This is a genomic window from Roseburia intestinalis L1-82 (genome assembly GCF_900537995.1).
In the GTDB taxonomy this organism is placed as follows: Bacteria; Bacillota; Clostridia; order Lachnospirales; family Lachnospiraceae; genus Roseburia; species Roseburia intestinalis.
This window is the reverse complement of record NZ_LR027880.1, coordinates 1,173,015-1,634,387: the sequence shown is the minus strand read 5'-3', so window position 1 is coordinate 1,634,387 and position 461,373 is coordinate 1,173,015. Positions and strand designations below refer to the sequence as shown.

Below are 461,373 nucleotides of genomic sequence, written 5' to 3'. Positions count from 1 at the left end.
TCTGCGTGTCCGGACGCATCGCGAAAAATAATGCCGTAGAATGATGCTTTGGTGCGCGTTTCAGATATTCCGTCGTATAAAACTGCATCTGATAATCCCTGTCGCACTCGTATTCGATCATGGGCAGGACACAGCCTTTGGGACATATCTGCGGCAGAAGTTCCATAAATTCCCGTTTCATCTGTGCAATCTGTTCTTTGCTGAAATGTTCCAGATATCGTTTATCTTCAAAACGTGTCTCCGCCTCTTTCCAGACATCATGGAACCGGATGCCATGAATATAAACACTGCTTTCTGCCTCTCCGGTCAGATGGAGCACTTTGGGTTTTGCATATTCCCCGATCTTTAAGCGGAATCTTTTTTGTACCAGAACAGATCGGTGCTGTTCTGACAGCGTAACCGTAACATCCTCATTTCCCATATTCCAAAATGCTTCTTCGGATAATTTCTGCCCGTCTTTTCCCGTCAGTTCATAGCAGGTGATAAACAGCCTGTCAAGCTCCACCTGTTCTAACTCCCCCAACTCCGCTCCCTGTCCAAGCATATATAAAAACTGTATCTGTTCCTCTATATTATATCGCTCGCCAAGACAGGTGCCTGTTGCTGAAGCGGCCTCAAAACAGCAGCCACCGCTTACAATTTTTTCGATCCACACCTGGTCTGCTTCTTCCAGATTCTGCTTTAACTCTGCCCGGTTTGTCTTCGCTTCTTTGTATGTTCCGTTTCTGTGTTCATATTCCTGTTCCGACATGGCTGAAATTTCCCACAGATAAAATGTATCCTCTTTTTGGGCAATCATGGGAAGCACTGTATAATGTTCTCCCTCGCCATATGACAGATTCAGTATTTTTTGTTTCGTTACAGTTGGAAAAAGGGTTCTTAAATTTTGTGTATTCATAATATCTCCGTTCCTCCTAAATATGAAAAATATCGATCAGAAATACCATCGCCAATCCATAATAAGTGATTACTGCAACCAGATCATTCACCGTCGTGATCAGCGGACCGGATGCAACTGCCGGATCAATATGGATCTTGTGGAAGAACATCGGGATGATCGTACCTACAAAACCAGAGATTACCATCGCAACGACCAGAGAAATCCCAACGCACCCGGAAATCAGGAATGCTGACATCCAGGCATATTTTTTGAACAGGTGGATGTAAATGCCAAGAAATACAAGTGCCATGACGCCAAGGCTCGCTCCATTCAAAAAGCCGATCTTCATTTCTTTTCCAAGAAGAGCCAGTTTTTTTCTGGTATCTAAATCCTCATCCACAAGTACACGGATCGTTACTGCAAGCGACTGCGTACCAACATTTCCTGCCATATCAAGCACCAGCGACTGAAAGCAGATCACGATCGGCAGAACTGCAACCACAGATTCAAATATTCCGACAACAGAGGACACTGCCATCCCAAGGAACAACAATATGATCAGCCATGGCAGTCTCTTTTTCATACTCACGATCGTCGGTTCCTTTAAATCCTCCTCGGAGGTCAGACCTGCAAGTTTTGCATAGTCATCTCCCATCGCATCATCTACTAACTCCACGATATCTGTTGCAGTCAGAATACCGGCTATCTTTCCATCCTGTGTCAGTACCGGGATGGAATCCTCCTCATAATCTGCAATCTTTTCCACACATTCACTGATATTTTCATGTTCATACACATACGGATAGGAACTGCTGACGATCTCCTGCAGAGGTGTATTTTCTCTCGCGATGATCAGGTCTTTCAGATCGATCGCACCGGCAAATTTTTCCTCTGTATCGGTAACATAAATCGTTGAAATATTATCATGTTCCCCCGCCTGGCGGACCAGTTCGCTCATCGCTTCCCGGACGGACAGCTCCTCTGAAATACAGACAAAGTTGTTCGTCATGCAGCTTCCAATCTCATCCTCCTCATAGGAGAGCAGTTTCTGCACATCTTTCTGTGCGTCCGCATCCAGATGGCTCACGATCTCATTTTTCTTTGACTCGGACAGATCATCTAACACGTCAAGTGCATCATCTGCATCCATGTAGGAAATTACTTTTGCTGCCTGCTCTAAAGACAGTTCCTCCAAGTACATTTCCGCATCATCAAAATAGGAAATTATCTCTGCGATCCTTTCAGAGCCGAGCACACGGTAGAGATGCTTCCGCTCAGTCTCCGTCAGAAATGTGATTGCCTCCGCGATATCTTTCTCATGATAATCTGACAGCAGATTCCGTAATTTCTGCTCATCTTTTGTAACACGGATGATCTTTATCAGTTCTTTTACATAGTCTTTTTTCGGGATTAATACTTTTCTCATTGTGACCTCCTTTTCGCCTGAAATGGGCATAAAAATACATCGCTTCATTGTGATTGCAAGGATCCTCTGATGCGATGTATAAAAAGGTGCACAACAATATAGAATATGGCGGTCAGACTTTCACAGACAGCCACATTCTTTTTTTACATCTTCGTACATCGCATATTTTACTTCGTCCTACGCTATCGCAACTGTCCATGAAAATTCACCTCCATTAAAATTTGAATTTTGATATGTCTGAAAATGACGTGGTCATTGTAGCAGAAATGAATGAGAAACGCAACCCCTATTCTTTATAGATATTTCCCCGTAACACTCTCCTCATTCGCTGCAATCTGCTCCGGTGTCCCGCAGGCGACCACTCTGCCGCCCTCCTCTCCACCGCCGGGGCCCATATCAATGATATAATCTGCATTTCGGATCACATCCAGATCATGTTCAATGACGAGCACAGTCGCCCCGTTATCGACCAGCGCCTGAAATACGCCAAGTAACGTCTGTACATCCAACGGATGCAGTCCGATGGTCGGCTCATCAAACACAAAGACAGAATCCGACTGTCCTTTTCCCATTTCACTGGCAAGTTTCAGTCTCTGTGCCTCGCCGCCGGAAAGACTCGGTGTTTCCTCCCCCAGCGTCAGATATCCAAGTCCTAAATTTTTCAGGACACCAAGCCTCTGGTGCACCAGTTTCAGATCCTTGACTGCCTGCAGCGCCGTATTGACATCCATCTCCATCAGTTCCGGCAGGGAATACCTGTTTCCCTGTTTATTTTCATAGCTGATCTGCCATGCCTCTTTCGCGTACCGGGAACCGCCACATTCCGGGCATGGGATGTCCACATCCGGTAAAAACTGTACATCCAGACTGATCTGCCCGGTTCCGTCGCAGACCGGGCAGCGCAGCTTTCCAGTATTGTAGGAAAAATCCCCCGCTTTGTATTTCCGGTCTTTCGCATCCGCTGTTTTTGCATAGATTTTGCGGAGTTCATCATGTATGTTTGCATAAGTTGCCACCGTTGAACGGACATTGATACCGATCGGTGAGGCATCGATCAGTTTCACATGGGCAATTCCTTCCGCCGAAATACTCTTCACATGTTTCGGCAGATGTTCCCCGCAAAAAGAGGCTTCCAGTCCCGGAATCAGACTCTCTAAAACCATCGTGGTCTTCCCCGAACCGGAAACACCGGTCACCACGGTAAGTCTGCCCTTTGGAATATCCACTTCCAATGGCTTTACCGTGTGAATGTTATCCGTAGACAGATGCAATTTTCCAAGTGTAAAAACTTCCTCTTTCCCTGCCTGTGTGCGGACATGCATATCTGCCGTTTTCGCCAGAAAAGGACCGATCATGGATTTTTTATTGGAAATAATCTGCGGAATGCTGCCCTCCGCGATCACATATCCGCCTCCCACACCGGCTTCGGGTCCCATCTCGATCAGCCAGTCCGCCTCCGATAATATCTGTGTATCGTGGTCTACCAGAAGAACGGAATTGCCGTCCGCGACCAGATCATGCATCACGGCATTAAGCCCTTTGATATTCGACGGGTGCAGACCGATCGAAGGCTCATCTAACACATACAAAACGCCTGTCGTGCGGTTTCGTACCGCTCTGGCAAGCTGCATCCGCTGCCTCTCTCCGGTCGACAATGTTGAGGCCGTCCGGTCAAGCGACAGATAAGAAAGTCCCAGATCCATCAGCCTTTTCGCAACGGCCTGAAACGATTCACAGATGGATTCTGCCATGGGACGCATTTCTTCCGGCAGGGAATCCGGCACTCCTGCCACCCAGTCCACCAGTTCTTTTAAGGTCATTTTGCAGGCTTCATCCAGACTTATCCCACGGAGCCTTGGTGCTCTCGCAGCTTCAGAAAGCCTGCTGCCGCCACATTCCGGACAGATATCTTCCTTTAAAAATTTTTCCACGCGCTTCATGCCCTTCTCATCTTTTACTTTTGCAAGCGCATTTTCCACGGTGTAAACGGCATTATAATAGGTAAAATCCAGTTCACCCGCCTGGTTGGATTTTTTTGCCTTATAAAAAATATGTTTTTTCTCAGCCGGGCCGTGATAGACGATCTCTTTCTCCTCGTCTGTCAGTTCCCGGAATGGGACATCCGTGCGCACACCCATCTCACGGCAGACATCTGTCATCAGTGACCACATCAGACTGTTCCACGGTGCGACCGCTCCCTCATCAATGCTGATCGAATCGTCCGGCACCAGCGAATCAAAATCCACTGTCCGCACACTTCCCGTACCGCCGCATCTTTGACACGCCCCCTGTGAATTAAAGGCAAGTTCTTCCGCACTCGGTGCATGTACTTTTTCCCCGCACACCGGACATAAGATTTCCTGCTCTGCCGCTACTTTTAACGTAGGCTCTATGTAATGTCCATTCGGACAGCGGTGGGATGCCAGTCTCGAATACATCAGCCTTAAGCTGTTCAAAAGTTCGGTTCCGGTTCCAAACGTACTGCGGATCCCCGGTATTCCCGGACGCTGATGGAGTGCTAAAGCTGCCGGGACATATAACACCTCGTCCACCTGTGCTTTTGCCGCTCCTGTCATACGCCTTCTTGTATAAGTAGAAAGTGACTCCAGATATCGTCTGGAACCCTCTGCATACAAAACACCAAGTGCCAGCGAAGATTTGCCCGAACCGGAGACACCTGCAACCCCCACAATCTGATGCAGAGGTACATCCACATTTACATTTTTCAGGTTGTGGACTCTCGCCCCTTTTACCCCGATATATTTTGGTTCATTATGGTTGGTTTCCATGATGGTACTCCTTATTTATTCGTCTTATCCTGCTCACCGATCGCAGCATGGAAATTTTTAAAAGATCAGTACAAACACTGCGACCAGCATTACCACTGCCCCGGTCAGGTCAGGAAGCTGATGTGCCAGAAAATTTTCGGTCAACCCTGCATTGTCATCGATCACTTTCCGCAGACGTCCGCTGGCGTTTGCGCTAAAATATCCCTAACAACACTTTCATTTCCCGCCACAATCCTATCAACACTTCCGCACTCCAGACACAACAATCCCGGCGAAAAAGTCCAGTATTCCACCAAGCGCAATCGTGCCTGCAAACAACAGTATCAGTTCCAAAAGATCACAAAACCGATCAATAAAAAGATGATCGTATCAGACGCAAAGAGTTCTCCCAATATCGGTAAATACCTCATATTTTCCCCCCTCTCTAATCTATTCCAGTTTTTTCATAACAAGTCCAAACAGCTCTGCCTTTTTCCACCATCACAAAAAACTGACAGACACAAGATGCCGCTCAGCACAGTTCCTTCACAAAATTTCCACCTTCAAAATAAATATCATTTCCTTCACTGTCTTTATGAAACGAAATCTGCTCTGTTCCAACCAGTTGAAAACCAACACTGTTAAGTAATCCAACAGAAGGGAGATTATTTTTTGCTGTTCCGGCATATCTCTAACAATGCCTCATCCCTACAGCCCCAGCCTCCGATACCGGTTCACGCACGCAAACACTTCCTGCTTTCTTGGCATCGCAAGTCCGCACGGCAGATAACTACTCTCGCAGACTGCTGCGATCCCCTTCTTCTGCAAAACATCCCAAAGCGCATCGACTGCCTGTGTCAGGGTGTGTTTTCCATCAAAAAAGTGGATCTGCATATATTTTAACATATATCCGAGTGCTGCAAGCTGCTCCGTGTCCATAAGCTGTTCCACATAGCGGACGTCAATGACTTCCCGGTTGATAGAGATGGAATCCCTTCCCATCGTTTTCATCTTTAAGCGGTTGTCCTCTTGAAACATCCGGTCCGGCTTTATTTTTCTGTCAAAATCAGGCTGCTTTGACTGGGCAATGTCCTGTTTTGGAAGCGGGAACTCTGCCGCTGCCTGCTTTGCTGACTCTGTGATCTCAAACGGCTCGTAACGGTTCATCTGGATGATGCAGTCCGCCTTGTGAAAATAGGAACCGGAGCTTCCGGCAACAAGGACCGTCGAGATACCGTATGTGTGATACAGCTCCTCTACCCGGTCAATAAAAGGCACGATCGGCTCGGCATCACGGTTGACCACGCGCTGCATCAGTTCGTCACGGATCATAAAATTCGTTGCACTGGTATCCTCGTCGATCAGAAATGCTCTTGTGCCTGCCTCCATCGCCTCGATCACATTTGCTGCCTGGGAAGTACTCCCGCTGGCATCCTCCGTATAAAAGGATACCGTATCTTTCCCGTTTGGCAGGTCATGGATAAACATGGAAATATCCACGTCACGGATGCTTCTTCCATCCTCGGCACGGATCTTCATTGCTGTATCGTCCGTGATGACATACTCCCTGCCATCCCCTGCAATGTGGTTATAGACACCTGTCTCAAGCGCTTTTAACAGTGTTGATTTTCCATGGTAACCACCGCCGACGATCAGCGTGATGCCCTTCTTTATTCCCATTCCGGTCAGTTTTCCGTGGTGCGGCAGCGTCAGCGTGACGGAGAGACTTTCCGGTGACTGAAAACGCACCGCATCTTTCATCGGTCTGCCGGAGACACCGGACTCCCGCGGCAGGATTGCACCGTCCGCCACAAACGCACAGAGTCCCCTCGGATCTAACTGCTCCCTGATATACGCCTGATCCTCGGCGAGATCTGCGGCTGCCTCCACCGCTTCTTTTCTCAGGGAACGGAAATAAAGGGAGCCTTTTACGCACTCCGGCAGGAAATCGAAGAAGATCTTTTCTAACTCCCTGGAATTGACCGTTCTCCCGTTTGCCGGGAAACCGATCTCCATACGCAGCACGATATCGCCGTTCTTTGCATCCATCTGGCAGGCACTGCGCTCTAACACTTCCTGTCCCGGACAGCTGACCGCCATAAGGCCGCTCTTTCCAGATCCTTTCGCTTTAAAGGAAACTTTCTCGACCTGGCGCGCAAACTGGCGCAGCAGATAATCCTGCACGGCGGTCCTTCTGCAGTCTTTCTGATAAAGATGTTCCGGGAATCCCGCCTGTTTCCCGCGGACATGGATACTTACCTTCGACGGTGCTGCAAACGGATCTCCCTGCACATGGTCAATGGAAAGCACATATCCCGGAAATTCATAAGAACCTCTTGTGTCCTTATATGCCGGATATCCCTTATGATCGATACGCTGTAATAAATTTTTTAACTCTGCCGATGTCTGCATAGTCTTACTCCTCCTCCACAACCAGCTGTGAAAAATCCTTCTTCTCAAACTCCTGGATCGATATGCTCTTCTTATTCGGATTCGCATAAACAAATGTCTTATCTACATTTTCAATATAGTTCTGAATCTTGTCGTTCGTCGCACTGATGATCGCCTGGAAACCGAGTCCGCGGATGAGCTCGATACAGCTTGCCACCTTCTCGGCATCCATCTTGGAAAACGCCTCGTCTAACACAACAAGCCGGATCGTCGGGCGTCTTGTCAGTCTTGCAGACAGATTGATGTGGTACGCCTGTGCAAAACTTGCAAGCAGTGCAATGTAAAGCGGGTTCTGACCCTCTCCACCGGAATTTTTCTTGATCATTTTGCTAAGACCAATGACAAGCCTTTCGTCCCCCTCCACGATCTGTTCCATCTCAAAGGAGAGGTAGGTACGGTAATCCGCATATTTCACCATGTTCTGTTTTGCTTCATCAAGCTCCTGCTGGGATGCATTTTCCGGTGGGATAAAGATGCGGATCAACTCGCTCATGAGCATCCCATATTTGTTCTCGTGTTCCATGGAAAACAGGTTCATCTGATGTTCCACCGGCGACGCAAGTGAGGACGGATCGATCTCTAAATCCTCATCCATGAACATGTCATAAAATGCACCGTCTGCTCCCTTATTTCTTGTTATTTTAAACTGATAGCGGTCTTTACCAAAGTTCAGGTTGCGGATAATGCGGTTTAACTCATCCCTGCGCACATATGCTTCTTTTATGGCACTTCGGATCTTGTATACAAAATCCTCCTTAAAATGCTCTACCGCTGCCTTTGCCTGCTCGGCTGCCTTTTTCTGGTATTCCTCTAACTCATTGCAGGAAAGTTCCGACAGCAGGTTATCATAATCATCATTGTTCTCCGCACTCGCCGAAAAATCACGCTTCGGGTGATTCTGCAGATAATTCATGCGGACATCGACCAGCTTATTTTTCTGCTCTGTGCACTGCACCGCCGCCTGATTCATATCCTCCTGCGTCGCCGCTTTCATGCTGTCATACTTCTTATTTTTCTGCCCGGCAATGTAGGCTTCAAATGCCTCCTCCGCTTCAATGGAACCGCGGAGTTCCCGTTTTTTCGCAAGAAGTTCTTCATTTCTTGTGATGAAATCATTGCCGTCCTTTTCAATGGCATCTTCTTTTTTCCGGATCTGGTATTTTAAATCATCAATTTTTGCTTCTAACTCTTTCTGTTTTGTGTGGATCTCCTCCGCCTGTTTCTTTAAGGTTTCCACAGTACCGGCACCGATCTCTGCCATCTTCTTTTCTGTTTTGATTTTCTGTTTTTCTTTTTCCTTCTTCTCCGAAAGATCTAAGATCAGGTTCTGGTATTCCTCAACCGTATCATTTAAAAATTCCTGGGCAAGGATATTTCTCGCCTCTGTCTCACGCTCCTTATATTCCGCTCTGTCCTGCTCTAATTTCTCAAGGCTGGCGGCAAGTTCCTTCTGGCGCTGTTTCTTACTCTTTTCACCAATATATACATGTTTCTTATAATTGTCTGGATTTAAACGGCGTAACTGATAACTCTGGTATAATAAACAGTCTGCCGTCACACCGATCTTGCACTGGCGCAGTTCGTCCACCGAAGTACACTTGATGACATTTCCGAGTAAGAAGTCCACAAATGCCCTCACATATGGCTCTTTTGCTTCTACTTCTTCCGCAAGCGCATTGTCTTTTACGCGCCAATCCTCCTGCATCAGCTTTTCCGTATCCACTAAAGATACACGGAAGAAACGCTTCTCGTCGAGTGTTTCGTATACTTCCATCGCCTGTTTGACATAGGCAGGCTCCACGATCAGCGCAAGTTTGTTCCAGGAAAGATAACCCTCGATCGCATTACGCCATGTTTCATCTTTAATATCAATGAGATCTGCAAAAATACGGACCTGGATATTTTTTCCGGTCTGTTCAGAAAGTTTTCTTGCAATTTCGGATCTCGCAAGTTCTAACTCTCTCGGATATGCTTTTTTACCAAGTTTTAACTCTGTGAGTTCTTTCTCTAACACATCCGCTTCTTTATTCATGGAACGGATCTCCGAGGAAGCCTCCTGCCTGTCCTTTTCTGCCTCTTTCTGTACTTCGACCAGGCTTCGTTTCAAACGTTCGATCTCCTCTCCGGTGATCGTGCCTTCTTTGAACTTCTCGATATCCCATAAGATCTGGTTCGAAACAATATCTACATCTTCCCAGCCGTTTAACCTTGCACAGATACCATCCCACTTGTTTTTACTTCGCTCCAGAAGGCTTAGGTTTTCTTCCAAACTCTTTAACTGCTCTTCTAATCTTGCATAACCGGTTCCGGCGATCTGCTCATTGATCTCGCCGTATTCTTTTTCATAATTTTCTTTTACCTGAAGCAATTCTGTAAGACTTTCATTCTGCAGTACGACATCCTTTTTCCAGTTTTCCACACGCTGCTGCATTTCCTCTATGGTCTGCTCTAACTGTAAGATCGTCAGTTTGTCCATCCGGTAACGGCAGTTTAACAGTTCTTTTTTCTTCTCCTCCATCACCTGATACTGTGCACTGATCTGCTTTAATTCTTCGATTTCCTGCATCGTGGCTTCGATCTTACGGCACATTCTGCCATAAAGCATCGCCCCCTCCTGCATGTCCTCGATATGGATGTCCTGCTCCATGCAGATATATTCTTTTACAAAATCCTCTAACCGGATATTCATTTTAAATGGGATCGCACGCTTAAACAGGCGCGGGAATTTTTCCATATCCAGTCCGCCTAAATAGACATCATAAAGGTTTCTGCGGAATCTCTCATTATTAGAAGTGTAAAACATCTCATCTTTGGGGAAATTCTGCTGTAAATAGCTGCGCACTTCACCGATCGTCATTGCACGGCTCTCTGTCCGGTAATCCCCCGGGATCAGCTCGCCCTTATGCCAGAAAAACAGCCTGTTTATCTCATTGGTAGCGGTCTCCACATCAAACACAACACCGATACATTCTTTTTCTTTTGTGATCGTCTGTTCCATCTCAAGAACGATCGTCGTGGAAAAGTTTTTGTTTCGCTTATACTCTGCCTGATTATTCTCACCAATGTTGATCATACCACGCAGGTACTCGATCAGGCTTCGGTCAGAGTCATCTGCCGCCGCCTTATTGAAAAATCCACGTCCATCCGTGTTCGCATAAAGCACGATCTGCATCGCATCGATTACGGTGGACTTTCCACTGCCGGAATGTCCGGTAAAAAAGTTGATGCTCTCATTTAAGCCTAACACCTTGCGGTCAATATAATGCCAGTTGTTGAGGCAGATTCTGGTAAAAACTTTATATGCCTGATTCATCTGTTCCATCTTCTGTCTCTCCTTCCTCATCCACATTCATTTCTTCTGGTTCAAGATCACTTTCTTCATCCGTCATATCATTTTCTGAAAGTGTTTCCTCACTGCTCCACTCCAGATTCTCCTGCCCGTCTACCTCGTTATCTTTTACCTCATCGGAAAAACTGCCAAGAAGCCCGTTCACATCTTCTCTCATCAATACTAAATTGATACACGGATAGATCATGATCCTCGTATTTTCAAGCTGTTCGTCAAACACATCCAGAAACTCTACCATCTGATATTTTTTCAGAATGGCAAACGCTCTTTTGATCTCCGTCATCGATGACGGTCCCTTGATGAGACGGAATTCTCCCGCTTTTCCATTTAATTCTCCAAACGTCGTTATTACATTTACACTGGAAGAAACAGCCGCCATTTTTTCATCATAGATCAGTTTTAACAGCAACAGATAAATGGTCGCAAGTTTCGGCAGTTTCTCACCGATTCCGTCTGCTCCCTCTAAATAAATGATGCCAAGCTCCGTATCCTGACAAAGTTTTATCCCTGCAACCGCAAAATACTCCGTCAGAAATTCCAAATGCCTGTCGCAAAAATCATACATGCGATCCGGCATCATGCGTCCGTATTTTTTATCATATTTTCGTTCCGGCAGAAATGTCTGGGAGAGCAATGTTCTTATCACTTCCTGCATCCGCTCCACATCCTGCGCATTTAACTCTTCGTAACCTTCAAACATTAATTCTGTTCACTTTCTATTGATTTTTGCTTTGTGCTAAAAGTCATTTTCGGATAACAATAATTGCCATTCTGAATCTGACTATTCTCCACCTGTACCCGGTATCTGCTGTTTTTGCGCATACTGATATCATAGGCAAGGATCAGCTTTTCAAATGACTCATCATCCGCTATATCCATATGTTCTGTTTCTAAAATACCATCTGTCATCTTCTCTTCGATGAACTCTTCGATCTGTTTTGCCGTATAACGGTGTTCAATCTTGTTTAAGCGCAGTACATCCTCCCTGGAAAGCTCTGCATCTTCCTCTTCTTCCTGCAGATCATCCTCAAATTTTCTGCGGCGTCTTCTCTTATAAAGAGGATTATCACTCAAAACATCAAAAGATGACAGATTCATGTGCCCCGCCACTTCTTTTAACATCTCACTCTGTTCACTTTCCGTCTCAGCCGCTCCAAGTCTGTTCAAAAGCAGGATCAGCATACCGTGACGCTCTGTCTCATCACTGAGCAGATAATTTAACCGGCTCACAGTTGCACGGATATACTTGCTGTGTTCTTTGTCCATGTTTGAGATCCGGTGTTCAATGTCATCAAATCCACGCTCGATCTGGTCGATCAGATCCAACACATCTTCCTGTCTGTTTCTTCTCGCATGTAAAAATGGCAGATCCTCTTCTGACCGCTGCGGTTCAAGTACAGAAGACCTGCTTCCTGCATTTTTCTGCTCCATGCGCTGTTTCTGCCGGATGCGCTCCACCCAGGCATCATCTTCCCGCATTTCTTTCAGCCAGCGTTTGATGTCCATTTTATAGATATAAAAGTTATCACTCGTCTTTAAAATATGGTATTTGCGTCTGACTACTTCCTCCACATAGCCCTCTAAATGCTCCTTTAAAAGTTCATCGTAGGACTGTTTGTTTAAGAGACGCTCAAAAAATTTATCCATGTTATGGAGCATGTCCTGCAATGCCTTATTCAGCTTTTTCGTATTGACAAGCGCCGTTTTTAACATGGTAAGATTCATGCGGTGGTCATTTTTAAAAGAAAAAAGAGTCGCATAAACATTCTGGATATAAAGATCCGTGTCATCTAACGGTTCGTCCGCTAATTTTTCAAATGCCTCGATCATCACTGCCGCATAATCCGGTATGACGATATTTGTAGTCATTGCCTCATAATCTTCAATTTTTCTAAGCCATTTTGTACGCACCAGCCAGTTTAAAATTCGCCCCGGCAATGCGGTCTCCTCATCTTCCTCCGTCTCGTTATCCTCCCTCATAAAGGCATAACGACGAGAGGAGCACATGTCGCTTAAGATCTGGACACATGCTTCTCTGCTTAAAAAGTAATTGTTGTACTGGTATTCGTCATTGATGGTCAGAAGTGCTTCTATATAGATGTCCCGGTTTACGGACCGGAACAATCCCCAGAAAGATGCTGGGATGTCGTATATCAATTTCACGTTATTCTTTCCTTACTATCATTTCTTACAATCTCATGATACACTGCTTATCTGTATCTGCACACGTCTTATTTTTGCACAATGCATGCAGCATATCCGTCTGCACACACTTTATCTGGTGCGTGATTCATGCAGCATATCCATCTTCATCTCGTAATATGCCGGGCTCATATCCAGATAATGTTCATGTGGATTTTCAAAACGCTGTTCTTCTTCCCACACTTCGGTATTAAGCTGTTTTTCCACATAAGCTCTGATATCTTCTAAGGATTCCGGCTCCACGATACGTTTTCCTTCCTTTACGACCTGCTGCTGAAGTTTTTTCGCTGTGCAGTTTTCAAAAGAACGGTTTTTCCATGGTTTTACCGGATCTGCATAACGGTATGGTGCGGACATATCAACCGTCTCGCCTGCCTTTGTGATCAGATCCGCAACGGAATGTCCTGCTTCATCATAGATACGGTACACATCTTTAAGTCCCGGATTTGTGATCTTCTCCACATTTTCTGAGATTTTGATACGCGGGGCAAATGTACCATTTTCTTCCACTGCAGAGATCTTATATACCGCACCGAAAACAGGATCGGATTTTGCAGTGATCAGACGCTCGCCGACACCGAAACTGTCGATCTTGCCGCCCTGCTGTAAAATGGATGTGATCGTATACTCATCAAGACTATTAGAAACAACGATCTTACAATCCTCTAATCCTGCATCATCTAACATCTTACGGATCTTTTTCGAAAGATATGCAAGGTCACCACTGTCGATACGGATTCCCTTTAATCTCTTTCCCATCGGCTCTAAAACTTCTTTTGCCACACGGATTGCATTCGGGATACCGGAACCGATGACATCGTAGGTGTCAACTAAAAGTACCGTTCCGTCCGGATAATTCTCTGCATAGTGTTTAAATGCCTCAAACTCATCTTTATAATACATGACCCAGCTATGTGCCATGGTTCCGCTGACCGGGATATCAAACATCTGACCGGCAAGCACGGTTGCCGTTCCGACTGCGCCACCGATATATGCGGCTCTCGCACCATAGACTGCAGCATCCATGTTGTGGGCACGGCGCGCACCAAAATCAGAAACAGCCCGTCCCTCTGCTGCACTCACAATACGTCTTGTCTTTGTCGCAATCAGGGACTGATGATTCACCTGCGCAAGCAAAGCGGTCTCGATGAGCTGTGCATCAATTAACGGTGCAACCACCGTGATGATCGGCTCATTTGGATACATGATCGTTCCTTCTTTGAACGCATAAATATCACCGCTGAATTTAAAGTCTTTCAGATAAGCAAGGAAATCTTCTGTAAAAATGTTGAGAGAACGAAAATAGGCGATATCCTCCTCATCAAAATGAAGATTCTCAATGTACTCTAAAATCTGCTCTAATCCTGCAAAAATTGCAAATCCACCACCATCCGGATTACTGCGGTAAAATACATCAAATGCTACCCTGGTATCCTTGTCCTGATCGTTGAAATAACCATTTGCCATCGTCATTTCATACAGATCCATCATCATTGTAAGATTTCTTGTTTCACTCTGTTTCATCTTAATCCTCCATACATGCACTGTTCTCTGTGCAGTCTGTATTTCCTATCGATTCAGTTCTGATAAGATTTCCCGTTTTCTCTTTCCGATCAGAAGCTGTTCGTTATATGTCATATACCGCTCACAGGTATGCTCTGATAAAAACATTGCCGCTTCGGGTGTTAAAGTCAGTTCTGTCACAAACACGACCATCTCTTCACCATTTTCAAACGCCTGTTCCATAAAATCAAATGCATGCTCTAACGCATTCACCGCTTCCTGTTCCGCATTCTCTAAAGTTTCTCTTTGTCTGTCAAATCCGGCTTTTGCCTGTGTAAAACTCTTTTTTGCATCCAATCCGCCGTTCGGTACATTTTCTTTCCAGAGCGCAAAAATACGTTCCCATCTGGCTGCCTGTGCCCTGGTGCAGACTTCCGCCTGCTTCTCTGCTTCCACCACTGCCATTCTCTCCTCAAACAATGCCTGATAGCAGTCCACCGGCACCTCGCCTTCTTTGAGGCTTCTTTGATATTCTTTTAAAAATTCGTACCAGTTATCCGTGATCTGCTTGTTTTCCTGCACTTTTTCAAAAAATGCCGACAGACCGTCAAGCAGCAGATTTACCACGCTCAGTCTTTCATCGAATGCCGCCGCATAGATTCTTGCAAAGGTCTCCGGTCTTACTTTTCCGGCAAGGATATCCGCGATCCCGTAATCATCCCGGTACTTGCGGTACAGTTCAAAATATGCTGCTGCATCCTCTGCCACATCCTCGTGATGGATAAATTCACGGATGACACTCTCATCCACCGGCAGATCCATCTCCTCGTAAACCTGCATCAGACTGCTTAAATCCTCCCAGCCACGCGCCGTCACAAAGCGGATGCCGTCCACATCTGCCTCCACACGGTAGAAGTTTCTCTGCCTCAGTTCCAGATAACTCAAGATGGCATTATGGAGATGTTTCGCTCTCGCATATTCTTTCCAGACTTTATAGTCAGCCTCGATATTCAGATAACGGACGCGGTCTAATGTGACCATATCAAAATCACGCACCGACTTATTGTACTCCGGCGGATTTCCCGCTGCAACGATCAGCCAGCCTTCCGGAATCGCCTGATTGCCAAATGTCTTGCACTGCAAAAACTGCAGCATCGTCGGTGCTAAAGTTTCCGAAACGCAGTTAATCTCATCAATAAAAAGGATTCCCTCTTTCTGCCCGGTCTTTTTCATTTTACGGTAAATACTTGCAATGATCTCACTCATGGTATACTCCGTGACCGGATACGTTGTTCCATCGAAAGATTCCTCTTTTATCATTGGAAGTCCGACTGCACTCTGTCTGGTATGATGCGTGATCGTATAAGCGACCAGACCGATCTTACACTCCATGGCGATCTGTTCCATGATCTGTGTCTTTCCGATGCCTGGTGGTCCCATCAAAAGGATCGGTCGCTGCCTGATCACAGGAATACGGTATTCTCCCTGTTCATCCTTCGAAAGGTAAGCCATTACCGTATGCTTAATTTCTTCTTTTGCCTGTTTTATATTCATTTCTGAGATCTCATTTCTTTATTTGTTCGCCTATTATCTTAATACATTTTGGCAGTTTTTCCAATCATTTTATGCTTTTTTTCTCTTTCTCTCATAATAAATCACACAGGAAGCACTCAAAATGAGTCCAAACACAGTTGCAAGCGGTGTCGCAAATCCGATCTGGAACAATGTCACGCCAGACACTTTACTCATCGCGTACGAAACAGGGATTCTCACAAGAAAAGTACTTAAAATTCCCTGCACCGCAACTGTTGCAAGTGCAGCCCCTGCCACGCCCATCTTCAGTGCGCCGACCAGCGCAAAGTCACCTGCAATATTGACGACACATGCAACACCCATGAGGGCTAACGGTGTTCTCGCATCCCCCAGTCCGCGGAACATTCCACCGATTGCGTTAAACATGACGATACAGATGATACCGATTCCGCAGATACGGATATAATCGGTCGTCTGGGAAAATGCTTCCGCCGGCGCATTTATAACAGATGCGATTCCGACTGCCAATACAGCAACGATCACTGCGAGAAGGATTCCCACCGTGACAAACAGCCAGAGTGCAGAGCCGACTGTCCGCTCCGCTGCCGCCTCATCTTTTTTACCGATATTCTGTCCGAGCAAAACGGTACATCCCATCGTAAGTCCCGTGATGATCCCGGTGATCGTCTGCATCGTCATGCTTCCGGTCGACACGGCTGAAACTGCCGATGCATCCGCAAATAAGCCGACCACAAACAGATCAACCGTTCCATAGAGTGCCTGCAAAAGGTTTGCTCCAAAGATCGGCACTGCAAATAATAACAATTTTTTCCATACGCTTCCGCTTGTAAAATCGTGTTCCATAAAACTCTCCATAAAAAAACTGAATAAGAAACCGGGATTTCCACCCGGCTTCTTATCCAGCTCATAATATCGTAAGTATTATAAACCCTCCGATGACCACATTATTCTATAAAATCTTATGGTTTCTGTCAAGAGTTCTGACTTTATTACAAAACCATTATAAACCCATGAATTCATGACATGGAATCTGTTATTCTGCATATTTCATCAGTGCATCCACGATCTTTGGATATCTCCAGGTAACTGTTTTCCGGTCGAGCAGTCCGAACAGTTCGCCGTCCCCGGTAAACGCATTGTTATCCCACCAGTTACAGCTCATGCCGTAAGCGCGCGCCGCAGCAATGTAGTATGCCGCATAGTCCACACGGCTCTGCAGATTTCCGTTTTTATCCCGGGCACCAAACTCTCCGATCACGACCGGGATCTCATTGCTTATATATTTCGCATATAGTTTTTCCATCATCTGGTCGATATCGTTGGTACTTGTCTTTTCAGAAGCATTAAACTGATCAATACTCTCATTTTCCGTTGCCGCCTGCAATGCAAAATGATAAGGAATGTAAGCATGCACTGAGACAAGTATCTTTCCCTCATTTTCCGCAGTGTCCGTCGGCAGCACAAACTTGTCATTCAACACCCCATCCGCAGAGGCATCATAGCCAGGCACCATCAGATAACGTGTGGCATTATTGCCCCCTGTCTTTCGCACAACATCCACAAAGTTCTGATTCCACTCGTTGATACATTCTACTGCTTCCACACATTCCGCAGCATTCATATCCAGCCACCACTCATGATCTGTCTCTACCAGACGCGGTTCGTTGATACTCTCAAAGATCACATGCTCGTCATAATCTCCAAAACGGTCTGCAAGCTGCTCCCAAATGAAAGTCATGTAGGAAAGAGACTGCTCTAAATGCTCTTTGTCCGGGTAACAGTACTCTTTATCCGTATCATGATGGATATTTAAAATCACATACATGTCATCATCAACCGCATAATCCAACACTTCCTGCACCCTGTCAAGCCATGCCTCACTGATCGTGTAATGATCTCCCGATACATGATTATGCCATGACACCGGCAGGCGAAGCGTTTTGAAACCTGCTGCCTTTACTGCATCGATCATTTCTTTTGTCGTCTTCTCGCCGCACCACGACCACTCAATACTGAGATCATCTTCTTTCTGTGCATTCGTAATTGCATCAAATGTGTTGCCAAGATTCCATCCGATCTTCATATCCCGCACAAATTTCATTCCGTCTGTATCAGGTATCTCCTTCGGTTCAATTACAACTTCCGGTATCGCCACACCACTATCCTCCGTTTCTGTTTCTGCACTTTCTGTCTCCGCTGCTGTATCTTCTGCTGCCATATCATTTTTTTCTGTGGTATTATTTTCAGAATCCATCCTGGTCTCACTTTTTTCTGCCGACACATCAGCGGCATTGCCCGTCACCGTTTTTTCATCTGCCGGATTTTCTGCGCCACAGCCACCAAGCAGCATGCATCCTGCCATACACAGTGCGGCGAACTTTCCCAACTTATTTAACTTCATAATAATCCTCATTTCAAAACAATTTGTTTTGCCAGGGAACAACTTGCTTCAAGTTTTATCTTCTTCCAATCTCCGTATCAGATTCCCCTGTCACACTGTGTTCCTTTATATATGAAATGATCTCATCTGCCGTTGTAAATGCAAGACCGACATAACTGTCCGCTGCCCCATAATAAATGGCAATCCTTCCGGTTGCAGAATCATGGATCGTTGCACACGGGAAACAGACATTTGGAACAAATCCACGTTCCTCATACCATTCTTCCGGTGTTAACAGGAAATCGGTGCAGCGGTATTTTACAATAGATGGATTTTCTTTGTCTAAGATCGCCCCGCCAATCGAATATACATATCCGTTACAGGTTCCACTGACACCGTGATAAAACAGCAGCCATCCATCCTCAAGTTCGATCGGTGCTGCTCCTCCTCCGATCTTTAAGGACTCCCACCATTCATTGCCGCGTCCCATCACATGACGGTGTTTTCCCCAATAGGTAAGATCTTTACTCTCACTTATAAAAATATCACCAAACGGGGTATGTCCGCTGTCGGAAGGTCTTGACAGCATCAGGAAATTTCCATTTACCTTGCGCGGAAAAAGTACAGCATTCCGGTTAAACGGCAGGAACGGATTTTCAATTCTGGTAAATGTCTTAAAATCTTTCGTTTTTGCCATTCCGATCGCTGCACCGTAAAAATCCCCACACCAGATGATATAATAGGTATCCTCCACTTTTACAAGCCTTGGATCATACGCATATACCGGCATAAAATCATTGCCTTCTTCATCCACAAAACGTACCTTGTCTTTGTCAAAATCCCAATGAATACCATCCTCGCTTCTTCCCAGGTAAACATACGGGATTCCATTCGTCTGCTCCCCACGGAATACGCCGATGAATTTTCCTTCATACGGTATTACTGCGCTGTTAAAAATCCTTGCCACCCCTTCTACCGGATTTCTTCCAATAATCGGATTCTCCTTGTAGCGCCACACCGGCGCATTTACGATTTTCTCCGGCCTCTCCTGCCACGGCATGTTCGGCACTGCCGGACTGATCATTTTTACATTTCCCATCTTGTCTGCTCCTCCATTCTGCGCATCTCTCTTTTCTGTTTTTATGTTTCTGACAATAAAACCCGTGCGCTCCTTCCCCTTTTTATTCATAGCGGCATCTGTTCTGCCGTTTCTGACTCATTTCATTTATAATTCTGTTAATCCGCTTTCTGACTTATTTACGGCTCTGTCGCCGCTTTCCCAGTCTTCTCTGGCTCAGTTTACGGCTCTGTCGCCGCTTTCCCAGTCGATTTCCGGATCACAATATGTCCGCTTACGACACGTCTCACAAATGTTTCCCGTTTATCATTGAGGCGTTCTAACAAAAGCTCCACGCCCTCGGACGCCATCATCGCGATATCCACATCCACAGTCGTGAGTCCCGACGCATTGCGTCGGATAAACGGATAATTGTCAAACCCTGTGACCGATATATCCTCCGGCACACTGTATCCCATTTTTTCTAATTTTTCGATCAGGATACAGGCAATTTCATCATTGTTACAGACAAATGCCGTCGGCATATCCTCTGGCAGAGCCAGTTCTTTAAAAAGTCTGTCCTCACCTCTGTCCTCAATCAGATAATCCTCGCGATATAGGATATTATAATGATGTAATGCCCTTCTATATCCTAAATAACGATCCATAATGCTCGTAGTGGCATTGATCGAACCGACATAGGCGATCTTTTTATGTCCAAGTTCAATTAAATACTCCGTCATCTTGTATTCCGCGCTGATATTATCCATGCTGACAGAATCCGTCTCCATGGAGAGATCATAAAAATCCATGTAGATCATCGGAATATTCATCTGTTTTAATCTTTTTAAATATGTCTCGTCTAACTCTCCCATCAGAATCAGTCCATCCAGCCTGTTATCCCCCACAATCTGCGGCAGGATCATCATTTCCTGCATCCTCGTATCCACCAGTTCCAACATCGTCGCATAATCGTAATTGGTCAGGCATTTTGCAACACACTGGTACATTTTCATATAAAATGCATTGCTCGTGTCATCTGTATAGTAGGAAGGAATGATTACACCAACATTATAGTTTCTTCCCTCCTTAAGACCCTTTGCTCCGAGGTTATAACGATATCCAAGCCTGTCGGCTTCCTTTTTTACTTTTTCACGAAGTTCCTCACTGACTCCTTCTTTTCCCGTGAGTGCTTTCGACACGGAGACGATACTGACTCCCAGCTTTTCCGCAATATCACGCATAGTCACGTTTGCCATCTGAATTCCTCCTAAAACCGCTTACCGGTAATACCATTTTTCTTCCTCTTCTTTGCTCTGTGGCTTTGCCATATATTTTCTTAAGATCCGCTCCATAAGGAAACTTCCAAAATAACAGCACACTCCAGGCATCACAAAGATCATCGGGATCGGGATCAACAGCGCAAGCACTACACCAACAGCCACAAGTAATAACAGCAGAATCGTTGTCGGAAGGTGTTTAAAGACCATAAACAGCGCCAGCTTAAAACACGAAAATACATCCATCGTAAATCTCGACAATACCGGGAACAGATAGAGCACGATCCCTGCGATCACAAACGCAAGCAGAAGATATACCATTTCAAGTGCCCCTGCCACGATTGAAACCTGCTTTACCGTATAACTGTGATCAAGCCACAGCACCGCTGCCAATCCAGGAAAAATAACCGTCAGCACGATCCCTGTCTTTAAATTCTGCCGGTAAGAACGGAAAAACTCTTTTGTCACATACCCTTCCTCACAACGCACGGCTTTTACCATCGCATAATACATCGCGATCGTCGATGTTCCGATCGTAATGACCGGAATACATCCGATCAGCCACAAAACCGACACTAAAAGTATATTTCCAATCTGATTTGTCACCTTAAAAAACTTCGTCTCCGGTCCAAACATACTGTTCATGTTCTTCGCCCCTTTTCCCTGAAAAAAATTCTGCAAAACAGATATCGGTCAAATATTTCTTTTGCACAGTTCTTTTCTTAATAAATACTTTGATTCTGCTCCGGATGTCAAAAGGTTATGCCAAACACGGAATACCTTTTGACATCCAGATCATACCAGTTCACTACTGGATCTTCAACGTATCAATCTCATCCTGTAAGATCTGTTTGTTAGACTCAATCGCCTGTGATACTGTGCTGTCGCCATTTACAACATCACCGTAAAATACTTTGCTGACTGCACCCTCAGAGTCAATGCTGTTCCAGAGATCATTATTTGCAAGTGCGCCAAGTTTGTTTGCAAGTGTAACCTGATCCTCATCAACAAAACCAGACTCAAACCACTCCGGATCATCACGATAAGAAATATCATCATGATACCAGTTCATCATCTCCTCAAATACACAGTAAACAGAAGTTGCATCCTCAACACCAACCGGAATCATATAGTTGTTTGTGATCATAGCCGGCGTCATGCTTCCATCTCCGCTTGGTCCAACCGGTGCCGGGCAGATTCTCATATCAAAATCATGATTGTCGATCTCCTGGATTAAGATCCATGGCTGTGCAAATGCGAAAGCTACTTTTCCGGAAGAGAAAGCTAAGAGGTCGTTGTTCCAGTCATCCTGGTAAGGTCTTGCAGATTTATCTACATTGTATAACTGGTCGATAAAGTTGAACGCCTCAACCGTCTTAGGATCACTTAATCCCTCTGTGGAGGAATCTGCGATTGTAGCGTTGTTCGAAGCGCAGAATCCCTGAACAGTCAGAGTCCATGCACTGCCGTATCCGTATACATCCATGTTGCCGTCGCCGTCCGTATCCTGTGTACATGCTTTTGCATATTCTGCAAATTTATCCCAGGTCCACTCTCCTTTTTCAGCAAGAGATTCCGGTGCCTCTAAACCTAAAGAATCGATCATGGCTGCATTGTATGTCATATACATGGCACCGGATGGGATCGTGGTTGATTCATGGAATAAATAATCATCATTACCGAGCAGGTTCTGTTTTGTAAATACGGTTCCGTCTGTCAGGATATCAGAGTCAGCCGGTGCATAATCAGAAATTTTCTGTACATATCCATTTGCAACCGGTGAGATACCAAACTGAAGATCTGTCAGGTAGATATCGCAGTCCGGTGTACCTGCTGTGACAGATGTATTGATGCTGTCAATGATTCCATCCCATCCAAGGTTTACCCACTCGATCTTGCAGTTCCATTTTTCCTCTACGGCACGGACTGCATCAAGTTTCATCTGCATGGTCTCCTCATTTGTCCAGGAACCACCTGCTGCTTCGATATCATCTAAAGACTGATAATTGCTGTCCCAGTATTCATCCCACCAGAGACCGATCTTTATGGTTCTTCCGCCTAAATCCTTTGCCTCGTAGCCACTGTCAGCCACTGCTGCATCTGAACTCTCCTCCGTATCTGCTGCGGTTTCGGTTTCTGCACTCTTTGTATCTTCCTTTGTGCCAGCATCTGCTGCGTTATTTCCTGCATCTGCCCCCGTGTTCGCAGTATTTCCGCCGCATGCTGCAAGTGATGCTGCAAGTGCACCTGCCAAAAGTACTGAAACCACCTTGTTTCCAACTGTTTTCCTTCTCATGTGAAAACCTCCTTCTTATAAATAAAAATATATTGTTTTCGAAGTTACCATTCTAACCAACGATACCGCTGCGGCTGGCTCCCTCGATAAAACGCTTCTGTAACAAAATGTAGATAATAACGATCGGTATCACCATCAACACGATTCCGGCATACAGATAAAGCTGTGACACTGCCGTATCCTTGATCTGATCGATAAACTCGATCGATGCCCGCAAAGTAGAAATCCGCATGCTCATGAGCAATTTTGAGTTGATGGAAAATAATTTTGCATAAAATGTATCATTGTACTGCCATACCAGTGAGAAAATGCTGACGGTAAGGACAGACGGCATCGCATTGACCAGCATGATGCGGAAATAAGTGTAAAACGATCCCGCACCGTCCACGACCGCTGCCTCCTCGATTTCCTTTGGCAGTCCGCGAAAAAACTGGTTAAAAATGTAAATGTAAAGTCCTGACCGCAGTCCGCATCCCAATGCTGTCATGATATACATTGGAACTTCCGTACTAAGAAGATTGATGCCGTGTCCTGTCACAAGATGTATGATTCCGAAGATATCAAAGTTACGGAACTGTGTATAAAGCGGAAGCATCAGCGTATCATTCGGAATTACGATCGTTAAGATCACACAGCCAAACAATACTTTCTTAAACGGGAACTCATATCTTGCAAATCCATACCCTGCCATGGAGCAGATAAAGATCTGGATCAGCGTCAGCGATATCACATAGGCGAACGTTGTCGCAAGCGTCCTCGGGTACGTCATTCTTGTAAAAGATGTAATATAGTTCTGCAGAGTACCCTCTGCCGGAAGCAGCATGACAACCGGATTGTAGAGATCGTTTGCCGTAAAAAATGAATTTGCAACGATCGTGATCAGCGGTCCTAATATAATGTAGGAAATACCGACAATGATCACCACCTTAAGCAGCCAGATCAGAAAACCCTTGATCTGTCTTCCCGCTTTCTTTACCTGAATCTCATCGAGAGGCTGGTCTTTTAAATTTCTGATATTCATATACTCTGCCACCCCCTAATTATAGTAAAATACTTTCTTTGAAATCAGCTTACATACAATGACCAGCAATGCGATGACGATCACGGAACTGAGTAAACTCATCGCAACACTCACGCCCCAGTCAAAATTGACAAACGCCATATCGTATGCCTTTTCCACAACATCACTGTCTACGAAGGAATCCACGATCGTATACACAACATTTGTGATGATAAGCGGAGATACCATCGGAAACGTCACTTTCCAGAATGTCTCATACCCTGTCGCGCCTTCGATCTTTGCCACCTCATACAACGCTCCCGGCACGGACTGCAGTGCTGCGATAAAGATAATGATCTGCACGCCGGACGCCTGCACAATGTCAAAGATCCGTCCGACTGCCGCTGTGATATAATCGAGCAGTGCAACCGGAAATCCGAGATCCATAAACAGGTTCATAAAATAGTCTACATTCACACCCGATGCAACTGCCGCCTCCGCAGATACTGCTGCAACACCACCGGTAACCGCCTCCCTTGCCATCTCGATCGCATTATTGATTGCTCCGGCATTCATGATGATCGGCAGAAACAGAATCGCACGGACTAACGTTCTTCCCTTAAACTTACCATTACAGATCATCGCGATAAACAAACTGAAAAAAATAATCAGCGGAACATCAATAACGATATCCCGGATGGAAGTCGCCAGAATCTGGTTGTAAGTCGGATCCTGAAACAGTGCATATTTGAAATTATCAAGACCGGTAAACTTCAATGTATATCCTCCGGATTCAAGCATCTCCATCTTGCTTAAACTAAACCGCACTGCCTGGATCAGGCTTTTTACATAGAACCATAAAAATCCGATCAGCCATGGTGTGATAAATGCAAAACCTGTCAGGGCACGTTTCTGCAGTAAAGATAACTTTTTCTTTTTCTTCATTATGCCTTACCTCCCTTTACCTGATAACTCATTGCATCTACAGTCACACCGTCCTCTGTGATACTCTTATCTGTCTTATTGATATAAATGCTGACACCATTGTCATACTCGGTCCTGACAAGGCCGCCCTCTGTCACTTCGTGATGGATCATCGCAGCACCCTGCACCTGATTTAAAGCTCCGTTGATCGTCTGGTAAACATTTACGGCATCACTCATCCAGGTCTGGTAACAGGTGGAATACTGGTCCGCCGAGGAAGTATATTTCATGACGCTTGAATCTTCCCAGGAAAATGTAAATCTCGGTGCACAGCCATACTCGATGTAAGTAAGAAGCAGTGCGTCATCAATGTCAGCATCCCTGAGATTTAATGCCTCCCCGGAATAATCAATACTTCCGTGAATGACCATCTGATAAAACGGCACCTGCTCATCAATGATGTAAAACTGACTGTACTCCACCGGTGCGTCGATGATGTCGGAGACATAACCGAAGGTGTAAGCGTTGCCGCCCTCCTCCATCAGCGTCTTTTCCGTCGCTGCAAGTTTTCCATACTGCGCTTCCACGATCTGTTTTGCTGCCTGTCTGTCGATCAGCTCGGTTCTCTTTTTATCAGAGACTAAAACATTCGAAAGATCCCTCAGACAGATACCGCTGATCTCGTAATTTGTGATCTTATCCGTAAATTTGTCTACATAGCGGCTTAAAAACTTCGGTGAGATCATATAATATGCGAGCTCGTCATACCAGTTTAAGGTACTTGTCTGCCGCATCGTCGCAGGATTGACGGCACCAAGCTCAACCACATAACCGGAATAATACTTTGACGCCTCAAGCACATCGTTAAAACGTTTGGAAGTATACGGTACTTTCTGGAAGGAAACATTTCCATATAAAGCTCCACCATTTTCCTCTAAGACATCACTTAAATGTTCAAAATCTTTTTTACTTCCGACTTTCTTAACCAGTTTGATCTTATCTGCCACATCATGATAGATGCCGCCGTTGAACCAGCCTTCGTAATTCATACGGATCTTTGTGATATCCTCGCCGTAAAACTCCTCTAAGATCTTTTCCGCTTCCTCGTAAGTGGTCATCGCAGAGATTCCTGTGTAAGGAACACCCATCACATGTTTTTTCGTCTCCACACCGCCAAGAACATCTAAATACAACGGGATATCTCCAGTGTCGTTTGTCTCCTTTAACACACCCTCTTTGATGAGCTGGCTACGGTAACATTTTGCCATGCCGGAATAATCTGCCTCATCCCCAGAAAGGAAAGAATAACATACCGTAAGATTTTCATCGTAAATATCATTTTCAAGTACCGGCACATCCGCCTGATTTCCGCTGACACCGAACATATTCAATAGTTCGATCTCCCTGACACAGAACTCCGGGTAAACGTAATTATAACTGTTAAGTTTTCCGGACACATCCGCATTTACGATTGCGAGTGCATCGCCGCCTGTGATCCTGCCAAGAAATGCACTATCGCCATTTTTCATTCCAAATACCGGAATCCTTGCATCCTCTGTATACTCTGTCACAACATAGCTCTGTACGACCGGGTCGATCCCGTAGATATTCTGGCTGTACGCTGCGTTTTTACAACCGTTGTTTAAATTGATCAGTGCTCCCGATCCGTCCGGCACGAACATATAGCCATCTGCATCCGTCCCCGCCGCCCCGAAGAATGGAAGGACACGGATCCTTGAGATCACGGCTCCACCCTTCTCCTCGATTTCCTTTGTCGGAACAGAAACGCTCAGCCCGTTTTCTGTCAGCCGGTACTCAATCGGGATTGTAAAGGAAATATTCTCCTTCTCATCCGTCTCTGACATATCCACGGCATAGTCATCTGCGGTGTATCCAGCCTGCTCGAACAGTTTATTTAATTTTCCCATTCCGACTTTCGAGGACTGTGCCTTTTCATTCAGCTTATAGACGCCGTCTTTCAGACGAAACTTTGCTTTTACCGTTCTTGCATCCTTTTTGTCTAACTTATCTAACACCAGTGTCTGAAGCCGCTCCTCTGTGATCTGCAACGGTACGATACCTGTTGCCGAATCAAGATCTGCAAGTGTATAGGTATAACGGATGCCATTTTCAATACTCTCTGCGGTAAACTGTCCTTTTTCGATGCTCATATCATAATTGTTCATCGTCGCACTGTTTCTCGCCGCATTGTAATAGGTAAGTGTCAGTGTCGCATTCAGTTCTGCCGCATTCACACCAGCGGCAATCGCATCGGAATCGCGCTCCACCGGATTGGAATAGGTGATATTTCCGGATTCTTTTTCGTAGACTGCGATCTCTGTCGTTTCTGTATTGGTATAAAGTTTTAATGTATCGTTTTCCGCAACCAAGACCATGCCGGGAACTGACGGTTTGTCATCCTTTGCCGCCTGAAATTCGCTTCCACTCTCCACTTCATAGGAAGAAAGATACTGTTTGTACGCATCATATCTGAAATAACGGAATACGACATTTGCGATCACTCCCACGGCGATGACCGCTGCCCCGGCGGCCACAACCACTTTCCATTTTATTTTTCGTTTCATAGTAAACCCCATTTCTGCCCCCATTTCCTATACCCGCAGCATGATCTCATTATATAAGCTCTCTATAAACGAAATCACCTGACCGATCAGTGAAAACAAAAGCATCACCACAAAAATAATGACCAGCATTGCGATAAAAGTCAGTATCATCGTTGCAAGCGTTTTTCCCAATGTATAATTGTGTACCGTCATGATACCAACCAGCACCAGGAACAAAAACCATGCAATTCCGACTGCTAAGAGCAGATAATAAAACGCTTCTTCATCTTCTGCCACCACCTGTGAAAACAGGATCGCCGGAATAAATGTAAGTATCATTGGAAGCATTGCGTAACCGCACACCGTAACGATATCCTTAAATCTTCCCTCACCGTCCATCAGGCAGGTGATCGACCAGTTTCCGACACAAAACAGAAAGAACAGAAGAAATACCGCACAGATCTCCGCGAGACTGTTGATCTCCATCGGATTTACATTGTTGACCACAAAGCCCGCATACTGCCTGTTTGCAGAAAAGCAGACTGCAAACAAAAAGACGAACAGGATCGAGAGTCCCACGCTTCCCCTGCCGCGGTGCCTGATCTCATAGAAACCGTCGGACGGATGCCCCAGTGTATAAAATGCATACTTTACTTTTTTCTTAAACATGAGACGCCCTCCTCTCTTTCCATTTCTTTTTGCCGATCTTATTCCAGAGCACCAGCAGAATGATAAGAACCAGTGCCGCAGTCAGATATCCGGTTAAGTTTTCCTTTAAGATCTCATTCCGGTAACGCTTGTATGCAATGGAATAATACTGTCTGTTATTTCCGGTCTTAAAGCACTCCATCGCCTTTTTATTTTCTCCTGCGGCGAGATAACTTTTTCCGATTCCGACATAGGCGAGTTCAAAATTGGAATCTAATTTTAAAACTTGTTTCCAGCACTCTACGGCGCTTGCCTCATCCCCGTCGTAGCGGAGACCGACTGCCTGGTTGATCAGGAAACCGTAATTGGTTGCCCTGTATTTATCCACAAGATTTTTGGAACCGTCCAGTACAATGATCTCATCCCCGATCGTATCGATCGCGGTCGGCGTATCAAAGGTACCCTCCTGACTTCCGATACCACCAAAGATATAGAGAAGATTCCCTTCATGATCGTAGGTAAAGATCCTTCCCCGCGTGGAGTCGATGACCGAATAGATTCCTTTCTCCCTGACCACTACATCGATGATGCGGGATGCTCCCGAATAATCACCGGTAAGCCGCCATAAAATATCACCGGATACCCCGGCAGCACCTTTCTGGATCACATCCTCCCCGCTTGGATTTAAGCGGCGCACGGACTGGGACTGTTCTCCCTCCGCATCCACGTTCGTCGCATAGACGAAACCGTCGGAGTCGATCTCCATTCCGGTAAATTCCGTCGGAATGAAAAGCTGCTGTTTTGCACGCTGTGCTTTCGTGGAAAGTTTTCTCCAGATGATCTCCGCTGTTGTGATCTGTACATTGATCGTTCCGGTAAAACCGGTGAAGTTTCCTTCTGCATCAAACGCCATAATCCCTTCAAACTGGTTCTGTGCAATGACATAGATCCTGTCTGCATAGTCAACAGCTACTTTAAGCGGAGAAAACACATAATTTTCTCCAAGGATATCCGACTGCGGATTCTCGATGATCTGGATCAGATTTCCATTTTTGTCTAACTCGACCACGCGGTAATTACCGGTGTCCGCAACATACAGATATCCGTTTTCCGAAATATAAACTCCATTTGGAGAGGAAAAGTTGTCTTCCTTTCCGTCATTTAAAAACCCCTCAATCACCGTCTTTAACTGAAAATCAGAGTCTGTCACAACGATCCGGTTGTTTCCGGTATCTGCGATATAGACATTTCCATCTGCATCGGTATTTAAGTCCTGCGGACTGGAAAAATTTCCACATCCAATGACATCCCCCGTTACGGTACCGTCCGGCACATACGCCGCCGGTGTGTATTTGATGTCTTCATAATAATCATAGTTGTACGTTTCATAAGGCACATTCTCCCCGGCATAGACAGCCGTTCCTCCGATATCGGAAAGAAGTACTGCAACTGCTGCCGCCGCGGCGAATATACACTTTCGCATTCCTTTTTCTGGCATTTTCTTCTCCCCCCATTAGTCCTTCATACCGGATGTGGTCATCGTCTCGATGACGTTACTCTGACAGATGATAAAGAACGTGATCGGTATCGCTGCAATGATAAGCTGTACCACCGCTCCTGCACCCTGTCTTGCCGGGCCTCCTGCGACGATCTGATACAGTGCGTACTGGAGAGGTTTCAACTGCTCACTCCGCAAAAATCCGCTTCCGGTGTTTGCCCATAATGTCTGAAACTGGAAGATCGCCAATGTCAGCCATGCAGGTTTTACGTTTGGCATGATAATGGAAAAGAAGATCCGAAACTCCCCGGCTCCGTCAAGTCTTGCCGATTCGATCAGCGAATCCGGGATCTGCTCCATGAACTGCTTCATCAGGTAAAGCCCAAGTCCATATGCAAATGCCGGTAAAATGACTGCTAAATATGTATTGTTGATCCCCAGCCAGGAAATGATCATATAGTTCGGGATGGCAGTGACATTGTAGGAAAACATCAATGATAATACGACCATCGAGAATAAAAATTTCTTTCCCGGAAAATCATGTTTTGCAAGCGGATAGGCTGCTAAGGATGCAAACAGCACATGCCCTACGGTTCCGAGCCCTGTAATGATCAGTGTGTTTAACACATACCGGGTAAACGGCACCCAGGAACTTGACATCAGTACATACAGGTCGCTGAAATTATCCAGTGACGGGTTCCGCACAAAGATCTGTGGCGGATAGCGGAACAATTCGTCCAGCGGTTTTAACGCATTGTTTAAGATCATCACAAGCGGCAGTGCCATAAACACACCACAGATCCCCATGATCACAAACAGGATCGTGTTCCCCGCCATGGAACGGTTTAACTGTTTCGTATGTCTGATTTTCCAGCGGGATGGTTTTTTATAGTAATCTTTTTTTCTTTTCAAACTATTCACCCACCCTTCTGATTGCTTTTTGTACGATCTGGTTTGTTCCAACCATCAGCGCGAATAAAACGGTTGCGATTGCGCAGGCGTAACCCATCTCATAGCGGGTACCGCTGCCGTAATCGATCAGATGTGTGACGATGGTCGCACCGGAGTAATTCACACTCGGATTTCCCGCAAGGTTGATGGAGATATCTGCCACCGCAAACGACTGTGTGATCTGCATGACGGCTCCAAACATGAGCTGTGGACGCATGGACGGAATCGTGATGTACCACAATTCCTGCCAGCGGTTTTTGATGCCATCCATCGCACCAGCCTCGTAAAGACTCTTGTCGACCGTCTGCAGACCTGCGATAAAGGTCAAAAATCCGGTTCCAAGACTCAGCCAGAGCTGTACGATAATAAGGATCGGCAGCACATATTTTTCTGTTTTCATCCACTGAATCGGCTCGTAAAGGAATGACCACTTCATCAGCCAGCCGTTTAAGTATCCGTAACGGTCACCGGAAATGATGATTGCCCATACCATAAAGGCGTTACCGGAAATCGACGGTGCATAAAAGATCAGTGTCAAAAACGCCCTTAATTTTCCCTTAAACTCATTGATGATCCACGCAAACAGGAAACACATGATGTAACTTAACGGGCCTGTGATCACTGCAAAGATGATCGTGTTTTTGAATGCTTTTTTAAATACATCATCATCCAAAAGCAATTTGATGTAATTTCTCCAACCGACAAAATTCGGTGTCTCTAACATGTTGAAATCGGTAAAACTGATCCCGATCGAGGCAAGCACAGGCAAAACCGTGAATAAAAAGAACAGTATAAAATACGGTGCGATCATCACATAGGACATCCTGTATTTTTTCATTTCCAGTTTTGTCTGCTGCCACTTACTCCTTTTTTGCATTTTCTTTGTTTCTCCCATCCCAATCTCCATTCCCTTTGTCCAGCCTGCGTTTACTGCTTCGCATCGGACGCGGTTTTCATACCAAACTCCTCGCGTTTACTTGTGATCTCGGCATTGATATATTCGAGATATTCATAAAGGGCTTCTCTTGGCTGCATTCTCTTATCTTCATCTGCGACTGCAACCGTATAGAACGCATTGTTCACGTTTCTCCAGGTAAAGTAACTTCCCGGTACCTGACGGATTCCCTTTACGTTTGCAAACTGTGCCTCCAACGCCTCGTAGTCATCGGTCGGCCACGGCAGGTTCGCAAATGCCTCAATATTTGCTGTCGGATAACGTGCTGCCTCACCCATCAGACCTTCCATCTCTTCTCCATAGGAAGTCTGGATCTCTGCAGAAAGCCACCACTTCATGAACTCCCAGGATGCTTCCTTATCTTTCGTGCCGCTCATCATCATACATGCAAGTCCTGTGCTTGCGGAGATATTATTGATGCTTCCATCCTCCTCTTTCACGCCCGGCAGTGCCGTAAATCCCCATAAGCCCTTGATATCCGGTGCTGATACTTCAAGTACATTGTAAGTCGTATAGTCTGCAATGATGATCGGTGATTCTCCGGTACGGAAACGCTGTTCCACGGAGGTCTCACGGTCTAATTTGTAATCTGTGTAGAACTCACAGTAAGTCTTAAATGCATTGACCGCCTCATCCGAATCTAACGCGGATGCTGTCGCATCTTCATTGTAAAGCTCGCCGTCGTGCTGATATAAAAGACTGGTGAAAGTCAGCTCCGTCGGCAACATGCCAAGCGACATCTGATTTTTGGAAAGCTCGGATAACACGACTTTCATATCATCCCAGGTCTTTGGTATCTCAATTCCAAGTTCGTTTAAAATATCTTTCCGGTAAAACATCATCTCAAACGACTGTGTCTCCGGCAGCGCATACAGTGCACCGTCATACATAAACGGTTCCACCGCGCTCTCGCGGAAACGTTTCACTACATCCTCATAATCTGGAAACTGTGTCAGATCCACAACTGCACTTCTGAGTCCGTAGTTGACCGGAAGATCATTCGAAGATGCCGTCGTTCCGGTGGATGAGGTTGCTACCGTTCCGTTTGTTCCGTTTGCCACCTGCAGTGCCACATCCGGTCCCTGTCCGGCTAACGTCGCCTGCAGTAATGTATTCATATCCACAAGCTGTACATTGACATTGATATTCGTCTCCGGTGTAAAAGTCTCATCGATCAGTGCTTTGATGACGTTCGCCTGGTCACGTCCGCTTCCGATCCATACAGTGATCGTCCTGCTGTCCTCGCCTTCCTCCGCAACATTTCCGATCGCATTGTAATCTACGATAAAGGAATAGAATAATTTCTTAAACTCATGTACGACGCCTGCTGCCACGGATCCGTTTTCTTCCGTTACCTTCTGATCCGGAGAAGTGATATAGATGGCGTCTAACTGTAATGGCTGCTGCTGTGCGTTCGTGATCCACGTTCCAAGTGCGCTGACATTCGTTTTAAATGCCTTCACCATCTTCGTGATCTTTTCCGTATCCCGCAGGATTTCATTAAGCTGATCCCGCATGGTGATAATGACGGTCTCCTCACTTCCGGCAACGCCCAGTGTATCTAAGGTGTTTAACACCTCATCGAGTTCATCCCGAATCACTTTCAGTTCGCCCTCGAGTTCCGGAAGACGTTTCTCGATCTGGTAATCGCGGTACTCATCCGGTGACACGCCGGTGATCCGGATGATCTTGCGGTACTCGCTGTTTAACTCTGTCACAATGCTCTGCACATCGCTGATGACTCCGGCAAAATCGCCGAGCACCACCTGCATACGCAAGGTGTGGTGGCCTTTGTTCAGATAAAACCGGTATGGTTCCCCTGATGCATCGGAGAGTGTTGTCATTTTCCAGGTACTGTCATAAGTAAAACCGTAATGGTTTAATTCCTCAAACGGTACTTCCCCGTCAATCATGATCTTGCGGGAAACATAGATTCCTTTGACGAAGTTCTGTTTCGAATGTAAGGTGATATTGTAAAAGCCATCCGCATCCGCGTCAAATTCCCATTCGATCCACTGTCCCGTCAGTCTCCAGCTATTGCCGCCGATGGAGTTATTTTTTAACTCTTTCGCACTGTACGGCGTGATCGCCGGTGAGGACTGATCCTGTACCGGATAAAGCATTCTCGACGACTTTTTCGTCGCATATTCTGCCTGGATCTCAATGGACTGTCCGCTGGTATCTGATACCCCGTCCTTTTTCTGCTGTTCGTACACGGTCTTGTAATCAAAAAGCGATTCCTCATTCTGTAAATAAATGGAATGAAGGATCATCGGCTCTCTGCGGGAAACGACGGTGATCTCATGTTTTCCCTTTGTGAGGAAAATGGAGAGCGGTTCCGTCACATAACCGTCCTGATCGTAAAACCTGGAAAAGAGCCATTCCGGTGCCTCCATCTGCGTAGGCTTTAAATCATTTCCCTGATTGTCTTCATCCCAGATATCGGAGGTGTTTACCCACACTCTTGAAAATTCGATCAGTGAAAGTTCCCGGTACGAAAGTTCGCCGTCCACAAAAAAACTTCTCTGAATGGAGGAACCGTTTCCCGCTACCGGATAGTAGGAAATACCAAACTCATACATGCCTTCCTCCGCAATGTCCACCTCATAGGTAAGCATCCCACTCTCTTCCGTGTAGACAGAGGTTCCTTCCATCCCCTCATAATCGGTAAGAACTTCCGGCTCCATGCCCTCACATGTCACATAATCGGCTCCGTTGATCTCATAAGACGTCTCCGGTCTTTTTACATTTTCAAGTCCCTCTTTATAGGCTTCATACCCCTGATATTCTGCCGTATAATTGAGCACTTTTTTATAATCCTCATACGTCTTTGCCTTTGTCTCTGCGTGAATCGTCACACTCTGCCCCACGCAAAGCCCTCCGGATGTCAAAACCATCACTGCCGCCAGTGCACCCGAAAACCCCTGTTTCAAAAATCCCATTCTCACGGCTATCCCCCTCTTAATTTATAACAATATTTCTTCCCCTCAAACCCTTCCAGCTAATTTTATTAGTCCTATTAACTTTTAAGTTATCGTTAACTTAATTTTAATTATATATATTGCATTATTATATGTCAATATTTGTGATTATTTTTGTGTAATATGCACATTTTTCTTTTCTGCTTTTTGTAGAAGATATTTTATTGGATTTTCACACTTTGTTCACATTTACTTAATTTTTTATTTTTTAAGTTATTTTCGTGCCGCTTTTCGTTCAATATCCACAGAAACCGTTGTGTGGTAAATAAGTACTATTTTATATTTTTTCTCTTATTTCCGCGTCATATTGCGTGTTGTCTGATAACTTTAGGTAAAAAAATTTTTGTTTACCACATGTACTTTTTTCATTTGTCGACGCAGATTTCATTATAGCAGTTGTCATTTTCCGGATATACGGTAATTTTCAGACTTTATTCGCATGTATTTTTGTGAATTTGCGTTTTTTGACATGAATCCCAAAAAAAGCATGCCGCTTCTAAATTTATATAGAACCGCATGCTTTTTGCTTGCAACTATAAGTCTTTTCATTTACATTTTTCTTTATTGAAATCAAAGAGCCGGTTTCGAGATAACTATATTTCCCATCCAAAACAAGATGCTTTATTGCCTGCCTTGCTTTAGGAAAAAGTTGTACTTCATCAAAAATGATCAATGACTCATGTTCATATAATGTCACTCCGGTTTCCGCCTGAAGTCTCAAAAAAACATATTCAAATTTCCTATATCATCAAAACATTCCCGTATATTATTCGCTGTTTTTGAAAAATCTATTAAATATATGATTTATATTCATTTTGGGCAAAATTTTCCGCGATCGTCGATTTTCCAACCCGTCTGGCACCTTCAAGCAAAACAGCGTATTTATCTGAATAAGTCTTTTTCCATTCTAATAATTCGTTATATACTTTTCTTTTAAAATACATAAGTATCTCCCAAATATAAGATCACAAAATGTGCATTTCTTCAAAATTTTCTGTTTTTATCCATACATTTTTTCGATCTGTCCGGGTTCCATAGTCTGTTCCGGCACAAAACGCTCTGACGCGGCATACTGATACAAACTGTAGAACAGCCATTTTGCCGCGATCTCATCTTTATGCAAAAGATCCGGCTGACAAAACAGTACGCTTCCATTATCCACTTTCGCCTCATAGATCAGTCCAAGCCTGTGATTGCGGGCAAAATTGTCGATTACCCAGACGATCGGTTCAATGTCTGTCCCGTCTAAAATTGCATTTTTTTCCTCTGTTACGATATCCCACCACTGCGGTGTCTCATATTCCTCCGTCACAAACTCCGCCAGCGCCGGATGCTCTGAGCGGATGTAAAGTCCCATCGTTCCAACCGGTTTTGGTCTGTTCATGCTCTCGGAGATCGATGCAAACATCGGGTAGCACCAGAAATCCGTACAGTAGGTTCCGATCATTGCATAGGCATCCCGGATACCGGTGCCAAAAAATAACACTTTCCTGCCTTCTGCCACCGCACGCTTTAACTCTTCATACCGATCGGTGATGACCGGCAGCGTATCCGCCTTCTGACGCAGTATGTTCACAACATCCCCCAGTTTAGAATGGCATTTCGGAAAGGCATAGATCTCATAACTGTTCTCTATACTGCTTCCCTCTATCTCCACATGGACCTCATAAACCTGCGGCACACCACACTCCGGAATCCGAAATGTTCCGTCAGCGTATTCACTCAGACGCGTCTGTGTAAAATGCATCCGCTCTGTCTCATTTCTCATGCGCTCCCCGGTCACTTTATTTTGCATGGTCACAACGATTCTTGCATCTTTAAGTTCTGCCGGATTCATGTTTGAAAACAGGACGCGGTAGGAAAATTCCATTCCTTCTTCATACACGAAGGATGGAAAAGAAAGCATCAGCACACAATCCGAACAAAAACTTCTCCAATCGTCCGCCGTGATCAATCCCTTATTTTCCATAAAAGCATTTAAGATACCGACCAATGCCGTCCCCTGTCCGGTAAAATCCTGGAGATCTAAGATCTGAAAACCTGCAAGTTCCCTGCTCTTAAATGCCGTCTCTAACTCACGTTTATAACACTGCACAGCAAGTTTCCCGGACGCCTGAAAAAACTTCTGCGCCATATGTACCATGCCGGCCTGCTCCAGCCGTTCCTTAAATATCTTTAAATTCTCCGGCACAAGCACTCCGGTATATTTTTCGATTTCCCGGTAATCCGGGTATGTCTCGTACTGCCCGATCTCGTGGGATACGACCGGGATGTGAGGGATCAACTCTTCCTTTCCTTCTGCCTTTACCTTCTTTGTCCCTGTTCCAAACTGGATCTCGATCTCCCCGACACCACTCTCCATCTCTGCTTTCTGTGCCGGACGGATTTTATCATCATAACTGTATTCCATTTCCGGTCTTTTAACCTGCACATGGCCCTGCGGGGCATCACACATGGCATAGGATCCACGGAACAGCCGCTCTTTTGAAAAACGTACCCCACAGAAAAAATCATCATTAACAAGCACAGTCGGCACAAACTGAAAATTATTTGATCCCTGCACATACCAGTGACGGCGGTCCACCGCTTTATAATCACCGAGGATCTCATCTAACACTTTCGGATTTCCCCACAGCTCATTTCCCAGTGAAAACAGGAGAAATGACGGATGGTTTCCGTATTCCCTTAAGATATCATAGCCTTCCTGTTTTAAAAATTCCTGTCTCGTCTTATCATACTCCGGCTCCCCTTCCGCCACGATCGTTCCCCAAAACGGAAGTTCCGGCTCTAAATACATTCCGACCTCATCCGCTGCCACAAATGCAGCTTCCGGCGGACAGCAGGTGTGGAACCGGTAGTGGTTGATCCCGTAATCCTTTGCGGTCAGAAACACCTTTTCCCAGGACTGCACATCCATTGGGGCATAGCCAGTCAGCGGAAAGATCATTCCGTCGTGTTTTCCACGCAGCAGCAGAGGCTGTCCATTCAGATAAAAACTCCGCTCATCCGTTGTGAGATCCCGAAAACCAATGCAGATCTTTTTTTCATCCGCATAAGTGCCGCCGGACGTCTCTCCGGAAATTTCCACCCTCATTTCATAGAGAACCGGCGTGTACTCATTCCAGCCTTCCGGTTCATTCTGTCCTTTTAGATCAAATGTATGTGTGATCTCATTTGCTCCCGCAGTAAGCTGTACCGGCACGCTCTCACAAAACCAGTCCACGGATTCCCCTTTTTTGCAAAGACTGACCGCAAGCTTTGCATAAAACTGCGATATTTTATCATCCACCGCTGCATTTACAGCGATCTTAAGCTGCCGTTTCTTCCAACACGACTCTGCAAAAACATCTTTAAGCCGCACACCGCGATACACCCGAAGTGAAATTTCACCTAAGATGCCGTTCCAGTTCGTCTGAGTATCCGGGGATGTCATATGACCGCCCGGCGCCTTATAATCCACATTGCTGATCATGACAGAAAGGTGTCCCCTGCCCTGCATTAAATATGCAGTCAGATCATAGATATGGCTTGTGCAGAAACTCTCACGGCTTCCCACAAACACGCCATCGATCCACACATAAGATTTTCTTGTGCGCTCTAATTTTAAAATGACCTGATCCCCCGGCTGATAATCTTTTACTTCCACCTCTCTGCCATACCACGCATACCCCTCAAAATGATAAGGTTCGGTCAGATATCCTATCTCTCTTTTCTCTCTCCGCCCGCCCTTTTTTGCCTCCGAGGTCGTTCCCGGCAATGCGATCGTGTCCGAAAAATGTCTGTTATAAAATTCCTGTTCCATGCCTTTTTTGTCCCCGTCAAGGCAAAATTCCCACATTCCGCTCAAATCTATTTTTGATTTCATTTTCCCTTCTCCTTCATTCAACTTTCTGATTCATGTCCCCCTTATGGCATCCCTGCAAATTCCTCCGGCTCTAACTTAAGCCGGATTGCCCATGGCGGAACCGCCGCATTATCATAGTCCTCTAAAAACAAAAATGCCGTCTGATAGTCCGGTCTCATTTTCGGATAAGTCCCCCTGCCATCCGTAAAATACAAAAGCCCACCAATATTTTTTAACTCTCCGCGCTCGATCAGGTCATTGACATACGAAAATACCGGACGAAAATCCGTGCTTCCACCGCCCGCAACCGTAAATTTCTGCATCAGTGCCGCAATATCCCGCTCGCTTCTTAATTCCACATCCGACCGGACCTGATTATCACACTGGATCACACGGATCTTTGACTGCGCAAAAAAGCTGTTTTTCTGCGTCAGAATAGAAAACGTCTCCTTTAAAAACTGTTCCACCAGAGTACCACTCGTCGAGTAACTGGTGTCGATCGCGATTACAAACTCGCGGATCTTTTTTACCTCACGACTCTCAAGCGGCTCCATCAGCGGCATATTTCCATATAATTTCAATCCATAGGTATAGTAGTTTAAGTCAAACTCCTCCGGATCCACTCCGATTTCCTCGCGCAGCACGGAAAAACGCTGCAAAAAATCCTTATAACTTCTTCTGCTCTTTTCCGCTGCCGCCTGCGCCAGAAATAAATCTTCGCCGTCCGTCGTCTCGCCGCCGCGCATCTCCTGTTCCATCTTCGTCTGCCTTGCGATCTTGTTCCACTGGTTCTGGTTTCTTACCGCCTGTTCCTGCTTTGCCTGTCCGTCCTCTTTTTTCGGCCAATAACAATGGTCATCCGTGTAAAATTCCTTTTGGAGCAGAATCTTTTGTTCCAGCTCTTCGTTCTCGATCATCCGGTATATCACTGCCGCGGAAATCCCCTGTTTCTGCTGTTTCTGCTCTTTCAGCCTGTCATACATCTGTTTTCTCGTCCAGCTTAAAATACGTTTTGTACACTCCGCCTGCATCTGGTCGATCGTGTATTCCACCGCAATATCACACGCTAAATGCCACGTTTCTCTGTCCCTGTTTCCGCCGATCCACAGATGGGAAAAAATGCAGTGTAATACCGTGTGCAGATATGCACGGCCTAAATACTGTGCATTTTTCTCAAAAATCCCGATCAGCCATTCCGGTGCCACATAAAGATACGCACCGTCCGTCGCAAATGCCCGCAGATCTGGATCGGACTTTAACTGTAACTGCGATAATGCCAGTTTTAAATACCGCAGTTCCATGTATAATTCATGCCGTACAAATTCCACGATCTTTGCCGACATCTCTTCCTGCCACTCTGACTCTGTCTGTATATGCGCCATTTGGGTTTCTCCTTTAAATTACGGTAGATCAAGATGATGTTTAGGACAAATATGCCATTAACAACATCTTAACATTTTTTACCATAAATCATCAAATGAATAGCGTTCTTTTTTCTGCTCCGTAAAGTATTTACTCTGCAGGTGCAAAAGTTCTGCTGTTCCTTCTGCCCACTCCATCCGGGAAGCCTGTTCTAATCCGGCTTTGACTGCCGCCTGCGAGATCCAGCCATTTTCACAGAAAAATGCGGTCATTTCCATATTTTTCTGCTCTACAAGTTTGGGTATGATATATAATTCCTGCTCCCTTAAATGTGCCACATAACGCTCCTTCGCCTCATCCGTGAGACTGACCGGATACCGTAACCGCAGGCTTAAAATGTGAAGCAGCGTGTGCTCTTTTTCTTCTGCACATGCCTTTGGAAAAATCGTATCATACAAACTTAGATCCGGGACTCCCTCCTTAAAACACTGCCTTGCCCGGAAACCTTCGCCCTCGATACTCCGCCCGAAAATATGCGCCGGAGCGATCTCATCATAGCTCTCGTAATATTCCGGATAAAAGACAACCGTCTGCCCTGTTTTTCCGGCAAATGTCACTTCCATATCCGCTGAAATCCGGCTTAAGATCTGTTTTGCCCCGCTGCGCTCCCCCACATCACAGCGCACCGTCAGAAAGTGAAACTTTTTACAGTTCATAAAGGCATCGCTTCCGATTTCTTCCAGATACTTTCCGGTCACGAGCATCTCTAAGGCAGTGCAGTTATAAAATGCATAGTTTCCCACTTTGCGCATATTATCCGGCAGTGTCAGCTTTTTTAACCTGGCACCACTAAGTTCCACAAGGCGTGTGTTCCAGTCCGCCCCATCTGCCGGTATCTCCTGCCATGTTTTTTCCTCTGTGTCATAGATGCAGACCGTGCACCCATACTCTGCCGGCAGATGTTCGGACACCGCAAAGCAGTAATCTCCTGCCTCCACCACCGCACGTCCGGCTATCATCTCCGGCACAACTGCCTCCTCTGACTCACCAAACATGCGCAAAATCCTTATATTTTCCTCACTGGTTTTGTTCCAGTAACATTGATAATATGTCTGCATGGTACTCCTCATTTCTGTACTGTTCAATGCAATTAAGATTCTATGCTTCCAGGCAGCTGCGTATCGCATCCTCATCCAGCTGTTCCCCGATCACAATGATGACTTCCTGCCCCATTTTGATCGGCGAGATCACCAGATTCTTTTTGGTGGCATTCATCTCGATCCACTGCTCTTTTTCATTCTTCATAAATCCCTTGATACGGAATATTTTTCCGCAGGACTTGTCCAGGAACAATTTTTTTGCGGCTTCCTGTAATTTTTTCTCCGTCAGGTGCATATTCATAAAATAGAGGGACTGGAATGTTTTTTCCTGTGTCAGATCCGGCTTGCGATAGTTTTCCATGTGGTATCCGCAGGATAACAACTGCTTAAAGTCCTCATCCGTCAGCTTATCCCAGTCTTTTGCAAAAACTTCGTCAAACTGTCTCTTACATCCAATATTGTTCAGGGAACGGTTTAAATGGGAAACGGCATTTTTCTGTTCCTCTTCTGTTGTCTCCTGTGTCTTGCTAAGAACAACACACCCTGCATTTGCCGCCTGCGATGCAAGCAGAAATTCTGCGCCTTCCGGCAGGTCTTCTTCCAGATTTGAATCCAAAACTGTGATGACATTTCCAATCTGATACCAGCCGTCTAACGGCTCCTCATGAAGTGTGTCAAAAAACTCGTCCACATCGTAGATCCCGGACGGCTCCACGATCACACGGTCATATCCGCACATTCCCATGGAGATCAGTTTGGTCTTAAAACGTCTCCGGTGCGTGTCAGTATCACAGCCACCCGATATCATCTCAAGTTCACAGTTATCCCCCCTTAAATCACCAAGCAGCATCATATCCACATTGACTGCCCCAAAATCATTTTCCAATATTCCGATATTCTGCCCCTGTGCAATCAGATGCGAAGCATATTTTCTTAAAAATGTTGTTTTTCCGGAACCTAAAAATCCGGTAATCAGATCTATTTTTACCATATTTCACATTCTCCTTTTTCAGCCGCCTGTTACGCTGTTTTAAATTTCCATTTTTACCCACTTTTCAATGAAAATAACCTTTCCATTTGTATCACAGGTTTGTGTGCAGGCAGAGAATCCTGTGGGACAGGATTCTTATTTATTCTGCCGCTTCTTTTCTTCTGATTTTAGCGCAACTGTGTCATACCACCAACCAAAATTCCCTTATTGTCATGATAAATCCTCTCAACCTGTGTCATTGGCAGTGGATTTTCTCCCATACCCGCCTCGACCGTATAACCCGGTCTGTCATATTCCTCGATAAACCAGTCTTTATATCCGGCATAACCGGAGGCACTTGGTGTCTCTTCCACCGCATAACCACTCACACTGGCAAAATAATCTGCGATCTCTTTTGATCTTGCCGGTTCATAATCAAGATATTTCCAGTAAATGACTTCACCCTGTGTATGATATGCAAGGATCAGTAAAAAATCATTCTCTTTTGTCAGCTCATATACTGCCACACTCTCCGGTGCGGTAAGCGGTGCCTCCCCCACAAAATCCCTCGGTGCCGGTTTATCATACCCCTGGGAAAATTTGATCTGCTTTGCCATCTCCCAGCCCGCCGGAAACTGCAGATTTAAATCCACCCCATCAATGTTTGCCTTCCAACCATCCGGAAATGGTATTGCCGGATAATCATCCGCAATCTGCCTTGCCCTGCGGTAATAAATACCGCTGTTTAACAGGCCATTGACTAAATCCACCCCATCCGGGTTCACAAGCGGCACCATGCAGAGCCTGTATTCATCAAATAACGTCCTCGCATCGACGGATTCCTGCCCCATGCCCGTCTGTCCACTATGTTCCTCCCGGACAGCCGATGAAAAAACAATGTTTCCACCTGCCGCATAAGCTGCTGCATACTCCTCCACAAATGTTAAGAGCACCGGCGTTGTAATGCTCTCATTGGCATGATAAGATGCGCTGTAAAATACCTGCTTCTCACCGGTTCCGATCCAAAGACTGTGAATATCCTTTCCCATCACACTTTTTCCTATGACACCAGCCGACAAAAACGGATAGCGCACCACAAGCCCGTCTATGATCCACTGTGTTAAGACCGACGTATATTTTACCATCTGCGGAACCAACGGAAATCCGAGCGGAACCGCTAAAATGGCATCAACAACCAGATCATCCGGATCAATCAGCGGATTTGCCGTAAGGATTGCCTCCTCCGTTGTCCCATATCTGCGCGATAGTCCAAAAACCGTATCTCCTTTTTCAATCGTGTGCATACGGTATCCGGTCAGATATGGGTTTAATTTCTCCCATACCTCGCGATTTACTGTACATACATCCGTATTTCCGGTAAAATTCTTCAATGCCTGACAGGTGCGTTCCCCAAAAATGCCGTCAATCCTGGTCGGATGTCCCGCTCTGGTGAGTGCAAGCTGTAAATATTCCACCCACACACCGCGGTCCCCCTGTATCAAAAATTGCATAAATTCCCCTTTGTAGCATTCTTTCCACTATTATATGCACCTTTCCGGAAAGATTTTCTTTTTTCTATTTTACAAAAGCGATATTATCTAAGTTTACTGCACCGTTTTCCAGTCTGTCAAACACAAACCGGATACTTTTGATCTGTTCCTTATCAAATCCGTTTTCGTCTGCAAACTGATCTGCCGTGATATGTACCGTCTGAAGCTGCCTTTTATATTCATTTTTCCCGGTAAGGTACTGAATCTTTGAAAGTTTTACCGGGAATGCCGGATAAAGGATTACAGAATCACTCACGGAACTGACTGCACAATTTCCATAGATATCTGTCAGCACCACAGAAAAATCCATCGGCTCACTCTCTGCTTCTTCCCTTAAATCCATGGCATCAAAACAGATTCCGCCCTCTCCCATCGCCATCGGCTCGTCCAATGCGATCTCATAATATGCTGCTTCTGTTTCCTTCCATTTCAGCCGCACCGCATGATTTTCTCTTTTTCCCATCGCGAATTCGGAATATGCTAATTCTTCCTCTGTCCACATCGTAAAATGTTCCGCAGATATACTGCCTCCCGGCGCAGTCTCTAAATCAGAGTCCTCCTCATAGTCGGTAATAAACGAAATATCCGAAGTCTCATATTGCTGTACATAAAGTGTTTTTGGCAGATATGCGGCATACTTTGCATAATCTGTCAGGAAATCTGCATAGGTGTCATTTCCTTTCAAACTCTTATCTAAAAAAACAAGTGAAGCAATTTTTAAGATTTCCTGCTGTTCTTCTGCCGTAATAAAATTCTTTACATTCAGCCACAGGGAAAACGGTCTTCCGATATCATACTCTCCCCATTCCGTATTGAATTGTCCGTGATTCGCACCGGCGATATAGAGCGAGGATGCAATGTAATACCCGTCTTTTGAAAATGAAACATTCTCATACTGCTCATTCCCAAGGAAAACGCTGATATCCTGGTCATTCGCTCCCTGCAGCACCAGATAATCGATATCCGAAAGTTCCGTCTCATGTCCCGCCGGCAGATACTGGTTGACTGACGGTGCCACCGCGATGAGCGCCCGGATCTTGTAATGATAATCAAACGTAAACATGCCATTGCTCGGATATGCATCATACTCATTGAAAAGATATGCATCCGCGATCATCTCACCGCCCCTCGAATGCCCCATCAATGCAATATTCTGTTCATCGAGCTTACCATAGATTGGCTGTGAATCATCCCCATTTTTCTTTAAAATCTCCCCGATATTTTCCAGAAGAAGAACCGCACGCGCATCATTTTCCCCACTTCTCTCGTTTAAAATATTTTCATCCACAGACACAAACACATAGCCATGTGATGCCAGATATTCTCCAAGATAATCATATCCCAGATACGACTCTGCCGTAATGCTGTGGTTGCCGTGCGCCATAAACACAACCGGACAGTTTTCTGCTTCTTTGGGAAACCAGATTTTCCCCGCGACCGGCGCATCTTTTCTGGTGTGTTTCGTAAAAAAACTCCGGTAGATTCTATGCCACTTTTTCTCTTTTGCCACATATGGACTTAGATCCACTGTGCCTGTTGTCATATCTGTTCCACCATCCGGACCATAGGTCACACAGGCAGGCGTATATTCTCCTTTCGCACAGTAATCCGCAAATCCAGCCACTTCATCCGCCTGTGTCACATAAATGTTGTTCTTTAGATAATCCGAAATATAATCATCCAAAAATCCCTGTCCAAACAAAAATGCCAGAAACACACACCATATAACACAGCCGAGTACAAAATGGATTCCGCCAATCAGTGTATGCCGCCGTTTTACCAGCCATGCCCAGATAAATCTTCCCGCTAACAGCAATAAAATATAAAGGAATGTAGAAAAAAAAGTGCTGACCATATGTTCATTGCCAACACTTCCATATACACAACAGCAGACAAATATCAAAAATCCCACAATCCCATACAGAATATTTCCGATATTGCGATGCCAGATGCGGTCACCAAAACGCGAAAGCAGACATACTGCCACCATGAGCAGCATATCACCTAAGAACACTCCTCCAGCAAAAAAAATCAGTTTCGTCCCAAAATATTCGGATGCCAGTGCACCGCAGAAAAATCCTGTGATCACCAGCACCACCAATTTCATTCCCCATCCGGTATCTTTCAGATTCAACCGGCATGCCCTGCCATATTCACGCAGTCTGCCGCATAAAAAATTTCTCATCTGTCAATTATCCCTGCTTACTTTTTTCTCCGCTTTTTCCTCATACATCAGCTTCTCTGCCTGTTTTATATAGCTGCCAAGCACATTTTCCTCTCCAGGCTGCGCGACAACGGCACCAATACTGGCACTTAATTGAAACGGCAGCTGCATTTTTTCCTGTACTTCACTTAATTCTGCCCTGATCTTTTGTGCTAACAGTCTGCCTGTCATCTCATCTTTTGCCCCCTCTAGCACAATAAATTCATCACCGCCGGTCCGCGCTGCAATCGCATCCGCAGCACAATATTTTAACATTGCTTTTGCAATAGAAACGATTGCAAAATCACCATATTCATGTCCATAGGTATCATTAATATATTTCAGGCGGTCTAAGTCAATAAACATTACCAATACCGGTACTTTTTTCTCTTTCATAATAGAAAAATAGCTTACCGACAGCTTCTGGTATCCCATGCGGTTATATAATCCTGTCATGGAATCTTTGACATAAAGATCTGACAGAACCTGGTTCATGTATTCTAACTTTTCTTTTTTATGGAGATTTTCCATCGCATTTGTCAGTGTCTTTACCACCTGGAACAGATACTGTTTTTCCATCAGATAAACTGCATTTTCAATGACAAAATATCCAACCGTACGGTTTCTGAAATGCATCGGAAGAAATAAAAAATCTGTTCCACCCTTGTGCGGTTCAAAAAAAGGAAAAATACCTTCAATCTCCATCCGGTCTGTATCTAACATTCTGCCATTTTTATATGCAAACTTTACCTGCATACATTTCGGATACCCCTCTACATGAAAATCGTCCTCATCAAAAAAACTAAGACTCCGGTGTAATTTTACCTGTTCCTTATATACATCCATATGTGAATCAAGGATCAGATACATTGCGTCACATTTTAAAGACGGAATACATTGTGGTATACAGTACATCATCTCACGCACCGTATTACATTTGAGCAGCTCATATTCTAAAGAAAACACCTCATCCTCAAACTTTGCTGTCTCAATTCCATACATGATCTGTCCCTTAAGATAAGCCGACTGATCTGGCACCTCTGCCGCCGTACACCCACAGCTGTCCCAGAAAACACCTTCTGTATCTGTATAATAAAACCGATCCGGTTTTTCCCCTTTCCAGATACGCAGGAATAAATCTGCACATGCAACCCCCACATTTTCCCGGATATGACTGATCGTCGAGATCCTCGGCACATAATATGCCGCTTTATCAAAATTGTCAAAACCGGTCACGCAGAAATCTTTCGGAACCTGATATCCATGTGCCGCTGCCGCCTCACATACGCCAACCGCAATATTGTCATTCGCACAGATGACTGCCTGCGGCAGTGCATCATGTGTTTCTAACAGTTTTTCAAATCCATTGACACCGCACTGATATTCAAAGCTCTCGCAGTAAAAATCCGACTCTGAATATATAAGCTGCTTTTCATCCATGAATGCTTTTAATGCAGCCATTCTTTTTACATTCTCATAATTATCCTCCGGTCCCATCACAAACCAGTATTTTTTACACCCATGTTTCTCATAAAGATGTTCGATCATCACCCGCATTGCTTTTTCGTTGTTGATCCCGACATAATAAAAATCTTCGATCTCTTTTGCAATGGAAATGACCGGTACGCCGGACTCTTTTGCGCGCCGTATCACATCTTCCCGCACCTTCGGATATCCAATATTATTCAGATCAAGAATAATCCCATCAAACTCGCGCAGATTTGGAAGCCTGTATATATTATACTCACCGGTATTATACTCCTCATCACAGCTCCATCCGCCCGAACTGTTAAAGATGTACAGACTCACTTCCTCGCCGGTCTGTCTGATTCTCTGAAGAATTCCTGCCGGCCATGCAAAAGTAAACCACCTTTTCCAGCCATCCATAATCAGTGCAATTTTCTTCATGATTCTCTCCTGTCCACCTTAATCCCTGCAAAATTACTATATTGAACGAAAAACCCCCGGAAACAAAATGCTTCCGGGGTCTTCTATGACAAATCAGCACCCGTACCCATTAAACTCTGGATAAGTACTCACCTGTTCTTGTATCAATCTTGATCACATCATCCTGCTCAACAAATAACGGAACAGATACAGTTGCACCAGTCTCAACAACTGCCGGCTTTGTAGCACCTGTTGCTGTATCACCTTTGAAACCTGGCTCTGTCTCTGTAATTCTTAACTCTACGAACAGAGGTGGCTCTACTGCGAATACGCTTCCGTTGTGAGAGCACATTTTTACCATCTCGTTCTCTTTTACGAATTTTAAGGCATCACCGATATCATCTTTGGATAAAGCGATCTGATCATATGTCTCAACATCCATAAAGTAGAATAAATCTCCATCTGCATACAGATACTGATAATCTTTTCTATCAATACGTGCCTGTGGGCATTTCTCTGTAGGACGGAATGTTTTCTCAACAACACCGCCACTCTTAATATTTTTTAACTTAGTTCTAACAAACGCTGCACCTTTACCTGGTTTAACGTGCTGGAATTCAATAATCTGGTAAATGTTACCCTCTAACTCGATGGTAATACCATTTCTGAAATCTCCTGCTGAAATCATGTAACTTCCTCCTTAAACATACGCCCGAGTTTTGGACTCTCTGATTTTTCTATTTTATAATAAATGCCTGTACATTTCAAGCTTTTTTTCGTTTTGCACCATCAAATTGACAAAAACATGGTTATTTATGAGTTTCGTTCTTCTATCTCATGGATCAGATCAATCCTCGTCTGATGTCTTCCACCTAAAAACTCTGCATCTAAATATGCTTTTACGATATCTTTTGCCAGCTCGGTTCCGACAATTCTTGCACCAAATGCAATAATATTCGCATTATTATGCTCCTTGACAAGTCTTGCAGTTGCGCAGTCAGAACACACTGCCGCACGGACTCCCTTTACTTTATTTGCAGCGATTGAGATACCGACTCCGGTTCCACAGATCAGCACTCCACAGTCTGCCTCCCCTGCCACAACGGCACGTCCGACTTTTTCACCATACTCCGGATAGTTACAGCTGTCTGACGTATCTGTTCCAAAATTAATGACTTCATGTCCCAATTCTTTCAGATAATCCATGATGACAAATTTTAATTCTGTTGCTGCATGATCATTTCCAATAGCGATTTTCATTGTATTCCTCATTTCTTTCTATTTTATTTGCTCTTAAATGAGCATTTTATTCATGACAATCGGTTTGCCCAAAGTATGCCGTCTATTGTTTTTCTTTGTTTTTCTTTGCCAGATCTCTTCTGTAAAAATACAGCACGATCTTTTCCAGATATCTTTTTAATACAATCTGTATCTCCTCTTTCGGATGAATCGGTTTTACCAGAATCGAGCGGATACCGGCACGCTTCGCACCATATATATCCGTAAAAATCTGATCTCCGACAAAAATGGTATTGCCGGTATCTGTCCCCAGTTCCTCCATCGCCTTTTTATAATTTGCCGGATTCGGTTTGCCCGCCTTATAGATATAAGAAACATTGACTGCATCATTAAACATTTTCACACGCGGTTCCTTGTTGTTTGACAACAGCATACACGCAAATCCCAGTTCTTTTAAATGTGCAAACAGTGCACATGCACGCTCATCCGCCGGTGCTCCATGCCGCACCAGTGTGTTGTCTATATCAAAAATCACACCGCGATACCCCTGTGCATACAATTCATCAAAATCTATCTCGTAGGTTGAATCCAGATACTCATCCGGATAGAACTTTTCCATCATATTTTCTTATCCTCATTTTCATACAAATTTGGGTTTGTATGTATATTTTTATTTGCCTGCAAATTTGGTCTGCATACATATTTTTTCATGTAAATTTTCATACAAAGTACAGTGTACTATACTTTCCAAAAAATATCCAGTAAAAAAGAGAATCACCCACAGGCAATCCCCTTTCCATCATCAATGTTCTGTTTACAATGAGAAATTCTCATTCGGACGAATATATAATAATCCGGTCTGGCTCATACGCTCTCCAACAAAAAACTGATACTGCTGTAACACCTGATCCTTCTTCATATCGGAGATAGCTTTCTCTACATCCAGACTTGTAATATCGCTCGCGATTCCTTTCAGATCATACTCTGCATCCGGCTGATATTGTTTCGCATACTCTGTGGCACCATGATCCGGCTTGTTATCCCTCTCACTCTCTGTAACCTCAGCCACACGGGTATCTTCCCCCGCCGTATCTATGACATTTGGTACACTTTCCTCCTGAATCTGAGTATTCTTTATGGTATTGTAATCATAAAACCCCGCCTGTATACGGATACCTGAAATATTCATACCACCCAATCCCATCCATCTGCATCTTCTTCTTGGCAAAAACTATATCGGTCTGCCTTTGTAAATACTTTAGCATAATTTTAGCGTTCCGTTACTTGTCTAACATCTTTTTCAATTCGCTCATAAATGTATTCACATCTTTAAACTCACGATATACCGAAGCAAACCTTACATATGCAACTGCCTCGAGATCTTTCAGCTTATCCATCACAAGTTCTCCGATCAGACTGCTCGGGATCTCCTTCTCCTCACGATTAAATATTTCCGTCTCAACCTCATCGACTAACTGATTGATCTGGTTGACAGAAATTGGTCTCTTATGACATGCCCGCAGTACCCCTGCTTCAATTTTGGAACGGTCATACTGCTCCCTGTTATTGTCCTTTTTAATCACGATAAGCGGTATCGTTTCAACCTTCTCATATGTTGTGAAGCGCTTCCCACATTCATCGCATAACCGTCTGCGGCGAATCGAATTGTTATCGTCTGCCGGTCTTGAATCAATGACTCTCGTATTCTCACTGCTGCAAAACGGACACTTCATAAGCTACCTCCTATGCACAGACCCCATTTATTAAAAGTATATCCATTGTTTTTGTAATTGTCAACATAATTTTCCCTGTTATGTCCACCTGTTTTTGGTTATTTCAACGAAAAGTTTCGAAATATTTTCGTTTTACTGTATTTTCTTACGAACTTCTTTTTCTTCTATATCAACCAATATGATATCGGGTCCGATTTTTACGATTTTGCAACATGGAATATGCAGTTCAAATTCTCTTCCCACACATCCAAAAAACTTTGCCGGTCCAGGAACAATAATCGTCCGGATACATCCGTCATGCTCATCAAACTCCAGATCACAGACATTTCCAAGACACTTGCAGTCACAGACATTGATCACTTCTTTTTTCTGAAATTCACAAAAACGCATATAGTCTTCCAAATCCGTTCATTTAGAAAACCATATGCGTCCCGGTATATTTTTAGACTATTTTTTATACATTAAAGCGGAATAAGATTACATCTCCGTCTTTGACCACATAATCCTTTCCTTCCATTCCGACGATTCCTTTTTCACGCGCTGCGGAAAGACTTCCATTATCTAATAGATCCTGATAGTTTACAACCTCAGCCTTGATAAATCCACGTTCAAAATCCGTGTGGATCTTTCCTGCTGCCTGTGGAGCTTTTGTGCCTTTTTTGATCGTCCATGCACGGCACTCATCTTCCCCGGCAGTGAGGAATGATATCAGTCCAAGAAGTGAATAGCTTGCAGCTACAAGCTTGTCAAGTCCGCTTGACTCAACACCGAGATCCTCAAGATATTCTTTTTTCTCATCCTCATCAAGCTCTGCAAGTTCCTGCTCTATCTGCGCACAGATTACGAATACTTCTGCGCCTTCTTCTTTCGCCATCTCTCTGACTTTCGCAACGTGCGGATTCGATGCTCCGTCATCTGCAAGATCATCCTCTGCCACGTTTGCCGCATAGATCATAGGTTTTGCTGTAAGAAGGTTATATCCCTTAAACCAGATCTGTGCATCATCATCGTCCGGTACTTCAAACGTTCTTGCCATCTTGCCATCTTCAAGATGCTTCTTTACTGCCTCTACAAGTTCAAGCTCTTTCGCAAGCGTCTTATCCATTCTTGCCTGCTTTGCAATTTTTGAGATTCTTCTGTCAAGGATCTCAATATCTGAGAAAATAAGTTCAAGATTGATCGTTTCAATATCTCTTGCCGGGTCAATGGATCCATCCACATGGATGATATTTGTATCCTCAAAGCAGCGTACGACATGAACGATTGCATCTACTTCACGAATGTTTGCAAGGAACTGGTTTCCCAATCCTTCCCCCTTACTTGCACCCTTTACAAGTCCTGCAATATCAACAAATTCAATCGTTGCTGGTGTAACTTTTTTCGTGTGGTAGAGTTCACCAAGCTTTACAATTCTCTCATCCGGCACGGATACAATTCCCACATTCGGATCGATCGTAGCGAATGGATAATTCGCCGAAAGTGCGCCTGCCTTCGTAAGTGAATTAAATAATGTAGACTTTCCGACATTTGGGAGTCCGACGATGCCTAATTTCATTTTATCTTTTACCTGTCCGAAAACCCTTTATTTATGCGGGTTTTCGCCTTTCTCTATATTTTTATTACACCCTTTTTACACCCTTTTTTCAACTGTGGGTGTAGCTGCTTCAAATTGCTGAACAGCTTTTGCAAGGGACTCGTCCGTAACATGGACATACCTGTCCATTGTTGTTTTAATACTTGCGTGTCCTAATAGTTGCTGTAAAACTTTAGGTTGTACGCCGCGTTCAATCGCGCGTGTAGCATAAGTGTGTCGTAAGGCGTGCATACAAAAACGCTTAATACCAGCTTCATCACACAATTTATATAAATGTGTATCGTAGGAACTGTTTTTAGCAGGTTCTCCTGTTCGCCAGTTGATAAATACCAAATCCCGCATGACAAGACATTTCTTTTCTCCCGTTCTGCTGTCTGTGTACTCCAAAATCTGTGAAAGCATTTCAGACTCTTTCCGGGTATCTTTTTCATCATAACAACTTTTTAGGATTGTATATGCGCGTTCTGTAAGCGGAATAGTACGATAACTTTTTTTCGTTTTAGGCGGACCGGCACGCCAATATCTCCGGCTGTGTCGATACTCTAAACTCTTATTTACAGTTAAAGTACGTTTTTTCCAATCAATAGCGTCCCATGTCAGACCAATCAATTCAGCCGTTCTCAAACCCGTTTCTAATAACAAAGCATACTGTCTATAATTATGAGAACGCTCTGCGGCTTCAAGAAACTTTTCCTGTTCCTCAACGGTTAAGTATTTAATATCATCTACTGCCCGGACTGGTTTCGTATATCGAACACCATTCATAGGGTGCTTTGCAATAATATCATTCATAACTGCTGATTTGAACATAGTTCCCATTGAAATATAGGTCTGCCGGATTGTTGAGCCTGCATATTCTGTTTCCATTCGATTTAAGACAGCTTTACAGTGCATAGGTTTTACATCAGCTATACACATAGTTCCTATCAATGGTTGAATATTTTTTTCGTAACGCTCACGATAATTTCTTATCGTATTTGGCGCAAGGTCACAAATGATATTATCAATCCAATAATTGAACCATTTATCTACTGTCATATCAGGCGCAGTAACGATTAGATTATGTGTATCTTCATACTTTGCGTCAGCAAGCCATTTTTTTGCTTCGGGCAGCGTTTTGAAATATCCATTTTGACGCGCACCATTTTTAGCATAAAATCTTGCGAAATACAAACCGTCCTTTCTTTGACAAATACCTTTCCCACACTCTTTGCCTTTTAAATTTTTTCCCATGACGGACTCCTTTCACGTTAAAAAAAGAGTCCAACGCAAATATAAATTATATCACAAGGACTCCGTTTTTTCAATCTTAACAGACAAATATTTCAGCTATTAAAGGCTATATAATCAATTCTCGGCGAATGTATTCCTCAAATTCTTTACGCTTCACTAACTTTCGTGTTCCAACATATAAAACAAAAGGGCAGTTTGGCTGTTTTAACATGGAGTCAATCTTATTGATACCTATGTTGCTATATTCAGCCGCTTCCTTTATTGTTAATGTTATTTTCAAATGAATAGGAACTTTTACTTCTGTTTCCTTATATAAATGCAGTTCTTTTTCTTCACTGCTATTTGATTTATTCATTCAAAATCCCCCTTATCTTCTTTCAATTTAATGGAAAATAGGCTCATCAGACGGTCTTAGCAAACCTCACAAGAATTTCACTTCCGCATGGTTCTCATGCAGCTCTACCCGTTGCCTGCGACGCTTTTAACGCTCGGACTACGGCGGTAAAGGAGTATCATTATACCGCTATATGGATTGTGGCGGCAGAGTTGCTAAGTCTGCTTTGGAACGCTGATAATTCTCGCTCGTTTTGTCCCTCCTTTCGGTCATGGCGTATCAGCCCAACGGCTCCCCATATATCGAATGTATCTGATTTGCCTTATGCTGCGTCGCCGTTCTATTGCGCCGCTTTCTTTGTCAAAGAGCAGGGGGCTGTTCTGCGATATGGAACGGAAAAGGGGGAAGCGTTCCAATACCGCGTTGCTTTATTCAGCCCTAAATGTGAGGATTGCCCTCATTAGTTTTGCTTGCAGCCTTTCACGTATTTCTTCGTCTACTCCAAAATAAACATTTCCTCGCTCATCATAGAGCTTCCGCATGGAAAGACTTGCTATGTAGCCGCTGAAATGCTGCAATACAATCTTCATTGCATCCGGGTCGCCTTTGCTCGCCGCCAAAATAACGGGATAGGGAACAAGGGCATTTTCCGGGTACTCGGTCGGTTTACCATTCAATCCATTCATCAGCGTTTTCCTCCAAATATTTTTTTAACTGCTCAAAGGAGCTTGTCCGGCGATACTGTACCGTACTTCTTGAGATATTGAGCTGCTTTCCGATTTCTACATCAGTCAATCCCTCAAAGTAATACATCAGTACAATTTTGCGCCGTTCTTCGGGTAAAGCCCGGATAGCTTCAAGCAGCAGTTTTGGGGTTATTTCTTTTCCTGCCATTTGATAAGACGGCTCTGCTTCTTCGTCTTGAAAATACTTATCGACGGTATAAAGCTGCCGTTCCTCATACAAGGCAAGGTCGGAAAAAGTAACTTCCCGAACTCTGCGCCGACGAATTTCTTCATGGGCGTTGCACGCTTCATTGTGCAGCACTGATTTACAGAACTTTTGAAACGTACATTGCTTTTCAAATTCCCTGCGATTAGGTGTCATGGTGTTCACCTCCTTTCTGCCGAAAGGCGGTAGTACCTCCCCTTTTCGCGGGATAATACAGGCGACTTTTTGCTTTGCCAAAAAGAGGGCAAAGTTTTTGAAAAATCTTCTGTAAAATGCGAAATGCGCCTGCCTGCAAAATGCAGACAGACGCATAGGAAATAACAGCAGTATTTAATTGATTTGATAGTTCATCTACATAGCCGGAATACCCCGTCGGTGGATAATGGCTTTTTTTGATAGTAACCCATTAGGGTATAGAAAAAAGGACATGGCGATACCTCCTTGATACCGTCGTGTCCCCAAATAGCAGGATTTTAATATGTCCTCTGTTTTAGATTTTCAAAAGAAAACGACGGTTTTGATTGTTATTTCAAAACCGCCGTTAAAATGGCATGAGAACTTTCTACTTCATAAGCGGTTTTTTTTATTTCATGCTTATGAAGTAGAGAATTTTTACCTTATCGTAAATTCGCAAGATAAATTATATGTATCGTAATCCCAATCTCTTTCACTTTCAAAGAACGCAAATTGTTTAATCAAACGATAGTGTCCCGCAGGCAATTCTCCATAAAAACTTTTAACATCAATTTCTAATGTTAATCGTTCGTTAGGCTTAATAAAACAATCCTTTTCATTGCTCTTTGAAGGGTCATCAAGCTGTTCAAGTTGATACCAAGTGCCGGATTGTTCAGTTTCTATTTCAAAATAATTTGGTGAATATCGGTATTCTTTATCAGAAGTATTTTCTATTAGAAATGAAAGGTGCTTTAAGTCTAAATCCTTTTCTGCACTCATTGAAATTTTCAAATCGTCCAAAGTGTCAAGTGCTTCTTCACTTCCATAAGGAGAAACCTCATATTCTTCGGAATAATCTTGTACTACATGATTATCACTGTTCTTTGTTTGACTACACCCAACAATACACACCAATAGCAATAAAGTTAGAAACATACATATTATTTTTTTCATTTGTCATTATCTCCTTTCTTTTAAATTTATAATAGCAATAAAATGTCTATTTTCAATCAACTTTCATTGCAATTTATTTTCACTGTAACACATGCTCCCCCTGCTTTATTATTAGCAATTTGGATATTTCCGCCATGTCTTTCACTTAAAATCTTACTAATATTCAGCCCTAACCCCAAATGTTCAGTAGATATATCTTTCGATGATTTATAAAATGGTAATGTTGCTTTTTCAATCTCAATATTTTTAAACCCGCAACCATCGTCTGAAACAGATATAACCAAATTATTATTCTCTATTACTACGCTAATAGCAATATCACTTTTTGCATATCTAATACTATTAGAGAGTAAATTTTCATAAATCTGCATGACTGTATCTAAATTGATAAACAAGGTTATATTATCACCGCTTGCAGTAATTGAAAAATGTTTGTCATAACAAAGTGCTTCTGCTGTGTTATTAAAATTATCAATAAGTGAATGAAATGTAATCTGTTGTCGTGGAATATCAATATCCTCTAACCTGTATAAGTTCGTCATAGCATTTACATATTTTTCAAGACGTGAAATATTTTTTGACATTACTGATATTTCGTCTAATATTTCTTCTTGTGATACTAAGCCTTTGGGAATAAAGGAAAGCAACATAGTAGCATGTCCCTTTAGTAAAGTCAAAGGAGTGCGTAAGTCATGTGAAAAAGCAGCATTCAAACGGCGCTGTTCAGCAAATTGTCTAAACATAGTTTCATTATTTTTCGACAAACAATCTTTCATTTTTTCAAAGGCGTGACAGAGTTTCCCCATTTCATCATTTAATGGATATGATAATGTAAAATCTAAGCACCACACCGGGATTGCCGCCTTTTTCTTTCGGTTCTTCCGGCTGCTCGGTTGGTGTTGGGGTGGGTTCTTTGCCTGTGCAGCCTGTCATACTGGTAACACATACCGGGCAGGACGTGTTTACCTTTCCGGCTTCGCATTTTTCCGTACAGTTACAGATTTCCGGTTTTTTGGCAGCTTCGCCGTTTTCGGTCAGTGCCATAAGGTCGGCTTCGTCCACTTGATTTAGGAAATGTACGGTCTGTTCGCCCTCGGCGGCGCGGTCAATGAGGATATAGAAACAGTTGCCGCTTTTGGTGGTAACAGTGATAAGCTGCTTATTGCCGCCGTAATCGTCAACCAGTGTTGCGTTTCCCTTTGGGGTAAGGGGCGGCGTTTCCTCTTTTTCCTCCACAACTACGTTGCTGTCGTTGGTCGCGTCCCCGGCGTTCGGCTCTGTGGCTGCGCCCTGTGCATAGGCAGGGACAGAAAAACCGCCCATAAGGATAAGGGCGGCACAAAGGGCAATCATGGTCTTTTTCAGTTTATTCTTCATCTGCATTTTCCTCCTGTTCTTCGTAGTCTGCCGCTTCGATAGTGGGCGCGGTGTTCATGCCGGGAATACCGCCGCCGGACAGCATAGCGTTCAGTTCCTGCGGTGTCAGACGCATAGCTCGTACAAGCTGTACGATTTCAAGGTTTTCCGCTTCGGTTTTCTGCGCTTCCAGTCCTTTTAACTTGTTCTGATACTCTGTGATTTTCTCGCGGGTCTTTGCGATTTCCTTATTGATACGGTCGATTTTATTGTTTGCCATAGGTCATTTCTCCTTTCTTTTTTGGGCTGCTTTACCAGTTCATCAGCCCGTAGCCTTTGATACATTGATAGTTAAGGTCATAGCTCTTTATCTTGCAAGCGTCGCCGGAATTGCCCTCAACGGTATAGACGCGGCTGCCGTCCCTGCCAAGCACAAGCCCCACATGGTCGGCAACGCCGTCTAAATCCCAATCGAAAAAGATTGCGTCGCCCGGTGCGATATTCTCATAGCCGCGTGCGCCCCATTGTCCCCTTGACTGAAACCAAGGGACACCCTGCCATTCGCAGCCCGCAAATCGGGGTTCGCTTTTTCCGGCTTGATTGTAGCACCATGATACAAAACAGGCGCACCATTCCACGCGGCTGTTAAAGCCGTACCAAGACCAGTAAGGGTATCATAATGAGGAAGCCTTGAAAACCAAGAGCGAACAGCCCTTTTAGGTAGTTGTTTCCAATCTGTCCCCATTCTCTGTTGGTCATGGTCGCAAATGGAATAGGCGATACCGAACAGTAAAGGTAAATCTCTATCATTCTGCCGTATAAGATAACGGTTATCAGTACGGACATGATTTTCATGCAAAGGCTCACAAGGCTTGTTTCAAGCACAAGTAAGAGCAGTTCGGGGATTTCCATATCTTCAAGCCCCTCCTGCATGGCGGCAAGGGCTTCGGCAACGTCGATATTCGTATCGCCGCCGATAACCCCCGCTGCGCCGGAAACGATATGCTGCGCCATATCAAAGACCGCCATTGTGATGTTGAACGTGTTGGTTACGATAAACACCGCGACAAAGGCTTTGAATATCCACTTAAAGAACATGAATGTTTCTATGTCGTGCATATTGTTCTTTTCCGTTACCATGCTGATTAGCTCGTAGCATAGGACATAGGTAATGACAAGCCCCGCAATCGGGACGATTACATTTTCAGAAAGGGTCTGTATCATGCTGAAAATGTTGGCGTTCCACCCTTGCGGGGTCTGTCCTACCTCGTTTGCGATAGTCCCGACTTTTTCGTTTACGTCCCCGAACATAGTTGACAGATTACCGTTTATCGCTCCGATAAGGATTTCCTTTATCCATTCGTTAATCGCGTCAAGTATGCTCTGCATAGGCAGCTACCCGCGCTTAACCGAACAAGCCGGAAAGCAGAGGTACAAGGATAGTGCCGATAAGGGCAACACCGCCGCCTGCCATGAGCTGTTTCATACCAAAATAGGTGTAAAACTCTGCTCGATGGCGGGCGGCGGCGTGTCAAGAAATTTATGGAATTTTTTTAGAACCGCCCCGGCGGGAACAGGTCAGGCCGTGACCTGTTCCACCTCCGGGATGGGTTTGAGATTAAAATGAATTTCAATAGAAATGTGTCGTGTCTTATCGCTGTCGATGTGTTCATGGACAACGATTTCTTTAATCAGACGGTTGAGGGTGGCAGCGTCCAGCTCCGTGATGTCGGCGTATTCCTGAATGGCGTCCACCCATTGCTTGGCGTCCACGGCAAGGCGGATTTCATCAGCCAGCTTCCTGCGCCCCTGTTCAACCCGTTCCTTTAGTTCAGCCTGTTCCTTCTGCGTCTTATCCAGCATGAGATTGAAGTTTGCTTCGCTGATACGTCCGGCAACCATGTCCTCATAGAGCCGCAGCACCATTTTTTCCAGTACCTCAATCCGTTCCTCGTGCTTCGTCAGGGAACGCTCCAACGCTTCCCGCTGGCCTTTCTGCTCGGCTTCACAGGTGTTGGTAAGCCGTCCGGCAACAGCTTCCCCGTCCATCAGGGCGGCCTTCGCACATTCCCGGATTTTGTTCAGCACAAGGCGGTAAAGGGTTTCGTACTCCACACGGTGCTGGGTACAGTGCTGTTTCCCATAGGCATTATAGGTCTTACAGGAATAAATCTGCTTCGGGTGCTTGTCGTTGGTGTAGCGGATAGTCAGTGATTTCCCACACTCGCCACATTTGAGAAGCCCCGCAAACAGGCTGATTTCCCCGGTCTGGCGGGAACGCTGCCGGGATTTCAGCTTGTCCTGCACGATGTCAAAGCTCTTGCGGTCAACAATCGGCTCATGCCGTTCCTCCACCACAATCCAGTCCTGCGGCTTTTTTTCCCCGATGGTGCCGATTTTGAAGCGGTAGTCCTTCTTCTGGGAAGCGATAGCCCCGGTATAGACGGGATTCATCAGGATGTCCTTGATTACCGAAAAATCCCACATATACCGCCCGTTTACCGGGTCTTTCTTTTCCCATTTAGTGCGGACATTGCGGAAGCCCCGTTCCCGGTTCCACCATGTAGGGCAAGGCACCTTCTGTTCTTCCAGCCTGCGCCGGATAAAGTTCGGGCCGTGTCCTTCCAGCGCCCAGCGGAAGATTTGCCGGACAATGGGGGCGGTTTCCTCGTCCACCAGCAGATGGTTTTTGTCCTCCGGGTCTTTCTGATACCCGAAAGGGGCGATACAGCCGGTAAACTGGCCTTGCTGGGCTTTCAGAAGGTAAGAGGAATGTACCTTCTTGGAAATATCCTTGCTGTACATCTCGTTGAGGATGTTCTTGAACGGCGCAATGTCGTTATTCTCCCGCATGGTGTCGATACCGTCATTCATGGCGATATAGCGGACGCCGTGGCGGGGAAAGAAGTCCTCAATGAGTGTGCCGGTCTGCAAATAATTTCTGCCCAACCTCGATAAATCTTTCGTTATGACAAGGTTTATCTGCCTGCGCTCGATGGCTTTGAGCATCCGTTTCAGGTCGGGGCGCTCCATGTTCAGCCCCGTGTAGCCATCGTCCTGATAGACTGCCACAACCTCCCATCCCTGCTTTTCGCAGTATTTTTCCAGCATATCCCGCTGGTTGGCAATACTGGCGCTCTCCCCGTCAAGGTCATCGTCTTTGGAAAGCCTGCAATAGATGGCTGCCCGGAAGCTGCCTGCCAGTATTGCGTCCATGTCTGTATATTCATATCCGTTCATCATAACCGTTTACCCGCACAATCCAGACGGAACACGGTTCTTCTGAACCTCATCCTTATTATACTCTAAATCTTGTGTTTTCGCAAGATTTTCTTTGCTGGTATTCTGCCCATATTTTTGGGCAATCAGGCTCACAAAGACGTCTGTGGCGTCCAGTTCGCCGTCAAAAACTGTGGTAACATGAATCTCTGTTTTCGTTTTTGCCATAGGCAGTTATCCTCCATAATAGAATAAGCCAGACAAGGAGAAGGTCGGCAACGAAGTCCGGCAACGGGCTTCAAAAAACCTGAAAACTATCTCTGTCTGGCAGTTTGGCTCTTATTTTTATTTTCTTTTATTTTTCTGTTGTTTTGGTTGCTGATAAGGGGAAAAGCCCGCAGTTACGGGGGGTTTCCCGGCAACCGGCTCGGCAACGGGAGTGCAACAGGGTCGGCAACCGGCTGCATTTTTCAGAAGGGAAGCTCCATCTGTTCCGTGACTTCCTCAAATCCTTCCGGGATTTTTTCAGCTCCGTTGCTGATGTCCGTTGCTTTCGTTTCACGCTCCCAGCCCTTTTGCCTGCCGTATTCCGGGAACACACGGGGGTTGGAAAAGTAATTCCAGCCCGTCACGCAATGGTTCATGATGTCGTTGACTTCCCGGATTTCCCATTGCTTCGGCTCGTCAAAGGGGTGGTTCAGGGCTTCCTTGAAAAGCTGCTTGGAACACACCATGCCGCCGGTATAGCGGTCAAGGTATGCCTGTATCATCCCGGCCTTGGTGTCCTCCGGCATGAAATCCCGCTGGTGTTCTTTGAGATAGCGCACCATTTCCGGGCTGAAAGACAGCTTAAAATCCCCGCTGCGGTAAACCGTCATGGCTTCTGCCCAGACCTGTGCAAGATAGGCTCTGGAAGCGGCTTCGTCCTCCAAAATGTGAACCTCGGCCTGTTCCGGGTACACCATGACCGGCAGGAAGCGCCGGTTGCCGGAACGGTCAAGGGGCAGGAAGTCAAGGGCATTGGAAGTGCCGCCGAACACACATTGCCGCAGCCTGTCCTCCGGGTGGGTTTCGTATGGGATTTTATAGACCTCCTTCTGTCGGCTTAAAAATGACTTGATTTCCTCAATGCTCTTGGCATTGGCGGTGGCAATCATCTCCGACATCTCGATAATCCAGTGGCCTTGCAGCTTGCGGTACACGTTATCATCATCCAGCTTCCGCAAATCATCGGAAAACCACTCGTCTTTTACTGCCAGCAGCCGGAAAAAGGTGGATTTCCCGGCTCCCTGACCGCCCACCAGACAGAGCATGACTTCAAATTTACAGCCGGGGCAAAATGCCCGGTGGATGGCTCCCAGCAGGAACAGCCGCAGGGCTTCATAGGTGTACTGGTCGGTGTCGGCTCCCAGAAAGTGGCGCAGGCAATAGCGGATACGCTCCTGCCCATCCCATGAAAGGCCGTTCAGGTAGTCCCGGACGGGGTGGTAGCCGTTTTCATTGGCAACAATCCCGATGGCGGCGGTAATCTTTTTCTCACTGGTAAGCCCATAGGTTTCTTCCAGATACAGGAGCAGATAGTTCATATCCGTGTCCGTGATGGCGGTGCCGATGCGGTGGTAGCCGATGGGCTTTACAATGTCCACTCGCTCGGTCAGCAGATTTTTTGCGATTGCCCCGGAAAGCAGCGGGTCATTCTGAAAGACGGTCAGGCAGTTGCGGATACTGTTGCGGACGCTGCCTTTCTCGGTGCTTTCCAGCATGGCCTTTACTTCCTCAATGCTCCGGGGCGGGGCTGCTTCTTGTATGGTCTGTTCTGCGGCCTGCCGTATCTTGGGCGGCAAGCTCTGCCATTCGTCTTTCAAGATTGCTCACTTCCTTTCCATAGTCAACGATAAGGACTGCCCGTTCCTCCATATCCGGGGAGAGCAGCACATCCAGCAGATATTCCACATGGGATTGCTTCTGCAAGGCTTCCACAAAAAGCGGGTGCCATGCTTCTTCCGGCATCTTAGGGGCATAGTCCCGTTTCCAGCGGCGCAGAAGATGGTAATAATCGGACAGCACCCGGAAGCAGTAACGCTCCATGCGGCAAAACCGCTGTTCCGGGGTTTCCTGCCGGGGTTTGGGTTTTCTCCTGCCGGGTGGTTCCCTGTCCTCATAGGGGATGGAGAACTCCTGCGCCAGCATGAGGGCGGCTTCCTTCGGACTGACAGCTTCCAGACGGGAAACAAAGTCAATCACATCCCCGTCTGCCTGACAGCCGAAACAGTGAAAGCGCCGGTCAACCTTCATGCTGGGGTTTTTATCAGCATGGAAGGGGCAGACACACATCCCGTTTCGTCCCACCCGGATTCCAAAATGCTCCGCAGCCTGCCGGGTGGTAACAGACTGCTTGACAGCTTTAAATACATTCAAATAAATCCTCCTGAAAATAAGAAAAGCGCCTGTCATTCTCGAAAAAGAAAATAGCAAGCGCCTATTAAAGTTCCATATCCTGTTTTTTCTCTGTGCGGGGCTGCTTCCGTTTCTCGGCCTGTTCTTCCCGGATACGCTGCGTCCGGCCTTTGACTGCCTGCTGGATGGACGGTTTCTTTCCCGGCTCGGCGGTCTGGCGGTACTGTTCAGACGGAAGAACCTGATTGAGCCAGTGACGCACATCCCGGAGAATCTTCACATCCTCCTGTAATGCGGACAACCGTTCCTTATATCCGGCAACTTCTCCGGCAAGCTGTGTCTGTTCCTCATTCAGCTTTTTAATGCTGTACTTCTTCTCCTTCAAATGCACCTTGAAATAACGGATAGCGGCATTATAGGCGTCCAGCTCGTCCCGATGGGCGGCGGCAAACTGTTCCCGTGGCTTCTTAAACCGGATGGCAGCATACTCCACATGAACCGGCTTATGGGCTTCAAAGTTGGCGATATGGGAAAGCAGGGTGTTGATTTCTTTCATACGCTGTTCTTTCGGCTTCATCTCTGCCCGGATGGAAACGGCCTGCCCGCTGACGGTATCCAGATAAGCGTCCAAACTCTGCACAGTGGACAGCTCCTTTTCCCGCAGATAGCGGATAGCTTCCATAACCTTGTTGAAATCGGCAACGCTGCCTGTAAGCTGGCCTTTGCTTGTCCAGCCTGTACGTTCCTCCCGGCGCAAATCCAGATATTTCCCCAGCAGCTCCGGCAGGGTGGGTTCCTTCGATTCCTGCAAGGCTTCCAGCAGGGCGGCTTTTTTCTCCTTCAGGTCTGCAATCCAGCCTTTCAGGTGGCGTACCATCTGCCGGATAGATTGCATAAGGGAATTGGCGGCTTTGATGTCCCGGTTCAAGTTGCCGATGTTGGTCTGTATCCCTCGTTTCTCCATCTGGCTGACTGCTGGCCCCATATGGACGGTGGGGATTTTATCAAGCCCCTGCCGTTCATAGGAACGAAGGTCAAGGCGCTCCGGGCGTCCGTTGGCTTCCAGATAGCGGTTAGCGGTAGCCGCCCAGCCCTGCCGCCAGATCTCTCCGTACTTCTGGTCGTTCCAGTCCACGGTATCCTCCTTGTGGCTTTTCCAGCTCCCGGACGGGAGCCGGATACGCTCGCCGTTCTCGTCAAGGTCATAAACCTTCCGGCTCTTGGGAAGCCATTTCCCGTTTTCGTCCATTGCCCGCATGGTCAGCAGGATGTGGGCGTGGGGATTCCCATTCCCTTTGTCGTGGATGGCAAAATCGGCAATCATGCCTTTAGAAACAAAAAACTCCCGGCAGTAGTCCCGGATAAGGTCGGCGTGCTGTTCCGGGGGGATTTCCCTCGGTATGGCAAGCACGATTCTCCGGGCAAGCTGGGAGTTCCATTGCTTCTCGATAGCTTCGGCGGCGTTCCACAAAGTATTGCGGTCTGCATACGCTGGTGGGGCGTGGGGCGGCAGCATGATTTCTGTATGGACAATCTCGCTTTTATGGGAATAGTATTTCTGCTTCTGGTCGTACTCGGAAAACAGCCGTTCCCCACTCTGGTAGGCGGCAGACGCAACGGCTGACTGGTGGTTGCTGCGCTGGATTATTTTTATATCATGGTGTGGACAGGGCATAGCGTTCCTCCTTCCTGTGGTTGATTTTGGGCAAAAGAAAAGCAGGAAACCGTTTCTGATTTCCTGCTTAGTGGTGTCGCTGGTAGGCGATTAGTATTCAGTTTTGAAGGTTCGGGTCAGGTTGGCTCGATGATGGAAAGCTGTCTAATAGCTTAAAAGTTTTTGTTCGCAAATTTACTTGTAATTCCAGTTTCTGTTTTATAAAATCCAAAAATCAGAAAAATAATTCCAACAACTACTCCTGCAAATACGGTAGTCTGTGTAGAAATATTAAGAAGAAGTAAGGATATACACAAAACGATTTCTACCAAACCTAATGTTTTGCCAATACCAATAAAAATATTAGGTGCTATGCTTTGTGCATAATCCCAATGCTCTTGTGACTTCCGAGATGTAGGCGTATTGTATCCGTTACCGGATGTCATATCTTTTACCGGGTGCTTCTTTAAGATATATCCTACAAAAACCATAACAAAGGGTATGATGAAATTCAAAGCAATCAATCCATACATAAAACCATCTCCTTAGATAGTGTTCGTCATTAGCTTTATTATACTACGGGCAGTCCTGTTTTGGAATAGATAAATTGTAAACTTGCTGGACGGGAACAGCTTGCAGCGCAAGGTGTTCCCGGGCGGCAAGTCCACAAAGGGGTAGCTGGCGCAGCCAGCGCAGGGGAAGTGTAGCGTCCCCTGTGATGATTGGAAGCAGCCGCAACGGTGCTGAAAATCATCCGCTTTCCGCAGGAAGCCCCCGGCAGGGCGCAACGCACCGGCTTGACCGGTGTATAGTTGCGCCCTTACTCCGTAAGGGATTCCCCGGCTACCCGCCCTTTCACGCTTTCTGCAACTATTTCCTTCATGCCACTTTGAGAAAATGCCTGTTTCAGAATGTCCATCACATCCTCGTCTGTCAGCACTTCCGGCCTTAAAAGGAAACTTTCCAGCATAGCTCCTCTGGTACAGAGCCGGTGCGTCCGTTCCTTCCGGGTAAGCTGCTTCACCTGGTGTTCCAGTATTTTTTCTTCATGCTGCGCCCGCCGCAGTCTGGCTTCGCCTTTGGCAATCTCCTGATTCAGCTTTTCCAGCTTCTCATTTATCATGGCAGCCCTCCTTTGGGAAGCAGCGTGTAAATGCGGTTTGGTTCTCCCACACCCCGGCGCACCCGCAGGATAAGCCCGATGTCCTCCAATTCTTTCAGGGAACGCTTCACAGTGACGGGGCTGCGGGAGAGGGCTGCCGCTAATTCCATGATAGGAAAACGGACAAACAAAATGCCGTTGCTATCCTCTATCCCTGCCGTAAGGGTGGTGTTCAGCAGACGGGCATACATGACTTTTGCTGTGCTGCTGATCGGCAGCCGAAGCATTGCGGCGGGTAGCGGCATACAAGGCGGCAGAACCGTGTCTGCGCTCATAAATTCAAATTCCATTTAACTGATTTTCTCCTTTCGCTTGGCTCGTTTTGACAGGTAATGGGGGCAGTCTATCACGACAGCCCGGAAACTCTGCTTGCACTTATGCTGGCACTTCCGGCACAGGTCGTTGTAGGCCACACGCCCCCGGTCATTGAGGAAGAAGGAAAGCTCCAACTTCCGTTTCTTGCTCATTCTCGGCATAGTGCCTCCTATCATAGAAAATCCGCCCATTTCAGCCGTAACAACGGGAACAGGCGGATAAAGGTTTTTGGTGTCATGTTTCGGGGCGATTTTCAAGGAAAATACGGCCATAGAGCCGCTTTGAAATGCCCCATAGTATTACGGACGGGGCAGACTACACCCCGCCGATTTGTCGTGTTTGGGTAGCGTTTTGGTATCAGTTCTGCCGGGTTGTCCTGCTGTCGTTCCTGCCCCTGAATCTCACAGCGGCGTTTCGTTCCCGTTGGTACGCTCGCTGCGGTCAAGGTTCCTCCATTTCCTTGCCGCAGGTCGTTGCGCTACATCGCCGGGGAGCATATCCCATCAGGCCGGTCATTCGATTGGAAATAATCCATCGATGAACTGACTTAATCATAGCTCATTTTTGAACCCTTTCCCGTATGTCCATAAAATAGGAAAACCGCCCCAAAATCGAAAAATTCCACGATTTCGGAACGGTATATGGTATAATAAGGAATAACAGCGGCAGCCAGCCGCAGGAAGGAGCGATGTGTTTATGAAAACCCGCATTTCCGTACAGGAACGCCTGAAAGATTTACGGGTGGAACGGGGCTTGAATCTGGAAGAACTGGCACAGGAAACCGGCATTTCAAAATCAGCCCTCGGCAGTTATGAAAACGACAACGACGAATACAAGGAAATTAACCACGGCAGCCTGTTGAAGCTGGCAGACTTCTATCAGGTGTCGGTTGACTATCTGCTCGGCCTTACCAATAATCGGAGATATGAAAACACCCCGATAGAAGAATTACATTTGAGTGATGAAGTCGTGGAACTGCTGAAAAGTGAACGCTTCAATAACCGGCTGCTGTGTGAGATTATCTCCCATGAAAAATTTAAGGAATTGCTGGCAGACGCAGAAATCTATGTGGACGGGATAGCAACCATGCACTTCCATGACACAAACAGCTCACTGGCTGCTTTACGGGCTATGGTACTGGAAGAACACCCCGAAGCTGCGGCAGACCGGGCAATCAAAGTGTTGGAAGCCTGTCAGATAGAGGAAGAAGATTTTTTCTGCCATGTGACGCACAAAACATGGGACGTCATTCTCCATGATATACGCAAGGCGCACGAAAATGACAGCGAAAGTGCGCCGGATACCACGCCTGCCGATGAACTTATACGGGAAGTACAAAAGGCCATGCAATCTCCGGGGGACAGGGTTCAGCAATTCACGGAGATATTCTGCAAGGCGTTCCGGCTCAAATACAAGCGGCTCTCACAAGAGGAACGAAGCCTTTTGAAAAAGCTGTTCAAGAAATCCCCGCTGATAAAACAGTCTGGTATGAACTTCCGGCGCAGGCCGTGGAAATAAAAACAGCCGTTGTAGGATTTTGTTCCTACAGCGGCTGTTTTTATTTATGAATCTTCTCCAACAAAAGACAGGATATTTTCATCAGTTTGTAATGTAATTGTTGCGCTTTCTGAATCATCAGAATAAACTCTTGTTCCATATACGCCTGTAACAGGCTCCTCTAAATTTTCAAAAGTTAATCCGAGTTTCGAAGAAGAATTGTCAATCTTTTCAAGCGAATATGTACCTGTCCATTCTTGTTTATGAGTGTTATCTGTTAAGATAAAACTTTTTTCTTCAAAACTCAATGTCAAATCCAATACTGGTATGTCATCATGCACTGAACCTGAGAATAACATATTACCATCTAAATCAGTAATAAATTCTAAAGACCAGTTATATGATGATACCGACCGAGTTTGGGAAGAATCACACGAACATAAGCCTACACACATAAAAAAACATACGCATATTGCCAATAACCGTTTCATTTTACCTATTACCAACCTTAATTCACAACTGTTTTGCATTTAATTAGGGAAGTGTCACAGGGTAAGAAATAGCGAAAGCTCCACCGCCTGCCAAGGCATTATTAGCGGTAGCAACACCAGAAACAGAAACCGTTCCCTTATCTCCGCTATTACCTGTTCTTCCAGTATCCACATCAGTTTCGATTGTTTCTTCACCGTCGGCTAATTCTGCAAATGCCGTATTGGTGGATTTTTTGTTCATAAGCACATTAACTGTACCAGTCATACCAGTGAACTCCGGTTTTGGAGATTCATACCACGGTACATACAACTTCACATGAACTTGAATCCCATCATCCTCATCATAAGTTGCATAAGAGTTAATACGAACATTAGCGACTGCTCTTTTGGTGACACCATCGGAAATCATAACATCGGTTAAGTATCCGTCATATTCTCCAATGACTACCGGCTGTTGAGTATCCGTTATTTCCGTTGTTGTTCCCGCTGCAAAAGCAGGAACCGCACTCACAGAAAAAAGCATACAAAACGCTACCAACGAGGTAAACAATCTTTTACTAAATTTTTTCATAAACAATGCTCCTTTCTAAAATGACCAGAACCTACATTTTTTGTATTCAGTTATTGGCAATATGCTACTAACCTGCAAGCACACTCTCAAATCATAAAATGTTTCAAATGTACTTGTTTTATTTTATGATAGCACTTATTTACATTGGGTACAATAGAAAATATACACCATTAAAATTTAATTTTTTGTGCAAATCGAATCAAATATAAAATTATATCGCTTTAGATATTGTCCTGTTCTAATTTAATCACATTCATAATACCACAATTCAAGGCTTCACAAATGCGAACCAGCGTTTCCATGCTGATATTCTTTCCCTTGCCCATGTTGGCAATCATATTTGTGGTAAGACCGGCGGCAAGCCGCAAATCCTCTTTCCTCATGCCACGCTCTTTCAGTGTGTTCCATAGTGGCTGATAACTAATGTGCATAGGCTTCCCGCCTTTCTTTCCATCGTCAAGTGTTTTATACCCATTATAGCAGAAATCTTGCGTTTCCACAATATTTCTTGACTACACCGCCGGTTCCGTCTGGATTGTGCTTTTCCTTTCTCCGCTTTTATTACATCTAATTAGCCATGAGCTGCTTAATGCCCTGTGATTTTGCTTATGTGTGATAAAGAAGTAATAGAAGTGTAAAAAATTTTGCCGTTCCTATCCGGCACATGAGGTATGTCGGATAGGTCGGGCGGTTAGGTGTCGGGCAGTTCTACCTTGCCGACAAAAGAATAATAGATTTCGATTTCCTGTCTGCGTAACTTGCCCCGGCGTTTCCCGTCAAGGGCAACGCTTTCATGGACAACGATTTTCTCCACAAACTCCCGCAGCAGAGTAGGGGTAAGTTCTTCAATGGTAGTGTGCCTGCGTACCACATTCATAAACTTTTCAGCGTTTGCGGTGGCTTCCTGCGCTTTGGAAAGTTCTTCCCGCAGTCTGGCGGCACGTTCTTTCAGTTCTTTCTGCTCGGCTTCATAGTCTGCCGACAGCTCTGTGAAACGCTCGTCCGATATGCGCCCGGTTACGCTGTCCTCATACAGCCGCTTGAAGATAGCAGATAACTCGGCTATGCGTTTCTCGGCGGCTTCCAGCTCCTTTTTCTTGGCGGCGTTCCTGCGTCTGTCCCCGTCCTCATTCTGCTCGATTAAAAGCTTCATAAACCGGGCTTCATGCTTTGCCGCATAGCTGGTAACTTTCCGCAGATTGGAGAGTACGCCAGCGGTCAAGAGGTCAGTGCGGATAAAGTGCGCTGTGCAGTCGGCGGTGCGTTTCTTGTAGCTTCCGCAGATATAACAGTCCTGCTTGCGCTTGTCCGTCTGGTATCGCTGCTGGTACATGACGCTGCCGCAGTCGGCACAAAAGAGTATGCCGGAGAACAAGCCCACTTCGTCATAACGGTTGGGGCGTTTGCGCTGCTTGCGTAACTCCTGCACCCGTTCCCACGTTTCCCGGTCAATGATAGGCTCATGGTGGTTCTCAAAAACCGCCTGCTTTTCCGGGGGATTTTCCATGCTGTGTTTCAGCTTGTAGGACGGCTTCTCGGTCTTAAAGTTTACCAGACAGCCCGTATATTCCCGGTTTTCCAGCAGATGAACCACGGTATTGGTCGCCCACTTGCACTCATAGCCGGGGTGGTAGCGGCGGGTGCTGCCCGTCCTGCGGTATTCCAGCGTCCCCGGCGTGGGGATTTGCTGCTCGGTCAGCATACGGGCTATCTTGGTCGGACCGTTCCCGGCAAGGCAAAGGCTGTAAATCTGCCGTACCACCGGGGCGGCTTCCTCGTCAATGATAAAGTTTTCGTCCTCGTCCATGAGGTAGCCATAGACGGGCTTGCTTGTGATGGGCTTTCCGCTCATGCCCTTAGAGCGTTTTACTGCCTTGATTTTCTTGCTCGTATCTCTCACCAGCCATTCGTTAAAAATGTTCCGCAGCGGGGCAAAATCATTTTCCCCCTGTGCGCTGTCCACTCCGTCATTGATAGCGATGAAGCGGACACCTTTCTGTGGGAAAATCATTTCTGTGTACATTCCCACCTGTAAGTAGTTTCGCCCTAACCTCGACATATCCTTGACGATAACTGTCCCGACTTTCCCTGCTTCAATGTCTGCAAGCATGGCTTGAAATCCGGGTCTTTGAAAGTTCGCACCGGAATAACCGTCGTCGGTGTACCAGCGCAGATTAGAAAATCCATTCTGTTTGGCATAGGTTTCCAAAATCCTCTTTTGGTTGGAAATGGAATTGCTCTCGCCTTGCAGCTCGTCCTCATGGGACAGTCTTGGGTAAAGGGCGGTAATGAGTTGCTGGGTGGTCTGTCTTAACATAAATTCCTCCGTTTCCGACAGCCAGCCCCACTATTCCGTACCTTGATTGTACCACATGGGGCGGCTGTCTGTATAGCGGCAAAAGCGTCAAATCTGCTTCTTTACGGTCGGTAAAAATGACGGTTTTTCAATCAGGCTTATCACAGGTCAAATATCCGGCGGCGGCTTCTGCTTCCAGCACTTTCATCATCTTGTCAGCGGCGGTGTCGGTCGCCCCCTCCTTGAAAAAGCCAGACACCACAAGGATTGTGTTGCCTATCCTCGTTTCGGTCACGCAGTCCGGGCGGCGGGCAGGGCGTTTGTTTCTCTGGGTGTCGGTCATAGGCAAATCTCCTTTCCGGCAAGCAGCCGTTTCAGCTGTTCCATTTTTCCCTGTGCGGCGGCTTTCCTCAAATTCTCCCCGGTAAAGCAGAGAGGGGAACACATTTCAAGCAGGCGGTCATAAATCCGGGCGTGGGCGGTGTCCTCCGGGTGCTGCAATTCCTCCAGCGTGAGGTTGGTCGTCACAATCAGCGGCTTCCTGCTCCGGTAGCGGCTGTCAATCACATTGTAGACCTGTTCCAGACCGTATTCTGTGCCACGCTCCATTCCAAAATCGTCAATGATGAGCAGGGGGAAGCTGCAAAGGCGGGAAATATATTCGTTCCTGCCCGCAAAGCTGGCGGCAAGGTCGTTTAATATTGCTGCAAAGTTTGTCATGCACACCGGGACTTCCTGCTCCATGAGGGCGTTTGCAATACACCCGGCAAAATAGCTTTTCCCAGTGCCTACCCTGCCCCACAAGAGCAGCCCGTAGTTCCCGTCCTTTATCTGTTCCCAGCGTGCCACATATCCGGCGGCGTTCTTCATCTGCGGGCAGCTGCCGTTATCGTTGGCAAATGTCCAGTCCTGCATGGTCTTGTCTGTAAAGCCCTGCCGTTTCAGCCGTTCCACCGTTTCAAGGTGGCTGCGCCGCTTCTCGGCGGCTTCCCGTTCCTTACGGGCTGCCCGCTGGCAGTCGCACTCTGACGGGTGGCGGTCACGCCCGAAAAAGGTCTTGCCCTCCGGGAAATAGGCTTCTTTGGGTTTCCGGCATTTGCCGCAGTATAAAAGCCCGTCCTCCCCGGTGTAATCCTCCGGCTCGGCTGTGGTGTCGGTCATAGGCAGTATGGTGTTGTGGATTGTATCGGTCATAGGCTTTCTCCCTCCTTGAATGAATAGTCCGGTATGCCTTTCTTTGGCTTCTCTTTGGCAGCGTCCTCCTGCGCCCACTTGTAAATGGTGGCTGCATGGCTCTGGTACTGCTTCCCGGTGGAAGCGATGTGGCAGGAAAGGCGGTCAAGGTAATACTCCCACTTGCCGGGGAAGTCCTGTTCCAGCTCCAAAAGTTCTGTGTCAGAAAGAAATACATTTTTATATCTGCCATAAGCGGCGGGGGGCTGCCCCTCACTCGCTCCTTTTGTTTGGCTCTCTATTAGGTTGTTTATATTAGTTTGGTTAGGGGACGGTTTTCCGACCGTCATAAGGTCAGTTTTCCGGCTGTCAGTTGGTCGGTTTCCCGCCCTTATGAGGGGCGGTTTTCCGTCCGTCAGTTGGTCGGAAAACTGTACCACTGGGATAGGCGGCACTTTCACATACAGACGGTTGGCGGCAGAAAAGCCCGTCCGTCTGCGTTCCAGCAGCCCGGCAGCGTCCAGTTCGTTCAGTGCGCCCTTTATGGTGGTGCAGCCTTTATCCAGCATTTCCGCTATCTCTGCTATGGGGTAGACAATGTATGTCCGTCCCTCGCTGTCCTGCCAGCCGTTCTTCTGCGAAAGGGTGGAACGGTCTAACAGCAGCGCATATAACTCTCTTGCGGTGTGGGATAGGTCTGTTTCCAGCAGGAAACGGGGGTAAGGCAGGTAAGCGGGCAGCTCCGTTCCTGCGGTCATATAATCAGCGATAGGGTTCACCTCCTTGTGGTGTCTGTCTGTGGGTTCTGTTACGCTTTTAGGGGGCGTTTTTAAGGGAAAAGGATAAATGTATCACGCACCCTTTGACACCCTCCAAAAAAGCCTTGATTTATGCGGGTTTGAAATGCCCTAAAGCGTGACATTTCTCCCTTTGTTTCCGCTTCCGTTTGGCGGCGTTTATCCGCTTCATGCGTCCGGCGCAGTCCGGGCAGTATTTCCCCCGGTTGGATTTTGGGAAGAAGAACGCCCCGCAGACAGCGCAGCGTTTCCGGCTTCCCCGGCGCAAGAGGGCGGCTTCCAGTGCTTCATCAAGGGGCAGGACAGCGGCGGTAAACCAGCGGCAGAGCAGCGAATAGCTGATACTCTGTACACACACGCAAGGCTCGCCGTCCTCCAACAGCAGGCAGTTCCCGCTGTCATAGTTGCAGCACTCATGCACAAGGCGGCGGGCTGCCCGGTACTGGCGGTAGTCCATGCGGGGGATATTACCGTTCATGGCTCTGCTCCTTTCTGCGCTGCGGCTCGCTCCGGCGTAAAATCTGGTCGATATTGCCCTTGACAGTCTGCAAGCGGCGGTACTCCTCCCGTTTTGCCCGGTAATCGTTGTAGCCGCTGTTTTTCTCTTTGATAAGGCTTTCAATCTCTGCTTGCAGGGATTTATAGCTCGGCAGCTTGGAAATGCCGTTCTCCCTGAAATAGCGGGCGGCTGCGTCTGCTATGATAAAGTCACTTTCATGCTTCTGACGGTAGGCTGCTTTTGCTTTGGCGTTTTTCTGCTGTTTCAGCCCGTCCCGGACAGGGCGGGTCTTGGAATAGGCAAGCACCTGCCGTTGCAGCTCCTTTTTCCCGTTCAGCGTCTTTTCCACCTGCTTCAACCACGCAAGGCTTTCCTGCATGGCGGCATAGGCGGCAGAACAGGCTTCGTCCAGTTCCTCCGGGGAGGAAAAGCCGTACTGCTGATAGGCGGTAACGGTAGCTGCCATTTGCTTTAGGTTGTGCTTTGCCGCCCAGCGGTCATAGCCCACGCCCTTGCCCTCGGCTCGCTTGGCTTCCCGGTCAACCATGCGCTGCAAGGTGTTGTCTGCCGGGGTGGTTTTTGCAGCTTTTTCCCCTTGTAACGGCTTTTTAACTGCGGCAGGGTATTCGGGTATGGCTTTGGTCTGTTCGGCAGCTCTGTGGGCGTTCTGCGTGAGCAGGGCAAGGACAGCAGCCTTGTCAAAATCGTCCCCCAGCTTTCGGGCTGTGATAGGCTTTGTCCTGTCCGGCGTGAGGTAGGAAAGCCGCCCCCGGCTCTCCTTGACGGTCACACCCTCCCGCAGCAAAAGGGAAGAAAACTCGTCAAAGCTGCCAGCTTGGGAAAGTGCCTGCCGTATCGTCCGGCGCAGCTTCGCCTTGTCCGTTTCAAACTTGGTGGGCTTGGTCGGCTGTCCGGCGGCTTCTCTGGCGGCGTTCTCTTTGTCAAGGGCAAGCTGCCCTTTCTTTGCCGCCCAGTATTCCCGTTCGGTTATCCGTTCCTTGCTGCCGTTCAAGAGGTCGATTTGGTAAAGCCCCTCCCGGTGGCACATTTCCATGACTTCGCTCTTGAAATATTCCATAGCGGCGTTGGTGCAGCGGTGCTTGCAGCCCTCCAGCGTGTCGGCTGGTCTGTCCATGTAGGGCAGAAGCGGGACTTCGTAAATCCGCAGGGAGTTGATGACGATATGCACATGGATATTCCCGCTGTGGTTATGCCCGTCCGGGTGGGTGCAGATTAGGGCTTGGTGTCCGGGGAAATGCTCCTTGCAGAACTGCTCGCCCAGCTCCTGCGCCCGGTCTACGGTCAAGCCGTTGTCTGTCCCGTCCCGTGGGTCAAAGCTGATGATATAGTGGTGGCTTTTCACATCTTCCCGTTTTTGGTTTTTCTCATAGCGGAGATTGGCTCGCATACAGGCAACAGCGAAATCCTCGCCCCCGCAGTTGAGGGAAGAAATGCGGTAATCCTCCCTCGGTATCAGCCGCCCGTTTTCATCAAGGGTGGCTTTCATGGTAAACTCGTCATGCTCAAATGTGAGATAGGCTTCCGCTGCGCCATAGTCGGCGTTTTTAGAGCTGATATGTTTGAATGTTGCCAACAGCGTCACCCACTTTCTGCAAGACTTCAAACTTTAGGGCAGCAAGGTCGGAAACCGCCGCCCGTACCTCCCCGGCAAGCTGCGGATAGGGACTGTGCCACTCGTTCAGCGTCCGGGCTATCTGGTTTAAGTTGCCGCCGATCCTCCCGTATTCGGCGGTCAGCTTCCCGACAGCGGCAAGCAGCTCGTCATTGATGGGGGAAACGGTTATGATGGGGCGTATGGCTGCCCCGGTTATGGCTTGCCGGATAAACTCGGCTTGGCTCATGTGGTAAGCAGAAAGCCGCTGGGCAAACTCGGCGTATTCTTCCTCGGTCATGCGTGTTTTGACTACCCGGCTGCGGTGCGGCGTGTTGTATCGTTTCATAGGTGGTTGACCTCCTTTCTGTGCGTGGTGTCCTCTCACTAATAGGAGAAAAACAGGGTGTGAAGCGGAACTGTTTTTGAAAAATCCGAAAAATATTTTGAGGGATTTTTCAGCGGCGCAAGCCGCATAAGCAGGGTTTGGGGAAGGCACTCCCCAACAAGATTCCCGCAGGGGCAAAATGAGCGATAAGCGAATTTTGGCACCTCGGTAGAATCTTGCTCTAAGAAACTGCCGGCCTGCCGTTCACTTGCTACTGCCACTTTTTCAGAAAATCTATAACCAGCTTTTTTTATAAAAGGCTGCGGGCTGGCGTTTTTCCCTTACTCCCTACAAACCACAAAAGAGCAGAATGGACGGACTTTCCGGCAAGAACTTTTCCGGCGGCTCGGTCTTTCCCGACAATAAGGCGTTTCGGAAGCTGCGTTTTGCCCGCTGTCTGAAAAAAATGGCAGCCTTTTTTGGTTTCACTGTCTAATACGGAACTTTTGGAAATTTGCCAAAAATGGACGCAAAAAAAGCAGCAAATCTTTTTCGGATTTACTGCTTCATGTGCCGCTGCGGTGCGGCGGGATGGATATTCAGTTGAAATAAAAGAGGATGGTGGTACTTTAGTCTATCGACTCTTTACTAACTATTAGGTAATCTTGAAAGATTTTCCTTGAATTTATCTAAAGAATGTTCATTGTTTCCCGCAAAAATAAGTGGAATTGTATATTCATATGATATGCCATTTTCATAGTCCGATAATTGTATTTTTATAGTATCATCCCTCTCATCTTTAGGTGCTATATATATGAATGAATTTTTATTTATATCAGATATTTTCCCTTTTTCAGAAGAAACAGTATAACCCCAGTCTGTTAAATTTGTCTTTATTGTAACTTCTGTTTCTGTTTCTTTTCTAGTCTGCAATGCTGTTTTATCGATTTGGATATCAAAAGGAGTCGAACCTAACAATTCACTGTTTATATTTACAAGTTCTTCTCCATTTGTTTTAGAAATATTAGATTCATCTTCATAATTTTGTTGAGATTCATCTTTTGGTGTTTCTCTGTTACATCCTAATAAAAAGCATAAAATAATTAGTACTAATACAGAAAGTTGTTTTTTTTGCATTTATTTCTCCTTTCATATTATCAAAGAAAGCACTGAGAGTACTTTCAAGAAATTTTGAAATATTCTCAATGCTTTCTATTTTTTGATTATAAACTTGCCGGTAATGATACTATGTTAATTTATCTCTTTCGCGTAACCTTTGTTGCAATATACACATGCACCATTCACCCATTTGTGAGACATTTCAATCGTCTCAACTTCATAAATGCTTACTTCTCCACAAATTAAACATTGTTTGTAATTATATACATGACGTGTCGCACATTTATCCCAGTCATCATATATACCAGGCATTTCATCTTCATATCCATAGTACTGGGGAGAACCCCAACTATGAGTATGAGCGGCAAATACAGTCATTGGAGCAGCTACAATTCCAGCTACTACTGAAAGTGCTAAAATAGATTTTCTTAAATTCATAAGTTCCTCCCTTTCCTTAAAAATACATAGCTCTTTGTTACATTGTCATTTTAACATAATAATTGGTAAAATGCAATAATTTATTTTCTATTTACGAGAAAATACTGTGCATATTATCTTATTTAGGAATAGTTAAGGCGGCTACCTAAATCTTTTTATTACTTTACCGCACATGAGCATTTGCGCCCGGATTGTCGTTTCCATATCCCTCTAAGAGATTGATAACGCCCCAAATGCCAAGTCCTGCTCCAAGAGCGATAACCAAAGTCTGTAATACGCCGATTGCGCTGTTGAAAAATTCCATAAAACTCCTTTCTGCCGCAAATGCGGCTTGCCCCGTAAAAGGGTATAAAAAACGGCGGTCAGTTTTCAAACTGCCGCGGTCATAAATCCCCGCGCTGCGTAAGTGTCTGCCGCGCGACGGTATTCAGTTGTAAAAAAATATGTGCTGCGGCTTTGATACGCAAGGGGCGCGTATCATGCAGCCTTTGTTTTGTGCTGTGATTATTTCAGCCCTCCTTTTCGGATAGTTGCTATCCGGCGTGCGTACATATTTTCCATGCCCTGTAAAAATTCTTCGTCTGCGCCATGAAAAATCTGCTTCATTTTTTCTAAGCTCTTTTGGCATTTTCGGATTGCGACTTTTTTCTTGATACGTTTATTCATACGCTGTATTCCTCCCTTTGCTCATAGTGGCGCATAACCGCCGCAACAAACTGCTTTGTGCTTTTCTCCACCCATAGCTGCCAGTGTTTCCGCTGTGCTTCCTCAACTACTTCTAAAAGCCCGGCAATCGCCTGTTCAATCTGTTCCTGCTGTTTCTGCTTTTTCTTTCTGATACGTTTATTCATGGTCGGTGTCCTCCTGCAAATCGCTTTCGCTGATTTCGTAGTAGTCAAATATTTCGTCCGACTTTACAAGGGCGGGTCTGCGCCTTAAATGCTTTTCTATATCAAAAGTATTTTTCTTGTCATAGTCGGAAAGATATTTATAGTTGGGGTGCTTTGTAATGTCGTACTTGTCAGAGAAAAACGGGCGCACCCCTCGTAGCTGTAAAATACATTTCCCGCCGTCCATGACCGCTATTTCATCTTCCGTCATAAGCTGCTTACCTAACTTCTGATAGTTCAGCCCATGCGATACCTCGCGCCCCCGGTTCTCGGAAGTGTTGAAGCTGTCAATGGTTTCTTTCCCCAAGATTTCCGACATTTCTTTGAGGGTGGTTTTCTCCTTGCCGCCCAAGAAAAGGGTGGTGTCGCAGTTGCCGACTATGGTATCGGCGTTGTCCTTATAGATTGCCTTTAACTGGCTTTGCGACTGTAAGATAATCGACGCGGAGATTTCCCGGCTTCGTATGGTGGCTATGAGCTTTTCAAACTTCGGTATCTGCCCGATATTTGCAAACTCGTCTAACAGACAGCGCACATGGACGGGCAGCCTACCGCCGTATTCATCATCTGCCTTGTCGCAAAGGAGATTGAAAAGCTGCGTGTAAAGAATACTCACGACAAAGTTAAAAGTATCGTCGGTGTCGCTGATGATAACAAACAGGGCGGTCTTGCGGTCGCCTATGGTGTCAAGCTCCATTTCGTCGGTTTCCATAAGGTCGCGCAGTTCCTTAATGTCAAAAGGAGCAAGCCGCGCACCGCAGGAAATGAGGATAGAGCTTCGTGTCTTTCCCGCAGACAGCAGGAATTTCTTATACTGCCGGACGGCAAAGTGTTCCGGGTCTTTTTCCTCCAACCGTTCAAACATGAGGTCAACGGGGGACTGAAATTCCGGGTCGTCCTCGCGGGCTTCACTGGCATTTATCATTTCAAGCAGCGTCGTGAAGTTCTTTTCTTCCTCCGGGGCTTCGTACCAAATGTAGCCGATAAGGGCGCAGTAAAAGAGCCGTTCCGATTTTACCCAAAAATCCTCCCCGGCTTTTTCCCCGTCCCCTTTGGTGTTGGCAATCAAGGTATTTACCAGTTTCAAAATGTCTTTTTCGCTGCGGATATAGGCAAATGGATTGTAACGCATGGATTTCTTAAAATTTATCGCGTTCAGCACCTTTATCCGATACCCGCCGCGCTGTAAGAGCTTCCCACACTCGACTAAAACCGTACCTTTCGGGTCGGTTACAACGTAGCTTGAGTGCATCTGCATTAAGTTGGGCTTCACAAAAAATCTCGTCTTGCCGCTGCCGCTTCCCCCGATAACAAGGATATTTTTATTCCTTGCATACTTCGGCTGCTTCGGGCGGCTGTTCATGGTAAGCCGTTCCGTCTGCGTCAGCAGCACGTTATTCTGAAATACCGGGTCGGTGTAGGGCTTTATATCTTCGGCGTTGCCCCAACGGGCAGAACCGTATTCGATACCTTTTCGGTATTTCTTCGCGTTCTTACCTTTGAAGTACACCATAAGCCGGATAAGGACAGCCCCCACAATACCGATAAGCAAATCCATAGGGGCAAGGCTCGGAAGCGGGTTTGTAAAGGCAGCAGAAAAGCCGTCTGCAAGGGAAAGCACCTTGCCGGAAAGGTCAGTTCCCGGAGAGAGCCGCACCGCCTGTCCGATTTTGTCAAAGAGATAGACAAAGAGCAGATAGGGGGCATTTAGGATAAGCAGCTTTTTAAGTTCCGGCTTCATAGCGATACCTCCCTGTCCTTTTTCTTCACTTTGTCCCTCTGTGCGTTCAGAGCTGCCGCCTTGTCTTTTAGAGTGGAAAGCAGCTTGCGGATAGAGGGCTTTTTATCCCTGCCTAATTTCTTTGCGGTAAATTCCCGAAACGCTTCGGTCATAACGTCAATATCCTTGCCCCGAAAAGACACAAGATAGGTCGGCGGCTTGCCGTTCTCAATCTTCTTGACGTTGTAATCAAGCCCGTTTTTCCTTGCGATAGGGTCAAAGGCTTTGATATTCTGGTCGGTAATCTCAATGTTGGAAACCTTTTCTCCCGGCTTCATAAGCTGCCGCATAGTGATTTTCCCATGCGGGGCTTTGGTTATCTGCCCTTTGCCTTTGGCAAGCAGGGCTTTCATAGCCTTTTGCAGCACTTCGGCGGTCAGCTTAGATGTTTTGATTGCTAAAGATACGACTTTTTCGTTGACTTCATCTTGCATGAAATCCCTCCTTTCGTGGTTTTATTAGGGTGGTATGCCGCTTCGGGGCATAAAAATAAGGCGTACATTTTTCATGCCGCCTTTAGATACGCACCCGCAGCCCATTCAAATCCGAAGCCCTCACACCCACAAGATACCAGTTGTCCCCGTACTCCATGCGGGTCGGCTTCCATTTGCCGCGTACAAATACTTCAAAGCAATCCCCACAATGCAATCCTCCGTAGTAGTCGTTAAGGTCAAAGCGAATGTCGTAACGGTCTGCCGTTTCATCAAAAATCAAAGCTCCTGTTTTCTGTGCCATATTAAAATCCTCCTGTTTTTAATAGCCGCCGTACATATCGTGGTTGACAAGGGCGGTGTAATAGCTGTCAATGGTGTTGGGTGCGTTGAAAAGTACCGCTTTCAGATATTGCTTGATGTTGCGGATTTTCGTGGTGTTCTCTTTCATGCAGTCAAAGACAAATTCAATGTGGCTGCTGTTGAGTTTCATAAACTTTGCTTTGACAAGCTCTGCCGGATAATCGTCCCCGGCGATACGGATTGTCTTTCGTTTGGTGCAGACCGTTTCAAGGATAAGGGACACAATCTCGTCCAAGCGTTCCCTGTCAATGTCGGTATGCTTGATAAAATGCTCATACTCGATATTGTCCTTGATGATTTCCTCATACACACTGTATGCGTCTGCCGCTTCCGTTCCTTTCCGTTCCGGCTCTGCCGTTTCCTCCCTCAAAGGAGAGGGGTTAGGGGAAAGGATAGGAATGGAATGGTTATTTGATAAATCCGTATTTGATTTTTCTTTTTTTGATAAGTTAGTCTTTTGTATATCTTTATTTAATTGCATTGGATTTTCCGACGTCGGGTTATCCGGTGTCGGATTTTCCAATATCGGGTTATCCGCTGTTGGATTTTCCAATACCGGACAATCCAATGCCGGGGGCTGTGGCTGTTCGTAAATGGTGTACTCGATAGCGGTCATTTTACCTTTCTCGTCGCGTCCCTGCCGTCTTGTGATATATCCGGCTTTTTCAAGCTCCCATACAGCGGTGCGGATAGCGTCGATACTTTCCCGGTTGATATAGGACAGTCCTGCAAGGGTATAGTCCCAATCCTCCGGCAAGGACAGCATTTGTGATAACAGCCCTTTTGCTTTTAGGGAAAGCTCCTTATTGCGTAAATGGTGGTTACTCATAACCGTATATCCTGTGTTTCTCTCCACGCGGAAAACTGCCATAGCTTCATCAACTCCTTTGCTTCATATTTGTTACGCAGTAGAACAGCAATTTTGAGGGTTTAGGTATCAATCCCTTACTGTGTGAAAACCGCACCCGCAAAGCCTTATGTAGCAAAGCTCTTTTTGCCCCTACTGCGTAACATGAGGGTAAAAAAATAGCGGCGTTCCTTGTTTCCCTGTTGGGATAAGGTAACGCCGCCTGTGCGGTACATTATAATATTTTAACTTCTGTTCTATCATGCTATATGGTTCTATCCGTAGAAATCTGTATGCCCATTTATCAATACATAAAATGCGTTGGACTCTGGTTTTCGACTATCTTTTTACACCCATTTCTACACCCAAATGGCATGAAAGTATATGATTTTGTATGAAGTTTTATGAATTTACAATTTCAAAAAACTTTGTAACCATGCGGTTTTACGGACTTTTATTGATGTATATAGATTTATGAAAAAAGGCTAATTTACAACGATTCCAAGTTTCATTTTATTTTCCTTCTTTCTTATTTTTCTAGTGTTTCAAGGACTTTTCATGTGGTTGTCCCCCATCTTGTCCCCCATTTTATATATTTCATTTATGACCTTTCATGAACTTATGCAAAAACCATTCTATCCATATAATTGGAAAACTTATCTATCTCGGTTTTCACTGTTTCTTCGGTCAAGTGACTATATAAATCTAATGTGATTTTTATTGAGCTATGTTCCATCATTTGGGATAGCATTTTATAACTTTTTGCATACTCTCCTGATGCACTTTCCAGAAATCGTGTTGCAAATGGTTCTATTTCTTTTTTTAGTTTTGGGTAGTTTCCATTTCTAACCGTATTAAGTCTCTTGTTGTTTTCTTTAAATCCATTCCATTGTTTATACCAGCAATCTACAGATGTTTTATTATTAAGGATTAATATAGAATTGGCATCTTCATATTTTGCATTTGCAAGCCATTGTTTGGCTTCTTTTACATTATCAAATATCCTGTCTACTCTTTTTCCACTCGCCGTTATAAAACGCGCTCTATATTTACCATCTTTTTTTCGTTGGCTTAGATTTGGACCTAAATCTTTTCCTTTTAAATCAACTCCCATATTCTTATTTGCTCCCTTCATTAAATAAAGGAAGCCACCATATGACAAATAGTATATTAACATGGCTAGTGCTAATATTCAAGAAAAATCCTCCCCACCATAGGGTAAATGAAATGACCCAGAAGCATATTTCTGGGTCATCATTTTTTTCAGATAAGTCTATTCATTGGCTTCATATTGTAACATTCCTTTTTGTTGCTTATTTTTTATGTTCTTAACTTAACATGACTCACTGCTTACAGATACTTTAAAACTTTGCTCCCCAAAGGAAGTCAATCGAATACAGTTACAAAAACTGACATATAATATTCTCACATTCATCCTGCGTGCCGCTGACTACATCGAATTTACACTGAAGAACCCCACCGCAGCCGAGCATCTGCTTGATGCAGCTACAAAACAAATCAACTCACTCTCGGATATGCCCGAAAAATATTATCTTGTAGATGACCCCGTTCTGGCGAGTTGTGAAATTCGTTTTATTATAATCAATAATTACCTTGCCTTTTACACTATTGATAAAGAAAAGCAAACGGTAATTGTTGTACGATTTCTATATCAGAAAAGCAACTGGAACTCCATTCTCCGTCAGAGTTTTTCCCTTGCTGCACCTGTAAGCCCGATATACCTGTAAAGCAGAAGAACCAATCCTCCGCTGACTACCACACTGGCTGCCGAAAACAATAACTGTTTTGCAAAAAGACGGAACCCGCCATAAAAATTGGCTGATTCCGTCTTTTTCTATGATTCATCCGCCATTGCCGCATCATCCCGCGATTCAATGACGATCAATATTCCATTTTCAAATGTAATTTCTGCCTGTTCTTCAGTTATCTCATTACTCACACCAATTGAACAGAAACCCTTTAAGCAATAATCGGCAAGCGGATATTTAAATCCCGCAAGATACAGATGCTCTACCTGCGCGGTATACGGAATCAGGGAAACATATTTTCCAAACTGTTCCTCTTTTTTTAGTACCATGCCGTGATCTGTCATACGGATACGGTTATTTGCATCCAGCAGTTCAATTTCAACTCCCAGCTCTAACCCTATGCCCAGAAGTTCAATATTCCCCAGCACATGATCTAACCTTGAACCGGTACCTCCAAGTACCGTAATACACTCCGCTCCCATGGAAATGGCAAGACGCAGCGCAAATTCTGTATCTGTGTCATCCTTTTGAGGATTCAATCTGTGCCAGACGATCCCTTCTTTTTTCTGAAACCATTCCAGTGTCTCTTTGCTTACCGAATCAAAATCGCCGATAATGACCTGTGGAACAATTTCATTTCTCCGCAAAAATTCCATACCGGAATCTGCAGCGATCACTGTTTTTTCAGCAAAGCCTTTTAAAACCTCTATCGCAAATGCATCTTCAATTTTTCCACCCGCTATGATAAAAAAATGTTTCATCCATCGGCTCCCATCATTCATTAATAATATTTAAGAAACGAATCGTATTCTCGGTCACATCCCCGGAAAAAATTGCACTGCCAGCAACAATAATATTTGCTCCTGCATCCATCAATTCTTCCACGTTTGACAGATTTACGCCGCCATCTACTTCAATGTCCGTTTTTAATCCCTTCTCATCCACGATTTTTCTTAATTCACGGACTTTCTCCACCGTATAGGGAATCAGTTTCTGTCCTCCGAATCCCGGATTTACCGTCATAACAAGAACCATATCCACTTTTTCAAGGACACAGGATATTGCAGAAACTGGTGTTGCAGGATTGATGGCAACACCTGCTAAAAGTCCTTTTTCTTTGATTTTTTCAATAGTACGGTCAAGATGTCTGCAGCTCTCTGCATGAACAGTGATAAGATCTGCACCAGCCTCGGCAAACTCATCAATATAGCGTCCCGGTTCCTCAATCATCAGATGAACATCAAAAATACGGTCTGTACATGCTCTTATAGCACGGATGACCGGCATTCCAAATGAAATACTCGGAACAAACATTCCGTCCATAACATCAATATGGACATACTGTGCCCCGGCTTCATCAAGCTCTTTTATCTGTTCTCCAAGACGGCTGAAATCAGCCGATAATATAGATGGCGATAAACAGTTCATTTTTTTCTCCGTAATCTTAGTCATTTATTTTAATACTTTCGGACAGCCTTTAATTCCTCATACAGCAATTTATAGTTTTCATACCGCAGCAAACTGATACTTCCTTCTTCTAACCCCTGTCTTACACCGCAGTCCGGCTCACTGATATGATTACATCCCTGAAATCTGCAATATGGTTCCCATTTCCGGAATTCCGGATAAAACCCTTTTAAGTCTTCTTTTTCCATTCCCGGAATGTAAAGTGTGGAGAATCCCGGTGTATCCATAATATAAGTATCCCCGCCGATCGGTATGATTTCAGAATGACGTGTGGTATGTCTTCCGCGCTCGATCTTGCGGCTGACTTCCCCTGTCTGCATGGTGATGTTCGGCTGCAGGCGGTTCACAAGAGAAGATTTGCCAACTCCCGATGGTCCTGCCACCGCCGCTGTTTTTCCTTTCAAAAGTTCTAACAGCGCGTCCACACCCTTTTCCTCTTTTGCACTGGCAAAAAGAGTCCGATAACCACAAGCTGCATAAATATCCGCAAACGCATGCAGTTCCTCCTCCGTAACCAGATCTGTTTTGTTAAAACAGATTGCAACCGGTACATTCTGATATTCCATCATAACAAGGAAACGGTCTAACAGATTAAAATTAGGCTGTGGTTTTGCCGCCGCAAAAATGATCAGCGCAAGATCGATATTTGCAACCGCAGGACGAATCAGCTCATTTTCCCTCGGCAGGATCTTTTCAATATTTCCTTTTTTATGTTCCTCATCTAACACAGCAATCTCGACATTGTCCCCCACCAGTGGCTTGATGTTCTGGTTTCGGAATACGCCTTTTGCCTTGCACTCATAAATTCCGGATCCCGCTGCATGAATGTAGTAGAATCCGGAAATTCCCTTGATAATTTTTCCCTGCATAAATCTTCCTATTGTCTTTATTCTTCCTGGAACTGTACATCAATCGTCTGGTCTTTTAAATCATTTCCATTTAAGTCCAGCCAGGTAACTACGATTTTACCACTGTCCGAAAGAATACCGGTCTTTGTCAGAATCAGTCCGCCAGTACCAAAATCTGCAATCGTTTTGCCGTACCAGGTCTGTAAAACATTGCCCTGATCATCATATAAAACAATGTCTGCACCGGAGATATTCGATGTATCTGATGGAAGCTGCAGGCTGACATTCAGCTTATAAGTCTTTGTGGTGATCTGCTGTGCCGGTTCCGGTCCAAGACTGACTGTGATCGTGATGGATGCTCCCGGATCTGCCTGTGTTCCCACCGCAAGTGACTGTCCGATTACGATTCCGGCATCCGTATCACTGTATTTTGTGACCGTTGAAACATTAAACTGTGATAAAAGTTCTTTCGCCTGTTCCTCTGACTTATAGCTTGTCGATACATCAGGTACTGTAATCTTCTCTGAGCCAAGGCTGATCTCAAGTGTGATCGTATCGCCCTCTTTTCCCTGGGTATCCCCATTTGGTGTCTGGGAAATTACATATCCTTCCGCAACGGAGGAACTGTAGGAAGTTGTCTTTGTGACCTGAAATCCCTTTGCCGTCAATGCCGCACTGGCATCAGTTTCACTCTGTCCCACAACGTTTGGTATTTCGACCGTATTCTCACTGGTTCCGGCGGCAGATCCGCTGCTGATGATAACTTCGATCGTTGTATTCTTTTCAACAGTCTTACCATCTGCCGGATCCTGGCTTATGATCTGTCCCTTTTCTACGGTATCAGAGGATGCGGTTCCAGCCTGTCTGATGCCGAGTCCGGTTCCGTTTAACTCCTGTTTTGCCTGATCCATGGTTTTTCCTGTCAGGGAAGGTACTACTACACCGTCCTTGATCTGGGTACTCTGACTGTCTCCCGTCTGTGTTTCCGTTTTTGTTGTTTCTGTATTCGAAGAATTGTTCTTGTTAGACTTCATACCCCCGGCTAACGTGATGCACAGGTAAATAATGATGATAATGATCACTACACCTGCTGCGATTCCCATGATCGTGATTGCCTTTTCCATCTTCGGATTGATATCGCCATCCTCGTCCTCAATATCATCATCGTCGTCCTCGTCATCATCATCGATCACCGGCTCCTGTATTTTGATCGACGCCGGATCTATATAGACGTTTGCAGTCTGTTTCTTGATCTGATTTAAATCATCTGCTCCGATCACCCTCGTCTTATCCTGATTTGCAAGAGGTACCATCACAACAAAATCCTCGTTCGGGCTGATCAGTGCTTTTCTAAGATCGGCCAGAAGCGCTGTCATGGAAGCATATCTTCTGTCAGGGTTTTTCTGTGTACATTTTAAGATGATCTTTTCCATACTGATTGGAAGATTTGGTGCATAAACACTTGGCGGTACTATCTCTTCCTGCAGATGCTGGATTGCAACTGCGACCGTCGTATCCCCGTCAAACGGAACACGGCCTGTTACCATCTCATACATCACGATACCCAGTGAATAGATATCACTCTTGCCATCCACAAATCCATTTCTCGCCTGTTCCGGAGAAGAATAATGTACGGATCCCATCACATCCGAACTGATCGTATTTGATGTTGCTGCCCGCGCAATACCAAAATCTGTTACTTTTACTTTTCCCTCTGTGGAGATCATGATATTCTGCGGTTTGATATCACGATGCACGATATTTTTATTATGGGCGGCTTCAATACCTCTGCCCACCTGAATTGCGATGCTGACTGCCTCCTTAAAAGAAAGCTGTCCTTTTTTCTCAATGTAGGTCTTTAATGTGATTCCTTCCACATATTCCATCACGATATAATGCAGGCCATTCTCACTGCCGACATCATAAATATTTACAATATTCGGGTGCTCTAACCCTGCAGCTGCCTGTGCCTCGGAACGGAATTTCGTTACGAAATTAATATCCTCGGAAAATTCTGCCTTTAATACCTTGATTGCTACAAATCTTCCCAGTGTAAGATCTTTTGCTTTATATACATCTGACATTCCGCCAGCGCCAACTTTACCTAAAATTTCATAGCGGTCTGCTATGTACATACCTTCTGTCAACATTCTTTCACCTCATCAGAAAATGGTTCTATCAATACAACCGTAATATTATCCTTACCACCATTTCGATTGGCAGTCTCAATCAGTTTCTCTGCTTTCTCAACAATGTCCCTCTGTCCCAACACAATATGCCGGATCTCATCATCTTCAATCATATTTGTCAGTCCGTCGGAACACATCAAAATCTCATCCCCAGGTTTTAAACTGATCTCAAAGAAATCAGCTGTCACCTCCGGCAATACACCGACTGCCCGTGTAATGATATTTTTATCCGGATGATCTTTCGCATCTTCTTTTCTCACTTCACCTAAACGAACCATTTCCTCAACCAGAGAATGATCCCTTGTAATCTGTGTAATATCTTCCTGATTGATCACATACAGCCTGCTGTCTCCAACATTTGCGGCATAGAGTGTATTCCCGATCACCGTTGCAGCAACGATCGTTGTACCCATTCCATTTTTGGCCGGATCTGCCTGTGCCTCTGTCAAAAGCAGACTGTTCGTCATGGAAACAGCACTCTTCATAATCGCCACCGGTTCTTTTTCACCCGATTTACCAATCAGTTCCACAAGTTTCTCAACTGTAAATCTGGAAGCATAATCACCTGCAGCGTGACCACCCATTCCATCCGCTACTAAAAAAAGATTCGGCAGATTTCCCACAGCGGTCTCTGATGTAAACATATAATCCTGATTCATTTCCCGTCGCTGCCCGATGTGCGTCATGGAAAACGTCTTCATCTTCTCTACTTCCTACCTTTCTGCATGGCTGATATAACGTTTGCGCAGCTGTCCGCATGCACCGTCTATATCCCTGCCCATTTCCCTTCTAATTGTAACGTTAATCGCATTTTTTTCAAGCCTATTTTTAAAATTAAGAATTGCTTCATGATCCGGCTGCACATAAGAACGCTCTTTGATCGGATTGACCGGAATCAGGTTTACATGACAATTCATGCCATGGATCAGGTCTGCAAGCCTTCTTACATCCTCATCGGTATCATTGACACCACCGACTAAACTATATTCAAATGTGACACGCCTTCCTGTCTGTTCAAAATAATAACGACATGCCTCAATTACTTCATGTATCTCATATTTATTGGCAATCGGCATCAGTTCAAGTCTCTTTTCCTGCGAAGATGCATGCAGCGAAAGTGCCAGCGTGATCTGCAGTTTTTTATCCGCCAGTTCCCGCATTTTCGGAACAATACCGCAGGTCGACACCGTCACATTCCGCTGGCTGATGTTCAGTCCGTTTTCATCTGTCAGAAGTTCGATGAATTTGAGCAGATTGTCAAAATTATCCATCGGTTCTCCGGTTCCCATCACAACAACATTTGCAACCCTCTCCCCGGTATCTCTTGTGATCCGGTATATCTGGTCTAACATCTCTGACGGCGTCAGTCCCCGCACCAGTCCGTCTAACGTGGATGCACAGAACCGGCAGCCCATCCGGCAGCCGACCTGCGAGGAAATGCAGACTGAATTGCCATGTTTATATCGCATCAGAACGCTCTCGATCACGTTTCCGTCATCTAATGCAAACAGATATTTTCTGGTACCGTCTATCTTTGATACCTGTACCGCCTCCTGCTTTAAACTTACAAAATGACATTCCTTCTTAAGTTTTTCCTGAAGGGATTTTGACAGATTTGTCATTTCATCGAAAGATGCTGCCTGTTTTTCATGCATCCACTGATACAGCTGTTTTGCACGAAACGGTTTTTCCCCGATAGATTCCATATATGATTTTAGTTCTTCCAGATTCATGGATTTGATATCTGTTTTTTCCTGCTGCATAATTTCCTCTTTTCCATTTTCTTTCCGGGTGGCTATGAGATACGTCTTAATCTGGCGTAGAAAAATCCATCTCCCACCTGTGTTCCCGGATAAATCTGTTCCATATCAAGCAGTTCAAATTCAGGATGTTTTCCTAAAAACCACGCGACATTCTCCTGATTTTCTCCCGGGTTGATCGTACAGGTAGAATATACCATGATCCCGTCCTTTTTGACATAAGAACAGACCGTATCTAGAATCCGACGCTGAAGTGCTTCTAACTCTTCCTGCTGCCCCCGGCTCATTTTATAGCGGATGTCTGTCTTTTTGCGCAGAACCCCCAGACCGGAGCATGGCAGATCTGCGACCAGCACGTCCGCTGTATCTTCTGCACTCTCGTCCGGCACCGTGGCATCCCACACTTTTGTCGTCATATTTTTTATCTGGTAACGGCTGATATTTTCCTCGATCAGTCCGGTCTTATACCCTGTCAGGTCACGCGATTCCACACTTCCGGTGCCGTCCAGCATCTCAGCAAGATGAATGCTCTTGCCTCCGGGAGCCGCACAGACATCGATCACATGTGCGCCTTTCTCCGGTGCTGCGGCCTCAGCCACCATCATGGAACTGATATCCTGCACATAAAAAAGACCGTCCTGAAATGATGGAAGTGCCATCAGATGATCAAAACCTGAAATTGCAAATGCATAGTGATATGCATCCGTATATGGCAGTCCGGCATAAGAAAGTTCTTCTAACGTCTGCACCGTCACGCCTTCGGCTTTTAACTGTTCCTTTAACGCATCCGGCGTAATTTTGGTCACATTGGTACGGATCGTAATCGGTGTTTCCTTTGAAAAAGCATCTAAAATTGCCTTTGTCTGCTCCATGCCATAGGCGTTAAGCCATTCTTCCACAATCCACTCCGGCATGGAATAACGCACACTTAACGCCAGAACCGGCTCCTTTTCTTCATCCGGATACCGGATGGAACCACTGTTTCTTGCAATATTTCGAAGCACTCCGTTCACAAAACCGCTCAGTGTGGAAAAACCGCTTTTTCTTGCCAGTTTTACCGCCTCATTGCAGGCTGCCGAATCCGGTACGGAATCCATATACTGTATCTGATACACACCCATTCTTAAAATATTGCGGATGACCGGTTTCATTTTTTTCACTTTCACTTTTGAGAACTGGTCGATCACATAATCAAGTTCGATCATGTGCTGGATCGTTCCCTCCACCAGTCTTGTCAGAAACGCCCGCTCATATTTTTCCATATACTGATATTTTTCGAGCACGGCACGGAGCACCTGATTGCTGTATGCCCCATGTTCCGTCACCTCAAGCAGAACATCAAGTGCAAGTCTTCTTGTATTTACGGTATCAGTCATCACGATTACGTCCTCCAAATAAAAGAACCAGCCTTAACAGCTGTAAGATTGCTGCCGCAGCACTTGCAACATAGGTCAATGCCGCAGCCTTCAATACTTTTCTGGTATAAGGCAGTTCACTGTCTGATAAAATTCCCTGCTCACCTAAAATATGGAGTGCCCGGCGTGAAGCATTAAACTCTACCGGAAGAGTGACAAGCTGGAATAATACTGCAAATGAAAAACATAAGATTCCAAGATTGATCAGCATTGCACCGGTTGAGCGGTTAAAAAACAGACCGATCAGAATTAACGGCCATGCAAGTGTAGATCCAATGTTTGCAACCGGAACGATCGCCGTGCGGAGTGTCAGCGGCACATAGTTTTTCTGATGCTGGATCGCATGTCCACACTCGTGCGCTGCAACACCGATCGCTGCGACAGAATTGCTTCCGTATACGGAGTCAGACAGATTCAGTGTCTTTTTTGACGGATTGTAGTGATCGGTCAGACTTCCCGATATATGGCAGACCGTCACATCATAGATACCGGCTGAATTTAAAATACGTTCCGCCGCCTGTGCCCCGGTCATACCGCTCATACTGCGGTACTGGGAATATTTATTGAAAGTACTCTTTACTCTTGCAGATGCGATCAGGCAGATCACTGCGCCGATCAGAACCAAAACATAAGTCGGATCAAAACCATAATAGTAATAAGGCATATCAGGTTACCTCCATTCATTAACCACGTGTAAAATAAGTTCCCTCTTCCACCGTATAGCCATTTAAAAATGCATCCGTGGTCATACGTTTTTTTCCTTCTAACTGTACCTCAAGAAGCTCTAAGACACCGTCTCCTGTCTGTACCAGAAAACTTCCCTTTTCCGCTTTTATGATGCATCCCGGAGCCGCTTTCTTTTCATCCGGCAGCACATTTGCCCTCCATATCTTAAGTGTCTTTCCGTCAAGTCTCGTATATGCACTTGGCCACGGATTTAAACCGCGGATCAGACATTCGATCTCTTTCGCACTCTTCGTCCAGTCAATACTTCCCAACTCTTTATGGATCTTTGCTGTATGTGTGGCTTTACTGTTATCCTGTGGTGTGTAAACAGCCGTTCCATTTTCGATTGCTTCGATCGTCTTTACGCAGAGTTCTGCTCCAACCTCTGCAAGGCGGTCAAATAAACTTCCACCTGTCTCATCCGGCCGGATCTCCACTTTTTCTTCTAAAATGATATCTCCCGTATCAACACCTTCGTCCATGCGCTGTGTGGACACTCCGGTATACGGATCGCCGTTGATGACAGCCCACTGGATCGGTGCTGCGCCACGATATTTTGGCAGTAGCGATGCATGTACATTCACACAGCCATATTTTGGCATGTCTAACACTGCCTTTGGTATAATCTGTCCAAAAGCCACCACGATCATAATATCCGCATGGAACGATTTCAGATACTCGATACATGCGCTGTCCCTGACACGCTCCGGCTGATAGACCTCAATGCCGTGTGCGATGGCACATTCCTTCACCGGCGTATATTTTAATGCCTTACTTCTTCCCACCGCTTTATCCGGCTGTGAGACAACCAGCACAACCTCATGACCGGCTTTTATAATCTCTTCTAATGTCCCCACCGAAAAATCCGGTGTTCCCATGAAAATTACTCTCATTGTTTATTCCTCCGGATCATCATAAGTTACATCATGTAACGGTCCTTCTACGATCTCCGTGTACATATGTCCGTCAAGGTGGTCTAACTCATGACAGATTGCACGTGCCATAAGCTCGGTCCCCTCGATCTCATATTCTTCCATATTTTCATCAAACGCGTGTGCCTTCACATAATTCGGTCTTGTAACGGTACCTGCTTTTCCCGGAAGACTTAAACAGCCCTCATCCCCGGTCTGCTCGCCTGACTTTTCCAGAATCACCGGATTGATCATAACAACCGGGCCTTCCCCGATATCGATGACTACGATTCTTTTTAAAACACCGACCTGTGGTCCTGCAAGTCCGACTCCGTTTGCCTCATACATGGTATCAAGCATATCGTCGATCAGTTCTTTGATCTTTGGTGTCATTTCGGTGATTTCTCTGCATTTTTTGGTAAGTACAGGATCTCCCTGTATTCTGATTGTTCTAAGTGCCATTTTTTTATCCTCCATTTTGTATTTTACAATTTTAAAATCCGTTGACCGGGTTAAAGTCAAATCCTACTGCTACATTCTGATACAGACGGTTGTCTTTTATAAAAGCTTCCAGACCATCTTTCAATATGACAAGTGTCTGATACTCTCGGGTTTTCACATAGATCACTTTGCGGTAGACATCGGAAATTTTTGCAACCGGTGCATCTGACGGCCCGATTGGAAAAATCTTTTCACTGTTTTCTCTCACTATCTGATCGATTTTCCCCATCAATGCCACCGCCGCCTCACTTGCTTCCGCCTCGTTTTTCGACGCGCACAAAATATAAAGCATGTTCCACACCGGCGGATACCGCATCATTTTGCGGTACTCGATCTCCTGCCCGTAAAAAGCCTCATAGTTCTGCTCTTTTGCAGTCGTGATACTGTAATGATCCGGATCATACGTCTGTATGATGACATTGCCGGGAATGTCACCTCTGCCGGCACGTCCTGCCGCCTGCGTCAGGAGCTGGAAAGTCCGCTCTGACGCACGATAGTCACTGATATAAAGTGAAAGGTCTGCCGCAAGCACACCCACTAACGTAACCCCCGGAAAATCATGTCCCTTTACGATCATCTGTGTACCGATCAGTATATCTGCCTCGTGATTTGAAAATGCAGATAATATCTGCTCATACCCATCTTTGGTTCTGGTGGTATCCATATCCATCCGGAGCACACGCGCCTGTGGAAAACGCGCCTTTACCACCTGTTCTATTTTCTGCGTGCCCGCCTTAAAACCACTGATATACTTAGAGCCACAGACCGGACACAAACCGGGCTGTATCGTCGTATATCCGCAGTAATGGCAGACTAGACGTGTCGCCGCGCCGCTTCCATGCTGGCTCAGTGAAACATCGCAATGCGGACATTTTATCACATGACCGCAGGCTCTGCAAGAGACAAAGCCTGCCATACCGCGCCGGTTGATAAAAAGCATCGTCTGTTCTCCCTTTTTCAGACGGTCCTCCATCAGCTCACTCAGACGGTCACTTAAGATCGAGCGGTTGCCCCTCCTTAACTCCTCGCGCAGGTCGATGATCTCACACAAAGGCATGGGGCGCTTTTGTACCCTGTGTTTTAATTCCAACAGGCAGTACTCGTCATTTTCTGCCTTATAATAACTCTCAAGGGAAGGCGTCGCGGAGCCTAGCACCACGACCGCATCTGTCATTTTTGCCCGCTGTATTGCGGTTTCTCTCGCGTGATATCTTGGCACGGTCTCACTCTTATAGGAAGCCTCATGCTCCTCGTCTATGATGATGATCCCCAGCGCCGGAAATGGTGTAAAAAGTGCCGAACGTGGTCCGATCATCACAGAAATTTCTCCGTTTTTTGCGCGTTCAAACTGGTCATACCGCTCCCCGGCCGAAAGTTTTGAATTGATGATGGATACCTGTGCACCAAAACGGTTGTAAAAACGCCGCACCGTCTGATAGGTCAGCGCAATCTCCGGGATCAGAACGATTGCCTGTTTTCCCTGCGCAAGCACATGTGCAATCAGTTCCATGTAGACTTCCGTCTTTCCGCTTCCGGTGACACCCTTGATCAGGTAAGTTTTCCGCTCGCCTGCATCGTACTCCATCGTAATTTTCGAGACGACATTCTGCTGCTCCTCATTCAGCTTCTTTTGTTCCCCGCCCGGATCAAGACCGCCGACCGGATTGCGGTATGCGGTCTTACTCACCACTTTTACGATACCGGCTTCCTCCATCGCACGAATCACGGACGCGGAAACAGACATCTGCTGCGTTGCCGTCTCCCACTCTAACTCCCGCTGTTCTAACAATGCCACAAGAAGTTTTGCCCTTGCCGTTTTATGCTTTCTCTCGCATTCCGCAAGCTCATTTTTCGCTTCGACCGGATGCAGTGCAAGTCTTATCGTTTTCTGTTCTTTTGCCTTCTTTTTTTCTTTGACCGGCAGTACTGTCTTTAAGGCATGATTCATGGTGCCGCCATAGTTTTCCCTCATCCATCCTGCAAGGGCGATCATCTGCGACTCGATCAGGACACCGCCCTTTACAATCGAAAGGATCTCTTTGATCTTATCTTCCTCATACTCGCAGACATCCGTCAGCTCGATCACATAACCCTGCATTTTTCTTGATCCAAACGGAACTGCTACCAGCATACCAACTGCGATTGTACTCTTTAGTCTCTCCGGCACCCGGTATTGAAACGTCTTATCTAATTTTCCCTGATAAATATCCACAATGATATTTGCATATTCTGCCATTCCAATTTCCATGCCTTTCTTTCTATCTGCCACGTCCTTCTGCTGCTTTCTTTACCAGTTCTTTGTCCTCCATCGGATAACGGACACCACCGATCTCCTGATAGTCCTCATGCCCTTTTCCTGCGAGGACGATAATATCGCCCTCCCTGGCATGATCGAATGCATATGCCACCGCTGCTCTCCGGTCAGCAATGCGTATGTATGCCCCGCTCGTACCCTTTATCCCGCTCTCAATGTCATCTAAGATCAGTTCCGGATCTTCCCACCTTGGATTATCGGATGTCAGGATCGTAAAATCCGCGAGTCTTCCCGCTGTCTCACCCATCCTGCCTCTCCTTAATTTTGAGCGGTTGCCCCCACAGCCAAAGATCACAACAAGCCGCCCCGGATCAAAGCCCCGCAATGTTCCAAGCAGATTGCGCAGGCTCATCTCATTGTGTGCATAATCGACCAGAAATACAAATTTATCTGATATCCTGACGTTTTCACACCGCCCCGGCACAGTCTGTCTTTGCAGTGCATCCTTTACCACATCCTGTGCTATTTTAAAATGACGTGCCACAAGGATCGCAGCTAACGCATTGGAAACATTAAAAATTCCGGGCATCTGCAATAGGAATTCTTCTTTTCCATCCGTAAAAAAGTGGCTGTATAACCTTCCTTCTTTCATGGAAAAAGTGATCCTTTCTGCCACGATATCCGCCTTTTGTCCCGGGGCATCCACACCGTTTTCTCCCAGCACGGAAAAAGTTTCTATGTCACAGGTATGACCAAACAGTATTTTTTCCGTATTCCGGTCATCACGGTTGACAATTCCTGCCTGACACTGCCGAAGCAGCCGGCTTTTACAGTACAGATACTCTGCAAATGATGCGTGTTCTCCCGGTCCGATATGATCCGGTTCAATGTTTAAAAACACCCCGATATCAAAAAAAATCCCTTCCACACGCTGCATCTTGATTCCCTGTGAGGATACCTCCATCACACAGCACACACATCCGTTGCTTACCATCTGCGCTAATTCTCTTTGCAGGTCGCTAGATTCCGGTGTCGTATGTCCGGCCTTTTTTACATCTTTCCCGTTATATGTCCATATCGTACCTACCATGCCGGTCTTGTATCCCGCTTCTTTTAAAATTCCTGCCGTAAGAAACGCCGTCGTCGTCTTTCCTTTTGTTCCGGTGATCCCGATGATCTTAAGCTTTTTTGCCGGGTAATCGTAAAATGCAGCCGAAATCTGCGCAAGAGCCTGCCTGGTATCCTTCACACCTATCACAGCCATACCGTAATTGCGCACGAGTTCATGCACGCGCACTTTTCCATGTTCTGTGTAAATGAAACATTCCCAGCGGACATTTACCATACAGCTTTCATCCACCACCACTGCAAATGCCCCCGCTTTTACCGCATCCATAATATAATCATGTCCATCCGTGTACTGCCCCTTTATACAGACAAACAGGGACCCCCGCTTTACTTTTCCGGAATGATAACAGATATCCGTAATGATAAGGTCGTGGCTCCCCTGCACGCTTTCGTATGAAAAATGTTTGAGTAATTGATCTAACCGCATTCTCTTTCCTCAAGAATACACTTTTTTTATTATATGACAGAACGCCTGTTTTTACAAGTTTTCCGCTTTTATTTTAGAAAAATGTTACATATTTTTAAATTCCGTGTGACATACTGATACCATGATTTTATATAAAAGGGACATGCAAATATGATTACAAAAAACTTCTTTGTCTGCGGACTGACCGGCTGGTGCATGGAGATTCTTTTTACCTCCACAGGCTCTTTTTTGAAACAGGATAAACGTCTGATTGGGCGGACATCCGTATGGATGTTTCCCATCTACGGGACTGCTGCCGTAATTGCACCGTTGTACCACAGTATCAAAAATCTTCCGGCACTTCTTCGCGGCTGTATCTATTCCGTTGGCATTTTTTCTTTTGAATACATCAGCGGCACATTTTTAAAACGCCACGGCATGTGCCCCTGGGATTACAGTCATGCCAAAACAAACATAGACGGGGTCATACGACTCGATTATGCTCCCTTGTGGATGGCTGCCGGACTTTTATTTGAGCGCATTCTCATCCGGTGTAACACCTCGGAATCCCCCTGAAATTTTTATTTTCAATTACTGATATATAACCTTCCCTGTCTGAAAATATCTGAAAACGGACGCATATTTTATCAATATAACGTAAATTTTTTTCTTCTTGAAATCAGATGGTGATTATTATATGATAGAAAAAATGCTGAAAAAAGTCAGCATCACATAAGGAGGATTTATATGCGTCATTTAATGAGCCCATTGGACTTCTCCGTCGATGAATTAGACAGGCTTTTAGACCTTGCCAATGATATCGAGAAGTACCCGAACAAATATGCACACGCATGTGAAGGCAAAAAATTAGCCACCTGTTTTTATGAACCAAGTACACGAACCCGGTTAAGTTTTGAAGCTGCCATGTTAAATCTTGGCGGTTCTGTTTTAGGTTTCGCCAGTGCTGATTCCAGTTCCGCATCCAAAGGCGAAAGTGTTTCCGATACAATCCGAGTTATCTCCTGTTACGCAGACATCTGCGCAATGCGTCATCCAAAAGAAGGTGCACCTCTCGTAGCTTCCCAGAAATCAAGAATTCCAGTTATCAATGCCGGTGACGGCGGTCATCAGCATCCAACCCAGACATTAGCCGATTTACTTACCATCCGTTCCTTAAAAGGACGTCTTGACAATATGACGATCGGACTCTGCGGTGATTTAAAATTTGGCCGTACCGTCCATTCTCTGATCAGCGCCCTGATCCGTTATCCTGGCATTAAATTTGTACTGATCTCACCGGAAGAACTGCGTATTCCAAGCTATATCCGCGAAGATGTCCTGCGTGCAAATAATATTCCTTTTACCGAGGTTGAGCGTTTAGAGGATGCCATCCCACAGCTTGATGTCCTCTACATGACCAGAGTCCAGAAGGAACGTTTCTTCAATGAGGAGGATTACGTCCGCTTAAAAGATTTCTATATCTTAACCAAAGCAAAAATGGAGCTTGCTCCAGAAGACATGATCGTATTACATCCGCTGCCACGTGTCAACGAAATTTCCGTAGAAGTAGATGACGATCCGAGAGCTGTTTATTTCAAACAGGCACAGTATGCTGTCTATGTGCGCATGGCGCTGATCTTAACGCTGCTTGAAATTAAGGTTGAATAAGGAGGAGAACAATGTTAAATATCAGTGGAATCCATGAGGGATTTGTCCTTGATCATATTCAGGCAGGCATGAGCCTGCAGATTTATCATGATTTGAAATTAGACCAGCTCGACTGCCCGGTTGCGATCATCAAAAATGCCAAGAGCAGCAAAATGGGAAAAAAAGACATCTTAAAGGTAGAATGTCCGATCGATGCACTCGACTTTGATATTTTAGGCTTTATTGACCATAATATTACCGTCAATGTGATCCAGAATGACAAGATCGTCTCCAAAAAAGAACTTCGTCTTCCAAAGCAGGTCAAAAACGTGATCAAATGTAAAAATCCACGCTGCATCACTTCAATCGAACAGGAACTAGATCAGATTTTCATTCTGACTGACCCTGAAAAAGAAATATACCGCTGCAAATACTGTGAGGAGAAATATACAAATCCAAACCGCCGTTAACAATAAAATACTGGAATAAAAAATACTGCCGGATCCATCAATCCGGCAGTATTTTATGTTTTTCCGTGGCAAGACTTTATCCCGCTTCTAAAACGGCCTTAAACAACAGCAGTTACAGAGCATATTTAAAAACAGCATGCTAAGACACCAGTTACCCGCACTCGAATAAGGTCTGTCATAGCTGCTTCCCATATTCGTATACCATGTTCCGCCATACTCTAAATGCTGCAGGAACTGCCGGTATTCAAAATTGCTTGGTTCCATCTCCACTGCACGCGCGGCATGCTCTTTTGCGATGATATTATTTCCTGCCCCCTGATTTGCCATGGCACTGTAATAATACCAGCGTGCACTTCTCTCAGAGAAAGGAATTCCGTTTAAAACATTAAGTGCCTCTGCATAACAGCGGTTTGCTATGTAATTTGCAGCAGCCTGCAGCTTCGGATTTTCAGTACTCTGATTATAATGGTAACTCTGTCCGCCCCCATATCCGTAACTGTTTCCTGAATTATATCCATAGCCGCTTCCCTGCTGCTTTTCTTTCATAATCTGGTCATACGCCTGCTGTACTTCTTTGAACTTTTCCTCCGCCTGTGCCTTGTTCGGATTATTGACATTGGCATCCGGATGATACTTGCGGCTTAGGGAACGATATGCTTTTTTTATTTCTTCATCGGAGGCACTTCGTGACACACCAAGTACCTGATATGGATCCATCATAAATCAAACCTCATTGTTTATGCTCTTTTTTCTTTGCTTTTTCCTCAATCCTGCGTTTTTTGATCTGCAGATATTCATATTTCGACCACACACCCGAATACAGGATATTGCGCAGAATATCCGCATGCAAAAGAATCGGCAGACGCTCAAACGATTTCGCACACTCTGACATCATACTTGTCAAAAGCAGCCGGCACCAGGTATCAAGATCCTGCGCCTGTTCTTCCTGAACAAATGTGAGCGGATTATAGCAGTTTTTCTTCTTATCCCTGTCATAATCCTCGTACGCATCCATCAGGTAGATAAACTTTCCCATGTAAAATCCCATCGTGCGGAGTTCCTCTGCCCATTCGTCTTCCTTCCAGCAAAACACCTCCGCAACCATCTCTCCGGTCAGACCGGCAACGAGATCAAGATTTGTCTCCTGGTGTTTCTCAACATCCCCAGTCTTTTTCATATATTCCTCAATGGCACCTACCTGTCTCGGATATTTTGACATGATACGAGTATAATCCTTATCCAGCATTTTTGCAAATGCCTTCTTGGTATACGACCTGTCATCATTCCAGTCGTCAATCAGATTGTGGTACGCTAAGATCAGATTCATATCCGCCGCATATTTTGTGGCGTCATTGATCCATGCAATACGCTTCTGCGTCGGATGCAGCGCACATGTAAACTTTGTTTTTTCATTCGGAAGTTCATACAAACCGGTCAGCAGAACAATCAGAAACGTCATATCATATGCAAGCAGCATCTGTCCCTTGGTTCCACAATTTGATTTCAGTTGTCTGCAAAGCCCACAGTAATATGCCTGATATGCTTTTTTGCCTTCTTCCGTCAGCTCTTTTTGATTGATATTGATATAACCAAACACAAGGCCTTTCTCCTTTGTCAGCTTTTTTTAATAAATTCTGTTTTACATTTTGGACAGGTAATGCAGATCTTTCCTCTTCCCTTCGGCACCCTGACTGTCTGCTTACACTGCGGACATTTAAAGAAACGGTAAGTACTGCGCTGTGCCCAGCGTTTTTTCAGATTGTTTTTCTTTACCACTGCCCGGTATTTCGCATTTAAATATCTCTGGTTCTCTTCGTAACGCTTTGACACATTCCGTGAGAGTATTCTGAAATAGGAATAAATTAACAATGCGAGGCCAAGCCAGTATAAAATATTTACCCGGAAAAATGCAGATAAAAATGTGGATACAAGTAACAGAACCATCGACACGATAATCTGTGCCCGTGAAAGATCGTCCACTCCATATCTGCCGATCATAAACTGTCGTAATTTTTCTTTCATCTATGACATCCCTTTCTACCCAGATACAACCGCGTGTAATCACATGCAGCCTTATATAACTGCATGTATCCCGTCAATCGCATTTTTATTTATGTACGGAAAAACGGCACCTTTCTGGCACCGTTTTTTGTCCATGACGCTATGGTAAACCCAATACTCACAAACGTCAACATTCCTATTGTCTTTTAAGAAACATTTTAGATTTTGGTTATATTTCCACATATGGATATCTTCTTATCTATTGATATCTGATTTAAGCAGGACGATAAGCCGGGTTATGTCTAAACTGCAGCAAGCCACAGTCGGAATGATCATCTATCTAGGACGACTGTTACCAGCCGCCTCAAGCAACCTACCTAAAGCTGGCGGGCCACGTCAACGCTTTTGTTCGGTCTTGCTTCGGATGGGGTTTACATATGCCCCCTCTGTTACCAGAGAGGCGGTAGTCTCTTACACTGCCCTTCCACCCTTACCCGGCATATACCGGGCGGTATATTTCTGTTGCACTATCCTTAGAGTCGCCTCTACCGGACGTTATCCGGCATCCTGCCCTGTGAAGCCCGGACTTTCCTCACCCCGATAAACGGGCCGCGATCATTTGTCCTACTTAAATCCATCATTTGTCTTCCGGCACATTCTGCCAGCATGACACCCGATTAACTATACACTTTTTTTCTTATTTGTGCAAGCCTGATTTTCTTATTTTCTCTTAGACCTGCCGAGACAAGGTTTTTTCCATGTTTTACACATTAAAACACGAACCGCCGATAAATTCACGGATAATGGAATTCTGCCCGATTCCATCCGGAGACATCGGAAGGAAATAATCCAGGAACTTTAAGAGACGCTTTGCCTCAAGGTACTCCGGACAGTCCTTATCGATCGCAAAAAGCAGCGGTTCGGCATATATCTTTAATACTGCCAGTTCATAGATCAATGCGGAATTAAACATCACATCCGCTCCCTCCTGAAATGGGAAAATATTCTTCTCCTCACCGCGGCGCACGGAATCCCACATAGCGATCGTTTCTTTCGCTGAGGTACCTCTTGTTCTTGCATCGCGCACAATACGGCGGATCATCCTTCCATCCGTGGTCGGCAGATAGTTGTGCTCGTCGATATTTAGCTGTGTTAGTGCGCTGATATAGATCTTAAATTTGCTCTCCACCGGAAGGGAATAGGACAATTTATCATTCAGTCCATGGATCCCCTCAATGACTAACACATCATCTTTTCCTAACTGCATGATCTTATCTTTGTATTCTCTTTTTCCGGTCTTAAAATTAAAGATCGGCAGATTGACTGCTTTTCCTGCCAGAAGTTCATTCATGTCATGGTTGAAAAGCTCTACATCCAGTGATTCCAGGCATTCAAAATCAAGTTCACCATTTTCATCACGCGGACATTTATCACGATCCACATAATAGTCATCAAGCGGAAACGGATGCGGTTTTAATCCCTTTGCTGCAAGCTGTATGGACAGGCGGTGTGAAAAAGTCGTTTTTCCGGATGAAGAAGGTCCCGCGATCATGATAAATTTCTTTCCCTCTTCCTTAACGATCATTTCCGCAAGTGCACCGATACGCTCTTCAAACAATGCTTCCTGTGTCAAGATCATCTCCTGCGTTTTTCCCGCTGCAATGGCATCATTGAGTGCACCGATCGTATCAATCTGCTGCAGTTTTCCCCAGTCTCTTGAACGTTTTAACGTGAAAAATAATTTATCCGACGGCACAAATTCAGAAACTTTTTTCGCCTCTTTTCCCGGAAATAAAAGTACAAAACCATCCTGATATGCTGTCACATCGTAATATCTCAAATATCCGGTCGACGGTACCATAAACCCGTAAAAATAATCCTTATAATGATCCAGTTCGTAAATATTTACCCTGGAACTGCGGCGGTAACGAAACAGTTTTTCTTTATCTTTCATTCCAAGTTCATGGAACAAAGCTACTGCCTCATCCGTATTCATACTGTATTTTTCGATTGGCAGGTCCGCCATCACAAGACGGTACATTTCTTTTTTCAATGCCCCGATCATTGTCTCCGTGATCTTACAGCTTTCCCCGTCTTTCATCAGTTCACAGTAATATCCCTGACCGATGGCATATCTGACATAAACGCCAATATGCTCTCTGCCCCACAGATTGTAAACTGCTTTTTGCATCAGCAGCGTAACACTTCTGCGGTATGCACGCTTTCCGGTCTTATCAGACGTTGTAAGAAAAGACAATTCGCCGTCTTTTTTTACGGTCTTTTTTAATTCGCGCAGTCTGTTATTATACAGTGCAAGCACGATATCATCCTCATACTGATCCTGATATTCCTGTGCTATACTTAAGAAACTGACTCCTGCCGGATATGTTTTTTCTTTCTCCCCGATTTTTACAACGATCTGTTCTTCTCCCATATACAAGGTCTCCATTCTCTTCGCCTGCTGTCATTTTTCCTGTCCGCCCCTTCTGACAGAAACCGGCTTTTCTACGCAGCCTCGTTTCCATCAATGACAGCTCACGTTCTATAATATGCAAGCGCAGCTTCATTATAACCAAGCGCTTCTTTTACCTCTTCCATGCGCACGGCTATTTTTTCTGATTCAGGCTGTTTAAAAAGATTGTCCAGAATGTTTTCAAACACCTGGCGTTCTTTCACCAGATATTGATGCAGTACCGGATTTTTTTCCATAAGCAGATATCTGCCGTATAAACATTCGACCTTATATCTGCTTTTTTTCTGCTCTTTACTGTTTTCCATATCTTTTATTGTTTTATCTGCATCTTCGTTTTTCTCTGCCTGATAGTGTACACGCATCATCGGATAATATTTGCCATCCTCAAATACCATGCGCTCTGCTTCCGTCACATATCCATTTTCGGCAAGATACTCCCTGACACTGCACAGTTCCGATTGGGGCTGCAGGATCAGTTCTCCCGCCGCCTGACAGATATCTTTTCCTTCTTCTAAGATATGCATCACAAGCCCGCCACCCATACCGGCAATCAGTATGGAGTCCGCCTCGCCCTTTTCCAGTGCTGCGACTCCATCCGAAAGCCTGGTCTGTATGTATGCATCCATACCATATAAATGAATATGTTCCCTTGCGCGTTCCAGTGGTCCCTTATTGATATCCATTGCGATCGCGCTCTTGATCTTCTTTTGCTCTAACAGGTAGATTGGAACATAACCATGATCTGTCCCCACGTCTGCAAGCACCGCACCTTCCCGAATCAACGAAGCCGCCGTTTTTAATCTGTCTGATATCTTTACCATCTTACTCCAGATAATCCTTTAACTTGCGGCTTCTGCTTGGATGACGCAGCTTACGCAGTGCCTTCGCCTCAATCTGACGAATACGTTCACGGGTGACATTAAATTCTCTTCCAACTTCTTCGAGTGTTCTTGCGCGTCCATCTTCAAGGCCAAAACGAAGTGTAAGTACCTTCTGCTCACGCTCTGTCAGTGTGCCAAGAACCTCTTCTAACTGTTCTTTTAATAACGTAAATGCAGCGGCATCTGCCGGAACAGGTACATTATCATCCTGGATAAAATCTCCAAGATGGCTGTCCTCCTCCTCACCAATCGGTGTCTCTAAGGAAACCGGTTCCTGTGAAATCTTTAAAATCTCACGCACACGTTCCACCGGCATGTTCATCTCTGCTGCGATCTCCTCCGGGGTCGGTTCACGTCCTAACTCCTGCAGTAACTGTCTGCTCACACGGATCAGTTTGTTGATTGTCTCAACCATGTGTACCGGGATACGGATCGTACGCGCCTGATCAGCAATCGCTCTTGTGATTGCCTGACGGATCCACCATGTCGCATAAGTTGAGAATTTATATCCCTTGCGGTAATCAAACTTCTCAACTGCCTTGATCAGACCAAGATTTCCCTCCTGGATCAGGTCAAGGAATAACATACCACGTCCCACATAACGTTTTGCAATGCTGACTACCAGACGTAAGTTTGCCTCTGCAAGACGTTTTTTTGCCTCCTGATCACCAAGTTCCATACGCTTCGCAAGCTCGATCTCCTCCTCTGCAGAAAGCAGCGGCACTTTACCGATCTCCTTTAAGTACATACGCACCGGATCTTCAATGGATACACCGTCCGGAACAGAAAGGTCGATCTTCTCCACCTCGATCTCGTCATCATCATCCACTTCAAGCAGAATGTCATCATCCGCATCATCATCTGTGATTCTTAAAACATCGATATTATTTGCCTCAAGGAAATCAAGAATTTTCTCAAATTTATCAGAGTCAAGCTGCATATCTGCAAAGAAATCACTGATTTCCTGATACTCTAACATATTTTTTTTCTTTTTTGCGAGACTTAACAGCTCTTTTAATTTTTCCTGAAATTTTTCTCTTGCTGCTTCTGCTTCCGCATTATTTACTGCAGATGCCTCCGCTTTTTTTCCGGAAACCTTCGTATTTTCGTTGTTTTCTTTCTTTTTTGTTGCCATTTTGTTTCATCCTCTCAGGTTTTCTACTATTTTGTCCTTAATCAATGGAAATATGCACTTTCTCTAATTCTTCAAGTGCCTTCTTATCCGCCACTGACCGTTGCAGCGCCGCCATATCGGTCGGTGCCATGTTCTTCAGGTGATACTCAATGCTGTTTTGTTTTACCCGGACAATAGTTTCTTTTAATGCTTTTTCAAACGTTTCTTTGGAATACCCACCATTTTCTTTGTCTCCTTCTGTCTCTACGCCGCGGATCGTGGCATGAAAAAGACCTGCGATCTCGCGCTGTTCTTCTTCATTTTGAAACATACTGACAATTTTTGCCGGGTTGACAGTACCGGTATTCCGATACTGTTCATATAATATTTCCGCCGCTTTGTGATAAATTTCTTCTGTGAAATCTTCCGGCGAAATATATTTCTCAATCTTAGGGAACAGTCCGGTATGTTCGATCAGCCAGGTCAAAAGCAGCTTCTGTGACTGTATCATACCGTTTTCTTTTTTCTTTTCGCTGCCCTGTTCTCTCCGGAGTTCCGATCTTTCACGCACAGGAGGTGCTCCGCCTGCCGCCATGCCGATCTTTGCACCATACTGGTTGACCAGCCTGCGCAGATCTTCGATACCGATCATATACTTATCTGCTACCGCAGCAATATAATTATCACGCTCTAATTTTTCTCCGAACGTGCAGAGTTTTTCTGCAACTGCATTGTAAAACTTTGTCTTGCTCTCGGGATCATGCATATCATACTGCTGCTCTAAGATACGGATCTCAAACATAAAACTGTTTTCCGCCGTATCGATCCGTTTCTGGTATTCCTCTGCACCGAGCGCCTTGATAAACTCATCCGGATCCTTATAAGGCTTCATATTGATGACCTTCGTGGTGATTCCTACTTCTTTTAAAATCGGAATTGCACGAAGTGCCGCCTTCACACCTGCACCATCACTGTCATAGGTCAGATAAACATTCTTTGTGTACCGCTTTAACAGGTTGGCATGTCCACTTGTGAGCGCCGTTCCTAAAGATGCAACCGCGTTGTCAAACCCTGCCTGATGCAGGGCGATCACATCCATATAACCCTCACACAGAAGAAGCTGTGGTTTCTTGGTGCTCCTTGCAAAATTTAATCCATAGAGATTCCGGCTCTTATCAAAGATCTTTGTCTCCGGTGAGTTCAGATATTTCGGCTCGCCATCCCCCATGACACGTCCTCCAAAACCGATGACTTTGTTGTGGACATCCATGATCGGGAACATCGCCCGGTTCCAGAATTTATCGTACCCGCCGCGCCTCTCATCGATGCTGACCAAACCGGATTCTTTTAAGATGTCATCCTCATATCCTTTTTTCCGAAGATACCGGTAAAGATCATCGCTGTACTGATCGGAATAGCCGAGACCGAATTTCTGCATGGTCTCATCTGACAGTTCCCGTTTTCGGAAATAGGAAAGCGCACGCGCACCTCTCTCCCCACGCAGCAGCATGTAAAAATACTTTGCTGCTTCTTTATTAATTTCAAGCAGTCTTGCTCGTTTGTCTGCTTCCTGCCTCTGTGCGCTGGTGTATTCCTGTTTCGGCAATTCCACACCGGCACGGTCGGCTAACGCTTCCATCGCCTCGCCGAATGTAAAGTTTTCATACTCCATCAGAAACGTAAATACATTTCCACCCGCGCCGCATCCGAAGCAGTAATACATCTGCTTGTTCGGCGACACGGAAAAGGAGCCTGTTTTTTCATTATGGAACGGGCAGAGTCCAAAATAGGTACTGCCCTTTTTTGAAAGACGCACATATTGGGAAATCACATCAACAATGTCATTCCTGGAACGCACTTCTTCTATGATGTCATCAGAATAATACGGCATCTTTTTCTCCTTTCGTATTAATAACCATCTACTTGCCATGCCATGCGGCATGCCGCAGACTTTTTACTTTCTAATAACCATCTACCTGCCATGCCTGCGGCATAAAATATTCACTGAATTTCGTGATCGCGTACTGATCTGTCATGCCTGAAATGTAATCGCAGATGATACGCTGGTCTGTTTCACCGGCATCACGCATGCGCAGATATTTCTCAGGGAGAAGCTCGATATGTTCCATATAATAGAAGAACAACTGCTCGATCATTGCTTTTGCCTTTGTCTCTTCCCCTTTTGCCACAGGATTTTTGTAGACATGATCGAACATGAATTTGCGCAGTTCGATCATCGCCTGTTCCACTTCCTCTGACATGATGATATCATCTTTTCCAACGCTGTTGCTGATGATGTTATGTATCAGGGTGTTTAAACGCTGTCTTGTCGAAAATCCCAGTGTTTTTCGAAGCTCTAATGGGATGTTTTCCTCTGTCAGTATCTGTGCCCTGATCGCATCGTCAATATCGTGGTTGATATAGGCGATCTTATCCGACAGGCGGACGATCTTTCCCTCTAAGGTATGCGGCATCAGCCTTGTCTGGTGGTTTAAGATACCGTCTCTTACCTCCCAGGTCAGGTTCAGTCCCTTACCGTCTTTTTCTAACTTCTCCACAATTCTCACGCTCTGTTCATTGTGATGGAAGCTCTCATCACAAAGTCCGTTTAACACAAACTCTCCCGCATGCCCAAACGGTGTATGCCCCAGATCGTGCCCTAAGGCGATCGCCTCAACAAGATCTTCATTGAGCCGCAGTGCCTTTGCGATCGTGCGCGCATTCTGTGACACCTCTAATGTATGGGAAAGCCTGGTTCTGTAATGATCCCCTTTGGGTGTCAGAAACACCTGTGTTTTATTTTTCAACCGGCGAAATGCCTTACAGTGTAAAATCCGGTCTCTGTCACGCTGGAATACAGGTCTTATATCACACTGCTCCTCCGGATCATCACGTCCTCTTGAATGTATACTGAGCGTAGCATACGGACTTAAAGTCTCACATTCCATTCGTTCAATATCTTCCCGTATCGACATGTTGTTCCTCCTCTTTGGATAACCTGCCACACAGTAATTACAATATATATATTCCGCGTTCTTTTCCGATTTCCTTTTTTTATTACAAATTACTGACAAATTTTTGTTATTTTTTCATTAATCATTCTGAAAACGTGATAAGTGCTCGTACGGCAGGATCAGTCTGCCACGATAAAGCCCACAGCCATCATTGATCAGACTGTTGTCAATCGCTGCGAACATATTCACATCCAGCTTTGACAGTTCAAGCTGCTGCAGTTTCATTCCTCTTTCATATGCCTCATCAAAATAAATGCATTCTCCCACCGGAATAACATCACGTCTTGCACGCTCACGCTCCTGCTTTTTCTCATATCCCAGATGGTTCGCAGGCCCGATCTCCGCGATATCATCCATCGTTTTTGTCCGAAGCTGCATCTCCACATAACAATGTGCACTGTTATCAAAAAAGGTAATATGCAGTGACCGGTATCCATCGGATTCTTCGTTCACGATATAATCTCTGTAATATGGCCGCACATCTTCATTCAGTAACGGGGAATCACTCAGTTTTACGCCTCCTGCCGGTTCCACTGTAAACCCCCGCTCCTCCAAAAACACCTTCAGTTTGTTTGCAATTTCATATAAATGCCTGATTTCTTCCTGTTCTCTTTCCCTTTCATCTCTCACATGACATTTGGGCATGGATATCACAATGCGGTAAGCGATCAGATCCCTGAAACGGGTCAGCCGCTCTTTTAATTCGTCCACGGGCGGATATGCGTGATTTTTCAGATAATAATCATACACATACGCCACAATATAGCCGTTAAATTTTGCCTCCGCACGGATCAGCGATTTGATCCGCCCTTTAAATGTAAAAGAAAGATACGGATACTGTTTTGCCATATACTGATAAAACTCCCGGATTTTCTGTGATTGTGCTGTCAGGAAATCATTATGCTCTAACAACTCCATGATCTGCAGCAGAAAATAATAATGTAACAAATCCACTTCACTCTGATTTTCCTCTGCCGCACGTTTTAGATCTTCTGAATATTTTTTTAAAATCCGGAATACCGTATCTCCGGAATAAAGATAATCATTTAACGTAATCATTTTTTTATCCTTTGTTTTTGCATTCTGCACCGCATTGCTATCTATTATAAATGATTTCCTCATAAATGCAAACAGCGCAGCATTTTTTCTGCCGCGCTTGGATACTATTTTCACGGATTTTAATTTTCTCAGATGAGAAATTTCCTACTAAAGATTCGGGTGCCAAAAGGTGGCTTTCAATTTTTGGCACCCGAATCCTATAAAGCAAAAAAAGCACCGAATCTTCAGTGCTTCTCTCATCTCAACATATAAAATGCAGGAGATGGGACTTGAACCCACACGATATTGCTACCACAGGCACCTGAAGCCTGCGCGTCTGCCAATTCCGCCACTCCTGCGAACCGTCATTCAAAGAAATCTTTTGATGCGGAAGATGGGACTTGAACCCACACGTTCGCAATGAACACAAGATCCTTAGTCTTGCTCGTCTGCCAATTCCGACACTTCCGCGTATCAATCACTCTCTCGCGACGACTCATTCATAATAACAGATAAAAATAAATATGTCAACAGTTTTTTGATATTTTTTTAATTTTATTTATTTTTTTAATTTTTGGAACTGTTTTAATTGTTTTAACATTAAAAGACAGTACCCTTACAGGTACTGTCTTTCAAACATCTCCGCCTTCATCGGCTTTCCAAAATAAAACCCCTGGATCAGCTGAACCTTTGACCCCACCAGTGCATCTAACTGTTCTTTTGTTTCCACACCTTCCACGCAGACATTCACATGGATCGCTGTTGCAAGTTCTCCGACCATTTTTACAAATGCATTGGAGAAATCATCTTTTCCGATATCAATGATAAAGCAGCGGTCGATTTTTATGACATCGATCGGCATCTCCCTGATATGGTTTAAAGATGAATATCCCGTACCGAAATCATCGAGAGCAACACGCACACCAAGATGCCTGATATCCGCAAGGATCCGTTTCATGCGGCTCATATCGTTGACTGCAAGACTTTCCGTCACTTCCAGAGTCAGATTCTGTGGGGTGATCCTCGTCTCCTCGATCACATGCGCAATCCGCTCCACAATATCGTTCTGTAAAAGCTGTACGACAGACAGATTGACATTCACCTTATACTCCGGGTGTCCCATATCATTCCAGTATTTGCAGTGGATACATGCCTCCCGCAGGACGAATTCTCCGATCGGATTGATCAGGCCTAAATACTCTGCAAGCGGAATGAAATCTGCCGGCGGGATCAGACCGAGTTCGCCGGAATTCCAGCGGATCAGTGCCTCCGCACCGGCACATGGATTTCCCTCTTTTGTAATATTTACAATCGGCTGGAAATATACCTCAAATTCACTGAAAGCATTTCGTGTGGCATTGCGCATGTTTTTTTCAAGGTCAAGCCGTTTGTAAGAGGTGGACTCCACGTTGTCATCATAAAACTCGATACGGTTCTTTCCTGCACATTTTGCAGAATAAAGTGCAATATCGGCTTTCTTGATCAATTCTTCCACCGTATCCCCGTCTGCCGGGAAGCGAACGACTCCCATACTCATCGTACAGTAATAATCCGTCCCTTTTAGCATCCACGGTTTCGTGAACAGCGCCTTGATCTCATCTAAGATCTGCTGGAGCATCGCCATATGATGATGCGCCAATATGATAATGAACTCATCACCACCCATACGGTAACAGTTATTCTCCACACCGGGAATTCTCTGCAGACTGCCGGAAATATTCTTAAGCAGCACATCTCCATACTGATGACCGAGTCCGTCATTGATATGTTTAAAATCATCCAGATCGATGTAAAGCAGCGCTCCCTCACCGCCAAACTCCTTCGTCTGACGGATATAACGCTCTAAATCCTGTTCACAGCGCATCCGGTTATACAATCCGGTCAGGAAATCATTGTTTGCCTGACGCTCAATCTTCTGCTGATACAGCTTTTTGTCTGTCACATCATAAATGGTACACAAAAGGACCTTTCTTCCATCCACCCAGTTAATCCTTGTACTGTGCAGATCAAACCAGCGGTTTTCTTCTTTCGAATAAACCTCCCTGAAATACAGGCTGTCCTCCGATTGCGCTCCCTGTCTTAAACATTCCTCAATACCTGCACTTCGCACATCTTCCCCAAATGCTTTACGAAAGTGCTGGTTTGTATACAGGATCGTATTTTCCTGTGTATCCATCACATAGATCCCACATCCCACATTTTCAAGGATTGCTTCTAACGATGCATACGAACTGGCAAGTGAATTTTTTGCAATGCGTTTTACCAGAATCGTCTGTATGATTCTTCGGACATCATTGACAAACTTGATTTCTCCGCCGTCCCAGATGCGCTCTTTTTCATCCTCGCAAAAGCAGACGTACATTCCCGTTTTCCCGCTGACGTCGATTGGAAGGAATAACCCGGCTTTCATCTTCTGTACTTCAAACATTCTGCGGAACGCTTCCGGCATCATTGAATCTGCCGAAATCATATATGGTTTTCCATTAAAAAATGGCAGTTCTTCTTTTGAAATGTTCTGTGATGCCTCCATCCGTGATTCTCTTCCCGCAGAACAATACTCGCTGATCATGTTGACCGTCGTGCCGTCTATATTTTCCCGGAATAAAACAGCCGCTGAAATTCCAAGATACTCACATGCTTCTTTTAAGATATCATGAACAATCTTATCAAAACCCTCCTCCGACTCGAGCATACGGACGATTGCCGTCATCGCCTCATTGCGTTTTAATTCCGTCTCCATCTGTATTTCCGACTCCCGGCTCTTTAAAAATGCCTCCTGCGCCAAAAGTTCTTCTAATTTGACGGCAAACATCTGCTTTGACAGCGTCTCTAAAAACTCGATCGACTTATAATAGCGTTCCGGTGTTGTCCGCATAATATAATCCGGCACATCGCAGCCGGCATCTTCCATAACGCCGGTCACGATCCAGATCGCAGACACCTCTCCACTTACCTTTACTGCCACTCCACACATCCGGATCCCGTCTGCCCCACAATCCTCTTCGATCACACTTTCGATCCTGCTGTTTAACAGCCTCTCTAACAGTCCGATATGTCTGTCCATGTCGATCACACTGCCCAGATACTCAAGTTCTTCCTTTGAACCATATGTCTTCGTTACTTCCGTGCGATTTTTGTCAAGACATCTTAAATACAGGTTATTTGCGTCGCAAAACCGATCCTGCAGATTCTGCATCAGTGTTGCATCCAAAAGTATCTGTTCTGATTTCAAAGCATCCTCTTCCTTCTTCCTGCTCAAAAATGCCATTTCCCTCTACCCCTTTATTCCAACGATATACAGACTAAAATGACGCTTTTCCGAAATCACAAATTCCTGTATCAGCCTGTATTCTGAATGTAAACGAAGATGTTTCTTTACCATGCCTTCTTCATTCGAATAAAAAATCATTACTCCACCCGGTGTTAAGATTTCTTTTGATTTTTCGAAAAAGGAAGCATAAAGTGCATCCATCTCACCGCGCGACTGTCTGCCCCTCACCGGCATATTGGTAATAATCTCATCAAACAGATAATCGTGTTTAAAATCAAAATAATCTCTATGGATAAAATTGATCTTTTCCCCTGCTAATGAGGCATTCTCCCTTGCGCCTTCGATCGCCGGTCCAAAAATATCGATTCCGTACTTTTCTCTTGCCGGTTGTGCAATGTCCCTCTCAATAAGCATCGTGCCGACTCCGCAAAACGGATCTAAAATCTGTGCGTTCTCTTTCAGATAGGGTTTTGCCAGCGATACAAGCATCGCTGCAAGTGATGGATGGATAGATGCCGCCACCACATTTTTCCGGTAGGAAAAACGTCGCATCGGAATGGTATACAATTTTAAAAATGGTGCAAAACTTCCATCTTTTTTCTTTATCAGACGAATCTCTGTCTCATAATCACCGGTCGAATTGATCAGCCATCTCGCCGACACACGCTCTAACTGTATCGCAAACTTTTTCGCAAAAGAAGCTCTTTTGTCATTCTCCATATCAGCCCGGATCTCCACGCGGAACCGAAACGGCGTACCCTGCTTATGACACTCCTTTAAGAAATCCCCAATACCGCTCTGCCACACCTCATCCGCCAGCACTTCTGCCTGTTCTGCTTCCTGTTTTAAACGAATTGGAAACAATAGTTCACGGTAAGTTCTAAGGTTCGCCATAGCGCGTACATCCTTTGTATACACTGCCACTCCAAGCGGATGTTTCGCCGTTTTTCTCCGGATATCCGCCGGAAGTACCCCGATTTCCTTTAATGTCACATCCGTACGCGCATGTCCCGTCAGCAGCAGCATCTCATGCGGGTTTTTAAATCCCGTAAAAGTGTGGCCTGTGCTTTCTTCTGCCTTTTCCAACAGTCTGCTAAGTGCGCGGACTTCCTCATCAATATGCTTTTTTTCTTCTGCTGCCGGGGTATAAGAAAGAAGTTCTTCCATTCTCGTTTTGAACCGTTCCTGATATGCCGTAATGTCAAGATAAGCAAGTGCCTTTAAATACGTGCTTTTTACAAAAAGAGTCTGCTCCCTTTCATATGCCGTAACAAGTGCATCTGCAGCCCCCATCCATTCCAGTTCCCCAAGGATCATCGCCACATTTTTGCGCACCTTTGGATCTTCTTCCTCTAATAATTCTAACAGCAATCCGCCATCCCCGATCATCGATACAAATTGCTCTTTTGCCGCCTCATCTTTGATCTGGGCACGCAGCCCAACAAGGTTTTCGCGGAGGTTTTCTCTTTTTTGTAATGCTTCGTAATATTTCTCTATCATACTGCTTCCTTCGACATAATTGATACTCTCATTTTACTGTATTTCCTCTGTTTTTGCAATACCGTTGGTCTCTATGTAATCGACAAGATCCGACTTAAACTGCTCCCATGCAGCCTCATTTTCCACATAATATTTCGGACATGCCTTTCCTGTTACATCATAATGTCTTATCACATTATCCGTAGTCAGATCATAACGTCCCATCAGCCATGTCACCAGATGAACCAGCGATCCATAAGTCGCATCCGTAAATTTCCCCGTATCATCCGGAATACAGCACTCTATGGAAATCGTATCGGCATTTCTCTCATTCGAAGCATATGCGATTTCATTGCATGGAATGCATTGGATGATCTCCCCACTGATTCCGATGACAAAATGGCTGCTTGCATGTGTCTCCCCGGATTGTGCCAGTCCTTCAAAATAATCCCGGTTCTGCTGTGCCGTTGTTCCCGGATTTGCCGTATAATGCACGACGATCCCGTTTACTTTTTCCAGTGCCGTTCCCGGTCTTGAATATTCATTGTAGTCTAAAAGCTCCACAGAAAAATCCGGGCGGTCTGCAATATATTTCGTTTCCTCTGCCACGATCTCTTCCTGCGCCTGTGCCGTCCTGTGGGACAGACGCCATCCCCCATACAAAATAACGCCCACAAATACAGCTCCTGTCAGAACCATCACACTGCGCGCAAACATCTGCTGCCTTTTCCGCTTTTTCTGTCTTCTTCTTCTCGCTTCGTTTTTCCTCTTTTCCGCTTCACGTCTGCGGACTGCTTCTCCCTGTTCCATATTCTCCCCTTTTCCCAGGTCAGAAATATTTTGTATAATTTTTTTATTTTACCTGTTCCTTATGAAAAAAAATGTTCATTTTTTATTTCTTAAGTAATATTATACAATTTCATTCTGTAAAAATCAGTAAAAATACCCACTTGTTGTTTTTCTGTTTTTGTGAATTTTTCATTCACTCATTCCATTTTTGTATATATTGTACAATCTTTCATATTATTTTTTGTCGTTTTTCCCGATGCATTGTGCTATATTATAGAAAACAAATAAGGAGGTGTATTGTATGACATATGCAATCGATCCGGCAATGTCTTTTTGCGAAGTTATTTCTTTCTATGAGAAATATATCGACGAGACAAAAGCCGCTGGAAAAAAACCTGTATCTTTCCTGCATTTTCTCACAGGCAGATACTAAAAGCCGGTTGATCAGGCCGTCAGCTTATGAAAGCTGTCAGGTGCCCTGTCACCCGGCTTATTTTTTACATAATCTGTGCAAGCAGACCTTTTACGGAAAATACATCTTCAAACAAAAATGATTCCCCTAACATTTCAATATTTTCTTCCGAATGTTCCACTTCTTTTGCGTAAACTTTCGTTGTTTCTATGCGATCCTGTAAATCAAATTTCTGTCCGTTTTTCATCCAGACCATAACATCCATATCACGCACCATCAAAAATGAGGCAACTGCAAACTGAGCTTTTTCAAGCAGATTATTATCGTAGAATGCCCTCATAAAATAGCGGAAAGTATAATATACCATCAGATGTTCATACTGATATTCATTTTCCATCTGCGCTTCCATGAAAGCACGATGTGTCTTTTCATAATTTTCTTCATGATAAAAAGCTTTCAGCTCTTCTTCCATCCCAGACCATGCATCACCGATGGATTCAAGCTCCTCGTATTGGGACAGCCGCTGTAGAAATGCCTCATACAGGCTGATTTTTTCCGGTTCCTCCTCTTTGGGTACTGTCTCAAATAATTCTTTCTGCATCTGACAGCAGTAATTCAGATACACCGCGATACGCTCTGCAATCGGGCGGCTGCGATCCTGAAGCAGTCCGATTGCATGCGACCTTACTGATTCGAGTTTTTCTGCAAGCTCATCATCGCCATCTTCCCACTCATATTCATCATAGTCCTCCGAGAGGATCTGCTCATCAAATCCGATCTGTTCTGTATCTGAAAAGACAATTCTTCCAACCTCTCCACAGGATAGACATAAAACTTTTTCTCTTGTTTTCGGATACTCCGTTGTAAACCTCGGATACTCTGTGCATACTTCTGAAAGCGAATCCTCCCCTAAAGTCAGACACACCTCACAGAGTCCTTTCTCATTCAGAAGCGGGCACCATCCCTCTTCATTCAATACAAAACTTCCATCCTCGCTGATCGACGCACGGATTTTTTCTGCCATCGGTCCTTTCAGATCTTTATAATAATCCAGGGTATCTTCGTCAATATCAATTTCCCATCCTCTGCAGCAATTATCCGGACATTTGTCCGCAATACACCGAAAATTCTTATAATATGAAGGCACTCTAAAAACCATTTTTCTTTTTGTTCCTCTCTATGTATTTATCAATCTTCCCTGAAATGACTACTTAACATATACCCAATGCACCAGACTCCGCCTGCCAGCGAAAGATATATAAATCCCTCGATCAGGGCCGCCACCAGTCGTCCCAAAGACATACTTCCCGCCATCTGTGCAAGGATCAGTCCTCTCACCGGACCGGTCAGGATCTTATAGCCACCTACATAACACCAGCCTAATACACCTAATGCATAACTAAAAGCCGCAGCAATCATTCTCCATGAAAACTTCATTTTACTCTCCATTTCTAGCCCGTTCCTCAGGGCATCTCAAGTTTGTGCGCAAGCACAAATCTTGTGTGTGAAAAATCTTATTTTTCACACTACTCTCCATTTCATTTTCTTTATTCCATCAGTAATACGATTTCCTGGTTCTTTCGCGTTTCGGGTACATCAATGATTCTCTGGTTCGAAGATCCTCTGAAATTCAGGGAAATATCCTTTTTTTCTAAAATAAAAGGTCCATCCACCATAACATCGATCATTGACAGGAAGGGCTCTGACGCCTCACAATACACCTTTCCTCCCGGAAGGAAATCCTCATACAGATATCCACTGTATGCCCAGATATTTTTATCCGGCAATTCTTTTTTTATTCTCTGTAACAGAGGAAGCAGTCCCTGCTGATTCTCCGGCTCACCCGGATCTCCGCCAAGCAGCGTCAGCCCTGCAATATAGGACGGCGCTAACGCCTGCACGATCTCATCCTCCGTCGTTTTTGTAAAAGGCTTACCATAAGAAAAATCCCATGTTTCCTCATTAAAACACTCTTTGCAGTGATGTCTGCATCCGGACACAAACAAAGACACCCTCACGCCCGTGCCATTCTCAATAGAACAGGGTTTGATCTGCGCATAGTTCATCTTTTATTCCTCCTTTTTCCGGGATCTGCAGGATTCCCGGATCACTAACTCCGGCTTTACAAGGATCTGTCTTTCTGACTCCGGGATGTTTCCCTCTTTCAGCAGTCCAAGAAGAAGTTCTGCAGCCATTTCACCTAATTTTTCCTGCGGATGCGCCACCGTGGTAAGCGGCACTTTTCCACTTGACGCAAGATAGGAATCATCATATCCTGTCACTGAAACATCATCCGGCACTTTAAGTCCTTCATCCTCTAATGCCCGGATGACCTCTAGTGCAATCTGGTCATTATACGATACCACACTGTCAAAGAAATGCTCACATCTCATCTTAGCCATATGACACATCTGTTCATATGGATGCGTTTTCCGGTCTTCCGTATAAAACCATACCACTTTATCCGGGTCATACGCAATCCCTGCTTCCTGTAAAGCCTGCACATACCCTTTGTGCCGCTGCTGTCCCTGCGTATCATCCGCTTTAAATATCCCTATGATGTGATGGTGCCCCAGTGAGATCAGATATCTTGTAACCAGATATCCTCCAAGGCAGTCATCTAAAAGGATATGGGGCTTTTCTGCAAGCTGCGCATAACTGCCCTGAATAAATACATATGGAATCCGATATTCATCCAGCGTCTGGTATAAATTAATATGTTTGCAGAAGATCTGACTTTTGCTTGGTTCTATGATCAGCCCATCAATTCCCTTCTGCAATAATTCTTCTAAACATTTTGCTTCCATATTTCTGGAATTTCTTGTATTCTTTAAAAGAATACTATATCCATTTTCCGTAAGGACTTTATCAATTCCCTGGATCACTCTCGGGAAAATATAATCAGACAGATATGTCGTGACCACTGCTATATTTTTTGTTTCACCCGTGCGTCTCGCCATCTCCGAACAAAACGTTCCACGTCCATGTTCCGCATAAATATATCCCTCGTTCTGAAGAATCTGCAGAGCTTTCCGTACAGTCTGTCTGCTTACCTGATATGTCCCGGAAAGTTCATTTTCCGATGGCAGTTTTTCTCCCGGCTTTATTTTTCCTGAAACGATCTGTTTTCTTAAGTCCTCCATCAGATCATAATATTTTAACTTTTTATCCATATATCTGCTCCCGGATTCCGGTTTTATATCTCATTCCCCACTGCCTGCTTTGCTAACATATCTGCTTCCTCATTGCCATCGATACCGGAATGTCCTTTTACCTTTACAAAACGGATCACAATCACATTTCTCACCGATGCCACATAATCACGGTATGCTGCTGTCCCTTTTTTATTGCACTTCCACGCACCGGTTGCCCACATTTCGATTCCCATGTAATCATAATAAATCGTTACTTCCGGCAATCCTAATTCGACCGCTTTTCTGATCGCAGCCATACTGCCGCAGATTTCCCCTGCGACATTGCGCATCGCTGCCATCTCTGCATCCTTATCACTCCCCTGCAGCACTTCTTTTATGCCATCATGAATCAGAAAGCCACCATATCCGTAGACATGCGTTGCCACATTGTAAGAACCATCCACAAACGCATAGACAGACGGCATTGCCCCATCTTCCTGCTGCATTGTTTTCTTCATTGCATTTTGCATCTTTGGCGCAGCATCTGCTCCGGTATATGTCGCAGCTTTGGCAAAAGCCACTGCTTCTTCTCTTGTTTTAAAACTCTTATATACTGCTCCAGGAAAGCCGTCCACCATCGCTTTACATTCTGCCCAGCTCTGGTACACTCCCGGTTTTCTTCCTTTTTTTACTGCATAATATTTTCCTGGCATCTTTTCCTCTCTCTGACATTCCACTTTTTATTACTGCACTGTTTTTATAAAAATACTTCCACACTAATCCCAATGACGCAATTCATAATATAAAATGCCATACAGTTCCCTCACATAATAGGTGGGAAAATATACAAAAAATGTATGTGCCGGGGTACTGTAACTTTTCATTCCCAGCCTGGCTGCCATCTGATTCGCCCGATATTCATGAAATTCACTGGTAACCAGTGTCACAGTCATATCAAGTCCACGGTCTTTTAAAATTTCTCCGGTATATTTTAAATTTTCTTCCGTCGTTGTAGATCGTTCTTCTAAAATCAGACGATTTTCACTGATTCCCCGTTTTGTCAGCACTTCATACATGCACTGTGCTTCCGTGATATCTTCACCCGGTCCTCTGCCACCGGACAAAATACATACTGCATCTTTATTTACACTCAGATAATCATATGCAGCATCAATACGTTCCTCTAATATTCTGCTTGGTTTTGTACCTTTTACACTGCATCCTAAAACAACAGCTGTCGTATTTTGCGGCGGAGTGTGTAATGCTGAGTGGATCATCAGAAATGTCTCTGCCAACACTGTCATGATCATTATAAGTACAAGGACAAGCAGGAAAACACATATCCAGTGTGTTTTCCTGCCATTCCACAATATCAAAGCTCTCCTGTTCATACGCCCGAAAAAAATTCCATAACATAACAGGAATAACGAGATCAGAATCCCGGTCGCCGTTCCTATATTAAAAATTCCTTTGCATAACAGCGGCGCGAAGAACCAGAATAATAAAATGCCTCCGACCGCTATAATGACCATCTGTACACCGCGCATGAATTTCCTTTCTACATAAGCTCAAGTTTACAGTTTGCACGCATTTTCAACGGACATTCATAAACATTTTCATTTTTTTCTTTCGCAATATAGGAAAGCGGACATTTTCTGCAGTCTCCCTTTGTAAAATCGCCTGCCACCTCAAATTTCAACACTGCTGTCATCGTCCCCTTTTTTTGGTTTTCCTTGCGGATATGATCCCAGGCAAGCACCTGTCCGCATCCCGGACATTTATCAGTTCCTACTGTAACTGCCCTCTTACAGGTCGGACAGCCATAGTATGGTTTACCACTCTGATCCAGTATCTCTACCACATCTGATGGAAACTGTTTGATCAGCTGTTCTCTTATATCGTCCTGCATATTTATTTCCTCCTTTATCCCAATGCGACATCTAATATCATCATGATCAGAAAACCTGCCGCAAATCCAATCGTATTAATATTGGAATGTTCTCCTTCTGATGCTTCCGGAAGAAGCTCTTCCACGACCACATAGATCATTGCCCCTGCTGCAAATGCAAGCAGATATGGCAGCATATGTGTGATGATTCCGGCTAAAATAATCGTAATTCCCGCCGCGATCGGTTCTACCACACCGGATGCCACGCCATACCAGAAGGCTTTTTTTGTACTGCCGCCTTCACTTTTCAGCGGAAGCGATATAATTGCACCTTCCGGAAAATTCTGAATTGCAATTCCTATGGACAATGAAAATGCTCCCGCCAGTGTAATTCCGTTGTTTCCTGATAAAAGTCCGGCGAACACAACACCGACTGCCATTCCCTCCGGTATATTATGAAGAGTAACAGCCAGTACCAGCATGGTTGTTTTTTTTAGGTGACTTGGCAATCCTTCCGGTTTGTCTTCATTCATATGAAGATGCGGAATGATTTTGTCCATCAGCAGTAAAAACAGGATTCCAAATATAAATCCGATTGCTGCCGGTAAAAATGCAAATTTTCCCATTCCCTCTGACATGTCGATGGATGGTATCAGCAGCGACCACACAGATGCCGCCACCATAACGCCGGATGCAAAACCAAGCAGTGCTTTCTGTACCAGACGGTTCAACCCGTTTTTCATAAAGAAAACACATGCTGCCCCCAACGAAGTTCCCAGAAACGGGACCAGTAACCCGATAACTAAATTCAATGTTTCCTCCTATCTATTTAACTTGGCATCCGCCTTATTCTGAAATTTTTCCGCCTGTACAATAAAACGCTCATGCGTTCCTTCTCCGACTTTTCCGGTCTCATCCTCTACTTCTACGGAAAATACAAGACGTCTTTTATCCACTTCCACTAAAGTGGTATTGCAGGTCACCTTCATTCCCACCGGTGATGCGGCAAGATGTTTTACATTAAGGCTCGTTCCCACAGTCACACATCCTTCTTCAAGTTCATCTGCAACACTCTTCCATGCGGTCTCCTCGATCAGGGCGATCATTGCCGGTGTTGCGAATACTGCTAACGTACCGCTTTTCATCACTGCTGCTGTATTTTCTTTCTCTACTATAATGGTATGCTGTCCTTTGATTCCTGCTTCTAACATTTTATCCTCCAAAGTTAAATTTTTATTTTAGTGATTTAGTACCATTACAGTTTATCATAAAAAGAACCGCACATCAATGTTGATATACGGTTCTTTTTCACAATATGAATTTTATAAATGAAGCACTCTCTCTTTAATTTCCTGTGTTCTGCCCTGATTCCAGAACTGTGTTCCAATGTAGCCGCAGGTTCTGCGCGCCACGCTCATCTTGTTCTGGTCACGGTTACCGCAGTTCGGGCACTCCCAGACAAGTTTGCCGTCCTTGTCATTGACGATCTTGATCTCTCCGGAATAACCGCATTCCATACAGTAATCGCTCTTGGTATTCAGCTCTGCGTACATAATATTGTCATAAATATACTGCATCACTGCAAGTACAGCGTCAAGATTATTCTGCATATTCGGCACTTCCACATAGCTGATCGCACCTCCCGGAGAAAGCTCCTGGAACTGTGACTCAAACTTCAACTTATCGAATGCACTGATTTCCTCTGTCACATGGACATGATAGCTGTTTGTGATGTAGTTCTTATCCGTCACTCCCGGAATAATGCCAAAACGCTTCTGAAGACATTTCGCGAACTTATAAGTCGTTGATTCCAGTGGTGTTCCGTACAGGCTGAAATCGATATTGTGTTTTTCTTTCCATTCCGTACATGCATCATTTAAACGGCGCATTACTTTTAATGCAAACTCTGTTCCTTCCGGCTCGGTGTGGGAAACCCCCTTCATGTATCTGGTACACTCACAAAGTCCGGCATAGCCAAGAGAAATCGTGGAATAACCGTCATATAAAAGTTTATCGATCGTCTCACCTTTTTTCAGACGTGCCAGTGCACCGTTCTGCCAGAGAATCGGTGCCACATCAGAAGGTGTACCGAGCAGTCTCTTATGACGGATAATCAGAGCCCTGTAACAAAGATCTAACCTTTCATCCAAAAGTTCCCAGAATTTATCCATATCTTTTCCGGAAGAGCATGCGACATCCACGAGATTTAAAGTGACAACTCCCTGGTTAAATCTGCCGTAATACTTCTTACCCGGAACGTAATTTTTTGCATTTGCATAATTTCCTTTTGTGCGGTCAACAGTCAGGAAAGATCTGCATCCCATACAGGTATAACAGTTGCCGTCTTTTAACTTTTTCATGATCTTCTCTGAAATATAGTCCGGAACCATTCTCTTTGCCGTACATTCCGCTGCAAGTTTTGTCAGATACCAGTATTTGGTACCCTCACGGATATTATCTGCCTCTAACACATAGATCAGTTTTGGGAATGCAGGTGTAATGTATACGCCCTGCTCATTCTTTACACCAAGGATTCTCTGATGGAGCATCTCCTCGATCACTGCGGCAAGATCATCGCGAAGCTGGCCTTCCGGTACCTCATCCAAATACATAAATACCGTGATAAACGGTGCCTGTCCGTTTGTCGTCATCAGTGTGATCACCTGATACTGGATCATCTGCACACCACGGTTGATCTCTTCTTTCACACGGATCTCCGCAATTTTATTGACTTTATCCTCAGTCGGTGTCACTCCGATTGCTTCCAGTTCCGTACGGACCTGCTTGCGGTATTTTTCACGGCTGACCTGTACGAACGGTGCCAGATGGGAAAGTGAAATACTCTGTCCGCCATACTGTGAACTTGCGATCTGGGCGATTGCCTGTGTTGCAATGTTACATGCTGTTGAAAAGCTCTTCGGACGGTCGATCATCGTCTCACTGATGACGGTTCCGTTCTGGAGCATATCCTCTAAGTTGACCAGACAGCAGTTGTGCATATGCTGTGCAAAATAATCCGCATCATGAAAATGAATGATTCCCTGCTCATGCGCCTCCACAATATCCGGCGGCAGCAAAAATCTCTTTGTGATATCCTTGCTGACCTCACCTGCCATGTAATCCCTCTGTACACTGTTTACGGTCGGGTTTTTATTTGAATTTTCCTGTTTTACTTCCTCATTATTACACTCTAACAAACTTAAGATCTGTTCATCCGTTGAGTTGGACTTGCGCACCAGTTCCTGTTTGTAACGATATGTAATATAGTTGCGCGCCACATTAAATGCACGCTGATTCATGATCTGGTTCTCCACCATATCCTGAATTTCCTCTACACTTGGGGAACGCTTCATATTTTCACAGGCAACTTCCACATTTTTTGATATCTCGTCAATCTGCTTGTCCGTCAGCTTCTCATAATCAATAACGCTGTTGTTCGCTCTGCGGATCGCCGCCTCGATTTTTTTAATATCAAAGGTATCCTCCATACCGCTTCTTTTAATAATTTTCATTTCCGATCAAATCCCTTTCTGTTCTGACTGATGGCTGCCTGCCATACCCATACGGCCGCATAACCTACGAGTATTTATTATACAATATATTGTGTCTTTGTCAATGCGTTTTGCCAACGGTCAAAAGTCCCATTTTATGGGCACTTTGGCAAAAGCAGATGCCTCAACCCCAGTAAATATGCGGTATTTATTCACTATTACCAAATTTAAGTTGATTTCTTCGTCATTTTTTTCACTTGTATCTGGTTTTTTATTAACCACAACATCTAGTGTTTCTGTTTTTCATGCCGCCACAAAAAGAATTCTTCGGACACTCGACATCCACGTCTAAATTAGAAAGCATCTGGTCTAAATATCTCTTCAGATCCCGTATCTCCCCTTCACTCAGTCCTTTCGCTAAAAGTGCTTCCATATCCCGCATATCCTGCTCTGATCTGTCCACTAAAGCGCGTGCTTTCTCTGTCAGCACCAGCTTTTTTAATCTCGCATCATGCTCCACCGCCTCACGGCGCACAAGCCCTTTCCTCTCCATGACTGCAAGCATATTTGATGCAGTTGCCCTCGATACGGAAAACTCTGTTTCGATATCCTTCTGATAAATATCTTTCCCGTCATGATCCCTCAAAAAGCCAAGCGTCCAGCGCTGCATTCCCGTCAGCGGTTCTTTTTCATTTTCCTGCCTTTTTGCCTCCATCCGCTTGTGGATCTGGTTGTGAAGCAGCCGTATTTTATATCCGATCGTGTCTGTATGCATCGTTTTTCTCCTGCTGAAATAAAATTATTTTTTCATTGACATTCGTTTTTCTATGCCTTATAACTATATTGTTAGCACACTAACAAATAAAAATCAATTATTTTTTGAAAAGGATGTGATGTTATGTTAAAAACTCTGGGAGCCCAGATCAAAGAATTTAAAAAGGATTCTTTCCTCACTCCTGTTTTCATGATCTTAGAAGTGCTCATGGAAACGATCATCCCACTGATGATGGCATCGATCATCGATAACGGCGTAGAGGCCGGGGATATCCACCATATTTACGTCATGGGCGGATGTATGGTCATTGTCGCATGCATTTCCCTGTTTGCAGGAACGATGGGTGGAAAATACGGTGCCCGCGCTTCCGCAGGATTTGCGCGCAACTTACGAAAAGCAATGTATGAAAATATACAGACTTTTTCTTTTTCCAACATTGACAAATTCAGCACCGCAGGTCTTGTCACCCGTCTTACCACCGACGTGACCAACCTGCAGAACGCATATCAGATGCTTTTGCGCATGTGCGTCCGCGCACCGATCTCTTTGATCTGCGCAATGATCATGGCATTTTTCATCAATGCAAGACTTGCTTCGGTTTATCTGATCGCCGTTATCGTACTTGGTATGATCCTCGCAATTATCACTGTGCGTGCACATCATTATTTTATGGAAGTATTTCCAAAATACGATGACTTAAACGCATCCGTGCAGGAAAATGTCTCCGCAATCCGCGTAGTCAAAGCCTATGTCCGCGAGGATTACGAGAAGAAGAAATTTACACAGGCAAGCAAAAATATTTACAACATGTTTGTCAAAGCGGAAGGCGTACTTGCCTTTAACTCTCCGGTCATGCAGATCGTTGTATACAGCTGCATCATTGCATTAAGCTGGCTGGGTGCCAAAATGATCGTCGCAGGTTCCCTTACCACCGGAGAGCTGATGAGCCTTCTTACCTATTGTATGAACATCATGATGAGTCTGATGATGCTCTCCATGGTTTTCGTCATGTTAGCCATGAGTATCGCAAGTGCCGAGCGTATCTGTGAAGTCTTAAATGAAAAGAGTGATATCACAAACCCGGAAAATCCGGTCTATGAGGTTGCCGACGGCAGTGTTACCTTCGACCATGTGACCTTCCGTTACAACAAGACTTCGGATAAACCGATCCTTGATGATGTCAATCTTTCCATCCGCTCCGGGGAAACGATCGGTGTCATCGGCGGCACGGGAAGTTCGAAATCCTCGCTCGTCAACTTAATCAGCCGTCTCTATGACGTCTCAGAGGGCGCAGTCCTTGTCGGCGGCAAAGACGTCCGCTCCTACGACCTGGATACGCTGCGCGACGAGGTTTCCGTGGTACTGCAGAACAACGTGCTCTTCTCGGGAACCATTTACGAAAATCTGCGCTGGGGTGATAAAAATGCGACCGACGAAGAATGCCGCCACGCATGCCGCCTTGCATGCGCAGATGAATTTATCGACCGTTTCCCGGACGGCTACAACACTTACATTGAACAGGGCGGAACCAACGTATCCGGCGGTCAGAAACAGCGTTTATGTATCGCGAGAGCCCTGTTAAAGAAACCGAAAATACTTATTTTAGACGACAGTACCAGTGCTGTCGACACTGCAACCGATGCTAAGATCCGCAAGGCTTTTGCCGAGGAGATCCCGGATACGACAAAATTTATCATTGCGCAGCGAATCTCCTCCGTCCAGAATGCAGACCGCATCATCGTTTTAGATAACGGTGTTGTAAACGGTTTTGGAACCCACGAAGAATTGTTAGCGTCCAATGATATCTACCGCGACGTCTACGAATCACAGACCAGCGGAAGCGGTGATTTTGATGAAGGAGGTGCTGCATAATGGCAGAAAAGAATACCAAACCGGTTCAGGGACCGGGCGGCAGAGGTCCAAAAGGTCCGCGCCCGAAAGTTGAAAATCCGGGAAAATTATTTATGCGTCTGCTCGCCTATATCATGAAAAATTATGCAGTGCACTGTATTCTCGTCGTGATCTGCATCTTCATTACCGTACTCGCCAGTGTACAGGGTACCTGGTTTATGCAGACTCTGATCGACGGCTATATCCTGCCGCTCATCGGTCAGGCAGATCCTGACTTTTCCGGTCTGCTGCACGCTATCATGCGCGTTTCCATTTTCTACCTGATCGGAGCACTTGCTTCCTATATATACACACGCATCATGGTAAATGTTTCCCAGGGTACCTTAAAGAATCTGCGTGATGACATGTTCACCCATATGGAAGAACTTCCGATCCGCTACTTTGACACGCACTATCACGGAGATATCATGTCCACTTATACGAACGATATCGATACACTCCGCCAGATGATCAGCCAGAGTATGCCGCAGTTTTTAAACAGCATCATCACCATTGTCAGCGTATTTGTCAGCATGCTGCTCTTAAATGTTCCCCTGACGATTGTAACACTCCTGATGATCGGTGTCACACTGTTTGCGACTAAAAAGATCGGCGCACTCAGTGCCAAATACTTTATCGCACAGCAGAAAGACATTGCAACGGTCAATGGTTATATCGAAGAAATGATGAATGGCCAGAAGGTTGTTAAAGTCTTTACTCACGAGGAAGAAAGTATTGAAAACTTTAACAGATTAAATGACCAGCTCTTCCATAGCGCAGATAACGCCAACAAATTTGGTAATATTTTAATGCCGGTCAATGCACAGATCGGTAATATCAGCTATGTGCTCTGTGCTTTAGTCGGCGGTGTGCTCGCCTTAAACGGTGTAGGTGGCTTTACTCTTGGAAAACTTGCAAGTTTCCTTACCTATAATAAGAGCTTCAGCCAGCCGGTCAACCAGCTTAGTATGCAGCTCAACAATATTGTCATGGCGCTTGCCGGTTCTGAGCGAATCTTTAAACTGCTCGACGAAGAGCCGGAAGTAGATAACGGTTATGTTACACTCGTCCGCGCCAGAAAAGAAAACGGGCAGATCGTCGAATCCAAAGAGCGCACCGGTATGTGGGCATGGAAACATACCCATCAGGCAGACGGCAGTGTGGATTATATCGAGCTGAAAGGTGACGTAGTCTTTGATGATGTCAATTTCGGTTATAACCCGGATAAGATCGTGCTCCACAATGTAGACCTCTATGCAACACCGGGTCAGAAGATCGCATTTGTCGGAAGTACCGGTGCCGGAAAGACCACGATCACAAACCTGATCAACCGTTTCTACGATATCCAGGATGGTAAGATCCGTTACGATGGCATCAACATCAACAAGATCAAAAAAGATGACCTGCGCCACTCTCTCGGTATCGTACTGCAGGATACACACCTGTTTACCGCAACCGTGATGGAAAACATCCGTTACGGAAAACTTGACGCCACCGATGAAGAAGTCATTGCAGCGGCAAAACTTGCCAACGCCGACACCTTTATCCATCAGCTTCCGGACGGTTACAACACACTTTTAACCGGTGACGGTGCCAACTTAAGTCAGGGACAAAGACAGCTTCTTGCCATTGCGCGTGCTGCGATTGCAGATCCGCCGGTACTGATCCTCGATGAGGCGACCAGTTCGATCGATACCAGAACCGAAAAGATCGTTCAGGACGGTATGGATAAACTGATGGCAGGACGCACCACATTCGTGATCGCCCACCGCCTCTCCACCGTTAAAAACAGTGACTGTATCATCGTATTAGAGCAGGGACGCGTCATTGAGCGCGGTAACCATGACAAACTCATGGAAGAAAAAGGAAAATACTATCAGCTTTACACGGGAAATCTTGCGGAAGGCTAACATTTTGCATGAAAAACGGGCATATATAAAGTGAAAACTTTATATATGCCCGTTTTAGTCTCCATTTTTGGTCAAACTCACAAACATTCTATAATTCTGAACGAATCTGTTTCCTCCACGGCAGAACGATATGCTCCGGCAGGCGTCCTTTCACGGTTTCTGCCCCGGAACAGATCTTATCTGCACAGCATAAGATCCAGCCTTCCATGTATTTTGGCGGAACGATATTTAATGGAAACATATGACATTTTATCATATCCTTCTCTATCTCGTTCAAATCCGGGATATCACGGGCTGCATTCTCACACGCCTTTTTTGCATGATGAAATCCATGCCATTTATGTGATGCATCTTTCTCATGCCAGTCATACAAAAAATAATCATGTAACAGCGCACCGCGAACCAGCGAATGGATATCCACCGGCGCATTCATTTTCAGTGCCAGATAATAGCTGAAATATGCAACCGACACACTGTGGCGGAACACGCTGGTGTCACCGTGCTGCATATAGCGGTGTGACTCTAACAGACGGGACTGCCTGCAGAGTTCCTCTAAGGTGTCATAAAAGTATTTTTCCTGCTCGTCGGATAAATGATAGGTCATTTTGCTCCTTCTTTCCATGCTATTCAATAAAACAGTTACCTGGGCGAAACTCTGCTTTAGGCTGTGAACGTTGTGGGAAATTGACAGCTGAAACGAAAGCACGCTCTCGCTGCGTGTCGCTCGTAGCGGATACTAAGTGACCAAAATACAGTCACTAAGTACCGACGGCTCCCCAGCACTTTCTTTTTCATCTGTCAATTTTCCACAACATCGCCAGTTCATGAATGAGTTTCGCAATTATCTTAGTATATGCACGCATAAACAAGATTGTCAAGCTATCGCAAAAATATGAGGACTTTTTTTCAGTCCTCATATTTTTATACACATGATGTTGGTATCAAATATAATACCTTACAGTAACTCTTTTAATATCTGGTTCACAAGCGCCGGGTTTGCTTTTCCTTTCATGGCTTTCATGGTCTGTCCGACTAAGAATCCGATTGCCTTTTCTTTGCCGTTATGGTAATCCTCAACCGACTGTGGATTTTCTGCTAATATTTTCTGTACTGTCTCACGGAGTGCACCCTCGTCGTTGACTGTCTTTAAGCCTTTCTCTTCAACATATTTTTCCGGATCAATGTCATCTTTAAAGATCAGTTCGAATACTTCCTTTGCGACCGTGTTTGTAATGGAACCGGAATCGGCAAGATTGATCAGTTTTGCAAGATTGACCGGAGAAAAACGGATGTCTTCCGGATCCATGTTGTTTTCCTTTAACAGACGCATAGTTTCGACCATGATCCAGTTGGACACTTTTTTCGGTTTGCCGCAAAGCTCGGTTGCCGCCTCAAACAGGTCTGCAAATTTTTTGTGTCCTGTGATGATCTCGGCATCGTATTTTGGAAGATCAAACTCTCTCTGGTAACGCTCTAATTTTTCCGTGCGCAGTTCCGGCTGGTTTGCCTTTACTTTTGCGATCCACTCATCGCTGATCACGATCGGGACGAGATCCGGCTCCGGGAAATAACGGTAATCCTGTGCATCCTCTTTGGAACGCATTGCATGGGAAGATTCCTTATTGTCATCCCAGCGGCGTGTCTCCTGCACGATCTTCTTTCCGGCTTCAAGCAGTTCGATCTGACGTGCACGCTCTCCCTCGATAGCTCTTGCGATCGCTTTAAAGGAGTTTAAGTTTTTCATCTCGGTACGGGTTCCAAACTTCTTTGCGCCGGCTTCACGGACGGACAGGTTGACATCGGCACGCATGGAACCTTCGTTTAATTTACAGTCAGATGCTCCCAGATACTGGATGATCATGCGCAGCTTTTCAAGATATGCGATAACCTCCTCCGCGGAACGCATATCAGGCTCGGATACGATCTCAATCAGCGGTACACCGGAACGGTTGTAATCTACGATGGAGACATCCTCCCACTCGTCATGCACCAGTTTTCCGGCATCCTCTTCCATATGGATCTCATGGATACCAATAATCTTCTTTCCGGCTGCTGTCTCGATCTCGACACCACCGTTTCTGCAGATGGGCAGATATAACTGGGAGATCTGGTAGTTCTGCGGGTTATCCGGGTAAAAATAGTTTTTACGGTCAAATTTACAGTACTGGGTAATACTGCAGTTTGTGGCAATTCCCACTGCCATCGCATATTCCACCACCTGACGGTTCAACACCGGAAGGGAACCCGGCATACCGGTACAGACCGGACAGGTATGTGTGTTTGGTGCACCGCCGAATGCCGTGGAACAGCCGCAGAAGATTTTTGTTTTCGTTGCTAACTCAACATGGACCTCAAGTCCAATGACAGTTTCATATATTTTACTCATGTCTATTCCTCCATTTTCGGACTATGCAAGCGGGCTGTGCTCATAGGTTCTTGTCTGTTCAAATGCATATGCCGCGCGGATGATCTTCTTCTCTTCAAAACAGTTTCCAATAAGCTGTAACCCGATCGGCAGACCGTTTTTATCTTTGCCGCACGGCAGTGAAATTCCCGGTAAGCCGGCAAGATTTACGGAAATCGTGTAAATATCTCCTAAATACATCTTGATTGGATCACTTAAGGACTGTCCCAGTTTTGGTGCAGTGGTCGGTGCCGCCGGTCCTAAAATGACATCATATTTTTCAAATGCCTTATCAAATGCCTGTTTGATCAACGCCTTGGTGCGGAGTGCTTTCAGATAATATGCATCATAATAACCGCTGCTCAGCACGAAAGAGCCAAGCATGATACGGCGTTTTACCTCCGACCCGAATCCTTCAGAACGGGATTTTTTGTACATGTTGTGAAGTCCCTCATATTCTTTGGTGCGGTAACCATATTTGACACCGTCAAATCTTGCCAGGTTGGAACTTGCCTCTGCACAGGCGATAACATAATATGCAGGGATCGCATATTCTACCAGACTTAAGTCAAACTCTTCCACGATGGCGCCCTTTTTCTTTAATTCCTCTGCTGCCTGTAAAACTGCTGCTTTTACTTCCGGATCTAAACCCTCCCCGAAATAATCACGCGGAATACCGATCTTCATTCCTGCAACATCATCCACCAGTGCACTGGTAAAATCGTAATCTTCTCTTTTTACAGAAGTGGAGTCCTTCGTATCATAAGAAGCGATCGCCTCTAATATCGTGGCACAGTCTGTCACATCTTTTGCGACCGGTCCGATCTGGTCTAAGGATGAACCGTAAGCGATCAGTCCGTAACGTGATACCGTTCCGTAGGTCGGCTTGATTCCGGTCACGCCGCAGAAGGAACTCGGCTGACGGATGGAACCGCCGGTATCTGATCCAAGTGCAAAGACACATTCCTCTGCTGCAACCGCCGCACAGGAGCCACCCGAAGAACCTCCCGGCACATGCTCTGTGTTCCACGGATTTTTTGTCTCGCCATAAGCGGATGTCTCTGTCGTGCTTCCCATGGCAAACTCATCCATGTTGGTCTTTCCTAAAATAACTGCCCCTGCTTTTTCCAGATTTAAAACTGCCTCCGCCGTGTAGGTCGGAATAAAGTTATATAAAATCTTAGAAGAACAGGTGGTAAGCAGATCTTTCGTACACATATTGTCTTTGATGGCAACCGGTACACCTGCAAGCGGCCCCGTCAGTGTGCCGTCATCAATCTGTTTCTGTACTTCCTTTGCGCGTTTCAGTGCTCCCTCTCTATCTACTGTCACAAAGCTGTTTACGAGTTTTTCTTTTTTCTCAATCGCGTCAAGCGCCGCCGTAACAGCTTCCTCTACTGAGATTTCTTTTGCTTTTATTCTTTTGCCGAGTTCCACGGCAGTCAAACTCATAATATTCATATAAATCTCCATTCCTGCTCCTGCTTTTTATCCGAACATTTTCTTTGCCTGCTGCACAAAATGTTCTTTGAGCAATCTGATTAATCTCCAATTGTCTTTGGCACTTTAAATCCACCGTCTTTCTGTGCCGGTGCATTCGAAAGCGTCTCTTTGCTGCCGTCTCCGTTTGTCACTACATCTTCCCGGAATACATTGTTTACCGGGAACACATGTGACATCGGCTCCACTCCTGTGGTGTCAAGTTCATTTAATTTATCAATATAGTTGAGCATTTCTTCCATATCTTTCTTTGCATGCTCTTTCTCTTCCTCATTCAGCTCTAATTTTGCAAGGATTCCGACATACTCGATCGTCTCGTCTGAGATCTCATTTTTGCGTCCTGTTTTAATGACTTTCGGTTCTTCCTCTTCGATCTCCGGTTCTAGGGTTTCCTCCGGCTCTTCAACAACAACCGGTCCAACAACCAGACCATAGCAGGCAACATCCCCTGCCCCGGAGTTGTTCCACTCTGCCTGGATCGCAGTTCCTTCATATTTTAATCCACATTTTTCCATCACTTTCGCAGAGTATGGATTTCTGGTATCACATCTCGCCTGGATCCTGCGTGCGCCGACTTCATTGGTCAGGTATTCCACAACGGCTGAAAGCGCCTCGGACATGATTCCCTTATGCCAGTAATCGCAGCTTAAACAATAGCCGACTTCCATGGACTGTACTTTTTCATTGACCATCACCACACCGATGCTGCCGATTGCCTCACCGATCTCTTTTAATTCGATACACCATTCATATTTTTCCGGTTTCTCATAGGCGGCAATCCAGCCTTTCAAAATACCTTTTGTCTCCTCTTCGCTCTCGTGTGCCGGCCACAGCAGATATCTTGTCACTTCCGGATCCGATGCCCAGTTGCGGTACATCGGTTCTGCATCGGAAAGTGTAAATCGTCTTAAAACAAGACGTCTTGTTTCGATTGTTTTTGTTCCCAAATGTTTCACGGCTGTTCTCCTTTTTCATTCATATGATCCCTGTTTGCAAAACTCAATTTACATTCAATTTTGAACCTGATATGGATCTAAAATTATTTTGTTTTGGATTCTTTGCATCTGTTCTAACCTGATTACGGCTCTAATCTGCTTAAATCACGAGGGAATAAAGTGGTTTCACGAACATTGTCCTCACCGACTAATTTCATGGTCAGACGCTCTAAACCGATTCCAAGTCCACCATGTGGCGGCATGCCATGTTTGAATACGGATAAATACTGTTCCATTCCCTCAGACTCCATACCACGCTTTTCGATTTTTTCCATCAGTTTGTTGTAATCGTGGATACGCTGTCCACCGGTCGTGATCTCAAGTCCCTGATATAAGAGGTCAAAACTTAAGGTATAAGTCGGATCTGCCGGATCGTCCATCGCGTAAAACGGACGTTTCTTGGATGGATAATGTGTAACAAATACGAAATCCGCATCATACTCTTCTTTGAAATACTGTCCGATGAGTGCTTCCTCCTCCGGCTCAAGATCGTATGGGTTTCTGATCTGGCGGTGATATTTTTCTGCCACTTTTTCTTTTGCTTCATCGAAACGCACGGTCGGAATTTTGTCGACGTTCGGCAGTGTGACGCCTAATAACCGAAGTTCCTCTGCATAATCTTTTTTGAGCAGTGCGATCATATACTGCAAAAATCCGGTCTCCATCGCCATGATATCTTCAAATCCATCAATATATCCCATCTCAAAATCAAGGCTGGTGTACTCGTTCAAGTGACGTTTGGTATTATGTTTTTCTGCACGGAATACCGGCGCCGTCTCAAATACCCGGTCAAATACGCCGACCATCATCTGTTTGTAAAACTGAGGACTCTGCTGTAAAACTGCCGGTCTGTGAAAATATTCCAACCGGAACAGGTTTGCCCCGCCCTCTGCACTTTTTGCACCGATCTTTGGTGTATGGATCTCTGTAAACCCCTGACTGTATAAGAAATCACGAAATCCCCGTACCACACCTTCCTGAATACGGAATTTTGCACGCTCCCTGATATTTCGAAGGGCGATCGCACGGTTGTTTAAATTCGCCTCCAAGGAGGTATTTAATTTCCATTTTGAGATTGCAAGCGGCATCGGTGCAGCCGGTTCGGACAATACCTTGATTTTATCCAGACGGATCTCAAATCCGTGTGGTGCACGTTCCTCCGGTTTTACGGTTCCCTCCACCTCAATCGTTGCTGCCTCTTTTAAATCTTTTAAGTCAAACTGTGTTTTTCCTTCTTCGTAAACACACTGGAGCAGTCCTTCTCTCTTTCTTAAGACGATAAATGCAACTTCACCCATATCACGGATGGTATGCACTGCTCCGTTTACTTTTACACTTTTTCCCTCATAGCTGCCGGTCAGTAAATCACCGATCTCTAAGGTTTCCTTTTTGTTTACACCTGTCATGAATTCCATATTCTGTACACTCCTTTAGATATGATAAGGTGCGGGACGGGAACCTTTTTGAAAAACAAAACTCTGTCTTTCAGATTTTCAACAAATAATAGAATGCACGCTCCGCGAACATTCTATTATCATGAATACAAAAAACCCCGGAAAAGCATATGCTTTTCCGGGGCGAAATCTCTTAGTATCCCGCGGTACCACCCGCATTGAAAAATGATGTCGTTCTCATCATCTTTCCGCTCTCTGTGCTTAACGCGCACCCACGTACTGACCTACTTTCGATCCACTGCCGCTGTTTTTAAGATCAACCGCTCGTGCAAATTCCTGTTCAATCAGTCTGCTCCAGAGTGTTCCCTTGACCTTCTCTTTCAAACAGCGCTCTCAGTCGGTGACGCTGTATTCCTGTCGACGTCTGAAGATCAGAGTCTCTTTCATCGCTTTACTGTTTTAACGTTGTAACATTTATACCACATAGATTTCTTCTTTGCAATATTTTTTTGCAACTTTTTTTGTTTTATGCTGCATTTTTATTGATGCACCAACATTATTTTACAGTAATTTTGCAGGTTGCTTTCTTTCCACTTGCAGTTTTTACAGTAATCGTGGCTGTTCCTTTTTTCAGCGCCTTTACTTTACCATTCTTATCAACTGTTGCCACTTTTTTGTTGGAACTCGTCCAGGTAAGTTTATCTGTTGAGGAAGAAGGTGTCATAGTCGCTTTTAAGGTCAGAGTCCTGCCCTTTGCAACAGTCGCCTTGGTTTTGTTTAATTTTACCTTGGTTGCCGGTACTTTTACCGTCACTTTACAGGTTGCTTTCTTTCCACCTGATGTCTTTGCGGTAATCGTTACAGTACCTTTCTTTACAGCCGTTACAACACCATTTTTATCGACTGTAGCTACTTTCTTGTTAGAACTGCTCCATGTCACTTTGTCCGTTGCATTCTTATCAAGAGTAGCTTTCAGCTGTTTTGTTGCATTTTGCTTTAATGTCAGTTTCTTTGCACTCAGTTTAATACCTGCTGACTTCTTATTACTCTTTACAACGGTCACTTTACAGGTTGCTTTCTTTCCACTTGTTGTTTTAACTGTAATCGTAGCTGTTCCTGTTTTGACTCCTTTGATCTTACCGCTCTTTGTTACTGTCACTACCTTTTTGTTTGATGTAGACCATGTAAGTTTATCTGTCGCTGTCTTCGGAAATACAGATGCTGTCAGTTTTACGGAACTTCCCTTTTTGATACTCATCGCCGGTGTCAGATATACTTTGGTTGCCGGATCTGTAACCGTGATCTTACAGGTTGCCTTTAAACCATTCTTTGTGGTAGCTGTAATTGTAGCGGTTCCTGCTTTCTTTGCAGTTACTTTTCCGTTTGCATCTACTTTTACAACAGAGGATTTGGAAGATTTCCATTTCACGGCTTTATCCGTACAATCCTTCGGAGTGACTGTTGCCTTTAAGGTATATGTTTTTCCTTTTTTCAGGCTGAGTTTTGTCTTGTTTAATTTGATCTTCGCTGCCTGTACCTGATCTCCTACAGTTACTTTACATTCTGATGTAAACAGTCCGTCTTTTGTTGTCACGGTAATTGTTGCAGTTCCTTTGGCATTTGCAGTTACATTACCATCTTTGTCAACTGAAGCAACTGTTTTGTCAGAAGTCTTGTATTTTACTGCTGTGTTTGTTGCATTCTGCGGTGCTACTACTACATTTTTAGAAATTTTTGCTGTTTTACCTTTCTGTAAGGTGATCTCTGTCTTTTTCAGTGAAACTCCTGTTACTTTGACTGCACGTTCTTCTGCCTTAATCTTATATGTAGGATCAAAACCAGGTTTTAAGTTTTCTTCATCCACAGAAACCTGTTTTACATGACACTTGTCTGTTAAGATCACACCATTGTATGCCGGAACAGTTACCGTCACGCTGCCTCCTGCAGCACTGTAACTATTACCTGCGATCACATCTGCAAGTTCTGCTGCATTAATTCCAAGTTCTGCAACATTTACTGTCACAGACTTGTCTGCTGCACTGTTGTTCATCAAAACAAGCATGATATCCGAATCATCACTTCTGACATAGCCTAAAATTTCTTTATCTGTGCCATATACCGGCTCTACGGAGCCTGTTCTCAATGCACTGTAACTGCTTCTTATTGCAGCAAGTTTTGCATACCATTTTACCAGATTCTCATTTCCTTCGCCCCAGATCATCGCACGGCGGTCATCTGGATCATCTGCACCTACCATGCCAAGCTCATCACCATAGTAGATCGTCGGTGCACCTGCATAGGTAAACTGCATTAACGCAACTAAATACTGTTTCTGTTTTGCTGCATCTGAAGTATTCTCGTAAGTCGGGAATGCCTCTGCAATTTCTTTCTGTTTTCTATCGTCATCAATACCATCTAAGTAAGATAACAAACGTGTTGTATCATGAGAATCAACAAGGTTCATCATTGCATAAAATGCTTCTTTCGGATAACGCTCTCTCAAACGCTCTAAAGTATTTAATGCATCTGCGGAATTCCCGCCCTTTGCATAAGCGATCGCTGCTCCACGGAACATATAGTTCATAACGGAATCATACATGTCACCCATCAGATATTTTACCGCATCCGTCCAGATTTCTCCGATGATCACGTTATCACTGTCAAGTGCCTTCACGGATTTACGGAAGTGCTGCCAGGTCTCATCCGATACTTCATTGGCAACATCGAGTCTCCATCCGTCCATTCCTTTTGACAGCCAGTACTGTGTTACACTGTTATCTGCGGTCTTACTTGTCTCATTTTTTCCGATTACTTCTTCTGCCCAGGTACCGGTCTGATATTCGGAACCGTTCGTTGCCTTGATGATCGGCATGGAGTCATAACCCCACCATCCATCATAACCATATACTGGTTTTCCGGCACGAAGTCCTACGGAATCACATACTTCATCGTCATTGTCATCTTTTAAAGTTGTATCGGAAAATACATCAAACCATTCTGTATAGTCATAGTTTGTAATTCCATACTCTGCCGTAAAATATTCTTTTGCCTGTTTTTCTGCTTCCTCTTTGGAAATCTTTTTCTCGCTCATGGCATCGTATACATATGCCCAGTAAGGATAAGCTCCGATCGTATCGGTTCCATCTTCCAGATACTCATAGTAACGGTCAAAATAAACAGAATCATCCGATACATGATTGAATACACCATCCAATACAACATGCATATTATTCGCTTCTGCCACACTGACGAGTTCCTCAAAATCTCCGAGGGTTCCAAGGATCGGATCAATGTTTTTATAATCACTTGTATCGTATCTGTGGCTGGAAATGGACTCAAATACCGGGTTTAAGTAGATCACGGTAACACCAAGTGCTTTTAAGTAGTCGATCCGTTTTGTAATACCCTTTAAATCTCCACCATAGATCTCATTGCTCCAGTTTCCATCGCCCTTATATGCGTAAGTCGGATAGGTATCCGGATGTAATGTGATCTGCTCCGGGTTCTCCGGTAAAATATACCAGTCATTCATATATTCATACTGCACCGAACCTCTTGCATCCGAAGTGATGGTATCGTTTGTCACATTGCCATTATAGAAACGATCCGGGAAGATCTGGTAGATCACTGCATTTTTCATCCAGTCCGGTGTCTTATAACCTGACTGATATACGATCTGATCATACGGTAACAGGCTTAATAAATCTGTTGCCATACCGGTTCCGTAATATCCGTCATCATCGCCATACATTACCACTGCCGTCTCATTATATACTGCAAAGAAATACTGGTATTCTCCAAGTCTGTCATAGCTTGTAGTAACAGACCATCTCTGTTTTCCATCTTCCGCACCCGCTGTTTTTTTCATGGAAAGTGTTTTCTTTTCCACACCTTTTACAACCAGTTTGACTGCAGTAACATCATCTCCGGTATCGATGGAGTAGGTAACTTCCTCTCCGGTTGCCACCGCACCGTATACTGATTTGTAAGCTGTATCCTTAGAATCAAATACAAGTTTGTTTGTTGCAACTTCTTTGTCAGAAGCATTCGAATAATAAATGCCTGATTCCGGATCATAATAGAATGTAACATCCTTTGTGGTATCTACCGTATATGGATCCATTTCAACAGTCTCATCCTCTGATACGATCTTCGTATCGGAATAAGTACCAGCTTCCATGTTTTCCACAGTTGCGCTGTAAATTCCGGTCAATCTGCTGTCAGAAAATCTTGTATCTGCCAGAATTCCTGTTCCCTGCAATAACAGGCTTGCCCCAAATTTATAATCAATACTGCATTTTGAATAATGGCTGAAGTCCGAATAATAAATCGTAACATCCTGAGGTTCTGTCACGGTAACTGCAATGTTAGATCCGCTTATAACACCGCCTGCTCCATAGTTTTCGCTCCAGTCACCCAGCGCAATCTTGTACTCGTAATTTGCCGCCGGAACATTTTTAAATGTATAGGAATATAACCCCTCTCCCATGTATGTCATTATATTTGATGCTGCATCCCAGCTTTTTCCAGGAAATGTACCCGGTATACAGACCATTCTGCCGGTAAATTTATCCCTGGTATAAGAAAGATAAGTATCTTTTCCAACTGTAACACCAGCGGATGTTTCAATGTCTTTTTTTACACCATCTACTTCGATGTAATATACGATGTCCAATGCATCATCTCCAAGGAAAATCGCATCCGTGGTATATGCATTTGCAACACTTTTATCTGCTGTCATGGTAACCGTCTTTAATGCAGAAGTTCCTTTTTCCTCCACCTCTGATTTTTTACCATAAACAACCTTTACTTTATCTTTTACGTTTTCTGCAACAGCCGTGAATGTGGTAGTTCCATCTGCATTGTCGACTGCCTGGTCCGATACCTCTTTTGTGGAAGCAAGTGTAATTGTTCCATCTTTATCCATGTACCAGTTCCAGGTGCCGTCTTTCTGGATATAATATACATCGGTTGGCGTTTCTGCTACAAATTTATCCAACAGTTTGTCGTAAGTATTGTCACCTGTTTTTGTATCATCCGCATTATCTGCATCTACAAACTGAAAGCCTCCGAATGTTCCTTTGACAGTGAGTTTGTAAAATCCATTCTCTTCTGCTGTGAAAAGATCTCCTTTAACACCCCATCCTGTAATCGTTTCCTGACCTTTTGTATCAGTGATGGTCAATTTGTCATTCCAATGCTGCATTGCAGGTTTTGACCATTTCGTTTCCGGTTTGATATGCATGGTAAGATAAACAAGTTCCGGCTCTTTTAACGCTTCTGTGCCTGCTGCATCTAAATACCAGCCCCAGTTGCCATCTTTACAGATATAATAAAGATCTGTCGGTGTTTCATCTGTGTATGCTTTCATGGTGCTGACAAATCCCTGTCCTGCTGTGTTCTTTGACGGATCTGCATAATCTAAAAACTGGAATCCTGTAAAATTACCGTTTAATGTTACACTGTAAAATTTTCCGTCTTTATCCGCTGTCAGAAGCTGTCCTACTGCGTCTTCCCAACCTGTAATCTCCTGGTTTTTTTCCGTTGCACCAGATACGATTGTGTTATCATCTCCCCAGAACTGAAGTGCAGGCGTTTTGTACTTTGCAGAACTGTTATCCATGTGCAGTGTCAGGTTCATTGCTCCTTCCACAGCTTTCACTTCCTGCTCTGTTTCCGTTTCTTCTGTTTCCTCGGATAATTCAGTCTCATCTTCCGTTGTTTCTGTTACAGGTGCCTCTGTTTCTGCATCTTGGGTCTCTGCTTCTGTTACTGCTGCTTCCGCATCCTCTGTTTCTGCATCTTCGTTCTCTGCTTCTGCATCTTGGGTCTCTGTTTCCGGCTCTTTCGTTTCCTGACTCTGACTTGTATCAGTTTCTTCTTGTACCGCGGTATCTGCTTTCGTCCCTGTTTCCCCGGTTTTTTCTGTCACAGCATTTTTTGTTTCTTCCACACGATCTGCATCGCTGGATTCTTCATGTACCGTTTCTTCTGTCCCCGTTTCAAGCTCCGCCGCCGCTGCAGATATGGCTCCCGGCGTCTCTGGTAACGTTACCAGCATACCTAAAATTAAAAGCCAGCTAAGTGATTTCTTAGCGGCCTTCTGTAAAATCTTTTTGTTTCTCATTTTTCAAAGTCCCCCATTTTAGATTTTCAATCATACCCCAGTTTGCCGGATAAGATCATTAACCGGTCTTATACATGTCCCTCTCCCCCCTCTTTCAAATTTTCGTATTTTTTCGTACTTCTATATCTTATATTTATTCGTTGATTTATACAAGTTGTTTTCGTATTTTAATTCTATTTTCGTCTGTTTGACCAATTTTGCAAATTGATTTTTATGATTTATTCGGGTATTGACTTTTGGCGAAAATATACGAAAATATTTTTCTGTTACTTTTGGGCAATAAAAAACAGTGTCTCCTGTTCTGACCGATTCCACCCTTTCATTGTCAGATTTTGGTCTGACTGACTTTCGTGGCAGATACGGACATATATCATCGACACTGTCTTTCTCAATATTTTTTTATCAGATCTGCCCTGTTTCTTTCAAGTATGCGAGCAGTCCCTCACAACCGGAAACAACATCCTGGTAGGTCTCGTCAAACCTGCCAGAATACCATGGATCTGAAATGGATTTTCCTTTTCTTTTGGGATCTGCAGCAAAGTCCAAAAGAAGTTTTATCTTGCCATCGACATCCGGTCCCGTGATGCGTATGGTGTTTTTGATGTTGTTTGCATCTGCACAGAGCAGATAGTCATAATACCCGTAATCTTCTTTTGTTACCTGCCGTGCACGTTTTTTTGAAAAATTTGTGTATGCTGTTTTCCCTATCCCATGCTTCCTCAGCTCTGCCTGCGCCGGCGGGTAGATCGGATTGCCGGTGCCGTTCCAGATTTCTTCGCTGCTGGTGGCAGCGGAAGCGATCTCGAAGTGGGAAGTGAGGTTTTGTTTTTCCACCAGATCCTTTAGGAGGTACTCGGACATGGGGGAGCGGCAGATGTTGCCGTGGCAGATGAATAATACTTTAATCAATGCTCTAAAACTCCTTAAAACGCTGTATTTACGCCACTTCTATGATATTCTCCGGCAGAACGTATTCCGCTTTTTCTTCGCATATAGTGGCATAAATTGGTATATTTTCTCATCCAAATTTAGTAAAAATCTTAGTAAAACATCTCGATTTTCTCATTTTACTAAAGACTTTTCCACTTAGGATTTTGCTTAATTGTAACACATTTCCTATGCTTCCACACACGATAATGCAGTAACTCGGTCAATTTCGTTTTTTACATCATCAAGACCTACATGAGTGTATGTATTCAATGTTACGCCTATATCTGCATGTCCCATCAGGTATTGAAGTGTCTTAGGGTTCATTCCAGACTTAGCCATATTGCTGCAGTAAGTATGCCTACATACATGAGGTGTTACTTTTGGCAATTCCTCTTTATAGATGCTGTTGTATTTAGTTATAATATGTTCAAAATATTTTTCCCAATGCAGAGCTACCATTGGCATATCATTTTTATCCAGATAAAGGAATCCATGATACAGCTTTCCGTTCTTATCCCTGACCGTAGGCTCTATCTTTGGTCTTTTTCTCTTGGCAATAATACATTCGAAGCACTCTCTTACTTCCTTTGTCATTGGCAGAAATCTTACGCCATCTGGAGTTTTGGTGTCTTCAATAATACACTCCATATCTCTTTTTCTCTGTAACTGATGATCCACCCTTATTGTACCACTTTCAAAATCAATATCTGACTTTTGCAGACCAACAAATTCTGAAATACGCAGTCCAGTTTTGAAAAGAATATAAATGCCCTCATAATATCTGCTGAAATGTTTATCATTCTTGACAAACTCAAGTAAAGCTCTCTCCTGTTTTCTGGTTATTGCTTCTCTGGTAACACTGTCATTGACAACAACTGTTGATAGTTGAAATTCAAACGGATTCTTGCGTAAAAGTTCATCATCTACTGCCATTTGAAAAGCCGGTCTGACAACTCCCCGTATGCTGTGAATAGAACTGTATCCTCTGCCATCTGCCTGTAACTTAATCAACCATTCTTTCGCATCAGACAATTTAATGGTATCAATACGCTTCTGCCCAAAATCCTCTTTCGCAATAATATTGATTACAAAATTGTAATTAGCTTGTGTATTATGGCGAACCCCTGTCTTTTGTCTAATGTACTTTTTTACCAGTTCAAGGACTGTCAAATTGCCCCCATAAGGAGTAATGCAATCCTCTATTTCTCTTAGGACAATTTTTTCTTTTTCTCGAAGTGACTGACAAGGTCTACGTCCGACTGGCAAGGAATCTGTCGGCTCCAGTTTCCAGCTATACAAGAATTTCTGCTTTCCATAACAATCTGTATATACAAACGCATATCTTCCGTCTGCTCTTTGGCTTTCTCCGTTACGCAAAATACGACCCTTTTTATCTCGTCTTTTCTGGTCACGTTTTCTTTCGTTCAAACGCCTTCGCTCCTTTCCACGAAGAAACCCTAGCACGATAGGACAATTATATCATACCAAGCTTTCTTTTTCCACTTTAAAGTATTAAATTATCTTTGTTTTTTTCAATCAAAGGGATGTAATCTGATTAAGAAAAGTTTCAAATTTTTGTCTATTTATCAATGATTTATTCCCCACCTGAACCGTAAAACAATATTCCGTATTCATATTCTCTGCAATTAATGATCTTATCTTCTTTTCTCCAATCCCAAAATACTGTACTGCTTCATCTACAGTCAGCATATACTTTTCCCATATCGGCACAGACATTTTGCCTGCTGTTATATTTGTATTTATCGCCAACACCTCCATTTCTCTAATTCTCTGCATGACTTTATCTGCCCATGACAACCACGAAAACTTTTCCCGGCTCTCATCAGCAGACAAATTTTTTAAATACAGTACAGGTGGCAGCTCATTACACCGCCCACATCGGTATCGCACCGTCAATCCTTGTTGACCGGAAATCTCCAGAAGTATCATTATTAAAAATATGTATCATCGCCCTGTGCAACTGCTTCACTTTTTGCCAGACATTTATCGCTCCTTGTCTTTACTTCAATACCCTATTTCAGCATTTCTTCGTATAAGAACCTTCCTTATTTGTATAGGAAAGCAGACAGCTCTTGGCGTGTCCGCATAGTGGCTCCACATATTCCACACGTCCTGTACGCATTTGTCTATAAAATTGTCAAGGTACACTTACAGGCTCACGCCTGTATTTTGGATAAAATCAACTTCGGACTTATCAGTCCAAAAAGCACATAAGCCACTTCCGTCTGCTATGAACGGTGTTGTAAAAATTATGTGCTTTACAAGAATGACAAGTTTAGAGTTCCAGTTTATCCGGTCCATACTTGCGGATAAGCTGAAATAAAACTTTTTTATGTATTCCATCTGCCAACTCATACATTTCATGCAAAACTTTCAATTCAAGTGGTGTTAATGTATTCATATATGGTTTGTAATTATCCCCAACAAAAATCCCACCATCTCCTCCCTGTCTTGTATAGATTGGAAAACCAAGAGATAAAGCCTGAATATCATTTTGTATCGTGCGAATGGTAACATTAAATTCTTCTGCCAATTCTTTCGCCGTGATGCGACGTCTAACCATCAGAATACTAATTATTTCAGCTCTGCGATCTGCTGTATTCATGCTTTACCTCCTTTCTGTAAATTCTCCTATCTCATTGTAAAAAATGAACCGGAAAAAACCTTTCATATTCAGATAAGCTTTTTCTCCTAATCGCTTTCGATACAATCAGGGCTTCCTTTTACATATCCAAAAGTTCCTATCTCCTCCGCTTTCTCTTATTGACTTTGCTATTTTCTGTTGCTAAAATCTTTTATGGATAAAATCATAAATTTATAAAAACACTCAAACTGCTATGGAGCTTCACGGGCATCTCTTGCCTGCAATAAGCCATAGCAGTTTTTTATTGCTTATGCCAATAGCTCTACAAAGCCGGACCGCATAAAGGCAGTCCAAAAATGGACAATAATGTCCTTATGTGTTGTGGAACACTCGCTTAAGCTCGTACAACACGCAAATTCCCTACGGGAAATTTGCCAAAGATAGCAAGCACTGCCTGTGTTCCCTCACAGGCACCATTTCCACAAGTTCCTGTCATTCAGAAACTTGATAAAATTGGCTTGCAATGGGCATATCCCCCTGACCCCCTTTCAAAGACAAAACACACCGCCGGATACGGCATATTTCAAAATCTTCTATATAAATATGGAAAGGAAAGATACTACAATGGCGAACAGAGAAAGACAAAATGAATTGAAAATCTACCTCAGTGATGACGAGCAATACATCTTGCAGCAAAAATGGAAAGCCTCCAGCATGAAAAGCAAATCTGCATTTATCCGGCATCTGATTTTGTACGGCTATGTATACGATGTGAACTACGAACACCTGCGGGAATATAACACCACTCTCGCCCGGATTGGCAACAATCTGAACCAGATTACCAAGCGTATGAATGCCACTGGTAATGTCTATGAAGCCGATGTAAAAGAAGTAAAGGAGCTGATGAAACAGGTATGGCAATCACAAAAATCCATGCTATCAAAGCAACCGTCCATAAAGCAGTAAACTATATCTGCAACCCTGCGAAAACTGATGAAAGTATCCTCATTTCTTCCTTTGGGTGCAGTCCGGAAACCGCTGCCTTTGACTTCAAATTTACCCTGTCAAAGACCAATCAGGCAGACCCGAACAAAGCCTTTCATCTGATACAGGCTTTTGCTCCGGGAGAGGTAGCTTATAAAGAAGCACACCAGATTGGCCTAGAGCTTGCCGACAAACTGTTAGAGGGGAAATATTCTTACATCGTTTCCACTCACATCGACAAAGGACACGTTCACAACCACATCATTTTCTGTGCTGCAGATAATGTAAATCACGAAAAATATCATGACTGTAAACAGACCTATTACCATATCCGTCGCATGAATGATGAGCTGTGTTCCGAACATCAATTGTCCGTCATTTCTCCCACAAACCAGCGAGGTAAAAGCTACAAGGAATGGTCATCCGGCAGGAACAGAACTTCATGGAAAAACAAGCTCAAACAGGACATTGATGAAACGATCCAGACCGCCGACACCTATGAGGAGTGCATTGAACTGATACGGGCAAAAGGCTATGAAATCAAAGGCGAATCCTTTGGAGAAAACACCTTAAAATACATCTCCTTCCGTCCTCTTGACCGGGAGCATTTTGTCCGTGGCAGTGTCAAATCTTTAGGTGCAGAATACACCAAAGAGAAGATTAAGGAACGGATTGAAACAAAGGCTCTGGAACAACCTCAAAAGCGTGTCCCATTCCCTGCCCGGAAGAAACCACTTATCAAGGACTATTCCTCCAAAAAGCTCATTGACACATCGGAAGAAAAGTTCACGCAAAGTCCCGGTCTACAACACTGGGCAACGATTGAAAATCTGAAAATTGCCGCCAGCAGTTACAGCAATGCAGGATCTATTTCCGAGCTTGAAAAACAGATTGAAAGCAAATCTATTCTGTCAAAAACCGCACGAAGCAGCCTTGTGGAAACGGAACGCCAGTTAAAAGATTTAGGACAGGTATTGAAGTACGCTGAGCAGTATCAGACCAATCATATCTATCACATCCGTTACCGGAAATCGAAAGACCCGGACGCTTACCTCCGCCGCCATGAAACAGAGCTTCTGCTTCATGACGGTGCTGAAAATATGCTGAAACGCTTTGACATCAACTTAAAAAATCTTGATATCGATAAGCTCCGCAGTGATTACAATGCCCTGTATACCAAAAAAGAATCCTTGCAAAAAACCTATAAATCTGCTGAAAAAGATATTCAATCCCTCAACCGAAAACTGGATAATCTGAACCAGTATCTTGACCGGGTTCCGAATCAGGAACAGACCTTAAACCGCAAGCCGGAAAAGGACTCCACCATGCTCTGATTTCTCCATCAAAAAAGGTGTACCGCATTGAAGTTTTTTACTTCTTTGCGATACACCTTGATGTGTGTAATAATCCGTTGCAATATTTCTTTCCACTATTCTTTTCCTATACAATTTAATGTATTTTCTTTTCATGTATTGTACTCCATATTTATACTGTATTTTGTTGCAATTCACGTCATTCAATATGTAATGTAAACTACTATTGAGGTGAATTATAATGCAGGACATAAAACAATTACTTGCCATCGCAGTGCGTGAAGCACGCACAGAACTCGGACTTTCACAGGAAAAACTGGCTGAAACTCTTAATTTAGATACTCGCACCATACTTAACATCGAAGCTGGGCGTGGCAATCCCAAATTCGAAAAGCTGTATCCTTTAATTACATATCTGAAGATACCAGCTGATAAGATTTTCTATCCCGCCAACACAAACCAGCGGCCAAATCTCCAAAAGCTCTTAACCCTACTGAACGACTGCACGGAACAGGAAGCTGCGGATTTATTACCTATGGTTCGTTATTTACTTGACGTGCTTCGTAAGCAAGACCATCCCACTCTGTAAGAAAGCCAATAGACTCCTTGTGAATCTATTGGTTTTCTTGTTCTAAAAAAGAAAAGCCGATGAACTGTGGGTAATTCCCCACAAATTCATCGGCTCTGCGTCTAAGCGTCTGGCTCTTTGATGACTTTAACTTGTAAATTTTTAACTTCAATCAAACTTTCCTTTTTGCACTTTGGGCAAAACAGTGGAAAATTCGTTAAAACTGTATCTTTTCTAATTCTGTCACGTGTTTTACTATCGCAAATAGGGCAGCGTATCCATTCCCTATTTTCCATATCCGTACCTCCATAAATGTTTTATTTTCCATCTCGAAAAGCGGGAAGTTGTTGCAACCCGTATTTAATGTTTTTCTATAGGATAGTATCCTTCTGGATTAAAGTTCATCATCCAGTAATTGAATTTGTTCAACTTGTGTTATTTGCATTGGATAAGTTTCCATAATCTCGCCCGCAAAGGTAATTGCTATCTTATCGCCAGTGTCTAAATCGCTAAATGCAATATCCGTGTACCGCCAAATAATTTCTGTTTCTTTTTCTATACCGAAAACAAATTCCCCTCTAAAATTTATATCATTAACATCCATTCCCGTTACTGTTACTGTGTCCTCTGTAATCTCTGAAATCGTAGCATAGAATGTTTGAGTAATGATGGCTGGTTCGGCATTTTCATAGCGGATATAGGCTGTTCTATAGCCTATATAAAAAAATATACCCGCAATTATTACACCTCCAATAATCAAAGATATTATGTGCGAAATCTTACTTTTTTTCATCAACAATGCCACAATAATCATATTTTACTGTACTCAAAAATCATAACATACCTGCTTTGCGAATTTTTTCGTTGGTCGTCATCCAGCAGAAGTTCTTTTTCTTTTGTGGTAATTCTAAGCGACCTGATGCTTTTTCCAAGCCCTTCGTGCAAACGGGATACACACAAGCATAATCACCGCATATACAATCATCCGAACAGTCACTATGTCAAAAGTCATTCCACCCAGTGGATAGCCGAAATAGCCAATGAACTCATCTGAGAACACAGGCTGTGTTGCTCGATATGGCAGCAATACAAGAATGCGGTTCCAGATTCCACTTGTCTCACTGATACCAAGGAACATCGGAAGTATACTGACGAGGATAATCATTACTAGAACCGGGACGGACGATTTCATTTTAGCTGACAGCAACAACGTAAAAGAAACCATCCCCAGCAGAATGAGATACAGTGTGGCAACTGCAATCAGTGCTGCACTCAGTAGAGACATCCGATACGGGGCAATACTGCTTAACACCTGAATAGGCAAATTCCATCCATCCACACCAAAGGCAGCAAGCTGAATCCCACAGCCGACCAGAATGAACAGTGTGAACGCTGACAGGCTATATACAAAAGCAGCAAAAATTTTGGCTTTTACCAGTTTGGATTTTCCATATCGAGAAGATAGAATCACACTTGCCGCACCGGATTGATACTCGCCAGAAAAGGTTCCTGATACGCAAATACAGATACCCAATATTCCGACAACAAACAGTTCCATGCAGCTTAACAGCAGTTTCCAGCCTGCGTGATAGCCGTATTCGTAAGGTGTCTTAACAGATGAAACCCGATTCTGCCAGAACGCCTTTTCGCTGTCAGAAAAATTCCAGTCTGCATAAGAATAGTTCAGCATTGTGCTGACCTTTTTATCACGGGCAGCATAAAAATCCACCCCATCCTCAAGGTTCATATTTGTAATAGCCGAAAAAGAGGAATCATAAGTAGATGCTGCAACATAATTGCCATTGATTAACTTCCAATAGTCGATGTATGGGAAGAAATGCTTAAAATACGCCGTCTTACTCAGTGCCTTTGTGTCTGAATCCTGTGAGACATTTGCGGGGTCATCAAACAGGGCTTGATATGCCGCAATATCAGATGTAATCCGCTCATTGGTTAATTCGCCAGCATAGGCATTTTCAAAGTCCCTTTCCATGGCGATTGCAGCAGTTCCCATGATCTGTTCTCCCTCGGTGTTCAATACGATAAATTGCTTTACCGGGAGAGCGAACAGCAGACCAACCAAAACCAGACAAACAGCAATCACAATGATATTCATTCTTTTTTTAGCCAGTTTCTTAAACTCTAAAACAAATAATGTTTTCATCTCTCATCCCTCCTTACTTCTTCATCTTCAAAGTGATACAAGTATATGTCATCCAGCGTGGGAACAACATTGACGGCTCCCGAAATCGGCTGGGTATCGCTTACGATTCGGAGCGATACTTCATTACCTGCTTCATGGTGCAGGTTCACAATACGAAAGCGTTCACTCATCTTGTCGATTTGCGCTTGATGAAGTCTACATTCCCAAACCTTTCCATCCATACTGTGAATCGCTTCTTCGGTTGGACAGTTCAAAATTAGACAGCCGCCCTTCATCATCAGAATATCGTCTGCAATATAATCAATATCCGAAACAATATGTGTTGACAGAATTACAATTTTGTCCTTTGCCAACTCTGCAATCAAATTGCGGAACCGCATTCTTTCCTTGGGATCAAGACCTGCGGTCGGCTCATCCAAAACAAGGATTTTGGGATTGTTGATTACTGCCTGAGCGATTCCAAGCCGTTGTTTCATCCCACCCGAAAAGGTACGGATTTTCTTAGCTGCCACATCAGACAAATTTACCGTTTCTAAAACCTGTGCCACATTCTTTTTAGCCTTTTTACCCTCAAGACCTTTTACTGCAGCAATAAACTCTAAATATTCTTTTGCAGTAAAATCCGGATAATACCCAAAGTCCTGTGGCAAATAACCGAGAAGATTACGATAGTTATCTTCCAATCGATTAATATCTTCTCCGTCATATAAAATCCTGCCAGATGTCGGTTTTAAAATATTGCATACCATACGCATCAAAGTTGTCTTTCCGGCACCATTAGCACCAAGTAAACCATATACCCCCGGCTGCAGCGTGACGGAAATATTACTTACTGCGCTTTTCGTACCAAATCGTTTGTTTAATTCTTCAATAGATAATTCCATTTCAAATCTCCTTTCCAAAAAAGCCAGACTGCTTTCAATATTTATTCTACTGAAAACAGTCTGGCTTTGTATTAAATTCAAGATGTTAATTTCCTAAGATTTGATAAAGGATTTCGTTAAATTTTCCTCATAGTTGAATTTTTGCATCCGGCAAAGTAATCGTAAATGTTGTTTTTCGTTCTTGGCTTTCCACTGCAATCGTTCCTCCATGCAAAACAATAATATTTTTTGCAATTGCCAGACCCAGACCAGCTCCTCCGGTATTTCCCTGCCTTGCTTCATCTGCCCGGTAAAATTTTTCAAATATATGAGCTTGCTGTTCCGGCAAAATAGTATCACCTGTATTTGAAACATTGATAATTGCATTCTCTTTTTGATAATATACCGAAATGGTAATGACTGAACCTCTATCACTGTAAGCCACTGCATTTTTCAGCACATTCTGAAAGGCTCTTGCGAGATAATTTGCATCCCCTCTGATTTGTACATCTTCTGCCATTAAAATTTCTACTTCTACATGACTTGCCTGTAATTGTGGTGTAAATTCATCTACGAGTTGTATCAACATATAGTGAAGGTCAATATTAGTTTTTGAAAGTGTAATTTCAGATTGACGGAAACGTGTAATTTCAAAAAACTCGTTAATCAGCTTTTCAAGACGCATCGCTTTATCTAAACCGACACGAATACATTTTTCCCGTTGTTCACGGTTCATTCCCTTATTTTCATCTAAAATACTTAAATAGCCAATAACAGAAGTCAGCGGTGTTTTTAGATCATGTGCCAGATATAGAATAAGCTCATCTCTTTTCTGCTCAGCAAGCTCCGCCTCTGCACGCTGCTGTTCCAATGTACTCTGTACAGTCTGTAAATTTTTCTCTACAAAACGCATCTCTTTGGGCATGGAGATCAACTTATGCTCTGAACTTAAAAGTGCATTAATCCCCTTATTTATCGAATCAAAGTATTTTCCAAACCATGTAAGAGAAAAGTGAAACAGAATAAGAAAAATAACCATCATTGCAAGGAGCATAAATTCCCCCCAATGATTTCGGAAAATTGCTTCGTACATGGTATAAGCCTTATCATAATCCATTCCCGGCAGAAAAGAAAAAAGGGTTATTGTCCATACTCCTATTTTTCCTCTTAGGAAATTATAAAGAAACAATACGGCAATACTGGAAACTGCAATCATTATAATCAACTGATAGAATACTTTTCGCTTCATTCTTGAATAATCGTTTTTTTCAGCTTTCAACTTTATACCCCACTCCCCATATTGTTTTAATATATCGTGGTTCTTCTGTTGTATCTCCCATTTTTTCCCGCAAATGTCGTATATGAACCGTAATCGTATTGCTGTTTTTATCATAAAACTCATCTGGCCAGACTGACCTAAAAAGTTCCTCTGACATTACAGCCAAACCCTTTTTCTCACAAAGAGTTTGTAATATTTTGAACTCTGTAGGAGTTAATTCTACTGATGTACCATCTACTATACATACATGAGCACTTATATTCATAACTAAACCATTGCTGGTTGTTATAATTGTTTCCTTCCCTTCGGAATCCATTGGCTCCGAAAAACTATTATATTTTTTGTATCTTCTAAGTTGTGCTTTTACCCTCGCCATAAGTGCCAATGGCTTGAAAGGTTTTGTAACATAATCATCTGCTCCAAGTGTCAATCCTGTAATTGTATCAACTTCTCCATCTTTAGCAGTAAGCATAATAACCGGGTATGTGTATTTTTCTCGAATTTTCTTACAAATCTGAAATCCATCTATATCCGGAAGCATGACGTCTAAAATTGCAAGATCAAGTTTTTCAGACTCAATATACTCTAATGCACTCTGTGCGGTATAGGATTTGTAAACTGTATAATTCTCATTTTGCAGATACATTTCAATTAAATCTGCAATTTCACTTTCATCATCAACAACAAGAACTTTATAGCTCATGATTCCCCATCCTCTTCTTTAATGTTTTAAAATCATTGTACCAAATCTGCGACAAGAGATGTATAATTTTCTGCATGAGAATTTATTAAGATTTTCCTTATGCCACATCATTGTACGAAAAAACGGACAGATGATATACACCTCCCGTCCCGCTAATGAAATATTTAGATTAGGTCATTACCTATGCCTTCCCACTGCTCAATATTATTATTGTATAACCGCTTTATTTTGCAAGTACTTTATATTACATTTTAAAACAAAAAACAAGTGGCGGAGCACAGCACATCCGCCATGCCCTGCCACCTATCCATTTTAATCTGCTGCTACAAATTCCAGTTCTGCAAATTCTACATCTGATATACTATCTAACTTTCCAAGCACTCTTGATACCAATTCCACCATCTCCTCATCATCCAAATGTTCTCTCACATCACGGATATTATGAATAACCTTTTTCCTGCTCTTATCTTCAAAAATGCTGATTAAATTGCTTTCCTCTACGGTAAATTTTGTATTCATCCCTACATCTCCCTTTGCTTATTCTTCATGTTTTCCTGCGTATCCTGTGACTGTCCTGCTATCTGTGCCTTTTTCTCGTCAAGACGAGCTTTCAGAGAAGTTCTTGCGGCAGGCTGATTCTGCTCTTTTCGGGCAGCTTCTTTCTGTGATTTTTCTGCACCATTATTCAGCACATTGTCAATCATGTTGTAATTCTGTTCTTCCAGTTCCTCAATCTTAGCAAGTGGCTTATATTCTGCCAGTTTTTCCAGAAGTTCTTTTGCCCGGTCTGCTTCCTCTGGCACAGCTCCTTCAGATATGATTGCTTTCAGCCAGTCTGTCAGATGTTCTGTATCTCCCTGCCGGATTCTCTCTGCCAGTTCCGATACATTTTCCGTCATGTTCCGGGTACTGTCATGGTAAAGAATCGTATCATAATCATAAGAAAGACGGTCAAATACAACCGCAAGCTGTTCTGCAGGTGACAAATCCGCTATACGCATCTCCCAAACCTTTGCTTCCATTTCTTCCGACATAACGCCCTCAATCTCCATATTCGGGAACTTCGCCACCAGTTCTGTAACTACTGCCATCGCTTTTGGTTCATTCTTGATCCTCGGTATATGCTCTAAAATTTCCAAATCAATCCCTCTGCCGGACAACAAATCAATCTCATCATCCATATAGCTTTCTTCTCCCGGTCTGTGAACGTGAATACCGATTGCAGGGATACCATTTATTCGCTCCGGCGGTATCTGCCTCCAGATTGCAGCCGCTTCTTCCACCGTAGGAATGTTCTCATAAAATTCGCCCAGATTGTGAAATTCACTGCACTCTGCCACTGTCAGAGTTACTTCGACCTCATTTTCTTTCAGCTCCGACTTTTGGACATCGTGTCCAGAAGTCTGCTGAATCTGCTGTGCCGTTTCCTGTTGCCTTGCTTCCCTGACACCTGTAAGATACTCTTCCACCGGTGGCAAATAAGTTTCCAGTGTTCCGGTACGCTGTGCGGTAATCGGGTTAATATCCACTTTCACATCTCCAATATGAAGTCCGTCCTCATTAAAAACATCAAACAGCACATCTTCTCTCTCGTTGCCAGATAGTTCCACTACCACATCAAGGTCTGAACTTTCCTGTTCCAGTCCCCTGCAACGACTTCCTACAACAGCAACATCAACAATAATCGCATCCATGCCGTATTCATCAAGTTTTGCCTGCACATGACATTTTATGGTTTCCTCTATTTCTGCCGGGTTCAGCTCGCTGATGTCGTGAAATAACTCATCAGTTTTTGCCTTAAAATCTGCCACAACACTGCTCTGCGTGTTCTCCGGCACAATATGATTTGCTTCCTCTACTTTTTCCATCAATTTCTCATAATCAATCGGTATCAGCTTATCATCCCTTTGGATATTTCCTTTTGCCCCATTGTAATCCGGCTGTGACTTCAAATCTTCCACAATATCATCCAAGGCTTCTCTAATTGTCACTTCTGGATTATCATATACTCCGCCGTCAATCTCTTTATAACCCGTACCTATTATCGAATAATCATAGCCACCCTCGGTTTCCTGAATACTGATATAACGGTCTGCAATCGAAAAAGCAATCTCCGTTTCCTTTCCGTTTTCTAAAGATTTTTTCATATCTGCAAGCACCTGTTCCGCTTCATCGCCAAGATCAATGATTTCATCTTCATTTATTTCTGGTACTGGCTTTTGGACATCATATCCAGAAGTGTCCTGCACTTCTTCCTTTTCCGATATCTGCTCCCGCAAAAAATCCGGTATTTCCGTATATCCAAAAGAATCCACAAAATGAGCCGTATTCTGTCCGTTCTGATGAAGCAGCACTATATCGCTGACAGATAGCGAATGTCCTCTGAAATCTTCTGGGTGGTCAAGGTTGAATTTTTCAAAGATTGCTTCTAAAGTTGCCCCTTGTGTCTGTCTTTGCAGTTCAGATAATTCGCCCACATATACAAGCGTATAATTCTCCGGTTTAATGGCATCAAAATTATCTTTTGTAATGCCCATACGTTTTAAGGATTCCGTCCCCTCAAACCGAAGATGTTTCAACTCCGGTTCATGCTTTAACTGATAGATTCCATACATATCTGAGGTGCTATGCAAAAGCTGTTCTTCTTTTCCGGCGGCACTCTTCTCCAATTCTGCAAACATAGAACGCAGCTTCTTTTCATTTTCCCAATCGCCCTTTTCAATCCCGAAAATTCCGTCATGCTCTAATATTTGTTTTCTGTCATCTACCGTAGTTTCCGCACCATCTGCATGAAGTAAATATATAGGAAAATCATGGTCAAACAGTTCTAATGCCCTCTCTTGTGTCAATGGCAGCATTGCATTCCATGTATAGCCATATTCCCTCATTTCCGATAAACCAATCATCGGATCAGGCAGTGCATCTAGCTCTGCCCGTGCATCAATTATGGTAAGAGCTACATTGTTAGGACTGTTTTCTTCCATAAATGCCAGCTTTTCTGCAAGTTCTCTCGTTTTATCCATATCATCCAGCTTATATGCGTAATTCACGATAAGGTTACGTTCATCGGCAGTAAAAATAGTTTTCTCTGCTTCTAATTGATTGATAAACTGCTCTGCCTGCCCCATAACAAATAAATTGGTGTCTATCGACTGCTCCATTCTTACCTTTACATCAATCAGCTCGTTCGTATCCACGTTATAGCGGACATCCAAGTGGTATTCCTCCACTTCTTCCGTCTGCTCGTTGCCAAGCTCTGTAGTCCATGCTCCTTTGCTCTCCAGATAAGACAGTATGTTTAATTTATCTTCCTCGCTCATGGAAGAAAGAGCCGACATAAGTTCTTCCCTGTCCATCCCCCGAACACTGACAAGGCTATACTCTGTGAATTTTTCATTATGTATCAGCAAAATGCTCTCTTTGCTCTGTTCCTGCTCCATTTCACGATTAAGCTGTAGTTCCTGCAATGCTCCCTCAATCCCCGTAATCAGCTCCGATGCAATCCTACGAATTGTATCAAGAGAATTTTTCAGTTCTTTCATATCCCTGCCGCTGCTCCAGCCTGCAATATATCCGAAAGAATACTCCGAGGTATCTATTCCGAAGTGCTGACACACGGTAAATGCCACACTCTCCGCTTCCACCTCTTTTGTATTCCTGTCTTTTGCCGGAACGTCCATGCTCTGATTAACTTCCTTATCATGCAGCATGGAATGAGCCACCTCATGCACCATTGTTTTTAAGGTCTGGCTCTCACTCATATTTTTCTGCACGGCAATCCTCTTTTCTACCGTATCAAAATATCCTTTGGAATCGCCGGGAATCTCCTCAAAACTGACAGGAACAGGAAAAACATTCATGAGTGCCTGTACAAAATCCTCATATCCCTCCACCGTAGATAAAAGTTCCTGTGCTTCCAATTCTGGAATAGGCTTGCCGTCTGTCTGGGACACATCAAAAACGGATACGGCACGAAAAGCAGGGATTGTGACCTCTGTTTCTTCTTTCTGCGGCATCCCATTTTCATCAAACATCATTTCTCCGGTCACAGGGTCTAACTTGTCCCTTTCCTCTTTGATTTTATACGGAGCAGGGGCAAGAATACGGATTGCTTTTTCTCCCTTATTGACATGACGTTCAAAATTCTTCTGCCATGCCTTGTACCCGGCCACAAGCGTAGCTTCCGGCTTCTGCAAGGCAATCAGCAGAGTGTTATTAAAACTGTAATTGTGAAATTTCGACATGGTGCTGAGATAGCTTTTGTACTTTTCACTCTCGAAAAGTTCCTTTAGACCCGCTTCCAATCTGTCCGTTATCTCTTTGACTTTTTGCTTTTCTGTCATCTGAACTTTTGTATTTTCATCTGCCATAATTCTATTTTCCTTTCTTTTTTCCATAATCGAGTAGGAGGGAAATCTGAGTGATTTCCCGACCTCTCACACCACCGTGCGTACCGTTCGGTACACGGCGGTTCAATCAACTTAACAAGTAACACACCTTTCGGTGTAGTAATCTAACATTGAGACTAATCCAAATGAAGTTAGTCTCTTTGTGCTTATAGCCTTTTGTATCCATCCATTGTGACACATGTGTGCATACCGATTGCCAGTATTTGCCACTTTATGTGCCGCCCATCTTGGAACGCCGAGTTTAACCAAATTCTTCTCTTTGTTTTGTGGTGTTTTCCAATGTTTCCAAATACACATGCGTATTCTATATCTAATGTTTCCATCAAGTTCTCTACAGAGAGTTTTCATACTACCTATCTTAAAGTAGTTAATCCATCCTCTGATAAGCTGATTAAGTCTCTCTACTTTATAGCTGTTGCTAACGCCCCAGCTACGACAAGTGAGTTCCCTCATCCTCTTCTTATACTTCATTACTGATTTTGCATGTGGTTTCGCCTTGAATTGCTGTGCACTTGTATCGTAGTAGAATCCAAACCCAAGGTATTTAATTCCTCTTGGTCTATCTACTTTGCTCTTCGTCATATTGACTTTAAGTCCTAGTTTTTCCTCAATGAATCGTGAGATATTTCTCATAACTCTATTCGCAGACATTTCACTTCCGACCATAATGATACAGTCATCCGCATACCGTACAAAGTTAAGTCCTCTCTTTTCCATTTCCTTGTCTAGTTCGTTCAGCATAATATTTGCCAATAATGGCGAGAGATTTCCACCTTGAGGTGTTCCCACGATAGAATCCTCATACTCATCGTCAATCATGATTCCACTGACTAGGTATTTTCTGACAATAGAGATAACATCTCCATCTTTAATAGTTCTACCTATGATAGTCATAAGTTTGTCATGATTTACTGTGTCAAAGAACTTTTCCAAGTCAATGTCTACAATCCAATCATTTCCGTCATTCATCATATCGAGTGCTGTAAGGATTGCTTGCTGTGCACATCTGTTCGGTCTGAATCCATAGCTATGGTCATGGAATTGTTCCTCATAGATTGGTGTTAAAACCTGTGCAATAGCTTGTTGTATGAATCTGTCTGTTACTGTCGGTACTCCCAGGTTTCTGACACCACCATCAGGCTTTGGTATCTCCACTCTTCGTACTGGTTGAGGTTTATATTTTCTTATCCTCAACTGTTCCTTGATAATTTCGCCGTTCTTTGCAAGATATTCCTTGAGTTCTGTGTACTTCATTCCGTCTACTCCCTCGGCACCTTTGTTTCGTACGACTTGCAGATATGCTCTGTTGAGATTATCGTTAGATAGTATCTGCTCCATTAGACTACTTGTGTCCATGCGTTCTTTCCTTTCCGTCCCGCTTGATTTGACCATCTTTTACCCGATTGGTTACGGCAGATGTTATCTCTTCTGCAATACGAGACATACTCAAACTTATTGATTGTTCGCCCCTTTGCTCTATCTCCATTACAGAGACTTCTTCACTACTATGGGCTCGGCTGACTTCTCACAGTTCGTTGTTACTAGGCTAATGAAACCCCTGTGAGACCTCCACGCTTAAGGTGCACGCTCTTTCCTCTCATCTATCCGCCACATCTACTCGTACTTCCAGCAACTTTAGGACTTCATCTCTTTTGGCAGACTTATCCGTATTTCCGAGCCTTATATGTGATTTCTGTCCGTCGGACCAAGAGTTTGCTTACAGCTTCCTTCAGATTCCACCTCACGATGGACACCCTTGCTGTTCTGCTATACACTTCCTCGTTGCCTAGGCGTGTTCGGGACTTTCACCCATTAGAGCGCGCCCATGGCGCGCAAACCAAAAAAGACAACCATTTCTGATTGTCTTTTCAGGTAGTGCCTATTAAATTTTGATATATAGCTATCCTATATTACTTCGTTATTTATCTGCTTTCTTTTTTTCATCCTGCTCTAAAATATTATTTACTAATTTTTGAAGCTCTTTGCGATCAGGCAGATACAACTCATATTTTGACACAAACAAATTACTGTCCATACCATAAGTTGCATATTCCACAAGCAGCTCATCTTTATTATGGCTCAGAATAATACCAATCGGTGGATTATCGTCTGCCATGTTTTCTTCCTTTGCAAAATATCCCATGTACATATTCATCTGACCAATATCTACATGCTGTACTGAATTTTTCTTCAAATCAATCAGCACAAAACATTTCAAAATTCTATGATAAAATACCAAATCCACATGGTAGTGAATATTATTTACCGTCAAAGGATACTGCCTGCCGACAAAGGTAAAGCCTTTTCCCAATTCTAACAGGAATTTTTGAATATTATCAATAATTTTCTGTTCCAAATCTTCCTCACTGTAACGATCTTTTTCCGGAAGTCCCAAAAATTCTAATGTGTAAGTATCCTTGATGATGTCCTCCGGCTTATCATAGGTAATTCCCTCATTTGCAAGTGCCAAAATCCCCTCTTTATCCCTGCTTGTCGCTAATCTAAGAAATAATGCTGAATCCATCTGCCGTCTGAGCGTTCTTACGTCCCACTTTTCTTTATAACATTCTTTTTCGTAAAAACTTCGTTCTAATTCATCATCAATCTTTATCAGTTCACAGATATGCGACCATGTCAATTTGTCAGACACTGTCTGACAATTCTCATAACAAAGATAAAACTTCCTCATATTGTTAAGATTGGGTCTGCTGTACCCTCGCCCCAATCGCAAAGTAAGCTGATGAGATAATGTTGTTAATAATTTTGAACCGTATGCTGCTTTTACATTTCCATCCTGCTCAAACTCAACAATATATTTTCCGATTGTCCAATAGGTTTGGGTTATCACACTGTTTACTTTTTCGGCTAATTCTTTTTTTGCATTTGAAACCGTTGTTTCAATCTCATCCACCAATGGCTGAAGCATATTATTCTGCTCTAAATCATTCATAATATATCCTTTCCGAATTTGTCAGACAGTGTCTGACAAATTCAATTTTCGTTTTTATGTATTTCATTATGTCCAGATCTTTTTATTTCAACTTTTCACAATTTGCTCTATTAAAATATTGCCCTTGAACTAATATTATATTTCATATTGGAATAAAAAGAAATAGCGTAATTACAAAAACTCCTCCTTCCTCTTATCTCGATTTCCAGATTTTTCCATACTATTTCCCGTAGCTTTTATTTTCATCTCTGCAAGCCGTTCCTTCAAAGACACCCTCTGCACTGGCTTATCTGCCACCCGTTCTGACTTCAAACCATTCTGCCTTGCAGATTGGTTGACATCCTGTCCAAAAGTTCCCGTCCGTTCCGTTCCCTGCTCCGGTGTATCATCGTCCATGCCGGTACCATCATCGCCCTTTTCATCCATATTAAGCAGGGCATTTAGGGCAGACAGGCGGTCTAATTTTTCTGCCAGCTCCTCTTCCTGTGCAAAAGGTTTCTGCACTTCCACCTTTGCCGTTTCAAGCTGATGCTCCACATTGTTCAGTTTGGTCTTTGCTTCTGCAAGCTCTTTTGGCATAGACTCCAGTGCATGATTGATACGGGCGATATTACCAAGCGGATCAGAACCTATTTCCAGATTATGGGATAACTGTCCTTTGACATTCATCACAAATTTATGGTTAAAGGAATCAAAGGATACAGACATTTTAAAGCCCGCATACTCGCCTATCATTGCCGGGGCATTAACACTCTTTATCTCTTTGCACATTTCCACAAGAGCAGTTCCGGCTTCTTTTTTATCTGTGTAGAGCTTATCCCCGACTTTCATTGTAAACTGCTCTTTATCTGCCGGAAGATTTTCCTTTGCAGTCTGAATATCCGTCTGCATACCACTGATACGTTCCTTTAAAATAGTTATCTGTTGCGGGTAGTGCTTCGTGATGTTGTCCTCCAGCCTGTACTTCTGGCTTGTATGGTTTGCCTTCATCAGCTTCAGCTTCGATACCTGTATATCCAGGTCCATCTTTTCCTTGATGTAGGGATTGCCCGTTGCAAGTGCTTTGACCTCCGCATAGGTAAGTGCCGCTTCATCCACATCCTCACAGCTTCGTACCGGAGATTTGCTTGTCATGATCTGTCCGATAAATTTCTGCTTGTTCTCGATAAGCTGCCAACTGTACGAATCGAAGGTTCCTTCCGTCACATACCGGAAAATCTTTACTTTCGGATTAAGGTTTCCCTGTCTTAAAATACGTCCTTCCTGCTGTTCTATATCAGAAGGACGCCACGGTACATCCAGATGATGTAATGCGATGAGTCTGTCCTGCACGTTGGTTCCGGCTCCCATTTTCTGCGTGGAACCAAGCAAAAAGCGAACCTGTCCGCTTCTTACTTTTCCGAACAGCTCCGCTTTCCTAAGCTCCGTATTTGCATCATGGATAAAGGCAATTTCATTCTCCGGCACTCCCTTTTCCATCAGTTTCTTTTTGATATCTTCATATACATTAAAAGTACCATCTCCCTTCGGCGTTGACAAATCGCAGAAAATAAGCTGCGTGGACTTCTGTTCCTTTGTCTGCTCCCATATTTCAAATGCTTTCTCCACACAAGTAGCAGCCTTTGAATTTTCATCATCAGGAAGCATGTCGTTGATAAGCCTCTGATCCAGTGCTAATTTTCTGCCGTCATTGGTGATTTTCAGCATATTATCCTCATGGGGCTGTACCATTCTGTCACGCACTGCTTCGGCTCGTTCTGCAAGGGAAGCCACCATATCCTTCTGGTATTCACTCGGCTTTAACACCACATTTTCATATTCTGCTTCCGGCACAGGAAGGTTTAGCATATCCGGTGTCTGAATATCTGCACTCTCCTTAAAAAGTGCAATCAATTCCGGCAGGTTGAAGAATTTCGCAAACCTTGTTTTTGCCCGGTATCCTGTTCCCTCCGGTGCAAGCTCTATGGCGGTCTGTGTTTCGCCAAAGGATGATGCCCAACTGTCAAAATGACCAAGTCCCAGCTTCTGCAGCGTACCATACTGAAGGTATCGCATATTGGTATAAAGCTCTGTCATACTGTTGGAAATCGGAGTACCTGTTGCAAAAGTAACGCCTTTTCCACCTGTCAGCTCGTCAAGGTACTGGCACTTTGCAAACATATCCGAGGACTTCTGTGCTTCTGACTGTGCAATACCCGCCACATTCCTCATTTTCGTATAAAGGAACAGATTTTTATAATTATGTGACTCGTCCACAAAGAGCCTGTCCACACCAAGCTGCTCAAAAGTTACCACGTTGTCCTTCCTTGATGTATCGTTTAGTTTCTCAAGCCTTGTCTGCAAAGACTTCCGTGATTTTTCCATCTGCTTAATGGTGTACCGCTCCCCATTGTCGGCTTTTGCCTGCTCTATGGCAAGTTCAATCTCATCAATCTGGCGTTCTATAATGGCAATCTGTCTTTCCTGTGAAAGTGGGATTTTCTCAAACTGCGAATGACCGATAATGACCGCATCATAATCCCCGGTGGCAATTCTGGAACAGAATTTCTTCCGGTTGGCAGGCTCAAAATCTTTCTTTGTAGCTGCAAGTATATTCGCTCCGGGATACAATCGTAAAAAGTCACTTGCCCACTGCTCCGTAAGGTGGTTCGGTACGACAAATAATGATTTCTGGCATAAGCCAAGCCGCTTACTCTCCATAGCCGCCGCTGTCATTTCAAAGGTCTTTCCTGCTCCCACGCAATGGGCAAGCAGTGTATTATCCCCGTAAAGCACATGTGCCACCGCATTTTTCTGGTGTGGCTTCATCTCAATATCTGGTGTCATGCCAGGGAATTTCAGATGTGAACCGTCATATTCCCTCGGTCTGGTGGAATTGAAAAGACGGTTATATTTTTCCACAAGTACCTGCCTGCGTTCCGGATCACGAAATACCCAGTCTTTAAATGCTTCCCTTATGGCTTCCTGTTTCTGGCTCGCTATAGTAGTTTCCTTCTTATTCAGGACTCTCTTTTCCTTGCCGTCCTCCTCTATGGTGTCATACACACGACTGTCCTTCAGATTAAGGGAATCTTCTAAAATCTGGTACGCATTTCTCCGGCTGGTTCCATAGGTCACATTTACAAGGGCATTGCCATAATCCGCATTTTTTCCCTTTACGTTCCATTGTCCGGTGACATCGGAATATTGAATACCCACAATGTTCCGGTCAAACAGATGATGTGGTGTTTCAATAGTATCCCTCATGAAATCCTCGATATATTTCGGATCAATCCATGTGGCACCAATACGCACCTCAATCTCGGAAGCATCCAGTTCTTTCGGCTGCACCTGTGTAAGTGCCTGCACGTTTACGGCATATTCCGGGTGGTTCTCGGCATAAACTTTCGCAATTTCCAGCTTATCACGTACATTTCCACTTAAATACTCATCCGCTGTTTCCCATCTGTCCGTCACAGGATTTTGAAAGATAATGCCTGTCAGCTCCTCCTTGATTTTTCCAAGCATCTTATCATATTTTTCGCTGTCCATATAGTCAGCTTTGTCCATAAGCAGCCCTGCCATATAGTCAAGGTCTATTCCCGCCTTTTCCGATAAAGACACCGCCAGTGCTTCACTTGCCGTATCCACGCTTGTAACGACTTCTGCTTTCTTAATGGTACGCTTCGTGAACATATCCGCCTTGCCCTTGAAATTGCCCTCATCATCCAGCTTTTCCAGAGAACACAGCAGGCAATAACTGCTGTCCTGATTGAAAGCTCTCTTGTTGGTCTGCGAATTGATTAAACCGAATTTCTTGGAAAAAACATCATACAGCGTGTTGAGTTCTGCTTGTTTTTCCTTGATTGCGCTGTCGGAATATTCTTCCAACTGCAAATTGATAAGTTCCTGCGTACAGTTACGGATACCCACCATCCCCTTAATACGCTCCTGCATGGTTTCCGTCATATCCACAGGCTTCATAATGGAATTTTCCCGGTAATATACCTTATTGTCCACAAGCGTGTAGCTGTAATTCTTTACATCCGGGTCTGCCGGAATAGTGGCATCGGCAAGCTCGTCTGCCAGTTCATCCATTTCTACGGCTTCTATCTCCCCATCTATACGGCTTACCGCTTCCTTTAACTGCTCCACAAATGGTCTTGTGGTATCGGGCATACAGGTACTTTCCATACCATATGGTCCGCTGACCATTTCCATTTTTCCTACAATCATCTCAGGATGTTCAACAAAATAACTGTTCATGGCAATGCCGTTCTCATCTTCTGACAAATGCACCCATTCCGGCTCCAAGTCCATCACACGGTCACGTTTCTTTAAAAATAAAATATCGGAAGTAACTTCTGTTCCTGCATTTTCCTTAAATGCCGTATTAGGAAGCCTGACTGCACCGAGAAGCTCTGCCCTCTGTGCAAGATACTTTCTGACCTCCGGGCTTTTCTTATCCATAGTTCCTTTAGAAGTAACAAAAGCAACCACACCACCAGGACGAACCTTATCCAATGTCTTTGCAAAGAAATAATCATGTATCAGGAAATTGTTTTTATCATACTGTTTATCGGCTACCTTGTACTGTCCGAATGGCACGTTGCCGATTGCAACATCAAAGAAATCATTGGGATAATCCGTTTTTTCAAAACCTGTGATTTTAATATCCACTTTCGGATAAAGCTGCTTTGCTATCCTTCCGGTAATCCCATCAAGCTCCACTCCATAAAGTCTGCTTTCCTGCATCTTCTCCGGCAGCATACCGAAGAAATTTCCGATACCCATTGCCGGCTCTAAAACATTTCCTTTTTCAAAGCCCATGTTCTCCAGTGCTTCATAAATACTACGGATAATCATAGGGCTTGTATAGTGGGCATTTAAGGTACTCTCCCTTGCGGAAGCATACTCTGCATCCGATAACAGTTCTTTTAATTCCCGGTATTCTACCGCCCAGGCACTTTTGCTTTCATCAAAGGCATCTGCCAAACCGCCCCAGCCGACATACTGTGATAAAATCTTTTGTTCCTCCGGTGTTGCAAGACGGCTTTCACTTTCTATCTGCTCCAGCATACGGATTGCTTCCACATTCCTTCTGAATTTTTCCTTTGCCCCGCCAATGCCAAGAGCATCATCCGTAATACGGAAATTGACTGCATTTGATCTGTCAATCTGTGGTTCTGACTTTTGGACATCCTGTCCAGATGTGTTCTGCACAACTTCTGCCACCAAAGGCTGCTCCAGACTATCATCACTGCCCTCAAATCGTGCAAAAACTTCTGCTTCATGGCGGTCAATATCCCTCTCTACCATGATGTTCAGATAATCTTCCTCTATCTCTGTCCTGTCCGGCTTATGGTCATATTCTATATGAATATCTCCATTTACCTCTGCATAATAAAACTCACTATCCTCTGTGGAATTGCCAAGCAGATAAGTGTCCTCCCCGGACTTCCATTGATCAACATGTATGCAGTTCTGTCCGTCAATAGTAATAGTGTTTTCTTCTGCCGCTTGTGCTGCAAGTTCCTTCTCATGCTCAATATATCTTCTTGTCTGGTTAATAAATCCATTTAATACAGCAGGATGGGAAGTCACAATCAAATCCCTGTTTTCAATCATGGCATAAGGCTCGATTTCCTTTGCCCATTCCTTGTTATCCGGTGAAAATCTGCCATCATGACTAAAGTGCATAACTGTATTGGCAAGTACATAAGCAACTCTTTCGCTTCCATATTCACGAATAACATCTTCCGCAGTTTCCTTTGGCAGTCGGTATCCGTCAAACTTCTCCGCAATCGCTTTTTCTATTGCTTCTTTGCAGGATACTTTTGTGTCACGTTCTATTTTCTCCTGTGCTTTCTGCATAGCCTTTCTGGCTTCATCTTCTTTATACGCAGCATAGGCTTCTTTCCCTTCTGGAGATAAATACCTATCCTCCTCAATCAGTTTCCGGATACGCCTTTCTACAACATTCCATGATAAAAGTACCTCTGTGTAAGGCTCCATGATACTGCCTTTCTCCAACTTGATACCCTTTGCATCATGATTTTCATTACTTCTGTCAGTTCCAGCAAGTGCCGGGGAACTGCCTCCTGTTCCATATTCGTTTTTAAGAAAAGTAACTGCCTCCTTGCTGTCATGCCCCTCCTTAAAATAATCATAGATTCGGAAAGAGCCATGTGCAAACCCGCTTCCCCTTCCAAGCCTGCGGTCTATCTCATCCTGTGTAATAAAATCCTCTTTCTTAATCTCCACATTATCAGCAGTAGGAAAGGTTAGCTTTTCCAAAAGCAGATTATCAAGTTCTGCTCTAAGCTCCTCCTTTGATATTATGGAACGAAAACGAAGTTCCTTCTCTCCGATTTCAATCTGCTGTAATGCTTTGTCCATATCAGATGCAACAAGTTCCACTCCTTCCGGCGTTGATAATAATTCCACCAGTCTTGAATGAGCATCCGGATAATTACTAAGTTTCAGCTCCAGCTCCTCCGGCATTTCTCCAATCCCATCACGGAAAAAGAAAAAAATATGATTTGCAAGACGAACATGTTCGCTTTCATCCACGAGATAGGCTTCATTTGCTCCCATGTAAGTGCCATTTTCCACCTGTAAACGTATTTCCTTTTCTACTTCCTGCCAACTCATGATAGCTACAGGATATTCCAACGCAGATGTCCCATGTCCGATGCTCATTCCCTGCTCATCAAACCATACCGATACCTGTTTTCCATCAAATTCAAAACCCTTTCCGGTAGTACCGTATTCCTTTTGAAGAAAAACCGCCATTTCTTCCGGCGTCTTTCCCTGCTGATACTTGGCATAGATACGTTTTCTGCTGTTTTCCTTTCCTCCACCGCTTCTGAGGATTGTGTCAATTTGCTCCTGCGGTATTTGAGTAGAGAGTGGTACTATACTTGTTTCCTCTGCCTGTTTCATGGCAATATTTCCTACCTGCTCCGAAAACATGGAAAAAAGGTCGAGCTGTTTATACATTCCATCCGTATCAATCTGCTCTGCCACTTCTCCCGGAAGAAGATACACCCCGTCCTCTATATAAGAATTAACAAGAAATCTGGCATCTTTCCATGAGATTCTCGTTTCCGCTTCACGGGTGAGATAACTCCCTTTCCACATGGTAAGTCCATCTTCATCGGCACGATACCCTGCCCTTGTTTGTCCTATATACAGCTCTGTAAACTCCTCCATGCGGAAAGAATTTTTCAGATAGTCCGTCTGGAGTCTTGCATCCTGCTCCATCTGGAAATAGCCTGCTATCTCCGGTCTTTTATGAACGAAGTGTTTATCAAAGCACAAGATACCTTTTTTAAGGTCAGTAAAATCTTCCTCTTGTGCATTATCCAAAAAAGAACCGGATAATGAATTACTTCCACTATCCGGCTCCGATTGTTCCTCATTCTGTTCTATTCTGCTGTCTAAATGTAAATCAGCTCCTTCAGCACGATTTCCTCCGCTGACTGTCTGATGTTGTTCATCTTCGCTACCCAGCTCATCTGATCGGCTGCTTTCATTTCCTCGTTCACTCCCTCTTTCTGCGCCATCTGTCCGGTCAGCATTTCCATTCTCTGCTCTGCCTGCTCCTGTGTCTCCAGACAATGCTCTTTCAGAGTTCCTTTCAGAATCATTCCCTGATAAATTCCTTTCCTGTGTTCCTTCAGAAAGTTCTTCCTCATCAGACCGTACTTCGTAAGTGTCCCCTGCGGCTCCTCGTTCGGCATCAGGTTCGGTATCAGATAATCCCCGTTCTTCTCGTATGTCAGTTTCATATGCTGTTTCCTCCGTTTCCATTTTATTTGCTTCATTTTCGCTTTCACGCTTTAACGCATTATAGCGTGGCTCAGACTCATTTGCAAGCTCTTTTTTGGCATTTTTCTCAAGGCTTTCATACTGTTCCCCATTTACCTTGTTTTTTGCCTTATTTCGGGCAATTTGTCGATCATAGGCTGCAATGGTTCTTCCAATTTCCATCAGCACTGGTTTACACATTTCCGTAGTGGCGGTTCCGAGAACAGAAAGTGTATCCATTGTGCTGAAATCACTGATATAGCTGAAATCAAGTTCATCCTTCCATATCTCCATATCCGCACCACAGCGGGATAAAAGCGTGTATGCGATACTTGCGGATAATGTCTCCCGAAGTCTGATTCCAACATTAAATTCGTCTAATTCATCAAGAAAGCTCCCTTCCTTTGCATAGGAAATTTCCGGAAGAAGCTCCTCATAATAATCTCCGGCAATCCTGGCAGCCAGTTCTATTATCCTGTTTTCAAATGGCAGTGTGCTGTCCGTTTTCCCATAAGTTTTTTCAAGCTGTTCCATAACAGCATTTTTATGTTCCTCCTGAAGCTCCCACAGATAAGGGTCACGCCCAATTCTTCTTGCTTTATGAACATCTGATACATCAAAGACATATTTTAATCTGGGACGTTCACTCTCCGTATCAATGAGTGCAATACCCTTTGCTCCACGGTTGACCCAGCAATTCATTTTCTCATTCCATGTTTCAAGAGAAGCACAGGCAGACGCATCCGGTCTTTGAGCATAGATTAACATCTGCTCATTAAAAGGATATTTGTATAACCTTGCAGCCGTGGTCAGATATCTTGTCCATGCCTGTTCATTTTTTGCAATCTCTCTGGCGGTTTCCTCCGCCATTATGGAGATCATCTGGTATTTTGTTATCATCGACTTTCCTCCTAAAATAACGGTGAGAAACCCACCGCCTTATGCGTCCTACTCTGCCTTTGTCCCAAAGGAAAAAGTTGCATTTTCCCTTGTTTTCGTTACCGTAAATTTTGCTTTTACATCTGCCACCCGTAACTCCAGCGTAGAGAACATGGCTTCCACCTGCTCCGGTGTGTATTCATAAGCTGATTTGTTGGCAAGATGCTCCAGTCTGCCAATCGCATCCATCGCCTTATTCATGCGGTACTCTCCAAGACGGATAAATTTCTCCGCTTTCGTTTCCTCCTGCTTACTGGTCACTTCTGTGTTGTCTGTTACATTTTCTACTGCTTCATTCATGTAGATTTCCTCCTGTTTTCTTTTATTTGCGTAAAAAAATAGAGCATATAGATTTCTATTCTATACGCTCTAACGCTGTTTACTATAAAATTATTAGTGATGTGAAAAAGGTAAATAAATTTATGGAAATGACCATAAATCTGAAGTTTTCACACTTTTTGTGGAACATAAATTGCATATCTCCAATACCAATATTTCTGTCCACTACTTCCTCAATACCCTATAATTAAATAACCTTTAATAATTTAATCAATCCGACATCTGTTCCATCTGTTTCTAAATATTTATTTACAACTGTTCTACTAATTCCTTTCCCATCAAATACCCTATAAAATGAATCTAACACTTTCTGGTTATCTATCCCTTTTATTACTTCTGGTTCTTTGCGTAATTCCTCTGTTCTTCTATACTTATGAATTTTAGCTTTCACTAAAGAAATACCAAATGCTTTCGCACAACATGCTCGATGATTACCATTTTCTATAATATATATTCCGTCATACTCCCCAACAGTTAAACAATCCGAATCATTGCCTTTAGTAGGACCAATAAATCGTCCTTCTTTCATCAACTCTATAGTTTTCATGCAATTATTGCACATCTTACATATATTTCTAACTTCTTCTGAATTAGCCGTAAGGCAATGCATTTCATACTCATCAAAAAATATATAATGATTTTCATATGTACATGTTGTAAATATACCCTCCTCCCTAAATACACCTTTCAAACTACATCTCGTTCCCTCACCGCCTGTTCGACAGGGAAAAAGTATCCTTTCAGTCGGTATTTCTAAGTATTCTGGCTCTTCTTTAACATATTCATATTCATACTGAAATTTTGCTTCATCTTTTCCTTGAAATTTTTTCTCATTTCCATATACTTTCTCTTGGTCGATAAAAAAAGAATAACTGTCTCTAATATTTTTGAATTGAATTGTAATAATCCTTTTTCCGAATTTTTCATTTAAAATCTTTGGAAGTAATTTTATTAACTGCGACTCTCCATTATATAAACATAAAACAGCTACTATGTTTTTTAACAAAACAGAACGCTTTAATTCAAACTTATAAAAAATACCAGGCAAAAATTCAACTTCTTTTCCCATGACATCTTCATGTGAATAAAAGCACTCAAAATCATTTTTTGTATATTCTGCATTTTGAAAATGCAATGTATAATCTCTTTTATTTGTTATAAATTCAAACACATTTTTCATACACTTATCCCCATTTCATCATACAGCAATTTAACTGTAAAGCTGCTCTTCTTGCATGTATAAATCTACTTCCCAATAATTCAAGTTATTGTAACTATATATTTCCGCAACATAACTTTACATTGCTATATCTATATAATTTAAATTTCACGCATAGGTGCATAGCACCTATGCAAAGAAATTATACCACTTTCACATCTGTCCCTCTACCAGATTTTATTTCTTCCTCTGTGGAAACTCCATCTTAACCTTATACTGTGAGCCTTTGATTTCCTTCCCGTCTTTCATATAGGAATAATCTTCAATCCCCTCCGGGATAAGATACGCATCATAGCTGCCTTTCTTCCCTTTCAGTCCTTTTACAAGAGTCTTTTTTCCCTCCAGCATACTTTTTATCTGACTATCGGAAAGTACGGCTCCCATTGCCCTTCCAACATTCATGCCGCATTTATTCTTACAGTAAGCTCCAAATTTTCCCTTTACCACTTCGCCACCACATTTCGGGCATTTGCCAAGTGCTTCCTGTGTCCCAGCTCCAAACATGGACTTCTGCTCCTCGCTGATGCTGTGGTAGGTCTGCACCAGATCACGCACCATGTTCTCAATACCATCCATAAATTCCTGCATGGAATATTCGCCCTTTGACACAAGGGTAAGAGCATTTTCCCAATCGGCAGTAAGTTTCGGGGACTTTACCACATCTGGAAGCACCGTAATCAGCTTCATGCCGTCCTTCGTCGGTATCATCTGCTTTTTCTCACGCTTCACGAAACCGTCTTTGACCAACTTCTCAATAATGTCTGCCCTGGTGGCAGGTGTGCCAAGACCTTTGCGCTCCACATCATCCCCCATATCCTCTGCTCCGGCCCGTTCCATTGCAGAGAGCAGAGAATCTTCCGTATAGTGTTTCGGTGGTACAGTGAAATGCTCACTTACCTTTGTTTCCTCCACCGGAATGTTCATTCCTTCGGAAGGCTCCGGCAGCTTCTTTTCCTTTTCATCGGCAGTATCCTTTTCCTCTGTTGTTTTATAGGAACGCTTAAACGCATCCTCAAAGTCCCTCCAGCCATTTCTCACAACCTCTTTTCCGGATACCTTAAAAATAATATCTCCGCAGCGAAGCTCCGCTTTTGTTGTGTTATAAATGTGCTTTTCCCCGGTGGCACACAGCAGACGGTTAGCACACAGGGATAAGATTTTCATTTCCGTTTCCGGCAATACTGTAAGGTCTGCCCTTGTTATCTCCATTGTGGGGATAATGGCATGGTGGTCTGTAACCTTCTTACTGTTTAACACCCGCTTAATATCCGGATGAAACATGATATTCTGTTCAAACAGAATGGAAGCAAAAATTGCATCAATCACACTTTTTGCAGTCTGCTCCATATCATCGGATAAATACTGGCTGTCCGTTCTCGGATAAGTACAGAGCTTCTTTTCATAAAGGCTCTGGGTATATTCCAATGTCTGCTTTGCGGTGAACCCAAATAATCGGTTGGCATCCCTCTGAAGCGTGGTAAGATCATAGAGCTTTGGCGGTGCCACGGATTTTTCTTCCTTTAATACTGATGTGACAAGTGCCTGACCACCTGCACAGATATTTGCAACATTCTCCGCTTCTGTTTTACTGTTTATCTTATCGGTGACGGCATCCACACCACCACCAATGATGTGTGCCATGTAATAGGCTTCCTTCTTAAAATTCATAATCTTTGTTTCCCGGTCAACCAGCATGGCAAGGGTAGGTGTCTGTACCCTGCCCACTTTCAAGACCTTGCCGCCATAAAGCACCGTAAAAAGTCTTGTACCGTTCAATCCCACAAGCCAGTCTGCCTGCTGTCTGCAAAGTGCCGATTCATACAAATGATCATAATCACTTCCCGGTTTCAATTCTGCAAAACCCTCCCGGATCGCACTTTCCTCCATAGACGAAATCCACAGACGCTTCATGGGCTTATTACAGCCTGCCATTTCATAAACCAGACGGAAGATAAGCTCTCCCTCCCGTCCGGCATCGGTAGCACATACCACACTGTCCACTCTCGCTTCATGCATCAGTTCCTTTAACACCCTGTACTGTGCTGCTGTATCCTTCTTTACTTCATGCTTCCATTGTTCCGGTATCATGGGAAGACTCTCATAGCTCCACTTTTTCCATGCATCAAAATAGGCATCCGGCTGTGCCAACTCAACCAAATGCCCTACACACCACGAAACAATGTATCCGTTTCCCTCCATATATCCGTCTTTTCTCTCATTCGCCCCGATTACGCCTGCAATGGACTGTGCCACGCTTGGCTTTTCCGCTATTACCAACTGCATCCTTACTCGTCCTCCTTCTCGTCAAAGAAATCATCTTCGGAAACTTCCTCCGATTCTTCTTCGTTTTCGTATTCTTCATCTTCTTCGTCCTCATCTTCATCCTCGATGAAGTCCTCTTTTTTCTTGCGTACTACCTTGAAATAATATGCTCCACCGATAAAGGCTACTGCAAGAACACCCATAAGCACATAGGAAACCATAGGATTCGGTTCCTCTGCCGCCTCCTGCTCCGGTTCTGTGGTTTCTGTGCTTTCCGTATTCTCCGTTTCCCCGGTATCTTCTGTTTCCTCATTCTGCTGAGCTTCTGTACCACTGTTATTGTTTGGCAGTGCGCTCTCCTCTGTCGGAATTGCAGACTCCAGTGCTGCTGAATTTTTCGGTAATGTCTCACTGTTATCGGAAGTTGTATTGAGAAGGTCATTTTCTGTTACTTCTGTAAGGAAATAAACCATTTCCTCCTCTCCGTCCCTGTCAATAATCAGGTAAAACACCTTATCCGATGCAGTCTGAATGGTATAAAATTCCTTGCCCTGCCCAGACTCCGCTTTTGTATCCTCTCCCTTTTCTGCAGCATCCGCTTCTGCCATCGCCTGCTTTTTCTGATCTGCCAGGCTGGTCTGTGAAGTAGTGTTGCCGTTACTGTCTGTAACTGTATGCTCTGTAACTGTTCCTGTGGCATTTCCTGGCTTGGTGGCTTCCGCACTGACCGGAAGCTGTTCTGCCGGATTTTCGTCACTGTCATCGGCAGGGTCTTTATAATATGGATTCTTTGTCTTGTAAACCTCAGACATATTTCCGGCATTGTCCATAGCGGAAATCGTAAAATACTCATATCCCGCATCAAACTGTTGCAGACGGATATTTAAGGTTCCGTTTGTCAGGTCTGTAAATTCATATCCATTCACATAGACTGCTTTTGCACCGGAATCCGTATCATGTACCTGTATGCTTAACAGTCCGTCGCTGACTGCCGCATTTAAGGTAGGTTTTGTCGTATCAAAGCATTTGATTGTCCTGCTTCTTTCATAGGTATTGCCCTTCTGGTCTGTGACAAGCACATATACGGTACAGTTCTCGGAAATCTCAAGTTTTCTGTCCTCAGTTACATCCATCCAGCTTCCATTCTGCCCGATTCTTGCCTGTATACTGGCAATCTCAAAATTGCCTGTGTGTGCCACATCAGATACAGAAATGCTGACTTTTGCAGTATCGTTGTACCAGTCATCCGGTTTGTTGATGTTTATGGTAACATTAGGCTTTTTATAAGCACATTTTTTGTAATCCCCGGCACATACCTCACAGGTATGGTCATAACCGTAAGAACTGCATTTATCCTCACAGGTACATACCGGCTCCGGCACATCATTCCCTGATACCGTACTCTCCGTTTCCGGCTCTGTACTGCTTTCCGTAGTGCTTTCTGTCTCCTGCTCTGTTGCTGTTTCACTCTCTCCAATGGAATCTTCGGCATGAACCTCCGTAGCATAATTTCCGTTCATGGCAAAGCCCACAGCAGGCATACAGAACAATACTGCTGATAACATAAGCGATAACACCGCTTTATAAGATAACTTCATTTTTTTCTTCATGGCATTCTGCCCCCTTTTCTGATTTCTGTAACTGTTCTTCCTGTTCCTTCTTCTTTAACAGATGCCGGATTTCTTCCTCGCTGACCTTATTCAGTAGAATCAGCCGTTCCAGAGAGATTTTATTTTTTTCAATGAATTTCATCTTCTCCGCATCCTCTGCCATCTGCAACTGCTCCTCCAAGTCCTTCTGTCTTGCCTGCAATCCTGCAAGCTGCTCACGGACTTTTGTAAGCTCCTTTTCAATTCTTTCCTTTGTCATTGTCCTCACTTCCTATTGTCCCTTTACAATTATGTTTGATAATAAATAAGCTAAAATTACAATTATATTTGATAAAACTTAACAATCAAAGGCATCACTTCCAATCCATTTTGGGTACAAAAAAGGATGCATCTGCTTTCACGGCTTTTGCATCCTTTCATTCTGAAAAATCATTCTTTATTCTGTTTTCTTATATAACATTGTCTTACTCACCATCAGGAATCGGATCCCATATTCCTTCCGTTTCAGCACGATTTCTGATATAAAGTCTCATGTCTTCAATCGACTGCCTCAACTCACTTTGAGTAAAGTGTGTGTTGCTATGGTTTTCTGGATGATGGATTTGATGTCTGACATATTCCGTCAAATCAAGGTTCCATGTCTTTGTGTTACCATTTTTCACATACAGATATGGTCTTTGCTGCCTTCCTGCTTTATAATCATTAAGCCATTGTTGAAATTCCAGAAAACCATACAACTCATTATGGTACTCTTCAGTTGCTTCTCCATATGCTGCATAATTCACTTCATTTAATGAAGGATACTGTAGAACTGCAGGTTCTACCGAGAGTACACGTTTTCCAACTTCATCTTCGAAAATTAGGCGAAGATTTTCAAAATCAAGTTCTTTTACAATAACAGGGCTATGTGTTGTAAGCAAAATCTGTGTATTGGCCGCTTGAGCCAGTTCCTTTAGCGCCTTTATCAACACTCGCTGGTTGTTGGAATGTTGGGAAGTTTCTGGTTCTTCAATTGCATAAATAATTCCAGTACTATCACCTTCGGCTGCCCTACGTTCAGCTTCTGCTCTGAAAAAATTCAGCAGAACAAGCCTCTTGACACCACTCCCCCTTTTATTGATAGGGATATCCTCATCACCTGAAATTGACACTGCCTTAAATACATCAGCCCATTTTAACTTGTCAGCGGTAGGGATAACCGGGTTTAAGCTGTTTGCAACAGCGGGATCCATTTCCCGTAACTTTTCCAACGTTCTGCTTGAAACTTCTTTCAGCTTTGTTTCTACAACCTCAGCTACAGAAGCCAAAGTTTGCTGTAATTCTTCATCATTGATGATTTGTTTAACAGCTTCCTTTAAAGGATCCTGAACTTCGCTATCTCCATCACTGTTTTTACGATCTGACTGGAATAGAGAGTACACGGGCATATAAGAGGAGAGTTTATCCCAGATTTTTTTTGCATCCTCCTTTGATACATCAATCTCCATATCCTGCAAATCAAGGCTCCCCTCGTAATGCTCCCATATGGCTCTCCGCATTGTAGTATTGATTCTCTGATTCTCACATTCTATACCCATACCTTTGATTATACTCTTAAGTTCTGCATTCTTCTTGAGAAGCAAATCTTTACAATCAGGGTTCATCGGATGTTTTGCATGGATAAATACAGAAGCTTTGCCACCATTTTTATATTTCTTTACGACTTCCAACAAACCATCCGCATTCAACATGTATTCATCAGCCAAGGTAGTCTGCACCGCAGAATCTATAATAATCGACTCTGGCAGTTCCGAGAAACATACAGATATCACAGTTTCACTATCACCATTTCGTGCCGCTTGAATATTCAGGTCAGACTTATCGATCTTAATTATTCCACCGCCATCATTGAAAAAAATATCCAACGCCTCAAGAATTGTAGATTTACCTATATCATTTCTGCCAACTAACACTGTAAGATTATCAAAGCGAATTATTGTTTCTTCCTTATAACTCCTAAAATTTTTTATCTTGATAGACTCAATCTTCATAACACGATTTTCTCCTGTTCTGGTATATTTTTTTGCTTTTTACTCGCCGTCACTTTCTCTCAAATCTTCTCCAGATTCATGTATTTACTATACGGACAGCATTTCGATAATATCTATAATTTGTCTTTGCTTCAAAGACATCTGACACTGTTTTTGTGCATTTGGTGGGAATTTGCTCATTCATAACAATCTATTAACTTTGAAGTTCAGACCTAATACTTTTTAATACATTTTCATCATTAGAAAAAACTTCTTTATAACAGTTTTTAGCAATTGCTAAATTCAGCTTTTTAACCTCATTTTCATCAGTCATATCCAAGCATATATTTTTTGCCTTGCCATACTTACTTCCCTTCGATGTTACGCACAATTTAATTGCGATTTTAGGCGAAATAGGATAATAAAATTCATTTTTTTCTAAAAATTCCATACCCGTAAGATTAACAACTGGAGTATCTGTTGTTACAAACGGAACATTCGTTTTGTTATCATACCGTTCAATCCATGTATGCATTTTAGTAGACACATTAACAGACATTGTCTCTACAAAAAAAATCATTAATGAGTTAGCATAAAAGTTTGAATTAGTATCTTTAATAGCTGGATACTGCAACTTTAGAGTTTCAAAATTTTTCACTTGAGTTTCATAAATTACTGGAGACCTCTGATGCTGCATAAAGAAAAATCTATGGAACTCATGCTTTAAATCTTCATCTTCTATATGCTCCATCGCTTTTAAAGTATCTACCATTAATTCAACATCACTTTTCTCTCTGCTACCCCAAAGAGCATTCATCACTTCATCATGCAATTCATCCAGTGCTACTTGTACAAGAGAATCTTTATAAAATGATAAATCTCCGGATATCATTTTATCCAAAAATTGATGTTTATTGTCTATATCTTCATATTGCCCCATTAATGTTTCTATAAAATCTCTCTCGGCATTGGCATCTCCCAGCAGTTCAGGATTTAATCCTAACGGCACAAGCTTATCTTTCTGAATATACGCTATAAGCTGTGAAACTACGCTTACATCAGCCTTAGAAAATCCTGTCATATCATAAAAGTATTTTCCAAACCCTACATTTTCCAAAAGTGCATATTCTATTTCTGGTTGATTACCTAAAACTTTTTTTCTATAAACATAAACTCTTCCAAATCTATCCTCACTTTCATTCCAGCGCTTTAAATAACCACGCCATACATAATGTTGCTTTTTTGTCGCCAATACAATCCCTCCCGCTTGATGTGATATCCATAGAGACACAATTTTAATATCAAACATTATTGTATCTTTTCTATTTTATCAACTTATTTGTAATTTTCTTTTACAGATATATTTTATTATATAATTGTATATTATCAATCTTTTTTGTAATTTTATCAATTATAATTGTCACTCTACACCTATGGTTAATTTAATCTTCCAAAACTGTAAAAATGGCTATGCCAGTATGATGTATTGATGTTTGCATACTTAATCGGATCGCCGCAGTGTATCATCACACCGTTTCCGCAGTAGATACCTACATGACTGACAGGACCCGGTGAATTATAAGTGCCTGTAAAAAAGATAATGTCCCCTGCCTTTGCATCTGCCGCCGAAACAGGAATACACTGGTCATAAATGCCCTGTGCTGTGGTTCGTGGCAAATCATGGACACCACTGTTGGTAAACACCCAGCACACGAATCCGGAACAGTCAAAACTCGTTGACGGGGACGAACCGCCCCATACATAAGGATAGCCCAAGTATTTTGCGGCTTCCTCCATAAGTGCCTGCACCGTTGCATCATCATAAGAATCCGGCGGTATTGCATTTCCTCCGCCACTTCCGCTTCCCGGTGCTTCTCCGTACAGTGTTCCTTCCCCGGCTTCAAAGTAAAATAACGGGTTATAATACTCCCCGTTATACAGACACTCGATATGAAGATGGCTTCCCGTACTGCTTCCGGTATTTCCTGTTGTTCCGATGACCGTCCCATGTGTGACAACCTGTCCTGTGCTGACACTTAACGTGTCCATATGTGCGTACTTGGTTATATAACCATCTTTTTCAATCACCACATAATTCCCGTAAGAAGCATCATAGGTGGCTGTTGTAACAGTACCATCCATAGATGCAAGAACCTGAGTACCTGTCGGTACTGCAATGTCCACACCACGGTGGAACTGCTCCTCTCCGGTAACCGGATTGATACGATAGCCATAATAGCTGCTCACATAGTTGTACCAGTACAAATCAAGTGGTGTATAAAACTGCTGGACAAGACCATGTGTTTCATTATAAAGAGCATATATTTCCTTCTGCTCCTCATTCATGTGTCCTGCCACAACCACATTCAAATCCACAGCTGTCAGTGTTACATCAAGTATGGTTACGGTATATTCTTCTTCCTCCTCATACTCATATTCTTCCTCTGTTTCTTCTCCTGTTACCGGGTCTGTCACGGTTCTGGTTCCTGTCTTTGTTACTGTCCGAGTCCTTGTTTCCGTTGTCGGCGTTAAGGTCAGCTCATACATCTCGTCAAACAGGCTTTCCACCTCGCTCTGTACCTCTGCCGCCGTAAATTCCGTATGAACTGCCGACAAATAACTAATCAAAGCAAACGGGTCATGCCCGATAGCATCCAGATTGTAGCGGTATTCGTCATAATCCGGATAATCTGTTTCTATGGCATTAATTTCTTTCTGCAATTCCATTTCCAGTTCAGAAAAAGCTAAATCTGCTGCATCAATCTCTGCCGGAACACTCATGTAACTGCCTGCCATCGTGGTACTCATACCCTCCGAAAACATTGCACCACAGGAGGATATGCAGGTCATAATCATAATCAGCAGTAAAGCAAAAACGCCTATGGTAACAAGCAGTCCAGCGTGTTTTGCTGCAAGTTCCTGCACTTTTTTTGCAACTGTTGTTGTAAAACTGGCTGTCTTTGCTGCCGCTTCCTTTGTATTCTTTGCTGCCTGTCCAGCCCTCCTTGCTTTTGCATACTCACGCTTAATCCGCTGTTTCTGCAAACGCCTCTGCATTTGCTTCTTTAAGGTCTTTTCCTGCATTTGGGGATTTTCCTCAAGAAATTTCTGATAACGGAAATTGACCTCTTTCTGAAATTGCTTCTTCTCCAGCTTTTTCACTTTCTCATGCTGGCGCTGTAATCGGCTCTTATGGTGCCGTTTTACAAAATGATACACATCCTCGGCTTTCTGCTCCGTCTTGTGTGCGCCCTCTACTCCGGAATTTTGTTTTTCCACCTCAGCTACCTTGCCATGCGTAAAGTTGGAAACCTCTGCACCCGCCCTGCCTGTTATTACTTTCACGGGATTGTCCGGCTTAAACTGCTTTTCCTTTTTATCCGCAGTCAGAACATATTTCGCTCTGCCTGTCTTTTCATCATAAACACGCTCAAGGGAATACTCTGTTTTCTTCGGAATCTTCTTTCTTGCCGCTTCTGTTTTTCTCCCGGCTTTTTCTGCCTTTTTCTGAAGCCTGTCTAACTTTTCGCTTCCTTCAAACTCTGTCCTTTCACTCTCCGTAAAAGTGCTGTCCTTTGTCTGAAAGTCATGCTCAAAATCAGAAGTCCTGTTTCTCTGCCTGTCCTGATATTCCCGCCTGCGATATTTCCTCTTTTTTTCGGATTGGTGGTAAGTATTCCTGCGGTGGTAATCATCCTGTGGCTGGCTTTTCTCCTGCCCAGAAACATTCTCCTCAGTAAAAGCATTATTTTCCTGTGAAAAATCACTTTTCTGATTATTACTTGTATCCGTATTCCCGGACTGCTGGTCACTCTGTCCAAAGGTATCCTCTTTCCGGTACTGACCTGTCTTTCGCTTATTTTGTCCAGACTTTTGTTTCTGTTCCGACCTCTGGACATCATGTCCAGAAGTTCTATTTTCATCTCTCGGCTGATTTGTGCCGGAACATTTTTCTTTTCCCTTATGAGTGGTATTAGCTCCCTTTGCAGAACTTCCATTCACAAAAGTACTTTCATCCTTTGCAAATACAGCCGCCTGCTTCTTCTTTCTCTCTGCCACTAATTATTTTCCTCCTGCCTTACACTTTCCTCCGGTTTGGTATTCATAATCGCATAGGTCTTGGTATCTGTCGGATATTTATCCACGAATGGAATTACCACGTTGTCAAACAGGATAAGACCGGAACCCGGCTCTGAATTAGTCACATGGGCAAGCTGCTTTTCCGACAACCCCAGCTTATCTGCAAGGATTGTCTGATCCTTTGCGTTCTGATTTAACAGATACACAAAATCAGAGTTACCAAGAATACCCTCGATTTCCTCCGATTTTAGGAAGTCACCCACATTCTGCGTCAGACCTGTGGGAATACCGCCCCACTTTCTGAAACGCTTCCAGATTTCCACAGAATAAATGGCTGTCTGCCTTTCCTTTAAGAGCAGGTGGAACTCATCACAGTAATAGCGGGTAGCAATCTTTCTTTCCCTGTTCTGCGATACCCTGTTCCATACCGCATCCTGCACGATTAACATTCCAAGCTCTTTTAACTGGTTTCCCAAGTCCCTGATGTCAAAACACATAATGCGGTTCTTACTGTCTACATTGGTACGGTGGTTAAAATAATTCTGAGAACCATGCACATACAGCACAAGGCTATTGGCAATACGTTCTGCCTTGCTGTTCTTATGCTCCAGAAGGGCATTATACAAATCTTCAAGGATTGGCATGTTCTCCGGCACCGGATTTTCAAAATAAGCATCGTAGATATGACGGATACACTCGTCAATGATACCCTTCTCATCATTTTCCAGACCGTCCTTTCCTCCGGCAATCAGATCACAGAGGGTAATGATAAAATCACTCTTTAATTTCAGTGCTTCTTTATCATTCTTATGACTTAACTGGATATCCATCGGGTTTAAGTAATCCTTTGAATTGGTGGCAAGTCTTACCACCTGTCCATGCAAGGCTCCCACAAGGGCAAAATACTCTCCCTCCGGATCACAGATAATCACATCATCCCTTGTCATCAAAAAGCAGGATAAAATCTCACGCTTTGCACTGAACGATTTACCCGAACCAGGTGTACCAAGTATGACTCCATTCGGTGTACGAAGCCTTTTTCTGTCTGCCATAATCATGTTGTTTGACAAGGCATTCAGTCCATAATAAATTGCCGGGGCAGGCATGAATAACTCCTGCGTACAGAACGGCACCAAAATAGCGGTACTCTTTGTGGTAAGCACCCTCTCAATACCCGTATCATTACAGCCAATCGGTGCAGATGCCATAAGGCCCTGCTCCTGCAAATACTGCATACATCTCAAATTGCAGTTTGCCTGCTGGATAATGCCAGATACTCTCTGAATCAGATTTTCAAGCTCCCTCTTGTTTCTGCCGTAACAGGTAATGAGAAAAGTCATCTTGATAATCTTCTGGTTGCTTGTATTCAGGTCATCCAAAAGCTCCAGCGTGTCCTTCTCGTAAGTGATAATGTCCGTTGGCAGAATATCCATGTCATAGCCGGAACGTACCGCTTTTTTCTGCTCCTCAATCTTCATTTTCTGGATATTGGTCAGAGCCGCCTTTAACATCTTGATTGCCTTTACCGGGTCCATTGTCTGCATGTGCATGGTAACGGTTAAGTTATCATCAATGTCAAGGAGCTTCTTTAACAGCTCGTCATTGAACCTCGGTGCAATAATGTCCAGATAGTGGACGCAGCCGTACAGCTTTCCCGCCTTAAAACGGCTCGGATAACGGAAATCAAAGCCCGGCGGTGCAATATAATCCTTTACACTCTTTCCCGACTCTGACAGTTCCTGAAATGAAAAACGGAAAGGTTCCATTGTATCCTGGTTGAAATATTCATGCAGGATACGCAGTCTTTCCTTTCCGTCGAGGCTTCTTGCGTGTGTGCCAAGATTCAAAAAATTTTTAATCACATCAGCTTCAATATTATTCAGCTTTGATTTTGCTTCTTTAAAGCCCTTGCACTCCGTACCAAAAATAAGGTACTTTGATTTAATTATGCCGTTGTTGCCCTTTGCAGCCTGCTTCTTTAACATCTCCGAATATTCCTCCCGGATATCATCAAAATCATCTCCCTGCAAAGGAATGTCAAACTGGTCTATTAAAGTCTGTTCGTTTACCTGTCTGTTAAACAGAAATAGCTGGAACTTAATAGACGGGTCAAAATAATTGATAAATTTACTGTACTCCTCCAGAATCTCTCCCTGATCCTCTATCTCAAGAAGGTCATAGTTGATATCGAAAAACTCCACCATTTTCGTGTAATAGGTGGAAGTCACCTGACAGATGCCGTCACGGAACATCTTTTTAAAAGTAATCGTATTCTGTGCCGTGGTTGGCTTTTCCTGCTTTTTGTCATTTCCTGCAAGAGTACGTTTCAGCTCTGCAAGCCTTCTCTTTTCTGAAAAATTCAAGCCCGCTTTTACAGGTTTACCTTGTTGTTTTGCCTGCGGCTTTTTCTTCAAGATAACGCACCTCCTTCTCTATTTTCTCCCGTTTCTCCAACTGCCTGTAAATGTTTTCGGATTTATAGGGACGTATTTCCGGTGTCAGTATTTTCTGCCGTATCATAAAGTACAGAATCTTCTCAGCCGGAAAGCCGTCCTTTTCATACATTGCCAGAAAGAAAAATGGCAGCATGACTGCCACCATGAGCAGTGCGGATGCCTGTGTGCCGATTGCCCCTTTTGTGAAAATATAAAGGGGGATACCCACTACACCCGCACCACCAAAGCAGATTAACTGGCGTTTTGTCAGATTCATCGCCACCTTTGTCTTGATGCCGCTTAAATCTTTTGGCACTGCTACTGATATTGCCATAATCATTTTCCTTTCCCACTAATGTGCATTAAGTATTGATTTTGCAAGGGAGCCTGTCTTAAATAAGCTGAAGCACAAAATGACTGTGTAGGCTGCCACTGACCATAATGCCGTATGAAGGTTGGAAGCAACCGCCACACTTGACACCAGTACAGAGTAAATGCCTACGCACACCATGATGAAAAATCCCTGAAATGCCAGAGCACACAGTCCCTTGATGTAATTGTTGCCGATACTGCCCCATTCCCGGTTGCTTAGTGTCGCAAACGGAACCGGAGCCACTGAAATATAAAGGTATATCTCTATCATTCGTCCGTACAGAACGACGGTGATTAAAACGGACATGATTTTCATACATAAGCTGACAATCATGGTTTCAATTCCAAGCCCTATCAGTTCGCCTATTCCCATAGTGGAAAGCTGATCATTAAACATGGTCTGTAACGTGGATGACACATCAAGGCTCGTAGAGCCGGTAATGACACCCGATGCACTGGTCACGATATGGTTTCCCACATCAAAGATTGCCATTGTAATGTCAAACGTCTTGCTGAGCAACATTACTGCAACACATGCTTTGATGAGGTAGCGGAAGAAAAACTCACTCCCCATCTCGTGCATGTTGTTTTTATCCATTACCATCGTAATCAGCTCATAGCAGAGTATGGCGCTGATAATCATTCCTGCTATGGGAATCATGACATTATCTGAAAGGTTTCGGATCATGGAAAAAATGCCTGCGTTCCATGAGCTGGGTGTCTGCCCGACTTCCCCTGCGATAGAACCTACCTTCGTATTTACGTCGGTTAACATCGTTTCAAGGTTGTCAAGCACCCACCCCTGCAGCATTTCCTTTATAAATTCAGTGATTTTGTCAATGATTGTTCCCATGAATTATGAGAACAGACTTGTAAGCTGTGGAATCACCGTCTGAGCCACAATAACGATACCTCCGCCTGCCATGAGCTGTTTTATCCCCAATTAGGTGTAAAACTCTGCTCGATGGCGGGCGGCGGCGTACAAAAAATCTATATGGTATTTTTAAGAGAACCGTCCCGGCGGGACAGGTCAGGCAGTGACCTGTTCCACCTCCGGGATGGGTTTGAGATTAAAATGAATTTCGATAGAAATGTGTCTTGTTTTATTTTCGTCAATGCGCTCATGCACGACGATTTCTTTGATTAAGCGGTTGAGGGTGGCTGCGTCCAGCTCTGTGATGTTGGCGTATTCCTGAATGGCTTCCACCCATTGTTTTGCGTCATTGGCAAGCTGGACTTCATCGGACAGCCGCTTCCTGCCCTCGGACACTTTTGTTTTAAGCTCCGTCTGCTCGGTCTGTGTCCTTTCCAGCATGGTGTTGAAGTTCTGCTCACTGATACGCCCTGCAATCATATCCTCATAAAGCCGCATTACCATTTTGTCCAGAACCTCAATCCGTTCCTCGTCCCTTGTAAGGGAGCGTTCCATTGCTTCCCGCTGTTCCCGCTGCTCGGCTTCACAGGTATTGGTCAGGCGGTCGGCAACCGCTTCCCCGTCCATCAGGGCAGCTCTGGCACATTCCCGTATTTTCCGCAGCACATGGCTGTAAAGGGTGTTATAATCAATCCGGTGCTGGGTGCAGTGGTTCTTTCCAAAGGCATTGTAGGTCTTGCAGGAGTATATCCGCTGGGGATGTTTTGCGTTTGTGTAGCGTATCGTCAGCGACTTCCCACACTCGCCGCATTTTAGCAGTCCGGCAAACAGGCTGATTTCATTGGTCTGCCCCGGACGCTGGCGGGATTTCAGCTTGTTCTGCACAATGTCAAAACTCATGCGGTCAATCAGCGGTTCATGCTGTCCCTCCACCACAATCCAGTCCTCCGGCTTCTTTTCCCCAATCGTGCCGATTTTGAAGCGGTAGTCTTTTTTCTGGGAAGCAATCGCCCCGGTGTAGACGGGATTCATCAAAAGGTCTTTGATAACGGAGAAGTCCCACATATACCGCCCGTTTTCCGGGTCTTTCTTTTCCCATTTGGTGCGGGTATTGCGAAGCCCCCGTTCCCGATTCCACCATGTGGGGCAGGGGATTTTTTCTTCCTCCAGCCGTCTGCGGATATAGTTCGGACCATGACCGTTCAGGGCATATCCGAAAATCAGCCGCACAATCGGGGCGGTTTCCTCGTCAATGAGCAGATGGTTTTTGTCCTCCGGGTCTTTCCGATACCCAAACGGGGCAAGACACCCGGTAAACTGTCCTTTCTGCGCTTTCAGAAGATAAGAGGAATGGACTTTCTTGGAAATATCCTTGCTGTACATCTCGTTCAGGATATTTTTGAACGGGGCGATGTCGTTGTTATCCCGCAGGGTGTCGATACCATCATTCATGGCGATATAGCGGACACCGTTTCTTGGGAAAAAGTCCTCAATCAAATGCCCGGTTTGCAGATAGTTCCGCCCCAGTCGGCTGAGGTCTTTCGTGATAACAAGGTTGATTTGCCTTCGCTCAATGGCTCTCAACATCCTCTGTAAATCAGGACGCTCCATGTTAAGACCTGTGAAGCCATCGTCCTGATAGACTGCCACAACCTCCCATCCCTGCTTTTCGCAGTATTTTTCCAGCATATCACGCTGGTTTGCGATACTGGCACTTTCGCCTTGCAGGTCATCGTCCTTTGACAGCCTGCAATAGACCGCCGCACGATAGCCCCCGGCAAGTGCCTTTCCGATTGTTCTGTATTCCATTTCGTTCATCATAGCCATTTACCCACACAATCCAGACGGTATCTGGCTCTTTTGAACCTCATCTTCATTATAGCCCATATCTTTCTTTTTAGCAAGATATTCTTTCGTATTTATCTTTCCGTATTTCTGGGAAATCAGGCTGACGAACACATCAGTGGCGTCCAGTTCTCCGTCAAACACAGTAGTCACATGAATCTCTGTTTTGTTTTTCGCCATAGGCAGTTATCCTCCATACATGAAAATAGCCAGACAGAGGGTGTCGGCAACGAAGTCCGGCAACGGGCTTCAAAAGACCTTGCAAACAATCTCAATCTGGCACTACTTACTATTTATACTTTTCTTTTATTTTTCTGTTGTTTTGGTTGTTATAAGGGAGAAAAGCCCGGAAATAAGGGATTTTCCCCGGCAACCGGCTCGGCAACGGGATAGCAACAGGAGGTGCAACGGGCTGTCATTCTCAGAATGGAAGCTCCATCTGTTCTGTGACCTCCACAAAACCGTCCATCGTTTTTTCAGACGGGTTGCCGGAGTCCGTTGCCGGGTTTTCACGCTCCCAGCCCTTTTGTCTGCCATATTCTGAAAACATTCTTGGGTTCGGGAAGTACCGCCAGCCGGAAATGCACTGGTTCATAATCTCGTTGATTTCCCGGATTTCCCATTGCTTCGGCTCGTCAAAGGCATGGTTCAAGGCTTCCTTGTAAAGCTGCTTGGAGCAGACCATGCTCCCGGTGTACTTATCAAGATACGCCTGTATCATTCCGGCTTTGGTGTCCTCCGGCATAAAATCCCGCTGGTGTTCTTTGAGATACCGCTGCATGGCGGGGCTGAAAGCCAGCTTGAACCTGCCGCTTCGGTAAATCTCCATCGCTTCCGCCCACATCTGCCCGATATAGGCTCTGGAAGCAGTTTCGTCCTCCAAAATGTGAACCTCGGCTTGCTCCGGGTACACCATGACCGGGATAAAGCGGCGGTTGCCGGAACGGTCAAGGGGCAGGAAGTCAAGGGCATTGGAAGTGCCGCCAAACACACACTGACGGGGGCGGTCTGCCGGGTGGGTTTCATAGGGTATCTTGTAAACCTCTTTCTGCCGGCTTAAAAACGACTTGATTTCCTCAATGCTCTTGGCATTGGCGGTTGCCATCATTTCCGACATTTCGATAATCCAGTGACCTTGCAGCTTACGGTACACATTGTCATCGTCCAGCTTCCGCAAATCATCGGAGAACCACTCGTCCCGGACTGCCAGCAGACGGAAGAAGGTGGACTTGCCAGCCCCCTGACCTCCGACCAGACAGAGCATGATTTCAAACTTGCACCCCGGCTGAAAGGCTCGTGAGATAGCACCCAGCAGGAACAGCTTCAACGCTTCATAGGTGTAATCGTCTGCGTCAGCCCCCAGAAAGTGCCGCAGGCAGAAGCGGATTCGTTCCTTTCCGTCCCACACAAGGGAACTTAAATAATCCCGGATGGGATGATACTTGTTTTCATTCGCCACAATTCCGATGGCGTTATCAATCTTTTTCTCATTGGTAAGCCCGTAGGTTTCTTCCAGATAGAGAAGCAGATACTTCATGTCCGTATCGTTTAAGGCGGTGCTTTCTCTGTGGAAGCCGATGGGCTTTATGATGTCCTTGCGGTCGGTCAGGATGTTGTATGCGATAGCCCCGGAAAGCAGAGGGTCACGCTGAAATACGGTCAGGCAGTTCCGTATGCTCTGACGGACACCGCCTTTCTCGGTAGTTTCCAGCCCCGCCTTGATTTCCTCAATGCTCTGGGGCGGCTGCATGGCGTTCATGGTGTTTTTTAGTTCTTGCTGCGTCTGCGGCTGCAAGCTCTGCCATTCGCTGTTCAAGCTGTATCACATCCTTTCCGTAGTCCGTAATCAAAGCCGCTTTTTCCTCCGTCTCCCCAAACAGCAGCACATCCAGCAGATATTCCACATGGGCTTGCTTCTGTAAGGCTTCCACAAACCGGTGATGAAAGGCTTCCTCCGGGGAGTGCGGGGCGTAGTCCATTCTCCATGCCATCAGCAAGTGAAGATAATCGGCAAGGGTACGGAAGCAGCGGCTCTTTGCTTCCTGAAACTGTTCCTCCGGGGATTTCTGCCGGGGCTTGGGCTTTTTTGCCTTTCCCGGCGGTTTCCAGTCCTCATAGGAAAGCCCGAAGTCCTGTGCCAGTTGTACGGCGGCTTCTTTCTTTCCCAGCCCATACAGGGCGGCGGCAAAATCAATCACATCCCCATCCGCACCGCAGCCGAAGCAGTGGTAACGCCTATCCAGCTTCATGCTTGGGGTTTTATCGTGATGGAACGGGCAGCAAGCCATCCCGTTCCGACCTATATGGATTCCATAATGCTCCGCAGCCTGCCTTGTTGTGACGGACTGCTTCACAGCTTCAAATACATTCAAATCTATCCCTCCTTGAAAATAAGAAAAGCACCTGACATTCTCTGATTGAAAATGGCAAGTGCCTGTTAAAGTTCCATATCCTGTTGTCTGTGTTTCGCCTGTGCCGGGGCAGTTCTTTGAGCCTTTTTCTCGTCTGCCTTATCCTGCAAGACTTCTTTGATAGGCTGCTTCTTGGGCGGCTCTTTGCTTTCCTCTGTGCCGGGGGTGGCTTTCCGTACCCAGTAGCGGATGTCCCGCAACTTCTTCAAATCCTCCTGTACCTCGGTTAAAGGTTCTTTCAGCCCTGCGATTTCGCCAACAAGTTTTTCCTGTTCCTCTTGCAGCTCCTTTTGGGTGCTGTCCTTATCGTCCGGGTGCTTGGCAAGGTAGGCGGCGGCTTTCTCATACCGGGCAACCTCCGGGTGTTCCTGTTTGAATTTCTCCTTTGTTTTCTTAAAAAATATCTTCCGGTACTTCTCATAGACAGGCTCACATTCCTTGCAGTCTGTCCGGCTGGCAAGAATCCCGTCAATCACTTTGCTGCGGGCTTCCTTGGGCTTCATCTGATTGCGGTAATCGGCGGCTGATTTCCCGGACGCTTCCAGAAATGCTTCTAAATCCTCCACAGTGGAAAGCCCCTTTTGCCGGAGATAGGACAGGGCTTCGCTGACTGCCTTTAAGTCCTGTGAAGTCCCACGGTTCTGTCCAGCCCTTGTCCAGTCCTTCCTTTCTTCCTTTCGTATCTCCATATACTTCATCAGCAGATTGGGAAGAAGCGTTGCTTCCTCCGCCGCCTTTTGTGCAAGCAGCTCTTTCCGTTTTTCGCCCAGCTCGGTAATCCAGCCTTTGAGGTTTTGGATAAGCTGCCGGATGGACTTCATCAGATTGTTGGCAGCTCTGATTTCCCGGTTCAGGTTGCCGATATTCGTCTGGATACCTCGCTTTTCCATCTGCCGGACAGCAACTCCCTCATGGACAGTGGGGACTATATCAAGCCCCTGTCTGGCATAGGAACGCAAGTCCACACGCTCCGGGCGGTCATTGGCTTCCAGATAGCGGTTCTGGATGACCTCCCATTCATGCCGCCAGATTTCACAATACTTCTGGTCGTTCCAGTCAACCGTATCCTCCTTGTGGCTTTTCCACCTGCCGGACGGAAGTTTGATCCGTTCCCCATTCTCGTCAAGGTCATAAACCTTGCGGCTCTTGGGAAGCCATTTCCCATGTTCGTCCATTGCCCTCATAGTGAGCAGGACATGGGCGTGGGGATTGTGTCCCGGCGGATGGGGGTCATGGATTGCAAAATCAGCAATCATGCCTTTGGAAACAAACTGCTGCTCACAAAACTCCCGTACAAGGACAGCGTACTGGTCAGGCGGTATCTCTCTGGGGATGGTAAGCACCCACCGCCTTGCAAGCTGGGAGTTCCATTGTTTCTCCACCGCTTCGGCGGCGTTCCATAGGGTATTGCGGTCTGCATATTTCTGTGGGGCATTTGCCGGGAGCAGGATTTCATTGTGGACGATACCACGCTTTTCCGGGTAGTGCTTCACTTCTTGGTCGTATTCACAGAACAGCTTTTCGCCACTCTGGTAAGCAGCGGCGGCAACCGCAGACTGCCGCTGGCTGCGCTGAACAATCGTGATTTCGTTGTGTGGACAGGGCATTTCGTGTCCCTCCTTTCGGTAATTGGTGGATGGGGTGGCGCTTTACCACCTCATTTTGGGCAGAAAAAAAGCAGGCAACCTTTTTCAGATTTCCTGCTTGGTGTGCCGCTGTGTGGGCGGCGGGTATTTAGTTGTAAAAGTTCGGGACAAATTGACCCGATGTGTGGGTGGCAAATTGAAAGTTTTCTACTTTATACTTCCTAGATTAAAATCGTACGCATCAGATTCTCGTGGATTCTTGAAACCTTCAAACGAATCTACTTCTGTAAAGGAAAAGAAAAAACCACAGTTGGGGGTAGGAAATTTCTGTTGTTCCTTTCGGGTGTAGCCTTTGATGGACAGCAGATATTTTCCAGCAGGAACATTATACTTGATGTCCGTATAAATTGTACAGATACCATCTGGTGTTTCTGACTTATACCACCGTTCCCACGGGGAGTGGTAGTGCTCCACAGAACCGAAGTACCCCGGTGTGGTATAAAATTCTTCTTCCTTGATATGGTATTCCTTTGGCTCAAAAGGTTCAAGCTGTTCAATAGCAGAAATCCAAAGTCCATCTTTTACTTCCAGATTAAAGCCCTCATAGCTGATTTTTTGCACCCACTGGTCATCAAAGGGCTCGTCCTGCCCTTCCAATTTGATTGCATAATTATAGTGATCAATCCCTACCAACGGGATGAAAATTCCCTCTCGTTGCGTGTTCAGATAAAGCTCCTTATCCTTTTGCAGAAGACTTAACAGTTTTCTTTTCCGAATTTTCTCACGCTTCAAAAAATCCTGTAAGGTGTCTGCGGAAAATAAACAGATCCCATAGCCACCTGCAATTACCATTCTGTCCATAACTTCTCCTTCCCAATACAATAAGCCACTTCCGATTTGTCGTCGACTTCATTATACTTTATTCGACCATCAAAGTACAGAGAGAGTTGTAAAACCTGTCGGCTGGGAACAGCTTGCAGCGCAAGGTGTCCCCAGATGGCAAGTTCACAAAAGGGTAGCTGGCGGCAGCCAGCGCAGGGGAAGCGTAGCGTCCCCTGTATGATTTGGAGCAGACCTTGACTGCGGAAAATCACAGCCCTCCGGCAAGGAGCCTTCGGAGAACGCAATGCACCAACCTCTGGGTGGTGTATAATTGCGCCCTTAGTAAACTAAGGGGTTTCCGGCTTCTCCCGTTCCAGCAGTTTTTTCAATAGTTCCTGCGTGTCCTGCCTGTGAAAAATGAGTTTCAACAACAGCATGACATCATCATCTGTCAGGCGTTCCGGCTCTTGCAGAAAACTTTCCAGCATACCGCCACGAGTGCAGAGCCGGTGCGTCCGTTCCTTTCGGGTAAGCTGCTTCAACTGGTGCTGCAATGCCTTTTCATCATTGATGGTTTTCCGCAGTTTCTTTTCGCTTTTCTCCAGTTCCCGGTTGAGTTTTTCCAGCTTTGAGGTATCAGGCAAGGGCAGCGTCCTCCTTTCCCGGTATCAGCACATAAATCCGGTTTGGTTCTCCCACGCCCTGACGCACCCGCATGATAAGTCCGGCGGTTTCCAGTTCATTCAGAGAACGCTTGACCGTCATGGGGTTGCGGGACAGGACTGCGGCAATGGCTGTGACAGGGAAGCAGACAAAGAGGATTCCGTTCTCGTCCTCCTGTCCTTTGGACAGCATAGCGTCCAGCATCCGGCAGTACATGACCTTTGCGGTGCTGCTGACTGGAAATCCTGTCAACGCTATGGGAAAGGGCATACAGGGCGGCAATGGTGTGTCTATCGTCATAAATTCAAAATTCATTCGGTGTGTTCCTCCTTTTTCTTTGCTCGTTTGGATGAATAACGGGGGCAGTCAATCACAACCGCCCGGAAGCTCTGCCTGCACCCATGCTGGCATTTCCTGCATAATTCGTTGTAAGTGACACGCCCCCGGTCATTGAGGTAAAAGGAAAGCTCATGCTTCCTCTTTTTGCTCATTCTCGGCATATTGCGCTTCCTCCCGTTTTTGTGTATGGTTTCGGGGCGATTTTCGGAAAAATTACAGCCATAGAGCCGCCTAAAATCTCCCGAAGTATCAGCGATAGGGTAAGACTATCCCCCTATCAGATTGTCGTGTTTCGGTATCATTTCGGTGTCAGTTCGCCAGTTCTCCCCGGTGTCGTTCCTCCCCTGAATCTCACAGCGGCGTATCGCTCCCTTTGGTATGCTCGTTTTGGTCAGGGTTCCTCCATATCCCTGCCAAAAGTCATGGCACTACATCGCCGGGGAAGCATATCCCACACAGGCTGGTCATTCGATTGGAATAATCCATCGATGAACTACCTGTATCATAGAACATTTTTGTACCCTGTGCCGTATGTCCACAAAGTAGGAATTAAGGGTAAAAATCAGAAATTTCCACGATTGCGGAATTGATATGGTATAATCAATTCAACGGTTATAAATGTTGTCAGAAGGGGGAACTGCTTCAATGAACGGAGCTACTACAATACAGGAACGGCTAAAAGATTTACGATTAAACAAAGGATTAAAACTGGAAGAACTGGCAGAGCAAACAGGTATTTCAAAATCAGCTCTTGGAAATTATGAAAAAGATGATTTTAAAGAAATCAACCATGGTAATCTTATCCTGCTGGCAGATTTTTATGGGGTGTCCCTCGATTATCTCTTTTGCCGGACAGAGAACATGGTGGAGATCAACACGCCATTAAGGGAGCTGCATTTGAGTGATGAAATGGTGGCACTTCTGAAAAGCGGTCGGATTAACAACCGTCTGCTCTGCGAACTTGCCACCCATAAGGACTTTATCAAGTTTCTTGCGGATATTGAGATTTATGTGGATGGGATTGCCACCATGCAGATTCAGAACCTCAACGTCCTTGTCGATACCGTCCGGCATGAAATCATTGAACGGTATCGCCCCGGCGAAGATGACCCCCATTTGAAAGTGCTGCAAGCCGCACATATCAGCGATGATGAATATTTCAGTCACATGGTACGGGATGATCTCAACCTTATTATCCGGGATATTCGGGAAAACCACAAAAAGGACAGTGAGAGTGCGCCCCAGACCACCGTTGCCGATGAACTGAAAGAAAATCTGGAAGCGGTCGAAAATTTCAAGGGCAGCCGGGATGAAAAGCTGGTTGTTCTTTACTGCAAGCAGCTCGGCATCAACTATAAAAATCTGTCAGACGAAGAATTTCGCTGGCTGATTCGGATTCTCAAAAAATCAAAGAAAATGGGAACGCCTATCAGCCAGAGGAAAAAACGGTAAAGAAAAACCGCTGTTGCATGGTTTGTTGGCTTCCATGTAGCAGCGGTTCGTGCTGTGGTTATTCAGTTAAAATTTCAAAGCGACAAGTTCATTTCCTATCTGCAATTATTTTATCAGCAATTTGTTCCAAAGTAGCGTCGAAGTCCAAACCAATTAAGTCAGGATAAAAAATATAGTCGGTAAGATTGTCTAAGCCGGTGTTAATCTCCAGATATTCCAACCACCAATCTCTTTCCCCTTCCCCAAACTTCAGAATGTGTAAAACGATTTCCTTGAGTTGCTCATTTGATAAATTAGATTTCATTGGCGGAGGCATTAAGGCTCTGCGTGCTGTTGTTTCTAAATCGGTGTAACTCCAATAAGCTTGAAAGATATTAATTTTTATCTTCTTATTTCCAGTAATTTCTCTCAAGTTCTTTTGTAGCTCCCCTAACTCTTTTTTTGCTTCTTTATCACTATCACAATCTTTTTCGTCCATGAGTAGTGCCGCCTTTTCAATAATTTCCATTACGGCTGGAAGCTTCGTTTCGTCGATACTGATTTTTTTCATATTCTACCTCCAATTCCGATTTTTTACTCTGTTCAACTCCCCTATAAACTGGAATTGTTATTCAGGAAAAACAAGCACACAGTTTTCTAAATCGTCAGTATCTTTTTCGGAAATATATATCTGAGCCGACAAAGATAAATCATTTCCTATAAATTTTTCCCTTTGAAACAAATCCCTCACTATATGCCAGTTTCTATGTGCATTTTCAGTTTCCAACCAAATACCCATCAATGGTCCAGGGTCTCCGTCCTCTGTGTCTATATAATCATATCCATTGCTTTGTATCAAAGAATTTGATACCTCTTCGATACGGTCTGGTATGCGATATCTCAAATCCAAATCAGCATTTTCAAGCATTCCTGGATTTAACAACACAATAATCGTCTGCATATTTCTTCCCTCCAAATTCTTATTTGTCATAATCATTCTACCATACCGTTATGAATAAATCATCTCATGTAAAACAATTTCTTCTGCCCGGTTATGAATGTTATTGCAACGCTGCACCCATTCCATTTGATGGGTACGCTTTAATTCTTCGGTCACGCCCTCGGCAGTTTTCATTTGCTCCATGATGGTGTCTAACCGTTCCTGTGCCTGTTCGTTCAGGTCTGCAAGATATGTCCATAGCTCTCCGGTCAATATCAATGTGTTCAATCTGGCTGGGTGGACTTCTCTTAAATATTCCCGGTGCAACCGTCCATACTTTCCGATGGGGCGGTGTTCCTCCGGCAGTTTCAAATCCGGGATGTAGTAATCTCCGACAAGGATATAATCAATTCCGTTTTCCGTTATTCTTGGTTTCAATTCGCTCATGTTCCTTACCTCCTGTGGAAGCAGGCTCGTCTGGTACTAACTCAATCACATCGGTAATCTCACAATTCAGCGTTTCACAAATACGGGCTAATGTGTCCATGCTGATGTGCTTTCCCTCTTTGCTCATATTGGCAATCATATTCGTTGTCATACCAGCGGCAAGCCTTAAATCCTCTTTTCTCATATCACGCTCTAACAGTGTATGCCAGAGTGGTTTATAGCTGATGTGCATATTGTTTTCCTGCCTTTCTATCCATACCACCGGGGCGGCTGCCCCAGCAGGAACTTTTCTCTTATTATAGCACCAATCTTGTGTAATCACAATTTATTCTTGTAGCCTGCAGGGATTTCGCTTTTAACTTTTTTATCTATGCATTTTTATAAATAATCCAGTTATCAGCATTCCATCTGCGGTTACCCTTCGTTCCTGGTCAATACGCGCAAAATTCCCCCTGCTTTTTCCCTATATATTTTTTCTGCTGATTTTCTATCCGCCTTTTTCACATAAAATCTGTTTCACTTTTTCTGTTAGCAGCTCATCGCAAAAAATCCGGTTTATGCTCTTTCGGCTTATACCACTTCCTGCAAAGTTCCGGCTTCTTCGGTACAAATATAACTCTCTTACATTAAAGCCTATGATTATCAGATTAAATATGGTTTCAACCGCATCTCGACAGTAACAGTGCTTTGCGTGGTAATACGTTTTCAATTGATGGAAACCATTCTCCTCAATGTCCCACCTGCGGTGCATCATTTCCCATAAGACTCGGTAGTCTGCCGCTTCCAGAGTCGTTACAAGCCACATGAAACGCTCTGTTTCTTTTCCATTTTCTTCCCACTGCTCATGATACCGCACCACACGCAGTTTATATGGACACCCTTCCATCTTAAAACCAGAAAGATCCCATACTTCAATCTTCTTTTTCCCTTTCCAGAAAGATGCCTTTTTTCCCTCATCCTGTTTGAACAGACGCTCTGCATCCTGAAAAATCATTCTTCTTTCGTCTTTCAGGCGTATCACCCCTTCCAGACCATTTTCCTTCAGAGTGTTGATAAATGGAGCATTCAGATATAACGCATCCGCCACAATCACATCCGCAAAATGTCCATGCCGTTTCTTCAGCCGCTCAATCAACCTTTTTCCGCCTGTCAGTTCTCCTTCGTCTTTCCCAGAACCATCCCTTGGTTTTAACATTTCCTGCCCCAGAATTACGTGTGGCGATTTACCTATAATCATGCACACCACACTCCGGTAAAAGTATTCGGTTTCCCCTGTGTGTTTTTTTCGGCTCAGACAGTTCGGACAGGATTTTTTTGTACTGCTGAATAATTCCACACCATCGAGACCTGCCACAACATATCCGCCTATCGTTCCTTCCCGGAATACCCGGTTACGTTTTATGATATCAATCATTTCTTCATGTATGCTGCGTATTTCATCCGGGTTTATTCTGGAGAGAAGGTCGCGGACTGCATCAACTTTTGGAATCCTTCCACTGATACAGTTTTTCAGTCTTTTCGACATGCTTTCAGGGGCTGAAAAAATGGTATGGAAACTTTCATACTGCAGCATCAGAAAAAGCAGTACCGGCATGACAATGTTAAACAATGGAATAGATTTTCTTTTTCTTTCGTCCGTTAAACACTTGATTTTTTGCGGGATTTTATATACACTCTTCATATAAGTTAGCAGTTTCTTCAATGCTAATTTTTCATTCAGGACACCTTCTTTCGTATGTTTTGTTCCATAACATAATTATACAATAAAAGGTGTCCTTTTTGAGTGATTATACAGAAAAAAACAGTAATTTGATACCCAAAATTGATATCCCCTGCTTTGCCTGGAATTCACAGGCAGAACAGGGGCTTTTATTTTTTAAAGCGAAATCTCTGTGTAGCCTGCCGCTGATACCGTCTGGATTGTGCTTTTCCTTTCTTTTTGTTCCCTTTAATTAGCCATGAACTGTTTGATACCCTGTGATTTTGCTTATGTGTGATAAAGAAGTAATAGAAGTGTAAAAAATTTTGCCGTTCCTATCCGGCACTTGCGCAGGGTGTCGGATAGGTCGGGCTTATTCTTCGGGCAAGTCAATCTTGCCGACAAAGCTATAATAAATATCAATGCGCTGGTGGCGTACTTCGTTCTCGTCATACTCACATTCATAGACAACGATTTTCTCCACCATTTCACGCAAGAGGGTGTGTGTCAGTTCCTCGATAGAAAGGTACTTGCGGACAACGTTCATAAACTTTTCAGCGTTTACCGTGGCTTCCTGTGCCTTGTCCAGTTCGCCCTGCAATGCGGCGGCTTTCTCCTTCAGTTCCCGCTGCTCGGCTTCGTAGTCTGCGGACATTTCCATAAAACGCTCGTCATTGATTTTCCCGTTTACATTGTCCTCATACAGACGTTTGATATAGCGGGAAAGTTCTGCAATGCGGCTCTGCACCTGTTCAAGCTGCTTCGTGGCTGCCGCCTGTTTCCGCTTGCCGCCCATTTCATTCTGCTGGATAAGCAGCTTCACGAACCGGGCTTCATGCTTCTGTGCATAGGCGGTCACTTTCCGCAGATTGTCCAGCACACCCGCCGTCAAAAGGTCGGTTCGGATGAAGTGCGCCGTACAGTCGGCGGTGCGCTTCTTATAGCTGCCGCAGATGTAGCAATCCTGCTTTCTCTTGTCGGTCTGATACCGCTGCTGGTACATCACATGACCGCAGTCGGCGCAGAACAGCAAGCCGGAGAACAAGCCCACATCATCGTAGCGGTTGGGGCGTTTGCGCTGCTTGCGTAACTCCTGCACCCGTTCCCATGTCTGCAAGTCGATGATTGGCTCATGGTGGTTCTCGAAAATCGCCTGTTTCTCAATGGGGTTGTCTATGCTGTGCTTCATCTTGTAGGACGGTTTTTCCGTCTTGAAGTTCACAAGACAGCCTGTGTATTCCCGGTTTTCCAACAGATGAACAACGGTATTGGTCGCCCACTTACATTCATAGCCGGGGTGGTAGCGGCGTATGCTGCCTGTGCGCTGGTATTCCAGCGTTCCCGGCGTGGGGATTTCCTGCTCGGTCAGCATACGGGCTATCTTGGTCGGACCGTTCCCGGCAAGGCAAAGCTGGTAAATCTGCTTGACTACCGGGGCGGCTTCCTCGTCAATGATGAAATTTTCGTCCTCGTCCATGAGGTAGCCGTACACGGGCTTGCTGGTAACAGGCTTACCGCTCATGCCTTTTGCTTTCTTAACTGCCTTGATTTTTTTGCTCGTATCTCTCACCATCCATTCGTTGAAAAGATTACGCAGCGGGGTAAAATCGTTGTCGCCCATTGCGCTGTCCACTCCGTCATTGATAGCGATAAAGCGGACGCCTTTCTGCGGGAAAAGCATTTCTGTATACATTCCCACTTGAAGATAATTTCGCCCTAAACGGGACATATCCTTGACGATGACTGTGCCGACTTTCCCGGCTTCAATGTCTGCAAGCATGGCTTGAAATCCGGGTCTTTGGAAGTTCGCACCACTATAACCGTCATCTGTGTACCAGCAGAGATTGGTAAAGCCGTTCTGCTTGGCGTAGGTTTCCAAAATGCGCTTTTGGTTGGATATAGAGTTGCTTTCCCCTTGCAGTTCATCTTCATGGGATAATCTCGGATAAAGGGCGGTAATAAGGTTTTGGGTTGTCTGTCTTAACATGGTTTCCTCCGTTTCCGACAGCCAGCCCCACTATTCCGTACTTCGATTGTACCATACAGCGGGGCGGCTTGTATAGCGGCAAAGTGTAAAAGTGCTTCTTTACCGCCCGTCAAAATGACGTTTTTTTGTGTTAGGGTTATCACGCAGATTCAACTTCATAAATATTTTACTTTTATTTGATAGTCCATTTCATTCTGCTGTGTTATAATGGCAAAAATTGAATTAGCGAGGTAAAAGGCTTATGAAAAAATATATTTCTTTGTTTTTATGTCTGACTTGCATTTTAACTTTAGTTGCGTGTGGGAAAAAAGCTGCTCCCATTCAGTTGCCCCAAACAAGCGACATTACATCTGTTGATGTAACTGTTGGGGAAAACACCACAAATCATTCAGACACAGCTTGGATAAGTGAAATAATTTCTGACATTTCCAGTTCTGAACCAACCAGTAAGCAAAGTGTTCAAGATTTTCCGCAGACTGAAAGTTATATCAAGATTGATTTTCAGTTTGAAACAGGAACAAGTACCATTTTTGCCTATGAGGAAAACGGAAAACACTATATCGAACAGCCTTATCAGGGAATTTATAAAATTGACAGTCAGCTGTACGAACGGCTGCAAGAAACAAACTAAAATTTAACTTATCCATTCAGCGGTCATGTTTCCGGGCATGACCGCTTTTCCATGCCCTCATTTTGTAGCAGCTTCCGCTTCCAGCACCTTAGCCATTTTGTCGGCGGCGGTTTCCTTTGCGCCCTGCTTGAAAAAGCCGGACACGACAAGAACAGAGTTCCCTATACGGATTTCCGTCACGCAATCGGCGGGTGCGGTGCTTTTCATGCTGTGTCTGATATGCTCTTTTTTATCGGTCATAGGCGAACTCCTTTCAATCGTTCATCAGTTGCTTTAAGCGGTTCAGCTTGTTTTGTGCGCTCTCCCTGCGGAAGTTCTCGCCGGAGAAGCAGACAGGGGCGCACATTTCAAGCAGTCGGTCATAAATCCGGGCGTGGGGCGTGTCCTGCGGGTTCTGCAACTCGGTAAGCGTGAGGTTGGTCGTGACGATCAGCGGCTTGCCGCTTCGGTATCGGCTGTCAATCACATTGTAGACCTGCTCTAAGCCATACTCTGTGCCACGCTCCATTCCAAAATCATCAAGGATAAGCAGCGGATAGCGGCAGAGGTTGGAAATATATTCGTTCTTGCCCTCAAAAGTGGCTGCAAGGTCATTAAGAATAAGGGCAAAGTTCGTCATGCGGACGGAGATTTCTTTCTCCATGAGGGCGTTTGCGATACATCCGGCAAGGTAGCTTTTGCCTGTGCCGACGCTGCCCCAAAGCAGATAGCCGATGTTCCCGGCTTTCATGTCCTCCCAATGTTCCACATAGAAATGGGCGGTTTTCATCTGCGGGTTTCTGCCGTTGTCATTGGCAAAAGTCCATTCCCGCATAGCCGGGTCGGTAAAGCCCCGGCGTTTCAGTTCTTCCACCTTGTCCCGGTGCTTTCGCTGCTGTTCGGCGGCTTCACGCTCCATGCGCTGCGCCCGCTGGCAGTCACATTCAGCCGGATGTCGGTCACGCCCAAACAGGGTAGCCTTATCAGCCGGGAAATAGGCTTCTTTCGGTGTCCGGCACTTGCCGCAGTAGAGCAGACCGTCCTCACCTGTGTAGTCCTCCGGCTCGGCGGTGACTGCTGGTATCTGTAAATTCATATCTTCAAAAGCTGGTTTCATAGACTTTCTCCCTCCTTGTAGCTGTAATCGGGTATGCCCCTTTTCGGGGCAGCTTTAGCGGTATCGTCAGCCACCCATCTGCGGATAGTGGCTGCATGGTTCTTGTATTTCCTCCCAGTGGAAGCGATATAGCCGGATAGCCGGTCAATGTAATACTCCCACTTGTCGGGCAGTTCTGCTTGCAGTTCGGAAAGCTCCGTATCTGTCAAAATCACATTTTTGTATCTGCCGTAAGCAGCGGGAGCGGCTCGTCCTGGTTCTGACTCTCTCTCTTTTTCTATCTCTATATCTATCTCTTTCTTTATCTCTATCTCTGGTGGACAAATGTCCGCTTTTGCTTCGGACACTTGTCCACTAAGCCGTTTTTGCTCTGAAATCTTCATTCTTGCCCTGCGCTTGCGCTCCCCCTCGGTAGAGGACTGACCGATGAAAAGCTCGATATTGCTCATATACAAAGCCCCGTTGTCCAGCGGTTCGACAAGCCCCAGCTTCATAAAGATTTGCAAAGCCCGTTCAACTGTGCCGACCTGCTGGCGGGTAATGGTGGCTATCATTTGGGCGGTGTAGGGGATATTCTCGTCAAGCTGCAAAGTGCCGCCGTATTTCAGCGATTTTAAGTACAGCTTCAAGAGGATATTGGAATACAGCATACCGTCCTGCATACTTTCCAGCAGCACGATAGCGTCATCGTCAAAATAGCTTTCTTTCAGTTTGAGGTAATAATATTTGCGGTTATCTGACATAATCTTGGTTCTCCTTATCTGCGGGGCGGGCTTTCCATCTCTTTGAGTAATACCGGGGGCAGAGTACCACGATAGCCCTAAAACTCTGCTTGCAGTCATGGGTACAGCCCCGGCAAAGGGCATTGAAAGTAATGCGGTTTCGCTCATTGAGGAAGAACGCCCATTCCAGCCGCCGCTTCTTGCTCATTCTCGGCATGAAAAAACGCTCCTTTCTTCGGTTTGGTCGGGTATGAGGGGACAGGGGCAAAATCTGTATGTTCCCGGTGTCATTTTCGGGAAAAATCTGCCCTGTAAGCCCCGTTTGCAAGGGTGGGTGTGTTGCGGGTAGGGTAAGCTATACCCCCAGCCTTTTGTATGGTTTCGGTATCATTTCGGGTCGGTTTTTAACGCTCCTGTTCGTGCTTTTTCTGACGGCTCGGTGTGCCGTGTAGTATCTGCTCGGTGTTCCGCTTGGCGGTGGCAAGCTGCTCATGCTCGGCTTTGGCGGTGCGGTAGGTGTTGTAAGCTGCGTTTTTCTCGGAAATGAGGGCTTCAATCTCCGTATTCAGCTTGGAAATGGCAGGCAGCTTCTTTCCCGGTGCAAGCACCTTTAGCTGGCGCAGGGTGGCTTCATAGATGATGAAATCTGCTTCATTTGCCCGGTAGTAGGTTTCTGTCTTTTTGCCTTTCAGCTTCTTGTGTTCCTCAATAGTCGGGCGGGTTCGGCGGTAATCGCTGACAACCTTTCGCAGATTTTTCTTGTCGGCTATGGTCTGCTCAATGCCCCGCAGACTTTCCCTTGCTTCGGAAAGGGCTTTCCGGCTGCTCTCCACGGCTGCGTCCAGCTTGTCAAGGTCAAGCAATCCGTTCTCCATGAGAAAGTTGTGGGTAGCCGCCATCTGTTTGAGATTGTGCAGGGAAGCCCAGCGGTCATAGCCTACGCCCTTGCCCTCGGCTCGTTTCGTTTCCCGGTCAACCATGCGCTGTAAACCGTCCTGTTTCGGGGCGATTTTGGCGGATTTTTCCCTCTGCAAATGCCCCGTCATGCTACCGGGGTATTCGGGTATGGGTGTGGTCTGTTCGGCGGCTCTGTGGGCGTTCTGCTCCAAAAGGGCAAGGACGGCGGTACGGTCAAAATCATCCCCCAGCTTCCGGGCGGTAATGGGCTTGGTTCTGTCCGGCGTGAGATAGGACAGCCGCCCCCGGCTCTCCTTGACGGAGATTCCCGACTGCAAAAGCAAAGCTGAAAATTCGTCAAAGGTGCTTGCCCGGTCAAGGGTGTTGCGTATGGTCTGCCGCAGCTTCGCCTTGTCGGTTTCAAACTTGGTTTGCCGGGGCGTGATACCGTCCGCTATCATCGGGGCATTGGCTTTATCAAGGGCAAGCTGCCCTTTCTTCTGCGCCCAGTATTCACGCTCGGTCACTCGGTTCTTACTGCCATGCAAGAGGTCAATCTGATACAGATTTTCCCGGTGGCACATCTCCATGACTTCGGACTTGAAATATTCCATAGCTGCGTCTGTGCAGCGGTGCTTCATGCCGCATTTCGTGTCCGCTGGTCTGTCCATGTAGGGCAGAAGCGGGACAGCTTCAATCCGCAAGCTGTTTATGACGATATGCACATGAATGTTGCCAGAGTGATTGTGTCCGTCCGGGTGGGTGCAGACAATGGCTTGGTGTCCGGGGAAATGCTCTTTGCAAAATTCCTCGCCCAGCGATTGTGCCTTATCAACGGTCAAGCCGTTGTCCGTTCCGTCCCGTGGGTCGAAGCTGATGATATAGTGGTGGGACTTCACATCTTCCCGTTTTTGGTTTTTGCCATAGCGGAGATTGGAGCGCATACAGGCTACGGCAAAATCTTCATCGCCGCAGTTCAGCGTGGCAAGGCGGTAGTCCTCACGGGGGACAAGCCGCCCGTTTTCATCAAGGGTAGGCTTCATGGTAAACTCGTCATGCTCAAAGGTAAGGTACTGCTCGGCTGCCCCGTAGTCGGCATTTTTAGAGCTGATATGTTTGAATGTTGCCAACGGCTTCACCTACTTTCTGCAAGACTTCAAACTTCAAGGCTGCAAGGTCGGAAATGGCGACTCGGACTTCGCAGGACAGGGCGTTGTACGGCACACCGTATTCGTTCAGATACCGGGCAATCTGATTGAGGTTGCCGCCGATCCTGCCGTATTCGGCGGTCAGCTTCCCGACAGCGGCAAGCAATTCATCATTGACCGGGGAAACGGTAACAATGGGGCGTATGGTTGCCCGTGTAATGGCTTGCCGGATAAATTCGGACTGGCTCATACCATAAGGGGCAAGCCGGGCGGTAAAATCGGCGTATTCTTCATCGGTCAGCCGGGTCTTGACTACCCTGCTGCGGTGGGGCGTGTTATATCGTTTCATAGGTGGTTGACCTCCTTTCTGTGCGTGGTGTCCTCTCACTAATAGGAGAAAAACGGGGTGTGTAGCGGAACTGTTTTTGAAATAATCCGAAAAGAATTTGCGGGAATTTTTCAAGCGGCTTTAGCCGCCATAGCAGGGTTTGGGGAAGGCACTCCCCAACAAGATTCCCGCAAGGACAAAATGAGCGATAAGCGAAATTTGGTACTGCGGTAGAATCTTGCTCTAAGAAACTGCCGGTCTGCCGCTCACTTCCTACTGCCACTTTTTCGGGAAATCGCAACCAGTTTTTTCATAAAAGGCTGCGGGCTGGCGTTCTCCCTCTCTTTCTGGCAAAGACTTTTCCGGCGGCTTGGTCTTTCCCAACAATAAGGCGTTTCAGAAGCTGTGTTTTGCCCGCTGCTTGATAGAAAACGGGAATTTCCCCCTGCTCACTTATCAGTACCGATACTTTCTCGATTTGCCAAAAATGGGCGCAAAAAAAGCAGCAAATCTTTTTCAGACTTACTGCTTCATGTGCCGCTATGGGGCAGCGGTTATTCAGTTGTAAAATAAAAGAGGGCGGTAGCACTTTGGGCTATCGTCCTCTTGGCTACACATTTGCAAAGACAGGCGGGGCTGTCAACGGTGGGCGAAGCCCATTTACTTGCCGTTGACTGGCTCGGCTGGATTTGCTACTTTCGATCTGATGTTTTCTTGTGAAGAATACACTGTATTGACTTTACCTTGATTTTCCTCCTGTGTTACTGTAATATTAAAGTCGTGAATTTCAGAATTTGTACTAGAGATTTCCAAATTCAAAGAAATAGAAATTACGTTTTTATCAAGTTGTAATCCATCTTCTTTGCAATATGTCGCTGAATAACCACTTGCAAGAACTACCTGACCTACCCCATTTTCATCAAGCACAAATAATGTAGCTGATGAACCAGTTTCTTTATTTCGGGCTATCGCAACCAGTTGTATTGGGGCATTTTCAGCGGAACCAAAAACATATTCTAATAATTCAAATGAAGGATAGTCTTGTGGAAAATTTTCAATAAATTTCTCGCCCCGGCTTTCAATAGAACCGGCACTTTCAAGCTCTGGCAGTACTTCTTTTGTGTTGTCATCAGGTGGAGAATTATTAGAACAAGCACTCAACAAAAGTACAAAAGCTAATAGTAATATAAACAATTTGTTTTTCATTGTGCTTTATATACTCCTGTTGGCGTGTATACCGTCATTCCCTTTGGAACTTTTATGGCTGAGTAGCTAGAAGTTGTTACTTTATAATGGACAGAATTTTTTTGTGGTGCATAAGATTCTGTTAATGTTTTATATTCATAAAAAACATTTTCAGGATAGCCGTCCATATAAACCTTGTATTTTAAACGACCAGCTGTTCTAACAGCAGGAATATAAACATTTAACACTTCAAATTTCCCCGGTGCAATACTATATGAGACACCCGCTGATGTTCCTTTTGTCCAACTACGTGAACCGGTAACTTCAACTCCTACTTCCGCCTGCATTTTTGCAAAAACAACATTTGCTTCTGTTGTGCCATTGGCATAACCCGCAATAGATGCGGTGGTTGTTCCGCTTTGTTCATATTGATATGTAATTTGCATAGGACTTGAGCCTTGAGTATTATCGCCTGAAACAGAACCTAATAATTTATGAGTATAATCAATATTCGTATAATTAGGCTCATAACCTACACATTCTCGTATATATACTCCTCTACGTTCTGGTATTCCTGAATCGTTAGCTGCAAAAACAGTAGTGTTCATTGTTGTTACAATAGCTAAAGAAAAAACTATCCCTAATATTGTTTTGATTTTTCTCATTATGGACTTCCTCCTTTGCTTAAAAAGTTATATTTTGTTGTGTGTTTCATCAAACCATTGGCATCATCTCCTTTTGTTTTATAGTACCATATTTTAGCTATTATACCAATTATCAAATTCAATTTTGCTTTTTTTTGGTTAATTTTTCTGAATAGTGAAGGCTGTCTATCAAATTCTTGTGTGTTACTTTACCGCACATGAGCATTTGCACCGGGATTATCGTTACCATATCCTTCCAGAAGATTGATAACTCCCCATACGCCGACACCTGCACCGATTGCGGTTACTACTGTTTTAAGTCCTGTTACTGATGTTGTAAAAAAGCCCATTCGTTTGTCTCCTTTTTCAAAAAAATAAAAAGGGAGCTTCTCTGAATTATAATTTTTAGAAAAGCTCCCATATCATATGTTCCATATTCAGTTGTAAAACAACTTCTGGTCACAATGTCCAGAAGTTAAGCTGTGATTTCTCCGACATCGCATACCTCATCCACCACATCATTCCTCTTAAAGCGGAGTCTGTTGCGGTTCTTGACGTATCTTTCAATGTCAAACTCATTCTTTTTGTCATAATCAGATAACAGCGGGTACTGCTTATGCTTCGTTATATCAAACTTATCTGAGAAAAAAGGTCTCACGCCCCTAAGCTGCATGATACACTTGCTGCCATCCATGACCGCAATCTCATCCTGGCTCATCAGTTCCTTTCCGGTCTTTTGGTAATTCAGACCGTAGGACTGGCTCGTTCCCCTTGTATCTGAGGTATTGTAAAGGTCAATCGTTTCTTTCCCAAGAATTTCTGCCAGATCTTTCAGAGTATCTTTCTCTTTTCCTCCCAAAAACAGGGTTGTGTCGCAGTTTCCTTCAATGGTCGATGCGTTGTCCTTATACAGAGCCTTTAGCTGTGACTTTGACTGCAAAATAATAGAAGCTGATATTTCCCGGCTACGGATAGTAGCAATCAGCTTCTCAAACTGTGGGATCTGCCCGATGTTTGCAAACTCGTCCAGTAAGCATCGGACGTGGATCGGCAGTCTCCCGTTATATACATCATCTGCCTTGTCACAGAGCAGATTGAATAACTGCGAATACATGATACTTACAATAAAATTGAATGTCGCATCGGTATCGGAGATAATGACAAACAGTGCTGTCTTTTTCTCCCCCAATGTATCAAGCTCCAGTTCATCATAAGCAGTCAGGTCACGCAGTTCCTTGATGTCAAATGGTGCCAACCTCGCACCACAGCTAATCAGAATCGATTTCGCTGTCTTTCCAGAGACGAAAAGTCAAGGACTTTTTCATCAAATTCACAAAGAAGTCACATTTTGCGGACTTCCTCACGGAGCATACGCTTGATTTTGTCCTCCATTGTCTCTTTTGCGGTCTGGCTGAAATGGACACGGACGATATAGGTGGTCTTGCCGATCTGCTTTCTGACAGTCGGGCAAGTGGCGGTGTTGGTTGCGGTATTGTTCATTCAAAATCCTCCTGTAAATGAAAAATGTCCGGTGACGGTTCATCATCGGGCGGTGTCGGTATGAGGGAACAAGGCAAGGCGGCAACATTAAGGTATCTATAAAAACCTTGCCGTCTTTGCCACGCTTGCCGTGTTCCTGTTGTCAGTTTCGGAGATAGCAGACCCATGCTGTGCCGTCTTTCTCGGTCACAAGTCTGTCCCCGATACGGCTCTTTGCCGTTCTCATGGTGCGTGAGGAAATCCCACGCTCATTAACCGTCTTTTCCAGCTCTGCGCTTGGCATACGCTTTCCGTCTGCAAGCAGTTCCAGAATGAGCATTTGCGCCTGTGCGGTCTTGCTTTCGGTCTTGGTGTTGTCTGCCCCGGCAAGAAGCTGGATTGTCAACACTTTTTCAGACAAATTTTTTTAGGTTATTTTTCCGATATTGTACAGGCGTTTGATACCCTAAGGAAGAATGTATGCGGTGATGATTATACCAGTTTACATAATCCCATAGTTTTATCTTCAGTTCTTCCTGCGTATGGAATGTTTCATTCCATACAAATTCTGTTTTTATAATCTTGAACGTAGCTTCTGCCACTGCATTGTCATAAGGACATCCCTTATGGCTCAGGGAGCGTTCCATATGGAACGTTTCTAACAGTTCTTCAATTGTCTCGTTTTTAAATTCATTTCCACGGTCTGTGTGGAAAATATGGATTTCCGACAGATTTCCGTCTACTTTCATAAATGCCTGTTTTACAAGTTCTGCTGTTTTATGTTCTCCTGCACTGTATCCAATAATCTCCCTGTTAAAAAGATCAATCAGTACACAAATATAATTCCAGCGGTTTCCTACCCTTACGTAGGTCAAATCACTTACCACTACATTGCGGTATGGCTGGTTTTGAAATTGTCGGTTCAACACATTCTCTACTTTTGATTCATTACATCTGTCTTTTTGCGGTTTAAACTGTGCTGTAGTATAGCTTGATACCAGACCTTCCTGTTTCATAATCCGTCCAATCCTGCGTCTTGATACCTGTTTCCCGCAATCAGCCAGTTCTTTCTTGATCTTTCGTGTACCATAATGGTTCCGGCTTTTTCTAAAAATTTCCTGAATGTCTGCAGTGAGTTCTGATTCATCTTTTTTTGCTGCTGCTTCATAATAATAGGTGCTTCTGTTTACCTGTAGGACGCGACACATTGCTGATACAGAGTATTTGTGGGCATTTGCTTTAATCACATTTACTTTCGTCCTAAGATCAGCGCCGCTTGTTTTAAAATATCATTTTCCATTCTTAACTGCTGGTTTTCTTTCCGAAGCCGGATCAGTTCTTCCTGCTCCGGAGTCCGGTTATCTTTTTCATGGAAAGAACCGGAATTGGATGCCTGCTTTACCCACTTGTCAAACAGGGAAGTAGCAATGTCATATTCACGGCAGATATCACATCTGCGTTTGCCGGAACGATATAGTTCCACCAGTTGCTGTTTAAATTCATCTGTATATTTGCGAGGTTTTCGTCGTTGTTTTTGTTCGGTCATAAAGAGTGCTCCTTCGTGTATTTATTATAGATTATATGACCTTAAAAAATCTGTCCAGTTAATTGTAACCTATCCATGCTTCAAGCATCATCGTTCCGCCATCCACACGCTCAGTATAAGTTGCTTTGCCTATGGTAATGGCAAATTCCGGATTATCAATCAGCTCTTTATCCCTTGCCTTTACATCCTCACGGACATTGGCAAGCTTTTCAGTTGCTGTCTTAATGAGCTTCGGGTACTTAATCATAAAGTTATCCTGCAAGCCATATCTCTGATTGTCATAGGATGCCTTCAAAAGCTTTAATCTCTGGACATCATTGTCAATCTCCATCTTTTCCTTGATTAAAGGATTGCCTGTAGCAACCGCTTTAATCTCTGCATAGGAAAGTGTTGCCTCGTCGATATCCTCACAGCTTCGGCTTACAGCCTTGCTTGTCATAACCTGACTGATAAAACGCTGCTTATTCTCGACAAGTGACCAGTTGTATGCATCAAAGGTTCCTTTGGTGACATATCTGTAGATTGCCACCTCTTCATTTTCGTTGCCCTGTCTGATGCCTCGTCCTTCCCTCTGTTCAATAGAAGAAGGCTTCCACGGACAATCGACATGGTGCATTGCAACAAGGTGTGTCTGCACATTGACACCTGTTCCACACTTATCTGTTGAACCGATAAGAACTTTCTTTTTACCTGTCCTCATCTCCTTAAAAAGTGCATCCCTCTGTGCATCTGTCTTGGCATCATGGATAAAAGCTATCTCCTCTGCCGGAATACCATACTGGATAAGTGTTTCCTTCAGATAATCATAGATGGTAAAGTCCTTATCCGGTCCCGGTGTGCCGATATCTGAAAAAATAAGCTGGCAGCCTATATGACCGTTGGCATTTCCTTTCTCATATTCTTTCCACACATTCTCCGCTACCTTATTGAGTTTTCCATCCGGATTGTTCGGCGCATCCTTATCAATCAGTCTGGCATCCGTTCCAAGAAGTCTTGCCTCATGGGTAATCTTTAGAAAGTTATCCACGCTTGGATCAACTCCACCGCCTCTGATACGCTCTGCCCTCACAACAAAGTCTTCCATGACCTGCTTCACATACCAGTCAGGCTCCGACTCCACAATAATAGGCTTGCCGCCACGAAGTGCAGGCACATCAAGGTCAAGCATATCTGCTGTCTGCACATCAGCTACCTCACGGAAGATATTCATAAGCTCCGGCAGATTCGTAAATTTATTGAATCGGCTCTTAAAACGGAATCCGCTTCCCTCTACAGTAAGCTCCAGTGCTGTTGTCACTTCACCAAAGTTCGCTGCCCAAGAATCAAAGTGATAAATCCCCATCTCTTCAAGTGCCGCTTTCTGCAAGTAAAGCTGCATGACATACATCTCACACATGGTATTGGATATCGGTGTACCTGTTGCAAATACAATGCCTCTGCCATCATTTATCTCTGATAGATACTGGCATTTAAGTTGCATATCCGTTGACTTTTTCGCTCCACTGCTGCTGATACCTGACACATTATTCATCTTGGAAAAAATCGCAAGGTTCTTGAAATTATGTGCTTCGTCCACCATGATAGAATCTACACCCAGTTCCTCAAAGGTAATAAGGTCATCCTTCCTGCTCTCATCTGATAGAGATTTCAGCTGTTCCTCCAGTTTTTTCTTCTGGCTTTCCATCTGTTTTACAGTCCATCGCTCTCCGTTACGCTCCTTCATCTCATCAATCGCATAGCTGATTTCATCAATCTGCTCGTTAAGCATTCGCTCCTTTCTCTCTGCGGAGATTGGGATTTTCTCAAACTGCGAGTGTGACATGATAATGCAGTCATAGTCACCTGTCGCAATCCTTGATACGAACTGCTTTCTGCGGCTTTTTTCAAAATCACGCTCTGTGGCAACTAAGATATTTGCTGACGGATAAAGCCTTAAAAACTCTGATGCAGTCTGCCCGATAAGCGGCTTTGGAACAACCATGATTGTCTTATTGGCAAGTCCAAGTCTCTTCTGCTCCATGCAGGCAGCCATCATCTCAAAGGACTTTCCGGCACCGACACAGTGTGCCAGCAGTGTGTTTCCTCCGAGAAGGATTCTTGCCACCGCATTCTTCTGATGTGGCTTTAACTCAATCGCCGGGTTCATTCCCGGAAACTGTAAGTGGCTTCCGTCATATTCACGCAGACGGATATTATTGAATGTCTCGTTGTAATATTCCACATATTTCTGTCTTCGCTCCGGCTCTGCAAACAGCCACTCCTTGAACTTCTCCTTAATCATGTTCTGCTTTTCCCTTGCAAGCATTGTCTCATTCTTATTGACTTCGTAATGATATTTGCCATCACCGTCATCAATCCTGTCCCTGACTGTTACAGTCTTTAGGTTCAGCGTATCCTCAAAAATAGAATAAGCATCCATGCGGCTTGTACCATAAGTCTTAGTAGCTGCCACTGAATGCTTATCCATGCTTTTATTCTCAATGAACCATTCCATGCTCATCTTATTTAAGTGTACCTGTATTGTAAAACTGGCTTCTGACTGCCCTTGCACGCCTTGGCGTATTGAGAAGCTCATAGATAAACTGCTCATAATCAAGTGGTTCAATCCATGTCGTACCAATCTTTACATCAATATCTGAAGCTTCAATCCACTCCGGCTGCACCTTTTCAAGTGCTGCCACATTGCCTGCAAATCTTTCTGCCTGTGGATTGTCTGTATCCGCTGCCATAGCCTTTGCTACACGAAGCTTGTCTCTCACATTTCCGGAAAGATACTCGTCTGCTGTCTCCCAGCCGATATCCGGATTGTTCTCGTTGTAGCGGTCTGGATTGAGGAAGATGAGACCTTCAAGCTCTTTTGTGAGCGCTGTTCTTTTGAGCTGTGCTATTGTTTCCACCGGTATTTGTTCACTTGAGTCGTTACTACGATTTTTTAATTTTTCAAGCTCATCTGTGATATCAGGCTCATAAATAGAGAGCATATAGGCAAGGTTTACATATCCAAACTCATTGACGGATACATTTAATGCTTCCACGGCAGTCTCAACTCTCTCTATGACAGTTTTTGCCTTAATCGTCTGCTTATAAAACATATCCGCTTTTTTCACCTGCCCGTCTTCATTTACTTCCTCAAGACTGCAAAGTAGAGGATAATCGCTGTCATCCCTGAATGCCGCCCTGTTTGCTTTTGAGGTAATGGCTCCATACTGCTTAGCGAATGAATCATATTTTTCATTTAAGAGTCTTTGCTTATCAGAAAGCTCCTCCTCACTGCAGCCCTCCATCTGAATATCAATCAGCTCTCTCGTGATAGTTCTGATTTCATCAAGACAGCGGATTCTCTCCTCAGCTGTCTTTGATACTTCTTTTCTTACCATCTCAGAATTTTCCCTGTAATAGAGCTTTCCTTCAAAAAATGTGTAAGTGTAGTTCCTCACATCTGGATCAGCCGGGATAACTTCCTCCGTCTGCTCCGCCTCGTCTGCCACTCTCTCAAAATCTGTCATCTGGGCTTTGATATTTCCGATTGCCTTATTGAGAGCCTCGTACATATTGAAGTTCTCGTCATTATTCACACAGACTGTATATCTGCTGTCCTGTCCATAAATCCTTGTATCATATTCCATAGATCCAAGCATCATCTCCGGATGCTCTGCAAAATAAGAGTTGACTGCAATTCCGTTCTCGGTCACACCAAGGTGTACCCAGTCAGGCTCAATATCAATCTTTCTCTCCCTCTTCTGCAAAAACAGGATATCTGCTGTCACTTCGGTTCCTGCATTGTCTTTAAATGCAGTATTCGGAAGTCTTACTGCTCCCACAAGCTCTGCCCTTTCAGCCAGATATTTTCGGATAGCAGGATTTGCCTTATCAAGTGTTCCCTTTGTGGTAATTACAGCAACCATGCCTCCCGGTCTTACCTGGTCAAGTGCTTTTGCCAGAAAATAATCGTGGATACGGAAGTTATACTTGTTGTACTTTGGATCAAATACCTTGTAATCTCCAAATGGCACATTTCCGACAACCACATCAAAGAAGTTATCCGGATATGTGGTATTCTCAAATCCTGTGATACTGATATTGGCATTCTGATAAAGCTGCTTTGCAATTCTTCCCGAAATGCTGTCAAGCTCCACCCAATACAGCTTACTTCTCTGCATAGGTGCCGGCATACTCCCAAAGAAGTCAAAAGGCATGATCAATAATCTCTGCCGGTCATTTGCCCAAAAAACAGAATCCCAGCGTAAAGAGATTTTCTGCGACATGCTGCTTTCCCCTGTCATGCATACAGACTGTACCAATGCCCGTGTAAACGGGGAAAGTTCGTATGTATTTGTATGTGCGGTTCCGGATGGCGGTGTGCTCTATTTTGCCAGGGGCAAAAAGGGACCCGATGGAATAAAGGGCACGGTCGTTGAAGACTATCAGGGGAACACTGATCCACGATCATGATGTAACCTTTTATAAGTATGGAACCGGCCACCAGGAATGCCTTGCATATGTACTGCGTTATCTGAAAGACAGCATGGACAACGAAAAGGACCGTACCTGGAACAGGCAGATGCATTCCCTGATACAGGAAATGATCCATTACCGGAATGGTTTATCTGAATCAGAAGAGCCAGATCCGCAGACCGTCTCCGAATTTGAAGAACGTTATAAAACAATCCTGTCCATAGCTGGGGATGAATACGACTATGAGCCGCCTGGGAAATACTACCGTGATGGATACAACCTGTACAAAAGGATGAAAAAGTATAAGAAAGATCATCTTCTTTTCCTCCATAATAAGAATGTACCTGCCACGAATAACGAAGCCGAACGGCTGCTGAGAAAATATAAAAGAAAACAGGCGCAGGCTGTGTCATTCCGGAGTCCGTCAAGCATCGACCATCTCTGTAAATGCATGAGCATGCTGGTTTTGATGCGCAGGAAAGAGCAGACCAATCTCTTCCGCGAGATTGCAGAAATATTTGCATAAGAAAACCGATGGTTTTGACTACGATTAGTCTACCATCGGTTCTTTTGTTACAAGTTTACCTCTGAACAGTAACGTTTATAGATTTGTCCCCGTCCGATGCCTGCCGCGATCAGATCCGCCTCATAATTTTTCTCTTCGATCTGCTTTAATGCATTCGCGGCTGTCTGCTCTAAACTCCGTTCTTTTTTCGCATCAAACACTTTGAACTCCATGATAAATGCATCCTTATTTCTCTCTAACGGATACATTGCGATATCATACCTCCCCTGTCCGCTTTCCCTGTTTGATACGATCCGGTATTGATCCCGCAGAGATACGATGAGTCCTAACACCAGTCCACGATAAAAATTTTCCGATGTACGCTCCGGGGGACATTTTCCAACATCAAAATAACTCATGGAAGTGTATGCAATATCCAGCAAAATATCATTCAGATCTTCCATGCGGTGTGAGAGCAGTGCTTTTGTAAAATCATTATAAACGGCATTTCCATTTTCAAACATCGCAAGGATTTCATAGCGGAACATTCCCATCACTTCCCGGTTTGTGACCGACATATCGCACCATGTGCTCTCTCCCTGCTTTACAACATTTTCCGCTTTAATATAGCCAACTGCCAGAAAAAGTGACCATAAACTGTTCTCGTCACCGTCAAGATATTGAAACGTGACATTTTCATTGATCTCTTTATGAATGATTTCCCCTGCCATAAGCTGTTCGATCTCATGTTTGCTACGCACAGGATGTCTGCGGATGATCTCCCCGATCAGTTTGTTACTGCTGGTATTGATCCAGTAGGACTGCAATTCCCCGGACCTCATATAATTACAGATGGACCACGGATTATACATATCTTTTTGTTTTCCAAAAATAAATCCATCATACATTTCTTTCACATCATGCATCGTATCCATGTTCTGGCACTTTAATGCATCCATTACTTCCTGTTCCGTAAAACCGAAGCAATCACTGTAAGCCTCGCAGGTAACCGTATCCGTTTCAAGGTTATTCAGATCCGAAAACAGCGAATTCTTTGAAACCCTCGTCACTCCGATAATCAAAGCCCTCGCATAGTAAGGATTTTCCTTAAATGTACTGTGAAATAACTGACGACAGGTACCGATCATCTCACTCCAGTACCCATCCGTATATGCTTCAAGCAGAGGTGTATCATATTCATCCCCTAAAATGACCGGCAGGATCTGGTAGTGCAGATAGACGAGACGGCACAGCCTCTGTATTGCAATTTCAATCCTTCCGGTATCTCCCGCACGGAACAGTTCTCTCAGACTCTTATATTCCTTTAGATCCTCCGCTTCCAGTCTGGTGCTTTTCAGCAGACATCTGTGTGCTTCATACATATTATAAAAACTGTCTGCAATTCCTTTTACCGCCTGTTTATAGTCTGCTCCCTTACAGTTCCCAAAACTGATGGAAATAACAGGAACCATTCCAAACAGTTTTCGGATCTCTTTATCCCCCAGACCCTTAACTTTTCAAAATATTCCGGATGGTCTGCAAATCTCGGATCAAAAAAGTCTCAACTGTACTAAGAAGTGTCGTCTTGCCAAATCTTCTTGGTCTCGTGATCAGCGTGACTTTTGCATCCCTGTAAACCCATTCTGCAATAAAATGTGTCTTATCCACATAAAACTGTCTGCCACATGCAAAATCTTTAAAATCCTGATATCCGCACCCGACTCCCGCATTCAGATATGGATTTCGTTTTAAAATATTCTGCAGTCCATCCACATACGCAAGCAGCCGCTTTTTCTCTTCCGAAAGCTTTCCCCGTTCTTCAAACTCTGCCAGTACCTGTTCCCGCTGTGATAGCTTAACATAACAGCTGACTGACTTTCCCTCCACTGTCCGCTGGATATACGGCTGTTTTTTACCGTTAATATTCTTATAAGTCAGTGTTCCCTTCGGCAGTTGTTCTAACCGGTTATCTATCTCTCTGATACGATCTTTCGGATTTCGTATTCTATTCCTCCATCTGCAATCTCATACTCCTATGCATTAAAAATGGTTATGTATGGTTATATTCATAATATAACCATACATAACCATTGTCAATTCGTATCAATCAGTTTTCTTTCAATGTTTCCCTGCAAGCCCCTCCTGCAGCGCATCTAACACACTCTCCATATGGATCGGCTTTGCGATATAACCATCCATACCTACCTCAAGTGCACGCTTGCGATCCTCCTCAAACGCATTGGCAGTCATCGAATTCTTCAAATAGATGTGGCACTGTTTTATACATCATCTTTTATTCATGCTGACAGATCTACGTCTGAGCATACTGCCTGTTACTTCACAGAAAAACAATACTTTGTCTGAGAATGATAAGTTTCTCCCACATGTAAAACCGGGGATTTAAAATTCGGTTCATTCACTGCATTCGGAAAATACTGTGTTTCCAGACAGAATGCGTGGCGGGAATCATAAGATGCACCGCCTTTTCCGGTCTGTTTTCCAATGAAATTTCCGGCATACAGCTGGATACCGACACAGTCCGTATAGACATCCATACAGATACCGGATTTCTCTGATCTTGCGCGGGCTGCAAGCTGCATTGTCCCATCAGCCTTATCTAACACAAAATTGTGGTCATATCCACCGACAAACTTAAGCTGTTCAAAATCTACTCCGATGTCCTGACCGATTTTTTTCATTTTGCGGAAATCCATCGGTGTTCCGGCAACCTTTTCCACATTACCGGTAGGAATCGCTTCGCCATCTTTTACCGGCGTATAATAGGATGCTAAAATTTCAAGCTCCTGATTTTCCATACATCCGGAATCATGACCATTCAGATTAAAATAAGCGTGGTTCGTGAAGTTCGCAACTGTGGTCTGATCGGAAACCGCCTCATAGGCAATCGAGAGCGCATTATCATCTGTTACTGTATATGTAACCTTTGCAGTCATATTTCCTGGGAAATCCTGCTCTAAGTCCTTGCTCAGATACGAAAATGTAATCTCATCTTCCTTCTGCTGTTCCACATTCCAGATGACTGAATTGAAGCCATTTTTCCCACTGTGCAGGTTGTTCCCGTTGTCATTTTTTTCAAGCTGGTATTCCTTTCCATCTAAAACAACTTTCGCACCGCCGATCCTGTTTGCATTGCGTCCGATCACCGCCCCAAAATAACAGGTGTGATCCTGGTATTCCTGCGATGTATCATATCCCAACACAACATCACGGTTCACACCTTCCCGATCCGGCACAAGCACGGATACGATCGTTGCCCCAAGATCCATCACAGCAACTTCCATACCATTTTTATTTTTCAGCAGATATTTTGTAACTGTGTTTCCTTCTTTTGTTTTTCCAAACTCAATACCACTCATCTTAAACCTCATTTCCGCGCAGCTTTATTTCCGCCGCTGTTTTTAATTTTGACCGTAATATGCATTTGCGCCGTGTTTACGGTAAAAATGCTTTTCTTTGATGCAGTCCGGCGCCGGAAGTACTTTCGGGTTCAAAAGTTCTGTATTCTTTGCCATTTTGGCAACTTCCTCTAACACAACTGCATTGTGGACTGCCTCTGCGGCATCTTTTCCCCAGGTAAACGGTCCGTGATTCTTACAGAGTACCGCCGGTGTATACATCGGTTTGATGCCTCTTGTCTCAAATGTCTCGATGATGACTAATCCGGTATTTTTCTCGTAGGCTTCCTCGATCTCCTCCGGCGTCAGGTTTCTTGCACACGGGATCGGACCGAAAAAGTAGTCTGCATGTGTGGTTCCATAAAGAGGGATATCTCTTCCTGCCTGCGCCCATGCGACAGCTTCCGGGGAATGGGTATGTACGATTCCACCGATCTCTTCGTATTTTTTATAAAGTTCAATATGCGTTGCCGTGTCAGATGACGGTTTGTATCTTCCCTCGATCTTATTGCCCTCTAAGTCCATGACAACCATATCATCCGGGGATAATGCATCATAATCCACACCGCTTGGCTTGATCACAAAATATCCGCTCTCTCTGTCAATTCCGCTGACATTTCCCCATGTGTAGGTGATCAGCCCGCGCCGCGGCAGTTCCATATTTGCCTCATAGACCTGTTTTTTTAATTCCTCTAACATGATTTTTGTTCCTCCATAATACGTTTTGCAATGCCCTCTGCATCCAGTTCATATTTATGAAGCAATTCTTTTGCCGGTCCGGACTCTCCAAACACATCTTTTACACCGATTCTTGTGATTTTTGTCGGACATTTTTCACCGAGGAGCTCTGCCACTGCACTGCCAAGTCCTCCAATAATCGAATGCTCCTCCACCGTATACACACGACCGGTCTGCTTTGCTTCTTTTAACACCAGTTCCTCATCCAACGGTTTGATCGTATGAATATTGATGACCTGTGCGTCGATACCATTTGCAGCCAGAGTTTCTGCTGCTTTTAACGTCTCCGACACACAAAGACCTGTCGCAAAGATCGTGATATCTTTTCCTTTTCGCAGTTCCACACCTTTACCGATTTCAAACTTATATTCCGGATTATCATTGATGACCGGAACCGCCAGACGTCCAAAACGCAGATAAACCGGACCCACATACTCGTAAGCCGCACGCACAGCTGCCTTCGCTTCCACATCATCACTCGGATTAATGATAACCATGCCCGGAATTTCACGCATCAGTCCGATATCTTCATTGCACTGATGTGTTGCTCCATCTTCGCCGACAGAAATGCCTGCATGTGTTGCTCCGATCTTTACGTTCAGATGTGGATAACCGATTGAATTGCGCACCTGCTCATAGGCACGTCCCGCTGCAAACATGGCAAATGTGCTGACAAACGGTACTTTTCCACAGGTGGAAAGTCCTGCTGCAATTCCTGTCATATTCGCCTCTGCAATCCCGCAGTCAATATGGCGCTCCGGAAATGCTTTCTTAAAAATACCTGTTTTTGTTGCCGCTGCGAGATCCGCATCCAGCACAACCAGATTTTCTTTTTCTTTTCCAAGTTCGGCTAATGCATTACCATAGCTTTCTCTGGTCGCGATCATTTTTACTTCTGACATAATGCTTCACCCGCCTTTCCCAGTTCTTCCATTGCAATCGCATATTCCTCATCGTTCGGTGCTTTTCCGTGCCAGCCTACCTGACCTTCCATATAAGAAACACCTTTTCCTTTTAAGGTATGTGCGATGATTGCTGTCGGCATGCCTTTTGTCTCCCTTGCCTCTTTAAAAGCCTCCGCAAGCTGTGCAAAATCATTTCCATCTGCGACATGGATCACATGGAAATTAAAAGCCTCAAACTTTTTATCGATCGGATCCGGTGAGCAGACTTCATCTAATGTTCCGTCAATCTGCATGTTGTTATTGTCGACGATCACTACCAGATTGTCAAGCTTACGGTGTCCGGCAAACATGGATGCCTCCCACACCTGGCCTTCCTCGATCTCGCCATCACCTAACAGCGTATAAACACGGTAATCTTTGTGATCCATCTTTCCTGCAAGTGCCATTCCGACCGCACAGGAAATTCCCTGTCCTAAAGAACCGGATGACATATCCACTCCCGGAATATGCTTCATATCCGGATGTCCCTGTAAATAGGAACCGGTATGACGCAATGTCTCCAAATCCTTCACCGGAAAATATCCGCGGTTTGCCAGCGCAGAATAAAGTCCCGGCGCCGTATGTCCTTTCGATAAGACAAAGCGGTCACGATCCTCCATTTTCGGATTTTTTGGATCAATATTCATCTCTTCAAAATATAAATATGTAAAAATTTCTGTCGCCGAAAGCGATCCCCCCGGATGCCCCGACTTCGCAGCATGCGTTGCAGTCACGATGCCCTTGCGAACCTCGACTGCAGTCTGCTTCAGTTCTGTGATAGTCATTGATACCCTCCTTTAGTGTCATATAAACTCTGCGAAACCCACCTCAAACTCTTCTCACGTTAAGCTGCTGACGGGTTTCGCAATGATTTTTATTACTCTCCGAAGACGGCAGAGCGGTTTCTACCGTCTTTCACAATCTTTTATTCACCAAAAACCGCAAAGCCGTCTTTGTAGTTTTTCAAACCATTTTTACTCTCCGAAGACGGCAGAGCGGTTTCTATAGTCTTTTTTTAAAACCTTAGTCACCGAAAACCGCTCTATAGTCCTTCTGGAATTTTTCGATTCCTGCGTCGGTCAGTGGGTGTTTTGTCATCTGGACGATTACGTTGTACGGCACGGTTGCGATATGTGCACCTGCTAATGCGCAGTCTGTGACATGGATCGGGTTACGGATGGATGCTGCGATGATCTCTGTCTCAAGTCCATAGTTGTCAAAGATCTGAACAATATCCTGAATCAGATCGATGCCTGCTGTACTGATATCATCTAATCTTCCAAGGAATGGAGAAACATAGGTTGCGCCTGCTCTTGCTGCGAGGAGTGCCTGATTTGCAGTAAAGATCAGTGTTACATTGGTCTTGATGCCCTCTGCAGAGAGAACTTTTACTGCCTTTAAGCCTTCTACTGTCATAGGAATTTTTACAACCATGTTCGGATGGATCGCTGCGATCTCACGTCCCTCTTTGATCATGCCCTCTGCATCAACAGTTGTCGCTTTTACCTCACCGCTGATCGGTCCGTCTACGATGGATGTGATCTCTTTGATTACTTCGTTAAAATCTCTTCCCTCTTTTGCGATCAGGGATGGGTTCGTGGTAACACCACAGATCACTCCCATATCATTTGCTTTACGAATATCCTCTACATTTGCTGTGTCAATAAAAAATTTCATACTATACCTCTCCTTTTCTTTGTGTGCTCGTGCACACAACTTGTTTTACTTATGATAATCTCTTTTATTTAAAACTTCAACCGTGTTTTTGTGTTTTCATGATTTTGCACAACTTTTTTGCGTGCATGTGCACACTTTTCACAAAACAAGTTTTTGTTTCAAAATATGCACATGCTTTTCCAGTGTTTAACGATAAAACAGTTCCCCAATCTGTAAGTCACGTTTGAAATCACGGATCTTCGTATCTTTGTCAATATAAACAGCCTCGATGCCCATTGCATTTGCCCAGTCGCCCATCTGCTCTGCGGTCAGATCGTATGTAAATGCGGTATGATGTGCGCCGCCTGCAAGGATCCATGCCTCTGCACCGGTATAGAGATCCGGCTGTGGTGTCCAGAAGTTTGTCGCTACCGGAAGTTTCGGCATCGGTTTTTCCACTTTCTTGCAGTCCACATCATTGATGATCAGACGGAAACGGTTGCCAAGATCGATCAGGGAAGTTGCGATACCTTTACCTTCTTTGGATGTGAATACCAGTCTTGCAGGATCTTCCCTGTCACCCATGGAGAGTGGCTGGCACTTGATGCTGATCGGGCCATCTGCGATGGACGGACAGATTTCCAACATATGTGCCTCTAAGATTCCTTCTTTGCCTTTGACAAAGTTGTAGGTGTAATCCTCCAACATGGATGTTCCCTTTGCATCCTTTTTGCCCTCGGTCATAATCTTCATCAGACGGACCATGGCAGCAACTTTCCAGTCACCCTCTGCTCCAAATCCGTAACCTTTTCCCATCAGACGCTGGATTGCAAGTCCCGGAAGCTGTTTTAATGCACCAAGATCTCCAAAGTGGGTTACGATCGCCTGGTAATTCTTTTCGTCTAAGAAACGTTCAAAACCAAGCTCGATCTGTGCCTGGACTGCAACATGACGGCGGAATTCTTCCGGATCACGTCCCTCTAATAAAATGTCATATTTCTCGTAATATTCATCTACAAGGGCATTGGTATCAGATTCGGATACTGCTGCGACGGACTCCGCGATCTCATTGACCGGATATGCATCCACTTCCCAGCCGAATTTTAACTGTGCTTCTACTTTATCGCCCTCAGTTACCGCAACGTTTCTCATATTGTCAGCGACACGCATCACACGGATATGGCTGCTCTCGATCACGCCGACTGCGGTGCGCATCCAGGAAGCGATCTTCTCCTGTACCACCGGATCAGACCAGTGTCCGACAACCACTTTGCGCTCGATTCTCATACGGGTCACAATATGACCGTACTCTCTGTCACCATGCGCAGACTGGTTTTCATTCATGAAATCCATATCGATGGAATCATATGGGATCTCTTCATTGAACTGTGTATGTAAATGTAATAATGGTTTTCTGTACTCCTGTAAACCTAAGATCCAGGATTTTGCCGGTGAAAATGTATGCATCCATGTGATGACACCTGCACACTCTTCATCCATATTTGCCTCATTAAACGTTTTACGGATCAGCTCGTTTGTGATCAGTGTCGGTTTCCAGATGACTTCATAAGGAAGTACCCCTGACTCATTTAACTTTGCAACGATGATCTTTGCATGCTCTGCCACATGCTCTAAGCACTCATCCCCGTATAAATCCTGTGATCCGGTGCAAAACCAGAATTTATAATTTTTTGTTTTTAACATGTGCAAATTCCCTCCTGATACACTTTATTTTTTTATTATTTTTATAAGATCGGCATCGTCTCTACCGCTGCCATTTCTGCTTCCAGTGCCTTTTTATAGTTTTCAATATAAGCATCAAATCCTGCCACATCCGCCGGATCCGGCTCCATGACAGTTCCTGTTTCCCCACCAAAGATCTTACCGGATAAATACTGCTCTAATGTTTCGCCTTCTGCTTTGTGTACCATGTATGATGCAAGCAGTGCCATGCCCCATGGGCCGCCCTCGCCTGCAGTTTCCATAACTGCTACCGGCGCATCCATTGCCGCAGCAAGGATTCCCTGTCCGACTCCTTTTGTCTTAAACAGTCCTCCATGCCCGTAAATGCGGTCTACTTTTACTTTTTCCTCTTTTAACAGGATATCCAGACCGATCTTTAACGTGGCAAGTGATGCATAAAGATGGCTTCTCATAAAGTTTGCCAGTGTAAAATGTGCATCCGGTCTGCGCACGAAAAGCGGACGGCCTTCATTTAAACCGGTTACCGGCTCACCGGAGAAATAATTGTAGGCAAGCAGGCCTCCACAGTCTTTATCTCCCTCTAATGCTTTCCGGTAAAGTGTTCCAAACAACTCATTCATATCCGGTTTCATGCCAAAGGCTTCTGCAAATTCTTTGAATAATCCAACCCATGCATTCAGGTCTGATGTACAGTTATTGCAGTGAACCATCGCAACGGTATCACCGGACGGTGTGGTTACCATGTCAAGCTCCTCATGTACATTCTTTAAATCTTCCTCGAGAACGACCATCGCAAACACGGATGTTCCGGCAGATACATTTCCTGTGCGGACTGCAACGGAATTTGTCGCAGCCATACCGGTTCCTGCATCTCCCTCCGGCGGGCAGAGTGGAATGCCTGCGGAAAGATTGCCGCTCTTATCCAACAGTTTTGCTCCCTCAGCAGACAACGTTCCTGCTGCCTCCCCTGCAACTAAAACTTTCGGCAGGATCTCACGCAGTTTCCACGGATATCCTTTTGGTGCGACAAGTGCGTCAAATTTATCGATCATTGTCTGATTGTAATCTCTTGTCTTTGCGTCGATCGGGAACATACCGGATGCCTCTCCGACACCAAGTACTTTCTCTCCGGTCAGTTTCCAGTGAATGTATCCGGCTAAGGTTGTAAAATACGAAATGTTTCCTACATGTTCTTCCCCGTTTAAGATCGCCTGATATAAATGTGCGATGCTCCAGCGCTGTGGAATATTAAAGGAAAACTCCTTTGTAAGTGCTGCCGCAGCCTCCCCCGTGATCGTATTGCGCCAGGTGCGGAACGGTACAAGTAACTCCCCGTCTTTGTCAAATGCCATATAGCCATGCATCATTCCGGAAAATCCGATCGCTGCGAGTGATGTGATCACCGTATCGTATTTTTCCTTTACATCCTCTGCTAATCTGCCATAACAGTCGGTAAGTCCCGTCCAGATATCATCCAGACTGTATGTCCAGATGCCATCCTCCAAACGGTTTTCCCAGTCATGTGCACCGGATGCAATCGGCTCCCCCGTCTCATTTACAAGAACCGCCTTGATCCTAGTTGAACCGAATTCAATACCAAGTACTGCTTTTCCGGTTTCAATCGTCTGCTTTGCGTTACTCATTATCCCTTCTCCTTTCAGATGTAAACCACTTCTTCTATACTTTCAGCATACAACTTGTATGCATGTGTTAACAAGTTGTTTTTTCTTAAAATACCACTTTATAAAATCTCTATAAATTCGCTTTATTCCTGACCATGTATGGTATAATGTATTAAGCTATGAGCAGTGCCAGATAAGAAGGAACACTGCGGAATAAAATACAGACCAGCACGAACTAATCACAACGTAAAAAGAAAGAGATTTTCCCATGCCATCAGAACATAAAACAAATGAAACCATCAAATACAAACTTGCCACCGCAATGAAAGAATGCATGAAATCCGCCTCCGTAGAGAAGATCACCGTCACGGAGATTGTGGAGACCTGCGGCGTGACACGCCAGACCTTTTACCGGAATTTTAAGGATAAGTATGACCTTATCAACTGGTATTTTGATAAAATTTTACTGGAATCTTTCGAACATATGGGTGAAGGGAAAACTGTGTATGAAGGACTGGTAAATAAATTTCATTATATCCAGCAGGAAAAGCTCTTTTTTAAAGCAGCTTTTAAAAATGACGATCAGAATTGTCTGAGAGATCATGATTTTCAACTGATCTGTGCCTTTTACACCGAACAGCTTGAGACACGCATGGCGTGCAGACTTTCCCGTCAGCTGCAGTTTCAGTTAGAAATGTACTGCCAGGGTTCCATTTATATGACCGTACAGTGGGTGCTTGGCTATCGCAAATGCTCTGCCGAAGAACTCGCACATGCCCTTGCATCTGCCATGCCGGAAGAACTGCAGACTGTATTTCATAAATACGGGTTGGTTTGATGCAGGAAAATGTTACATTCATAAACATTTCTGTTACAAAAAAACCTTCCAGGCAAAACAATTATGCCTGAAAGGTTTTCTTTTACTTATGACAATATACGAATCATAAAGCATACATTCTATGATTTCACCGCTGCAATTACATCAGTTTGCGGAAAAGATTCTTAAGATCTTCCACACTGGCATCTTTCGGGTTACCCGGAGCACATGCATCTGCATGAGCAGATTCTGCAAGAAAATCAAGATCTTCTTCTTTTAATGCCTCAAGTTTTGTCGGGATTCCCACATCAACAGAGAGTTTCTGTACGGCATCAACTGCTGCTTTACGATATTCTTCCACAGACATATCGTCCACACCTTTGACTCCCATTGCACGGGCGATCTCACGGTATTTCTCTCCGGTGCAGTCCGCATTGTACTCCATAACGATTGGAAGCATCATGGCACATGCAACACCATGTGGTGTATCATAAACAGCACCTAAGGTATGAGCCATGGAATGTGCAATTCCAAGACCTACGTTAGAAAATCCCATTCCGGCAATGTACTGTCCAAGTGCCATTCCCTCACGTCCCTCTTTCTTGTTGTCAACTGCATCACGCAGGGATCTTGAAATAATTTCAATCGCTTTCAGATGGAACATATCTGTCATTTCCCATGCAGCTTTGGTTGTATATCCCTCGATCGCATGTGTCAGGGCATCCATACCGGTGGAAGCTGTCAGTCCCTTTGGCATGGAAGACATCATATCCGGATCCACGATTGCAATGACAGGCATATCATGTGGATCGACACAGACGAATTTTCTCTTTCTCTCCACATCTGTGATAACATAATTGATCGTAACCTCTGCTGCCGTACCGGCGGTCGTAGGTACTGCAATGATCGGTACGCATGGTTTTTTCGTGGGTGCAACTCCCTCAAGACTTCTGACATCCTCAAATTCCGGATTGGCAATAATGATTCCGATCGCTTTTGAGGTATCCATAGAAGATCCTCCACCGATTGCGATCAGGTAATCGGCTTCCGCTTTCTTAAATGCCTCAACACCGTGCTGTACATTCTGGATCGTAGGGTTTGCTTTGATATCTGAATAAATTTCATAAGCAAGTCCGTTTTTGTCAAGAATATCCGTTACCTTTTTTGTAACACCAAATTTGATCAGATCCGGATCAGAACATACAAATGCTTTTTTGAAAGCACGCGCCTTTGCCTCTGTTGCGATCTCTTCGATCGCCCCTGCTCCGTGGTAAGATGTTTCGTTTAACATAATTCTGTTTGCCATAATAACCTTCTCCTTTTCCAATACTTATGATACTTTGATTGTAACAGGATCCTATCGTTTTCGTAAGTGACAAAACAGCAAAATTGTAACAAAAAACCTGTATCAGCAAATTACTGATACAGGTCATGTTATGATCCATTATTATACATTGATTTCCGCTTTTACACCAAGTTCTTCCTTGTTTGCATCCAGAATCGGTTTTACCACATTTGCAATGAATTTATCCACCTGGATCGGTGCACGTCCCACATATTTTGCCGGATCCATCGTGGACTGCAGTGCCTCTAATGTCAGGTTAAATTCAGGATCTGCAGCGATCAGTTCAAGCAGATTGTTGTCTTTTCCTTCCTCTTTTACAGTCTTTCCTGCCTGCATGGATAAGGTACGGATCTTTTCATGTAACTCCTGACGGTTGCCGCCATTCTTTACAGCGTCCATCATAATGTTTTCCGTTGCCATAAACGGGAGTTCTGCCATTAAATGTTTGGTGATTACTTTATCATATACAACCAATCCATCCACTACATTTAAGCACAGGTCTAAGATACCATCGATTGCAAGAAATCCTTCCGGAATGGAAAGTCTCTTGTTTGCAGAGTCATCTAAGGTGCGCTCAAACCACTGTGTTGCGGAAGTGATCGCCGGGTTTAAAGCATCGATCATGACATAACGCGATAAGGATGCGATACGCTCGGAACGCATCGGATTGCGTTTGTATGCCATGGCAGAAGATCCGATCTGGTTCTTCTCAAACGGCTCTTCCACTTCTTTTAAGTGCTGTAACAAACGGATATCATTTGACATCTTGTGTGCACTTGCCGCAATACCTGCAAGAATATTTGCAACGCGTGTATCCACTTTTCTGGAATAAGTCTGTCCGGAAACTGCATAGCACTCTTTGAATCCCATTTTTGCAGCGATCATCGGGTCGATCTTGTCAATCGTCTCCTGATCTCCATCAAACAGTTCTAAGAAACTTGCCTGTGTTCCGGTCGTTCCCTTGGAACCGAGCAGTTTTAAAGATCCCATGACATACTCTAGGTCCTCAAGATCCATGATAAATTCCTGTGCCCACAGTGTTGCACGCTTTCCAACAGTCGTCGGCTGTGCAGGCTGGAAATGGGTAAATGCCAGTGTCGGCAGATTTTTGTAAGTATCTGCAAATTTTGCAAGTTCTGCGATAACATTGACCAGTTTTTTATGAACCAGCTCCAATGCCTCCCTCATTAAAATAATATCGGTGTTATCACCAACATAACAGGATGTTGCTCCAAGATGGATGATTCCTGCTGCCTTCGGGCACTGCTGTCCATATGCATATACATGACTCATAACATCATGACGAACCAATTTTTCACGCTCTCTTGCTACATCATAATTGATGTCCTCAGCATGTGCCTTTAACTCGTCGATCTGTTCCTGTGTAATAACCGGCTTTCCATTCTCGGAAAGTCCTAACTCCATCTCTGTCTCAGCTAATGCAATCCATAATTTTCTCCAGGTACGGAACTTTTTGTCCTGTGAAAAAATATACTGCATCTCCTTGCTGGCATAACGCTCAGATAACGGACTTGTATATCTGTCTGTACTCATTTCTGTTCTCCTTAACATTTGTTATTATCTATCTCTCAAAATCGCCCCGGATGTCTTCTTTCGGCGGTTCCATCGGGTAGGTACCCGTAAAGCATCCCTTACAGATACTTAATCCGCCGACCATTTCCTCTAAACGCTCAACTCCAAGGTATCCAAGGGAATCCGCACCAATGATCTTACGGATATCCTCGATGGAACGATTGTATGCAATGAGCTGTTCTCTCTCCGGGATATCTGTTCCAAAGTAACACGGCCATAAAAATGGTGGGGAACTGATCCTTACATGCACTTCGGTTGCACCGGCATCACGCAGCATTTTTACGATGCGGTCTGATGTCGTACCGCGGACAATGGAATCATCGATCATAATGATACGTTTTCCATCGACCGCCTCTTTTAAAACATTTAATTTCACGCGCACGCTGGACTCTCTGCTGCTCTGTTTCGGCTTGATGAAAGTTCTTCCGACATAGCCGTTTTTCACAAATGCAGTGCCATACGGAATCCCCGACTGCAGGGAATAACCGAGTGCTGCAGCATTTCCGGACTCCGGAACACCGACGACAAGGTCTGCATCCACCGGTGAATCCATGGCGAGGAAACGTCCTGCCTTGATCCTGGATGCATAGACACTGACACCGTCGATATGGCTGTCCGGTCTTGCAAAGTAAATATATTCAAAAATACAGCGCGCCTCTTTTTCTTTTGGCAGTGCTAAAGAAAGGTCAGACTGAATGCCGCCCTCCGGTGTGATCGTAACGATCTCACCCGGCAGTACATCACGGACATACTCCGCGCCGATCGTATCAAGTGCACAGGTCTCGGATGCCAAAATGTAGGCATTGTCACGTTTTCCAATACAGAGCGGTTTAAAACCGTACGGATCACGCGCTCCGACTAACTTTCTCGGGCTCATCACTACCAGTGCAAACGCACCCTTGATCTTCTGGCAGGCACGTCCCACTGCCTCTTCCACACTGTTTGAATTTAAACGCTCACGGGCAATGTGATAGGCGATGACCTCAGAGTCGATCGTCGTCTGGAAAATTGCTCCGGTATACTCTAAATCCTTGCGCAGTTCCATTGCATTGATCAGGTTTCCGTTGTGTGCGAGCGCTAACGTTCCCTTTACATAATTAAGAACCAATGGCTGTGCATTCTCACGGGTGGAAGCTCCTGCCGTCGAATAACGGACATGTCCGACACCGATATCGCCATGCATAGGTTCTAAATTATCCTGCGTGAATACCTCATTGACAAGTCCCATGCCTTTGTATGAGGTCACCTTTCCCTTGGGTCCGTTCGTTTCACTGACCGCAATACCACAGCTCTCCTGTCCACGGTGCTGCAATGCAAAAAGACCATAATAGATCGTAGACGCAACGTCTCCGCCATCAAAGTCGTACATTCCGAATACACCACATTCCTCGTGCAGTCCGCTGTCCCCATTCGTCTGCCATGGTGTATCTTTCACAAATCCATTGTTGTCCATAAATGTATCTCCATTAAGCAAATTTCTTACCTGTCAGAAGCTCATATGCCTCTTTGTATTTATTCACGGTCTTTTCGATGACATCATCCGGTAACAGGTAATCACTGTCCGGATTTGCTTTTAACCAGTCTCTTACAAACTGTTTGTCAAAGGACGGCTGTCCCTGTCCCGGTTTGTAACCCTCTAATGACCAGAATCTGGAGCTGTCCGGTGTAAGCATCTCATCCCCTAATACAACATTGCCATTCTCATCTAAACCAAATTCAAACTTGGTATCTGCAATGATGATACCTTTTGTCAGTGCATATTCGGCACATTTTTTATATAAAGCGATCGTATAATCTTTGATCTGTTCTGCGTAGGAAGCACCTTTTCCCGGATACTCTTTCTCTAAGATCTCTCTGCAGCGCTCAAAGGAGATATTCTCATCATGCAGACCGATCTCTGCCTTGGTACTCGGTGTAAAAATCGGCTCAGGCAGTTTGTCGGACTCCTGTAATCCCTCCGGCAGTTTGATGCCGCATACGGTACCGTTTTCTTTATAGCTCTCCCAGCCGCTTCCTGTGATGTATCCGCGGACGATGCACTCGATCGGAAGCATCTCTAATTTTTTGCACATCATGCTGTTGCCGTCAAATCTCTCCTCCTGGAAAAACTCCGGCATATCTTTTACATCAACAGAAATCATATGATTTGGAACGATATCTTTTGTTAAATCAAACCAGAATTTAGACATCTGAGTCAGAATCGCACCCTTTTTAGTGACTTTGTTCTTCAAAATATGATCGAAAGCAGAAATTCTGTCTGTCGCTACAATGATCAGGCTGTCGCCGTTATCATATACTTCACGTACTTTTCCCTCTTTAATTGGCTGAAATACTTTGCTACTCATCCTCTTTGTCCTCTTTTCCGGTGTTATAAGCACCATATCATTTTCTGATGTTACTCAAAAATTATAATACATAGTCTTTTGGAAAGTCAATGATTTTGCCCGTATGGACATCGATATGTGATATAGAAAAATCAGTTCTTTTTATTAGTATTTTTGTATAGTTTTAATCATATTATAAGTTGTACTTATATTTTTGTTTATATTCTCTTATTCTCACTTTCTCAGCTTCTTTCCTGCATGAATTTTACCGGAAAATGATCCTTTTCCTTTCAAAAAAAGTGCCACAAAACTGATAAATTTCTTTCTGACAGCAGCTGCCCTGCCTGTCCAAAAATAAATATACCAGTCTGTGGCATCTTTTTATCCGGCTATATTATATCGCTCTTTTATTTTTTGATCAGTAAAGATTTTCCTGTCATCTCTGCCGGCTGCTCCATTCCCATCAGCTCGATCATAGTCGGGATGATATCAGCAAGGCATCCGTCCTCTTTTAAGGTGTAGGAAGGATCTGCATTTACGAGAATAAATGGAACCGGGTTGGTTGTGTGGGATGTTAACGGCTCGCCGGTCTCGTAGTTTACAAGCTGCTCAGCGTTTCCGTGATCTGCGCAGATGAACATCTGTCCGTCTACTTCTTTTAATGCCTCAACTGCTTTTCCAACACAGGTATCTACTGTCTCAACTGCTTTGATCGCTGCGTCTAAGATTCCGGTGTGACCAACCATATCCGGGTTTGCAAAGTTGATGATGATGACATCATATTTCTCAGAACGGATTGCTGCACATAACTTGTCGCATACTTCCGGTGCGCTCATCTCCGGCTGTAAATCGTAGGTAGCTACTTTCGGAGATTTTACAAGAATACGATCCTCACCTTTGTTTGGCTCTTCCACACCGCCGTTGAAGAAGAAGGTAACATGTGCATATTTCTCTGTCTCGGCGATTCTTGCCTGTGTCATATCATGTGCTGCTAAATACTCACCAAATGTATTTTTCAGTTCTACTTTCTTAAATGCAACTTCTTTGTTCGGAATCGTCACGTCATACTCTGTGAAGCAGATGTATTTTACGTTCTTTCTTGCGCCACGGTCAAATCCATCAAAATCATCCATACAGAATGTTCTTGTGATCTCACGCGCACGGTCAGGACGGAAGTTAAAGAAAATAACAGTATCGTTGTCTTTGATTGTTGCGATCGGTTTGCCGTTCTCTGTAATTGCAGTTGGAACGAAGAACTCATCTGTCACATCTTTTGCATAAGATGCTTCCATAGCTGCTACTGCGCTCTCAGCAGTTTCTCCCTCGCCAGTGGTCAGCACTTTGTATGCTTTCTCCACACGATCCCATCTGTTATCACGATCCATTGCGTAGTAACGTCCGGAAATAGATGCGATCTTGCCAACACCAATTTCTTTCATCTTAGCTTCCAGTTCTTCGATGAACTCTTTACCGGAAGTCGGAGCAGTATCACGTCCGTCTAAGAAGCAATGTACATATACATTCTCAACGCCCTCTTTTTTTGCCATATCAAGCAGGCCAAACAGGTGTGTGATGTGGCTGTGTACACCACCGTTTGATAACAGTCCGTATAAATGAAGGTCGGAACCGTTTTTCTTTACGTTTTCCATACCATCTAATAATGCCTGATTTTTGAAGAAATCGCCATCGCTGATTTCTTTTGTGATTCTCGTCAGTTCCTGATATACGATTCTTCCGGCACCCATATTTAAATGTCCTACCTCAGAGTTACCCATCTGTCCGTCAGGAAGACCAACTGCAAGACCACTTGCATTTCCTTTTACAAACGGATAGTCTTTCATAAGTCCGTCGATCACCGGTGTCTTTGCCTGTGCTACGGCATTGCCCTCTGTTTTTTCATTCAGTCCAAATCCGTCTAAGATCATTAATACGGTAGGTTTCTTACTCATGTTTTGTTTCCTCACTTTCTATTCTCTTTCCATTTATCAAAAGTATACGATTCTCCTAATCCAGAACCATTATACTGATAACCTCATCTGTTTTCAATAGTTTTTCTGGCTCAGCTGTTTTTCAAACTTCTTTGCCTTTGCCTGGCATTCTGTTTCCGTGACCGGATCCCCTCCGGCATCCTTATTAAGCTTTTCTAATATATAGGAATAAATCGCCCAGTTCGTGGGCGCATCATAATGGAGTCCGTCTCCTTTTGTTCCAAACCCAAGATTCGTCAGATATCGGTAACAATCGATATATGTAGCATTCTCCACCTTCTTGATGCGGTTATTAAATGCTTCAATCCTCTGATTATTACATCTTACCGGAGCACCTGACTTTGTCGGATTCACAGACAACAGATAAAGTTTTGAACTTTCCGGCCATCTGCGATATTTGTTCAGATAGGAACGGATCGATGTCAGGTCATTGACTCCCAGTCCACAAATCACAATCCAGTTTTTGATTTCCGTATGCTGCCGCTGCAGCAACTGTACCTTCGGGAACGCAGTATCTGCCAGCCACGCATATCCCATTCCAGGACAGGATACCACAAAAAAATTCGGCACATCTTCGATTTTGCATTCCTCATTCATCAGATAAAATCTGGAATCTCCCAGAAAAATATACCCGGTTTCATATTCATAGGGATCTTCGGTCGGCTCTTCTTCTGCCGGTTCATTTTTTATTTCCATATCCCCGTTGACCTGATTGTCCGCAATATCCGTTTCATTTTTCGTTACATCTGTTTTTATGCTGTCATCGGCATCCGCTTTTTCATCGTCTCTTTCATTTTTTCCCGATGAGTTCCCGGAATTACCTGTTATATTCTCATTTTCTGATCTGTTATTTGATCCACTATGTTGTATGGATGTCTCCGTTTCCTGTAAATCGTCTTCCAGTGAAACGTCCTGACTGTTAGAGCTCTGTGCCCTTGCATTCGCATTATTTTCTTTATATTCCGAATCCGTTTTTCCTGCCTGGTTCCATTCTCTTACCATCACGTTCCAACCGCAGATTATAATCAGGACACATATCAGGATCCGTGCTATTTTCTTTTTCATATATTTCACATTTTCCGCATATATCAAGGGAAAAGGGGATTCCTTCTGCTTTCACTCCCAGAGAGAATCCCCTTAACCTGATTATGATTTATTTATAGTTTACGATCTTACCGAAATCAGCTTTTAAGGAAGCTCCGCCAACTAAACCACCATCGATATCAGGCTGTGCAAACAACTCTGCTGCATTACCTGCATTTACAGATCCGCCGTACTGAATACGAACTTTCTCTGCAGTGTCAGCACCGTATACTTCTTTGATGCAGTCACGGATTGCCTTGCAGACTTCCTCTGCCTGCTCTGTGGTTGCAGTTTTTCCTGTTCCGATAGCCCAGATCGGCTCATAAGCGATTACCATAGAAGCAACCTGCTCTGCAGTAACGTCTTTTAAGTCAGATTTGATCTGCATACGGATCCAGTCTAAAGTGATTCCCATCTCTCTCTGCTCTAATGTCTCACCACAGCAAAGGATTGGTGTTAAGTTATGCTCGAAAGCTTTTTTCACTTTTTTGTTTAACATGCAGTCGCACTCTTTGAAGTAATCACGTCTCTCGGAATGACCGATGATAACGTATTTTACGCCAGCGTCAACTAACATCTCTGGAGCGATCTCTCCGGTGTAAGCACCTTTCTCCTCATAGTACATGTTCTCAGCGCCTACTGCTACGTTGGTTCCTTTTACAGCCTCAACAACAGGTACGATGTCGATTGCCGGTACACAGTAAACAACTTCTACATCATCACTTACTACTAATGGTTTTAATTCCTCTACTAATTTAACAGCCTGGCTTGGAGTCATGTTCATTTTCCAGTTGCCGGCTACGATTTTCTTTCTTGCCATGATCTTATCCTCTTTTTCCCATTTTAAAGTTTGTTGATCTTATTTGTCGTCGGCTGCCATAACTAAGGTGTCATGGCAGCCAACTTTACACTGCAACTATTTTTACTTATCATCGGCTGCCATGACACCTGGTAATTCCTTACCCTCTAAGAACTCAAGGGAAGCTCCACCACCGGTAGAGATATGGCTCATCTTGTCGCCGAATCCTAACTGGTTAACAGCTGCTGCGGAATCACCACCACCGATGATTGTTGTAGCATCTGTATCAGCAAGTGCTTTTGCAACTGCGATCGTACCAGCTGCTAATGTCGGGTTCTCAAATACACCCATCGGTCCGTTCCATACAACAGTCTTTGCTGTCTTAACTGCATCAGCATATAACTCCTGAGTCTTTGGTCCGATATCGCATCCCTCTCTGTCAGCCGGCATATCTTTTACGTCACATACAGTAACTTCTACCGGAGCATCGATCGGGTTCGGGAAATCTGCGATGGTTACAGCATCTACCGGAAGGAGTAATTTCTTTCCAAGTTTTTCTGCTTTTGCCATCATCTCTTTACAGTAATCGATCTTAGTATCATCTACTAAAGATTTACCGATCTCATATCCCTGTGCTTTTAAGAAAGTATATGCCATACCACCACCGATGATTAATGTATCGCATTTCTCTAATAAGTTCGAGATAACATTTAATTTATCTGCAACTTTTGCACCACCAAGGATTGCTACGAACGGTCTTACCGGATTTTCAACAGCGTTTCCAAGGAAATCGATCTCTTTCTGCATTAAGTAACCAACTACGTTAGAACCACCCTTTGCAGTGATGAATTTTGTAACGCCTGCAACAGAAGCATGTGCTCTGTGGGAGGAACCGAATGCGTCGCATACATAATCGTCTGCAAGATCAGCTAACTCTTTGCTGAACTCTTCGCCGTTCTTTGTCTCCTCAGCACCACGGAAACGTGTATTCTGTAATAATACAACATCTCCTTCGTTCATTTCAGCAACTGCTTTTGTAGCTGCCTCACCTGTTACATTGTAATCAGATACGAAGTTTACTTTTTTGCCAAGTTTCTCAGAAAGTTTCTCAGCTACCGGAGCTAAAGACTCGCCTTCGTTTGGTCCGTTTTTTACTTTTCCAAGATGTGAACAGAGAATTACTTTTCCACCATCGTTGATTAATTTCTGGATGGTAGGAAGAGCTGCGTTGATACGAGTCTCATCTGTGATTTTTCCTTCTTTTAACGGAACGTTGAAATCACATCTTACAAGTACTCTTCTTCCCTTTACATTAATGTCGTCTACTGATTTTTTGTTTAATGACATAAAATATGTCCTCCTTTTATATAATTGAGGTATAAAAACAGGCCCGGTCCAATAGGACCGGACCTGCTAAAAGTCGCATATAGTTATCGTAACCCGTCGATTATGCTAACTCACTGAAGTATTTGATTGTACGAACCATCTGAGATGTGTAAGAGTTCTCGTTGTCATACCATGAAACAACCTGAACTTCGTACTGGTCATCAGATACCTGGTTAACCATTGTCTGAGTTGCATCGAATAATGAACCATATCTCATTCCTACGATATCGGAAGAAACGATCTCATCCTCGTTGTAACCGAAGGACTCGTTAGCTGCTGCTTTCATAGCTGCGTTGATGTCTTCTTTTGTTACGCCAGCTTTCTTAACAACTGCTGTTAAGATTGTTGTAGAACCTGTTGGGGTCGGTACACGCTGAGCAGATCCGATTAACTTACCGTTTAACTCTGGGATAACAAGACCGATTGCTTTTGCAGCACCTGTGCTGTTAGGAACGATGTTAACTGCTGCTGCACGTGATCTTCTTAAATCACCTTTTCTCTGAGGTCCATCAAGAGTCATCTGATCACCTGTGTAAGCATGGATTGTTACCATGATACCAGACTGGATCGGAGCATATTTGTTTAATGCATCTGCCATTGGTGCTAAGCAGTTTGTTGTACAGGAAGCTGCTGAAATGATTGTATCAGAAGCTTTTAATGTCTCGTGGTTTGTATTATAAACGATAGTAGGAAGGTCATTTCCTGCTGGAGCAGAGATAACAACTTTTCTAGCACCTGCATTGATATGAGCCTGTGCTTTTTCTTTGCTTGTATAGAAACCGGAGCACTCTAATACAACGTCAACTTTTAAATCTCCCCATGGGCAGTTGTTTGCATCTGGGAAAGCGTAGATTTTGATCTCTTTACCGCAAACGATGATAGAATCATCTGTGCTGGAAACTTCATCAGCATGCTCATATTTACCCTGAGATGAATCATATTTTAACAAGTGTGCTAACATTTTAGGACTTGTTAAATCATTGATTGCTACTACTTCATATCCTTCTGCTCCAAACATCTGTCTGAAAGCAAGACGACCAATACGGCCAAAACCATTGATTGCTACTCTTACTGCCATTTTTAATTCCTCCTAGAATTTGTAAATGTGATAACTTGATGGGACTTATGCCCGTCCCAAGCTTCCTTTATTTTAACCAATTTCTTTTGAAAGTTCAAGCCTTTTTCTCGACTTTATTCTGTGTTTGTTAAATTTTTCACTATATGCAATTTTCCGGTCGTTTTTTCATGAATTTTATACAAAATATACAAATATGACTTCTTTTCTTTTGTGGGATAGGCTATACTATATCATAAGCTACTTACCAAATGTTGGTTTGTTTATGAAATAAATCGCCCGTCCCAATGGTGTGTCGCAGGTCTGTGAGTGGCATCTTGCGCAAAGCCGGAGTTAATTTTGGTTCCATTGTACGAAAATAAGAAAAGTCTAAGTGTGTCTGAGTTAGATTTTCTCGGAGTGACGTGACCGGCGTTCAACGAGCCATCCGTGGCTCGTGAAGCCTTGTTCTGCCATCCGTGGCAGAACATCACTGTGTATCTACAGACACACTAAGATTTTCTAATTTTCTCCCAAAGTCACAAAATCAGCTCAGGCTTTGCGCAAGATGCCAGCCTCCAGGTTATGAAACACCATTTGGGTGGGCGGTTCATCTCAAAATGGGGGCGCGGGTGTGAATTTTTGATATTCGCACGAATGGAAATATGCTTAAAATCCTAATGTGCAATATCACTGATATTCAGCCTGATGACTTGTCTGAAGTTTCATCTGCTATGTTGCATTACATTAATCATTTCGTAAATTAACAGACTAATAATGCAGATTATTATTCCAAGTATGTATGTTTAAAAGCATAGATATAACAGATTGCGTCGAGATTTTTCAACCTTTTTGAAATGAATGTCACAAAAATTTACGCACCCCCAAGGTTGTAAAATGAGTTTCCCGGCTAAGGGTGGTTCACAACCTTGCGGCTGGCAAATCGCATCAAGCCAGGACTCGTTTTGTGACTTTGGGAGAAAATTAGAAAGTCTTTGTATGCCTGTTCACAATACAGTGTTGTGCTGCCATGGACGGCAGCACAAGTCCTAATGTGCCCGGACGGCACATTTAGGACGCACACGTCACTCCGCCTCAACCTGAATCAGGCATACTTAGACTTTCTTATTTTCGGACAACGGAACAAAACAGTCCCGGCTTGATGCAATTTGCCAATCGTAACTCCCCAGAACCACCCTACACAGGGAAACTCATATCACCCACAAACCAGCATTTGTGATATGCGTAATTGCGCAAATAAGATTTCACATTATGTGCCAGCCCGGCACAGGAAAGAGGATTTAATATGTTATGGGATACGCATATGCACAGCCAGTTTTCCGGCGACAGCCACACACCGCAGGAAGACATGATCGCTGCTGCAAGACAAAAAAATTTAAAAGGAATCTGTTTTACAGACCATCTTGACATTGACTATCCGGACGAACCGGAGACATTTTTGCTGGATCTGCCGAATTATGTTTCTTCCGTGGATGCAATGCAGGAGAAATATAAGGAAGTTCTTCCGGTTCGACTCGGCATTGAACTTGGGTTACAGCCGCATCTTGCCTGCATACATGCTGACATCCTGTCACAATACCCGTTTGATTTTGTGATCGGTTCCTCACACGTCATGCACGGCGTTGATCCTTATTATCCGGCTTATTGGGAAAACCACACGGAGGAGGAAGGCTATCAGGAATATTTTGAATCCATTCTGGAAAATATCGCAGTTTTCGATGGTTTTGACGTCTATGGTCACATCGACTACGTGGTAAGATACGGTCCAAATAAAAATGCCAGTTATTCCTATCAGAAATATGCCGACATCATCGACGAAATCTTAAAGGCTCTTATTATCAAAGGCAAAGGGATTGAGATCAACACCGGCGGTTTCAAATACGGACTCGGTCATCCGAACCCGACAGAGGACATCATTAAGCGCTATCATGAACTCGGCGGGGAGATCATCACGATCGGTGCGGACGCACATCAGCCGGAGCATGTCGCATTTGATTTTGAAAAAGTTCCTTCTATCTTAAAAGAAGCCGGCTTTACGCATTATACGGTATTTAAGAACAGGAAACCGGAATTTATCCCGATTCCCTGACCGGAACTGCTGTTAGGATGCCGGGGCAAATAGTGCACTCAAGTTTATTAATTGGCAAATTGCACCAGCCGATATATTGTGAATGCACTATTTGCGCCCCAGCCTCCTGTCATTTTAACGTCTCACTGTGATTTAACACCGACGTACTATATAAAAACAGCACATCCTGATCTTTAAAATCAATATAGTTTCCAATCCGCTCCACGGGCAGATACCGGATATCCACCAGTGTGATCTTCGCATAATCTTCTGCCAGGAGTGGGGCGATGCTGCTTCCAAAGGAATCCCGGAACATGACCAGTTCCCGGTCTGTTTTCGCATTCGGATTTTCAATCGATATCAGGGATTTCGATCCTCCCAGAAAAATCTCATACATATCATTCCCCGTTGTTTTTTCCATGTCGTAAATCTTATTTTCCGCACGGTTTTCATAATCATACACGATACAGTTTTCAAGCACGTCATTATCCAGATAATACAGTGTATCAGGCTGTCCATGAAGTGCGAGCTGTCCATAATAGACACCGTAAAATGGATTTTCCAGTTCTTTTGTTTCGTATTCTGTCGCCGGATTTACCCCCATTGCCCCAGCGAGGTGCCGTGCCACATCCGTGATCTGTTCCTGCCGCCAGTGTGCATCTGTGCGGTAATAGTCCGAAAGTTCAAGATCCCCAAATATGTCAATATACTGTGCATATTTCGTCCCATCTCTCATCTGCGCCGTCAGCATATCATAATCCATGGACGGATAACCATTTTCATCTGCCAGAAAATAACTTTTATCCGGCACGATCGCCAGATAGATATCTGTGTCTGTATCCGAAAGGTAACGATCATAGACTTCCCCAAAACGCGTGACGGCATACTGCAGTGAATCCGCATGAAGCGGATATTCCATTTTGGCAATATAGCCATCTTTGATATAAAGTCCATGCTGGTCTCTCTGCCCCAGCACATACATGGAAAACGCTGTCTTTAATGCACGAAACTGCTCCCGTAACGGAAACTGGTCTTTTGCATACGACTCAAATCCACTCATAAAAGTACCATCTTTCATGTTTTCCACATTTATTTTCGGAAACTGTGCAAGTTTTCTGCGCTCTGAGACAGAAACCGTATCATCACTTTTCGCAATATTTCCTGTTAAGAATCCAAACAGGATCAGTGCCGTCACTCCAACAGTGATCCTGTCTTTTCGCTTTGTTCCCATAATTGCCCTCAAAATCTGAAATATAAAAACGGATTGAATGAACCATCTACCAGAAATGCCACACAAAGAAGCAGTAACATTACCAGCAGGAGAATTTCTGCAATGTCAAGTGTCTGCTTTAAGCCTTTCTTTTTCTGCAATCTTCCATATAATCTCACAGGAAGCGGCGTCGCCCCGATCACCGCAGTCAGGATGATCCCTGCATAACTTTTCAGATAATACAGACTCTCTGTCGTAACCGGTTTTATCTGTCCCCCGCCAAACATAGATACGATGCAATCCCAAAAATCCGCCACGGAGGATGCATCAAAAAGTACAAACCCGATCAGCACAAAAAACAGCACATGCAGGTGTCCGACGATCTTATGTTTTTTTAAATAAGGCAACAGCCATGCTTTTTCAATCAGTAAAAGCACCGCATACATTAGTCCCCACAGGATAAAATTCCATGCCGCCCCATGCCAGAATCCGGTTGCCATCCACACAAGAAAAATATTAAAGATCCACCGCACAGGTTTTACATGACTGCCGCCCAGCGGGATGTAAAGATAATCCCGGAACCATGCGCCAAGTGAAATATGCCATCTGCGCCAGAATTCGGTAATGCTCGCAGAACAATAAGGATAGCGGAAGTTTTCCGGAAAATCAAATCCAAAAACAGCTCCCAGTCCGACCGCCATATCGCTGTACCCGGAAAAATCAAAGTAAATCTGAAGCATAAACGCTACCGCATACATCCAGAAAAATAAAACCGATTTTTCCTCGGAAGCCTGAAACTGTCCGATCAGCTCCCCGAGTACATTTGCAATCAGTATCTTTTTTGACAGCCCGGTCACAAATCTTCGAATTCCATATGCACACTTTTCCACGCTGTGCATACGGTTTTCAAGCTGACTTCTGATATCCGAATAGCGCACGATCGGCCCCGCAACGAGCTGCGGAAACATTGCAACATAAGCAGCAAACGTGAGCAGATTTTTCTGTGCCGGGACATCTCCCCGGTATACATCTACCGTATAGCTGATGACCTGAAATGTATAAAAACTGATGCCAAGCGGCATTGCAATGCTAAGCAGTGGAATTTTCTGCCCTGTCAGCACATTGAGATTCTGTATGAAAAAATCGGCATATTTGCAATAGATGAGCGGAAAAATTTCCAATAAAACAGCGGCAGCCAAAAGAATTTTTGACTGCCGTTTATTCTGACATGTACCGATCAGACGGGCAGACAGATAACCAGCTAAGATGACTGCTGCCATCACCGGCAGGTATTTCGGTTCTCCCCATCCATAAAAGATCAGACTCCCCAAAAGAAGCACTGTATTTTTCATCCGCCCCGGAGCCAGAAAATAAACCAGCACCATACACGGAAGAAAATAAATCAAAAACGTGATACTTGAAAATAACATTTATACGATCCCGTCCTCACTGATGACTTTCGCGTTTTCATAAGTCTGCGTGAGTTTGTCTTTAAACGTGTTTACCAGTTCTTCATTTCCAAAAACAGATACCAGATAATCATCCAACGAAATTACAACCAGCTTGTCCGGAAATCCACACATCCACTGTCTGCCCATCACATTTTCCTTGAGGTCTGCCGCTACGCTCTTTACATCATCTGCATTTTTCAGATGATAGGCACCGCAGGTAAATGTGTTCGCATTCATCATGTGCATGATGGAAGCCGCATTATCGATCTTTTCCGCATCCGCCGCCGGAAAGCCAAGCATGCGGTCTAATTCATCCGCATCCGTGATCCCAAATGTCCCCGGCGCATCCTCTGTCATATTTTCTTCCGTCATATCTCCGCCTGCGATGGCGAATTTCTCGTCTTCTTCGTAGCTGTTCCAGACTGTGGTAAGAAGCTCTTTGGCATCTTTGATCTCTGTCTTTCCTGATGAATCCCTGCTGTCTGTTTTATTTCCACAGGCAGCAAGTGACATTGCAAGAAAAATTGAAAGCAATAGTATTATAAATTTTTTCATGTTCGCCTCCATTTTTGTTTTGTTTGGTTTTATTTTTCTCATCGTATCATGTTTTATACCGGGTGGAAAGAGAATATTCCATTTTCTTTAATATCTTCTCACGATCCGATCAACACATTTTTTCCTTCAAATGCAAATCCATAATGTCTGATCTTCTCTTTTGGTATTCCCCGTGCCAACAGTTCGGCATCATATTTTTTTCTTTGATCTGCACTAGTGATGACTGTACTGTTTTCTTCAAGTGTCTGCTCTTTTTTATTATTTTTTACCTTAAACTCCAATATAATTGCTGGTATTTTTGTTTTTTCCCGCTCTTTCGGAACCATCATGACATCATATCTGCCAAAGCCGCTTTCCCGGTTTGACCTGATTTCATAGATATCTGTCTGGTCTGCTATTAGTCCAAGCACAAATCCATGATAAAATCTTTCCGGTTCCTGATTTCCAGTGTCTTCCCTTCCGACATCAAAATAACTAAACGTCGGTTGGGTTCCCCACACTTTGAAATCGGAATAACAATATATTTTTTTAAGATTTATTTTATAAAAAAACTCACAGAAAGGATTTTTTGATTTTCCTTTCTGTGAGATCTTTTAAAATTGTCCAAGGAGAATAAATATCTCTTCCCTTTTAATATTGTCTCTTATTTAAAATAAGCCACACCGGACTCAAAGATCTTCAGATCCTGTTCTCCGTAAATGTTCATTGCCACGCTTCTGTCACGTCTCTCGGAATGAGCCATCTTACCGAGCACACGTCCATCCGGGCTTGTGATACCCTCGATGGAACAGTAGGAACCATTGACGTTCCACTCTTCGTCCATGGTCGGAACACCTGCCTCATTGACGTACTGTGTTGCAACCTGACCGTTTGCAAACAGTTTATCAAGCCATTCTTTCGGTGCAACAAAGCGTCCCTCTCCGTGGGATGCCGGGTTGCAGTAAACTTTTCCAAGTTCCGCCTGTGCTAACCACGGGGACTTGTCGGTGACAACTTTTGTGTATACCATCTTGCTGATATGGCGTCCGATCGTGTTGTAGGTCAGTGTCGGGGAATCTGCTGCCTGCGGGCGGATCTCGCCGTAAGGTACCAGTCCTAATTTGATCAGTGCCTGGAATCCGTTACAGATACCAAGGGCTAAACCGTCTCTCTCATTTAACAGTTTCATAACTGCCTCTGTCATCTTTGCGTTGCGGAATGCGGTTGCAAAGAATTTTGCAGATCCTTCCGGCTCATCACCGGCGGAGAATCCACCCGGGAACATGATGATCTGTGCCTGATCGATTGCCTTGGTAAATTCATCTACGGACTCACGGATGTCCTCAGCATTTAAGTTTTTAAATACTTTTACGATCGTATCCGCACCTGCGCGCTCAAACGCTTTTGCACTGTCGTACTCGCAGTTGGTTCCCGGGAATACCGGAATAAATACGGTCGGTCTTGCCACTTTATGTTTGCATACATAAACAGAATCTGCATGATAAAGATCTGTCTTTACTTCCTCTTTATCTTCGGTTGCACGAGTCGGGAATACTTTCTCCAATGTGCCTGTCCATGCGTTCAATGCCTCATCGATCGCAAGTTTCATATCGCCACAGATAAATGCTGCTTCCTCATTGACAGCACCTGCTCTCTTTACGTTTGCAGATAAACCTGCATTCTGCAGTGCCTCGTAAACTTCTGCAGTCTTGCCTGCCGGAACTTCTGCCACGATATTACCAAAGCCCGGAGCAAACAGTGTATCAGTTGTCACATCGGTATCTACTGTCACGCCAAGTTTGTTACCGAATGCCATCTTTGCAAGTGCTGCTGCAAGACCTTTTCCGTCAAGCGCATATGCGGAAACGATCGCACCTTTCTGGATCAATACATGAACCGCATCATAAAGTTTCATGACCTGTGCGTAAACCGGCACGTCATATTCGTCTTTGTCGATTGTAAAGTATAACAGTTCATTTCCTGCTGCCTTTAACTCCGGTGTGATGATATCCTGCTCTTTTGCCACATCCACTGCAAAGGAAACCAGTGTCGGCGGTACATCAATATCATTAAACGTTCCTGACATGGAATCTTTTCCACCGATAGATGGAAGTCCAAAACCGATCTGTGCATTGTAAGCTCCGAGAAGTGCTGCAAATGGCTGGCTCCAGCGCTTCGGATCCTCGTTCATTCTGCGGAAGTATTCCTGGAATGTAAAACGGATCTTTTTATAATCACCACCTGCGGTCACGATTCTTGATAAGGACTCTAATACCGCATAGATCGCACCGTGGTACGGACTCCAGCTTGCTAAATACGGATCAAAACCATATGCCATCATGGTTACGGTATCACATTTTCCATGTGCAACCGGAAGTTTTGCCACCATGGACTGTGTTTCTGTGAGCTGATATTTTCCACCGAATGGCATGTAAACACTTCCTGCACCGATGGAACCGTCAAACATCTCCACAAGACCTTTCTGGGAGCAGACATTCAAATCAGCCAGCTCTGCAAGCCATGCTGCCTTCATATCGTTTTTCGCAACCGCATCTGCAACTTTTGGTGTAGAGATCTTATTTAAGTAATTATCCTCCGGTACCGGCATATCCACTGCAACGTTGGTCTCCTGATGCGCACCGTTGGTGTCTAAGAAGGCACGGGAGATATTTACGATCTCTTTGCCTCTCCACTCTAAAACAAGTCTCGGCTCCTCCGTTACAACGGCAACTTCCACTGCCTCTAAGTTTTCCTCCGCTGCGTAGCCTAAGAAGGTCTTGACATCCGAAGGAGATACCACAACTGCCATACGCTCCTGGGATTCTGAGATTGCAAGTTCTGTTCCGTCTAATCCGGCATATTTCTTCGGCACTTTGTCAAGCTGTACGCGAAGTCCGTCTGCAAGCTCACCGATTGCTACAGACACACCGCCCGCACCGAAATCGTTGCATTTTTTGATGATATGGGCAACTTCCTCACGGCGGAACAGGCGCTGGATCTTGCGTTCTGTCGGCGGGTTACCTTTCTGTACCTCGGCACCGCAGACTGCTGTGGACTCTGTGTTGTGCGCTTTTGAAGAACCTGTGGCACCACCGATACCGTCACGTCCGGTTCTTCCTCCAAGTAAAATGATGATGTCACCCGGATCAGAGGTCAGTCTCTGTACGGCACGTCTTGGAGCAGCACCCATGACCGCACCGATCTCCATACGTTTTGCCACATAGTTTGGATGGTAAACTTCTTTGACGTATCCGGTTGCAAGACCGATCTGGTTACCGTAAGAGCTGTATCCGTGTGCAGCTTCTCTCACCAGTTTTTTCTGTGGAAGTTTTCCGGAGATCGTCTCGGAAACAGGAACCGTCGGATCTGCGGCACCGGTCACACGCATTGCCTGGTAAACATAGGTACGTCCTGACAACGGGTCACGGATCGCACCGCCAAGACAGGTAGCGGCACCACCAAACGGCTCGATCTCGGTCGGATGGTTGTGTGTTTCATTTTTGAAATTAACCAGCCACTCCTCTGTCTTTCCGTCTACTTCTACCGGAACAACGATGGAACATGCATTGATCTCATCGGACTCTTCCTGATCCTGTAACTTTCCTTCTTTTTTCAGACGTTTCATTGCCATCAGGGCAAGATCCATCAGACATACAAACTTATCACTGCGTCCTGCATACAGGTTCTTGTGGGTATTTAAGTAATCCTCATAAGTCTCTTTCATCGGCGCGCAGTAATAGCCATCGTCAAATGCTACGTTCTTAAGCTCTGTGGAAAATGTGGTATGACGGCAGTGATCAGACCAGTAGGTATCTAACACACGGATCTCCGTCATGGACGGATCGCGTTTTTCATCGTTCTTAAAATAATTCTGGATATGTAAAAAGTCTTTGAATGTCATCGCAAGATTCAATGAATCGTATAACTCTTTTAATTTAGCCTCCGGCGTATCACGAAAACCGTCAAAGATCTTAACATCCTCCGGCTCCGGGAAACTCTGCACTAAAGTCTCAGGTTTCTCTAAGCCTGTCTCTCTGGAATCGACCGGGTTGATGCAGTGTTTTTTGATCGCTGCAAACTCTTCGTCACTGATTGTTCCCTCGATCGCATAAGTCACTGCGGTGCGGATGATCGGCTCTTCCTCTTCGTTTAATAATTTCACGCACTGTTCTGCGGAATCTGCTCTCTGGTCAAACTGTCCCGGTAAGAACTCTACGGAAAATGTTCTTGCTCCGTTTAAATCAAACTCTTCCTCATAAATATCGTCTACCGGCGGTTCGGAAAAAACGGTTACTAAGGCTTTTTTATAAGTTTCCCCGGAAATATTTTCAATATCATAACGGATCAGCTCGCGCACCTTCGTCACACCACTGATTCCAAGATAACTTCTGATTTCAGACTGCAATTCTTTTGCCCGGACTGCATATTCCGGTTTCTTCTCAACATATACACGTTTTACACTGCTCATGTGGTAACCTCCATTCTCAGTTTCCATTTGTCTTTTCAAAGTATAACATAGGTTATAAAATAAGCATAATTAATATATTTAATCTTATTTATTAATTTTATTAATATTTCTATAAATAATAGAATGCACACTCTGCGAGCATTTTATTGTCATGAATTATATCTGCTTTGTTGCAGACATGTTCTTATTTTTACTCCTGAATCATTTTCTTTCATTGGAAAATTCTTTCACGCATCCCCATTATCAGTCTTTATTGACAGATTTATAAGCACGTCTTATAATCATGATAGTTATTTTTATTAACATTCTTCATTCAAATGATATGCGGCCAGCCCGCAGAAAGAGGACTTCATGGATATCAATTACGAATTATATAAAGTGTTTTATTATGTGGCAACATCCTTAAGTTTTTCCGAGGCAAGCAAGCAGCTTTTTATTTCCCAGTCCGCGGTCAGCCAGTCGATCAAAACGCTTGAGAAAAAGTTAGACCAGCCGCTTTTCATCCGCAGCACGAAAAAAGTACAGCTCACTCCTGCCGGAAAAGTATTATTAAAACACATCGAACCGGCAATGAACCTGATTCAGCGCGGTGAAAGCCAGCTTTTAGACTCCGGCAGTCTCGGACTCGGTCAGCTTCACATCGGTGCAAGCGACACCATCTGCCGTTACTTTTTAGTACCTTATTTAAAACAGTTCCACAAAAAGTTCCCGAACGTGCCGATCAAGGTGACGAACGCGACATCCCTTAGCTGCGTGGTTCTCCTCGATCAGGGAAAAGTCGATCTGATCGTGACCAACTTTCCGAACTCGAACCTGAATCACTCCTACATTCAGAAGACCGTCTGCAATTTTACCGACGTATTCATTGCAAACCCGGCATATTTTAACCTGAAACAGCAGGAGATCCCGTTTGAGGAACTGAAACAGTACCCAATCCTCATGCTCGACCGCAAAAGTACGACGAGCCAGTTCCTGCACAACCTGTTTTTACAGCATCAGCTTGAGCTGATCCCGCAGATCGAACTTAGCAGTAACGACCTTCTGATCGACCTTGCGCGCATCGGTCTTGGTATCGCATTTATACCGGATTACTGTTTAAGCCGGGAATCCAAAGATCTGTTTATCGTAAAAACAAAGGAAAAACTGCCATCGAGACAGATGGTCGCAGCCATCAACCCGACGCTCCCGGTTTCACAGTCCACCGAGGAATTCTTAAAACTGCTGCCTACGATCTGACACAGACTTAAGAACGGTTCCAGAATTCTTCTAAATACTTTTCCACCGTATCTATCCTGCATACCGTCTGCCTTTCCCATTCTCTTGGGAACAGCGCACGGTATTCACTCTGCAGGAAACGCTCATCTAAAAGTTCTATGACTCCGACATCCTCCACCGTCCGTATCACTCTTCCTGCCGCCTGTAACACCTTGTTCATTCCCGGATACCGGTAGGCATAATCAAATCCGACACCAAGCCGTTTTTCAAAATATCCCATCAGGATCTCCCGCTCATTGCTGATCTGCGGCAGTCCCGTGCCGACGACAATCGCACCGATCAGCTGTTCATTTTTCAGGTCGATCCCTTCCCCGAAAATACCGCCCATCACACAAAATGCAGCCAGCGATCCTTTCCGCTCTCCCGATAATTCTTCCGAAAATGCCTGTAAAAAAGACTCTCTTTCTTCTTCTTTCATCCCAGGCTGCTGAATCAACGTTTCCGTTTCACAGGATGGATCTGACTGGCATTTTTCCAGAAAGACATCGCAGACCTGCTCCATCATTTTGTAGGATGGAAAAAACACCATATAATTTCCTTTTTTTGCATCTGTCGTCTTTTTTACATAGGAAGCGATCCGCTCAAACTCCCCTGCACTTCGTCTGGTATACTTGCTGCTCACATCATTTCCGAGCAGCAGCAATTTCTGTTCTTCCCGGAATGCCGTCTTTGCGTAAACTGCATAATTATCCGTTTCAGTCGAGAGCAGGCTCTTATAATAGCCCACCGGAAGCAGCGTCGCGGAAAAGAAAATAGTTGCATTCCCTTTGTTGATACGCTCCTGCAGGTTTTTCGACGGATCCACACAGTATAATTTGAGTTTAAAGCGTCCATCCTGCTCGTGTTCCGCATAAACGACATAGTGGTCATCCAGCAGTTCATAAATATTCAAAAAATTGCGCAGATTCAGATAAAACTCACTTAAATCTTTCCGCTCCGTGAACTCCGGTGCTTTCTGTAAAAATTCATCGAGATCCGACGCCACGTTCATTAACTCAAACGCAAAATTTCCAATTGATTCATAGATCACATATTTCTCACACTCACGCTTATAGGAGAGCAGTACGCGGTTACATTTTTCCAGTTCCCGCATCAGTTTTGCCTGACCATATTTCTTTAAAATCTTCTTTGCCAAAAGAAAATCTTCCTTATATATAATGGCACTGTACATCTCCCGGCTCCGCTCGACCAGATTGTGCGCCTCATCCACCAGAAAAATGTAATCTCCTGTGGTACCATCCGCAAAAAAACGTTTCAGATAGACATTCGGGTCAAATACATAATTGTAATCACAGATGATATCATCCACCCATGTCGCCGTATCCAGACACATTTCAAACGGACAGACATTGTATTCCTTCGCCTGTTCTAAGATCACCTCTCTCGTGATCATATCTTCCTTTTGCAGCAACGAAAAAACTGCATCGTTGACCCTGTCGTAGTGCCCTTTTGCGTATGGACAGTTGACAGGATTGCACTCCATCTCCTCACACAGGCACAGCTTTTCTTTTGCCGTGATTGTAAGCACTTTTGCCTGATATCCGTTTTTACGCAGAAGTTCAAATGCTTCCCGCGCCACCGTCCCTGTGATCGTCTTTGCCGTCAGATAAAAGATCTTGTCCGCTAAATCCTCCCCAACCGCCTTGACCGCCGGAAACACGGTCGATATTGTCTTTCCTGCTCCGGTCGGCGCCTGGATAAAAAGATTCTTCTTTCTGCTGATCGTGCGGTACACACCGGCTGCTAATTCCTTCTGCCCTTCCCGGTAGGAAAATGGAAACTGCAGCGGTTTGATGGATGCCTGACGCAGTTTTTTCCATGCGAACTGAAAATCAGCCCATTTTTTGTACTCGGTGATCAGCTTCTCAAACCAGATCGCAAGTTCCTCAAACGTGTAATCATAATGAAAATACCGGATATCCTCGGTATCTAAATTACAGTACGTCATCTGCACTGAAATAGTGGCAAGATCATGCTGCAGGGCATAGATATAGGCATAACACATCGCCTGTGCACGGTGTACACCGACCGCATCGTCTAACAGATCAAGTTTCATGTACATGCCCTTAATCTCGTCGATCGTGACTTTGCAGTCTTCTGGCATCGTCATGTGATTAAAATTATCCGCAAATGTGATCTCTTCCTCCGCGCTCTCGATCAGAATCCCGTCCGCACGTCCCTCGATCACAAGCTGGTACTCGTCTTCCTCGATTGCAATTTTCAGTGGAACCTCCGCATGGTAATTGCTGCCCATCCGCTTCTGGATCTTTCTGTGGATTCTTCCCCCGGCAAGCATCGCCTCCGCAGAAGCACCGCGTCCATGGCGGTTGTCGATATCGCCCTCCCGCAGGATAAATTCGACCAGATCACGGACCGATATTTTTATGACACCTTTTTCGTTCTTTTCAATCTTTTTGCTCATATATGGATTATAGCACAAAAAAGACTGATTCCACATACCTTTCCAGATATATAAATCAGTCTTTTCATCTATCCCTTTATCTTCTGTTATACATCGTCCCATAAATCATGATCTATGGGCAGCATCTCTGCTTCAGGCTATTGCATATTTTCCAACAACCTGTTCAAAACGTGCATCCTTTTCGCCATACTTGATCGTAAGTTCCTTGCAAACACCTAAATAAAGCATTCCAAGCAAAGATTTTGCATCAATGACTGCTCTGCTGTAACATACATCAATTTCAAAATCACATTTTCCGGCAGCATTCACAAAATCCTTTACTTCCTCTGTGTCAGATAATTTGATTTTTCTTTCAATCATTCGACTCATTCCTTCCTACATCGAAAACAAAAAACATTATTTTTTCTTATCAGTTTGCTGATTATTGCACATTTTTTTTCATTTGTCAATTTATGAAAAATCCCTGATATTCCTTGATTTATCAGCAAAATGACAATATTGGATTTTATTTCGACACGGTATGACAAATTTTTAACATGTATTTTTCTCTCTTGTAAAAAATGCATATTTATACTTGTGCAAAAATACATGATTTACCCTTTTTTTTACCTTTATTTTTAAATTCTTCACAATTTTTTTCAATCGGTTGCGCATCCATATTTTCCCATAGATCATTAGAAAATCCTTCTTATTGCCAGAATTTCGCGGTAGGTGACAGGCGACGTGTACTTGATGCCGGTACTTGGAGAACTTGCATGAAGCAGCGTATTATTTCCTGCATAAATTCCCACATGTCCGCTGTAACATACGATATCTCCAGGCTGTATCGCGTCTAAGCTGACACCATATCCAACACTGCGCAGTGCACTTGAAGAATGGGGCAGACTGATTCCAAACGCCTGATATACGCTCATCACAAATCCGGAACAGTCCGCTCCGTTTGTCAGGCTGCTGCCACCATAAACATAGGGATTTCCCACAAACTGAGCTGCATAGTTCACGACTGCCTGTCCATTGGAAACTGTTTGCGGTTTCGCTGTTGTATTACTGCCGAATGAACTGCTGCTTTGCCCCTGACTGCTTCCCTGTACTTTGTCATTTTTTTGTTGCGCCTGTTGCGCATTTTGTGTCTGCTGCCGTGCCATTGCTTTTGCCGCTTCTTCCTGTGTCTTTCTCGCTGCTTCCGCTGCCTTTCTCTCTTCCTCTTCGCGTGCTTTTCTTGCCGCTTCCGCCGCGGCTGCTGCCGCCTGGCGCTCCGCCTCCTCTCGCTCTAATCTCTCTTTCTCTTCCTCCTTCGACTCTGCCACGCGAAACTCCGTCCGGACCGTCACATAATCTCCCGAAACATATCCTAAGCCTTCCTCCGTCGACACACGGTACCACCCGTACTCATCCAGCGCATCATAGATGACCACATCCTCGCCCTCCGGCAGCATGGTAAGCACGGATGCCTCAGTTCCCGGTTCGGTACGCACAAACAACGTCGTAGTCGTTACCGTCGCATATCGTGTGCTGACACCCCGCGCCAGATCCTCATCCCCGACCTTTACATATTCCGCTTTCACATAAGCGTTTTCCACCGAACCTGAACTGACCAGATACCATTCCTCTCCTGCCTCATCCAAAACTGTTTCCAACACCGTTGCCGCACTGTTATTGTACAGCTTTCCGAGTGCCTCACTTTCCACGGAAGGTTCCGCGCGTAAATTCACATAATTTAACACGGATGCAATACCGATATCAGCATATTCAGATGTACTCTGCGGTGATTCACGTTCTTCGATGTCTGCTTGGTCATTCCCAGCAGCATCATTGTCTGTATTTTTTTCCTGTACTTCCAGTTTCATGCGTTCTTCATTCAGCGCACACAGATCCCATGCCACATCTTCATACACCACACTTCCATACCCTGCCGCATACACCACGCTGCCATGTCCTGCTGCAATCACTCCTGCCAGTAAAAATGCTACGATCTTGTTTCTTTTTTTCATTATGTAGAAATCCTCCATTTACAGATATTTACTTTTTGTTAAGTAAATATTACATACTTGTTTCATTTTGACGTATCTGCATTGTAACAGAGGATGATGTGCGATTCTACAAGTAGATATTTCCAGTTTGTTGGCGGGGCGATGGGTAAGAGTGCGGATGTCAGACTATGTTTTGTTATGATAATGCTGTGTTTTTTTCAAATATTATGCTGTATGCCAGATGGCACAAGCCTGAAAAAGCACTGGAATATAAAGAAAAATGGCTGAACGCCAAATCCGAACAAAGTAAGAATATTACACACAGAAACGCATAAACTATTAATGCCACTACCAAAAATACTGTTTGACATCACAGGATACCAATGGTATATTATTCGTAGTGGTTGTGCTACGGAAACTTGTGATGCCCGTAGCCGGTGGAGTTCCATGCGTGGACTCCACTTTTTTTATGCCTGTTTCAGAAAGGAAATACTATATGGCAAAAAACTTTCTCACCTATGAGCAGCAGCTACATACTCTTGAATATGATAAACAGCTTGCTATTCCTGATCATGAATATGCCACTAAAAAACTGGAAGAACTCAGCTACTACTCTCTAATAGGCGGATACAAATCTCTTTTCAAACATGCCCCATCAAATAAATATATTCATGGTGTTACTTTTGAGGAATTAGTTGCTTTCTATTACTTTGATGAAGAACTGCGTACCATATTTTTGAAATATATTCTTCATGTAGAACGCCATATAAAATCCATGTTTTCCTATCACTTCTGTGAAAAATATGGAGAACAGCAATCTATGTATCTTGATATAAATAATTACAATCATACCCGAAAAAACCACCATGACCTGATCCGCCTGACTCACTCATTACAAAAAGCGATTTCATTACCCAGCAAATATGCTTATATTGAGCATTCTGCCAATACATATCACAATGTGCCATTATGGGTTGCAACCAATGCCTTGACATTTGGACAAATCTCCAAAATGTATCAATATGCAACTACTGATATCAGAGCCAAAATCAGTAAAAACTTCCAGCATATTTCAGAGAAGCAGCTGCATCAGTTTATCAATATTGTTGGTAAATGCCGTAATGTGTGTGCACATGGAGAGCGCCTGTTTTCATTTAAAATCAATGAGACAATTCCTGATACTCTGCTACACCAGAAACTACAAATACAAAGAGTCCATAATCATTATGTTTATGGCAAGCAGGATTTATTCGCAGTAGTCATAGCTTTACGCTATCTGATAAGTAATGATGAATTCAAACAATTTAAGGCTGCTCTTTCAAAGCTTATAAAATCTGTACTTAAGCAGTGTCCTCATCTTACAGAACAACAATTGCTTGATCATATGGGGTTTCCTGCTAACTGGGATAAAATTAGCCGATACAGAAAAATATAGTTAAATATCTACCAAGAGTTCATTGACATCCCTATTCTGTGATGTTATGTACATATGGTTGTGCTATGTTGCTTGCGAGGCACATAGTCGGTGGAGTTCCATGCATGGACTCCACTTTTTATTTTCAGTGGCAATATCTTATTACTCATATCAATAATTTGCATTATGAGAAGTTCCAGGATGGAACAGTGAAATGCATTGAGGATGAGATACCATTTGAAGTGCCGGAGGGGTGGTGTTGGTGTAGATTAAGAGATATTTGTATGATGTTAGCCGGAAAATCCAAACCAGCTGATCAAATAAAATCAGAATATTTTGAGGGAAGTTATCCTTGCTTCGGGGGCAATGGAATCAGGGGATATGTAGATGAATATAATCAAGATGGAACTTTCAGTATTGTCGGTAGACAAGGTGCTTTGTGTGGAAACATTAATGTTGCAACTGGAAAGTTCTATGCCACAGAACATGCAGTAGTTACAACCCTGTTTGTTGGAATTGATTTTAAATGGAGCAATTATATTTTAGAGGCTCTGCGGCTTAATAAGTATGCAACTGGAGCAGCACAACCTGGATTATCAGTGGCAAATATACTTAATGTGTTTGTTCCAATTCCACCAACTCAAGAGCAAGATAGGATTGGTAATAATATTGACAAATCTTTAAAAATCATAGAAGTGATTGAGCAAGAAAAAACAGATTTACAAAAAAATATTATTACGGCTAAAAGCAAAATCCTCGACCTTGCCATTCGTGGCAAACTTGTGCCACAAGCCCCAAACGGGGAGCCAGCTTCTGTACTATTGGAGCGTATTCGTGCAGAGAAAGAAAAACTGATACTGCAAGGCAAAATCAAGCGTGATAAGAAAGAATCTGTCATCTTTAAAGGTGATGATAACTCTTATTATGAGAAGGTCGATAATGAAGTGTCATGTATTGACGAAGAAATACTATATGATATACCAGACACTTGGACATGGATGCGTTTAGAAAATTGTTGTGCTAAAGAAATCCGACGAGGTAAATCACCTAAATATATAGAAAAAAGTAATGTTCTGGTATTTGCCCAAAAGTGCAATACAAAGAACAATGGCATTGATATTAGTTTGGCACAATACCTTGATGAAGATACCTTAAAGCGTTATCCAGCTGATGAATATATGCAAAATGGCGATGTGGTAATCAACTCAACAGGAACAGGAACATTAGGACGTGTTGGATTATATATGGCATATGATGATAATAAAAAACTTTCGATAGTACCTGATTCTCACGTTACAGTTATCCGAGGCGGGAGTTGTATCCACCCTTTTTTCCTTTATGCATTTATGAAAGCTCATCAAAGTAATCTTGAGAAAATGGGTGAAGGTTCTACTAATCAGAAAGAATTAAAGCCACTTACACTGAGAGCAATGCTCATAGCACTCCCATCACTATCAGAACAAAAGCGTATTAGCATAGCAATAAGCACTGCATTCGAGCAATTATCTGTAATTGAATCTCAATTGAGTGTGTGAGAAATGGTATTGAGTTTTTCTAAATAATCATGAACATTTCGTACGATCTCTTTTTGATGTTTTTCAGGCGGAATAGGAATAATCAAATTGAGAATGTCTTCACGAGATATTCCTGGAATCAGCCCCTTTGCAGCTTGTTTGATTTCTGACATGGCATGTTCTATACATAATGACAAAAATTCTACATTCAGATTATAAATGTTACGTATAGCCATGATTTGACGTGCAATGTGTGCTTCTCCAAAGTTATTAAGAGCAATTTCACCAATAGTTCCTTTACAGGTCAAAAGTAAATCTCCCTTATATGTAAGTACTTGTGGTACAGCGGTAAAACGAACCAAGCTAACGTGTCCATTTTCAAAATTACTTGCACCTGTGATATAAGGAATCCCGGTATTGTCACTATTATAATCCGACGGAGATAAATCTCTGCCGGATACAAGCTCCCATGCACACTTTAAGCGTATAAAATTCCATCCTTCTGGAAGATCAAATGGAATTTCTTCATTAATACAGTGTACTTTGCTTTCTACCTTCTCATAATAAGAGGAGTGTAGACATCTTTGATATAATATCATAGCGGTTATTACGCAAAAATATTATATCGGAGGTGTCTTTTTATGAAGACGAAACTAACATTTGAAGAATACTTGAGAAAGGAGAATTTATCAGATAATACGATTACATCGTATCTGTGGACAGCGAATTATTTCACTGAGAATTACGACTCAGTAAGTAAAGATAATCTGCTTGCCTACAAAGGTTATTTGATGGAATTCTTTAAGCCTAAAACGGTAAATCTGCGTATACAGGCGATAAACAAATATTTGGAGTATTTAGAAGAACAGCAATTACAGCTAAAGACCGTAAAGGTGCAGCAAAAGAACTTTTTAGAAAATGTTATCAGCAATGCAGATTACAATTTCCTTAAAAAACAGCTCAAAAAGGATGAAAATATTGAATGGTATTTTGTAGTTTGGTATTTAGCAGCTACAGGAGCAAGAGTGAGCGAACTCATTCAAATAAAGATTGAACATATTGAAATTGGCTATTTTGACCTATACACCAAAGGTGGAAAATTGCGACGATTATATATACCCAAAAAGTTAAAGAAAGAAACTCTTGAATGGCTGGAGAAAACACATCGTTCCTCCGGCTACTTGTTTCTAAACAGATATGGCGACAGAATTACCACACGAGGTATTTCACAACAACTGAAAAACTATGCCGAGAAATATGGACTTGATAAAAAGGTGGTTTACCCTCATTCATTCCGACATAGATACGCAAAAAACTTTCTTGAAAAGTATAATGACATTGCATTGCTTGCTGACTTAATGGGGCATGAAAGCATTGAGACAACTCGTATTTATCTTCGTCGTACTGCCAGTGAACAACAGGAACTAGTTGATAAAATTGTGACTTGGTAAAAAGTTAAGCCGCCCTCAGCCGCCTTCGGATGAAGGCGACTGATTAGCAAAGTAAAGAACTCGAAATAAGATCAAGTTGTTCAAAGAAAATTGATATTTGTTTAACAATTCGAAGTTGTTCGTCTAATGGAGGAATAGGAACAGTCATTATGGATAGTGCATTTAGGTATATTCCTTTTTGTGCTGTTCCTTTGCTGTTGTCATTAATCCATTTTTGAATTTGTGGTGCTTGAAATATACGCATCAAATAAAAAGGACTTATCAAACATGGCTTAATTACGGCAACACTTCTTTGTAATGCAAAATGCTCATTAGTTTCAACGACGGCACTACGACCGATGCTGCCTACAATGGTGAGTAACACATCACCAATTTCAATATCTGTACGTTGATTTTCAATCTCCCATTCTTCATTGGTTATCCATCGTGATGCATTATTGATTAGAATGGAATTGTTATTTACATTAGCAGCACTCAGTAGTGGTACGCCGAATTCTTTGTTTGATGGTGGATTGTGTGAGCCATCACTAATTGAAAAAGAGATATCCTTCAAAATAGTCCAACTCCAACCAGTAGGTAGAGAAATTCCATAATAAGAGTTATCATCACCTTTAAAGATGACAGATTCTTTCTTATCACGCTTGATATTACCTTGCTTTATCAGTTCTTCTTTTTCGTCATGTATTCGATTAAGTAGAACAGAAGCAGGTTCATCATTTGGATTTTGAGGTACAAGTTTTCCTCTGATTGCCAGGTTCAGAATTTTAGACTTTACAATTTGTAAAAGATTTTGTAATTCATCTTTTTCAAAAGAAATGTTTACTATGTAATTTAATATCTGATTTAGTTTATTTTGAAGTCTGATTTGTTCATTAACAGGTGGAATAGGAATTAATTTAGGCTTTATTCCAGGGACTGTTAATTGAGGAATGCTAGAACCTTCTCCTGTTTCAATTAATGATTCAAATACTGTTTTTAAATAATATAAATTAATTTCCTTAGATGGAGTAATTGTAATAAGCCTTACAATTGGAACAAAAGGGGTTTCTCTTACACAACAAAAGCCAATTGTACCTCTCGCAGAGATTGTAATACTTGGTTCCGTCACTCTTGGTTTGTTAGTGTATCCATATAACCCTTCATTTTCCATTCCATTAGAATAGATTGGGATTTTACAACTTTCAGTTAAACATGTTTCATAAACATCAGGTTTGTCTCCGCCAGCGAAAATGTCTGTTGTAATAACAGGAAGCCTACACCAACACCACCCCTCCGGCACTTCAAATGGTATCTCATCCTCAATGCATTTCACTGTTCCATCCTGGAACTTCTCATAATGCAAATTATCCTCACCTTTAAAGATAATTGTATCATTTTTAATATCCTTTTTTTTGAGCTTACCTTCCTTGAGCATCTGCTGCTTCTGCTCTCTGATTCGTTTCAATAATACCTCTGCCGGTTCATCATTTGGATCCTGTGGAACAAGTTTACCACGGATAGCCAGATCAAGTATTTTTTGCCTTAATGCTTTTGTATCCATTACTCCTCCACTTCTCCAATCAGTTGTTCTAATTCTGAAACTGCTTTGGCAATATTCTGAGATTTTTCTTTGATCTGATCCAGTAATTCTGCAAGTGTATAATTATCTGTATCAGATTCTGTCTTCATCCATGTGATATCCAAACTTGTCTTATCTCTTGCAAGGATATCCTGAATTGAGAACTTACGCCATCTTCCATTTGGATTTTCTTCACTATATGTTTCTTTTCGCTTGCTCAAATCTCCATCTGCATAACATGCTATAAAATCATCAAAGTGCTCCGGCTTTAAAGGATTAGTTTTTCCAAATGACGGCATATCATTTCTAAGATCATAAATCCAGACCTCTTTTGTATTTCCCTTATCTGTTTTTCCACGAGTAAAGAAAAATACATTCGTCTTAACGCCCTGTGCATAAAATATTCCTGTAGGCAGACGCAGAATTGTATGCAGATTACATTTATCTAATAAATCCAATCTTATTTTTTCGCCATCACCATCTGCAAATAACACATTATCTGGCAATACAACAGCAGCTCTTGCTTTTCCATTATTTTTCAAGCTTCGATAGATATGCTGTAAAAAATTCAGCTGCTTGTTACTGGTAGGATAGGTAAAATCATCACGCGTTGCACGCTCTCCGCCCTTCTTAGTGCCGAAAGGTGGATTCGTCAGAACTAGGTCATAATCATGCATTGATTTTCCAATATTTGAAAGTGTATCACCTAATGTAATAGGTGCTGCAATATCATGGAGCATAGCATTCATTAATGCCAAGCGGTGTGTATCATGAACAAGCTCACAGCCTGTAAATGCTTCCTCTTTCTCAAATTTTGCTAAATCTGCATCTGCAATATCAAAAAAATTATCCGTACGTTCGGCAACATACTGATGAGCAGCAATCATAAAACCAAAAGTTCCACAGGCAGGATCATTACATCTCTCACCTACTTGCGGTTTCATAAGTTTTGTCATCACATCAATCAAAACACGTGGAGTAAAATACTGACCTGCACCAGATTTCTTTTCATTAGCATTTTTCTCAAGTAATCCCTCATATAGATTTCCAAGACCTTCTTCTCTTGCAGAATACCAATCAAGACTGTCTATCGTGGCTATAATTTTCTCAAGATTCTTAGGCTCATCAATATTTGTTGCTGCCCCCTGATATATTTCACGAATTCTGCCTGTACCATTATCCCCAAGTTCTGATAACAGCTCATTGTAAAATTTTTTCAATTCTACTCCGCTTTTAGCCTTCAATTTATCCCAATGATATTTCTCTGGAATCTGTTCTTCTGTTCCGGTTTCCTTCGCCATTTTCAAAAACAAAATATATGTTAACTCTGTAACATACTGATGATATGTGATGCCATCATCCCTTAGCACATTACATAAATTCCATAATTTTGATACAATTTCTTGTGTTGTCATGCAACATTTCCTCCGTCATCATACAAATATTCATTTAATTCAAGCACAATGCTTTCCAGATTATTTTGAAATACTTTATTTATCTTATTAAACCCTCCATAGCTTGCATACCTGCTATCTTCATCAAATACTTTGACGTTCATTATAGATTCCCCAAGCAGATATTTTTCAATGCGAGATATCCAGCTCTGTTCCTGCTTTGAAAAATTATGTTTTTTTCTAAGTTTCTCAACCGCTCTGTGAATACGTGCTTCATGACTAATCAGCGTTGAACCAATTGCATAACGTCGAATCAAACTTATAATATCTGCCATTATCTCTTCATTAGTCAATTCGTAAATTGCAGTATTCAACTGCTGTGTAGTAAAGCCTTCTCTATCAAGTGTTAATCTCAGATCCTTCAAATCTTTTCTTGTCAAATCCTTTGGTCTGGTACAGATAATATTTAATGCCGCAATTTTATTTTGATTACTCTGAATATAGCGTGAGAACGCATTCAGATAATCCTCTGGTTTTTCTGCATTTCCATATCCACGGGAATGTTCTGTCAATTCATCCTCTGCATCAGAAACTACAACAGGACGAGAACCATTTGCCTTTGTCTCTTGCATCATTTTAAATACATCACGATATTTAAACAGAAGCTTCTTAGCTTCCTGCACATCTGACTTTTCAATTTCCATAATAAGCTGCGATGGGTCTTTTCCATCAGTCATGCTAATGAAATAATCCATCATTTTAGGCGACATATTTCGTTTTTTTCTCTGCAGTTTAGCAATTATCTGAGTAATCTGCTGTTCTGTCTGTTTATCATCATTAATTTCAGACAGACCATCTAATAGCTGAGTAAAGCTTGTTGTAGGATTTACCACTACTGGTTTCATAGTATTCACATCATTCAAAGAATCATATACACCCACAGGATCATATATTTCAAAATGTGTCTTATGAATTTTCGGACAGAGTCTGGTAGCACGTCCTAACATCTGTTCAAATAAAATACGCGATTTCACACGGCGCATAAACACTAATGTTGTAATTTCCGGCACATCAATTCCTGTAGTCAACAAATCTACTGTTACTGCAATGCTTGGATAATTCTCGTTCTTGAAGCATTTGATAGCTTCCTGAACCTTCTTAGGGTTTCCACCGCCAACACTGCCTGTTATCTTCATAATAGCCTCATTAGAAACTCCATATTTTGAATAAATATCTCTTAAAATTGATACAATCATATCTGCATGTTGATCATCAACCGCATATATTAAAGTTTTACCCTGTTCTTCCGGATTCTCAGGGTCAATATCTCGAGCAATCTCACTTAAAACTGTCTTATTAAAATTCTCAGTAATAACCTGACGATTAAACTGTTCAACATCAAAGTCTAATTCATCAACCAACAATTCACTATTTGTAATTTCACCTGTCACAGGGTCATAGATCATAACTGTATCACCTGATTTGTAGTGAATTCCACCAGTGCTGAGTTTTGTTTCCAGATGATGCGGAGCATCATGATCTACTAAATATCCCTCAATGACAGCTTCCCGATATGTATATTTAAACACAGGCTGTCCAAAGATCTCTGTCGTCTGAAGTGCAGGTGTTGCTGTAAGTGCAATCTTCACCGCATCGAAATATTCAATTACGCTTCGATATTTACTTTGATAATCTCTCTGGTCACGATACAAAATCTCCGTGTCGCCCATTTCCTTGTCAAGAATATATCCGCGGTGTGCTTCGTCAATGATAACCAGATCATAGTCTGTAACAGCCGGCATAATTTCTCCGTCATTATATAAAATACGCTTAACCATACTCTGCACAGTAGCAACCTGGATTCTGGTTTCTTTATCAATATTTTTTTCTTCAAATCCCTTGATATTGTAAATCTCATCAAGTGTCATTAAGTCTTCCAATTTAACTTCTTTGAATACATCTGCAGCCTGTTCTCCAAGAGAAGTACGATCAACAAGAAATAAGATACGCTTGAATCGGTTCGTCTTTAAAAAACGATAAATCATACCTAATACAGTACGTGTTTTTCCTGTTCCAGTCGCCATAGCCAAAAGAATATTCTTTTTTCCTTCAATAACTGACTGTTCTGCCGCTTTAATAGCATTTAACTGATATTCACGCAAATTTAATCCATTAGGATCTGTAAGAAAATCATATGGTAATGCTTTCAATGCGGAATTACCCTCTTGAGGATTTTTCTCCAACAATTCTATCATTCCCATAGGACTCATCCAGCCATGAAGAGCTGTCGGATTATTCACAGGATTTCTCAAATCTAAAAACCAGATTCCTGACTTTGTCTCAAGCTGTTTTAAATATGGTCTTCCGTTGGTTGCAAAAGTAAATGGTACTTTATATTCACCCCATTCTCCAATCTTATACTTTGAATCTTCCTTACGAATATTACGTGGATATTCTTTTCCCTGATAATCAATAACAGACGGAATATCCTTATGTATTGCTTTTGCCTCAATAACACCTATCAACTTAGTATCAACAAATAACGCATAGTCTACACGTCCGCTCTGTCCTAATGTAGAATTTGTTGGCCATTCAGCGATAGCCATATTATGTCCTTTTGCCGGACGAGTTCCTTTAGAATAACGCAGATTTTCTGTATCTGCTTCCCAACCTACTTGACGCAATTGCTCATCAATAATATATCTCGTTTCAGCTTCTGATTTTGGTCGCTGACTTGCCATTTTACCAGCCCGCTTCTGACGCTCTGATTTGGAGATAGCATCAGCCATACTTGCTTTTTGTTCTGCCTGTTTTGTAAGTTCTTCTACTTGTTTTTCTTCTGCAGCTTTTTCTTCCTGTGTAACCGATACTTTCTTATGTTCTAATTTAGGCATAACAAAATCATGGTGCTGATAATTCCAATCCCCATAAGTCTGCATAAACCATTCACAAAGACTATATGCCATTTCAAGCAGGATTTTACATTCTGATACAGACTCATAATTCTCATGCACAGCTTTATTTCTGGCTTTTCTAAGAGCATGTAAAATATCAGTTAAATCCCTTGTCAACAAACCTTCTCTTTGAAGATTATCTATTCTTGTAACTGCTGTATTATCATAGGGCAATTGAATTCTGTCATAAGTAAACATTAGATTAACAATGCTCTCCCCTATCATTCCCAATTTCATAAGGCATGAATTAGGATCCGAAAAACAATACTTTTCAGCCAGACAACCAAATGTGGATAAAACCGGAAACTCTGATTGCAAAAAGTCAAAATTTGATTTCATAAGAGTCACCTCCTCGTTCTGTATCTACATTCATAGAATAATCAATAATATCATCTATCTGACAATGAAGAATATTACATATCCTAATTAACACTTCCAATCTGACAACTTGGTTTTTTCCCATTTTAGCCATAGCATTTGTACTTATTCCACTCTTATGGACTAATTGAGTCTTACTAATTTTTTTATCAATTAACAGCTTCCATAGCTTATCATAACTAACTGTCAATATAATATACTCCTTCCACCATAGTATTCACTCAACTTCTCATAATACAGTATTATATCATGTATACTGATACTTTTTCAATCTCAGCTTGAGTTTTTCAAGCACTATATTGCATCACCTTTCGTTACCTTTTTCTGTCGCTCTGGTTGAATCTAAAAAAATCTCAAAGTGCCTAAAATCAAGGATTCTTATAAATCTGTTCGATATAATGCAGCTATTGTCTCTATATGTAGAGTAATCTTTGCATTGTATGAAACAGTATTTTCAATAAAGCCTGAGAACTTGAAAAAATCAAGAAATTGATATTCTGAAAAAAATTTTTTTCAATGACAACATACTCCTCCATGTACATACTATTATCAAAAATAAAACCCGCGCATCCAAAACGGTATGTTACGTTTTAGACGCACGGGTTTTCAGGTAATATATTAATTTATGTACATTTTATGCAAATGGATTCTCTGTCGGATATGGCAGGGATGCAGGCTGATTGTAGTTAATATCTTCCATCGGAACGCCAAGATATTTGAATACTTCAAACAGTGCTTTTCCGTAATGTCCGAATGCAACTGCTCCGTGATGCGGATAGTTTTTCTCAATCAGTACATGGCGGTAGAATCTTCCCATCTCAGGAATTGCAAATACACCGATGGAACCGAAGGAACGTGTTGCTACCGGAAGTACTTCGCCCTGTGCCACGTATGCGCGGATCTTATTGTCGGATGTAGACTGCAGACGGTAGAATGTGATATCGCCCGGTGCAATGTCTCCCTCTAAAGTACCGTTTGTCACTTCGACCGGAAGGCTTCTTGCCATGATCATCTGGTACTTCATCTCACAGCTTGCAAGTTTCTTAGAGCAGGTATTTCCACAGTGGAATCCCATGAATGTATCAGTATGTTTGTAATCAAATTTTCCTTTGATGGACTCTTCATACATATCTTTCGGTACAGAGTTGTTGATGTCAAGTAAAGTTACTGCATCCTGGCTCACGCAGGTTCCGATGAACTCACTCAGTGTTCCGTAGATATCAACCTCACAGGAAACCGGGATTCCGCGTCCGGTCAGACGGCTGTTTACATAGCATGGTACAAATCCAAACTGTGTCTGGAATGCTGGCCAGCATTTTCCGGCGATGGCTACATATTTGCGGTAACCTCTGTGCTCTTCTACCCAGTCAGTCAGTGTCAATTCATACTGTGCAAGTTTTGCAAGGATCTCCGGTTTTTTATTTCCGGCGCCAAGCTCTTTTTCCATATCTGCAACTACTTCAGGGATACGCGCATCTCCTGCATGTTTGTTGAATGCCTCAAACAAATCCAGTTCAGAGTTCTCCTCGATCTCAACACCAAGGTTGTATAACTGCTGGATCGGAGCATTACATGCAAGGAAGTTTAACGGTCTTGGTCCGAAAGAAATGATCTTTAACTCGGATAATCCAATAACAGTTCTTGCAATCGGCAGGAAATCATGGATCATATCTGCACAGTCTGCTGCGTCACCTACCGGATATTCCGGAATATATGCATGTACATTTCTTAATTTTAAGTTGTAGCTTGCATTTAACATACCACAGTATGCATCACCACGTCCCTGGATCAGGTTGTCCTGTGTCTCCTCCGCTGCTGCAACAAACATCTTCGGTCCCTCGAAATGTTTTGCAAGCAGTGTCTCGGAGATCTCCGGTCCAAAATTGCCAAGATATACGCAGAGTGCGTTACATCCTGCTTTCTTGATGTCCTCTAATGCCTGTACCATGTGGATCTCGCTCTCCACGATACAGATCGGGCACTCATAGATATCTGCTGCACCGTATTTATCTGTGTAGGCCTTTACCAATGCCTCTCTTCTGTTTACAGATAATGACTCCGGGAAGCAGTCACGGCTGACTGCCACGATACCAACTTTTACTTCTGGAATGTTATTCATTTTGTTTTCCTCCGCTTTCTTTTTTTCTGTACATACTTCATTTTTTCTATAAAAATTTATTCTCTGACATTTAAATTTTTGCCGATGAGTCCGATATGGCTTCCCTCCGGCAGCCCGCCCTCGGCATGACCGATCAGCCATTTATTCTTTGCTGTAAGAAGTGCATCCTCCCCGCCGGCGTGTGCCTCATCCAACGGATAATTGGTGCCCTTCGGCAGAATGACTGCCACCTGGAATCCTGCATCGTCCACATGACATGGTGCATAATGCAGTGTGGTCGCATACACCTCCACGGCTGTTCCTGCCGGGATGCGGAATGCTTCCATTTTCGATGTCTCATAGGTAAAATCATCGGTCACATCCGCCTCTGAACCTAATATTAAGACCGCATCGGTTGCCGCAAGATTGATCTCTGAGCTGCGGTGATATTCCACTGCATTTAAAAGCACATTGTGTCCATTACAGTATCCGATCTGAATCGGCAGTTCTCCGTAAAAGACTTTCTCAATCTCCTTTGCCACCGGCAATGCCTCTAATTCTGCGATCGACGGCTCGTAAACTACATCGGATGGAACCGGCGTCTTTTTCATTGCCTCCGTCAATGCTGAAAAATCAATATTCCGGATTACTTTTCCATATTTGCGAAAACGTGCATCCGTAACTTCGTAAATCTGCATGCTATATTCCCTCTTTTCTTATCTTCTATCTCATTTGCCCTGCAGGTTTTCTTTCCTGCATAAGCAAATTTTTTCTGGTAGCCGACTGTTACTATTCAAAACAGTCAGGAACAATACCCTTTCCTGTCCGTCAGATGATCTTGTCAAACAGATCTTTGCATGCCGGATAAATATTTTTAAACTGCTGGTAGCGTGCCTCATATTTTGCAGCAAGTTCAGGATCCGGCTCCACCGTATCGACCACTTTTACGATTGCGGCTGCTGCAGATTCCACATTTTTGTACTCACCACATGCAACGGCTGCAAGCATTGCGCCTCCTAAAGATGGTCCCTCTTCCGTCTCAAGCACATCTACTTTGATATTTAATACATTTGCAATGATCTTTTTCCAGAGAGGACTCTTTGCCCCACCTCCGCAGATCTTAGTGCGCTCGATTGGAATACCAAGTGTTTTTGCAACTTCAAAGGAATCACGCAGTGCAAATGCAACACCTTCTAACACTGCCTGGGTCATATCCGCTCTTGTCGTATCCATCGTCATGCCAATAAAAGTGGCCCTCGCATTCGGGTTATTGTACGGGGAACGCTCCCCCATCAGATACGGCAGATAGTATACATGGTTTTCGCCAAGTTTTGTGATCGCTTCCTGCTCTTTTTTGTAATCTTTGGTTCCGATGATCTCATCCATCCACCATTTGTTACAGGACGCTGCGGATAACATACATCCCATCAGATGATAAGCTCCATTTGCATCACAGAATGCATGTAGTGCATTGTGCTTATCCACACCAAATTTTGCAGAAGAAATAAAGATCGTTCCACTTGTTCCAAGTGAAATGTTGCATTTTCCATCTCCGACAGTTCCGGTTGCAACTGCAGCTGCTGCATTATCTCCCGCACCGGCTGCCACCTTCACATTCTCAGATAAGCCCAGTTCTTTTGCAATCTCCGGTAAGACCGTACCGACACATTCATAGCTCTCATATAACTTCGGCAGCATGTCGGTCGTAATGCCGCAGATTTCACACATTTCTTTCGACCAGCATCGGTTCTTCACATCCAAAAGCAGCATACCGGACGCATCCGAAACATCCGTACAGTGCTCTCCGGTCAGCTTATATGCAAGATAATCTTTTGGCAGCATGATCTTTTTGATCCTTGCAAAATTCTCCGGCTCTTTGTTTTTTACCCAGAGAATCTTTGGTGCGGTAAAACCGGTAAATGAAATATTTGCCGTATATTCTGACAATGTTTCTTTGCCGATCTCATTATTTAAGTAATCGCACTCCTCTGTTGTCCTGCCATCATTCCACAGTATCGCCGGTCTTATCACCTCATCCTTGTCATCAAGAATTACCAGTCCATGCATCTGACCGCCAAAACTGATTCCGGCAACTTCTTCTTTCGGAAAACCTTCCAAAAGTTCTTTTAACCCCTGCATCGTCTCTTTGTACCAGTCTTCCGGTTTCTGTTCCGACCAGCCCGGATTCGGGAAATAAAGAGGATACTCTCTTGATACAATATTTTTTACATTTCCGGCTGCATCCATTAAAAGCAGCTTCACGGAAGATGTTCCAAGATCAATTCCTATGTACAACATACCGCTCTCCTTTTTACAAATCACTTCATTGTGTGCTCGTGCACGTTTTATTTATCATACATCCGGGATGACCATTTTGCAATATACTTTTTGTACATTTTTTCATATTTATTTTTGTTTACATTTACTTATACGTTCATTTTTCACATTATTTCAGCCATGTGCACTTCCATCCGATTCGTAGAACACTTCTTTTTCCTGTTCCCATCTATGTGCACATGCACACAAGTTGACAATGTATTGTTTTTTATGTTATCTTTATTTGTATGAATGATGTTGGCATCAAAGTGAATCAATTGAAATAAAAAGGGGTTTTTCTATGGCTACCATGAAGGAAATTGCAGAGCTTTCCGGTGTTTCACGCGGCACTGTGGACCGTGTGTTAAATCACCGCGGCATTGTCAACGCCGAGACAGAACGGAAAGTTTTAGAAATTGCAAAGCTTTTAGACTATCAGCCAAACAAGGCTGGTATTGCGCTTGCAGCGCAAAAGAAAAAATTAAAAATCGGTGTCCTGCTTTTCGGCGCAGAAAATCCGTTTTTTGATGAGGTCATGGACGGTCTTCGCCAAAAACTTGAAGAACTGTCCATTTACGGATGTACCGTGATTGAACGCCGTATTTCTTTTGATTTACAAAGTCAGCTTCAGACGATCGATGAACTACTAAAAGAAGAGATCCATGGACTGATCCTCTCTCCCTACAATGATCCTGCCATACAGGAAAAGATAGATTTGCTCTGGGAAAACGGCATCCCCTGCATTACGATCAACACCGACATGCCTGATTCAAAACGGATTGCCTATGTCGGCAGCGACTACCACAAATGCGGGCAGACCGCCGCAGGGTTATTACATCTGTTTTCCGGAGATTATGCAAGTGTCGGTATCGTGACCGGCTCTCACAATGTTCTCTGCCACGAAGAACGTATCAGCGGTTTTACCTCCCATCTTCATACAAAGCATCCAAATATCCGCATTGTGGATGTCGTGGAAAATGGCGATGATGATTATAAGAGTTACGAAGTAGTTTCTGACCTCTTAGACCGCCACCCGGATCTGTCTGCACTTTATTTTACAGCAGCCGGCGTCTATGGTGGATGCCGTGCAGTTTTAAACGCATCCCTGCAGCGTCCTCTTAAGATCATTACATTTGATGCTGTTCTATCGACCTGTGAAATGATACGAAACGGCGTAATCTCTGCCACAATCTGCCAACAGCCGGATGAGCAGGGTGCACGCTCCCTCTCCCTTTTGGTAGATTATCTGCTGACCGGAAAACTGCCGGAAAACCGCTGCATTTACATGGATCTAAGCATTAAAATAGCGGAGAATCTTTAAGAGATGTGCTTCTTTCCTTTTTTGCACTCCGGTAGAGCAGAATCGCACTGATCACATCCGCCACAAAAAAGAAATGCTGTCTGCGAAAAAACAAATTCACCGGATTCCTGATTTTTCAGGAATCGGCGTTTCTTTTATCCCGGCAGTTTCCGGTACCATTCGCTGTCTTTCTAAATACGAATGATAAACCATACGTTGAACCTGATATCATCGTTATTTGTAACAAGTCTAAGTTGAATGACCACAGATGCAACAGTGCATCGGACTGAATCATCGAGATTGCATCCCCAGCAGATCAATACAATTTTGATGACGATATACAGGTATGTATTTACGATAATCTTACAATCAACATTACAGAGCTGTTAAGATAAATCTGACTCTATTTATGCCTCTTCTTTTTCTTTTTATTTTGCTCATTTACCATTTCATCTATGCAAACCAAAATATACTGTCGCCATTTATTTACATTTTTAAAGTATCGCATTTTGTTTTTTATAGTAACAAAATAATACACTAGTAACACACTATAAATCAGGAATAATACCCACCTAGCCGGCATTCCTATTTCTGATAGCATAGTAACGCATAGAGTTATTACTGCTACCATCAATGCCAACATTGTAATTGCAAACGACATTACAGCTATATAATCATCCTCTAATGCCTCTGCCTTAAGTTTTAAAAGCATATCCTTATCCTCTTTTATTGGGTAAAGATGTTTTTTTACATACTTAATTTCATTCTCGTTCAAAACAAAATTTTCTTCAAGTCTATCGCACATCTTCTCAAAGCTATTTTTTTGAACTTTCTTCATATATTTTATCATTCCTTTCATGGCAACGCTATCATACTACAACATTCTTCAACGTGCAAACCCTCTATATTTTTCTCACACCATTCTCAACTGCCTATTCTTCTCCTCCACCAGTCATGCAATCCATGAACCTGCCGAAAAAAGCCTTTAAAACAAACAACTAATAAAGCCCTGCAAAAACGACTTTCTCCATATGAAATAGAAAAATACACAGTAATGTGTAACTCTCAAATAAAACATGCGGATAACATATATCACTACAATTAGTATAATATCATTGCCTGGCTATTACAAATATGTTAAGATCAACGTAATACTACAAGTTAAATATAAAAGAGAAATTTATATATTTATCTCAACAGACAACATTAACACAAGTTATACTATCATCGATACTATATTTGCAATGGCCTCTCGACAACATAATATGCTTACCCAGGCAGCTGGAGGACGTGCTCTCATCTGATCCGAGCCTTACGGAAAGGATGATTATTATGGTTTCATGGAATGACTTATTTACTTTTGTCATCATGTTGATGGCGATTCTGACTTACATAGATACCCACAGAAAACATAAGAAATAGCCGTCCTGCTCTCTGGTAAAGTTTAGGAACGGCTATCTCTTGATAACTTAGTATTAAATTCGCCGGGTCGGGTGAAGTGCACTCACCTTCCGGCTGCCTCGTTAAGTATATTATATGTCATATATATTTTTTTGTCAAACAGCCATCATCAAAATGTAAAGGAGGTATACACTATGCCATTTTCAAAAGAAAACACCTACACAACCGATTACATCTATTCTCTCCCGGAAGGACAGCGTGCAGAACTGATCGATGGTGTTATTTATGATATGGCACCACCAAACAGATTGCATCAGGAACTTGTTATGAATTTATCCGCAGAAATCCGTGAGTATATCAGTAAAAACAATGGATTTTGTAAGGTCTATCCTGCCCCATTCGCCGTTTTTCTGAATAAGGATGATAAAACATACGTTGAACCTGATATCAGCATTATTTGTGACAAGTCTAAGCTGGATGATCGTGGATATAATGGTGCACCGGACTGGATCATCGAGATTGTGTCTTCAGGTACGAAACGAATTGATTACGGTGTGAAGTTATTCAAATACCACTCTGCCGGTGTACGTGAATACTGGATCGTAAATCCACTGACCAGGACAGTAAATGTTTATGATTTAGAAAAAGAAGAACTGACAGATCTGTACAGTTTTGATGACGATATACAGGTATGTATTTACGATGATCTGACGATCAACATTACAGAGCTGTTAAAGCAATAGAATACACGCTCTGCGAACATTCTATTGTTATGAATAAATCAGGACTTCCTTCAATGGTGGTCCTTATTTTATATCAGTATGACATAAAATATGTCACGAAATGCAACACAAAATTTAAAAAGTGCCGTAAATACGGCACTTTACGAGTGGACCTGACGGGAGTCGAACCCGTGTCCAAAAACCAATCCCCTGTCCTTCTACGAGCGTATCCTATGTTTTAACATTCCCTCTGCCAGACCTGCGTAGGCACAGTTCCGGTTTCAGTAGCTTCATCGTACGCCCGCAGGCTCAAAGCTTTGCCTGCGTCGTTTCTCACATAGTCGAAGCCTGGGTCCTAAAGTGTGAGTGCTCTAGGTCAGACTGCTGCCATTAGGCAGCGTATGCTAAATTATCTTCAGCGTTTAATTTTAATTTTGGAATTTGACGCATCCCGTGCGACTCGCTTCTCCAGCTTCATGATCCCTGTCGAAACCATTACAAGCCCATAAATATATATTTCAGATGCAGCCCTTTCACACACAAGATATCATTTCCTGTGAATCAAAAAGACCACATCATCCATTCTTTTTCCATAAATTTCTTTAGTACAGATTCTTTACTTTGAAATCCCGCTCCGCCTCACGCCGCATATCCTTCTTTGCAATATCCTGACGCTTATCATACTGCTTCTTACCTTTTGCAAGCGCAATATCAACTTTCACAAGACTTCCTTTAAAGTATACCTCAACTGGCACTAAAGTATAACCCTTTTCTGCGATTTTTCCGACCAGCTTGCGGATCTCTGACTTATGCATCAGAAGCTTCTTCGGACGCAGCGGATCGCGGTTGAATATATTTCCCTTTTCATAGGGACTGACGTGCATGCCATAAATAATGACTTCTCCGTTCTCGATACGGATAAACGCTTCCTTGATACTGCATTTTCCCATGCGCATGGATTTTACTTCCGTGCCATGCAGCTCAATGCCAGCTTCATAACGCTCCTCTAAGAAAAAGTCATGGTAGGCTTTTTTGTTGTTCGCAATCAGTTTTTTTTCTGTCTTTGCCATCATGCCCTTCCTTTCTTATCCAATATCCAGCCTGTATAGTATACCCCGAAATGCCGGGGAACGCAAGATGATTTTTTATTCTTCCTCATTCTCCCGCACCACACGAAAGTCGATTGTACGCAGTATCTTGTCAGTTCCTGTCACCATGACATGTACGCGCTGTCCTAGTTTATAGCGGATGTTCGTCACCTCGCCAACCAACTCATAAGTACTTTCATTATAATGGAAATAATCATCTACAAGTGTCGTCACATGTACGAGTCCCTCCACCGTATTCGGAAGTTCCACATAAAATCCCCATTCGGTCACGCCGGAGATCACACCCTCAAACACCTCACCGATACGCTCTGACATATATTCCACCTTTTTCAGCTTGTCGGTCTCACGCTCAGCCTCATCCGCGCGGCGCTCCATCTCGCTCGAATGTTTCGCAACTTCCGGCAGGATCTTGTCATAATGCTCTATTTTCTTTGCATTCATCCGTCCGCGCAGATTGTCCTTGATAATACGATGGATCTGCAGATCCGGGTATCTGCGGATCGGTGATGTAAAATGACAGTAATAAGGTGTTGCCAGTCCAAAATGACCGGTGCTCATGGTCGTATACTTTGCCTGCTTCATGGAACGCAGTGTCAGCCGGCTGATCAGTGCCTCCTCCGGCGTTCCATCGATCTTTTGCAGCAGCTTCTGCAGTTCTTTCGGATGCACTTCGTCCTGTCCGATATGGATAGAATAACCAAAATTATTGATAAATGTCGATAACTTCTTGATTTTTTCAGTATCCGGGTTGTCATGTGTACGGTATACAAACGGCAGTTCCTGCCAGAAATAATCCTGCGCTACCGTTTCATTGGCGATCAGCATGAAATCTTCGATGATCTTCGTTGCAACATTCCGCTCGTAAGGCTTAATCTCGACCGGTTTTCCCTTGTCATCAAGCACAATCTTCGTCTCCGGAAAATCAAAATCGATCGAGCCGCGCTTCATACGTTTTTTGCGCAGAATCGCAGCCAGTTCCTGCATCAGTTCAAACATCGGAACCAGTTCTTCATACTCTCTGATTTCATTTTCATCATGATCTTCCAGAATCTTTTTTACACTGGTATAACTCATGCGGCGGTCTACTTTGATCACGGACTCTGCAATCGTGTGATCGATCACATTTCCTTTTGTATCGATCGTCATCACACAGCTTAAGGTCAGACGGTTTTCGCCTGCATTTAAAGAACAGATCCCATTTGACAATTTATGCGGCAGCATCGGGATCACGCGGTCGACTAAATAAACAGATGTACCGCGGGATAATGCCTCCACATCCAGTGCGCTGTGCTCCTGCACATAGTTTGAAACATCCGCAATGTGCACGCCAAGCTTATAGTTATCTCCCTCTTTTGTCAGTGTGATCGCATCGTCAAGATCCTTCGCATCCTCCCCGTCGATCGTGACCGTCTGCCAGTCCCTGAAATCCATGCGTCCTGCCATATCTGCGGTGCTGACTTCGTTCGAGACATTTTCCACCTGATGCATGATCTTTTCTGAAAATTCTACCGGCAGGTCGTAAGCCTTTACGATAGACATAATGTCTGTCCCCGGATCATTGATATGACCAATGATCTCAACCACTTTCCCTTCCGGTTTTCTTCCCTCTTTGCCGTAGTCCGTGATCTCGACCACGACCTTATGTCCGCTGACAGCTCCTTTCGAACGCTCCTGCGGAATAAAAATATCTGAACCGAATTTAGGATTGTCCGGCACGGCAAATCCAAACGTCTTACTTTTTTCATAAGTACATACGATTCGTGTGGTACCGCGGGATATAATTTTTGTAATCGTGCCTTCCCTGCGTTTTCCACTATTCTCAGAAGTAACCGCCACCTGAACCGTATCCATATGAAACGCACCATGCACCTGTGATTCCGGGATGAAGATATCTTCCTCTTCCCCCTCGATGCTGACAAATCCAAAACCTCTTGCATGCGCCGTAAATGTACCGATTAAGTATTTTCCTTCTGATTTGATATATTTTCCCTTGGAAGTCACCTCGATCCTTCCATCCATCACAAGCGCATCAAGTACTTCCTGCAGTTCACTGCGCTGGGATTTCGGTACTGATAAAACGACTGCCATCTCCTTTGCTTTCATCGGTACATAAAACTCATCGCAGATAAACTGGTAAATTGTCTTTTTCCGTTCTTCTAAAATTGTTTTCTCCATAAACCCCGTCCTTTTTTCTTATGAAAAAAATGACTGCCGCATCTGCGACAGCCATCCATTCATCTTAAAAAATACTCATATTTAATACCGCTGCAATCACGATAAACAAGATAACAAAAATTCTGGTCAGTTTTACTAACATACCTTCCATGGAACGTCCTTTGTTCTTGCCCCAATATGTGTCTGCTGCACCTGCGATTGCTCCAAGTCCTGCGGATTTACTTTCCTGCATTAAGATGATAACTGTCAATGCCACACTGATTATAATAAAAACTACAGTCAAAATTGTTTTTACAACTGCCACGATCGTTCCCTCCTAGGTTACAAACTCACAACTTTAATCATTGTAACATAGACGTTTCCTTTTTTCAACCCATTTTTTCAGCTTTCTGCTTTTCAGTGATTTCTTCCGGCACAAACACCGCATCCTCTGCCAGTTCCTCCTCAATGCGTAAAAGCTGGTTATACTTGCTGGTGCGCTCTGCGCGGCACGGTGCTCCCGTCTTGATCTGTCCGGCATTGACCGCCACTGCAAGGTCTGCGATAAATGCATCCTCCGTCTCCCCGGAGCGATGGGAAATGACCGTATGATATCCGGCTGACTTCGCCATCTCAATCGCATTTAACGACTCCGTCACGGTTCCGATCTGGTTTACTTTGACAAGGACTGCATTTGCAGCACCAAGTTTAATTCCGCACTGGATACGTTTGGGATTGGTCACAAACAGATCATCTCCGACAAGCTGTACTTTATCACCAAGTCTCTTTGTCAGTTTCTGCCATCCTTCCCAGTCATCTTCGAACAATCCGTCCTCGATAGAAACGATCGGGAACTGCTGCACGAGTTCCTCATACATGGCGATCATCTCTTCAGAACTTCTTGCGATCTCCTGTTCTTCCCCATTTCCCTTTGACTCTCCCGAAAATACATAGACGCCGCGCGCCTCGTCATACAGTTCACTCGCCGCCGCATCCATCGCATAAACGATATCCTCCCCGACACGGTAACCTGCCTTTTCCACCGCTTTTGAGAGATAAGAAAACGCTTCTCCCGTATTCTTAAAATCCGGTGCAAAACCGCCCTCATCCCCGACTGCTGTACTCATACCGTTTTCGTTTAAGATCTGGCGCAGAAAATGATATACTTCTGCACCCATTTTAAGAGCCTGTGAGAAACCGCGTGCTCCGACCGGCATGATCATAAATTCCTGAAAATCAAGCGTATTTTTTGCGTGGACACCGCCGTTGATCACGTTCATCATCGGAACCGGGAGCGTTTTGGCATTGGTTCCGCCAAGATAGCGGTATAATGGCATATCCAGTGCCTTTGCAGCCGTCTTTGCACAGGCAAGCGATACCCCGAGGATCGCATTTGCCCCAAGGTTTCCCTTATTATCGGTTCCGTCAAGTTCCACCATTGCGCGGTCTAATTTTGCCTGCTCTAACACATTCATCCCAAGCAGCATTTCCCGGATTTTTGTGTTTACATGATCCACGGCCTTCTGCACACCAAGGCCGAAATAATCTTTATCACCATCACGCAGTTCGATTGCCTCAAATCTTCCCGTACTTGCACCGGAAGGGACAGACTCTCTCGCCGTGATCTTTTTGCCGGTTGTCTCTGTCTCGGCAGTCACCTCGACCTCCACCGTCGGATTTCCTCTTGAATCCAATATCTGTCTTGCATGCACATCTGTGATCTTAATTTTTAATGACATAAAAAAATTCCCCTTTCACACAATCTTTTTCCGTAGTATGTGTAATCGGGGAATCATTTATAACTTTTTTACGGTAAAATAAATTTTTGCAGCGTCGTATATAAAAGTTTCGGATCGATCGGTTTTGCAAGGTGTTCATTCATCCCTGCTTCTTTCGTCTGTCTTCTGTCCTCATCTCCTGCGTTTGCTGTCATTGCAATGATTGGAAGTTCTTTGACATCTGCTCTGTCTAAAGCACGGATCTGTCTTGCTGCCTCAATTCCGTCTAAAACCGGCATGCGAATATCCATCAATATTGCATCAAAATAATATTCCGGGGCATCTGTCACAAGTTCCACCGCTTTCTTGCCATTTTCCGCTGTGACAACCTCAAACTGTTTCTTTTCCAAAAGTCCCTTTGCAACGATGACATTAAGCGGATGATCCTCAACAAGCAGAATCCGCTTTCCCTCAAAACTGATATTCTCTGTTCTTTCCTTCCGCGCCTTTTTCCAGCGGTCAAAATCAAGTTTTGCAGTCACGGTAAACACGGTGCCTTTTCCTTCCGCACTCTCTACCGTAATGTCACCATCCATCATCCTTGCATAATTGCGCGCAATGGACAGTCCCAGACCGCTCCCTCCATAAACACGGGTATTTTCTTCATGCTCCTGCGTAAAAATATCAAATACTTTGGGCAGAAAATCTTTTGCGATACCAATTCCATTATCGGAAACGACTGCGGTCAGCTGTACTCTTCCATCCGTTTCCTGCTCTGCAACAGAGACGTTGACATTTCCACCTTTGGGGGTAAATTTCACCGCATTGTTGATCAGATTTACCATGATCTGTTCTAACCTTGTGGAATCCCCAATATACACTTCCGAGATTTTCTTTCTTCTTTCAAAAGAATAGCCGACACCTGCCATGACTGCCTGTGCCTTCGCTAACATATTGACATTATCCCAGAACTTATCTCCCTCAAATGCCCGGATAGCAAGTTTCATGCTGCCACTCTCGATTCGCGACATATCAAGAATATCATTTAGCAGTGCTAAAAGATACTGGGATGCTGAATCCAGTTTTTCCGTATAATCAAGCACCTGCTCCCTGTCATCAAGCGATGAGCGTATCATGGAATTTAAACCGATGATCGCATTCATAGGTGTTCGTATCTCATGGCTCATTCCGGCTAAAAATTTCGTTTTTGCCTCATTGGCTGCCTCTGCCATCTTCAGTGCTTTCTCCAGCTGCTCCTGTTTTTCTTTTTCTTCTTTCACAATGTCCTCAACATCGGAAAGCATTAAAAGCAGTGTACCTGTCTGTTGATTTAAATACATACAGCGGATCTGTTTCTGACGGTACTTTCCATTTTTCGAACGCAGCGGAACCTCTACGATATACACATCCTGTGATTTTAAATGTTCACGGATATTCGACAATTCCATAGCTTCTGACAACCGCTTCTTTTCTTCCGGCGTTTCCACGCGGTCGGAAAGACATTGCAGCTCACCTTCATATTGATCCTGTTCAGCCTGTGAATCAAGCGCATACTGACCGCCAGTATGCAGGTGATCCCCGCCTGCATCAGATACATCTGGATGGGACGCACCAGAAAACAGAATGCAAGTCCCACCAGAAGATAATATGCCGTTGTGCTTTCCCGTCCACCAAATATAATATGATTCATGGCAAAACAGGAACCTGTTGCAACGTACTCGACCGCGATCAAAACAGACAAACGGATACCTGAATCTCTTTTCGAATAAAAGGAAACAAACAGTAAGATCAGAAACAATGCTGCATATAAAATACACATATGTTCATGGTAATAGTCTGCCTGTTTTCTCCATAATATGTAAAATGCCAGCATAAATGACAGGCACACCATGGAACTGTTTAAGACACAGAGCACGACTCTGTTCTCATGATCCACCTGCTGCCTGCATTCTGCCAGCACATCCGCTTTCAAAAATTTTTTCAGTTTTTCTTTCCAGTCTTCCCGAAACTTCATCATTCTGTCCCGATTCCTTTGGTCTTTAAGAAATCTACCCAGATGTTGTATTTCGACCCGTACAGATGCAGATTGTCAAACGTAAGCTCCTGTTTTAATCCACCCTGATCATCGCACACCACTTCATTGACATCAATATAAAACACACGAACACCATCCGCAAGCTGCTGTATGCGCTGATTTCTCGCATCAATGCCCGGATTATTAAAAATCGGATCCGAATCAGATTTTTTCTGGGTCACATGCATGATCGCCTGCACATAAATGACCGCATCCGGCTGCAGTGTTTTGAATTTCTCCACTGCATTCTGATACTCATTCATAAACCCGTCCAGTGTTCCACGTCCCATCTCATTGATACCGATCTGAAAATACACCTTTTTATACTGCTTTGCCTTCAAGGCTTCCTCTAATGTCACCTTTTTCCCGTTGACCTCACAGAATGCATCTTTCCACAGATCATAAATATTCATACCAACAGTTGCGAAAAAATCGGAATGATCCAGTCCACCATAATCATGCAGACCTACCGTTCTCGAATCTCCAATAAAAACTGCATCATCAAAATAACTGTCATCCACCTGTATAAATTTCTTTGGTTTTGCAGCCGCCGTTTCTGTATCCTGCATTACTGTTTCCGTCTGCCCTGCCACGTTTTCCTCATCCGTCATTTCTGTACTTGCAATGACACTTTCCTGGTTCTGTGGTTTTGTTCCATCCGGCAACAGATCCGGCAACTCTTTACTCCAAGGATAAATTTTATCATGAATTCCGTCTAACACCAATACAAAATACGGAGTTTTTTTTACATCGATGGAATAATTTTTATAGATCCCGTCTTTTTTTAAATATCCGATCAGGGAAAGTACCCCCCAGCCAATGATCAAAAAGACAGCAACCCTGCATTTCATTATTTTTTTCACGCTTATTCACCAGTCCTAAAAATTAAAGTACAAAAACGGGTTATTCGTAGAAACTGCCATATAATAAAGACTTAATCCTAACACCACGATCACCGCCAGACTCCCCAGCCATTTTTTTTCAAATACCTTATATAAAGCTGTCGGGTATGGAGTTGAAAAAACAATCCCCATCAGAAACAGTGGACCGTAATCTTTCAGATACTGCAAAAAATCCATCTGTCTGACCGTTTCTCCCACACCGAAAAATGGAAACATTCTTGCATAATAGACACCAAGCTGTCCTACATCCGCAATCGCAAATGCCATCCAGGTAAGCGGTACTACAAGCACCAGATATACATGGGAAAGTATTTTGCTTTTTTTCAGAAACTGCAGTAAAAATGCTTTTTCCAAAGCAAGCAGTAAGAGCAGTGATGCTCCCCAGATCAGAAAATGTCCCTCTGCCCCATGCCAGACGGCAGTCAGACTCCATACCACAAATAAATTAAATATCGTACGCGCTTTTCCCTTCCTGTTGCCGCCAAGCGGAATATAGACATATTCCCGGAACCAGCGTCCAAGCGTAATATGCCATCTTCTCCAGAATTCGGATACCGATCTTGAAATATAGGGATGTTTAAAGTTTTTCGGAAATTCAAATCCAAGCATCCGTCCCAGTCCCAATGCCATCAGAGAATAACCGGAAAAATCAAAATAAAGTTCGATCGAATATGCAAACGCTCCCATCCATGCCAACGGTGTTGAAATACTTTCAAAGCCGATTGCCTGGATGTTATTCCACAAAAGTCCAATACGGTCTGCAACGATCACCTTTGCACCAAGTCCCAGTATCAGTATTTTTAATCCGGATTCAAACTGTTCGAAAGTAACGGTTCTGCTGCATAAAGCCATACGGACCTCCGAATAGTTGATGATCGGTCCGGCAATCAGCTGTGGAAACATCGTCACATACGTTCCAAGCCGGATAAACGATTTTTCCACCGGCACCCTTCCCCGGTAAACATCGATGATATAGGCTGCAATCTGGAACGTATAAAAACTAATACCGAGCGGCAGCTTATCCATGAAACCGCTATACTTAAAAAGGAATAAAACACCAAAGTCGTAACACAGCGCCACGATCAGCAAAATCAGCTGTTTTTTCCCTCTTCCCTCATAAGTATCCCGGTACATCAGCCTGCCAAAAACATAGTTGATCACCACAGAAGCAAGTAAAAGCACTACATATTCTGCCTCACCTGCCGTATAAAATAAAATACTGCCCGCAAATAACACCGCATTTTTCCATTTCTGCGGTGTCACATAATATATCAGTAAAAAAAACGGCAAAAACCGGAATAAAAATTCAAAACTGCTAAATACCATCTTATCAGCTCTTTCTAATCCACATTATTTTTCAACACCGATTATTATAGCCAAAAAAATTCCTTATAACCACCTGTTAAGCAAAGTTAGTAAATTTGTAAATTTTTTGTGATTTTTGTTACATCTTGGAAATATTTTTCAATCTCCCCGACAAAGTACAAAGACCCAAATGCGATCGTTTTGTGTGCCACATCCAGCCGTCCCGGCATCAGTTCGTCAAAAGAGTGTAAAAGTCCGGCATCGCAGATTCCCTTTGCCCGGATCTTCTCCGACAGCTCCTGTGCCGCCAGTGCCCTCTCTGACTCTACCGTCACCGTCTTAAAATCCAGTGCAAGCGGCAGTAATTCCTCGATCATTTCCTCATAGTTTTTATCTGCCATAACTCCCATGACAAAATGAAACTTCTCTCCCGGGAACAAAGTACGAAGACTTTCCGCTAATGCCGCCACTCCGTTACCATTATGTGCACCATCCACCATAAAAAACGGTTCCCGGCTTAGGATCTCCATCCGTCCTTCCCATCTTGTCTTTTTGATTCCTTCTCTGATATAGTATTCTGCCTTTTCATCTGAAATTCCTCTGTCTTTCAGAAAAATTTCTGCGGCAAGGATCGCAGCAGCCGCATTTTCATACTGGTGGACACCAAGCATTGCCATCTCAAGATTTTTATATTTCTGATAGGAAAAATACTGTCTGCCATTTTCATAGCGGCATTCGGTCACGTCATGCATATCCGCAATCTTTATCTCAGTAACTGCTTCTTTTTCCGCTGTTTCCAGCAAAACATCCATTGCATCTTTTTTCTGGCTCTCTAATACCAGTTTTGTACCCTTTTTGATAATTCCCGCCTTCTCCGCCGCAATTTTATCTAATGTATCACCTAAAACCGCCATATGGTCATACCCGATTTTCGTGACCACCGTAACCTCCGGCACGCCGATTGCATTGGTTGAATCTAATCTTCCCCCAAGCCCGGTCTCTATCACGACAGCCTGACACTGTCTGTCCCTGTAATAGAGCAGTGCCATTGCCAGACAATAATCAAACATCGTCGGTACTGTCCCAAAGTCCTCCTCAAGCAACATGTTTCCAAGTTTTGTCACTTCTTCACAGGATATCATCTGTCCGTCCACACAGATCCGCTCCCTGAAATCAACCAGGTGCGGTGAGGTAAACATTCCGGTACGAATCCCTGCTTCCTTTAAAATTGAGCACAAAAAAGCAGAGACGGAACCTTTTCCGTTCGTCCCCGCTATATGGATCACACTCATATTCTGCTGTGGTCTGCCTAACTTTTCCAGCATCAGCGCTGATACCTCTGCCCCCGGACGATTTCCAAACCGTCTCTGATGTTCGATCTGATCTAATACTTCCTCATATGTCAGTTCTTTCATATACTGTCCTTTCCCTGACGGATGCTGCAGTCCTCATACGCCGGCAGATCGGTAACTGACACTTATTCCGCCGTATTAAACTGCGATAATAACACCGCCGTCATTTGCATACATTGTGCTGACGCCCGCTGTATCCGTAACAATGATTTTTTTGAACTTTGCCATCTTTTCAATTTTTTCCTTTACTGCTTTTGCTCTCTCCGGACAATTACAGTGTGAAATTGCAAGCACCCTGTTCTCACAGTTTTTTGTCTTTGCAATCACATCCTGAATCATCTTATCCAGCGCTTTGTTCATGCCACGCGCCTGACCAAGCTGACAGATCGATCCTTCCTCTGTAGAACCCATTACCGGCTTGATATTTAATGTATTTGCAATAAATGCCTTAAGATTTGTCAGACGTCCGTTTTTTCGCAGAGTCTCTAATGTTTCAAGTACAAAAAATGTATTCATGGAACTGATATATTTCTCTGTTGCCGCAACAACTTCCTCAAAACTCATACCGGCCTCTTCACACTCCTGCACTTTCATACCGATCAGTGTCTCACCGACGGAAGCGGAACGGGAATTGAATACATAAATCTTCTTCTCGCCCGGATGTTCCTCCTCAAATAAATTTTTTCCAAGTTCGGCACTGTTATAAGATCCGGAAAGCTTGCCGGATAAAGTTACCACATATACATGATCGGCATCCCCTTCATAGGACTTCATATATTCATCCGGAGACGGGCATGCAGACTTTGGTCCGGTAACACTTTCCTTTACCCTGCGAAGAAAATCCTTCTGGTCAAATGTCTCGTCATCGCGGATATAGCATCCATCTACCTCTAACTCTAACGATACATTCTGATAATGTCCATCCTTTTTTAAATCTTCCGGCAGTTCTCCACAACTGTCAATCACGATCTTGTACATATCTTATAACCTCCATAGTCCGACAATTTGTTATTCAAAAACTTTTTATATGTTATTTTTTTCCATTACATGTAGTATCAATTACTACATAACATTAGCACAAAAACTTTGTTTTGTATAGAGGTTTCTATTATATTTTATATATTTTTTATCTGATATCTTTTCTACGAAAATTTCAGGATCAGTACATTCTGATCTCTGTCCTCAATATACGATAATCCTGTAATTCCCTCACAATAATCGCGGATATGCTGTTCATCGATCAGATATGCTTTTGCCTGATCATATAAAGATGTATCCGAAAAACGAATCTCCTCCGTGACAGCTCCATTACGATAAGCAGCGCCATAAATCTGTCCGATCACTTCCGGCTCCCACTCGGTGATATATTTTCCTTCTCTTACATAATAATTATCTGCCGTTGCCGTACATTCCGGCAAAAGCAGTGTACCGTCCGCCTGATGCGTTTTGCTGATCTCAGCCGTAGTCACCCCGAAATAATTATAATTGATAAAAGTCCCCATACCGCTCGCACCATTGTTATAGGAAGAATTTCCCCATGTCGTATCCATAAAATAATATGCACCGTCAAGCTGGACAAGATTCCATGCGTGTGTGTCTCCCTCCGCAGTTCCTGTCACCACAACAGCCGGAATCCCCAGAAGTGTCAGCAGATACTGCGTGGCGTTGGCATATCCCTGACAGACTGTTTTCTTATTTAAAAAGACACTGATAATATTCTGATTTTGTTCCGTCCCCATTTGATATTCAACGTTTCCCGCCAGATATTCAAACACATATTTTGCCTTTTCATAATCTCCCCAGGATGGATCCACATTTTTTAATATGGAATCCACCACTGCGTCGATCCGCCTCTGATAGGAATCACGCTCTGTGCGCTCCATCGTATAACTTGGGGAAAAATCGATGCTGACAATCTTTTTTCCCATAGTATACTGTGTGTAGTTATAACCGGATACCCAGAAAATGCCCCCATGATCTGCTATCACAGAACGATATGCCTTCTCTAAAACTTTTTCATCACAGGTACTTACTTTTACCTTTGAATCATGTGCCAGAATGATCCGGTACACTTCGTCATAGACAGTCTTCTGCTCCGCCGTCAGCGTTTCATAAGCATATCCATGCGGCACTTCGGTATCCGCTGTTTCATTTTCCGTGCTTATCTCTGTACTCTTTACCGTCTGTTCCTCTGCCGTACCGGAATATGTTTCTGCTTTCGCATTTTTCTGTTCTACACTGATCTGGTTTGTGATTTTTTCCGGAAACACACCTGTATCCTTAAGCACTCCGGAATATTGAACCACTCCGCCCGCTATCACTGCAAGAATTATAAACTTAAGCAGTGTATGCCTTTTTCTTCTTTTCAAAATTCCTCCTTAAAGTAAAAAATATGCCGTTACAAGCTCTGTCAGTGCCTCCTGATCTGCTGCCCCCATCAATTCTCTTGCTGAATGCATTGCCAGAAGCGGAATACCAATATCCACTGTTTTTACCGGCAGCAGCGCAGATGCGATAGAGCCAAGTGTTCCGCCGCCTGCCATATCGGAACGATTTACAAATTTCTGATACGGGATCTTCTTCAGATCACAGATCTGCTGGATGATTGCAATCGCCTCACAGTCTGTTGCGTAGGACTGGGAACATGCCTCCTTGATACAGAAGCCGCTTCCGAGCACCGGTTTATTTGTGATGTCCATTTTTCCTGCCTGATTCGGATGCAGTCCATGTGCAACGTCTACCGATAACAGCATACTCTGATACAGCAGCTCCTGCGCACTCTCCTTCGCACCGCATTCCGCTAAAATGCGAAGCAGCATGTCGTGAAGTAAAATAGAACCTGCTCCCTGTTTGCTGCGGCTTCCGATCTCCTCATGGTCAAATAAGGCGATTAGATTGATACCATCTTTTCTTTCCGCATCTAAAATACCGGACACTAAAGCTGCACAGGATGTCAGGTTATCCAGTCTCGGAGAGGATATAAAGTCATCTGCTACCCCAACATACTCCGGCTGCTCCTTGCAGTACACCGACAGTTCAAAGTCTAAAATATCCTCTTTTGCAACAGACAGTTCCTTTGCAAGAAAACTTAAGAAATAATCGGCATTCTTCTCTTCTTCTGCAAGCAGCCCTGCAACCGGGATCATATCGATCTGCTTATTTAACTCCACGCCCTTATTCACTTCGCGGTTCATATGGATCGCAAGATTCGGGATTGTCAGCAGATTCTTTTCGGACGCAAAATATTTCATTTCCGGTACAAACGGATCATTGCCCCTCACTGCCACACGTCCTGCCACACCAAGCGGTCTGTCTAACCAGGTATTTAAGATTGCACCTCCATATACCTCGATGTTGACCTGTGCATAGCGGTTTGTCACGACATCACAGGACGGCTTAATGCGCAGACACGGAAAATCCGTATGTGCCGCTGCAATGCGCACTGCAGGTTTTTCCTCTTTTTTCATCTCATCTTCCGGAATCGTAAATGCGAACAATGTGGTATCGTGGTGATCCACATAATAACGTCCACCCGCTTTTAGATTCCATTCTTTTTCATAAGCTATCTTTTCAAATCCGGCATCCTCTAAACGTTTTTCACACGATTTTACCACATGTGCCGGAGATACTCCCTCTTTTAATAAATCAAATAAAACTGTTTGTTCGTTCATTGTATTTCCTCTTTTCTGTCATACTGATTAAAACCACTCCTATTCTACTATAAAATCAGAAAGATTACATCCTTTATTTTGTTTCCAGGTGTTTTATGGTACAATGGGGATGTGATGTTGGAGTTTAAAGGTGGATCATGATACCTGCAGAAATTAAAATCCACCTTTAAACTCCAGCACCACACCATCAGCTTATGAAAGAGGTATACCGCATGTTAGCGCTCAATATCCCGGAACTTAAAAATTTTATGAATCAGCTTTTATGCTCTGATACATTCGATCATTTCTTATTAAAAGAAGCCACGATCCAGAAAGATGCTGTGTGGAATTTTGACGGAACGGTCACACCGGACTTTTATTCCAGTGAAGAATTAGAAGAACAGGGGTTATCCGGCCTTGTGTTTCTGCCCTACGGCAGAGTGCGCCAGCACTGCTTTGATCTGATCAAGGGAAAACGGACACCTTCTTATTTTAAGTTTGTTTTTCTGCTCTCACCGGACAATTTATCCCGCACGCTTGCCAGTATGCAGACGCCTTTTACACCACAGGATGTGACCGGCATGTTTTTGAATCTGAAGTTCCAGAATGGAAACCTTATGCTCACGACCGGTGTATCCTATCGTATCTTTTCCACCGATAAATCCTTAGAGCACGAATGGGACAGACTGGTTGAGATTTTTCTCAAAAACCACAATATTGTTATTGAGAAATTAGGTTAAAAAATATCCGTTTTTTTCCTTTACTTTTCAAAACCGTTATGATATGCTCTAACTAGCTGTAAATACAGCCAGTAATATTTTTTGGAGGTACTTTTCAATGAACAAAGGTACAGTAAAATGGTTTAACAACCAAAAAGGATACGGATTCATCTCTGACGAGCAGGGCAATGATGTATTCGTACACTACTCAGGTCTGAACATGGATGGTTTCAAATCCCTGGAAGAAGGCGCTACTGTAGAATTCGAAGTAGTAGAAGGCGCTAAAGGACCTCAGGCAACCAACGTTACAGTAGTAAAATAATTACTACCAGCACAATCAGTAGTTTCACATGTACCTTTTTCTTTTTAAATAGAACCAGTTTTTATTTGTTAGATTAAGATATTGTAAACAATGGATTTAAAAAAGAGTGTCGGCTTTCCGGCACTCTTTTTTATGTTGTATTGAAGCAGAGCATAAAAAGTCCACATAAACTGGTCTGCTCATTTTTCACTTAACTGGCATTTTAAAATAAACCAGTGTGCGTTTAAGATAGGCATAAACAAATGACTGTTAAAAATCGGTCATACGAAACAAATGAGGAGAAAAGAATATGAGCACAACATCTACAACAGCTGCAAAAGCAGAAAATTCAATCGGTCAGGTACAGTTTCTGACTATCACGGCACTTTTCATCGCACTGACCTATGTATTTACCGCATTCGTCAATGTCAGACTTCCGATCACCGCAAACGGCGGACTGATCCACCTTGGCAACGTTCCACTTTTCATCTGCGCGATTTTATTTGGCAAAAAAAGCGGTGCACTCGCCGGCGGCATTGGCATGGGACTTTTTGATCTGCTCTCCGGCTGGACTGCATGGGCACCTTTCACTTTTGTGATTGTAGCCATCATGGGTTATGTAGTCGGCGCAATTACAGAAAAGCATCACGGTCTTGGCTTTGACGCACTTGCAATCGTTGCTGCCTGCGTGATCAAAGTAGTCGGCTACTATATCGCAGAAGGAATTATTTATGGGAACTGGATCGCACCGTTTACTTCCATTCCTGGAAATCTGGTACAGATCGGTGTTGCAGCCGTTGTGGTTCTGATCGTTATCGAGCCGCTTCGCAAAGCAGCAAACAAAATCATTTTTAAATAATTTATTTTTCAGAAAAGAGGATTCGTGTGAAAAATGAGATTTTTCACACACAAGATTTGTGCTTGCGCACAAACTTGAGATGCAAATGAAAACGTTGTTTTCATTGAAAAACGGATAAGAATGGAGATTATTATGTACAAGATCATGACTCCCGGACCGACACAGGTGCCGGAAACAGTAAGGCGTGCGCGCAGTTTTGCCTGCACAAATCCTGATCTGGATGAAGAATTTTATGATTTTTACAAAGAGACCTGCGAGCTGATCAGCAGCCTTCTTGGCACGAAAAATGAGACGCTGATCTTAGACGGGGAAGGAATTTTAGGACTGGAAGCTGCCTGCGCTTCCCTGACAGAGCCGGGCGATAAAGTACTTGTCATCGATAACGGTATCTACGGTAAAGAATTTGCCGACTTTGCCAGCATGTACGGCGGCATCCCGGAACTTTACCATGCCGATTACGAGAACACTTTGGATGTGGACGCACTCGCGGAATACTTAAAAGATCATCACGACTACGCTTACGCCACCGTTGTCCACTGTGACACACCGAGCGGGATGTTAAATGATATCAGCAGAATCTGTCCGCTGCTCAAACAGTATGGCATTTTAACGATCGTTGACTCTGTTTCCGGTATGTTTGGCGAGAGAGTCTGCGTCGATGACTTTCAGATCGATCTTCTCTGCGGCGGTTCCCAGAAAGCAGTCTCTGCACCTCCTGGTCTTACTTTTGTTGTGGTGAGTGATGATGCAAAAGAAAAAATGAAAAACCGCAAAACCCCGATTGCATCTTTCTATGCAAATCTGATGGCTTTCGACGGTTACTATGAGAAGAAATGGTTTCCTTACACCATGCCGATCAGCGATATCTACGGTCTGCGCGCTGCATTTAACCTGATCGCCGGCGATAAAACCCTGTATGAGCGTCATGCAAGGATCGGTTCCGCCACCAGGGCAGCCGTCAAAGAAGCAGGATTAAAACTTCATCTGCAGAGCGGTTACTCAAACACCGTAACGGTTTTTGATATCCCGGAATGTACCGATGCAAAATCCATCTTAGACGAGATGCGCACAAAATATAACATTATGCTTGCCGGCTCCTTTGATGAATTGTCCGGAAAAGTGATCCGTATCGGACACATGGGCGAAAATGCAAGATTAGAACATATGGTTCCTGCTTTAGAAGCACTCTCCGCTACCCTGACCGATCTTGGGGTAACGCTTCAGGGAAATCTTGCGGATCTGTTTTTGAAACATTACAGGGAGTTTCAGGACTGATCTGTTTAAACCGGCTCACTCCATAGCACCTGGATTTCCTTTGCACCGGCAGTTTCTTTAAATCGACTTTCTCATCATCCGGGGTCTGAATCAAACCCCGGTAATATTGGATTGTGTATTATCTTTCTTCTCTTCCAGCCGCTCCCTGATCTGCTGCATCCTGCCGTCTAACTGTGAGATCAGCTCCGCACAGAAGCAGAGATCCTGTGAAATGACCTGTGCATTGTCTATATCTTTTTTGTATTTTAACTTGTGCTCCAAGCTCGCCCAGAAATCCATTGCAATGGTACGGAACTGCACTTCCACGCGCATCATCTTTTTCTCGTTGGTCAGAAAAATCGGCACTTCAAGAATCAAATGAAGGCTGCGGTAGCCATTCGGCTTCGGATGGCTGATGTAATCTTTTTTCTTGATGAGTTTGATGTCATCCTGCTTTTCCAGATAATCCGCTAATGTATAAATATCATCCGGAAAAGAGCAGATAACGCGGACACCTGCGATATCATTTAAATTTTTTTCAATGTTGTCCACCGAAAACGGGATCTCCTGACGCTTCATTTTCTTCATGATACTGTCCGGTTCCTTGATCCTGCATTTTATCGACTCGATCGGGTTTCTGCTGTTCTGGACCGACAGCTCTGTATTTAATACATCCAGCTTTGTCTTTACCTCTAACATCGCACATTCGTACTGCATCATCAGACAGCGAAACTTCTGTAACTCCTCAATGTCCCCAAAAACATGATCCAGTTCCTTGACTGTTTCAATATCCATGTACTCCATTTGACTTTCTCCTTAGAAACATTATTTTGTAACGGCTTCTCCTGACCGGTTACCTTCTAATTACTATTTTACCATACTTTTACCAAAAATTTATTTAAACTTCTGTGAAGATTTCATACAATAGAATGCACACTCTGCGAACATTCTATTGTCATGAATAATAGAAAGTGCGTTTTTTACATCAAAGGTGCAAACAACCGCAGAAGGCACTGGGTTCCACGCAAAACAGCGGATCGCCCGCTCTTATATTTTTCTGTCACTTCCGTACTCTCGGCAAAAATATGTTCAAAATCCTTCCGCATTTCCTTCACCGCATCACAGTTGTACAAAAAAGCCCCATTTTCAAAATGAAGATACAAACTGCGATAATCCATATTGATCGTGCCACAGGTTGCCGCTTCCCCGTCGCAGACACACTGTTTTGCATGAATAAATCCAGGTGTGTATTCATAAATACGCACCCCCTGTCGCACCAGTCCTGCATAATAAGAACGTGTCACTTTGTAGATCAGTTTTTTATCCGGGATTCCCGGTGTGACGATCCGCACATCCACCCCGCGTTTTGCTGCAAGTCCCAGTGCCCGGTTCATCTCATCTGTGATGATCAGATACGGGGTTGTGAAATAAATCTCCTTTTTTGCATGTGCAATGAGATTCATATAAACACTCTCTCCGACGTGCTCGTCATCTAACGGACTGTCCGCATACGGCTGGATAAAACCATCCTGTTTCGCCTGATAATCTGTCTCTGGCAGATACTTCTGATAATCCTGATCTGTTTTTTTCACGGCATTCCACATTTCAAGAAACATGACAGTAAGGCTTTTTACCGCATCCCCCTCTAAGCGGATACCGGTATCCTTCCAGTGTCCGTACGGGTGGGTAATGTTAAAATACTCATTTGCAAGGTTATATCCCCCTGTAAATCCCACCTTTCCATCGATGACCGTGATCTTTCTGTGATCCCGGTTATTCATAAATACGGACAATACCGGAATAATCGGATTGAATACACGGCATGCAATGTCATTTTCTTCCATGCGTTTACGGAAATCATGATTGATAAAACCGATACTTCCGACATCATCATAAAAAATACGTACCTCCACACCATGTGCAGCTCTGTCTTTCAAAACGTTTAAAATCCGCTCAAACGATTCCGCCTGCTCGATTGCATGGTACTCCATAAAAATAAAATGTTCTGCTTTTTTCAGTTCTGCAAGCTGTGCCTCCAGCCCCTGTGACGCATCCGCATAAAATGCTACATCCGTGTTATGATATACCGGATAATGCCCGTATTTCCAGATATAATCCGACTGATTTGCAATCGACAAATCTTTTTCCTGCAGTTCTTTTATGACCTCATCATCACCGTTTAAAAAAGGAAAAAGTTCCTCATCGATCAATTCATAACATTTTTTCATGCTCCTCGTCAGATTCGAACGCCCGAATAACAGAAACACACACAATCCAAAAATCGGAAAAGCTGCAATCAGAAGCATCCATGGCACTTTAAATGCCATATTTCCATGCGTTCCGTATATTGCAAAGACAACTGAGACTGCGATCAGCGTGGAAAAAAGGGAAATTGCCGCTGAATAACGGTTCAGCCATAAGAAAAGGTTGATGATCCATATCACCTGAAGCAAGACACTGATTCCGACAAAGACAAGTCTTCCTATGCTGTTTTTTACTGATGTTTTCTGTTCTGTTCTCATAGTATTGAAAAATACCGCACAATTGCTCATGCGGTACTCTTTTCTCCATTTCCGATTTATTTTTTAATTACGTCCACCTATTTTATCTTTTACATTTGCGTTTACTTTTCCGAGGTAACCTACCAGCTCATCTGATACTGTCACAATCCGCTCTGTCGCCTGATTGCACTGGTCAACGATCTGCTGGAATTCTTCCATATTCTCGGTCGTTACTTTGGCGCTGTCAGCATTCTGCTCCGCAAACTCTGTCAGAGATGTGATTCCACTCTCGATCACAGTCTTATGATCATCTAACGCACTTACTTCTTCACTGATTCCATCTACCGCATCGCTTGTATTCTTGATTTCCTCATTCAGTGAACGGAAAATCTCTTCTGTATCATGAATCTTTTCATTCTGTTTTACAAACGCTTCTGATACCTTCTGCGTGATCTCTACACTGATATTTGAATTGTCAATCAATGTATTGACAATCTGGTTGATCTGCTCTGTTGATTCTCTTGACTGATCTGCTAACGTACGGATCTCTTCCGCAACAACTGCAAATCCTCTTCCATGTTCCCCTGCTCTTGCAGCCTCAATGCTTGCATTCAATGCAAGAAGGTTTGTCTGATTAGAAATTCCGGCTATGATCTCTGTTGCCGTACGGATCTCCTGCGCTGACTGGTTGGTCAGATCTGTCTGCTGTCTTACATTTTCAATCGCAATGCCGCTCTCTTTGCTGATATTTACAAGTTCCTCCATGATTGCTTCTGCTGCTTTGTTGCTCTCTTTCATATGCTCTGCACTCTGTGCTAACATCGAAACATTTTCAGCAATCTCATCAATCGTTCTGCTGATAGCGTTGATCTTCTCTTTCATATCAACGGTATGATCTGCCTGGGATATTGTATTATCGGTAATGGTGGTAACTGCCTGCTCGGTCTGATCCAGAGAAGTTGTCATACTCTTAAAGATATGTTTGAAATCCTCCGAAACCTCACCAAGCTCCTTCGTCGCCTTTTTAATGCCAAGTACAACCTGTGAAAATGAAGTAATCGACTCCTGAAATGTACGCACAAGCTGTCCGATCTCACCATCTTTCTCCGCAAGTTTATTTGCCTTCTCTGCAACACCACCGGAACCTCCTGCCTCTGTGCCTTCGCCCATAAGCTGTCTGAAAACATCCAAAAGTGTCCTGATTAATGCAAACACTAACCCGAAAATGATTACTGTTGCAGCACAGATCAGTATCATCGCAACCATTGTGCCGATCACTCCATTTTTCAACAGCTCAAGTACAACAATCTGCCATACTGCCATAATCAGGAAAAACACACCAAAAACGCTTAGCAGTTTTTTCCATGCCATCTTTTTATCATCGCCCATTTTTTTATCCTCCATCTGTTTTTAGTACCTAAGACTGTCCCGCAGCAGGCGGCGCAGTCTGCATTGATTTCTGCATAACCTTATTCTCATACATTGCATGATCTGCTTCACGGAATACGGATGCAAAAGAATCTATGCAGTCCGGCTCATAAAATGCGATTCCCCGCGCAATCTGTATTTTCTGTTCATACTTTGTATTGTTTTTATTGAAAACCACAATGCCATCATCAAAATTTCTCAGCAACTCATCACATATTGCCTTTTCGGCCTGTTCGATGATGATCACAAATTCGTCTCCTCCGATGCGGTATACGATATGGTCTTTAAATCCCTTTTGTATCAGTCTGCTTGCATCCCTGATCAGCATGTCACCGAATTCATGTCCAAAATTGTCATTGATCTTTTTAAGGTTATTGATATCCATGACTACAACTGCATATTTGATCTTCTCATCAGCCGCACGTTTATCTAACTTATCCACATACTCTTTATATGCAGCTTTATTGGCAACGCCTGTCAGGGCATCCGTATACGCCTGCTCATTCACATAGTCAATGTAATGCCGCAGGTGATTTACCATCTGTTGCACGCTGTCTGCAAGTACACCAACCTCATCTTTGGATTCACAGTCGATATTGACCTCAAGATCACCACCGGCAACCTTCTGTGCAGCTTCCGTAAGTTCTTTGAGCGGACGCGTCATTTTCCTGGTAACATGGATTGTGATTAAAACCGATATAAACATGATAGACAGCGTTGAAACCAAAAACAATCGGATAATACGGTTACTCGACGCATTGATCTCCTTTGTCGGTGCGGTGACAACAAAAAACATACCGTTTTCTAACTGTCTGGCGGTCATTTTCTTCTTTATGCCATCCAGATTATAACCGACAAGATTATCCTGTGTTCCTTTTTTGTACAGTAAATTTAAGACCTTTCTGATCTTTCCATGTGTATTTTCTTCATCAAGTCCTTCCGGATAATCACGGTGATAATAAATTACATAATCTGCTCCTGCAAGGAAAGCATAACCGCTCTCATAAATCTGTACAGAATCCACCTTTTCTTTCAGCAGTGCCATATCAATATCCATGCCCAGAACACCGATAAAGTCTTCATTCCTGTATATCGGCACCACATAAGAAATAATCCAGTCATTTTTATTCTTATTGTCATACGGCTCCATCCAGAACGCCTCTTCTTTTTCGAGTGCCTCATAATACCAGTCGACATGCTCCTTATCATCCTGTGCATATTTTGAAAAATCGACAAGGGAATCTTCAGTAACTTCGCCATTTTCATCCTTGTACCAGAAAAATCCTGTCTGGGGACCAGCAAGTTCCGGATTCACTCTCATATAGACTCCGCGTGATCCTTCTGTATTTTTCACAGTATGTAAGGCAACCTCCTGCACTTTCTTCACCAGCACATCGGTATTGTCTTTGTCCATCCCGTTTTTTCCAAGTTCGCTATACTGTTCTATTGTATAATCCTGAATCATATTCACGGACTGTTCAATACTTGTCAGCGTTGCATTGATCTCCTCTGCCTTATCCTCGCAAAACAGATTCATGAACTGTGCGGAATCCTCATTTACAAGTTTATGCGTATATAGAAAACCAACATATCCAAGTGCCAGCGCTGAAAGAAGTACACATCCTACCGTCAAAGCCAGAAATTTAGACTGTAAAGACCTCATCGGCAATCCTCTCTCTCTTCTTTCTGATATAGTTCTATTATATGCATTTTGTCATAAATTGTCAAAAATTATCACTCATTTTTTGTATGTTTTTTTGAACACTTTCGACAACATTTTCTTGATTTTTTTTCCGGGAAACCCTAAAATTATTTGTGGTATGTGACCATACCACAAATATTTTTGACACAATAGAGGTATAAATTTTATGGAATTTCAAAAATTAAATGCACCATCACTCAAAGAGTTATTTATATCCGAACTTGAAAATATGATCATTTCCGGCAGACTTCCGATTGGCACGAAACTCCCATCCGAACGTGAACTTGCCTCATCCATGCAGGTTTCACGTGCCGTCGTCAACTCAGGTATCGCCGAACTTGAAAAGAAGGGGTTTGTCGTGGTAAAACCACGGATTGGTACGTTCGTGGAAGATTACCGCAGAAATGGAACTATGGACACTTTAGTTTCCATTATGAAATATAATGGCGGTTCTTTAAGCAGTGATGAGATCCGTTCCATCCTCGAAGTGCGTATTCTTTTTATGAACCTTGCAGCCCGCCTTACGATTGAAAAAGCAAGTGACGCTGAAATCGAGGGACTTACCTTTTATCTGGACAAATTAAAAAATTCCTCCACCCCGGAGGATGCCGCTGCATCGATCTTTGAATTCAGCCACGAACTGAGTTTTATCAGTGGAAATATGCTTCTGCCGCTGTTTTTTACCTCTTTCCGCGACCTTGTTTGCAGCCTGTGGGTGCGCTATGCAATAAAATACAGCATCGAGGAATTATACCAGAGTGCCTTATCCATTTATAATTTCGTCCGTGCAAGGGACGTAGACGGTGCTCTCCATTACATAGAAACTTCCACCACAGAATGTATCAGCGGAAACCGCATGATCTACTGATCTTAGAAACACCTTCAAATAAACTTCATAAAAACAGCCGGACTTTGAGGCATTCTGACCGCTGCTTCATTATCTGACGATCACAGGTCACCTCAAAATACGGCTGTTCTTATTTTTCTTACATTTTATTTTGCAAACTGGCTGTTATACAGTTTTGCATAAAATCCATTTTTCTCTAACAGTTCCTCATGTTTTCCCTGTTCCACAATATTTCCATCCCGCATGACAAGAATGATATCTGCTTCTCGGATCGTGGAGAGACGATGTGCAACGATGAAACTGGTACGTCCTTTCATCATACGCGCAAATGCTTCCTGAATCTTGATCTCGGTTCTCGTATCAATCGAGGATGTCGCCTCATCTAAGATCAGCATCGGCGGCAGACACAGCATGACTCTCGTGATACAAAGGAGCTGTTTCTGTCCCTGCGAAAGACTTCCGCCATCCTCCGAGATCACGGTATCATATCCTTTTGGCAGACGCTTGATAAAGCTGTGAGCATGGGATGCTTTTGCCGCTGCGATGATCTCTTCCTCCGTGGCATCCGGTTTTCCCATCGTGATATTTTCACGGATCGTTCCACTCCTTAACCACGTTTCCTGCAATACCATACCATAATTGCTTCTGAGGCTCTTTCTGGTCATTTCATCGATCGGTGTTCCGCTGACACGGATCTCTCCACTGTTCACATCATAAAAACGCATCAGAAGATTGATGAGTGTCGTCTTACCGCAGCCCGTAGGCCCTACGATTGCCACGCGCTGTCCCGGCTGTACGGAAAGGTTGAAATCCTCGATCAGCTTCTGTTCCGGCGTATAAGAGAAATATACATGGGACAGTTCTACGCTTCCGTCCGCTTTCTCTAACACTTTCGCACTCTCTGCATCCGGCTTCTCGACCGGCTCCTCGATCAGTTCAAACACTCGGGCAGCACAGGCAAGTGCATTCTGCAGCTCGGTGATGACACCGGAGATCTCGTTAAACGGCTTCGTATACTGGTTCGCATAACTTAAAAGACTCGATAACTGTCCGACTGTAATGCTTCCTCTGATGGCAAGAAATGCACCGATGACACCGACTGTCGCATAGACAAGGCTGTTGATAAAACGTGTTGCCGGGTTCGTGATACTTGAAAAGAAGATCGCGCGCAGTGAATATTTCTGCAGTCTTCCGTTGATCTCGTCGAACTGCTCTAACGCCTCATCCTCATGTGAAAATGCCTGCACGACTTTCTGGTTTCCAACCATCTCTTCGATGAAAGCGGTCTGTTCGCCCCGTGTCTCAGACTGCAGTTTGAACATGGAAAATGTCTTTTTTGCAATAAAACTTGCAACAAACAATGATAACGGTGTGATGACCACGACCGCAACCGTGATATTCACACTGATCGTCAGCATAAAGATCAGTGTACCGAAAATTGTCACGATTCCGGTAAAAAACTGTGTAAATCCCATCAGAAGACCATCTGCAAACTGATCAACATCCGCGATGACACGGCTGACCACCTCTCCATAAGAATGGGAATCAATATACTTAAGCGGTAAATGTTCGATCCGCTCAAACGCTTCTTTCCGGATATCACGGATCACATTGTAAGTAATCTTATTGTTGCATGCATTCATGATCCACTGCGCGGCTGCCGTGAGCAAAATCACCACTGCCATACGCTCTAAGATCACAAGGATTCCTGCAAAATCAACCTGTCCCTTCGTGATGATCAGGTCGACTGCACGTCCTGTTAAGATCGGGATATAAAGAGTCAGTGCCACGGTAACTGCCGCAAGCACGATCGATAAGCCAAGGTAAAACCAGTATCTCCGGATGTAATCAAGCACTTTTTTTACTGTTGTCTTCTGCTGGTCTGTCACTACTTTTTTCATGCCGTCTTACCTCCTTCCTGTTTCTTAAACTGTGAGTTGTAGATTTCCTGATATACCTCACAGCTTTCTAACAGCTCTTCGCTGGTTCCAAGTCCGACGATCTTTCCATCATCAAGCACAACGATACGGTCTGCATGCTGGATTGAAGCAGCTCGCTGGGAAACGATAAAGACGGTCGTCTCTCCTTCCATTTCGCGGATGGCTTTTCGAAGAGCTGCATCCGTTGCAAAATCAAGTGCGGATGCACTGTCGTCTAAAATGAGTATCTCCGGTTTCTTTACGACTGCACGTGCGATCGTTAAACGCTGGCGCTGTCCGCCGGAAAGGTTTTTTCCGCCCTGTTCGATTTCAAAATCAAGTCTGCCCTCTTTGTTGTCGATAAACTCTTTTGCCTGCGCAACTGTGATGGCACGGTTCAGATCTTCTTCTGTCGCATCCGGGTTTCCCCATTTTAAGTTCTCGCGGATCGTTCCATGGAACAACACGGCTTTCTGTAAAACCGTACCAATCTTTCCACGCAGCTCCTCAAGCGGATAATCTTTGACGTCTTTTCCGTCCACTTTAATAAAACCGGACGTCACGTCATAAAACCGCGGGATCAGGTTGACTACCGAAGATTTTCCGGAACCGGTTCCTCCGATGATACCGATCGTCTCGCCTTTTTTTACCTTAAAATCAATATCCGTTAAAGATTCGTCTCCGGCACCCGCATAGGTTAATCCTACATGTGAAAATTCCACGGCATACTCTGCTTCTTCTGATCTGTCAGCGGTATCCGTCTGCACCTTATCCACTTTCTGGCCTGATCCGTCCGTGATGGATGGCTGCATCTCAAAAATGGACTGGATACGGTTTCCACATGCAATGGATTTATTGATATTGATGATCAGGTTTGCAAGCTTCACTAACTCCACTAAGATCTGTGACATATAGTTGATCAGCGCAACCACCTCACCCTGTGTGATATATCCGTTATCAACACGGACTGCACCGGTCCAGACAAGCACCACGATCGCACCGTTGATGATCACATAGGTAAGCGGATTCATTAGTGCTGATATCTTTCCGACATAAATCTGCGCCCTTGTCAGAAGATCATTATTTTCATTAAAATGTACTTTTTCATCATCTTCCTTATTAAAAGCACGGATCACCCTGCTTCCTGTTAAATTTTCTCTTGTGATCCCAAGCACCTTATCGAGCGCTGACTGTACCTTTTTATAAAGCGGAATACTGATCAGCATGATACCGAATACGATTATGGAAAGAAGCGGGATCGTAACGACAAACACCAGTGCCGCTTTGACATCGATGGTAAATGCCATGACCATTGCGCCGAACACGATAAACGGGGAACGCAGAAACAGACGCAGCACAAGGTTCACGCCGTTCTGCACCTGATTGACATCACTTGTCATTCTCGTGATCAGTGTTGCCGTTCCAACAGTATCCATCTCTGTAAAAGAGAGGCTCTCAATGTGTGCAAACAGCGCATGGCGCAGTTTTGTTGCAAACCCGACTGCCGCCTTTGCCGCGAAATACTGTGCGGTGATCGAGCAGGTCAGACCGATCACTGCAAGCAGTACCAGCACCATACACATTTTCATAATATAGGACTTGTCCCCGGTCGCAACACCAGTATCAATGATTGCCGCCATAACCAGCGGCACGATCAGTTCAAAGGTTGCCTCGAGCAGTTTAAAAAGCGGACCTAATACACTTTCCTTTTTATAGTCTTTTAAATAAACCAGTAACTTTTTCATAGTATTCTCCATTTTTACGCTGCACTTTACGCATGACAAGTTTGGGCGTAAGCACAAACTTGAGTGTGAAAATCTTATTTTCACACTGCCCTCAAATGTTTATTTTTTAATTTTTTTCATCTGCTGCAAACCAAAGATCACTACCCCACCTATGATAAAGAACAGGATGGAAAAATTGTGGATCGTCATTGCAGGCTGTGGGGTATCCAGTGTTGTTGGGCCCATGATCACAGCATAAATAGAACCAAGCATCAGTCCGACGATCAGAAAGATCATCTGCGCCCGAAAACGCTCTAATGCCTTACGGATCAGCTTTACAATACTGAAAATACCGACTAACACACCACATCCGAATACGAATACTGTCGGAAAACTTTTTAAGTTTAAATGCAGGATATCTTTAATCGCCGTCACGATCGGCAGGTAAAGTCCCATAATTAAAAGCAGTGTGGAACCGGAAATACCAGGAAGCACCATTGCGCAGATTGCAACTGCGCCTGCTATGAATACATAAATTCCTGTTGTGACTGTCAGATGTTCCAGATTTACACTGTTTCCGCCGCCAACCGGATTAAAATAGGTGATGGCACACACAATGGCTGCCCCAACCAGTACAAACGGGCAATATGCATATTTCCCTTTTAGTGTGTCCAATTCTTCACGGACTACAATCGGAATTGCAAAAATTATAAATCCGATAAATAATGAACTGATCGCATAAATATGGGATTCAAAAACATTTGCAAGGATCAGAATCGCAAGAACCATTCCTGTTACCCAGCCGATACCGAGCTTGATCAGAAAGAAAAACGCTGTTTTCTTTTTTTCCATATTTCCGGTGATCAGATCATCGATCGAGTCGATAAACTGATCGTAAAACCCAAGCAGAAATGCCACGGTTCCACCGGATACTCCCGGGACACTGTCTGCAAGTGCCATACAAAATCCTCTGATAAACTGTATTATGTACATACGGTTACCTCTTTCTTCCTTATTAATATTTACATGTGCTGTCTGCACACCATACTGCCTATTATAATCTTTCGGCTTCTGTTTTGTCTAGTATCGTAAACATTAACAGGGATTTCGCTTTTAACTTTTTTATCTATGCATTTTTATAAATAATCCAGTTATCAGCATTCCATCTGCGGTTACCCTTCGTTCCTGGTCAATACGCGCAAAATTCCCCCTGCTTTTTCCCTATATATTTTTTCTGCTGATTTTCTATCCGCCTTTTTCACATAAAATCTGTTTCACTTTTTCTGTTAGCAGCTCATCGCAAAAAATCCGGTTTATGCTCTTTCGGCTTATACCACTTCCTGCAAAGTTCCGGCTTCTTCGGTACAAATATAACTCTCTTACATTAAAGCCTATGATTATCAGATTAAATATGGTTTCAACCGCATCTCGACAGTAACAGTGCTTTGCGTGGTAATACGTTTTCAATTGATGGAAACCATTCTCCTCAATGTCCCACCTGCGGTGCATCATTTCCCATAAGACTCGGTAGTCTGCCGCTTCCAGAGTCGTTACAAGCCACATGAAACGCTCTGTTTCTTTTCCATTTTCTTCCCACTGCTCATGATACCGCACCACACGCAGTTTATATGGACACCCTTCCATCTTAAAACCAGAAAGATCCCATACTTCAATCTTCTTTTTCCCTTTCCAGAAAGATGCCTTTTTTCCCTCATCCTGTTTGAACAGACGCTCTGCATCCTGAAAAATCATTCTTCTTTCGTCTTTCAGGCGTATCACCCCTTCCAGACCATTTTCCTTCAGAGTGTTGATAAATGGAGCATTCAGATATAACGCATCCGCCACAATCACATCCGCAAAATGTCCATGCCGTTTCTTCAGCCGCTCAATCAACCTTTTTCCGCCTGTCAGTTCTCCTTCGTCTTTCCCAGAACCATCCCTTGGTTTTAACATTTCCTGCCCCAGAATTACGTGTGGCGATTTACCTATAATCATGCACACCACACTCCGGTAAAAGTATTCGGTTTCCCCTGTGTGTTTTTTTCGGCTCAGACAGTTCGGACAGGATTTTTTTGTACTGCTGAATAATTCCACACCATCGAGACCTGCCACAACATATCCGCCTATCGTTCCTTCCCGGAATACCCGGTTACGTTTTATGATATCAATCATTTCTTCATGTATGCTGCGTATTTCATCCGGGTTTATTCTGGAGAGAAGGTCGCGGACTGCATCAACTTTTGGAATCCTTCCACTGATACAGTTTTTCAGTCTTTTCGACATGCTTTCAGGGGCTGAAAAAATGGTATGGAAACTTTCATACTGCAGCATCAGAAAAAGCAGTACCGGCATGACAATGTTAAACAATGGAATAGATTTTCTTTTTCTTTCGTCCGTTAAACACTTGATTTTTTGCGGGATTTTATATACACTCTTCATATAAGTTAGCAGTTTCTTCAATGCTAATTTTTCATTCAGGACACCTTCTTTCGTATGTTTTGTTCCATAACATAATTATACAATAAAAGGTGTCCTTTTTGAGTGATTATACAGAAAAAAACAGTAATTTGATACCCAAAATTGATATCCCCTGCTTTGCCTGGAATTCACAGGCAGAACAGGGGCTTTTATTTTTTAAAGCGAAATCTCTGAACATTAATATTTCTTTTTTGTATCTTTTATGTTACTGTTCACTCGTACCTCGTTCCAGTAACGGATTTTGCCGATGCTTCGCATTCCAAATCGGCAAAATCTGCTGCCACCACTGTATCATACGGCATTTTCAGTTCAGAAAATGCCTGCCTGTGAACAGTAACTCTTTTATTTCAATTTCCCGGCGCAGTCCCAAAAGACAGATCAGATTTGGCACTGCCATCAGAAAATTAAACAAATCCGAAATGCCCCACACCACATCGAGAGTAATCACGGCGCCGAAATAAACGCACATCATATAAACGACCTGGTAAATGCGGACACCCTTTTCCCCAAACAGATACCGCACGGCGCACTCGCCATAGACATTCCATCCGATGATCGTCGCAAACGCAAACAAGACCAATGAAACCGACAGCATCTCATCGCCCCACACCGGCAGTTCCCGGAATACGGCAAAACACATCCGCTCCCCCGGCACCCCCGCATAATTGCCCGGATGGGCAATCATACTTGAAACCGAAGCAATTCCTGTGATTGCACACATGACGACCGTATCCCAAAAAGGCCCTGTCATGGAGACAAGAGCCTGATCCCGCGGTGAGGCATGCTGCGCCGTCGCAGCTGCCATTGGAATTGAGCCAAGTCCCGCCTCATTTGTAAAAAGCCCTCTGGAAATCCCGGTTCTTAACCCCGCCATCACCGTTGTCCCAACCACCCCCCCTGCGGCAGCCTCCGGCACAAACGCAGAGGTCACGATCATTTTTACTGCCTCCGGGATCACCGTATAATTTTTCATAAGGATAAAAATACATCCGCCTAAATAAAATGCACTCATCACAGGAACCAGCCAGGTACATACTTTTCCAATCTGCCGGCTGCCACCGATGATCACCTTCCCCGCAAGCACCCCCGCTGCCATGCCGATGATATGCGGCGATACCGGTATCTGTTCCGTTATCGCCGCACTGATCGAATGTGCCTGCACACTGCTGCCGATCCCAAGCGACGCTAATATCGTAAACACAGAAAATAAGACCGCAAGTCCTTTCTGCTGCATGCCTCTCTCCAACACATACATCGGACCGCCGATCCTCTTTCCATCTTTTTCCGTTTTGCGGTATTTCATGGACAAAAAACATTCTCCATAACAGGTTGCAATTCCAAGCACACCGGTGATCCAGCACCAGAACACCGCACCTGCCCCACCGACTGCGATCGCCGTGGAGATACCGATAATATTTCCCGTCCCGATCGTCGCCGCCAACGCTGTCGCAAGTGCCGAGTAGGAAGTATTATTTTTCCCGGAAAAACTAAGCCTGATCCCACATGGGATCTTACGCTGGATAAACCGCAGACGAAATGTAAAATACAGATGTGTCCCCAGAAGAAGCAGGATCTGCCCCGTGGCAGCAAGCTGACTGATTTTTTGCATAGCACACTAAAATCCCCGTATACGGATGCCCTTGTTCCAGTATACGGGGATTTTCTTTGATTCATTCTTTGATTTTTATTTTTTGTGAGTGCCCTCTATGCAGTTACTTTTTTCCGCTGTTCCACCACCTGTGCCAGCCGGTCCAGACTTTTATTGCAGATCACAGTATACACACTTCCAAAAATGTTTGCCCCGATACGCAGAATCACTGCATTCTGCAGTCCAAACAATCCTGCCGCGATCGACAACGCCCCAAACGTATTGAACGCCGTCTGCCATGCATAGCCGGCAGAATAACCAACTCCGATTCCTCCGATCATGCCGATATACGGATACATGGATTCCGGAAGAACCAGATATAATGCCACAAAAATAAGGCTTCCAACGATATTAAAAAGGCCTCTTTTCTCTGCCCTTCCCATGCAGTCATCCGTAAATGGCAGGCAGACTGACATACAGGCGATCCCCGCCCACATTGCTCTTGGAAGTCCCAGAAGCGACATCACAAGCATCGCAGAGGAAACAATGAAAGTCAGTTTTATATACCAGCGGTTTCTGGCAGAGGAAAGATCAAATTCCCGGAACAGATCCAAAAAAGTTCTCCGGTATGGTCTGTTTTTCTGATTCTTATAGAAAATCGCCATACAGATCACCATTCCGGCAAGCAGTCCCTCCACGCGCAGCAGATACGCATGTCCGCTCACGTCATATCCCTGTAACAGCAGATAACCGAGTACAAACGTAGAATGGTTGTACATGACCACATTGTGACATCCTAAGATCATCAGAAGCATGATACAGAATACGTTTACAAAGAATGCCGGGATGGGCGAAAGCATATTGCTAAGCCTTGGTCCCGCGATCAGTATTCCAAAAATACCGGCGATTGATAGCAGTCCATGCGTGGTTTTGATCCCAAAATCTGCCTGGCGCAGCACCAGCACTGCCAAAAGAACGGTCACTCCGACCACACTGTTTTCCGATCCGGTCAGTTTACTGTATAAGGTCACAACCGCCACACAGAATACCATCACCAGATAGACCTTAAAGTTATAGATTAAGATATGACGTCTCTTTTCTTTTTTGTCTGTTGTATTTTTGATGAGCTGTTTTGAACCTGTCGAACTGAGCTGAAGTTCCTGATAAAATGTCATAGTACTCTCCATTTCTACACTGTTTTTTGTAAAGTAGAGAGTACTATAGCGCAATTTGCGGGAAACGTCAAGGTTTTATCTCACACAAAACCGTTTCAATGCTTTTCTTCCCACAAACTGCAAAATCCTGTCTGCTAAAAAACCAATGATACCGAGTGTAAAAATACCGATAAAGATCCAGTCTGTCTTATAATAAAGTCTTGATGTGTAGATCAGATATTCGATTCCCTCCAAGCAGCCAGCCTTTTAACACGCGCTGCATACTGATTAAAATATCCCGGAAAAGCTCTCCGCTTGCCACCAGTTTTCCCGCTCCCGCAAATGTGGTAACCGGTCCCGGAAGAAAATCATCGCTGTAAAATAACGAACCGGTCTGCCAGATCAAAAGCAGCAGAACCCATGTGATCAGACCACTTTTTATAATTACCTGTATGACTCTTTTTTCTTTCTTCATCTTTCATCCTCCCTGTTTTCCAACAAAAACTACAACCTGCGTCATCTTTACAATGCCCGCCACTCCGGACAGAATTTTTTCCTATATATAAAACATCTCATTTTCCTGGAATCCTTCATTCTGTATCAGATGCGCTTCTTTCTCATCCACCGCATACAGACGGTATACAATGACCTCTACTTTTCTGTTCCACGATACCTTCCGCATACAGGCTCTGGTATCTCTTTTCTGTTCCATATCTGACCGCCTTTACAAATTCCGGCCGTATGATTGCCCTGCTGCATCCCGGATACAGATGAAATCCTTTCAGTCTGTCATAATCCGCAATAACTGCTGATTCTCCGATAAACTGCGCCACAAACGGTGTCTTCGGATTTTTATAAATCTCTGTCGGCGTTCCCATCTGCTCGACTCTTCCTTTTGCTGTGTGATCGTTTTCTGCTTCGACGTCTTGCTTGATGTATTTATATACCAGTTTTGTATGCGATTCCACGACGGATTGTGTAATCGTTTGCATGGCAGATGGTATTTTCCTTATTTTTCCACTGTTTGTTTCGTTTTTTTATGTATGTTTTTATTCGTAATTTTGCAATTATCTTTATTTTCCTGCAAACGTTTACAATCTTTAAATAAAAAAGAACTCCCCCTGACGGTTTTAAACCATACAGAAAGAGTTCTCTGTGTTTTTGTTACATCTGCCTCGCTCCACACATCTTGCGGTATACAAGCACACCTGCCTGCATGGAATCGATCCACACGACATCCCACTGTAGATTTTCTCCTTTTGAAGCCTTAACTTACCTTTTTATCCGGCTCCTTTTTACCTTTCCTTTTGTTTGTTCAATGGCTATTTTATCTTTCTCCTGTTGTTACTGAAATCTCCTTATGGTAAATGTCTGGTAAATTTATTGTAAATTTTTTCGCTACACAGATAGTTTTAGGTAACATAAAAAAAACAGGCTCGTGACCTGTTTTCTCTCAGATATAATATTCCATCCGGTTTGCATTCTCCACTAACGTACAGCTCTCCCGGATCATCAGTTTTCCTTCTAACTCCGTCCGGACGATTCCCTTATGTCCGCCGCCCAGGCGGTCGATCAGAAGATAAAGAGCAAACTTTCCCATCTCTTCCTTTGGAAGGCGCACTGTGGTGAGCATCGGTTTGGTATACTGTGCCTCCTCAATATCGTCACTGGAAATAATGGATGGAACGTAATAGCGGTTTTTATATTTATTCAGGCATTTTAAATTGCGGTTGACGGAGACGATGCTCCGGTATTTTGCCGATAACTTTTTCAATACATTATCATTACATTTTCCAATGATGATCAGTCCATCACTGCGGATGTCCCCATCCGGCTCCATCTGCGCAATGACCTTATCAATATTTTCCGTCCGGCATTTTCTGTCATTCGAAAACAACGGCTGATGAAAAATATGCATCAGTATGCATCCCTGCCTGTGGATCTCACTCTCAATGACACGCAGCAGCTCACTGAAAAACGGATCTGTCTCAAGATTGCCCGTTCTTGTCATCAGCACATCAAGATACCACACTTTCTGACTGGTATCCGTAATTCCCTTTTTTAGATTTCTCGCTGCTTCGTTTGGCATATAATTGAGTTCTCTGGCAATCTTCCAGATCCGCTCCCGCAATTCCTCCGAAGAACATTTATACCCGGGATTGTTCAACACCCGCGAGACTGTCGCTGTGGAAACTCCCGCTTCCTTTGCAATTTTCTTAATAGACAAAAACCTCACCCCGTTTTATTTCCTACTATTTCCATATGTTAAGTGGATGATAAAGCAAGGGGAAGTTTTTTTCAATAGCTATTCAAAATTTTAATCCTGTCTGTCCCCGTCCCCATAACACTCACAAAACCGCGCTGCAAAGGATGGTTTTTCCCCTGCCACATACAGATGCGCCGTGCTGCCAAATTCATTCACACGAAAACCTGCGCTCCCTTTTCTGCGCTCTTCCGTATAAATACTGGTGATCGAGCTCGGCGCCGCACACAGCCCATGCCACAAAACCATTGGAGATACATTTAACAGATGGCTTAACATCACACACTCTACCCCGAAATGACAGAACAGAACGATCGTGTCATGATTTGGCTCATTCACGCGGTAATACATATCATCCCGCTCATAACCATGCTTTTTCAGTAATGCATCCAGACCATCGCAGACCCACCGGTAAGCTTCTTCCACATTTCCTTTTCGCATGATGTCTGTCTTATTCCAGCGCTCCCTGTCATAAAGATCCAGATCCTTTTCCATGTCCTGTGGAAGCCAGTCCCAGCAGATCGACTTTTCATTTTTCACATCCGGCCTGTCAATGTGTGCTTCAAACTCACGGAGCCAGTCTAGTGTCTCTGCCGTCCGGTTCATTTTTTTAAGGTGCATCCAGCGGTATCCTGTGCCCGTCCCAATGGTGATACATAAAATGCCTTTATCCGCAGTTTTGCCAGGTATTCCGCTGCAAGTTCTGCCTCCCTCCATCCGGTTTTTGTCAATGTGTCCAGTTCGTAATTTGGATCGCCATGTCTTACGATTATGATTCTCATGTGTGTTCCTCCTGATTTTCCATGAAGATTTAGGGGCAAAAGGTGGTTTTTAATATGTCTAAATTTTTCCCACAACCTTTTTCTCTTTTATGATATACTCGATTTATGACAAAAGCAATGGCGTACAAAATCCTGGGAATCACCCCTGGAACAGATCTTACGGATATCAAAAAGAAATACCGACAGCTGATGCACCGGGTACATCCTGACACGGAAGCATTTTCTACCAGAGCCTATGATTTTACTGCACAGGAGATCAATGAAGCTTATGATTTTCTGCGCAAAAATATGCCTGAGGAAAGTTTAGGAAAAGCTGATAAAAATACTACATCCAGCAGGAAACAGCACGGAAAAACTGCTTACCGCCAGTCTTAAAGCTCTTTTCCATTTTCATCCCGGACGATCAGATGAAAGTCATATGGCTGCACCGCCTTAGCGTACTGCTCCCAGTCCCCTGCAGAAAAATCCATATTTTCTATCTTCTGATACGCATCCACATACTTTTCTGATATTTTAGAATTATCACTATACCACCCTAAAAACCGGTCTTAAAAAATACTTATCATACTTCAACCGATCAAAAGCAGGATTACAAGGGAAAACAGTACCATAAGTGAATTTGTCCGGAAAATCCTCTGTTTTATCGTCATAAAAAACACCTTTTGTTCTACATTTGTTATTTATCATTCCTGTAAGCATGTCTCATTACTTTCACTCATTACATCATGATAACGTCTAAATGTAAATACAAAAGGTGTCTTATATAAACAAATCTTAAACTGATTTTTTCAGTTCCATTTCATCATTCATCCCGGTAAACCCGAATTTTTCATACAGCGGGCGTCCCATCTCGGTCGCCTCCAAAGAAATCGCATCAATTCCTTTGTTCTTTGCATCCGCCACCAGTAAATTCAGCGTCTGGTATGCAATCCCTTTTCGCCGGTATGCCGGATTTGTATACATATTCATAATATAAGCTTTCCTTCCGGTCGGGTTGTGATAGGTCGGCATGACCCTGAAATAACTGATACCGCCCGCGCCGATGATCTGGTCTTTGTCATAGACCAGTATTGCGGTATGGCTGCCGTCTTTTAAGGCTTTTTCATAATAGTCTCTCGACTGTGCCGCAACTTCGGACATGTCCACCTGATCGGCTAATTTGTTTGCGGCTCTTAAAACTTCGATCCTGGTGGTAACTAAAATGTCTATATCCTGTTGGGTGGCTGTTTTGTAGATGAAATTCATAAATATTCCGTCCTCTCTGCCTATGATTATACCGATGTTCTAATCAATTGGCAACAGAATTGCAGACCTTTATTTTTCCAGACCGTCGATCCGTTACTGTTCAGACCCAATGTCACTTAGTTAAGCTTTTTACAAATTAATGGATTTGTGTGCATCTAGCGTGAAAAGGATGTGGTAAACAAAAAAAGAGTAAAACAATCTTCATTCAAAAAAGATCATATAAATATCAGGCACGACTTTAAGACAGACTTTCGTCTGCCTTAAAATTAGTGTATACTAGAATTGTCAGTTACTCTATGTTATACAAATCGGTAAGAGAAGCTGATTGGTTTTTGGACTCTATGCTGTCGGGCATAGTTCCTATCGGGCCTGATAGGTAGGATATACTTACTTATCAGGCTTTCTACATTTGGTGGTGCGACTCCTCTTAGAAAATCAAAACAGATTTTCATTGTGAGAGAAAAGTTGACTTGGTACTCATATTTGCGATTCCTGCTTTTTACTGGTACATGTAAAATAATTATGGAACAGAAATTGTACAAAATGAGCTTGCTCCACAGTTCAAATGCAACATACTCTGTTTTTTTAGAGTGTAAATTAGTAGCTCCAATGGTATGCTTTAGGTCGCGAAAAGAAGTTTCGATGCCCCAGCGGAGATTGTAACAGTATTTTATATCGTCCGGTGTAAAGTCTTCTTCGGAAAGTGTAGTGATAATATTTTCAAAAACACCATCGGATACTTCAACGCGGACGATTCTTAGTTTCAGCAGATATTCATCGGAAATATCAGCTGGATTAAGATAGTCGAAAGCTATGTTTTTACCAATATAGCGGTATTGTGATTCTTTTTCGGGATGTTTATGTTTCTTTTTGGATTGTGTTCTGGTCAGAATCAGCTCTATGGTTGTATCCAGTTTGTCAGGAAGAGTCCCGCCGCCAAGAAAACGCTGTACATTCAAATCCTTAGCACGAATTAAAAAATCAACATTATTTTCGATTGCATGGGCAAAAACGTTGTAACTGGAAAATCCCCTGTCAGCAATCAATACCACCCGTCAAACGGGTGGTTTGCTCAGCGGCTATAAGCCTTTGTTACCGGCCAGCGCCTAAAGACGCTGGCTTTCACTTTCGTTCAAGCTACTAATGCCTTTGACTCGTCGCTGCCCTTAAAAGGGCATTTGTATCACTAGCAACCCTTAAAAGGGTCTTCGTATTCTTTTACACTTAATTTATCCAAAGCTATATCATGTTTTTCCTGCTCTTGGATATATTTCTTTATTGTTGCTTCATTTAATCCTACTGTACTCACATAGTAGCCTTCTGCCCAGAAATGTCTATTTCCATATTTATACTTTAAGTTTGCGGTTACTGTTCAGAGGTAAACTTGTAACAAAAGAACCGATGGTATAGACTAATCGTAGTCAAAACCATCGGTTTTCTTATGCAAATATTTCTGCAATCTCGCGGAACAGATTGGTCTGCTCTTTTCTGCGCATCAAAACCAGCATGCTCATGCATTTACAGAGATGGTCGATGCTTGACGGACTCCGGAATGACACAGCCTGCGCCTGTTTTCTTTTATATTTTCTCAGCAGCCGTTCGGCTTCGTTATTCGTGGCAGGTACATTCTTATTATGGAGGAAAAGAAGATGATCTTTCTTATACTTTTTCATCCTTTTGTACAGGTTGTATCCATCACGGTAGTATTTCCCAGGCGGCTCATAGTCGTATTCATCCCCAGCTATGGACAGGATTGTTTTATAACGTTCTTCAAATTCGGAGACGGTCTGCGGATCTGGCTCTTCTGATTCAGATAAACCATTCCGGTAATGGATCATTTCCTGTATCAGGGAATGCATCTGCCTGTTCCAGGTACGGCCCTTTTCGTTGTCCATGCTGTCTTTCAGATAACGCAGTACATGTGCAAGGCATTCCTGGTGGCCGGTTCCATACTTATAAAAGGTTACATCATGATCGTGGACCAGTGTCCCCTGATAGTCTTCAACGACCGTGCCCTTTATTCCATCGTGTCCCTTTTTGCCCCTGGCAAAATAGAGCACACCGCCATCCGGAACCGCACATACAAATACATACGAACTTTCCCCGTTTACACAGGCATTGGTACAGTCTGTATGCATGACAGGGGAAAGCAGCATATCGCAGAAAATCTCTTTACGCTGGGATTCTGTTTTTTGGGCAAATGACCGGCAGAGATTATTGATCATGCCTTTTGATATGTTTATTTTTCCATCTGTCAGATCAGACAAAAACCTGCGGCTTTTATCAATTGATGTACAGCAGTCATTATTCAGCAGAAACAGGAAAGCACGTAAATTTCCTCCATAGTTAACGTCATCAATGACTCCCTGTGGAAATGGTGCATGGATCCGTTCACCTGTTTTGGAATTATAGTACACATCGGCATGATACTCGGTCACATGCACTTCTACGCTGATGTCGATTTTCTGCTTTGTAATGGTTTTCGATGTTTTCTTAAAGTCAGGGTCATGGAGTACTTCTTCGGGTGCCGGAAGATAGATTTCCCTTGTCGGGGTGAGTTTCTTTCTGCAGTGCCCCCTGTGTCCTGGCTGTCCACCGGGTTTCCTTCCTGTTTTTTCGCGGCTGTTGGATATTTTTTTGCGGGCGATAGATTTTGAAGACGGGATGGATGAGTTTTCATAGTTCCGGTTAATCTGTGCCGTCAGTTTCTGTACTTTTTGTTTTTCATCATCAAGCTCTGTCTTTACTTTGTAAAGTTCCCGTCTCTGGGAAGTTACTTTTTCAAGGGCGGTGTCGCGCTGTTTTTCTGCACGGATGGCCCTTCTTTCCATCATATCCGCCTTTTTTACTGCTTCGGCGACCATACGGTCGCATTCTTTTTGCAGCTGTTCAAAAATCTCAAACCATTGATTCCGAATCGTAATGGCATGGCTGTGTTCTTTTGCTACAGCTGCTTCCAGTTTTGCAATTCTGCGTTCCAGGGCACGCACCTGTGTAAGGTGCTGTTTTTCCATTCGGATATATTTTTCTCCCGATTGAAAGACTGCAAGTTCTTCCTGTGCTGCTTTCAGCCTGTATTGAAGTACTGTAATGGTTTCAAAAGAATTCCCCATCCCCATGCCGCGTCCTTTCCTTAAATGTTTGTCAGATCATCAATGATTTTTTCTAATTCTGCATTATGTTCCTCAAGGGATTTGATCAATGAGGACTGGGTTTCGATGACCCTGTGCTGTAGACCGTTTGTATGCTCAAGACTGCCTATAAGTTCTTCATATGCTTTGAGTTTGCTTTTATCATCTGCGTTCATTTGTGCCTCCTTAAGTATAGGATAAGTATAGCAGAAACAGGGACGAATGGGAAATCGGACGAATTACGGGACTGGCAGAATGACGGTGGATAACCGGCAGAAAAATGAAAGAAGCAGGAGTGGAAATCCGTATTCCAGCCATGTAAAAGCAGGAAAACATGCAGGTACTGTTTATAATTTCAAAAGAAAAAGCAGGATTCGGAAGTCGTTAACGAGACTTCCCATCCTGCTTGAGTTTATCCACAAATATATTTTTTTAAATTTCGTCAGTTTTTACAATGGTCTGAACCAATGTCACTTAGTTAAGCTTATTGGTTCACTATGAGGCAAACCTCTAACAAAAATTTATAAATTATAGTTGACACATCAATCAAAATGTGCGGCCGCTCTCGTTGCTGATATATTTTTAAGGTAACGAGAGCGGCCCTTGAATTAGAACTATATTTCATTCTGATTCAAGGAGGTTTACCTATGACATTTCCTGAAATTGTCAAAACTACACTTTGGGACATTATTGATGAGATGTCCCACTCACTTTCTTCTTTTGTAAAAAATCCAGATAAGGATTTTATCCGCAAACGCAAACTTGATTTTAAGAAAATGATGCATCTGATCATTTCCATGGAAAGCGGAAGCCTAAATCATGAACTTCTCAAATTTTTTGAGTATGATTCCTCAGTTCCTACTGGCTCTGCTTTTTATCAACAACGTTCCAAACTTTCCGTTTCTGCATTCCGTCACCTTCTCAAGGAATTTAACCTTAAATTCCCCTTAGAAAAATTTCGCGGAAAATACTATCTTATTGCGTGTGATGGTTCTGAATTTAACATTGCCAGAAATCTTAAAGATGCAGATACTTTCCACGAACCAAATGATAAATCGGTATCCGGTTTTAATATGGTTCATACCATCTCTTTATATGAGGTATGTTCTAAGCGGTACCTTGATTTAGAAGTCCAGCCTGGGCGTCTTAAAAATGAGTTTCAGGCTATCTGCAATCTTATGGATCGGTATGCCTATGGGGGTTCCCCCATTTTCATTATGGGCTTTAGCCTGTTGAGTGCATCGGAGTTTCTCCCAACGGAGAAATGGAGATGTGCGAAACAATAAACCACCTGCTATGCGGGTGGTGCAACAAATTTGTTATACAAAAAATGGATTGTCAACACTTTTTCAGACAAATTTTTTTAGGTTATTTTTCCGATATTGTACAGGCGTTTGATACCCTAAGGAAGAATGTATGCGGTGATGATTATACCAGTTTACATAATCCCATAGTTTTATCTTCAGTTCTTCCTGCGTATGGAATGTTTCATTCCATACAAATTCTGTTTTTATAATCTTGAACGTAGCTTCTGCCACTGCATTGTCATAAGGACATCCCTTATGGCTCAGGGAGCGTTCCATATGGAACGTTTCTAACAGTTCTTCAATTGTCTCGTTTTTAAATTCATTTCCACGGTCTGTGTGGAAAATATGGATTTCCGACAGATTTCCGTCTACTTTCATAAATGCCTGTTTTACAAGTTCTGCTGTTTTATGTTCTCCTGCACTGTATCCAATAATCTCCCTGTTAAAAAGATCAATCAGTACACAAATATAATTCCAGCGGTTTCCTACCCTTACGTAGGTCAAATCACTTACCACTACATTGCGGTATGGCTGGTTTTGAAATTGTCGGTTCAACACATTCTCTACTTTTGATTCATTACATCTGTCTTTTTGCGGTTTAAACTGTGCTGTAGTATAGCTTGATACCAGACCTTCCTGTTTCATAATCCGTCCAATCCTGCGTCTTGATACCTGTTTCCCGCAATCAGCCAGTTCTTTCTTGATCTTTCGTGTACCATAATGGTTCCGGCTTTTTCTAAAAATTTCCTGAATGTCTGCAGTGAGTTCTGATTCATCTTTTTTTGCTGCTTCATAATAATAGGTGCTTCTGTTTACCTGTAGGACGCGGCACATTGCTGATACAGAGTATTTGTGGGCATTTGCTTTGATCACATTTACTTTCGTCCTAAGATCAGCGCCGCTTGTTTTAAAATATCATTTTCCATTCTTAACTGCTGGTTTTCTTTCCGAAGCCGGATCAGTTCTTCCTGCTCCGGAGTCCGGTTATCTTTTTCATGGAAAGAACCGGAATTGGATGCCTGCTTTACCCACTTGTCAAACAGGGACGTAGCAATGTCATATTCACGGCAGATATCACATCTGCGTTTGCCGGAACGATATAGTTCCACCAGTTGCTGTTTAAATTCGTCTGTATATTTGCGAGGTTTTCGTCGTTGTTTTTGTTCGGTCATAAAGAGTGCTCCTTCGTGTATTTATTATAGATTATATGACCTTAAAAAATCTGTCCAGTTAATTGTAACCTATCCAAAAATCACCTTTCCGCTAAAATAGAGTTGTTCAGGCTACTATTTAACGAAAGGAAAGGTGATTTTAATGGCAAATCAAACAAATTCTATGGCACATACAAAATGGATGTGCAAATATCATATTGTATTCACACCAAAATACAGAAGAAAAGTAATATACAATCAGTACAAAGAAGATATCAGAGATATTATCAAAGCATTGTGTAAGTATAAAGGTGTGGAAATAATAGAAGGACACTTAATGCCAGATCATATCCATATGTTGGTAAGTATTCCACCGAAATATAGTATATCACAGTTTATGGGATATTTAAAAGGAAAAAGTGCACTAATGATATATGATAAGCACGCAAACTGTTACTGTTCAGACCATTGTAAAAACTGACGAAATTTAAAAAAATATATTTGTGGATAAACTCAAGCAGGATGGGAAGTCTCGTTAACGACTTCCGAATCCTGCTTTTTCTTTTGAAATTATAAACAGTACCTGCATGTTTTCCTGCTTTTACATGGCTGGAATACGGATTTCCACTCCTGCTTCTTTCATTTTTCTGCCGGTTATCCACCGTCATTCTGCCAGTCCCGTAATTCGTCCGATTTCCCATTCGTCCCTGTTTCTGCTATACTTATCCTATACTTAAGGAGGCACAAATGAACGCAGATGATAAAAGCAAACTCAAAGCATATGAAGAACTTATAGGCAGTCTTGAGCATACAAACGGACTACAGCACAGGGTCATCGAAACCCAGTCCTCATTGATCAAATCCCTTGAGGAACATAATGCAGAATTAGAAAAAATCATTGATGATCTGACAAACATTTAAGGAAAGGACGCGGCATGGGGATGGGGAATTCTTTTGAAACCATTACAGTACTTCAATACAGGCTGAAAGCAGCACAGGAAGAACTTGCAGCCTTTCAATCGGGAGAAAAATATATCCGAATGGAAAAACAGCACCTTACACAGGTGCGTGCCCTGGAACGCAGAATTGCAAAACTGGAAGCAGCTGTAGCAAAAGAACACAGCCATGCCATTACGATTCGGAATCAATGGTTTGAGATTTTTGAACAGCTGCAAAAAGAATGCGACCGTATGGTCGCCGAAGCAGTAAAAAAGGCGGATATGATGGAAAAAAGGGCCATCCGTGCAGAAAAACAGCGCGACACCGCCCTTGAAAAAGTAACTTCCCAGAGACGGGAACTTTACAAAGTAAAGACAGAGCTTGATGATGAAAAACAAAAAGTACAGAAACTGACGGCACAGATTAACCGGAACTATGAAAACTCATCCATCCCGTCTTCAAAATCTATCGCCCGCAAAAAAATATCCAACAGCCGCGAAAAAACAGGAAGGAAACCCGGTGGACAGCCAGGACACAGGGGGCACTGCAGAAAGAAACTCACCCCGACAAGGGAAATCTATCTTCCGGCACCCGAAGAAGTACTCCATGACCCTGACTTTAAGAAAACATCGAAAACCATTACAAAGCAGAAAATCGACATCAGCGTAGAAGTGCATGTGACCGAGTATCATGCCGATGTGTACTATAATTCCAAAACAGGTGAACGGATCCATGCACCATTTCCACAGGGAGTCATTGATGACGTTAACTATGGAGGAAATTTACGTGCTTTCCTGTTTCTGCTGAATAATGACTGCTGTACATCAATTGATAAAAGCCGCAGGTTTTTGTCTGATCTGACAGATGGAAAAATAAACATATCAAAAGGCATGATCAATAATCTCTGCCGGTCATTTGCCCAAAAAACAGAATCCCAGCGTAAAGAGATTTTCTGCGATATGCTGCTTTCCCCTGTCATGCATACAGACTGTACCAATGCCTGTGTAAACGGGGAAAGTTCGTATGTATTTGTATGTGCGGTTCCGGATGGCGGTGTGCTCTATTTTGCCAGGGGCAAAAAGGGACACGATGGAATAAAGGGCACGGTCGTTGAAGACTATCAGGGGACACTGGTCCACGATCATGATGTAACCTTTTATAAGTATGGAACCGGCCACCAGGAATGCCTTGCACATGTACTGCGTTATCTGAAAGACAGCATGGACAACGAAAAGGACCGTACCTGGAACAGGCAGATGCATTCCCTGATACAGGAAATGATCCATTACCGGAATGGTTTATCTGAATCAGAAGAGCCAGATCCGCAGACCGTCTCCGAATTTGAAGAACGTTATAAAACAATCCTGTCCATAGCTGGGGATGAATACGACTATGAGCCGCCTGGGAAATACTACCGTGATGGATACAACCTGTACAAAAGGATGAAAAAGTATAAGAAAGATCATCTTCTTTTCCTCCATAATAAGAATGTACCTGCCACGAATAACGAAGCCGAACGGCTGCTGAGAAAATATAAAAGAAAACAGGCGCAGGCTGTGTCATTCCGGAGTCCGTCAAGCATCGACCATCTCTGTAAATGCATGAGCATGCTGGTTTTGATGCGCAGAAAAGAGCAGACCAATCTGTTCCGCGAGATTGCAGAAATATTTGCATAAGAAAACCGATGGTTTTGACTACGATTAGTCTATACCATCGGTTCTTTTGTTACAAGTTTACCTCTGAACAGTAACAACTCCGTTTCAAAAAACAGGACAACTTATTGATAGATGTAGATTTCTTTACATTAGCATGATACAATTAAGAAAGTGAAAAAACAGGACAGGAGGTAAGCATGAACCAAGAATTGATGACATTGGACTTCTGGCAGGATACGGTCATATATGAGGGCAAAACATTTCCTGTCGGCACGCTTGCCTGTGATGCGCTGAATGTTCCTGCGGATACTATTACAAAAATGAACGAGCAATGCGAGAAAATCAATCTGCTGCTCGGGATGCTGAATGCCGGACAGGATACTTCTGCACTCTTTCCTATGGCAAAGGAAGCTGCATTGACAATGTTAGAGATTCTCAGCAAAACGCCGCCGTTCTCCTATATGGATATACCAAAGCACCGGGAACGAATAGAAAGGGTCTTTACTGCGGACAATGCTCTGAAATATGTGGAGTTCGCCATAAAAGCCGTAACCAATTCTTTACCGTTCGAAGAAGTTCCGAAATATGCTGATGCGGTGATGCTCCAGCGCTATACCGCTGTATGCGGGCATCTGGCTTACTCCCTTGAGGAATACCAAAAGGCGATGCTTGATTTTGCAGAACAATCGGACGGAAACGAAGCAGACCGCACCGCAGAGGGCTTTGCGAAAATGTTCGGCACCTATTTCCCACCGGAGTTTTCTATCACAGAGGGCAATGCCTGGATGTCTACCCTGAACAATTCCGTTCAGTATGTATCCGTCATCCGTCCCGGCGAAAAAGTTACGAAGCTGGTCAAGCGGATGCACTATGTATCCTTTGTGGGGATGTTCCGGTCTGATCTCTTTGAGGGCCTGTGTGTTGGTCATGCACCGAAGAAATGCAAAATCTGCGGCAAGTGGTTTCTGACCACCAACGCACGGCACACCAAATACTGTGGCGGCTATGCACCGGGGGACAAGCTGCACCGCACCTGTCGGCAGATCGGCAACCTGAAAGGCAGAGAACAACGGGAGCTTGCGGACGATCATCCGGTGAAACAGATTTATGAGAAACGGCTGAACACCATAAACCGCTATGTGAAGCGTGGTACTCTGGACGCTGATCTTGCAGAGGTTATGAAAAAGCTGGCAAAGGATAAAATGCTTCGAGCGCTGAGCAATGTCGCCTATGCCAAAGGTGATTACGAAAAAGAGATGGGACAGGCTGCTTTGAAGAAAGAAGCAAAATTACGGACGAAATGAGGAATATGTAATGGCACAGAAATATGATTTAACTGATATTGGGAATGCGCTTAGCCGGGTTATGGACAATCCTATGACCAAAATAATCCGTTCTGGCTCTATTGGTGTGTTGGGCGTAGTAAACCCAGTTGCGGGAATTGTAGGCGGAATAGGAAATGATCTTCTATCTGAATACAATACCTTCAAACTTGGCCATCTACTGAACGGTCTTGCATCTGGCTTTAATCTCGAAAGAAGATTGAACGAGCTTTACAACTATGTAAACTCCAGCCCGGAAAAGGCTATTATCGTAGCCAATCTGTTCAAACAAACCGTAAATGCAGAATGCCCAAAGGTTTGCGTTATTTATGGTCTAATTCTTGCAAACCATTTAGAAACACTTACAGAATTCACGCACGAAGAATTGATTGTCTGTAAAGCTTTGGAAAACGCTACGGATTATGATCTGAAGAATTTCAAAGAAATAATGGAGAACTATCTTAAGCCAACATCAAATGGAAGAAGAATTGTATTTCCAAAAGACTTTGCAGATATTGCTGCTTTCACCGCCACATGCGATTGGTGTGTATATAATAGAATCTTTGTTTCCCGCACGGCAGAGTGGGGTGAAATGGAAGAAGGCGTTTTGGATATGAGCACGTACTATTACGAGGCAAATCCTGCATCTGTTCTTCTGGATAATATAAATGCTGCAAGACAAACTTGGAATTATGGTTAATTATTCCCGCTGATTACTTAGAAGGGAGGTGCGCTATGCTGAATGATTTTACATGGAATATGACCGGATACATACCAAAACACGCTGTCAATCCGCACGGTGACGGCATCATTCCTTATGCGGCAGAGCGCATCTTCCAACTGGAACCGGAGCCTCCAGTGGTGGGCAATCTGAACGAATATATCCTGTCTGCCTTGCAGGAAAAGAATTTGATATATTTCTCATTCTTCCTACACCACTACGAGCCGCAGCTTAACAAGCGCATCAAAGACTTTCTCGGTGTGGATGGCGGCGATCTGTATGACACAGACCGATTTATAGATATAAAGCTCTCCTGCCGGGAGCAAATGCTCCAAAAGCTGATGGACTATGACCTTGCCAAGGGTGCAGAGTATGCTACATACATTTTCCCGTTCATCCGGGATGCTATGCTCCGTTTTCGCATGGGCGAAGAAAAATGGTCGGTGTCCTCTCTGACCAATTACAAAATGGTGCGGTCAATGGCTTGGCTGTACCACAATACCAAGGATGCGGTCAACGAATTTTCCAAGAAATACAACTGCGATCTTGCCCTTGCGGAAGAATATCTGAAAGTTGTCCGTGGAATCCGCAATCAGCAGCCTTTCTATGTCACAGACGAGGACGGCGAAGAAACAGGCGAGGATGTAGCCCTTGACGATAGCTGGAACTATACCGATATCCTCTGGAACGGCATACAGGCAGAAAAGGTGCAGCGGGCATTTGAGAAACTGAATTACCGGGAACAGACCTTGCTCGAAAAACGGTTAGCAATTTGCATGACCTGTGGGCGTGTCAGCTCATGGAAAGACCGCCCCACCTTTGAAGAACTGGCGGTTATGTTTGAGGGCAGTACAGCCAGAGGTGCAGAACGAGCTTACCGAAAAGCAGTGGACAAGTTGACGGAATTGTTGGTTGCCGAGGGCGCAATCCATGCAGTCCGGCTAAAACAGAAATCCAAGACCAAGCGAAAAAAGAAAATCGCCGCCGCAATCTACGAATATCAGGCAGACTGCGACGGCGAATGGGGCGAAATATCATTAGATTTTGAGAACGGCAAGGCAGAGGTCATTTTGCTTGCCGATTGGGATACAGTGAAAACAAACAAATTTGCAAGCAGAGCAATCGCCTATCTTCTGAACTGTGAGAACGAAAAATTACCCAAGGAAATAATGGTGGCCTTTGAATAACGAGGGAGTGAGATACATGGAACAATTATTGATTATTGAAGATGATATAGGGTTGAATCAGGGTTTAAGTAAAGCACTGAAAGCAGATGACCGTCAGATCATTTCCTGCCAAGACCTAAAAACGGCGAAGGAGCAGCTGCTTTGCGGCGGTGTGTCCCTGATCCTGCTGGATATCAATCTGCCGGATGGCAGTGGGCTTGAGCTGCTCCGGGAGGTCAAGGAAAACACACCCTATATTCCTGTTATTCTGCTGACTGCCAATGACACCGATCTGGACATCGTAGACGGACTGGAGAGGGGCGCTGATGATTACATTACCAAGCCCTTTTCTCTTTCGGTTTTGCGGGCAAGGGTGAATACCCAACTGCGAAAGCAAGCGTCAAACCATAAAAATGCGCCGTTCCATATGGATCTATTTCACTTTGACTTTGAGGCTATGACCTTTTATGTGGGAGATTCAAAAGTGGAATTGAGTAAAACAGAACAAAAATTACTGCGTCTGCTTGTTGAAAACCGTGGTCGAACCATGACCCGTGGAGACCTTGTCGACCGGATCTGGACAGATGGCGCAGAATATGTGGATGAAAATGCTTTGTCTGTTACGATCAAGCGTCTGAGGGATAAGCTTGGCGCACAGAAATACATTAAAACCATCTACGGAATCGGTTATAGCTGGGTGACAAAAGATGAATAAAACCGGCATTGTGATCATACTGCTATGTTTTCTGGCGGCGATCGCTGCTGTATTATGGGAGCGGAGGAAAATCAGAAAAACGATGGAAGAAATCGAAAGGATGCTGGACACTGCCATGACCGGCTCCTTTTCTGAAACCAATTTTGATGAAAGCCAGCTATCTGCATTGGAAACGAAGTTTGCGCACTATCTTTCCGCCGCAGAAGCATCTTCTCAAAACATAGCGCAGGAAAAAGACAAAATCAAAACCTTGATTGCGGACATCTCCCACCAGACAAAAACGCCGATTGCAAACCTGCTGTTATACAGCGAGCTTCTGATGGAGGAAACTATGCCTGCATCGGCGAAGGCAAATGTGGAGGCGCTGTACAAACAATCGGAAAAGCTGCGATTTCTGATCGATTCTCTCGTAAAGCTTTCCAGACTGGAAAACGGGATCATTTCACTCTCCCCTCAGCAAGCAGCGCTGCAGCCGCTGCTTGAAAGTGTGGTAGAACAATATACTGCCAAGGCTTCTGAAAAAGGATTGTCTTTGCAAATGCAGGATACAGATGCTTTTGCTGTATTCGACTTCAAATGGACAGCGGAAGCGCTGGCTAATATCGTAGACAACGCCATCAAATATACAGAGCATGGCACCATTACTATTTCTGCCGTAAGCTATGAAATGTTTGTAAGGATCGATATATCGGATACCGGTTCAGGCATCCCGGAAAATGAGCAAGCGAAGATATTTGCTCGCTTTTACCGCTCAAATAGTGTGCAGAAACAAGAAGGGGTCGGCATTGGCTTATACCTTGCCCGACAGATCATATCCGGCGAGGGCGGTTATATCAAGGTTGCTTCCGTTCCGGGAAAAGGAAGTACGTTTTCCATATTTCTGCCGAAATAACAACAATTCTATCAAAACTGTTAGATTTCATTTTCCGCCGGAAAGAATGTGGAAAGATTCCTATGCGATAATCTGTATGTATCAAAGGATCATTTCCTTTCATACATACAGATTTTTTCATGGAGGTACTCATTTATGGAAGTTTTACAGGCAAAAAACCTGAAAAAGATTTATGGCTCCGGCAATAACGCAGTTCATGCGTTGGATGGAGTTGATTTAAGTGTAAAGAAGGGCGAATTTGTTGCAATTGTCGGCACATCCGGCTCCGGCAAATCCACGCTGCTGCACATGCTGGGCGGGCTGGATCGCCCTACAAGCGGCACGGTTATGGTGGACGGACAGGATATTTTCTCCCTGAAGGAGGAAGCGCTGACCATCTTCCGCCGCAGGAAAATCGGCTTTGTGTTCCAAGCATATAATCTTGTTCCGGTGCTGAATGTGTATGAAAATATTGTTCTACCCATTGAGCTGGACGGTGGCAAGGTCAATAAGGATTTCGTACAGCAGATTGTACAGACACTTGGGCTGGATGATCGTCTGGATGCGCTGCCCAATCAGCTCTCAGGCGGTCAACAGCAGCGGGTAGCCATTGCCCGTGCGCTGGCGGCAGCACCCGCTATCATTCTGGCAGATGAACCGACAGGTAATCTGGATTCCAAAACCAGCCAGGATGTATTAAGTCTTTTGAAAGTCACCAGTCAAAAGTTCGCCCAGACAATCGTAATGATCACTCACAACGAAGAAATTGCGCAGATGGCAGACCGCATTATCCGTATCGAAGATGGTCGGATCGTCTCCCAGAACTAACGGGAGGTGGCTACGATGAATGTCAAAAATCGAAAATGTATTCGAAAACTCAGCTTAAAATCTCTTTATGCGAACCGTCGCCGCAATCTGATCGCTATTTTTGCCATTGCGCTGACAACGCTGCTATTTACTTCCATGTTCACCATTGTTCTGTCGCTGAACGCCAGTTATGAAACCTACCAGTTTCGGCAGGTAGGCGGCTATGCGCATGGCACCTTTAAGGATGTTTCCCCCGAGCAGGCGGAACGCATCGCTGCCCACCCAAAGGTGAAGGCTACGGGGGTACGGAAGGTGATCGGTATCACTGCGGAGGGGGTCTTTGCCAAAATACCGGCAGAGATCAGCTACATGGATGCCAACTGCACTAAATGGAGCTATGCAACCCCTATTATCGGACGGATGCCCGAAAGCGGCAAAGAGGTAGCCATGGATACGGCAGCGTTGCAGCTGCTTGGCGTAACGCCGGAGCTGGGCGCCGAGGTCACGGTTTCCTATTCCATTACGGACAAGGATCAAACCGCCTTTACTGTAACAGATACCTTTACGCTGGTGGGCTATTGGGACTATGATGAACTAATGCCTGTTCATTACATCAACATCAGTCATGATTACGCAGATGACATCGAAGCGCAGGCAGCGAAAACAGGTTTACAGCCCTTCCGCACCGATTTGAATGTCATGATGGCTTCCAGTACAAACATTCAAGGGCAGATGGAGCAGGTGGATACCGATCTCGGCTACACATGGGACAGCTATACCGATCCCAACAGCGTTCGAATCGGCGTCAACTGGGGATATACCTCATCCCAGCTGGAGTCGCAGCTCGATCCGGAACTTGTGATCGCCATAGCAGCTTTTTTGCTGCTGGTGATTTTCACCGGGTATCTTATCATCTATAACATTTTCCAGATCTCTGTTGCGGGGGATATCCGGTTTTACGGGCTTCTGAAAACCATTGGCACAACGCCCCGGCAGCTCAAACGCATCATTCGCCAGCAGGCACTTCTGCTTTGTCTGATCGGCATTCCGGCGGGGCTGCTGTTGGGCTATGGCATTGGCGCTGTTCTGGTGCCTGTTGTCTTGCGCTCCACCCAGTTGGATGCAGGCATCACCACCATCAGCACTTCGCCTGTGATCTTTGTTGGCTCCGTGCTGTTTGCCCTGCTGACGGTGCTTTTGTCCTGCTCCAAGCCCGGGAAAATGGCAGCCAGGGTTTCTCCGGTGGAGGCTACCAAATATACGGATGCGATGCAGACCAAGAAAAAACAGCGCAGCACCCGGGGAGCGAAGCTCCATCAGATGGCCTTTGCCAATCTGGGACGAAACAAAAAAAAGACGGTGCTGGTGGTGGTGTCTCTGGCACTGTCGGTGACGCTGTTCAATGCGCTGTGTGCCTTTGTGGGCGGCTTCAGCATGGAGAAGTATGTATCCTTCATGACCTGCGCCGATTTTATCGTCAGCACGCCCGACTATTTCCGTTACAACCCGGCAGATGAATTCATCACGCCGGAACAGATCGAAGAGATCGCAGCAAACACAAAGGCCAGTCTTTCCGGCACGGGATATGCTGTGCGAAAACCCGCATATCTGTGGATGACGGAGGATGCTCTGCGGCAGGACTATGCAAGGTACGAAAGCGCCGAGCAGTTGGACAGCCATATGAGCCGTCTGGAGCACCGGGGCAATATGGTGATGGGAGATACCAGAATCGAGGCTCTGGATAACAGCCTGTTTGACAAGCTGCAAGTGTTCGACGGAGATATTTCTCCTATGCTGGAGCCGGACAATAACGCCATTGCCATTGCGGTTTCTTTGGATGATTACGGCAATCTGCCCAATCCTGAATACTACCCCAAGGTGGGAGACACGATTACCGCTACCTATGCGGATGATGTGAAATATATCGACAGCCGCACCGGGGAACTCCGCACCGAAGATACACCGGAGGAGTACTTTCAGGCAAAATTGTATGGAGCCAGAGATGTAGAGTACACGGTCTGCGCCTTGGTAGAACTTCCGAATTCCATGAGTTATCGTTATGGTGGTATTGGATATGACGTAGTTTTGTCTGTGGACACCGCACAGAGGGACAGCGGTGGTGCAGCCATTCCGATGCTCTACCTGTTCGACACAGCGGACGAAGTTGACGAGGCCGAAGCAGAGCAATATCTATCGAAGCTCACTGCCGGTGAGTTTTCGCCCTTGATGTATGAAAGCAAGGTCACGGCTCGCTCTGAATTTGCTCAGTTCCGGCAGATGTTCCTTCTGATAGGTGGTATCCTCTGTGCTATCATTGGGCTGGTGGGACTCTTAAATTTCTTCAACGCCATGATGACCGGTATTCTTTCCCGCCGCCGTGAATTTGCTGTGCTTCAGGCTGTAGGAATGACAAACCGGCAGCTCAAAACCATGCTGATCTACGAGGGGTTGTTTTACGCAATGTCTTCTGTAGCGGCGGCCTTTATTTTGTCGCTTGCGGTGGGACCTCTTGCGGGAAAAATGCTGGGCAGTATGTTCTGGTTCTTTGAGTATCGATTCACCATTCTGCCTGTCCTGCTGACAATTCCGGTATTTCTTCTGCTGGGGTGGCTGATTCCTTGCATGATGTATGACAACGCAGCGAAATGCAGTGTTGTAGAGCAATTAAGGGATGCTCAATAACTGTTAAGTAAAAAACGGCCCTCTGCCAATGAAAAGGCAGAGGGCTGAGTTTTAATCTAAGGGTTTACATTCAGTTACAGTTTTTAGATAAATTTCGGGGTTTCCGTTCAAAACAAGGTCTGCATATCCAATCGGGTCATTGTAGATTAGATAGTCCAGCTCTGACCGCTGATACATATTGTCAGCAACCTCATTCTCCACGGCTATTGTATCAATAGCAATCATACTGCCATCTAAGAATTTCAGTTCCACACAGGCATTATCCATGTTGAACTCACAAGAAATCAACCTATCCATAAGAAACCTCCACTTTGCTGGATGTTAGATCATCCCAAAATATTTGAATGCTTCTCGGATTGCTTTCTCTTTTTCCGGTAGACACTGGGGCTGTCTGGAATCCTCGGACTTCGGCAGATTATAGTTCTTACCAACCCTAATCCCACATTTTCGTTTAATCTGTGAGATATAGAGGTTGGACACCTTTAACCCGGTATGCTCCAACACATACTCCTTGATCTGCGGATAGGTTGCCCCATCCTGAAATTCGGACATATCCATATCTTCCAAAGAGAACTCAACCCGAATCTTTTTCGAGTCGACCTCACCCTTGGAAAGCAAGACAACCGTCTCCACATTTCCTGTCGAAGGAAACATATCCACGCACTGCACTTTCTTCACCTTATATCCTCTCGCCTGCAGCACCTCAAGATCTCTCGCTAAACTGGTCGGTTTACAGGAAATATAAACCATCTGCGGCACATTATAGCGGATGATCTTCTCAAGTGCTTTCGGGTGGATCCCGTCTCTTGGCGGATCAAGTACGATGTAATCCGGTTTTTCTTCGATCTTGTCAATGACTTTTAATACATCTCCCGCGATAAATTCACAGTTGGTAAGTCCGTTTAAGGCAGCATTTTCCCTTGCGGCCACAACTGCTTCCTCCACGATTTCCACACCGATCACTTTCTTTGCAACCGGGGATAAGATCTGTGCGATCGTTCCGGTTCCGGAATACAGGTCAAATACCGTCTGGCTCGCCTCATCATCGAGCGCATCTCCGATAAATTCTCGCGCCGTCTGATAAAGCACTTCTGCGCCAAGGGAATTGGTCTGGAAAAAGGAAAACGGCGTGATCTTGAATTTCAGGTCGAGCAGCTCCTCATAGAAGAAGTCCTGTCCAAATAAAATATCTGTCCCCTCATTTTTGATCGTATCGGCAACACTGTCATTTTTCGTGTGGAGAATTCCTTTTAACACACCGTCATATGTTTCCTCACAGAGTGCCTTTACCCATCCGTCTAATAATATGCTTTCGGTTTCCGCACCAAGTCCGTCCGTCTGCGTTGTTGTTACCAGGTCAACTAAAATCTCTCCTGTTTTTGCCGCCTTTCTCACAAGAAAATGACGCAGATATCCGGTGTGGCGGAGTTTATGGTAAAATGGGATCTGTCTTTCCTTAAAATATTCCAATGTGATCTTAAGCACACGGCGGAAATCTTCATCTACGATCTGACACTCCCCTACGTTTACGATATCATAAAAACTGCCCCGTTTATGCATGCCAAGTGCTAACGGCCCGTCCTTATATTCATCTCCAAATGAAAACTCCATCTTATTGCGGTATGCCTTCGGTCTTGGGCTCGCCTTGATCGGTAAAAACTCATATCCCTTATTTTCCTCGGTGATGACCGCATCGATCAGATCTTTTACCTGCTGCTCCTTCATGGAAAGCTGTTCTTCATACGGAAGGCTCTGGAATGTACAGCCGCCGCAGATACCATAATGAACACATCCCGGCTCCGGCAATTCAAGTGCTGACTTTTCCAACACCTCAAGCAATCGTCCTTCGCATTTTCCTTTTCTGACCTTATTGACTGCTGCTGATACTTTCTGTCCCATGATCGCATTTTTTACAATGACACGCGTGCCATCTTCCGCTCTTAAAATTCCTTTATTCGGGAAATCCACCCGTTCAATGATTCCTTCTACGATCTGCCCTTTTTTCATAACCAGTTCCTTTCTCTTTTCCTATGAATTTAAAAAGGGCTGCAACACTGCAGCCCCTTAAAGATATTTCTTACTCTTCTGTTTTGTCCTCTGCCGGCTCTTCTGCTTTGTCGTCATCTTCTTCGTCCTCGAAGAAATCATCATCAAAATCATCCTCGAAGTCGTCTTCGAAATCCTCTAAATAGTCCGGTGCAAAGAAACGATAGATTCCGTAAACTGCTGCTGCAACTGCGGCAATGATTCCGATAATTGCGAATACCCAGACAACTTTGGAAGCTTTCTTCTCTTCCTCTGCTTCTTTTTTGTTCAGCAGTTCATTTAATTTTGAAATGTTAACTAAATCTTTTAAATCATCCATCTTGTTCATGGGGCTCCCCTCCTTCTATTTTCAGACTGTGACATCTTACAGTCATATGATACATATTATTCCCGTATTGCAGTACTTGTTCAGAAAACAAATAATTCCGCACTGCTTATTGCATATGTTTATTATATCATATGTTTCCCATTTCGCCTATAAAAAATTTATAAATTAAACGATTTTATAACTTTTTTAATTTTGCAAAAGAAGCAAACATTTTTTTAATTCCCACCGTGTCAAACTGGACTGTAACCTCATAATCTCTCCCACCTTCAACAATGGCAACCACCGTTCCTTCTCCAAACCGCGTATGTAAAACACGGTCTGCAATATCATACGGCAGCTTTTCTTCTTTCGTATGAACAGAGGCAAATGCACGCGCCTGCATGCTCTGTCCGGAAGGCTGCTGTCTCATCGTCATGCGCTTTGGTTTCACATTCCATGTATTTTCAATCGAAGAATCTGATTCTTTTCGCGAAACAACGGGGGCTTTTCCTTCTAAAAGCTCCAGCGGTATCTCTTTGACAAAACGGGAAACTTTATTGTACTGTGTCTCCCCACGAATCATTCTCTGCTTTGCACAGGTAATCGTCAGCTCTTTCATGGCACGGGTGATACCCACATAGGCAAGACGGCGTTCTTCCTCTAACTGCTCACTCGAATCATCCGATGTGATCGACATATAACTTGGAAACAGACCATCCTCCATACCTGCTAAATACACTTTCGGGAATTCAAGTCCTTTTGCGCTGTGCAGAGTCATTAATACAACATAATCGCTGTCATCTTCCAGACTGTCAATGTCTGCCACCAGTGCTACTTCTTCTAAAAAGCCACTCAGTGTCGGATGTTCTTCGCTTTCCTCGTAACTCACAACTTTACTTAAGAGCTCGTCGATATTCTCGATCCTCGCTTCTGCCTCATCCGTACCTTCCGCTTCAAGCTCTTTGACATATCCGGTTTCCTCAATCACTTCCCGGAGAAGATCGGAAATGCTGATAAATTCCAGCTTACTGCGGAATACCTGGATCAGATTTACAAACGGTTTTACCTTTGACGCTGCTTTTCCAATCGAAGGAATCTCGTCCGCACGCTTTAAGGCATCGTAAAAACTGATATCGTATGCCTCCGCATAATCAGACACACGGTTTACGGTTGTTGCGCCGATACCGCGTTTCGGAACATTTAAAATACGGCGCACCGCCAAATCATCGCGCGCATTGTCGATCGTCTTTAAATAAGCGAGCAGATCTTTCACTTCTTTTCTCGCATAGAAATTTACACCGCCAACGATCTTATATGGAATGTTTGATACAATAAAACGCTCCTCAAACAGACGCGACTGCGCATTCGTCCGGTACAAAACAGCATAATCCCCATAATGGTAATCTCCGTTTCTTACCCCGCCTGCAATATCACGCGCAATATAATCTGCTTCCTCATAGCCGGTATTAAACTGTTCAAAGTCAATCTTCTTTCCCTCATCATTTGCAGTCCAGAGTGTCTTTGACTTTCTGCCGACATTGTTTGCGATCACACTGTTTGCAGCATTTAAAATATTCTGCGTAGACCGGTAATTCTGCTCTAACTTGATCGTCTTTGCATCCGGAAAATGTTTTTCAAAATTTAATATATTATAAATATTTGCTCCACGGAACTTATAAATAGACTGATCATCATCACCCACCACACAAAGATTCTGATATTTGCCTGCCAAAAGACGGATCAGCTCAAACTGTGCCGTATTTGTATCCTGATACTCGTCCACCATAATATAATGAAAACGTTCCTGATAATAATTTTTTACCTCCGGATCAGACTGCAAAAGTTCCACCGTCTTCATGATCAGATCATCAAAATCCAGCGCATTATTCTTATGTAACGCCTCCTGATATTCCCGGTATACCTCCGCCTGTTTACGCTTTGCATAATCGGAAGATGTCAGTGCACGCCGCATCAGCTCTGTCGGTGTGATCAGTTCATCTTTTGCCGATGAAATCGCTGCCAAAAAACTTTTTTCTTTATAAATCTTGGTATCAATCTCTAAACGCTTGCATATATCCTTCATCAGTGATTTTGAATCATCCGCATCATAAATCGTAAAATTGGTGTCAAATCCGATCCGGTCGATATGACGGCGCAAAATTCTCACACAACTTGAATGGAAGGTCGATACCCAGATGCTCTCCGAGCCAAATCCGACAATTTTATCAATTCGCTCCCGCATCTCTCCTGCCGCTTTGTTGGTAAAAGTGATCGCCATGATATGGTAAGGATTGACACCCTTTTCTTCGATTAAATAAGCAGTGCGGTGTGTCAGCACACGTGTTTTACCGGAGCCAGCCCCGGCTAAGATCAGTACCGGACCTTCCGTCTGATATACCGCTTCTCTCTGCTGTTCATTCAACGTATCATATATACTCATGGTTATATTTTCCTTTTCTTTCATTGCTTGTTCTTATACTATAACATAAATATTTCATGTAATAAAACCCATATTGAATTATTTTTTCTTCATTTATATCTTGTCATCTAGTTTTCAATACTATATAATGTGATCAGAGGTGACACAAATATGGATACAAAACAATTTTTACGTTCAATCTTAGATTCCCTGCAGCAGATTGATTATGTCAAACCGGAAGATGTTCCGAATATTGATTTATATATGGATCAGGTAACCACATTCATGGATTCACAGCTTGCCGCTTCAAAACGTCATGATGATGACAAGATCCTGACCAAAACAATGATCAACAATTATGCAAAAAACAATCTTCTTCCTCCACCGGAGAAAAAGAAGTATACCAAAGAGCATGTACTGGTCCTGATCTTTATTTATTATCTGAAAAGTATTTTAAGCATCAGCGACATTCAGGGTATTTTAAACCCGATCACTGAAAAATATTTCGGCAATGACGAGAACTACAGTCTCGAAGATATCTACAAAGAAGTTTTCAGTTTAGAACATCCGGAAACACAGAACCTGATGAAAGATCTCGCAAAAAAATTCAACACTTCCATGAACACATTCCCGGATGCGTCAGAAGATGAAGCAGATCTTTTGCATACATTCAGCTTTATCTGTATGCTCAGCTATGACGTTTACATCAAAAAAACTCTGATTGAAAAGATGATCGATCAGATGGCTTCAAAAAATCCTGAGACAAAGCCATCCAAAAAATAACAGGCTGCATGCTTCCCGCTCAGATTACTTGTTATGTTTTACCGTATTTAACAGAAAAACCGCTATTTTCAATGGAACAACAGGCTGCACACTTTGCAGAATGTCCTGTTGTCGCAAATTAAAAATAGCGGTTCTTTTTATTTCTATTCTTTATCCATGTCCTGAAGTCTTGAAAAAACCATGTCGTATCCGTCATTTCCATAATTTAATGAACGGTTCACACGACTGATCGTTGCAGTGGAAGCACCGGTCTTTTCCGCAATATCGAGATACGTTTTCTGATCTCTAAGCATCTTTGCAACTTCAAATCTCTGTGATAAAGAAAGCAGCTCATTTACAGTACATACATCTTCAAAAAATGTATAACATTCTTCCTTGTTCTGGAGGCTTAAGATAGCATCAAAAAGATGATCGACTGCCTCTGTCCTAAGTTTCTTGCTCATATTCCTTTCTCCTTTTTTATTAATTACACGCTATATGCGCTATACACCTACGATACATTTTAGCATATTAAAGTTTTAAAGTAAATACATATTTTATGTAATTTTATTTTTTTCGCAGACCGCCATTATATCATTTTCTCCCCATATATGCAATGAAATATATAGATTATCATTTCAAGAACATACGTTCTGCTTTTATCTCTTTTCTATTGATTTTCAAACATATGTTTGCTATAATATTTTCATCACTAACAGTTATTTCACCTTGCAAAGGAGTATTCACATGAAAAAAATCGGTTCTTTTTTCTTTACATTTATACCGTTTTTACTTGCACTTGTATTTCAGTACCTTGCCATGTTTTTTGTTATGGGAGTCACTCTGTTTTACGAACATATCCGCTATATTTTTTCTTCCAACCGTATCTACGCAGATCTTTGGAACAAAACATTAGATTTATGGTCCACGACACGTGTAAATACCCTGATCATGATTGTATTTTCCCTTCTCTGTATCGGAGCATTTGGCTTCTGGTATCATGCCGGGTATAATGGAATCTATCTGATTCATCCACGAAAAGTTTTTCATCCGCTTTCCATTGTCGGGATCATCCTTTTAGTTCCCGGTACTCAGTGCCTTTCGACCTATCTGGTCTCTTTCACAGCCTCGCTGTTTCCGCAGTGGATGAAGGCATATGAAAAATTAATGGAAAGTACCGGAATAAACAGTGGACTGACCGTTTCCATGTTTTTTTATTCCATCCTGCTTGCCCCGATCGGCGAAGAGCTTCTCTTTCGCGGTGTCACGATGCATCAGGCAAAAAGAGTGTTCCCATTCTGGGCAGCCAATATCATGCAGGCGCTTTTATTTGGACTTTTTCATATGAATATGATCCAGGGAATCTATGCCTTTTTCCTCGGCATGGTCTTAGGTTACATCTGTGAAAAAGGCGGCAGTATTTATCAGTCTATCCTGTTTCATATGATGTTTAACTTCTGGGGAACCATTATAAGCGGCATTTTACCGACCGGCAACAGCACACTCTTTTTCGTTCTTTATTTTGCCACCGGAGTGATCTGTACTTTTAGCGGTCTCATTCTCTTTCGTTTCGGCACAAACCGGCTGGCTCAAAAGCAGGCGGCTCCACTGTACCTTGAAAATACCGGATACGATACTTTTTATCCATCCAATTAGTGTCTTCTGGTTATGTTTCCAGTTTTTGTAACTATGACCAGTTCACTTTTTATCACTGCAGATAATTTTTCAGGAAACGGATCAGCTCCTCCATCTCTTCCTTCGTTCCAATACTGATCCTGAGATAATTGCTGATTCGTTCCTTCGAAAAATACCGCACAAAAATGTGTTCTTTTTTCAAAGCCTCAAACAGTTCTTTTGCCGATACACGCTCATGTGTCGCGAAGATAAAATTACTCATGGAATCGCCAAATGAAAAACCAAGTTTTGTGAGTTCCTGCTTCGTCCATTCACGGGTTGCTATTACACGCTGTCTTGTCTCTTCAAAGTAGGCTTTATCTTTGATTGCTTCCACACCAAGTGCAAGCGCTGTCTGATTCATGGTATAGGAATTGAATGAATATTTCACATCATTGATATATTTGATCAGTTTCTCATTTCCCATCGCATAACCGATACGCATGCCTGCCATGGAGCGCGATTTTGAAAATGTCTGGACTACCAGCAGATTATCATATTTCTCGATTAACGGAAGTGCACTCTCCCCGCCAAAATCGATATATGCCTCATCCACCACCACGATGACATTCCGGTTATGTTGTATGATATCCTCTATTTCAGACAACGGCATTAAAATTCCCGTCGGTGCATTTGGATTTGGAAAAACCACACCGCCATTTTCGCCATAATAATCTTCTTTTACAATCTGAAAATTTTCATCTAACGGCTTTACCTCATATGGAATCCGCAGCATGTCTGCCCAGACATCATAAAAGGAATATGTGATATCCGGGAACCAGACCGGTGTTTTGGAATTAAAAAAAGTCATGAAGATCATGGCAAGCACATCATCCGATCCCACACCGACAAACACCTGACTGCTCTTTAATCCATAATACTCTGCGATTGCATCCACCAAAACCTTGCAGGTCGGTTCCGGATATAACCGAAGCCGGTCTGTATCAAATTCTTTCAGTGCACGGATCACTCCCGGTGCCGGCGGATATGGATTTTCATTTGTATTTAATTTTATCATATGCTGTTCCTGTGGCTGTTCTCCCGGAACATAAGGCACTACTTTTCTTACATAAGATTCCCAGCTGCTCATTCTACTCCTCCATGCTTACGTTGATTTCTACAATTTTCCTTTTTTACACTGCGTTATTTCAGTCCATACACTTGTGCAAGTTTTTCAAAAGCGGGCAGTGAATTTTTGACCGTCTCATGGGAAACACAATAAGCAAGACGTACAAATCCACCACATCCAAATGCACTTCCCTTTACCATCAGAAGATGCAGCTTTTTGCCCTCTTCCACAAATTCTTCCTCATTATCGACCGGGGATTTCACCCACAGGTAAAATGCTCCTTCCGGTTTGATACAGGTAAATCCAAGTTCCGTTAAGCCATCGTACAACATTGTTCGGTTTTCATCATAGAAAGAAACATCTGTTTTCTCATCTAAACATCTTGCAACCGCTTTCTGGATCAGAGATGGTGCATTGACAAATCCAAGCGTACGGTTTGAAATTTCAATACCGCGGATCAGTTCTTCAGCATCGGATGCCTCGTTCGGAACTACCACGTAACCGATACGCTCTCCAGGAAGTGACAGCGATTTACTGAACGAATATCCAACAATCGTATTTTTATAATATTTCGTCAGAAAATCCTCTTTATTTCCATCATAAACCAGTTCCCGATACGGCTCATCCGAAACCAGGTAAATGTCATGTCCAAATTCTTTCTGCTTCTTTTCTAAGATAGAAGCGATCGCCTCCATCGTCTCCGGTTTATAGATGACACCGGTCGGATTGTTCGGCGTATTGACAATCAGTGCCTTGGTCTTTTCCGTAATCTTTGCCTCAAAATCGTTCAGATCCGGCAGAAAAGTCTTAAGATCCGGATTTACCGTTACAATCTCTGAATCAAAATTGGCTGCATACTGACGGTACTCACCAAAAAACGGGGCAAACACGATCACCTCATCACCAGGATCCAAGACCGTTTTAAAAATAATATTGAGGCCTCCCGCTGCACCGACTGTCATCACGATATTATGATCGTCAAATGCGGTACCAAAACGTTTATTTAAGTTTGCCGCGATCGTCTCACGCACATCTTTATAACCTGCATTTTCCATATATCCGTGCAATTCTAAAGAACCTGCCGCTCCTTTCTTATCTGCCTCATCCAACAAATCTCTGATACTGTCGTTTAATGCTGCCGGAGCCGGTGTTGCAGGGTTGCCGAGTGAAAAATCATAGACATTCTCCGCACCATATTTTTCCGCCATCGCTTTTCCTTCCACAAACATTGCACGGATCGCGGAATTTCCAAGCAGTGCTTTTTGTATTCTTTTTGAAACCATAGTTCTATCTCCATTCGTGTACATTTCGGATGTTACAGACCACACCAGCCTCGCTAAAACAGGGCGCATCCTGTAACATGATCTCTAAATACTTTACCACAGCACCATAAAGAAGTAAATGCTGTTTTCCAAGAATCCGGTACAAATTTTACCGCTGACAAACGCGAAACAATGCCTGAGTGTAAAATCAATTTCGGTAGATAGAAAATGCCAGCATCCTCACTGAAGATGCTGACATCTGCCTATCATGCCTATCACATATTTATTTTTAAATCCATATACATTCTGATCAAATAAATCGCCTATCTCTTTCGTCCTAGCACAACATACAAAAATTTGTCGGACAAAAAACACAGATGAAAATTTAATCAAATTTTGCATTCTGGTATTTGCAGAATGATTTCCTATGCATTCACTTTGTCTACGAAACGCATGAACGCAGTTCTGCCTTCTTCGGTACATTTATAAACACCGGCGTCTTTTAATACTTCCTTAAATACCAGACCGATCTCTGTCTGCACGATCTCATGCAGTTTTTCCGGGGTTACCTCTCCCTCTAAACCGCTGCCAAATGTAAATCCGTATTTCGGAAGGAATTCTTCTACCCAGTCTGCATGTTTTGCAAGAACTTCATCCTCACGGATGGACGTACCGTCAAGCAGTGCCTGCTCTAAGTCCGCCATCTCTTTTTTCAGACGTGCCGGAAGTACTGCAAGACCCATAACCTCGATCAGACCAATGTTTTCTTTCTTGATATGGTGCAGCTTTGCATGTGGATGATAAACACCAAGCGGATGCTCTTCTGTGGTAATGTTGTTACGCAGTACCAGATCAAGTTCATATAAATCTCCACGTCTTCTTGCGATCGGAGTGATCGTATTATGTGGTTCCCCGTCTGTCTCAGCAAAAATAAATGCTGCCTCGTCCGTATAACCTCTCCATGCAAGTAAAATTTTATCTGCCAGCTCGATCAGACGCTCTTTTTTCTCCGCACTGATACGGATCACGGACATCGGCCATTTTACAATGCCTGCTTTTACATCCTCAAATCCCTTGAATGAGATTTCTTTTTCGACCGGTGCTTTTGCCATGGCAAATTCGTAATGACCACCCTGGAAATGATCATGGCTTAAAATAGAACCGCCGACAATTGGAAGATCTGCGTTTGATCCTACAAAATAATGTGGAAACTGTTCCACGAAATCAAGCAGTTTGCCGAACGTTGCACGCTCAATTTTCATCGGTGTGTGCTGTCCGTTGAATATAATGCAGTGCTCATTGTAATATACATACGGAGAGTACTGAAAAAACCAGTCACTGCCATTAATCGTTACCGGGATGATTCTGTGATTCTGTCTTGCCGGATGGTTCACACGTCCTGCGTATCCCTCATTTTCCTTGCAGAGTAAGCATTTCGGGTAACCGCTCTGTTTTGCAAGTTTTGCTGCAGCGATTGCTTTCGGATCTTTTTCCGGTTTTGATAAATTGATCGTGATATCCAAGATACCAAACTCGGTATCTGCAGTCCATTTCAGATCCTTCTTAATACGGTATCTGCGGATATAGTTCGAATCACAGCTTAATTTGTAAAAATAATCGGTTGCCGCCTGTGCGGACTGATGATTATAAAGTCCACGGAATTTTGTGATGACTTCACTTGGTCTTGGCATCAGCATGCTCATGATCTTTGTGTCAAACAGATCACGGTATGTGATCGTATCCTCCGGCATCAGTCCCTGCTCTGCCGCATAGTCAAGCATTTCTGTGAGAATTCCCTCTAAGGCATCCTCAGCGGTCTCCTGTGTCATCGGCTCTCTCTTTTCATATGCTGCAGCGACTTCATCTTCTAACTCATCTAATTGAAAAAGTTCTAACAGACGATTGATAGTAAATCTTTTATCTTCCGGTGCAGCAAGTCCTGTCACCAGACCATATTCTGTCAACTCTAAAATCTTTTCCTGTATCATATTCTTCCTCACTTCTACACTGTTTAACGTGTCTTTGCAATACTCTGCCAGACATATATTTTTAAGTCTCTATATTATTTTCAATGAGCCTCTTATTTTCAGAAATGAAAAACTTCTTTTCATCAGGCTAATTTCACTGGACCGTCACCAATCTCAACAACATAGAAATCTGCTGCATATCCGATCTTCTTCTCATAAGCTGCACCGACTTCTTTGATAAAGGTATCCACAGCCTCATCTTTTACGATGCTGACCGTACATCCGCCAAAGCCCGCACCTGTCATTCTTGAGCCGATCACACCATCAATCTTCCATGCTTCCTCAACCAAAGTATCCAGCTCAATACCGGTTACTTCATAATCATCGCGGAGAGAAACGTGGGATTCATTCATCAGTTTTCCAAATAAGGCAACATCATTATTTTTCAGTGCCTCTACTGCTTTGATCGTTCTCTGATTCTCATAAACTGCATGTTTTGCACGTCTTACACACACTTCCTCTTTGATGGCATCTTTGTGTTCTTCAAACTGTACCTCTGTCAGATCTCCAAGTGCGTCGATGGAGACAACTTTCTGTAACTCTGCCAGTGCTTTTTCACACTCACTGCGGCGCTCATTGTATTTGGAATCGCCCAGTCCACGTTTTTTATTACTGCAGGAAATCACAATCTTTGCATTCTCCAGTTTGATCGGTGCATACTCATATTTTAAAGTTGCAGTGTCAAGGAAGATCGCATGGCCTGCTTTGCCCATTGCGATAGCAAACTGATCCATGATACCACAGTTGACACCGTTGAATTTATTTTCCGAATACTGACCGATCAGTGCAAGATCCTGATTTGTCACATCAAATCCAAACATATCGCGTAAGATAAATCCTGTTAAAACCTCTACGGATGCGGAAGAAGAAAGTCCGGAACCATTCGGGATATTTCCGAATAATACAAGATCCATACCCTGTTCTACCTTCATGCCTTTCTCTCCGAATGCCCACATCACGCCCTTCGGATAGTTGGTCCAGTCAGCTTCTTTCTCCGGTTTTAAATTCTCTACAGATGACTCTAACACGCCAAGCTGCTCAAAATTCATCGAATAAAAACGAAGTTTTTTATCCTCTCTTTTTCTTGCCACACCATAAGTACCGATCGTCAGTGCACATGGAAATACATGACCGCCGTTGTAATCGGTATGCTCTCCGATCATATTCACACGTCCCGGTGCAAAATAAACACCAATCTCTCCTTCGCCGCCAAATAACTCTTTAAACTTTGCCAGTACGTTCTCCCAAACCATCTTAAATCCTCCTTTTTACAATACATCATTTGTTCTTATTTTGTTCCACGTCATCCCGTCTGTTTTCCTTTCCCGTAAAAGCAGGATGCATTTGTTTCGTTTTCTCTGATAATCCTATTATAACGCATCCGAATTCCTTTGCAATGGCTGAAACGCAAACTGCAACAAAGTGCAAAAAATCCTGCAACATTTTTACATAAATATTGCAGGATTTTCTATACACTCTTTTATCTCCAGACAGCAATACTTTTTATGCCTTAAAATCACGGATCAGTTTTAACGTCGGCAGCGCATTGCCCTCATAATCAAACAATGCCTGGTTTGCCCACTCGTTGCCGCACGGTCCCGGATCCTGTATGTATTTTAAGGAAGCAGGCGTTGCCCAGCCGGAACCCGGAACCGGGATCCATGCCGGCTCCCAGTAGAAGAAGCCCTTCCCTTTTCCATCATCAATATGGCTGATGCGGTTTAAGAAGTCTTCCATAAAGTCATACTGTCCCTGTACGGTCATCGGGTATTCGATTTTCTCAACCAGCGCCGGTTTCGTCGCATAACCCTTGCGCTCCTCATCGGCAAGTTTCTCATAATCCTTGTAGTCGTCCATCGTATATCCCATGGAGACTTCTGCCACGATCAGATCTTTGCCGTAGCGCTTGGCAATATCATTCATGTTGTCATTTAACATCTGAAGAGATCCATGCCAGAATGGATAATAGGACAATCCGATCAGTTCAAAATCCTCACCGCGTTTTGTAAAATTATCAAACCATTCACGGTAAAGTGCATTGTTGCCGCCATTGTCAAGATGGATCATAACCAGAATCTTTGACAGTTCCTTCATCTGCGGGCATACACCTTTGATAGAGCCTGCGAGACGCTCTTCATCTGCTTTGCGGACAGCACGGATACCGGCATTGACAAATGTTGCGATGTTATCATAGTTCGGCACCTTGCCTTCCGGCCAGAGCAGACCATTTGAAAGTTCATTTCCGACCTGTACCATCGTGATATTAACACCGTTTTCCAAATAAAGATGCATCATCTCTAACGTGAAATCATAAACTGCCTGCTCTAACTCTTTGACACCATAATTTTCCCATGCCTTCGGTTTAAACTGTTTTCCCGGATCTGCCCAGAAATCACTGTAATGCAGATTTAAAAGCACACCAAAACCTGCTTTTGTCACCTTTTTGGCGATCTCAAGAGATGTCTTTGGATCATTTTCTCCTGCACCGTAAGATTCTCCTGTTTCTGACCACGGATCATTCCAGACACGGATACGGATCGTATCCACATCATAAGATTTCATGATCTCCAAAATATCCTTTTCTTCTCCGTTGTCATAATACTTCGCACCACACTTCTCCAACTCTGCAAGTGTAGACAAATCCATTCCTTTTACAAAATTCATAGTCATTCCCTTCCTTTTCATAAGCTGTAATATTTGTGCCAAAACATAAATAAATCAGGCAGCCGAGCTTATTTCTTATACTTTATTACTTATACTATATTCCTTTAAAGCGGAACGTAAATTCTAACGGTTTCGTCACATCAATATGGTATTCCGGGTGCACTAAAGATCCCCAGCTGTCATCACCGCCGACTCCCATCTGCGCCAATGCCACACGGACGATCGTGTGATGTACCTGCGGCAGTTCATAAACATGGGCTGCATTTTCAAGTTCATGTGGTGTATACGGAAGTGCCGAGAAGCTTAATTCATCTCCCTCAAACATCATTCCCCTGCCTTTTGCATCCACAAGGCGCGCATACCGCACACCGACTTTGTTGCCACATTCCTGCGGAACTAAATATTTTGCCATATTGTCAGCCACTTTATTGCTGTAGATTCCAAGCTTTGCTCCATGTCTCCGGTCTGCATAGGTCTCATCCGGTCCCATGCCATACCAGGTAAGATTGTCATAATCTGCATTAAACCAGAACATCATGCCAAACTCCGGCATATCCGGAAGTCCCTCTACCGGATCATACATCAGTTTTGTCTCGATCGTTCCATCACCAAAAACGGTGTAGGAAACCTGACATTTGCCCGCCGGTGTTGTCGGCATAAAATAGGTGTAAGTGACTGTCACGGTATTGTCTTTTTCTTCCACTTTGGTCGGGACATTGTCAAACATCCCACCGTTTCTGTGACTGATATACATGCTTGCGATCTTCCACTGTGCATAGCGCGCCGGAGCCATGCTTCCGTTATCATTGTCCACCGGTGCCCTCCAGAAATTCGGCATCGGGATCTTCTCGATCATTTCTTTCCCCGCATAGCGGTAGGAAACAAGTCCCCCACTCAACATGGAAAACAGGCAGTCAAAATCTTCGCCTTTTACTCCGATGTTTACCTTGCCGTGAACCACGCGGATCGGCTTTTCGGATGCATGGAAAGCAGGGATCTTTTTATAAATCTTCTGTCCAAAAGCGACCTCATGTCCTGCATCTGCCCAGCTCATATCCTCCTTTAACCAGAATGAAACGGTGAGTGTGTATTCTGCATCCGGGTCTTTTTTCTGATCCTTATCATCTGCACGCAAAATGGCAAACGGGATCTCATAGTCCTTCGTGCTAAGCGGCGGTACTGCTGTCTCTATCTCCTGTTTTTTCACAACAACCCCGTTTTTCTGTAAAACTGCCACACAGCGGAACCGGTCGGTATTTGCAAACAGGTTTTTATTTACAACGGTAAACTTCCCTTCCTTTTCAAACAGAATACTGATATTCTGGTAATTGAATTTCACTTCCTGCATCTTCGGGGACGGATCTCGGTCTCCACCATAGCAGATTCCATTTCCACTGAAATTATAATCCGTCGGACGCTCTAAGAAATCGCCGCCATATGCCTGAAAATCTTTTCCATAGCGGTCTTTTTTCAAGATGGACTGGTCAATGTAATCCCAGATAAAACCGCCCTGATATCTCGGTTCCGTATCGGTCAGATCCGTGTATTTGTGCATGGCACCACAGGAATTTCCCATCGCATGTGTATATTCACACATAATAAACGGTTTTTCCTTATGCTCGGCGAGGAATTTTTTCACATTTTCCACGCTCGTATACATCTGGCTTTCCATATCGCTGGTCGCCTCATATCTGCGGTCATTGAAAATTCCCTCATAATGAACCAGACGGTATGGATCTAAGGCACGGAATTTTTCGGACATGTCAAAAATTACTTTTCCGCCGTAAGATTCATTTCCGACTGACCAGATCAGAACTGCCGGATGGTTTTTATCTCTCTGGTAACAGGAATTGACACGATCAAGCATCATCGGTTCCCAGTCCATGTTGTCCCCCGGAACGATCATATCTTTCGGCACAGAACCATGCATCGCGGCATCCCATGAACCGTGTGATTCGAGATTGTTTTCCGCGATCATATAGAGTCCGTACTCATCGCAGAGATCATATATAATGGAAGCATCCGGGTAGTGGCAGGTGCGGATCGCATTGATGTTGTTCTGTTTCATCGTAACGATGTCTTTTAAAACCTCTTCCCTTGTCACTGCACGTCCTGTTTTGGAACTGAACTCATGACGGTTGACACCCTTAAATACAATGCGCTTTCCATTTAATGTCATGATACCGTCTTTCATTTCAAAACGGCGGAATCCGATTCTTTGGCTGACAAGCTCGCTTCTCTCCCCGTTTTGATCAAAACATTCGATCGTAAGCGTGTATAAATTCGGGATCTCCGCACTCCACAGATCCGGTTTTTTCACCTCTTTTTCAAAATGAACTTCCCCCTCAGAGACTGGCAGCTCCTCAGAGAAAACAATCTGTTCTTCTTTTTCTTCCAAAACGGAATAATTTCTGCTGCCGGTCAGGGTCAGTCTTGCTTTTCCCTCGCCGCGCATCTGCATTGTGACAAGAAGATCTGCATTTAAAACCGCCTCATCGACAACCGGCTGCACTTTTAAATCATACACATGCACCTTTGGCATGGTATACAGATAAACCGAACGGAAAATACCGGAGAACCGGTAGAAATCCTGATCCTCGCACCAGCTTGAAGAAGTCCACTTAAACACCTGGACTGCCAGCTTATTTTCGCCCTCTTTTACATACGGAGTAAGATCAAAATCTGACGGGGTGAAACTGTCCTCACTGTATCCGACATAATGACCGTTTAACCACAATGCAAAACCGCTCTCCACACCCTGAAAAGAAATATAAAGTCCGCTTTTTCTAAAACCTTCCGGCAGTGTAAAATATTTTACATAGCTTGCCACCGGATTAAATTCACTCGGCACTGCGTCGCGCCACACATCTTCCCTTCCATCCCACGGATACTGGATGTTTACATACTGCGGGATATCATAGCCCTCCATCTGGATATGTGCCGGCACCCGAATATCCTCCCAGCATTTACAATCAAAATCTTCTGCCTCAAACCCACTGACGGTCTGCGCATAATTTCTCGCATAATGAAATTTCCAGACGCCATCCAGTAATAACCGGAAGCTGCTCTTTTTTTCTTCTGCTTCTGTTTCATTCGCATATGCCACATGATCGGAGTGTGCTGCCATGCAGTTTTCCTTAAAAAACTTCGGATCATGGATCTTTTTTATTTCGAATGACATGTCATGTCCTCCTTATCTTTTTCTTATCTCCATTTTAACGGAAAAATGCGCATTTTGCATCTGTATCTCAACACAAAACACGCATTTTCGCCCATTTATTTACCAGCCCTTCAATGCGGAAATATTATAATTCAGCAGCTTTCTCTCATAATTTTCCGGACTGATCTTCCACTGATACGGAGATGTATTCAGATATTTTTTGAAGTTCCGGTTAAATGTGGATGTCGTGGTAAATCCTACTTTCTGGGCGACCACATCCATCGGGTCATTTGTCTTTTTCATGATATCACAGGCTTTCTGCACCCGCATCAGATTGATGTAATCCATCGGTGACATATTCATATAAGATTCAAAGACTCTTCTGAAATGTGTCTCACTCATATGGCTTGCCTTTGCAAGTTCCTCGACACGGATATTGTTTGCATACTCTAACCTGACATAATCAAGTGCCGCCGTGATCTGGGAAACACCTGTCTTTTTCTTTACTTCATTCTCCGAGACATCGCTCTCACACATGCGGAGCAATTCAGCAAAAAAAGCGATCAAAAGACCTCTGACACAATCATTAAAATGATTTTTTTTCTGTCTCATTTCATCCATGAGCATCTTCACAAGAACGGAAATTCCGCGGTTTTCCCACTCATGGAAAAATAAAGCCTTACGATTGATCATCTGCAATACTTTTTTTTGCATGACAGCATTATCCGGATATAATTCCTGGATCATGACCATCGGATCAAAAAATAAATATTCCCAATAGCTTGGTCCCTCCGCAATGTCACTGATCGTCACATGCGGGTAATTCTGTGGAATAATACTGACCATTGCCGGTTCATAACGTTTTGTCTCTTCATTTAAGATCAACTCGCCGGTACCGTTTTTACAATATCCGATTTCCATGAGATTGTGAAAATGAAGATTACTTTCATCATGTCCGTAATCACGAATCCAGTTGTCTCCTAAAAGTGCCAGAACATATTCACCCTGCGGAACTTCGTAAAACCTCAATTCCATTGTGTCTTTTTTCTTTTTTCCCATGGTTATTACCTCTTTTTAAAACTGCCGTACAATATTTCAGTACGGCAGTCATTTTGTTTCTGTTACCAGAATTTAGTCAAAATCAAATTTTGTAATTCTGTCATGCATTGCTTTATAGCGGAAACGGATCATTTCGTTTTTCTCTAATACATCCTCTTCCGTTCCACGATACTGGCAGCGGATGCAGCTGTAAATACCGGTTTCTTTATTGTAGAACATATCGATGTCGAGATCTCTTAAAAAACAGGATGGGCATCTATAATTTAATTTGCCTTTGCCAAGTTGAGCCATGTTGCAAATACCTCCTTATCTGAGATTGTTTTTCTGTATCCCAATGTGAACATTGGTGAGAATGCATATCCTTCTTTTACATATCCTTCTGCATTTGCATCGGATGCTGTCATGGATACTCTTGTCTCGATTTCAGGAATAACTGCGGAAACCTCTGCAGCTCCCACAACGCCTTCCTCACGGCATTTGTATTCATAGTTGATCGTCTTCTCTTCCGGTCCGTCGATCTTTAATGTGATATGACTCATATCTTCGGAATACTCAGTTGTACCATAGCATGCAACCATGTATTCATTTAATGTTACTTCCGCAGTCGGATCACTCATCTCTAAAATGTGACGCTCGATCCTGATGTTCGAAGAACCTTCCTCAAAGTACTCTTTTGTCTGAAGTTTTACAGTCAGATCCCTGAACTCGATCGTAACCGGGTCTAATGTAAGGATTCTTGTCTTTCCTTCCTGTGAGAAATGTGCATGTGTCGGGCAGAGGCAGAGATCTACTTCCTCTCCTTTGTAAGAAAGTTTTGCACTTCTTACGGTTCCCTCTCCTGCATAGTGGGTGAAATAACCTGCACGGTATTTCTCCTGAATTAAGAATGGGTAGGATGCATCCTGAACATGTTTTGTTCCGATGCCGACCGGCCACTCTAATTTTGCTGCATAAGGACGAAGGTCAACGATCGCACCGCCCTGATCCATGTTGACACATGCTCTCATGTATGGATCGCAGTACCAGAATAACTGTTTGTCGGAACCATATAAGATATCTCTCCAGAGAGCACATTCCGGCTCGTTGTAATTGTTCTGGTTGACACCTTTCTTCTCACGATAATAATCAGCGAACTCCGACATCGTCATATCTACTAACTGACCCTCTTTTTTCAGTTTGCCGTAGTAAGCACAGCCGTCGCTGTAGGATTTGTAAAGGAGTTCATATGGCTGCTCCCAGCGTCCCATCTTGTTCATCCAGCCCGGTCCAACGAACATCATGTTGTAGGAATATCCGTTGTTATATTTCTCTAAGGAACGGTACTGGTCGATCAGATTGTAAAGATATGGATACTCCCATGTCTTTGTGTCATAGATCATACCACGGAGTACGTTCTGCGGATGTGTTCCGAAGTTCGAACCATTTCCATCGTAACATGCGATCAGGTCACGGGAAAGATGAGGGATCGCTACGATACCACTGTCTTCCTCTTTATTTGCAGCCGGTGCATGTGTGTTCTGTTTAGACGGAATCCATGGTGCCCATGGGCCTCCATCAAATAATGTATACCAGGAGTTGTTGCAGGTATGATATGCCTTCGGGCCTTCCTCCCAGCAGGTAGCAACTGCACATTTTACAGTCGGGTATGCTGCCTTGATATAGTTTGTCAGGTCAGCATCCATATAATAAGAACCTGTGGATTCCGGATAAAAACCGAATCTGTCATGGAATTTCTCGAATACATCATTTACGATGGCTTTCTTATCTTCCATGGAAAACATCCAGATACAGAAATCCTTGGTCTTATATTTTTCACGGAACTCCTCACAAGGAAGTCCTAATAAAGATAATGCGATCTCATCGCCATATACTTCATGATCATGTTTTGCGATCTCCACTGCCTCATCATTGAACAGTGAAGCGTATGTCATCTGAATGGTTACTTTTAATCCATTCTCATGAGCTAATCTCTGCTGTGTCTTAAAGATATCCAAAGACTCTGTCAGCAGTGCCTTATCTCCGATATCCTCTTCTTTTCCCTGTCCAGTCACTGTTGCAGAATACTCTGGAACCAGCTCCGGACGATGAATAAGATTCAGTACAAATTTATCCATTTTTTTCTTTCTCCTCTAAAAATATTTTTCTAACCTTTTACAGCTCCACCGGTAACACCCTCAACATAGAACTTCTGCATCACTACGAAGAGAATTGAAATCGGGATTGCGATCATAACACCGCCTGCACAGAAGATTGCGAAGTAATCTCCGATTAATGTCTTCTGTAACAGGTTATAAAGACCGATCGCGACTGTCCAGTCTGCGGACTCTTTGGACTTGATCATGATTCGTGCCAGAACAAAATCCATCCATGGATTCAGGAAAGAGTTGATAATCGTATATACTATCATCGGTTTTGACAGCGGAATAATGATTTTTCCAAAAATTGTTGCCTCGGAAGCACCCTCTAAGCGGGCAGCCTCTCTCAGTGAAACCGGGATGGTATCAAAGAAACCTTTCAATACTAAAAACCCAAGTCCCGAACCTGCAGAATATACGATAACCAGACCTGCAAGTGAATCAGTAAGTCCGATCATTTTTAAGACAAAATAAACAGCGATCATGGAAAGTACACCTGGGAACATTCCAAGAATGATAGAAAAGCTCATCAGAGGTTTTCTCGCCTTGAATCTCATACAACTGAATGCATAAGAGACCATCAGTACAAAAGCGGATGAAACGATGCAGGTAAAAAATGCTACGATAAAAGTATTTTTAAACCATGCAGGGAAGTTTGCTGCTGTATCTGTCTTGAAGAACAGTTGATGATAGTTTGCCAGTGTCCAGTGTTCCGGGAAGAAGTGCTGGTAACTTACACCCTTTGTAGTGGAAAGGGATGTTACAACCAGCCATACAATCGGAATCAGCCAGATGATTGCCAAAAGAGCAAGTACTAAATGTCTCACAATGATTTTCCATGTTTTCTTTTTCATTATTGGTACACCTCCTCTTTATCACCACTGATCATTCTTGTATAGCTAAGCAATGTAAGAAGCGCACAGATAGCAAATGAAATAATACCAATTACCGATGCCATCTTATAGTTTGAGTTATCGTTGGTCAATGTAAACAGCCATGTAATGAGAAGGTCTGTCTCTTTTGCATTAGAGTTTGCAAATGCCATGTTTGCTGTTGCATTGGAACTTGTCAGCAGATAAATAACGTTAAAGTTATTGATGTTTGCAATAATGCTCTGAATCAGGGATGGTCCACAGATAAATAATACATACGGCATTGTGATCTTCCAGAAGATCTGCCATTTATTTGCACCATCGATACGTGCACTCTCCAACTGATCTGTCGGAATATTCATCAGAATACCGGTAGCGGAAAGCATCTGATATGGAACACCGACCCAGATATTAATAAGAATGATCATTGCATGAGACCAGCCCGGTTTAGAGAGAAACGGAATATAGTTTCCGGAAACAAGTCCGATACTTTGTAACCATCCTGTCAGACCGATGTTGGAACATAATGTATTTACAATACCGTGGTCGCTGAACATTTTGCTTACAAGAAGCAATGTTACGAACTGTGGAATCGCGATTGTCACAACAAAAAGTGATCTCCACATTTTTTTAAAATGTGTATCTTCATGGTTGATCAGCTTTGCCAAAAGAATACCACCGATGAAAGTTGTAAATGTTGCCGATACTGCCCAGATCATTGTCCATGCAAGAATTCTTACGAATGCATAGGAGAATGTGATTGTGGTGCCGCCTGTAAACATGTTCTTAAAGTTTCTAAGTCCAACCCATGTAAACAGGTAGTTTGGCGGCATATGATCCATATCATAATTGGTAAATGCCACACAGGACATAAAAATGATCGGTATAATGTTCATCATAATAACACCGATACTCGGCAGGGTAAGCAATGTGATATAAAACTTACCATTGAAAAGAGATTTTATATCTTCTGCAAATGTATTGACATGTTCTCCCTCTTCTTTCATAAGCTGAAGCCGATAAACAGCTTTCAAATTGCTTATATATAAAAATATGAATGCTACGATTACGAGAACACCAATAATACCATATAGCAGGATCAGCAATGAGTTATCGTAATCATTAACAGTATTTTTCAAGGTCAGCGGATCAAATACGGACTCATACTGAACGGTACCAAGTGTATTTAAATCCTTAATGTAATTAATAGAGAACATTCCTGTAAACAGGATCACTACCACTTCAAGGGCTGTTATTAAGACACCTTTGACGATCTGTTTCCGTCCCCAGTATCCTGCACCCATAACAAGCAGTGAAAGCTTGCACCAGATATCGCCCTTTGCCACGGCTGTCCCAAAATCGGCAAAGTATTTTTTGATTGCGTTTAAAAATGTTTTCATAGATTCACTCCCTATGCGCGTGAATGAGAATTTTTGGCTAAGTCGCAAAAACTTTTCTCTTTTTAAAAATTTCACATAGCCTGTCACAAGGAAGGCATTGGTTTCCAGCAGGAAAATATCCGCCTCTGCCGGAAAGCAATGTCCTGTCTGGCAGGAGATAATGCCCTCCTCATAAAAGTTATTCCAAAGCCATGTGGAAATCTGAGTTTTACAGATATTTGATTATTCAGCTACCGGCTGTGTAATACCAGCTACTGCATCATCAAGTACAGCCTGAAGATCTGTTGCACCGTCAACCAGGTTCTGTCCAAGTGCCTTTGCCGGATCCCAGTAATTATTGCCTACAACCTGCTGATCTGCAAACTCTGACTGCGCTGCAAGTGCTGCAAGTGCCGGGGAATCAATCTGAGCTGCTGCTACTGTGTTAGCCGGTCCCTCTGATGTAGCGTTACCAATTGCTAACTGGCTCTCCTCATTTGTGAGATACTCAGCAAGGAGCATTGACCAGCCAACATTTTTAGCATGGGAGTTAACACCTACGAATTTGTATCCTGCATAAGATCCCATCTGTGTAGCTGTTCCATTTACATCGAAAGTAGGTAATTTACATGCTGCATATCCGTCACCGTATTTTGCTTCAAAAGATCCGGTGTTCCATGTACCGGAAACATATGCGCCAAGTGTACCGTCATTTAACATGGTAATTGCATCCTGATCTTGTACGCTTACAAATGCCGGGGAAGAAGTGATATTCTCAATACTCTGTGCTACTGCAAGACCGGTCTCAGAGTTCCAGTCACAGTTGTTTGAGTTATCTTCATTCATGGAAAGTTCACAGCCTGCACCAGAGAAAAATCCATACAGATACCATCCATCTGCTACATTCATGCCAACTTTTGTTCCTGCTTCTTCCGCTTTTGCTGTAAGGTTTTCCCAGGAAGCCACATCCTCTTCAGAGAAGATGTTTGAATCATAGTATAAGAAGTAACCATTCGATGCTGTTAACGGATAAGCGTAAAGTTTTCCGTCTTTGGTAGCTGCTGCTACAGTTGCCTCTGAGTTTGTTTCTTTCGGATCATATGTATAAGTAGCTGCCACTTCCTGAAGCGCACCTGCATTTACAAGATCATTTACCTGATCATCTGCAAATACGAATACATCTGCTGCTGCATCGATATCCTCAAGAATCTTATCTTTTGCATCTGCCTCAGATACAGCACCGATCGTGATGTTAAAATCTACATCTGAGTACTGCTCTTTAAATTTGTCTGTCAGCTCTTTCATAACGTTCTGATAAGCCTCAAGTTCTGAACACCAGAGCTGGATATCTACGGTTCCATCTGTAGATGCGATCAGATTTGCGATTGCATCACCGGAAGCTGTTTCTGCATTATCTGCAGCATCACCTGTCTCTGTTGCTGCTGCACTGTTTGTGCTCTCTGCTGCGCTGTTGTCTGCTGCACTATTGTCTGCTGCGCTGCTGTTATCGGCTGCTTTGTTTCCACATCCTGCAAACATGGATGCTACCATTGCTGCACATAATACTGTGCTGATGACTTTTTTCTTCATTTGAAAATTCCTCCCTTTTCCTTGATAGAAAAAATTGTTCTTTTAGAACACTTTTTCGTGTTGCGCTATGCGCAATCGGTTGTTCTATGGTTAGAGTATATCTCCGTCACATCCTTGTGTCAATATCCACATTTTATAATAAATCCGACCATTTTTTAGCCATTTTGCACAATATCATCTTCTATTTTTTCTTTTATTTTTTTCAAATTCGACTTTTGCGCAACCGTTAACTATTGATTTTCCGTGCATTTTCAATTCTTATATCATCTTTTTATGGATATTTTGGCTCGTTTTTGATATTTTTTGAATCAGGGATTTTCCTGCCTTTTCCTTTGTTTTGGGCGAATTTCCATCACATTGCTTCAGATTCACCCTCATTCCCGCTGATCTGCGGGCTATTCCGGTAATCATTGTAATCATTTCGCCCATTTCATGTGATTTCCGACAATTTCAGCATAAAAAACGGGCGAAACACATTTATTCGCTATGTGTTTCGCCCATTGCTTATTCTCTCCAACAGGATGATCTTCAATTTTCTCAGAACTGTATTTTCCTGATTATATTTATTTCGTCGATTCCTTCAGCACCACCTCATACGGAAGCAATGTGCGCTCTTTCACCTCAAGTCCCTCCGTCAGATCAAGCAGTGTACGGCATGCCACCATGCCGAGTTCCTTTGCATCAAATGAAAGCGATGTGATCGAGGGAACATTGTTTTCAAGTACCATGCTGTTATAAAACGATGCCACCCGGACATCTTCCGGCACTTTGACATGCTGCTGGCGCAGTGTCTTTAAAACACGGCTGCAGACAGCGTCATCCATACAGAGGATACAGTCTGCCTGTCTGTTTAATGCTTCCTTGACTGCCTTTTCCACCAGAACCTGGTTATCCTGGCTTAAAAACATCAGATCCTCATCTAACGTTTTCCCCATCTTCGCATATGCCTCACGAAATCCCCGCAGACGGCTCTGTGTAACCACATGCTCTTCATTGCCGCCGATCAGTGCAATTTTGTCCATCTGCTTCATCAAAATGATCGATGTAAGCTCTTTGCATGCACTCTTGTGATTGTGATCGATCTGAATCACGCCTTTGTAATTGGCACTGGTACTTCCGATCGTGACAAACGGTACATTTTTTGTCTGCAGAAAATCGATCTGTTCATCTTCCACAAAAGTGCGCATCAGGATCACACCGTCCACTTTATGGTTTGCTATGATACGCTCAAGAGAAGATATATCGTTTTTCCTGCAGATAGAAAGCAGGATATCATATTCCATGCTGCCCGCAATCTCCTGTATCCCAAACAGACATTCCTGAAAAAATGTAAGATCCACAACATCATACTCCCCCGGCATGACCACACAGATATTATAAGTTTTAGACTGCGCAAGCCCTTTCGCAATGACATTCGGCTTATAATCATGTTCTTCTATGTAGGCGAGCACGCGCTCTCTTGTCTCCCTGCCAATACGACCTTTACCGGAAATTGCACGTGACACGGTTGTCTTCGATACTCCAAGCGCCTCCGCCACGTCCGCAATCGTAATATTCTTTTCTAACCCCTTATCCATAAACTCTCATTCCTCGCTTTTTTGCGCTTAGTTGCGCAACTAAGTTTATTATTGTACAAACAGGGGCAAAAATCAATCCTATTTTTTTCTATTTTTTCCCGGCATCAACCCGGTATTCCCTCATACGAAATCCATGCTACATCCGCAAAACGATCCGATATTTCACCGTTTGAAGACGCATACACACCGAGCGTGCAGCCCACAAATCCCCCTGCTTCCTCTGTACTGTACGGCAGCAGGCTCACGTCTTTAATGAGTTTTAATACCTTTCCTTCCTCATCTCTGACAAAAAATTCTGCCCTCTGTCCTGCTGCCTTCAAATACAGTTCCAGCATTCCTTTTGCATTGATTTCTTCTTCCGCAAGCAGCGTATCGTTTTCTGTTATATGTGCGATTACCTGCAGCTTTCTCTTCTCTTTTCCACCGCAGATGCGCATCGAAAGATGATTTGCATGATTCTGATAGCAGACGATCCCCGCCTGTTCATTTTCCCGCTCCGCATCAAATTCCATGCATGCCGAAAATGTAAAATCATAATCTTTCTGCCGCAGCCCGAAATACTGCGCGTCCGTTTTCTCTGTAAGTTTCTGTTTTTTCAGATACATCCTGAGAAAACCTTTTCTCTCGATCAGTGAATATGTATTTTCATCCCTTCTCTGCAGCGACAGGAGTCTGTCATCTATTTTTTTCTGATCAAATGTAATAAAATCCGCATGGGTCACTTCCTTTTCCAGGCGATACTCACCGATCGGAAGTTCTGTTTTCTCTGTCAGATGTCCAATCCCCGGATTGATGACGGGCCATCCGTCCTCCCATTCCACTTTTGCCAGAAAAGTTTCCCTGCCAATACTACAGTGTCCCTCACATGGCCTCGATGCAAGCATGACGACATACCAGTTTCCGTCTGCATCATCCACAAGATCTCCGTGTCCTGCATAGATCACCGGATAATCCCTGCCAAGATTGCGGTGCGTGAAAATTGGATTTCTCTTGCATCCACAGAACCATTCTCTTAACGACCTGCTTCTTGCGATACTGATGCTGTGTTCCGGTCCCGTACCGCCTTCTGCGATCATCAGATAATACCAGCCGTCTTTTTTGTAAAGGTGCGGTCCCTCCGGCCAGATACAATCTTTTAATGCACCTTTCCAGACCGCCGTCCCCGCACCTTTTAAGCACATTGCATGAAGATCCAGCTCCTCTATCCAGATCTCCCAGTCACCATTGTGTCTGACCCCGGACGGATTCGGTCTTGTCCCGACATAATAACATTTCCCATCTTCATCAAAAAAGAGGCTCGGATCAATCCCCTCCGCCGCATCTCCCAGATAATGTGGAACTGACCACGGCCCTTTGGGATCCTGTGCCGTTATCACAAAGTTTCCACCATGATCCACATTTGTTGTTATGATGTAATAAGTGCCCTCGTGGTAACGGATCGTCGGTGCAAAGATCCCCCGTGAGATCTCACTGCCGGACAGTGGAAGCTGTTCTTCCCTGTCCAACGCATTGCCGATCTGCTCCCAGTGCGCTAAATCCCTGCTATGAAACACAGGAATCCCCGGAAAATATGCAAAACTCGAATTTACCATATAATAATCTTCCCCCACCCTACAGATAGATGGGTCTGGATAAAAACCGGACAGAACCGGATTCTTTGCTATACTCATTTTATCGCTCCATTTCTACTATTCTAAAATCTTATTTTTCACACAAATTTCTCTGCTTTCCAGGCAGCCATGCCTTTTTTATTCCACATAGCCAAAACCAAGTATTGTAAATTTCTTTTCTTCTTCCCCAGGTGTCATCTGAATCCTCACCTGATGCCATCCGCTTTCTTTTTCTTCCAGAAGAATGACCGGATTGCAGTGCGTCCAGCCGTTCACATGCGGATCTGCGGTCAGAACTTTGGTATCGTCCACAAACACATCTGCCCGTCCGGCGTCCACCGCTCCGGAATCTTTAAAGATGAGAAGCAGCGACCGGCAGTAGATATCCATCTGGAATGCATCTTCTGATCTGCCATTTGCCCCATCATACTGCCAATTGTACGGAAATTCAGGAACCGGCGTTAAACTGTCATCCATCTCCACACACTGTAATTCCTGATCTGTACCGGAAAATGCGCCACAGCAGATCTTCGCACGTTCATAGCCGTCTCTGCGGTCTAATAATTTCACTTGCGCAAATTCATCCCCATAAACCGGTTTTTCATGCATTCTTCTTAAAATATCAGGCTCACAGACTGCCCGGTCAATCAGATACATCAGACAGTCTGCCATGATTTTATGTCCCAGATTTGTCGGGTGAAACGCATCATAAAAGAACTGATTTTTTGAAACAACTCTGTCCTTTGTCTGCCGAAACTGCGGTGTCACGGCATCCCGGATGCTTACCATCGGGAGCTGATACCGCTCTCCCACCGGAGCAAGGCGTTCCTGTAAATTCCAGTCATTTGCAAAAACAGCAAACAATAACAGGACAGCCGGTGCATCCGGCATGGATAAAATTTTTGTTACAAGGCTCTCATAACACCTGCCCTTTGTCTCATCCCCCTCGTCATTTACTGCAAATTCCACGACTACCAGATCCGGCTTTTCTTTTCCATCCCGCAGGACATCCCTCTCAAAACGGATCATCCCAAGCTCCGACGGGGTTCCGCCCACTCCCGCTTTTATCAGTTTCACATTGTTATTTTTTCCGTATTTTCCGGCAAATGCCTTCCAGAACCGGTATGCGTAGCACTGTGTGTGAAGCGGAACTGCCCCGGCTCCCTGCGTGATGGATCCTCCTATATATGCTATGGTTACCGGCTCCCCAGCCCGCGCTTTTTCTACGACTCTTCTGATCCTGCCCGCATCTCCCATAGAAAGGAGTGACCGCTCTATCATTTCCTGATATCCGTGGGATTCCATATCCACCACGCGCTCTTCCTGCGGCTTTGGTACGAAAAATCCATCCTTTAAAAAGAAACGGACATTGACCCTTGCAGACTGTTCCGGCGTCTCAAAGACAAACCGGATCTGCCCCGGCACATCATCATCTGTTTTCCACTTTACCGTATCAAGCGTGATCCTGACTTCTGCGCCATCCCCACGCAGTTCTGTTTCTATGAGCGTTCCGCCGCCGTAGAGATCCTCTTTCCCGTACATCTGAAATACAAATGTGACCGGTTCTCTGCTATGTTCCATCTCCACGGATATACCGATGCTGTGCACCAGGCTTTTAAAGCCCTCCACCGTGCCAAGTTTCTTTAAAATTTCTTCATCACAGACCTCACCGGTCACTTCCGCACTGCTTTCAAGCCTTCCATCACTCTCGTAGATAAACTGGACTCCCCTGCCCTGATACTCCCCCTGCGTCTGGAGCGAGCCAAAGGTTTCTTTTTCTTTCATAATGTAAAAATAAGATCTGTCTTTTTCCGGATCTTTCGGTGCCACAGGTCCACTCATCTGTTCGTCCTCCTTGTCTCCGGCAGTCCAAGACCTGACTCCGGCAAATGCTTTCCCTTGCGCACAAACGTCAGTTTTTCCAGCAGAAATCCCGGTGTCCCCGCATAAATTCCAATTTCATTCTCTCCGCTCTGCAGCGTGACCTGCACACGGACAACGCGGATCTGATCCACCACCATTTTCGCCCATTCCGCACAGGACGGCTCGCCGGAACGGTATCCATCCGGAATCATCTCTATCTTTTGCGGTGCATTTCCATTGACGGCGCAGCCAAAATAGACACTGCCTCCCTGACAGACCGGATTTGCCGGAGCGGTATAGCAAATCATTTCGTATTCTCCCGCCTCCCTGACATAGATCTGATACGTCAGTTTTGGTGCCTGTCTGATCTGCTCTGCCATTTCAAAAAAAGTCTTTGTCTGCGGATATGCTTTCACACCAGATAACGTTTTTCCGTACTCCGGCAAAACATAAAATGCTCCCGCATCCGCCTTTTCATTGCAGATAAAGTGCTCTGCCTCGACAGAGAGCATCCCGTCTGTCTCATAAAATGCCTCCGCCAGACATCCCGGCAGATCTTTTTCCAGCAAAATTTTTACCGGTATCCTTCCACCCTCATAGCAAACCTCAAAATCATATGTCCTGTGGTCATTCTCCCAGTCTGTGATCTCATCTCTTTTTATCTGCACCGTGAGCACTTCCTCACGGTCTGTGACTCCCTGCATTTTTCCAGGCAGAACCCACGGACTTTTGCACTCGATATGATAAGGCACTTTTTCTTTCGAGCCGCCAAACAATAACAGGGAGGCTTCACTGACAGCCGGATCTAAAAACTGCCGCATCACGATCAATTTTTTCGTCCAGTCCCCGCCTGCCGTACAGACATCACCGCCCTCTGACATGGCAAAGATCCTCGGCTTATTTGCCGGTTCTATGAAGGTCATGAGCGGATACCTGCACTCCTCATCGTTCCAGTTCACAAAGCCGATGTGCTCTGAGAGTGCCATTCCATCCCATTTTCCATCCAGAAGCTGATGAAACCGTTCTGTGAGTAAACGGTCTTTTTCGATACATGCTTTTATTTTTTCTGCATAATCATTTGCACATACCGCTCCCATTTTTGCAAAAAATGAATTTTTTCCTGCATAAAGCTGCATATCAGATGCGTTTGCACTTCCCATTGCCGGGTAATATACCAGTTCCCAGAAAGCCGGCAGCATCTCTTCCGGCACAGAAGATAAAAGCTTTTCTGTCTCCGCTTCTAACCTTTCATTTTCCTTTTGTCTTTTGTCTGCCTCCCCAAAGTGCACCGGATGATAAGTATCTGCGCGCATCGCTTCCGGCTTGCAGTTATGATTCATTTTTGTATACTGCTGCATGATCCGATAAACTGCATCCTGCTGTGCCTCATAGAACCATCCGCCAAATTCACGTTTCACCCAGTACGCCAGATAGTCCTGCGGCGCATGAATCCTGTTGCTTCCCCATTTCTCATAATCATATGCGAGATCCATAAAGAAACTGAGCGGATACTCTTGAAATTTCAGGTCACCGACGTTGACGATCCAGATATCCCGCACACCAAAGTCATATGCCATCGTCATCTGATCCCAGATTTTAGGCAGATAAGAACTGTTCACCCACTCATAAGAGACCGGCGATCCGTGGTAATCAAAGTGATAATACATACCAAAGCCCCCGCGGTGGGAGCGCATTTCCTCCGTCGGAAGTGTCCGCATATTTCCATAGTTATCCTCGCAGAGCATCAGCGTCACACCGTCTAAGCCATCCCAGTCGTTAAGCCCAGGCGTTGTCTCATCCCCGTAATAATAAGCCTCCACTTCTTTATAAAGTGCGAGCATTTCCGGTTCATTCTCCCCGACACATTCCCGGATGAGTTTTCTCTGTTCTGTGATGATCTCTTTTAACAGGGAAATATTCTGCTCTAAGGATGCATCCTCCCCAAGCATCAGAGAATCTCTCTCCCCGCGCATGCCGATCGTGATGATATTTTCATATTTTCCACTGCGCAAAAGCCCGTCGCGCCAGTAACGGATCAGTCCCTCACGGTTAGTAAGATAGCTCCACTCATTTCCATAAACAGAATCCTCTCCACGCACCAGATCCCATTCTTCGCTGTGTCTTAAACATGGTTCATGGTGGGAATTGCTCATCACGATCCCGTAGCAGTCTGCAAGGCGGGCATTTTCCTCCCCCGGTCCATCCAGTGAAAAAGACGATGTCCACATTGCCGGCCACAGATAATTTCCTTTCAGCCGAAGCAGTGTCTCAAAGATCAGGTCATACATTTCTGCAGTAAATCCACCATAATGGGAAAATGTCCAGTTTCCGAACGCAGGCCATTCATCATTGATAAAAAACCCCCGGTATTTCACGGAGGGTTCTTTGCTCTGCATCGAGTCTTTTTCGGAAAAAATGATTTCTTTCTGCGGGGCAGGGACCACATCTGCAAAGTGGACAAACGGCGATACCCCCATAAGCTCTGAGATATGGAATAACCCATAGATTGTTCCCCGCTTGTCACTTCCTGCGATCAGCAGACTGCCATTTTTCAACACCTGAAACAGAAAACATTCCCGCTTTCCACACAGAGAGGAAAGTTCTATCCCTTCCTCTTCTGCGATCGCCTCTGACATCTCACTGTTTCCGAGCGTTGCCACATACACCTGCGCCGGCTGCAACTCTCCCTGCCATTTTATGATCTTCGGGCGGACACCTGTGACCTGCTCCACATCCCCACAAACCTTTTCTGTGATTCTATAGACACCCTCAAATGTCCCATCCTCCATCACAAATGCCGCCGCTTTTTGATCCTTTACCAAAATTGCTTCCATACGAGCACTCCTAATAAATTCTATAATTGCCGCTCAGTGCCAGATATGCGAAGAAATACAGACAGTTGTCATAATATCTTCTGTCCCCAGTGCGAAGCGGTGTCTCCCAGAAACGGTGGACACAGAGAAATGCATTTTTCTGGTCTGAGGCAAGTGCCGCCTGCGCATTGACCGCAGTCATCGCAACCGGATGCAGTGCCTTTCCTTCCAGAATGGTTCCGTCGGTCAGGAAAATACCGTCCCTGTCTTTCTCCTGCACGGTATCACAGAAAAAATTCAAAAACCGGTCAACATTCTCACTCTCCCACTCATCCTTTGCAAACCACTCATAGTCAAGGGCAATGTTTGCGATCGTCCGGTAGGCATCACTGTAATACCAGTCATGTCTGCCTCCCCACTGGTCTAAAACAGGCTGATACGGTGTTCCGTCAAATTCTGCATATTCCGCACTAAGACCAGTGACCGGATGACATGCACGCTTTAAGTAATTACGGCTCGCCTCCGCCGCCTCCTTAAAAAATGCCCGGTCCTCTTCTTTTGCCCACAGTGCGAACAACTCATAAAAATGAGGCAGATGATAGGACGGATCCGAAAAATCCACATCCGTGATAAAACGGATCAGATGATTTGAGGCATCCCACATGGCTCTGCCACCCTCTCCGTTTTCTCCCTTGTGGATGCAGGTGTGCAGCAACTCTTTCGCTTCCCTGCTGTAATTGAATATTCCTTCGCCGTCTCCCCAGCGGTGCGCTGCGAAAAACAGTGCCATCGCAAAAAATTCCTCACCATCCGGTGCTGCGCCAAAAGAATTTTTTGTTCCATCCAGCTGCACCGACCATGCAAAATATCCTGCATTTTCGCCTTCCTCTAAGTACATATAAGTTTTTGCCCATTTCCACAGGCGGTCAAATTCTTCTTTCCGGTCCATCTGGACACACATCATCATGCCGTAGGACATCCCTTCTGTCCGCGCATCATGGTTACCCGTGTCCTCGATATATGCCATATCGTCCTCGACGGGATGATAGATCCGCTCTGATTCTGCCCCGTAAAAAAGTGTATGGAAGATCTCATTTTTCCGCTTTTCTATGGTTTCCTTATCATAGCCTGCCTCCGCAAATACATTGCGGTAAGTTCCAGTCTCAAACGCTCCTCTTTTCATGCAACTTTATCCTTTCCTCTTATTCCTTGACACCGCCAATGGTAAGTCCTGTCACAAAATACCGCTGTAAGAACGGATACAGACAGATGATCGGCAGCATAGTCAGTATCGTTGCAGCGGCACGCACGGAAGTCGGTGTCACAGATCCTGCCGCATTTTTCATTGCCTCCACGGAATTTCCCTGGTTTGTGACGGAAGATAATAATTTCATCAGCTCATACTGTAAAGTTGTCAGGTTCGCACTCATACGGTTATAGAGCATTGCATCAAACCATGAATTCCACTGTCCGACTGCGACAAACAGTGCAACCGTCGCATATACCGGTTTGCAGAGCGGGGAAATGATCTTTAAGAAGATCGTGGTGTAACCTGCCCCGTCTAACTGCGCGGATTCTTCCAGACTGTCTGAGATACCATTCATATAAGTACGGATGACTAACATGTTAAATGCGCTGAACATTCCCGGAATGACATACACCCAGAAACTGTTTGTCAGGTGAAGTGTCTTAAATAACAGGAAGGTCGGGATCATTCCACCATTGACATACATGGTGATCACCCAGAACAGGGATAACTGTTTTTTAAACATGAAACGTTTTCTGCTGACAATAAATGCCAGAATCGCGTTGGCAAACAGTGCAAGTGCTGTTCCGATGACGGTTCTTGCAACCGTGATGTAGGCACCCATAATCAGGTTGTCTTTCTGCAGCACGGTAATATAATTTTTCCATGTAAATTTTCTCGGCAGCAGGTAGATCCCGCCGCGCAGCGCATCTGTTCCGTCATTCAGTGAGATTGCCAGCGTATTTAACACCGGATATAACGTAATGATCACAAACATGATCATAAATAATGTATTTAACGTTACGAAAACTTTGTCCGCAACGGATGTTTTCTTTCTTGATTTTCTTCTCTTTGTTGTTACTGCTTCCATACCAATACCCCCTAAAACAGCCTTTCTTCGCCGTTACGTTTTGCGATCTGATTGGCGATCACGATCAGAATGATACTAACCAGACTCTTGAAAATACCGGCTGCCGTACCAATGGAGAAATCATTCTGGCTGATGCCCCATTTTAATACATAAATATCGATGGTCTGCGATACGCTCTGTACCAGACCGTTTCCAAGCAGATACTGGATCTCAAAACCTGCATTCAGTACGTTTCCGACATTCATTAAAAGTAAGATCATGATCGTCGGCTTAATTCCGGGAAGTGTGACATATTTGATTCTTGCCCAGCGGCCCGCACCATCCATATTTGCAGCTTCATAGAGTGAAGGATCGATTGCTGTGATCGCAGATAAATAGATGATCGCATTCCATCCTGTCTCTTTCCATACATTTGCAAATGCCACGATCGGCCAGAAGTATTTCGGATATGCAAAGAAGTTGAGAGGCTGGTCTAAAATACCAAAGTTCACTAAAAGTTCGTTGATAATACCGGTGCCCGATAATGCATCATGTAAAATACCGGTAACAATAATCCAGGAAAGGAAATGCGGCAGATAAGAAATGGTCTGTACGACCTTTTTTCCTCCCTGTGATTTTACCTCGTTCAATAAAATTGCAAATACGATCGCCATCACAAAGGTGACGACCAGATTGATCACACCCATGGCAAGTGTATTTCTGATTACCCGCAAAAAGGTTGCATCGGAAAATAACTGCTGGAATTTTGCAAGTCCCACAAAAGAAGAATGAAGCAGGCCATCCTTCGGTTTATAATTCTGAAAAGCCATCAGCCAGCCGCCAAGAGGCAGATAACAGAAGATCACTCCATACACTACGATGATCGCTGACCATATTAAAAGAACCTTCTGCCGCTTTATTTCTTTCCATGTGATTTTTATCTGCGGCTCTTTGATTTTTTGTTTTTGTTTTTTTTTCGTTACTGTTATTGAAGCCATAGTTTCACTCCTCTTTTTTAAGAATGGGGACTGTCATTCGTCCAGTCCCCATCCCGTTTTCTCACAATTTTTACTGATATTTTTTTGCTTCCTCAATTCTGCGGTCTAATTCTGCCTGCATCTCATCAATAAATGCCTGCGGATTACAGTTATTGTAGACACCCATGTACTCTTCCCATGCACTGTCAAAGTCAGATGCCATAACGACCTTCGGAAGGTATTCATGTTTTACTTCGCCCATCTTTGTCCATGCCATGCCGCCCTCAGTTGCAGTCGTCATGTTGTTTGAATAGGAATACATCGGATACCACGGTCCCGGTGCCTCGCTGGTTCCAAGCATATCCACATAAGTCTCTGCGCCATATGCTTTAAAGCAGTTCTGTACGTCCTCGCTCAATCCGTCATAGAACTCTTTTGCCTGACCCTCCGGTTTCATTGCATTAATGCCGTCACGGCTGGTACCGGAATACTGTGGGAAATAAGAATATGAACAGCTGTGGGATGCCTTGTAAGCGGTGTCGGAGGACTGCATTCTCATATCCTCGGTACAATAATACTCACCATTTTCATCCACATCATAATCCACACCTTTTTCGCCCCAGAAACGAAGATCATGTACTTCCTGGTCTAACAGATCATTGATGAACTGAAGGGCGCCCTCCACGTCTTCGCAGCTTGTGGTGATTGCAAGACCACTTGACACATTTAATGTTCCGCCGGAGTTGTGCCACTGGTTCTTCATACCTTCGTCGATCGTGATCGGAAGCGGTACATAATTGCAGCCTTCCTTGTCAAGTCCCTGCTGCTTAAATGCATCATTTACGTTGTATGCAAAATCCCACCACTGATCGATCATTCCAAGTACACGACCGGTTGATAATTTTGCAATGTACTCATCATAGGTCTGTGTAAAAGACTCCGGATCTACGATTCCTTTCTGGTACTCTTCATTTAATTTCTGGAAGTAACGTTTTGCTGTCGGTGTTGTATTGTAATCTACGATCTTTAATTCATCCGGGTCTACGATACAACTTCCATCATTTGGATAGCCATCCAAAAACTGTGGTGCATTTTCCAGACAGAAGTATCTCCAGTCATCGCAGAGGATCGTGTACGGGATATTTTCTGTTCCGTCATCCATGGTCGGATTTGCTTCATTGTATTTCTCGATCAGGTCAAAATACTGATCCATCGTATGGATCTCAGGATAGTCTGCCCACTTTAACACTCTCGTCTGGATCCAGAATGCCTCGTCACCGTGGGTGGTTGCTTTTTCTTCCCCGTAAATATTTCCAAACTGATTGATCCAGTAGATATGTCCATCATCCTGACGGAGTTTATCCCACTCCTGATCTGTCAAAAATTCTTTGATGTTTGGATATTTGTCTATGTAATCATCCAGTGCTACCAGCGCACCCGCATCATAGAGCTGTTTCATTCCGTCGCCGCCATCGATCATATCCGGATACTCACCGCCTGCGATCAGTGTTCCGACTGCCTCCTGTGCTGTCTGTCCGGTCAGCCATGTCTCCTTGCATTTTGCACCTGTGATCTCTGCGATCTTCTGCTCGATCTCATTGTCATCATTGATCTCTGAACCAGGTACTGCAAAAAATGCGGTAAACTCTTTCACGCCGGATGAATCATTTGTGTTTTCCCCTGATGAGCCTCCCTCTGTGGATGCTGCGCCATTTGTTCCTGTGGTATTGGTATTTCCCCCGCCACATCCGGTAAGCATTGACGCTGCCATTGCCATAACAAGCAATACTGACACTGCTTTTCTTCGTTTCATTTTTTCTCCTCCTTCTTAATCACATCTGATTTCTGTAAGATCTGTATCAGATTTTGTAATTTTATTTTACCAATTTGTCATTTTTCTACAACCGGACAAAAATCAAAAAAAGTCATGACAAATTTTAGTTTTTCATCTAAAATCTGTCATGACTCTCTATCACAGGTACTATTGTCCTCGTTTATTCATTTACACTGCGTGTCTTCTTGCGGTACGTTGTCGGCGTACATCCTTTGCTCTGGATAAACCGGTTAATAAAGTAATCCAGATCACGGTATCCTACTTCTTCCGCCACAAGATAGATTTTATCATCCGTCCTAAGAAGGATCTCCGCTGCCCGCTCGATCCTGTAATTATTCAGATATTCCTTGAACGATACACCATATTTTTTCCGGAACATCTGCCCTAAATAAGCACTGTTGACAAAATATTTCTTCCCGAGTTCTTTGAGCGTCAGATTCTCTGCATAATTTTTCCGGATCTCCCCCTCCACATCAAGAAGCACACCGCGGGACGCATTCTGCCTTAACTGTACCAGATAATCCGCATACTCCATGACGAATCTGCGGAAATGTGAAAGGCTTCCTCGGATCATATGTACCTGAAACGCATTTTCGCAGATATACTGTAACACCTCATCCTGATTGACGCTGTCATCCTGCTCCATCGCAAGGGAAACCAGACGGTACAGGAGATAATTCATGTTCATCTGTACCAATTCCGGGTTCATTCCCGCCTCATTCATCTCCTCATAGATCGCTGCAACATTATCCTCGATCCTTTTCTTGTCATTCTCTTCCACACTCCGCAGCAGATCCTCGATTTTTTTGTGGCTCACCACAATACCGGACGGATTTTTCTGCTCTTTCGAATAGTACAATAGATTCGGCATCACCTTAAAATTGGAAAAAGTCTTTGCGATCACTGCCGACCGGAAAGATTCTGAGATATCACTGATATCTTCCACCTCACTGCCGACATACATCACGACCGGATGGACTGTGCTTTTCTGAATCTTTTCCAATAGCAGATTGATATATTCCTGCTCCCGCAGTCCCTTTTCCTGCGAAATTTTTTTACAGAAAATAAATCCCACATCATAACATTCTTCCTTGCCTTCCGCGTCTAAGAATGTAAGACAGCTGTATTCACCTCCAAGATACTGCATGCAGGCTTCATATATCTGTCTCTGGAGCTGCCGTTTCTTTTCCGGTCCTATGTCCGTATCCGTCTCGCCATCCTCCGACTCGATCCCGATATAGCGGATCCCTCTTCCAAAATCCACCTGTCCTTTAACATAAGAGAGTGCCGTTTCCTCCTGTCTGCCGAGCAAAAGTGTCTGCATCTGCTGCACAAAATACGCTTTTCCGATTTTCCGGATTCGCTCGCTCTCTTCCTTTTTATCCTGCTGCATCTGTTTTACCTTTGAAAGCAGTGCAAGGAGCTGGCTTTTCTGGATCGGCTTTAATATGTAATCCGTACACTGCCATTTGATTGCCTCTTTCGCATAGGTAAAGTCTCCATAACCGCTCAGTATTACAAAAAATGCCTCTGACAGATGCGTTTCCCTGATATATTTTAAAAATTCCAGACCATTCATAACCGGCATTTTGATATCCGCTAAGATCAGGTCGACCGGATTACTCTTTAAAAATTCTACCGCCTCACTGCCATTCCCCGCAGTTCCCACAATCTCAAATCCTTCTTTTTCCCAGTCAATCAACGCAGAAAGTCCCTGTACGATAAATGGCTCATCGTCCACAAGCAGCACTTTAAGCATTCTATCCCCTCCATTCTTTCTCCCATAAAATTTTCCCTATCTTCTCCTTTTTATGAAATTGCATTCAAAGGTATCACTACAGATACTTCTGTTCCAACACCTCTTTCACTTTCGATATGAAATTTTACATGATCTCCTGTATACATTTTCAGTCTCACGCAGGCATTGATCACACCTACCCGTCCTTTTTCTTTAAGCATCTCGATATTTGCCTCTTCCATGCGTTCCTGCAGATAATTCAGATATTCTTCCGGCATCCCCTCCCCGGTATCCTCCACTTCAAGATGCAGATTATTTTTATCTTTATATACACGGACAAAGATCCATGACTGTGACGCTTTTCCCTCAATACCATGCACACATGAATTTTCCGTAAAAGTCACTAACGATAATTTAGGAATCTGGTACTCCCTGCAGTCATCCTCCATTTCAATGCTGTATCTTAGCCGGTCACCAAAACGGTATTTCTGAAGTTTTAAATACGACTCCACAAAACCGATCTCCGCACCAAGGCTCACAATATCTGTTCCCCACTCCACATACTGCCGTTCTATCAGCGAAAGCTGTTCGATCATTTCCGCTGTCTCATCCTCATGTTTTAAGATGCTCCGCATGCGGATATTTTCCAATACATTGAATAGAAAATGCGGGTTGATCTGGCTGTGAAGTGCCAGAAGTTCCGCCTTTTGTCTGGCAATATCAGCATCCTGTCTGGCAATCTCCGACTCCTGCTGTTTTAACCTGCTCTCATAAACCGTCTCGATCAGATGATTCATCCGGTTTGCCATGGAATTATAATGCTGCATCAGCTGGCTGATCTCATCGGTTCCTGATATTGTTTCCACCACTTTTAATTTTCCGGTATGATCCTGCGAAAAGGTATCTTCCAACAGATGCAGACGTACTGTAAACGAACGGTTTAGAAACTGCATAAATACCCACGGAAGAAAAATATTGATCAACACCAGCAAGATCATCGGTATGGCATTGTTCCACAAAATTTTTGAGATCTGTATTTCCGGATACCGCACATAGATCTTCATCAGCTGTCCATATAATTCTTTCTCCTGCACATAACACTTTTGCATGGTACCCTTATCAAACCTCTCAAAAGATTCTTTTATATTGTTTCGTCCGGTATTTGAAAAGATAATCTTATCACTGCTGCAGATATACACCTCTGATTCATAATTTGCCCTCAAAAGTCCGGTATTGACCGCATTATAATCCAGATCAATCTTTAAAACTTTTTCATGCGGATCTAACATATAACGGTTTAATTTCCGGATAATCGACACCTTTCTTAAATCCGTCGGAGATGTATCGTGCGTTTCATCCATGTAGGCACAAAATACAAAATTGTTCCCGGAATCCTGCAATTTCTGATACCATTCCGTCTGTTTTACACGTCCTAACTTTTTGAACTTTCCACCATTTACGATCGTATCATTGTCGGCATACATCGTGATCTCAACGCTGCTGTTGCCAAGTGAACTGTCAAACAGGGAATCCTGCATCAGCTCCTGATACGCTTCATAAAATGCCAGATGGGAATCATAATCGGCATTCAGAAAATTGTTGATATACTTATTCATATAAATATTTTTTGAGATTGTGAGTGCTTCTTCTACTGCCTTGTCAATGCTGTACTCTGCCGCACTCGCTATATTTTCTGTCACCTGTTTTCTTGCATTGTGTTCCTCCGAAAATATCATTCCGACTACAACACTGTCTGTCAGGGCGACCGGCAGGACCACACAACAGACATACAAAAGAATCAGTTTCTTTTGTATGCTGTAAGTGTCAATTTTTTCTTCGATTTTTTTACAGAGACGCACAATTATTTTCATAACATCAGACTTTCCACTGTTTTTCCTGTGAGTTTCTCACTGCGTGAATCCGGCTGCATGCCTCCGACAAAAATCTCGAAGTGTCCGGACGGCAGGATCTTTTCACCGTTTTCATCATACAGCATAAATGCCTCTGATTCCAGCCGGATATTGATTTCTTTTTCTTCCCCGGCACAGAGTGGAAGTTTTACGATCTTTTTTAACTGGCCATGCGGCATCTTTGAATGTTCTGCCTTCACGTAGACCTGCACTGTCTCAGTCCCATCCATTTTTCCGGTATTTTTTACAGACAGACCGATCGTCACTCCTTCTGACACCACTGGTTCCTGCTCTAAAAATCTCACATTTTGATATGCATACTCTGTGTAGGAAAGCCCATAGCCAAACGGATACAATGCTTCCTGTTCCATATACCGGTAAGTTCTTCCCTGCATGGAATAGTCCTCGAAATCCGGCAGTTCTTCCGTGGTACGGTAAAATGTGACCGGCAGTTTTCCTTCCGGGTTTGCTTCCCCAAATAAAATATCCGCAATGGCAGCTCCGCCTCTTGCCCCCGGATACCAGCCCTGTACGATCGCATCTACATGCTCATCCGCCCAGTTCACCGCAAGTGCACTTCCCGATAGCAGAACTAAAATAACAGGCTTGCCACAGGATACAGCAGCCTCTAAGATCTCCTCCTGCAGTCCCGGCAGGTTCAGATCCGGTTTGTCACCACTGCCGTACTCATTGCCGGCATCTCCCTCTTCTCCCTCAATGCCCGCGTCAAGTCCCAGCACTGCGACAACCACATCACTCTCCTTGCATACGCCAAGTACTTCTGACATGCGGTCATTTTCCTGTGCCAGATTGCTGGTGCGGTCCTTATAAAGATGGCAGCCCTCCGAATAGAGCACCCTCACATCGTCGCCGACATAATCTTCAATCCCCTCTAACACAGTAATGTAACGTGATGCCGTTCCCTCATAATTGCCGACTAACGCGCGTCTGCTGTCCGCATTTGGTCCGATCACGCCAACCGTTTTTATTTTATTTTTATCAAGCGGTAATATATGCTCCTTATTTTTTAGCAGGACAACGGTTCGTCTTGCCACCGCCTCATTTAATTTTTTCATCTCTCTGCTGTCTGCGGCAAGATAAGGGATTTTATCGTATGGGTTTTCTTCTTTTTTATCGAACACACCAAGTTTCATCCTCGCCATAAACAGATTTGTGACAGCCTCGTCTAAGCGTTCTTCTTTGACCAGTCCCTGTCTCACCGCCTGAACTAAAAATCCAAACAGAGTACCACAGTTTAAGTCACAGCCGTTATTCATCGCCATCGCAACCGATTCAATCGCAGTGCCTGTCACATGATGTCCCTCATGGAAATCACGGATTGCCCAGCAGTCTGACGTCACATGCCCCGAAAATCCCCATTCTTTTCTCAGAATATCGATCAGCAGACGTTTGTTTCCACAACACGGCACTCCGTTCGTCCGGTTGTATGCCCCCATCACTGCCTCCACTTTTCCTTCTTTTACGCACGCCTCAAATGCCGGAAGATATGTTTCCCTTAAATCCTGCTCCGTCACCTCTGCATCAAATTCATGGCGCACCGCTTCCGGTCCGCTGTGTACCGCAAAATGTTTTGCACAGGCAGCCGCCTTTAAATAATTTTCATCATGCCCCTGCAGACCCTCAATATAGCGGACTCCAAGACGGCTGGTCAGATATGGGTCTTCCCCAAACGTCTCATGTCCTCTGCCCCATCTTGGATCTCTGAAAATATTGACATTCGGTGCCCAGAAAGTCAGGCCTTTATAGATATCCGTATCCTTTCCCTCCTGCTGCATATTAAACTTTGCCCGTGCCTCCGTCGACACTGCATCACCGACCTGCTCTAACAGATCCTCATCAAACGTTGCCGCCAGACCGATCGCCTGTGGAAATACCGTCGCCGTGCCGGCCCGCGCCACACCGTGCAATGCCTCATTCCACCAGTTATAAGCCTTTATATTTAACCGTTCCACCGCCGGTGCCTGATACAGAGTCTGTGCCACTTTTTCTTCCAGTGTCATTTTCCCGACCAGCTCTGCAGCACGTTTTCTATAATTGTCCAGTTTTTCTGTATTCTGATTTAATTCCATATGTTTGACCCTCCCTGCAATATACACTTCCAGTATTGATTTTATGTTAGCAAATTAAAAGTTCACTGTCTACACCATTTTTTATCATATCCGAGTAAATCATAGATATTTTTTTGGAAACTGTTTCTTATCGTTTACATGTAAATTTTCAGATGGTATAATAAGAATGCGCAAGCGGTTGTTCATTTTATCATTTTATATTAAATTAAGAAAGGATATCACCGCCACAGTGCTCAAATCTGCTTCTAAGGCCAGACAATACGAACCTGTCATCCGGCGGTGGGGGTTTTATATGAAAACAGAAAAACTTTATTTTGGAGCTGCATACTATTCCGAATACCTTCCATACGACCGTGTGGAAAAGGATATGGAAATGATGGAAAAAGCAGGAATGAATGTCATCCGTATCGCGGAATCAACATGGAGTACTTTAGAGCCGCAGGAAGGCGTGTATGATTTTACACATATCGACAGAATGTTAAATGCTGCCGCATGCCACCATATTTCCGTGATCGTCGGAACACCGACCTATGCCGTACCGACATGGCTGGTAAAAAAATATCCGGACATCCTGGCAATCACCCAGAACGGCCGCGAACGATATGGCCACCGCCAGAATATGGATATCACAAACCCGGATTACCTCTCCCACGCAGAGCGTGTGATCCGCGTTCTGATGGAGCATGTGAAAGATGTGCCGCATGTGATCGGCTATCAGCTTGACAATGAAACCAAAAGTTATGGAACTGCCGGTCCCCGTGTCCAGGCAATGTTTGTGGATTATTTAAAAGAAAAATTTCCGGATATCGACGAATTTAATCATGAATTCGGTCTCGATTACTGGAGCAACCGTGTGAATGACTGGGAGGATTTCCCGGATGTCAGAGGTACGATCAATCAGAGTCTTGCCGCAGAATTTTATAAATTCCAGCGTTCGCTTGTCACAAAATTTTTGAGCTGGCAGGCTGACATTGTCCGTGAATATAAACGTGACGACCAGTTTATCACGCAGAATTTTGATTTTGACTGGACCACACACTCGGTCGGTTACCAGTCCCAGGTCGACCAGTACGATGCAGCCCGCTGCATGACAGTGGCAGGTGCTGATATTTATCATCCTTCCAATGAAGAACTGACCGGTGCTGAGATCACCGTATGTGGAAATATCTCACGAAGTCTGAAAAAAGACAATTATCTGATCTTAGAGACCGAGGCTCAGGGACTGACTCCGTGGCTTCCTTATCCGGGACAGCTCCGCCTGCAGGCATACAGCCATATCGCAAACGGCTCAAACAGTGTGATGTACTGGCACTGGCATTCGATCCACAATGCAATTGAAAGTTACTGGAAAGGTGTGCTCTCCCACGATTTTTCTGAAAATGAGACTTACCGTGAAGCTGTCGTGATCGGAAACGAATGGAAAAAGATTGGTTCTCATTTAAAAAACCTGAAAAAGGAAAATAAGATCGCTATTATGCTTGATAATGCTTCTTTAACCGGATTCACACAGTTTCCGCTTGAAAATGCCGGAGCCAACGGCTACAACACTGTGATGCGCTGGTTTTCAGATGCCCTCTACCGGTTAAATATTGAATACGATATGATTTCTTCTAAGGAACGGGATTTTTCCAGCTATGAATGTCTGATCGTACCGGCACTCTACAGTGCACCGGAATCTCTGCTTCTGGCATTAGATTCCTATGTCAGAAACGGCGGACATCTGATCACCACATTCCGAAGCGGTTTTTCCGATGAATATTTAAAGATTTATCCGGACATGCAGCCACATATCCTGCATGAATGTCTGGGACTTCACTACGATCAGTTTACACACCCGCATCATGTGGATATCGTGCCGGTTCAAAGCGATGTCATGGCGGCTGCACAGAAGCATTTTTCACATCCGGACGACTCTGCCTTTTCCCTGACCTCCTCCGCCTGTGAATGGATGGAACTTATCACCTGTGATACCGCTGTACCGGTATTAAAATACAGCCATCCGGCATATGAACGCTATGCAGCTGCTGCAAAAAATCAATATGGAAATGGTTCCACACTTTATTTTGGAACAATGTTTGAAAATGATGAACTGTTAGAATCCGTGCTTTTATCTTTCCTGCACGAAACCGGCTTTTCCGGTGGAGATCTTTCCTCAGACGCACCGCATTATCCACTCATTATAAAAAGAGGCATCAATGATTCCGGTAAAGAATTGTGCTACTATCTGAACTATTCAAAAGATCCGGTTTCTGTCACACACCACGGAAAAAACGGCGTAGAGCTGATTTCAGAAACAGCCATCGTCTGTGGAAATAAAATTGACTTAGGCGGATGGGGTGTTGCTGTGGTTGAAATGTAACGCTTTGTTTTATTGATTTTGCCAAAACGCTGTTTCCATTGATTTATCATGGATTCAGCGTTTTTCATTTTCAATGTACAATTACACCGTCCTTTTCCCATACATCTCAAAATACTCCCCCGCCTGCTGCAGGGATATATTTAGTTTCTCCTGTAACTTTTTCAAAATATCCTCTTTGGAAAAACTCATATCGAGGCAGATTTCTATCATGCCCTTCGCTTCTCCACGTGTTTCTCCTTCTGCTCTGCCACGCGCTTCTCCACGAACTTCTCCCTCTGCTCTGCCACGCGCTTCACTCTCCGCGATCAGATCTTCGATTGCCTTACACATCTCTATCTCCCCCTCTTCTTCTGATACTTCGATCGGTGTATTTGTAATCGTCTTTATCACTCTTGCAGCATTCATTTCAATACTTCTATGGGCATCTGTCCTCAAAAATTCTAACAATTTATCTTTATTTTTCGAGTACTTGATATACCCTATAACCTCCCTCATACTTGTGGAAAATTTATTTAGTTGTTCTTCCGTCAACTTCGCCGGATCGATCAGATGAATCCGGTAATTCTCCACAAAACTTAAAATTTCTATATCACTTACAGACATCATTTCGTGCAAAGATAACGGTCCGTCCCATTCCTCTGCTCCAAAGTGAATCACAAGTGTGATGACTGGTTTGATGCAGTCTTCCTTTAAAAATCCGGACAAATACTCACCATTGCTTTTGCCTGTAAAATCTTTTTTGTTCCGACGGTGTTCGGCAGCTATATCCGCCACCTGTCTGCCATATTGCAGGGCATCATAGATGGCATTTCTGACGGGCATCGCATAATGAACATCCGTCTGGTTCTCGATACCTAATAAAACATACGACATCTTTTCATCCTGTTTGATGACTGCTGATTTTAAAATATCGCGGTATTTCTGCACCGCATCTGTTTTTTTTCCTGCTCTGCCGGCAGTTTTCTTTCTCACAGATCCATTTTTCACAGAACTCCACTCTGTTTCCTGCACTTTCCCTTTCTTATCCTCACCGGCTTTTTCTTCATCACCAAACGGCAATGCAATCTCTGTCGGATCAATCTCTTTCAGCTTTGCCGGATCAATCACCTTTTTCCCATTGTAGATCAGATAATTAAACGCATCTGCAAATACGGCATTTTCCCGCATATACTCTTTTGTTACCATGTCCGCTGTCCCCATTTGTTTCTCCTCCTCTGTGTTGTTTAGGAGAAATCTTTGGGTTTCTAAGAATTCTCCCTGCTTAAATATGTGAGTAATAAAAGCATTGAAAATTCTTATGATTTCGATCTGTTCATAGAATGGCGCATATGCCTGTGTAGATAATTCAGAATGTCATGCTTTATAAGAATTATATTAATTTATATTGTTTTTAAACAATATGTTTCCCATACATCTCAAAATACTCCCCCGCCTGCTGCAGGGATATATTTAATTTTTCCTGTAACTTTTTCAAAATATCCTCTTTGGAAAAACTCATATCGAGGCAGATTTCTATCATGCCCTTCGCTTCTCCCCGTGTTTCTCCTTCTGCTCTGCCACGAACTTCTCCCTCTGCTCTGCCACGTGCTTCGCTCTCCGCGATCAGATCTTCGATTGCCTTACACATCTCTATCTCCTCCTCTTCTTCTGATACTTCAATCGGTGTATTCGTGATCGTCTTTATCACTCTTACCGCATTCATTTCTATGCTTCTATGGGTATCTGTCCTCAAAAATTCTAACAATTTATCTTTATTTTTCGAGTACTTGATATACCCTATAACCTCCCTCATACTTGTGGAAAATTTATTTAGTTGTTCTTCCGTCAACTTCGCCGGATCGATCAGATGAATCCGGTAATTCTCCACAAAACTTAAGAGTTCCATATCTCTTGTCGACATCATTTCGTGCAATGATAACGGACCATCCCATTCCTCTGCTCCAAAATGAATCACAAGTGTGATCACCGGTCTGATATGATCTTCCTTTAAAAATCCGGACAGATACTCACCATTATTTTTTCCCGAAAAATCATTTTTGTTCCGGCGGTGTCCGGCAGCTATGTCCGCCACCTGTCTGCCATATTGCAGGGCATCATAGATGGCATTTCTGACAGGCATCGCATAATGGACATCCGTCTGGTTTTCGATGCCCAAAAGAATATAGGACGTTCTTTCATCCTGTTTGATTACCGCAAATTTTAAAAGATCACGGTATCTCTGCACTGTATCTGTTTTTTTGCCTGCTCTGCCGGCAGTTTTCTTTCTCACTGATTCATTTTTCACAGAACTCCACTCTGTTCCCTGCGCTTTTCTATTCTTATCTTCACCATCTTTTTCTTTACCGGCTTTTTCTTCATCATCAAACGGCAGTGCAATCTCTGTCGGATCGATCTCTTTCAGATTTGCCGGGTCAATCACCTTTTTTCCATTGTAAATCAGGTAATTAAATGCATCCGCAAATACGGTATTTTCCCTCATATACTCTTTTGTTACGATGTCCGCTGTCCCCATTCATTTCTCCTCCTCTGTGTTATCTGGGAGAAATCTCTGCGTTTTTAGAATTCTCCCTGCTTAAATGTATGGATAATAAAAGCATTGAAAATTCTTATGATTTTGATCTGTGAATAGAATGGCGTATATGCCCGTGTAGATAATTCAGAATGTCATGCTTTGAATGGATTTTAGCATATTGCTTATACTATGTCATCAAAAAGACGTTATTTTAATGATATTTGTAATTATTGCACAAAAACGTAGTCGGATAACACATAAAAAATAATCTCTAATTTTTTTGTGGAAAGATGTTTTTCCTTGCGAAGTTCTCGTATCTTGATGCCACATACATTTTTACGATCATCGTTATACCAAAATGCTTTCATGCATGTTCTCCATCCATAAAATATGCTTGTCAAGAAGAATTTATATTATTTATATATAAAACGCGCCTTATAATTATGCTTGTTAAGCAGAAAATATAAAAACTAAGAAAACAAGTAACGAAAAGAGGATGATGTCGAGAAAAACTATGGTAGAAACACCGGAAATATAATATCCGGCGAAAGAACAAAAATTTTAAAAATCGAGAGGATATGAAACTCATATATTTACAGAAGATACCCTAAAAGAGGAGTCAGTCATGTTGACTCCCTTTTTTACAAATATTTCTCTACCAGGATCTCCCCGATTGCCCGGTTTCCCGCCACAATATCGGAATTTCCGGTGATATCCACCGGTTTTCCTTTATAATCCGTGACTTTTCCACCCGCTTCTTCCACAAGGAGCATTCCGGCTGCATAATCCCAGGGTTTTAAACTGCGTTCGAAGTATGCATCGATTCTTCCTGCCGCCACATAGGCAAGTTCTAATGCTGCGGAACCAAGTCTTCGGATATCCGCACAATCCGTAAATACCTTTTCAAAAATTCTAAAATTTTCTTTTGCAAGTTCGCGGTAATATGGACTTGTTCCTATGGAGATCAGACACTCGGAAAAATTCTGCCTTTTGCTGACGGAGATTGGACTGCCATTTAACAATGCTCCCTTTCCCCGTTCTGCCACAAATATTTCATCAGAATACGGATGATATATGATTCCAAGCGTTAGTACACCCTTTCTTGCAAGTGCCAGTGAAAGTGTACTGTTTCGGAAATCATGGATCAGGTTGGTCGTCCCATCCACCGGATCTAAGATCCAGACATCACCGTCAAAGTCAATATCGCTGTTGTCCTTTTCCTCCCCCATAAACTGAATTTCCGGGTACAGTTCATAGAGTGCGGTTTTTACCTGCGCCTGCACTTTAAAATCGATCTGTGTCACAAAATCCGCAACACCCTTTACCTTGATCTGTGATGAGCCCTCACGGTCTAAAAATAACGGTTTGACCTGTTTTACGATCTCTATGATTTTTTGTGTATCAACACTCATGCTACTGCTCCCCTTTTATTTTTACAATTTCCTTTTCATTTCGCACAATATCACTTATTTTTGCAGTTTCCTTTTCATTCCGCGCAATATCTCTTTATCCTCCGCCGATATCCGGTAAGATTCGATCATTTTCTGGAGCGCCTTATTGTATGTTTCGTCATCCAAATGATTCTCCAGTAAAAATGCATGTGTTTCCTTTGGGTACTTTGCATATGCAGTTGCAACGCCCCACGCAACTCCCATTTTCCTGTAATATCCCGGATGGTCGAGTCTGTCCCACACAGACAGCACGCGCGCAATATATTCTTCTGTTAGAAAATGATCCATCAGCATGACTGAAACGACGCGCTGCTCAAATTCCTGATCCGATTTCGCATACGGCATCAGAAAATTCCAGACTTTTTCGCGGTGTTTCTGCGCAATTTTAAAAGTTGCACAAAAGCAGTCATTGACCGACCAGTCATGGATCTTCGGGATAAATGCCCGCACATATTCCAAAAGCTCATCGATCTCTCCTTTTGCATATCCGAGTACGAGTCCCTGCAGCATGATCTCCTCATAAGTATCGCAGGCAGCGTGTTCTAAATACCCGCGCCAGTCCTCTTTTGCAATCTTTTTTGCAAGAGTGCGCAGCTTTGGGATACGCACACCTATGATCGGATCTGTTCCGGGGATCAGACCGGATGTAAACTTCTGAAATTTTGGTTCTGCTTCTGCCTTTAGCCATGCGCAGATCTCTTCGTTTGTCATGTGCGGCTCTCCTTGTTTTTATTGTAAACCAAATGCCTTTTATATTAACATACCACACAGGACAGATGAAAACCACCTCTAATTTTCACAGAGTTCCCCATCCACGATACGAACCACTCTCTTCGCATGTTCGGCAACGCTTAAATCATGCGTGATCATGACGATCGTATTTCCCATATCACTCAGGCGCTGAAATAGTTTCAGCACTTCTTTTCCGCTGTTGCGGTCTAAGGCTCCGGTCGGCTCATCTGCCAAGAGGATCGCCGGCTGTCCGACCAAGGCACGCGCGATTGCAACACGCTGCTGCTGCCCACCGGAAAGCTCATTCGGTTTATGGTCGATACGCTCTGCAAGCCCTAACATTGCAATGGTATCCATGCTGGCATCCCTTGCATCCTTTAAGGTCATTCCACGCATCAGAAGTGGCATGACAATATTCTGAAGTACATTGTAGGTCGGAATCAGATGATATTTCTGGAAAATGAATCCGATCTTCTGGTTGCGGATATTAGTCAGTTCTTTTTCCTTTGCCTTTTCGATCTCCACACCGTCAAGGTTATAGGTTCCCTCGTCTAAGACATCCATGCAGCCGATGATATTCATCAGGGTACTTTTGCCGGAACCGGATGGCCCTAAGATGGCAAGGTATTCTCCCTGTTCGACGGTCAGGGAAATGTCTTTTAATACATGCAGGGAACCAGATCCCATCTTGTAGGATTTGTTGACATTTTGCATGGTGATGATCTCGGATGTGTGTTCTGCTGTGGCAGTTTTTTCGGTGTCTGCCGGTATATGTTCATTTGCAAATAGTTTTAGGATTTGTGCTGCGTCCATGTGTGCTCCTTTCTGTGTGTATGGCTCGCGTGACTGATTGTAAAACTCAGCTTTACTTTTGTGATATTGTGAAACTGGCACTGGTTTCACAATTATTTTCAGTTTTTGATGAGTTTTACAATCAGCCATGCTGCCGTTATGTTACTGTAACATCCAGATTTCTTCGATCACTTCGTTGCCGTCACTGTCTGTTTCTACCAATATTTTTAGCAGATCACCTGAGGCAAGGCGTGAAAAAGTGGTCGTAGTGTCTGATGTTGTATGTACGGTTACGCCAACAGGTATCATAGTTGTGACTGTCTCGCCTGTCATATCGGACATGCCGCCCGGTGCGCCCTGCGGCATCTCGGTGCTGTCCATGTCGGGCGGCATCTGCATCTGACCGGACTGCTCTGTACTGTCCGAACCGGCACCATCTTCCGCCTTTGCCTTCTCCTTCGCCCGTTCTTCCGCCGCCTTCGCCACCGACTCATCCACTTCCATATAAGTAACTTCATTCCCCTCAATCGACGAAACATACGCATAGACATACTTCTGATGATCCCCCAGCGCACTTTCCGTCTCAACTCCACCTATCCGCCACATCACACATGCCGCAATAAGTACAATCACTAATACAATTACAACCACAATCGTTACTTTCTTCTTCATCAACCGCCTTAAACCTTTCCCTCTTTTACTCTGCCCCCAGCGCCTCCACCGGCACCAGTTTCGACGCCTTATACGCCGGATAGAATCCAAACAGTGTTCCCGTGATGAGTGCAAACAGCAGTGCAATCAGGAATGCTGCCGGTGTCAGTTCAACACGCACACCAAGATACTGTGCCACAGGAGTGACGAGCAGGCTTGACACAATGCCAAGCACGCCGCCGATCAGACTGATTGCAGCCGCCTCCGCTAAAAATTCAAACAAAATATTCCTCTGGGAGCAGCCGATTGCCTTTAAAATACCGATCTCATTGGTGCGCTCTTTGACAGATACAAACAATACGTTCATGATGCCGATACCACCGACCACAAATACAATGGCTGCCATAGCCATCAGAAGCATCGTCAATATCTCATTGGACGCCGATGCAGCTTCCATCTTGCTTCCCGCATCCTCAAAGGTAAATTCTGCATTCGGATAGGAAGTTGCAAGCACTTCCGTGATCTCCTCCGTGACACCGGACACATTGCTTACATCCTCCGCGATCACGGTGATAGTCGGACTTACATTCGTTCCCACTAAATATTTCACCCCGGTCGCATACGGAATGAAAACGGAATCATCCGGGCTGATACCGGAAGCCACCGTACCCATAGAAGAAAGCACCCCGTTTACCACATAAGATCGGTCATCGATATAGATCACACTGCCATATGCATCGATTGCACTTCCAAAGATCTCTTCCGCAATAGAAGCGCCTAGCACGCAGACTTTTTCTTTATTCTCATCATCGGATTCTGTGATAAAATCTCCGACTGCAAGACTGAGATTACTGATAGCTGCATAGCTGTCCTTGACTCCGGCGATCGAGTAGGTCTGTGCCTCATCGAGATCACCGCCATCCACGGTAGACCTTGTCATATAGGAGATCGTTGCCGCCGAGATCCCGGAGACAAAAGTTTCAATATCGTCCACGTCATCTTCATCTAACGTGATATTTTCCTGGTTCATGCGGTCTTCCATATCACTGCCGCCGCCAAAGAAGCCACCCATGTCACCCGGCATGCCGCCTCCGTCACCACCATTTCCACCTTCGGGGCCACCCGACGGTCCACCGCCGGAAGAGTCGCCACCGCCCGTAAATCCTCCCGAAGGTCCACCGGAAGCCCCTGACCCTCCCGATGAACTGCTGCCGGATGGTGCACCGCTGCCGGAAGGCATCATCATCATTCCTGAGTCTGATGAGTCATCGGAACTTTGATTTCCACCACGGTTTTTATCACCGCCGTCATAGGAAATATCGATTGCACCTGCATTTAAGTTTTTAAACTGGTCTGCCACATCCTCCTGACCGCCTTTTCCGATGGCAATCACCATCACGATCGTTGCCGCGCCGACAATGATACCGATCGACGTCATGATTGTTTTAAATTTATTCTGGGTAATATTGATCCAGACAAGTCTTAATAATTCCGATGGTTTCATTCGCCCGTCACCTGACTTTCTATCAGAACCGTCTCTCCCTCGGAAAGTCCCTCCGTGATCTCCACATTGACGCCATCGGAAAATCCGGTGGTCACCTCTTTTTTCTCAATGGTTCCATCACTGTCTTTGACTTTCACATAAGAAACCGTTCCCTCGTTGATAATCGCTTTATTAGAAACATAGACAACGTCTGCCACCTGTTTTTCAATGAATGTCACATTTCCGGTCATATCCGTGTAAATACCGTCCACGTCACCATTTATTTTTACCGTCACATTATAAGAAATCGTAGAAGAACCGCTCGATACGGAAGTATCAATGCTTTCGACCTCACCGGAAAACGTCTGATCCTCGTAGGCATTCAGTTCGATCATGACCTCGTCCCCGATTGCGATCTCAGAGATATCCTCCTCGGAAACGGATACCGTCATCGTCACTGCATCTGTATCCGCAAATGTCACAATGCTCGTACTTGTGGACAGATCATCTCCTGCCTCATATCCGACCGACATGATCGTGCCGTCATAATCCGAATAGATTGTGCCATCTCCGACAAATATCTCAAATTCAGATAAAGCCTCTTTGGCATCTGTCAACGTGTCCTGCGCCGTATCCACTGATACATCCACGCCTGCCACATCTGCGGAATACTGACTGTCTGCATTTTCGTAGGATAACATTGCCTCTTTGTATTTTTTCTCTGCCTCCACAGATTTTGTAGTGTATGCACTCTTTGCCGCTTTTAATTTATTGTACAGTTTGTCATAATTTCCCTGCTCATCTGCAAGTGACTCACTTAAATCCATTCCACTGTCGATCATTTCCTGATAATAGGTAAGAAGTGCCTGTGACTCATCCACTGCCTCCTGGGCCTCATCCACCGCATCCTGCAGTTCACTGATGGTTGCCTCATATTCTTCCTGTGCAACACTTCCCTCCGCCACACTTAAGTTATAAGAATAGTTCGCACTTACCTTTTCTTTTGCCGAACTGAGTGCTGCAGAGTTATAATCTGCCGAAGCCTCCGTCACAGCTTCCTTTAATTTTTTCCTGTATTTTTCAATGCTCTCATCTGTCAGCTTTAACAGTGCATCGCCCGCTTTTACCTGCTGTCCGACTGAAACATACACTTCCTCTACCTCCAGTACCACCGATGAATTATTGGTGGATGTTCCTGTTGTCTGGGTTCCACTTGTCTGGCTGCTGCCAGAATTTGAAGACGTACTGATATCTTCATCCATATCCTGTGAAATGCTTCCGATTGTCACACTTCCACTCTCTGTAATCCCGACGGTAAGCGTTCCATATTCTGCTGTCGTTTCTTTATAAACCGTTTCTGATTCGCCGCTGTCCGAAGTCTGATGTGCATATACGCTGATCCCTCCGATCAAAAGAAGTGCTGCTGCGCCCAATGAAAGAACTACTGTCACTTTTTTCTTTTTCATTCTGTTTTTTCCTCCTGCTCTCCCTGAAATGTAACGGTTGCGGAAGAACCAGAACCAAGTCTTCCATCCGAATTATCAATTGAAATGATCACTGCATAAGTAACATTCGAAACACTGCCTCCGGTCGTTGCCGAAGATGCGATTGATGAGACAGTTCCTGTCACTGCTCCATCCCGGTTGCCTGCTATCATGACAGATACCTCATCGCCGACACCAACCTGTGCGATATTCTCCTGTGGCACTTCCACGGAAATCATGATCGTCTGTGTATCACAATACAGCGCAAACGCAGTACCTGACTGCAGCGTATCTTCTGCCTCATAAGGCACTGCCGCGATCGTTCCATCTTCATCCGCCGTAACAACACCATTTTCTAATGCAAGAAGTGCTGTCTGTTCCTCTTTTAATGTATCAAGTGTATCCTGCGCGGACTCCACTGCACTCTCCAGTTCCGAGACGGTCGATTCATAGGTACTTCCCGCATATTTTCCTTCCACCACTGCAGTGTCATATTCATTTTGCAGTTCTGCTTTCTGCATTGTCGCATCACGCTCTGCCTGTTCATAGTCAGATTTTAAATCATCCAGACTATCCGTCAGTTCCGTAATTTTAGTGTTGGTTTCTTCCACATTTTTATTGTAAGTTTCGACCGCGGAGTCAAATTCCTTCTGTGCCTGTTCGAGTGTACTCTGTGCAGCATCTGCAGACTGCTGTGCCTGTGTCAGCGTATCCTGTGCCTGCGCTAATGCTGTTGTCGCTGCATCAACTGCATCCTTTTTTTCATCAATCGCACACTCCACATAGTAATCATTGTTATCGATCTTCGTCTGATATTCCGAAATCTGCTCTACCGCCTCATCATAGGCTTCTTTTTTTTCTTCCACTGCGGCATCTAGCGCATCTACCTGTGCCTGATAACTGTCCGCTGCGGTCTGAGCTGTCAGATCGGCGTCCTGCTTTGTGCTCTCCGCAGAAAGTTTTCCGCTTGCAAGATTCGCCTCGGCTGTTTTTAATGTATTCTCGGCATCACTGATGGCATCTTCGTAATCTGATTTTGCCGCTTCCATGCTCTCATCCGTCAGTTTAAACAGGGCATCCCCTTTGCTCACGGTATCCCCGGATGAAGCATAGACTTCTTCCACGGTCATTGTGACTGCATTTACCGTAAATTCCGGCATCTGGCTGACCGTGCCGATCTGCGTGGTACCTTCTTCCGAAAAAGAGCCGTCTGTACTCTCCTGCTGGTCTGTATTCTGAGCTTTTACACTATTTTCCGTACTGTCCGTCTGTGCTCCGGATACTGCAGCCTGATATCCGATTCCGCCGGTCATCACACAGACTGCTGCGATGCTGGCGATCACACTTGCCATTCTTTTTCCTGGTTTTCTCATTGCCTTCCTCACTTTCCATACTCATGCGCTCCGTTTTGACAATACAAAAATAACACTGCAACCTAAAGAACAGCTGATTGCAATGTGATGGTTATGTGAAGAAAGCGTTAAATAAGTGTGTCATATAAAAAACCGGAGTGGCACACATCTTTTTGCACCACTCCGGCATTTTTCGTTTTTCATGATATTCTTTTTTATGATTGCCGGTTGTCACACACTCACGTTGTCATGTGCACCAGGTCAGTGCGTCTCCCCACTGATCGTCTTCACATCTGCCTCGTTCTCAACGATCGCCCGGATGCCGCACGCTAATGCCTTTGCGATCATCTCCGCCGGCATGCTCGGTGTTCCCTCCGGCAGATCAAGCGTCTGCTCCGGTAAGTATGGGACATGGACAAATCCGCCCCTCATATGTGGATATTCCTTATCGATCATGTAGAGGACACGGTACATGATATCGTTGCAGACAAAAGTTCCGGCTGTATAGGAAACGCGCGCCGGGATCTTTGCCTCTTTCATATACTGTACCATGCTCTTGACTGGAAGCGACGCAAAATATGCATTCTCTCCGTCTTCCCGGATTGGTGTATCGAGCGGCTGCTTTCCCTCATTGTCCGGGATACGCGCTTCCATCAGATTGATTGCGACCTTTTCCACTGTGATCCCGGATCTTCCACCAGCCTGTCCGACACATAAAACTGCATCCGGATGATGTTTCTCCACTGCAGCCCTGACCACTTCCTCATCCCTTCCAAACACGGTCGGGATTTCAATTTTGATCACTTCTGCCCCCGCTATCACATCAGGGAGAAGTTTGACTGCCTCGTAGGCAGGATTGATCACTGCTCCGCCAAACGGTTCAAAGCCTGTCACTAATATTTTCATTCGTATGCTCCTTTTATCTCCGGTTATTTGTTCAAGAAACGATCCCACTCTTGTGTATCCCCGGAACCGCTGACGCGAAGCAAAAAGGTATGATCCTCCGTATCGATGGAAATAACATAATTTCCGTTTTCCTGCTCAATGGAATACACTTCACAGCCCTCTAATTCTTTGAATTTGTCTGCATACGCCTCCGGTGCGATCGTAATATCCTCATTTTTCTGTTTTAAATTGCCGTTCGCATCATAGACTTTATAGCCTTCCTCCACCAGTGCTTCAATTTTCGGTTCACTGATCTTTAAAACCAGTTCATTTGCACGCATCTCCCGGATATCGCGGTTGCAGGAATTCGCCGGCAGAATCGTCACATTATCAAATACGATTTCAAACATCCCGTTTACCGCGCAGATCTGCGCAATGTATGCCTCCTTAAAACAAAAATGATCCAGTTCATTTATCGTATGATATTTCATGGTAATCCTCCATTCCCACGCTGTTTTCACAGTATTTTCTCTGATCATTATACCATTTCCCATTTCATTTTGACAATTCGAAAAAAATACCGTACAATTCTTTCGGTTAAAAATATTTATCATCATTATTTTACGGAGATCAGCCTATGAAAAAAATTGCTTTTTTTGATATTGACGGAACCTTAACCTCGGAGATCGACGGTTCCCTGCCGAAGAGTGCCATAAATGCCATTAGACATGCGCGCACCTTTGGTCATCTGATGTTTATTAATACCGGCCGCTGCTTTCAGAACGTGGAACCACGTTTCAGACGGATCGGTTTTGACGGATATGTCTGCGGATGCGGCACAAATATTTTCTGTTCCGGCACAGAGGCACTGCACGTTGCACAGACACACAGCATTACCATGCAGCTGTTAGAGGCGGCACGCAAAACCAATGTGGATATTCTTTTCGAATCCAGAAAAGAAGTTGCCTTTGATAAAAGCAAATCCCTCACACACCCGGATGCCATACACCAGTATAAAGCATTTTTAAACCGCGGCTATGATATGCCGGAGAATTTGGAAAATCCGAATTTTTTCTGCGATAAATTTGTGGTCTGGTATCAGACTCCTGACCAGTTAGAAGAATTCCGGAAAGTCAGCGATCCTTATTTTACCTGCATCGACCGCGGCGGTACCTTCCGCGAATTTGTTCCAATCGGTTACAGCAAAGCGACCGGCATCCAGTATGTGCTTGACTATTATCATCTGGATCTTGACGCCGCCTATGCGATCGGCGACAGCAACAACGATCTTCCGATGCTCTCTTATGTACCAAACAGCGTCGCCATGGGAAATGCTTCCCCGGCTTCCCTGTTTGATCAGGTATCTTTTGTAACAAAACGCGCAAGCGAGGATGGTATCGCTTATGCGTTAGAGCAGCTTGGATTTTTCGAGTCGTGATTTCTTTACACAGACACCAAAATTTCCGCGGACATTCTATTCATTCATCATGCAGATCATCTTTTATTTTACGCAATATCTTGTTTGAGACAGGTCTTAATATCATCCTCAGCATTACTGATCTGTCTCAAATGAAACGTATCGGTCAGATACTGTAATACATTCGGACTTAAAAATGCAGGCAGTGTCGGTCCAAGATAGATATTGTGGACACCGAGACTTAAAAGTGCCAAGAGATCTGCCACCGCTTTCTGTTCATACCACGAAATGATCATGGAAAGCGGAAGTCCGTTGACATCAGTTTCAAACGCATCCGCAAGCGCTGTGGCGATCCTGACCGCCGAATATACATCATTGCACTGTCCGACATCTAAAAGTCTTGGCAGTCCTGCCACCTCCCCAAAGTCTAACTTATTAAACCGGTATTTTCCACAGGCGAGTGTTAAGATCACACAGTCTTTCGGCACCATCTGAGCAAATTCCGTGTAATAATTTCTTCCCGGTCTGGCTCCGTCACAGCCGCCGATCAGGAAAAAGTGCCGGATCTGTCCGCCTTTTACCGCCTCCACGATCTTATCTGCCTGACTTAAAGCTGCGGCATGCCCAAAGCCGACTAAAATCTCTTTCTTCTCCTGATCTTCCCTAAATCCTCCAAGCTCCAATGCCTGCTTTATAATCTCACTGAAATCTTTTTCCCCTTTTTCATTTTTTCCGATATGCTTCACACCTTCCCAGCCGACCACGTTCGTGCTGTAAATGCGGTCTTTGTAACTTTCCCGCGGGCGCATCAGACAGTTTGTCGTCATCAGGATACAGCCCGGAAGGTTGTCAAACTGCTTCTGCTGCTCCTGCCATGCACCGCCAAAATTTCCGATCAGATGCGGATATTTTTTTAACCCCTCATAACCGTGGCACGGCAACATCTCACCGTGGGTGTAAATATTGATGCCCATATCCTTTGTCTGCTCCAGCAGCATCTCAAGGTCTTTTAAGTCGTGCCCGGAAACAATGATAAACGGACCTTTTTTGATTGTCACATCCACCTTGTGCGGATATGGATTTCCATAGATCGTCGTATTTGCCTCATCAAGTTTTTTCATAACCGCAAGCGCCATCTCACCGGTGCGCATCGTCATGCGGATCAGCTCCTCCACCGTCAGACTGTCATCTGTTGTCGCCTCAAGCCCCAAAAGATAAAAATCATCCACTTCGTCACTGTAATAACCAAGTTCTCTTGCCTGATGTCCGTACGCGCTGATGCCTTTTAATCCATAAATGATCGTCTGGCGCAGGGAACGGATATCCGGATCTAATGTATTGTCGTACATGATTCCCGCAAGCGGTGCATCGCGCAGCATATCGCTCTTGCTCTCCGGCAGATCGTAGGCAGCATGTGCCGTCGGATTGCTGCTCCTTCCCGCCATCTCCCTGACCTGCTCTTTGATCCGCTGTGATTCCCGTAGCAGTTCTAAATGTGCATCCACATCAAAATTCACGTTCGTTAATGTTGTAAACAGCACGTTTTCAATAAAACTGACCACTGTCTTATCCATATGTGCACCGTTTTCCATCAGCACTTTCCCGTAGCAGCTGATCCCCTTTACCTGAAAGATCAAAAGATCCTGCAGATTAGCGATCTCCGGCGTCTTTCCGCAGACACCGAGTTTGGTGCATCCCTTTCCGTTTGCCGTCTGCTCACACTGGTAGCAGAACATCTCATAGTTTAAATCCATGTTATTTCCCATCATAATCTCCAATTCTAAAAAAATTCCATATCCGCAATATCTTTTACGATCTGCGCCATCTGCTCCTTTGTCTGTGCACCTCTCGCCGCATCAATGACCTGCCTCTTTTCGTCTTCCGTCATCATGGAAAACTGTCCTAACGCTTTCTCATTCATCGCTAATCCAAACCCAAGTCCTACCGGTAATCCATCTTCTTTAATCATACAATCCTCCCTGTTTTCCGGAGGAAAATGCGAGCTCATTAGCGAGCAGAGGATTTTCCTCCCTGTTTTCCGGAGGAAAATGCGAACTCATTAGCGAGCAGAGGATTTTCCTCCCTGTTTTTCACCTTGTTTCCAACAATAGAATGCACGCTCCGCGAACATTCTATTGTCATAAATAAAAAAAGTAAATGCCCCATCACAGGAACATTTACTTTTCTCATTTGTATTTTTATTTAGTTTTCTCCGGTATTTCTGTTTTTATACGAGAATCTTACTTAAAATTTCATCTTCAAGTACCAGTTTTTTTGCCGCTTCACGGTAGTTTTCCTCATGCAGATAAGTGTGGCGGAACGGCTTGATGGATGGTGCCATATCGATTGCCTTGATAAAATCATCACGCTTCATCTTTAACGTCGCGGCATAATCAAAAAATCCTGTTTCCCGCAGAACCGTCTCCACACGCACATAACGGTGATCCTGCACTTTACTCATGATATAAGTTGCGATTCCGACCTGAATCCCATGTAACTGCGGAATTTCTAATATTTTATCCAATGCGTGTGAGATCAGATGCTCACTTCCGCTTGTCGGTGCACTGCTTCCTGCGATCTCATTGGCGATCCCGCTCATGGCAAGGGAATCCACCAGCTCCTTTAAAAAAAGTTCATCTTTGATGCTCTCATACGGTGTCCGCACAAAACTGTTGACCGCCTTTTTCGCGATCATGACAGCAAAGTCATTCACTTCACTATAACCACATTTTTCCTCATAGATCCAGTCATAAAGTGCTGTGATCTTTGAGATCATATCGCCGATCCCGGAATAGATAAACTTCTCCGGTGCAGTTCTTATGACCTGTGTGTCCACAATAATGCCGTAAGCAAGCCGTGCCGGAACCGAAGTGCGCTTTCCGTGGACAAGAAGGGATGCACTCGCACTGGAAAATCCATCACTCGAACTGGAAGTCGGCACACTGATAAATGGAAGATTGCGTAAAAATGCCGCATATTTTCCCGCATCAATGACCTTTCCACCACCGATGGAAATGACCGCCTGTGTCTTATTTGGCATTGCAAACGCCAGTGTAATGATTTCGTCGATATCCACGGTATCCAATTCACTGTATTCTAAGACTTTGATATCCTCCTGCTTTAATGAATTCATCACATCCGTTCCAAACATATCGATCAGACCATTTCCAAAAAAGATAACGGCCTGTTCGATTCCTTCATTCTTTAAATAACTGCCTATTTTAGTTAAAGCACCTTTTCCAACTTTTAAGATGGATGGTATTGAAATACCTTTTCCTGTCTGCATTCTGTTTCTCCTTTTCACTACCCTGTTTCTCTAAATTATTTTAACCAATACTCTGAAATATCAACCCAATATTGACGCAAGTGTCTCCTTTAACAGACTGACATTGACCGGAAGTGTTTTGCAGTCCTCCCTGTCAGGCTGTCTGATCATTCGCGTTACCTCCAGTCCATCCATTTCCTGCATCATAATATCCTGGCGGTGTAGTACGCACATCTTCCACTGCTTCTTTTCTATTATACACCTCCTTAACTTCAATGCCAAATGTATCTAAAAGCATACATGCAATTTCCATATTCAATGCATTATCCTCCACCACAAAGACTCCTTTTCTGGTAAAATCCATGGACAGATCCGGTGTCATCTCATGCAGCAGATCACTTTCCACCGGTTTTAACTGCAATGTAAAATAAAATCTGCTTCCCTTCCCAGTGTACCTTTTAACTGTATCTGGGAATCCATCTTGTGAACAAGACGGCTGCTGATTGATCTTATTTGTGATGATAGATCCTATCTCATCCAAATCTTTTCGATTTTCCTCGTTATCCAGCATTTTGGGCTAAAGATTACAAAACCGGTGAAAAAATAATTTACCTCAAAGTTCACCGGTGTTTCAGTCTCAGAAATATCACGTTTTAAACAGCCATAGTTTATGCAGAAAAGAGACGCAGATTTTATATCCACGTCTCCTTATCGCTGCGTTATTACATGCTTATTTTTTTATTGTTACAGATTTAACACCGCTGTAGCTTCCATTACCTTGATATAGTATGTACCGGCAGTCAGATACACTTCATAGGATGCCACAACTCTTTTCGTATTTTCATTACAATCTTCCGTATGTGAATAAAGTTCTTCCTCATCCGTAGAATATACGGATACCTCACACTTCTCCATCTGTGCCGTCATCGCAATCGTTAGTTTTCCTGCTTCCGGCAGTGTAACATAGTACAGGTAATAATCCCCCTGATTTTCACACACACCTGAATATGTTCCGCCGATAACAGCATCGTAGGTTCCTGCTAAGATCTGTGTCGCGCCAGACTCTTTTTCAGTTTCTGTTTCTTCCGATATTTCAGTTTCTGCTGTATCTGATATTTCCGTTGTTTCGTCTAGCTCTGTCGCATCTGTGCTTTCTGTACTTTCTGTTTTGTCTGCGGTTTCTTCTGTCACCGCTTGCTCTGTCACAGTGTCTTCACTCTGCGAGACTATTTCTGTGGTTTCACTGACTTCTAATATATCGAAAAGAAACCTTACTCTTTTAGTAAAGCATAGCAATCAGCTTATTGTCAACAAAATCCAAACATTTTTGCCGCCCAGTAGATCAGTCCCAATACCCAGCTCGAAAAAATACCATACAAAATGACCGGTCCCGCGATCGTAAATATTTTACAACCGATTCCAAAGACCTGTCCCTCTTTCTGAAACTCGATCGCCGGTGCCGCAACACCGTTGGCAAATCCGGTGATCGGCACGAGCGCACCGGCACCTCCCCAGTTTGCAAGTGACGGATACAGATTAAGCCCTGTTAAGATCACAGATAATAAGATCAACAGGATACTGCACCAGCTACCCGACATCTCTTTATCAAGTCCAAGGCTTTTACAGATATTTAAAATGAACTGCCCGATGCAGCAGATAATCCCTCCCATCACAAATGCCTTTGCCATATTTGCTGCAAGGTTGTGTTTTGGGGTGATGGACTCCACATATTCATTGTATGCCTGGTCTCGTACTTTTTTGTCTGCGCCGTATGACACTTTGGATAAATTTTTCTGCTTTTGCTCATCTGATGTTTTGGCTGAACTGCTTTGTTTGGTGGTTGGTTGTGCCATGGTTTTTCCTCCCGTATATTTTCCTCTTATTGGAATAGTATGTCAGATCTTTTCTATATTTATTCGCAGCTTTTCAAAAGAACTCTTAGAATGGGCAGATGCTCCCTATGACTCCAATCCAAATTACCCTGAACAGTTGATTCACAGAATCGTTACCGTCCACAGATACTGCTCGCCTTTTCCCCACAGGAGCAGCTCCTTCATCTGTTCATCATACTCATCGGTCGGCTTATAGTCCTTTAGCATCGAAAACAGGTACTTTTCCTGTTCATCCTTCGGCTCTGTCTTTTCGATTTCCTGATGTAAAAGTACCCCCAGTTCGATCGGTTTGATGTCATCTGAAATCTCAACCCCGGATAATTTTGCAATAAGCCCTGCAGCATAATAAAATTCGTAGTTGCCGGTCAGGACAGATTTCTGCATGTTGCATTTTATGATAACACTCTGACGTGCGATGGATGTGACCATTTCTCATTCCCCCTGTTTGTATTCATTATGAAAAATCCGGAACAAAAAATTGTTCCAAACCTCTATCATTTTAATCTGAAATTTTTCACACGTCAAACCTCTCCTACGACAACCCTTCCCCGATTTTTTTCACAAAATAATAAAGCGCCCCGCACGTCTTGCCGACCGCCATCGTCCACATGACCCACTGGAGACCAACTTTCAGTTTTGCCCTGCGAAACAGGATTGGGAATGTGTTTAATATCTCTGCGAGAGCCACCGCGATACAGCCGACAAACATTCCCGCCGAGAGCCCGTACAGGCCGAGAAAGATATGTCCTGATACCTGTCCAAGCGGAATATGCATCTGCAAAAATACGGAGACGATATTTCCAAGGATTCCGCCAAGGATGATTGCCTGCTCAAAGCAGAGCGTACCCGCCGCACGGTTACATTTTCCGATCATACGGGGAACAACACCGATGACGATCACAAAAGCAAACGTTCCCGCAGCGACCGCGCCGCCAAACGCAATTCCTAAAAATCCGAGCAGAATATGATTAAGAAACATCTATGCTGTGACCTCCTCTGCCTGCATTTTCAATAAATGTGGTATCCACATCTTTTTCGTATTTCCGCATCTCGATCTGGATCGGCGTTGGATCGGGCGTGATCTTCTTTCTTCCGACATGATTGAAAAATAAAATGATGCCAAGTCCAAGTCCGATGCAGTAGCACACTTCAAGCTCATTCACACCGTCCGCCTTTGTCCCCGTCACCTGTCCGTATAATTTGTCAAACACATCCGTCACGGAAATATCATTGTTAAATGCCATGATCGTAAATGCGGAGCCAAAAAAAATGATAATGCATAGCAGCACAGTTTTGATTGTATTCATTACCTTTGGCTTTTCCGGGTTCGGAATATATTCTATGATAAAATCACTCTCGCCTTCATTGGAAATCGTCAGCGACGGATAATCTTCATGAATCTGCTCAATGATCTTTAACACAGAAAAAACCTGCATCTGGTTTTTCTCTTTTTTCTCATCTTTCTGATTCGTAAAACTGTATATCTTTTTCTGTTTTAACTGACGCAGAACCGCTTCGTTCGTGCACTCCATCTTTGCAATATCGTTCAGCACGACATGCCGGTCATAAACGATCGTGTTCTGCTCGATTTTCAAATAAAGTGTTTCGTTATTTACGCCCATATCTTATTCACATCCTCATCCTCCGAATTGTCATATACCAACATTCCATCCGTCGGTATCTCATTTTCTTTCCGATATTTTGTGTAGAAACAAACCCCGACCACCAGTATCATAACTATCACTCCAAGTAAAACTGCTCTGTATTTTCTACAATTCATAGTAAACCTCATTTCTGAGCAACTTGTTGCGAAGAGGCAACGAGAATCTCAAATTCTCGTAGGCATGTTTTTTTATGCCTTGTCATAGAAGCTATTTGTTTTTGCTCAGAAACAAATAGCCGTGCGAAAAATAAGCTATCGAGCTTATTTTTCACACTAAGCCTCCATTGATTTCTGACTTTGCAAATTATTATCTCTTTTTTTGGGGATATTATGTATAAACAAAACAGAAGCATTAGAATATGTAAAATTACTTTTACAGGAAATCATTGCATATGGCATCTTACTTTTTATTGGAAAGTATATAATTTTTTACACATGACAGATTGCTTTTTATCCAAAAACATGTTATTTTTTCATGAGTGTTTATAATAAAAACTCCTGTCTGACAGGAACGGGATTTTAACATAACAGTTGAACAACTATAATGATCAATTTCACTGATAGAAAGGAACTGCACCATGGCAGTCACAAAGGAAATTTTATCTTTAGCGGTGGAGACCGGAGATGCTCTTCTTCGAAATGGCGCGGAGGTGTACCGTGTGGAAGATACCGTAATGCATATCTTAGAGGCATATGAAATTGAAGAATATGACGTTTATGTGCTCTCAAATGGAATTTTTGCGAGTGCAAATGAAAATAAAGATGATGCGTGCAGCATGATCCGTCATGTCCCGCTCGGTCAGACACATCTTGGGCGTATCGCAGCCTTAAACCAGCTTTCGAGGGAAATCTGTTTCCACGAATGTTCCCTAAAAGATGCGTGGACACGTTTAGATGAATGTAAAGCGATTCCCACCTGCAGCAAATGGACGGAAGTCTTTTTCTGCGGTCTTGGAAGCGGCAGTTTTTCATTTCTGTTTGGCGGAACTCCGTTAGACGGCGTGATAGCATTTATCGCCGGCGCACTTTTAAATATGGTGTTAAAAAAGTTTTCACAGCGGAAAACTTCAAAATTCATCACCAATATTTTCGGCAGCGCACTTGTGACACTCGTCAGTCTGATCACTTTTTCCATTGGACTGCCGGTTTTGTATGACAAGATCATCATCGGTGCGATCATGCCGTTAGTGCCGGGGATCGCATTAACGACTTCAATCCGCGATTTCTTTAACGGCGATTATCTCTCCGGCGCGATCCACATGATCGATGCGGTTCTCACCGCTTTTTGTATTGCGGCAGGTGTCGGAACCGTCATGACGATCTATAATCTTGTAGTAGGAGGTATTTTGTAATACTATGTTTATTCAGTTTATTGTCAGTATGATCGCAACGCTTTCTTTTGCCGTGCTGTTTTGTGCACCAAAATCAGAACTTCTCTTCTGCGGACTTACCGGTGCGATCGGATGGATCGTCTATCTGATCTGCCTGCAGTTTGACACCGGAACCGTCATTGCAAACATGATCGCAACACTTGCCCTCACGGTCTTTTCAAGGATGGTTGCCGCCCTGCGTAAAAATCCGGTGACCGTCTACCTGATCGCCGGTATTTTCCCACTGGTGCCGGGGGCTGGTATTTATTATACTTCCTATTATTTTATTATGAATGACATGAATGAATTTTCACGTTACGGAATGGAGACAATCAAAGTTGCCGGAGCGATCGTACTCGGTATCATCTTCGGTTTTTCCCTGCCGCAGGCATGGTTTAACGCACTGCAGCACCGGACAAAACGGCAAAGAAGCCATGCCTGATGCCAGCATCGCAAAAGAACTTACAGAAAAACAGAACGGATCCCCTTCTGCTCTAATTGATTCTCAAATACATCGCAGATAGACCGGTCAAACTCCCTGATATCCGTTACCGTTTCGTCCATGATATATTTTCCGCTTTCAATACGCGCCATTTCTAAAACATCATTGAGAAGGGATAGCAGATATTCACTGGAACTTTTGATCTTGCCAAGATAGTCCTCCCGTTTTTCCACGTCATCCCCATATATTTCTAAAAGATCAGTATAACCAATGATGGCGTTCATCGGCGTGCGGATGTCATGAGACATATTAAACCAAAAGGCTGATTTTGCATGGCTTGCTTCCTCGGCTCTCTTTAACGCCTGCTCTAATTTTTGACGGCTTTCCCTTTCCTCTTCGACAATGTCATCGATCGGACGGTAGCCAAGAATGATCTTGTAGCTGTCATCATCTGAATAAAGACGCACTGCCCGCGCTTCAAAGTATTCCATTCCTGCACGGTTCGGCAGTGTTCTGTGCCGGTATACAAAGCTCTCATGATCATCCAGATATGCCATCAGATTCCTGTTGTCAAACATTTCCATAAAGCCCGGGGCCGACTCTTTCACGACAAAAGTATTATAAGAATGCCGTATCCATTGAGAATAGCATTGTATGCTGCCAGACTGGAGTTCTTCGGCAGCACAGTGGGAGAATGATTTTTTCTTGATGACAGTCATGGTATCTGCCATCAGGTCGCATAAGTATGCCGCAGTGTAGTCAATGCACAGAGCGTCATAAAAATGTCTTTCCTGTTCAGATTTATCAAGTGCGTGCTGTAATTCGACAAGCGTGTCGCGTACATTGGCATCCTTGTCTTCAATGTGCCTGACCTTGTCAATGGTTATATTTAGCATTGCAGTTTTCTCCCCGGGTTTATACTATCTTAAGCTGTATTTTACCTTCCCCCGCAGGCAAAGTCAACCTGGTGTGCTGTCCGTTTTACGCTCTATATCCCTTTTCTTTTGAGCATACCGTAATGCATTGTATCTGGTGTGTAGTTTTGGATTTTTATCTTATTTGCAAGTCAAACAGTCAGGATTTTACCGTTAAACAAAATATGATATCTCATTGCCATATCCTGTACCCAGTTCACAAAAGGATCCCAGCCATCGTTTAACACCTCTGCGCGAAAAACAATCTTTTTCTTCTCAAGATTTATCACAATCCTCTGTTTCTTGTATTGATCCAGATAGAAAAATTCTATGCTTTTTATATCACTCCACGGTATGCTTTTTTTCCTCAAAAAATGGATTACCTCTAACAAATATCCTGTACAATACACTTTATAACAGCAGTAATGCGCCAGCACATAAACGCCATAGATGTTAAAAAATCCCATACAAAACAGTGGAAAAATTCCATCTCTGCCTTGAAAAAATTCTATCATCACCTGTGCATCTTTGTTTCTCTCATGCAAAAAAGATAATACAAACATCATATCCAGCGCAGTAACTGCAATCGGGAGCATGTAGTATCTGCTGCTACACCGCAATACCTGAAAATTACCTTCCCCGAAACATTCCTTTTGGTTTTTTCGCCGAAAAATATATTTTTCAATTCTTTCAAAACATTCAATCAGTATCAATCCGACTATGTTTATTCCGACCAGACTTCCCGTGCTGATCGCAAAATCTTTTATCAGCTTCAAATTCGACTCTGCGTCATCACTGAGCAGCATACAGGCAACAGCAAATAAAATATTTGAAATAATGAACAGAAGGAAAAAAAGTATAATCAAATCTGTTGTTGAAGTTTCGCTTTTGTCTTTCATTTGTGAGTGTCCTTCCTGCCTTTGCATACTAACTGTTTTCTTTCCAATTTCATTGTATTGATTATATGCAAAATCAATCATAAAAACAATCGTATTTTTTTACGATTGATTTTATGACCGTTTTCAATCATATCGAAATCTTATCCACGCGGGAAAAAAAATCCTTTCGATATTTTTCAGGGGTTGTGTACAACACTGGGGCAACAGTTGACGGAAACAGCAGTTTAGCTATAAAATAGATAACAGATGGAGGAAGCTGCGAGCATGAAATTAAAACATAGTATTTTAGGGTTACTTTTACTTTTTACCCTGATACCGCTTGGTATCTTCGGAATATTTTCCATTTATGAAACGAACCGCAAGATTGATGAGCTGACGGAGCAGAATGTGCGGGCGATCAGCGAAAATCAGGTGATGAATATCAAAAACTTTACGCAGGACCGCAATAACGAGATGGACATGATCGCGAGTTATCAGCTGACGCAGAACGCGATCCTTTACAGTCTAAGGGAAAATGAAAGCCCTCTGGCACGAAACTATGTAGACAATCTGCTGAAGGAACGCAAAAAATACAGTATCTTTGTAGCGAGCATCTCTGTGGTAAACCGGAATTTTCATGTGGTCAGTTCAAGTGAAGAGTACGAATCGGGCACTGTCAGTGCAATGAAAGATGTCGATCCTAAATATCAGACCGGCGAATTTATTATCGGTGACGTGTATGAGCGTATAACAGATGACGGCAGGAAAAATGTCGTGCCCGCCTATACCGGCGTCTATTATAATAATGAACTGATCGGCTATGTGATGGAGGAGCTGGATACGGCATATTTTGACGACCTGCGGCTGAATATGGACACTCTTGCAGATGGAACTTTCTATCTTCTCGACGGCAATGGGGCGATCATCACGGCAGGTGACACAAAAAACAAGAGAAGCTTAAAGACATTTGTCTCTAAAAGTTCCGACCGCAATGATTTTCAGAAAAAATGGGATGCGATCGACCATGAGAAAAATCCGTCCGGTTATGTGCGCTACCGCTATCACAGACAGGATTATATTACATATTATTCCGACGTGGAAAATACCGGCTGGGGCATCCGTGTGACTGAAAATCTGAGTGCACAGAAGCAGACCGGCAGAACCTACGGTGTGCTGATCGCGCTCGGTCTTTCTGCACTCATTATCGGCGTATTCTGTACACAGTATTTCATGACAAAGAAAATTTTCGCACCGATTACCCATATTCTGCAGGTATTTGCGCAAATCAGGGAAAGTGAGGATTATTCCCTGCGTGTCCACATTCAGGAAAAACATGAGACAGGTGAACTGGCTGCGGGTATCAACGAGCTGTTAGACTATGTGGAACAGGCAGACCGGAAAGAAAAAGAGCGTCAGCAGAAACTTTTACAGATGGCAGAGAACGACCCTCTGACCGGTATCAAAAATAAAAAAGCGATTGAAAAAGAGATGCTTTCGATGGTGCAAAGGGCGGTTGAAAGCCATGAACAGATCACATTCGGCTTTGTCGATATCGATGATTTCAGGGATTATAATACCAATTACGGTCATCAGGAGGGCGATGCTGTCATCCAGTTCGTAGCGCAGACACTTAAAGAAAACATACACGGTGCAGTCGGCAGGATCGGAGGGGACGAGTTTGCATTTTGCTATGCCGGTGAGTTAGAACCGGAACGCATCCGGCATAATGCCGACAAAATTCTTGAGATTCTGCGCACGCAGCATGTAAACGAACAGACCGGCGAGGTGCTGCCGGTGCCGTGCAGTATCGGCATTGTCATGTCCCAGGGCGATACGCTTGACTATACACAGCTAATCCGCAAGGCAGATCTGGCAATGTATCAGGCAAAAGAGAACGGCAAGAATACATTTGTCCTGAACGTGGACTGACAGGCAGGCTTTCCAGTGTACTGTATCAATGATTCAGTACACTAGCTCTGCTGCCCTGCGATCTTTGCCGCCAGCTCTTCTAAATACTCCCACCTGTCCATCTTTTCTTCTAACATTTTCTCTGCGTTTTCTTTCTCCTCAACCAGCTCCCGCAGCTTTGCTGCATTGGTGGCATTCGCTGCCATCTCGTTATCTAAATCTTCTAACTTTAGTTCGAGTGCTGCAATATCATCCTCGATCGTCTCGTATTCTTTCTGCTCTTTATAGCTGAATTTCAGTTTCTTTTTTTGCTTCCAGGTTGCAGTCGAATCATTTTTTTCGATCACACTTTCTTCGGATTTCTGGTTTTGTGAATTACCCGATATATCGGCACCAGCAGACCGCGCCGCAATGTTTCCACCCGGTGTCCTGCCCTCTGCCGCAAGTCGGTTTACATAATCTGTATAGCCGCCTTCATATTGTTTCAGTTTTCCGTCTCCCTCAAAGGCAAAGATACGCTTCATTGTTCTATCAAGGAAATAGCGGTCATGCGATACCGTGACAACAATGCCATCGTAACGATCCAGATAGTCCTCTAAAATTGTCAGCGTAGCTATATCAAGATTGTTTGTAGGCTCATCCAGCAGAATAAAGTTCGGGGATGTCGCCAGTACCCGAAGCAGATTTAATCTTTTCTTTTCCCCGCCGGACAGTTTTCCAATCGGACTGTACTGTTTTTCCGGCGGAAATAAGAAACGCTCCAATAAAACAGACGCAGATATGACTCCGTCCACAGTCTGAATATATTCTGCTGTATCCTTTACATAATCAATCACTCTCTGATTTGGGTCCATATATGACAGATCAATTTCATTTTCATCCTCATTTTTTTCTGAGGCTATTTCCTGCGCATAATATCCCATTTTCACAGTCTGTCCGATGATAACCTGCCCGGAATCCTGTGGAATAATGCCTGCAATAATTTTCATTAAAGTAGACTTTCCACAACCGTTTGGTCCGATAAATCCAACTCTGTCTCCCTTCAAAAAGATATAAGAAAAATCATCGATCAGTTTTCTTTCTCCATAGGCCTTGCAGATGTTTTCTAACTCCACAGTCGTTTTTCCCATTCTTGTAGAAATAGAACTTAATTCTACCTGCGAATCCTGCACCGGAGCCTGACGGTCTCTCAGCTCTTCATAGCGCTGGATATGTGCTTTCTGTTTTGTGGAACGTGCCCTTGCACCCCTGCGTATCCATTCCAGTTCCACACGCAGGATCGACTGACGTTTTCGTTCACTGGCTGCTTCCATTTCCTGCCGCTGGGTTTTTAATTCCAGATACCCGGAATAATTCGTCTGATAACTATAAATTTTTCCTTTATCAATCTCCACGATCCGGTTGCACACACTGTCCAGAAAATACCGGTCATGTGTTACCATGATAAGCGCACCTCTCCATTTTTTCAGATAATCCTCCAGCCAGTCTGCCATATCATTATCTAAATGGTTTGTAGGCTCATCCAGCAGCAGAATATCTGCCGGGGAAAGAAGTACGGATATCAGCGCAAGACGCTTTCTTTGTCCACCGGATAACTGTCCTGCAGGCTGCATAAAATCTTTAATGCCAAGCCGCATCATCATTGCCTTGGCATCACTTTCAACAGACCAGCGGTTTTCATCCGTTACATTTCCTTCCAGCACACATTCCAGACTGCTTTTTTCCGGTTCGAATTCCGGATGCTGCGGCAGATAACGTATGACCACATGGTTAGCAGTCGTAACAGTTCCCTCATCCGTCTCCTCATCCCCCATGATCATCCGCAGAAGCGTTGTCTTTCCGGTTCCATTGATACCAATAACACCTATCTTCTCCCCATCCTGCAATGAAAATGATGCACCATCAAACAGCTTTCTTTCGGCATAGACCTTTGTCAGATCTTCTATATTAATCAGATTCATGTTATTTCCTCTTTTACTTTATTCTATGGCTCATGATACATCAAATAAATTTAGTACAGCTTCAATCCACTGCGTACCGGTTCACTTGTCAGATCCACACCCAGTTTTTTGAAAATTTTAATATCCACCTCGGAAAGCATAACCGAAGTATGCACCTGACAGCCGCGGAGTGCAGGAATCTGCTCAATGGCGCATTTTGCATTTTCATTGGAAACCGCTGCAAGAGATAACGCGATCAAAACTTCGTCTGTGTGAAGTCTTGGATTCTTTCCTCCTAAGAAACGTACCTTCAAATCCTGGATTGGCTCAATTGCCTCCGGGCGGATCAGCTTCTCGTCATGTTCAATTCCAGCTAAATATTTTAAAGCATTTAAAAGCAATGCTGCTGATGCTCCAAGGAAATCAGACGTTTTTGATGTAATGATCGTTCCATCCGAAAGTTCAATTGCTGCGGTCGGAACACCTGATTCCTCCGCACGCTTCTTTGCGGCAACGGTAACTTTTCTGTCGTCTGTCGTGATCTTCGCCTGTTTCATTAATAGTTCGATCTTGTAAACTTCATTTTCAGTCGCTTCTTCTTTTACCAGTTTATTCACTGCGGTGTAATAACGCCTGATAATTTCCATTTTAGATGCCACGCAGCAGGCTTCATCATCGATGATGCAGTTTCCTGCCATATTTACTCCCATATCAGTCGGCGATTTGTAATAGGTATTTTCACCGTATATTCCCTCAAAAATTGCATTTAAAACAGGAAATATTTCTATATCACGGTTGTAGTTCACCGTGGTCTTTCCATATGCTTCCAGATGGAACGGGTCAATCATATTCACATCATTTAAGTCTGCTGTTGCAGCCTCATATGCAAGGTTGACCGGGTGCTTCAACGGAAGATTCCAGATTGGGAATGTCTCGAACTTCGCATAGCCGGCTTTGGTTCCGCGAATGTTTTCATGATAAAGCTGTGAAAGACAGGTTGCCATTTTTCCGCTTCCAGGCCCCGGCGCAGTAATAACCACAAGCGGTCTTGTCGTCTCAATATAATCATTTTTTCCAAAACCATTCTCGCTGACGATCAGTGGAATATTCGACGGATACCCCTCGATCTTATAATGCTGATATACTTTGATTCCACGTTTTTCGAGTTTTTCCCGAAACTGCACTGCACCATTTTGTCCGGCAAACTGTGTGATGACCACACTTCCGACATAGAGTCCTTTTTTCTCAAACTCTCCGATCAGACGGACAACATCCACATCATAGGTAATGCCAAGATCTCCACGCACCTTGTTTTTCTCAATATCTGCAGCACTGATCACAATTACGATTTCCGCAACATCCGAAAGCTGCATCAGCATCTGAAGTTTACTGTCCGGTGCAAATCCCGGCAATACCCTAGACGCATGGTAGTCATCAAATAATTTTCCGCCAAATTCCAGATACAGCTTATCACCGAACTGGCTGATGCGTTCTTTGATATGCTCCGACTGAATTTTTAAATATTTGTCATTATCAAATCCTATTCTCATCTTAATCCCCATTCTTGCGTGTGAAAAATCTTATTTTTCACACGCACTATCCTCTTATGTTTTATTTCTCTCTCAGACACGGAATATATTATACTATATAATCCAGTCAAAATACACGTTTTCTTTTTCCTTTGTTCATTATAAAAAGCTGCCTAATGATATTATCACTATCATTGGCAGCTTTTCTCCTACACATTCATTTTCACTTTATACCTGTCTCTCTTATTTGACCACAACTTTTATTTTTTGTGCACATCCGTTTGTTGCATATACATATATAGAACAGGATCCTTTTCCTTTCGCGGTGATCTTACCATTTTTAGATACCACTGCCACTTTACTGTCTGATGTAGCATATCGGAATTCCGATATATGATTAATGATCGGACGTTTCTTATCCTTCTTGACAATCGAAGCTTTTACGACAGCTTTTTTCCCTTTTGCCAATACATAAGAAGTCTTTTTCAGTTTAATGCTTTTTGCATCTGTTACTGATTTATTCTTCTTTCCTGCTGCATGTATCGTAATCGATTTCGCAACTGTTACTTTTTTGCCATCAACCATCTTATATGCAAGAACATGACATTTTATATTTTTTTTCTGATTGATTCCTTTCTTTTTCAATTTGCTGATCTCAACAGATAAACTATCCGCTGCCTTTACGGACTTTACAACCTTTTCCTTATCTTTTCCGCAGTATGCCATATAAACATCATAACCATCTGCATCTTTAACTTTTCCCCAAGTTACCTTGACCGTCTTTCCTGCTTTCACATTAAATTTCGAATTTAATGCTGCGTCTTTTGCCTCTGTCCTTTTTACTTTTACCGGTTTACTTTCCGTATTCTTTTTATCTGCTGCCTCAGCTTCTCTTTTTCTTGTTTCACTTACATATTTGCAGACACTACAGGTATATCTTTCCACACCTGCTGTTCCATAAACATGAGCTGCTTCATCCTTTTTTTCTGTGGTGTGTTCACACGTGGCAGCATGCCAATGGGAAGTATCATTGCTGCTCCACTCATCCCTAAATGTGTGCCTGTGTTCTACCCATTTTGCATAAAGAGTCGTGTCGGCAGTAAGTGCCTGTCCCGGCCGCGCAATCGTCGTAAAATCTGCATCTGTATACCAGCCGGCAAACTCATATCCATCTTTCGTCGCAGCTGGCAGCGGATCTGGCAGGCTCGTCTGCTTTTCCTCTGCTATCTGACTGCCACCGTTTGTATTGTAGATAATCTTATATTTAATGTTAGCATTTTCTACGATCGTATATGGCGTATTTTTTAACAATGGGCCGGAGCTGTCAAGATTAAAATACCAGTTAAACTCGCTATACCCCACCTTATCCGGATGATCCTTATGGGCTTCCGTAGCCACCACCTCAGAGCGTTTCATATCTCCAGTACCGTAATCCGTGCCCGTCGTAATCCATATCATATTGCACTTTTTACAAACCACAATCTGTCTGTCTACCGTTAACTGAACCCCCCTGTAAACCACATCTCCAGCTTTCAATTCGGCAGGATCAATCGTTCCCGTTGTATATTGTGCTGCATGTACCTGTGTCGTTCCCATTGCAGCAAGCATCAAAAATGCCATCATCATTGATACAACTACATTTATATACCTGCTTCTGTGTAACTTATTCATCCTTTGCATCTCCTTTTCTGCTAATTTTCTACCAGATAATCCCGTTTTTCAAATCCGAGCATATGTGCAAGTACACTGGTTGGAAAAATGTGAAGCTCTCTGTTTAATTTTGTCACCGAATCATTATAAATCAGCCGGCTGGTCTGCACCATTTTTTCATAACACTCTACCGCGTCCATACATTTGATGTATTCATTTTCATCAGTCGAACCCGGATATTCTTCTAAAACCGTCTGTGTCCGGAAAAGCACCTCGTTTATCACACCTTCCTGGCGCAAAACCTCCTCCGGTGTGGAAGTTTCCATAATGATACACCGTTTTTCATTTACTTCATCTGTAAGTGTCTGTGCCTCGTATCCTGCATATTTTTTTGTAAAATCAAGCAGGGAAAGTAACGCATCAAACCGTGACGAAAGCTGCACTCCGATCTGATTCATGGAATGATTGATATTTTCATCCATGATTGCTAATTTTTTCCGTACAGAAACAATCCATATGGCAAGTAAAATCACAAGCAAACAAACAATTACAGAGATCTCCATTCAAAAACTCCTTTACTGTACAAAATATACTGCATTGTATCCGGAAGTATCGGACAATGCTACCATTGTCAGTCCGTCAAAATCTGCAAACACGCAGGCGTATACCAGATCTGTGCCGTTATTGTCAAATGTTAAACGCACACCTTCATCCTCATAATGATATTCGCAGACACCGTCTAACGTTCCACCTCCCTGTACCATCTGTACAGTGGAACCATCATCGCTAAACACGATCTCCAATTTTCCGCCATACTGCTCTAATGCAGCATCATAATCGTCCTGTGTCATTTGCACACCGCCAATGTTACCCCCACAGAAACTCCAGGTTGTTCCTGCTAAGTCCGGCATCTCTAAAATCGGCACATCAAGCAGGCAGAATAAGTCTTCGGTAGAATCTGTTTCCACATCTTCGCTTTGTGCATCTGCTGCCTCTGTGTCCACAACAATATCTGCTGCATCGGTCTCTGCCACATCGGTCTCCACATCAGTGCCAGTATCTGCCACATCTACATCTACATCTGCCTCTGCGTTTGTCACTGTGCCATCAGCAGTCTCCTCGGTATTCCCGCAGGCGGTAAAAGAGAATGCCAGCATTGAACTCAACATAATTGCTAAAATTTTTCTTTTCATAATTTTTCTCTCCTTTGTCATTTGTTTTTCATTTCTCTCTGTTGACATTAATGTACCGTATTTTGTGCTACAGTGGATTAACTTGTTCTGAATCGACTATAATGCGCACTCAATCGACATTTTTTATTTTTCATCTGTAGTTTCGTTATTTCTTTTAAAGTGCAGCAAAAAGCTGCACCTTATAAAGAAACGCGTAAAATAAATTTATTATCTTCTACCAGAAAGCTGTACATACCGCCATACCTGTCAACAATTGCACAAATACTGCGTACGCCGATTCCATGCCCCGGCCGGTCGGTAACCGGAACACCGTTTTCAAATACTACTTCTTTTCTGCATGGATTCGTGACCTGAAAAAAGAACCTCCCGTTCTTCTCATACGCTAAAATATCTATCGTTCCCTTCTGCTCCTGTGCAGTACACGCATGGAGTGCATTTTCTAACGCATTTGATAAAAGCACACACAAATCTGTCTCCGAAACCGGAAGAATATATGGTACCACCGCTTTTATGTTCATTGTGGCACCAGCACTTTCCGCCCTTCCTGCAAAAGAGGAAAAAATAAGATTGACCGTCTCATTCTCACAGTAATTTTTTACCCTGCCTGCCTCAATCTGCGCACATACTTCATGAATGTAGCCTTCTGCCTGTTCAATTTTTCCATTCTCGATACATGATAACAGATGCTGCATATGATGTCTTAAATCATGCCGGTAGGTACTGGCATCTTTCTGCGACTCCCTCAAAGCCTCAATCTCGCGGACCGCCTGGGAAATCTGGAGATTCAGACAGCTCTGCATCTGCTCAAGTTCATTTTTCTTCCGCTCCTCCTCCGAAGTACGAAGCACAAACACCAGATAAGCAATACAGCAGACGAACGGCATAAATTCCACTGCCGCCGGTATGCCTTCTGAAAGTAAATCCGTATAAACTCTCGTCAGGTAATCAAAGCCGTAGCCCAATGCCGGAATCAACCCGAACTGAAGCTGTATTGACACGGGATAATTTGATATTGCCCGCACCGAGGGTGCCACAAAACGCAGTAAAAGAAATAATAACGGCAGCGTAGCAATCAGTTCCGTCACATTTTGCACCGTTTCACTGTTCACAAACACAGCCATTATAAAAAGTGCCACCCACCTGCGAAGCTGACAGCAGAGATAAGCGGTCAGCACGGAAATCACTGTCCACAGACGTTTTTTCGTTAAAATGTAAAGGGCAATACACATCGGGACATGTGTGATCACAGGATAAAGATAACGGATCGTCGCTGCCCCGGCCAACAGATACATCACGCCCTGTATGGCAAGCAGCACAAAAATACTTCCAACAAGAAATTCCCGTTTTTCTTTCGTCCAGTGAATATCACAAAAAGCCCCGGACAAAACCATGCCGAATATCCCGACTGCTGCACCATTTGTTACATAAAGAAGATTCATGATAAAAATACCTGCTTTCTGTTAAACGCATACTCGAGATATTTATTCTTTATCTCCGAGCATTTCCCATGCGGGATTGGTATTTCTGCAAGACTTATCAGTTTAATTGCACGGTAAGAAATATTCTGTATATAATCCATATTTACCAGAAATGACCGATGTGGCCGTAAAAAATTGCCATAAGGCTTTAACTGCAAAAATAAATCGTCTAAACTGCCAACACTCTCAAATACTTTCCCATTTCCGAGATGAAAAAAGAGCGTCCGTCCTATCACTTCACAATATTCTAACTTTTCAAGGTCAATTCTTGTAATTCCTTCTTTGCTCCGCAGAATCAGACTGTTTTCCTGTGTCTTTGTGCACTCTGCAAGCACGGAATCCATCAGGCGGAAAAAACTTTCCTCCCAGACTGGCTTTAACTGATAAAAATATGCCCCGACCGTGTAAGACTGTACTGCAAACTCCGGAGATGAGGTAAGAAAAATAATTTTCATATTATTATCATACTGTCTGATTTCTTTTGCAGTCTCAATTCCGTTTTCCCCCGGCATTAAAATGTCCAAAAATAAAATATCGAAAGAAAACCCTTTCTCAATCGCGGCCAGTAACTCTAAGGGACTCTGAAATACCGTACAGGTAAGGTCTTCGTCTCTTTCTTTTTTATATTTGTCCAATAAGATACCAAGTTCTTTTAATATCTCTAAATCATCATCACAAAATGCTATTTTTAGCATAAACTTTCCATCAACTCTTTCCATATTCCTCTTTGGCAAAATGCATTCTTCTGATATAGCGCAGACACTCCGTCTCCGGCATCGGTTTCCCGTAATAATATCCCTGGATCATATCCACACCAAGCGCCTCTAAGGCATCACTCTGTTCTTTCTTTTCCACGCCCTCCATGATCAGTGGGAGACCGAGTTTTTGTATCGTCTTTATTTCATTTTCAATCACGATTTTTGCAGTTGGATTTTCAAAATAGGACCAGGTCATGTTTTTATCAATCTTAATTTCCCGAAATGGAAAACGGATCAGATAAGAACAGTTCGAATTGCCGCTTCCATAGTCATCCATTGCAAACCCCATGCCGATTTTGCCAAACTCCTGCATGTGCCATAACATCAGCTTTGGCGCTTCAATCGCTGTCCGCTCTGTCAGCTCCAGTGTGATCATATGTGTCGGCACATGATAACGCTCTAACACTGGCAGTATGCTTTCTTTCAGATTCCGGTTCAGGCACTGCGCTGCAGCAATGTTCACATGGATCGTCCGTATCCCAAGCGATGGATTTGGAAGTACATGTTTTGCCAGAAAACGACAGCACTCTTCAAGTACGATCTCACTGATCTGTGTGATCGTTCCGTTTTGCTCCGCCAACGGAATAAACTCATCCGGTGGAATGGCTCCAAGTTTTTCATCCTTCAGACGCACCAGCGCCTCTAATGATACAACACATTTTTCTTTCAGGGAATAGATCGGCTGATAATATACTTCAAATCTGTTTTCCGTAATTGCACGATCCACCGCCTGCTCTACCTTATTTCTGCGGTAATAGTCTTTTTTTACGGCTTCATCCACCTCAAAAAAGACCTGTTTCCCTGAATTTTGTGCCGCTTCCAGCAAATATCCATACAGTGCCCTGTACTCTGCCAGAGAACAAAAATCTCTCGGATAATGCAGGGTGATCATGACCTCGTTTAAAGAAATCGAATTGCCAGACACATGAAAATCCTGTTCAAATCTTTTTTTGATCTGCCCCTTTATGTGTTCTTCTTTTCCCTCATCCAGCAGGATGGTAAATGTATCCTCCGCATTGCGAGACACACAGAACTTTCCACACAGTGCGGTAAGATAATGTCCCACTTCGGCAAGCAGCCGCCTGCTGTTTTCATATCCTAAAAGCATTTCGATATGATGCATCTGTCTGATATGTACCACAAGAAATACTTTTTTCCCGGATTGCTCCGTTACATTTTTCATCTGGATCAGAAATGCCTGCTCATCACTGGTTCCGGTTTCACTGTCAATATAAGCAGACGGATTCTGCATTGCCATATAGATCATCAGAATAAACAGCATATTTGCCGCACTGGTAAGCAGCATTTCTTTTCTCTCATACTGAAGCACCACCATAAGAACTGCCACAATACTGTATAAGATAACGATTACCTTGATCCGCGTCTCAATACGCGCTCTCCCCAAAAATATAAGAAGCAGGTTCATAAAAAAATAGTATCCAATATACACATAGCCAAACCATGCAAAATTTCCCTGATAATAGCTGCCATCTTTAAAATAAAAGAAAAAGCCCATCCACGGTGTCGCTAAAAGCATGATCTCGAAAAAGAAAAACGGGACTTTTCCCATGTATTTTATCATTCGACCTGCTACTCCGGAAAAGCTGCATACCTCTTCCATATAGCGGAACATCAGATAAGAAGCCGCTCCCTCTAACGCAAAAAAAGCAAACGCAAACAATTCGTTCCAGATTAATGGAACGATTGCTGCATTTGCCAGTCCAATACATGATAAAATATTTGCGATACACTCGCCAAGACACACCCCAAGCAGTCTGCCAAATACTTTTGACTTAACCGTTGGAAACTGTCTGATCAACAGGAAATGACCGCTGATAACCACAAAAATGACGAGTGACATAATCTCGAAGTCATAATTATACTGCACCCGTCTGCTCCTCCTGTGCTTCTTTCGCCTGTATGATTGCTTCATTTAGCTGGAGCATCTTTGCATCCAGCATAGAAACAATATCGGAACATTCTCTTAGATCCCTGCTGATATAGCCGGGCGCATTTCCCTCAAATTTGTAATAGATCTTATGCTCTAAGCTTGCCCAGAAATCCATCGCCATCGTCCGGATCTGTATCTCCACCTTGGTATCGATCACGCAGTCCGATAAAAATATCGGAACAGTCACAAGCATATGATAACTTTTATAACCGCTCTCCTTTGGATTTTTAATATAATCCTTGATGGAAATAACGGTCAGATCGTTCTGTTTCCCGATCATCTCAGCCAGTTTATAAATATCAGAAGTAAAAGAACAGACAATACGGATACCTGCAATGTCATTGACATAATTAACCATATTGTCGATCGACGACTCATATCCGTAGCGCTTTAACTTTTTCACAATGCTCTCAGGCGTCTTGATCCTTGACTTGATATATTCTATTGGGTTGTACTGATGTACCTGCTGAAACTCATCGTTTAAGATTTCAACTTTTGTGCGTACTTCCTTCAATGCGGAATTATATAAAAAAATAATCGTATTCCAACTGTCAACGCCCTCACTTAAGGTGAATGGCTTTTCCATAAAAATCCTCCTTGTTTTGCGGAGTAAAATGCAATTTCATGCATATTATTCCTGTAATGACTACTGTTTACAGTATACCATACTTTCCTCATTATGGTGGATTTATTTCTAAACTTTTATGGATTTATAAGTCCAGCCTCATATCGCCTTCTTTGATCCAGCCGATCTTACGGAATAACACACTAAAAAGCCATGATAAAACGCCCGGCAGAAGAAAGCTTACGAAAATCAGTCCGATCCAGTCCATCGGTGTAATGGCAGCTTTGCTTCCCGCTTCAATATCTGCGATCCATCCGGTATAGACACCAATCTGTCCGACCAGTCCACAGGTTCCCATACCGGAGGAAACTGCTGCACCATTCATCTGTAAATGGAACAGACACGTTGCGATCGGTCCGGTGATTGCAGACGCCAATGTCGCCGGCAGCCAGATGCGCGGATTTTTCACGATATTACCCATCTGAAGCATGGATGTACCGATTCCCTGTGCAAACAATCCGCCCCATTTATTTTCACGGAAACTTGCCACTGCAAATCCGACCATCTGCGCACAGCATCCGGCAAGTGCTGCACCACCGGCTAATCCGGTCAGTCCAAGTGCTGCACAGATTGCTGCGCTGCTGATCGGCAGTGTCAGTGCAATCCCGACGATCACAGATACAATGATTCCCATGAAAAACGGCTGCAGCTCGGTTGCCCACATGATCGCATTACCGACTGCACTCGCTGCCGCACCGATCGCCGGAGCCCACCAGATAGAAAGCGCGACCCCGACAAAAATGGTCACAAACGGAGTGACAATAATATCGATTTTTGTCTCTTTGGAAACTGCTTTTCCGAATTCTGCTGCAAAAATTGCAACCACAAGTACCGCAAGCGGCCCACCTGCCCCGCCAAGTTCATTTGCCGCCGCACCGACTGCCGCAAGTGAAAACAGTACTAAAGGCGCTGCCTGCAGTGCATATCCGATTGCGATCGCCATTGCCGGTCCGACTGCCGCTTTCGCGTAAGTCCCGACTGTCACAAGAATCGGAATATTAAGCTGCGTTCCAAGTGTACTGATGATCGTTCCGATCAAAAGCGATGCAAATAATCCCTGTGCCATCGCACCAAGTGCATCAATCAGGTAGCGTTTGACGGATATCTCAATATTTTTCCTTTTACAAAATGCCTTTACTTTTTCCATAATTTCTCCAATCCGGAGTTTCTTACTCCTCTTTGCTGTGTTTTCATGTGGTTAACATGTGTCTTGTCAGCTTGTGACAGTGTAGCACAGAGGGGAGAAAAAAGCAAGGGATGTTGTCCCTTGCTTTTTTATGTCATGCAGTACTCTTATTCCGTTAATAACTTATGAACAGTTGTAACAAATGTTTCAACAACACCTATTGCATTTTCCACATCCTGCCGGTTAATATCATACAAATCTCCCGTCTGGTGATTTCTATCTGCCTGATGTGCTATCTTGTTTCTGCGTTCAAACAAATCTGTCAATGCTCTTGCCAATTTGTCTGCTGGTTTCACTCTGCTCTCCTTGTCATAAAACATTTCATTTGCTATTTTATCAAAAAAATCTTTTCCAACAATTAATGATAACTGCCCCTTAATCTCTTTCGCACTCATATATGTTTTTGATGCATGGTAAGACACAATTACCGCGTCAATCCACCCTGTATTTTCGGGATGCATAACAGCATCCATTACCTTATCAATCGGCACCTTTAAATCGGAATATCCCCGTGTTTTATCCCAGTGATTATTATACATTTGTACCATCGCATAAATTCCAAGACAATGCATATAATAATCCAGTGCACTTTCCAAAAACACAATCTGTGACCGATAAATATCTTTTACTGCTTTTTCTTCATGAACGTTATCTAATTGTTCTGCAATATGAAACTTTTCTTTTACCGTTTCCACATTTTTGCAAAACTGTTCATACATTTCATCAAGTTTTGAAACGTGCATATCCGGCACTAACATATTTCTGGAATTTTCATTTCTGGAACTGAGTCCTAGCTTTCGTTCCAAATTTATTCACCTCCCAAAACTTCGATCAAACTGCTTCCCTTTAACGGAATTGTCGAATATCGACCATTGATATATCCTTTTTTTATATTGTCATCCTTTCTGACATTTTTCAATTCCACTAAAGAATAATACTCTGTCGTGCACAACCTGGGATTTCTTTCTGCAAACCATATTTGATCTCTGCGGAATAAATCCAGATCCAACAAACTTGTATCATGGGAGGAAAAAATTAATTGTGGATTTTTTTCACTTTTCCAGTTTTTAAATGTGTGGATTAATTCATCTACAAGTGCAGGGTGGAGACTAGCTTCAAGTTCATCATAAAATAACACTTTTCCATTGACTAGCACATCTATAAACGGACATAGCAATTTAAAAAGTTTCTGTGTTCCCTGTGACTCCTCATTGATATTCAAAATATAATCTTTATATACAAACTTTACTTCTATTGTCTGCAATGAACCCATACCAGTTAACATCTGGACCTTATTTAATAATTCAAGCGGCATATCCTGTGTTGTCAATTGTCTGTTTTCTATTTTTACCTGGATATCCTTAATTGGAATTCCTATTTTTTGCATGAACACAACTAATATTTGTTTCATACCAGAATTTGTCCGAATCTGTTCTGCAGAGTATTCAAACCAATTATCAGGTCCAATTCCATGAACAATCAATTCTTCTTTAAAAAACCTGAAAGGATGAATGATTTCCTTTAAACTGCACCACGCTTCTGCCGTAGTCAGAAATAATTTATTACTTTTTGTCTTACTCTCCAGTTGAGACAGTTCTTTCTTATACTTTATTCCATATGAAAACTTTGTACCTTCACGTTCAAATATCTTCGCCTGTCTTCCAGATGGAAAATGATACAAATACTCATCCAGAAACTCAACATCATTCATGGAAAATCCATACGCATAACGTATTCCATCCACAACAAACTGAATATCAAACGCTGTCGGTTTCTCTGCTGAAAGTTTATGTGGTGTTCTCGGAATCTTATCTCCTTCCTGAAATTTCACACATTCCCTCACCAAAAAGCCTAGATACCCTACCGCATCAATCAATGTACTTTTTCCAGCACCATTTGCACCATATACAGATGTGATTCTTGACACCCGGTAATCATCAAATTCATACAATTCTTCCTGATGTGATTTATCACTTCCTGCAACCATGGAAAATACTATTTTCTCCTTAATTGCCTTATAATTACTGCATGAAAATTCAAGTAACATATCCCACACCTCCAATCACATTATATGTTTCTAAATATTTCATGTCAATAATTTATACATTGCTTTTGTGAAATATTCACATTTTTTGTGTTTTGTTTGTATATTTTATTCATTTGACATCTGCTCAAGGATTTTCCTGTTCATTTCATCGTAAGAATCCCAATACCCTTTTCGTATGGAAATCTCCGTATATCCAAAAAGCTCCTTGATCTTACTCATGATATCCCTGCCATAAAAACCTGTCAGGTTTTTAATTGTCTCATCTGTCACAGACACAATCTCATGCGCAGCAAGATTCCGGATATTACTTTCCACATTTCTAAGATCTTCCATCAACTGTTTTAAGCGGGTATCACTCGAAAAATGATCTGTGAGTATTTTTAGATGTTCTGAATACACATCTTTTGCTTCAAATCTTTTTTCCATTTTCTGATAATGACTATTCAGTACTTTTCCTACTTCCGTTCCATTTAATTTTTTTGCTGACCACATCCTCTTCCACTGTCCGGCACGTTTATACTGGTCGCAATAATCGTCTACTATGATGCCACATTGTTTTTTTAATATCATTTCAAACAAATCTACTACAATCGGTGTGATCGACCTGATAAAATCCACATACTCACCACGTTTTAATCGAATATCGATCGTAAGTGCATATTCAAAATATTTTCTCTGGGAAGAATACCGCACCGGCAGACATTGAAAATTTGTTTTCTGGATTGTCTTATCCACATTCACAAAATCTAATAACACTCTCCTTGCAGCCTGATAAATTAAATCCCTGTACTGCACTGTCTGCTCTGCCGGTAATGAATCCGCAACATCAAGCGCAGCCTGATAATCATATACCAAAATATGTTTTTTTATAATTTCCTCTTTCTTTATCTTTGAAAGTGTCGGACACTGTATTTCCTTACATCTGTTTTGTGCACCTTCCTGATTATCCTCATCCAATTCCCATAAAGTTTCTACATCATATCCCTCATGCACCTGCTCATTCAATTTTCCTACTGGTGTCGCCACCTGAATTACTTTTGCAGGAAACTCCCCTAATGTCTGCAATACCAGCAATCCACTTTTCATTGCCGGTGTACCGGATGACACATTTAAAAGCAGTGTATCTGAATCATCCATCGTCTCATATATATGGCTGATCACCTTCCTGAAATCCTCGTAAAAATAATCAAATTCATGTACTTTGGTAAGCTCCCGGCGTTCTATGATCTCATAAATCATGGGACGATCCTGCATCTTTGCCAGACGGTCCAGACAATAACGATACCTGTCATCTTTCTCCTGAAAATCCAACATCTCTTTTGACATGTACAAAATGACTTTATCCGGTTTATAGAATCTGCAAATATGCAGTATTGATCCATCATGATAATTATTTAATGAAATCGGGTCGGTTCCTCCCACTGGTGTAAACAATATCGTCTGATTCATAATAATCTCCATCTTTCGTAATAATGATTTAATTTTCCTGCATGGTTATTTAGTAAAAATTTATTCTAATTTTGTCCCCTTAGCGGGGTTCTTATATCTCAGTAAACCCTAATTTGATTTATCCGGGGCAGGTTTTCAAGTTTTCGTCCCCTCCTCGGGGTCTCTTATCTCAATTCAGGAAGATGCAAGAAAAATCAAACCCATCTGGTTCTCGTCCCCTTCTCGGGGGTCTTATATCTCAATTCTCAAGTACATTGATAATTGAATAAAGGCTTTACGTTCTCGTCCCCTCCACGGGGATCTCTTATCTCAATGACTGCACATTTTCCCGTATTTGCGACTGTTATGTAGAGTTCTCGTCCCCTCTACGGGGGTCTCTTATCTCAATACAGAACTTGATACAATAAAAGAATAGTGCATAGGTTCTCGTCCCCTCTACGGGGGTCTCTTATCTCAATTACACTTTAAACAAGTCAAGTAACAACGACTTGGAATTCTCGTCCCCTCTACGGGAGTCTCTTATCTCAATATATGACCGTGACGAATGTGGCAAGCAGATTTGGAACATTCTCGTCCCCTCTACGGGGGTCTCTTATCTCAATCTGCCATTGATACATGAACGCACTATATTCACCATATTCTCGTCCCCTCTACGGGGGGCTCTTATCTCAATCTTACCTAGTGCGCCTCACACTGTTGTACTTTCGTATTCTCGTCCCCTCTACGGGGGGCTCTTATCTCAATTAAATCCGCTATACTATAACTAGGAAGGCGGTGGAATTCTCGTCCCCTCTACGGGGGGCTCTTATCTCAATCTTTTGCTTGTCACTCTAGGAATGGCAAACAGTACATTCTCGTCCCCTCTACGGGGGTCTCTTATCTCAATATAACGGTAAATCCGATTTTCCATACGCTGTGCAATTCTCGTCCCCTCTACGGGGGTCTCTTATCTCAATCCTGTCCCCTACACCTCCCAAAACACAAGGCTTTTATCCCCCATTTGCGGGGCAAACCCGCAAATGAGAGAAATCTCAATATCAAACTGGTGTATAACATTCTCAAAGCCTGATTTTAAGCCTATCGGAGCAAAATCATTATATTTCCTCAAATTCAATCCTCCCCCATCCCCATATGATACAGCTTTCCCTGATACTTTGTACATTTACAGACATGCGGTGCCAGTTTAAGCTGCAGGTCTTTGGTATGTTTATGCACAACATAATTTCTGCCCAGTGTATTTATAATATATCTTTTGTCATATTACCCTATAATAATCACTTCTTCATTTTTAATTTCAGGACTTGCCCCAAACAGGCTGACTTCTCCATAACCTCTTATTTTGTAAACTCTCACGCTGTCCGATCTACGGTCAATCAGCTCCGGAATATCATGTAACAAACGTCGATATAAATTTTCCGTAACCATCGCCTCAAATGCCGATTTCTGAACCCGAAAACCATATCCGTTCATTTTCTTCGCAAACCTGACTCTTCGCTTATTATCAACAATATCATAAATTACAAGAATATACAGCTTCTTTATGCTATTTTCTTCCTCAGTATTCCAAAAATAATTTTCCATTTGTCTTTCCCCCCACATTTATCAAACCAATTACCGAATGATCACCGGCATATATTCATTCACATTTTCCGTTTCAATTGCCTTTACAAACTGATTAACCTGAAGATCCATTGCACGCCGGAAGCTGACACTGTAATCAATATACGAAAGGTATCTGTTCTCTGTACGAAATTTTCCCTCCAGTTTCTGAATATATTTCCGGAATCCATCCTTTTCTAAAAAGACTCCAGGCTGATCGATTCCAGTATAGAAATCTTCTTTTACCAATTCATGACCATTTAACATACTAAGCGCTGTTGTGTCAATTAATACGGCTCTCCATTCTTCCATCAGATCACTTGCTAAGGTAGGATGCTTTTCTCTGTCTTTATGCATCACTCCAAAATATGGATTTAATCCTTTTCCCTCAATCTTTCCATACAATTCATTTAAGATGATCGAGTAGCCAAGACTGATCAGCGAATTAAACGGGTCCATCGGAGGACGTCTTGACCTGCCTTCAAAAACAAATTGTTCATCAATTAACTTCCCCAATACTTTAAAATATATTTTTGCTGCCGTTCCCTCATATCCCATAACCTGTTCCACACTCTTCGCATATAGCAGTTTTTTCTGCATATTCTGCATCTCAATGATCATTCTATGAATATCTTCATCTCTGCCTCGCGCATATCTACGCAAAACAACAACCTGATTGCGAATCTTTGCATCAATGATTCTTTTTGACATTTCCAGTTTAAATGTTTCATTGTGTCCAATTTCCGCCTGAATACGCTGTCTTTGCACATTCACATGGGAAGTTGAGATCAGCCTTCCATAATACGCCCCGCTTGTGGAATAAAACAGGATATTCACCCCCCGTTTTAAACATTCCGTCAGGCAGCGTGTCGTAATCTGGACACTGCCAAATACTTCGATCATCTCTAACGTCTCAGCTGGAATACTTTTTATCATTCCATCCTTGTAATTTACCTGAAAACGATTTGCTTCTATCCCGATACTCGCACCCTGTTCACTGACATAAAGATAACTCATGTGTTTCCTCCCTTGTTTTTATTTGTCCCCTTAGTGGAAATTTTTTCAATTATACTTGTGTAAGTATATAACAAAAACAGCTAAAGGTTCTCGTCCCCTTCTCGGGGTTCTCTTATCTCAATTTTATGTAGAAGTTCCTAAGACTGAAATTCAGGAAGTGTTCTCGTCCCCTCCTCGGGGTTCTCTTATCTCAATAACAACTATGCCAACAATAGAAGAAATGCGTCAGTTCTCGTCCCCTCCTCGGGGTTCTCTTATCTCAATCCGTTTAGACCAGTCGGATGAAAAGTTCCTGAGACAGGTTCTCGTCCCCTCCTCGGGGTTCTTATATTTCAATAATTCTCCGATTTTAACTATACAGATAAGTCAGGCAAGTTCTCGTCCCCTCCTCGGGGTTCTTATATTTCAATACGAAATTGCAAAAGCTAAAACACCATCACGGATCTAGTTCTCGTCCCCTCCTCGGGGTTCTTATATTTCAATTAGGCTGTCTTTTTTATTGCACAGAAGGGAGAATATGTTCTCGTCCCCTCAACGGGGTTCTTATATTTCAATCCGGGATATGATTTTTTTGCAGAGCTGTCGCGGAGTTCTCGTCCCCTCCTCGGGGTTCTTATATTTCAATACTTGAGGACTTACACGCTGATATTGATGTTTTGTTCTCGTCCCCTCCACGGGGTTCTTATATTTCAATCTTCAAAACCTGCAGCATCAAATAAAAAGCTACCGTTCTCGTCCCCTCCACGGGGTTCTTATATTTCAATCCTGTCCCTTACACCTCTCCAAACACAAGGCTTTCATCCCCCATTTGCGGGGCAAACCCGCAAATGAGAGAAATCTCAATATCAAACTGGATCATACCGATCACAAAGCCTGATTTTAAGCCTATCGGCGCAAAATTGTTATATTTCCTCAAATTCAATCCTCCCCATCCCCATATGATACAGCTTTCCCTGATACTTTGTACACTTACAGGCATGCGGTGCCAGCTTAAGCTGCAGATCTTTGGTATGTTTATGCACAATATAATTTTTTCCCAGTGTATTTTTAAACACATTATCCACAACTTTTACTGCATTACTGCCAAGCAATGGATATAAAACCGTCTTTGAAAGAAAACCACATCCTCCACCTAACCATACTGTATTTTTTTCCTTTGCCTCCCAGTGGAATCTTGCATAAAAATACCGGTTACAGATATTCTGGAAAATATTCAGTGCTTCTATGATATCTTCCATCTGATACGGGCAGATTGTCGTGTCAATTGATACATCAAAGCAAATCTCTGTTCCGGGGATCAGTGTCTCCCGCAATACATTCAGCGGTTTTTCTGTACCGTCTAGTGTAACATCGATCTTCTGGCTTAATGTCAGCTGATCCACACTGATAGGCTGGCTGTCACCTACATGCAGACCAGAAAGATTATCATTAACAGCATTTGCAGGCTTTTTTTCATCACGGTTTAAAGTATAAAATATCTGTTGTTCTAAACGTTTTGTCTCTCTTGCAAGGCATTGTTTCCTGCTTGCGCGTTCTGCGGAAGCAGACTGTATCTCCCTGCCTGTTCTTTCATATTTTTCCGGACATTTTTGTATCTCATCTGCAATCAGTGCCGTGCGGAACATGCCTTTTAAAGTACTGCCCGGAACATACGGCATACCATATGCATCCTTCACAAAGGCTTCAATCTCTTTTGGTCTGGCTGTCTGTGAAACAAATGCTTCCCCTGCATCCATCTCATACAATTTCCATCTCTCATAATCTTCCCGCTGCATCTTATGCTGTCCAAGCCACTGGGATAGAGAAGGTTCCTTCGGCCGCCCATCCATCATATAGTCTGCAAACTCTTTCCCGAGTCCTTTTTTCTGCAGATCCATGTACATCTTCTCTACATTCGGTATGATCACATGATGATTCCATGGCATATAGATGTGCTCTTTTTTTCCTATTTTTTCACCGGAACCTATATAGACTGGGGATAATACACATATTTTCACCCGGTAGTGTTTTAAATAATCCCTCATAATGATACCCCCATAAAAATCGGCTTTGCATATCGATACACAGGATGTTTTCCGCCTTCCGACACATCATAGATATCTCCGGCAAAACAATTTACAAAACAGGAACCTGCTGTAAATACATAAAGATCCTTCTTTTTTCTCCACTCCTCTGCATAATCTGAAGATGCCACAAATCCAGATCTTTTTTCTAACAAATAGGATGCATTTTCCATCGCATTTTCCAATTCCTCATCTGCAGGAAGTGCAACTGACAATAACATATATCTGTCCGATTTTTTCTGCAGACATTCTAAAAGCTGTTCCGGAATCTGCCCCTCATTGTATCTATATTTTCCAAGTCCACCTGATTTTTTTCCACCAATTCCTGTATAGGACAATGCTGTCAGCAATTTTTCCATAAGACATTTTTCATTTTCGCTTTGATACGCGGCAATGATATACAGGCCACATCCCTCTTCATAATAAAAAGTTCCAACCCTGTATGGGAGAGTCTCCTCGCCGGTGCGGACAGCTGCCATCGTCTGCTGAAAATAATGTCCATAATGTTCCATCGGATCATTTGACAGATCCATTTTCCCATTCAGAAAATCGATCAAACATTCTACCGGAATAAACTTCATTTTTTTATATGCTTTTTTCTGCTTCGATTCCCCACGGTTTACCGGCTCCACATATATCATCGGTTTTGGAATCATATACTGCTGTCCAATATATGGAAATGCATCTGAAATTAACAGATTTCCTTTTTTCACAGCATCATATAACTGCTGCTGCAGATTCAGTTTTAAAGCCTCTATATAAAGTGCTGAAAATATCTGATCTGCCTTAAACGTGCAGGCACTTTCATTTAACATTCCGGTACCAAAATGAACACCTGTTTTAAATTCTAACTGATAGATCGTATATTCCATGTCCCGCCTCATTTCTTTTCTCTCTGTAGTCAAAAATCAATTCTGCAAATTTATTTTATTCCACTGCACTCATGATTTTCTTACACTGAGACAAAACATCTTCCGACACTTCCCCTATCACAGGTTCGACCCGGATATCCATGATCTTGACACGTCCATAACCTCTTGATCCACTGCCGCCTAAATAATCATATTCTAAAAGTTGAAACCCGTCTTTTAATATTTCAAAATCATGAACCATTTCCGATTCATCCGTCACTTCATAAATCAACTGCATCGGAAATTTTGCTCCTCTTACCACACGTTCGATCTGTCTGGGGTTCGCTACTGCCGTTGTTCTTTGGATGCTGTTTTCAAATTTAACCTCTGTTGCACCTGTCAGCCCTGCATATTTTAATTCATCCATATTTTCAAGAAACATATCGTTAAACAGGATTTTACTAGTCTTTACCTGACCTTTTTTCGCACTTCCAAACAGACTTGTCAGACATACCGCATCGTCATCCGGTGTTTTCGCTACTGTCTGATTATATTTTTTTGCCAGAAGTGTCCTTAATTTTCCTTTTAAACTGCTACCCGGAATCATCGGCATATTCGTCCTTGCATCCCGGATGACAGGAGAATCTACTGCACCAATCGCAGAAAAAGCACTCGATCCGCCAATATGTAAACCCGTTATTGTCTCTAACACCCCACTGATTTTAACTTTTGCAAACATTATTTCATCCTCCCTCTACTCATCACGTCCACCATAAAATTTTCTATATGCAACCAAGGCTTCCATATACCGGCTGAATAAAATATACTGGTCTCTGCTGCCTTTGATCTCTTCTAAGTGCTCTAAAATCTTTGCTTTATCTACCAGTTTCTTTACCTTCGGTTCACGCCCTGCTTCATAGATAAAACGAATCTTCATGTAGTTGATCCGTCCAATTATTTCTGCATTCAGCTTGTCGCTCTGACTATTGACCACATCATTGTAAATATCGGATGTCATGGCAAGCAGATTTCTGATCTTGGATGTTGTTACCGGACCAACCAGTCTCCCTTTCTGGTCTTTTTCACTGCACAGTTCCTTGATTGCCTGTTCTGCAATTCCCACATAATTTTCTTCTGTCAATTTCATTTAATCCTGCTCCTCTCTTTTGCGATTCAGATATACATACAGATAGATTGCCGTGATCAGTTCTTTTCTATCCTGTTCCTTCCCGCTCCACTCGTACATCTTTTTTGAAAAACTCCGGTAAGCCGCCCGTTTTTCTTTATTTTCATGTTCCTGTGGTTCCATTCTCGACAACAGATAAACATATCTTGCAAAATTGATGTTGTTCCCACTTTCCCTTAACAATTCCATGAGATGATATAAAAATCCCATACCGTGCTCATCATTCTGATCAAAATAAGTCTTAAGCACACCTAACTTTTCTGTAACAACATTTTGTATAAATACATTCCATGGATAAGCATGTGTTTCATCAAACAGCGTAACTGCATTTTTTCCTTCCACATGTTTTGATCTGTCTTCAAGTCTTTCCACTTCTTTTGCCATAACATTCAGCGGATATTTTGCATCGTAAATACCAACACCTCCTGATATTGTCAGCGTTCCCTGTGTAAATTTTTCAAGCGCATTTCTGATATCCATAAAAGCTGCGATCACATCATTCCACGCTCCGGCTAAAAACACATCATCTCCACCAGAATATACAATTACCGCTTTTCGTTCCCCACTTCCACCAAAATTGTCTGCTGTTCCTTTCCGAAGTATCTCATTGATATAACATTTAAAAAATAAAGACAACTGCCGTGACAATGTAGATGTTCTCGAAAGTGTTACATATTTGTCATCTCCATCCGGTCTCTGCAGTCCATAAACAAAAGTCGTTCCAAGGTTATCCACATCCGCACGAAGGATTCCAATTCTTTCCACACCTTCTGCCTGTTCTGCCAGTTTTTCAAACGTGTCACCTGTCGTATAATCTCCAACCCACAATTTGGCAGTAACATGTTTCCCGATATAAATTTCATTTTTCGTATAACACCGGACATAATTTTCTGATTCCATCCGTTTTAGCAGGCTCTCTTTTGTATCTGCTGCTAAGTACCTGTTTTCCGGAAGTGGCAGCGCATCTTTGTCCGGTTCACTCATTACAGTAAAATAGTTTTCATACAGAATACTTCCCGACATTTTCTCTAATGCCAGACATACCGGACATTTATCATCTGTAAGGCGGGCTATTCTGCGGCACACTTTACATTCCCGCTCTCCTTCATGTTTTCTGCTATTCAGACTACGGATTATATCTGCATTATACCGATTCGATTTTTTCTCAGAAATCATCTTTGATATCGTTAGATAAAGATCGGAATAACTTCCGTTCGGCATATTTCTTAACGCATTGGCATTTGCTTTCGCATATCCGCAGGCAACATATAACGCTGTATCAAAATGTTCCATCATCCAGTGATTCAGACTTTTTTCATAGTGCTCTAAAATATCACGGGTATCATCCGTATTCGCTAAAAGCAAATAGCAGTGTCCTCCTCCTGTATAAATTAAATTTGCCCTTGAAAGTGACAACTTCTCTAACAGTTCATCCACAATATGCTCCATCATAATTTCAAGGTAAAAACTTCTCGCACGCAGTCCTTTTAATGCACCTTTTTCTCCTATCGTATAGATAAAACTCTGAATACCGGAAATATCCATGGAATACAGTAAAAACATTTCCTCGTCATAAGATTTCTCTGCATTGATAAACAGGCTCTGCTTATAATTTTTTTCGCCTTTCGCAGTCAGAAACTGCATTACGCATGACGCAACTGCTGCGGTCATCTTCATGTGGTCATACAAAGAAATATCTGCAAGCTCCTTTTTTGAAGTAGAAGATGGAATGTATGTCAGATTTGCCTCAAGCACAGCCAGCAGGGAATTGATGTATTCTTCGTCTAACGTGATACCCTGTAAATTATCTGTAATATTTTGAATGACGGACTGATAAAAATGTTCATCCATAGATATTTCATCTTCTGTCGGATAATTAATTCCATTCTTCGGATTTAAAACCTGCATGGCATAATGACTTTGTCCGTGATTTCCATTTAAAATATTAAATATACTCTCTAACGGCATCGCTTTATCAAATCCGCCTTCTCCTGCTTCCGCCTCTCTGCGATCCGAAAATGCTGCCACATTGTCTGCATAGTAAACAACATATGCCTTATCGTCTTCTGCTAAGGATGCGTTCTTTAAATACATTCCATGATGATATCTCACACAGTTTAAAATTTCATCATCTGAAATATGTGCTTCATTCTTCAGATACTCATATCCACTCTGACTGTGATTTCTTCCATCCCCACTTCTATACACAACTTTTCCTATGTCATGAAGCAGACTTCCAATCATTAATTTTATCTGATCGTCCGTTATCATTTTCTTCCCCCTTCGTTTATGATTTTCATATATCCCATTCCGAGGGAAGTTTTGATTCCTACCCCGGAATACTCTCCAAACTCGAACAACATGTTAACAAAATTTGCCATTGTATCTGTGCCATGCAGCTTTATGGTTATTTTTCCGATAAAGGATGGAATCCTGACCCCCTCCAAAGAAAAACTTACACTTTTCAGATCATACCTGATCACCTGTGCATGCTCACATATCTGTTCGAGTGTATCTTCATCATGCATTGTATTTTCTGCTGTGGCACTGTCGTACTTATTCATCAGACTCTGAAAAACACAGCGAAGATCCGGATAAAAAAGATACCTTCCATTTTGTTTAAATGCAGTCGGAGATAGAAAATGAATCTGAATATACCTTTTCCCATCATCCTCATAAAAATGATCCATTAATTCTTTATATGTTGTTTCCATATAATTTTTCTTCACTATCAAAACTTTAAGATCATGTTTTTTTATCAGAATGTATTCTATTTTCCACAACGTATCCTGTATAATAATCTTCACTGCTTCTTTATTCAGTCCTGTAATTACCCAGTACCAGTTCCCTTCTCTGCATTCTAAATGCTGTGCATATGGATGAAGGCTTGAAATATGCAGATAATCTGCATATTCCTCTGGCAGCAATTCCATAAGTGCCCCATGAAACAATGATGACATCTGATATGTCAGTTCTTTTTCACATTTTAACTTTAATTCTAATTTTGCTAACATTCCCCTTCTCCATCTGTTATTTTATGCCTTTATATTTTATTTACTTACTATTGTAACATGCATCTTCCAAATTTTCATATATTAACGTAAAATATTTATTTTTCTATTTCATAATCTGACATAAATAACCAAAAGGCAAGAGATCTCTCCCTTGCCTTTTCATAAGCCAGCCACCCTACAACTCTTCCGTCTTATACGTGACATATCCCTCATAATAATAACTATGGTCAATACCTTTCATATAAATTTCCCGGTCATTGATCTGATCGGTAAGTGCTGCATTTAAAATATATTTAATTTCAATATCTTTGATCGGACTGCGTTCCATCGCCATCAGATAATCTTCTTTTTCTATCTTACTCCAGTCTACTACCTGTCCGATCTGTTTTTTTAACATCATATCCAGCCAGATGCGCATGCTTCTTCCATTTCCTTCACGGAACGGATGCACAATGTTCATTTCCACATATTTTTCAACAATCTCATCAAATGTGTTCTGTGGCATTTTGTCTACATTTTTAATTGCTGTTTCAAGATACATAAGCGGTGCAAATCTGAAATTACCTTTTGATAAATTTACGGTTCGGATTTTTCCTGCAAAGTCATAGATATCATCAAATAAATATTTATGAATCTCACATAACGTTTGAAACTTTCCCGCCTCAAGTTTCTCGAGCATACCATTTTCAAACAGTTCTACTGCCTTCTTTTTACTGATACGTTCCTCTTCACGCGCGAGTTCTGCGGAACTTTTAATTCCAAGCTTATTTTCCAGCGCCATACAACATGTCCTCCATATTGGGATGTTCTCCCTTTAATCCTCCTCGATCACATGCATCTCCAGAAAATCAAAATCCACATGCTCAATAAAACAATCCTGCGTAAAACGTGTCTTTGCATGCCTCTTAAACTCTTCCACATTCGCATCTAACCAGATCGGTTTTCCAAGGTCAAATGCATAACATACCTCATCTAACGCCTTGAAAATTTTGTGCGTTCTCGTATCATCTGACTCATCTGTCACTGTCATGTCTTTGATCAGGTGCGTACCCTTCATCATTTTAAACCAGATTCTCATGAATTGTTATCTCTCCATTTTTATTATTGATCAGTGTCTTCTCTGCCGTCCCGTCTCATACATCAGAAGTGATGCGGAGATTGCCGCATTCAACGACTCCACCTGTCCCTGCATTGGAATCTTAATATAAGTATCTGCTAAATCTGCGATCTCATCCGACAATCCGTTTCCCTCATTTCCGATGAGAAACGCCGTCTTTTTCTTATAGTCCGGCTCATCATAGGAAAGTGTGCCCTTAAGGTGTGCCGCATAGACATTGACCTGCTGCTCTTTGAGTGATGAAATCGTCCCCGCAAGATCTTTCGTGATGAAAAAAGGAACCCGGTAAATGCTTCCCATCGTGGAACGGATGGTTTTCGGATTAAACAGATCCACTGTTGTCTGGTTCATGATCACACCTGTGATACCTGCGCCCTCACCGGTGCGCACCATCGTGCCGAGATTTCCCGGATCCTGGATGCTCTCTAAGATCAGAAGATGCGTCTGTTCCCCTTTGATCAGTTCCTCTAATGCATACTCCGGTTTCTTTATCACACAGAGAATTCCCTGCGGTGTCTGTGTGTCGGAAACACTTTTAAACACATTGTCAGAGACGATCTCATAGCCGGTTTCATTCAAACGCTCCAGTACTTTTCTGTTCAGTTTTTCTTCCCCATGTTTTGGCGTGCAGGATTCCATGCAATCCTGCATATTGCCCTGCGTACATGTTCCATAAAAACTCTCGGAAACATAAACCTGTTTCACCCACTCCACCGGGGCCTCTAAAAACATTTTTCTTCCCTCTGCCACAAAAACACCCTGTTCATTTCTGGCTTTTGCTTTTTTCATGAGCAGTGTCAAATTTTTCATCTGCTGGTTTGATGTACTTGTAATCATAATTTCCCTCACTAAAAAATCCGTTATACCTGTCGCTAAGTATAACGGATTTCTCTCTAAAATGCAAAAATATATGATTCTATGTAAAATCAGATTACAGAGAAAGGTTCTTGCTGATCTCGTACTGATATTCCGGAATCTCTTTTTTCATTGCAAGTGCCTCGTCGATATCATAATCAACGAAATCACCATGACGGTATCCAACTACACGGTTTGTCTTTCCTTCGCAGAGTAAGTCTACTGCTAAGGCACCCATGGTAGACGCATATACACGATCTTTACATGTCGGGCTTCCACCACGCTGCATGTGACCTAAGATGGTTGCACGTGTCTCGATACCGGTTGCAGCTTCGATTCTCTTTGCCATACTAGAAGAATGTCCGATTCCCTCAGCATTTACGATGATATGATGCTGTTTACCGCGTTTACGGTTCTCGATGATGTGGTTGACTAATTTCTGCTCGTCATAGTCATATTTTTCCGGAAGTAAAATATCCTCAGCACCGTTTGCAATACCGCACCATAATGCGATATAACCAGCGCCACGTCCCATAACCTCGATGATACTGCAACGCTCATGGGAGGTTGATGTATCACGAACTTTGTCGATTGCTTCCATTGCTGTATTTACTGCTGTATCAAATCCAATCGTGTACTCGGTACATGCAATATCAAGGTCGATGGTTCCCGGAAGACCAATGGTATTGATTCCAAGTCCCGCAAGCTTCTGAGCTCCCTTGAAAGAACCGTCACCACCGATAACAATGATTCCGTCGATGCCATGTTTCTTACAGATCTCTGCACCACGCTGCTGTCCTTCTGCTGTTGTAAACTCCATACAGCGTGCTGTCTGTAAGATCGTACCACCGCGCTGGATGATATCGGAAACATCTTTTGCTTCCATATCAATGATCTCTTCCTGAAGAAGTCCTGCGTAACCTCGCTTAATTCCTTTTACCTTTTTTCCCTTTGCAATTGCTTCCCTTACAACTGCACGAATGGCTGCGTTCATTCCCGGCGCATCGCCACCACTTGTCAGCACACCGATTGTATTAATCTCTTTTGCCATTTATCGTTCCCTCCTAAAATAATATACCCATTTTTCTAATCTTTATTATTCTAATCTCTTTATTATTTCTTTTCAATGCTCTTTTCAACAATTTTTACATTTTTTTCGCCCAAAAATTCCGTCAAGTTACCAACAAGCTCCGGATTGATATGAATATTGTAATTTTGGCCTAATCTTTTCATGGCACGCGGCGAGGCAATATAGATCACAATCTCATCATTTCCGTCCGAACCATAGAGCCGGGAATACAGTTCTTTTTCCTTTTCCTCATATGATTCTTTTGTCGCAAACTGAAGCCACAGCTCCCGTTTGGTGTCGTCAAAGGAATAGATTTTTTCACAGATCAGTTTTCCGTTTTTATCTTCCTCGACATTGGCATGTCCGGCGACAAAGACTTTTTCATCCTCGTTCAAATAACGGCTGTATTTCTCGTAATCGCGCGGAAAAATAATAACTTCCACCGTTCCAAACAGATCCTCGACCGTGATGAATGCCATCGCTTTGTTCTGCTTGGTGTATTTGATGGTCTTTTCAGTGATGATGCCCCCAATGACAACACTCTGGTTATCTTTGATCTTTACGGCATTCGTTTCTTCATCCAGCATAAAATCTGCTGTCACGGCGCTGATATTTTTGCGCCATTTTTCCTCATATTCCTCCAACGGATGTCCGCTTAAATAAATGCCAAGAACTTCCTTCTCAAAACCAAGTTTGATCTCCTTGGTGTACTCCTCCACATTCGGGAACCGGACTTCATACGCCTTTTTTTCTTCCTCTGAGAAAAGGTCAAACAAAGACATCTGCCCGGCAAGCGAATTTTTCTTTTCCTGGTTCAGGTTGTCGATCAGCGTATTATATACTAAGAGCATCTGCTGTCTGTTGCCGTCTAATCCATCGCAGGCTCCAGCTTTGATCAGGTTTTCGACCGCACGCTTATTGACCTCCCGCCCGGCAACACGGCTTAAGAAATCAGAGAGCGTGGTATATTTACCGTTTGCCTCTCTTTCTGCTAAAATGATATCAATAACCTGTCTGCCGATGCTCTTGATTGCGTACATGCCGTAGCGGATCCCATCTTTTGTTGCCAAAAAGCGTCCTTCTCCCTCATTGATGTCCGGAGAAAGTACCTTAATTCCCATCTGGCGGCAGGAATAAATGTACTCTGCAACTTTTCTTGTATTGTCGATCACAGACGTCATGAGTGCTGCCATAAACTCAACCGGATAATAGTATTTTAAATATGCCGTCTGATAGGCAACCACTGCATAAGCGGCTGCATGTGATTTATTGAACGCATATTTGGCAAAATCGACCATGGAATCGTAGATCTGGTTTGCCGCCTGCTCGCTGATTCCGTTTGCGATACAGCCTTTGATGCCCTGCTCTTCATTGCCATAGACAAAGTTCTGACGCTCCGCGTCGATGACGTACTGTTTCTTTTTACTCATGGCGCGGCGGATGTTATCAGCCTGTCCCATTGTATAACCGGCAAGATTCTGCACGATCTGCATAACCTGCTCCTGATAGACAATGCAGCCATACGTCGGCTCTAAGATCGGCTCTAATTCCTTGCAGACATAGGTCACGCTCTCTGGTTCATTTTTTCCTTTGATATATTTGGGTATAAAATCCATCGGTCCCGGACGGTAAAGGGAAATGCCGGCGATGACATCCTCTAAGCTCTGCGGTTTTAACTCTTTCATGAAGTTTTTCATGCCCGCACTTTCTAACTGGAATACACCGTCGCATCTTCCGGTTCCGATCGAGTCTAATACTTTTTTATCATCATAATCAATGTTATCCACATCAATTTTTATTCCATGATTTTTTTCCACAAGTTTGACTGCATCACTGATGACAGTTAAGGTACGCAGTCCAAGGAAATCCATTTTTAAAAGTCCGAGTTCCTCGATCGTTGTCATGACAAACTGTGTTGTGATCGTGCCATCGGAACTTCTCGACAGAGGCACATATTCGTCCATTGCCTTCTGGGAGATTACGACTCCGGCGGCATGCATGGAGGTATGGCGCGGCAGACCTTCTAGTCTTTTCGCCATGTCGATGAGTCTTTTTACCGTCTCATCCGACTCATACATGGAACGCAGTTCCGGGTTCATTATGAGTGCTTTGTCAATCGTGATATTGAGCTCGTTTGGAATATTTTTTGCAATCGTATCACAGAAATTATACGGCAGATCCATGACACGTCCGACATCACGGATGACACCGCGCGCCGCTAACGTACCGAAGGTAACGATCTGCGTTACACAGTCTTTTCCGTATTTTTCAATAACGTAATCAATGACTTCACTTCGTCTCTCATAGCAGAAGTCAATATCGATATCCGGCATGGTCACACGTTCCGGATTTAAGAACCGCTCAAACAGCAGGTTATAACGGATCGGATCAATATTGGTAATGCCCGTTGTATAGGAAACAAGACTTCCCGCAGCACTTCCCCTTCCCGGGCCAACCGGAATACCGTGCGTTCTCGCATAGTTGATAAAATCCCATACGATCAGGAAATAATCGACGTACCCCATCTTCTGGATGACAGAAAGCTCATAGTCAAGCTTCGGCAAAAGCTCCTCATGCTTGTCCGGGTAACGTCTTACCAGCCCCTCATGACAGAGTTTGTTCAGGTAAGTCCACGAATCATACCCCTCCGGCACGTCAAAATGCGGCAGCTTGGTCACTCCAAATTCGATCTCCACATTGCAGCGGTCCGCGATCTTCTGTGTGTTGTCAATCGCCTGTGCCGCATACGGAAACAGCGCGCGCATCTCCTCCTCAGATTTCACAAAATACTGCCCGCCCTCATAACGCATGCGGTTTTCATCGGACAGTTTTTTTCCTGTCTGCAGACAGAGTAAAATATCATGCGGCTCGGCATCCTCGGCATATGTGTAATGCACATCGTTTGTCGCCACCAGTTCAATGCCTGTCTCTTCACTCATCCGCATCAGACCTGCATTAACGGTCTTTTGATCAGGGATTCCATGATCCTGCAATTCCAAAAAGAAATTGCCTTTTCCAAAACATTTTTCATATTTACAGGCAGTCTCTTTTGCCTCCTCATAAAGACCACGCACCAGGTAGCGCTGCACCTCCCCGGCAAGACAGGCACTTAAGGCAATGATACCCTCATGATACGTCTCTAAGACTTCCATATCCACGCGTGGTTTGTAGTAATATCCTTCCACGAAACCTTTTGAAACTATTTTCATCAGGTTCTGATACCCCTGATTATTTTCCGCTAAAAGCACCAGATGATAATAACGGTCATCCCCGTGTGAAAGTTCCCTGTCAAACCGTGATCCCGGCGCCACATAGACCTCGCAGCCTAAAACCGGCTTAATCCCTGCTGCCCTTGCTGCCTTATAAAAATCAATCACGCCGTACATCACACCATGATCTGTGATGGCGGCGCTGTTCATCCCGAGTTCTTTGACTCTTGAAACATATTCTTTTATCTTATTTGAACCGTCCAAAAGGCTGTACTCTGTATGGACGTGCAGATGCGTAAATGACATGCTTTGTTTCCTCCGCATTCTATTATATCGTCTCTCTGATAAATATTCAATTTTTTTCGCACATCTCATACAATCTCATACAATTTTCTCTCTTTGTCTATCTGACTGCCGTGTCTGCCTATGCATCCTCTGCCGGCACTTTGTTTACGGTATCATCTTCCTGTACCAGAACCAGCGCAGAGATACCTTCGACAGTAACAGAACCTTCCGCCGTTCCAAGAGATCTGCATCCTGCCTTTTTACCATTGACACAGATATCCCACGTCCCGGCAGGTAAGTTTACTGTGACTGCATCCGGATTTCCATTATAGATGACTGCAATATTCTGTGCCGTTTCTCCCTGTACCTCACCCTGAATGGTATATGCTACGACATTTGCATCAAGTCCAGTCATAAAGGTAAGATTATTCTGAATTGCAGCGGCTGTTGTCATGCGCAGTGCACTGTGTGCCTTACGGAATGCGATCAGACCTTTATAATATTCATAAACATCCATTACGTTACCTTTATTATCCCACTTAATGCTGTTCGTTGCATCAGGGGAAGAATAGCTGTTCTCATCAAATCCAGTCTCAGACTTCTCATTTGGCTTAGAGCGAAGCATCTCTTCACCAGCCTGCATAAATGGTACACCCTGCGAGGTAAAAAGAACCGCGCTTCCCAGCTTATTCATCTTCACTCTGTCAGCCTCACTGTCATCTGCATTGGAAATGGCAAGCTTATCCCAGAATGTCAGATTATCATGACAGGATATATAATTAATACTCTGTCCCGGCTGTCCCGACCAGTTCGTACACTTATCACCAGCCTTTGTGAGCGTAACCTGCGAATGCGGGGTTGCTGCTACAACACTGAATTTAATGTTTTCTTCCATATTATCTTTGCCGCTTACAAAACCTTTGTCCAGAAAATCAAATACACTGCCTTTGATTCCATCACGGATATCATCACTGAAAGCACCCACACGATCCAGCCGGTAAATATTGTTCTTCGTTGCCTGCTGTGCTGCCGGCAATGCAGATTCTCCTCCAGTCCATCCTTCACCATATACCATAATGTCAGGATTCACCTGATCCAGTGCTTTTCTGACAGCCTTCATGGTATCCAGATCATGTACGCCCATCAAGTCAAAACGGAAACCATCTATATGATATTCCGTTGCCCAGTATACAACAGAATCTACGATATACTTGCGCATCATGGCACGCTCCGAGGCTGTTTCATTACCACAGCCTGAACCATCTGAATAATGATTGCCATTCTTTCTGTAGTAATAATCTGGCACTGTCTTCTGAAACCATGAATCTGCCAGATGATAAGTATGATTATATACAACATCCATATTCACGCGGATTCCATTTTCATGAAGTGTCTTAATCATCTGCTTCATTTCATTGACACGTACTTCCCCATGATATGGATCTGTACTGTAAGAACCTTCCGGCACATTATAGTTCTTAGGATCATAGCCCCAGTTGAACTGCGCTGTGTCGGGTTTTGTTTCGTCTACCGTAGCATAATCAAAGCTCGGCAGAATCTGTACGTGAGTCACTCCAAGATCCAGAATATGATCAAGTCCTGTAGCCAGCCCTTCCCTGTTCTTTGTTCCGCGCTCTGTCAGTCCAAGAAACTTACCTGCATTCCGAATCCCGGAAGAAGCATCGGAAGACAGATCACGAATATGTACTTCATAAATCACTGCATCTGTAGCATTATTAAATGCCGGTCTGACATCTGCATCAAATCCATCCGGATCGGTAGCTTGCAGATCAAGGATCTCACCTCTGTTGCCATTTACGCCTGCACTTCTTGCATATAAATCAACAACTTCATTTACTTTATTACCGATCTGTACTGAATAAGTATAATATACACCATTCAGGTCTCCTGTCTTTTCACACACCCAGGTTCCTTTGACATCTGCTGTCATTGGAATTGTTTCTATCAAATTGTCACCATCGCCCTGCTCATATAGGTTAAGCGATACTTTCCCGGCAGCAGGTGTCCATATACGAAATGTTGTCTTTTCTTTTGTATATACAGCCCCCAGATCGTTACCGTCATATACCAATTCATCATTAAAATAAGTAGAACCAATCTTTCTTTTCATCGATACCATACATCCTTAATAGCCCTGTCTGTTCAAAGAATCATCCTGTTACCCGCCTAGTATACCTCTCCCTTTTCAGTTCGTCCAGTTAATTTTTTCGTTTTTTTTCGTAAATTATCCTATTTTGTCAGGTATACTACCGCTTCATACGGACGGATTTTTTCTGAAATATCTTTATAGTTTCCTATCAGAATTCCCCGGTTTTCTTTTACCATATCCGCAATAGAAGCCGGAACATCCAGTTCTTTTTCCGTGAAATTGCAGATTACCAGTATTTTTTTATTCTCGGATGATCTTGTATAAATGTAAAGATTTTCATCTGCATCTTCAAGTCCGTCGAACGTTCCATAAACGATCACTTCTTCCTCTTTGCGCAGTTCTATGAGTTTCCTGTAGTAATTGTATATGGAATCCGGATCTTCCACCTGAGCAGCCGCATTGATCGTTTTATAATTCGGATTCACGGCAAACCATGGCGTTCCCGTGGTAAATCCTGCATTTTCTGAATCATCCCACTGCATAGGTGTCCTTGCATTATCCCGTCCTTTCTTACTGATAATGTCCATCATCTGATCATGCGTATATACTTTTGTATCGGTAACAAGATCTATATAAATATTTTTTTCTTCTATATCGTCACATTCAGACACATCCGAAAAATGCATATTGGTCATTCCAAGTTCTTCCCCCTGATATACATACGGTGTTCCCTGCATCATGTGGAGACAGGTTGCAAGCATCTTTGCTGAAAGCTCCCTGTATTCCCCGGAATCATTTCCCCATCTCGAAACAACCCTTGGCTGGTCATGATTGTTCCAGTACAGACTGTTCCATGCTACTTCCTCTAACCCTTTCTGCCAGCGGTTTAAAACTTCTTTGAGATCCGGAAGATAAAGTTTCTTATCTGTCCACTTTCCATGTTCATCCGAATCCACATCCATATGCTCAAACTGGAATACCATGCTTAACTCTTTTCCATCGCTTCGCGCATATTTTTTTGCCTCTTCGAGCGTAACGCATGATGTTTCACCCACTGTCAGAAGGTTATACCTGCTTAATACTTTTTGGTTCATCTCCTGAAGATATTCATGTTCATGAGGTCCATTGGCTGTGACTGCACCACAAAAAGAATATTTTTCCCCTTCTTTTACCGGACCATCTTTGTATTCTTCCGGCTTGCTGATCAGACTGATCACATCCATCCGGAATCCGTCAATGCCTTTTTCACACCACCATGTCATCATATCAAAAACTTCTTTTCTTACCACAGGATTATCCCAGTTAAGATCAGGCTGTTCCGGCACAAACTGATGCAGATAATACTGTCCGGTTGTCTCATCAAACTGCCATGCAGATCCACTGAAATATGATCCCCAGTTTGTCGGTTCATGACCATCTACCGGATCTTTCCAGATATAATAATCGCGGTATTTATTATCTTTTGATTTTCTGCTTTCCAGAAACCATTTATGCTGGTCAGATGTATGGTTGACAACCAGATCCATTACCAGTTTCATTCCTCTTTGATGAATTTCTTTTAATAATTCATCAAAATCTTCCATTGTCCCGAACTCATCCATTATATCCTGATAATCGCTGATATCATATCCGTTATCTTTATTTGGAGATTTATAGATCGGGGATACCCAGATAACTGTGATACCGAGATTCTTTATATAGTCTAATTTTTTTATGATCCCCTGAAGGTCTCCGATTCCATCTCCGTTACTATCCATAAAACTCCTTGGATAAATCTGATAAACAACTGCTTCTTTCCACCATGCTTTCTGCATCTTTTTTCTCCTTATAAATCAGCGGTCATGATCTCAATGACTGCCAGTCTGATCTCTTTTTTTAAATTCGTCGTCTCAAGCTCGCCTAAGATATCTGCCAGATTTTTTCCACTACTTAAAAGCCGGTATGCAGACTCTTTTGCAAGATTACTGTCCTGTGCCTGATTCAGCAGATCATACACACGCTCCAGTGTATGGTTGTCATTTAATGTCAGTTTCTGTTCAAAAACAATTTCCACTTTTTCATCCACTGACACTTTCGGAATGTGGATTCTGATACATCCCTTCTTCCACTGATATTCATACGTTATTTTGATTTTTTTTCCACTTATGTATACTTTAGGCACTGCCTCTTTCACTCCGCACAGTTCCACTGTATAATCCCGGAATTCCGGGATCAGATCTGTCTGTCCGGCTGCCCCTTCGATTGTGAACGCCCCTCTTTCCCAGTCAAAATGCATGGATGTAAAGCAACAGCTCCTGCCATCTTTATAATCCTCGGTCTCACCGTCATCCTCATAATGTGTATAATTGCCATCCGCTCCGCCATAGACTCTTATGATAAGTTCTTCCGGATTTTTCAGAAAATCTTTTCCGAACAGTTCTTTCTGCATCGGAATGATGCCTCCTGCTTTTACAAGCACCGGAATACTGTTAATGCCGCGGAACATCCACATTACTTTCTCACCTTTATAGATCAATCCGGTAAAGAAATCGTGGTAACAGCCTTCCGGTATCCACGCTTTTACTTTTCCCTGATTTAAACTCGCTATCTGGTCACTTGTAATCGGTGCAACAATCATATCTGTTCCAAAAAGATACTGGTTGTTGCTTACTCCCTCAACAAAAGAATGATCCTGAACCGGATATGCCTGTTCCTTTTCCGGATAATCGTAATACATTGGTGCAATGACCGGGCGGTATTCTTTGTATGCCAGATAGTTCATAGTGTAAAGATAAGGCAGTAACTGGTGCCTTAAGCGCAGGGCTTCTCCCATCGCATGTTCTACTTCCGGTCTGAAATTCCATGGTTCTTTTCCACTGAACGACATTTTTGTACTGTGCAGCCTGTTGATCGGGGAAAATGTCCCTAACTCATACCAGCGTGCCTCCATAACATCTGACCGGATTCCAAGCATATGTCCGCCTATATCATGACTCCACCATCCATATCCAATATTTGATGCCGTTGCTGTAAAATAAGGCTGGAAATCAAGAGACTCCCACGTTACAACTGTATCCCCGGAAAAACCTACCGGATATCTGTGAGAACCAGGACCTGCATAACGTGAAAATGTCATTTTTCTTTTTCCATCCCGTCCACTGTCAAGATAATGGTAATGATTCAGCATCCAAAGCGGATCTAACTCTTTCACTGCCGTATGTCCACCCTGCTGCCAGTCCAGCCACCAGAAATCAACTCCCTCTTCCTCAAGCGGATGATGTACGATCTCAAAATAATTTTCCAGAAACTCCGGATCTGTAATATCGAATTCAACCGGTTCTCCTGCTGCCGGATCCATTCCCATTGCCTCTGCCATTTCTTTATACATACTTTCGCATTCCCGGATACCGAGTGCCGGATGCACATTTAAAGTCACTTTCATTCCCCTGTCATGCAGATTATCCATAAAACTCCCCGGATCCGGAAACAGATCCCTGTTCCATGTATAACCGGTCCAGCCGGAACCATACTTCTTGTCAATATCTGTGATATGCCAGTCCATGTCAATGACTGCCACCGAAAACGGGATTTTTTCCGCTAAGAAACGATCCATCAGTCTCTGATACTCATCCTGTGAATACTCGTAATATCTGCTCCACCAGTTTCCAAGTGCATATTTGGGAAGCATTGGGACACGGCCGGTAACCCTAAAAAAATCTTTTACCGCGCCCCGGTAATCATGACCATAGGCAAACAGATAGAAATCCTCTCCTCCCTGTTTTCTCTCTTTGATCCAGCCATCCTCGGTAAGTAAAATCGTTTTTGAATCATCTAATACTGCAAATCCATCCCTGGAAAGAATTCCTTTTTCCAGTCTGATCCTGCCGTCTGCTTCATCGAGCGTACGGGCAGTTCCGAAAAGATTACGATCCTCTTTTCTGCCATAATACCATTCCAGATCACATCCATTGTCCGGTTTTTTCAGCTTCACACTCAGGATGCCCTCATCAAATGCTCTCTCATCATAGCGTATCCGTATGCTTTTTGTCTGGATCTCCAGAAAGTTATTTTTCTGCTTTATCTCAAAAGGAACCTCTTCTAAATCCCTGTACCATATTACCTGCGAAGCCTCATCCACAAATGCACCGGATTCATTATATTCAAATCTGACCAGCCTGTCCGTCAGAAATGTAATACGGTAATTTTTTCCAAGAACAATATTCCGCGGATCTGCTTTTGGTCTTCTTTCACATATAAACTGCTGTTTCATCGTCTATTACACATCCTTTCGTATTTTTACATTTTGAAAAATCTTCTTTAAGAAAAAACTGTTGATCCATGCAATTCCTGAGATACCGATCAGAAACCAGATACCAAATGCAATTGGAATTTTTGAAATAATAAAAAATGGAAGGGTATTCAAACCCAGCATAAGCAATGTATATGGAATATTCGAGATTCCGAGCAATACGGCATTCCTCACAGTTGCTTTCACAGTATTCTCAAAGTAAGATTCCATTGGAAACGCGTAAGTAAAAATCTCTGCTACTATGATCCCGGCTGCGATCACAAGTATCTGCAAAGCATTCATCGTTCTGTCTGCAGCAAAAATATGATAATCCAGATATAGCATTGCGATCACCAGTACACCCACAAGATAAATGATCGTAGATGACCTGAAACTTGCTTTAAACAACTTCCAAAAATCCTTTATCAGATATCCTTCTTTTTTCTCCTGTATGCGAAAGATGCATCCATAAACGGCTGTTATGGATGCCCCTATCGTAACGATCGGAATACAAAAGAGGATTGCTAAAAGATTTAATCCAACCAGATCTGCGATCCGGTTTAATACCTTTACAAACTTTCCATCATTCTGCAGCATTTTTCTCTCCTATGCTCTTATGCCCGAAATTCGTTTTTTCCTTTGCTGACAGTTACTGTCTGACCCATGATCTCTGCCTCGAAATCTTCCCCTTCGTTTATAACTTCCACACCATCTTTGCAGACTGTGATATGAAGTTCGTTTCCTTTCCAGTAAAGAGGATATGTAAACTTCTCCCACTGTTTTGGACAATTTGGAGCAATACGGAGATGTCCGTCACGGATTCTTATTCCACCGAATCCCATTACCACATCCTGCCATACACCTCCCATATTTGCACTGTGGATTCCTGCATCAGAGGATTTCATCTCCTGTCCAAGATCGGTAAGTGCAGCACTCATGAACATATCATAAGCCTCTTTCTCCATACCAAGATCACATGCAGTGATACTGTGGATCGCCTTGGAAAGAGATGAATCATGCAGTGTTCTTGCTTCATAGTATACATAGTTCTTTGCCTTATTATCCGGTGTTGTGATATCTTCCATCTGATACAGAAGTTCTACAATATCAGCCTGTTTACCTGCCTGCATTCCCTGTACATCTTCCCCTGAATAATCATGAAAGACCGTTCCCACAACAGATGCATTCTTATACACAGAAAGATCTATTTCTTTTAGATCAAAGTATCCGTCAAACTGAGGAATAATCCCTGTTTTTTCATCCGGCTGCGGCAGATAAAGTTTCTTCATTTTATCTTTCAGTTCTTCCTCTAACTGTTCTAATGATGTACCCTCTTCCTGCATTAATTTCTGCATTTTCCCGTAGATATCTTTCTTCTCATCACGGATGCATGCAATTACCTGTGCTGCAAGTCTCATATTTTCATGTGCCATATAATTCGTATATGCATTATTATCCACATGTTCTTTGTACTCATCCGGTCCTATAACATCACGGATTTCATATCTGTTGTTTTCTTCAATCCACTCCAGACGGCTGTTCCAGAATCTGGCAGTCTCGATCGTCATCTCATAGCCATATCTATCCATGAAGTCCTGATCATCTGTTGCAGCATAATACTGCCACAGTGCAAAAATAATATCAGACGTAATGTGCTGCTCGATCACTCCGGTTAAACAGATCATCGGCTCTCCGGTATGAACATTGACACCGGTCACATACGGTGTAACTTCACCATCACTGACCCATGCCGCTTCCCACGGGTACATGGCTCCTTTGTAACCATTTTCGATCGCTTTCTTTCTTGCACCGTACAGTCCCTTATAACGGAATTCCAGAAGAGTTCTTGCCGTCTCCGGTTCTGCCATCTGGAAATATGGGAAAATAAATGTCTCTGTATCCCAGAAAGAATGTCCTTTATACCCTTCTCCACTAAGTGCCTTTGCACCAATACCAACCCGGTTATCTTCCCTGCGTACCATGATCTGAAGATGATAAAGTGCAAAACGCACCGCTATCTGTGCATCATCTTCTTTACTATCAATCTGAATATCCTGTTTCTTCCAGATTTTCTCCCAGACTTTTTTACTTTCTTCCAAAAGAGTTTCATAGCCTTTTTCTTCTGCTTCTTTTAAATTATCAAGACCATCCCTGCAGACATTCTCTCCTTCCGGCTCTTTCCCTGATGCCACATACTCCAGATCTCTGCTGGAATGGACCGTTGAAATCTTCTCCACTCTTGCAGTCTCTCCCTGTGGAATGACAAGCTGAATTTCAGCGTGGATTTTTCTTCGGTCATCAATGATCTTAGATGCCGCATCTTCTGTATACTTTCCGCTCTGGAATACTTTATGTACGGTGCTGACTGCAATTGAAACTGCCGATTCTGTCGTGACCATACCCATTTGAAGAAATTTTTCTTCAAATGCACGCTTGGAAAATTCTGTGAGATGCTGTGCCCCATGATTTGTTACCTGTGCATCAATTCCGCTTACAACTTTTACTTTCATCTCGCAGTTTACCGGTTTTATTTCAACATATGCACCGATCACATGCACATTTTCATAAGATACAAAACGGTGGAAAGAAAGATGTACGATATCTCCATTTTTCCCTTTCCATAAAACGTTGCGGCAGGTTTCTCCTGTATAAAGGTTTAATGTTCTTGAATACTCTTTTATATTGTTCTCATTCATGGAAAAACGTTCCCCATTGAGTTCGATCTCCATGTTCACAATATCCGAAACATTCGGCAGTTCTGTCACTTCATCTTTACTTGCTTTATTGAATGTTCCTGTAATAAACATACCCCTTACGGTATTCAAATATTGTTCTTCGAGAGAATTGCGGAGTCCTAAATATCCATTTCCCTGTGTGAAAACAGATTCACATTTTCCTGTATATTTCTCATTGAAACTGGTTTCTTCAATAATCCAGCTTTTTTCTTTTTCTGTCCCTTTTCTGTAATTCATAACTGGCATAGCTTCATTCTCCTTTATTAACCTTTAATTCCGGATGCAGCAACAGATTCCTGTACCTGCTCCTGTGCAAAGCAATATACAATGATCGCCGGAACTACTACGAGTGTGAGTGCCGCAAACATTTTCGTGTAATCGTACGATAATGACTGGTTAAAAAACTGTAATGCAACCGGCAGCGTCCTGTTCTTCTCTGATGATGTAAGAAGTGCTGCATAGAAATATTCATTCCAGTTGCCGAGAAACATTAAAATTCCTGCGGTAGAGAGACCTGATTTCGCAAGTGGAAGATTGATCATAAAAAATGTACGGAAAAACCCTGCACCATCAATCGTAGCAGCCTCATCCAATTCTTTTGGAACTCCCATAAATGCCGATTTCAAAATAAAAATCGACATTGCAATACCGCTTCCCAGATATACAAGGATCAAACCTGTTTTGGTATCATACAGATGCATGGAATTGATCAGTGAAAAAATCGGCTGTGCTTTTGCATGACCCGGAACAAGCATTGTAATTGTAAATAGTGCAAAAATAAGATTTCTTCCCGGGAACTCATATTTCGCCAATACATAGGCCGCCATTGCAAAACAGACCAGGGATATTACCGTAGATATCAGCGATATCATCAGCGAATTGCCAAAATAACTAAAGAAATCATATTTCTGGAACAGATATGTGTATGCCTCTTTCGCTGTTGTAATACCTGTTGGCAGTGTAAATGGTCCCTCCAGAATCTGTGCATTCGTTTTAAAGGAGGATAATGCCACCCATACGATTGGGAATACACTCAGCATAATAACAATGAATTCTGTTCCATAAATCAGGATATTTGTTAATATTTTTTTTATCACATTCATGATTGTTCCTCCTAGTAGATTGAATCATTCATACGGAATGCCTTTGTTACAATGTACATAACCAGTAAACCGATCAGGAACATGATCACACCGATCGCATTGGCAAATCCGTAGTTGTAATCTGTGATCGCACGTACCAGCAGTACAGATAAACTCATCGTATCATCACCAGGTCCTCCGGCTGTCGTAAGTGCGATCGCTTCATACATGGAGATACGTGATGTGATAGAACATAACATTCCGGTTCCTATGGAGATCCGGCAAAGTGGAAGTTCCACGAAACGGATCAGCTGCCATCCATTCGCTCCGTCAAGTTTTGCTGCTTCGATCAGTTCTTTTGGAATCGCCATTAAATCATTCAATACAATCAATGTGACAATAACTGCATAAAACAGCCACGTAAGGGTAACTGCCCAGAATGCATATGGACTCTGGTAGAACCACTGCACCGAAAAATCTTTATCAAATACACGTATCACTGAGTTTAAAACACCCATCTGGTCATTGAAAATAAACCGGTAGATCAATGCCCACGCTGCTGCTGAAATAATATTTGGTATCATAAATACAGAACGTGTGAATTTCCATCCGTGAGGTTTCAGATATAAAACAAATGCTGTGAGCACACCAAATCCTACATGGAACGTCATTGCAATAACCGACCATAAAATCAGGTTTTTGATCGATGCTGCAGAAGCACTGTTGGTAAAGAGTTTTATATAGTTACTGATCCCATTAAAAGCAGGATCATTAAATCCATCCCATTTTGTAAATGATGTTGTAAGCATCACAACGATCGGCTGTACATAAAACATCACAAATATAATGATTGTCGGAAGAAGGAATGCGTAAATCCATTTAAAATTTTTAACCTGTACTTTTCCATATTTTTTCTTTTTTGTCATAATATTCCCTTTCCTTTCAGAAATATTCATTATTTTCAGATAAATTCCGCATCCAGAAGGCAATCTTCTGAAAGAAAAGGGGGAATCAATTTGTCCGTAAATGACTCCCCCTCCATGATTTCATTGATTATTTGTCACCAGCTTCAGCGGCTTTTGTTGTAAGAGTCTCACAGAACTCTTCCGGAGTGATCTGTCCATTTACTAACTGCACAAGATTGGTTCCAAATACACTGCTTGATACGGAATCAGGCATAATAGTTAATACATTAGGAACGATATTTGTATCAGATGTCAGTAACTCGGTCTGCTGTTTTACCAATGGTTTTTCATCTAACTTCGAAAGAAATTCATCGCTATAGGTAAGATTCGGTATCTGGCATCCCTCTGTAAGTGCAAATGTCTCTAACTCATCTTTTGAATAAATAAATGCAAGAAATGCTTCTGCACATTCTCTCTCTTCATCCGTACCACCATTGGTAAGCGTCCATCTGCCAAATACTTTTGTATCACAGATTGACACATTGCCAGGATAATAATCCGCTTTTACATCCGCTCCGTTAAATCCATTAGACCAGTTACCAGAAGCACTGTCCACGAATTCGGAGTTCATCCAGGGGCCATTGCAGATAACGGCTGCCTGATCAGACATGAATGCATTGGCTGCGTCTGCATATGCTGCACCAACTGCGTTAGCGGATGCATTTGTTTTCCAGATCTCTGTTAATTTTGTTACAGCATTTACGAATGCCGGCTCTGTGTAATCGTAGCATTTGGTTCCTTCATTCGATCGAAGCCATTCTTTACCGCCATCTTCATTTGCGATCAATGCCGTTAATAACATTGCTGATGTCCATGCATTGTCAACTGTCTGGAACGCAAATTTGTTGTCACCAAGAGAACTGATAAATTCATCCATTGTCATGGATGAAACTGTTTTCTCCGGTGAGTACAGTGCTGAGTTATAGTATAAACCTGTGTTAGAAAGTGTGATCGCCGGCACACTGATGATATCACCGTTCTCCTGTGTACAATATTCCAAAGAAGCATCTACGCAAAGCTCTTTGATCTCCGGATGTTCATCCAGAAAATCGTTCATCGGGTAATACAGTTTTCCCGGGATCATTGCTGTCTTGATCCATTCTATGTTAGGTGTCTGGATCAGTGCCGGAAGTGAATCAGACTGTGCCAGCTGGCTGATCTTGTCTGTATAAGATGCCTCAACGACTTCTTCTAATTCAATATGATATTTTCCTTTGTTTGCCTCATTAAATCTCTCAACGGCAGGTTCAAAATATACAGCGCCAACATTTTCTCCTACGAAGAAGGTCGGGATTGTAAGTGTGATCTCACCACCGTCAGATGCACTCTCTGTCTTTCCTCCCTTTTCGGTTGCCGACGCACTGTTATCACCGCCGTTTGAGCCACCGCATGCTGCAAGGGAAGCTGTCATTGCTGCCACAAGTAAAATAGATACAAATCTTTTCTTCATATGTATTCCTCCTGAAACATTAGTATAAAGTAAAAAACTAAAACGTTTTGGTAACTGATAAACGAATCATATCCCAAAACGTTTTGGTTTTCAAGTCTTTTGTACATTTTTTTGTTTTTTCATCATGTTTCACGAATTTTATTGTTTACTTTTATATAATTTTCACAAGTTCATTTCTTTGTTGATGCGCGTTTCATAAGTTTATATTCCATGGGTATCCAGTCTGGTACACGGTTTCCTTCAATCATGCTGATGACCGTATTCGCACACGCTACGCCCATTTTGTAAGGATACTGCTTAATTGATGTAATCCCTCCGTGAATATACTGTGAAACCGTATAATCATCAAACCCTGCTATTGCTACATCATCCGGCACCCGCACTCCAAGCTGTCCCATGCCTTCAATTGCTCCAATCGCAATGCCGTCACTTGCACAAAAAAAAGCATCAATCTCCGGATAGCTTTTTTTTAATTCTATTGACTTTTGAACAGCTATTTTCTGCTCAAACAGACAGTCCTCGATCCATTCTTCCCGGATATGGAGTCCATGTTTCTCTAATGCACGCCTGTATCCACACTCTCTGCGTTCTGACACCTGCGCCATCTTCTTACCGGAAAGCATTGCAATATTACGGCATCCATTCTCAATAAGATGCTCTACTTCTTCAAAAGATGCTTTCTCATTATCAACGGAAACCTCACATACATGATCGCTTTCCAGCGCAACATCCACAAGGACGCAGGGAATCTCACTGTTTTTAATCTGCTCATAGTACGGCATATCCATAGCGAGCCCGTCAACTATGATTCCAGTCAGTTTCTTTTTCTTGCAGATCTGCCCAAAACTGATTTTTATCTGCTTGTTTGTCGGCATTGTAAGAATCGTAAATTCATACTCCATTTTCTGGGCAATCTTATAAATTCCACTCGTAAGTCCAAACATCATACCGCTCGGATCTTCTTCCGGCAATTCCCCGGCAAGCAGCAGTGCAATTGTCTTCTTCTGTATGCCTCTTAGTGAGCGGCCAGCCTCATCCGGCATATAATCCAGTCGTCTTGCCACCTCCATGACTTTCTGTCTGGTCTTTTCACTCACATCTTTATAGCCGTTCAGTGCATGGGATACCGTAGTCAGTGATACTCCTGCCTCCTGTGCGACATCACGTATCGTCGTTCTTTCATTCAGATATAACTTTCTGTCTTTCGCCATATGATCCCCCATTGCATTACATTTTTCAGTGGTTTGTAACCATCTTATCACATTTTATCATGATATTCCAACTGCAAAGTAAGCAATTCCATCCATATTTTTCCTGTTTATATTACTTGTAATTCTTATTTTGCAATGTCCAGTAAATCTTTAAATGTAGACAGCTTATAATCTGCTTTGTCATAACCTGCCGCATCGCCGATCGCAATTGCTGTCATATGACCGGAAACTGCTGCATCAATTCCCGCATATGCATCTTCCACAACACCGCACTCTTCCGGCTTCAAGCCAAGAAACTCTGCTGCTTTTAAGAAAACTTCCGGATCTGGTTTGGATTTTTTAATATTTGTTCCATCCGAAATTGCATCGAATTTGTCGATAATTCCTGTTCTCTCAAGAATATATTTTGCATTCCTGCTTGATGATCCGATTGAAAGCAGATAACCCCTTCTATGCAGCTCATCTAAAGTTTCTTTCACTTCATCACTGACATCTGCCGGTGTCATCTGCTCTAAAAGTTTTTTATAAATATCATTCTTCTCTTCCGCCATCTTCTGTTTCTCCTCATCGCTTAACGGATGTCCCTCATATCTTTCCAGAATAATTTCCAGGCTATCCATACGGCTCACTCCGCGCAGCCGGTTGTTGATCTCCTGATCGAAGTAAATACCTTTCTCATCCGCCATCTGTTTCCATGCTTTATAATGATACTGATCTGTAAACACGATCACCCCGTCCAGATCAAAAATAAGTCCTTTTAATGACATTTCTACACCTCCATACTTTCTCTCGCTCTTAGTTTTCCGATATCATCCTGTGTGTCTTCTCTCTTGTCTATGTTCATGCGTCCAGTTACCAAAACGTTTTGGTAAATTTATATTATCATCCTCTATTTTAAAAAGCAACAACGTTTTGGTAAATTGTCAATAAAATTCATGTACTGCAAAAATTGCGGTTGAATTTTACAGCAGACAAGCCTTTCTTTCCATACTTCCATCCGGTGAAACAGAAACACCGGCAAATCTGTTTATGTTGGTATTGAACGATTTGTAGTAAATAAAGTATAATGTCCATGAGCTCATTTTGACACCTATCAAAATACAAAGAAAGGAACACTATGAAAACAGGACTTGTAGTAGAAGGCGGTGGTATGAAATGCGCATACAGTGCCGGCATTCTGGATAAATTTTTAGACGATGATATCACATTTTCCTACTGCATCGGCGTATCTGCGGGTGCTGCAAATACGCTGTCTTATCTTGCAGGACAACGGGGACGTAATCTCCGTTTTTATACGGAACATCTAAGGGATCCGCGCTACTTAAGCGTACGAAGTTTAGTACATACTGGAAACTTATTTGGCCTGCAGTATATTTACGGGACACTGACAAATTCCGATGGGGCAGATCCGCTTGATTACTCTGCCGTCATGGAAAATCCGGCTGAATTTTATATGCCTGCAACCGATGCCGCAACCGGGCGGGCAACTTATTTTTCCAAATACGACATTGTCCGTGACGACTACCGTGCTGTTATGGCAAGCTGCGCCCTGCCTGGTTTCTGCCGTCCTGTAAAAGTAGGAGACCGTTACTATTACGACGGCGGTGTTGCCGATTCGATTCCGCTGCACCATGCGATCGAACAAGGCTGTACCAAAATGGTCGTTATCCTCTCAAATCCAAGGAACTTCGTAAAAAAACCAGAGGCACACCGCCCGCTGTATAAACATATGCTGCATAAATATCCGAAAACAATCCAAAGCATCGACAACCGGCATATTAATTATCAGGCATCCATCGACCTTGCCTGCCGGCTAGAAAAAGAAGGCTATGTTTTTATCTTTGCACCAAGCCGCCATATGCCGCTTAGTACTTTTTCCAAGGATGCTGCCTTAGAACAGGATCTTTATGATCTCGGAGTTGCAGATTATGAAGCCCGCGCAGAAGAGTTGAAATATTTTTTGAACTAATTTATCTTACAAATAAAAGGACTTTTACCACTATGACCAAAGATCTTACCACCGGAAAAATCATGCCGATCCTGATCCGCTTTACGATCCCGCTCGTGCTCGGCAACCTGTTCCAGCTTACCTACAATGCCGTAGACAGTATCATTGTCGGGCATTTTGTCGGAAAAGAAGCACTTGCCGCTGTCGGCATCTGCAATCCGATTTCCACTCTGATGATCCTGTTTTTAAACGGACTGTGCATGGGTGCCAGCATTTTAATGGGAATGCAGTATGGGGCAAAAGATTACGACACGCTGCACCGCCAGATCAGTACCACCATGCTCTCCGGCGTTATTTTTTCGTTGATCTTATCCACAGCATGTATCCTGTTTGCAAGACCGATCCTGATCTTAATGCAGGCGGACGCAAGTATTTTATCCCTCACAACAGAATACTTACAGATCATCTTTTGGGGACTGGTCTTTACTTTTCTGTACAACTTTTTTTCGAGCACACTGCGTGCACTCGGTGACAGCAATACCCCTCTTTATTTTCTGATGATCAGTGCCGTTTTAAATATTTTAGGGGATCTGTTTTTTGTTGTCGTGTTGAAAGCCGGCAGCAACGGCTGCGCGGTATCTACCGTGCTGAGTGAAGCCTTATGCTGCGTTTTCTGTGTCATCTATATCCAGAAAAAAGTGCCATTATTAAGACTTGGGAAAAAATGGCTGGTGTTTGACCGTTCACTTTTACTGCGCACGATTGCATATGGCTGGACATCAGCATTGCAGCAGGCAACTGTACAGCTCGGTAAACTCGGGATCCAGGCGATCGTCAACACCATGGGCGTTTCGGTTGCTGCCGCATTTGCCATCGTAAACAGAATCGATGATTTTGCCTACACGCCGGAACAGAATATTGCGCACGCCATGACTGCCCTGATGGCACAGAATAAAGGTGCCGGAAAAAAAGACCGCATGCGGGAGGGATTCCGCTGCGGTATGATTCTTGAGATCATTTATGGTCTGATCGTGTTTGCGCTCTGCTTTTTATTTGCAAGAGAATTTATGCTCTGCTTCATCAAAGATGAGGAAGTCATCGGACACGGTGTTATCTACCTGCATCTGATCTCCCTGATGTATATACTGCCGGCTGTCACAAACGGGATCCAGGGGTATTTCCGCGGTATCGGCGATTTAAAGATCACACTTATCAGCAGTTTTGTAAATATGGGAATCCGCGTGCTTGCCGCCGCACCTCTCGTCTTTAAAATGCATCTTGGCATTGAGGCGCTGCCGTATTCCTACCTTGCCGGCTGGATTGCCATGCTGACCGTGGAGCTGCCGCTTTTGCTGCGCAAAGTACACAGCAAATAAACGAATTTTTTCAGATTTCTTCCTCATCATGTTCCTTCATCTTCAAAATACAACTATTGAAAAAAGGACTCTATCCGTTTTGGGGATAAAGTCCTTCTTTTTCTATTTTGTATCTATACAATTATCTCTTCAGGCACATTGTCTGATTCTCTCGCTACCATCCACAATCTGTCACTTTACGCGCGCAGTCAGATGGTCTCCTTCCACGTCAATCAGGATCGTATCGCCTTCCCTCACCTCATCCGCAAGAATCAGTTTTGCAGAAAGTGTCTCCACATGTTTCTGTAAGAAACGCTTTAACGGTCTTGCACCATAAACCGGATCGTATCCGTTGTCCACGATATACTGCTTTGCCGCATCTGTCAGCTCCACTGTGATCTCACGGTCAGAAAGACGTTTGTTGAGATCTGTGATCAGAAGGTTGATGATGTTGCCGATATTGCCTTTTGTGAGTGGCTTGAACATGATGATCTCATCGAGACGGTTCAAAAATTCCGGACGGAAGTGTCCTCTCAGTTCATTCATGACTGCCTCTTCACACTCCGGATTGATATCTCCGTTATCATCAATTCCTTCGAGCAGATGCGCCGAACCAAGGTTTGACGTCATAATAATGATCGTGTTTTTAAAGTCCACAGTCCTGCCCTGCGAATCGGTGATACGTCCATCATCAAGTACCTGTAACAGCACATTGAATACATCCGGATGTGCTTTTTCCACCTCATCAAACAGTACAACGGAATATGGTTTTCTGCGGACTGCCTCGGTGAGCTGACCGCCCTCATCGTATCCGACATATCCTGGAGGTGCTCCGATTAAACGGGAGACGGAATATTTCTCCATATACTCACTCATATCAAGACGCACCATGTTAGACTCGTCATCAAACAGGCTTGCCGCAAGTGCCTTTGCGAGCTCCGTCTTACCAACACCGGTAGGTCCTAAGAACAGGAACGAACCGATCGGCTTTGTCGGATCTTTGATACCTGCTTTGGAACGGATGATCGCTTCTGTAACCTTTGTGACACCCTCGTCCTGTCCGATGACACGTTTGTGTAGTTCCTCATCGAGATGAAGTGTCTTGTTTCTCTCACTCTCCGTCAGTTTTGCAACCGGGATACCGGTCCAGCGGGAAATAATACGTGCAATCTCCTCCTCGCTGACATTTTCATGTACCAGGGAAAGATCACGGTTCTTTACTTCCTCTTCTTCGGCTTCCAACTGTTTTTCTAACTGCGGCAATTTGCCATACTGCAATTCTGCTGCTTTTTCCAGATCATAATTCTGCTGTGCGGTCTTGATCTCATTTTTGACTGTCTCGATCTCCTCACGCAGTTTCTGGACTTTTTCTACCGATTTCTTTTCATTTTCCCACTGCGCTTTTTTCGTATTAAACGTATCGCGCAGTTCTGCCAATTCTTTCTGCAGGTCAGCGAGACGCTCCTGGCTTAACCTGTCTGTTTCTTTCTTTAATGCGGTTTCCTCAATCTCAAGCTGCATGACACGACGGTTTAATTCATCGAGTTCTGTCGGCATGGAATCAAGTTCTGTCTTGATCAGGGCACATGCCTCATCCACAAGGTCGATCGCTTTATCCGGCAGGAAACGGTCGGAAATATAACGGTTTGAGAGCACTGCTGCCGATACTAACGCAGAGTCTGTGATCTTTACACCGTGGAACACTTCGTAGCGCTCCTTTAAACCACGCAGAATGGAGATCGTATCCTCAACCGTCGGCTCATCCACCATAACCGGCTGGAATCTTCGCTCTAACGCTGCATCTTTTTCAATATATTCACGGTACTCATCGAGTGTCGTTGCACCGATACAATGCAGTTCACCACGCGCAAGCATAGGTTTTAACAGCTGTCCGGCATCCATTGCGCCGTCCGTTTTTCCGGCTCCGACGATCGTGTGCAGCTCATCGATAAACAGGATGATCTGTCCGTCAGAATTTTTGATATCATCAAGAACCGCTTTCAAACGCTCCTCAAATTCACCACGATACTTCGCACCTGCTACCAGGGCACCCATATCCAGTGCAAATAACTTTTTGTCTTTTAAGCCTTCCGGCACATCCCCTTTTACGATACGCTGTGCAAGCCCCTCTACGACTGCGGTCTTACCTACACCAGGCTCACCGATCAGTACCGGGTTATTTTTCGTCTTACGGGAAAGGATGCGAACCACGTTACGGATCTCATCATCACGCCCGATGACCGGATCAAGTTTCTGCTCTTTTGCACGCGCTACCATATCGTAACCGTATTTTTCAAGAGTATCATAAGTAGCTTCCGGATTGTCCGAAACAACACGCTGGTTGCCGCGCACGGTTGAGAGTGCCTGTAAAAACCGGTCTCTCGTGATCCCATACTCTTTAAAGATCTCCTTCATCGCCTTGTTCGGGTATTTTAACAATGCAAGAAAAAGATGCTCCACGGAAACATATTCGTCTCCCATCTGCTTTGCCTCGTCCTCTGCATGGATCAGCACTTTATTTAAGTCCTGTCCGACATAGACCTGACCGCCGGATACCTTTACCCTTGCTGCGAGATGTTTCTTTGCGTTATCCAGAAAATGCTCTTTCTGGATTTCCATTTTTTCTATCAGTTTTAAAATCAGTCCGTCTTCCTGCTGCAGCAATGCAACAAGCAGATGTTCCTGCTCGATTTCCTGATTGCCATATTCATATGCAAGTTTTTCACAATCATTGATCGCTTCTACGGACTTCTGTGTAAATTTCTGAATGTTCATATATTCTTCCTCCCTCTTATTCAATTGTGGTCCAAACTGGACATCTATATCAAATGATGGCGGACCATCATGAGTTTTCCCTCTTATTTATATCTTTTTCCGTTTACAATTTGTGTTATACACCCGTTTGTTAGCACTGTCAAGAGGTGAGTGCTAATTATTTTATAAAAAAAATATAAACTGTCCTGCGAATACGATATGCTCTGCATCCGCAGGACTTTTTCCCTCACAATCCCCTATTCTTCTATCCGGATCACATCTTTCAGCACATAATGAAACGAAGGTGCAGACGCAAACTCATTCTCCGTATATCCCTGATTCAGATCATAAGTATCGTCCGGGTCATCCGGATCTGCCCCGACATAATCTCCCCGGAACACATCCAGTTTCCCCTGCTCAAACTGCCGGATCACTTTCTGCATTTTTTCCACTGTGCCATCCGCAGCCGTAATTTCATTTAACTCTAACATCTGCACCCAGTCTTCTTCAAAACCGGCACCAATATCATTTCCATTGACAGTTCCTTTGATACTTTTCTCAATCACACGGTCGTTTAAAACTGCATCCACAGCTCCCATCATATAGGGTTCCCAGTTGATCTTGCACCCGGTGAGATAAGTGGTCGGCGCCACATCTTCCATACTCTGATTATAACTTACCAGATAAACCGGGGTCCCCGCAGCAGTTTCCTCACACGCGGTAGCCGGGCCTGCGGTATCCGAATGCTGTGATATGATCACACAGCCCTCATCGATCAGGTCTTTGGCATACTTTTTTTCCGTCCGATAATCATTCCATTTATTGGTATAACGCACTGTCATCACCGCATCCGGTACGACTGATCTCACTCCGAGCAAAAATGCCGTATATCCGGAGATCACCTCCGCATAAGGATAGGCTGCAACATATCCGATCTTTGCCTGCTGCTCTGTGATCACGCCTTCTTTTATCAGTTCTTTCATTTTCATCCCGGCTGCCACTCCCGCCGTATATCTTCCCTGATAAATTTTCCCCATAAATGTATGATAATTTTTTAAAACAGGTTCTTCATTTGCATTCGCACATGTTGCCATACAAAACTCGATCCCGGGATATTTTTCTGCAAACTCCTTCGTAACGGTTCCATAATTATAACTGGTCGTAAAAATCAGGTCACACCCGGCATCCACAAGCTGCTGTAAGTACTCCCTTTCCGTTCCCTCCGCAACATTATTGAGTGCAATGGCTTTTACCTGATCCCCGTATTTTGTCTTGATTGCCTCCTGCGCATCAATAAAATTGCTGGTATATGCGGTACTCGCATCTCCAACATACACAAAACCAACAGTGATCTCTTTTTCTTCGTCTCTCAGAAAGTATACAGATGCCGACACAAGAGCAATCACAACCAGACAGGTGCACAATGTCACAAGATATACTTTTTTCACCTTACTCCTCCTCTTTTTCCCTACTATGATCTGCATGTGCATGTTCTTTGTACAGACTGCATATGTCAATCTTTCCATTGTCAATCAGTCCTAACATAACATCGACAAGTCCTGGATCAAACTGCGTTCCCCTTCCATTTTTCAGTTCCTGTATCACATAGGCCATATCCAACTGTTTCCGGTAAACGCGATTCGCCGTCATTGCATCAAATGTATCTGCAATTCCGATAATTCTGGCATTGATCGGGATTTCTTCTCCTTTTAACCCGTGCACATATCCTTTTCCATCGTATCTTTCATGATGATATAAGGCACCTTCTTCCACATGGTCTACGATCGTGAAACTTTTTAAGATCTCCGCACCTTTCGTCACATGCGATTTCATAATTCCATATTCCTCGTCTGTTAATTTCTCCGGCTTATTTAAAATCCGGTCGGGAATACCGATCTTTCCGATATCATGTAAAAGTGCTGCCTTTTTCAGATCCTCACAGCTTTTCTCATCAAACCCAAGTTCTTTTGCGATCAGTACGGAATATTCTGCCACACGCTCAGAATGCTGACTCGTCCTTACATCTTTAGCGTCTACCGTCTTAGCAATCGTAAGTACCGTCTCATTCCCCATTTCCAGCTGCTTTTTTACCAGTTCAATCTCCTTTTTCTGAAGATTGATCACTCTCTGCACCTGTGTATGAAAAATCATCCAGGTCAGATAAGCTACTGCTAACGTAAACACTGCCACTATATAAACCACAAACCACCAGTGATCGTAGATCTCTGCCTTTTTTTCAATGGTATACACACTTTCCACTACCGGATTCTGTCCCTTATGATCCAGCACCGCAATATGAAACTTATAGGTTCCTACCGGAAGATTTGTATAAATCACACTGGACATCTCACTTTGGGACACCACCTGCGGCTCACTGTCATACCCCTCTAAGTAAACACTTACATAAGGGATATTCACGGAATAATTGATAATTTCCGGAAATATCTCAAGCTTTTCTGCTCCCCTTTCCAGATAGATCACCTCTCCACGTCTGACAAAATGCGATACATCATCTATTTTTACGGATTTCATCTGCATACGGTAGGAACGGACGGAAACCTCATAATTTTTAAGATCCATACAAATCACGCCCGTATCTGTGGAAAAATAGAAATTCATATTCTCATCTACATAATTCCATGCATTTGGTGTCAGCGCCCGGTTAAGCCCGGCATCACTGTTTAACAGTTTATACTCTAATTTCCTCCCGGACAAAAGATCCTCTTTATCCACAACATAGATCCCCGCTGACCCTGATATAAACAAAGTATGGTCGATTCCCTCCACAATATCATAATTATTATAATAAGGAAATTTATCAAGACTCCTGATTTTTCCTTCCGTATCCATGTAACAGATTCCATTACTTGTTACAATAAATACACCTCCATCCTCATTTTTCACCATACGGAGGATCACCTCTGAGCTTAATCCATCCTCTTTGTTGTAAACATCTTCCACTTTTCCATTTTTTATCACCGCGATTCCATTTCCATCCGTGCCGGCAAATATGGTTCCATCTTCCTGTTCTAATACACAAAGAATCTTCGGTACCGTAAGTCCATCTGTTTCACCGGTCACTTTTGTAATCTCCCCATCCCGGATAAATGTAAGTCCCGCATCTCCTGCCGCAAGTATCGTCCCGTTTTTTAGTTCTTCGACGGTACGGTATTTATTACCATTTGCCCCACTGGCATTATCATAGACAAAAGTCTCTCCTTTTGCTGTAATCTCATAAATGCCCTTTCCCGTTGTGCAGATCCACAAGTTTCCACAGCTGTCTGTCCGAATACATCGTATTCTTGTGCCAGCTAAGGTTTCCGTAACATCATCCGTATATTCTTCTCCGGTCTCTTCATCCATTACCTCTAATCCGCTGTCCGTTCCTATATAAAACCTGTTCTGCCATTTCGTAACTGAATTGACAACCTGATTTTCCTGGATAGCTCCTGTCTGCAATGATGTAAATACCGACTTACATAAACGAAGAACGCCAAGCCTTGACGATGTAAACCAGAGATTTCCCTGATAATCCATCAGCATATGATCAATCGAACTGTTGAATGTATCTGTATTTATCATTTTAAAATCTGTCTGTTCTACAAAATATCCCACTCCGTTATCGGCACAGACAAACATGGCTCCGTCATCTAAAAAATACAGTGACTTTATATTGGATAATTCTTCACAGCCTTTCGTTTCCCTGTATTTCCACTCTCCCGTATCACAGCCATAGCAAAGTATCTCATTCTGTGAAGTTCCGGCATACAAAAGCCCGTTTTCATCAAACTTACAGCAGGAAAAATCATCTCCCTCGGATGGCTCCACAACATCCGTGATCTTTCCCTGCCTGATAAAATACAGTTTTCCATCATCGGTTACCGCTGCAACTGTTCCATTTGCATCTGCATCCATACTTTTTACATACACAATATCTTCCATTGTCTTTTTCACATTTAACCCACCTGCTAATGTGACAATGGAAAGTGCCCCGGCTGTTCCAACATAATAATTTCCATCTGCGCACTGTGTAATACAGCGCACCGAATCCGATGCAAGTCCCTGTTTTTCAGTAATAACATTTACAACCGTATCATTGATAAAGATGGAAAGTCCGCTGTCATTCGTTCCAACCCACAGTCTGCCTTCCTCATCCGTATACAGGCAGTTCACGGTTTTTATCGATTCATATTCATTGATCCATTGAAATTTTGTGCCATTATACCGGTACAGCCCGCCATATGTTCCGATCCATAAAACGCCATCCTTCGTCTGCACAATATCATTGGCACATCCACCCGGTATTCCATTTTCCCTGCCATAAACAGTCTGAAGATAACTACTGTAATCTTCCTGTTCTGTAACTGTTTTTGCCGTTACTGTCTCTCCCCGGATCACACCAAGCGTCAATATACAAAGAAACATCATGAGCAAAGTATGCTGTCTGTTAGATACAATTTTTTTCTGAAGCAATTTTATAAGAGAACATACTAAGACGATCGTTATAACCTTATCAAGAAAATCAAGATAAAACTGTCCCATACAGTGACTGAAAAAGCTGTTAAATCCAACTTTTTCCATAGACTCAATAACACCGTCTCCCCAGATATTCTGCGTAGAACCATCACAATACAGATAGTTAAACGGGACAGAAAGTGTCACCGATAAAACCGCTACTAAAAAACTTGTTGAAAGTACTCCATAAAGATTTTTTAAAAATCCTTTTTTCGCACATATGCCGGTCGTTATGCCGACCATGGCACTGACCAATGCACAAAACATATTTGTCCAGGAATATAAAATCCCATAGGTAAGATTTACCGTCATCCCGACCATAGCTCCACAGAAAGGTCCCAGCACATACGCCGCCGTTACTGTTCCAAAAGAATCAAGCCACAACGGCAGCTGCAGCCTGTCAGACAAAATCCTGCCGGCAAAATTTATCACTATACATCCAAGTACAAACGTGCTGATCACATACCATTTATTATTTTTCATAACCTTTTCCTCATGTGTACATCAATAACACAGGTGCTATTGCTTTATCCCAGGTAACTCTACTAATATTTTAACAAAAACCGGTAAAAAGACAACTGTTTCCGTTGATTTCATACATTAATTTTTTAATGTATGAAAGTACCGGGTTACAGGATTTCTATTTCATTTAAAATTACAATATGTTAGAATAAAGCAATCACTGTAACTTATCGAATGAAAATGGTTAAAAAATACCGTACAGGTATGGAGAATAATGTGCAATGGAGGAATATCATGGAACATCAGACAAATTCATGCTTTACAAATTATTCCTGTAAAGATTTTATCACCGTTTTATCCGGCAAAGCTCCGGTTCCGGGAGGCGGCGGTGCTTCTGCTCTCGCCGGCGCGATCGGCATCGCTCTTGGAAATATGGTCGGGAGCCTTACCGTTGGAAAAAAGACCTATGCCGCTGTGGAAAAGGATATCATTCAATGTAAGAAAAAAGCTGACGACATCACAGCACGGCTTTTAGATCTCGTGGAAAAAGACGCCGAAGCTTTCGAACCGTTAAGCGCCGCCTACGGCATGCCAAAAAGCACACCGGAAGAAATTGAAAAAAAGGCAGAAGTAATTGAAGCCGCCTTAGTGGGAGCCTGTGAAGTTCCACTTGAGATCATGCGGACCTGCGCAGAGGCGATCGATCTGATTGAAACCTTTGCCGAAAAGGGCAGTAAAATTGCCATCAGCGATGCCGGTGTCGGCGCCACGCTGCTAAAATCTGCTCTTCAGGGGGCATCCTTAAATATCTACATCAACACAAAATCCATGGCTGACAAAGAAGCTGCCGCTTCCTATAATAAGGAAGCTGATGAACTGCGTGAAAAATACGAACAGAAGGCTGACGAGATTTTCAATCGGGTCTGCTCAAAAATCAGATAAACATGGATTGTACATTTTCTCAAACAATCTATGTGCAAAAATAAAAACAGAGATACAAACTTGCAAAAATGGAGGTACCAATGGCTAAATTATTATCAGGAAAAGAAGTTACCGCTTCTTTAAATGAAGAAATCCGAAAAAAAACAGAACTGCTCACTGCACATCATATCACACCAAAACTCGGCATCATCCGCATTGGTGAAAGAGAAGATGATATTTCTTACGAGCGCGGTGCGACTAAACGCTGTGAAACTCTTGGCGTTTCCTATGAAAAATTCCTGCTTCCGGAAGATGCCTCAGAGGAAATGGTTTTAAATACGATCGCACAGGTAAATGAGGCAGACGATATTCACGGCGTATTACTCTTCCGTCCTCTGCCGCGTCATTTAGATGAAAATAAGATCATCAACGCGCTCGCCGTAGAAAAAGACATTGATGGCATCACTGACCGATCCATGGCCTCTGTTTTCCTTGGAAAACAAACCGGTTTTGCACCGTGTACACCGAGTGCCTGCATGAAGATTTTAGATCACTATGGCATCGACTGCTCCGGCAAAAAAGCTGTCGTGATCGGCAGAAGTCCCGTCGTTGGAAAACCAGCCGCCATGATGCTTCTCCAGAAAAACGCAACTGTCACGATCTGTCACACGAAAACAAAAGATATGCCATCCGTTGTAAAAGAAGCTGATATCGTGATCGTTGCCGCCGGAAGAGCAGGTGTCATTGGCGCAGACTATCTGCGCGCCGGTCAGACTGTCATTGACGTAGGGATCAACGTAAACGAGGAGGGCAAACTCTGCGGCGATGTAAACTTCGCCGACGCAGAACCTGTTGTGGATGCGATCACTCCTGTTCCGGGCGGTGTCGGAAGTGTCACAACTTCTGTCCTGATCGAGCATGTTGTGGATGCTGCTCTCCTAAAGGCTGGATTAGCCATCTTATAATTGTGCTGCACCAGTACATCATTTTTCTAAATAGCAATAGGTCACTGCACTAGAAAAAAGTCTCAACGCAGGCATAGCTTTCTACGTTGAGACTTTAAATCTACTCTCCAATCACAACTTACAGTCCTTTTATAGCCTAACAGGACGTCATACTCATCTATGATAATAATAACCTTTTCGATCTACAAACCAGTAGTATCCAACTCTACGATCATCTGACCGAGTTTCTGCTCTTTTAACAGATAACACATATAGATTGGAAGATATGTCACAGTTCCTTCTGTTTCTACATTTCCAACGGAAAAAACATAGGCTTTCTCAAGATGATAATCCGGTATGTTCATAAAATTATCCAAAGCTTTGTGTGATTTATATGCCTTACCAGACTTAACTTCAATCGGAACAACTTTTCCATTCATTTCTATCACAAAATCCATTTCACCAATATTTTTCTTTTTACAGAAATATGGTGTAAAACCATTCGCCGTTAATTGCTGTGCGACAGCATTTTCAAAGTGTGCTCCGTTGTTCACTTCTCCGTTTTTATTAATTAATTCCATTTTTGTTTCTGCCGGATATGCACTTGTCAACAATCCAATGTCGCTCGAAAAAAGTCTGAATATATTACTGCTCTTGCTTGCTAAAAGTGGAATAACTGGTGCCTCAATATTATAAACCGGCAACGCCACACCTGCATCTTTTAACCACAAAAAACTATTTTCGTATCTGTCAAATTTCAGTTCTTTATCCAACATCGTAAATACAAACTTTTTATTCTGCTTATTTAGTTCAGCAGGAATAATGTCATATATGGACTTTAACTTAAGCTTTCTGTCCTCAATCTCATATTGGGAAAAATCCTCTTTATAAAGCGTTGTTATATCACGTTGTACTTTGTCAACCTCTCGAATATCTTTTGTTTCTATATAAGTTTTTACAGCATCTGGCATTCCTCCAACAATAAGATAAACAAAAAACATAGACAAAAGCTTCTGATGTACAAATTCGTCCACAGGACTGGCGTTTTTAAATTTTTCATTTAGCATATCTAATGTAGTTACTGAGACATTATTCGCCATCATAAATTCTTCGAAATCCATAGGGTACATCTTTAAAACAGTCAGGTATCCAACCGGAGCCGAAGCGATACCTTTCAGTTCTAACCCTAATAAGGATCCGCTCATTACATACTTAAAACTTCCCTCATCTACAAGAAATTTTATTTTAGTTACTATTTCCGGGCATTTCTGAATCTCATCAAAAAAAACAACCGTTTCATGCGATTTGCAATCTTCTGGCATGATCATTTTTAATTTAATCAAAAAATCTTCCGCACTCATCTCTGCATTTAAGTAGGAAACCATATCCGGCTGATCAATAAAATTCACTTCAAACTTAGTATATCCGCTCTTTTCAATTTCATCTCTTATGAGCCATGTTTTTCCTATCTGTCTTGCTCCTGTCACTAATAATGCCTTATTTGAATTTTTAATCCATTCGCCAATTGCAATTGAATCTTGTCTGTACATAAATTCATACCTCCAATTACACAATACACTATCTGCCCCGTTTTTTCAATCATTATCATTACAATTTGCCCCGTTTTTAAATTTAATATAATTATATTTTGCCCCGTTTTTAACATTGCTATTCACCAAGTCTGCCCCGTTCATCAAAAAATCCGCAGGTGTGCTCTAACATCCTGCGGATTTTTCATCTCAAAATAATTATTTTACAGTAGAAACGATCAGACTCATCTTCCCCTGCATCTCAACTTTTCCATAACCATTCGGCAGGATAAAATGATCTCCCTTCTTCACCGGGCTGCTGCCCACGATTCCATCTCCCTCTAAAACAGATACTAACAGGAACGGATACTTCTGCTCAAATTCCATCTTTCCATTTACATCTGCCTTAAAGATCGTATAATATTTGCAGGAATACAGCTCATTCAACTGATTTTCCGGCAGATTCAGTGCGGATTTTACGCTGTCATCCACAGATTTTGCCGGAACTGTGATGACATCAATACTCTTTTCCACATGAAGCTCTCTTGGCTTTCCATTCGAGAGACGGTCATAGTCATAAACACGGTAAGTAATATCACTGTTCTGCTGTGTCTCTAAAATTAAAAGTCCACCCTTGATTGCATGAACCGTTCCCGGATCGATCTGGATAAAATCACCTTTTTTCACCGGAATCTCACGGATAAATTCTTTCCATCTTCCCTGATGGATCATATCGGAAAGTTCTTCTTTCGTCTTTGCATTATGTCCGATAACAAGTGTTGCTCCCTCCGGTGCATCCATGATATACCAGCACTCCGTCTTTCCAAAAGAACCATTTTCATGCACTTTTGCATAATCATCATTTGGATGTACCTGGATACTTAAATCGTCTCTTGCATCAATGATCTTCGTGAGAAGCGGGAAACGGTCACAGTCGTAATTGCCGAACACTTCCGGATGTTCTTTCCATACAGCAGATAACTTCATGCCGGAAAATGCGCCGCTTCGAACGGTTCCGTCTCCGTTTGGATGTGCGGAGATGCCCCAGCACTCGCCGATGTCATCACCCTCTACCGGATAGCCGAACTCCTCTCTTAACTTTGTACCGCCCCAGATATTGTGCGTACATACCGGGTCTAAAAATAAAATATCTTTATTTGCCTGATTCATACTAAGTATTCCTCCATTCGTTTCTATTACTTTCTGATACCAGAATGCCGAATCCTTTACAATGCGCTGCTGCGTTGTAAAGTCTACATAAATGATACCAAAACGCTGTTTGTATCCATCGGACCACTCAAAATTATCAAGAAATGTCCACAGGAAATATCCCCTTACATCTGCACCTTCATCGCTTGCACGCTGCATGGCTCCGATATAGGAATCCAGAAACGTGATACGGTTTGGATCATGCACCCTGCCATCTGCGCTGATATTATCATGACAGGACATGCCGTTTTCCGTGATGTAAAGCGGCAATGGATAACGCTCTGTCAGAAATTTTATACCATAATAAAAAGCTTCCGGCGTTACCGGCCAGTCTGCTCCTGTCTTAGGAAATCCCGGTTCACGGTCCACAAATTCCGGTTCACCGTTCTCTCCTGCACGGACATAGTAACCATTGTATATATTCTGTCCCATAAAATCAAGCGGCTGATGGATCAGCTTCATATCTTCTTCCGTGATCTCTGGCAGATACTGCGCAAATTTCTCCAATCCTTCTTTCGGATAATGCCCTAAAAATACAGGATCCGAAAACCATGCTACATTCCAGGTCCAGTTATCCATCGGATTATAGAAACCAAAATATACTTTTTTCGCAGCTTCAATGTCCTCCGGTTTATCCGTATAAGGATAAGCGACACCTCCGGTCGGTGCGTATCCGACTTTGATATCCCGGACTGCATATTTACGCAGATTGATAACAGCCTGGCCATGTGCCTTCATCAGATTGTGTGCGATCTGGAAAGTATCTTTGATTGACATTTTTACTCCCGGTGCATGTACACCGCTTAAATGTCCAAGTCCAACCACACACTGCGGTTCATTGATCGTGATAAAGTATTCACAAATATCGGAAAAACGCTCTGCAACTACCTTCGCATACTCACCAAACCAGTCTGCCACTTCCGGGTTCAGCCAGCCACCCTTTTCATAAAGAGCCTGCGGAAACTCCCAGTGAAACATGGTAATATATGGCGTAATCCCATTTTCTTTCATACATGTGATCATATCACGGTACATCCGGATCGCTTTTTCATTGACACGACCGGTTCCTTCCGGCAGAATACGTGCCCAGTTTAATGAAAAACGATATGCCTTGATACCAAGATTTTTCATCAGCGCGTAATCTTCCTTATAATGATGCATATGATCACAGGTCGTATAAGCATTCTGATTTTCGAAAATCCTGCCTGCCTCCGTAAATGCATCCCAGACTGTTTTTCCTCTTCCATCGTTTGCATCGGTTCCCTCTACCTGATAGGAACTGCTCGCAACACCCCAAACAAAATCATCCCGAAACATTCTTCTTTTCCTTTCCCAGTGAATTATTTTTCAGAGGAACCAATGACAGACACCAGATAAAATGGCACTGCATCATTCTCGTGTGTCTCTGTCAGACGCACCTCCACTTTATGTACTTTATTTTCGCCATGTTCTAAGATGGTGTCAAGTTCTAATTTATCACCCCAGGTCTCATCAAAGTTCGCATCCAGACGGACTGCATGTTCTGCATCGCCGTCCACAATGATCTCTGCAACCGGTGCCGGAAGTTTTACGGATTTTCTGTACTGTACTGAAATATTGCAGCCCTCAACATCAAGTGTGATGGAATCACCTTTCTTTGAAGCTGTCCATCCGTGTTTGAAACAGTCGGTAATATCTCTCTGTGCGGACGTATCTGCGACAAATCCATGGCAGACTACGTTTTCGTCGCTGTTCTGATGACGGATGGATTTCTCATAAGTATTTTTTGTGAGAGGTGCCGGATAATCCGGTTCGCTCTGTTCCGTTGCATCTTCTGTTTTTACTTTATCTAAAAAGTATGTAATCACCGATGCGACAAGTGCATGTCCGGCATCATTCGGATGCAGGTCATCCGGTGTGATCTCACGGTTTTCGATGCGCCCGGCGACAACTTCCGGGTAGATCGTACTCTGCATGCTGACAGCCGGAAGATTATAATGTCTTGCAATGCGTCCGTGCATCAGCTGCGCATTGGCACCGTTATTGTAAAATACGTTGTGCACTAAAAGGACTGCCGGTTTTGTCTTACTGGTATATACTTTTCGCACCAGTCCCTCATAGGTCTCCATAAAGTGCTCCGTGCTGTCATCGTTGACGGAAAACTCGATGATGACAAAATCCGGCTCTTTGGAAAGCAGATCAGCTTCTGCGCGCGCCACACCAAACTGTGAGGTTGTTCCGCCGATTCCTGCATTGATGTAAGTAAAATCAGCCTGTGGAAATGTCTTTTTCCACCACTCATAGACATGGTATGCGTAACAGAGTTCCGGTTTGGAAGAAAGGCTTCCCTGGGTGATCGAGCCGCCTAAAAATGCGATGTTTAAAGCTTCGCCTGCTTTGGCGCGATCCATGACTTTTTTCAGGCGGTATAAGCAGCCGCGGTTGGCAATGCCGTTTTCGTATTTAATTTGATATTCCATTTGATGTTCTCTCCTTTTTTGCTGTTTCCGGTGCAAAACTAAGATTCCCAGACTGCATCCCCTAATGAGTTGATATACGCCGCAAGCTCATCCGACATCTGCTCTGCTTCCGGGATGCGGATGTGTCCCGGCGTGCCGGAGCCATTTTTTGTGTAGAGAAAATGATGGACTCTCTCACTGCCAATGCGTGTGCAGACTTCGTCGATGGAGCGGTCCCAGCTTTTATCATGGCAGAGGATCGTGGTTGCTAAAATGATCTGCGCCTTCGGATAAAGCTGCATCAGTTTTTCGATGAATGCCTGATAATGTTTTCTCCAGTTTTTGGATTTTTCACTGTCATAATCTTCTGCCATATAGTCTACCGGGTGATTGTCGTTTTGTCCGATCGCAACAACGACAACATGCGGAACATATTTGGAGAAATCCCACTGTTTGGTTGGCCCAAGATCCGGGTGGTACTCGATCTTGTCATAGCAGGACTCGACACCTTTATAGTGCGGTGCTGCAAACCAGCCGGTATCATCTAAAAGTGAGATTCCACCCTGTGAAGTGTCGTGGATCTGCGCATTTAATTTCCGCGCCGTCATCCACGCATACGAATACCAGCTGTTCGAATATTCCCCATCATGCTCAGGATCCGGCTTTCCAACATATGCCACAGCCTCCGAAACTTCTCCACAGGAAACACTGTCACCAAAAAATTCCATTTTCCGTTTTGGTTTTTCCGGCAGTGGCAGAACTTCCGCTCCATCATCAATCTCAAATCCATAGAACGTAAAAGTATGACAGGAATCCATACGCTTAAATAACAGCAGTTCATGTGTTCCCTCTGAAAGTCCCTCCGCCAAAGTATAAGTCTTTTTCTCTTCATCAGACGACAAGGTAAAACGCTTCTGTTCCCCGTCTATAAAATATCCCAGTTCATTCGTCCAGCAGGAACGATGGTTTGCGATCACTGCCTTTAAGGATGTTCCGGCAAATTTCATTCCAATTGAGCTGCACGCATAGACAAGAACCGGTGCAAGCCTGTCATCAAAATCAATTCTTCCGCTGTAAGACAACATTTCATTATCTGGTTTAATTATCATGTTCTGAGTTTCCCTCCAAAAATTAAATATGTAAGCAGACTGCCCGCTCCGCGGACATTCCATTATGATAAAATGCACGTTCTGCGGACACTCCATCACACGTTTCATGAATTACGCAACAAGGCTGCCGCAATTTTCATTGCATCTGGCAGCCTGTGTTATGAATTAATTTTATGCTATTAAGGATGAATAGCAGCAATTTTAGCGTCTTCCGATCTCGGTATCTTCCGGTGTTACGACACTGTTTTCCTTGATATAATCAATGATATCATCAAGTTCTGTGAATGCAAGACCAACATAGCTGTCTGCAGCACCGTAATAAATTGCAATTTTTCCGGATTCGGAATCATGGATTGTTGCACATGGGAAGCATACGTTCGGAACAAATCCGCGCTCCTCATACCATTCTTCCGGTGTGAGTAAGAATGTCTCACAACGATATTTTACGATAGATGGATTGTCAATGTCTAAGATTGCTCCACCGATGGAATATACATAACCGTTACAGGTTCCGCTTACTCCGTGGTAGAATAACAGCCATCCTTCGGATGTTTCGATCGGGGCAGCACCTCCACCGATCTTTAAGGACTCCCACCACTCAGAGCCTTTGCCCATCACATGTCTGTGTTTGCCCCAGTAAGTAAGATCCGGGCTCTCGCTCACGAAAATATCACCAAATGGTGTATGTCCGCTGTCGGACGGACGGGATAATAACATGAAATTTCCGTTGATCTTTCTTGGGAACAGCACTGCATTTCTGTTGAATGGAAGGAACGGATTCTCAATTCTTGTGAATGTCTTGAAATCTGTTGTCTTTGCCATACCGATTGCTGCGCCGTAGAAATCCTGACACCAGATGATGTAATAGGTATCTTCTACTTTTACAAGACGCGGATCATATGCATAACGCGGCATAAACGGTTTGCCTTCCTCGTCTACGAAATTGATCTTGTTTTCATCAAAATTCCAGTGGATCGCATCTTTGCTTCTTCCAAGGTAAATGTAAGGAATACCGTTAGTCTGCTCTCCACGGAATACACCGATGAATCCATCTTCATACGGCATAACGGCACTGTTGAAAATTCTTGCAACACCTTTTACCGGGTTACGTCCGATGATCGGGTTCTCATTGTATCTCCATACCGGTGCTCCTGTTAAGTTTTCCGGTCTTTCCTGCCATGGTACATTTGGTACCGGCTGGCTGATCATTTTATATTTGCTCATTTTCTTCCTCCATTTCTGCGTCTTACATCCACGCACCTGCAGATTCTATCTGCAATTTATTTTCGTCGTTCTTTTTTATTTCTTATTTATCTTCCTTTGCAAGGAACTCTAAATTCTTCTCGATCAGTCCGCATCTCTGTGCCACACACTCAACGCTTCTGCCCGGATCCTGCGGTGTATTAAATACATAATCTACCAGTTTATCCACAGTAGTTGTCGCTACATGCATTCTCGTATCAGAAGATGCATAGTAGATAAATACTTCGTTATTCTCATTTACGATCGCACCGTTGGTAAATACAACATTACTTACGTCACCGACACGCTCTTCACCTCTCGGTCCAATTAAAAGTCCGGACGGCTCTGCGATCACTTTTGACGGATCGTTTAAATCTGTTGCAAATGCATAGATGACATAACGAAGTCCTGCTGCGGTATTGCGGACACCATGTGCAATGTGAATCCAGCCTTTGTCTGTCTTGATCGGAGTTGCACCGGCACCATTCTTTGCCTCAGTGATCGTGTGGTATTTACGGAGACTTGTCATTTTCTCTTCATCGATCACGGCGTGTGTAATGTCATCACAAAGTCCGAATCCGATTCCCCCGCCCGATCCTGTCTCGATAAAATCATCCATCGGTCTTGTGTAGAATGCATATTTGCCGTCTACAAATTCCGGATGAAGTACCACGTTTCTCTGCTGCGGAGAATTTAAAGTAACAAGGTTTGGCAGTCTCTCCCAGTTCTTTAAGTCTTTGGTACGGACGATTCCGGCTGCTGCTACTGCTGCGGAAAGATCGTTTACGGTTGTGTCTTTTGATTCAGAACAGAATACACCATAGATGTAACCATCCTCATGTTTAGTCAGACGCATATCATAGACATTTGTCTCTTCCGGACAGGTATCCGGTAAAAGGATCGGATAATCCCAGAAACGGAAACCATCGATTCCGTTATCACTCTCAGCTACGCCAAAGAAAGATTTTCTGTCGTTTCCTTCGATTCTTGCAACCAGATAATATTTTCCGTTCAGCTCAATCGCACCGGAATTCATCACTGCATTGATGCCAAGGCGCTCCATAAAATATGGATTTGTCTCCGGATTTAAGTCATATCTCCAGGTCAGCGGAATATGCTCTCTTGTCAGTACCGGATATTCGTAACGGTCATATACACCATTGTAAAAATCCGATTTTACATTTTTGCGGGAAAGCAGTTTTTCCTGCTTTTCTTTTTCTACATAATATCTCTCATGTAACATTCGTCGAATCTCCATTCTTTTTCTAAAAATAAATGAATCTGTTTTATGCTCCGATTCTGCGGATGACTTCTATACACATTCTTCCATTATGATACGGACATTTCCACGGCTCTACGATCGGTCTGTCTAAAATCGGACTTCCATCCTCATTGACTTCCCAGAACCACTCAGAACCATTTCTCTTATCAACCACATAGGTTTTGATGAACTCCCACTCTGCCAGTGCAGCATCGCGATATTCAGAATGTCCTGTGTTTCTTTCATAACCGTTTAAGAAACCAACAACTGTTTCTGCCTGCACCCACCAGACGCGGTGTGCATTGACCACTCCGCGGTCACATTCATTTGCAAGAGAATGACCATCAAATGCCACCTGATAAATTCTTGAGGTCAGTGTCTTTGTGATCGGTGTCATTTTCTCACGGTAATGTTCATTGTTTAATACATCGACACCGCGATCCATCAGCCATGCTGTCTCAATGTCATGACCATAAGAATGAAGGTCTAAGATTGTGTTATAGTCTGCATCAAAAAATACTTCCTGACGCTGTTTTGCCGGATTGTATACCTTATCTGCAAAGGTATCCATGATCCACATCAGTCTCTTTCCAACCTTTTCATTTTTTGTCACGCGGTACAATTCTGTATACGCTTCAAAAACATGAAGCAGTGTATTCATTGTCTTATCTGCAAGTACACCGTTCTCAGAAAGCTTTTCGTTTGATTCCGGTTTAAAATCTCTTGTAAAAGCTTCTAAGTAGCCGATCTCATCGGTGCAGCGCTCCTCAATGATATCAAACAGGGAAAAAGCAAGTTCTAACGCTTCCTTATCCCCGACTGCATCATAGTAAGATGACAACGCATAAATACAGAATGCCTGATTGTATGTATGTTTAGTTGTATCAAGTGGTGTTCCGTCATAATTTAATGACCAGAAGATCCCTCCGTATTCTTTGTCGATACAATGTTCCCTTAAAAATTCATAACCATGTTTTGCCTCGGCAAGCAGGTCTTCTCCCTTAAAACCTGCTGCCTCGCATTCCTCTTCCGAAATGCCGCCGTCTTTATAAAGTAAATACGCATTTGCAAAAAACCAGGTAATACGGCTGTTTAAGATACATCCTTTTTCTGCTTTTTCATCCAGTGCAAGATCATAGGAAAGATAACCGTAATATCCGCCGAACTTATCATCCCGCATACCTCTCCAAAATGGAATGATATGTGTGAGCAGTTCGTGTTTTGCTTCTGCTGCAAGTTCTTTTAACTCACTCATAACCGTTTCCTCTTTCTCTCTTTAGCCTTTTACTGCACCAGCAGCAATTCCACTGTAAATCTGTTTCTGACAGAGGATAAATACGATCAATGCCGGAAGCAGGGAAATGATAACACCTGCACAGATCAGGTTGTACTGACTTCCCATCGGGCCAACAAATGTATAAAGTGATGTCGCGATTGTATGTAACTTTTTATCCATCAGATAAAGGTTTGCCATATAGTACTCGTTATAAACACCAACGCCCTTTAAAATACAGGATGTCACGA

At 43.6% G+C, this 461,373-nt stretch carries 388 protein-coding genes, 2 tRNA genes, 2 other RNA genes, 15 pseudogenes and 1 CRISPR repeat array (2 of these 408 running past the window's edge); of the genes and pseudogenes, 53 read left to right on the top strand and 354 right to left on the bottom strand.

The window, feature by feature from the left end; genetic code table 11:
* The 59 genes and pseudogenes from RIL182_RS07585 to RIL182_RS21195 all read right to left on the bottom strand — a co-directional run.
* A protein-coding gene (locus tag RIL182_RS07585; protein WP_006858591.1) for a hypothetical protein crosses the window boundary here: on the bottom strand, positions 1-898 show its 5' portion. Its footprint begins 134 nt before the window's first position; only the first 898 of its 1,032 coding nucleotides appear in the window; it begins with the start codon at positions 896-898; its stop codon lies off the left edge, out of view.
* 16 nt (positions 899-914) lie between these two features.
* Entirely contained in the window at positions 915-2,336 is a 1,422-nt protein-coding gene (gene mgtE, locus RIL182_RS07580; protein WP_006858620.1) for a magnesium transporter, read from the bottom strand.
* Between the two features lie 263 nt (positions 2,337-2,599).
* The gene (locus RIL182_RS07575; RefSeq protein ID WP_134523200.1) at positions 2,600-5,095 is read right to left on the bottom strand and encodes an excinuclease ABC subunit UvrA; all 2,496 of its coding nucleotides are present in this window, start codon (positions 5,093-5,095) and stop codon (positions 2,600-2,602) included.
* Between the two features lie 687 nt (positions 5,096-5,782).
* Positions 5,783-7,486: an ABC-ATPase domain-containing protein gene (locus RIL182_RS07570; RefSeq protein ID WP_006858589.1), complete on the bottom strand. Its 1,704-nt coding sequence runs from the start codon at positions 7,484-7,486 to the stop codon at positions 5,783-5,785.
* Between the two features lie 4 nt (positions 7,487-7,490).
* The gene (locus tag RIL182_RS07565; RefSeq protein ID WP_044999456.1) at positions 7,491-10,847 is read right to left on the bottom strand and encodes an ATP-binding protein; all 3,357 of its coding nucleotides are present in this window, start codon (positions 10,845-10,847) and stop codon (positions 7,491-7,493) included.
* The gene (locus RIL182_RS07560) at positions 10,822-11,574 is read right to left on the bottom strand and encodes a DUF4194 domain-containing protein (RefSeq protein ID WP_134523198.1); all 753 of its coding nucleotides are present in this window, start codon (positions 11,572-11,574) and stop codon (positions 10,822-10,824) included. Before RIL182_RS07560 ends, RIL182_RS07565 begins: the two co-directional genes overlap by 26 nt.
* Positions 11,574-13,037 (bottom strand): Wadjet anti-phage system protein JetA family protein, encoded by a 1,464-nt coding sequence (locus RIL182_RS07555; RefSeq protein ID WP_044999452.1) that lies wholly within the window; start codon positions 13,035-13,037, stop codon positions 11,574-11,576. The genes RIL182_RS07560 and RIL182_RS07555 overlap by 1 nt, the downstream gene beginning before the upstream one ends.
* A 111-nt stretch (positions 13,038-13,148) precedes the next feature.
* Entirely contained in the window at positions 13,149-14,600 is a 1,452-nt protein-coding gene (locus tag RIL182_RS07550; protein ID WP_006858586.1) for a nicotinate phosphoribosyltransferase, read from the bottom strand.
* Between the two features lie 45 nt (positions 14,601-14,645).
* On the bottom strand, positions 14,646-16,133 hold the full coding sequence (locus tag RIL182_RS07545; protein WP_006858585.1) for an AAA family ATPase: 1,488 nt from the start codon (positions 16,131-16,133) through the stop codon (positions 14,646-14,648).
* A gap of 69 nt (positions 16,134-16,202) precedes the next feature.
* Positions 16,203-16,976: an MATE family efflux transporter gene (locus RIL182_RS07540; RefSeq protein WP_172606706.1), complete on the bottom strand. Its 774-nt coding sequence runs from the start codon at positions 16,974-16,976 to the stop codon at positions 16,203-16,205.
* Between the two features lie 190 nt (positions 16,977-17,166).
* Positions 17,167-18,534, bottom strand: a complete 1,368-nt coding sequence (locus tag RIL182_RS07535) for a glycoside hydrolase family 5 protein (RefSeq protein ID WP_118598561.1) — start codon at positions 18,532-18,534, stop codon at positions 17,167-17,169.
* Positions 18,535-18,589: 55 nt separating this feature from the next.
* Positions 18,590-19,612, bottom strand: coding sequence for a glycoside hydrolase family 130 protein (locus RIL182_RS07530; RefSeq protein ID WP_044999466.1), 1,023 nt, complete (start codon positions 19,610-19,612; stop codon positions 18,590-18,592).
* Positions 19,613-19,812: 200 nt separating this feature from the next.
* Complete coding sequence (locus tag RIL182_RS07525; protein ID WP_006858635.1) at positions 19,813-20,829, bottom strand: substrate-binding domain-containing protein; 1,017 nt, start codon at positions 20,827-20,829, stop codon at positions 19,813-19,815.
* Between the two features lie 21 nt (positions 20,830-20,850).
* Positions 20,851-21,495 carry a YesL family protein gene (locus tag RIL182_RS07520; RefSeq protein WP_022113207.1) on the bottom strand — a complete coding sequence of 215 codons (645 nt, stop codon included), beginning with the start codon at positions 21,493-21,495 and terminating at the stop codon, positions 20,851-20,853.
* Positions 21,496-21,658: 163 nt separating this feature from the next.
* Positions 21,659-23,146: an ABC transporter substrate-binding protein gene (locus tag RIL182_RS07515; protein WP_006858636.1), complete on the bottom strand. Its 1,488-nt coding sequence runs from the start codon at positions 23,144-23,146 to the stop codon at positions 21,659-21,661.
* Positions 23,147-23,198: 52 nt separating this feature from the next.
* On the bottom strand, positions 23,199-24,167 hold the full coding sequence (locus RIL182_RS07510) for a carbohydrate ABC transporter permease (RefSeq protein ID WP_022113206.1): 969 nt from the start codon (positions 24,165-24,167) through the stop codon (positions 23,199-23,201).
* A gap of 15 nt (positions 24,168-24,182) precedes the next feature.
* Positions 24,183-25,091 (bottom strand): carbohydrate ABC transporter permease, encoded by a 909-nt coding sequence (locus RIL182_RS07505; RefSeq protein WP_006858640.1) that lies wholly within the window; start codon positions 25,089-25,091, stop codon positions 24,183-24,185.
* Complete coding sequence (locus RIL182_RS07500; RefSeq protein ID WP_134523196.1) at positions 25,091-27,655, bottom strand: DUF5696 domain-containing protein; 2,565 nt, start codon at positions 27,653-27,655, stop codon at positions 25,091-25,093. The genes RIL182_RS07505 and RIL182_RS07500 overlap by 1 nt, the downstream gene beginning before the upstream one ends.
* A gap of 27 nt (positions 27,656-27,682) precedes the next feature.
* Positions 27,683-28,303 carry a Yip1 family protein gene (locus RIL182_RS07495; protein WP_006858671.1) on the bottom strand — a complete coding sequence of 207 codons (621 nt, stop codon included), beginning with the start codon at positions 28,301-28,303 and terminating at the stop codon, positions 27,683-27,685.
* Entirely contained in the window at positions 28,296-29,780 is a 1,485-nt protein-coding gene (locus RIL182_RS07490) for an NHL repeat-containing protein (RefSeq protein ID WP_006858672.1), read from the bottom strand. The genes RIL182_RS07495 and RIL182_RS07490 overlap by 8 nt, the downstream gene beginning before the upstream one ends.
* A 15-nt stretch (positions 29,781-29,795) precedes the next feature.
* Positions 29,796-30,701 (bottom strand): carbohydrate ABC transporter permease, encoded by a 906-nt coding sequence (locus tag RIL182_RS07485; RefSeq protein WP_006858673.1) that lies wholly within the window; start codon positions 30,699-30,701, stop codon positions 29,796-29,798.
* Positions 30,694-31,626: a carbohydrate ABC transporter permease gene (locus RIL182_RS07480; protein WP_022113203.1), complete on the bottom strand. Its 933-nt coding sequence runs from the start codon at positions 31,624-31,626 to the stop codon at positions 30,694-30,696. The genes RIL182_RS07485 and RIL182_RS07480 overlap by 8 nt, the downstream gene beginning before the upstream one ends.
* Before the next feature lie 32 nt (positions 31,627-31,658).
* The gene (locus RIL182_RS07475; protein WP_015522307.1) at positions 31,659-34,628 is read right to left on the bottom strand and encodes an extracellular solute-binding protein; all 2,970 of its coding nucleotides are present in this window, start codon (positions 34,626-34,628) and stop codon (positions 31,659-31,661) included.
* Between the two features lie 583 nt (positions 34,629-35,211).
* Positions 35,212-35,611 (bottom strand): annotated as a pseudogene (locus RIL182_RS22285) (AAA family ATPase); the annotation flags it as partial.
* Between the two features lie 56 nt (positions 35,612-35,667).
* Positions 35,668-38,532 carry a sugar-binding domain-containing protein gene (locus tag RIL182_RS07465; RefSeq protein ID WP_022113202.1) on the bottom strand — a complete coding sequence of 955 codons (2,865 nt, stop codon included), beginning with the start codon at positions 38,530-38,532 and terminating at the stop codon, positions 35,668-35,670.
* A gap of 41 nt (positions 38,533-38,573) precedes the next feature.
* A complete protein-coding gene (locus RIL182_RS07460; protein ID WP_006858646.1) occupies positions 38,574-39,893 on the bottom strand; it encodes a vWA domain-containing protein in 1,320 nt (439 codons plus the stop codon).
* A 78-nt stretch (positions 39,894-39,971) separates the two neighbouring features.
* On the bottom strand, positions 39,972-40,991 hold the full coding sequence (locus RIL182_RS07455; protein ID WP_015522304.1) for a leucine-rich repeat protein: 1,020 nt from the start codon (positions 40,989-40,991) through the stop codon (positions 39,972-39,974).
* 40 nt (positions 40,992-41,031) lie between these two features.
* Positions 41,032-41,964 carry a GTP-binding protein gene (locus tag RIL182_RS07450; RefSeq protein WP_006858647.1) on the bottom strand — a complete coding sequence of 311 codons (933 nt, stop codon included), beginning with the start codon at positions 41,962-41,964 and terminating at the stop codon, positions 41,032-41,034.
* 167 nt (positions 41,965-42,131) lie between these two features.
* Positions 42,132-43,454 (bottom strand): M14 family metallopeptidase, encoded by a 1,323-nt coding sequence (locus RIL182_RS07445; protein ID WP_015522303.1) that lies wholly within the window; start codon positions 43,452-43,454, stop codon positions 42,132-42,134.
* Between the two features lie 64 nt (positions 43,455-43,518).
* Positions 43,519-45,678, bottom strand: a complete 2,160-nt coding sequence (locus RIL182_RS07440; protein WP_006858650.1) for an alpha/beta hydrolase family protein — start codon at positions 45,676-45,678, stop codon at positions 43,519-43,521.
* Between the two features lie 3 nt (positions 45,679-45,681).
* Positions 45,682-47,604, bottom strand: a complete 1,923-nt coding sequence (locus tag RIL182_RS07435; protein ID WP_006858651.1) for a GGDEF domain-containing protein — start codon at positions 47,602-47,604, stop codon at positions 45,682-45,684.
* A 109-nt stretch (positions 47,605-47,713) separates the two neighbouring features.
* Positions 47,714-48,271 (bottom strand): elongation factor P, encoded by a 558-nt coding sequence (gene efp / locus RIL182_RS07430; RefSeq protein ID WP_006858652.1) that lies wholly within the window; start codon positions 48,269-48,271, stop codon positions 47,714-47,716.
* A 125-nt stretch (positions 48,272-48,396) separates the two neighbouring features.
* Complete coding sequence (gene rpiB / locus RIL182_RS07425) at positions 48,397-48,843, bottom strand: ribose 5-phosphate isomerase B (protein ID WP_015522301.1); 447 nt, start codon at positions 48,841-48,843, stop codon at positions 48,397-48,399.
* Positions 48,844-48,925: 82 nt separating this feature from the next.
* Positions 48,926-49,444: a YqeG family HAD IIIA-type phosphatase gene (locus RIL182_RS07420; protein WP_006858653.1), complete on the bottom strand. Its 519-nt coding sequence runs from the start codon at positions 49,442-49,444 to the stop codon at positions 48,926-48,928.
* 192 nt (positions 49,445-49,636) lie between these two features.
* On the bottom strand, positions 49,637-50,011 hold the full coding sequence (locus tag RIL182_RS07415) for a hypothetical protein (RefSeq protein ID WP_022111749.1): 375 nt from the start codon (positions 50,009-50,011) through the stop codon (positions 49,637-49,639).
* A 91-nt stretch (positions 50,012-50,102) separates the two neighbouring features.
* Complete coding sequence (nrdR, locus tag RIL182_RS07410) at positions 50,103-50,555, bottom strand: transcriptional regulator NrdR (protein ID WP_006858655.1); 453 nt, start codon at positions 50,553-50,555, stop codon at positions 50,103-50,105.
* Between the two features lie 132 nt (positions 50,556-50,687).
* On the bottom strand, positions 50,688-50,945 hold the full coding sequence (locus RIL182_RS07405) for a YlmC/YmxH family sporulation protein (protein ID WP_006858656.1): 258 nt from the start codon (positions 50,943-50,945) through the stop codon (positions 50,688-50,690).
* A 64-nt stretch (positions 50,946-51,009) separates the two neighbouring features.
* Positions 51,010-52,110, bottom strand: coding sequence for a redox-regulated ATPase YchF (gene ychF, locus RIL182_RS07400; protein ID WP_006858657.1), 1,101 nt, complete (start codon positions 52,108-52,110; stop codon positions 51,010-51,012).
* A 75-nt stretch (positions 52,111-52,185) separates the two neighbouring features.
* The gene (locus RIL182_RS07395) at positions 52,186-53,382 is read right to left on the bottom strand and encodes a tyrosine-type recombinase/integrase (protein WP_006858658.1); all 1,197 of its coding nucleotides are present in this window, start codon (positions 53,380-53,382) and stop codon (positions 52,186-52,188) included.
* 106 nt (positions 53,383-53,488) lie between these two features.
* Positions 53,489-53,737 (bottom strand): excisionase, encoded by a 249-nt coding sequence (locus RIL182_RS07390; protein WP_006858659.1) that lies wholly within the window; start codon positions 53,735-53,737, stop codon positions 53,489-53,491.
* A 407-nt stretch (positions 53,738-54,144) separates the two neighbouring features.
* The gene (locus tag RIL182_RS07385; RefSeq protein ID WP_006858660.1) at positions 54,145-54,402 is read right to left on the bottom strand and encodes a helix-turn-helix domain-containing protein; all 258 of its coding nucleotides are present in this window, start codon (positions 54,400-54,402) and stop codon (positions 54,145-54,147) included.
* Positions 54,383-54,823 (bottom strand): RNA polymerase sigma factor, encoded by a 441-nt coding sequence (locus tag RIL182_RS07380; RefSeq protein ID WP_044999463.1) that lies wholly within the window; start codon positions 54,821-54,823, stop codon positions 54,383-54,385. Before RIL182_RS07380 ends, RIL182_RS07385 begins: the two co-directional genes overlap by 20 nt.
* Before the next feature lie 456 nt (positions 54,824-55,279).
* Positions 55,280-55,795 (bottom strand): immunoglobulin-like domain-containing protein, encoded by a 516-nt coding sequence (locus RIL182_RS07375; protein ID WP_006858661.1) that lies wholly within the window; start codon positions 55,793-55,795, stop codon positions 55,280-55,282.
* 56 nt (positions 55,796-55,851) lie between these two features.
* Positions 55,852-56,571 carry a sensor histidine kinase gene (locus tag RIL182_RS07370; protein WP_243128743.1) on the bottom strand — a complete coding sequence of 240 codons (720 nt, stop codon included), beginning with the start codon at positions 56,569-56,571 and terminating at the stop codon, positions 55,852-55,854.
* A 64-nt stretch (positions 56,572-56,635) separates the two neighbouring features.
* A pseudogene (locus tag RIL182_RS07365) lies at positions 56,636-57,172 on the bottom strand (DUF4366 domain-containing protein); the annotation flags it as partial.
* Positions 57,162-57,431 carry a DUF4315 family protein gene (locus RIL182_RS07360; RefSeq protein WP_006858662.1) on the bottom strand — a complete coding sequence of 90 codons (270 nt, stop codon included), beginning with the start codon at positions 57,429-57,431 and terminating at the stop codon, positions 57,162-57,164. The pseudogene RIL182_RS07365 and the gene RIL182_RS07360, both read right to left, overlap by 11 nt.
* Positions 57,432-57,462: 31 nt before the next feature.
* A pseudogene (locus RIL182_RS07355) lies at positions 57,463-57,822 on the bottom strand (CHAP domain-containing protein); the annotation flags it as partial.
* A 1-nt stretch (position 57,823) separates the two neighbouring features.
* Positions 57,824-58,540: pseudogene (locus tag RIL182_RS07350) on the bottom strand (VirB6/TrbL-like conjugal transfer protein, CD1112 family); the annotation flags it as partial.
* Between the two features lie 16 nt (positions 58,541-58,556).
* Positions 58,557-58,640 (bottom strand): annotated as a pseudogene (locus RIL182_RS07345) (Maff2 family mobile element protein); the annotation flags it as partial.
* Between the two features lie 89 nt (positions 58,641-58,729).
* Positions 58,730-60,394, bottom strand: a complete 1,665-nt coding sequence (locus RIL182_RS07340) for a recombinase family protein (RefSeq protein WP_007884068.1) — start codon at positions 60,392-60,394, stop codon at positions 58,730-58,732.
* A 6-nt stretch (positions 60,395-60,400) separates the two neighbouring features.
* Positions 60,401-60,598 carry a hypothetical protein gene (locus RIL182_RS07335; RefSeq protein ID WP_006858666.1) on the bottom strand — a complete coding sequence of 66 codons (198 nt, stop codon included), beginning with the start codon at positions 60,596-60,598 and terminating at the stop codon, positions 60,401-60,403.
* Positions 60,599-60,840: 242 nt separating this feature from the next.
* The gene (locus RIL182_RS07325; RefSeq protein ID WP_007884071.1) at positions 60,841-62,133 is read right to left on the bottom strand and encodes a virulence-associated E family protein; all 1,293 of its coding nucleotides are present in this window, start codon (positions 62,131-62,133) and stop codon (positions 60,841-60,843) included.
* A 13-nt stretch (positions 62,134-62,146) separates the two neighbouring features.
* On the bottom strand, positions 62,147-62,788 hold the full coding sequence (locus tag RIL182_RS07320) for a CHC2 zinc finger domain-containing protein (protein WP_014081132.1): 642 nt from the start codon (positions 62,786-62,788) through the stop codon (positions 62,147-62,149).
* Between the two features lie 64 nt (positions 62,789-62,852).
* Complete coding sequence (mobQ, locus tag RIL182_RS07315; protein ID WP_006859284.1) at positions 62,853-64,442, bottom strand: MobQ family relaxase; 1,590 nt, start codon at positions 64,440-64,442, stop codon at positions 62,853-62,855.
* A gap of 152 nt (positions 64,443-64,594) precedes the next feature.
* Complete coding sequence (locus RIL182_RS07310) at positions 64,595-64,954, bottom strand: SdpI family protein (RefSeq protein ID WP_006859274.1); 360 nt, start codon at positions 64,952-64,954, stop codon at positions 64,595-64,597.
* Between the two features lie 287 nt (positions 64,955-65,241).
* Positions 65,242-65,544, bottom strand: a complete 303-nt coding sequence (locus tag RIL182_RS07305) for a DUF3847 domain-containing protein (protein WP_006859273.1) — start codon at positions 65,542-65,544, stop codon at positions 65,242-65,244.
* Positions 65,541-65,873, bottom strand: a complete 333-nt coding sequence (locus RIL182_RS07300; protein ID WP_006859272.1) for a hypothetical protein — start codon at positions 65,871-65,873, stop codon at positions 65,541-65,543. Before RIL182_RS07300 ends, RIL182_RS07305 begins: the two co-directional genes overlap by 4 nt.
* Complete coding sequence (locus RIL182_RS07295; protein ID WP_033118356.1) at positions 65,874-66,059, bottom strand: hypothetical protein; 186 nt, start codon at positions 66,057-66,059, stop codon at positions 65,874-65,876.
* 92 nt (positions 66,060-66,151) lie between these two features.
* Positions 66,152-66,343 carry a hypothetical protein gene (locus RIL182_RS21195; protein WP_154314213.1) on the bottom strand — a complete coding sequence of 64 codons (192 nt, stop codon included), beginning with the start codon at positions 66,341-66,343 and terminating at the stop codon, positions 66,152-66,154.
* Between the two features lie 251 nt (positions 66,344-66,594).
* On the opposite strand from RIL182_RS21195, the gene RIL182_RS07285 reads away from it, so the two are divergent.
* On the top strand, positions 66,595-67,416 hold the full coding sequence (locus RIL182_RS07285; protein ID WP_006859270.1) for a helix-turn-helix domain-containing protein: 822 nt from the start codon (positions 66,595-66,597) through the stop codon (positions 67,414-67,416).
* A gap of 44 nt (positions 67,417-67,460) precedes the next feature.
* Here the strand turns inward: RIL182_RS07285 and RIL182_RS07280 are convergent, their stop codons facing one another.
* The 21 genes from RIL182_RS07280 to RIL182_RS07185 all read right to left on the bottom strand — a co-directional run bounded on the left by RIL182_RS07280 (position 67,461) and on the right by RIL182_RS07185 (position 82,144).
* Complete coding sequence (locus RIL182_RS07280) at positions 67,461-67,886, bottom strand: hypothetical protein (protein WP_022261510.1); 426 nt, start codon at positions 67,884-67,886, stop codon at positions 67,461-67,463.
* A 43-nt stretch (positions 67,887-67,929) separates the two neighbouring features.
* On the bottom strand, positions 67,930-68,457 hold the full coding sequence (locus RIL182_RS07275) for a hypothetical protein (protein ID WP_006859268.1): 528 nt from the start codon (positions 68,455-68,457) through the stop codon (positions 67,930-67,932).
* A gap of 221 nt (positions 68,458-68,678) precedes the next feature.
* On the bottom strand, positions 68,679-68,888 hold the full coding sequence (locus tag RIL182_RS07270; RefSeq protein ID WP_015514784.1) for a helix-turn-helix domain-containing protein: 210 nt from the start codon (positions 68,886-68,888) through the stop codon (positions 68,679-68,681).
* A 260-nt stretch (positions 68,889-69,148) separates the two neighbouring features.
* Positions 69,149-70,774 carry a recombinase family protein gene (locus RIL182_RS07265; protein WP_134523194.1) on the bottom strand — a complete coding sequence of 542 codons (1,626 nt, stop codon included), beginning with the start codon at positions 70,772-70,774 and terminating at the stop codon, positions 69,149-69,151.
* 127 nt (positions 70,775-70,901) lie between these two features.
* A complete protein-coding gene (locus RIL182_RS07260; RefSeq protein WP_002594231.1) occupies positions 70,902-71,096 on the bottom strand; it encodes a transposon-encoded TnpW family protein in 195 nt (64 codons plus the stop codon).
* Positions 71,093-71,947, bottom strand: a complete 855-nt coding sequence (locus tag RIL182_RS07255; protein ID WP_002594232.1) for an ATP-binding protein — start codon at positions 71,945-71,947, stop codon at positions 71,093-71,095. The genes RIL182_RS07260 and RIL182_RS07255 overlap by 4 nt, the downstream gene beginning before the upstream one ends.
* On the bottom strand, positions 71,944-72,684 hold the full coding sequence (locus tag RIL182_RS07250) for a replication initiator protein A (RefSeq protein WP_002594233.1): 741 nt from the start codon (positions 72,682-72,684) through the stop codon (positions 71,944-71,946). The genes RIL182_RS07255 and RIL182_RS07250 overlap by 4 nt, the downstream gene beginning before the upstream one ends.
* Before the next feature lie 130 nt (positions 72,685-72,814).
* A complete protein-coding gene (locus tag RIL182_RS07245; protein WP_002594234.1) occupies positions 72,815-73,201 on the bottom strand; it encodes a cysteine-rich VLP domain-containing protein in 387 nt (128 codons plus the stop codon).
* Positions 73,191-74,816 carry a relaxase/mobilization nuclease domain-containing protein gene (locus RIL182_RS07240; protein ID WP_002594235.1) on the bottom strand — a complete coding sequence of 542 codons (1,626 nt, stop codon included), beginning with the start codon at positions 74,814-74,816 and terminating at the stop codon, positions 73,191-73,193. Before RIL182_RS07240 ends, RIL182_RS07245 begins: the two co-directional genes overlap by 11 nt.
* A complete protein-coding gene (locus RIL182_RS07235; RefSeq protein WP_002594236.1) occupies positions 74,788-75,183 on the bottom strand; it encodes a plasmid mobilization protein in 396 nt (131 codons plus the stop codon). Before RIL182_RS07235 ends, RIL182_RS07240 begins: the two co-directional genes overlap by 29 nt.
* 38 nt (positions 75,184-75,221) lie before the next feature.
* The gene (locus tag RIL182_RS21190; protein ID WP_156327584.1) at positions 75,222-75,443 is read right to left on the bottom strand and encodes a hypothetical protein; all 222 of its coding nucleotides are present in this window, start codon (positions 75,441-75,443) and stop codon (positions 75,222-75,224) included.
* A 367-nt stretch (positions 75,444-75,810) separates the two neighbouring features.
* Complete coding sequence (locus tag RIL182_RS07225) at positions 75,811-76,299, bottom strand: hypothetical protein (protein WP_002569239.1); 489 nt, start codon at positions 76,297-76,299, stop codon at positions 75,811-75,813.
* Between the two features lie 114 nt (positions 76,300-76,413).
* Complete coding sequence (locus RIL182_RS07220) at positions 76,414-76,719, bottom strand: hypothetical protein (protein WP_002569240.1); 306 nt, start codon at positions 76,717-76,719, stop codon at positions 76,414-76,416.
* Between the two features lie 163 nt (positions 76,720-76,882).
* Positions 76,883-77,023: a Maff2 family mobile element protein gene (locus RIL182_RS07215; protein ID WP_044929254.1), complete on the bottom strand. Its 141-nt coding sequence runs from the start codon at positions 77,021-77,023 to the stop codon at positions 76,883-76,885.
* 200 nt (positions 77,024-77,223) lie between these two features.
* Entirely contained in the window at positions 77,224-77,385 is a 162-nt protein-coding gene (locus RIL182_RS21185; RefSeq protein WP_006859263.1) for a hypothetical protein, read from the bottom strand.
* On the bottom strand, positions 77,382-77,570 hold the full coding sequence (locus RIL182_RS07210) for a hypothetical protein (RefSeq protein ID WP_006859262.1): 189 nt from the start codon (positions 77,568-77,570) through the stop codon (positions 77,382-77,384). The genes RIL182_RS21185 and RIL182_RS07210 overlap by 4 nt, the downstream gene beginning before the upstream one ends.
* Positions 77,563-79,350, bottom strand: coding sequence for a VirD4-like conjugal transfer protein, CD1115 family (locus RIL182_RS07205; RefSeq protein ID WP_006859261.1), 1,788 nt, complete (start codon positions 79,348-79,350; stop codon positions 77,563-77,565). Before RIL182_RS07205 ends, RIL182_RS07210 begins: the two co-directional genes overlap by 8 nt.
* Positions 79,347-79,823: a PcfB family protein gene (locus RIL182_RS07200; protein WP_006859260.1), complete on the bottom strand. Its 477-nt coding sequence runs from the start codon at positions 79,821-79,823 to the stop codon at positions 79,347-79,349. Before RIL182_RS07200 ends, RIL182_RS07205 begins: the two co-directional genes overlap by 4 nt.
* A gap of 82 nt (positions 79,824-79,905) precedes the next feature.
* The gene (locus RIL182_RS07195) at positions 79,906-80,124 is read right to left on the bottom strand and encodes a DUF5348 domain-containing protein (RefSeq protein ID WP_006859259.1); all 219 of its coding nucleotides are present in this window, start codon (positions 80,122-80,124) and stop codon (positions 79,906-79,908) included.
* A gap of 18 nt (positions 80,125-80,142) precedes the next feature.
* Positions 80,143-81,054 carry a DUF6017 domain-containing protein gene (locus RIL182_RS07190; RefSeq protein ID WP_006859258.1) on the bottom strand — a complete coding sequence of 304 codons (912 nt, stop codon included), beginning with the start codon at positions 81,052-81,054 and terminating at the stop codon, positions 80,143-80,145.
* Positions 81,055-81,649: 595 nt separating this feature from the next.
* A complete protein-coding gene (locus RIL182_RS07185; RefSeq protein WP_134523192.1) occupies positions 81,650-82,144 on the bottom strand; it encodes a hypothetical protein in 495 nt (164 codons plus the stop codon).
* Between the two features lie 280 nt (positions 82,145-82,424).
* Between RIL182_RS07185 and RIL182_RS22150 the strand changes: the two genes are divergently transcribed.
* Positions 82,425-82,778, top strand: a complete 354-nt coding sequence (locus RIL182_RS22150) for a type II toxin-antitoxin system RelE/ParE family toxin (protein ID WP_408638715.1) — start codon at positions 82,425-82,427, stop codon at positions 82,776-82,778.
* 107 nt (positions 82,779-82,885) lie between these two features.
* Here the strand turns inward: RIL182_RS22150 and RIL182_RS07170 are convergent, their stop codons facing one another.
* From RIL182_RS07170 to RIL182_RS07115, 12 genes are read right to left on the bottom strand one after another with little or no spacing between them, the layout of a single operon-like run.
* On the bottom strand, positions 82,886-83,560 hold the full coding sequence (locus RIL182_RS07170; RefSeq protein WP_015560818.1) for a thiamine diphosphokinase: 675 nt from the start codon (positions 83,558-83,560) through the stop codon (positions 82,886-82,888).
* A gap of 13 nt (positions 83,561-83,573) precedes the next feature.
* Entirely contained in the window at positions 83,574-84,251 is a 678-nt protein-coding gene (gene rpe, locus RIL182_RS07165; protein WP_006859276.1) for a ribulose-phosphate 3-epimerase, read from the bottom strand.
* A 5-nt stretch (positions 84,252-84,256) separates the two neighbouring features.
* Positions 84,257-85,135 (bottom strand): ribosome small subunit-dependent GTPase A, encoded by an 879-nt coding sequence (gene rsgA / locus RIL182_RS07160; protein WP_006859257.1) that lies wholly within the window; start codon positions 85,133-85,135, stop codon positions 84,257-84,259.
* A gap of 17 nt (positions 85,136-85,152) precedes the next feature.
* On the bottom strand, positions 85,153-87,264 hold the full coding sequence (gene pknB, locus RIL182_RS07155; protein WP_006859256.1) for a Stk1 family PASTA domain-containing Ser/Thr kinase: 2,112 nt from the start codon (positions 87,262-87,264) through the stop codon (positions 85,153-85,155).
* Entirely contained in the window at positions 87,258-88,004 is a 747-nt protein-coding gene (locus RIL182_RS07150) for a Stp1/IreP family PP2C-type Ser/Thr phosphatase (RefSeq protein ID WP_006859255.1), read from the bottom strand. Before RIL182_RS07150 ends, pknB begins: the two co-directional genes overlap by 7 nt.
* A gap of 12 nt (positions 88,005-88,016) precedes the next feature.
* A complete protein-coding gene (gene rlmN, locus RIL182_RS07145; protein ID WP_118772510.1) occupies positions 88,017-89,066 on the bottom strand; it encodes a 23S rRNA (adenine(2503)-C(2))-methyltransferase RlmN in 1,050 nt (349 codons plus the stop codon).
* 32 nt (positions 89,067-89,098) lie between these two features.
* The gene (rsmB, locus tag RIL182_RS07140; RefSeq protein WP_006859151.1) at positions 89,099-90,439 is read right to left on the bottom strand and encodes a 16S rRNA (cytosine(967)-C(5))-methyltransferase RsmB; all 1,341 of its coding nucleotides are present in this window, start codon (positions 90,437-90,439) and stop codon (positions 89,099-89,101) included.
* Positions 90,432-91,142: a zinc metallopeptidase gene (locus RIL182_RS07135; protein ID WP_006859152.1), complete on the bottom strand. Its 711-nt coding sequence runs from the start codon at positions 91,140-91,142 to the stop codon at positions 90,432-90,434. The genes rsmB and RIL182_RS07135 overlap by 8 nt, the downstream gene beginning before the upstream one ends.
* 19 nt (positions 91,143-91,161) lie before the next feature.
* Positions 91,162-92,097, bottom strand: coding sequence for a methionyl-tRNA formyltransferase (gene fmt, locus RIL182_RS07130; protein ID WP_006859153.1), 936 nt, complete (start codon positions 92,095-92,097; stop codon positions 91,162-91,164).
* Positions 92,098-92,100: 3 nt separating this feature from the next.
* On the bottom strand, positions 92,101-92,577 hold the full coding sequence (gene def, locus RIL182_RS07125; RefSeq protein WP_022111755.1) for a peptide deformylase: 477 nt from the start codon (positions 92,575-92,577) through the stop codon (positions 92,101-92,103).
* A gap of 31 nt (positions 92,578-92,608) precedes the next feature.
* Positions 92,609-94,852, bottom strand: coding sequence for a replication restart helicase PriA (gene priA / locus RIL182_RS07120; protein WP_134523496.1), 2,244 nt, complete (start codon positions 94,850-94,852; stop codon positions 92,609-92,611).
* Between the two features lie 22 nt (positions 94,853-94,874).
* Positions 94,875-96,425: a UDP-N-acetylmuramoyl-L-alanyl-D-glutamate--2,6-diaminopimelate ligase gene (locus tag RIL182_RS07115; protein WP_015522291.1), complete on the bottom strand. Its 1,551-nt coding sequence runs from the start codon at positions 96,423-96,425 to the stop codon at positions 94,875-94,877.
* 150 nt (positions 96,426-96,575) lie between these two features.
* Here RIL182_RS07115 and RIL182_RS07110 point away from each other — a divergent pair, with 150 nt between their 5' ends.
* From RIL182_RS07110 to RIL182_RS07100, 3 genes are all read left to right on the top strand, one after another.
* Positions 96,576-96,980, top strand: a complete 405-nt coding sequence (locus RIL182_RS07110) for a putative ABC transporter permease (RefSeq protein ID WP_006859158.1) — start codon at positions 96,576-96,578, stop codon at positions 96,978-96,980.
* A gap of 171 nt (positions 96,981-97,151) precedes the next feature.
* Entirely contained in the window at positions 97,152-98,072 is a 921-nt protein-coding gene (pyrB, locus tag RIL182_RS07105) for an aspartate carbamoyltransferase (protein ID WP_044999547.1), read from the top strand.
* An 11-nt stretch (positions 98,073-98,083) separates the two neighbouring features.
* Complete coding sequence (locus RIL182_RS07100) at positions 98,084-98,521, top strand: aspartate carbamoyltransferase regulatory subunit (RefSeq protein WP_006859159.1); 438 nt, start codon at positions 98,084-98,086, stop codon at positions 98,519-98,521.
* An 87-nt stretch (positions 98,522-98,608) separates the two neighbouring features.
* Here RIL182_RS07100 and RIL182_RS07095 read toward each other — a convergent pair whose 3' ends face one another.
* The 15 genes from RIL182_RS07095 to RIL182_RS07025 all read right to left on the bottom strand — a co-directional run bounded on the left by RIL182_RS07095 (position 98,609) and on the right by RIL182_RS07025 (position 114,602).
* Complete coding sequence (locus RIL182_RS07095; protein WP_015560827.1) at positions 98,609-99,241, bottom strand: DnaJ domain-containing protein; 633 nt, start codon at positions 99,239-99,241, stop codon at positions 98,609-98,611.
* A gap of 10 nt (positions 99,242-99,251) precedes the next feature.
* Positions 99,252-100,118 carry a DUF5685 family protein gene (locus RIL182_RS07090; protein ID WP_006859161.1) on the bottom strand — a complete coding sequence of 289 codons (867 nt, stop codon included), beginning with the start codon at positions 100,116-100,118 and terminating at the stop codon, positions 99,252-99,254.
* Between the two features lie 17 nt (positions 100,119-100,135).
* Positions 100,136-100,543, bottom strand: coding sequence for a hypothetical protein (locus RIL182_RS07085; protein WP_006859162.1), 408 nt, complete (start codon positions 100,541-100,543; stop codon positions 100,136-100,138).
* 250 nt (positions 100,544-100,793) lie between these two features.
* An RNA gene (gene rnpB / locus RIL182_RS07080) (RNase P RNA component class A) lies at positions 100,794-101,153 on the bottom strand.
* Between the two features lie 132 nt (positions 101,154-101,285).
* Positions 101,286-102,956, bottom strand: a complete 1,671-nt coding sequence (locus RIL182_RS07075) for a nucleoside kinase (protein ID WP_022111760.1) — start codon at positions 102,954-102,956, stop codon at positions 101,286-101,288.
* 101 nt (positions 102,957-103,057) lie between these two features.
* Positions 103,058-103,816: a tRNA (adenine(22)-N(1))-methyltransferase gene (locus tag RIL182_RS07070; RefSeq protein ID WP_006859164.1), complete on the bottom strand. Its 759-nt coding sequence runs from the start codon at positions 103,814-103,816 to the stop codon at positions 103,058-103,060.
* Position 103,817: 1 nt separating this feature from the next.
* Positions 103,818-105,011 (bottom strand): RNA polymerase sigma factor RpoD, encoded by a 1,194-nt coding sequence (rpoD, locus tag RIL182_RS07065; protein WP_006859165.1) that lies wholly within the window; start codon positions 105,009-105,011, stop codon positions 103,818-103,820.
* Positions 105,012-105,048: 37 nt separating this feature from the next.
* Complete coding sequence (dnaG, locus tag RIL182_RS07060) at positions 105,049-106,881, bottom strand: DNA primase (RefSeq protein ID WP_015522285.1); 1,833 nt, start codon at positions 106,879-106,881, stop codon at positions 105,049-105,051.
* Positions 106,882-106,951: 70 nt separating this feature from the next.
* Positions 106,952-107,965: a deoxyguanosinetriphosphate triphosphohydrolase gene (locus tag RIL182_RS07055; protein WP_006859166.1), complete on the bottom strand. Its 1,014-nt coding sequence runs from the start codon at positions 107,963-107,965 to the stop codon at positions 106,952-106,954.
* A 117-nt stretch (positions 107,966-108,082) separates the two neighbouring features.
* Complete coding sequence (locus RIL182_RS07050; RefSeq protein WP_044999551.1) at positions 108,083-109,063, bottom strand: nucleotidyltransferase family protein; 981 nt, start codon at positions 109,061-109,063, stop codon at positions 108,083-108,085.
* A 254-nt stretch (positions 109,064-109,317) separates the two neighbouring features.
* A tRNA-Leu gene (locus RIL182_RS07045) sits at positions 109,318-109,401 on the bottom strand.
* A 27-nt stretch (positions 109,402-109,428) separates the two neighbouring features.
* A tRNA-Leu gene (locus tag RIL182_RS07040) sits at positions 109,429-109,513 on the bottom strand.
* Between the two features lie 145 nt (positions 109,514-109,658).
* Positions 109,659-112,310, bottom strand: coding sequence for a putative bifunctional diguanylate cyclase/phosphodiesterase (locus tag RIL182_RS07035; RefSeq protein ID WP_006859168.1), 2,652 nt, complete (start codon positions 112,308-112,310; stop codon positions 109,659-109,661).
* A 6-nt stretch (positions 112,311-112,316) separates the two neighbouring features.
* Positions 112,317-113,813, bottom strand: coding sequence for a TRM11 family SAM-dependent methyltransferase (locus tag RIL182_RS07030; RefSeq protein WP_006859169.1), 1,497 nt, complete (start codon positions 113,811-113,813; stop codon positions 112,317-112,319).
* Between the two features lie 33 nt (positions 113,814-113,846).
* Positions 113,847-114,602 carry a peptidoglycan recognition protein family protein gene (locus RIL182_RS07025; protein WP_006859170.1) on the bottom strand — a complete coding sequence of 252 codons (756 nt, stop codon included), beginning with the start codon at positions 114,600-114,602 and terminating at the stop codon, positions 113,847-113,849.
* 280 nt (positions 114,603-114,882) lie between these two features.
* Between RIL182_RS07025 and RIL182_RS07020 the strand changes: the two genes are divergently transcribed.
* Positions 114,883-115,014, top strand: a complete 132-nt coding sequence (locus RIL182_RS07020) for a hypothetical protein (protein ID WP_006859171.1) — start codon at positions 114,883-114,885, stop codon at positions 115,012-115,014.
* 64 nt (positions 115,015-115,078) lie between these two features.
* On the opposite strand, the gene fliB is transcribed toward RIL182_RS07020, so the two are convergent.
* The 12 genes from fliB to RIL182_RS06965 form a co-directional block, all read right to left on the bottom strand.
* Positions 115,079-116,152, bottom strand: a complete 1,074-nt coding sequence (gene fliB / locus RIL182_RS07015; RefSeq protein ID WP_006859172.1) for a flagellin lysine-N-methylase — start codon at positions 116,150-116,152, stop codon at positions 115,079-115,081.
* Between the two features lie 29 nt (positions 116,153-116,181).
* A complete protein-coding gene (locus RIL182_RS07010) occupies positions 116,182-116,442 on the bottom strand; it encodes a hypothetical protein (protein WP_006859173.1) in 261 nt (86 codons plus the stop codon).
* 98 nt (positions 116,443-116,540) lie between these two features.
* On the bottom strand, positions 116,541-117,059 hold the full coding sequence (gene nrdG / locus RIL182_RS07005; protein WP_006859174.1) for an anaerobic ribonucleoside-triphosphate reductase activating protein: 519 nt from the start codon (positions 117,057-117,059) through the stop codon (positions 116,541-116,543).
* 3 nt (positions 117,060-117,062) lie between these two features.
* The gene (locus RIL182_RS07000) at positions 117,063-118,166 is read right to left on the bottom strand and encodes a GntR family transcriptional regulator (RefSeq protein ID WP_015522277.1); all 1,104 of its coding nucleotides are present in this window, start codon (positions 118,164-118,166) and stop codon (positions 117,063-117,065) included.
* 23 nt (positions 118,167-118,189) lie between these two features.
* Positions 118,190-118,840, bottom strand: a complete 651-nt coding sequence (locus tag RIL182_RS06995; protein WP_022112179.1) for a ribonuclease H1 domain-containing protein — start codon at positions 118,838-118,840, stop codon at positions 118,190-118,192.
* 63 nt (positions 118,841-118,903) lie between these two features.
* Positions 118,904-119,674, bottom strand: a complete 771-nt coding sequence (locus RIL182_RS06990) for a YdcF family protein (protein WP_006858825.1) — start codon at positions 119,672-119,674, stop codon at positions 118,904-118,906.
* An 11-nt stretch (positions 119,675-119,685) separates the two neighbouring features.
* Positions 119,686-120,036, bottom strand: a complete 351-nt coding sequence (locus RIL182_RS06985) for a hypothetical protein (protein WP_006858826.1) — start codon at positions 120,034-120,036, stop codon at positions 119,686-119,688.
* Positions 120,037-120,050: 14 nt separating this feature from the next.
* Entirely contained in the window at positions 120,051-120,758 is a 708-nt protein-coding gene (locus RIL182_RS06980; protein WP_006858850.1) for a ZIP family metal transporter, read from the bottom strand.
* Positions 120,759-120,836: 78 nt separating this feature from the next.
* Entirely contained in the window at positions 120,837-121,226 is a 390-nt protein-coding gene (locus tag RIL182_RS06975; protein WP_006858827.1) for a thioesterase family protein, read from the bottom strand.
* A gap of 111 nt (positions 121,227-121,337) precedes the next feature.
* The gene (gene nrdD, locus RIL182_RS06970) at positions 121,338-123,527 is read right to left on the bottom strand and encodes an anaerobic ribonucleoside-triphosphate reductase (RefSeq protein ID WP_006858828.1); all 2,190 of its coding nucleotides are present in this window, start codon (positions 123,525-123,527) and stop codon (positions 121,338-121,340) included.
* 120 nt (positions 123,528-123,647) lie between these two features.
* Complete coding sequence (locus tag RIL182_RS21180; RefSeq protein WP_006858851.1) at positions 123,648-123,788, bottom strand: hypothetical protein; 141 nt, start codon at positions 123,786-123,788, stop codon at positions 123,648-123,650.
* Entirely contained in the window at positions 123,781-124,281 is a 501-nt protein-coding gene (locus tag RIL182_RS06965) for a MarR family winged helix-turn-helix transcriptional regulator (RefSeq protein ID WP_006858829.1), read from the bottom strand. The genes RIL182_RS21180 and RIL182_RS06965 overlap by 8 nt, the downstream gene beginning before the upstream one ends.
* A gap of 123 nt (positions 124,282-124,404) precedes the next feature.
* Here RIL182_RS06965 and RIL182_RS06960 point away from each other — a divergent pair, with 123 nt between their 5' ends.
* Positions 124,405-126,153, top strand: coding sequence for an ABC transporter ATP-binding protein (locus RIL182_RS06960; RefSeq protein WP_006858830.1), 1,749 nt, complete (start codon positions 124,405-124,407; stop codon positions 126,151-126,153).
* A complete protein-coding gene (locus tag RIL182_RS06955; RefSeq protein ID WP_006858831.1) occupies positions 126,153-128,081 on the top strand; it encodes an ABC transporter ATP-binding protein in 1,929 nt (642 codons plus the stop codon). The genes RIL182_RS06960 and RIL182_RS06955 overlap by 1 nt, the downstream gene beginning before the upstream one ends.
* Before the next feature lie 88 nt (positions 128,082-128,169).
* On the opposite strand, the gene RIL182_RS06950 is transcribed toward RIL182_RS06955, so the two are convergent.
* From RIL182_RS06950 to RIL182_RS06905, 11 genes and pseudogenes are all read right to left on the bottom strand, one after another.
* Complete coding sequence (locus RIL182_RS06950) at positions 128,170-128,703, bottom strand: HD domain-containing protein (RefSeq protein WP_006858852.1); 534 nt, start codon at positions 128,701-128,703, stop codon at positions 128,170-128,172.
* A 333-nt stretch (positions 128,704-129,036) separates the two neighbouring features.
* On the bottom strand, positions 129,037-130,467 hold the full coding sequence (gatB, locus tag RIL182_RS06945; protein ID WP_006858832.1) for an Asp-tRNA(Asn)/Glu-tRNA(Gln) amidotransferase subunit GatB: 1,431 nt from the start codon (positions 130,465-130,467) through the stop codon (positions 129,037-129,039).
* A 21-nt stretch (positions 130,468-130,488) separates the two neighbouring features.
* Positions 130,489-131,946, bottom strand: a complete 1,458-nt coding sequence (gatA, locus tag RIL182_RS06940; protein ID WP_044999498.1) for an Asp-tRNA(Asn)/Glu-tRNA(Gln) amidotransferase subunit GatA — start codon at positions 131,944-131,946, stop codon at positions 130,489-130,491.
* A gap of 80 nt (positions 131,947-132,026) precedes the next feature.
* Positions 132,027-132,335, bottom strand: a complete 309-nt coding sequence (gatC, locus tag RIL182_RS22145) for an Asp-tRNA(Asn)/Glu-tRNA(Gln) amidotransferase subunit GatC (protein WP_334290637.1) — start codon at positions 132,333-132,335, stop codon at positions 132,027-132,029.
* 204 nt (positions 132,336-132,539) lie between these two features.
* Positions 132,540-132,863: pseudogene (locus tag RIL182_RS22140) on the bottom strand (GNAT family N-acetyltransferase); the annotation flags it as partial.
* Positions 132,864-133,063: 200 nt separating this feature from the next.
* On the bottom strand, positions 133,064-134,395 hold the full coding sequence (aspS, locus tag RIL182_RS06930) for an aspartate--tRNA(Asn) ligase (protein ID WP_006858834.1): 1,332 nt from the start codon (positions 134,393-134,395) through the stop codon (positions 133,064-133,066).
* A gap of 535 nt (positions 134,396-134,930) precedes the next feature.
* Complete coding sequence (locus RIL182_RS06925) at positions 134,931-140,501, bottom strand: Ig-like domain-containing protein (protein ID WP_006858836.1); 5,571 nt, start codon at positions 140,499-140,501, stop codon at positions 134,931-134,933.
* A gap of 402 nt (positions 140,502-140,903) precedes the next feature.
* Entirely contained in the window at positions 140,904-141,410 is a 507-nt protein-coding gene (locus RIL182_RS06920; protein WP_082241392.1) for a low molecular weight protein-tyrosine-phosphatase, read from the bottom strand.
* Between the two features lie 207 nt (positions 141,411-141,617).
* Positions 141,618-142,859: a site-specific integrase gene (locus tag RIL182_RS06915; RefSeq protein ID WP_044999496.1), complete on the bottom strand. Its 1,242-nt coding sequence runs from the start codon at positions 142,857-142,859 to the stop codon at positions 141,618-141,620.
* Positions 142,860-142,967: 108 nt separating this feature from the next.
* On the bottom strand, positions 142,968-143,228 hold the full coding sequence (locus tag RIL182_RS06910; protein WP_242655634.1) for an excisionase: 261 nt from the start codon (positions 143,226-143,228) through the stop codon (positions 142,968-142,970).
* Between the two features lie 499 nt (positions 143,229-143,727).
* Positions 143,728-144,057 carry a helix-turn-helix transcriptional regulator gene (locus RIL182_RS06905; RefSeq protein ID WP_006858839.1) on the bottom strand — a complete coding sequence of 110 codons (330 nt, stop codon included), beginning with the start codon at positions 144,055-144,057 and terminating at the stop codon, positions 143,728-143,730.
* 603 nt (positions 144,058-144,660) lie between these two features.
* Here RIL182_RS06905 and RIL182_RS06900 point away from each other — a divergent pair.
* The 3 genes from RIL182_RS06900 (at position 144,661) to RIL182_RS06890 (ending at position 146,922) form a co-directional block, all read left to right on the top strand.
* Positions 144,661-145,002, top strand: coding sequence for a plasmid mobilization protein (locus tag RIL182_RS06900; RefSeq protein WP_044999503.1), 342 nt, complete (start codon positions 144,661-144,663; stop codon positions 145,000-145,002).
* On the top strand, positions 144,951-146,354 hold the full coding sequence (locus tag RIL182_RS06895) for a relaxase/mobilization nuclease domain-containing protein (protein ID WP_006858840.1): 1,404 nt from the start codon (positions 144,951-144,953) through the stop codon (positions 146,352-146,354). The genes RIL182_RS06900 and RIL182_RS06895 overlap by 52 nt, the downstream gene beginning before the upstream one ends.
* A 220-nt stretch (positions 146,355-146,574) precedes the next feature.
* Positions 146,575-146,922, top strand: coding sequence for a helix-turn-helix domain-containing protein (locus tag RIL182_RS06890; protein WP_006858841.1), 348 nt, complete (start codon positions 146,575-146,577; stop codon positions 146,920-146,922).
* A 101-nt stretch (positions 146,923-147,023) separates the two neighbouring features.
* Here RIL182_RS06890 and RIL182_RS06885 read toward each other — a convergent pair whose 3' ends face one another.
* From RIL182_RS06885 to RIL182_RS06765, 25 genes are all read right to left on the bottom strand, one after another.
* Positions 147,024-147,197, bottom strand: coding sequence for a cysteine-rich KTR domain-containing protein (locus RIL182_RS06885; RefSeq protein ID WP_044999497.1), 174 nt, complete (start codon positions 147,195-147,197; stop codon positions 147,024-147,026).
* 98 nt (positions 147,198-147,295) lie between these two features.
* The gene (locus RIL182_RS06880) at positions 147,296-147,715 is read right to left on the bottom strand and encodes a DUF3221 domain-containing protein (RefSeq protein ID WP_006858842.1); all 420 of its coding nucleotides are present in this window, start codon (positions 147,713-147,715) and stop codon (positions 147,296-147,298) included.
* Positions 147,716-147,808: 93 nt separating this feature from the next.
* Positions 147,809-149,065 carry an ABC transporter permease subunit gene (locus RIL182_RS06875; RefSeq protein ID WP_006858843.1) on the bottom strand — a complete coding sequence of 419 codons (1,257 nt, stop codon included), beginning with the start codon at positions 149,063-149,065 and terminating at the stop codon, positions 147,809-147,811.
* A complete protein-coding gene (locus tag RIL182_RS06870) occupies positions 149,062-149,949 on the bottom strand; it encodes an ABC transporter ATP-binding protein (protein WP_006858844.1) in 888 nt (295 codons plus the stop codon). The genes RIL182_RS06875 and RIL182_RS06870 overlap by 4 nt, the downstream gene beginning before the upstream one ends.
* A 127-nt stretch (positions 149,950-150,076) precedes the next feature.
* Complete coding sequence (locus tag RIL182_RS06865; RefSeq protein ID WP_172606705.1) at positions 150,077-151,177, bottom strand: sensor histidine kinase; 1,101 nt, start codon at positions 151,175-151,177, stop codon at positions 150,077-150,079.
* Positions 151,178-151,196: 19 nt separating this feature from the next.
* The gene (gene vanR, locus RIL182_RS06860) at positions 151,197-151,910 is read right to left on the bottom strand and encodes a VanR-ABDEGLN family response regulator transcription factor (RefSeq protein ID WP_006858846.1); all 714 of its coding nucleotides are present in this window, start codon (positions 151,908-151,910) and stop codon (positions 151,197-151,199) included.
* Positions 151,911-152,222: 312 nt separating this feature from the next.
* Positions 152,223-152,429 (bottom strand): transposon-transfer assisting family protein, encoded by a 207-nt coding sequence (locus RIL182_RS06855; RefSeq protein WP_006858847.1) that lies wholly within the window; start codon positions 152,427-152,429, stop codon positions 152,223-152,225.
* Positions 152,430-152,431: 2 nt separating this feature from the next.
* Complete coding sequence (locus RIL182_RS06850) at positions 152,432-156,280, bottom strand: YodL domain-containing protein (RefSeq protein WP_044999506.1); 3,849 nt, start codon at positions 156,278-156,280, stop codon at positions 152,432-152,434.
* A gap of 111 nt (positions 156,281-156,391) precedes the next feature.
* Positions 156,392-157,675, bottom strand: a complete 1,284-nt coding sequence (gene ltrA / locus RIL182_RS06845; RefSeq protein WP_157351184.1) for a group II intron reverse transcriptase/maturase — start codon at positions 157,673-157,675, stop codon at positions 156,392-156,394.
* A gap of 562 nt (positions 157,676-158,237) precedes the next feature.
* Positions 158,238-159,269 carry a PDDEXK nuclease domain-containing protein gene (locus tag RIL182_RS06840; protein ID WP_006859382.1) on the bottom strand — a complete coding sequence of 344 codons (1,032 nt, stop codon included), beginning with the start codon at positions 159,267-159,269 and terminating at the stop codon, positions 158,238-158,240.
* A gap of 171 nt (positions 159,270-159,440) precedes the next feature.
* Complete coding sequence (locus RIL182_RS06835) at positions 159,441-167,957, bottom strand: DUF3849 domain-containing protein (RefSeq protein WP_456300132.1); 8,517 nt, start codon at positions 167,955-167,957, stop codon at positions 159,441-159,443.
* Positions 167,958-168,008: 51 nt separating this feature from the next.
* Complete coding sequence (locus RIL182_RS06830; RefSeq protein WP_006859378.1) at positions 168,009-168,299, bottom strand: hypothetical protein; 291 nt, start codon at positions 168,297-168,299, stop codon at positions 168,009-168,011.
* 226 nt (positions 168,300-168,525) lie between these two features.
* On the bottom strand, positions 168,526-169,518 hold the full coding sequence (locus tag RIL182_RS06825; protein WP_006859376.1) for a hypothetical protein: 993 nt from the start codon (positions 169,516-169,518) through the stop codon (positions 168,526-168,528).
* A 216-nt stretch (positions 169,519-169,734) separates the two neighbouring features.
* Complete coding sequence (locus RIL182_RS06820) at positions 169,735-171,840, bottom strand: type IA DNA topoisomerase (RefSeq protein ID WP_006859375.1); 2,106 nt, start codon at positions 171,838-171,840, stop codon at positions 169,735-169,737.
* A 2-nt stretch (positions 171,841-171,842) separates the two neighbouring features.
* Positions 171,843-173,429: a CD1107 family mobile element protein gene (locus RIL182_RS06815; protein ID WP_006859374.1), complete on the bottom strand. Its 1,587-nt coding sequence runs from the start codon at positions 173,427-173,429 to the stop codon at positions 171,843-171,845.
* Positions 173,401-173,688 carry a hypothetical protein gene (locus tag RIL182_RS06810; protein ID WP_006859373.1) on the bottom strand — a complete coding sequence of 96 codons (288 nt, stop codon included), beginning with the start codon at positions 173,686-173,688 and terminating at the stop codon, positions 173,401-173,403. The genes RIL182_RS06815 and RIL182_RS06810 overlap by 29 nt, the downstream gene beginning before the upstream one ends.
* A gap of 205 nt (positions 173,689-173,893) precedes the next feature.
* Entirely contained in the window at positions 173,894-175,459 is a 1,566-nt protein-coding gene (locus RIL182_RS06805) for an ATP-binding protein (protein WP_006859372.1), read from the bottom strand.
* Positions 175,460-175,652: 193 nt separating this feature from the next.
* Complete coding sequence (locus RIL182_RS06800) at positions 175,653-176,747, bottom strand: DUF4238 domain-containing protein (RefSeq protein ID WP_006859371.1); 1,095 nt, start codon at positions 176,745-176,747, stop codon at positions 175,653-175,655.
* Between the two features lie 128 nt (positions 176,748-176,875).
* The gene (locus RIL182_RS06795) at positions 176,876-179,497 is read right to left on the bottom strand and encodes a CD1108 family mobile element protein (RefSeq protein ID WP_134523187.1); all 2,622 of its coding nucleotides are present in this window, start codon (positions 179,495-179,497) and stop codon (positions 176,876-176,878) included.
* On the bottom strand, positions 179,497-181,932 hold the full coding sequence (locus RIL182_RS06790; RefSeq protein ID WP_118773021.1) for a VirB4-like conjugal transfer ATPase, CD1110 family: 2,436 nt from the start codon (positions 181,930-181,932) through the stop codon (positions 179,497-179,499). The genes RIL182_RS06795 and RIL182_RS06790 overlap by 1 nt, the downstream gene beginning before the upstream one ends.
* Positions 181,898-182,293: a PrgI family protein gene (locus RIL182_RS06785; RefSeq protein ID WP_006859720.1), complete on the bottom strand. Its 396-nt coding sequence runs from the start codon at positions 182,291-182,293 to the stop codon at positions 181,898-181,900. Before RIL182_RS06785 ends, RIL182_RS06790 begins: the two co-directional genes overlap by 35 nt.
* A 12-nt stretch (positions 182,294-182,305) precedes the next feature.
* On the bottom strand, positions 182,306-183,178 hold the full coding sequence (locus tag RIL182_RS06780) for a VirB6/TrbL-like conjugal transfer protein, CD1112 family (protein WP_006859719.1): 873 nt from the start codon (positions 183,176-183,178) through the stop codon (positions 182,306-182,308).
* Positions 183,179-183,181: 3 nt separating this feature from the next.
* On the bottom strand, positions 183,182-183,250 hold the full coding sequence (locus RIL182_RS22135) for a hypothetical protein (protein WP_082241415.1): 69 nt from the start codon (positions 183,248-183,250) through the stop codon (positions 183,182-183,184).
* Between the two features lie 105 nt (positions 183,251-183,355).
* Positions 183,356-185,026, bottom strand: coding sequence for a recombinase family protein (locus tag RIL182_RS06770; RefSeq protein WP_134523185.1), 1,671 nt, complete (start codon positions 185,024-185,026; stop codon positions 183,356-183,358).
* Entirely contained in the window at positions 185,027-185,224 is a 198-nt protein-coding gene (locus tag RIL182_RS06765; protein WP_009251541.1) for a hypothetical protein, read from the bottom strand.
* On the opposite strand from RIL182_RS06765, the gene RIL182_RS22040 reads away from it, so the two are divergent.
* Positions 185,198-185,437 carry a hypothetical protein gene (locus RIL182_RS22040; RefSeq protein WP_006859716.1) on the top strand — a complete coding sequence of 80 codons (240 nt, stop codon included), beginning with the start codon at positions 185,198-185,200 and terminating at the stop codon, positions 185,435-185,437. The two genes, RIL182_RS06765 and RIL182_RS22040, sit on opposite strands and share 27 nt — an antisense overlap.
* A 28-nt stretch (positions 185,438-185,465) precedes the next feature.
* Here RIL182_RS22040 and RIL182_RS06755 read toward each other — a convergent pair whose 3' ends face one another.
* From RIL182_RS06755 to RIL182_RS06725, 7 genes are all read right to left on the bottom strand, one after another.
* Complete coding sequence (locus RIL182_RS06755) at positions 185,466-186,803, bottom strand: virulence-associated E family protein (protein ID WP_134523493.1); 1,338 nt, start codon at positions 186,801-186,803, stop codon at positions 185,466-185,468.
* Positions 186,772-187,416, bottom strand: a complete 645-nt coding sequence (locus tag RIL182_RS06750; RefSeq protein ID WP_134523182.1) for a CHC2 zinc finger domain-containing protein — start codon at positions 187,414-187,416, stop codon at positions 186,772-186,774. Before RIL182_RS06750 ends, RIL182_RS06755 begins: the two co-directional genes overlap by 32 nt.
* Before the next feature lie 65 nt (positions 187,417-187,481).
* Complete coding sequence (gene mobQ / locus RIL182_RS06745) at positions 187,482-189,062, bottom strand: MobQ family relaxase (protein ID WP_134523180.1); 1,581 nt, start codon at positions 189,060-189,062, stop codon at positions 187,482-187,484.
* Between the two features lie 186 nt (positions 189,063-189,248).
* The gene (locus tag RIL182_RS06740; protein WP_049938264.1) at positions 189,249-189,902 is read right to left on the bottom strand and encodes a hypothetical protein; all 654 of its coding nucleotides are present in this window, start codon (positions 189,900-189,902) and stop codon (positions 189,249-189,251) included.
* A gap of 308 nt (positions 189,903-190,210) precedes the next feature.
* A complete protein-coding gene (locus tag RIL182_RS06735) occupies positions 190,211-190,507 on the bottom strand; it encodes a DUF3847 domain-containing protein (RefSeq protein ID WP_006859672.1) in 297 nt (98 codons plus the stop codon).
* The gene (locus tag RIL182_RS06730; RefSeq protein WP_006859673.1) at positions 190,500-190,841 is read right to left on the bottom strand and encodes a helix-turn-helix domain-containing protein; all 342 of its coding nucleotides are present in this window, start codon (positions 190,839-190,841) and stop codon (positions 190,500-190,502) included. The genes RIL182_RS06735 and RIL182_RS06730 overlap by 8 nt, the downstream gene beginning before the upstream one ends.
* Complete coding sequence (locus tag RIL182_RS06725) at positions 190,838-191,026, bottom strand: hypothetical protein (protein ID WP_006859674.1); 189 nt, start codon at positions 191,024-191,026, stop codon at positions 190,838-190,840. Before RIL182_RS06725 ends, RIL182_RS06730 begins: the two co-directional genes overlap by 4 nt.
* A gap of 484 nt (positions 191,027-191,510) precedes the next feature.
* On the opposite strand from RIL182_RS06725, the gene RIL182_RS06720 reads away from it, so the two are divergent.
* Positions 191,511-192,317 carry a helix-turn-helix domain-containing protein gene (locus RIL182_RS06720; protein ID WP_044999733.1) on the top strand — a complete coding sequence of 269 codons (807 nt, stop codon included), beginning with the start codon at positions 191,511-191,513 and terminating at the stop codon, positions 192,315-192,317.
* A gap of 88 nt (positions 192,318-192,405) precedes the next feature.
* Here RIL182_RS06720 and RIL182_RS06715 read toward each other — a convergent pair whose 3' ends face one another.
* From RIL182_RS06715 to RIL182_RS06685, 7 genes and pseudogenes are all read right to left on the bottom strand, one after another.
* Complete coding sequence (locus RIL182_RS06715; protein WP_006859677.1) at positions 192,406-192,867, bottom strand: hypothetical protein; 462 nt, start codon at positions 192,865-192,867, stop codon at positions 192,406-192,408.
* A 57-nt stretch (positions 192,868-192,924) separates the two neighbouring features.
* A complete protein-coding gene (locus tag RIL182_RS06710; protein WP_015552618.1) occupies positions 192,925-193,257 on the bottom strand; it encodes a hypothetical protein in 333 nt (110 codons plus the stop codon).
* Between the two features lie 48 nt (positions 193,258-193,305).
* Entirely contained in the window at positions 193,306-193,683 is a 378-nt protein-coding gene (locus tag RIL182_RS06705; RefSeq protein ID WP_118413594.1) for a TnpV protein, read from the bottom strand.
* Complete coding sequence (locus RIL182_RS06700; protein WP_002593556.1) at positions 193,643-193,915, bottom strand: helix-turn-helix domain-containing protein; 273 nt, start codon at positions 193,913-193,915, stop codon at positions 193,643-193,645. Before RIL182_RS06700 ends, RIL182_RS06705 begins: the two co-directional genes overlap by 41 nt.
* A 255-nt stretch (positions 193,916-194,170) precedes the next feature.
* Entirely contained in the window at positions 194,171-195,364 is a 1,194-nt protein-coding gene (locus RIL182_RS06695) for a transposase (protein WP_243128698.1), read from the bottom strand.
* 309 nt (positions 195,365-195,673) lie between these two features.
* A pseudogene (locus tag RIL182_RS22380) lies at positions 195,674-195,736 on the bottom strand (Maff2 family mobile element protein); the annotation flags it as partial.
* Between the two features lie 19 nt (positions 195,737-195,755).
* Positions 195,756-197,369, bottom strand: coding sequence for a recombinase family protein (locus RIL182_RS06685; protein ID WP_003533408.1), 1,614 nt, complete (start codon positions 197,367-197,369; stop codon positions 195,756-195,758).
* A gap of 241 nt (positions 197,370-197,610) precedes the next feature.
* Between RIL182_RS06685 and RIL182_RS06680 the strand changes: the two genes are divergently transcribed.
* The gene (locus RIL182_RS06680) at positions 197,611-198,000 is read left to right on the top strand and encodes a DUF5301 domain-containing protein (RefSeq protein WP_006859726.1); all 390 of its coding nucleotides are present in this window, start codon (positions 197,611-197,613) and stop codon (positions 197,998-198,000) included.
* A gap of 57 nt (positions 198,001-198,057) precedes the next feature.
* On the opposite strand, the gene RIL182_RS06675 is transcribed toward RIL182_RS06680, so the two are convergent.
* From RIL182_RS06675 to RIL182_RS22130, 14 genes and pseudogenes are all read right to left on the bottom strand, one after another.
* Positions 198,058-198,207: a transposon-encoded TnpW family protein gene (locus RIL182_RS06675; protein ID WP_347045252.1), complete on the bottom strand. Its 150-nt coding sequence runs from the start codon at positions 198,205-198,207 to the stop codon at positions 198,058-198,060.
* 46 nt (positions 198,208-198,253) lie between these two features.
* Positions 198,254-199,096, bottom strand: a complete 843-nt coding sequence (locus tag RIL182_RS06670; RefSeq protein WP_003533412.1) for an ATP-binding protein — start codon at positions 199,094-199,096, stop codon at positions 198,254-198,256.
* Positions 199,093-199,839 carry a phage replisome organizer N-terminal domain-containing protein gene (locus RIL182_RS06665; protein ID WP_044929250.1) on the bottom strand — a complete coding sequence of 249 codons (747 nt, stop codon included), beginning with the start codon at positions 199,837-199,839 and terminating at the stop codon, positions 199,093-199,095. Before RIL182_RS06665 ends, RIL182_RS06670 begins: the two co-directional genes overlap by 4 nt.
* Positions 199,829-200,035: a hypothetical protein gene (locus RIL182_RS21645; RefSeq protein WP_015544131.1), complete on the bottom strand. Its 207-nt coding sequence runs from the start codon at positions 200,033-200,035 to the stop codon at positions 199,829-199,831. The genes RIL182_RS06665 and RIL182_RS21645 overlap by 11 nt, the downstream gene beginning before the upstream one ends.
* Before the next feature lie 187 nt (positions 200,036-200,222).
* On the bottom strand, positions 200,223-201,845 hold the full coding sequence (locus RIL182_RS06655) for a relaxase/mobilization nuclease domain-containing protein (protein WP_003533417.1): 1,623 nt from the start codon (positions 201,843-201,845) through the stop codon (positions 200,223-200,225).
* Positions 201,817-202,251 (bottom strand): plasmid mobilization protein, encoded by a 435-nt coding sequence (locus RIL182_RS06650; protein ID WP_330573328.1) that lies wholly within the window; start codon positions 202,249-202,251, stop codon positions 201,817-201,819. The genes RIL182_RS06655 and RIL182_RS06650 overlap by 29 nt, the downstream gene beginning before the upstream one ends.
* 600 nt (positions 202,252-202,851) lie before the next feature.
* Entirely contained in the window at positions 202,852-203,397 is a 546-nt protein-coding gene (locus RIL182_RS06640) for a hypothetical protein (RefSeq protein ID WP_006857810.1), read from the bottom strand.
* On the bottom strand, positions 203,394-204,041 hold the full coding sequence (locus RIL182_RS06635) for a YfkD family protein (RefSeq protein ID WP_006857809.1): 648 nt from the start codon (positions 204,039-204,041) through the stop codon (positions 203,394-203,396). Before RIL182_RS06635 ends, RIL182_RS06640 begins: the two co-directional genes overlap by 4 nt.
* 188 nt (positions 204,042-204,229) lie before the next feature.
* Complete coding sequence (locus RIL182_RS06630) at positions 204,230-204,370, bottom strand: Maff2 family mobile element protein (RefSeq protein ID WP_002594237.1); 141 nt, start codon at positions 204,368-204,370, stop codon at positions 204,230-204,232.
* A 125-nt stretch (positions 204,371-204,495) separates the two neighbouring features.
* Positions 204,496-205,320: pseudogene (locus RIL182_RS06625) on the bottom strand (VirD4-like conjugal transfer protein, CD1115 family); the annotation flags it as partial.
* Between the two features lie 41 nt (positions 205,321-205,361).
* Positions 205,362-205,520 (bottom strand): transposon-encoded TnpW family protein, encoded by a 159-nt coding sequence (locus RIL182_RS06620; RefSeq protein WP_004845310.1) that lies wholly within the window; start codon positions 205,518-205,520, stop codon positions 205,362-205,364.
* A 142-nt stretch (positions 205,521-205,662) separates the two neighbouring features.
* Positions 205,663-205,896 (bottom strand): annotated as a pseudogene (locus RIL182_RS06615) (AAA family ATPase); the annotation flags it as partial.
* A 16-nt stretch (positions 205,897-205,912) separates the two neighbouring features.
* Positions 205,913-207,045 (bottom strand): IS3 family transposase gene (locus RIL182_RS06610; RefSeq protein WP_118772524.1). Its coding sequence is split into 2 segments (ribosomal slippage): positions 205,913-206,778 and positions 206,778-207,045, totalling 1,134 coding nucleotides; the frame shifts between segments, so codons are not numbered across the junction.
* Positions 207,046-207,121: 76 nt separating this feature from the next.
* Positions 207,122-211,232 (bottom strand): annotated as a pseudogene (locus RIL182_RS22130) (helicase-related protein); the annotation flags it as partial.
* Between RIL182_RS22130 and RIL182_RS06600 the strand changes: the two are divergent.
* Positions 211,231-212,026: pseudogene (locus RIL182_RS06600) on the top strand (IS66 family transposase); the annotation flags it as partial. The pseudogenes RIL182_RS22130 and RIL182_RS06600 overlap by 2 nt on opposite strands.
* 47 nt (positions 212,027-212,073) lie before the next feature.
* On the opposite strand, the gene RIL182_RS21940 reads toward RIL182_RS06600, so the two are convergent.
* From RIL182_RS21940 to RIL182_RS06550, 10 genes are all read right to left on the bottom strand, one after another.
* Positions 212,074-213,477, bottom strand: coding sequence for a PD-(D/E)XK nuclease domain-containing protein (locus tag RIL182_RS21940; RefSeq protein ID WP_006858092.1), 1,404 nt, complete (start codon positions 213,475-213,477; stop codon positions 212,074-212,076).
* Between the two features lie 37 nt (positions 213,478-213,514).
* Positions 213,515-213,892: an AAA family ATPase gene (locus RIL182_RS21935; protein ID WP_006858093.1), complete on the bottom strand. Its 378-nt coding sequence runs from the start codon at positions 213,890-213,892 to the stop codon at positions 213,515-213,517.
* Between the two features lie 231 nt (positions 213,893-214,123).
* Positions 214,124-214,267, bottom strand: coding sequence for a response regulator (locus RIL182_RS06585; protein ID WP_242655599.1), 144 nt, complete (start codon positions 214,265-214,267; stop codon positions 214,124-214,126).
* A 71-nt stretch (positions 214,268-214,338) separates the two neighbouring features.
* The gene (locus tag RIL182_RS06580) at positions 214,339-215,382 is read right to left on the bottom strand and encodes an aldose epimerase family protein (protein ID WP_015521587.1); all 1,044 of its coding nucleotides are present in this window, start codon (positions 215,380-215,382) and stop codon (positions 214,339-214,341) included.
* Between the two features lie 42 nt (positions 215,383-215,424).
* Positions 215,425-216,120 (bottom strand): L-ribulose-5-phosphate 4-epimerase, encoded by a 696-nt coding sequence (locus tag RIL182_RS06575; RefSeq protein ID WP_006858095.1) that lies wholly within the window; start codon positions 216,118-216,120, stop codon positions 215,425-215,427.
* The gene (locus RIL182_RS06570; protein ID WP_015561452.1) at positions 216,114-217,061 is read right to left on the bottom strand and encodes a transketolase family protein; all 948 of its coding nucleotides are present in this window, start codon (positions 217,059-217,061) and stop codon (positions 216,114-216,116) included. Before RIL182_RS06570 ends, RIL182_RS06575 begins: the two co-directional genes overlap by 7 nt.
* Entirely contained in the window at positions 217,049-217,888 is an 840-nt protein-coding gene (locus tag RIL182_RS06565; protein ID WP_006858098.1) for a transketolase, read from the bottom strand. The genes RIL182_RS06570 and RIL182_RS06565 overlap by 13 nt, the downstream gene beginning before the upstream one ends.
* A gap of 238 nt (positions 217,889-218,126) precedes the next feature.
* Positions 218,127-218,780 (bottom strand): fructose-6-phosphate aldolase, encoded by a 654-nt coding sequence (gene fsa, locus RIL182_RS06560; protein WP_006858099.1) that lies wholly within the window; start codon positions 218,778-218,780, stop codon positions 218,127-218,129.
* Positions 218,781-218,966: 186 nt separating this feature from the next.
* Positions 218,967-220,463 carry an L-arabinose isomerase gene (araA, locus tag RIL182_RS06555; RefSeq protein WP_006858100.1) on the bottom strand — a complete coding sequence of 499 codons (1,497 nt, stop codon included), beginning with the start codon at positions 220,461-220,463 and terminating at the stop codon, positions 218,967-218,969.
* 41 nt (positions 220,464-220,504) lie between these two features.
* Positions 220,505-222,106, bottom strand: a complete 1,602-nt coding sequence (locus RIL182_RS06550; RefSeq protein ID WP_015521583.1) for a xylulokinase — start codon at positions 222,104-222,106, stop codon at positions 220,505-220,507.
* 247 nt (positions 222,107-222,353) lie between these two features.
* On the opposite strand from RIL182_RS06550, the gene RIL182_RS06545 reads away from it, so the two are divergent.
* On the top strand, positions 222,354-222,923 hold the full coding sequence (locus RIL182_RS06545) for a TetR/AcrR family transcriptional regulator C-terminal domain-containing protein (protein ID WP_006858102.1): 570 nt from the start codon (positions 222,354-222,356) through the stop codon (positions 222,921-222,923).
* Between the two features lie 139 nt (positions 222,924-223,062).
* Here the strand turns inward: RIL182_RS06545 and fucO are convergent, their stop codons facing one another.
* The 9 genes from fucO to gap all read right to left on the bottom strand — a co-directional run bounded on the left by fucO (position 223,063) and on the right by gap (position 234,498).
* Positions 223,063-224,208 (bottom strand): lactaldehyde reductase, encoded by a 1,146-nt coding sequence (gene fucO, locus RIL182_RS06540; RefSeq protein ID WP_015561451.1) that lies wholly within the window; start codon positions 224,206-224,208, stop codon positions 223,063-223,065.
* A gap of 141 nt (positions 224,209-224,349) precedes the next feature.
* Positions 224,350-225,801 carry an adenylosuccinate lyase gene (purB, locus tag RIL182_RS06535; RefSeq protein ID WP_015561450.1) on the bottom strand — a complete coding sequence of 484 codons (1,452 nt, stop codon included), beginning with the start codon at positions 225,799-225,801 and terminating at the stop codon, positions 224,350-224,352.
* A 28-nt stretch (positions 225,802-225,829) separates the two neighbouring features.
* Positions 225,830-227,293, bottom strand: a complete 1,464-nt coding sequence (purF, locus tag RIL182_RS06530; protein WP_015521580.1) for an amidophosphoribosyltransferase — start codon at positions 227,291-227,293, stop codon at positions 225,830-225,832.
* Positions 227,294-227,306: 13 nt separating this feature from the next.
* Positions 227,307-228,221, bottom strand: coding sequence for a phosphoribosylaminoimidazolesuccinocarboxamide synthase (locus RIL182_RS06525; protein WP_006858153.1), 915 nt, complete (start codon positions 228,219-228,221; stop codon positions 227,307-227,309).
* Between the two features lie 350 nt (positions 228,222-228,571).
* On the bottom strand, positions 228,572-230,113 hold the full coding sequence (gene gpmI / locus RIL182_RS06520; protein WP_006858103.1) for a 2,3-bisphosphoglycerate-independent phosphoglycerate mutase: 1,542 nt from the start codon (positions 230,111-230,113) through the stop codon (positions 228,572-228,574).
* A 93-nt stretch (positions 230,114-230,206) separates the two neighbouring features.
* Positions 230,207-231,217 carry a hypothetical protein gene (locus RIL182_RS06515; protein ID WP_006858154.1) on the bottom strand — a complete coding sequence of 337 codons (1,011 nt, stop codon included), beginning with the start codon at positions 231,215-231,217 and terminating at the stop codon, positions 230,207-230,209.
* An 88-nt stretch (positions 231,218-231,305) separates the two neighbouring features.
* Positions 231,306-232,055: a triose-phosphate isomerase gene (gene tpiA / locus RIL182_RS06510; protein ID WP_006858104.1), complete on the bottom strand. Its 750-nt coding sequence runs from the start codon at positions 232,053-232,055 to the stop codon at positions 231,306-231,308.
* Between the two features lie 102 nt (positions 232,056-232,157).
* Positions 232,158-233,381, bottom strand: coding sequence for a phosphoglycerate kinase (locus tag RIL182_RS06505; RefSeq protein ID WP_006858105.1), 1,224 nt, complete (start codon positions 233,379-233,381; stop codon positions 232,158-232,160).
* A gap of 100 nt (positions 233,382-233,481) precedes the next feature.
* Entirely contained in the window at positions 233,482-234,498 is a 1,017-nt protein-coding gene (gene gap, locus RIL182_RS06500; RefSeq protein ID WP_006858106.1) for a type I glyceraldehyde-3-phosphate dehydrogenase, read from the bottom strand.
* Positions 234,499-235,780: 1,282 nt separating this feature from the next.
* Between gap and RIL182_RS06495 the strand changes: the two genes are divergently transcribed.
* A complete protein-coding gene (locus RIL182_RS06495) occupies positions 235,781-236,584 on the top strand; it encodes a histidinol-phosphatase HisJ family protein (protein WP_006858107.1) in 804 nt (267 codons plus the stop codon).
* Between the two features lie 109 nt (positions 236,585-236,693).
* Here the strand turns inward: RIL182_RS06495 and RIL182_RS06490 are convergent, their stop codons facing one another.
* The 5 genes from RIL182_RS06490 to RIL182_RS06470 form a co-directional block, all read right to left on the bottom strand.
* Positions 236,694-237,794, bottom strand: a complete 1,101-nt coding sequence (locus RIL182_RS06490) for a DHHW family protein (RefSeq protein ID WP_006858108.1) — start codon at positions 237,792-237,794, stop codon at positions 236,694-236,696.
* Positions 237,795-237,802: 8 nt separating this feature from the next.
* Entirely contained in the window at positions 237,803-239,203 is a 1,401-nt protein-coding gene (locus tag RIL182_RS06485; protein ID WP_006858109.1) for an MBOAT family O-acyltransferase, read from the bottom strand.
* The gene (locus RIL182_RS06480) at positions 239,204-239,779 is read right to left on the bottom strand and encodes a bacteriocin transport accessory protein (RefSeq protein ID WP_242655600.1); all 576 of its coding nucleotides are present in this window, start codon (positions 239,777-239,779) and stop codon (positions 239,204-239,206) included. It lies immediately after the preceding gene.
* 98 nt (positions 239,780-239,877) lie between these two features.
* Positions 239,878-240,279, bottom strand: a complete 402-nt coding sequence (locus RIL182_RS21615) for a PD-(D/E)XK nuclease domain-containing protein (protein WP_006858110.1) — start codon at positions 240,277-240,279, stop codon at positions 239,878-239,880.
* Between the two features lie 143 nt (positions 240,280-240,422).
* Positions 240,423-244,226 carry a phosphoribosylformylglycinamidine synthase gene (locus RIL182_RS06470; RefSeq protein ID WP_044999345.1) on the bottom strand — a complete coding sequence of 1,268 codons (3,804 nt, stop codon included), beginning with the start codon at positions 244,224-244,226 and terminating at the stop codon, positions 240,423-240,425.
* A 351-nt stretch (positions 244,227-244,577) separates the two neighbouring features.
* Between RIL182_RS06470 and RIL182_RS06465 the strand changes: the two genes are divergently transcribed.
* Positions 244,578-245,462: a LysR family transcriptional regulator gene (locus tag RIL182_RS06465; RefSeq protein ID WP_006858111.1), complete on the top strand. Its 885-nt coding sequence runs from the start codon at positions 244,578-244,580 to the stop codon at positions 245,460-245,462.
* Positions 245,463-245,469: 7 nt separating this feature from the next.
* Here RIL182_RS06465 and RIL182_RS06460 read toward each other — a convergent pair whose 3' ends face one another.
* The 3 genes from RIL182_RS06460 to RIL182_RS06450 all read right to left on the bottom strand — a co-directional run bounded on the left by RIL182_RS06460 (position 245,470) and on the right by RIL182_RS06450 (position 249,932).
* Entirely contained in the window at positions 245,470-248,025 is a 2,556-nt protein-coding gene (locus RIL182_RS06460; RefSeq protein ID WP_006858112.1) for an ATP-dependent DNA helicase, read from the bottom strand.
* A 30-nt stretch (positions 248,026-248,055) separates the two neighbouring features.
* Entirely contained in the window at positions 248,056-248,283 is a 228-nt protein-coding gene (locus RIL182_RS06455; protein ID WP_006858113.1) for an HPr family phosphocarrier protein, read from the bottom strand.
* A gap of 314 nt (positions 248,284-248,597) precedes the next feature.
* Entirely contained in the window at positions 248,598-249,932 is a 1,335-nt protein-coding gene (locus RIL182_RS06450) for a C40 family peptidase (RefSeq protein WP_006858158.1), read from the bottom strand.
* Positions 249,933-250,389: 457 nt separating this feature from the next.
* Between RIL182_RS06450 and RIL182_RS06445 the strand changes: the two genes are divergently transcribed.
* Together RIL182_RS06445 and RIL182_RS06440 are read left to right on the top strand one after the other, a co-directional pair.
* Positions 250,390-251,328: an Abi family protein gene (locus tag RIL182_RS06445; protein WP_044999347.1), complete on the top strand. Its 939-nt coding sequence runs from the start codon at positions 250,390-250,392 to the stop codon at positions 251,326-251,328.
* 104 nt (positions 251,329-251,432) lie between these two features.
* The gene (locus tag RIL182_RS06440; RefSeq protein WP_172606704.1) at positions 251,433-252,842 is read left to right on the top strand and encodes a restriction endonuclease subunit S; all 1,410 of its coding nucleotides are present in this window, start codon (positions 251,433-251,435) and stop codon (positions 252,840-252,842) included.
* On the opposite strand, the gene RIL182_RS06435 is transcribed toward RIL182_RS06440, so the two are convergent.
* Complete coding sequence (locus RIL182_RS06435) at positions 252,827-253,420, bottom strand: restriction endonuclease subunit S (RefSeq protein ID WP_006858118.1); 594 nt, start codon at positions 253,418-253,420, stop codon at positions 252,827-252,829. The genes RIL182_RS06440 and RIL182_RS06435 overlap by 16 nt on opposite strands.
* Before the next feature lie 42 nt (positions 253,421-253,462).
* Here RIL182_RS06435 and RIL182_RS06430 point away from each other — a divergent pair, with 42 nt between their 5' ends.
* On the top strand, positions 253,463-254,272 hold the full coding sequence (locus RIL182_RS06430) for a tyrosine-type recombinase/integrase (RefSeq protein ID WP_006858117.1): 810 nt from the start codon (positions 253,463-253,465) through the stop codon (positions 254,270-254,272).
* Positions 254,273-254,315: 43 nt separating this feature from the next.
* Here the strand turns inward: RIL182_RS06430 and RIL182_RS06425 are convergent, their stop codons facing one another.
* The 7 genes from RIL182_RS06425 to xylB all read right to left on the bottom strand — a co-directional run bounded on the left by RIL182_RS06425 (position 254,316) and on the right by xylB (position 264,952).
* Entirely contained in the window at positions 254,316-255,812 is a 1,497-nt protein-coding gene (locus RIL182_RS06425) for a restriction endonuclease subunit S (RefSeq protein ID WP_134523171.1), read from the bottom strand.
* Entirely contained in the window at positions 255,812-257,245 is a 1,434-nt protein-coding gene (locus RIL182_RS06420) for a class I SAM-dependent DNA methyltransferase (RefSeq protein ID WP_006858121.1), read from the bottom strand. The genes RIL182_RS06425 and RIL182_RS06420 overlap by 1 nt, the downstream gene beginning before the upstream one ends.
* On the bottom strand, positions 257,242-260,517 hold the full coding sequence (gene hsdR / locus RIL182_RS06415; RefSeq protein ID WP_006858122.1) for a type I restriction-modification system endonuclease: 3,276 nt from the start codon (positions 260,515-260,517) through the stop codon (positions 257,242-257,244). Before hsdR ends, RIL182_RS06420 begins: the two co-directional genes overlap by 4 nt.
* Entirely contained in the window at positions 260,501-260,746 is a 246-nt protein-coding gene (locus tag RIL182_RS06410) for a helix-turn-helix domain-containing protein (protein WP_006858123.1), read from the bottom strand. The genes hsdR and RIL182_RS06410 overlap by 17 nt, the downstream gene beginning before the upstream one ends.
* A 444-nt stretch (positions 260,747-261,190) precedes the next feature.
* On the bottom strand, positions 261,191-262,675 hold the full coding sequence (locus RIL182_RS06405; RefSeq protein ID WP_006858124.1) for an L-fucose/L-arabinose isomerase family protein: 1,485 nt from the start codon (positions 262,673-262,675) through the stop codon (positions 261,191-261,193).
* A 56-nt stretch (positions 262,676-262,731) separates the two neighbouring features.
* Complete coding sequence (locus tag RIL182_RS06400; protein WP_006858125.1) at positions 262,732-263,352, bottom strand: DUF4867 family protein; 621 nt, start codon at positions 263,350-263,352, stop codon at positions 262,732-262,734.
* A 130-nt stretch (positions 263,353-263,482) separates the two neighbouring features.
* Complete coding sequence (xylB, locus tag RIL182_RS06395) at positions 263,483-264,952, bottom strand: xylulokinase (protein WP_006858126.1); 1,470 nt, start codon at positions 264,950-264,952, stop codon at positions 263,483-263,485.
* A gap of 319 nt (positions 264,953-265,271) precedes the next feature.
* On the opposite strand from xylB, the gene RIL182_RS06390 reads away from it, so the two are divergent.
* Together RIL182_RS06390 and RIL182_RS22280 are read left to right on the top strand one after the other, a co-directional pair.
* Entirely contained in the window at positions 265,272-266,291 is a 1,020-nt protein-coding gene (locus RIL182_RS06390; RefSeq protein ID WP_006858127.1) for a LacI family DNA-binding transcriptional regulator, read from the top strand.
* Positions 266,292-266,437: 146 nt separating this feature from the next.
* A pseudogene (locus tag RIL182_RS22280) lies at positions 266,438-266,665 on the top strand (Uma2 family endonuclease); the annotation flags it as partial.
* A gap of 8 nt (positions 266,666-266,673) precedes the next feature.
* Here RIL182_RS22280 and RIL182_RS06380 read toward each other — a convergent pair.
* Complete coding sequence (locus RIL182_RS06380) at positions 266,674-267,108, bottom strand: hypothetical protein (protein ID WP_022112565.1); 435 nt, start codon at positions 267,106-267,108, stop codon at positions 266,674-266,676.
* Positions 267,109-267,865: 757 nt separating this feature from the next.
* On the opposite strand from RIL182_RS06380, the gene RIL182_RS06370 reads away from it, so the two are divergent.
* Positions 267,866-268,414: a Uma2 family endonuclease gene (locus RIL182_RS06370; RefSeq protein ID WP_006858129.1), complete on the top strand. Its 549-nt coding sequence runs from the start codon at positions 267,866-267,868 to the stop codon at positions 268,412-268,414.
* 144 nt (positions 268,415-268,558) lie between these two features.
* Here RIL182_RS06370 and ssrA read toward each other — a convergent pair.
* From ssrA to RIL182_RS06305, 13 genes are all read right to left on the bottom strand, one after another.
* Positions 268,559-268,898: a transfer-messenger RNA gene (ssrA, locus tag RIL182_RS06365) on the bottom strand.
* A gap of 97 nt (positions 268,899-268,995) precedes the next feature.
* Positions 268,996-269,463, bottom strand: coding sequence for an SsrA-binding protein SmpB (gene smpB / locus RIL182_RS06360; protein ID WP_015561436.1), 468 nt, complete (start codon positions 269,461-269,463; stop codon positions 268,996-268,998).
* A 75-nt stretch (positions 269,464-269,538) separates the two neighbouring features.
* Complete coding sequence (gene rnr, locus RIL182_RS06355) at positions 269,539-271,677, bottom strand: ribonuclease R (protein WP_055194360.1); 2,139 nt, start codon at positions 271,675-271,677, stop codon at positions 269,539-269,541.
* Positions 271,678-271,741: 64 nt separating this feature from the next.
* Positions 271,742-271,981, bottom strand: a complete 240-nt coding sequence (gene secG, locus RIL182_RS06350) for a preprotein translocase subunit SecG (protein ID WP_006858131.1) — start codon at positions 271,979-271,981, stop codon at positions 271,742-271,744.
* Between the two features lie 64 nt (positions 271,982-272,045).
* The gene (gene eno / locus RIL182_RS06345; RefSeq protein ID WP_006858132.1) at positions 272,046-273,395 is read right to left on the bottom strand and encodes a phosphopyruvate hydratase; all 1,350 of its coding nucleotides are present in this window, start codon (positions 273,393-273,395) and stop codon (positions 272,046-272,048) included.
* Positions 273,396-273,463: 68 nt separating this feature from the next.
* Positions 273,464-274,834: an ATP-binding protein gene (locus tag RIL182_RS06340; protein WP_134523169.1), complete on the bottom strand. Its 1,371-nt coding sequence runs from the start codon at positions 274,832-274,834 to the stop codon at positions 273,464-273,466.
* Positions 274,792-275,391, bottom strand: a complete 600-nt coding sequence (locus RIL182_RS06335) for a hypothetical protein (RefSeq protein WP_006858134.1) — start codon at positions 275,389-275,391, stop codon at positions 274,792-274,794. The genes RIL182_RS06340 and RIL182_RS06335 overlap by 43 nt, the downstream gene beginning before the upstream one ends.
* Positions 275,388-276,311 carry a GDSL-type esterase/lipase family protein gene (locus RIL182_RS06330; protein WP_242655602.1) on the bottom strand — a complete coding sequence of 308 codons (924 nt, stop codon included), beginning with the start codon at positions 276,309-276,311 and terminating at the stop codon, positions 275,388-275,390. The genes RIL182_RS06335 and RIL182_RS06330 overlap by 4 nt, the downstream gene beginning before the upstream one ends.
* Before the next feature lie 15 nt (positions 276,312-276,326).
* Entirely contained in the window at positions 276,327-277,676 is a 1,350-nt protein-coding gene (locus RIL182_RS06325) for an MBOAT family O-acyltransferase (protein ID WP_006858135.1), read from the bottom strand.
* Between the two features lie 86 nt (positions 277,677-277,762).
* Positions 277,763-279,070 (bottom strand): bifunctional folylpolyglutamate synthase/dihydrofolate synthase, encoded by a 1,308-nt coding sequence (locus tag RIL182_RS06320; protein WP_006858136.1) that lies wholly within the window; start codon positions 279,068-279,070, stop codon positions 277,763-277,765.
* 75 nt (positions 279,071-279,145) lie between these two features.
* Positions 279,146-279,985 carry a DegV family protein gene (locus tag RIL182_RS06315; RefSeq protein ID WP_006858137.1) on the bottom strand — a complete coding sequence of 280 codons (840 nt, stop codon included), beginning with the start codon at positions 279,983-279,985 and terminating at the stop codon, positions 279,146-279,148.
* A gap of 164 nt (positions 279,986-280,149) precedes the next feature.
* Positions 280,150-281,376 carry a transglutaminase domain-containing protein gene (locus RIL182_RS06310; RefSeq protein WP_006858138.1) on the bottom strand — a complete coding sequence of 409 codons (1,227 nt, stop codon included), beginning with the start codon at positions 281,374-281,376 and terminating at the stop codon, positions 280,150-280,152.
* A gap of 9 nt (positions 281,377-281,385) precedes the next feature.
* Positions 281,386-282,678 carry a M18 family aminopeptidase gene (locus tag RIL182_RS06305; RefSeq protein ID WP_015521551.1) on the bottom strand — a complete coding sequence of 431 codons (1,293 nt, stop codon included), beginning with the start codon at positions 282,676-282,678 and terminating at the stop codon, positions 281,386-281,388.
* Between the two features lie 194 nt (positions 282,679-282,872).
* Here RIL182_RS06305 and RIL182_RS06300 point away from each other — a divergent pair, with 194 nt between their 5' ends.
* The 4 genes from RIL182_RS06300 to RIL182_RS06285 all read left to right on the top strand — a co-directional run bounded on the left by RIL182_RS06300 (position 282,873) and on the right by RIL182_RS06285 (position 285,811).
* On the top strand, positions 282,873-283,397 hold the full coding sequence (locus RIL182_RS06300; protein ID WP_006858168.1) for a DUF5721 family protein: 525 nt from the start codon (positions 282,873-282,875) through the stop codon (positions 283,395-283,397).
* 97 nt (positions 283,398-283,494) lie between these two features.
* On the top strand, positions 283,495-283,698 hold the full coding sequence (locus tag RIL182_RS06295; protein ID WP_006858140.1) for a cold-shock protein: 204 nt from the start codon (positions 283,495-283,497) through the stop codon (positions 283,696-283,698).
* Between the two features lie 289 nt (positions 283,699-283,987).
* Positions 283,988-284,536: an ECF transporter S component gene (locus RIL182_RS06290; protein WP_006858141.1), complete on the top strand. Its 549-nt coding sequence runs from the start codon at positions 283,988-283,990 to the stop codon at positions 284,534-284,536.
* Between the two features lie 120 nt (positions 284,537-284,656).
* Complete coding sequence (locus RIL182_RS06285; protein ID WP_006858169.1) at positions 284,657-285,811, top strand: pyridoxal-phosphate-dependent aminotransferase family protein; 1,155 nt, start codon at positions 284,657-284,659, stop codon at positions 285,809-285,811.
* Between the two features lie 90 nt (positions 285,812-285,901).
* On the opposite strand, the gene RIL182_RS06280 is transcribed toward RIL182_RS06285, so the two are convergent.
* The 4 genes from RIL182_RS06280 to RIL182_RS06265 form a co-directional block, all read right to left on the bottom strand.
* Positions 285,902-286,594 (bottom strand): GTP pyrophosphokinase, encoded by a 693-nt coding sequence (locus RIL182_RS06280; RefSeq protein ID WP_006858142.1) that lies wholly within the window; start codon positions 286,592-286,594, stop codon positions 285,902-285,904.
* Between the two features lie 176 nt (positions 286,595-286,770).
* Positions 286,771-288,312: a cardiolipin synthase gene (gene cls / locus RIL182_RS06275; protein ID WP_015521550.1), complete on the bottom strand. Its 1,542-nt coding sequence runs from the start codon at positions 288,310-288,312 to the stop codon at positions 286,771-286,773.
* 63 nt (positions 288,313-288,375) lie between these two features.
* Positions 288,376-289,680, bottom strand: coding sequence for a methyl-accepting chemotaxis protein (locus RIL182_RS06270; RefSeq protein WP_242655604.1), 1,305 nt, complete (start codon positions 289,678-289,680; stop codon positions 288,376-288,378).
* A gap of 28 nt (positions 289,681-289,708) precedes the next feature.
* The gene (locus RIL182_RS06265; RefSeq protein WP_006858144.1) at positions 289,709-291,382 is read right to left on the bottom strand and encodes a sensor domain-containing diguanylate cyclase; all 1,674 of its coding nucleotides are present in this window, start codon (positions 291,380-291,382) and stop codon (positions 289,709-289,711) included.
* 205 nt (positions 291,383-291,587) lie between these two features.
* On the opposite strand from RIL182_RS06265, the gene RIL182_RS06260 reads away from it, so the two are divergent.
* Positions 291,588-292,289, top strand: a complete 702-nt coding sequence (locus tag RIL182_RS06260; protein WP_006858145.1) for a FadR/GntR family transcriptional regulator — start codon at positions 291,588-291,590, stop codon at positions 292,287-292,289.
* Positions 292,290-292,414: 125 nt separating this feature from the next.
* Here RIL182_RS06260 and RIL182_RS06255 read toward each other — a convergent pair whose 3' ends face one another.
* From RIL182_RS06255 to RIL182_RS06210, 10 genes and pseudogenes are all read right to left on the bottom strand, one after another.
* A complete protein-coding gene (locus RIL182_RS06255) occupies positions 292,415-294,169 on the bottom strand; it encodes an ABC transporter ATP-binding protein (protein ID WP_006858146.1) in 1,755 nt (584 codons plus the stop codon).
* Positions 294,166-295,932, bottom strand: coding sequence for an ABC transporter ATP-binding protein (locus RIL182_RS06250; protein WP_055194382.1), 1,767 nt, complete (start codon positions 295,930-295,932; stop codon positions 294,166-294,168). The genes RIL182_RS06255 and RIL182_RS06250 overlap by 4 nt, the downstream gene beginning before the upstream one ends.
* 99 nt (positions 295,933-296,031) lie before the next feature.
* Positions 296,032-296,904 (bottom strand): DUF368 domain-containing protein, encoded by an 873-nt coding sequence (locus tag RIL182_RS06245; RefSeq protein WP_022112369.1) that lies wholly within the window; start codon positions 296,902-296,904, stop codon positions 296,032-296,034.
* Between the two features lie 252 nt (positions 296,905-297,156).
* The gene (locus tag RIL182_RS06240; RefSeq protein ID WP_243128698.1) at positions 297,157-298,350 is read right to left on the bottom strand and encodes a transposase; all 1,194 of its coding nucleotides are present in this window, start codon (positions 298,348-298,350) and stop codon (positions 297,157-297,159) included.
* A gap of 343 nt (positions 298,351-298,693) precedes the next feature.
* Positions 298,694-299,998, bottom strand: coding sequence for an alanine/glycine:cation symporter family protein (locus RIL182_RS06235; protein WP_006859404.1), 1,305 nt, complete (start codon positions 299,996-299,998; stop codon positions 298,694-298,696).
* A 95-nt stretch (positions 299,999-300,093) separates the two neighbouring features.
* Positions 300,094-301,152 carry an FUSC family protein gene (locus RIL182_RS06230; RefSeq protein ID WP_134523167.1) on the bottom strand — a complete coding sequence of 353 codons (1,059 nt, stop codon included), beginning with the start codon at positions 301,150-301,152 and terminating at the stop codon, positions 300,094-300,096.
* A 187-nt stretch (positions 301,153-301,339) separates the two neighbouring features.
* On the bottom strand, positions 301,340-301,606 hold the full coding sequence (locus RIL182_RS06225; protein WP_006859405.1) for an aliphatic sulfonate ABC transporter permease: 267 nt from the start codon (positions 301,604-301,606) through the stop codon (positions 301,340-301,342).
* Between the two features lie 142 nt (positions 301,607-301,748).
* On the bottom strand, positions 301,749-302,123 hold the full coding sequence (locus tag RIL182_RS06220) for an ATP-binding cassette domain-containing protein (RefSeq protein WP_006859406.1): 375 nt from the start codon (positions 302,121-302,123) through the stop codon (positions 301,749-301,751).
* Between the two features lie 461 nt (positions 302,124-302,584).
* Positions 302,585-303,358, bottom strand: a complete 774-nt coding sequence (locus RIL182_RS06215) for a LacI family DNA-binding transcriptional regulator (protein WP_044999597.1) — start codon at positions 303,356-303,358, stop codon at positions 302,585-302,587.
* A 90-nt stretch (positions 303,359-303,448) separates the two neighbouring features.
* Positions 303,449-304,176, bottom strand: a pseudogene (locus RIL182_RS06210) (histidine phosphatase family protein).
* A gap of 117 nt (positions 304,177-304,293) precedes the next feature.
* Between RIL182_RS06210 and RIL182_RS06205 the strand changes: the two are divergent.
* Positions 304,294-304,551, top strand: a complete 258-nt coding sequence (locus RIL182_RS06205) for a J domain-containing protein (protein WP_172606703.1) — start codon at positions 304,294-304,296, stop codon at positions 304,549-304,551.
* A gap of 399 nt (positions 304,552-304,950) precedes the next feature.
* On the opposite strand, the gene RIL182_RS06200 is transcribed toward RIL182_RS06205, so the two are convergent.
* From RIL182_RS06200 to RIL182_RS21175, 5 genes and pseudogenes are all read right to left on the bottom strand, one after another.
* Positions 304,951-305,421 carry a GNAT family N-acetyltransferase gene (locus RIL182_RS06200; RefSeq protein ID WP_006859411.1) on the bottom strand — a complete coding sequence of 157 codons (471 nt, stop codon included), beginning with the start codon at positions 305,419-305,421 and terminating at the stop codon, positions 304,951-304,953.
* A 299-nt stretch (positions 305,422-305,720) separates the two neighbouring features.
* Positions 305,721-306,473 carry a transposase gene (locus RIL182_RS06195; RefSeq protein WP_134523165.1) on the bottom strand — a complete coding sequence of 251 codons (753 nt, stop codon included), beginning with the start codon at positions 306,471-306,473 and terminating at the stop codon, positions 305,721-305,723.
* Between the two features lie 134 nt (positions 306,474-306,607).
* A pseudogene (locus tag RIL182_RS06190) lies at positions 306,608-306,784 on the bottom strand (IS200/IS605 family transposase); the annotation flags it as partial.
* Positions 306,785-306,860: 76 nt separating this feature from the next.
* Entirely contained in the window at positions 306,861-308,540 is a 1,680-nt protein-coding gene (locus RIL182_RS06185; protein ID WP_134523163.1) for an IS66 family transposase, read from the bottom strand.
* Between the two features lie 14 nt (positions 308,541-308,554).
* The gene (locus tag RIL182_RS21175) at positions 308,555-308,728 is read right to left on the bottom strand and encodes a hypothetical protein (protein ID WP_006855274.1); all 174 of its coding nucleotides are present in this window, start codon (positions 308,726-308,728) and stop codon (positions 308,555-308,557) included.
* Between the two features lie 46 nt (positions 308,729-308,774).
* On the opposite strand from RIL182_RS21175, the gene RIL182_RS06180 reads away from it, so the two are divergent.
* The gene (locus RIL182_RS06180) at positions 308,775-309,053 is read left to right on the top strand and encodes a hypothetical protein (protein WP_134523161.1); all 279 of its coding nucleotides are present in this window, start codon (positions 308,775-308,777) and stop codon (positions 309,051-309,053) included.
* A 146-nt stretch (positions 309,054-309,199) separates the two neighbouring features.
* On the top strand, positions 309,200-309,838 hold the full coding sequence (locus RIL182_RS06175; RefSeq protein ID WP_134523159.1) for a hypothetical protein: 639 nt from the start codon (positions 309,200-309,202) through the stop codon (positions 309,836-309,838).
* 63 nt (positions 309,839-309,901) lie between these two features.
* Here the strand turns inward: RIL182_RS06175 and RIL182_RS06170 are convergent.
* A protein-coding gene (locus tag RIL182_RS06170; protein WP_085980126.1) for an IS3 family transposase occupies positions 309,902-311,031 on the bottom strand; the annotation gives its coding sequence in 2 pieces (ribosomal slippage) (positions 309,902-310,764 and positions 310,764-311,031; 1,131 coding nt in all).
* A gap of 142 nt (positions 311,032-311,173) precedes the next feature.
* On the opposite strand from RIL182_RS06170, the pseudogene tnpA reads away from it, so the two are divergent.
* A pseudogene (tnpA, locus tag RIL182_RS06165) lies at positions 311,174-311,461 on the top strand (IS200/IS605 family transposase); the annotation flags it as partial.
* Here tnpA and RIL182_RS06160 read toward each other — a convergent pair.
* The gene (locus tag RIL182_RS06160) at positions 311,406-311,711 is read right to left on the bottom strand and encodes a hypothetical protein (protein ID WP_134523157.1); all 306 of its coding nucleotides are present in this window, start codon (positions 311,709-311,711) and stop codon (positions 311,406-311,408) included. The pseudogene tnpA and the gene RIL182_RS06160 overlap by 56 nt on opposite strands.
* A gap of 46 nt (positions 311,712-311,757) precedes the next feature.
* On the opposite strand from RIL182_RS06160, the gene RIL182_RS21170 reads away from it, so the two are divergent.
* From RIL182_RS21170 to RIL182_RS06115, 9 genes are all read left to right on the top strand, one after another.
* Entirely contained in the window at positions 311,758-311,931 is a 174-nt protein-coding gene (locus RIL182_RS21170) for a hypothetical protein (RefSeq protein ID WP_006855274.1), read from the top strand.
* A 14-nt stretch (positions 311,932-311,945) separates the two neighbouring features.
* Positions 311,946-313,625: an IS66 family transposase gene (locus tag RIL182_RS06155; protein ID WP_134523155.1), complete on the top strand. Its 1,680-nt coding sequence runs from the start codon at positions 311,946-311,948 to the stop codon at positions 313,623-313,625.
* 176 nt (positions 313,626-313,801) lie between these two features.
* The gene (locus RIL182_RS22375) at positions 313,802-314,908 is read left to right on the top strand and encodes a DUF6076 domain-containing protein (protein WP_006858249.1); all 1,107 of its coding nucleotides are present in this window, start codon (positions 313,802-313,804) and stop codon (positions 314,906-314,908) included.
* Between the two features lie 10 nt (positions 314,909-314,918).
* On the top strand, positions 314,919-315,626 hold the full coding sequence (locus RIL182_RS06140) for a hypothetical protein (protein WP_006858250.1): 708 nt from the start codon (positions 314,919-314,921) through the stop codon (positions 315,624-315,626).
* A 35-nt stretch (positions 315,627-315,661) separates the two neighbouring features.
* Positions 315,662-316,834, top strand: coding sequence for a sigma-70 family RNA polymerase sigma factor (locus RIL182_RS06135; RefSeq protein ID WP_044999399.1), 1,173 nt, complete (start codon positions 315,662-315,664; stop codon positions 316,832-316,834).
* Between the two features lie 16 nt (positions 316,835-316,850).
* A complete protein-coding gene (locus RIL182_RS06130; protein ID WP_006858251.1) occupies positions 316,851-317,528 on the top strand; it encodes a response regulator transcription factor in 678 nt (225 codons plus the stop codon).
* Between the two features lie 82 nt (positions 317,529-317,610).
* Entirely contained in the window at positions 317,611-318,420 is an 810-nt protein-coding gene (locus RIL182_RS06125) for a sensor histidine kinase (RefSeq protein ID WP_242655607.1), read from the top strand.
* 135 nt (positions 318,421-318,555) lie between these two features.
* Positions 318,556-319,227, top strand: a complete 672-nt coding sequence (locus RIL182_RS06120) for an ABC transporter ATP-binding protein (protein ID WP_006858253.1) — start codon at positions 318,556-318,558, stop codon at positions 319,225-319,227.
* A gap of 15 nt (positions 319,228-319,242) precedes the next feature.
* Positions 319,243-321,888 carry an ABC transporter permease gene (locus RIL182_RS06115; RefSeq protein ID WP_134523151.1) on the top strand — a complete coding sequence of 882 codons (2,646 nt, stop codon included), beginning with the start codon at positions 319,243-319,245 and terminating at the stop codon, positions 321,886-321,888.
* Positions 321,889-321,939: 51 nt separating this feature from the next.
* Here RIL182_RS06115 and RIL182_RS06110 read toward each other — a convergent pair whose 3' ends face one another.
* The 4 genes from RIL182_RS06110 to pcrA form a co-directional block, all read right to left on the bottom strand.
* On the bottom strand, positions 321,940-322,185 hold the full coding sequence (locus RIL182_RS06110; RefSeq protein WP_006858255.1) for a DUF6061 family protein: 246 nt from the start codon (positions 322,183-322,185) through the stop codon (positions 321,940-321,942).
* 24 nt (positions 322,186-322,209) lie between these two features.
* Positions 322,210-323,895 carry a 23S rRNA (uracil(1939)-C(5))-methyltransferase RlmD gene (gene rlmD, locus RIL182_RS06105; RefSeq protein ID WP_006858256.1) on the bottom strand — a complete coding sequence of 562 codons (1,686 nt, stop codon included), beginning with the start codon at positions 323,893-323,895 and terminating at the stop codon, positions 322,210-322,212.
* A gap of 70 nt (positions 323,896-323,965) precedes the next feature.
* Positions 323,966-324,262, bottom strand: a complete 297-nt coding sequence (locus RIL182_RS06100) for a hypothetical protein (protein WP_006858257.1) — start codon at positions 324,260-324,262, stop codon at positions 323,966-323,968.
* 175 nt (positions 324,263-324,437) lie between these two features.
* Positions 324,438-326,681: a DNA helicase PcrA gene (pcrA, locus tag RIL182_RS06095; protein ID WP_044999405.1), complete on the bottom strand. Its 2,244-nt coding sequence runs from the start codon at positions 326,679-326,681 to the stop codon at positions 324,438-324,440.
* A gap of 150 nt (positions 326,682-326,831) precedes the next feature.
* Here pcrA and RIL182_RS06090 point away from each other — a divergent pair, with 150 nt between their 5' ends.
* The gene (locus RIL182_RS06090) at positions 326,832-327,443 is read left to right on the top strand and encodes a DUF1836 domain-containing protein (protein ID WP_006858259.1); all 612 of its coding nucleotides are present in this window, start codon (positions 326,832-326,834) and stop codon (positions 327,441-327,443) included.
* 143 nt (positions 327,444-327,586) lie between these two features.
* Here RIL182_RS06090 and RIL182_RS06085 read toward each other — a convergent pair whose 3' ends face one another.
* Complete coding sequence (locus RIL182_RS06085) at positions 327,587-327,886, bottom strand: YerC/YecD family TrpR-related protein (RefSeq protein ID WP_006858260.1); 300 nt, start codon at positions 327,884-327,886, stop codon at positions 327,587-327,589.
* A gap of 283 nt (positions 327,887-328,169) precedes the next feature.
* Between RIL182_RS06085 and RIL182_RS06080 the strand changes: the two genes are divergently transcribed.
* Positions 328,170-329,078, top strand: coding sequence for a type II CAAX endopeptidase family protein (locus tag RIL182_RS06080; protein WP_006858261.1), 909 nt, complete (start codon positions 328,170-328,172; stop codon positions 329,076-329,078).
* 52 nt (positions 329,079-329,130) lie between these two features.
* Here RIL182_RS06080 and hisC read toward each other — a convergent pair whose 3' ends face one another.
* The 23 genes from hisC to RIL182_RS05965 form a co-directional block, all read right to left on the bottom strand.
* A complete protein-coding gene (hisC, locus tag RIL182_RS06075; RefSeq protein ID WP_006858262.1) occupies positions 329,131-330,186 on the bottom strand; it encodes a histidinol-phosphate transaminase in 1,056 nt (351 codons plus the stop codon).
* 53 nt (positions 330,187-330,239) lie between these two features.
* The gene (locus tag RIL182_RS06070; RefSeq protein ID WP_044999400.1) at positions 330,240-331,448 is read right to left on the bottom strand and encodes a pyridoxal phosphate-dependent aminotransferase; all 1,209 of its coding nucleotides are present in this window, start codon (positions 331,446-331,448) and stop codon (positions 330,240-330,242) included.
* A gap of 404 nt (positions 331,449-331,852) precedes the next feature.
* Positions 331,853-333,415, bottom strand: coding sequence for a UDP-glucose--hexose-1-phosphate uridylyltransferase (galT, locus tag RIL182_RS06065; RefSeq protein WP_006858263.1), 1,563 nt, complete (start codon positions 333,413-333,415; stop codon positions 331,853-331,855).
* Between the two features lie 122 nt (positions 333,416-333,537).
* Positions 333,538-334,707: a galactokinase gene (locus RIL182_RS06060; protein WP_006858264.1), complete on the bottom strand. Its 1,170-nt coding sequence runs from the start codon at positions 334,705-334,707 to the stop codon at positions 333,538-333,540.
* A 250-nt stretch (positions 334,708-334,957) separates the two neighbouring features.
* Positions 334,958-336,118 (bottom strand): glycoside hydrolase family 53 protein, encoded by a 1,161-nt coding sequence (locus RIL182_RS06055; protein ID WP_044999402.1) that lies wholly within the window; start codon positions 336,116-336,118, stop codon positions 334,958-334,960.
* Positions 336,119-336,212: 94 nt separating this feature from the next.
* Complete coding sequence (locus RIL182_RS06050) at positions 336,213-339,299, bottom strand: glycoside hydrolase family 2 TIM barrel-domain containing protein (protein ID WP_006858265.1); 3,087 nt, start codon at positions 339,297-339,299, stop codon at positions 336,213-336,215.
* A gap of 99 nt (positions 339,300-339,398) precedes the next feature.
* On the bottom strand, positions 339,399-340,337 hold the full coding sequence (locus tag RIL182_RS06045; protein WP_006858266.1) for an AraC family transcriptional regulator: 939 nt from the start codon (positions 340,335-340,337) through the stop codon (positions 339,399-339,401).
* A 72-nt stretch (positions 340,338-340,409) separates the two neighbouring features.
* On the bottom strand, positions 340,410-340,628 hold the full coding sequence (locus tag RIL182_RS06040; RefSeq protein WP_006858267.1) for a hypothetical protein: 219 nt from the start codon (positions 340,626-340,628) through the stop codon (positions 340,410-340,412).
* Positions 340,601-342,451 (bottom strand): hypothetical protein, encoded by a 1,851-nt coding sequence (locus RIL182_RS06035; protein ID WP_006858268.1) that lies wholly within the window; start codon positions 342,449-342,451, stop codon positions 340,601-340,603. Before RIL182_RS06035 ends, RIL182_RS06040 begins: the two co-directional genes overlap by 28 nt.
* A 29-nt stretch (positions 342,452-342,480) precedes the next feature.
* Entirely contained in the window at positions 342,481-343,326 is an 846-nt protein-coding gene (locus RIL182_RS06030; RefSeq protein WP_006858269.1) for a sugar ABC transporter permease, read from the bottom strand.
* Complete coding sequence (locus RIL182_RS06025) at positions 343,326-344,744, bottom strand: carbohydrate ABC transporter permease (protein WP_006858270.1); 1,419 nt, start codon at positions 344,742-344,744, stop codon at positions 343,326-343,328. The genes RIL182_RS06030 and RIL182_RS06025 overlap by 1 nt, the downstream gene beginning before the upstream one ends.
* A gap of 222 nt (positions 344,745-344,966) precedes the next feature.
* Positions 344,967-346,313, bottom strand: coding sequence for an extracellular solute-binding protein (locus tag RIL182_RS06020; RefSeq protein WP_006858271.1), 1,347 nt, complete (start codon positions 346,311-346,313; stop codon positions 344,967-344,969).
* A 563-nt stretch (positions 346,314-346,876) separates the two neighbouring features.
* Entirely contained in the window at positions 346,877-347,890 is a 1,014-nt protein-coding gene (locus RIL182_RS06015; protein ID WP_006858273.1) for a LacI family DNA-binding transcriptional regulator, read from the bottom strand.
* Positions 347,891-347,994: 104 nt separating this feature from the next.
* Entirely contained in the window at positions 347,995-349,560 is a 1,566-nt protein-coding gene (locus RIL182_RS06010) for a glycoside hydrolase family 43 protein (protein WP_006858274.1), read from the bottom strand.
* 78 nt (positions 349,561-349,638) lie between these two features.
* Positions 349,639-351,342 carry an SGNH/GDSL hydrolase family protein gene (locus RIL182_RS06005; RefSeq protein ID WP_006858275.1) on the bottom strand — a complete coding sequence of 568 codons (1,704 nt, stop codon included), beginning with the start codon at positions 351,340-351,342 and terminating at the stop codon, positions 349,639-349,641.
* Positions 351,339-354,197 (bottom strand): glycosyl hydrolase 115 family protein, encoded by a 2,859-nt coding sequence (locus RIL182_RS06000; RefSeq protein ID WP_006858276.1) that lies wholly within the window; start codon positions 354,195-354,197, stop codon positions 351,339-351,341. The genes RIL182_RS06005 and RIL182_RS06000 overlap by 4 nt, the downstream gene beginning before the upstream one ends.
* A 10-nt stretch (positions 354,198-354,207) precedes the next feature.
* Entirely contained in the window at positions 354,208-355,359 is a 1,152-nt protein-coding gene (locus RIL182_RS05995; RefSeq protein ID WP_006858277.1) for a glycosyl hydrolase family 8, read from the bottom strand.
* A gap of 19 nt (positions 355,360-355,378) precedes the next feature.
* A complete protein-coding gene (locus RIL182_RS05990; protein ID WP_006858278.1) occupies positions 355,379-356,293 on the bottom strand; it encodes a carbohydrate ABC transporter permease in 915 nt (304 codons plus the stop codon).
* 11 nt (positions 356,294-356,304) lie between these two features.
* Positions 356,305-357,270 carry an ABC transporter permease gene (locus RIL182_RS05985; protein ID WP_006858279.1) on the bottom strand — a complete coding sequence of 322 codons (966 nt, stop codon included), beginning with the start codon at positions 357,268-357,270 and terminating at the stop codon, positions 356,305-356,307.
* A 70-nt stretch (positions 357,271-357,340) separates the two neighbouring features.
* Entirely contained in the window at positions 357,341-359,062 is a 1,722-nt protein-coding gene (locus RIL182_RS05980; protein WP_134523148.1) for a type 2 periplasmic-binding domain-containing protein, read from the bottom strand.
* A 181-nt stretch (positions 359,063-359,243) separates the two neighbouring features.
* Entirely contained in the window at positions 359,244-360,842 is a 1,599-nt protein-coding gene (locus RIL182_RS05975) for a response regulator transcription factor (RefSeq protein WP_006858281.1), read from the bottom strand.
* Between the two features lie 50 nt (positions 360,843-360,892).
* Positions 360,893-362,692 (bottom strand): sensor histidine kinase, encoded by a 1,800-nt coding sequence (locus RIL182_RS05970; RefSeq protein WP_006858282.1) that lies wholly within the window; start codon positions 362,690-362,692, stop codon positions 360,893-360,895.
* A complete protein-coding gene (locus RIL182_RS05965) occupies positions 362,689-364,821 on the bottom strand; it encodes a glycoside hydrolase family 3 C-terminal domain-containing protein (RefSeq protein WP_006858283.1) in 2,133 nt (710 codons plus the stop codon). Before RIL182_RS05965 ends, RIL182_RS05970 begins: the two co-directional genes overlap by 4 nt.
* A 292-nt stretch (positions 364,822-365,113) precedes the next feature.
* Here RIL182_RS05965 and RIL182_RS05960 point away from each other — a divergent pair, with 292 nt between their 5' ends.
* A complete protein-coding gene (locus RIL182_RS05960; protein WP_044999403.1) occupies positions 365,114-367,180 on the top strand; it encodes a beta-galactosidase in 2,067 nt (688 codons plus the stop codon).
* 81 nt (positions 367,181-367,261) lie between these two features.
* Here the strand turns inward: RIL182_RS05960 and RIL182_RS05955 are convergent, their stop codons facing one another.
* The 12 genes from RIL182_RS05955 to RIL182_RS05905 form a co-directional block, all read right to left on the bottom strand.
* On the bottom strand, positions 367,262-368,380 hold the full coding sequence (locus RIL182_RS05955; protein WP_006858284.1) for an Rpn family recombination-promoting nuclease/putative transposase: 1,119 nt from the start codon (positions 368,378-368,380) through the stop codon (positions 367,262-367,264).
* A gap of 190 nt (positions 368,381-368,570) precedes the next feature.
* The gene (locus RIL182_RS05950) at positions 368,571-369,692 is read right to left on the bottom strand and encodes an Rpn family recombination-promoting nuclease/putative transposase (protein WP_006858285.1); all 1,122 of its coding nucleotides are present in this window, start codon (positions 369,690-369,692) and stop codon (positions 368,571-368,573) included.
* A gap of 227 nt (positions 369,693-369,919) precedes the next feature.
* On the bottom strand, positions 369,920-370,060 hold the full coding sequence (locus RIL182_RS21165; protein ID WP_006858286.1) for a hypothetical protein: 141 nt from the start codon (positions 370,058-370,060) through the stop codon (positions 369,920-369,922).
* A 273-nt stretch (positions 370,061-370,333) separates the two neighbouring features.
* Positions 370,334-371,104, bottom strand: a complete 771-nt coding sequence (locus RIL182_RS05945; protein WP_006858287.1) for an inositol monophosphatase family protein — start codon at positions 371,102-371,104, stop codon at positions 370,334-370,336.
* A gap of 54 nt (positions 371,105-371,158) precedes the next feature.
* Positions 371,159-371,854 carry a DNA alkylation repair protein gene (locus RIL182_RS05940; protein ID WP_006858288.1) on the bottom strand — a complete coding sequence of 232 codons (696 nt, stop codon included), beginning with the start codon at positions 371,852-371,854 and terminating at the stop codon, positions 371,159-371,161.
* A gap of 78 nt (positions 371,855-371,932) precedes the next feature.
* Complete coding sequence (locus RIL182_RS05935; RefSeq protein ID WP_044999404.1) at positions 371,933-372,688, bottom strand: ABC transporter ATP-binding protein; 756 nt, start codon at positions 372,686-372,688, stop codon at positions 371,933-371,935.
* A 141-nt stretch (positions 372,689-372,829) separates the two neighbouring features.
* Positions 372,830-373,339, bottom strand: coding sequence for a hypothetical protein (locus tag RIL182_RS05930; protein ID WP_006858289.1), 510 nt, complete (start codon positions 373,337-373,339; stop codon positions 372,830-372,832).
* Positions 373,340-373,364: 25 nt separating this feature from the next.
* Positions 373,365-374,822: an ABC transporter permease gene (locus tag RIL182_RS05925; RefSeq protein WP_006858290.1), complete on the bottom strand. Its 1,458-nt coding sequence runs from the start codon at positions 374,820-374,822 to the stop codon at positions 373,365-373,367.
* Positions 374,819-376,267 (bottom strand): efflux RND transporter periplasmic adaptor subunit, encoded by a 1,449-nt coding sequence (locus RIL182_RS05920; RefSeq protein ID WP_006858291.1) that lies wholly within the window; start codon positions 376,265-376,267, stop codon positions 374,819-374,821. The genes RIL182_RS05925 and RIL182_RS05920 overlap by 4 nt, the downstream gene beginning before the upstream one ends.
* On the bottom strand, positions 376,264-377,658 hold the full coding sequence (locus tag RIL182_RS05915) for an HlyD family secretion protein (protein ID WP_015521497.1): 1,395 nt from the start codon (positions 377,656-377,658) through the stop codon (positions 376,264-376,266). Before RIL182_RS05915 ends, RIL182_RS05920 begins: the two co-directional genes overlap by 4 nt.
* Positions 377,659-377,898: 240 nt before the next feature.
* Entirely contained in the window at positions 377,899-378,543 is a 645-nt protein-coding gene (gene pcp, locus RIL182_RS05910) for a pyroglutamyl-peptidase I (protein ID WP_044998481.1), read from the bottom strand.
* A gap of 23 nt (positions 378,544-378,566) precedes the next feature.
* A complete protein-coding gene (locus RIL182_RS05905) occupies positions 378,567-379,061 on the bottom strand; it encodes a subtilin biosynthesis sensor protein SpaK (RefSeq protein WP_242655450.1) in 495 nt (164 codons plus the stop codon).
* A gap of 98 nt (positions 379,062-379,159) precedes the next feature.
* Between RIL182_RS05905 and RIL182_RS05900 the strand changes: the two genes are divergently transcribed.
* On the top strand, positions 379,160-379,960 hold the full coding sequence (locus RIL182_RS05900) for an HAD family hydrolase (RefSeq protein ID WP_006855441.1): 801 nt from the start codon (positions 379,160-379,162) through the stop codon (positions 379,958-379,960).
* A 68-nt stretch (positions 379,961-380,028) separates the two neighbouring features.
* Here RIL182_RS05900 and hcp read toward each other — a convergent pair whose 3' ends face one another.
* From hcp to RIL182_RS05845, 11 genes are all read right to left on the bottom strand, one after another.
* Positions 380,029-381,705, bottom strand: coding sequence for a hydroxylamine reductase (hcp, locus tag RIL182_RS05895; RefSeq protein WP_172606702.1), 1,677 nt, complete (start codon positions 381,703-381,705; stop codon positions 380,029-380,031).
* A 14-nt stretch (positions 381,706-381,719) separates the two neighbouring features.
* Positions 381,720-381,908: a hypothetical protein gene (locus tag RIL182_RS05890; RefSeq protein WP_015521492.1), complete on the bottom strand. Its 189-nt coding sequence runs from the start codon at positions 381,906-381,908 to the stop codon at positions 381,720-381,722.
* A gap of 38 nt (positions 381,909-381,946) precedes the next feature.
* A complete protein-coding gene (locus RIL182_RS05885; protein ID WP_006855444.1) occupies positions 381,947-382,129 on the bottom strand; it encodes a hypothetical protein in 183 nt (60 codons plus the stop codon).
* 37 nt (positions 382,130-382,166) lie between these two features.
* Positions 382,167-383,225 (bottom strand): iron-containing alcohol dehydrogenase family protein, encoded by a 1,059-nt coding sequence (locus RIL182_RS05880; RefSeq protein ID WP_006855445.1) that lies wholly within the window; start codon positions 383,223-383,225, stop codon positions 382,167-382,169.
* A 133-nt stretch (positions 383,226-383,358) separates the two neighbouring features.
* Entirely contained in the window at positions 383,359-383,745 is a 387-nt protein-coding gene (locus RIL182_RS05875; protein ID WP_242655451.1) for a histidine kinase, read from the bottom strand.
* 203 nt (positions 383,746-383,948) lie between these two features.
* A complete protein-coding gene (locus RIL182_RS05870; protein ID WP_044998482.1) occupies positions 383,949-384,410 on the bottom strand; it encodes a hypothetical protein in 462 nt (153 codons plus the stop codon).
* A gap of 101 nt (positions 384,411-384,511) precedes the next feature.
* Positions 384,512-385,057 (bottom strand): SpoVA/SpoVAEb family sporulation membrane protein, encoded by a 546-nt coding sequence (locus RIL182_RS05865; protein WP_006855448.1) that lies wholly within the window; start codon positions 385,055-385,057, stop codon positions 384,512-384,514.
* A 141-nt stretch (positions 385,058-385,198) separates the two neighbouring features.
* On the bottom strand, positions 385,199-385,525 hold the full coding sequence (locus RIL182_RS05860; RefSeq protein ID WP_006855449.1) for a DUF3837 domain-containing protein: 327 nt from the start codon (positions 385,523-385,525) through the stop codon (positions 385,199-385,201).
* Between the two features lie 103 nt (positions 385,526-385,628).
* Positions 385,629-386,075 (bottom strand): stage V sporulation protein AB, encoded by a 447-nt coding sequence (locus RIL182_RS05855; protein ID WP_006855450.1) that lies wholly within the window; start codon positions 386,073-386,075, stop codon positions 385,629-385,631.
* Entirely contained in the window at positions 386,065-386,718 is a 654-nt protein-coding gene (locus RIL182_RS05850; RefSeq protein WP_006855451.1) for a stage V sporulation protein AA, read from the bottom strand. The genes RIL182_RS05855 and RIL182_RS05850 overlap by 11 nt, the downstream gene beginning before the upstream one ends.
* Positions 386,709-386,876: a hypothetical protein gene (locus tag RIL182_RS05845; protein ID WP_044998483.1), complete on the bottom strand. Its 168-nt coding sequence runs from the start codon at positions 386,874-386,876 to the stop codon at positions 386,709-386,711. Before RIL182_RS05845 ends, RIL182_RS05850 begins: the two co-directional genes overlap by 10 nt.
* Positions 386,877-387,337: 461 nt before the next feature.
* Between RIL182_RS05845 and RIL182_RS05835 the strand changes: the two genes are divergently transcribed.
* Positions 387,338-388,111 (top strand): threonine/serine exporter family protein, encoded by a 774-nt coding sequence (locus RIL182_RS05835; RefSeq protein ID WP_006855455.1) that lies wholly within the window; start codon positions 387,338-387,340, stop codon positions 388,109-388,111.
* Positions 388,112-388,115: 4 nt separating this feature from the next.
* Positions 388,116-388,571 carry a threonine/serine exporter family protein gene (locus RIL182_RS05830; RefSeq protein ID WP_006855456.1) on the top strand — a complete coding sequence of 152 codons (456 nt, stop codon included), beginning with the start codon at positions 388,116-388,118 and terminating at the stop codon, positions 388,569-388,571.
* 20 nt (positions 388,572-388,591) lie between these two features.
* On the opposite strand, the gene RIL182_RS05825 is transcribed toward RIL182_RS05830, so the two are convergent.
* Together RIL182_RS05825 and RIL182_RS05820 are read right to left on the bottom strand one after the other, a co-directional pair.
* The gene (locus tag RIL182_RS05825; RefSeq protein WP_006855457.1) at positions 388,592-389,467 is read right to left on the bottom strand and encodes a sensor histidine kinase; all 876 of its coding nucleotides are present in this window, start codon (positions 389,465-389,467) and stop codon (positions 388,592-388,594) included.
* 170 nt (positions 389,468-389,637) lie between these two features.
* A complete protein-coding gene (locus tag RIL182_RS05820) occupies positions 389,638-390,384 on the bottom strand; it encodes a hypothetical protein (RefSeq protein ID WP_015561355.1) in 747 nt (248 codons plus the stop codon).
* A gap of 246 nt (positions 390,385-390,630) precedes the next feature.
* On the opposite strand from RIL182_RS05820, the gene RIL182_RS05815 reads away from it, so the two are divergent.
* Positions 390,631-392,292: a sensor domain-containing diguanylate cyclase gene (locus RIL182_RS05815; protein ID WP_006855459.1), complete on the top strand. Its 1,662-nt coding sequence runs from the start codon at positions 390,631-390,633 to the stop codon at positions 392,290-392,292.
* Positions 392,293-392,333: 41 nt separating this feature from the next.
* On the opposite strand, the gene RIL182_RS05810 is transcribed toward RIL182_RS05815, so the two are convergent.
* The 37 genes from RIL182_RS05810 to pgmB form a co-directional block, all read right to left on the bottom strand.
* Positions 392,334-394,232 carry an ABC-F family ATP-binding cassette domain-containing protein gene (locus RIL182_RS05810; RefSeq protein WP_006855460.1) on the bottom strand — a complete coding sequence of 633 codons (1,899 nt, stop codon included), beginning with the start codon at positions 394,230-394,232 and terminating at the stop codon, positions 392,334-392,336.
* Positions 394,233-394,282: 50 nt separating this feature from the next.
* Positions 394,283-395,761 (bottom strand): DUF1846 domain-containing protein, encoded by a 1,479-nt coding sequence (locus tag RIL182_RS05805; protein ID WP_044998484.1) that lies wholly within the window; start codon positions 395,759-395,761, stop codon positions 394,283-394,285.
* A 222-nt stretch (positions 395,762-395,983) separates the two neighbouring features.
* Entirely contained in the window at positions 395,984-397,411 is a 1,428-nt protein-coding gene (locus RIL182_RS05800) for an InlB B-repeat-containing protein (RefSeq protein ID WP_134523146.1), read from the bottom strand.
* 20 nt (positions 397,412-397,431) lie between these two features.
* Complete coding sequence (locus RIL182_RS05795; RefSeq protein WP_015521477.1) at positions 397,432-397,953, bottom strand: LemA family protein; 522 nt, start codon at positions 397,951-397,953, stop codon at positions 397,432-397,434.
* A 12-nt stretch (positions 397,954-397,965) separates the two neighbouring features.
* A complete protein-coding gene (locus tag RIL182_RS05790) occupies positions 397,966-398,583 on the bottom strand; it encodes an isomerase (protein WP_242655459.1) in 618 nt (205 codons plus the stop codon).
* A gap of 179 nt (positions 398,584-398,762) precedes the next feature.
* Positions 398,763-400,022 (bottom strand): sensor histidine kinase, encoded by a 1,260-nt coding sequence (locus RIL182_RS05785; RefSeq protein WP_006855551.1) that lies wholly within the window; start codon positions 400,020-400,022, stop codon positions 398,763-398,765.
* Positions 400,019-400,756: a LytR/AlgR family response regulator transcription factor gene (locus tag RIL182_RS05780; RefSeq protein ID WP_044998536.1), complete on the bottom strand. Its 738-nt coding sequence runs from the start codon at positions 400,754-400,756 to the stop codon at positions 400,019-400,021. The genes RIL182_RS05785 and RIL182_RS05780 overlap by 4 nt, the downstream gene beginning before the upstream one ends.
* Positions 400,757-400,766: 10 nt before the next feature.
* Entirely contained in the window at positions 400,767-402,707 is a 1,941-nt protein-coding gene (locus tag RIL182_RS05775; protein WP_006855553.1) for an EAL domain-containing protein, read from the bottom strand.
* Positions 402,697-403,356 carry a GTP pyrophosphokinase gene (locus tag RIL182_RS05770; RefSeq protein ID WP_006855554.1) on the bottom strand — a complete coding sequence of 220 codons (660 nt, stop codon included), beginning with the start codon at positions 403,354-403,356 and terminating at the stop codon, positions 402,697-402,699. The genes RIL182_RS05775 and RIL182_RS05770 overlap by 11 nt, the downstream gene beginning before the upstream one ends.
* A 124-nt stretch (positions 403,357-403,480) precedes the next feature.
* Positions 403,481-404,542 (bottom strand): PTS transporter subunit IIC, encoded by a 1,062-nt coding sequence (locus tag RIL182_RS05765; RefSeq protein WP_006855555.1) that lies wholly within the window; start codon positions 404,540-404,542, stop codon positions 403,481-403,483.
* 146 nt (positions 404,543-404,688) lie between these two features.
* The gene (locus tag RIL182_RS05760; protein ID WP_242655460.1) at positions 404,689-405,387 is read right to left on the bottom strand and encodes a HEPN domain-containing protein; all 699 of its coding nucleotides are present in this window, start codon (positions 405,385-405,387) and stop codon (positions 404,689-404,691) included.
* A gap of 2 nt (positions 405,388-405,389) precedes the next feature.
* Positions 405,390-406,628, bottom strand: a complete 1,239-nt coding sequence (locus RIL182_RS05755) for an AAA family ATPase (protein ID WP_015521471.1) — start codon at positions 406,626-406,628, stop codon at positions 405,390-405,392.
* A gap of 105 nt (positions 406,629-406,733) precedes the next feature.
* Positions 406,734-408,089 (bottom strand): type III-A CRISPR-associated CARF protein Csm6, encoded by a 1,356-nt coding sequence (csm6, locus tag RIL182_RS05750; RefSeq protein ID WP_006855559.1) that lies wholly within the window; start codon positions 408,087-408,089, stop codon positions 406,734-406,736.
* Between the two features lie 195 nt (positions 408,090-408,284).
* Positions 408,285-409,033: a CRISPR direct-repeat array (repeat unit 36 nt; unit sequence ATTCTCGTCCCCTCTACGGGGGTCTCTTATCTCAAT).
* 304 nt (positions 409,034-409,337) lie between these two features.
* Positions 409,338-409,658, bottom strand: coding sequence for a CRISPR-associated endonuclease Cas2 (cas2, locus tag RIL182_RS05745; RefSeq protein WP_118597095.1), 321 nt, complete (start codon positions 409,656-409,658; stop codon positions 409,338-409,340).
* Between the two features lie 30 nt (positions 409,659-409,688).
* On the bottom strand, positions 409,689-410,693 hold the full coding sequence (gene cas1, locus RIL182_RS05740) for a CRISPR-associated endonuclease Cas1 (RefSeq protein ID WP_006855562.1): 1,005 nt from the start codon (positions 410,691-410,693) through the stop codon (positions 409,689-409,691).
* A gap of 772 nt (positions 410,694-411,465) precedes the next feature.
* Positions 411,466-411,609 (bottom strand): hypothetical protein, encoded by a 144-nt coding sequence (locus tag RIL182_RS21160; protein WP_006855563.1) that lies wholly within the window; start codon positions 411,607-411,609, stop codon positions 411,466-411,468.
* The gene (gene csm5, locus RIL182_RS05735; protein WP_006855564.1) at positions 411,596-412,717 is read right to left on the bottom strand and encodes a type III-A CRISPR-associated RAMP protein Csm5; all 1,122 of its coding nucleotides are present in this window, start codon (positions 412,715-412,717) and stop codon (positions 411,596-411,598) included. The genes RIL182_RS21160 and csm5 overlap by 14 nt, the downstream gene beginning before the upstream one ends.
* The gene (csm4, locus tag RIL182_RS05730) at positions 412,714-413,628 is read right to left on the bottom strand and encodes a type III-A CRISPR-associated RAMP protein Csm4 (RefSeq protein WP_044998539.1); all 915 of its coding nucleotides are present in this window, start codon (positions 413,626-413,628) and stop codon (positions 412,714-412,716) included. Before csm4 ends, csm5 begins: the two co-directional genes overlap by 4 nt.
* Positions 413,629-413,683: 55 nt before the next feature.
* Positions 413,684-414,346, bottom strand: a complete 663-nt coding sequence (gene csm3 / locus RIL182_RS05725) for a type III-A CRISPR-associated RAMP protein Csm3 (protein ID WP_006855566.1) — start codon at positions 414,344-414,346, stop codon at positions 413,684-413,686.
* A gap of 15 nt (positions 414,347-414,361) precedes the next feature.
* The gene (csm2, locus tag RIL182_RS05720; protein WP_006855567.1) at positions 414,362-414,754 is read right to left on the bottom strand and encodes a type III-A CRISPR-associated protein Csm2; all 393 of its coding nucleotides are present in this window, start codon (positions 414,752-414,754) and stop codon (positions 414,362-414,364) included.
* The gene (cas10, locus tag RIL182_RS05715) at positions 414,755-417,064 is read right to left on the bottom strand and encodes a type III-A CRISPR-associated protein Cas10/Csm1 (RefSeq protein WP_006855568.1); all 2,310 of its coding nucleotides are present in this window, start codon (positions 417,062-417,064) and stop codon (positions 414,755-414,757) included.
* On the bottom strand, positions 417,061-417,807 hold the full coding sequence (gene cas6, locus RIL182_RS05710; RefSeq protein ID WP_006855569.1) for a CRISPR-associated endoribonuclease Cas6: 747 nt from the start codon (positions 417,805-417,807) through the stop codon (positions 417,061-417,063). The genes cas10 and cas6 overlap by 4 nt, the downstream gene beginning before the upstream one ends.
* A gap of 175 nt (positions 417,808-417,982) precedes the next feature.
* Positions 417,983-418,588, bottom strand: a complete 606-nt coding sequence (gene fic, locus RIL182_RS05705; protein ID WP_006855570.1) for a protein adenylyltransferase Fic — start codon at positions 418,586-418,588, stop codon at positions 417,983-417,985.
* Between the two features lie 33 nt (positions 418,589-418,621).
* The gene (locus RIL182_RS05700) at positions 418,622-418,885 is read right to left on the bottom strand and encodes a hypothetical protein (RefSeq protein ID WP_006855571.1); all 264 of its coding nucleotides are present in this window, start codon (positions 418,883-418,885) and stop codon (positions 418,622-418,624) included.
* A 30-nt stretch (positions 418,886-418,915) separates the two neighbouring features.
* Complete coding sequence (locus RIL182_RS05695) at positions 418,916-419,761, bottom strand: TrmH family RNA methyltransferase (protein WP_006855572.1); 846 nt, start codon at positions 419,759-419,761, stop codon at positions 418,916-418,918.
* Between the two features lie 94 nt (positions 419,762-419,855).
* Positions 419,856-420,830: a 6-phosphofructokinase gene (gene pfkA / locus RIL182_RS05690; protein ID WP_006855573.1), complete on the bottom strand. Its 975-nt coding sequence runs from the start codon at positions 420,828-420,830 to the stop codon at positions 419,856-419,858.
* 62 nt (positions 420,831-420,892) lie between these two features.
* Positions 420,893-424,363 (bottom strand): DNA polymerase III subunit alpha, encoded by a 3,471-nt coding sequence (locus RIL182_RS05685; RefSeq protein ID WP_118591948.1) that lies wholly within the window; start codon positions 424,361-424,363, stop codon positions 420,893-420,895.
* A 118-nt stretch (positions 424,364-424,481) separates the two neighbouring features.
* Positions 424,482-426,473, bottom strand: a complete 1,992-nt coding sequence (gene pulA, locus RIL182_RS05680) for a type I pullulanase (RefSeq protein ID WP_243128737.1) — start codon at positions 426,471-426,473, stop codon at positions 424,482-424,484.
* 119 nt (positions 426,474-426,592) lie between these two features.
* Entirely contained in the window at positions 426,593-428,266 is a 1,674-nt protein-coding gene (locus tag RIL182_RS05675) for a glycoside hydrolase family 13 protein (RefSeq protein WP_006855576.1), read from the bottom strand.
* A gap of 11 nt (positions 428,267-428,277) precedes the next feature.
* The gene (locus tag RIL182_RS05670; protein ID WP_006855577.1) at positions 428,278-430,701 is read right to left on the bottom strand and encodes a glycoside hydrolase family 31 protein; all 2,424 of its coding nucleotides are present in this window, start codon (positions 430,699-430,701) and stop codon (positions 428,278-428,280) included.
* Positions 430,702-430,707: 6 nt separating this feature from the next.
* The gene (locus RIL182_RS05665) at positions 430,708-431,316 is read right to left on the bottom strand and encodes a YesL family protein (protein WP_006855578.1); all 609 of its coding nucleotides are present in this window, start codon (positions 431,314-431,316) and stop codon (positions 430,708-430,710) included.
* A gap of 17 nt (positions 431,317-431,333) precedes the next feature.
* Positions 431,334-433,691, bottom strand: coding sequence for a glycoside hydrolase family 65 protein (locus tag RIL182_RS05660; protein WP_172606701.1), 2,358 nt, complete (start codon positions 433,689-433,691; stop codon positions 431,334-431,336).
* A gap of 26 nt (positions 433,692-433,717) precedes the next feature.
* Positions 433,718-434,557, bottom strand: coding sequence for a carbohydrate ABC transporter permease (locus RIL182_RS05655; protein ID WP_006855582.1), 840 nt, complete (start codon positions 434,555-434,557; stop codon positions 433,718-433,720).
* An 11-nt stretch (positions 434,558-434,568) separates the two neighbouring features.
* The gene (locus RIL182_RS05650) at positions 434,569-435,462 is read right to left on the bottom strand and encodes a carbohydrate ABC transporter permease (protein WP_015561327.1); all 894 of its coding nucleotides are present in this window, start codon (positions 435,460-435,462) and stop codon (positions 434,569-434,571) included.
* A 127-nt stretch (positions 435,463-435,589) separates the two neighbouring features.
* Positions 435,590-436,951, bottom strand: a complete 1,362-nt coding sequence (locus RIL182_RS05645) for an ABC transporter substrate-binding protein (protein WP_006855584.1) — start codon at positions 436,949-436,951, stop codon at positions 435,590-435,592.
* Positions 436,952-437,121: 170 nt separating this feature from the next.
* On the bottom strand, positions 437,122-438,162 hold the full coding sequence (locus RIL182_RS05640; RefSeq protein ID WP_242655462.1) for a LacI family DNA-binding transcriptional regulator: 1,041 nt from the start codon (positions 438,160-438,162) through the stop codon (positions 437,122-437,124).
* A gap of 125 nt (positions 438,163-438,287) precedes the next feature.
* On the bottom strand, positions 438,288-438,929 hold the full coding sequence (gene pgmB / locus RIL182_RS05635; protein WP_006855586.1) for a beta-phosphoglucomutase: 642 nt from the start codon (positions 438,927-438,929) through the stop codon (positions 438,288-438,290).
* Positions 438,930-439,279: 350 nt separating this feature from the next.
* Here pgmB and RIL182_RS05630 point away from each other — a divergent pair, with 350 nt between their 5' ends.
* Positions 439,280-440,131, top strand: a complete 852-nt coding sequence (locus RIL182_RS05630; protein WP_006855588.1) for a patatin-like phospholipase family protein — start codon at positions 439,280-439,282, stop codon at positions 440,129-440,131.
* Between the two features lie 32 nt (positions 440,132-440,163).
* Positions 440,164-441,486 (top strand): MATE family efflux transporter, encoded by a 1,323-nt coding sequence (locus tag RIL182_RS05625; protein ID WP_006855589.1) that lies wholly within the window; start codon positions 440,164-440,166, stop codon positions 441,484-441,486.
* A gap of 171 nt (positions 441,487-441,657) precedes the next feature.
* On the opposite strand, the gene clpB is transcribed toward RIL182_RS05625, so the two are convergent.
* The 3 genes from clpB to RIL182_RS05610 form a co-directional block, all read right to left on the bottom strand.
* Positions 441,658-444,240 (bottom strand): ATP-dependent chaperone ClpB, encoded by a 2,583-nt coding sequence (clpB, locus tag RIL182_RS05620; protein ID WP_006855590.1) that lies wholly within the window; start codon positions 444,238-444,240, stop codon positions 441,658-441,660.
* Between the two features lie 236 nt (positions 444,241-444,476).
* The gene (locus RIL182_RS05615) at positions 444,477-445,667 is read right to left on the bottom strand and encodes a BMP family ABC transporter substrate-binding protein (RefSeq protein ID WP_049938239.1); all 1,191 of its coding nucleotides are present in this window, start codon (positions 445,665-445,667) and stop codon (positions 444,477-444,479) included.
* A 1-nt stretch (position 445,668) separates the two neighbouring features.
* Positions 445,669-449,217, bottom strand: coding sequence for an HD domain-containing phosphohydrolase (locus RIL182_RS05610; protein WP_006855593.1), 3,549 nt, complete (start codon positions 449,215-449,217; stop codon positions 445,669-445,671).
* A 273-nt stretch (positions 449,218-449,490) separates the two neighbouring features.
* Here RIL182_RS05610 and RIL182_RS05605 point away from each other — a divergent pair, with 273 nt between their 5' ends.
* The gene (locus RIL182_RS05605; RefSeq protein WP_044998496.1) at positions 449,491-450,138 is read left to right on the top strand and encodes a cyclodeaminase/cyclohydrolase family protein; all 648 of its coding nucleotides are present in this window, start codon (positions 449,491-449,493) and stop codon (positions 450,136-450,138) included.
* 80 nt (positions 450,139-450,218) lie between these two features.
* Complete coding sequence (locus RIL182_RS05600) at positions 450,219-451,082, top strand: bifunctional 5,10-methylenetetrahydrofolate dehydrogenase/5,10-methenyltetrahydrofolate cyclohydrolase (protein ID WP_044998497.1); 864 nt, start codon at positions 450,219-450,221, stop codon at positions 451,080-451,082.
* Positions 451,083-451,264: 182 nt separating this feature from the next.
* On the opposite strand, the gene RIL182_RS05595 is transcribed toward RIL182_RS05600, so the two are convergent.
* From RIL182_RS05595 to RIL182_RS05560, 8 genes are all read right to left on the bottom strand, one after another.
* Complete coding sequence (locus tag RIL182_RS05595) at positions 451,265-452,611, bottom strand: ATP-binding protein (RefSeq protein ID WP_006855596.1); 1,347 nt, start codon at positions 452,609-452,611, stop codon at positions 451,265-451,267.
* A gap of 198 nt (positions 452,612-452,809) precedes the next feature.
* Positions 452,810-455,116: a GH1 family beta-glucosidase gene (locus tag RIL182_RS05590; protein WP_118591962.1), complete on the bottom strand. Its 2,307-nt coding sequence runs from the start codon at positions 455,114-455,116 to the stop codon at positions 452,810-452,812.
* A gap of 23 nt (positions 455,117-455,139) precedes the next feature.
* Entirely contained in the window at positions 455,140-456,258 is a 1,119-nt protein-coding gene (locus RIL182_RS05585) for an SGNH/GDSL hydrolase family protein (protein ID WP_006855599.1), read from the bottom strand.
* A gap of 38 nt (positions 456,259-456,296) precedes the next feature.
* Positions 456,297-457,346 (bottom strand): SGNH/GDSL hydrolase family protein, encoded by a 1,050-nt coding sequence (locus tag RIL182_RS05580; RefSeq protein ID WP_134523137.1) that lies wholly within the window; start codon positions 457,344-457,346, stop codon positions 456,297-456,299.
* Between the two features lie 201 nt (positions 457,347-457,547).
* Entirely contained in the window at positions 457,548-458,570 is a 1,023-nt protein-coding gene (locus tag RIL182_RS05575) for a glycoside hydrolase family 130 protein (protein WP_006855602.1), read from the bottom strand.
* Between the two features lie 82 nt (positions 458,571-458,652).
* Complete coding sequence (locus tag RIL182_RS05570; protein ID WP_044998499.1) at positions 458,653-459,831, bottom strand: glycoside hydrolase family 130 protein; 1,179 nt, start codon at positions 459,829-459,831, stop codon at positions 458,653-458,655.
* A gap of 43 nt (positions 459,832-459,874) precedes the next feature.
* A complete protein-coding gene (locus tag RIL182_RS05565) occupies positions 459,875-461,104 on the bottom strand; it encodes an AGE family epimerase/isomerase (RefSeq protein ID WP_006855604.1) in 1,230 nt (409 codons plus the stop codon).
* A gap of 21 nt (positions 461,105-461,125) precedes the next feature.
* Positions 461,126-461,373: the end of a carbohydrate ABC transporter permease gene (locus tag RIL182_RS05560; RefSeq protein WP_006855605.1), read on the bottom strand. It continues 628 nt past the right edge of the window; the window shows 248 of its 876 coding nt (coding positions 629-876); its start codon lies off the right edge, out of view; its stop codon occupies positions 461,126-461,128.

Bases quoted from the DNA above. Each gene is read 5' to 3' on its own strand.
- mgtE (WP_006858620.1), bottom strand. From the start codon at position 2,336: ATGCCCATTTCAGGCGAAAAGGAGGTCACAATGAGAAAAGTATTAATC.
- RIL182_RS07575 (WP_134523200.1), bottom strand. From the start codon at position 5,095: ATGGAAACCAACCATAATGAACCAAAATATATCGGGGTAAAAGGGGCG.
- RIL182_RS07570 (WP_006858589.1), bottom strand. From the start codon at position 7,486: ATGCAGACATCGGCAGAGTTAAAAAATTTATTACAGCGTATCGATCAT.
- RIL182_RS07565 (WP_044999456.1), bottom strand. From the start codon at position 10,847: ATGGAACAGATGAATCAGGCATATAAAGTTTTTACCAGAATCTGCCTC.
- RIL182_RS07560 (WP_134523198.1), bottom strand. From the start codon at position 11,574: ATGTTTGAAGGTTACGAAGAGTTAAATGCGCAGGATGTGGAGCGGATG.
- RIL182_RS07550 (WP_006858586.1), bottom strand. From the start codon at position 14,600: ATGAAACAGAGTGAAACAAGAAATCTTACAATGATGATGGATCTGTAT.
- RIL182_RS07545 (WP_006858585.1), bottom strand. From the start codon at position 16,133: ATGAATATAAAACAGGCAAAAGAAGAAATTAAGCATACGGTAATGGCT.
- RIL182_RS07540 (WP_172606706.1), bottom strand. From the start codon at position 16,976: ATGGAACACGATTTTACAAGCGGAAGCGTATGGAAAAAATTGTTATTA.
- RIL182_RS07535 (WP_118598561.1), bottom strand. From the start codon at position 18,534: ATGAAGTTAAATAAGTTGGGAAAGTTCGCCGCACTGTGTATGGCAGGA.
- RIL182_RS07530 (WP_044999466.1), bottom strand. From the start codon at position 19,612: ATGGGAAATGTAAAAATGATCAGTCCGGCAGTGCCGAACATGCCGTGG.
- RIL182_RS07525 (WP_006858635.1), bottom strand. From the start codon at position 20,829: ATGGCAAACGTGACTATGCGTGATATTGCGGAAAAGCTGGGAGTCAGT.
- RIL182_RS07520 (WP_022113207.1), bottom strand. From the start codon at position 21,495: ATGAACAGTATGTTTGGACCGGAGACGAAGTTTTTTAAGGTGACAAAT.
- RIL182_RS07515 (WP_006858636.1), bottom strand. From the start codon at position 23,146: ATGAGAAGGAAAACAGTTGGAAACAAGGTGGTTTCAGTACTTTTGGCA.
- RIL182_RS07510 (WP_022113206.1), bottom strand. From the start codon at position 24,167: ATGAATATCAGAAATTTAAAAGACCAGCCTCTCGATGAGATTCAGGTA.
- RIL182_RS07505 (WP_006858640.1), bottom strand. From the start codon at position 25,091: ATGAAGAAAAAGAAAAAGTTATCTTTACTGCAGAAACGTGCCCTGACA.
- RIL182_RS07500 (WP_134523196.1), bottom strand. From the start codon at position 27,655: ATGAAACGAAAAATAAAATGGAAAGTGGTTGTGGCCGCCGGGGCAGCG.
- RIL182_RS07495 (WP_006858671.1), bottom strand. From the start codon at position 28,303: ATGTTTAAGAAAAAAGTAAAGTATGCATTTTATACACTGGGGCATCCG.
- RIL182_RS07490 (WP_006858672.1), bottom strand. From the start codon at position 29,780: ATGCCAGAAAAAGGAATGCGAAAGTGTATATTCGCCGCGGCGGCAGCA.
- RIL182_RS07480 (WP_022113203.1), bottom strand. From the start codon at position 31,626: ATGGGAGAAACAAAGAAAATGCAAAAAAGGAGTAAGTGGCAGCAGACA.
- RIL182_RS07475 (WP_015522307.1), bottom strand. From the start codon at position 34,628: ATGGGATTTTTGAAACAGGGGTTTTCGGGTGCACTGGCGGCAGTGATG.
- RIL182_RS07465 (WP_022113202.1), bottom strand. From the start codon at position 38,532: ATGAAATCAAAAATAGATTTGAGCGGAATGTGGGAATTTTGCCTTGAC.
- RIL182_RS07460 (WP_006858646.1), bottom strand. From the start codon at position 39,893: ATGGCGCATATACAGACAGAGTCAGAGTGGCAGGAAGAGATGTCGGCA.
- RIL182_RS07455 (WP_015522304.1), bottom strand. From the start codon at position 40,991: ATGCAGACATATTATCAATGTTACTGGAACAAAACCAGTGAGGAAAAT.
- RIL182_RS07450 (WP_006858647.1), bottom strand. From the start codon at position 41,964: ATGGTAAAAATAGATCTGATTACCGGATTTTTAGGTTCCGGAAAAACA.
- RIL182_RS07445 (WP_015522303.1), bottom strand. From the start codon at position 43,454: ATGCAATTTTTGATACAGGGGGACCGCGGTGTGTGGGTGGAATATTTA.
- RIL182_RS07440 (WP_006858650.1), bottom strand. From the start codon at position 45,678: ATGAGAAATTTTTTATGCGGCAGACTGCGTGAATATGGCAGGGCATGC.
- RIL182_RS07435 (WP_006858651.1), bottom strand. From the start codon at position 47,604: ATGAAGAAAATTGCACTGATTATGGATGGCTGGAAAAGGTGGTTTACT.
- efp (WP_006858652.1), bottom strand. From the start codon at position 48,271: ATGATTTCAGCAGGAGATTTCAGAAATGGTATTACCATCGAGTTAGAG.
- rpiB (WP_015522301.1), bottom strand. From the start codon at position 48,843: ATGAAAATCGCTATTGGAAATGATCATGCAGCAACAGAATTAAAATTT.
- RIL182_RS07420 (WP_006858653.1), bottom strand. From the start codon at position 49,444: ATGATGGAAAAGTTCTATCCGGATGAGTATCTGGATTCAACCTACGAG.
- RIL182_RS07415 (WP_022111749.1), bottom strand. From the start codon at position 50,011: ATGAATATTTCAGGTATCCGTATACAGGCGGGGTTTTATGATTACAAT.
- nrdR (WP_006858655.1), bottom strand. From the start codon at position 50,555: ATGAAGTGTCCGTTTTGCAGCAGTGAGAATACGAGAGTCATTGATTCA.
- RIL182_RS07405 (WP_006858656.1), bottom strand. From the start codon at position 50,945: ATGCGTTTTTGTGAATTTCAGAAAAAAGAAGTGATCAATGTCTGTGAC.
- ychF (WP_006858657.1), bottom strand. From the start codon at position 52,110: ATGAAATTAGGCATCGTCGGACTCCCAAATGTCGGAAAGTCTACATTA.
- RIL182_RS07395 (WP_006858658.1), bottom strand. From the start codon at position 53,382: ATGGGAAAAAATTTAAAAGGCAAAGAGTGTGGGAAAGGTATTTGTCAA.
- RIL182_RS07390 (WP_006858659.1), bottom strand. From the start codon at position 53,737: ATGAATAAATCAAATAGCAGTGAAGAAAAAGAACTGCATTTATATAAG.
- RIL182_RS07385 (WP_006858660.1), bottom strand. From the start codon at position 54,402: ATGAATGGATTGAATGGTAAACCGACCGAGTACCCGGAAAATGCCCTT.
- RIL182_RS07380 (WP_044999463.1), bottom strand. From the start codon at position 54,823: ATGACACCTAATCGCAGGGAATTTGAAAAGCAATGTACGTTTCAAAAG.
- RIL182_RS07375 (WP_006858661.1), bottom strand. From the start codon at position 55,795: ATGAAAAAAATAATATGTATGTTTCTAACTTTATTGCTATTGGTGTGT.
- RIL182_RS07370 (WP_243128743.1), bottom strand. From the start codon at position 56,571: ATGAAAGATTGTTTGTCGAAAAATAATGAAACTATGTTTAGACAATTT.
- RIL182_RS07360 (WP_006858662.1), bottom strand. From the start codon at position 57,431: ATGGCAAACAATAAAATCGACCGTATCAATAAGGAAATCGCAAAGACC.
- RIL182_RS07340 (WP_007884068.1), bottom strand. From the start codon at position 60,394: ATGATGAACGGATATGAATATACAGACATGGACGCAATACTGGCAGGC.
- RIL182_RS07335 (WP_006858666.1), bottom strand. From the start codon at position 60,598: ATGGCAAAAACGAAAACAGAGATTCATGTTACCACAGTTTTTGACGGC.
- RIL182_RS07325 (WP_007884071.1), bottom strand. From the start codon at position 62,133: ATGCTGGAAAGCACCGAGAAAGGCAGCGTCCGCAACAGTATCCGCAAC.
- mobQ (WP_006859284.1), bottom strand. From the start codon at position 64,442: ATGCCCTGTCCACACCATGATATAAAAATAATCCAGCGCAGCAACCAC.
- RIL182_RS07310 (WP_006859274.1), bottom strand. From the start codon at position 64,954: ATGTATGGATTGATTGCTTTGAATTTCATCATACCCTTTGTTATGGTT.
- RIL182_RS07305 (WP_006859273.1), bottom strand. From the start codon at position 65,544: ATGATAAATGAGAAGCTGGAAAAGCTGAATCAGGAGATTGCCAAAGGC.
- RIL182_RS07300 (WP_006859272.1), bottom strand. From the start codon at position 65,873: ATGGAATTTGAATTTATGAGCGCAGACACGGTTCTGCCGCCTTGTATG.
- RIL182_RS07295 (WP_033118356.1), bottom strand. From the start codon at position 66,059: ATGCCGAGAATGAGCAAGAAACGGAAGTTGGAGCTTTCCTTCTTCCTC.
- RIL182_RS07285 (WP_006859270.1), top strand. From the start codon at position 66,595: ATGAAAACCCGCATTTCCGTACAGGAACGCCTGAAAGATTTACGGGTG.
- RIL182_RS07280 (WP_022261510.1), bottom strand. From the start codon at position 67,886: ATGAAACGGTTATTGGCAATATGCGTATGTTTTTTTATGTGTGTAGGC.
- RIL182_RS07275 (WP_006859268.1), bottom strand. From the start codon at position 68,457: ATGAAAAAATTTAGTAAAAGATTGTTTACCTCGTTGGTAGCGTTTTGT.
- RIL182_RS07270 (WP_015514784.1), bottom strand. From the start codon at position 68,888: ATGCACATTAGTTATCAGCCACTATGGAACACACTGAAAGAGCGTGGC.
- RIL182_RS07265 (WP_134523194.1), bottom strand. From the start codon at position 70,774: ATGTTAAGACAGACCACCCAGCAACTCATTACCGCCCTTTACCCAAGA.
- RIL182_RS07260 (WP_002594231.1), bottom strand. From the start codon at position 71,096: ATGACCGACACCCAGAGAAACAAACGCCCTGCCCGCCGCCCGGACTGC.
- RIL182_RS07255 (WP_002594232.1), bottom strand. From the start codon at position 71,947: ATGACCGATACAATCCACAACACCATACTGCCTATGACCGACACCACA.
- RIL182_RS07250 (WP_002594233.1), bottom strand. From the start codon at position 72,684: ATGACCGCAGGAACGGAGCTGCCCGCTTACCTGCCTTACCCCCGTTTC.
- RIL182_RS07245 (WP_002594234.1), bottom strand. From the start codon at position 73,201: ATGAACGGTAATATCCCCCGCATGGACTACCGCCAGTACCGGGCAGCC.
- RIL182_RS07235 (WP_002594236.1), bottom strand. From the start codon at position 75,183: ATGAAACGATACAACACGCCGCACCGCAGCCGGGTAGTCAAAACACGC.
- RIL182_RS07225 (WP_002569239.1), bottom strand. From the start codon at position 76,299: ATGCAAAAAAAACAACTTTCTGTATTAGTACTAATTATTTTATGCTTT.
- RIL182_RS07220 (WP_002569240.1), bottom strand. From the start codon at position 76,719: ATGAATTTAAGAAAATCTATTTTAGCACTTTCAGTAGTAGCTGGAATT.
- RIL182_RS07215 (WP_044929254.1), bottom strand. From the start codon at position 77,023: ATGGAATTTTTCAACAGCGCAATCGGCGTATTACAGACTTTGGTTATC.
- RIL182_RS21185 (WP_006859263.1), bottom strand. From the start codon at position 77,385: ATGAATAAACGTATCAAGAAAAAAGTCGCAATCCGAAAATGCCAAAAG.
- RIL182_RS07210 (WP_006859262.1), bottom strand. From the start codon at position 77,570: ATGAATAAACGTATCAGAAAGAAAAAGCAGAAACAGCAGGAACAGATT.
- RIL182_RS07205 (WP_006859261.1), bottom strand. From the start codon at position 79,350: ATGAAGCCGGAACTTAAAAAGCTGCTTATCCTAAATGCCCCCTATCTG.
- RIL182_RS07200 (WP_006859260.1), bottom strand. From the start codon at position 79,823: ATGCAAGATGAAGTCAACGAAAAAGTCGTATCTTTAGCAATCAAAACA.
- RIL182_RS07195 (WP_006859259.1), bottom strand. From the start codon at position 80,124: ATGGCACAGAAAACAGGAGCTTTGATTTTTGATGAAACGGCAGACCGT.
- RIL182_RS07190 (WP_006859258.1), bottom strand. From the start codon at position 81,054: ATGGCAGTTTTCCGCGTGGAGAGAAACACAGGATATACGGTTATGAGT.
- RIL182_RS07185 (WP_134523192.1), bottom strand. From the start codon at position 82,144: ATGGGAGTTGATTTAAAAGGAAAAGATTTAGGTCCAAATCTAAGCCAA.
- RIL182_RS07170 (WP_015560818.1), bottom strand. From the start codon at position 83,560: ATGAAACATTTTTTTATCATAGCGGGTGGAAAAATTGAAGATGCATTT.
- rpe (WP_006859276.1), bottom strand. From the start codon at position 84,251: ATGACTAAGATTACGGAGAAAAAAATGAACTGTTTATCGCCATCTATA.
- rsgA (WP_006859257.1), bottom strand. From the start codon at position 85,135: ATGCAGGGAAAAATTATCAAGGGAATTTCCGGATTCTACTACATTCAT.
- pknB (WP_006859256.1), bottom strand. From the start codon at position 87,264: ATGTTGACAGAAGGTATGTACATAGCAGACCGCTATGAAATTTTAGGT.
- RIL182_RS07150 (WP_006859255.1), bottom strand. From the start codon at position 88,004: ATGAAGACGTTTTCCATGACGCACATCGGGCAGCGACGGGAAATGAAT.
- rlmN (WP_118772510.1), bottom strand. From the start codon at position 89,066: ATGCAGCAGGAAAAAACAGATATCAAATCCATGAATCTGGAAGAACTA.
- rsmB (WP_006859151.1), bottom strand. From the start codon at position 90,439: ATGACTGATACCGTAAATACAAGAAGACTTGCACTTGATGTTCTGCTT.
- RIL182_RS07135 (WP_006859152.1), bottom strand. From the start codon at position 91,142: ATGCCTTATTACTATTATGGTTTTGATCCGACTTATGTTTTGGTTCTG.
- fmt (WP_006859153.1), bottom strand. From the start codon at position 92,097: ATGAGAGTAATTTTCATGGGAACACCGGATTTTTCGGTGGGGACATTA.
- def (WP_022111755.1), bottom strand. From the start codon at position 92,577: ATGGCACTTAGAACAATCAGAATACAGGGAGATCCTGTACTTACCAAA.
- priA (WP_134523496.1), bottom strand. From the start codon at position 94,852: ATGGCAGAATATGCAAATATCATTGTGGATATTTATCAGGGAAAATTA.
- RIL182_RS07115 (WP_015522291.1), bottom strand. From the start codon at position 96,425: ATGCGGTTAGATCAATTACTCAAACATTTTTCATACGAAAGCGTGCAG.
- RIL182_RS07110 (WP_006859158.1), top strand. From the start codon at position 96,576: ATGATTACAAAAAACTTCTTTGTCTGCGGACTGACCGGCTGGTGCATG.
- pyrB (WP_044999547.1), top strand. From the start codon at position 97,152: ATGCGTCATTTAATGAGCCCATTGGACTTCTCCGTCGATGAATTAGAC.
- RIL182_RS07100 (WP_006859159.1), top strand. From the start codon at position 98,084: ATGTTAAATATCAGTGGAATCCATGAGGGATTTGTCCTTGATCATATT.
- RIL182_RS07095 (WP_015560827.1), bottom strand. From the start codon at position 99,241: ATGATGGATCCATATCAGGTACTTGGTGTGTCACGAAGTGCCTCCGAT.
- RIL182_RS07085 (WP_006859162.1), bottom strand. From the start codon at position 100,543: ATGAAAGAAAAATTACGACAGTTTATGATCGGCAGATATGGAGTGGAC.
- RIL182_RS07075 (WP_022111760.1), bottom strand. From the start codon at position 102,956: ATGGGAGAAGAACAGATCGTTGTAAAAATCGGGGAGAAAGAAAAAACA.
- RIL182_RS07070 (WP_006859164.1), bottom strand. From the start codon at position 103,816: ATGGTAAAGATATCAGACAGATTAAAAACGGCGGCTTCGTTGATTCGG.
- rpoD (WP_006859165.1), bottom strand. From the start codon at position 105,011: ATGGCAACAAAAAAGAAAGAAAACAACGAAAATACGAAGGTTTCCGGA.
- dnaG (WP_015522285.1), bottom strand. From the start codon at position 106,881: ATGCCGTATTATTCTGATGACATCATAGAAGAAGTGCGTTCCAGGAAT.
- RIL182_RS07055 (WP_006859166.1), bottom strand. From the start codon at position 107,965: ATGTCGATACGGGAAGATATTGAACGAATGGAATGTGAGACTTTAAGT.
- RIL182_RS07050 (WP_044999551.1), bottom strand. From the start codon at position 109,063: ATGATTACGTTAAATGATTATCTTTATTCCGGAGATACGGTATTCCGG.
- RIL182_RS07035 (WP_006859168.1), bottom strand. From the start codon at position 112,310: ATGGCATTTTTGAGCAGGAAGAAGGAAGAGGATGCTTTGAAATCAGAA.
- RIL182_RS07030 (WP_006859169.1), bottom strand. From the start codon at position 113,813: ATGATAGAGAAATATTACGAAGCATTACAAAAAAGAGAAAACCTCCGC.
- RIL182_RS07025 (WP_006859170.1), bottom strand. From the start codon at position 114,602: ATGGAACAGGGAGAAGCAGTCCGCAGACGTGAAGCGGAAAAGAGGAAA.
- RIL182_RS07020 (WP_006859171.1), top strand. From the start codon at position 114,883: ATGACATATGCAATCGATCCGGCAATGTCTTTTTGCGAAGTTATTTCT.
- fliB (WP_006859172.1), bottom strand. From the start codon at position 116,152: ATGGTTTTTAGAGTGCCTTCATATTATAAGAATTTTCGGTGTATTGCG.
- RIL182_RS07010 (WP_006859173.1), bottom strand. From the start codon at position 116,442: ATGGAGAGTAAAATGAAGTTTTCATGGAGAATGATTGCTGCGGCTTTT.
- nrdG (WP_006859174.1), bottom strand. From the start codon at position 117,059: ATGAACTATGCGCAGATCAAACCCTGTTCTATTGAGAATGGCACGGGC.
- RIL182_RS07000 (WP_015522277.1), bottom strand. From the start codon at position 118,166: ATGGATAAAAAGTTAAAATATTATGATCTGATGGAGGACTTAAGAAAA.
- RIL182_RS06995 (WP_022112179.1), bottom strand. From the start codon at position 118,840: ATGCCAGGAAAATATTATGCAGTAAAAAAAGGAAGAAAACCGGGAGTG.
- RIL182_RS06990 (WP_006858825.1), bottom strand. From the start codon at position 119,674: ATGCGCGGTGTACAGATGGTCATTATAGCGGTCGGAGGCATTTTATTA.
- RIL182_RS06985 (WP_006858826.1), bottom strand. From the start codon at position 120,036: ATGCAGGACGATATAAGAGAACAGCTGATCAAACAGTTTCCATCAGAT.
- RIL182_RS06980 (WP_006858850.1), bottom strand. From the start codon at position 120,758: ATGAAAAACGGGTTGAACCGTCTGGTACAGAAAGCACTGCTTGGTTTT.
- RIL182_RS06975 (WP_006858827.1), bottom strand. From the start codon at position 121,226: ATGTTAGAAGCAGGAATCAAAGGACAGCATACCATTATAGTAGAGAAA.
- nrdD (WP_006858828.1), bottom strand. From the start codon at position 123,527: ATGAAAATTATTAAAAGAAGCGGTATGGAGGATACCTTTGATATTAAA.
- RIL182_RS06965 (WP_006858829.1), bottom strand. From the start codon at position 124,281: ATGCATACAGACACGATCGGATATAAAATACGGCTGCTTCACAACCAG.
- RIL182_RS06960 (WP_006858830.1), top strand. From the start codon at position 124,405: ATGTTAAAAACTCTGGGAGCCCAGATCAAAGAATTTAAAAAGGATTCT.
- RIL182_RS06955 (WP_006858831.1), top strand. From the start codon at position 126,153: ATGGCAGAAAAGAATACCAAACCGGTTCAGGGACCGGGCGGCAGAGGT.
- RIL182_RS06950 (WP_006858852.1), bottom strand. From the start codon at position 128,703: ATGGAAAGAAGGAGCAAAATGACCTATCATTTATCCGACGAGCAGGAA.
- gatB (WP_006858832.1), bottom strand. From the start codon at position 130,467: ATGAGTAAAATATATGAAACTGTCATTGGACTTGAGGTCCATGTTGAG.
- gatA (WP_044999498.1), bottom strand. From the start codon at position 131,946: ATGAATATTATGAGTTTGACTGCCGTGGAACTCGGCAAAAGAATAAAA.
- aspS (WP_006858834.1), bottom strand. From the start codon at position 134,395: ATGGAATTCATGACAGGTGTAAACAAAAAGGAAACCTTAGAGATCGGT.
- RIL182_RS06925 (WP_006858836.1), bottom strand. From the start codon at position 140,501: ATGAGAAACAAAAAGATTTTACAGAAGGCCGCTAAGAAATCACTTAGC.
- RIL182_RS06910 (WP_242655634.1), bottom strand. From the start codon at position 143,228: ATGCAGAGAATTAGAGAAATGGAGGTGTTGGCGATAAATACAAATATA.
- RIL182_RS06905 (WP_006858839.1), bottom strand. From the start codon at position 144,057: ATGAATACAGCAGATCGCAGAGCTGAAATAATTAGTATTCTGATGGTT.
- RIL182_RS06900 (WP_044999503.1), top strand. From the start codon at position 144,661: ATGGCGAACAGAGAAAGACAAAATGAATTGAAAATCTACCTCAGTGAT.
- RIL182_RS06895 (WP_006858840.1), top strand. From the start codon at position 144,951: ATGGCAATCACAAAAATCCATGCTATCAAAGCAACCGTCCATAAAGCA.
- RIL182_RS06890 (WP_006858841.1), top strand. From the start codon at position 146,575: ATGCAGGACATAAAACAATTACTTGCCATCGCAGTGCGTGAAGCACGC.
- RIL182_RS06885 (WP_044999497.1), bottom strand. From the start codon at position 147,197: ATGGAAAATAGGGAATGGATACGCTGCCCTATTTGCGATAGTAAAACA.
- RIL182_RS06880 (WP_006858842.1), bottom strand. From the start codon at position 147,715: ATGATTATTGTGGCATTGTTGATGAAAAAAAGTAAGATTTCGCACATA.
- RIL182_RS06875 (WP_006858843.1), bottom strand. From the start codon at position 149,065: ATGAAAACATTATTTGTTTTAGAGTTTAAGAAACTGGCTAAAAAAAGA.
- RIL182_RS06870 (WP_006858844.1), bottom strand. From the start codon at position 149,949: ATGGAATTATCTATTGAAGAATTAAACAAACGATTTGGTACGAAAAGC.
- RIL182_RS06865 (WP_172606705.1), bottom strand. From the start codon at position 151,177: ATGAAGCGAAAAGTATTCTATCAGTTGATTATAATGATTGCAGTTTCC.
- vanR (WP_006858846.1), bottom strand. From the start codon at position 151,910: ATGAGCTATAAAGTTCTTGTTGTTGATGATGAAAGTGAAATTGCAGAT.
- RIL182_RS06855 (WP_006858847.1), bottom strand. From the start codon at position 152,429: ATGAATACAAAATTTACCGTAGAGGAAAGCAATTTAATCAGCATTTTT.
- RIL182_RS06850 (WP_044999506.1), bottom strand. From the start codon at position 156,280: ATGGCAGATGAAAATACAAAAGTTCAGATGACAGAAAAGCAAAAAGTC.
- ltrA (WP_157351184.1), bottom strand. From the start codon at position 157,675: ATGGACACAAGTAGTCTAATGGAGCAGATACTATCTAACGATAATCTC.
- RIL182_RS06840 (WP_006859382.1), bottom strand. From the start codon at position 159,269: ATGAATGATTTAGAGCAGAATAATATGCTTCAGCCATTGGTGGATGAG.
- RIL182_RS06830 (WP_006859378.1), bottom strand. From the start codon at position 168,299: ATGAATGAAGCAGTAGAAAATGTAACAGACAACACAGAAGTGACCAGT.
- RIL182_RS06825 (WP_006859376.1), bottom strand. From the start codon at position 169,518: ATGAAAAATGTGTTTGAATTTATAACAAATAAAAGAGATTATACATTG.
- RIL182_RS06820 (WP_006859375.1), bottom strand. From the start codon at position 171,840: ATGCAGTTGGTAATAGCGGAAAAGCCAAGCGTGGCACAGTCCATTGCA.
- RIL182_RS06815 (WP_006859374.1), bottom strand. From the start codon at position 173,429: ATGAAGAAAAAAATGAAGTTATCTTATAAAGCGGTGTTATCGCTTATG.
- RIL182_RS06810 (WP_006859373.1), bottom strand. From the start codon at position 173,688: ATGACAAAGGAAAGAATTGAAAAGGAGCTTACAAAAGTCCGTGAGCAG.
- RIL182_RS06805 (WP_006859372.1), bottom strand. From the start codon at position 175,459: ATGAAGATTGAGTCTATCAAGATAAAAAATTTTAGGAGTTATAAGGAA.
- RIL182_RS06800 (WP_006859371.1), bottom strand. From the start codon at position 176,747: ATGTTTGATATTAAAATTGTGTCTCTATGGATATCACATCAAGCGGGA.
- RIL182_RS06785 (WP_006859720.1), bottom strand. From the start codon at position 182,293: ATGATTATGGCAATATCAGTAGCAGTGCCAAAAGATTTAAGCGGCATC.
- RIL182_RS06780 (WP_006859719.1), bottom strand. From the start codon at position 183,178: ATGGGAACAATCATTGACAAAATCACTGAATTTATAAAGGAAATGCTG.
- RIL182_RS06770 (WP_134523185.1), bottom strand. From the start codon at position 185,026: ATGGCTATGATGAACGAAATGGAATACAGAACAATCGGAAAGGCACTT.
- RIL182_RS22040 (WP_006859716.1), top strand. From the start codon at position 185,198: ATGAATCTCTGTTTTGTTTTTCGCCATAGGCAGTTATCCTCCATACAT.
- RIL182_RS06765 (WP_009251541.1), bottom strand. From the start codon at position 185,224: ATGGCGAAAAACAAAACAGAGATTCATGTGACTACTGTGTTTGACGGA.
- RIL182_RS06755 (WP_134523493.1), bottom strand. From the start codon at position 186,803: ATGAACGCCATGCAGCCGCCCCAGAGCATTGAGGAAATCAAGGCGGGG.
- mobQ (WP_134523180.1), bottom strand. From the start codon at position 189,062: ATGCCCTGTCCACACAACGAAATCACGATTGTTCAGCGCAGCCAGCGG.
- RIL182_RS06740 (WP_049938264.1), bottom strand. From the start codon at position 189,902: ATGGACAGAATGGTAATTGCAGGTGGCTATGGGATCTGTTTATTTTCC.
- RIL182_RS06730 (WP_006859673.1), bottom strand. From the start codon at position 190,841: ATGAATTTTGAATTTATGACGATAGACACACCATTGCCGCCCTGTATG.
- RIL182_RS06725 (WP_006859674.1), bottom strand. From the start codon at position 191,026: ATGCCGAGAATGAGCAAAAAGAGGAAGCATGAGCTTTCCTTTTACCTC.
- RIL182_RS06720 (WP_044999733.1), top strand. From the start codon at position 191,511: ATGAACGGAGCTACTACAATACAGGAACGGCTAAAAGATTTACGATTA.
- RIL182_RS06715 (WP_006859677.1), bottom strand. From the start codon at position 192,867: ATGAAAAAAATCAGTATCGACGAAACGAAGCTTCCAGCCGTAATGGAA.
- RIL182_RS06710 (WP_015552618.1), bottom strand. From the start codon at position 193,257: ATGCAGACGATTATTGTGTTGTTAAATCCAGGAATGCTTGAAAATGCT.
- RIL182_RS06705 (WP_118413594.1), bottom strand. From the start codon at position 193,683: ATGAGCGAATTGAAACCAAGAATAACGGAAAACGGAATTGATTATATC.
- RIL182_RS06700 (WP_002593556.1), bottom strand. From the start codon at position 193,915: ATGCACATCAGCTATAAACCACTCTGGCATACACTGTTAGAGCGTGAT.
- RIL182_RS06695 (WP_243128698.1), bottom strand. From the start codon at position 195,364: ATGAAGAGTGTATATAAAATCCCGCAAAAAATCAAGTGTTTAACGGAC.
- RIL182_RS06685 (WP_003533408.1), bottom strand. From the start codon at position 197,369: ATGTTAAGACAGACAACCCAAAACCTTATTACCGCCCTTTATCCGAGA.
- RIL182_RS06680 (WP_006859726.1), top strand. From the start codon at position 197,611: ATGAAAAAATATATTTCTTTGTTTTTATGTCTGACTTGCATTTTAACT.
- RIL182_RS06675 (WP_347045252.1), bottom strand. From the start codon at position 198,207: ATGAAAAGCACCGCACCCGCCGATTGCGTGACGGAAATCCGTATAGGG.
- RIL182_RS06670 (WP_003533412.1), bottom strand. From the start codon at position 199,096: ATGAAACCAGCTTTTGAAGATATGAATTTACAGATACCAGCAGTCACC.
- RIL182_RS06665 (WP_044929250.1), bottom strand. From the start codon at position 199,839: ATGTCAGATAACCGCAAATATTATTACCTCAAACTGAAAGAAAGCTAT.
- RIL182_RS21645 (WP_015544131.1), bottom strand. From the start codon at position 200,035: ATGCCGAGAATGAGCAAGAAGCGGCGGCTGGAATGGGCGTTCTTCCTC.
- RIL182_RS06640 (WP_006857810.1), bottom strand. From the start codon at position 203,397: ATGAAAAACAAATTGTTTATATTACTATTAGCTTTTGTACTTTTGTTG.
- RIL182_RS06635 (WP_006857809.1), bottom strand. From the start codon at position 204,041: ATGAGAAAAATCAAAACAATATTAGGGATAGTTTTTTCTTTAGCTATT.
- RIL182_RS06630 (WP_002594237.1), bottom strand. From the start codon at position 204,370: ATGGGCTTTTTTACAACATCAGTAACAGGACTTAAAACAGTAGTAACC.
- RIL182_RS06620 (WP_004845310.1), bottom strand. From the start codon at position 205,520: ATGAACAATACCGCAACCAACACCGCCACTTGCCCGACTGTCAGAAAG.
- RIL182_RS21940 (WP_006858092.1), bottom strand. From the start codon at position 213,477: ATGGTTCCTGTTATTTCCATCAGTTTTGGGAACTGTAAGGGAGCAGAC.
- RIL182_RS06580 (WP_015521587.1), bottom strand. From the start codon at position 215,382: ATGAGTGGTATTGAGTTTGGAAAAACAAAAGAAGGAAACACAGTTACA.
- RIL182_RS06575 (WP_006858095.1), bottom strand. From the start codon at position 216,120: ATGTTAGAGGAATTAAAAAAACAGGTCTATGAGGCAAATATGGAACTG.
- RIL182_RS06570 (WP_015561452.1), bottom strand. From the start codon at position 217,061: ATGTCAGAAGTAAAAATGATCGCGACCAGAGAAAGCTATGGTAATGCA.
- RIL182_RS06565 (WP_006858098.1), bottom strand. From the start codon at position 217,888: ATGACTATCACAGAACTGAAGCAGACTGCAGTCGAGGTTCGCAAGGGC.
- fsa (WP_006858099.1), bottom strand. From the start codon at position 218,780: ATGAAATTTTTTATTGACACAGCAAATGTAGAGGATATTCGTAAAGCA.
- araA (WP_006858100.1), bottom strand. From the start codon at position 220,463: ATGTTAAAAACAAAAAATTATAAATTCTGGTTTTGCACCGGATCACAG.
- RIL182_RS06550 (WP_015521583.1), bottom strand. From the start codon at position 222,106: ATGAGTAACGCAAAGCAGACGATTGAAACCGGAAAAGCAGTACTTGGT.
- RIL182_RS06545 (WP_006858102.1), top strand. From the start codon at position 222,354: ATGCCATCAGAACATAAAACAAATGAAACCATCAAATACAAACTTGCC.
- fucO (WP_015561451.1), bottom strand. From the start codon at position 224,208: ATGGCAAACAGAATTATGTTAAACGAAACATCTTACCACGGAGCAGGG.
- purB (WP_015561450.1), bottom strand. From the start codon at position 225,801: ATGAGTACAGACAGATATACAAGTCCGTTATCTGAGCGTTATGCCAGC.
- purF (WP_015521580.1), bottom strand. From the start codon at position 227,293: ATGGACAACAATGGATTTGTGAAAGATACACCATGGCAGACGAATGGG.
- RIL182_RS06525 (WP_006858153.1), bottom strand. From the start codon at position 228,221: ATGGTGCTTATAACACCGGAAAAGAGGACAAAGAGGATGAGTAGCAAA.
- gpmI (WP_006858103.1), bottom strand. From the start codon at position 230,113: ATGAGTAAGAAACCTACCGTATTAATGATCTTAGACGGATTTGGACTG.
- RIL182_RS06515 (WP_006858154.1), bottom strand. From the start codon at position 231,217: ATGAAAAAGAAAATAGCACGGATCCTGATATGTGTCCTGATTATAATC.
- tpiA (WP_006858104.1), bottom strand. From the start codon at position 232,055: ATGGCAAGAAAGAAAATCGTAGCCGGCAACTGGAAAATGAACATGACT.
- RIL182_RS06505 (WP_006858105.1), bottom strand. From the start codon at position 233,381: ATGTCATTAAACAAAAAATCAGTAGACGACATTAATGTAAAGGGAAGA.
- gap (WP_006858106.1), bottom strand. From the start codon at position 234,498: ATGGCAGTAAGAGTAGCAATCAATGGTTTTGGCCGTATTGGTCGTCTT.
- RIL182_RS06495 (WP_006858107.1), top strand. From the start codon at position 235,781: ATGTTATGGGATACGCATATGCACAGCCAGTTTTCCGGCGACAGCCAC.
- RIL182_RS06490 (WP_006858108.1), bottom strand. From the start codon at position 237,794: ATGGGAACAAAGCGAAAAGACAGGATCACTGTTGGAGTGACGGCACTG.
- RIL182_RS06485 (WP_006858109.1), bottom strand. From the start codon at position 239,203: ATGTTATTTTCAAGTATCACGTTTTTGATTTATTTTCTTCCGTGTATG.
- RIL182_RS06480 (WP_242655600.1), bottom strand. From the start codon at position 239,779: ATGAAAAAATTTATAATACTATTGCTTTCAATTTTTCTTGCAATGTCA.
- RIL182_RS06470 (WP_044999345.1), bottom strand. From the start codon at position 244,226: ATGAGCAGTGTAAAACGTGTATATGTTGAGAAGAAACCGGAATATGCA.
- RIL182_RS06465 (WP_006858111.1), top strand. From the start codon at position 244,578: ATGGATATCAATTACGAATTATATAAAGTGTTTTATTATGTGGCAACA.
- RIL182_RS06460 (WP_006858112.1), bottom strand. From the start codon at position 248,025: ATGGGACGATGTATAACAGAAGATAAAGGGATAGATGAAAAGACTGAT.
- RIL182_RS06455 (WP_006858113.1), bottom strand. From the start codon at position 248,283: ATGATTGAAAGAAAAATCAAATTATCTGACACAGAGGAAGTAAAGGAT.
- RIL182_RS06450 (WP_006858158.1), bottom strand. From the start codon at position 249,932: ATGGAGGATTTCTACATAATGAAAAAAAGAAACAAGATCGTAGCATTT.
- RIL182_RS06445 (WP_044999347.1), top strand. From the start codon at position 250,390: ATGGCAAAAAACTTTCTCACCTATGAGCAGCAGCTACATACTCTTGAA.
- RIL182_RS06440 (WP_172606704.1), top strand. From the start codon at position 251,433: ATGGACTCCACTTTTTATTTTCAGTGGCAATATCTTATTACTCATATC.
- RIL182_RS06435 (WP_006858118.1), bottom strand. From the start codon at position 253,420: ATGATATTATATCAAAGATGTCTACACTCCTCTTATTATGAGAAGGTA.
- RIL182_RS06430 (WP_006858117.1), top strand. From the start codon at position 253,463: ATGAAGACGAAACTAACATTTGAAGAATACTTGAGAAAGGAGAATTTA.
- RIL182_RS06425 (WP_134523171.1), bottom strand. From the start codon at position 255,812: ATGGATACAAAAGCATTAAGGCAAAAAATACTTGATCTGGCTATCCGT.
- RIL182_RS06420 (WP_006858121.1), bottom strand. From the start codon at position 257,245: ATGACAACACAAGAAATTGTATCAAAATTATGGAATTTATGTAATGTG.
- hsdR (WP_006858122.1), bottom strand. From the start codon at position 260,517: ATGAAATCAAATTTTGACTTTTTGCAATCAGAGTTTCCGGTTTTATCC.
- RIL182_RS06405 (WP_006858124.1), bottom strand. From the start codon at position 262,675: ATGAATAACATTCCAGAAGTAAAAGTTGGTATCGTGGCAGTCAGCCGT.
- RIL182_RS06400 (WP_006858125.1), bottom strand. From the start codon at position 263,352: ATGCAGATTTACGAAGTTACGGATGCACGTTTTCGCAAATATGGAAAA.
- xylB (WP_006858126.1), bottom strand. From the start codon at position 264,952: ATGTTGTACATAGGAATTGATCTTGGAACATCTTCCGTGAAGCTGCTT.
- RIL182_RS06390 (WP_006858127.1), top strand. From the start codon at position 265,272: ATGGCTACCATGAAGGAAATTGCAGAGCTTTCCGGTGTTTCACGCGGC.
- RIL182_RS06380 (WP_022112565.1), bottom strand. From the start codon at position 267,108: ATGAAGAAAGTTCAAAAAAATAGCTTTGAGAAGATGTGCGATAGACTT.
- RIL182_RS06370 (WP_006858129.1), top strand. From the start codon at position 267,866: ATGCCATTTTCAAAAGAAAACACCTACACAACCGATTACATCTATTCT.
- smpB (WP_015561436.1), bottom strand. From the start codon at position 269,463: ATGGCAAAGACAGAAAAAAAACTGATTGCGAACAACAAAAAAGCCTAC.
- rnr (WP_055194360.1), bottom strand. From the start codon at position 271,677: ATGGAGAAAACAATTTTAGAAGAACGGAAAAAGACAATTTACCAGTTT.
- eno (WP_006858132.1), bottom strand. From the start codon at position 273,395: ATGTCATTAAAAATTAAGATCACAGATGTGCATGCAAGACAGATATTG.
- RIL182_RS06335 (WP_006858134.1), bottom strand. From the start codon at position 275,391: ATGATGAAGTTTCGGGAAGACTGGAAAGAAAAACTGAAAAAATTTTTG.
- RIL182_RS06325 (WP_006858135.1), bottom strand. From the start codon at position 277,676: ATGGTATTTAGCAGTTTTGAATTTTTATTCCGGTTTTTGCCGTTTTTT.
- RIL182_RS06320 (WP_006858136.1), bottom strand. From the start codon at position 279,070: ATGAAAGAACTGACATATGAGGAAGTATTAGATCAGATCGAACATCAG.
- RIL182_RS06315 (WP_006858137.1), bottom strand. From the start codon at position 279,985: ATGTACAAGATCGTGATTGACAGTTGTGGAGAACTGCCGGAAGATTTA.
- RIL182_RS06305 (WP_015521551.1), bottom strand. From the start codon at position 282,678: ATGAACGAACAAACAGTTTTATTTGATTTATTAAAAGAGGGAGTATCT.
- RIL182_RS06300 (WP_006858168.1), top strand. From the start codon at position 282,873: ATGAAAGAGGTATACCGCATGTTAGCGCTCAATATCCCGGAACTTAAA.
- RIL182_RS06295 (WP_006858140.1), top strand. From the start codon at position 283,495: ATGAACAAAGGTACAGTAAAATGGTTTAACAACCAAAAAGGATACGGA.
- RIL182_RS06290 (WP_006858141.1), top strand. From the start codon at position 283,988: ATGAGCACAACATCTACAACAGCTGCAAAAGCAGAAAATTCAATCGGT.
- RIL182_RS06285 (WP_006858169.1), top strand. From the start codon at position 284,657: ATGGAGATTATTATGTACAAGATCATGACTCCCGGACCGACACAGGTG.
- RIL182_RS06280 (WP_006858142.1), bottom strand. From the start codon at position 286,594: ATGGAGTACATGGATATTGAAACAGTCAAGGAACTGGATCATGTTTTT.
- cls (WP_015521550.1), bottom strand. From the start codon at position 288,312: ATGAGAACAGAACAGAAAACATCAGTAAAAAACAGCATAGGAAGACTT.
- RIL182_RS06270 (WP_242655604.1), bottom strand. From the start codon at position 289,680: ATGGGCGATGATAAAAAGATGGCATGGAAAAAACTGCTAAGCGTTTTT.
- RIL182_RS06265 (WP_006858144.1), bottom strand. From the start codon at position 291,382: ATGAGGTCTTTACAGTCTAAATTTCTGGCTTTGACGGTAGGATGTGTA.
- RIL182_RS06260 (WP_006858145.1), top strand. From the start codon at position 291,588: ATGGAATTTCAAAAATTAAATGCACCATCACTCAAAGAGTTATTTATA.
- RIL182_RS06255 (WP_006858146.1), bottom strand. From the start codon at position 294,169: ATGAAAAAAGTAGTGACAGACCAGCAGAAGACAACAGTAAAAAAAGTG.
- RIL182_RS06250 (WP_055194382.1), bottom strand. From the start codon at position 295,932: ATGAAAAAGTTACTGGTTTATTTAAAAGACTATAAAAAGGAAAGTGTA.
- RIL182_RS06245 (WP_022112369.1), bottom strand. From the start codon at position 296,904: ATGTACATAATACAGTTTATCAGAGGATTTTGTATGGCACTTGCAGAC.
- RIL182_RS06240 (WP_243128698.1), bottom strand. From the start codon at position 298,350: ATGAAGAGTGTATATAAAATCCCGCAAAAAATCAAGTGTTTAACGGAC.
- RIL182_RS06235 (WP_006859404.1), bottom strand. From the start codon at position 299,998: ATGCAAAAAATCAGTCAGCTTGCTGCCACGGGGCAGATCCTGCTTCTT.
- RIL182_RS06230 (WP_134523167.1), bottom strand. From the start codon at position 301,152: ATGACATTTTATCAGGAACTTCAGCTCAGTTCGACAGGTTCAAAACAG.
- RIL182_RS06225 (WP_006859405.1), bottom strand. From the start codon at position 301,606: ATGAAGAAAGAAAAAAGAGTCATACAGGTAATTATAAAAAGTGGTCTG.
- RIL182_RS06220 (WP_006859406.1), bottom strand. From the start codon at position 302,123: ATGCAAACGATTACACAATCCGTCGTGGAATCGCATACAAAACTGGTA.
- RIL182_RS06205 (WP_172606703.1), top strand. From the start codon at position 304,294: ATGGCGTACAAAATCCTGGGAATCACCCCTGGAACAGATCTTACGGAT.
- RIL182_RS06200 (WP_006859411.1), bottom strand. From the start codon at position 305,421: ATGAATTTCATCTACAAAACAGCCACCCAACAGGATATAGACATTTTA.
- RIL182_RS06185 (WP_134523163.1), bottom strand. From the start codon at position 308,540: ATGGGGATGGGGAATTCTTTTGAAACCATTACAGTACTTCAATACAGG.
- RIL182_RS21175 (WP_006855274.1), bottom strand. From the start codon at position 308,728: ATGAACGCAGATGATAAAAGCAAACTCAAAGCATATGAAGAACTTATA.
- RIL182_RS06180 (WP_134523161.1), top strand. From the start codon at position 308,775: ATGGGAAATCGGACGAATTACGGGACTGGCAGAATGACGGTGGATAAC.
- RIL182_RS06175 (WP_134523159.1), top strand. From the start codon at position 309,200: ATGACATTTCCTGAAATTGTCAAAACTACACTTTGGGACATTATTGAT.
- RIL182_RS06160 (WP_134523157.1), bottom strand. From the start codon at position 311,711: ATGGGAAATCGGACGAATTACGGGACTGGCAGAATGACGGTGGATAAC.
- RIL182_RS21170 (WP_006855274.1), top strand. From the start codon at position 311,758: ATGAACGCAGATGATAAAAGCAAACTCAAAGCATATGAAGAACTTATA.
- RIL182_RS06155 (WP_134523155.1), top strand. From the start codon at position 311,946: ATGGGGATGGGGAATTCTTTTGAAACCATTACAGTACTTCAATACAGG.
- RIL182_RS22375 (WP_006858249.1), top strand. From the start codon at position 313,802: ATGAACCAAGAATTGATGACATTGGACTTCTGGCAGGATACGGTCATA.
- RIL182_RS06140 (WP_006858250.1), top strand. From the start codon at position 314,919: ATGGCACAGAAATATGATTTAACTGATATTGGGAATGCGCTTAGCCGG.
- RIL182_RS06135 (WP_044999399.1), top strand. From the start codon at position 315,662: ATGCTGAATGATTTTACATGGAATATGACCGGATACATACCAAAACAC.
- RIL182_RS06130 (WP_006858251.1), top strand. From the start codon at position 316,851: ATGGAACAATTATTGATTATTGAAGATGATATAGGGTTGAATCAGGGT.
- RIL182_RS06125 (WP_242655607.1), top strand. From the start codon at position 317,611: ATGGAAGAAATCGAAAGGATGCTGGACACTGCCATGACCGGCTCCTTT.
- RIL182_RS06120 (WP_006858253.1), top strand. From the start codon at position 318,556: ATGGAAGTTTTACAGGCAAAAAACCTGAAAAAGATTTATGGCTCCGGC.
- RIL182_RS06115 (WP_134523151.1), top strand. From the start codon at position 319,243: ATGAATGTCAAAAATCGAAAATGTATTCGAAAACTCAGCTTAAAATCT.
- RIL182_RS06110 (WP_006858255.1), bottom strand. From the start codon at position 322,185: ATGGATAGGTTGATTTCTTGTGAGTTCAACATGGATAATGCCTGTGTG.
- rlmD (WP_006858256.1), bottom strand. From the start codon at position 323,895: ATGAAAAAAGGGCAGATCGTAGAAGGAATCATTGAACGGGTGGATTTC.
- RIL182_RS06100 (WP_006858257.1), bottom strand. From the start codon at position 324,262: ATGAACAAGATGGATGATTTAAAAGATTTAGTTAACATTTCAAAATTA.
- pcrA (WP_044999405.1), bottom strand. From the start codon at position 326,681: ATGAGTATATATGATACGTTGAATGAACAGCAGAGAGAAGCGGTATAT.
- RIL182_RS06090 (WP_006858259.1), top strand. From the start codon at position 326,832: ATGGATACAAAACAATTTTTACGTTCAATCTTAGATTCCCTGCAGCAG.
- RIL182_RS06085 (WP_006858260.1), bottom strand. From the start codon at position 327,886: ATGAGCAAGAAACTTAGGACAGAGGCAGTCGATCATCTTTTTGATGCT.
- RIL182_RS06080 (WP_006858261.1), top strand. From the start codon at position 328,170: ATGAAAAAAATCGGTTCTTTTTTCTTTACATTTATACCGTTTTTACTT.
- hisC (WP_006858262.1), bottom strand. From the start codon at position 330,186: ATGAGCAGCTGGGAATCTTATGTAAGAAAAGTAGTGCCTTATGTTCCG.
- RIL182_RS06070 (WP_044999400.1), bottom strand. From the start codon at position 331,448: ATGGTTTCAAAAAGAATACAAAAAGCACTGCTTGGAAATTCCGCGATC.
- galT (WP_006858263.1), bottom strand. From the start codon at position 333,415: ATGATACAGGAAAAGATTTTAGAGTTGACAGAATATGGTCTGGTGACA.
- RIL182_RS06060 (WP_006858264.1), bottom strand. From the start codon at position 334,707: ATGGTTTGGGAGAACGTACTGGCAAAGTTTAAAGAGTTATTTGGCGGC.
- RIL182_RS06055 (WP_044999402.1), bottom strand. From the start codon at position 336,118: ATGAATTTTGTAAAAGGAATGGATTTGTCTACACTTGCAGAGTTGGAG.
- RIL182_RS06050 (WP_006858265.1), bottom strand. From the start codon at position 339,299: ATGTCATTCGAAATAAAAAAGATCCATGATCCGAAGTTTTTTAAGGAA.
- RIL182_RS06045 (WP_006858266.1), bottom strand. From the start codon at position 340,337: ATGGGAAAAAAGAAAAAAGACACAATGGAATTGAGGTTTTACGAAGTT.
- RIL182_RS06040 (WP_006858267.1), bottom strand. From the start codon at position 340,628: ATGGCTCAACTTGGCAAAGGCAAATTAAATTATAGATGCCCATCCTGT.
- RIL182_RS06035 (WP_006858268.1), bottom strand. From the start codon at position 342,451: ATGGATAAATTTGTACTGAATCTTATTCATCGTCCGGAGCTGGTTCCA.
- RIL182_RS06030 (WP_006858269.1), bottom strand. From the start codon at position 343,326: ATGAAAAAGAAAACATGGAAAATCATTGTGAGACATTTAGTACTTGCT.
- RIL182_RS06025 (WP_006858270.1), bottom strand. From the start codon at position 344,744: ATGAAAACATTTTTAAACGCAATCAAAAAATACTTTGCCGATTTTGGG.
- RIL182_RS06020 (WP_006858271.1), bottom strand. From the start codon at position 346,313: ATGAAGAAAAAAGTCATCAGCACAGTATTATGTGCAGCAATGGTAGCA.
- RIL182_RS06015 (WP_006858273.1), bottom strand. From the start codon at position 347,890: ATGGATAAGGGGTTAGAAAAGAATATTACGATTGCGGACGTGGCGGAG.
- RIL182_RS06010 (WP_006858274.1), bottom strand. From the start codon at position 349,560: ATGAGTATAGCAAAGAATCCGGTTCTGTCCGGTTTTTATCCAGACCCA.
- RIL182_RS06005 (WP_006858275.1), bottom strand. From the start codon at position 351,342: ATGAGTGGACCTGTGGCACCGAAAGATCCGGAAAAAGACAGATCTTAT.
- RIL182_RS06000 (WP_006858276.1), bottom strand. From the start codon at position 354,197: ATGGAAGCAATTTTGGTAAAGGATCAAAAAGCGGCGGCATTTGTGATG.
- RIL182_RS05995 (WP_006858277.1), bottom strand. From the start codon at position 355,359: ATGAAAAGAGGAGCGTTTGAGACTGGAACTTACCGCAATGTATTTGCG.
- RIL182_RS05990 (WP_006858278.1), bottom strand. From the start codon at position 356,293: ATGGAAGCAGTAACAACAAAGAGAAGAAAATCAAGAAAGAAAACATCC.
- RIL182_RS05985 (WP_006858279.1), bottom strand. From the start codon at position 357,270: ATGGCTTCAATAACAGTAACGAAAAAAAAACAAAAACAAAAAATCAAA.
- RIL182_RS05980 (WP_134523148.1), bottom strand. From the start codon at position 359,062: ATGAAACGAAGAAAAGCAGTGTCAGTATTGCTTGTTATGGCAATGGCA.
- RIL182_RS05975 (WP_006858281.1), bottom strand. From the start codon at position 360,842: ATGCTTAAAGTGCTGCTTGTGGACGATGAGCCATTTATCGTACAGGGA.
- RIL182_RS05970 (WP_006858282.1), bottom strand. From the start codon at position 362,692: ATGAAAATAATTGTGCGTCTCTGTAAAAAAATCGAAGAAAAAATTGAC.
- RIL182_RS05965 (WP_006858283.1), bottom strand. From the start codon at position 364,821: ATGGAATTAAATCAGAATACAGAAAAACTGGACAATTATAGAAAACGT.
- RIL182_RS05960 (WP_044999403.1), top strand. From the start codon at position 365,114: ATGAAAACAGAAAAACTTTATTTTGGAGCTGCATACTATTCCGAATAC.
- RIL182_RS05955 (WP_006858284.1), bottom strand. From the start codon at position 368,380: ATGGGGACAGCGGACATGGTAACAAAAGAGTATATGCGGGAAAATGCC.
- RIL182_RS05950 (WP_006858285.1), bottom strand. From the start codon at position 369,692: ATGGGGACAGCGGACATCGTAACAAAAGAGTATATGAGGGAAAATACC.
- RIL182_RS21165 (WP_006858286.1), bottom strand. From the start codon at position 370,060: ATGAAAGCATTTTGGTATAACGATGATCGTAAAAATGTATGTGGCATC.
- RIL182_RS05945 (WP_006858287.1), bottom strand. From the start codon at position 371,104: ATGAGTGTTGATACACAAAAAATCATAGAGATCGTAAAACAGGTCAAA.
- RIL182_RS05940 (WP_006858288.1), bottom strand. From the start codon at position 371,854: ATGACAAACGAAGAGATCTGCGCATGGCTAAAGGCAGAAGCAGAACCA.
- RIL182_RS05935 (WP_044999404.1), bottom strand. From the start codon at position 372,688: ATGGACGCAGCACAAATCCTAAAACTATTTGCAAATGAACATATACCG.
- RIL182_RS05930 (WP_006858289.1), bottom strand. From the start codon at position 373,339: ATGAAGAAGAAAGTAACGATTGTGGTTGTAATTGTATTAGTGATTGTA.
- RIL182_RS05925 (WP_006858290.1), bottom strand. From the start codon at position 374,822: ATGAAACCATCGGAATTATTAAGACTTGTCTGGATCAATATTACCCAG.
- RIL182_RS05920 (WP_006858291.1), bottom strand. From the start codon at position 376,267: ATGAAAAAGAAAAAAGTGACAGTAGTTCTTTCATTGGGCGCAGCAGCA.
- RIL182_RS05915 (WP_015521497.1), bottom strand. From the start codon at position 377,658: ATGAGAAAACCAGGAAAAAGAATGGCAAGTGTGATCGCCAGCATCGCA.
- pcp (WP_044998481.1), bottom strand. From the start codon at position 378,543: ATGAAAATATTAGTGACAGGCTTTGAACCGTTTGGCGGAGCAGTGATC.
- RIL182_RS05905 (WP_242655450.1), bottom strand. From the start codon at position 379,061: ATGATCAGAGAAAATACTGTGAAAACAGCGTGGGAATGGAGGATTACC.
- RIL182_RS05900 (WP_006855441.1), top strand. From the start codon at position 379,160: ATGAAAAAAATTGCTTTTTTTGATATTGACGGAACCTTAACCTCGGAG.
- hcp (WP_172606702.1), bottom strand. From the start codon at position 381,705: ATGGGAAATAACATGGATTTAAACTATGAGATGTTCTGCTACCAGTGT.
- RIL182_RS05890 (WP_015521492.1), bottom strand. From the start codon at position 381,908: ATGATTAAAGAAGATGGATTACCGGTAGGACTTGGGTTTGGATTAGCG.
- RIL182_RS05885 (WP_006855444.1), bottom strand. From the start codon at position 382,129: ATGAGAAAAGTAAATGTTCCTGTGATGGGGCATTTACTTTTTTTATTT.
- RIL182_RS05880 (WP_006855445.1), bottom strand. From the start codon at position 383,225: ATGCAGACAGGAAAAGGTATTTCAATACCATCCATCTTAAAAGTTGGA.
- RIL182_RS05865 (WP_006855448.1), bottom strand. From the start codon at position 385,057: ATGGCACAACCAACCACCAAACAAAGCAGTTCAGCCAAAACATCAGAT.
- RIL182_RS05860 (WP_006855449.1), bottom strand. From the start codon at position 385,525: ATGGTCACATCCATCGCACGTCAGAGTGTTATCATAAAATGCAACATG.
- RIL182_RS05855 (WP_006855450.1), bottom strand. From the start codon at position 386,075: ATGTTTCTTAATCATATTCTGCTCGGATTTTTAGGAATTGCGTTTGGC.
- RIL182_RS05850 (WP_006855451.1), bottom strand. From the start codon at position 386,718: ATGGGCGTAAATAACGAAACACTTTATTTGAAAATCGAGCAGAACACG.
- RIL182_RS05845 (WP_044998483.1), bottom strand. From the start codon at position 386,876: ATGAATTGTAGAAAATACAGAGCAGTTTTACTTGGAGTGATAGTTATG.
- RIL182_RS05835 (WP_006855455.1), top strand. From the start codon at position 387,338: ATGGCAGTCACAAAGGAAATTTTATCTTTAGCGGTGGAGACCGGAGAT.
- RIL182_RS05830 (WP_006855456.1), top strand. From the start codon at position 388,116: ATGTTTATTCAGTTTATTGTCAGTATGATCGCAACGCTTTCTTTTGCC.
- RIL182_RS05825 (WP_006855457.1), bottom strand. From the start codon at position 389,467: ATGCTAAATATAACCATTGACAAGGTCAGGCACATTGAAGACAAGGAT.
- RIL182_RS05820 (WP_015561355.1), bottom strand. From the start codon at position 390,384: ATGAAAGACAAAAGCGAAACTTCAACAACAGATTTGATTATACTTTTT.
- RIL182_RS05815 (WP_006855459.1), top strand. From the start codon at position 390,631: ATGGAGGAAGCTGCGAGCATGAAATTAAAACATAGTATTTTAGGGTTA.
- RIL182_RS05810 (WP_006855460.1), bottom strand. From the start codon at position 394,232: ATGAATCTGATTAATATAGAAGATCTGACAAAGGTCTATGCCGAAAGA.
- RIL182_RS05805 (WP_044998484.1), bottom strand. From the start codon at position 395,761: ATGAGAATAGGATTTGATAATGACAAATATTTAAAAATTCAGTCGGAG.
- RIL182_RS05800 (WP_134523146.1), bottom strand. From the start codon at position 397,411: ATGAATAAGTTACACAGAAGCAGGTATATAAATGTAGTTGTATCAATG.
- RIL182_RS05795 (WP_015521477.1), bottom strand. From the start codon at position 397,953: ATGGAGATCTCTGTAATTGTTTGTTTGCTTGTGATTTTACTTGCCATA.
- RIL182_RS05790 (WP_242655459.1), bottom strand. From the start codon at position 398,583: ATGAAAAGAAAAATTTTAGCAATTATGTTGAGTTCAATGCTGGCATTC.
- RIL182_RS05785 (WP_006855551.1), bottom strand. From the start codon at position 400,022: ATGAATCTTCTTTATGTAACAAATGGTGCAGCAGTCGGGATATTCGGC.
- RIL182_RS05780 (WP_044998536.1), bottom strand. From the start codon at position 400,756: ATGCTAAAAATAGCATTTTGTGATGATGATTTAGAGATATTAAAAGAA.
- RIL182_RS05770 (WP_006855554.1), bottom strand. From the start codon at position 403,356: ATGGAAAAGCCATTCACCTTAAGTGAGGGCGTTGACAGTTGGAATACG.
- RIL182_RS05765 (WP_006855555.1), bottom strand. From the start codon at position 404,542: ATGGAAAAAGTAAAGGCATTTTGTAAAAGGAAAAATATTGAGATATCC.
- RIL182_RS05755 (WP_015521471.1), bottom strand. From the start codon at position 406,628: ATGTTACTTGAATTTTCATGCAGTAATTATAAGGCAATTAAGGAGAAA.
- csm6 (WP_006855559.1), bottom strand. From the start codon at position 408,089: ATGGAGATTATTATGAATCAGACGATATTGTTTACACCAGTGGGAGGA.
- cas2 (WP_118597095.1), bottom strand. From the start codon at position 409,658: ATGGAAAATTATTTTTGGAATACTGAGGAAGAAAATAGCATAAAGAAG.
- cas1 (WP_006855562.1), bottom strand. From the start codon at position 410,693: ATGAGTTATCTTTATGTCAGTGAACAGGGTGCGAGTATCGGGATAGAA.
- csm5 (WP_006855564.1), bottom strand. From the start codon at position 412,717: ATGAGGGATTATTTAAAACACTACCGGGTGAAAATATGTGTATTATCC.
- csm4 (WP_044998539.1), bottom strand. From the start codon at position 413,628: ATGGAATATACGATCTATCAGTTAGAATTTAAAACAGGTGTTCATTTT.
- csm3 (WP_006855566.1), bottom strand. From the start codon at position 414,346: ATGTTTGCAAAAGTTAAAATCAGTGGGGTGTTAGAGACAATAACGGGT.
- csm2 (WP_006855567.1), bottom strand. From the start codon at position 414,754: ATGAAATTGACAGAAGAAAATTATGTGGGAATTGCAGAACAGGCAATC.
- cas10 (WP_006855568.1), bottom strand. From the start codon at position 417,064: ATGATAACGGACGATCAGATAAAATTAATGATTGGAAGTCTGCTTCAT.
- cas6 (WP_006855569.1), bottom strand. From the start codon at position 417,807: ATGTTAGCAAAATTAGAATTAAAGTTAAAATGTGAAAAAGAACTGACA.
- fic (WP_006855570.1), bottom strand. From the start codon at position 418,588: ATGGCGCTGGAAAATAAGCTTGGAATTAAAAGTTCCGCAGAACTCGCG.
- RIL182_RS05700 (WP_006855571.1), bottom strand. From the start codon at position 418,885: ATGAGAATCTGGTTTAAAATGATGAAGGGTACGCACCTGATCAAAGAC.
- RIL182_RS05695 (WP_006855572.1), bottom strand. From the start codon at position 419,761: ATGATTACAAGTACATCAAACCAGCAGATGAAAAATTTGACACTGCTC.
- pfkA (WP_006855573.1), bottom strand. From the start codon at position 420,830: ATGGCAAAAGAGATTAATACAATCGGTGTGCTGACAAGTGGTGGCGAT.
- RIL182_RS05685 (WP_118591948.1), bottom strand. From the start codon at position 424,363: ATGTCATTTACGCATCTGCACGTCCATACAGAGTACAGCCTTTTGGAC.
- pulA (WP_243128737.1), bottom strand. From the start codon at position 426,473: ATGAAAAGAAAGATTGGTTCTACTTATTTTAATGATGAATTGGTATAT.
- RIL182_RS05675 (WP_006855576.1), bottom strand. From the start codon at position 428,266: ATGCAGAAAGCATGGTGGAAAGAAGCAGTTGTTTATCAGATTTATCCA.
- RIL182_RS05670 (WP_006855577.1), bottom strand. From the start codon at position 430,701: ATGAAACAGCAGTTTATATGTGAAAGAAGACCAAAAGCAGATCCGCGG.
- RIL182_RS05665 (WP_006855578.1), bottom strand. From the start codon at position 431,316: ATGCTGCAGAATGATGGAAAGTTTGTAAAGGTATTAAACCGGATCGCA.
- RIL182_RS05660 (WP_172606701.1), bottom strand. From the start codon at position 433,691: ATGAATTACAGAAAAGGGACAGAAAAAGAAAAAAGCTGGATTATTGAA.
- RIL182_RS05655 (WP_006855582.1), bottom strand. From the start codon at position 434,557: ATGAATGTGATAAAAAAAATATTAACAAATATCCTGATTTATGGAACA.
- RIL182_RS05650 (WP_015561327.1), bottom strand. From the start codon at position 435,462: ATGACAAAAAAGAAAAAATATGGAAAAGTACAGGTTAAAAATTTTAAA.
- RIL182_RS05645 (WP_006855584.1), bottom strand. From the start codon at position 436,951: ATGAAGAAAAGATTTGTATCTATTTTACTTGTGGCAGCAATGACAGCT.
- RIL182_RS05640 (WP_242655462.1), bottom strand. From the start codon at position 438,162: ATGGCGAAAGACAGAAAGTTATATCTGAATGAAAGAACGACGATACGT.
- pgmB (WP_006855586.1), bottom strand. From the start codon at position 438,929: ATGTCATTAAAAGGACTTATTTTTGATCTGGACGGGGTGATCGTGTTT.
- RIL182_RS05630 (WP_006855588.1), top strand. From the start codon at position 439,280: ATGAAAACAGGACTTGTAGTAGAAGGCGGTGGTATGAAATGCGCATAC.
- RIL182_RS05625 (WP_006855589.1), top strand. From the start codon at position 440,164: ATGACCAAAGATCTTACCACCGGAAAAATCATGCCGATCCTGATCCGC.
- clpB (WP_006855590.1), bottom strand. From the start codon at position 444,240: ATGAACATTCAGAAATTTACACAGAAGTCCGTAGAAGCGATCAATGAT.
- RIL182_RS05610 (WP_006855593.1), bottom strand. From the start codon at position 449,217: ATGAAAAATAATAAATGGTATGTGATCAGCACGTTTGTACTTGGATGT.
- RIL182_RS05605 (WP_044998496.1), top strand. From the start codon at position 449,491: ATGGAACATCAGACAAATTCATGCTTTACAAATTATTCCTGTAAAGAT.
- RIL182_RS05600 (WP_044998497.1), top strand. From the start codon at position 450,219: ATGGCTAAATTATTATCAGGAAAAGAAGTTACCGCTTCTTTAAATGAA.
- RIL182_RS05595 (WP_006855596.1), bottom strand. From the start codon at position 452,611: ATGTACAGACAAGATTCAATTGCAATTGGCGAATGGATTAAAAATTCA.
- RIL182_RS05590 (WP_118591962.1), bottom strand. From the start codon at position 455,116: ATGTTTCGGGATGATTTTGTTTGGGGTGTTGCGAGCAGTTCCTATCAG.
- RIL182_RS05585 (WP_006855599.1), bottom strand. From the start codon at position 456,258: ATGGAATATCAAATTAAATACGAAAACGGCATTGCCAACCGCGGCTGC.
- RIL182_RS05580 (WP_134523137.1), bottom strand. From the start codon at position 457,346: ATGATAATTAAACCAGATAATGAAATGTTGTCTTACAGCGGAAGAATT.
- RIL182_RS05575 (WP_006855602.1), bottom strand. From the start codon at position 458,570: ATGAGCAAATATAAAATGATCAGCCAGCCGGTACCAAATGTACCATGG.
- RIL182_RS05570 (WP_044998499.1), bottom strand. From the start codon at position 459,831: ATGTTACATGAGAGATATTATGTAGAAAAAGAAAAGCAGGAAAAACTG.
- RIL182_RS05565 (WP_006855604.1), bottom strand. From the start codon at position 461,104: ATGAGTGAGTTAAAAGAACTTGCAGCAGAAGCAAAACACGAACTGCTC.